The sequence below is a fragment of the Paracoccaceae bacterium genome (genome assembly GCA_033344815.1).
In the GTDB taxonomy this organism is placed as follows: Bacteria; Pseudomonadota; Alphaproteobacteria; order Rhodobacterales; family Rhodobacteraceae; genus Roseobacter.
Map to the genome: position 1 here is coordinate 807401 of JAWPMR010000001.1, position 461373 is coordinate 1268773.

A 461373-nucleotide genomic window follows, 5' to 3' on the forward strand; every position below is an offset into this window, starting at 1 on the left:
GAAAGGACCGCTCTTGAACTAAATCGCAAGCAACTTGTCATTACGATCAGCGCCCCTTTGTTTATTGCCCCCTTGATTGCCGTGCCGCTGAAACCCAGCTTCCTGCCGGTTCTGGTCGCAGATTATCTGATGCTGCATTTGCTCGTTTTCGGAACGCTTCAACTTGTGCTGCTGCGCATCTGGGGTCTGCGTGTGGGACCGGTATTCCCAAGCGCCTTTTTTGCCCTTCTGGCATGCTGTGCGTTCTTTGGGTTTGCGCTGGACCGGTATGCTGCGAACTTCTGGCCCACGCTGGAACGGTTTTGGATCATTGCAGTTATTACCCTCGGGGCGGTACCCTACATGGTCGCAGATGCTATTTTGAGCACGGATGCGTCCTGGCTGAGACGATTGATGATCCGTGGCAGCTTTCTCGCATCCCTCGGTATTGCAGTGGCACTGGATTTCAACGCTTTGTTCTTTCTGATCATGATCGCGCCGGTCCTTGTCTTGTTTTATGTGGTTTTTGGCACAATGGCGCGCGCCACCGCGCTGCGATCTGGCCCACTCACCTCAGGGGTCGCGCTTGGCATTGTCCTGGCCTGGGCCTTGGGTGTCAGTTTTCCGCTGTTTCAACCCTGACCGTGACCTAAACCAACACGCATATGTGCTAGCCAGCCCGCACTGCTACAGAGAGCAGACTTTGAGACTTCAAAAATGTTGACAACCTGATGTCAGTCGCACCGTCGTCCGGATTGATCAAACACCATCTCGTCAACGTCTGCCCAGCTCAGACCGATGGCAGCGCCTTCCTGCGGCAATTCCCCAGTTGCAGGCTGGCGTACGGTAACCACCGCATCATTGGGCAGCTTCACATGCACAAGTGTCTCAGCGCCAAGCGCTTCATTGTAAAGCACAATGCCACTGACGCGGGGATTGATCGTCGCGATGTTCATGTGTTCCGGGCGCACGCCGAGTGTTGTAGCCCCAGGTTTGCTGCCCTGTGCAAGCTCTGCTGCCATGAAATTTGTGGGCGGCGAGCCGATAAAACCAGCCACAAATTCCGTCGCCGGATTGGCATAGACATCCAAAGGTGCCCCGATCTGATCCGCGACACCGCCGTTCATGACGATCATCCGATCCGCCAGCGTCATGGCCTCAACCTGATCATGTGTCACATAGAGCGAGGTCACACCAAGACGGCGTTGCAACTGCTTGATCTCCAACCGCATCTGAACCCGCAGTTTTGCATCCAAGTTGGAAAGCGGTTCATCGAACAGAAACACGGATGGTTTGCGCACGATCGCGCGGCCCATCGCCACGCGCTGGCGTTGCCCCCCCGACAGTTCGCGCGGACGCCGTTTGAGGTACTGTTCCAGTTGCAAAAGCTTGGCTGCCGTTTCCACACGTTGCGCAATTTCGGCTTTGGGTGTCCCGGCAATTTTGAGACCGTATGCCATATTATCGAACACCGACATATGCGGATAAAGCGCGTAATTCTGGAATACCATTGCGATGTCGCGGTCCATGGGTTCCAGGTCATTGACCCGTCCACCATCAATATGCACCGCGCCGGATGTCACGGTCTCGAGTCCTGCCACCATGCGCAGTAAGGTCGATTTCCCGCAGCCCGAGGGCCCGACAATCACGATGAATTCACCGTCACGAATGTCGATATCAATGCCGTGGATCACATCGGTTTTCCCGAAGGTTTTCTTGACATCTTTGAGGCTGACTGTGGCCATTTTCTATTTCTCGCTATCGACAAGGCCACGGACAAACAGCCGCTGCATGGAAATCACGACGATCACCGGGGGGATCATCGCAAGGATGGAGGTGGCCATAATGACAGGCCAATCCGCCGTATCATCGCCCGAGGGGAACATCTGTTTGATGCCCATCACGATTGTGTTCATCGACGGATCGGTGGTGATCAGCAAAGGCCAGAGGTATTGGTTCCACCCGTAGATGAACAGAATGACGAACAGCGCTGCGATATTGGTCCGGCTCATCGGGAGCAGGATATCCCAGAAAAACCGCATCGGTTTGGCGCCATCCACTCGCGCGGCTTCGGCCAGTTCATCGGGCACGGTCATGAAAAACTGACGAAACAGGAAAGTGGCTGTGGCCGAAGCAATCAGCGGGAAGATCAGACCGGAATAGCTGTTGAGCATGCCAAAGCCTGCGACAACCTCATAGGTTGGCACGATGCGCACCTCCACGGGCAACATCAGCGTCAGAAAGATCAGCCAGAAGAACGTCTTGCGCCCCGGAAACTTGAAATAGACGATGGCGAAGGCGGAGAGCAGCGAGATCACGATCTTGCCAAGTGCAATGCCCAACGCCATCACCAGTGAGTTCAGCATCATCCAGGCCACAGGCGCATTGATCCCGGAAAACAACGCACGTTTGTAGTTGTCCAGAAACTTGTCGCCCGGCAGCAGCGGCATGGGGGGGCGCACGATGTCTTGTTGGTCCACCGTTGAGGCCACGAAGGCAAGCCAAATGGGAAAAAACACGAATAGCAACCCGATGATCAATCCAAGATGGGTGAACCAGAGCCCTGCCCCGCGTTTTTCAACCATGCCCGTGCGATCCGCCATCAGTAATGCACCCGACGTTCGATGAATTTGAACTGCACGACCGTCAGGAAGCCCACGATCACCAGCAATACAACCGATTGCGCGGCGGAAGATCCAAGGTCCTGCCCGACGAAGCCGTCGGAAAACACCTTATAGACCAGAATGGTAGTGGTCTGTTGCGGTCCGCCACCAGTGATCGTGTGGATCACACCGAAGGTTTCAAAGAACGCATAGACGATGTTCACAACCAATAGGAAAAACGTCGTTGGCGACAAAAGGGGAAACACGATGGTGCGAAACCGCATCCAGAAACGGGCGCCGTCAATCGCAGCGGCCTCAATCACCGATTTCGGGATTGCCTGCAAACCGGCCAGAAAGAACAGGAAATTGTAACTGATCCGCCCCCAGGCGGAGGCGACAACAACGAGGCCCATCGCCTCTTCGCCGTTCAGAACGTGGTTCCAGTCATAGCCCAGCAGACCCAGATACCATGTCACAACCCCCACGCGGGTGTTGAACATGAAAAGCCACAAAACGCCCGCCACGGCAGGCGCAACCGCGTAGGGCCAGATTAACAACGTCCGATAAACCCCTGATCCCTTTATCAAACGGTCCGCCAGAACGGCTAGATAAAGCGCGATGCCCATCGACACGACCGTCACCAATATGGAGAACACAGCGGTCGTTACAAACGACGCACGGTAAAACGGATCGCCAAAGAGGTATTCGAAATTGCCCAAGCCGACATATTGCATCGACAGACCGAAAGGGTCCGGAATGAACAACGACTGCCAGATCGCCTGCCCGGCCGGGTAAAAGAAAAACACAGCCGTAATCACAATCTGCGGCAGGACCAGCAGAAGAGGCAGCCAAATGCCTTTGAAGGTGACGCGCTTTTCCATTCAGGGTAGCGCGCGCCCCGGCGAGTGCGGGGCGCGCTGCCTCTTAGCGGTTGGCTTGCTCAAAGCGGCGGAGCAAGGCATTGCCACGTTCGGCAGCGCTGTCCAGCGCTGTTTGAGCATCCTTGTCCCCAGCCCAGACGGCCTCAAGCTCTTCGTCGATGATCCCGCGGATCTGATCGAAGGATCCAAGACGCAGACCCTTGGAGTTATCCGTAGGTGCCTTGGCCGTCATCTGGATCACGGCAATGTCCGTACCCGGATTGGCGTCGTAGAAACCCTGTTCGCGGGTCAATTTGGCCGCATCATTGGTGATCGGCAGATAACCGGTGTCCTGATGCCACTTGGCTTGGATCTCAGACGAACTCAGGAAGTTCAGAAATTCAGCAACGCCCTTGTACTCGGCGTCAGTCTGACCTTCCATGACCCACAGGGAGGCACCACCAATGATGGTGTTTTGCGGCTCAGCAGCAACAGCGGACCAATAGGGTAAGGGGCGCACGTCAAATTCGAATTCAGCCTCGGATTTGATCCCTGCGTAGCCCGCGGAGCTTTCGGTGAACAGCGCGCATTCGCCTGCGCGGAAGTTCGCGCCACCCTCATTGCGACGGCCTGCGTAGATGAACTTGCCATCCTGTGCCCACTGCCCCATTGCGCCAATATGTGCCACCTGTGCCGGGCCATTCAGGGCCAGTTCAGTATCTACACCGCCGAACCCATTGGCTTTCGTGGCGAAAGGTGTGTCGTGATAGGCCGAAAAATTCTCAAGGTGAATCCAGCTCTGCCATGCGGTCGTCAACGGGCATGTACTGCCACCGTCTTTCAATTGCGTGAGGACTTCGCCCACCTGCTCCCATGTGGAAAGATCCACATCCGGATCGATACCGGCTCCGGACAATGCGTCGCGGTTTACCCAAAGAACGGGTGTGGAGGAGTTGAAAGGCAGCGACAGCATTTGACCATCGCTTGACGTGTAATAGCCCTTGACTGACCCGATATAGGCGTCGCCATCAAAGGCCGCGCCTGCGTCTTGCATGACCTGATAGACAGGTTTGACTGCCCCAGAGGCCGCCATCATTGTGGCTGTGCCCACTTCGAACACCATCAAGATGTCGGGCTGTTCGCCTGCACGGAAAGCGGCGATACCAGCATTCAGCGTTTCAGAGTAGTTCCCCTTGTGGCTCGCCGTCACCACGTATTCGGACTGCGATTCGTTAAATGTGGTCACCTGTTCGGCCACCAGTTCCCCAAGGCGGCCGGTAAAGGCGTGCCAGAATTCGATCTCGGTCTGCGCGATGGCCGGTGCGGCAAGCACGATGGCACAAGTTGATGCAAGTAATGTATGTTTCATGGTCGTTTGTCCTCCTAGGTGTCGGGCACTGCCTATAAGCAGCATTTTTCATTTTTGTGACACTCAAACAATCATGACCGAAGAATACAATGGAATACACAAAAAAATATTTGTTGCATTTCATGTAGATGCTCTGGAGCGCGCCCAACGGCGAACCGAGCCCCCTTTGCCGTGGCGTCCTTCTTGAGTCTGGCAGAGTTCTTATTCGATAATGGGGACTGCTGTTCTGAAAGGCACCAAGCACGCGCAACACGTCGCGCGTTTGCCACCCCTTGGCCGCATGCAATTATCTGTGCGAGTATGCGCGTAGTAAAGCGGGCCTGACACACATTTACAGAGGAAAAAACGACCATGGAATTTGCGCGCGCAGAACTGGTCAGTGCCGTCACACCCATCGAACCCCTGCCAAATCTGTCGGCCCTTTTGGGAGTTGATCTGCACATCAAACGCGATGATCTGGCGGGTACGACCATGGGCGGCAATAAATCCCGTCAGTTGGAATACTATCTGGGCGCGGCCCAGCAGGCGCGCGCGGATACGGTTCTGATCACGGGTGCCGTGCAGTCCAATTTCGTGCGCACCGCCGCGGCTTCGGCGGCAAAACTGGGGATGAAAACCATTCTTCAACTGGAGGATCGCGTGCCGGATGTGGACGCGCTCTATGGCACAAACGGCAACGTGCTGCTGTCGCGGCTGCTGGGAGCGGAGATCATGCATTATCCCGTCGGCGAGGACGAAGCCGGGGCTGATGCAGCACTGCGCGCTCGCGCCGAACAGGAACGACAGGCCGGGCGCAAACCTTACGTGATTCCATTGGCTTTGGGGAACCCGCCGCTCGGGGCGCTGGGATACATGCGGGCGGCCAAAGAAATCCTGCGCCAAGACGATACATTCGACACAATCGTCATCGCGTCGGGCAGCGGGCTAACCCACGCGGGGCTCTTGGCCGGGTTACGCGCATCTGGCAGTCAGGCGCGCGTGATCGGCAGCTGCGTCCGGCGCGACGGCGAACAGCAACGCAACCGAATTCGCACCGTATTGGATGCTTTGGTGTTGCTGAATCCTGATGCGCCAGAAATCAAAGACACCGACATAATAGTCTGGGACGGCGCGTTGGCACCGGGATATGGCAAACTTGGGGCACCGGCTGCAGAGGCCACAGCAATGATGGCCCGCGCCGAGGGCATCGTTCTGGACCCGGTCTACACAGCGAAGGTGTTTGCCACCATCCCCGCTTTGGTCAAAACCGGCGAGATACCGACAGGTAGTCGGGTGCTATTTGTGCATACGGGTGGTTTGGCGTCGCTTTTTGCGTATCAGTCAGCTTTGGAAAACGCCTTTCCACAACCGTGAAACGCGCGCGGGTGCTCTACTTGTTGCTGTCGAAAAAGCCGCCCGCCTTCGTACTGTCCTGCTCACCAAATTTGTATATGGGTATTTTCACCCCTACATTCAGCGCCCGATCAATGTGATTCAAAGCCATCTCTTGAAGAAAGAGACAGCCTTGAAATTGATGTTTCAGATGTACGGGCGGGTGTCAGTCCGCTATTTCAGAGACGCCACAAATGCATCAACTTCGGTAAGGGCCAGAAACGCGACTTCGTCGATCCCTTCGCCTCCGAATTTCCAGATCACCGCTGGTGCGGACACATCCCCGTTGGCATCAAAGCGGACATTGCCCGTCGCGCCCTGATACATCACGGAACCGCCTTCGGCAAAAACTGAGCGGGCCGCGGCAAAGCCCTCTGCGTTGGCAGCAACCGGCGTGCCACTTGGGTCAGTCACACGTGCAACTGCCGCTGCGATCTGGGGTCCGGACGCGTCCTTGCCCGCTGCTTCCATCGCCATCAGAGCAATCATCGCCGCATCATAGCTATTGGCAAGACCGGGACCGGTGGGGGCGGACCCGAATTTGGCCTGATAGGCATCCACAAAAGCGGTCGAGCTATCTGCACGTGGCGATGCCGTGTCCGTGCCCAACGCAGTTTCCAAATATTGCATGCCAACGTTTTCACGGAACTCCTCGGATTTGAGCGAGTTCGCAAGGATCATGTTTTGTGTTCCGCCCAGAGAAATCCACTCGCGCACAGCTGCCGTGCCTTCATTTGGATAAAGCGCCAGATAAAGCGCGTCTGGCTGACTGGCCAAAGCTTTGGCCGCCTCGGCGCGATAGGAAGGTTGGGCATCGTTTATCGCGATGTTTGCGGTGACTTCGATCCCCAACGCCTCAAGATCAGCGGCGACGGTTTTCCCCATATCCTGACCCCAGTCGTCGTTCTTGTAGAGGATGGCGACTTTCTTATACCCCTGATCCTGCGCAACTTTGGCACCAACAGCCGCCTGCACGGAAGTGGTCGCGAAAGTGCGGAACCACAGATCCTTGTCCTTGCCCTCTGCCGCCAAAGCGGTGAAGGCATTGGAGGACGAACAGCATGACATTTGCATCACATCTGCAGGGGCTGTGACAGAGGTCAGGATGGGCATGGACACACCGGATGACACGGCCCCCAGCAAGACCTTGACGCCCTCCAGATCGACCAGCGCTTTGGCTGCATCAACACCCACCTTTGGGTCCACTTGCGAGTCGCGCAGGATCATATTGACCTCACAGCCGTTGACACCGCCTGCTTCGTTGACCTGTTCGACGACCCATTGCGCGGTCTCCGCAATCGGACGGCCCCAATCCACCGAGGTCGGCAGGACCGCACCCACGGGAATGGTGCAATCCTGCGCCGAAGCCACCGTGCCAAAAGCCGTCAATCCAAGGCCCAAAGCCGCGCTCATTCGCAGCATGCTTTTTGTCTTTGTCATGTTCGTTTTCCCTTTGTTGGTTCGTTTGTTTTTATGTTCTGTCCGGAATGAGACACCAAAAGCTGTTCCGGGAACAACCCCTGTGGCCGCCAAAGCAGCATTCCCACAATCACGGATCCGATCAGAATGTACTGGATGGACCCGGCATATAGCTGCGCTTCTACCGGCGCGAATTTTGACAACGCCCAACCGCTGGCGGTCCAGGCCCCCCAGATCAAAAACGCGCCCATAACCGCGCCGCGATTGTTTCCGGCTCCACCGACAATCAGCATCGCCCAGATCTGAAACGTCAGAATTGGCAGCACATCCTGTGGGCTCACAAATGCATAAAAGCCACCGTAAAGCCCGCCGGCAAGGCCCATGATGACAGACCCCGCGATAAAGGCCGTCAGGCGGACCTTGGAGGGTGATTTGCCTAAGGATTGCGCGGCGTCTTCGTCTTCGCGGATGGCGCGGACCAACCGCCCAAAAGGCGAGCGCAGCAAACGTTCAAGACAAAGATAGGTCGCCAACAGAAGAGCAACAACGAGGGTCAAGTAAAGTGTGTTGTAAAACAACCCGGCCCCGATCTGTGCCTGCAGTGGGCGGGCAAAACCGCGTACGCCTTGCGCACCGCCCGAAAGCGTTGTGGCGTTGCGCATGACGTTCTCAAACGCCACAGCCACGCCAAAGGTCGCAATCGCCAGATAGTCATGCCGCAATCGCAGCGTAAGCCGCCCGACGATCCAGGCCAGCGCTGCGGCAATCGCCATGCCACCCATCAATGCAAAGGCGAAAGGCCAGCCAAACCCGCCGATATGCGCGGTTTGAGGCGTCGTTCCAAGGATGAGAGTGCCATAAGCCCCTGCCCCGAAAAACGCAGCAATACCCCCATTGAACAACCCGGCATTGCCCCATTGCAGGTTCAAACCCAGCACAGCAATGGCAAGAATGGAGGCCACGGTGGCGAAAAACACCAGATAGGAAATGACACCGATCATAGACGCGCTTCGCCGAATAACCCGTTGGGGCGTAAAAATAAAACGGTGAGAATGATCAGGAACGGTACGGAGGGGCTGTAGCCTGATGGCAGGACTACGAGCGCCAGATTTGCCGCCAGACCGACCAGAAACCCACCCAATGCGGCGCCGTAAACAGACCCGATGCCACCAACAATTGTCGCCGCAAACACCGGCATCAGAAGATCGCGCCCGATCATCGGCGTGATCTGATTGGTCAGCCCGTAGAACACGCCAGCCGCCGCGGCCAATGCCCCGCCGATGATCCACACGGCCATGACGATACGGCCAAGATTGATACCGTTCACCTGTGCCAGCGAGGCGTTTTCAGCAACCGCCCGCAGCGCGTAACCAAACACAGTGCGCGACAGAACCAGATGCAATACAAGCATCAGGATCAGTGCAACACCCAAAACCGCAATCTGGTCCGGGCGCACAAGGATCAGGGGATCAAGGCTCAACATCATCGCGAAAGCAATGTCCTGACTGTAAAGGGTCGTGCCCAGACCAAAGACCAATCCGATGACATTGCGCAGGATCAACGCGACGCCAAAAGACGCAAAAACCATCGAGAGCATATCGCCGCGTTGCCGGATGCGCCGAAAGACCAAGCGATCAATCAGCACGGCACTTGCCGCCGTCAGCGCCATCGCGACCAGCATCGCCAGTGCCAGCGCAACTGTCATCGACAATGGTCCGATTTTCACCGCGAGGACCGGTGCCAGCGAAGAGAACAGCTTGTCAAACACCAGGGCCACGTATGCGCCCACTGATAAAAGTTCCGCGTGGCTGAAATTGGCAAACCGCAACATATGCATGACCATCGTCAGGCCAATCGCACCCAGCGCGTAAATTGCTCCCACCAGCACGCCATCAATCAAATGCTGGATCATGCGCTTGCCTTCAGGCGTTTGCCGCCCAGATAAATTTCAGCCACGACCTTGTCGCCCAAAAGGTCTGCGGCTTTGCCATCAATCTGGTTGCGGCCTTCCGCAAGGATGTAGCAATAATCAGACAGGCGCAGCGCCTGCGTTACGTTTTGTTCCACCAGTAAGATTGTGGTCCCGCGTTCGGTCAATTGGCGCGCCATTTCAAGAACTTCCTCCGTGGCTTTGGGCGCGAGGCCAGCGGAAGGTTCATCCATCAGGATCAGGCGTGGCTCCACCGCGAGGGCATTTGCAATCGCGAGAAACTGGCGTTGTCCCCCGGAAAGAGACCCGGCCTTGTCATTCTGTTTCGCAGCCAATGGCGGGAAACGGGCAAAAAGGTCATCGCGAATAACATCGGCCCGTGCCCCTGCACGGCGCAGCGCCAGATCAAGATTTTCCCGAATCGTGAGCGTGCGAAAGATGTTGTCGTTTTGGGGGACGTAAGCGATTCCTTGGGTCGCCATCTGATCCGGCCGGATGTTCGTGATGTCGCGCCCGTCATGCAAAATTTGTCCCGACGACACGCGGACCAGACCGGCAATCGCCTTGATCAACGTCGATTTCCCCGCCCCGTTTGGTCCGATGATCGCGGTGACGCGGGCCCGCGCAACGTCAATCGACACGTCGCACAGGATCGGCAAGTCAGGCACGTATCCCGCCTGAATGTCACGCGCACTCAGCAATACATCAGGCATGGGCCATTGCCCCGAGATATGCCTCTCGCAGAACGGGATTGTCCTGCGCCTCTGCGGCTGTGCCCTCAAAAACAATCCGCCCCTTATCCAGCGCAATCACCGGGTCGCAATGGCGCATCACAAAGTCCATGTCATGTTCGATGATGACAAAGGTCTTGCCTTGCCTGTTCAGCTCCTCGATTTTTTCAATGAGGACCTGCGTCAGGCTTGGATTGACCCCGGCGGCGGGCTCGTCCAGCAAGATCACTTGCGGATCGCCCATCAGGACGCGCGCCAGTTCCAATAGCTTCATCTGCCCACCGGAAATCTTGCCCGCTGGATGATCGGCGAGCGCACCCAGCGTAACGAAATCCAGCACTTCCAACGCCCGGGCGCGGATCGCACGTTCCTGTTCACGGACACGTGCACGATTGAAAAATGGACCTGCAATCCGCTCGCCCACCTGTCCGGTCGGGGCGACCATGATGTTTTCAAGCACGGACATGCGTGCAAAGGGACGTGGGATTTGAAACGTCCGCCCCAACCCTTTGCTAAAACGAATGTCAGGTGGCAGGGCGGTTACATCCTCTTCGCCCAGTTTGATATGCCCTGAGCCGCACGGTATCGCGCCTGTCAGCAGATTAAAGAGCGTGGACTTTCCCGCCCCATTTGGCCCGATCAAACCGGTGATCGTGCCCCGTCGGATCGACAAGTTCACAGCATCCACAGCCTTCAAATGCCCAAAACTGTGGCTCAATCCTGCGGTTTGCAACAGAATTTCAGCCATCGCTTACACCGAGGACCGCGTCATCCGGCTTGGTATTCAGATTGTATTTCATGATGCGGCCATGCCGGCTTGTGCGGTCTCGTTCGAGGCCAAAAGCAGGACCATTTGGTCCGGCAGATCGCGCCAGAACAGCATCGATCTTTGCGTGATCTGCGGCGTCCAAATGGACATCAAAAACCTGCAAGGTCGCGGGCAAATGGCGTGCGTATCTTGCCCCCACAATGGCCGCCGCGACCTGCGGTTGATCCAAAACCCAGGCACTGGCCACGGCGGACAAAGGGGCGCCGTGACGCGCACCAATCCCCTCAAGGACCTGCAATAGCTCTTGAAACAACGCCCAGGGCCCAAATTCGTCGATGATCAATCTGTATTTCACGAGTGAACGGTTCTCAAAACCAAACCCCGGGTCCGGCGCGCCCAACCACTTGTCGGTCAGAAAACCGCCCGCCAGCGTGCCGTAACACAGGATTTGCATATTATGCTGAGCGGTCCAGTCGCTCAGGCCCCGTGCGGGGCGACGGTCAAGAACGGAATACTGCACTTGTGTGGACACCAGATCGATCCCGGCCGCGACCAAAGGTTGGGTTTCCGCCACATCCCAGTTTGTGACCCCTAGGTTGCGGATTTTGCCCTTTTTCTGGCACTGTTGCAGCACACGAGCCGCAGCGATGTAATCCCCCTGCGCGAGATCCCACCAGTAAAACTGCACCAGATCAAGCCTCTCAACCTGCAATCTGCGCAAAGACCGATCCACAATGGCTTCGATCTCCTGCGCGCGCAGATCAGCCAGGCGCGACAAATCGGGCACAAGCTTTGTGTGCACAACAACCCTATCGGCAACCGCAGCGCCGCGCCGCCGCCGCAAATCTCCAATAAAGTCACCGATCATTTCCTCAACGCCGGTGTAGATATCGGCACAGTCAAATGTTGTGATCCCCGCATCAACAAAGGCTTCCATGTCACGGACAGCTTCTGCGCGATCCACCGGACCGTGGTCCCCTGCCAATTGCCACCCGCCTCGGATAACCCGCGAAACAGTATGTCCTGGGCGCAGCTGGGTTGTTTCAACACTCATTTTTCCGCCTTCCCCTGCCAGTAAGGCGTGTCGCGTTTATCCGGCAAACCCGTGGTTTCACCGTGCTTAAAAAACCGCTTGTTCTCCCGCACGATACGGAACCGCCCGCCGCAATGAGGGTCGGGACAGGCAACTTCTGCATCCGTTGACATCCAGTCGTTAGGGTCCGTCATCCGTTGTTTGGCTGGCAACAGGGGCAACAATGCTGCCAATGCATAAGCAGACACGCGCTGGCCTGCTTCAAAGATCAAGGTCTCGCCCTGCATGCGAAACGCGTCGCCCTCGATGTGACGGCACACCGGCACGCGGTCCTCCAGAACCGTTTCGATCCTCAGATCATAGAGCCAGAAGCCTTCTTCATCGGTCATATATGGCAATCGCTGTTATCTGTGATATTTGATCATGGGTAAGAATTCCTATAGGAGTCAAGAGCGCTCCCCGAAGAAGGCCCTGGTATGACGCAGACACGGCTGGCACCGATCGACCAATCAAAATTGCGAGAAACGGTCTATGACGCCCTAAAACAAGCGTTTACCCGCGGCGCTTTTGCGCCCGGTGATGTGATGTCCTTGCGCGATCTGGCGCAGCAACTCACGGTTTCAATGACCCCTGTGCGCGAAGCGGTCCGCCGATTGGTGGCCGAGGGCGCACTCATCGATACGCCCAGCCGTACCCTTATGGTGCCGGCCTTTGATGAACGGCGCATGCATGATCTCAAGAGCGCGAGGCTTGCGCTGGAACTTCTGGCGCTGGAACAGTCCATGGCCCATATGGATGACGAAACCATTCTGGCACTGGAAGCCTGCCTGACTTCGGCGGGAAACACACCTGACCTGGATGCGAACTATCGCTTTCACTTCACACTATATCAGTGTGGTGGTTCAGAAATCCTGTTACCGATGATAGAAGCCCTCTGGATGCAATACGGCGCGTATTTAAACCTGATCATGCGTCAAGAGACCATCGAAACAATCGAACAGCACACGTACCATTTCGAAATCCTGTCCGCGTTGAAGTCGGGCGACCAAACCTCTGCGCGTGATGCCCTGACACGGGATATCGAACGCAGTTTCGGCCTGCTTCAACCCGAGATCAACAAAGGCTCCCGCCATGACTGACACCGCTCGCCGCCCACCTCGCATTCAACTGGGTGATTTGGATATTGCCCGCACGCTGGTCGGGCTCTGGCAGGTCGCGGATATCGAGAAAGACGGCGCGACAATTGATCCTGAAACAGGTGCTGATCATTTGGCGGCATATGCGAAGGCCGGGTTTGATACATTCGATATGGCCGATCACTATGGCAGCGCTGAAATCATCACCGGACATTTATTGTCGCGGTATCAGGACCAGCGCCCACTGGCATTCACCAAATGGTGCCCAGCGCCGGGCCCGATGACGGCGGATGTGGTGCGTCGCGGCGTTCAGGACAGGCTGGATCGGTTGCAGGTCGACAAGATTGATCTCTTGCAATTTCACTGGTGGAGTTTTCAGCATCCCGCTTGGCTGGATGCTTTGCATGAATTGAATCAATTGCGCCAAGAAGGCCTGATTAGTGAATTAGGCGTTACCAATTTCGACGCGGCGCACCTGCGTTTGGCGCTCGCCGATGGTGTGCCGCTGGTCTCGAACCAGGTTTCGTTTTCACTGGTAGATCGACGTGCCAGCGGAGCGCTATCAAAGCTTTGCATGGACACCGGTGTAAGGCTTTTCGCCTATGGCACTTTGTGCGGCGGCTTTTTATCCGAAAAGTGGCTTGATGCGCCGGATCCCGCCACCATAGACGATATGTCAAAACGAAAATACCGCCGCTTTATTGACGCAACGGGCGGTTGGGACGCCTTTCAAGGAATTTTGCAAGCCGCGGATCAGATCGCCCGAAAACACAAAGTCTCGATATCAAATGTCGCAAGCCAGTGGGTGCTGGATCATCCCAGCGTCGCGGCCACGATCATCGGCGCGCGTTTGGGCGAAAACAGACATAGCGACGACAATGCAAACCTGTTTTCCTTCGAGATAGACGGTGAGGATCACGCGCGCCTCAAAGATGCCTTTACTGGGTCCAAGGATGTTCCGGGCGATTGCGGCGATGAATACCGCACCCCCCCCTTCCTGACCGCCACCGGCGATTTGTCGGACCATCTTGATGCGATACCTTTGGTACACAACAGCCAAACCGCCATCCGGGAAGGCGACACCTGCGTTTTGTCAGGCTCGGAATGGGAAGATATTGCGGGGTATGCGCGCGCGCAAAAGATCGGTAACCGCGTTTTGGTGTCGGGCACTACAGCAACGGCCGGGACGGACAGGATGGTCGCCCCAAAAGATGCGGGCGCTCAGACCACCTATGTGCTCGACAAGATACTCGCGGCTCTTCAAGCGCTGGGTGCCAAGGCGGAACATGTGGTGCGCACGCGCATCTACATCACGGATGAGGCAGACGTGCTGGCCATCTCGCACGCCCATGGTCGGGTGTTCGGGCACATCAAACCGGCCAATACTCTGGTCGTCGTGGCGGGATTGATTGGGGGATACAAGGTCGAAATCGAAGCGGAAGCCATATTGCCCGGGTGATGGACCCCGGCCCGATACGCGAACAAACTGCGGGCATGTTTTGCGTGTTGAAATTCAGAAAACCACGAGGCCTTTTGGAACCTAGCTTACTCGATGTTTGGTTTTTTGCCATCGCCGCCCGGCAGTTTTCAGACCGGGCATGCGCATCACGCCTGTCACACAGATGACGCCTTCCAATTGATGCACGCCATGATCTGAACCCCGAAAGTCCGCGCCAATGCTTCATCGAAACTGTTTCCACGGGCAGTCTCAACGAGAGCGCCCGTTAATGCGTGAGTTTCCACCCAAACCGGCGCCTTCATTCCGCGCAGAGGCAAGCTGGCGTTGACGACGTCCGTCAAAAAAAAAGTACGGATGGAGATAACCGCTGCCGTAACTGCACCCGCGTGCACACCTGCCTCAACAGCTGTTCTTCCAGCTTGACACCGACAGGGCGGATGGTAGCGCTACAGCATGGGAAATGTATCCGCCGCCCGAAGCTCAGTCCGATCGCGTGACCCGGAGCGTACAAAAAGTGAAATCCTGAAATCTGCTTTGGGCGAGTTTGCGGCAAACGGATATGACGGCGCAAAAATTCAGCAAATTGCAAACAATGCTGGCTGCAATCCAAGGCTGATTTACCACTATTACGACAACAAAGAATGCCTCTATCTTGCTGTGCTTCGCCATATCTATGCAGAGATTCGCGAACGCGAAAATGAGCTTCAGCTCGAGGCGCTTACCCCGCAGCAGGCAATCGAACGGCTGGTGGAACTCACCTTCGATTTCTTTGAAAGTAACACAAACTTTCTGTCGATCACTCGCAGCGAAAATCTTCTGGGCGGCCGTTTCATTGCGCAGATGCCCGAGATTCAAAAGATGTCAGAACCGTTTCTGAGCAAGATTTCCGGCGTGCTGGCGCGCGGAAGGTCCTTGGGTGTGTTTCGCGACGGCATTGACCCTCTTCAACTCTATGTCAGCATTGTTGCTTTGAGCGCCCATCACATCAATGCCAATCACACGTTGTCGGCCACATTCGGACTCGATTTGTCCGAAGAAAACTGGCGGCACGAACGGCGGCTCCACGTCATCAACATGATCGTCAGCACGGTAAGCATCGCCGACCCGAAGCGATAGGAAACGTCTTATCGCAAGGTTTGTATACTTTCGCATATGCGGACTAACTGCCCATATCGCCAAAAAACTGCCTGAATAAAGGGCATTCGCCGTTTAATTCAATTTTGATTTACTTGCGCACTTTCTGCGGCGCGCATGCCTGTCAGTAGTGAGCGTCATGAACGTATCGCTCACCGATCCCGACCTTATTGTCCCGCAGGCAACCCCTACGGACGTCCATTCCCGACCGGCTCTGGAGCTTCAGGAAGCCTCCGTTGTTTTTGGATCCGGAGAGGCATCGGTTACAGCACTTGCACCCACTTCGCTCAAAATGGAACGCGGTGATTTTCTTGCGCTGGTCGGCCCGTCAGGCTGTGGCAAATCCACCATTCTGAAGCTGGTGAGCAACTTGATCAAACCGAGCACAGGGTTGGTGCTGGTCGGGGGAAAAGAGGCCAGTGCCAAGGCATTGCGCATCGGGATGGCATTTCAGAACCCGACCATGCTGCCATGGCTCACCATTGAACAAAACATCATGATGCCGCTCAAGATTGTAGCGCCCTTCAAGCATACCTACCGGCAAGACAAAAAAGGCGCATTCCGGGACCGTGTTCATGCGCTACTGGCGCAGGTTGGTTTGAAAGACTTTGCAAATCACTATCCATGGCAACTGTCCGGCGGCATGCTACAGCGCTCAAATCTGTGCCGGGCACTGGTGCATGAACCTGATCTGTTGCTTTTGGACGAACCCTTTGGCGCCCTTGATCAATTCACCCGTGAAGAACTCTGGCAAACCATGCAGGACCTCTACCTGGATCGCAAACCCACGGTGTTACTGGTGACACATGATCTGCGAGAAGCGGGGTATCTGGCGAACCGAATTTGCGTAATGAGCGCGCGCCCCGGACGGATCATATCAGACAAGCCGGTGGATATCCCGCAGCCCCGAGACATCAGCATGATCTACAGCCCCGAATTTGTCGAAATGACCCAAGGCCTGCGCGAACTGATCGCACAGGTGCGCAGCACATAAGGCCGCCTGATGACCGAAGCCCAACGTATCCGCACCCTGTCAACGTCCCTGATCATCGGGTTCTTCCTGATGTGGGAAATCCTGTGCCTCCTGCTCAATGTTTCTGATCTCATACTGCCACGGCCGTCTGAGATCCTGGTGACAATGTGGACCCGATTCCCGGTGCTGTGGCCGCATATTCTCCAAACGCTCTATTCGACCCTTACGGGATTTACGCTTGGCGTCATGATCGGCGTGGCGCTCGGCGTGATCGTCGGCACCTCAAAAGTTGGGTATGCCGTGGCCTATCCGCTGCTTGTTGGGTTTTCATCCATCCCAAAAGTCGCCGTGGTACCAATCTTTGTGCTGTGGTTTGGTTCCGGGACGACCCCCGCAATTCTGACCGCCATGGTTATTTGCGTATTCCCGATTGTGGTCAACATAGCCACCGGTCTTGCAACAACAGAACCCGAACTGGAGGACGTGCTGAAAACGCTCGGCGCATCCAAAACCGAAATTCTGTGGAATGTCGGCCTGCCGCGCACAATGCCTTATTTTTTTGCCTCTCTCAAAGTCGCCATCACGCTGTCTTTTGTCGGCGCAGTTTTGTCGGAGACGGTGGCTTCAAACAAAGGCATTGGCAACGTAATGATGACGGCTTCGTCCAATTTTCAGGTCTCCCTGGTTTTCGCCGGACTGATCATTCTCGCGCTGATGGGCGTAGCGCTTTACGCCGTGTTCTCCTGGCTTGAAAGCCGTGTGACCGGCTGGGCGACCCGCGGCAATGACCTTGCTGTCACTTGAGTTTCTTACGTTTCTCCTCATCCAATCAAAAAGGACCCTCTCATGAAAAAGACATTGTTCGGTGCCGCTTTTACCTTGTTGGCGGGCACCGTGCCGGCATTGGCAGAAATGACAGACATTCGATTTACACTGGGCTGGAAAACCCAAGGGTCTGATGCGCCCTTCCTCCTGGCTTTGCACAAAGGTTATTTCGAGGACGAAGGCCTCAACGTGACAATTGATCAGGGCGAAGGTTCTGCTGCAACTGTCACGCGGATCATGGGCGGGGCCTATGACGCAGGTTTTGGTGATATCAATGCGATCATTCAAAACGCGGCCGCCCGACCCGGTGAAGCTCCGGTCATGGTCTATCAACTCTGGAATCGGCCTCCCTTCGCCATTGTAACGCCAAAGACGGCCGGCATCGAATCCCCGGCTGACTTTGAGGGCAAGACCCTTGGTGGTGCGCAGGGCACGCCAACCACCCGTTTGTTCCCGGTGTTTGCAGAATTGAACGGTGTAGATCTGGGCAAGGTGGCACAGGAAAACATGGCGCCGAACCTGCAGGAACCCATGATGATCCGAGGGGACATTGATGGTGCGTTTGTTTTCACATCCACAAGCTGGTTCAATCTGATTGCCAACCGTCAGGATCCTGCGAAGGATTTCAACTGGTTCAATTTTGAGGACTTCGGCATGGATCTTTATTCCAATGGCATGATGGTATCGCGCAGCCTGATGGCGGAAAATCCAGAAGCGGTGGCTGGTCTCGTACGCGCGGTCAACAAGGCGACGATGGAAGTTGCGGCCAATCAGGACAGCTCGGTGGAAGCCATTATGGCCTTTGACAATCTGGTTGATCCCGAGCTGGAGCGGGCGCGACTTGAGTTTGCGTTGACGAACCTGATGAACGCACCGGAAGTAACAGAGATTGGCATGGGTGATCTCGTGGATGAGCGGCTGACCCGCTCCATTGGGATCGTGGCCAAGGGGTATGGGCTTGATCGCCTGCCCGAAGCTTCCGAGATTTTCGACCGCTCTTTTCTGCCACCGGCAGATGCGCGCGCCTTCGACGTCACACTCAACTAAAACCTGGCCCTGCGCCTCGCATTCATGATCGAGGCGCAGGATCTTTGTCTGAGGATCACGGACAGATGAACAAAACACTGATCCATGGTGGAAACGTCCTTGTCGACAACGATGCTTTCAGCGAGGTTTCTCTGCTCGTTGAAGGCGGCAAAATCACCGCCATTCTGCCGGCCACTAAATCCATCGACGATGCGAAACCGCTGGATGCCACGGGTCGTCTCATCATACCGGGCCTGGTTAACGCCCATACCCATTCTCACGGTGCCTTGGCGAGAGGCGGCGTGCCGGATGATGCAAATCTTGAGACCTTCCTGTCAGGTTCGGCCTGGTTGAACCTCAATCGCACCGAAGACGATCTTGCGCTATGTGCCCAGCTTTCAGCGGTTGAATTGATCCGCAAGGGCTGCACCGCCTGTTTTGATCTTTTCATTGAACTGCCGGGGCCGACCGTGGGCGGCACGCACGCCGTCGCTCAGGCTTACGCAGACGTTGGCATACGTGCTGTTGTGGCACCGATGATTGCGGATCAGACGATTTATCAAGCCCTCCCCGGCCTGATCGATCACTTTGACCGCCCCTTGAAAGACGCGGTGGCGGCTCTGGCGCTTCCCGACTGGGACGCCACGATGGCAGTATGTAACGAAGCTTTGCGTCATTGGCCCGTGCCCTACGATCGCGTTCGGCCCGGCATTGGACCGACAATACCGCTGCATTGCTCTGATGCACTTTTGCGGTCCTGTGCTGCGCTGTCAGAAGATATGGGTCTGCCCTTGCAAACGCATCTGGCTGAAACCCGCCTGCAAACCGTGATGGCGCATCGCAAGTTTGGTACATCCCTGACGCAACATCTCGATACACTCGGCGTTCTGTCGTCCCGGTTCAGCGGCGCACATGGCGTCTGGCTTTCGGATGCGGAAATGGGTCTGCTCGCCGAAAACCACTCTGGCATATCCCACAATCCCATGAGTAACCTGCGTTTGGGATCGGGGGTCGCGCCGCTGCGCAAACTCAGCGGTGCCGGCGTGCAGATGGGCATTGGCACGGACGCCAGCAACACCTCCGATGGGCAGAATATGTTCGAAGCCACGCGCCTCGCCGCCACTTTGAGCCGTGTGCAGACATCAGACAGTACCCAGTGGGTGCGCAGCTGCGAAGCTTTTGACATGGCAACGCGGGGCAGCGCCCGACTTCTGGGCTTCGACATGCTTGGAAAAATTGCCGAAGGTTGGGACGCCGATCTTGTCTTTCTGGATCAGTCCTATTGTCACTACACACCACAGCGCGCGACACTGGATCAGATCGTAATGGCTGAAAATGGCGCTGCAGTCCGTGAGGTCATGATCGCCGGCCAAATGGTGTTTGCGCAAAATCGCATTCTGACACTTGATGAAACATCGCTGCGTGATCGCGCGATCATTTCCGCTGAGCGTATCACGCACGCAAATCAAACGGCGCGCGTGATGAATGCTGCCACCGCTGAAGTGGTCAAGGGCTTTTGCCATGCCCATTGCGAGACAAACAGACATTGAAGACAGAGACGCCTGTAAAGGCTTGATCATCGCAGCACTGCTTCCATGGCGATTTCTCACCCATAGACTGCGACCCAGTTCGTAAGGCTGAGGCCAATTTGGCTTTCCGATGCGACGGGAACTTGCTGTTCATTCCGTCGCGTTTTTCCTTTCCGTGGTTACTTTATCTACTATCGTTCCCGTGCCGTGTTTTGAAACAATCCACGGCGCGCTGAGGTGTTTCGTATTTTTGGATGATGCCGACGCACCGGACACAGGACTTTATGATGAAGCGCTTGAAAGCATGAAACAGCTTGCACTAGAAAGTAAGAGCACGTCGACCGTCGCCCAGATATTGTGTTTGCAGCGACGGGTGTCGATTAAACGTTGTTCCGCACCGAATGTTCGATCCTTAAACTTTGGGCGTTTTCCGAGGTTTTGACATATTCCACGCAAACCAGAACGAAATACTTCCAACACGGGCGCGAACCTTTCCGTCTTCCCGAACTACAGATTGAGTGAATACCGATGAATGCCAGGACAGACAAAGCAGTTACCACCCATGATGCCGACGAAGATGCACGCAACCGCGACATCAAGATTTACGTAAACGGCGATATCGTGCATCGCGACGATGCCAAGGTTTCAGTCTATGACAGCGGGTTCATGCTGGGTGATGGAATGTGGGAAGGCATGCGTCTCTACAATGGTGTCTGGGCGTTTTTTGACGAACACATGGATCGGTTTTTCAATTCCTGCAAAGCCGTCTCGCTGGACGTGGGATTGGACAAGGCCGGGATCCTGGACGCGCTGACGCGCACAGCCGCCGCAAATGACATGCATACAGACGTGCATTGCCGCCTGATGCTGACCCGCGGCGTGAAGGTAAAGCCCTTCCAACACCCCTCCCTGTCCCGCTCCGGTCCAACGCTGGTCATCATCATGGAGCATTCCAAACCGACTGAGGCGTTGCACAAGAAGGGCATACGTCTGGCCACCGTACCGCAAGTGCGTGGCCTGCCGATGGCACAGGATGCAAAATACAACAGCCACTCCAAACTCAACTGTGTGATTGCCTGTTTGCAAGCCGAACAAGCGGGCGCAGATGAGGGTTTGATGCTGGATCCACATGGATTTGTGAACACCACCAATGCCTGCAACTTCTTCATCGTAAGGCGAGGTGCTGTTTGGACCTCCACCGGCGATTACTGCATGAACGGTGTAACCCGGCAAAAGGTGATTGATCTGTGTCACGCAAATGACATTCCCGTCTTTGAGAAAAACTTCTCGCTTTATGAAGCCTACGGTGCTGACGAGGCATTTTTGACCGGGACTTTCGGGGCGCAAACCCCAGTAGCAGAAATCGACGGCAAACCTATAGGCACCGGGGACCAACCTGTGATGACCCGCGTGCAAGCACTCTACAAGGATATGATCCTGACCGAGGTCGCGCGTTTGAAAAACATGTGAATAGGCGCAACCAATGTCAGACAGATGCACCCGCTGCAGGGTTGTGCCGTCATCTTAGGCAAAAGAGTCCTTGTGGTTGGCCGGTTGGCCGCCGGGATACGGCTGGGCGAGACGGAACACACCATACCTTTGTGCACCCACCCGGGACCACGGCCAAGCCATTCGTAAAACCACGGACATCAAACTGATCATCGAGAGGCCCTAAATTGGGCTACTTGGACGCTCGTTGCCACGTGGGCATTTAATCAGCTCGTTTCTTTGCACGTTATGTTCGACCACTAGATTTTCAGAGAGTGCCGGGACCAAAGAAGCCCAGCAGCGCTGCTTAATCTTTCAGAGCACAATCTGAAACCGGGGTTCATCATCTAAGACGCAGGAATGATGGCTTTGAGCGTCAAACAAAATAGCGCAGGTCATCTGTCTGATCTCCTTGGACTTCTTCTGTATGCGATATCTCTTACCGACCTGTATCATTGAAACATGGCGATAACTGGTGAACGCCGCTTTCGGACCAGAAAAATCGCAGATCCTATGTCTTTGCTGACTATGGCGAATAGGCGATTTGACGGGCCGACGCATGTTGCACCGCGCGGATTGGCCAAGTCAGAAACAGAATACCCGGATTTGCAATCGCGTTGCTTTGGACCGTCTCAACCAGTGTTCTTGGACAGCATTTTGCAACAATCTGGTCGCTTTGCTGAGCGCGTGAGACGATGTCGATTGAAACACACTGCGCCAGATCAGCGTCGATCAACGCTTTTGCGATTTCAGGTGCCGCGCCGATACCCATATAGATGGCGACGCGCGTCCCCGGCCTCAGAATGTTCATCCAATCAAGTGTTTTTCCCTCTATCGCTGAGTGCCCGGTCGCGAGGACAAGCGTGTCACAGGTCCCGCGCTCAGTCAGAAAGCCACCAAGGGCGGCGGATGCGGCACTGGCGGCCGTTACGCCGGGCACAACCTCAAAGACAATTCCAGCAGCAGACAGCGCGTCTGCTTCTTCAGCGCCGCGTGCGAAAATACCCGGATCACCACATTTAAGGCGTACGACGCGCTTGCCTTGACGGGCAGCGGCGACAAGAACGGCGGAAATCCTTTCCTGCGGCCAGTGATGGCACCCGGGCGATTTCCCGACATAAACGCGTTCGGCGTCACGGCGTGCCAGTTCGAGGATTTCAGGATCAACCAAACGGTCGTAGTAAACAACATCTGCCTCCTGCAGACGCTGTACACCACGCAATGTGATCAGATCCTTGCATCCCGGTCCGGCACCGACAAGCGCAACGGACCCTGTATTTCCATTCGTGAAACTAGCAGTTTCAATGGCGCGTTTGATCAGTTGAGCCGCTTCGCGTTCACCACCACGCGCGTGGGTGTGCCGAGGTGTTCCGGAAAAAACCCAGCGCCACAGATCGCGTCTGTCACGCGGCCCTAGCCGGGCGCTGGCACTTTCACGCAGTCTCCCCGCCAGTGCCGCGAGTTCACCAAGTCGGGGTTCGAGTATTTCTTCCATTTTTGTTTTGATTTGACGGCCAAGAACAGGAGCGGTGCCTTCGGTTCCGATGGCAACAACAACCGGCGAGCGATCAACGATTGACGGTGTCAGCGCATCACATAAATGCGGCTGATCGACAACGTTCACCGTTGCGCCCACCGCTTTGGCCAGTATCTGCAGACTGGCGTCCGCTGCGGGACATCCCGTGGCAATAAACACCAGGGCCGTATTCGCGAAATCTGACGGCTCAATCCGGTCAGATTTCCAACTGATCCGGCCTTCTGTGTGCAGAGAGGCTAACTCAGGATCTAGTGACATCGCAAACACCGTGATATCCGCCGAGGTTTTGAGGATCAGCCGGCATTTTTGTGCCGCTTGTTCGCCCCCTCCCGCGATGACGACACGTCGACCTTGCATCTGCAAGAACATTGGAAATGTATTCACTGAGGTCTCCTTGTCCCGCGACCCAGATCGCGCCCGCACGCGCACCCTCGGGGTGTCGCACGGATTGCCATGCCGGTTTCGCCGGTTTGGCGAAGCCATGCCATCGTCTTCTCAATGATCGCAGCTTTTGCAATACCTGCTCCTGCCACCCCTCTGGACAAGCCGATGAGGCTAGCCTCAGCGAGGCGTCGGGCGCTGGTAATTTTTGCAAAACTCAACTTCTTGTGGACTACGCCCCGTTTCATTTGACCCCACGCGCCACACAAGATGTATCGATCTCGATCTGACAGAATCGAAACCCACCCGCATTGCCGCAAGACGGTTGCATTAATTGGCACACAGATCATTCGGCGGCCACGGGTCGGCGCATTTGCTCGATGAGCTCGGCCAGTTCGGGCTTGCAGGATCCGCAATTTGTACCGGCGCATGTTGCGACAGCAAGTGCATCCACGCTTGTCGCCCCGGCTGAAATTGCATCGCGCAATGTGTTGATCCCGACATTGAGACAGGCGCACATTGTGGCGCCGGGGTCAGGTTTGTCGACGCCGCCGCGTCCTGCCAAAGCCTGCAGGGAAGGCGTTGATGTGCCGATCAGAGACACCGCGTGCGAGCGGGACAAATTTACGGGATCGGGCGCAGCAAAAAACAGCCCCGCAAGTTGGTCGCCATCATGAAAGGCGATGCGGGTCTGTCGACCGGTCTGATCGTGCATTTCGGATGCAGTACCGGTGGTGATCCCCAAGAGGTTTCTCGCCAACTCTTCCCAGTTGGCTGGCGCGGCAGTGCCTGCGAACTCACCTTGCCACCCGGTCAGCGATCTGGCTATAGCGCTATAGGGCCCTTTGGGCGACATCGCCTTTAAGGATGCCGCAAAGCCGTACCAGCCTGCGGTATATTTTTGCACCGTTACCTGATTGGTTTTCAGAGCCGGCTGTCCTGAAACGGGATCAACTTTGGACGCGCTCAACATGTTCACAACCCCGGCACTGCTGTGCTGGCGCGTCCAGTGCATCGGGGCAAACACCTGTCCTTTTACGACGCGCTCGGTGGTCATGGCCCGCAAGATGGCCTGCCCGAAACCATTGGACAGCACCACGAGATCACCGGCCAGTATCTCCAATCGCGCCGCATCAGAGGGATGTAATTCCACGTAGGGTTCCGCCAGATGAGCACCAAGGCGCGGGGCTTTGCCGCTGCGGGTCATGGTGTGCCACTGGTCCCGGTTGCGCCCGGTGTTGAGGTTGAATGCACCCTGTGCGACAGGCGTTGGTGCCGCAACCGGCACCATGCGTGCCTTGCCACCCGGATGAAAGAAACCGCCCTCGGCAAAAAAACGTTTTCCATTTCGCGGCCACTGCGTCGGGATCATTTTGGCGTAATCCACATCCGAAAAAACGCTCAAATCAAGGTCGCGTCCAAAATCGGCGGATGCGGCGGAAAGCTTTACGTATTCGGCAAAAATGTCGGCCGGAGACGCGTACTCAAAGGCATCGCCCCACCCCATGCGTTTGGCAACACCACAAACGATTTTCCAATCGGGCCGCGCCTCGCCCGGAACTGGCAGGAATGCCCGCTGGCGCGAAATGCGGCGTTCGGAATTGGTGACTGTTCCGTCTTTCTCGCCCCACCCGGTTGCTGGCAACAAAACATCCGCGAGATCGCCCGTATCCGTGCGCGCCAAGATATCTGACACGGCAACAAAGGGCACATTCGCGATGGCCTTGGCGACAGCACCCGCGTCCGGCATGCTGACCGCGGGGTTGGTCGACATAACCCACAGCGCTTTGATCTTGCCCGCTGCGCAAGCTTGAAACAAATCTACGGCCTTCAAACCGGGACGCGTGGAGATCGTCGGACTGCCCCAAAAGTCCTGTACACAAGACCGGTGGTCCGGGTTTTCGATGTCCAGATGATTGGCCAGCATGTTTGCCAGACCGCCAACCTCGCGCCCACCCATGGCGTTGGGTTGGCCTGTCAGAGAAAATGGACCACACCCCGGTTTTCCGATCCGCCCCGTGGCCAGATGGCAATTCAGGATTGCATTGACCTTGTCGGTGCCACAATCGGATTGGTTGACACCTTGAGAATAGAGTGTCACGACCTTTTCAGTTCCCGCCCAAAGTTCGTAAAAATGCGTGAGCGCTTCTGAGGACAGACCACTTTCGATAGGATCATCCAATCGCGCCTGTGTCATTGCTGGAATAGCGCCCGAAACGTGATCATGCAGGTAACGCTGATCCAACGCATCATTATCTGCCAGATAGGCCAGCAATCCATTGAACAGGGCAATGTCACCGCCGGGCGCGATGCTCAGGTGGTGATCCGCAAAGGCGGAAGTTGCCGTTTTGCGCGGGTCGATGTTGACAATTTGCATCTGCGGACGCGCGACTTTTGCGGCGGCGATGCGTTGGTGCAGAACCGGGTGACACCACGCCAGATTTGAACCGACCATTACAATAAGATCGGCATCTTCAAGATCAGCATAGATACCGGGGACCGTATCCGTTCCAAAGGCCCGCTTATGCCCCGCGACCGATGACGCCATGCAAAGACGCGAGTTTGTATCGATATTTGCGGACCCGATGAACCCTTTCATCAGCTTGTTGGCGACATAGTAATCCTCGGTCAGCAACTGGCCTGACACATAAAATGCGACGCTGTCAGGGCCGTGATCGCGGATCGCGGTGCTGAATTTATCCGCCATGAGGTCGAGTGTTTCATCCCACTCCGCGTCTTGCCCACCAATTTGAGGGCGTAAAAGCCGCCCCTCTAGATCAATTGTTTCACCCAACGCCGCACCTTTTGAGCACAGGCGCCCAAAATTTGCCGGGTGCTCAGGGTCGCCTTTGATCGTGCCATCAGCGCCTGCCAAAACACCACAGCCGACACCGCAATAGGGACAGGTTGTCTGCGTCAGGCTCATGCCACGGCCCGTTGGTCCAGCATCGCCGCATCCAGAAAGATGCGACCACCTTCAACGCGTGCAGGATAGGTTGCCACCTGCCCTTCATCGGGCCCTTGAACCGATCCAGTTTCAAGCGAAATCACCCAATTGTGCAACGGGCATGTCACCGAATTGCTGTGCACGATCCCTTCGGCCAAAGGACCGTTCTTGTGCGGACAGGCATTGTCAAGGGCAAAAACCTCGTCTGTTCCCGTGCGAAAAACAGCGATACAACCATGCACCGTTTTCACCAGGCGCGCGCCGCGTTTTGGGATGTCATCTAGTGCGGCAATATCGATCCAGTTGCTCATTCCGCAGCCTCCAACGACAGGTTTGCAATAGGTTGATAGGTCTCCGCCTTGGCCACGTGCTGGGCCCATGGATCCTTGCGATATACGGTTTGGGAAAGTTCAAAACGGGCCACCAGCTTGGCGCGGTTTTCCAGATCCATCACCTGCTCTTCGATCCAATCGAGGCCAACTTTAGACATCCATTTATAGATGCGATCCAGATACTTGGCGTTTTCACGGTAGGATTGCGTAACCGCTTTGATGACGTCGATCACCTCGCTTTCACTCGCAACCTGACACAGCAGTTCCGTTTCCCGAACGTCCATCCCTGCCGCGCCACCGATGCTGATCTGATAACCGCTGTCCACACAAACCACGCCGATATCCTTGCAGGTTGCCTCTGCGCAATTGCGCGGACAGCCTGACACGCCAAGTTTCAGTTTATGCGGCGTCCAGGACCCCCACAGGGTTTTTTCCAAATTGATCCCGAGACCCGTACTGTCCTGCGTGCCAAAACGGCAATGATCCGTGCCGACACAGGTTTTTACAGTGCGCAGACCCTTTGAATAGGCGTGGCCGGAAACCATCCCTGCCTTGTTCAAATCGTGCCAGATGGCTGGCAGATCTTCACCTTTCACACCCAGTAAATCGATACGCTGTCCGCCGGTCACCTTAACCGTTGGCACCGCGAATTTATCCGCCGCATCTGCGATTGCGCGTAATTCGTCCGGCGTGGTGATGCCGCCCCACATGCGCGGCACGACGCTGAAGGTGCCGTCCTTCTGGATATTTGCGTGTTTGCGCTCGTTGATGAAACGCGATTGTGGATCGTCCTGATATTCAAGCGGCCAATCTGCCAAGAGGTAGAAATTCAAAGCCGGGCGGCAAACATGGCACCCGCAAGAGGTTTTCCAACCGCATTCCTGCCAAACGGCAGCCATGGATTTCAATTCCTGGCTCTTGACCATCCGCCGCACATCTTCGTGCGTCATATCCGTGCAGCCGCAAACAGAAGCGACCGCAGGCAGCACAAAATCATCGCCCAGGGTAACAGCTAGAACCTGCTCCACCAAGCCGGTGCATGTACCACAGGACCCGGACGCTTTGGTCGTCGCGCGCACTGCGCCCAAATCTGTGGCCCCTGCCGCAATCGCATCCTCAATCTTACCTTTGCAAATGCCGTTGCAGCCACAGATTTCCGCATCACGCGGTAAGGCTGCAACGGCTGAGAGCGGGTCCGAGGGGGCACCACCCTGAAAAGCCGGACCAAAGATCAACGTCTCGCGCATGTCCGCGATGTCGGTTTTGTCGCGTATCAACCCAAAGAACCAGTTGCTATCAGCTGTATCGCCATACATTACAGCGCCGATGATCTGGTTGTTTTCAAGGACCAGACGGCGGTAAACACCACGCGCGGGGTCCCGGAACACAATGTCTTCGCGCGTCTCACCTTCGGCAAAATCCCCAGCGCTGAACAGGTCACACCCGGTTACTTTGAGCTTGGTGGACAGCTCTTTTTGAACGAAGGCCGCATCCTCACCAAGCAGCGTTTTTGCGACGACCTTCGCCTGATCATAAAGCGGTGCGACCAGACCAAAGATCGCCCCGTCATGCTCCACACATTCGCCGACCGCCAGAACGTCAGCGTCCGACGTCCGCATTTGATCGTCAACATGGATGCCCTTGCCGACGGCAAGGCCTGCATCCTGCGCTAGGGCGATGTTGGGGCGAATGCCCACAGCCATGACCAGCAGATCACATGGCAGTTCGGTGCCATCGTCCAACAGCAGCGCTTTAACATGCCCGTTCTCGCCAAGAATTTCTTTGGAATTGGCAGAACATCTGACGGTGATGTTCTTGTCCACCAACGCCTTGCGTAACAAATACCCGGCGGCCTCATCCAACTGACGCTCCATCAGGTGCCCCATGATGTGCACAACCGTTACGTCAACGCCGCGCGCCGCCATGCCTGCCGCCGCCTCCAACCCCAAAAGGCCTCCACCAATCACCACGCATTTGTTATCTTCGCCCAGGCCCATCATGCGCTCGGTATCTTCCAGATCACGGTATGCGATAACGCCGTTCAGATCGTGGCCCGGCAACGGGATCATAAAGGGATTGGACCCGGTACCAAACAAAAGCTTGTCGTAGGAAAGCACGTCACCATTGTCGGCGGTGACGGCTTTTGCCGCCCGATCTATCGCGACAACCTTTTCGCCAAACCGGCAGTTCACGCCGTTCTCTTCGTACCACTCGGCCGTGTGCGTGATGATTTCCTCATATGTCTTTTCGCCCGACAAAACAGGTGACAACATGATGCGATTGTAGTTGCCGCGCGGTTCTCCGTTAAACAGCGTGACGTCATAGCCGCCCCCTGCGTCCAACAAGTGTTCCAACGCGCGACCGGTGGCCATTCCGGCACCAATGATGATTAACTTCTGGGTCATTATTCTGCCGCCACTACTGTTTTGAGTTTTGATCCTGGGCCCGGCGCGCGTTTGGAGTGATTGCCGTGCTCATATTCTTCAAGGAAATCCAGCACTTCGGCGCGGTAATTGTAATAATCGGGGTGCTCCAACAACGCCTTTCGGGTTCTTGGTCGCGGCAATTTCACGTCTGTGATCTTGCCAATTCTGGCCTGCGGGCCATTCGTCATCATCACCACACGGTCCGCCAGCAAGATCGCCTCATCCACGTCATGTGTTACGCAAACGGCCGTCACCTTGGTGCGGGACCAGACCTCCATCAGAACTTCTTGCAGCTCCCAACGCGTAAGGCTGTCCAGCATGCCGAAGGGCTCATCCAACAACAGCAATTTAGGTGACAAAGCAAAGGCGCGCGCGATACCGACACGTTGCTTCATGCCGTTGGACAGCGACGATGCCTGTTTGTCCATACTATCGGCAAGACCAACACGTTCGAGATAGTACTCAATCACATCCTGACGTTCCGCCCGCGATGCATTGGGATAGACCTTGTCCACGCCGATCGCGACGTTTTCCTTGGCGCTTAGCCATGGAAACAGATTTGGCGACTGGAAGACCACGGCGCGTTCCGGGTCCGCCCCCTCAACGTTCCAGCCATCCAAACGGATCGCGCCTTTCGAAATTGGGTTCAGCCCGGCGGCCATCGTAAGCACGGTGGATTTGCCGCATCCTGAATGTCCGATCAGGCTGATGAACTCACCCTTGTTGATCTTGAGGTCAAAATCTTCGACCACCGTCAACGGGCCTTTTGGGGTCGGATACACTTTATGCAATTGCGAAAAGACCAGATATCGTTCCTCGATTGCCCCCTTTTGCGCATTGGCAACAGCCGCAGGCACCGAATGGATCGGCACCACATCCGGCAACGACCGTGCGCCTTCAATCTTGGAGGCAATACCCACATCCATCAGATACTTGGTCACACTTGCCCGCAGCGCCTTGAATGTCGCGTCATCGTTCATTTCCCCGCGGTCACGCGGGCGCGGAATGTTGACCTGCACGGGGTCGGCCAATGTACCATCAGGATTGAGCGGGATAATCCGGTCGGCCAAAAGAATGGCCTCATCCACGTCATTGGTGATCAGAATGCAGGTCTTTTTGTCGGTTTCCCAGATGTCGAGGATTTCATCCGCGAGATTGGCCCGCGTCAGTGCATCCAGCGCGCTCAGCGGCTCATCCAAAAGCAGCATTTTAGGGTTCATCGCCAATGCCCGCGCAACGGCAACCCGTTGGCGCATACCACCAGAGAGTTCAGAAGGACGGCGCGCAATTGCATGGGACAGACCGACCATCCCAACATAGTGGTCGATCTTGGCCTGACGGACGTCACGAGACAGCTTTGGGAACACTGCATCAATAGCAAGACCCACATTGCCACCCACAGTCAGCCAAGGCATCAGTGAATAGCTCTGAAACACCAAGCCGCGCTCTGGTCCCGGCCCTCCAATTGGCGCGCCTTTGAAGCTTACTTGACCGGTGTCCGGCATTTCGAGGCCGGCGATCAGGTTCATCAAGGTGGATTTTCCAGTTCCGGAAAAACCCAGGATCGCTACGAACTCCCCTTCTTTGACATCAAGATTGATGCCCTTCAGGACTTCCATGCGGCTGGTGCCCTGCCCAAACCCTTTTGAGACGTTTTCAAATCTGAGAATGCTCATGAGACCCTACCGGTTTTCGGAAAACGTAAACATGGATTGCAAGGCGAACATCACGCGATCCAACAGGAAACCAATGATCCCGATGGTGAAGACCGCAACCATGATTTTGGCCAGCGATTGAGATGATCCGTTTTGGAACTCATCCCAGACGAATTTTCCAAGTCCGGGGTTCTGCGCCAACATTTCTGCAGCGATTAAGACCATCCAGCCGACGCCGAGTGACAAGCGCAGCCCGGTAAAAATCAAAGGCAATGCTGACGGCAGGACAAGCTTTGTGATCTTGGTATAGGTGTTCATTTTCAGCACCTTGGACACGCTGACCAGATCCTTGTCGATGGAGGAAACCCCAAGTGCTGTATTGATCAACGTCGGCCAGAGCGAACACAGCGTTACCGTGATCGCTGACACAAGGAACGACTTGGTGAACATGCCATCATTGGTCGTGTAAACCGCCGACACGACCATCGTGACGATAGGCAACCAGGCCAGCGGGCTTACCGGTTTGAAAATCTGAATGATCGGGTTGATCGCAGCGTTTGCGGTGACGGAAAGACCAGCCATGATCCCGACAGGAATGGCGATCACGGACCCGATCAGGAACCCGAAAAAGACCGTTTTTATCGATGTCCAGATTTGCGCGTAATAGGTGGGTTTGCCAGTATAGGTTCTGTCGCGCACCTTGTCCGCCTGCCCGTCCGCAATCAGCTTAGCGTTACGCACGTCCTGCCGTTCATAAAAGGCAGCTTCTTTTTGACGCTCGCGCACCGCGTCTTCGTTCAGATTGACCGCTTGTTCCCAGACCTGCACTGGCCCCGGGATAGCGCCAAGCGATGTCTGCACCGTCGGTGCCAATGCCGCCCAAGCGCTGATGAAAATCCCAATGGCCAAAAGCGGCACACCCAGCAATCGCCAGATTTCGGACATCTGAGCACGCGGATTGTCGCCAGCAGCGGCCTTCAGAATTGGCGTCAGCCATGCCAATCCCAGCACTTGAAACCAAGTATCGGCTTTGTTGATGCGCGTAAAAAGGCGCGCGCGGCGGGCTTCACCCTCAAGTGAATCGGGGTCAATGGCGGTCATTTTGCACCTCTGATGTTCAAATCCAGGGAAATGTCGCCCGCCGCACCAAGTGCCGCGGGCGGGTGTCTCAGTTTCGGACTTCGGAACCTTCGATGACCTGGTTGCCTTTCAGGCCGATGGGCAGGCTTTCCAGATAGGCGTTGGGTGCGCGGCCATCGTAGGGGATGCCATCGATGATATCGCCGCCCGGTGTCGGTGCTTTGAAGCCGTCACTGCCCCATGGAAAATCGGCTTCTTGCGCCATCGCGTCATCGACCAAGAGGCGCGCCGCTTCAAGATAGATGTCCGGTCGATACACAGACTTTGCCGTCTCAAAGAACCATTCGTCGGATTTGGCTTCGGCGATTTGCCCCCAGCGACGCATCTGGGACAAGTACCAGATCGCATCGGAATAATACGGATAGGTCGCGTTATAGCGGAAGAAAACGTTGAAATCCGGGGCCGCACGTCGGTCGCCTTTCTCAAACTCAAAGAAGCCTGTCATCGAGTTTGCGATCACTTCCACATCTGCACCGACATACTCTGAGCGTGCCAGAATTTCGACTGCAGCCTCGCGGTTGGCGTTGTCATTCTCGTCCAGCCAGATCGCCGCACGGATCAACGCCTTGGTCAACGCAATGGTCGTGTTGGGGTTCTCATCCGCAAATTCCTTGGTGATCCCAAAAACTTTTTCCGGGTTGTTCTTCCACATGTCATAATCGGTTATGACCGGCACGCCGATGCCCTTGAACACCGCTTGCTGGTTCCACGGCTCTCCGACGGAATAGCCATTGATGGTCCCCGCCTCCATCGTGGACGGCATTTGCGGCGGTGGCGTCACGGACAGGAAAACATCCGCGCCAATTTGACCGCTCACATCCTGAGGGGAGTAGTAACCGGGTTGCAAACCGCCAGCCGCAAGCCAGTAGCGGATTTCGTAATTGTGGGTCGAAACGGGAAACACCATGCCCATGTTGAACGGCTCACCGCGGTCTTTGTATTCCTCAACAACCGGGGCCATCGCGCTGGCACTGATCGGGTGCTGGGGGCGACCGTCCGCCATCAACGGAACATTTGGTTTCATCTGTTTCCAGATTTCGTTGGAGACGGTGATTGCGTTCCCGTTCAAATCCATCGAAAACGGCGTGATGATATGCGCTTCAGTGCCATAACCGATTGTTGCCGCAAGCGGTTGCCCGGCCAGCATATGTGCGCCATCCAGTTGACCATCTATGACGCCATCCAGCAAAACTTTCCAGTTTGCCTGCGCTTCCAACGTGACAAACAAACCTTCGTCTTCAAAGTACCCGTTTTCATAAGCAATGGCCAAGGGCGCCATATCGGTAAGCTTGATGAACCCAAATGTGAGTTCGTCTTTTTCCAGGTCCAGCATTTCGGCCATCCCCGGGCTGGCGCAGAAGGCTGCGGAAACAAGTAGCCAATTCAGTCTGTTCATTTTGACAATCCCTGTGGAAATCCATGTGGAAATGCAAAAAGCCGCACGATTGGAACATGCGGGAGGAGGTGCATGCACAATCGAGCGGCTTTGCTCTTTAATTCTGTGGCTGGCAGCATTGTCAGCCGAGTAAGGCATCTTTGCCTGCTTCGACATTCGCGCTTTCCGATCTGTATCGCACACAGAAAGTTTGCCAACGCAGCATTTTTCTGCCGCGTTGCAGAAACTGCCCCTTATTTGGGCTGTTTTGACCCACCAAAGTCGAAAACTGCGCCGTTAAAAAATCTGTCAGGGCCGAGAATCATCTCTCCCTTACTCGAAGCAACAGCCGTTGGAACGCTCATCGACCCTTCAACTTTTTCAGAGGCGCCAGGCATATCCACCCCAATCAACGTCAGAGCTTCACGGTAGATGTCAGTTCGAAAACAGTCACGAGCAGCTGATCGGGCATGATCGCGGTCCAGATCATGCCAGCCCGCCAGAACATCTGCGATCCAGGCGGCCTGACTACGCCACGGAAAGTTGGCGGCTCCCTTGTGAAAACCGAGGAACCGGTCCGCATGCATCGGCCGCTCCTCCAGCTTGGTCACAATTTGTTGCGTCAGTGCGGGATCAATCGCATGATCGGGCAGGTCGAGGTGTTGACTGCGCGCAAGTATTTCGACGGCCAAAGGAATATTTTCAGGCTGGTCCAACCAATGTGCGGCCTTATAGACGGCGCGGATCATCGCATGGCAACGAGAGGGGTTCTGGGTGACCCAATCACGTCGTGCGCCCAAGACTTTTTCGGGAGCGAATTCCCATATGCTCGATCCCGGCAATACCAGAATAGCATTGCTTTGTTGCACAGCCACCGATCCCCAAGGCTCTCCCACGCAAAACATATCCAGCGCTCCGTTGCGCACAGCTTGCGCCATCTGTGGGGGTGGAACCGTCACAATCTCAACCTGGTCAGGGTCTATTGGGGACTGCGACAACCAGGTCTCCAGCAACATACGGTGCATGGAGAACGGAAAGGGCACACCAATGCGCAACCGTCTTGGTGCAGCCTCAAAAAGCGCTGTTGAAGTTGATTGCGGATCGCAAAAGCTGTTGCGCCACCCGGTGTCGCGCATTTTCCGATCCAATTCGGCTGAAACGCCGATGACGGTACCGTTGACCGATAAAACCATGAGAGCATCAATGTGCGAGGGCATGCCTCCCAATCCCAGGGACATAGCAACCGGCATAGGCGACAGTATATGCGCAAATTCAATTTCTCCAAAGGCAAGCATGTCGCGCAACGCAGACCATGATGGCTGTTTCGCCAATGTCAGGTCGATGCCTTCTTGCGCTGCAAAACTTAACTCCTTGGCGATAATCAGCGGCGCGCAGTCCACAAGTGGGAGGTAACCACAATGAATCCGTGTTGTATTCATTGCAAAAGTTCCGCCGCCGTCACCAATGCCGCTGCGACATCAATCACCTTTCGCCCCTGATCCATCGCCGTTTTGCGCAGAAGGTTATAGGCTTCTTCTTCCGGGATCTCGCGCGCCCGCATCAAAAGGCCTTTTGCGCGATCAATCGTTTTGCGATCCAACAAAGCCTGCTTGGCGGCATCGAGTTCAGACTGCATCTTTGCGATCATCCTGAAACGAGCAATCGCGGTCTCCAGAACTGGCTTGATCCGATCTTTGCGCAGGCCATTTACCACATAGGCGCTCAATCCCGCAGAAATAGCCGCCTGTGTCATGAGCGCGTCGGTCTGATCCACAAACATCGCAACCGGGCGTGTGCGCGCGTTGGAAACGAGGCTCAGGTGTTCCAGCGTATCGCGATCCGGGTTTGCGAGGTCGATGAGAATAATGTCGGGGTCTTGCTGCGTAAGTGTGCTCTCAAGCGCATCGGCTGACCCAATAACCGTTACATCATGCCAACCGCCGTCGTTCAGCGCATCGATGATCTCAAGCGCTTTTGATTGATCAAGTTCGACCACGAGTATTTTCAAGTCTCTGTGCACGTCGCGTGCCTAGCTGTATCGGCCAAAAAAGTGCCATAGACGTGCCCCTGTTTTGCAGTCGTATGCGATGCGTGCCTTTGGAATTTGCGGTCTGAAAGAAGCTTGCCCAAAGAATACGCACTCTGCAAAAATCTGCTGCACTGCCAGGCTAAGCCACTGTTTGTGGCGCATCACGCTCAGCGCGACTGGGGTGCAACCGGATGTCCTTGCCCTGTCGGGTCACTCACAGCGCTCCGGTGCGAAGCCTGTGTCTCATGAAGACAGATCGTTCTACCCCGGTTTGATCCACATTTTATGGTCCACACTGGTTCCAGACAGGCACCGTTGTCGCGTTAAATCATGGCTTTACAAGGTCGACCCAACCAAGATGACCTTACTTTTTGAACCCTGTGACGCCCATCTATTCTTGCGAGACACTCCGAATTTGCAAGACTTGCGCCTCGAAATCCAGACCGTGTCTTTGCGTCACCTGATCGATGTTCCAGCAACACAGAAGCCGCGCGTATCTGGAGACCAGAAAGAGTTCTTCTCGCCTCTGCAGTTGTACCAACGCTCTGCCACAGAAGTACTTGCACGCCGTTTTTTCGGCACGAACCATCGACGATGCTTTGCAAACTGGATTCTGATCTGAGAGCCCAGCTTTTGGCCGTGGCATTGGAAAAACGGCTTTAAAACTCGGAAGCTCCTGCGGAAACATCGTTTCAGTAGTCCGCGAGTTTAGCGGTCCAATGGGCGCCGCAGAGCCGGATGCGACAGTGCAAATATTCGAACTATCGTAACGGGGACCGGACTGCGTCAGACGCTGTATCGCTGGACGGGTCTGGAACTTGCGCTCGAGACGCGCATGGAGTCTATGATCGAACTCTCGGCCCCGTTATTCCGTGATAACAATAGATCCGATCAAGCCAAAATCCGATAAATGATTTCGAAATTCCGGTTGCAACATGCATTTAAGAGCGGGCATCGTCATCGGCGACAAAAAAACTCGAATTCCAATCCGCCAAGCTTGCATGTCGCTATGCTTCTGACAGATCATGTTCAAATCGAGCGTCCATGACTTGAAACGCATCACGCCACGAACGCAAAGCGTCCGCAGTGTTTCAAATCGAGTAACTTGGCAATTTTCCAAATGCATCTTTCAACGCATCCCCCCAATTGGCAGAAATGCTTTGGTATATTTCGTCGGATGCCTCGATCCGCTTTTTGCGATCTGAGTTAAAGGACTCATTTTCATAAATCTCGACATCGAACGGCAAACCAACACCGAGGTTGGCTTTTACAGTTGAATCAAAAGAGACAATCAACAGCTTGAGCGCTTCCTCAAAGCTCAAATCCGGATCATAGGCGCGTACAAGAATCGGCTTGCCGTACTTTGTTTCGCCAATCTGAAAAAAGGGCGTATCCTCGGTCAGCTCAATGAAATTCCCTTCGGGATAAATCAGAAAAATAGTGGATTGACCGCCCAGTATCTGCCCGCCGACGATAATGGAGGCACGAAACTGGTCTGCGGAGGACTGACCAGAAGGATCGCTGGAGGCAATAACCTCCTTGAGGGTCGTACCGACAAGCCGTGCGACCTGAAACATCGTGGCTTCGCGCAGGATGCTGGGGTCTCTGTCTTCCGCAGATTTCGAACGTTCTTCCAGCAGGCTGATCAGAGATTGGGTCGTTGCAAGATTACCTGCCGTCATGACGGTGATCCGTCGCTCACCCGGCACCGTCCAGGTGAACATTTTCCGGCTGACCGAAAAATTATCCACGCCCGCGCTGGTTCGAGTGTCCGACATGAACAACAGACCCTTGTTGATCCGCATGCCAACGCAATATGTCATTCAATTTCGCCTTATGACTCGCCTACAACCCTGATTACTGCTGCACCTGTAAAGATACAATCATCGCTTCATCAGACGCACCCATGCGCATGCCTGAAATCGGCGCAGCATCGCGCGCATCACGCCCGATCGCGATACGGACATATCTTTCATCAGGGGCGACGCCGTTTGACACATCAAAACCAACCCAGCCCAAATCGTCGATGTGAGCTTCCGCCCACGCATGGCTGGCGTCCTGATCAATCCGGTCGTTCATCATAAGATAGCCGCTGACATAGCGCGCCGGAATACCGGCTTTGCGTGCTGCTGCGACGAAGATATGAGCATGGTCCTGACACACGCCGGATCCGATTTGCAGTGCCTCCTCAGCGGAAGTATTCGAATTTGTGTCCCCGACCTGGTATGGCGTGGCCTGCAAAACCGCGGCAGAAAGCGCATGAAGCCCCGAGAGCGGCGCGTCGTGTTGACCCAGCACCCCGGCCAGCGCGACGACCCCAGTGCCCGGTTCCGTCAACGGCGTCGACTGTGCAAAGTGCCATAGAGGAGCGCGACCATACACCCGCCCCAAAACACCGGCAGTGTCATTGGTGGTTGCGACACCAGAGGCCGTGATCGTAAGTAAATGCGCACCTGAGTTTATGCTGACGAGATCAGTATGGTTGCCGTAATGATCCAGGTAGCTTGCTTCTACCTGCCCGCCATCTACGACGATGGTCCAATCGGAAATGCTCTGCAAAGCAGAGTTCAAAGGCCGCAGCCGTACTTTTTGAAGCGCGTAGTCAACCGGCTGATCGTAATCGTATTGCGTCGTATGTTTGATTTGAAGCTGCATTTAGATGTTGAACCTGTAATCCTGCTCGATCTGCAGACCAAGGTTTCCGTTATCGCGAATGACGGATCCCAGAAACTCATGCAAACCTTCTTCAAAAATGGAAGATATGTCGCGATTGTCGAGCCGGGCGCGGAGCTTATCGGCAAGGCTATGGCTGGCAAGCTTTTCGCCGTAACTATCGGCCAGATATCCCAGACTCGCGACAATTTCAGCGAGGCAGAAGGATAAAGAGCGCGGCATGCGTTGATCCAAAATCAGAAAACTTGCAATTGCAGGCGCAGTGAAATCTTCCTCTACCGCCCATCGAAAAGCGCGATGCGCTGAAACCGAACGCAGCAGGGTTTCCCACTGCACATTGTCCAACCTCCCCCCGACAACAGACGAGGCGGGCAAAAGCGCGTGATATTTTACATCCACGATCCGCGCAGTGTTGTCGGCGCGTTCCACATGGATGCCAATCTTGCAAAAATGATACGTATCCATACGCAACATCGTTCCGGTGAGCGCCCCGCGCACAAGGGCGGATTGTTGGCGAATAGCGGCGAGAACTTCCGGCAGTTCGGTTTCCTTGACCGGTTTACGAAGGATATTGCACAGCAACATCCAGGTCTCATTCACCGCCGTCCAGACTTCCCAGGTCAGCGCCGTGCGCACCAGTCGCGCATTGTCACGCGCCGATTTGACCGCCGAAAAGACCGATCCGGGGTTGTCAGCATCACGAAGTAAAAAATTGGTCACGCGCAGGCTGTCGTAACTGTTATATTTCGCCTCGAAAGCCGCCTGCGCAGCCGAGGTGACAATGACGGATTTCCATTCGGCTTCCGCATCCGTGGACCGGGTCAGCGCGATGCGGAAGCCCGCTTCGATCAGACGCGTCGTGTTTTCCGCCCGCTCAAGTGAGCGGAACATCCAGTACAGACCTCCTGCGGTTTTTCCCAGCATCAGTCTTCCAAAACCCACGTATCTTTTGTGCCACCGCCCTGGCTGGAATTCACAACCAGACTGCCCGCTTTCAATGCGACACGGGTCAGACCGCCGGGCGTTATGACGACACCTTCGGGCGAAACCTGCGCAAAGGGGCGCAGGTCAACATGTCGCGGCGCCAACCCGCTCTTGGTAAAGATGGGCACGGTGGATAACGACAGCGTCGGTTGGGCAATATAGTTTGAGGGTCTTGCTTTGAGTTTTGCCGCAAAATCTGAAAGCTCGCTTTTGCTCGCTGCAGGACCAACCAGCATACCGTAGCCACCTGAGCCATGCACCTCCTTGACCACAAGATCGGCGAGATTTTCCAGAACGTATTTCAGGGTCTGCGGTTCGGAACATCGATGCGTTTCAACGTTTTTCAGAATGGCGCGTTCGCCCGTGTAAAACTCAACAATATCAGGCATGTAACTATAGATGGCTTTGTCATCCGCGACCCCGGTACCGGGCGCATTGGCAATGGTGATATTGCCTGCGCGGTACACATCCATGATCCCGGGAACGCCCAACATCGAACTGGGGTTGAAAGTCAGCGGGTCGAGAAAATCATCATCAACCCGGCGATAAAGCACGTCGATAACTTTGTAGCCGCGCGTGGTGCGCATTGCGATATGGCCATCCACAACGCGCAAGTCATGACCTTCCACCAATTCGACCCCCATCTGGTCGGCAAGAAAGCTGTGTTCATAATAGGCCGAATTGTGAATGCCAGGGGTCAGCACCACAACACATGGCCGGTCCGTGCAGGAGTCGGGCGCGCTGGCTGCCAACGACCGGCGCAGGTTTTTGGGGTAATCGCTCACTTGCTGGACTTTGATCTTGCTGAAAAGTTCCGGAAACATCTGCAGCATGGTTTCGCGGTTCTCGAGCATGTAACTCACGCCGGAAGGCGTGCGCGCATTGTCTTCCAGCACAAAAAAATCGTCCTCGCCCGTGCGGACAATGTCCGTGCCGACAATATGGGTATACACGCCCCCCGGCGGTTTAAAATCCATCATCTGCGGCAGGAAGGCATCGTTCTTGGCAATCAGTTCGACCGGAACAATACCAGCTCGCAGGATTTCCTGGCGGTGGTATATGTCGTAAAGAAAGGCGTTTATCGCGCGGACACGTTGGTCGATACCTCTGGAAATTTTCGACCATTCCCGGTTGGACACAATACGAGGGACCAAATCAAACGGGATCAGACGTTCTTCAGCATCATTTGCGCCATACACATTGAAAGTAATGCCCGCACGGCGAAAGAAGGCCTCGGCCTGACCCGCCTTCTTTGCCAATCGCTTCCTGTTTTGATCCGAAAACCAACTGGCATAGTGAGCATAAGGCTGCCGCACACCGTCTGAGGCGTGCATTTCGCTAAAATGAGGGTTTTCTGAGGTCATTGCCGAACTCTACATTTATACCGTGGTATGGCAACTTCAGTTGACAAAAATGGAATCTAAGAGGAAGGCGAATTGGCGGTGCGCCGGCATTGGGTGAGTGCTGAGCGAGCGTGTTTTATCTCGATGAACATTCAGCATGTCCGATGTATCAACCGTCCAACGCTATCGCCATTTATGTCCAGATCATCTTTGTTTTACCTGTCGCCCCGTTGACAAAAAGACCTGCGGCAGGCTCTCGCCAGCGCTAGGGCGTCGCCGAAAAAACGTTTTCTCAAGCAAGAGTTGTTTTTTTAAATTCCCCTTTAAAACAGATGTTTAAATAATATTTTTTTCCTAAGCGCACTCGTATGTCTATCCGCAAGACGTTTCCTTTCCCATCCAGACACGCAAGTGCGATCCAGATCCGGCGCAAGAAATACAAAAACAATGTATTCGCCAAAGGTGATGCAGCGGGCAATTGCTCGAAATCTATCTAACAATCGTAAGATCAGAAGAGGAAACGCAACCGGAAGGCTTACAGAAAACAGCCTAAAAAATAGGCACGTCCTTCAAACTACGCGTTTGGAAATGAAGGCGGTGAGCAAAATCTTCGAAAAACCGAAGGCGTGCCTTTGAAAATGAGGCGGCGGTACGGCAGTTTACCAACGCGGTTCTTTCGGCGCACTTGCCTTCGTAGTTCCCTGAATGTCCCTTGACCAGATACCGCTCGCAACCAGGGCCGTTGGGTTTTTAACTTTGCATTGCCGATTTTCGAATTTGGTGGGCGTCGGTTGTTTGTCGCGGTCTGATAGTCGAATTGCCAGGGGAACGACTGCGTCTGCAGAATCGATCCCGACCCTCTGATCCGTCTGGTTTTTAGTGTGCCACATGGCTTACCCTTTTGATAATCCGCGCCGAGATGCTTGCCTGACAACTCAAACGAGCATGATGGTTTTCACAAACGGCCCGGCATATTGCGGTGAGAGCGCCATGAGCCAGGACTTGATTGCTGGCCTTCCAAGCGTTTTTAATCTAGTCGGCCTAGCGTTCATCCTCTTGCGCAAGTCAGGTTAGCGGTTTTTTACGCGTACATAAAACCCGCAGGGGTGACGGCTCAGCATTTTGCGCGCAACACGGACAAATTGATGTTCACGATGCTCGACCATAACCGCTTGCGTTACATGGTATCTCTGGAAAACTCGAATTCGGCCACTGTCCTCCTATGCATGGCACACGCAGATCGCATGCCTTCTCAATATGTCTCGCTCAATAATGACTCGCGCCAGTACTTTCACAAGACGCCCGACGTTGGCTCGTTGAATGCTTGCGGCCGTGGCTTTGAAGACTGAAACACCTAAAAGCCGTGCGGCCAGGGAGCAGTCCCTAGCTTGCCGCTACTTCCCTCCCAAATTGCGACCGCTCCTACATCCGCGCGATCGCCTCAATATTGAATACATCTGAACTGCTAATTTGCCCGGCAATGTAGAAATTCGCCTGCTGCCAGAACGACCAAGGAAATAGCCTACCAAATCAGAACCAACTCGTCGTCCATCCGCCCCGAGCTTTCCAGAACTGTCGTCATTGTGTTGGCGAATAAAGCAGTCTCTGGTCCCCCCCGAGGAAAGAGACAGAGTCGATACGGTCCCAAAAGAAAACGAGGTATGCCCTGCCGTGTGTTTGGCAGAGCCCTGGACGTAGGGGTTTGGGGTTTTGGAGAGGGTCAAATGTGGAAACGGGTCTTCACCTGCAACGTGCGCGTGCTGGGTGGCTGCTGTCTGAACATCCGGGCGCGTGTGACAGCCAGTCTGCTGTGATCAAACCGATTGCCCTGAAGGGTGTTTGTCGGCCGGATATGCTGTCGGCGTGGGGTCGGCGGGCTGAAACGGACAGCGGACAGCGAGATGGTATGAGGGCCGCTGAGGGGGATCGGATCGGGGCGTTTAAGCGCGAGAACCGCCAGTTCCGGCAGGCCAGTGAGGTCCTGAACAAGGGAACACCAATGGCCCAAGTGCCTGTGGCAAAGGCATATTTTGCTCCCGCTCTCATCACCGCAGGCGGGGACTGCCGCGCCGCGCGGCAGAGCGCGACCGTCGGTTTCGGAAAGGATCGACTTTATCAAAGAACATCGAGAGCTCTGTGGGGTCGGGCCGGTCTGCCGGGCAATGGACATAGCCGGAGTTCGCCCGGCGGCGCGTGTGAACCGGCCATTCCGGGCGGTTACGGCGATGCAAATCGCCCCACGGGGAACCGGTGAGCGTCACCTATGTCCCGACCTCGCAGGCGGGCGCCCGCGTCGCCGTTGTGCGGGATACCTTCGCCAACAAGATCGTCAGTTGCCGCGCATCAGGACCGCAACACTCGCGCGTCCTGGAGACGCTCTACGAACGAGGGCCTGATCCTTCCCGGCGACCCTTCAAGCCAATATATCGATCAAACAGGGCGCAGGATGCGCGGATGCCCGGTTGCACCCCGGCCTCGGCACCGTCGGGGACGCTGCCCGGCTTCCTCACGGCAGACGGCACGCACGGACCTCACCCCATCGCAGTGCAGGGCAAGCCTTGAAAGGGGCCTGATTCAACACCTGTCGCCGACCTGACCCCATCGCACAGATGAAACCGGCTGAGGCGGCATCCCCTGCAAAAACAAACGCTCTCGATAACGCCGCGGAAAAAGAGACAAACCTCCGGTAGTGCGACAAATGCGGGGCGGTTCAATCCAGCCGGTTTCAGCCCTGCGTGGGCAGTCCGATGGGGATTAAAAAGCAATGACAGATCAGGCAAGCGACGCATTCGACAAACGCGCGAGCAGGAACAAATTTTACCAACAGAGGAGCTTATTCATGGGTTCACGAAAACACCCACTGCCTCTTCCTGGCACAATATCTACCCTACGCAGGTGTATCGCGAAACTTCGATCTTGATTGAGGAACCAATTGGTCAAACCAACTATCAGATTTCAGATCGAAGGTCGGGCTGAAGACCTAAAGGACCGAGCAGACGCTCGATCCGCGTTTCGTCGGGAATACTGTGATCGGAACCGATGACAGATTTCGCCAGCAAGGTGCGAAAAGAAGAGGAGACTAGAGATATCGACACCAACTAAATTTCAAAGTGCGCCGTTGATTCCAGCGCGAGGGCAAACAGGTTGGGCTAAGGATCGCATCAATAGGCACGGTAAGCACTTGCCGGGCTAAGTATCTTTCGTATGTCACCCCATCTCCCCTCCTGCAGATTTACCCTGCACCTTGCCAGCCAGGGCGTGGAGCATGACCGATATTTGTCCGTTGCCTCGGTAGTGCTTGAAGGTCGCTGCTCCACGCGGCCACGGGTCTGAAACTCTATTCCTGACTGGTTCACCTTAGGGTCTGGAACCTCGCGTTGCGCACTCAAAATGGGCGTCATTGTCGCAGAAAGCGGTTTCTGCAACAGAGGCTTCGGCTTGTGCACCACCCTGAATTCGTCGCCTGCCATGATAAGAAGAGAATCGTGAAAACGCACGAAACTATCACACGTCACGCCTTCATCGTGCTGAATGGCGGCAAAGGATATGAAACCCGCGCACCCTTTCATGCGCAGACCCAGAGCAACGCCAAGGCATCAAATGCGTGCACCAGAGATTCCGAACCAGCATCAAAGTGGAGAATGTCGACCTGCCCGGTGGCCCGAGCCGCCCGACGTTCGCCCTGGCCAGGCGCTTTGCTCAACGGCTACATCGCGCGAGGACAAGAGGACAAAGCACCCGAGGCAGGATAAAATCAGACGCGGTTTGTTCGAATAGATCGCGCTGTTCTGCACCCCAAACCGAAAACAAACAACCGGCGCCAAACCGTCGACCGCTGACTTCAAAAACCGATAGTGCGCATTGAAAATTCCAATGCTCCACGTCGCAAGCGGTATTTTAGAGATCCTTGCCAGACGATTTGTTGCCCAATACTTTTTTGAGACAAAACAACGGCATTATGGAGCAAAATCACCAAATACGGTTAGTAAATTATTCCACCTTTATTTCAAGGTCCATCGCTGCGAGGCATTGAAGAAGGAAAGCCGAACTAAAGCCGCCACGGCTTATTTTGTTCGCTACACCGCCCGAACTCATATCGACACCTATTGCGGCAAGGCGGGCGGTAAGCTGGTCTACAGTCACGCCCTTGGACCGCATGGCCTCTCTGACCATTTCTCGCGCCTTGTCTTCATATTCGACATTCACCGGACTTGCCTTACGTGCAACCGGCTTGGGCGGCGTAGGTCTCTGCGCTCTATCAATCGTATTCATGGATCACCTTTTTTGGAATAACCATATTCGGTGAATATATGTGTTGACGTGGAATCTGTCTACTGCCATAAGTAGTTCACCAAATAAGGTGAGTATCATGTCGCAGCACTTCCTCTTGTCACCCGCAGCCAAAACGCTTTCACTTGTGAAGGTCATGCGCATGTCACACGACGAAGCCCGTGATGCTTTCCGCAGTATCCGCTTCGCCGATACCAATGGAGAGCCATACTGCCCAGAGTGCGGTTGCTGTGAGGCATATGACCTCAAAACACGTCAGGTGTATAAATGCAAAAGTTGCTCAAAGCAGTACAGCCTGACGTCTGGCACGATCTTCGCAAGCCGCAAGCTGGCAATCCGCGATATTCTGGCGGCAATCACCATCTTTATTAATGGCGCAAAGGGCTACAGCACATTGCAGTTGTCCCGCGACTTGTCTGTTGATTACAAAACCGCTTTCGTCATGCTGCATAAAGTCCGCGAAAGCATAGAGATTGCCCGCAGCGAGGGCGCACTGTCCGGCTCTGTCGAAGTAGATGGCGCTTACTTTGGCGGCTATGTGAAGCCAGCCAATGAAAAGAAGGACCGCAAGGACCGCCGCAAGAAAGTCCACCAGTCAGGCAAGCGTCAGTCCGTTATCGTGATGCGTGAACGTGGCGGGCGCACACTTACTTATGTCACTCGCACGGAAGCTGAGGGCGTGGCACTGGACGCAGCAAACGTACAGCATGGCGCAACAGTTCACGCGGATGAAGCCGGACACTGGGATAAACTGGCTGCTTACTTCCCAATAAAGCGCATCAACCACCAAGAAGCCTATTCAAAGGATGGCGCCTGCACCAACCAAGCCGAAAGCTTCTTTAGCCGCCTGCGCCGTGCAGAGGTTGGCACACACCACCACATCGCGGGCAAGTACCTTGGCGCGTATGCCGCTGAAATGGCGTGGCGTGAGGACTTCAACCGGGTTGCAAATGGGTATCAGTACACGATGGCTGTAAGCGCGGTTGCTGCGGCTCCACAGTCCCGCCAGTGGGCGGGCTACTGGCAGCGTCGGGCCTAATGCTTGGCGGCTCGGCGCAATCTTTTTACAACTAGAGCAAACCATTCTTCAAGATCTTCGATACTGTCTTCGGACAGATTGTCGGGATAAGTGAACGCAACCTCACCCTCAATTGCATCAAAGATCATGCGCTTGCTCCCAGCCACGACAGGCTGAATTGCAGGCGCTCGGGGGGCGGTTGTGGCGAGATTTTGTTCCATTGCGGGTTGCTCCTGAGGACTGATTCCAGGAGATTCTTGCACCGCACTTTCGGAACGACCACTTCTTTCGGATACGTCATGTTGGCTCAAGTATTCGCATGTTTCAAGATACGCGGGAACCACGACCTTGACAGCGGCACTTGTGAACTCCTGCCGCAACAGGTGGGCGCGCAGATTGTTTTCTGACGGAATCGTTTCAGGGAACCTTTCATTTAAGGAAGCAAACAGGTCTGGGTTAAACGCAGCAGCTTTTAGCGCATCCGTTCTGTCAGCGTCACTTTCAGGCTCAATGAGATCAAGAGCCAGGGATGTTACTTGCAGCATCCTCTTCCCAGCATCACTTGTTAATCCGAACTGTTTTAGCGAAGCTAGAGCGGTTGCTGACGCACCATTTAAGCTGGAATATCCAATGTGTTGAACCGCCGAATCGCGATCAACAGGGTTCATCCCATCCTTATCAAAAATCTTTTTGACCGCCGCCTCCGCTTCCGGTAAAGAGAGTGACGGATATCTAGGACTTCTAACACGTTGTTTAATAGGCATTTAATTTCTCACTTCTTGTCTGCACTGGTGGATGCGAGAGTTATACGTATAAAAACTTCAGAAATCCAGCGAAATGACGTATACGTGTTGACGTATAGATTTGCTGCTGTATGTTCTTCGCTCAAAGGCGCACAACATGTAGTGCGTCCAACTGGAGGTTACGAAGATGAGTCAGATATAAGGATGCCCACATGAAAGACGTTCCAGCGTCTTACATGTGGGGCTTGAATAAGGGCTGAGGCGAAAGCCTCGGTCCTCCCTATTTGAACAGACCGAGGTCAGCCAAACAACAACTGACAAATGATTCATTTGGGTCGTTTCGTCAAGCCTGACGTTCGGTCGCAGCATCATGAGGTTTATCGATGCACGACTTGAAAGTGACGCCCGCCATGGCGTCCGTAATCAAACTGGCACGTTCTCAACGCATCCCGTATTCGTGGATCACGGGGTATTACACTGGCCTCAATTTTGGCCGCATCGCTGACGTTATGAAGGGGCGCTTGTTCCCCAACGTGCCGCCAGCGCCGTCACTCCCATCCGACTTTCCGAGGGGGGTGTAGTGATGGCTAATATGTTAGTCACTTACGATCTCAACGGCCCGCATCCATCTCACAAAGAAATGGACGATCTGATTCCGAAGCTGGCGGTAACTTATGGCCGTGTCCTCGAAACAGTATGGTGGGTTGATTATCCGGGTACGGCTGCCCAACTTCGTGATCGCTTGAAAACCATTCTTGGCAGTGAGGATTTGCTGTTGTTGGTCGAGTGTAAGAGTGCGGCATGGACAAAAACCCTTTTGGATAGCAAATCATTCAAAGACGCCTTCAATAAGGCAGCGTAACGATTAAGGGCGGCTTAATGGCCGCCCTTTTTCAGTGCCCATAACTTGCACACCCCATCCATACCCGCCTCGACGACAAGCCCATCTTTCTTGATGGTGTTTATTGAAATGCCGATACGCTTTCGCAGCAAGCGCAAGGTTTCTGCATCCCCGTCTATCATTTGTTCTATCACCCAAGCGTCCGCGATCTGCCGTGCAGACAGCGGGTCAGAGGCTTCCCTTAGCTGTGTCAGGATAAAGCGCTTCAAGTGCCCCTTGGGCGCTGTGTGCCGCGGTATAAACCCGTCATGGTAGGTGGTCGGGGGCTATGCGTTCGGATCGAACAGCGCAACGCAGGCGTCAATATGTTTGATGCTTGTTCGTACCAGCTCTGCCTCTGTCGTGATCTTGCCGAGTAGCTTGGTTAACTCTTTCCGCTTGGCATTCAAGCCTGATACGGTGTTGGGACGTTCATAGACTACAGTGTTTTCCATGCCTCTTTATAGCTAACCATTTAAGATTATACAATAACCTTATTTGGTGAGTTTGCTCCATAATGCCGCAAAACAACGGGACCGACGTTTGGTTTTCGTTGGCGAGGGTGGCGGATTGCTCAGCTCTGAATCTCATCGCAGACATCGACAAGTTTGAGGATCACCTTGCGCGCCAAGGGTCCGACCAAGTGCTTTCCTCCACCGATCCCCGCCTGCTCATCCCGCCCTGCGCATCGCGCGCAACAATAGCGTGAATGGCATCTTCGATGTGTTGGTTTGCGACGTCATATCTCGTTGTGTCGAGAGAATTCTGTATATCTCGGAGGGCAAAAATGGCCCAATGTGAATTTGTCATAGGCTCGGCTTTCAAGAGTAAATTACCCTTTCCACGTACACAACCATGACGATAATTTTTACGGGAAAACCGCTGCGGATTTCCCCGGAAACCCACGCGCAAGTCTGCTCACGCAATTCCTAATTTTCGGTTGCGCGCATCCCGCAGTCGCGCAAAATCATCCCCCGCATGATACGATGAACGGGTCAACGGCGTTGCAGATACCATCAGGAAACCTTTCCCATAGGCTGCCTTTTCATACGAAGCAAATTCATCGGGATGCACGAAACGATCGACTGCATGGTGTTTTGGTGTTGGTTGCAGGTACTGACCGATCGTCAGGAAGTCGATATCCGCAGCGCGCATGTCTTCCATGACTTGCAGCACGGCTTGTTTATCCTCGCCCAAACCCACCATGATTCCTGATTTTGTGAACATGGATGGGTCCAGCTCCTTGACGCGCTGCAAAAGACGCAAAGAATGGAAGTACCGCGCGCCGGGGCGCACTTCTGGGTATAGTCCCGGCACTGTTTCCAGGTTGTGATTGAACACATCCGGGCGTGCTTCAACCACTAGTTCCAAGGCTTCTGGCGCACATTTGATGAAATCGGGTGTCAGAATTTCGATTGTAGTGTCTGGACTGCGATGGCGAATCGCGCGAATCGTCTGAGCGAAATGATCTGCGCCGCCGTCTTCGACATCATCGCGGTCCACCGATGTGATAACCACATGGTTCAGTCCGAGCTTTTCAACCGCATGCGCCACCCGCCCCGGTTCAAAAGCGTCCAGCGCTTCGGGCGGCTTTCCTGTGGCGATGTTGCAAAAAGTACAGGCGCGGGTGCAGACCTCTCCCATGATCATCATGGTGGCGTGGCCCTGGCTCCAGCATTCCCCGACGTTCGGGCACCCGGCTTCTTCGCACACAGTTACCAATTTGTTTTCACGCATGATCCGTGCCGTTTGTGCATACCCCTCCCCGCCCGGCGCTTTGACGCGAATCCAGTCCGGCTTTTTAGGTTGCGGATTATCCGGACGCCGGGCTTTTTCGGGATGGCGTTGCTCGGGGATTTTCAGATCGCGCGGGGCCATATTGGTCTTTCTCAAACGACAGAAGCTTTGAGCGCCTCCTACCTCTCCTGTTTAACCGAGTTGTAATGATGGTTTCAACAGGGCTCGGCGTCGCAGCCAACATGGGAGCCATGCAAATTCTGCACCCCTCAACGTAAAAGGGACGCTGTAAAAGCGCCCCTCATCAAGTCCTGCATTTGTTTTTTCAGCTAGCCGATCAATGGACCACCGGGGCCGATTGTCTCGTCATAGTGGCGCTTAAGCCGCATCAGGGCGATGCGCAGTACGATCTTGCCGGACCGCGCTGACCAGCCCAGTTTCTTTTCGGCCGTTTCCAGACCTTCGAGATAGCAACAGCACCGCAACACCACGTCCGATAGCCCCGGCCCAAGATCGGCCAGCGCATCAGCCACGCGTTTGCGCGCGGTGGAGGGACCATCTCCTACGCCACTGTCAGGTACAAAACTGCCACACCCGCCTGAGGTCAGGAACTTGTCCCAGTTCTGCGCGACTCGAGGACCCATCTGCGCCAGTTCAAAGTCTTCTCGCAACCGTTCGCCAACGGTTACAAGATCATCATCCAGGAAGTTCTCGCCATTCTTGTCACGGCGTCGGGCCAATGCCGTCAAAGGGCTTTCCGCAAGGTTGTAGCGCATACGGCGTGGACGGCCTGTATCCACATCCGGAAGGGATTTTTCCCCCCAACTGCGATGCTGACCGGCGAAATCGGCAGGGGCTTCGGCAAAACCGCCTGAGACAACTGTGCCACCTTCGGAGCCAAGCATTTCTTCTAGCGCGGCGCGCCCTGTTGCGGTGATGGTATAGCGTGTAATCTTGCCGGATACCTGCGCCGAGATCCATTCTTTCAGCGCCATTGCTTCGGCGATCTTGCGCGTCACAACACCTGTGCGTGTGGCCTGTGCCCCCGCACCATCGCGCACGATAACGGCCTTTTCCATCTCGGCGGCGACGGCCAAAACAGCGCCTTTTTCACAAAGCCTGCGCAAAACGCGCTCGCCTTCTGCTTTCAGGGAAGTCTCGCTTGGTGGGCTGTCCAAATCTTCGGACGGGGCCGTTATACGATCTTGGAAACTCATGGGCATTTCGTCCTTTGTAATCATTTCGGCAGCGTCGGAACGGGGAACAAAATGAGCAGCACCCAGGGCTTTGAGGGCGGCATCAACCAATGGATCATCACGCCGTGTCTCAACCCGCCGGATCTGGCGCAAAATCGTTGAGGCGTGGCAACCCGCCGCCCGAGCCAGCGCCCGGATGGGCAGGCCTGCTTCGGTATGCGCCAAATAAACCTGCGCTGCGGCCGGTACCCAGTCTGGCAAACCTGCCCGGACCGGCATATTCGGGCGCATTGTGGTTATTTCTAGCTCATTCATATCATCGGCACCCTGATCATATCGCAGTTAGGTTGATTTAAAATTTCACGATACAACCTAAGGATGATTTAGTTACCCGTTCGTTAACAGTTTCTGATTTAGCAATTATTCTATTTAAAATATAAACAGTATTTAAACCTCCGTGCGTTGCCCGAGACACATACGCAACAGTGAAAATCGTGAGTGATCGGGTGTGCCAGAAAACCACCTGACAAAACGCATCGTGCGTAAAAGTGCCCCAGTTCAAAGTGTTAACAAGTCCCTAAACCCTGCGAGCGTGGATTTCGGGGCGCGCGCAACACAGCGATCAACGATGTAATATCTGTCACAGCAGGGTGGAATAGCCCGCTTGGGGATAGACGGATATAAAGGAAAACCAAATGCAAGACCTGATCTCAATGCTGCACGCAATTCGACGGCCGCCACTTCTTATGCGGGCAGCGCGTATCGGTGCCGAAGACTACAGACGTTCGGTGCATTTGCCGCGATTGCTGGGCTATGGGATATTGCCCCGGCACGGTTCTGCACTCTTCAAACTGATTGAGATCGAGGCTGAACTTAACACACAACGCACCGGCGGGGATACCAGCTACAGCCTGATTCGACATGTGGATGTGTTGATAGCAATGCTGGGAGAAGCCCGCGTCTTGCGCGCCTCTCAAGCAGCACCCGTTACATGAAACTGTCAGGTGTTTCGGATTTCTTACGCGCGATGTAATCCGAAATCGCCTCGTGGATTGCGGGATCCAGTGCCGGTTGCTGGTAATCATTCAGCATTTTTTCAACACGTAGGCTGGCGAGGGATTGCGTGTCCCGCCCGCCTTCATCTTCCCATGTCTCATAGGGTTTGTAATCCAACAGATCGGACTTCCAAAAGGCCGATTTAAAGTTGTTTTGCGTGTGCTCACACCCGAGGTAATGGCCACCGGGGCCGACTTCGCGAATCGCATCCATCGCCTGCGCGTTGGTATCAATGGACACCCCTCGTGCCAAATGATGCAGGGTGCCAAGCTGGTCGGCATCCATCACGAATTTTTCAAAAGATGACACGAGCCCACCTTCAAGCCATCCACAGGCATGCAACATGAAATTGACACCGGAGAGCAGTCCCATGTTCAGACTATTGGACGTTTCATAGGCGGCCTGGGCATCGGGCAGCTTTGAGCCGCAAAAAGACCCGGCCGACCGATAGGGCAAACCAAGGCGGCGTGCCAGCTGTCCTGCGCCATAGGTGATATGTGCGGCTTCGGGCGTGCCAAATGTCGGGGCGCCTGAGTTCATGTCAATGGACGTCACGAAAGCCCCCATGATCACCGGCGCGCCCGGACGGATCAATTGGCTATAGGCGATGCCTGCCATTGTTTCGGCCAACACCTGCGTCAACGTGCCCGCCACGGACACGGGCGCCATCGCCCCGCCGACAATAAAGGGCGAAATGATGCAGGCCTGATTGTTTTTCGCATAGACCTCAAGCGCGCCCATCATCACGTCATCAAACGTCATTGGCGAGTTGATGTTGATCAGCGAGGTCATCACGGTGTTTTGCTGAACAAAGTCCTCGCCAAACAGCAGACCGCACATTTCCACCGAATCCTGGGCGCGTGAGGGCTCTGTCACTGACCCCATGAACGGCTTGTCGCTGAGCGTCATATGCGCCATCAACATATCAAGATGGCGCTTGTTCACCGGCAGGTCAGTGGGCTCGCACACCGTCCCGCCTGAGTGGTGCAACCATTTGGACATATAACCCAGCTTCACGAATTTGCGGAAATCTTCCATCGTGGCATAGCGGCGCCCGCCAGCGGCATCGCGCACGAAGGGCGGGCCATAGACCGGCGCAAGCACCAGATTTCGACCGCCCACCTCAACGCTGCGCGCCGGGTTGCGCGCATGCTGCGTGAAACTGGAAGGGGCGGTTTTACAAAGCTGCCGGGCAAGGCCGCGCGGGATGCGCACGCGTTCGCCTTTCACATCCGCGCCCGCATCACGCCAGCGCTGCAATGCCGCAGGGTTTTCAACAAAATTTACGCCGATTTCCTCGAGAACCGTCTCGGCGTTGGCCTCGATGATCTCCAGGGCTTCTTCGTTAAGCACTTCGAAATTGGGGATGTTGCGCTCGATAAAGCGCTCGGTCTCAAAAGACACCGCACTGCGCTCAGCGCGCCGGGCTGCGCCTCCGCCGCCCCGTCTTCCCCTACGCTCTGCTGCTTCGGCCATTTCGCTCTCCCCGTCCAATGCTTGCGCTGGTGCTACCCTATTCCGCAGGCTCTATTGTTGCGGTTAACGTCTTTGCAGGGAAAAAAGCGACATGCGCGCCGACGTCTCTTTCATCTCGGGCAAGATTTGAGCCGCTTCGGGGATGCGTGCCCATTCGGGCTCTTGCCACTTGGCCTTCCCACGCCTAATCAGCACTTATGAGCACACATGATCATGACCGCCTTCTCATCATCGACTTTGGCAGCCAGGTAACCCAGCTGATTGCGCGGCGTCTGCGAGAGTTGAACGTCTACTGCGAAATCCACCCTTTCAATATGGTGGACGACGCCTTTCTGACAGAATTCGCGCCCCGGGCCGTTATTTTTTCCGGTGGCCCCTCTTCGGTGTTTGCTGATGGTGCACCGATGCCGCCAAAAGGTGTTTTCGAGCTCGGTGTGCCAATTCTTGGCATTTGTTATGGCCAGCAAGTGATGATGCAGTGTCTGGGCGGCAAGGTGGAACGCGGTCACGGCACCGCTGAATTCGGGCGCGCTTATGTCACACCCGAAGCGCGACGTCTTGCCTTGCTGGAGGGATGGTTTGAGGCAGATCGCGAACAGGTCTGGATGAGCCACGGCGATCACGTCAGCGAAATTGCCCCCGGGTTCGAGGTCTATGGCACCTCGCCCAATGCGCCCTTCGCGATCACCGGGGATATTGGACGCAATTTCTATGCGGTTCAGTTTCACCCCGAAGTGCACCACACACCAAATGGCGCAAAACTCTATGAAAACTTCGTGCGTCTGGCCGGTTTTAAAGGCGACTGGACCATGGGTGCCTACCGCGAAGAGGCGATCCAGCGCATTCGCGATCAGGTCGGTACGGGCCGCGTGATCTGTGCGCTATCGGGTGGGGTTGATTCGTCCGTGGCGGCGGTGCTGATCCACGAGGCCATCGGTGAACAACTGACCTGCGTCTATGTCGATCATGGATTGATGCGCAAAGATGAAAGCGCGCAGGTCGTCGGCATGTTTCGCGAACATTATAACCTGCCCTTGATCCACGCCGATGAATCCGACCTGTTTCTGGGACAACTCGAAGGCGTCAGCGACCCCGAGACCAAACGGAAAATCATCGGCGGGCTGTTCATTGAAGTGTTCGAAAAGCACGCCAAGGAAATGGGCGGCGCGGAATTTCTCGCTCAAGGCACGCTTTACCCTGATGTCATCGAATCGGTCAGCTTTTCAGGTGGCCCCTCGGTGACCATCAAATCACACCACAATGTGGGCGGTTTGCCTGAACGCATGAACATGCAGCTGGTCGAACCACTACGTGAACTCTTCAAGGACGAAGTGCGCGCTTTGGGCCGAGAATTGGGCCTGCCCGACAGCTTTATTGGTCGTCACCCCTTCCCGGGCCCGGGCCTCGCGATCCGCTGCCCCGGTGAAATCACCCGTGAAAAACTCGACATTCTGCGCGAGGCCGATGCGGTTTACATCGACCAGATCCGCAAGCACGGGCTTTATGATGAGATCTGGCAGGCCTTTGTGGCCATCCTGCCGGTGCGCACAGTGGGCGTAATGGGAGACGGGCGTACCTATGATTTTGCCTGTGCCCTGCGCGCGGTGACGTCGGTGGACGGTATGACGGCGGATTATTACCCGTTCAGCCACGAATTTCTGGGCGAAACTGCGACGCGCATCATCAATGAAGTGCCCGGCATCAACCGCGTAACCTATGACATCACCTCCAAACCCCCCGGCACCATCGAATGGGAATAAGGCATGCGCGCGCGCTGTTCAGCTGCGCCGGGGAAAAGCAAACCAGATGAGCCCGACATTCAAAGCCGCCGTCTGGATGATGGGGTCCATCGCATCGTTTTCGTCCATGGCCGTCCTGGGGCGAGAACTTGCAGGCCAACTCGATACCTTTGAAATCATGATGTACCGCAGCCTTTTTGGCGTGGTGATTGTAGTGGCACTGGCCGGGCTGACAGGTACCTGGCGCGAGATCAACACGCAAAACATGTCGGTGCACCTCATCCGCAATATGGCGCATTTCACCGGTCAAAACCTGTGGTTCTATGCGGTAACGGTCATTCCGTTGGCACAGGTATTCGCTCTGGAATTCACCTCACCGATCTGGGTGATTGTGCTTTCACCGTTTCTGCTGGGGGAACGACTGACGCCGATGCGCGCACTTGCGGCGGTCATGGGTTTCATTGGAATCCTTGTGGTGGCACGTCCGGACATTGCCGGGATCAACGCCGGGGTGATCACGGCGGCCTCCTCCGCGATCTTCTTTGCGCTGACCATCATGTTCACCAAGCGACTGACCCGGACCCAGGGCATCACCTGCATCCTGTTTTACCTCACCACGATGCAACTGGTCTTTGGTGTGATTGCAGCCGGGTATGATGGCGATATCGCGGTGCCGACGGCTCAGGCCCTCCCTTTTGTGATGATGATCGGGGCGGCCGGCCTGTTGGCGCACTATTGTATGACCAACGCGCTCTCGATTGCGCCCGCCACGGTTGTGGTGCCGATTGATTTCATCCGCCTGCCCGCCATCGCCGTTGTCGGCATGGTTCTTTACAATGAACCCCTCGATATGTGGGTCCTTTTTGGCGCAGTCATTATCTTTACCGGCAATTATCTGAACATCTGGGCAGAGACGCGTCAAAAAAGTTGATTTTACGTCAGGTCACACGTCATTGTGACTTAGCGTCATTAATTGACGAAAATTGTAATCGTGCTTACGTGCCCTCGCCTGTTCCGCAAATCCGCTTCACAACATTCAGGCGTATCTTCTGGGGAGGAGATCCATGAAATCCTATCTAACAAGTGCAACAGTTTTATGTCTTGTAACAGGTGCCGCCCAAGCCGGAGGCATTGACAGATCTGGTCAATCGATTGAAGCCCTTTTCGAAGAGGGTCGCTATTTGGAGTTCAGTGCGGTCAGCGTGTCCCCGGACATCACAGGCGAAGCACGTACACCGTTTGCCAACGGGTCAGGTTCTGGCGACATCGCACCGAGCTATTTTCGGTACGGTGCGGCATATAAGGCGGACATCAACGAGCAGTGGTCTTATGCCCTGATCCTCGATGAACCCTTTGGCGCGGATGTCGATTACCCATCAGCGACTGGTTATTTTGCATCAACTTCGAATGCTGAATTCACAAGCCAAGCGCTTACGGGCTTGCTGCGATACAAAGACAGGTCAGGTTTTTCGGTTTATGGTGGCTTGCGTCTGCAATCAGCTGAGGCCAATGCGGCTGTAAACTTTGTGCGACCTGGCGCTTTACCACCGCTTTTCTACAACGCGGATGCAGATGTACATTATGGAATCGGCTTTGTTGCGGGTGCATCTTATGAAAAGCCCGAAATCGCACTGCGGGTGTCACTGACCTATAGCTCAGAAATTTCGCACAGCGTTGACACGGTTGAAAACGTTGTCGGCGTCGGATCACGCTCTACATCGACCGAATTTGAGACACCGCAATCGCTCAATCTGGAATTTCAAACCGGCGTGGCCGCGAATACCCTCCTTTTCGGTGGGATACGCTGGGTCGACTGGTCCGATTTTGCCCTTGACCCATCCCTTTACCAAACTGTGACAGGTGGGTCTGCTCTGCTAAGCTATGAAGAAGACGTTATTACCTACACGCTTGGCGTTGGACGACGTCTGAACGAAAATTGGTCGCTTGCAGCCTCAGTAGGGTATGAAGAGAACACGGGGAACCTTTTCACCAACCTTGGTCCTGCAGACGGTCAGACAAGTATCTCGCTGGCCGCAATTTATACGCAAGGCAAATATGAAATTACGACAGGTATTCGTTACTTCTCAATCGGTGATACGACAACCGGGGTTAGCGGCACCCCCGCCGCCGACTTCGACGACAATGACGCTATCGCGTTGGGCGTAAAGATTGCGTATCGCTTCTGATCCTGTAAAATCCAATCAAAGCCCTCGCACACCTTGTTTTGCGAGGGCTTTTTTATGCGCATGATCCGGGTGGTTGCGACACAGGTTCCCACCTAAAGTCCTGATATGATCGAACAGACCAGCATCTCATCAAAAGCCTGGGCCGCGCTGCTGCTTCTTGCCCTCATCTGGGGCGCATCTTTCGTCTCCATTCGCATCGCACTTGATGAGATCGGACCACTTACGGCAGTTGCGCATCGCACGTTTTGGGCCATGCTGGTGCTCTGGGGCGTGATCGCCCTGATGCGCCTGCCCCTGCCTCGCGATCCCAGGGTGTGGGGGGCTTTTCTGATTATGGGGCTGCTCAATAACGTTATCCCTTTCGGCCTCATGGCATGGGGGCAACTGCACATCGAAAGCGGTCTGACCTCCATACTGAACGCGGCGACGGCAGTGTTCGGCGTTTTGCTCGCCGCTGTATTCTTTGCAGATGAACGGCTGAGCCTGCGCAAGGGTGTCGGTGTCGCCTTGGGGTTTATGGGCGTCGCGACAGCAATTGGTCTGGAAAACCTGCGCGACTTTGACCTGCGCTCCCTGGCGCAAATCGCGGTGCTGGGCGGCACCTTGTCTTACGCGCTCGCCGGAGTCTGGGCGCGCAAGACCCTTTCGGGACTGGCACCGCAGGTCGCCGCCGCCGGCATGCTGACCGGATCGACGCTGATCACCCTGCCCCTCGCGTTGTTTGTCGAAGGACCGATCACGCTCGATCTACAGCCGGACACGCTGCTGGCCATCGCCTATTACGCCGTGATCGCCACCGCAGGCGCCTATTTGCTCTACTATTATGTCCTTGCGCGCGCAGGCAGCGGAAACCTCTTGTTGGTGACACTGCTGATCGCGCCCGTCGCCATTGTCCTTGGGGCACTTATCCTAAATGAACAACTCTATCCCAATGCTTATGCGGGCTTTGCATTATTGGCGTTGGGGCTGATCATTCTGGATGGGCGGGTATGGCACCGGATGCGCAGAATGCCTACGAAGGCCGCTGATTGATTGACCCCTTCGGATGGCAAGGCTAGGACTCGCGCGACGGATCAGCCTTCAGGACGGATTTCATGCTCTACTCTTCTGCCGCCGACTGGCGCGCCGCGCCGCGCAAATCCGTGCTGGTCTATGGCATGTCCGGGTTGGGCAAAACCCATATGTCCAACCTGCTGCGCGCCAGTGGCGATTGGTTTCACTACTCTATCGATTACCGCATCGGCACACGGTACATGGGCGAATACATTACCGATAACGCCAAGGCCGAAGCGATGAAGGTGCCTTTTCTCCGCGATCTTCTGATGAGCGACAGCATCTACATCGGCTCCAACATCACCTTTGACAACCTTGCACCCGTGGCCACATACCTCGGCAAACCCGGTGACGCGGCCAAGGGCGGATTGCCCATGACAGAATATGCACGGCGCCAGGAACAGTTCCGCCAGGCCGAAATCGCGGCACTCTATGACACTGCGCATTTCGCAGATCGTGCCGAAGCGCTCTATGGCTACCCCCATTTCATCTGCGATTCCGGCGGGTCGATTTGCGAGTGGGTTGAGGCAGAGGATGATCACGACGCCCTGATGCGGGATTTATCCGCTCATTGCCTGCTGATCTGGATCAAGGGCGATGCAGCCCATACGCAACAACTCATCCGCAGGTTTGATCGCGCGCCCAAACCCATGGCGTATCAACCGAAATTCCTGCTGAACGTCTGGCAAGAATATCTGAACGAAAACAATTGCCTTGAAGGCGATGTTGATCCAGATGATTTTATCAGATTCACCTATGCGCGCGCACTTGCACACCGTCAGCCCCGCTATGAGGCGATGTCGCGCTGGGGCGTCACCGTCACGGCCGATCAAGTTGCTGCGTTAAAAAACCCGCAAGACTTTGATAATCTGATCGCCAGCTGCCTGTAACGCGCGTCACCCAACCGTGAGCGCCGCACCCTTGAGAGCCCTACCTCAAAAGACTATCTGACTTGCCTGAACTTGTTTTGGAAAACGCCCATGCCCATTAAAATCCCGTCCGCCCTACCAGCTTATGACGTGCTGACGCGCGAGGGTGTCATGGTGCTGGATGAGGATGAGGCCGCTCTGCAGGATATTCGCCCCTTGCGCATTGGCCTCTTGAACCTGATGCCCAAGAAAATTCAGACGGAAACCCAATTTGCGCGCCTGATCGGGGCGACGCCCTTGCAGATCGAACTGAGCCTGATCCGCATGTCCGAGCACAAAACCAAGAATACCGCCTCAGAGCACATGGAAAGCTTTTACCGCCCGTTTCAGGATGTGCGGGATGAAAAATTCGACGGGCTGATCATCACCGGTGCCCCGATTGAGCACCTGTCTTTTGAGGATGTGACCTATTGGGACGAACTGCGCGACGTGATGGACTGGACGCAGACAAATGTGCATTCGACCTTTGGGGTGTGCTGGGGGGGAATGGCGATGATCAACCATTTCCACGGCGTCGATAAACATATGCTGGACGCCAAGGCATTTGGCTGTTTCCGGCATCGCAACCTGGCACCTGCCTCGCCCTATCTACGCGGTTTTTCAGATGATTGCGTGATCCCGGTGTCGCGCTGGACGGAAATGCGGCAGAACGAGATAGAAGCCGCACCGGGTCTCAACACGCTGCTGGGCAGTGATGAGGTCGGACCTTGTCTGGTCGAGGACGCCAAGCACCGTGCGCTCTACATCTTCAACCACTTTGAGTATGATCGCGATACGCTCAAACAGGAATATGACCGTGACGTGGTAGAGGGAACGGCGATTTCATTGCCCGCCAACTACTATCCGCAGGATGATCCGACGCAGATGCCCCTGAACAGATGGCGCAGTCACGCCCATCTGCTTTACGGCAACTGGATCAATGAGATCTACCAATCCGCCCCCTTTGAGATGTCGCGCATTGGGTCCTAGGGTGATATTTAGCTGCCTGATTTTTGCGCTTGGCCTTGTTGTCCTGGTACAATGGCGCGCCAGCGCACGAGAAATGCGCGCGGAGGCAAACTACCCTCCGGAAGGCCAGATCGTGCGTGTCCAAGGCGTCAATATACACATCCGCATCGAAGGAAACGGTCCGGATCTGGTTTTGATCCATGGCGCCAATGGATCACTTCAGGATTATACTTTCGATCTTGTTGACCGCCTCAAGGACAGTTACCGCGTGATCGTACTGGACCGACCCGGATTTGGGTGGAGCGGTCGCCTCGCGCCTGAATATGGCGGCGTTCTGAACGTGACCGCGGAACCACCTGCTGTCCAGGCGCGCCTGCTGCAGGGCGCCGTTGACGCCGTTGGTGCAACCCGGCCCATTGTCCTGGGACATTCCTTTGGGGGCGCAGTTGCGCTGGCCTGGGCGCTGGAGCGACCAGAAGACACCGCCGCCTTGGTCCTGATCGGCGCCGCCTCGAACCCCTGGCCGGGTAACCTCGGTGCGCTGTACCAGATCAATTCTTCGCTGCTTGGCAGCTTGTTTGTTGTGCCCGTGATCTCCGCCTTCGCGCCCGGCGACCAGATCCGCGATACCGTGGAGTCAATTTTCGCGCCACAAGCTATGCCGGAAGGATACCTTGATCACATCGGCCCAGACATGAGCCTGCGCCGCCCGACCATGCGCGCTAATGCCCAACAGGTAAACAATCTTCGCCCCTATATCGTTGAAATGGCGCAGCAATACCCTGACCTGACGCTGCCCGTGGAAATCTTGCATGGGACGGCTGATACCATTGTGCCGCTGAGCGTGCATTCGGAACCCTTGGTTGAATTGCTGCCCAACGGCGTGCTGACGCGCTTGCAAGGGATAGGACATATGCCACATCACGCGGTGCCCGATGAAATCGTTGCTGCTGTTGGGCGCGCCGCATCGCGCGCGGGTTTGCGTTAAGGCTGTTAACATCCCATATTGAAGTCAGAAACAGACTTGCGGAGACCCCATGGACCTGCCCTTTGACGGCGCAATCAGTCGTTTTTTCGAGACCGAAGCGCCCAAATCGGTCCGCGACGCCATCAGGCGCGCTGATAAGGGCGACATTTTGTCAACAACCTATCCGCACGGCGAGCGTTTGGCGCGCAAACCGTATGAAAAGAAACTTGCTGCACTACAGATTGAACTGGTCAAGATGCAGGCCTGGGCAAAGGAGAACGGCACGCGCATCGCGATTGCATTTGAGGGCCGGGACGGTGCAGGAAAAGGCGGTACAATCAGTCGCTTCCGTGCCAACCTTAATCCACGTGGCGCACGCATTGTGGCCCTTTCGAAACCCACGGAAACCGAGGCGACACAATGGTATTTTCAGCGCTATGCGCAACATATGCCGAGCGCCGGTGAAATGGTTTTCTTTGACCGCAGCTGGTATAACCGGGGTGTCGTCGAGAAGGTTTTCGATTTTTGCACTGACCCGCAGCGCGAACAGTTTTTTGGTCAGGTCACCCCCTTTGAGGACCTGATGGTTGATGACAATATCCATTTGTTCAAATTCTGGTTGAACGTCGGGCGCGCAGAGCAGTTGCGCCGCTTGCTTAAGCGGGAAAGCGACCCTCTGAAGCAGTGGAAACTCAGTTGGATTGATGTTGAAGGGCTGAAGCGATGGGATGCCTACACCGATGCCATCCGGGAGACGTTGGATCGCACGCATACCGACACGTCACCCTGGACAATCATACGCTCAGATGACAAGCGCCGTGCGCGCCTCAACACCATCAGAGCTGTCCTTCACGGGCTCGACTATACCCAGAAAGATCCCCAGGCCATCGGCAAAATAGATGCGACAATTTGTGGTGGACCGGACATCTGGGATGCCTAAACGCGGCTATCACCATGGTAATTTGCGTCAGGCGCTGATTGAGGCGGCTTTGCACTTGATCGAGGCGCGTGGCCCGATGGGGTTTACGCTTTCAGAGGCCGCGAAACAGGCTGGGGTGACACCCGCCGCTGTTTATCGCCATTTTGAAGGGCGCGAGGACCTAATCGCGGAAGCCGCTTTGCAGGGGTATGAAATTTTCGCTGACCTTATGGAATACGCATATGAAAAGGGACAACCCTCAGCCCTAGCGGCTTTTTCTGCGACCGGGCGCGCCTATCTTGCCTTTGCGCGCAAATACCCCGGACATTACATCGCAATGTTTGAAAGCGGTATATCGGTCAATCGGACGCCTGAACTGGCGGCGGTTGCAGCGCGCGCCAGCGGCGTGTTGGAAAAAGCAGCGACCGACTTGAGCCAGCATATTCCGGAAGACAAACGCCCCCCCGCGTCGATGTTTTCCGCACACATCTGGGCGATGAGCCACGGCGTCGTTGAGCTTTTCGCGCGAAATTCTCCCGGCCGCGCTTCACCATTTCCCGCCGACGATCTTTTGGAAACCGGGATCGGCATTTACTTGCGGGGTCTAGGCCTGATCAACCCAGACGATTGAACAGATCACAAAAACCAAGGAATTACCTTGCCGCCGGCGATGCGTAAAAGACAGAGTCTCGCGGGATCGCCAGTTTATTTTATGCGACTGGCGCCATCCTGACCGCAGGAATAATCGAGACGTTGATGTAGATTGCAGGTTTTTCGATCGACGAAAGGCCCTTGATGAAAGCGCCCTATTAGAGGAGCGCGCTTTCATCGCAAATCCGGGAAGAATTGCGCCGCAATTGCATCTTGGACCGCGGTCGTGGTCAGTGGCTGTTCGATTTGACCATAAGTTCCAACGCCCCGGCCCGCGTGCGGACAAAGCAGAGCCGCGCTCTTGATCTACCATTGATCTCATGGTGTTCGACCCGTTCTCACGCCCTTCGATTGGATTGCAGGTTTTGAACGTTGTCTCAAACCAGAAACAATCCAACCCCCACCAAAGAGAAAAAATCAATGTACTGGTTTTGTCAAACACGCCATCGAATGCATCAGGATCGATTCGAACGGTGGAAGCGCGCAGACAGGCTGGAAACCGAAGGTTTTTAGGGATGCGCTGGACGGGGGCGGCCGGAAATCTTTTTCAGGTTCATCCAACTTGGTTTTGTCCATAAGTAACCCCGAAGACTGGCCAACAGTGTCACGTGAGCGCGGCTTTCCTGATCTCGGGCGTTGGCTCCGCGATCGTGAAAATGCTTTATCCGACTATGATGGGAACGGTATGCTTTAGGCCTGTGGATTTTTTTTGTACTATAGCAAGTTTGGGCTGCTGTTTGTCGGTTTTGAGAAACTGAAGATCGCGGTTTCATCGCAAGGTCCGAATATCGCAGAACGACGCTCCGAACTATCCCTGTCCGAGCGCTTAGGTCATGGTGCGTATTACCCTGCAGCACGTTTTGGCAATTGCCTCGCCATGCTCGCCGTAGGACGCCTGCCGCGTAATCTCCTTTTTCCTCAACAAAATCTCGATGCGCCTCGTCCGAGGTAGCACCCCACTTCGACCGTCTGCAAAATGACTTACCGGCCAAGGAATGCGGCAAAAAAATTTGGAAAGCGTGAACCGCACGGTGGCAAACGACTTCGGCCGGTTTGAGCGGGGAGATAATTGCGAGAGTTGACAAGATGCACGTTTGCGCCCGTCGCCAGAGTTTCTGGCGATAAAAGCAGGCAGCTCGCGGAGTGGTTTTGGCGCATACATGGCGGTTGGAGTATCCTTGACTAACTCCTTTGTTGGTTTTGTGGATTGGTGCAACCTACTCCTACGCCTAGGCAGACATCGTTGGCAGCGACGGTGTCGAGGCGCAAATGATGGCGCGGGTAATTACGGCGATCAAGGAGAGTGTCGAACAGGCCATGCGGGTCGTTATCTTCCAGCAGGATAAGGGCCTGGGGCGTCCGTTGGCGGCGTTCCATAGATCGTACAGTTAGATCAGCGGGTGACAAACCACGCCGCGAGAGGGCTTCATGCTCTTCGCATGCGGCCATTTCGGCAGGTCATTTTTCTTCCTTGCATGCGTGCTTCGCCCTCTCTTTGGTAAGCGCCACACCGGATCCTGCCTGCCGGCTTCTCGTCAGCCGACCAAATCCGAAGAAAACTTGTCTGACCAGAGTGTCAGATACCACAGAGGTGCGACCCAAGCGCTCACGGCGAAGGACACTACGACCCTTAGATGCATCCCGCGACGCGGCGCTCCACTGTGTCGCGACTGCGCGGCGGCACCAGTTCAAGATATGAGCCGGGGTACTAACCCTCCATTAGTTGCCACGACGGTCTCATCAGTAGTTTGCCGACAGATGCATTTTTTCCGCCTAACAACAACTGCCCCCCCTTGCTCAAGTTGACTTTGGCAATAGGTCTGATTCCAAGACCCCAAACGGTTGAGTCGGTCAGTTGGGTTCACCTTGTGCCACCTGGCAAGATCCGTTTGTTCACCGTCAAATCTGAGATCACGGCGCCCAACAGCTGCATTTCATTCCGGCTCGCAGGATATGGGGGCATGGCTGACGCTGCTACGTGGGAAAATTACGGTAACTTTAAGGCCGTTTCGTCGATGTCGGGCACGGATTGGCTGGCCTGGATCCACCTCTCTCCATGCCAAAGGTACTAGACATTTCACGCGGGTCCGTTGCGCACCGAAAACATAATTTTAATCGTACGGGCGCGCTCTTGCACATGACCTTCTTGCAAACCCCAAGCCACGAACATCACAACAAACCGTCGGCAATACCGCCCTTTAGCGATGGAGCGCTGCACTCTGCCATGGCATGCAGTCACCGCTCAACCCCTGCAAAACTTCCTAATCCAAGTGAAATGAAATGACCACTTGTTCCGCCTGTTCAAAGGGGTCAGGTTGACGGTCTCGACCGCAGCGGAGACTATACATCCCGGTTCACCTGGAACTAGGTTCAAGAGCGGCCGTTGGAACCATTAAGCTATTGTTATTGAAAGCCTAAGTGAGACACGATATGACCCTTTCCACCGTACCAAATCTCATCGAACATGTGCGGAATCGTTTTGCCCACGTAGAGGCCTGTCCCTTTGAGGGTCCACGTGTGTACTTCGAAAACGCCGGTGGTGCTTTGACGTTGAACTCCGTAATTGAGACATCCGCTGAGTTTGCAGGCTATCCCGACAACCACGCAGGTCGCGACAATCCAGCCGGAATTGCCCTGCGCGCGGCCATCGAACGCGGAAAGGCCGACGCGCGCATATGGCTGAACGCAGCTGACGGACAAATTTTCATGGGCGAGAGCGGAACCGAGGTTTTGTTTCGACTGGTGCGGACGGCGGCACTTGGTGCTCCACATGGCGGCACGATGCTGGGCAGTACGCTTGAACATCCTGCCTCGCGCAGCGCCATGGCGCGTTGGGCGGATGTTACTGAGCGCCCCCATCTGCTTGCGCTGCACGATGATGCAACAGGCACGGTCAGCCTTGACGCCTATCTGCCTCACATCACCCCCGATCTACGGATTGCCACAATCGTGCAAACATCGCCCGTCACGGGTATCTCGGTTGACGTGCCTGCGATCACCGCCGCAATCCGGCGCGTGGCACCCGATTGCATGATCATCATCGACGGCATCCAACACGCAAGCCACGGCAGCATCGACATTGCCAGTTATGATGCGGATGGTTATGCAGTATCCCCCTACAAAGTGTTTTCACGCCATGGATATGGGTTAGGCTGGGCCTCAGACCGCTTGAGTGATTTCACCAAGGAGACCGTGATCGGCGGGGCCGCAACAAACTGGGAACAGGGCACACGCGACGCCGGCAGCTACGCCACGTTTTCGGATGTCGTTGCTTATTTCGCATGGCTCGGGGGGCATTTTACGGACAGCACGGACAGGCGCACCCAAATCCTCGCTGCAGCAGACGCCATCCATGCTCACGAACAAGTGCTGACCCAGGCGATGATGCATGGCTCGGGCAATCAACGCGGCCTCGCAGATATCGACGGTGTTACGGTGATCGGCGGTCTGGACAACCCGGACAGAGAGGGTGTCATTTCCTTGACACTCGACAATATGGAGTCCGCTGCACTGGTGCAATTTCTGAACCAACACGGTGTGCGCACTCATATCCGCAACAATGATCACTATTGCGGTAATATCCTGACACCACTGGGTTTGGACTCCTGTATTCGCGTCTCCGTCAGCCACTACAATACAGAGGGCGAAGTCAGTCAGTTTCTGCAGGCAATGAATGCGGCAGCCCAGAATTGATCACTTGACCGCGCTTTAAGGCCGCCGAAGGTTTTCGCATTTTGCCTGGAACAAAGCTCATCGCGGTATCCAAGTCTTCGTCTTCGACTTCGGACAAAAAACAGAGCTGTGGACGCCAGGCGATTCCAAACACAGGCTCACGCGTTTCGCACCGCGCGGCGCGCAAAGGACACTGCGCAGGGTCTTATCCCACCATCGCGCTCAGAAACCTGGGCTCGCAAATGCCCTATGCCGCAATCACCGCACCGGCAAGAATCAAAGCCTCGATCTGCGCTTTGTCGCAACCGACTTCTGCCAGAACCTCGCGCGTGTGCTGACCCAAAACGGGGGCGGCGTGATTGACGCTGGCAGGCGTTTCGCTGAACTTTACCGGATGGCCAATTGTTTCTACCCTACCCGCTTGCGGATGATCCACTTCAACAATCATATCGCGGGCACGCGCCTGCGGGTCAGCATGCATCGCCGGAATGTCGTTAACCGGGCCAGCAGGCAAATTTGCCGCCTCCATCCGACGCAACCAGTTTTCAGTGGTGTCCTGAGCCATATGCCCGTTCAGGATCTCAATCAAGGCAGGCAGATTGCGAATACGTTCAGCGTTGGATGAAAACTTGGGAATTTCATTCAGTTCTGGCGCTCCGATCACATCCAGAAACCTCAGCCAATTGCTCTGGTTTGCCGCACCGACGTTGATCCAGCCATCGCTTGTCTGGAACGATTGATAGGGCGCGTTCAGTGGATGCGCGGATCCAAGCGGTTCGGGCGTTTCCCCAGTAGCCAACGCGATGGCAGATTGCCAATAGGTCTGCACGATAGCCGCTTCAAACAGCGACGTGTCCACTTTTTGACCCTGCCCGGTTTTCAACATGTTGGAATAGGCCGCACAGACGCCCATCGCCCCCAGAATACCCGCATTGATGTCAGAAATCGGTGCCGCGACTTTGACCGGCGGACGGCCCGGCCCCTCCCCGGTGATCGACATCAGACCGGACATACCTTGCGCGATCAAATCAAAGCCACCGCGCTCGGCGTATGGACCTGTACGACCAAAGCCCGAGATTTCGCAATAGATGAGCTTGGGATTGATTTTTACCAGGTCTTCGTAGGCCAAACCCAGTTTTTGCATGGTCCCCGTACGATAATTCTCAACAACGACATCTGCCTTAGCCAACAGTTTGCGCAAAATTTCAACCGCCGCAGGATCCTTGAGGTTCAAGGAAATTCCGCGTTTGTTGCGGTTCATCATCATATAGGCCGCGGCTTCGCCATTGATTTCAGGTGGCACAAACCGGCGGCTGTCATCGCCGGTTGGTTTTTCCACCTTGATGACATCCGCGCCCATGTCAGCCAGCATCAAACCACAGACAGGCCCTGCCATGATATGCGCCAGTTCGATAACCTTGACGCCTGTGAGCGGTCCGGTTTTTGGGCTCATTTTCCGGTCCACTCCGGTTTTTTCTTGCTCAGGAAAGCTTCCATACCGATCCGGAAATCTTCACTCATATAGCAGGACAGGATCAGATCTGAATCCTCAACCTTACCCGCCGCCCGATTGCGGCGCATGGCTTCTTTTGTTGCGCGCAGCGTGAGTGGCGCCATGCCGCCAATTCGGTCCGCAAGATCTGTGGCGCGTGCCATGAGCGCCGCTTCATCCGTCAGAACTTCGCTGACGAGCCCAACCCGCAGGGCCTCTTCCGCTTCAATCAGCCGCGCGGTAAAGATCAGTTCTCGCACACGACCCGCGCCGATCAATTCAGACAAACGCGCGAGATTCCCAGCCGCCAGACAATTGCCCAGCGTGCGCGCAATCGGGAAGCCGAATTTCAAGTTGGCAGAGGCAATCCGAATATCGCAGGCCGCCGCGATGGAGCCTCCTCCCCCGGTGCAAGCGCCGTTGATCGCCGCAATCGTCGGCACCGGACAGCGTTCCACTGCATCGAGGACCGCATCAATCCGGCCTTCATAATCCAATGCATCCTGCGGTGTCTCAAAGGCGCGAAACTGGGTCATATCCGTGCCCGCTGCGAAAGCCTTTCCGCCCGCGCCCGAAATGACCACCGCGCGCACAGATCCATCCGTGGGCATTGTCCGGCAAAGGTCCGCCAGACGTTCATACATCCCAAAGGTCAGGGCATTACGCGCCTGTGGCCGCTCAAAGGTGGCCCACATCACGCCATCACGCAACTCGTCCGTAATCTCAGGTGTTTCCATCGTCATCGGTAAAAGTATTCCACAAGGAACATCGGCACGGATGGTACGTAAGTGCACAGCATGAGCACCATCAGCAGGACGGCGACGAACCAGACGTTGACCTTGGACACCTCCCAGATGTTGGCGCGCGCCACCGAGCAGGCGGTGATCAGCACCGAGGCCACGGGAGGCGTTTGTTGTCCGATGGCGAGGTTCAGCGTGACCACAAGCCCAAAGTGTACCGGATCAATCCCTGCTGCCGTGATCAGCGGTATGACAATCGGGATCACTAGAATGATCGCCGCTGCGGAGTGCAAAAAGAAGCCCACGATCAGAAAGAAAAAGTTCAGGATCAGCAGAATGGCCCATTGCTGTGTGGTGATGGACAGGATGCCTTCGGCCAACTGTTGCGGGATTTGCGCGCGGGTCAGGAAGCCGCCCATCAGGACCGATGCCGCAACCAGCAACATCACGACGGCCGTCTGAATGCCACCATCCAGCATCGCGCGGCGCAGGTGGCTCACGTCCAGATTTCCGTACCATGCGGAGACCACGAGGGAGGCCAGCACGGCCAAACCTGCCGCCTCAGTGGCTGTCACATACCCCCCAAAGATACCGCCCAGAATGATCACCGGCAGTGTAAAGGCAGGCAAAGCATCCACAAAAGTCTCGCGCAAACGCCTTAAGTTAAATGCGGCTTCTGTCGGAAAATTATAGCGTTTCGCAAAGAGATAAGCGACCGTCATCAACCCCCCGGCCCCCAGCAAGCCCGGCACGATGCCCGCAACAAACAGTTGTTCCACAGAAGTATTGGCAGAGGCCGCATAGAGGATCATCGGGATTGAGGGCGGGATAATGATCGCCAGCGACGCAGAGGATGAAGTGACGGCAGCAGAAAATTCCTTGGAATACCCGCGCTTTTTCATTTGTGGGATCAGAATGGAGCCCATGGCGGCCACGTCTGCAACGGCTGAGCCGGAAATCTCGGCAAAAAACAGCGACACACCGATGTTCACCATGGCCAGACCACCGCGTATGAAACCGATGATCGCAGTTACAAAGTTGATCAGTTTGTCCGTAATCCCGCCCGCATTCATGATCGCGCCTGCGAGCACAAACATCGGGATCGCGATCAGGGAAAACTTGGTGGAACCATCATACATATCAAGCGCAATGGTCACCAAACTGTCGGTGCCTTCAGTAAAGAGCAGCCCCAAAACGCCGCACATGGCCAAGGCCACGGCAATGGGAATGTTAATGCAAATCATCAGCAGCATCGCGATGAAAATTCCGGTGATCAGCATCAGACGCGGTCCTTGTTCTTTTCGAGTTCGCTTTCGACCTCTTCCTCAATTTCGGCGTGCTCCAGCGAAATGCCGGCGGCGGTCAGCTTCAGGTATCCAGGCAGGCTGAGGATCTGACAGATCATGAAGAGGATAGCCCCGATTGGGATGACAGACTGCGTGACCTGAATCGGCACCCATGTAAGAGAGATCAGCGTGTCCCCGGCCAGCACTTCCAGAACCTGAAGCCCTGCCCGTGCCATGAGAAAAAAGAACGTCAGCACGACGACTTCGCCAAACAACAAGGCCGCCACCCGGAACTTCACCGGCATGGACAGCAAAACCGTATCAAAGCCAATATGTCGGCGGTGCAAAGCGGCAAGCGCAGAGCCATAATAGGTGATCCACGCCAGCATGATCGCAGCCACCTCATCATACCAGGAAAAGCTTTGCCCCATAAGACGCGCCAAAACCGCCATGGTGACGATCAGTGTCAACAAGACCATCAGGCTGATCGTGATCCATTCCAGCAATTTGCTGATCGTTCGGTTTATACGCGAAAGCGTCGGATAAGATGCATGTTCCATGTCGGTCAGACCTATTGGACTCCGAAAGCTGCTGGCGCCTGTCAAACGACACCATCGGCAATGAGAAAGGGAATTGAAAAAGGCGGCAGGTTGTTGCCCCGCCGCCCTCTGACCTGTCAGCCAGAATTGCCCAGCCCGAGCACGGTGTCGATCATGTCCTGACCGCCCTCGACCTCATCCGCGAACTGCTGGTAGATCGGTTTGGACGCTTCGATGAAGGCCGCTTTGTCGGCTGTATTCACCGTCACGCCCGCCTCCTCAATCACCGTCAGCAGGCTTGCTTCAAGCTCAGCGGCTTTTTCATAGGTAAAATCCTGCGTCTTATTTGCACATTCTGTCAGCCCGGCCTGAACCTCAGCAGGCAGTTTGTCGAACTGCTTTTTCGAGGCCAGAATATAGGCAGGCGTGTAAACATGCCCGGTCACGGACAGGTATTTCTGGACTTCCTGAAATTTCGCTGACGCGATTTGTGCGTAAGGATTTTCCTGCCCGTCAATAACACCGGTTTGCAAGGCCGTGAATACGTCGGAAAACGCCATCGGTGTTGGGTTTGCGCCATATTCCTGGAACATTTTCAGACGCCACACGCCATTGGGCGTACGCAGTTTCACGCCTTCCAGATCAGCGGGCACATTGATCGGGCGCACGTTATTGGTGATGTTGCGAAAGCCATTCTCAGCCAGCCCGACGATATGATAGCCGTTCGCGTGAGCAGCATCCTGGAATGTGTCCATCATTGCGCCCTGCACGCGGCGCATGTGGTCGCGATCTGAAATGATGTAGGGCATTTCAAAGATGCCGAAGGAATCATCCACCGAGGACATCACCGAAGAGGGCAGCGCGAAATCGACCTGCGCAAGTTTGAGCTTTTGCAGAAGTTCCTTGTCCTTGCCCAGTTGCGAAGACCCAAAAGTCTGTACTTCGACTTTGTCCGGCATCGCACCGTTCACACAGGCCGCGAAATTATCGACCGTGGCCTCGAACAGCGATCCCGGAGCGCCCACATGCCCAAATTTCATGGTCATATCTGCGGCCAAAGCGCTTGTCGCCATACCGATGGCCGTCGTTGCGGCCAGAAGCCTTGGAATTACTTTCATGACGTTCTCCTCCCAGAGATTTACTTTTCTATTCTTCTAAACCCATGACGGGCGCTGGTCTCAGGCGAGCAGGCTCATCGCCGCTTGCACCCCACCCTCCCGATGGGGGACATTTGCCTTTTTGAGACCCATTTCGACGCCTGCCAGTGTACCGACAAGCATCAGATCGTTGAAATCGCCCAAGTGACCAATCCGGAACACCTTATCCGCCACTTTGGACAACCCGTTTCCTAAAGATATGTCGAAATGCGCCAGCGTCGATGCCCGGAATGCGTCCGCGCTATGTTCTTCCGGCAATCTTACCGCCGTCAGCACACCGCTTTCCTGGCCCTGAGCTGCGCAGAGAACCTCAAGCCCCCAGGTCCGCACAGCCGCGCGCGCGGCGGCACCATGGCGGGCGTGACGGGCAAACACGTTCTCCAGCCCCTCTTCGTGTAGCATGTCAATGGCTTCGTTCAGACCGTAAAGCAGGTTCGTCCCTGGCGTATATGGAAAGTACCCCGTCTTGTTGGGTCCGACCATTTCGGCCCAATCCCAATAGGATCGCTGAAGTTTTGCCGCTTTATTGGCTGCCATGGCTTTGGCACTGGCGGCATTGAATGACAGACCGGGCGGCAGCATCAACCCTTTCTGCGATCCTGAAACGGTGACATCGACGCCCCAGGCGTCATGCTGATACTCAAGCGAGGCCAGACCGGAAATCGTGTCGACCATGAACAATGCGGGATGGTTCGCATTATCAATCGCCGCGCGCACCGCCGCAATGGGAGACACCGATCCCGTAGATGTTTCATTGTGAACAACGCACACTGCTTTGATCTCATGAGCCGTATCTTCGGCCAAATAGGCCTCGATCTGATCGGGATCCGCCCCGCCGCGCCAATCGCCCTCGATAAATTCCGCCTGCAAGCCCAGCTTATCCGCCAGTTTCTTCCAAAGCGTCGCGAAATGTCCGGTTTCGAACATCAGCACACGATCCCCCGGCGACAAGGTGTTTACAAGCGCTGCCTCCCATGCGCCCGTGCCCGAAGCCGGATAGATGAACACATGCTGTTCCGTTTTGAAGATTGATTTCAGACCATCAAGTGCGCGCAATCCGACCTTGGCAAAATCCGGACCGCGATGGTCAATGGTTTGCTGTCCAATGGCGCTCAATACCCGGTCGGGCACAGCGCTTGGTCCGGGGATCTGTAAAAAGTGGCGGCCAGCTTTTCTCATAGCAATCAATCTCACGGGCGAAGTGTTTTTCACGATGATCATGCTAAATCAGATCAAACACTTGCGGTTTTCTGTTGAACCAACGTAATTTTGAATTCATAATTAAGTCAATCAGAATATTCACGTGTTCTTCCGCATCACACTGGATCCGAAAATGTCACAGCTCTCTGCCATTCTGGAAAATCGTGTTCAGGGCGACTTGATGTTTGACCGCTTTTCTCGGGGTCGTTACGCCACCGATGCGTCGCTGTATCAGATGATGCCGCTTGGTGTTCTTTCACCGAAATCAGAGGATGACATTCGTGCGGCAATCGAAATTGCGGCAGATCAAAAGCTACCCATTTTGGCGCGCGGCGGTGGCACGTCGCAATGCGGACAGACCGTAAACGAAGCGCTGGTCCTGGATAACACACAGTATTTCAATGATATTCTGGAACTGGATGTAGAAGGTCAGAGATGTGTAGTACGCCCTGGCATCGTGCTGGATGAATTGAACCGTGTCTTGAAACCCCATGGCCTGTGGTTTCCGGTAGACGTCTCCACAGCATCACGTGCGACGATCGGAGGGATGGCGGGCAATAATTCATGCGGAGGAAAATCCCTGCGATACGGCATGATGCGGGACAATGTTTTGTCCATAGACGCCTTCCTCGCGGATGGCAGCAAACATCATTTCGGACCCACAGACGAAAACACGTCCCCGCAGATAGCGGCGGATCTTCTAGCGCTCGGCAGACGCGAAGCCGCGGAGATTGACGCCCGATTCCCCAAGGTCATGCGCCGCGTCGGAGGATATAATATCGACGCCCTGGTTCCCAGTCACAACGTCAACAACCTTGCTCATCTGTTGGTCGGCTCAGAGGGGACGCTGGCCTATTCCACGGCACTGGAATTGAAACTCTGGCCGCTGATTTCGCAAAGAGTTTTGGGCATTTGCCACTTCCCCACCTTCCATCATGCGATGGACGCAGCGCAGCATCTGGTAACGCTTGAACCACAAGGTGTCGAGCTGGTGGATTCGACGATGATTGCGCTGGCACGCGATATCCCGTTGTTTCGCACCACGATTGAAGAGGTCGTAACCGGCGCGCCCGAGGCATTGTTACTGGTGGAATTTGCCGAATCTGATCCGACACAACATCTGCCAAAACTCAAACAACTCGAAGAAATAATGGGCGATCTGGGCTTTTCCTGGACCGGCACAGGAAAGAACTGGGGTGGTGTCACGCGCGTTGTAGAGCCAGCCATGCAGGCCCGCATCGCCGATCTGCGCAGTTCCGGGCTCAACATCATGATGTCCATGAAAGATGACGGAAAGCCAGTTTCCTTTGTCGAGGATTGCGCCGTCGAACTGCCCGATCTTGCGGCCTATACGGCTGGTCTGACGGAAATTTTTGATAGGAACGGCACAAAAGGCACATGGTACGCGCATGCTTCTGTCGGGTGTCTGCATGTGCGGCCGATCTTGAACATGAAACTGGACAAAGACGTCAAGACCATGCGCGCCATTGCGGAAGAATGCTTTGACCTTGTGGCAAAATACAAAGGCTCTCATTCCGGCGAACATGGCGACGGTTTGGTCCGGTCGGAGTTTCATGAAAAGATGTTTGGCGCGCGCATGGTGGCGAATTTCTCCGAAGTAAAAAAACTGTTCGACCCCAACGGAGTGTTCAATCCGGGCAAAATTGTTGATGCCCCTAAAATGGATGACCGGAACCTGTTTCGCTATGGGCCTGACTACACCGTTCCGGCATTTGATACACAACTTGACTGGTCGGAATGGACCGGCAGCGGCGGCGGTTTTCAAGGCGCCGTCGAGATGTGCAACAACAATGGTGCTTGCCGCAAACTGAAGGGTGGCGTGATGTGCCCATCCTTTCGGGTCACGCGCAAGGAACAGGACCTGACGCGCGGGCGGGCCAACACGTTACGGTTGGCAATTTCGGGGCAATTGGGGCCGGATGCGCTGACGTCGGACCAGATGGCGGAGACTATGAAACTCTGTGTATCCTGCAAAGGATGCAAACGCGAATGTCCCACAGGCGTTGACATGGCACGGATGAAAATCGAGGTCATGGCCGCGCGGGCCAAGAAAAACGGTACAAGTTTTCATGATCGTCTGATCGCTTTCCTGCCACGCTACGCGCCCTGGGTGTCGCGCCTGCCCTTTCTGGCAAATCTGCGCAATCACATACCCGGGTTGGCCAGGTTGACCGAAAAATTAACCGGTTTCACCGCAACGCGGGACTTGCCAAACTGGAGCGCCAAACCGTTCCGGGATGCAGAAGTCTCGCGTCAAGACGAACCTGAAGCCGTGCTGTTTGCCGATAGTTTTAACCGATATTTTGAACCTGAAAACCTGCGCGCCACGCTGAAAGTGCTTGAAGCGGCCGATGTCCGTGTCCATCTGGCTGCTGCACCGTCAGGCGAGCGGCCTCTTTGTTGCGGGCGCACGTTCCTGTCGGCCGGTTTGGTGGATGAAGCAAGACAAGAGGCGCAAAGGTTGGTCAAAGCCTTGTTGCCTTATGCGCAAAAAGGCGTGCCGATCATTGGACTGGAGCCCAGTTGCCTGCTCACTTTGCGTGACGAAATCCCCACATTGCTGCCGGGCGAGGACACGGAGACCCTGGCCAGACATGCGCGGATGCTTGAAGAGTACATCGCCGATCAGGTGGACAACCCGGATTTCCAACTTCCGCTAAAATCACCTGCGCGCAAGATTCTGATGCATGGGCATTGTCACCAAAAGGCCATGGGCGTCATGACGAGCGTGGAAAAGACCTTGTCGCTGCTGCCTGATACCGAAATCGAGGTCGTGGAAACAAGCTGTTGTGGCATGGCGGGCGCTTTTGGCTATGGTATCGAAACGCATGAAATTTCGCGTAAGATGGCAGAGGCGGATTTGATGCCAGCGGTAAGAGAAGCTGAAGGAGACACGCTGATCGTGGCGGACGGAACGTCTTGTCGCCATCAGATCGCGGATCTGAGTGAGGCCAAACCCCTGCATGTCGCGCGGCTCCTAGAAAGGGCCTTGAAAAAGTGAGGCAAATCCAATGACACCGGCAACAGAATCTCGGGCAATCCTGCGCACGTCCCTGCACCATGAATTGGTGGGTCGTTTGCAGACGCTGATCATAAATGCAGAACTCGAACCGGGCGCCAAGGTGCCGGAAAAAACACTCTGTGATCAGTTTGGGGTCTCCCGTACGCCGCTGCGCGAAGCTTTGAAGGTGTTGGCATCAGATGGGCTGGTGCGTCTGGAACCCAACCGCGGCGCGTGGGTTACGCAGGTCACCATCGGTGAGGTCGAGGAGGTGTTCCCGGTGCTTGGCGCGTTGGAAGCCTTGTCTGGCGAGTTGGCTTGCAGACGCATCAGTGATGTCGAAATCGAAGCCGTGCGCACCCTGCACGACCAGATGCTGGAGAGCTATGAAAAGCGGGATCTGGATGCCTATTTCACGATCAACCAGAAAATCCATCGCGCCATTCTCATGGCCGCGCATAATGATACTTTGACGACATCTTGTCAGGCGTTGTCCTTGCGCATGCAACGGGCGCGCTATCTGGCGAATATGACCGAAGGGCGTTGGTTTGAAGCGGTACAGGAACATGAAAACATCATGAAATTTCTAGCCGCCCGGGACGGTGAAGCTTTGGCCAAAACGCTGCTCGATCACATGGATGCAAAACGGATTTCCGTGATCCGCTGGCTTGAAACCGAGGACGCATAGTCGGATCTGTTACTGCCTAAGTCTCGCGCTTTTGGATCCCTGCGGAGACTTCAGCAGGTTGGTTGTGAAGGCCGATAGGTTATCACGGCGAGCCCAACAGCCGTTACCTGAACCCGCAGAAACTTGGCAGCGACGCCTGTTTATGACGCGGGTGCCTCGATCAACTGCGCTTGAAACGCCTGTTCCCCCCGACGTGAGAATGTCACAGCGCGACTGTCAGGTTGACGTGCCGCCCAGCCGCGCGCTTCGATCTGGGAGAGCAACGCCCGCCCAAGACTACCGGCGAGATGCGAACGCCGCGCGCTCCAATCCAGACACTCCTTGCACAAAGGCGATTTCTGGGACCGCAACAGCACCAAATCCACCCCAAAACCTTGCACAAAACCGTCACCGCTTGATGTCAAACGCAATACTTCGCCGTCAATCTCCAAGAACCCGCGCGTCATGAAGCTGTCAAACATTTGAATGCCCATATCGCCCGCCAAATGGTTGTAACACACACGCGCCTTGCGCAAGGCGGCGTCCTTGGGTCCGGTGCGCGTGCGCAAGTGACCGGTTTTGACCGCCAGACCCATCAACCCTTCCAGCACCTGTGCCACATCATCACTGGCCAGCGAGAAATACTTGTGCCGGCCTTGTTTAAGGGGCCTCAGCAAACCGCCCGCATCCAGTTTCGCCAAATGCGAACTCGCGGTCTGGCTGGTAATCCCGGCTTCTGCCGCCAGTTCAGTGGCGGTCAACGCCTTACCAGTCATCAGCGCGGTCAACATGTTGGCGCGCGCAGGATCCCCGATCAGGGCGGCGATGCGCGCGATGTCTGGTCCTTCTTTCATAGTTCGATCGTAGTCGAAGCATTCCAGTCGATCAATCCCCTATTCAAGGCACAGACATGAAAGGAAAACCCATGCTTACCTGTATCATCCGCTATCAGATCGACCCGACAAAAAAGGCGCATTTCATTCAGTATGCACGAAATTGGGGGCAAGCCATTCCAAGATGTGGCGCAGATTTGATTGGCTATTATGCGCCTCATGAAGGATCATCAACACTCGCTTACGGGATTTACAACATCCCCAACCTTGCCACCTATGAGGCTTATCGCGCGCGTTTGGCAGATGACCCGCTGGGCCGTGAGAATTACGAATTTGCGCAATCAGAAAAATTTCTGCTGCGCGAAGACCGGACCTTTTTGAAGCTGGCCTCCGCGCCACATGGAGAACCTACGTGATTGCCGTGATATTCGAAGTCGAACCCGCAGAGGGGCGCAAGGAAGATTATCTAGAGATCGCCGCGAAAATGCGCCCTATGCTTCAGGAAGTTGAGGGTTTCATTTCCGTCGAGCGGTTTCAAAGCTTGACAGATCCGGCCAAGATCCTGTCTTTGTCATTCTTCGAGGATGAAGAAGCTGTGAAGCGCTGGCGCACGCTCAGCGCGCATCGCGGGGCGCAATCTGATGGGCGCGCCGGGGTTTTCGCCGGTTACCGTTTGCGGGTCGCCGGCGTGCTGCGCGATTACGGCATGTTTGATCGCGCGCAGGCACCGGAGGATAGCAAGGCAGCCCATCAAGTGGACCACTAAGCCGCTTTACCCCGCCAGTGACGGCAGAAACAGAACGATGCCCGGGAAAGCAACGAGGAGCGCGATGGTCACGCCATCGGCGATAAAGAAAGGGGTCACACCTTTGAATACATCCTGAACCGTCAAATCATCACGCACGCCCGCCACCACAAAACAGTTGAGGCCGATGGGCGGGGTGATCAGACAGAACTCTGCCATTTTGACCACCAATATCCCGAACCAGATCGCACACATCGGACCAGACATGCCAAACGCGCTGTCTGCGGCGGCCACGGTTTCACCGCCATTGAGCGCCATGACTGCCGGATAAACCACGGGCAGCGTCAAGAGAAGCATGCCAATCGCGTCCATGAACATGCCCAGTACCGCATAGGCCAGCAGGATGCAGATCAGGATCAGCATGGGCGACATTTCGAGCGACGTGATCCAATCGGCAAAGGCTTCGGGCAATTCGGCAAATCCCAGGAAACGCACATAGATCAGCACGCCCCAGATGATGGAAAAAATCATCACGGTGAGTTTTGCGGTATCCAGCAATGCGCTCTTGAGTTGTTTCCAGCGCATGCCGCGATAAAGCGCCATCAGGAATATGATAAACGCGCCAATCGCGCCGCCTTCGGTTGGTGTCCCCCAGGCATCACCAAAGGGGTTGTAGACAAAAAAGATGATGATCACGACCACCGCCAGAATGGGCAGCGCGGGCGGCAGGGATTCAAAACGTTCGCGCCATGAAAAGCCACCAACCGGTGGACCGACGGTTTTGAAAATCACCGCGATGCCGATGATCAGGGCGGCGTAGACAATGGCGGAAAACATACCCGGCAAGAAGCCCGCGAGCAGCAGTTTACCGACATCCTGCTCCACGATGATCGCGTAGATCACAAGGATTGCAGAGGGTGGAATAAGCGAGGCAAGTGTACCGCCAGCGGCCACCACGCCTGCGGCGAATTGTTTATTGTACCCGATCTTGAGCATCTCTGGGATGGCAATGCGGGCAAAAACGGCAGCGGTTGCCACAGAGGCACCTGACACGGCGGCAAACCCGGCGGTGGCAAAAACCGTGGACACGGCAAGCCCGCCCGGCACCCACGCAATCCAGCGTTTGCAAGCCGTAAAAAGCGCCGTGGTAAGTTTCGCGTGATAGGCCATATAGCCGATCATGATAAAGACCGGGATCAAGCTCAGCACCTGCGCGGAGACCTTGGAATGGGGCGTCAGACCAGCGATTTTGACGCTGATCTCAACGGCTTTCCAGAAGCGATCCGGATCATAGTCAAATCCGTTCCAGCGGAGCCAAACAAGGCCAACAAACCCGGCCAAGGCGGCTGCAAATGCCACACGCATGCCCAGTATCACGAACGTCAGCAGGCCCGCACTGACCCACAATCCGATTTCAATAGGTTCCATCAGTCCGCCCCATCCAATGCTTCAGCCTCTAAACGGGCTTGTTCTGCCACACTAAGGTTGAGCGGCACGGCAACAGGGTTTTCCAGTCCCAAGACCAATGCGCGCCCGTATCCCCAGGCCTGCAGGATCAGACGCAGGCAGAGCACTGCAAAGGCGATCGGCACCACCAGTTTGGAAGGCCAGATAGGCAGGCCCACATCGATTGAACTGTCCCGGCTGCACCACGGGCGGGCGCAATCAAACGAGCGGTCAAAATGTTCCCACGCGCCCCAAGTCAGGGCGACAATCACCAACAGGATCAGCAAGACGGAAACCAGTTCAAAGAACCACAACATGCGTCCTCTGAGAGCGCTGACCAACATATCCATGCGCACATGGGTGCCGTCACGCTGCACGTAAGAGACGCCCATGATCGCGATGATGGGCATGGCCGCCTCGATGTAATCGACGTACCCCGCCATCGGGGAGGCAAAGAATTTACGCCCCGTCACCGAATAGGCCGCCAGAAACATCAGCGAAAAAATAGCAAGGCCGCTCAGCAGGGCGCAGAATTTTTCGAGTGGTAATAGTGCACGATCCAGTCGGCTGAGCAGACTGGAATCTTCGAGCACGGCTGCGGATCCCGCCATTGCTCTGCCCCCTTGTTTTTATAATTGAAAAGGCCGCCCCCTTTTCGAGAGCGGCCTGTTGTTTTTAGCTGCCGCCTTTGGCTTCAGCGAGCGTTTTGACCACCAGATCATAAAGCTCCTGACCGGGCAGGCCTTGGGCTTCCATGTCGGCGATCCACGCGTCCTTTGCCGGATCTGCGGCGATCGCGCGGAACTCAGAAATAACGGCAGGATCGATCTCGACCTTCTGAACACCTTTTTCTTCCAGCACAGAATCCCACTTTTTCAACAGCTCGCCATAGTTGGCCAGATAGTGATCAATGGCTTCCGGGATTGAGCTGTCAAGCGCTTCGCGTTCCGCATCGCTGAGGGACTCGTAGGCGTCGATGTTCACCACAACCGGGCAATTCACTGTGCCGGGGTTAAGGTTTGCCGTCCACCAATCCGCTTGATTGATCGTGCCAAAACTCAGATGCGCGTGCTGTGCAAAAGCCACTGTGTCAACCACGCCGCCTTCCATCGCCTGATAGGCTTCGGTTGCGGTCACAGATGTCGGCACGCCGCCAACGGCTTTGAATGCCGCGCCCAAACCGCCGGTGGCACGCACGCGCATGCCCTCGAATTCGGCCAATTCGTCGCGCGGCTCGCCCGTGCCAACAAGGTTGTACTGCGGCATCGGCGAGGTCATCAGCAGTTTGGCATTCCACTGCGCCATCTCTTCGGTGGCGGCGGGATGCGCGTAAACGGCAGCGGAAACTGCCACTTCCTGCTCCAGGTTTTCAACACCAAGGAACGGCAATTCCAGAACGGTGATCACGCGGTTCTTATCGGCGTGGTAACCTGCACAAAACTGTGCCATTTCAAAAGCACCAATGGAGATACCGTCGAGGTTTTCGCGGTTCTTGGACAGACCACCGTAGCTGACGTTCATGGTGAATTCGCCGTTGGTCTTCTCGGACACAAGCTCAGCGAGTTTTTCAACATGCTCGGTAAAGGCGCGACGCTTGCCCCAGACAGACACGTTCCATTCGGTCGCGGCGGCCTCGGACACGAAAGCAAAACTGATCGCAGCAACAGCTGCGCCGGATAGATATTTGTTCATAAAGTTTCTCCCTTGTTGCACGCCTCAGGTCGGGCGCACTTGGCGCAAAACTACCGAAGCCCGCGCGCAGTGCCAAGCCCTGAATACCGCTGTTTTGCGGACATCCCTCAGGCATTTGATTCCAATGCATTTAACTGCGTTTTGCCGTACTGTTGCGGCACTCATTTTCTATTTCAACTCTGGGGCGAAAGACGGCCTCACTCGGACTGCAACCGTCTGACGTCGTTGATACTGGGGTAATTGTTTAAACGATGAAGCGCCTGCCACAGTCCGATTTTTTCAAATTCCTCAACTCTCCGGGAAAAACCTGTTCACAGAAAGCCTTATGACACTGTGGCTTATTCCTTTCTGTTCCAATCCCGTTATGATCGCCCTCAAGAGGAGCGGTGGTTCAGGCAATGACGATGACCTTGGCCACCCTTCGAAAAACTGCGACCCAAGGGAGGAGCCTTCATGTCCGACGCAACCACATCCGCCAAAACCTATCCACCATCGCCCCAAATGGCTGCAAAGGCACATGTAGATGCCGCGAAGTATGAAGAAATGTACGCCGCATCCATTTCGAACCCCGATGCGTTCTGGCGCGAACAAGCCGGGCGCGTCGACTGGATGCGGCCTTTTACAGAAGTCAGCGACATCAACTTTGATCTGGGATCGGTGTCAATCAATTGGTTTTCTGACGGCACGTTGAATGTCTCCGCCAATTGCATTGACCGGCATTTGGCGGCACGCGGCGATCAGACTGCAATCATCTGGGAGCCTGACAACCCCGAAGATGGCGCGCTACACATCACCTACAACGACCTGCACAAATCCGTTTGCAAAATGGCCAATGTACTCAAGGACCTGGGCGTTACCAAGGGTGATCGGGTGATTATCTATATGCCGATGATCCCAGAGGCGGCTTATGCCATGTTGGCCTGTGCACGCATTGGCGCGATCCATTCGATTGTCTTTGCCGGTTTCTCGCCGGATGCGCTATCTGCGCGGGTGAATGGATCCAAGGCCAAGGTCGTGATCACTGCCGACCATGCCCCTCGCGGGGGGCGCGCGACGCCGCTGAAATCCAATGCAGATCAGGCCTTGCTGCACTGCTCTGATCAGGTCAAATGCCTCGTGGTCAAGCGCACGGGAGGACAGACCACATGGGTTGAGGGGCGCGATTACGACTATAATGCGCTAGCGGCTGAGGCCTCGGCGGACTGCGCGCCCGAGGAAATGGGCGCTGAAGATCCATTGTTCGTGCTCTATACCTCCGGCTCCACCGGGCAACCCAAGGGCGTTGTGCACACCACGGGCGGTTACATTGTTTACGCCGCAATGACACATGAAATAACCTTCGACTATCACGATGGCGACGTGTTCTGGTGTTCCGCAGATGTCGGCTGGGTTACCGGCCACAGCTACATCGTCTATGGACCGCTGGCCAACGGAGCGACCACTGTGATGTTTGAGGGGGTGCCCACCTACCCGGACGCCAGCCGGTTCTGGGAAGTCTGTGACAAACACAAGGTCAACCAGTTCTATACCGCCCCTACGGCCATTCGCGCGCTGATGGGACAGGGAACGGCGTTTGTCGAGAAATGCGACCTCAGCAGCCTGCGCTTGCTGGGCACCGTGGGCGAGCCGATCAACCCCGAAGCCTGGAACTGGTACAACGACGTTGTCGGAAAGGGTAAATGCCCCATTGTTGACACCTGGTGGCAGACCGAAACCGGTGGACATCTGATGACCCCCCTGCCCGGCGCGCATGCCATGAAACCGGGCTCCGCAATGAAGCCGTATTTTGGCATCAAACCTGTCGTTTTGGAGCCGACCACCGGCGAAGAGATCCATGGCAATGACGTTGAGGGAGTCCTCTGCATCGCCAGCAGCTGGCCGGGCCAGATGCGCACCATCTGGGGTGATCATGAGCGGTTCGAGAAAACCTATTTCTCAGATTACAAAGGGTACTATTTCACCGGGGACGGATGCAAACGCGACGTGGAAGGGGATTATTGGATCACCGGGCGGGTTGATGACGTTATCAACGTCTCCGGTCACCGGATGGGCACAGCGGAGGTTGAAAGTGCGCTGGTAGCCCATGCAAAGGTCGCAGAGGCCGCCGTTGTCGGATACCCGCATGATATCAAGGGACAAGGCATCTATTGCTACGTGACCTTGATGGGCGGAGAGGAACCCTCCGAAGAACTGCGCAAGGAGTTGCGCAGTTGGGTACGCGCCGAAATCGGACCCATTGCAAGCCCGGATCTGATCCAATGGGCCCCGGGCCTGCCGAAAACCCGGTCGGGCAAAATCATGCGTCGGATCCTGCGCAAGATCGCGGAGAATGATTTTGGCGCGCTTGGTGATACATCGACACTCGCCGACCCCTCGGTTGTGGATGATCTGATCGAGAACCGGATGACCAAGACCTGATGCAATAGATATCCCCCCAACGGTCGGATCGGCCTTTTCTGAGGCCGGCCTGATTTTGCGAAGCGGACGTTGCCGTATGGGTCGGGTGACAATTCCCTTGCCGCACCGGTGCGGCGTGTTACCTACCAGACTAGAAAACGGGACACAGGTCATGACATCAAGAAACACCGCTTCACTCAGGGGATCAATTGATGCCGCCTGACACTGGCTTTTTCGTGCCAACACCGGAACGGCAACGTGACCTGCGCAGCGCTTTCGCCTGTTTTGGCACCGGCGTGACTGTGATCACCACGCAAACATCTGAAGGACCGTTAGGAATAACAGCCAACTCTTTTTCGTCCGTTTCGCTGGAGCCGCCTTTGGTGCTGTGGTCGCCTGCCATCGCCGCCCGCCGCCATGACCCCTTTGCCGCTGCAGAGACGTTTTGCATCCACATTCTTGGTGCGGATCAGATGCCGCTTGCACGTCACTTTGCAACCGAAGGACATGGGTTTGATGCATTCGACTGGACCCCGGGACCCTTAGGGGCACCGAGATTGGAGGGATGTCTGGCAGAGTTTCATTGCAGCAAATATGCCATCCACCCTGCGGGCGACCATTCTGTGATACTGGGCGAGATCCACCATGTTTTTCAGGCGGACTCAGAGATACAGGGCCTTTTGTTCAAACGCGGACAGTTTGGAAATTTCACACCTGATCCGTGATCAGATCGCCTCAATAGTCACGTTCAAAGAACAGGCCAATGCCGGTGTTCCCGTCATTCTCAACAGTGCCACGGGCTTTGAGTGAGTCGGTCAATTCAAGATTGATCGACAACTCGGTTTCCCCACCCCCGGTAAACACATCCGTGTAAATCGTGTCGGTGATGTACTTACCAGCACGCACGGCGGCCTCCCCATCATCGGTTGTGGTCACGTCGAAATCGTCAAGACCAAAGCCCTTACGCAGATTGCCCACAATCCCCACGCCGCTTTTCCCCGCCAGGACGGCCACCGCGTTCGCCAGTTGTAGGGCTTGAAACCCGGAAATCTCGCTGAGTTTTCGGCCAAAAAGCAATTGTGACAAGACCTCGTCCTGGGGCGCTTCTGGGACTGCTTCAAAGGTCACTTCCGGTTCGTCTACCGGTCCATCGAGTACGATGCTTGCCGTCCCATCATCCGTGTCGGACAGTGTCTTAAAACGAATATAGGGAACAAGATCACCCTGAAACTGGATCGATCCTTCTTCCAGTTCAAATCGCTTCCCAAGAATATCGATCCGGCCGCGCACAAGATCAAACTGACCCGCAGAAATCACCCGCGCCGTTGTGCCTGTGACTTCCAACCCGCCCCCGAGTTCCGCATCAACGCCACGGCCACGCACAAATATCTTGTTGGGTGCAGTGATCTGAAGACCCAGATCATAAACGCTGCCAGCGCCGCCGTTGCCCTGCTCTTCGGGTTCGGGGATGACGCCTGCACGCCCGCGCGTGGTTGTAACGGATTGAGGCGCGCCGACATGGGTGATTTCTGGGATTTCCCCGATACTGGTCAATCCCGATGAGGGAACCGAAATCAGCGTCTCGCCGATATCGATTGTACCACCGATGCGCGCCCCGCCCGTCAATGGACCCGCGACCGCAATGTCAGCCGTAATCAGTGTTGAATACAAACGCGGATCGGACAGAACCACACTGTTCAGAAGGATCTTGAGATCGGCGACCAAACTGTTCAGGTTTAGCCCTCCGGCAACTGCGAGTGTGCCACCTGCTTCGACCGCGCCGCCCAGGTCAAGTTGCGCATCTCCGCCATTGAGATTGATCGTGGTAATTAGATCTGTCAGAGCCAGACGCAAACCAGGGTCTGCAAAGGTGGCCCCGGTCGAGGAAATCGTGCCGGAAATCGCGTCCAAACCCGGCGCGCCTTTGGCTGTCAGATCAAATTGAGCCTGCCCTTGCAAGCTGCGCGGGGCCAAAAACGGGTCAGACAACCCCAAGGGCACCGCCCCAATTATACCCAGATCCAGAGTGCCGTCTTCGCCAACGCGGCCTTTTACGCTCGCTTCGGTTCCAGCCGGACCTGTGGCAGCCGTATCAATTTGCCAGTCCGCCCCATCACGCGCAGCGTCGCCTTCGATTGAAAGCGGTCCTGCAAGTTTCGGAACAAACACGCCAATATCTGGCATAGCCGCGAGGAACGCCACTGCCGCGTCTGGTCCCGTCGCCAAACCCGCAACGCTGACTTCGGATTGAAACGGTCCGGCGGCGTCCACGTCAACATTGTATCCCGCATCGCTCAACCAAACGCGCCCATTGGCATCCAGTGGTCCATTGATTGCTTCAACAAGGGGCTGCACTTCCGGAACCGACAAATCAAATTGAACATCTGTTTCTGGCCCGGTTGCGACGCCTTTGACAGAAAAGGAACTGTCATATGGCGCGTTCGCGACAACATCAACGGCCCATCCAATTGCGTCCTGCGTGGCTTTGGCATCCAGACTGAGCGGGCCGGTATATTGCGGTAGCACAAGCGCCACATCATTCAAGCGCGCCAGCACCTTCACATCGCTGGCGTTTGTTTGCAACTTGATGTCGCCTGTGATGTCGAGTGCATCGTTTTTGAGATCTAGGTCTTGGACAAAAGTGCCTGTTTCATCGCGGCGGGCCTGCAGGGTCAGCGCCGTCACCCCGGCCATCACGGCATCGGCTTGCGGAATATCGAGTTTCAGATCGCGCGTGGTGCCGCCAATTTTGAGATCGAAGATGCTGCTGAGCGGTGTGATACTGCCCGCCACATCAAGCTGCGCAGCCCCTGCCAGAGACTGCCCGGCAAGACCGGCAAACCGGGCAAGTTCAGCCGCCTGAACTGACAGATCAATATCCGTTGGAATGCCACCATCGAGGCCTTGAATGATAACATCCCCCGACAGCCCGTAATCCGCGCCAACAAGCTCTAGGCCGGTAATCCGGATTGGCTCATCCTCGACATAGTCAATATTTGCTTTGCCTCGGAACTCTTGGCCGAGCGCCTCTGCTGCTTCGGGATCATCCAGCGCCAGCCCGCGTGTTGTGAGGTCAAGATCCCCAAGGAAACGACCAACCGAGCCCAAATCGCCCTGAAGTGTTCCATCGAGCGCCAGCAACGTGTTTTCAAAACGAATGCCTTCACGCGCGAATTGGGTGATGTCGAAGGCACCCGCAAAGACGTCGCCCGACTGTGCGTCATAATCAACGCTCAACTCAATGGATTGAACGGTGGTTTCGACGTCAGATCCGGGCAGCAAAACAGGCTGTCCATCTGCCTGAGCAATGGTGCCATCCACGTCTATGAATGTGGGCCACTGGTCACTGTTCAGTTTCACCTTTCCGGCCAATTGCACGGCCTTGGCATCAAGCGCGAAATCAGACACGTCAACCGCCCCGTCAGCGCCCAGCAAAGCGTCTACGTTGAGGGCAACTTTGGTGCCGAAGAAGTCACGCGATTGCGGTGCCACCAGCGCGGTAATATCACCACCCAGATTGGCCCGAATGCGCCGATCCGGCTGCGCGCCTTCGACCTCGGACGGCAATGCATTGAGCGTCACCTGCCCGGCCACGCGCTGCATCCCATCGGTGGCCAGCCCGATATCAGCGGTAAAATCATCGAGGGGTCCTGTCCCTGCAACCGTCAAATCAATTGATGGCTTGCCGGGCAAGTTCATGGTGTGTCCGGCGATACCACCGGGCGCCTCGTCCAGCGCGATGTCGACATTGATCTCAGACCCTTCACGCGCGAAGCTGCCTTTGACGACATAGTTCCCGTCCGCATCGTCCACCCGTTGGGCCGTCAGATCAATGAACGCCCCCTCGTCATTCAATTGGATCGAGGCCTTTACGCCCAGTGCTGCCGCTGTGCCTACTATTGGTTCACCAAGATCAATGCGCGTCACTTCGAAGACGTCGATGTTTACCGAGACCGGCAAATCGGGCAGCGCAAAGGGCGCTGCCTCCGCAGAGGGCACTTCGACGGTTTCCTCGGCTTCGGGCAAGCGCGGCAAATCCAATGAAGCTGCGCTCAGATTGTTCACTTCAAGCTGTCCGCGCAGCAAGGCAAGCCTGCTCCAGTTCAGTTTCACATCCTCAAGCGTCAACCAAATGCCCTCATCATCCGCGATGGTCATGCGCTCAAAGGAAGCCTCAGAACTCAGTGCCCCGGCGAAACCGGTGATTTTCACCTCACGCCCGGCACCCGAAAGCAAGTCCTGAATGGTTCGGGTCAGGAAACCACCGTCGTCCTCGTCATCCTGAGCCGCCCCGCCGATAGGAACCAGCAGGAACAGAACGAATAGACCTCTGAGTAACCAACGAAATCGCATTAAAATGCCTGTCCTATTCCGATGTAAACTTGCCAGGATGACCCATCGTCATCCCCTGATGTGGGCACAGCAACGTCAAACCTGATTGGTCCGATCGGCGTGTCATAACGCAATCCCAAACCCGCGCCGCTTTGCCATTCCCCCGAGCCATCCGGCAAGGCCTCTGATCCAATATAGCCCGCGTCAAAGAAACCGACATAGCCAAGACTGCCCGCAGTGCGGTAACGCACCTCGGCGGACAGACCCAGGAACGACCGCCCGCCAACGATCTGGCCATTGCCAATATCCACGCCGAGTGATTGGTAATCATGGCCACGCACCGTATCGCCGCCACCCGAATAGAACAAGAAATCCGCCGGCGCATCTTCGAGGCTCGGGCCAACAACGGATCCCAGCTGTCCGCGCAGGGCAAGGGTCGTGGTTGAGACAGTGCCAAAAGTCCTGTAAACACGGGCATCCAATTCTGTCAGAACACCATTGTCAGCGCCATCTACTGCGTAAAATGGTGAGACCTCCGCATCCAGATAAAACCCTTTTCGCGCATCCAGTATCTTGTCGCGGTAGTCAAAGGTCGCCCCGGTCGGGAACAGCAGCAAAGTGTACTGGTCTTCGCCAAAGGCATCCCGTGTATTTGCGCGGCGAACCGCCACGCCAAATCGATAAGACCTCTGGTCTGACACAATGCGCTCAATGCCCGCGCCAATCGTTGCCTGACGAGAAAAGTAGTTCACTTCGTCTTCCTGCTCGACTTCGCCGAGAATATAAAGATCCGTGTCTTCATTAAAGGTGGAGGGTCGCTGGTAGCGCGCGCCAAGAAGGAAATCTGTGCCGCCGGTCTCCCCTCCAACGCCACTGATCTCGGCCTCCAAACGCAACCGCTCCGCCCCGCCAAACAGATTGCGATGCACCCAGAATGCACTCGCGGACAGGCCTTCAATAGTAGACACCTCGCCCCCGAAACCGAAACGCCGGGGTTTGTCATCTGCCACGCGCGCAGTGATGCCCAACTGATCGCCCGGGCCGACTTCTTCTGCCTCAATCATCGCGACAGAACTGAACGCGCCCGTGCGGCGCAATCGCCCGGCCGCGTCGGCCAGTTCATCCGGGGAGTAGACAGTTCCGACAGGCAGACCGGCGATTTCGAGGATACGTTCGGTGCGCACGGCGCTGTCACCGCTCACTTTGAGATCGCCAAAGCGGAGCTTGGCTCCGGGATCCAGTCGCAATGTAGCATTGAGCGTGCCGTCTGTATGCCGCGCAGTGATGGTTTGGCTTTCCAACTTGGCCTTGGCATGACCCTGATCCCGCCACGCCTTGGTGCCGGCGCTTACCGTATCGCGCAGCAGGCTCAATCGCGCGGTTTCGCCACTCCTGAAGCCTTCCGGCAGGACAGTGCCTTCCGCAACGGGTCCAATATCCGCCGTGCCAAACCGAAAGACTTTGCCAAGAGTCACGCTGATTTGCGCTGATGTGACACTGCGCGGTGGGGCCACCGAAGTGATGGAGGATGCTTCGCGCCCGTCCAGCGTAATGCCAATAATAGCGCCGTAGTAACCAAAATCATAAAGGACGGCCAAAACACGTTTGTAATCCGCCTGAGCAATTGCAACCAGTTCCTGAGATGAGACTTCTGTTTCTGCTGCTGCCTGTTCGATCAACAGCGACCCGCCTTCCAACGCCTCTCGCAAGTCCTCGTCCGCAACCCCTTGCAGGGTTGCCTCAAATGCCAGTGCGGGCAGGCTCAGGCACGCCGCAGCAACGGCCATGATTGCAAGCCGGACACAGCGCCGAGCGTTGTTTTTTTTAGAAGATCGCACGATTTCCCCCGGTTCGGCTATGTCTTATGGATTGGCATTTGAGGGCAGACTCAAACGAACAACTGACTCGCCATTGCCTCCCTTCTAACGGAAGTCGGGCAACCCGTGCAAACAGCAATAAGCCGTGTCGTCACAAACGTTGGACACTGGAAAACAATCACGCAATCCGATCCCGGCTGAATGCGCGGGTCCTCGTGCGACCACCGGGCATCTCAGACTGCGCGTTTCGCAGCGCGCATAAGTCCAAGGTCGGGTGATGTGAGCATCTGATGAACGCCCACGCGTTGATGCCTTCACGGCGCAAAGCAAAAAGCCTATCGCGCAAATCTGGCATTCACAGTCTTGTTTGTTCTTTTTGATTTTGAGCCGTGCGCCTCAAGCAGTTGAACTTACCCGATGTCAGGTCGGGAAATCCGACATAATCCACGCCCAGATCATTACCACATAGGTCAGTTGGTGCAGTGCCTGATCCATCCCGCACACACGCCAATAGGCTGCATCCTGCGGTGTCAGATTTTGAACGGACGTATGACGCCCTTTCCACCAGTCGATATGAAAATGGATGGCCCATTCCAGCAAGATCACTGGCAGAATGAAGCCAATCTTCGCGCCGATCAGAATAAAGGCGAGCGCTGATCCCGCGGCATGCACGCCTGCATGCACAAAGCGGCCGAGATGGGCATAGGTATCGCGCCCATCCAGCATAATCCTGGTCTGGAGGAAATAGTCCCCAAGCATGTGTTTGACCTGAAGCAAGCACATGAGGATCAATATCGTGCCGTAACTTATTACCAAAACAACTCCTTTTCATCCCCCCGCGCCAAACATGACGACATACGGGAGGATCAATCTTAAATCCGGCGTCCCCACAGTATCAGACAAAATACATGTCCCACCAAAGGGGAAAAAATTTAGTTCCGCGGCATTTCAAACCGCGAATGTAATTAGTTTCGATACAGCAAGGAGCGCCCATTTGCGAACAAATGCACCTTAGAAGGATCCGCCGTCAGTTTTAGCGTCTGCCCGCGCATCTCTGTGTGGATACCGGCCAATTTCGCGATCACGGTATCAGTATCCGCACTGGAACTGGGCGCCGCAAAATAAAGCTGCGTGACTTCGCCCAGCGCCTCCACAATTGTGACTTTATCGGCGAAAGCGTAATCATTGCCTTCTGTGGCAATCATATCCTCCGGGCGGATACCCACATTTACTTTTAGCCCCTTATCGGCTGGTTGCGTCGGTATATTCGCCTGAAATGTCCCCTGCCCGTCGGTGCAGGAAACGGTGGTAACGGTACCGGTTTCAACGACTTCACCCGCCAGCAGGTTCATCGCAGGCGAGCCTATGAATTGAGCCACGAATTCATTCTCTGGCCTTTCATAGAGTTCAAGCGGCGAGCCGACCTGCGCGATCCCCTTGTTTGCCAGCACCACAATGCGACTGGCCAGGGTCATGGCCTCCACCTGATCGTGAGTCACATAGATCATCGTGGAATTTGGCATGCTTTCCTTGAGCTGCGCAATTTCGATGCGTGTCGCCACGCGCAAAGAGGCATCCAGATTAGAGAGCGGTTCGTCAAACAGATATACCTTCGGATCGCGCACGATCGAACGCCCGATGGCGACACGCTGGCGCTGACCGCCAGACAGAGCTTTGGGCAGGCGATCAAGGTATTCATCCAGTTGCAACACTTTGGCCGCACGCCCCACTGCCTCGTCGATTTCAGCGGGCGTTTTCTTGGCCAGTTTCAGGGCAAAGGCCATGTTGTCGCGCACCGTCATATGCGGATAAAGCGCGTAAGACTGGAACACCATCGCAATGCCGCGTTGTGCAGGGGGCACATCATTCATGCGGTCCCCGTCAATTTGCAACTCTCCGCCCGTGATTTTTTCCAGACCTGCGATCATCCTGAGCAAGGTCGATTTCCCACAACCAGAGGGTCCGACAAAAACAATCAATTCACCGGTTTGGATGTCGAGATTGATGTTTTTGAGTACTTCCACCCCGGCGCCGTAGGATTTTCCCACATCTGTCAGTTTAAGTTCGGCCATATCTTTGTCCCTCCCAAGACGCGGGTCTTAATCCTGTTTCACGGCCAGGCAGGCTTGCCATGGTCCCAGGTGCAGTTTGAAATCGGCAGACGGGGTCGCCCCGCCCAGTTCATGTCCGATGGTGTGCCAGTCTCCCGGCGGCATGCCGTGTAGCGATGGCGAGTCCGACAGGTTGAACGCACAAAACAACGTCTGGCCTTCATGCGTGCGGGTGAATTGCAGCACGTCGCCATAGGCAAAAACGCCGCCATGTTCACCTTTGACCAAGGCCGGGTGATCCTTGCGAAAGGCAATCGCACGTCGGTAATGGTGCAGGATCGCACCCGGTTCATTTTCCTGGGCGTGCACTGATCGGTTAAGGTGATCATGGCTGACGGGCAACCATGGGAACCCTTCGGAAAAGCCGCCGTTCTGGTTGGACGTTTCCCAGACCATCGGCGTGCGGCATCCATCGCGGCCCTTGAATTCCGGCCAAAACGTGATGCCATAAGGGTCCTGCAAGTCTTCAAAGGCGACATCGGCTTCGGGCAGGCCAAGTTCCTCCCCCTGATACAGGCACACCGACCCGCGCAGACACATGATCAGCGTGGCGAAAAGACGTTGCGCTTGGGGTGAGAGATCCCACCGCGATGCGTGGCGCATCACATCATGATTGGAAAACGCCCAGCATGGCCAGCCATCCTCGGCCACACGGCCAAGTTCCTCAAAAACCTGTGCCACCCGCGCCGCGTCCAATTTGGTCTTGGCAAGGAACTCAAAGGCATAACACATATGCACCATTTCCGGCCCGCTGGTGTATTCACCCAACAACTCGAGCCCGCGCTGCGCATCCCCGACTTCGCCCACACAGGCCGCTGCCGGGTATTCATCCAACAACGCCCGGAAGCGCTTTAGGAATTCAATGTTTTCAGGCTGGTTCTTGGAGTGGATATGTTCCTGATGGTTGTAAGGGTTGACCGAGGGCGCGATATTGGCGTTACGCCGTTCCGGCGGCAAAGCGGGGTTGTCGCGCAAATCCTTGTCCGCAAAATAGAAATTGATCGTATCCAACCGGAACCCATCCACGCCGCGATCCAACCAGAACCGCGTGGTCGCCAGAATGGCGTTTTGCACATCACCGTTGTGGAAATTCAGATCGGGCTGTTCGACCAGAAAGTTATGCAGGTAGTATTGCTCGCGCCCGGGGTGCCACTGCCAAGCGGGTCCGCCAAAAATCGACAGCCAGTTGTTGGGCGGCGTGCCATCGGGTTTCGGGTCAGCCCAGACGAACCAATCTGCCTTGGGGTTTGTGCGGTCCTTCTTGCTCTCCTGAAACCACGGGTGCTGATCCGAGGTGTGGCTTAGCACCAGATCAATCATCACTTTCAGCCCATGCTGATGGGCGGATTCCACCACGACATCGAAATCGGCCAATGACCCGAACATCGGATCAACGTCGCAATAGTCGCTGACATCATAGCCGAAATCCTTCATCGGCGACGTGAAAAACGGCGAGATCCAGATCGCATCAACACCCAACGACGCAATATAACTCATGCGATGTGAGATACCGATCAAATCACCGATGCCGTCTCCGTTGCTGTCCTGAAAACTGCGCGGGTAGATCTGATAAATGACGGCACCACGCCACCAGTCCTGATCAACCACGGGCAGATGCAAGTGATGTTCCATTTTGGTCATGAAACGGGAACTTTCCTATTTGACGGAGCCGGCCAGCAGACCGCGCACCAGATAACGTTGCATTGTGAAAAACACGATGAGCGGCACCGCGATGGAGATAAATGCCGCAGAGGCCAGAATACCCCAGTCGCCCCCACGTGAGCCCAAAAGGTCATCCGCGATCTTGACCGTCATCACCCAGCTTTCAGAGTTGGACGGCAGGAACACCTTGGCCACCAGCAGGTCGTTCCATGTCCACAGGAACTGAAAGATGGCGAAAGAGGCCAGTGCGGGAAAGCTCAGCGGCAACACGATCTTGGTGAAGACCTGAAAATCAGTGGCCCCGTCCACCTTGGCGGATTCAATGATATCGCGCGGCAGGCCGACCATGTAGTTTCGTAACAGGTATATCGCCAGTGGCAGCCCGAACCCGGTATGCGCCATCCAGATGCCAAGGAAACTCTGCCCGATGCCGATCTTGTTGTGGAACTGCAAAAGCGGCACGAGCGCCAGTTGCAAGGGCACAACCAGCAAGCCGACCACCACGGCGATCAACAACCCCCTGCCCGCGAAATCCATCCACGCCAGCGCATAGGCCGCAAAAGCAGCAATCAGAATGGGGATGATCGTCGCCGGGATCGTCACGGTCAGTGTGTTGATGAAGGCAATGTCCATGTTGTTGGAAAACAGGATGTTGCGATAATTCGAGAGCGAGAAATCAGGCGGCGTTGCAGTGGAATAATAAACACTCGGGTCGCGCTTGATTTCAGCAGGCGAGAAATAGCTGAAATCGCCGTTTTGTTGAACTGTCAGCGCGCGGTCACGGGTGAGTTCAGCGGTTTCACCCGCAGCGGCAATCGTTGGGTTGGAACGTGCGCCGCCAAAACGGATCACTTCCGTATCACCGCCGCCAAAGATATTGCCTTCGATCACGAAGCCGCCATTGCCGGGTTTGGCCTCTTCAGCAGGGATTTTCGCCTGGAAATTCTGCTCGACTGCAAAAGGCGAAAGCCACCAGCCTGACGCCGAAATCTGGTCCCGGTCGCGAAACGACGACACAAGCAAGCCAACGGTCGGGATCAGCCAGATCACCACGAGAAAGATCACCGACAGATTGACAGCCCAGCTGAGCGAAGATTTGGTACCTGCAATATTTTCCATTATCTCATCTCCGCACGGGCTTGACGAATGTTCCAGATCATCACGGGCAGCACGATGATCATGATGACAAAGGCAACCGCGGTGGCGCGCCCATCATCGCGAAACATGTAAGACATCATGTAGCTGGGCAGAATTTCAGTGCCGAAATTGCCCCCTGTCATCGTGTAGACGATGTCGAAAACCTTGAGCACCAGAATGGTAATCGTCGTCCAGACCACCACAATGGTGCCCATGATCTGTGGCACCTTGATCTTGAAGAATACCTGAAACGGGTTGGCCCCATCGATTATCGCGGCTTCGATGGTTTCCTCGGGAATTCCGCGCAGGGCAGCAGAGAGGATTACCATGGCAAAACCGGTCTGGATCCACACCAGAATGAACATCAGGAAAAAGTTGTTCCAGAAGCGCAGTTGCAAAACGTCGAGCGGCTCTGAGGCGCCAAACATGTCCCGGATCGCGTTGATCAGACCGATGTCGGCATTGTTGGCGTAAACGAATTTCCAGATCAGCGACGCGCCCACAAAGGAAATCGCCATGGGCATGAAAATCAGAGACTTGGCGATGTTGCCCCATTTCATCCGGTCGGTCAGCTGTGCCACCAGAAGGCCGAAGAACGTGGCGGAGGCCGGGACAACCAGCACCCAGAGGAAATTGTTGAAAAGCGCTGTCTGAAACCCGGTATCCGAGAACATGACGGAATAGTTGCCAAACCCGATGAACTCATCTCCGGAGCGGTTGTAAAGAGAGCGCCAGAAAGAGCCGACAACCGGGTACACAAGATAGAGACCCAGAGCGGCCATCGCGGGAAACAGAAACAACCAGGGCCGCACAAGATTGGCGCGGTTGATGTTTTGCCCGGGATTATCTGCACGCGGCGGAAAGATAACCTTGTCAAGAATGAGATTGGACAGAAAGAAGTATCCGACACATCCGCCGACACCCACGATAACTGTCACAATCCCCTGTAGCAGCGGTGACATGGCATTCCCTCCCAAGATGCAGTTTCACGGTGGTGCGGTCCGGCAAATAGATTGCCGGACCGCCGTTTTGTGCTGGGGTTACTGGATTGTGTCCCAGCGGTCTTGGATGCCTTTGGCGACCTCTTCTGCGCTGACGCCCGTGGTATAATCGACCATGCCTGTCCAGAACGCGCCCGCGCCGATTTCGCCGGGCATCAGGTCTGATGCATCAAAGCGGAATGTCGTAGCGTTCAACAGAATTTCCCCCTGCGCTTTAAGACTTGGATCAGCATAGAGGTCTGCGTTTACACCCGCATGCGCTGTCAGGAAGCCGCCCTGTGCCATCCACAATTCATGTGCAATTGGCGTTTTCAGGAATTCCACAAAAGCATTTGTGGCCTCGGATGGATTGGTGATGGCAACAACGGTGCCCGCGCCCAAAACTGGCTTGCCGAGATCTTTCTCGGCATAGGCAGGAAAGTAGAAGAAATCGACATCGTCCCCGACGGCTGTGCCTTCCGGGAAGAATGCCGGGATGAAAGAAGCCTGACGGTGCATGTAGCACTTTGGCGGGATCGAAAAGAGGCCCGTTGGGCTGTCGCGGAAATCTGTATTGGCCACTGCTGATGCGCCGCCGTCGACATACGCGTCGTTGCGGGCGAAGGCACCGAATTCTTCGATTGCGGCAATCACCTTGGGATCGTTGAACTTCAGTTCATTCGCAACCCAGGCGTCATAGTCTTCCGGCGATTGCGTGCGCAGCATCATTTCCTCGACCCAGTCTGTCGCAGGCCACCCTGTGGCCGCACCGGAACCCAGACCGATACACCACGGTGTGCCGCCCTCTTCCACGATCTGGTCGGTCAACGCCTTGAGGTCTTCCATCGTTTCGGGAATGTCATAACCCGCCTCGTCAAAGGCTTCGGGCGAGTACCACACCAGAGATTTCACATCGACGCGGTAGAAAATACCATACATCTGATCGGCGCCATCTGCATCCGCGTAGGTACCCAGATCGACCCAGGATTGCCCAGCGGCATAGTTATCCCGCACCCAATCTGCAGATCCATCCGCCAGCGGTGTCAACAACCCCTGGCTTGCCATATCCGCAGCAAGGCCCGGTTGCGGGAAGACCGCGAGGTTTGGCGCAGAGCCGGAGCGGGCGGAAATCACGATGTCCTGCTCAAAGCTATCTGACCCGGAATAATTCACCGACGCCCCTGTGGCGCTCGTGAAGTAAGAGAACGCGATATCCACCTTCTCTTTTTCGTTGCCCGTCCACGGTCCTGTGATCTCGACAGACTGACCGCTCAGATCATATTTGTCGGCAAATGCTGTATAGCTGTCCCAGTTGAAATCACCTTCGCCTACAGCAAAAGGCTGATGCCCGTCTGCCTGCGCCATACCTGCGCAAAGAGCCAGCGCTGCTGCGCCCGCGTAAAACCGTGCCTTCATTGTATCCTCCCGTTGCGGTGCCTGTTTCGGCACCATAGTGCTTATTATCTACGCGCAAAGAATCACCTCAAAGCGCTTTGGATGCCTTGAACGTGGCTGAACGCTGTATATCTGTCAACTCATGGTTCGGTTTCATTTGCGTTTTCAAGGCGCTAGATTTTAGCGCTCCGACTTACACTGTTTGGCCTTTGACGAAAGCGATCCACCTGCATAGGCTGGCACGGTTGAGCACAGAAAAGACGTCCGGATTTTATGAACTTACGAGAATTGTCAAAACGGTTGAACCTGTCGCAAACGACGGTCAGCCGTGCCCTGAACGGGTATCCGGAAGTCAATGAAGCCACGCGAAAGCGCGTTGCTGATGCCGCAGCACTTTATAATTATCTTCCCAACGTGCGCGCCCAACGACTGGCAACGGGACGTTCCATGTCAATCGGACACATCATTCCGCTTTCAAAACAAAACGAGATGGTGAATATCGTCTTTGCCGATTTCATCACCGGCGCGGGTGAGGTCTACTCTCGGCATGGCTACAACATGACGCTTACCGTTGTGCGCGATGAAGACGAGTTGAACACCTACCGCATTATGGCAGAACAGGGTGCGGTGGATGGCATTATAGTGCATTCTCCCACCCGTAATGATCCGCGCATCTCATTTCTGGCCGATCTGGATATCCCATTTCTGGTGCATGGGCGCGCGTCGGAGGTCCGTATCGAATATTCGTGGATGGACGTGAATAACAAGCGCGCCATCGAAAAAGGCACGCAATACCTGTTGGACCTCGGGCATGAACGCATCGGGTTTATCAACGGTCAGGAACATATGGATTTTGCGCAACGCCGCCGCGAGGGATATCTCGCAGCGTTTGCGGCACGCGACCTGAAACCGACTGAGGCGCGCATGCGTACGGGTGAGATGAGCGAGCCTTTTGGGCACGCCTCAACGCTTGAGATGCTGGACAGCGATGATCCCCCAACCGCATTTGTTGCTTCCTCCATCGTGCCCGCGTTGGGTATTCGTCGTGCCGTTGAGGAACGAGGGTTACGCATGGGGCGGGATGTTTCAATCCTGTGTTTTGATGATGATATCTCCTATCTTCCCAATGGTTTGGATGCGCCGGTATTCACCGCGATGCGCTCTTCTGTGCGCGATGCCGGGCGTCGTTGCGCCGAGCTTTTGATGGAACAGATTTCCACGGCCTCGCGCGAGATCAGAACCGAACTTTGGGACGCAGAATTGGTGATCGGGCAGTCCACCGGCCCATGCCCTTGAAGGACAAGACATGAATTTCAAACGATCAGACTTCCCACAAGATTTTCAATTCGCAGCCGCCACCTCGAGCTATCAGATCGAGGGTCATAAATTTGGCGGTGCGGGCAAAACCCATTGGGACACCTTCGCCGCCACACCCGGGAATGTGGTGCGCGCAGAAAACGGCGATATCGCCTGTGATCACTATCACCGGATGGACGAAGACCTCGATCTGATGCAAGCGCTTGGGCTTGATGCGTACCGGTTTTCTACCAGCTGGGCGCGGGTTCTGCCGGAGGGGCGCGGTACGCCAAACCCTGAAGGGCTTGATTTTTATGACCGATTGGTGGATGGACTGCTGGCGCGCGGGTTGAACCCGATGGCGACGCTCTATCACTGGGAACTTCCCGTGCCACTGGCGGATCTGGGCGGCTGGCGCAATCCGGACATTGCCCATTGGTTTGCTGATTTCGCCACTGTGATCATGGAACGGATCGGGGATCGGGTGTTCAGCGTCGCGCCCATAAACGAGCCGTGGTGTGTTGGCTGGCTGTCGCATTTCATGGGACATCACGCGCCGGGCCTGCGCGACATCCGCGCCACCGCCCATGCCATGCATCACGTGTTGACGGGACATGGTCGGGCCATTCAGGCAATGCGCGCGTTGGGTGTGAAAAACCTCGGAGCGGTGTGTAATTTTGAATACGCAAACCCCGTGGATGACAGCGCAGAGGCCGCATCGGCCTCACAGCTTTATGACGGCTACTACAACCGCTTCTTTTTGGGCGGTTTGTTCAAAGGCGCATATCCAGATGACGTCATGGCAGGACTTGGTCCTCATATGCCCAAGGGCTGGGAAGATGATTTCGATCTGATTGGGCAGCCTCTGGATTGGTGTGGGTTAAACTACTACACCTGCAAACGCATTGCACCCAATGATGGTCCCTGGCCTGCACATGACGAAGTTCCCGGCCCTTTGCCCAAAACACAGATGGGATGGGAAATTTACCCTGAGGGGCTGCATCATTTCCTGACCTGGGTACATGAGAATTACACGAAAGGCTTGCCGCTCTATGTTACCGAAAATGGCATGTCGAACCCGGATGAAATCGATGTGCCGGATACCGCACGGATTGATTACCTCAACGCCCATATTGCATCGGCACAACAGGCTATGGCAGAGGGCGTCCCGCTTGCGGGCTATACGTTCTGGTCGCTGATGGACAATTACGAATGGGCGCTGGGGTATGAAAAACGCTTTGGCCTGATTCATGTAGATTTTGAAACGCTGAAACGCACACCCAAAGCCTCCTATCATGCCTTGGCAGCGGCGTTGAAACGGTAAGTTTCAGGGTTTGAACCACGCGGGCACGCCAAACGGTGGCGTATGGAGCGTGGTCCCAGTGAGGCTTTTCAGAAACGCGACGATCTGCGCGATTTCCGCGTCTTCCAGTGTTTGCGATTTTACCTTGACCGCCTGCGCTTGGCGCGCCATTTCGCGTGCATCCGATTGAATTATGAAATCGGTTGCGGCCAACCACGGAACGGCGGGTAGGTTTGCGTCTTGCCTGTGCCATGCCGCGCGCGCCGACTGTGGATCAAGGTGATGACGCACCATGCTTCCCAAAGTGGGATAGGCCCCGTTGTGCCCATAGGGCGCGGTCAAGGCCACATTGCGCAACATCGGTGTTCGAAACGCATAGGCGTCCGCAATCCGATTGCTTTCGCCCATACGACCCACATCGCGCGCATAAGGGTCAAAAAGGCGCGTGCGGCCCGGGCCAAAGGCAGGCAAGCCAAGCGCGTGGAATCTCTGATCCGACATTAACGGCCCGGAATGGCAGCTGTTGCAACCTGCTTTGCCATAAAACAGATCCATTCCTGCCTTTTGCGGATCTGTGAGTGCGTCGGATTTCCCCGCAAGGTATTGATCAAACGGGCTGTCGATACTGGTCCACTCAATTGCCATAAAAGCAGCCAGCGCATTGGCAATCTCAACGATTGTTACCTCCTCGGAGGTTTCAATATGATCGAAAGCTTCCACAAAACGCGCGCCGTAATCACCATCGGTCCGCACCCGTTTCGCCAATATCGGCCAAGCCCCATCAATTCGGTCGTGCACAGCCCCGATGATTTCGTTTTCACCGGGATTGCCTGCCATCTCGAATTGTGCGGTCAGCGGAAACAGAGCTTGCGCGGCCAGCAGAGAATTCAGACCATCAGGCAACCATTCCTCGGCGGGAGAATTGAAGCCATTACCAAAAATCTCCGATGTGCTGAGGCGCCCGTCATGAAACATCACGTGCAGATCACGCGCGCCAAGGTTCCATAGCCCGGGCGCATTGCGCGGAATGCGTTTGGCAATGCGCGACAGGCCCGTGCCGGGGGTGCGATCCGGACCCAGGCCGCTGCCCCCCTCCCCGATACCCAGTGACAACCCGTCTCCGGTGCCAAAATCAGGATGATGGCAATGCGCACAGGTAATATTCCGGTTGCCCGACAAGATCGGATCGTAGAACAAGGACTGGCCCAGAGCCGCCTGTTTGTGATCAAATTCGAGAAAATCCGCTTGCGACAGGGGCCGCGGTAGATCACCCGCCGTAGCTGCGAACGCAAAACAGGAGACCAAAACCCAATGCGCACCATACTTCTTGCCTGCACATTGCTTGCCGCCCCCGCGTTTGCGGAGATCGAAGAAGCGCGCGATATGATGGAGGCCGGTCAATTTGAAGAAGCCTACGAAGCACTTTGGCCCGCCGCGCGGTCGGGCAATGCCGACGCAGAAGAGCTGATCGGCGTGATGTATGCCATGGGCCTCGGTGTGCCGCGCGATGACGTGCGCGCGTTTGAATGGTATCTGCGCTCGGCGATGAAGGGGCATCCGGGTGCGCAATCTGGTGTTGGATGGTACTATGAGGTCGGGCGCGGATTGCCTAGCGTTGACCTTACGCGCGCCTATATGTGGTACACGCTTTCCGCCATTGGCGGTGATCCTGACGCCGCGATCAGCCTGGAAGAGGTCGTCAAGAAAATGACGCCGGAAGAGATCGAAAAAGCGCATGTCCTAGTGGCCGACTACAAGGTCTGGATGTATCCGTTTCGGTGATCGGGGGCGGCCAAAGACCGCCCCTTTTCGGTTTAGTTCAAGTCTGCCGCGCGGGCTTCGCCAAGCTCAGCTTCGGCCTCAGCAACCGCTTCCGCGAGCGCGTCAAAAATTTCCTCGCCCCGTCCGACGTTGCCTTTGAACCAGTCAAACACAGGTGCGGCACCTTCTTTGAAGGCCGCTTTCTGCTCAGGTGTTGGGACATAAAGATCGCCACCTTCGGCCACGAATTGCTCGTAGGCGGCGATAGATTTACGCTTGGGCGAGGCAAATGTCGCCTGTTGCAGCGCATAGAACCCATCCACCACAACGCGGCGCATATCTTCGGGCATCTCAAGGAATTTTGCGTTGTTCATCCACCACAGCGCGCCCATGTAAGCGTGGCCGTCCAGCGTGACATATTTCAATCCCGCATCGGGGAATTTCATGCCCATAATGTCGGTAATGCCGTTTTTGGAGCCCTCGACAACGCCGGTCTGAAAAGAGGTGAACAATTCAGGCCACGGGATCGGTGTCGGGGCTGCACCAAGTGCTTTGACCAGCTCTTGCGGCAGGTCCGCCACAACCGTACGGATCTTCAGCCCTTCCATGTCCGACGGCTCTGCCACGCGACGTTTGGTATTGGCAAAGTTGCGCCACCCGCCCGTGTTGCCGATGGTCATCAAGCGGATTGTGTCACCGGAGTCCTCCAGCGCCATGGCGCGCATTTTGCGGGTGAAATCGCCCGACAGAACCGTTTCTGCAATCCGGTCATCTGCCATCAGGTAAGGCAGGTCAAGCACCTGAACATAAGGGAAAATCCCCGAGGCACCGCCCGAAGTAGACACATAGACGTCGATGGTTCCATCTGCGACGCCCTGCAGACATTCCGCACCATTGCCACACAATTGTGTTCCGATGAACAGTTCAACCTCGATTGCACCATTGGACGCGGCTTCAACGTAGTTTTTGAACACGACCAGACCATCATAGTCTTCGTCATTCTCATTGGAATTGGCCGTGGCGCGGATCTTAAAGTCCGCGGCGGACGCAGCCATCGCCGTACCGGCAAGCAACGCCGCCAAGGTCAAAGTCTTTAGTGTATTTTTCAGCATTAAGCTCTCTCCCGTTAGATTATAGTTAGTTTGCAAAGCCCGTCAGTCGCGGGACGGTCATGGATAGCGCCGGTATGTAGGTGATCAGGAAAATCACTAAGATCTCCACCGCGAGGAAAGGCAGGATCGCTTTGGAAATTGCTTCCACGCGTTCGCCCGACACCGACGAGGCCACGAATAAAACCAGCCCCATGGGCGGTGTCGCCAGCCCCACTGTCAGATTGACGCTCATGATGATCGCGAAATGGATCGGATCGACGCCGAGACTAACAAAGATGGGTCCTAAAATCGGCCCCAGAATGATGATTGCCGGACCCGCATCCAAAAACATCCCCACAACGAACAACAACAGATTGATCAGGAACAATAGGATCAGGGGGTTGCTGGTCAGGCTGAGCACAAATTCAGCCATGGCTTCAGGTGCGTGGCTCAGGCTGACGACCGTCTTGAAGGCCATGGCGGCCCCGACCAGCAGCAGAACTACCGCAGAGGTGATCCCTGCCCGGTTCAGCACATCCGGAAGATCGCTGAGTTTCAGCGTCCGCATGACAAATAACCCGATGACCAGCGCATAGGCCACAGCAACAGCCGCGGCTTCAGTGGGGGTAAATACGCCCGCCAAGATACCACCCAGAATAATGACAGGCGTCATCAATGGGAAAAACGCCTTGAGGCTCGCTTGACCGCGTTCACCCCATGAGTGCTTTTTCGTGGCCACGGGGAAATCGTATTTATCCGCCTGAAACTTCACCATCAACATGAGGCCAAGACCGACCATAATGCCCGGCACAATGCCCGCGAGGAACAACGCAGCAACGCTTTCGCCCATCACATAGGCATAGATGATCATGATGCCCGAAGGCGGAATAATAGGCCCAATGACCGAGCTGGCCGCGGTAATGGCGGCGGCAAATTTGCGCGTGTAGCCCTGTTTTTCCATGGCCGGGATCAGCATGGACCCAAGCGCGGAGGTATCCGCCACAGCAGACCCTGACAGACCGGCAAAAAGCATCGAGGACAGGATGTTCACATGTGCCAAACCACCGCGAAAATGCCCCATCATGGCTTGAGCAAATTCGACCAGCCGCATGGTAATGCCGCCCTTGTTCATCAGCTCGCCCGCGAGCATGAAGAAGGGAATGGCCATCAGTGGAAAACTGTCCATCCCATTGTAAACGTTACGGTACAGGAGTGTGATGTCTTTTTCCTGACCGTTCAGCCAGAGCAGGATACCCGGCGCGGCCAGAAGGCCAAAAAACACCGGCAGACCGATCAACAAGAAAACGAGGAAAAGCGGGAGAAACCATACCAGCATTATTCAGCTCCCACTTGTTCTTCGAGAGAAATGGGAGGCAGACGATCTTCGCCGCCCATCATTTTCACGATCGCGCGCAGGATCAATTCCACGTTCACGGAAATGAGCAGTGCAACGCCCAGCAAGAGCGATGCCATCATCCAACTGCGTGGCACGCGCAGCCAGTTCTCAAAGGTTAAATCCGTCGGAACATAAAGCGAGGCCGTAGCGAATTTACCCGCAAATCCCGTCACTTCGGACCACCCGATCTGCACAGCGACGATCAAAACGCCGAGGCTCAGAAACAGGAGGATCAGCGTGATAACAGCCCCGATGCGCGCGGGCAACAAGCGCACCAGCGTATCAATGGCGACAAACCCGCCGCGCCGGAAGGCTGTCGGTGCCATCAAACCGGTCATCCACATCATGCAGAAACGTGCGGCCTCGTCGGGCCAAGGCAGCGCGCTGTTTAACGCGTATCGGAAGAAAACTTGAATCAGGATCGCGACGACCATTGCGGCCACGGCAAACACGCCGATGGCGCGTCCAAGCGTCAGCAAGGCCTCATTGACCAGCCGGAGCGGTGTCATCACCGCCAGCAATGCTCCCATGTCGGAGCCTCCTCCCTTGTGCCCGGGTATTCCGGGTCACCGCGCGCAGGTTTTCCCTGCGCCCTTCATTGGTTGGCCCTTTAAGCCTTTTTGTCAAACCTTCTAAAGCGGCCTTGGCAAAAAATCAGCGCCTCCCCCTCCCGGGAGGCGGCTGACAGGACCCGACCCAGAACAATCGAATGATCGCCTGCGTCATGAATTTGGTGTGTCACGCATTCAAATCGCGCCAGACAATCGTTCAGCAATGGCACGCCTTGCGCGTTGAATGTGACGTCCAACCCATCAAACGCCTGACCCGATTTGGCAAATGCCATGGCGACATCTTCGTGCTCAGGCGCCATCACATGGATCGCAAAATTTTGCGCTTGGATGAAGGCATGATACCGACTGGATGATTTCGCCGGGCTCCACATCACAAGGGCCGGATCCATCGAAATGCTGGAAAAGGAATTTGCCGTCATGCCAATCGGGCCTTGCGGCGTTTGTGCCGTTACCACGGTCACCCCGGTGGCGAACTGACCCAAGGCATTGCGAAATTGCCTCTGTGTATCAGCGCCGGGCGCGAAGTGATTCATCTGCGCCATTTGCCGTGTGCCATCTGCCATCACGCGACCTCCTGTCCGTTTGCGGCTTCAAAAAGTTCAAACCAGGTTTGGCGATCCATTTCGACCTTGAAAGCATCGCTGAATGTGGCGATGCGTGACAGCGTATTTGTCCCCATCACGGGCATAATTCCAGCGGGGTGCGCCAATAACCAGGCAACAGCAACTGCGGCACGATCAACGCCTTGCGCGGCACCAATTTCGTCCATCTTGGCGCTCAGAGGATTTGTTTCCGTCATCAAGGACCCACCGCCGAGGGGCGACCACGCCATGGGTTTGATCTTATGCTGTTGCAGATGCGCCAGATCGCCATTGGTGTAACTGTCCCGCGCGGCCAGCGACATTTCAATCTGGTTTGTCACCAAACGGTTGTTCATCGCGGATTGCAATAAATCCCAATCCCATGGTCGGAAATTGGACACTCCGACAGCGCGTACTTTGCCGCTTTGGATCAAGGCATCCAATGCGCCACCGGTTTCTTCGGCATCCATCATCGGATCAGGGCGGTGGATCAGCAACAGATCAATCTGCTCAATGCCCATATAGGTCAACGACGCCTCGACCGAGGCCTGAATATGCGCCGCTGACGTGTCATAGTATTTGACCCGCCGGTCGCTGTATTTGCCGATGGGCGCAACGATGTCACATTTTGTCACGATTTCAAGCTGATCGCGCAAACCGGGGCTTTGTTTCAAACACGCACCCAACACCTCTTCGGCGGCATAGCCCCCATAGATATCTGCCTGATCCATCGTGGTAATGCCCTGCGCAAGACAAGCATCAATCTTGGCACGCACGTGATCGGGCGCGGTGTTTGTGTCATCGGCCAGACGCCACATGCCATAGATAATGCGGCTGAATTGCAGGGTGTCGGAAAGGGCAATGCGTTCCATCAGCGGCGTTCTCCGGCGGCAAGTGGGGTTTTTGGCGCAGCGTTTGGCACGCGCCCATAGGCTTCTGGCAAGGAGCAGGTTTTTAGGTGCGGCATCACCAAACGTCCAAAATGCTCGGCTTCTTCAATGTGCGGATACCCGGAGAAAATGAACGCCCGGATGCCCATTTTCCGGTAAGCTTCGATCTCGGAAAGAACCTGATCGGCGGACCCGACCAAGGCCGCGCCACATCCAGACCGCGCGCGCCCGACGCCCGTCCACAAATGAGGCTCAACATAGCCAAACTCATCCGCAATATCGCGGTTTTTCGACTGATGCGACACACCAAGCGAGGTCGAATCCAAAGCCCGTTCGCGAATTTTGCGGCCATAGTCGTCATCTAATTTAGAGACGATGTAATCGGCGTATTCTTTCGCCTCGGCTTCGGTATCGCGCACAATCATATGCACGCGCAGGCCGTAATCCAGCGTGCGCCCTTTTTCAGCCGCCCGTGTGTGTACCGCCTGCATCCGTCCGGCGATCTGATCTTTGGGCTCTGGCCACATCAGATAAACGTCACAATGTTCAGCGCAAAGATCCAACGCTGCCGGAGAATACCCCCCGAAATACAACAGTGGCCCGCCTGTTTGATAGGGGCGTACCGGGTCCGTTGTGACCTTTTCGAATTGGTAAACTTCGCCTTGATGATCGATCTCATCGCGCGTCCAGGCCTGTTTGAGGATTTCCACAACCTCGCGGGACCGTTGATAGCGAAAATTACTTTCTGCTTTTTCGCCCGGGAAATCAGAGCTGATGATATTGACCGTCAAACGGCCCTCCAGCATGTGATCAAGGGTGGCAATCGTGCGCGCCAACATGATGGGCTGCATCTCCCCACAGCGCACGGCGGCCAGCAGGTTGATTTTATCAGTGATCGGCGCGCAGCCCGCCACAAAACTCAACGTGTCCTGCCCCACCTGATAGGACGATGGGCACAGAATATTGCGAAACCCCTGCGCCTCAGCGGTTTTCACGATATCCGAACAATGCTTCCAGGAAGAGCGCAGATCACCATCCGGCACACCCAAGAATTGATAGTCATCAGAGCACAGAGCCGAAAACCAGGACACTTCCGCCGCATCTAAATCTGCTGAGGTTACCGGCACGATCGTCATAGATTTCCCTTTGCACGCCTTGATATGAATTGCCCCTTGAATAGCACTCACAAACTGGTAGATCAATGGTGTATCAATTTTCAAATCACGTTTACCCGCTTCATGGTCACACCATCTCAAAACGCCAACACGCCGCCAAAATATGTCCAGCTCAGCGAGTTGCTGGCGCGCGACATTGATGCGGGGCGTTTGCTGGATGGGGAACGTCTGCCGCCGGAACGCGACATGGCCGCATCACTTGGCACCTCTATTGGCACCCTGCGCAAAGCCCTTGCCGTGCTGGAAAAAAAGGGATTGTTGCGCCGGGTTCAAGGCTCGGGCAACTATATTCAGAAATCCGTTGAAGCCGCTGGCGCATATCCGATGTTTCGCCTCGAATTGCTCTCGGGAGGCGGTTTGCCGACAGCTCAGGTTCTCACGCTGGATGTGATTCAAAAACCGAAAGACTTGCCCGCTTTTGGCACAAGCCCACGCGCCACGCGCATCCGCCGCCGCCGTTATCTCAATGATGTAGCAATTGCGGTTGAAGAAATCTGGCTCGATGCCAGCGTGGGGGAATTGAGTGTCAATCGCCTCTCTGATTCTCTATATCAAACCTATCTCCAACAGCTGCATTTCTGGATCACGCGGGCAGAAGACCGCGTCAGCATCGGGTCGCTGCCCTCCTGGACTCCCGAAAGCTTTGGTCAGGGTGGTGCCACTTGCGGATACATCGAACGCTACAGTTGGTCGGATCACCCCACCGCAATTGAATTCTCTCGCACATGGTTTGATACCGCCAAAGCCGTCTACGTGCAGCGGTTGAAATAAGGACAACGGACATGAGTAAGATCACTCGGTATGGCATGATCGGCTGCGGCATGATGGGTCAAGAACACTTGAAAAATATCGCGCTTTTGCCCGACACCTCTGTTAGCGCGATATTTGAGCCAAACGAGGACATGCGCCGGATTGCCCATTCACTGGCACCCAAGGCGCGATTTGTGAGCTCATTGGCAGAGCTGCTGGAGGAGGATACGCTGGAGTGTCTCGTCATTGGCAGCCCCAACCATTGTCACGCGGAGCAGGTCGTGGAAATCGCCGAAAAGCGCCCCCTGCCCTTGTTGGTAGAAAAGCCATTGCTGACTGATCCTGCGGACATCCCAAGGTTGAAAAAGGTCTCAGCAGCCTATCCGGCGCCGATCTGGGTTGCGATGGAGTATCGCTATATGCCGCCCATTGCCGCTTTGCTGAACGAAGTGGAGGAGGTAACGGGCGGGGTCAGAATGCTAAGCATCCGTGAACATCGCTTTCCGTTTCTTCACAAGGTGGGCAACTGGAACCGGTTCAATCATCAGACCGGCGGCACCTTTGTCGAGAAATGCTGTCATTTTTTTGATCTGATGCGTCTGGTCATGGGTACGAAACCGATCCGGGTCATGGCCAGTGCGGCGCAATCGGTGAACCACCTTGATGAGAATTACGATGGCGCCGTGCCCGATATCATCGACAATGGTTATGTGATTGTCGATTTTGAAGGCGGCAAGCGCGCCATGCTGGAGTTGTGCATGTTTGCCGAAGGCGCGCGGTATCAGGAGACCATTTCCGCCCTCGGCCCGCAGGGAAAAATCGAAGCATTCGTACCCGGACCGACCCGCTTCTGGCCTGACGATCTGGGGCCCGCACCAACACCTGTTCTGGAGGTCAGCCCCCGGTTCCCGAAAAAACCGCAGACGCGCAAGGTTCCGGTCGATCCGAACCTGTTGGAAGCGGGTGACCACAATGGATCCACATTTTATCAGCATCAACGGTTTCTCGAACTGATACGCGGGCAACGCAGCCAGCCGGATGTGTCTTTTAGCGATGGTCTATGGGCCGTGGAAATGGGCATGGCCGCACAGATTTCCGCGCAGACTGGTCGGTCGATTGATCTGTAAGGACGGCCGCGAATCCATCCGTTCGGCCCACGCCAACCTGCCCCAAACGCAAGTTCAACGCGACTGAGGATACAGGATGGCCCCGAAATTCCTGTCGGGCCAAGCGGCACAAAGGCACGGAGCGAACAAACCGCACCCAAACTCGATTTGCACGGATATTTTCAACCCATTGGTGCTTTTCAATGGCAGATGACCTGCCAAGCCTTGTCTGGTCATCTGCTGTCGGTCAGAAACATCGGCCATCCATTGTGCCTGTCCCGCCTGGTCGATCAGGAGAAAAGCATACCACCATTAATGTCGACATTTGCGCCTGTGATGAATGCCGAATCTGCACTTGCGAGAAACAGAATCAGATTGGCAGTGTCATCGGTAGTCCCTTGCCGCTTGACCGGCGCCGCTGCCTCAAACCCGCGGCGACCTGCATCAGGTGTGTGGATGTTGTGGAAATCCGTATCGATCATCCCCGGACACAACGCGTTCACGCGAATATTGGGACCGACTTCCTTGGCCAGCGCGCGCGTCATCGTCATCACGGCACCCTTTGACGTGGCATAAGCAACCGCTCCCGGCCCACCGCCATCACGACCCGCCTGGCTGGCGAGGTTCACGATGGTTCCACGTTCCATATGCGCCAGGCATGCCTTGGTCATCAGAAACATGCTGGTCAGGTTGAGTTCCATCACTGCATTCCAATGCGTAAGTGACATGTCAGAAATGGTTTTGCGCGCAATCAAGCCGCCCGCATTGTTCACCAGGATGTCGATGCCGCCAAACTCCGCGACGGTTTTCGCGACAAGTGCTTCGACATCTTCCAGTTTTGTAAGATCACCCTTCATTGCAAAGGCCCGACCACCCTCGGCGGTAATTTGCGCGACCGCTGCATCCGCGCCTGTGCTGCTTGAATAGTAGTTGATCGTTACGTTCGCGCCTTCTGCTGCCAGTTTCAGCGCCGCGGCCTGCCCAATGTCTCGCCCCCCGCCGGTAACTATCGCGGTTTGCCCTGCAAGTTTCATAAGGTGTTCCTTTTCATTTCATCTCGCTCTGGTATACTAGTTATTAAACTGGTATACCAGTGAGAACTGGATCCTGCCGCGCTTATGCCAATGTGAAGCCAGGTATGGTGAAGTCCGTCGCATTTTCGCTCAAAAGGCTGAGGTTTGCATAACAAGGAAGGGATGGAATGTCACAAGCCACACAATTCACCGGGCGACGCACGAGTGTTGATGATATTTTCGAACACCTTCATGCGGAGATCCTGTCCTTGCGACTGCGGCCCGGCGACAAAATTTCGGAGGCCGAGGTCGCGGCACAATTCAATGTGTCACGCCAACCGGTGCGCGATGCGTTCAGCCGCCTTGCCACGCTCGATCTTTTGCTGATCCGCCCGCAACGCGCAACCGAAGTGAAACGCTTCTCAGCCCGCGAGATCATCAAGTCCCGTTTTGTGCGCGCCGCTATTGAAAAGGAAGTTCTCGGACGCGCAGCGCTGCATTGCGACGCAACCGGCGCGGCACAACTTGACGCAGCCCTTGCGGCACAGGAACAAGCGATACACGATCGCGACGTGGATGCATTTGGCAAATTGGACTATGCGTTCCACAAGACCCTGTGCACAATTGCCAAGGTAGATTTTGCCTTTGATGTCATTTCTGCCGAAAAGTCCAAGGTTGATCGTCTATGCACTCTGAGCCTGTCGAAATGGGATCGTGTGCCCGAATTGCTGGCAGATCACCGAAATATTGCCGAAGCCATAAAAACCCATGACGCTGACAAAGCGGTCACGTGCGGCATGTGGCACTTGTCGCGGCTGGATGACACGATTGAGCAGATTTCGCAAACCAATGCAGGCTATTTCGAACCTGCTGACCCGCGGAGCAAATGACATGCATTTCCTTCGCAACTGCCCTTTTGCCGGCAACCGGCCCAACAGCCGGGCATTACCTGCCGATCCAAATTTACTCCATGCCCGTGCGTGTTCTTACAAAACGCAACGGGATGGCGCTTCAAAATAGAAAAAGGACGCTAAGTGAACACGTCAAAACCCCATGTCGGTGATCAGATCGGCAAAATGATCCTGGAGACCACCCAAGGCGGATCGGTATCGATCGGACAACCCAAACAACGTTGGACCATGCTTTTTGTATATCGGGGACGACATTGTCCTCGGTGCAAACGCTTTTTGAACAAGTTGAATGACGCACTGGCAGCTTGGACAGAAGCCATGGATGTCGTCGTGGTTTCGGCCGACACACGCGACAAAGCAATCGCGGACAAGGATGAATTTGGCTGGAATTTTGATCTGTGCCACAGCTTGACGGAATCGCAGATGCGATCTTTGGGCCTCTATGTATCTGATCCGCTTTCTGATCAGGAAACGACGGGCCGGTTCGCTGAACCCGGAGCCTTTGGACTCCGTCCGGACGGGACGCTCATGCTGGCTGACATCTCAAATGGGCCTGCCGCGCGCCCCGATCTTGATGAATTGCTGGATGGGATGATCTTCAATATCGAAAATAACCGCCCCGTGCGGGGAACAGCATAATGCATAGATCGCGGGCAACTCATGCGGTTGAACCCGTGCGGAAAAATGAATGAAACGCGCGATGGTTTTCATAGATAATTTGAGAGTTGACAAATCTAGTATACTAGTCTTCTTTCGAATATGAGGAAAAAATACGCCACGATTTCGCAAGTCACAGCAGTAAGGAAAAACTGCGTGGTTCTAACAAAACGATTTCGGGTTCTAGAAGAAGTTTAATACTCAAAGGGAGGACATCATGTTCAACACTCTAACTAAATCGCTGGTCGGGGCGGTCGCCGTGACTGTATTGGGAACGGCGGCATTTGCGGAAAACTGGCGCGGCTGGAATATTCACGTCGACGGTTATCCAAATACTGTCGCGATGGACAAATTTGCTGAGCTTCTGGCGGAAAAAACCGGTGGCGAAATTTCGTTGCAAATGTTCCACGGCGGCACGTTGGGCAGCCAGCCTGACGCAATCGAGCAGGTGCGCCTGGGTGGTCTGGAAGTTGGGAACTTCAATCTGGGACCCATCGGGCCAATCGCTCCTGCGGCCAACGTTGTTTCCTTGCCATTTGTCTTCAAAGACGTCCCCCATATGTTCCGTGTTCTTGACAGCGACGGCGGCGCGGCAATCGCGGCGGGCATGGCTGAAAAGGGTTTGCAGCCGCTGGCATGGTATGATGCCGGCGCACGCTCCTTTTACAACGGGGAAAAAGCCATCAATACGCCTGCGGATGTTGGCGGCATGAAAGTCCGGGTCATGAACAACGACCTGTTCACAGGAATGATCTCGGAACTGGGTGGCAACCCATCCCCAATGGCATTTGCGGAGGTTTATCAAGCCCTGAAGACAGGCGTTGTTGATGGCGCAGAAAACAACTGGCCATCATATGAATCTACCGGCCACTTTGAAGTTGCAGGGTATTATTCACTGTCCCAGCACCTGATCATTCCTGAGTGCATTTGCATCAACGCAGGCACATTCAACGCATTGTCAGACGAAATGAAGACGGCTGTTCTGGAAGCGGCACAGGAGTCAGCACTGATACAGCGCGAGCTTTGGGCCGAGCGCGAAGCCGCCAGCCGCAAAGCCGTTGAGGCAGCCGGTGTTGTCGTTAATGAAGTGGCAGACAAAGCCCCGTTCCAGGCGGCAATGGCACCTGTTTATGAGGCCTATTTCGAAACCAACCCCGATCTGCGTCAATTGGTAGAGCTTATTCAGGCAACCGAATAACGCCGAACCGATTATAGGTTTCTAGCGTCCGGCTCCCAGCGTCTGGAGCCGGACGTTTTTTTTCCGGAGTATCCCGATGAGCGATCTCACGCCTCTTCCCCCAGCCATACGGCGCATGACTGCCATCCTGGACATGGTGGCCTTTGCATGCCGCATCATAACCGGTGTCGCGCTTGTTGTTCTAACGGTGATCTTTGGGTGGCTCGTATTTGGCCGCTATGTCCTGAATGCGACCCCAACATGGGTCGAGCAAGTGGCCCTGTTGCTGGTCATGTTGATCGCTTTTCTCGGCGCCGCGGTCGGCGTTCATGAGCATACCCATCTTTCCGTCAATGTCTTGCGCACTGCTGTTCCGACGCGTGTTCGGCAGCTATTTGTGATTGCCACTGACGTTATCATGGCGGTCTTTGGCGGGCTGATGCTCTGGTACGGAGCGCAATTGACGCTTTTCAAATGGGGATCGCTGATCCCGCTGATCCAATTGCCGGAAGGGCTACGTTCGCTTCCACTGACCATCGGCGGGGGTCTCATTTTACTCTTTTCCATCGGTCATCTGATCCGCCTCTTGCTGGGCGTGGATTATCGTCGCGACAGCATAGAATAGGAGCCCGGTATGGGAGTTTTTGTCCTTCTGGGAATTTTCGCGCTGTGCGTCGCCATCGGCGCACCGGTCGCTTTCGCCCTTGGTATTTCTGCTATCGCAGCATTCTGGTTCGAAGGCCTGCCACTGATGATCGGCTTTCAGCGGATCGTGAGCGGCATCAATGTATTTGCCCTTATGGCGATCCCGTTTTTCATCTTTGCGGGCGAGCTGATGTTTCACGGCGGCATTGCCATGCGGCTGGTGCGATTTGCCTCTGCCGCAGTGGGAGCTGTGCGCGGCGGTTTGGGCATCGTCAACGTCTTCTCTTCCATGCTTTTTGGCGGCATCTCTGGCTCAGCCATTGCCGATATTTCCGCACTTGGCTCGATCCTGGTACCCGTCATGAAGGAAAAAGGATACGACGCTGATTATGCCGTCAATGTCACCGTGACGTCTTCAATCGCGGGCATCATCATTCCGCCCAGCCACAATATGATCATCTTTGCCATCGCGGCCGGCGGCGGAATTTCTATCTCCAAACTCTTTCTGGCAGGTGTCGTACCCGGCATTCTGATGTGTTTTTGCCTTGCTCTGGCGGCCTATCTTGTCGCCGTCAAACGGGGCTATCAAGCCGAACAGTTCCCCGGATGGACCGCTCTCGTCATGGCATTCTTTGGCGCAATTCCCGGGCTTCTCACAGCAGTCATCATTGTTGGTGGCGTACTCTCAGGCGTGTTTACGGTCACCGAGTCCGGCGCATTCGGCGCGATTTACGCCTTCATCGTGACACTACTTGTGTACCGCTCAATCACTTGGGAAAAATTCAGCCTTGCCGTGTCTCAGGCCGTCAAGACAACGGCAATGGTCATGATCCTGATCGCCTGTGCCGGCGCGTTTGCCTATATGCTGACGTTTTACCGGGTCCCGGCAAAAACAGTCGATCTGCTGACCGGGCTCACCGACAATCCCATTCTGATCCTGTTGATGATCAATCTGGTTCTTTTGATCTTGGGCATGATCATGGACATGGCTGCGCTTATTCTGATTTGTACGCCCATCTTCCTGCCCGTGGCCAACAGTCTTGGAATTGATCCCTTGCAATTCGGCATGATCCTTCTGGTCAATCTGGGCCTTGGCCTCTGCACGCCCCCTGTAGGTTCGTGTCTTTTTGTGGGCTGCGCAGTCGGAAAATTACCCATGGAAAAAGCGGTTCGCACAATCTGGCCGTTCTATATTGCGATTTTCATCGCCCTTATGCTGATCACTTTTGTCCCTGCCATATCACTTACTTTGCCGCGTTTGATCAGCGGGTAACAAATCTCTGATCAAGACGCAGCGACACCCACGAATGCCAACCGAGGGGGCGCAATAGCCGCACCGTGCGACGTCGTCAAACTGGATTTTCCGGGGGAAATTCAAGACCGGATGCGTTGGTATTCCGGATCATATGGGCCGCTTGTAATCACCTCGGCTTGCTGGAGAACGCCCATCATATCAATGGATAGTTCAGTGCCCAAACTGGCCCATTCAGGCCGAACAAACGCATAGGCAAGGTTCATACTCACACGGTGCCCCCAATCACCGGACGTGACAGTGCCCACAACGCCACCCTCATGCATCACGGAGGCTCCGCCATGCGCCGGAGCGTGATCGCAATCAATACGCAACGTGACCAGCGCCCGGGACGGTCCGTCTTGCAGACGTGCCTCCAGCGCCGATTTTCCGACAAACGCAGGTTTGGACATTTTGACGAACCTGTCCAGGCCGGTCTCATAAGGATCAAATTCCGTCAGAATGTCGGCTTTCCAGTGTAAAAACCCTTTTTCCATGCGCATCGACTCCACCGCGCGTGCACCGAACAATTCCAACCCATGCGCCTTTCCGGCCCGGCGTAGGGCGGTGTAGGCCGCATATAGCGCCGAATTGGGAATGTGGATTTCGTAAGCCAACTCGCCTGAAAAACTGACGCCCATTACCGTGGCAGGGACAAAGCCGATTGAGCATTCGCGCACAGAGAGCCAGGGAAACGCGTCACGGGACCAATCACCGCGCGCACATGCCGCGAGGACATCGCGGGCTTTGGGACCTGCCAAGACAAGAATGGTCTGCGCGTTGGTAAGGCTTTTGATCTCGACGTCTTCGCCCTCAGTGATATGCGCGCGTAGCCAATCCATATCGTGGTATTCTGAAGCTGCAGCAGAGCCATACCAGATCCGGTCTGGCCCGCGATCTGAGGCTGGGATATTGGCGATGGTCGCTTCGCTTTTTAGCATACCGTTTGCGTTCAGCAGGTATCCAAGACCAACCCGACCAGGCTTTCTCGTCACGGTGCCGCAAAACATCCGATCCAGAAAATCGTGAGCACCCGATCCTGTAATCTCAAATCGGTTGAAACCGTTGACTTCGCATAAGCCAACGTTTTCCTGAACATTTCGGACCTCGGTACCTATGACGTCAAATGTTTCGTCAAAATGGAAGCCTAGGGTCGGATGGAAATCAGGCGAGGGCTTGATGTAATCCACTCGCTCCCATCCGTTCACAACGGTAAATTCCGCCCCGGCGGCCTCAACAACTGGCGTCAGCGCTGTAGTTTTAGCACCCCGACCGGCTGGGCGGTGTTCGTGGGGGAAATGAAAACGGAACTCGTTTTGGTAGTCCTCGATCGCTTTGAGCGCCGTGAGCTCGACAGTCGCGTGTCCGGTGAAGCGACGTGGATCAATGATCCATGTGTCGTAACACGCCTCGCCATGGACGATTTGTTGCGCCAACAGCCAGCCATGCCCCCCGCCCTCACCCAGCCCTGCGCGCAGTCCGATGATGCAAAACGCGTTGCGCTTGCCGGGGATCGGGCCCACCAAAGGGGCGCCGTCAATGGTGTAGGTGATCGGGCCGTTGACGATATTCTTGATCCCGACTTCGGTGAGCGCCGGCATCCGCTCAAACGCGCCCTCCAACACATCGGTAATCCGGTCCAGATCATCCGGGCAGAGTGCGTTGACAAAATGCGGGTCAATGCATTCCATGCCCCACGTCTTGCAGTCCTGCTCGTAGAACCCGATAAGCAACCCGTTCTTTTCCTGGCGACAATAGTAATCACTTATGGGACACCGCAACAAAGGCATGCGGTGACCTGCATCCACGATTGCAGGGATGTCTTCAGTCACAAAATACTGGTGTTCCATGGAGACAACCGGGTGCTGGACACCCATCATCGCGCCAACCTCATTCACCCGGTAGCCGCAGGCGTTCACCACAATATCACAGTCAATGTCACCGTGTTCGGTTTGCACGGTCCACGTGTCATCTAGATGCTGCGTCAGTCCGGTGACGGGCGTGTTGCGATAGATTTCTGCCCCGGCTTGTCGTGCCCGCCGCGCGAGCGCCTGACACAGAGAGGCAGGATCAATATCCCCATCATTGCCATCCCAAAGCCCACCGATCAGATTGTCGGTGCTGATCAAAGGGTGGCGGCGGGCACATTCGGCGGCGTCGATCACCTCGAATTCAACATCCATGCCTCGCGCCATGGAAGCAAAATGCCGGTACCCATCCATTTGCGCGTCCGTATTCGCCAATCGAATGCCACCATCGCCATGCCGATAACTCACCGGATAATCCGGATCATCGCGTAATTCTTTGTATAGATTGATGGAATGCGACTTGAGCCCAACCATCGTCTGGTTCATCCCAAAGTTTGTCACCTGCGCCGCCGAATGCCAGGTCGTTCCCGACGTCAACTCGTTTCGCTCCACCAGGACCACATCGCTCCAGCCCTCTTGTGTAAGGTGATAGAGTGTTGAACAGCCAGCAATGCCCCCGCCGATGACAACAACTTTAGTGCGCGATTTCATATTGTTTGCCCGCTTCAAATTATATGCCTCAATGGCGCCAAATCGACAGGGAAGGTCAACCAGACAATCCTGATTGCGATTTTTTCTAAACTAACTTTTGAATTTTTAATCGTTTGTAAGCGCGGGCACAAAGTCCTTCACGATCTGAGCCTGCGGTACAGGCATGCGCGGATCTAAATGTGGTCAAAACTGGGTGTGGCGTCTTTTTTGAGGACGCAGAAATTCGATCTGGAGCCACCTTTGGCGAAACCGCTCTTACAAGCAGTTTGTTTGCTACGGCAAAACATTCAATCGCCATCGATGGTCGCCGCTACCGCCCGACTTCACGCCGAGAAGCTTTTCGCCAGTTCAGGATCCTGCGTTTGGTCGCTAACCTGAAACTACTTTGCGCCTCCAGTTTAATGGTCAACCGCAAGAAGATGAAAGCTTTCCTTCAGCCATGGCATTGCTTCATATGCCGGGTCCAGGAGGCGCTTTTCTACCAGATCGCGCATCGTGGCGTTTATCATGGCAGTGACCTGCCCCGGGCATTCCGGCGTAGCAAGCAGCGAAATATAGCGCGCAAAGCTCTTGATCGGCAGCGGATGTAAGGTGACTTGGCCATGGAACCGGCGCGCTCGGAAATAGCACGTCGGCGTCGTCACAGACCAGCCCGCGCCTGAGGCGATCATCGCCATCATCGTTTGGTTGCTTTCAATTTCAAAGCGGCTTGGCAAGTCCAATTTCAGTCGCCGCAACTGGGTATCGACCTGTTGACTGATTTGTTGTGTTTTAACATAGCGCAGCAAAGGCAAATCGCTTTTGCCAGCCAGAAAGTCTTCGGGATCAGTGCTGGTATGTGCGGGCAGCGCCAGCACAAAGGGATCACGGATCATCGGAAAATCAATCAGGTCGCCGAGACCGTCATTTGGCAGATTGGCAACACCAATATCCAGCTTCTTCAGACGCAGCATTGCAAGAATATCGCGGCTGTCTCTTGTGTGATGGGCAAAGTCACACCTCGGCATACCGGCGGCAAGAAAAACAGCCAATGAGGGGCCAATGTCACTGTCAAAATCCTCGATCAGCCCAAGGCGCAGGTTCTGCGCATCCGCCATGCTGCCCAGCGTCACTTCGGCGCGCGCTTTCCCGATCAGCTTGAGCGCCTGATCCACATTTTTCAAAAAAACAAGTCCCGAAGGCGTCAACGTCATCGGGCGCTTTTTGTGATTGAGCAATGACACACCCAACTGATCCTCGAGGCTGCGTAGGTGATGGGACACAGTACTGATGGACAGACCTGTTTCATTGGCCACGGCTTGAACGGATCCCAGATGGGCTGTTTCCCGGAACACCTCCAACCACTTCAGGCTCAAATCGGATCTTTGCATGGTTGGCTCCTCGACGCGTGAAATACTGAAATCCGACGTTCTGATTGAGCACACGCGGGTTGCGACAGTTTCAGATGTCATATTCTACTTTATCGAACTCAGATCGCATCACAAATCACCAATCAGGTGACCCATCAGAAACCTCAACTACAATTAAAAACACTAGCTGGGTCTGGCAACGAGGTGTGACGCTCCATTGAGCACTGCTTCTTTGGAAATCCCAAGGGTACATCTTTCATGGCCTGGCAGATTTTGCACTCTGATCCACGGCGCCTGAGCCGTTTAAACTGAAACCATTGCTGTTTGAATCTCGCGTAAGCGCCTGGACTTAGATACCGTACACGCCGACCGTGGCGTCGCAATAACGGCTGTTTAAATGGTATCCTTGAATGGAAAACTACGTCCACGAACCGCGAATTCGGGGGCACTAGCCGGGGCTGGAGGCGGTCACATGGGGCGCCCTGACGGTTCAATGGGATGCACATTCTTTGATGGCGCCGCGCTCATGAGGGTCCGCACTCGGAGCTCAATCCCGTTTGTTCTTTCCTGAGCGTCCCGGGTCAATCAGGTGCTATCCTATTTCGCTGATGCTGGACCACAACCAAGCCTTCCGGGCGGTTTGAGTCAGCGGGGTGAGGCCTAAAAATCTTCGGCTTTCCTATGTCCCGCGCTCGCAGCGATTTGTTTCAATAATTCCACTGAGGAGACGGGAGCTCTGTCAGGCAGAACAGAACTCAACAGGACGCGCAGACGGGTCGCCTGATCCGCAATTTCGTCAAATGCGAGGCTCTGTTGCCGCGCCTGATCTTCCAGTTGCGAGACTTTCTCTGCGCTCAGCCTAATTTCTTCCTGCTGCAAAATCCACCCGGACAGAAGCATGGTTACGATGTCTTCCACGCTGAAAGCTTCATCCGCGACCAATTCCGTTAAAGATCCTGGCGGCAAGTGACCAATACCCGTAACACTGCGCACCTCTGCGAGCCGCTCTTCGGAGAGCTGGTCCGACAATCCGGCCACCAGTTCTTTTGCGTCGTTAAATTTTTTCATCACCATGTCCCCTTCAACACAAACTGTACCCGGCACGGCGCGCTAAACAAACGCTTTGGTTACTGACTGGTTAACGCTTCACAACAAAACGGATGTAAACATCTCCTAAAGAAAAATAATTCGATAGCTTACGTGGAACAGCCTCGCCGTTTCACCGTGCCTGTCACGACAGAAAGGCAAAATCGATTTAATAGGGTCACCTCATAGGGAAAAACACCAGTATCCAGGCGACATAGGGGCATTTTTTCAGATCGCACACGGGCGAGGGATTTCGACTTTTGGGCGACCTACCGGATACGAGCAGCAAACACAGGCAATGGCCGACGGAAACCCTCGGCAAGCGCCGCCAGCCGACATGCGTCGAACGGCTCAATTAAAAAGCAAATAAAATCATAGTGGCGGCGGTCCGAGGCACAGGTGCCTTGTGATCCATTCGCGCCTCGGACATAGTTGGTCCCATGTCGGCTAATTGCAATCTGATTGTCTTCACGGATCTGGATGGAACGCTGATCGATCACGAAACCTATCGGTGGGACGCGGCTCAACCAGCGTTGAATGCGCTTCAAGGCACTTCATCTGGTCTCGTGCTGGCGAGCAGCAAAACCGCTGCTGAAATGGGTCCTCTGCGCGCCAAGATGCGAGCAGAAAACTGGCCAGCGATTGTTGAAAACGGCGCTGGGGTGCTAGAGCCACACGTCACAATGCTGCAAGACTCGACTGGATACGAATCCCTGCGATCTGCCTTGGAGGATGTGCCGCCAAACCTGCGTCGCTTGTTTCGAGGGTTTGGCGATGTATCAGCCGCAGAAGTCGCGCAGATGACTGGTTTGACCCTGCAGGATGCCGCTCTGGCGCAACAGAGGGGTTTTTCAGAACCGGGTCAGTGGACTGGCACCCAGTCCGAACAAGAAGAGTTTCTGGCGCAGTTGGGAACTCATGGCATCTCAGCCCAACAAGGCGGACGCTTTTTGACCCTTTCGTTCGGTCGTAACAAAGTTGACCAGATGCGCCGCATTATTGAGACTTACCAACCGCGACACACAATTGCCCTTGGCGACGCACCAAACGATGTTGCGATGTTGGAGCACGCGGATTTTGCTGTGGTGATTGCCAATCCGCATCATCCGCCCCTTGCGCCCTTGAAACGGGAAGCGGAAGGTCACATCGTGCGCACAACTGTTGCTGGTCCTGCGGGATGGAATGTAGCGATACTTGATTTACTGGACCGACTTGAATTGAGATAGGACGGGCATGCATGGCTGACTTTCATCAGAACGGAAACATCACAACATTACACAACCTGCGAATCCGGTCTGTGGAAGAACTGGAAGATGAGTTGGTGGCCTTTGCCGGGACGCGGAAAATCTCGTTGATTTTGCCGTGCCTCTATTCAGAGCTTGAGGGCGAAGCCATGCCCCATATTCTGTCGGAACTTTCGAAAGTAACCTATCTCCACAGGATCATTGTCGGGCTGGATGCAGCGGATGCGGCGCAGTTTCGCCATGCAAAGCGATTTTTCCAGGGGCTCGATCAGAACCATATTGTCATCTGGAACGACAGCCCGCGCATGCTGGCTCTTGGTGCACGGCTTGAGGCCATGGGATTGGGACCCATCGAACAGGGAAAAGGCAAGAACGTCTGGGCGTCGCTGGGGTATCTGATCGGCTGCGCGGACAGTGCCGTCATGGCGATCCACGATTGCGATATCCTGACCTATGACAAAGAAATGCTCGCCCGTCTGGTCTATCCAATGGCGAATCCGAATTTCCCCTATCAGGTCGCCAAAGGGTACTATCCTCGTATCGGTGGTGGCAATTTGAATGGCCGGGTGACGCGGCTCTTGGTGAGCCCGCTGCTGATTGCGCTCAATCGCGTGTTGGGCAGCCGGGATTACATCGACTTTTTGCGCAGTTTTCGCTATCCCCTTTCGGGCGAATTTGCCATGCGCACAGCCATTTTGCCCGACCTGCGCATCCCGTCTGATTGGGGTCTCGAGATTGGTGTGTTGTCAGAAGCCTGGCGCAATCTTGCCCCAAAAGCGGTGTGTCAGGTCGAAATTTCGGATGCCTATGACCACAAGCATCAGGACCTGAGCGCGGATGAGTCCGATGCCGGGCTGAACCGGATGTCGACTGACATATGCAAAGCAGTTTTTCGCAAACTAGCAGCGGACGGCACTGTCTTTACGCCAAATGTCTTTCGCACGCTGAAAGCCACTTATTATCGCTGCGCCCTTGATCTGCTGGAAGCTTATTATACCGATGCCAAGATGAACGGGTTGAGCATTGACCGCCACACCGAAGAGCATTCAATCGAACTCTTTGCCGAAAACATAATGCGGGCCGGTCAGATCTTTCTGGATAACCCGCATGAGACACCGTTTATCCCGACATGGAACCGCGTGCATGCAGCGGATCCAACATTTCTTGCCGATATGACGGCAGCTGCCAAAGCAGATGAAGCGGAGTATCAGTAAAGCTCAAGCCCGATTGGTAATCCATCGGCATTGATAAGGCGCAAGCGTAATTGCATCCCGTGTCATATCGATTGCGTCCCCGCTCAACACGTCGACCCATGTTTCATCGTCAATCAAATTCATCGACATATGCGACACGTCGACTGCTTGATCGCTGACGTTGTGCAGCGCAAAAATAGACTGATGGCGATCGAGACTCTGACGCCAGACGCCAAAAATACCATCACTGAGCGGCATGGTGAATTGCGTGGCATTCGGGTGAAACGCGGGTTGCTTGGCCCTGATGCGCAGGCGCTCGGACAACGCCGCCAGAACCCGGGCGTGTTGCGTTTCCGGATCATCCAGTAGCGCGTTCAGCGTGGGATAATCCCAGCGATGCCTGTTGATGGCCCGGTTCATCCCGCGATATTCGACCTGTTCGTGATCATTTGGCGTAGCCAACATTGAGTGAATGTAAAAGGCTGGAATGCCTTCGAGCGACATCACAATGGTCTGTGAGCAGATGAAACGGTCAAAGTGGTGCGCGTCCTTGCCGGCAAAGGTCTGACCCGTCGCTTCATAAAAGGTAGTGTTGATCTCGTAGGGGGCCTCCCCGCCGCCGGGCAATGCGCGCATGGACACAAGGCCGCCGATGTTCTTGATGGTGTCAATCATTTTGGCCTGTTCTTCGGGCGGCAAAATCCCTTCGACCGGACGCATCCCAATCCCATCATGGCTTGCGGTGAAATTCAGATATGCGCAGCCCATTTGCGCGGGCGGCATACCGCTTTGCCAACGCCGAAGGTAGTGAGACGACCCTGACATCACAGCATGCAGGATCAACGGCGGCAGCGGGAAATTATAAATGGCGTGGGCTTCATTGCGCTTGCCAAAATAGCTCAGGTTTTCCGCCTTGGGCACATTGGTTTCGGTCAACAAGATAATCGTTTCAGCGGCATAGTCGCACAAAAGCCGCATCAGTTGCACAACGGCGTGGGTCTGGGGCAGATGGATCGAAGATGTCCCAACTTCTTTCCAAAGAAACGCAACGGCATCCAGGCGAATGATCTGCACGCCATTATCCACATGCAGGCGGATGATGCGCAGGAACTCCAGCAAGACTTCCGGATTGCGAAAATCCAGATCAATCTGATCGTGACTGAAGGTACACCAGACATGGCGCGGCCCATTGATGGTCTCGACTTCGCGCAACAAAGGTGTTGTTCGGGGTCGGACAACATCGCTGAGATCATCATCGGGAGAGGCTTCAAAAAAGAACTTGTCATAGGGCGTTTGTGCCTGCCGGTAGCTGTTGAACCACGTGCCCTGACTTGAGACATGGTTCAGCACCAGATCAGACATCAGGTGGAAATCACCGCTGATCCGGTTGATGTCAGGCCAATCGCCAAGCTGCGGATTGACCGCACGAAAATCGGATACCGCAAACCCATCATCAGAGGTGAAAGGAAAGAACGGCAGGATATGCACGCCGTTCACCACACCCTTCATGCGCCGCAGCAAAAAATCGTGAAGCAGGTCGAGCGGCTTGTGCGTCCCATCCAAAATCGAATTGCCGTAAGTGATCAGTAGTGCATCCTGCTCAGTCCACAGATTGTTGCTCGGCAAGCGGCCGCGTTTACGTCGCTTGGCGCCATCAGGCCAGAACGCATCAATCATCGCGTTCGACAGCATTTCTGCATCCATATGCGGGTAAATCTGGCGCGTAAGTGCCTTGAGCCGTGCGCTGAATGAATTTTCTTTGGTCTTTTGCATGCCTGATTAGGATCCGTTACTATGTTAAGTGCAAGACAGCATTCAAATATTCGCTGACACTGGCTCGAAAAAAGCACCCAACTTACTCAAATACAATGATTGTTAACTGAAGTTGCACAGTCTTTAAACAATCGGCACCCGTTTTTTGAAACCACGAGCCAGCGTCACAGTTTTGTACTTTTGCGCGCAAAGACGGCCTGCCGACGAAAAGAAGGCGCGCAAAACCGAAGAGGTTTGAAAATTGGACGTCTGGTTGCTGGTAGACACCGACCGCCAATTTTGAATCCGGTTTGGCAAAGAAAGCCAAATGGACAAGAAACGAGTGTTGAAACCAATGTGAATGGAACTGTCTGCACCCGGATTTTGCCGGAAGGCACGCCGCAAAAGGTTCTGATAAAGTCGGGGCGCGCTTTGCATGATTCCAGTCGCAAAGCGTTGAGTCCTGGGACATAACGTCGAAAACATACTCAGAGACTGATGCGGGCTAATCGACCTCTTTTGCCGCCTAGTGGTTTAATATCTTCGACAGGAAGTCCTTTGCGCGATCGCTTTCCGGATTATCAAAGAAATCCGTCGTGGGACGGTCTTCGATTATGGCACCCTCATCCATGAAAATCACGCGATCCGCGACTTTTCGCGCGAAACCCATTTCGTGGGTGACAACCATCATGGTCATGCCTTCTTGCGCAAGTTCGACCATCACATCTAACACTTCTTTGATCATTTCCGGATCGAGTGCGGATGTTGGTTCGTCAAACAGCATCGCAATCGGGTCCATCGCCAATGACCGCGCAATCGCGATCCGCTGCTGCTGACCGCCAGACAATTGACTCGGGTACTTATGTGAATGTTCGCCCATACCAACCCGGTCGAGCAATTTTTCAGACCGCGAAACAGCCTCATCGCGCCCGCGTTTGAGTACTTTTTCCTGAGCAAGGCACAGATTTTCCAAAACGGTCATATGCGGGTAAAGTTCAAAATGCTGGAAAACCATCCCAATGCGCGACCGCAAATTGGTCAGATTCGCACCCTTTGCCGTCACCTCATTTTCATCGACCGTGATCGTGCCCTCCTGGACGGGTTCGAGCCCGTTCACACACTTGATGAGCGTCGATTTGCCGGAACCGGAGGGGCCACAGACCACCACTACTTCGCCCTTGGTGACCTGCGTGTTGCAGTTGCTCAGCACCTGAAAGTCACCATACCACTTGGAAACGTCGCTCATTTTAATCATGTGGCCATCCGGGATTTGAGGCTTCTCACCAGCATCGAACCGGAGAAGCAAATGATGAAGTAAACGACAGCAGCAAAGAGATACATTTCCACCAGCCGCCCTTCTGTGCGCGCAACGATTGATGACGCTGTCATGAAGTCGCGCAGGCTGACCACAAAGACCAGCGATGTATCCTGAAACAGAATGATGCCTTGGGTCACTAGGATTGGGATCATATTGCGAAAGGCTTGCGGCAAAACCACGTAGCGTTGAATTTGCCAGTAATTCAGGCCCGTAGACTGGCCTGCATGGACCTGCCCGCGCTTAACGCTTTGAATGCCTGCGCGCATGATTTCCGAGTAATATGCCGCCTCAAAAAGTACGAAGGCGATCAAGGCAGAATAAAAACTGCCAATCGGGCGACCAATAGCAAGCGGGACCAGAAAGAAGAACCAGAAGATCACCAATATCAACGGTACGGAACGGATGAGATTTACGTAAGTCGCCGCAACAATGGCCAGCGGTTTGATCCCCGACAGGCGTGCAAGCGCCAGAAGGGTCCCGAGGAAAATCCCGCCGATGATCGACAGGAACGTCAGCCAGAGACTGAGTTGCAAACCCTGCCAGAGGAAGGGCAGCGACGTCCAGATGATCCCAAAGTCAAAATCTGCCATGCCTCAGCCCTCCTTTCCGACGTAACCCGGAATGCGGGTGTATTTTTCCAGAATTTGCATCAGCAGCGTCGCAACCAACGCGATGGAAACGTAAATGACAGTCGCCGCGGTGAAGGCTTCAAAGCCTTGGAAAGTATACTCTGCGATCTGCTGACTTTGCGCCGTCAATTCCAGCAACCCAATGGTCAGTGCCAGTGAAGAGTTTTTGAAGACGGTCAGAAATTCAGACGTCAGAGGCGGTACGATCATCCGGAAAGAGATCGGCAGCAACACGTAGCGATACGTTTGCCCGACACTCAAACCGTGGGCGGTTGCGGCGGCCGTCAACCCCGGCGGCACCGTTTCAATACCAGCTCGTACCTGCTCGGCAATACGTGACGCAGTATAGAGCCCAAGCGCAACGACGGCGGTGACAAATTCAGGGTTGGGCATGTCGCGCTTCATCCAGCGCCCCCACTCCTGCGGCAGCATTTCCGGGACAGCAAAATACCAGATGAACATCTGCACAAGGAGTGGCACGTTGCGGAAAATTTCGACGTAGGTGGCACAGATTGCGCGGACTACTTTGTTGGGAACGGTCTTGCCGACACCAACCAGGGCCCCCAGAACAATCGCGATACACCAGGCGCAAAGGGCCACAGATATCGTCCAGCCAAAACCACTGATCAACCAGCTAAGATATTGTTCCTCAAAGAGTACTGACCAGTTCCAGTTATAGTTCATTCGCCCCAGCCCCGCATGTCAGCTTTGCACTCCCGGGCCACATCAGATGTCGCCCGGGATTAGGTCAGCAAATTATTCAGGCAGAGCACCCAAAAGGAACGCGGCCTGCAGCAGTGGATCCGCTGGCACGCCCAATGGGTCAAACCATTTGGAATAAATCGCGTTGATTTCACCGGAGCGGAAGACTTCTGCTATCGCTTTCTTGCCTACCAGTTCAAATGCACTGTCATCACGACGCACCATCAAGGCATATGGGTCAAAAGACAGGAAATCGCCGACCACGACGAAATCATCAGGTGATTTCGACTTTGAAATCAGACCATGCAGCAGAATGTGATCGGTCGCATAGACATCCACCCGGTCGGTTTCCAGAGACAGCATACCTTCTGCATGATCGCGCACGGGCAGAACCTTGACGTCCAACCCAAGTTTGTCGACGGCTGCCAAAACGGCGCGCTCGTTGGTGGTGCCTTGCGCCAGCGCAACGGCCTTCCCATCAAGATCCGACACCGACGAAATGCCGCTATCCTTGCGCACCATCAGTTTTGTGCCCGTCACGAAAGTTACCGGCAAATATTCAACCTGTTGTTGACGTGTCAGGTTGTTGGTCGTGGACCCACACTCCAGATCAATGGTGCCATTGGCCATCAACGCGATGCGTGTTTTTGGGTTCACTGGTACGTATTTGATCGTCAGTTCCTTGCCAACTTCGGCAGCAACCGCGTCAACGATCTTCATGCAAAGGTCGATCGAATAGCCAACCGGGTTTTGATTTTCGTCCAGATAGGAAAAGGGGACGGAGCTTTCACGGTGCCCGATCACAATTTCGCCGCTTTCGGCGATTTTGGCCAGCGTGCCGCCGTGCCCATCGGCCAGCGCAATAGGTGCCGACATCCCCAGCACCAGTGATGCAGCCGCGATTTTGGTCATTATTGACATTGAGTTTCTCCTTGCTGATTGGAATTTGTAAGTTGCGTAAAATTAACGATAGCCCGGCAAATCGAATGCTTCGGGATATCCAAACAAGGCGACGCTGCCGCCCGTATGCAGGAAGACCACATCGTTCATGCCGTCAAAGTAACCCTTTTTAATCTGATCCATCAGCCCATCGAGACCTTTGCCTGAATAGACCGGATCAAACAAAAGCCCTTCAGTGCGGGCCAAGAGTTTGACGGCGTTCACCATTCCTTCGGTCGGGACACCGTAGCCCCCGCCAACATAGTCGCAATTTGCCCGGACATCTGAACGTTCGATGACCACGTTTTGGTCAAAATGGGTTGCTGTGCGCTGCGCCAGATCAAACACCATTTGCTCTTGTTTCTCTTTGGGCGCACGCACTCCGATGCCAAGCAGATGAACGGAACTGCGAATCGCTGACAGCCCCGCGACCAGACCCGCCTGCGTGCCTGAACTTCCGGTCGCATGGACAAGCGCGTCGATTTCAAGACCCATGTCTGCGGCCTGTTCCGTCAATTCGCGCGCGCAGTTTACATAGCCCAATGCGCCAACTTCATTGGATCCCCCACCGGGGATGACATAAGGCGTTTTCCCTTTTTCGCGCAGCGTCTCAGCAAGCGATGCCATTTCCGCGTTCATGTCTGTACCACCGGCGCGCTTGGAGATGCTCGCCCCATGCAACTGATCCAGAAGCACATTACCGTTGAATGTATAACTTTGATCATTTGACCCCGTTCGGTCTTCAAGCAGAATGTGGCAATCCATGCCCAGTTTCACCGAAGCCGCTGCGGTTTGACGGGCATGGTTTGATTGTGTTGCACCTTGTGTGATGATCACGTCCGCACCCTTGGCCTGCGCGTCAGCCATGAGGTATTCCAACTTGCGGGTTTTATTGCCGCCGGATGAAAGCCCGGTACAGTCATCGCGCTTCACCCATAGTCTCGGTCCGCCAAGGTGCTCGCTCAGGCGGTCCATCGGTTCAAGCGGCGTTGGCAAGTGACCAAAACGAACCCGCGGAAACTGTGAAAGCATAACTGACAGCTGTTTGCACAGACTCACCGATATTTCAGCAGCCTCATCGACAATCATGGTCATTTTGCGAAGGTCCTTATTAGTGTTTCCCAAAGACTGACCGATTCACAAAATTATGGAAAATGCTTTCTCTTCTGCCTGCCCAAACTTAAAGTATGGGCAGGCAGAAGGACCCTCATATGGATATGCAATGGCTTGATGACGTTCTGCTCCTGTTGGAAGAGCGCAACCTGACCCGCGCGGCAGCCCGCCGCAATATTACGCAACCCGCTTTCTCAAGGCGCATCCGCGCTTTTGAAAACTGGTTGGAGACGGGCATTCTGGAACGTGGCAAAAACAGTATCGAAATCAGCCCCGCTCTGATTGAAAATGAGACTGAAATACGCGCTTTGATGGCGCGACTGCGCGAATTGAAAAGCAAAATAGCCAATGCGGATCAATCCAGTGCCACCATCACAATCGCCGCCCAGCATGCCCCGATATTTTCCTCCTTTCCAAGCATGGCCGCACTGGCACATAAAAGGCTTCCCTCGCTCAAATTCAGACTTCGCGCCGGAAATCAGCGAGAAAGCGCTACGCTTTTTCTTCGCGGGGATGCGGAAATATTGCTTTGCTATGAGGGGCTTGGGGCATCCCCCTTGCCTTTTGATTCCATCATTCGGCGAGGGATCTGGGGAAAGGATCGTTTGGTTCCGGTCGCCGGGGGATCGTTGCGATATAGCGTCTCAAAGGACGAGCGCGTGCCAGAAGACACCCCGGCCATCGTATACCCTGAGACCAGCTACTTTGGTGAAATCCTTCGGGACAAGCAGCGACAGTTTGGCGCGCGCGCGTTCACAGCAAACCCTTTTTGCGAATCCGCTTTTTCCAGCGGTATAAAGGAAATGGTTCTGAAGGGGCTGGGCATCGGCTGGTTACCTGTGAGCATGGCCAACAAGGAAATCGAAAGCGGCGAGCTTGTTTCTCTGTCAAAGACCTATGGCTCGGAAAGCCTTGAAATCGCGCTTTATGCAAGTTCAAAAAATGACATCGCAGATGCGCTGCTCGATATTTGGAGCGAAGACAGGAGCGCCACTTTGCAGGATTGAAAACGCCCGCCGCCGGACAGCCCATGATGTGATGCGGCCCATCAGATGGAACCGTCGCAGCCGCAGTACCCGCAACAGTCAATCCCGGTCATGAACAGGGGCGATCCTTAATGAAACTGTTTGCGGGGCTGGACCCGGACTTCAACAGGATGGCGATGTTTGGTCTTTATGACCATGACATTGTCGTTCGTAATGGGCTGCTGGTATCCGAACCAACCGCAGTACTGGATGGGCTGATAAAGTCGGCTGTGGCATGTCGCTTTCCCGATCTGGAGGGCCGCCCACTATCAGAATGGCAAATGGGCGTATCTCAAAAGACGCGGTGTATGCTGCGGTCTTTTTCCACGTGGCACAGTTGGACAGATCGCAATGAAGCGTATGGTGTCGCGATGATGGTGCGTCTCCGAAACTTCAAAAGCGATGGCATGCGGCTAGCAGGGTGCATTCGGTTGGCACGAGCTAGGTCACGGGCTCGCAGAAACGGCGTGCTGCAAATGCCTGATGTATGCAACTTGGAAGGGGTTCTGATCGCCAAAAACAATTGTTGCCGTTGCGTGAGGCATCCGCATGATCATTTATCGCACATTATGATTGGCGAAGCCTTCCCGTGGCAATCCCCAATAGATGCGCACTTTTTTCAACCAAGCCAATCCGTCATCCGTCAAGCTCCCGGCAGTAAGGGTCAGTCTGCTTCGATCTCTGTGCCGATGGGTTCGTAACTATTTTTGTGTCACCCGGAAGACGTACTACACGCATCGACAATCATGTGCCTAAGACGATTATGGTGCGCATTTGCAACTCAAGACAAAAGTCTGCCGCAGATGGACAGGAAGGGGCAATACAAGCCAACATTGGCGAGTTTTTGAGCCCAACTTTGAGCAACGGCGAAATGGATTTGAAGCGCCAATACCGTGCCAATCGTAAAGAAACCCAAGCGAACGTCTTTTGAAGTGTACTCATGAAAACATAAGGAATCCGATTCAGGCAAAATCTAACGCGTGAAAGCTATTAGTGAAATCCCTGTTAACAGTTGCGCCCAAGCCAGGCGACTGTGTCCTGAAAGTGACCAACACTAAGGGCGCCGTTCAATGCGGCAACTATTTTCTGGCCTGCGCAGAGCCACTAATAACGTGTGGCTAATCAGCCCCTCGAACCCAAGATCGGCACGCTCGTAAATTCGTATAGGCTCAAATTTCAAATAGAGGCGGTGCGTGGGCAGAGTCAATTTGATGGCATTAAATCGCGCGCACCTAATCGCAAATGTCTTTGAAAAGAAATCGTCCGCCGACGCAAAAAATGGACCTGCCCAAACGATTTGGCACATACTTTCAAAAGAATCATCTATCGAAAAATGCTTCATTTCATGGCTCATTAAAGCGCGACATCTGTCCATTTTTGCGAATACCAGCGCGCTTGCCGAACTTTTCCACTTTGATGCCATGGTCCATTTTTAATGCTTGGTTTTCAGGATTGTGCGCGTTCAGATAGGTAACCGCACCTGTTAACGTCATAGGGCTTGAAAAGTAATATCCTTGCAGCCGATCACATCCGACGTCTGCCAACAGCCTGGCTTGTTCTTGCGTCTCGACGCCTTCGGCAGTCACGCCCATTTGCAACGCGTGGCCGATTTCAACAATAGACTGCAGCAGGCGAAGCCCACCTTCACTTTCGGTGATCGGGGCGACAAGACGGCGATCAATTTTCAACCTATCCGGACCAATGCGTTGCAGCGCCACGACAGATGCGCGACCACTCCCGAAATCATCAATTTCAATGGAGAGCCCCAAGTCGCGGAATTGGTCAAGTTTCCAGAAAAACGCTTGGTCTTCCTCTTCCAGAAAAATCGTTTCCAACAGTTCAAAAGTAATCGCGCCAGGGTAGGTTTGGACATGTTTCTTAATGTCGCCGATCTCATGATCATTCACCCGGACGGCGCTCACATTGAAGGACAACGAGGGCAAGTTTTCCAGTCCGGCAAAAGCGTTTGTGCAATCTTTGATTGCATTTTCGAAGATCACTTTGTCGATATCAGCCACGACATCGAGATCGGTTGCTACAGGCAAAAACACCGCGGGCGCGAGGATGCCTCGCAGTGGGTGGTTCCAACGCGCCAGAACTTCCATTCCCACAACCATTCCGGTTTCCACATCAATCTGAGGCTGGTAAAACGGCACAAATTCATTTTGCTCAATTCCTCGCAATACGTCGTCAGCAAGCGCTTTGTGAAGACGCGCTCGCTCCAGATCGTTGCGATCAAAGACAGCCAGGCGCCCGCGCCCCGAACTCTTGGCTTTGTAAAGTGCAATGTCAGAGTTGGTCAGGAGATCATCAACTCCGGTGACCGGCGTGGTGGCTATGCCAATCGAGACCCCAAACCGACACTCTTTGCCCTCAAAATCAGTTGGTCTTGCCAGATCTGCGAGCAATTGCCGTGCCAACGTTTGTGGACGCTCGCGTCCTGTAGTCACGTAAATTAAAACGACAAACTCGTCGCCCCCGATGCGGCTGACAACTTCGTCGGACATGACACGATCCCGAATGCGCGTGGAGACGTCCAAAAGCACTTTGTCCCCGGCGGCATGTCCCATAGTGTCGTTTATCTGCTTGAAACGATCCAGATCGATGTGGAGAGCTGCGATCTCGCCGCCCTCTTTTTTGCGCCGCTCTTCGAATTCTCTGAATTTTCGGTTGAGCAACCGCCTGTTACCCAGACCGGTGAGATCATCGTGCGTTGCTTGAAGGTAAATTTCCTGGTTCGCCAATTCCAGTTTTTGGGCATATTTTTCAACCGCGCGGCGCTGTCGTACAAGCTCCGTTGTATCAAGTCTGACGATTACCAGATCACCGTTCGCCACTCTCGATCTTAAAAGCCGGTGGTGGATGTCCCCAGCTAGTTCCAAATCCTGGACAGGCTGGATTAAGCTCATTTCCTGATGCGCGTCCGACATCCATTCTTCTTCCCGTCCTGCTGCATCGGCGAATTTACCAGCGCGTATGGCAATGCGAGCCACCTCGGTTCGGTGCATGCCGACTTCTATCGCCTCAGAGCCGTCGGACATGGAGGCGCGATACGCGTCATTCCAGACCACAATACAATCCTCTGAATCATAAATTACAAAGGGGTATGGATAGGCATTGAGCGCGGCAATCAATCGGGCCTGTGCATCTTCCGCCGCACGTTTTTGCCGGACGAGTTCTGTTGAGTTGAGCCGAATAACGACATAGTCGCCATGGCGCGAACGATAGCGAAACAAGCGGTGGTGAATGTCATCCTTGAGTTCAACATCCTGAGTGTTTCGTTCCAGCGTATTTTGCGACAGGATGCTTTCGATCCAGTCCCTTTCTCGGCCATGGGCTTCAGGGTGGCGTCCATTCTCAACTGCAACCGACAGAACCTCCCCCAACAACATCCCGCACTTCAGATCAGAAGGCGTGTCTGTCATGGAGGCGGCATAAGCCGCATTCCAGTTTACCAACCTGAGATTTTCGTCGTAAATAACAAACGGATCCGGATACGCATTGAGAGCAGAGGTCATTCGCGCACTGTTGCGGAGGGCATCATCGCGTTCGCGCTTTAGTTTGGGCAAATCGGTATCTTGCAATTCGAGCCGTTCAGAGGGTGTCAAGGACGCTGTGTGACAGCGTTTTATCATTGCGCAGACGTAGGATTCATCGTCCACCAGCCCGCTTTGTACTTGCAGAGAAACCTCAACCGGTATTCTAGTACCGTCTGATCGGATGACAAACATGTCGTTCTGAATTTGCTCTGGACCCTCGCAAACATCGCCAATGCCGGCCGCATTCAGATCGAAATCCATCTCTCCCTCAAGAAAAGAACCCATGCTTTGTCCGCTTATTGTATCAACAACTCGACCGGACAGACTGGCAAAGGCGTCGTTGACATAAACGACGCGCGTCTCGGTTGCACCATCAGTTAGAAGGCCAATCACCACAGCGTCGCCGCTGCGATCCAAACAGCTCGATTTCAGAGCCTCGATTGACATCATCACCTCAAATCCGCGCACGCGTTCGGGGCAACTGAAGCACTGAACACCAGGTATGCAATGGCTGTTGGCACCAGCCACCGCGGCAAATCAATTCTCAAAACTCAGAAGACTAACGAGTTGTTGCACTGATTTGCAGGACTGAAATACACTAGCAGGTGATAAGAAAATATTGATGCACGGCTGCTTTCGAGGAAAGAAAAATTGCTGATTAAGGCCGAAGAAAATGAAGCGTTGGAGTGTAACAGAAGAAAGAAACGCAACAGATTTAAGTGCGCCGTCCAAAGACCTTGCTCGAAACCTGTTTTCTTTTTTGATATCCGAACTTAATTCTGCATCGGGGTTCAAAAAGTCATTTGTATAAATGCACAGTTTCAAAGATGTTGTGCCGCGTTTAGCTCACGTACTCCTAGAAACCATACGCATTTGTTCGAGGTCTTATGGCAGGTTGTTTCTCAGACTACGATCAGTCAGTTCTCGGATATCTTGCGAAGTTGTTTGTTGCCAGAAACCACTTCACCGAGCATTCTGGCAACAGGTTTGCTGGCGCCCACATCTGATCGGTGTCAAAAAAGTGAACTGCCGGTCTCCAGTTCGAACAAACGATCCGCTAAGGGTTGTCCACCTTGGAAATGAACAAATCCTCTACAAGGATTTTACGGAATTCGACTGTCTCAACTGGTCAAACGTCCTCAAGTGTTGATTTTGACATCCAAAACGTGTCGTTTTTCTTCAGTTCGCGCGGCTTCTGCTTGTGACATCGAATGAGCCGAAAACAACACCAATAAAGTATTTTCAAGCTTATTTGACCCGTCGGCGGCGCACGCCCACCAATCAACGCTACATGACAGTCAACGCGCATCAGATGGTTACGTCGCCGTTCAAAAACGCCTGTCTATCTTCGCCTTACTAATTTCGCTCTGCTCAACGTGATTGGAATTCAAACCCAATGTCACTGCTTTTTGAAGCCGTACCAAGAGTTCATGATGCTTGAGAACGATAGGACGGATCTAACAGCGATTTGCATTTATTCAGAAGCAAACAGTCATTGCAAATGGCATTTTATCAGTATTCCATCGCAGGGGAGTACTATCCCGCTACAGGTCTCGCTTAGTTGGGATGCTTGCAGTTTCGAAATCACGAAATGCACCAACTGGATCGGAGCGCCTTCTTACCGACACCATGGAAAGCCCGATTTTCAACATGATTTGATCACGACGAGGTTCAAGGAACAGTTGCATGCATTCCAGATAATTACATTGGCAGAACTAATGCATGTCTGTCAAAGCCGGGAGCTTCTGCTTTGCAATTTAAAACTTAGTTTGGGCCCGGAAACAGCGCGTTGATAGTAAGGTCGAGGGCCAATCCGTCTGTTCAGGCACCAACAGCTTGTTCATCCGCCGTTAGCCCGCCGTGATAAAGGAGGTTTTCTGATGAGTACCACTCAAATTGCAGATCTCTTTGCCTGTGTTTTTTACTCCGACAGTGCATGCTGGCATGGTTTTTCACGCGAATTCTCGATCCGGCGCGGGACGCGTTGAAGACAGTCGCTAGTTTGTAAATAGGAGGAGGAAAATTTCCTACTCCCTGAACACCAGAACAATTACCGCTGTTCGTTCCCGTTTGTTGATGCACAGGACACTTTTTTGAGCATCGAACCGGATCGACTCCAATGGCATTACTGGCTTCGGGCTCACCGACGCCCCTTCACGTGGTGCGAGACTTTGGGCGTACACTGCTCGATTGCCCGGGTTTTCGAGAATCTGTAAGCACATTGAAGATTGTTAACTCCAAAGTTCTGTTTTTTGTCTAAAAGTAACAAACGGCGCCGTTTTCCGAGCACTTCCGGTTTGTAAACCCTGTGAATGGGATTCTTCCATCCGGCGCATCCGCACAGACAAATGCGGTATACCAGCGACCTTTGGACATCATGATCGGCAGCTACATCACGATCTGATTACTGATTATTTTGCGCCGTGGCAGTTACGTCGCGCGCTCTGTCAAAGCCGTTTCCCAATGCACTTCGAACGATTGACAGATCGGTTTCCACCCGGCAATCGTTGCCGGCCCGGGGTCGTTACTGTTACGAAGTAACTATCTGGTCGTGTGCTGGCGCAGCATTTTCCTGCACGTCAATAGTTCAAGCGTTCGTTTTGAATCTGCTGGTTTTCCCAACAGGAACCCCTGCGCGATGTCGCAGCCAATGCGGCGCAAAAAGTCATATTGCAAACGGAACTCGATACCTTCCGCCACGACGTGCGCATCATGGGCCTTAGCGATTAAAACCATGGCTTCTACAATCGCCTCTTTTCGTGAATCGTTCCCGATACCCTCTATAAACTGCCGATCAATTTTCAGTTCATGAAATGGAAACTGAGAAAGATTGGCCAAAGTTGCAAATCCAGTACCAAAATCGTCCAGTGAAACTCTGACACCGGAGTCCACAATCGCGTTCAACATCTCGGCGACTTTGTCGGAGGAACGGTTTAAAAAAACGCGTTCCGTCAATTCGAAAATGACTCTTCCACTCATGTGCGGGAATTCAAAGAGAACATCCAACAAGGCTTCCACAGCGGAATATGATGATAGATTAGCTTCGGCAATGTTTATCGAAATGTGGGGCACGGGGACACCGGACTCCATCCACTCCGAGCAATGCTGCAAAGCACCACGCAGCATGAAGCATGTAAATCGACTGGCAAGACCGCCGCGTTCTATTTCTGGAATGAAATCCGCCGGAGGGATCATGCCCTGGGTTGGATGTTGCCACCTTGCAAGAACTTCAAGGCCAACGACATCGTTGGCTACTACATCATATTGTGGCTGGAAAAATGGAACAATTTCATGCGCCTCAAAGGCATTTGCAAGGGCCTGTGGATTGATTATCGCCTTGCGGTCGGATTTGGAGAGAGGATCGGCAATCGCAAAATCAGTCACCCCTTTTGCCTTTACCGAATACATCGCGGAGTCTGCAGACAACAGAACACTCTCGGTAGAGGTATCAATTTCACTCGAATGCGAAATACCGACGCTAGCCCCGACTTCAAACAGGTTTTCGCCAAAAACAATCGGGTTCTCAAAAACTTTGCAAAGCTTGCGTCCAAGCTCTTCTTTTTGCTCCTGAGCCTTGACTTTGATACTCACCACGCCGAATTCATCGCCACCGATCCGCGCGACAAGCCCATCGCCGCCTATCAACCTGGTGAGCCTATTACCAATTTCGATCAAGACGGCGTCACCGGCGTGATGACCGAAATTGTCGTTGATCGGCTTAAAGCCATTCAGATCGATCAGAGCGAAACAGATCTGGATTTTCTCGTTAAGACGACATTTGATGTATTCTTCAAGATGCATCCGATTTGCCAAGCCAGTCAGGGGATCCGTTCTGGCACTCTTTTCCGCAAGTGAACGGGCCTTGTCCAATTCCGCGACGACCCTGCGCAGTTCGGCAAGTTTGAAGGAATGGCGGATGGCATGCGCTGCAAGTGGAATGAAATGCTTCAGCCGTTCGTAGTCCGTCTTCGCGTATTTCGCTCCCTCTTTCTGGAGGCAAATGATAGCCGTGGGGACATCGACCGGGCTGACCGGCACCATAGCAACGGAGTCATAAGATCCATAAACCGCGCTGTTCAGGCCTTCTGACCAATCGCTACTTGTTGCATTTGACAGTACGACGGGTTTGCCTTTGAACGCACGCGTCAATGCGCTTGACCTCCGACCATCTTGAACTTTCAACTTGGCGTCTGTCTCTGCCAAAGAGACAACTTTGCCGGGTTCCACTTCGCACAAGACCGAAGCCGCATCGAGATCGACAATAGAACTCAGAACCGAGAGGATGGACAGGATACTGTCTTTTTGCGAATGTGCACTAGACAGGCGTTGCAAACCCTCAAGCAGAGACTCCGCATTCTTCCGGGATCGGGCCTCAAGCTGGCGCAGATGATCAACTTCCAACAACGCCTGTTGTAATACCTCCTGATCAAATTGCATTCTACGGCACCTCAGCATCGCCAGCAAAGAGCGAGGATGAAATCATGAGGTTCCCATGTAAGCGATCGCCGTTCAGGAAGCTTCCTTGTTCGCCAAAAGTGAACACGCCCAGAAAAGGCACGTTGGAGTAAGCCTCGCCGATTGCCTCAGCCGCCAGAGCGATATCATCGCCCAGGGCCAGCATGCATCCGGCACAGAATACCATCAACCCACCTGCAATCGGCGCTTCTTCCTGCATCATTTCCATCGAAATGCGCACCACTTGGGTAGATCGCTTGATCAGCTCCTGTGGGCCACTGTTCATCAGAACAACCTGACTTCCCTCCGAGACATTCGCGAACAAATGCAACTCCCCGTTCGGTCCAACCGAGTCCGGATGCAGCAGACAGTAACAGTCCACCATAAGTTCCGGGGACGGCCCGACCCGCCCGATCGACTTTCCCAGCGGGTGCCAGGCGCTGTCACCCAGAATGTTCTTGCTTCGGTCCGCAAGCGCGTCAGTGATCCGGCCACCGGTCCACTCATTGTAGACTTCTGCGGCAGGCCGGCCGCCAATTTCGTGCAAGACCCGGCCCTCTGCACGTGTGATTTCACCTTTAAAATTACTCGGCAGATATCCGTTCTGAAAATGATGTGTGACCGGAAGGTCCGTATAAATCAGCGCAATCACGGCATCACCGGCAATTGCGTCCGTATTAAATTGCGACCATTTTCCGCCGATAGTTTCATCGGCTGACGACCCCCCAGAGATCAGCACGTTACTTCCAAGCGATTCTTGAACACCACAGATCACTGTCTCTTCTGTACCCGGGCTTGCGTGCAGCCAAACCATATCGGGCACCTCACCTCTGCGATCTGCTGCCGCCTGTGCAGTTTCGATAGCGTTTTTGATGGCTGCTTGAACGTCGCCGTCAAGGGTCAGTGTTGCGGTCCCAAAAGCGGCGTCGGGATCCACAAAAGCCGCCCCGCCCAAAACCGGCTTCCTAAACCCGAAAAGACCTTCTCCGGTCATCACACCGCGGCATGTTGATGATCCCAAGAGCACCGTTTGCGGAAAATGCGCCGCGAACTGAGAGCGGAGTAAGTGCGGATCGTGTCCTTCGCCATACGCGAGGAGCAAAAAATCTGGCGGGCCATCTAGACCGGTCACAATTCGCTCTGCCAAGTCTGCGACCGCGGCTACGGAGTCGTGAATTTCTGTTGCTGCCGTTAGGATTCTCATCTGTCGCTCCTCATACGAAGCGTTATGCTCATGGGAGTGAAGGTGCCGTTAAATCAAGAGCAGGTAATTAAGGAGACTTTTACGGATTATCGGGAGAAGCGGGATTCATCACACTGCGATTTCTGCCAAAGCGTTAACTTTTCTGCAGCACACTTGGAGAAGTTCCCAACTCGTGACACGAGGTTTGTGCTTCTCAAGCAAGCGGAAACGAGCGCCGCAATTTACCAAAGAATTTCGGCAACAACAGATGAGCCACGGCGAGTTTCGATGACGGCTGCGCCGTTTAGACACTCTCTTGGCAAATTGTTCTTGTAAGCGCCCTTTTGGCGATAATTCCTTACATAATCGTCGAGGAGAGGGACCGCAGAAACCACACCACTTCCGTGGGCAGCATATGTTCCAAGCGGTCATTCCCGCCTCCATTCACTCAAACCACTACGGCCTCGGGGAAACCAGACAGGCATTTTGCCATTGATGACGTTTCTTGGTTCTGCCTGGGCCAACGTCAAGGAATAGGGACACCACTCAAAGGAGACAGGATCGTTTCCCGTCAAAGGCTATTGATGCAGGTCAACGCGCATGTCGCCCCGGAGGGGCTATGCTGGGTATCATCAATAAAGAGGAGATGGACATGCGTTACGTTGCCGCCATTTTGTTGGGTCTGAGCAGTTCAGTTTGCGCGCAGGAACTGGAAGAAGGCGAAAAATTGTACAATTTACATTGCGCTGCCTGTCATGGGCGAGAAGCCGACGGAAACGGTCCGATGGCGCCTGTACTTCTGGTTCAACCCGCAAACCTGACGCAGCTCTCTGCAAAATCAGACGGAACATTTCCGATGTACCGCGTGATCAAGCGCATTGACGGGCGCGACCCCTTGGTCAGTCACGGCAGTGACATGCCGGTCTACGGTTGGTTTTTTGAAGGACAGGACGTTGCGATTGCGGCGGAAACGGGTCAGCCCATCATGACCAGCAAACCTGTGGCAGACCTTGTAGCGTGGCTCCAAACCGTCCAGGAATAGCGTGTTATGGCTTGTCGCGCGGGTCCAGTATGCGCGCGATAACGCCGCTTTTGGTAATCTGGCCAACCAACGCACCCGCCTCCTCCACACCAAGAGGCTTGTCGGTCTGCAACAGCTTTCGCATTACCTTTTCAACGCCCATATCCGCAGGAACCGATTGCTCCGGCGTATCATCCGCGGGCTCCATGACGTCGCTTGCGTTCAGCACGCCAAGCGGATTCATATGGGCCACGAAATCAGCCACGTAGTCATTCACAGGACTTGAAAAAATCTCTTGGGGGGTGCCGCATTGCACGATGCGACCACCTTCCATGATGGCAATGCGGTCTCCCAATTTGAAGGCCTCATCCAAATCATGGCTCACAAAAATGATGGTGCGCTTCAGATCACGTTGCAGGTCCAACAATTCATCCTGCAGCCGTGTGCGGATCAGTGGATCCAACGCCGAAAACGGCTCATCCATAAGCAAGATGGGCGCATCCGTGGCAAAAGCCCGCGCCAAGCCGACGCGTTGCTGCATCCCGCCGGACAACTCGCCCACTTTTCGATCCGCCCAATCTGACAGTCCGACCAGTTCAAGTTGCCGCTCTGCACGGGCTTTTCGCTCTTTCTTGGGGACATCAGCAAGTTCAAGACCCAAAGCCACGTTTTCGCGTACTGTACGCCAAGGCAGCAGGCCAAATTGCTGAAACACCATTGAGACGCATTCGCGGCGCACGCGACGCAAATCATTGGCCGAACTATGGGTCACATCACAAGACCAATCGCCATCAAACACACGCACAGCGCCGCGCACCACCGGGTTCAACCCATTGACCGCGCGCAACAATGTGGACTTACCCGAGCCTGACAAACCCATCAAAACCAGGATCTCACCGGCAGGCACGTCCAGCGAGCAATTGTGCACGCCCAGCACCTGATCGGTGGATTGCTGCACTTCTGCGCGAGACTTCAATGCGTCCATTTCTGGCAACGCTTTTGCAGGTGCATCGCCAAACACAATCGACACATTGTCAAATTCAACGGCATTGCTCATTTGCGATCCACCCGCAGCATCCGGTCCAGCATGATGGCGACCACCACGATGATAAATCCGCTTTCAAATCCAAGGGCTGTATTGACCTGGTTCAATGCGCGGACCACCGGCACACCCAGACCGTCCGCGCCCACGAGGGCCGCGATGACCACCATGGATAGCGACAACATAATCGTCTGGTTCAATCCGGCCATGATTTGGGGCAAGGCATAGGGCAACTCAACTTTCCACAGCTTCTGCATCGAGGTGGCCCCAAAAGCATCCGCAGCCTCCAGTAACGGTTTCGGCGTCGAACTGATCCCAAGATGGGTCAGCCGAATAGGCGCAGGTACAACAAAGATCACGGTGGCGATCAGACCCGGCACCATGCCGATCCCAAAAAACACAATGGCCGGAATGAGATATACGAAAGTGGGTAGAGTCTGCATCAAATCCAGAACCGGTCGCATCGCCTGAAACAGACGGGGGCGATGCGCCGCTGCAATCCCAATCGGGACGCCCACCGCCATACAGACGACACAGGCCGAGAGCACCAGCGTGATGCTTTCGGTCATCTCTTCCCAATAGTCTTGGTTGAGGATGAACAAAAAGCCCAGAACGACGAACAAGCAGACTTTCCAACTGCGCTGGATGAACCATGTGCCAAGGGCGAAAGCGGCAATGATCACGAAGGGATGCGGCGTTTGCAGCACCCAGAGGATCAGGTCAATCATCCCCTCCATGAAGACAGCCAACCCGTCGAAAAACCACTCGCCGTTTGATTGCAGCCAGTCAAAGAATGCAGCGGCCCATTGGCCTACGGGTATCTTATTCTCCGTCAGCCAGTTCATGACGCCCCTTCCCGGTTATGCGGCCCCGTGATGTCTAAAGGGGCTGCGATCACTATGCTCGGATTAATTCAGCAGGACTTTGGAAGCGGCCTCAAAGGCATCATCATCGCCCTCAACGTCCTTCACACCCTCAAGCCAGGCTTTCAACGTGTCCGGGTTATTTTCGATCCAGACGGCCGCGGCTTCGGCAGGGTTCGTGCCATCGTTTAGGATCGCGCCCATGATTTCGTTTTCCATGGCCAGCGTAAATTCAAGGTTGCTTAGCAGCGTGCCTACATTGGGGCATTCCGCGGAGTAACCCTTCCGGGTGTTCGTAAAGACCGAAGCACCGCCCAGATTGGGGCCAAAGAAATCATCCCCCCCTGTAAGGTATCCCATGTCAAAATTGGCATTCATCGGGTGCGGTTCCCACCCCAGAAACACAATCGGTTCGTCCTTTTTCGTCAGCCGTTCGACCTGCGCCAACATCCCCTGCTCGGAACTTTCCTTGACCTCGAATTCCTTGAGACCAAAGGCATCCGCGTCAATCATCGACTGAATCAAGCGGTTGCCGTCATTGCCGGGTTCGATGCCGTAGATCTGCTCATCCAGCGCTTCGGCATGGGTCGCGATATCAGCAAAATCCTTGATGCCAAGGTCCTTGGCAGCCTTGTTGACCGCCAGCGTATATTTCGCGCCCGTCAGATTTTCGCGCACCGTATCAACAGTGCCGGCCTCACGATAGGGCGCGATATCCGCTTCCATCGTGGGCATCCAGTTGCCCAGAAACACATCAACATCGCCTTGCGCCATGGACGTATAGGTCACAGGTACGGACAACACCTTGATGTCCGTCTCATATCCCAACGCATCCAGAATAACGGTGGTAACGGCAGTTGTTGCAGTGATATCCGTCCAGCCCACGTCAGAGAAAGTGACTTCGTTGCAATTGGCGCTGGCCATCCCGGCAAACGCCATCAAAGCAAAGGTGCTGGCAGTTGTCTTGAAGTTCATTTTCGTTCTCCCGCTTGGTTTTGACACATAGTTGCGCCCACGGCCTCTGAGCGTCAAGGCGAAAGCCCAGAGCGCCCGGCAACTACGTCAATCGGTCAGAAACAAATTTGCGCGGGCACCTAGTCCGGCATAGCGCGGAAAACGCCCACAATACGCTTGATGTCACCATCCCCATCGGCACGCGCCAACCCAAAGGTTTCAATCTTAACGGTTTCCCCCTGTCGATTGATGATCCGACCACGGAAATGGAAATCACCACCGTTTTGAGCGACTTTTGAAACCTTTTGCTCCACGATATCACGGTCATCGGGATGGTAGTAATCCAGCCCTTTCGCCAGATCCGGGAGAGGCCCACTCGGATCTTCGCCATGGATGCGATACACTTCCGAGGACCAATGCACCGCGTTGGTATCCAGATCCACGGCCCAATACCCAACTTTTGCCAAATCTTGCAATAAAGTAAGCTGGCTCAGCGCGTCTTCCGCCTTATCACGGGCTGTGACAACGTCGGTGATGTCCGTACCCACGGAATAGATCGATGATGTGCTCATGGACGGGTCGGCAAAAATGAAGTTCTCGGTACTCATCCATTGTTTATGGGCATCGCCATGAGAGACGACCGCATTTACGTGACGAATGCGGCCAGACTTGCTGTCCATCAGCATATTGTCGCGTTCCTTTACCGCATCTGCCGTCATTTTGTTTGCCAGTTTGAAGAAATTCTGCCCCTCTGCTTGCTGACGGGTCGTTCCCAGAACACTGGCTGACTTCTGGCTGATCCGCAAAATGGTTCCATCGGTCGCACGGTTCAGCATAAAGATTTCGGCGTGATCCAGGATCAGATCAAGCTCCTGAGCAAGGCCGGGGAACTCGGAAACGACCATGGTTGATCCCTTCATTTGTCCGCGCGTGTCAAAGAAAGGTGAGCACGTCAGCTTGTAACGCCCGCCTTTGGAAGTGAATTCGCGTGATATGGGTTCACCCAGCTTCAGGGTTTCATTGCATATGGGCGCCAGCGCCGGGCAGTTCTCCGGCAAGACGCACTGGCTGACATGCGGATTTGAAACCGGACGCGACAGGCTGAACATTTCAGACGCCGCGTTGGTGGCCTGTGAAATCTGCAATGCCGTATCGAGCACCATTATCGCCAAGGGCGCCGTCTCCAGAACAGACATCAATTCACCGGTGCGACCGCTCAGTTCTGCCGCTGTGACCTGCAACTCCTCGTTAACGGTGATGAGTTCCTCATTGGTGGATTGCAACTCTTCGTTTGAGGTCTCCAGCTCTTCATTTGTGGCCTGCAACTCCTCATTGGTGGATTGCAGCTCTTCGTTGAGTGATTGCAATTCCTCGTTGGAGGTTTCCAATTCCTCGATTGTTTGCTGCAGGGCCTCGCGTGTTGTGGCAACCTCGTCTTCCAACAGTCGAATGCGGTCACTTTCGAAGGTCTCTTCACCCGCCTCCTGCGATCTCTCCAATCCGCGCGCGCGATCCACTTTCACTTCGCTGAAGACAACAAGGGCCGCACGCTCGTTCAGATCACGGGCAATGATCGGAAAAACATCAAGGCGAATTTCCGCATCATCGTCATCTGCCAGCAAATGCCGCACGCCAGAACGGTGTTCGGCGTTTTTGAGCGCCAATGTCACCAGACTGCGCGCCTCCTCGCGAAACGGTCGGCGCAGCAGGTCGATGTGCATCTTGAGATTGCTGGATTCGTTCATTTCCACGTAGGGGCTGACGTTCCCGTATACACGAACGATGGAGTATTCATCCGTAACCAGCACGGAGTTTTTGCCCAAAGCCAGCGCCAGTGCCTCAAACATTTGCCGATCTGTGGAATCCTCTGCAGGCGACGCCTTTTTTGGCGCAGGAACCCTACGTGGTTGTGGCATATTGCGCTGGTTGGCAAAGGGGGTGTGCTCTGAGCGGCGAATGGATCTGCGCCGATATATATGCGCAGATTGGCTGTCTTGAATGAACAATTCGTCCGAACCTGCCACCGTTTCCGCCGTGCCCAGGAACATCAGGGCGCTGTCGGTGAGCGCATAGTGAAAGCGCGACATGACCTTGTGTTGCAAGGCATTGCCAAAATAGATCAGCAGATTGCGGCAGCAAAGCAGATCCACCTTTTGAAACGGCGGGTCCTGACAGACATTGTGATCTGAAAACAAAATTGCAGATCGCAGGGAATCAATGACCCGGATACCGTCGTTTTGCTGGATGAAGTAGCGATCAGAAAGATCCCTTGGAATATCGTTCAGGGCGGCCATCCCGTAAACACCCTTGCGCGCAACCTCCAGAGCATCCTTGTCGATATCTGTCGCGAATATCTGAACATGGTCTTTCAGCTGGACTTTGGCCCCGCCCAGCGCTTCGCACAGTAGAATTGCGATTGAATAAGCTTCTTCACCGGTTGCACACCCGGCAATCCATACGCGGAAAGGTGTGTTCGGCTTCTTTTCCAGAAGCGCGGGCAACAGTTCCTTCAAAGATTGGAACTCGCTCTTGTCCCGGAAAAAACGGGTCACCGAGATCAGCAGATCCTTGAACAGCGCGTCCACAGCGTTCGGATTGACCCGACAGAATTGTGTATATTCCTCGTGGCTATCGATGCCCAAGGCAATCATGCGCCGCTCAATGCGGCGGTTGATTGTTGTTTGCTTGTAGTCACGAAAATCGACGCGGGTGCGTGCCAAGAGTATTTGCAATAGATCCGAGGCCGGGCTGGTCTCGGTCGCCTCTTGACGAAACGCATCAAAATCCCGCGGTGATGTTAAGATTTTTTTCAGATGTGTGCCGATTTCGAAAGGCCGCAATACCAGATCCACGCAACCCGTTTGCAGTGCTGCCATGGGCATCCCGTCATACTTCGCGCTTTCGGTATCCTGCGCAATCGTGATGCCACCGGCTTCGCGGATCGCCTGCACACCATATGCGCCGTCCGTACCTGTGCCCGACAGGATAATCGCCATGGATTTCTCGCCATGAACATCGGCAAGGCTTGACAGAAATCGATCAACAGACGGCTTTGGCGAGGCGACTTCGTGACTGGGATCGACCAGGCACAACCGGCCCCCATCATACACTACGTCTGTTTTGGGCGGCGTTACGTAAATGACATTTGGTTCCGGCGTACATCCATCCACAACATCACGCACGACAAGGCTGGTTTGACGCGCCACCAGTTCTGTCATCAGGCTTTTGTGGTGCGGGGACATGTGCTGCACGACAACGTAGGTGACCTGCAGATCCGTCGGCAAAGTCGCGACCAATTCGCGTATTGCTTCCAGCCCGCCAGCGGAGGATCCAATGCCTATAATAGTTAATTCTGCGGTGTCCGCACCATCCACAAGCCCACTCCCTCAGCTAGTTCAGTCACAGGTTATTCGTGACCATTTTTCACAACTACAGTATGTATCTGGCAACCTTACGTTGCAATCTATGAGCCTATTTACAGCAGATTCAACTAAAAGATAGGCTGCCTTTAAAAGTAAACACCCGGACACGCAACAGGCACCGTACGCTGCATTTACCATTGTCAGGGAGTTTTAGGGCACCTTAGAGGAACAGATTTTCAGGTGTGGATGGATGATATGGTCAACTTAACTAACACAATGCCTTTGACGTCAGATATGAGCGAACGTGTTTTGACCCTGAACCTTGCATTGGCAGAAGATAAAACGATAAGTTTGCGATCCTGTGAAGTTTTGGGACGCGGGTTTCGAAATCGCGTTTCGTTTCAGAACAGAAGCGATATTGAAGCGATTTTGGTTGCAAAACTCGCGCATGCACTGCGCAAGTGCCTGGCAAGCATGCCGGAAGGCGCACAGGTTCTGGCGATGCCTGAGTTTCTTGTGGAACTGCCCGGGCTTGTTCTTTCAGGCGCACATCTTCTGGTCATGGAACTGAAAAATGGTGTGCGAAATGCCATTTTCCGGGTTCTGAATTTCATGGGCGCCGCGAACAATGCGTTCCAGCAGGACATCGGTTTTCAGGAGCCTTATTCCAATCACGCGGAGCGTTTGGCGATCAACGTCCTGTCAGATATTTGTTTACCGCTCTTAAACATGTGCCGCGAAATGGAATTTGCGCAGATTGAAACGCGCGACCATTTGCCATCGGGATTTGCCGAACGCGCAAAGGAATTCGAATTTCAGACTGAATTGCTGAAACGCTTCATCTTCAATGCGGGAACAGGGCACGCAGAAGCAACACAGGTGTACCTCGAACCAGAATATCAAACGCACCCCTTGAGCATATCCTCCCCCTGACGCCTGCGCCGCAGTCTTGGCGGCCCGGGCTTTAGCTGGCACAAGGCCAGAAACAAAGTTGCCGGAGCCCAAAGCCGATGATCGTTTTGCAATCTTCTGCCCTTACTGCTCACATCCTGCCAAGAGGCGCGACGCTTGCAGGGCTTTGGCTCAAAGGACATCCGCGCAGCCTCGTCTTAGGATTTGCCGACCAATTGGCATTTGAGTCCGCTGCGTTTTATGCAGGCGCGCTTGTCGGCCCGGTGGCCAATCGTGTGTCGGGTGGCCAGATCAGGATTGGCGGGAAAACCTTTCAGATGCCAAGAAATGAGCATCCGAATTGCTTGCACAGCGGTGATGGTGGTCTCAATGAGTTGATCTGGGATGTCTCAGATCAAACACTCGCAAGTGTCACCCTGACCCTGGAGTTGCCCGATTGTGCCAATGGGCTGCCGGGTACACGCAAGATAAGCGCGACCTATGCGCTTACAGAACTTGATACACTAAGCCTTACGATCACGGCGCTCAGCGACTGTGACACGCCAATGAACGTGGCACATCACCCCTATTGGACGCTGGACTGTTCGCAAGACATTTCGGGACATTTTTTACAGGTGAACGCGACAGACTTTTTGCCGGTAAATGAACAGATGATCCCCACGGGTCAGATCATGCCCGTCGCCCGATCCAAATATGATTTTCGCGCCGCCTGTCCAGTGCCGGTTGACCAAGCACTGGATGCCAACCTGTGCATTTCGTCAATCCCATCTGATGTTCCACAAGACGTCGCCGTTCTAAAGGGCAGCGATGGGATCACCCTTCATATCGCCTCTACCGAACCCGGATTGCAGGTTTATAACGGGAGCGGGCTGCCTACGGATGGGCCGACTGCCCTACCCGGCCAGAGGATACAGCCATTTGCCGGAATTGCGCTTGAACCGCAAGGGTGGCCGGACGCACCGAACCATCCGCATTTCCCTTCGGTCATGTTACCGCGCGATGGCGCGTATCGACAGGAGACACACTACCGGATTACCAAGGATTGAGGCCAATCGCCCTATTTTGGCCGCATAGTCACCGTTTGCGCAACATAAATAAACATCATCTTAAGGGTTAATGTTTACCCTATGTTCCATGTGTAGAGGATCGTGATGATGACCCAGAATACTGCAAAACCCGTCCCGGTGACGGAACCCAAGAGCAGCAAAGACACGCCGCCACCGCCGCCCATTACCGATTACGCCAGCCTTTGATCGGTTTTGACGAGTGACAATTTGTCGGCTGAGTGCCTATTCTCACCAGCATGGTCACACCTGTTTCTTCCATCCGCAATCTCGGGCCCGCGTTTGAAAGCGCCTGCACGGCCGCCGGGATCCATTCCGCCGAAGACCTACGCGATCTCGGCGCTGATGCCGCATATGCGCGCTTGCTGAAAAACGGCAGCAAACCACATTTCATTGGGTATTACGTGCTGGTGATGGCCTTGCAGAACCGTCCCTGGAACGATTGCAAAGGTGAAGAGAAAAAAGCGCTGCGCGTGAAATTTGATACCATAAAAGGTAGTTCGTTTGACGCAGAGCAAGATGCTTTCGAAGCGATGATGGATCGCATTGGCGTCCGCCACACACCATAGATCCGCCAAAACAAAAAGGGCCAGCGCTCCGCTGACCCTCTTCGATTCCGTAAATTGTTTATGGTGATTTAGCCAACCAACTCCATACCCGAAAAGAAATACGCGATTTCTTCGGCCGCCGTTTCAGGCGCATCGGACCCGTGGACTGAGTTTTCCCCAACGCTTTCAGCGAATTCCGCACGGATCGTGCCGGGTGCTGCGTCTGCAGGGTTTGTTGCGCCCATAACCTCGCGGTTCTTCGCAATCGCGCCTTCGCCTTGCAAAACCTGAACGACGACCGGCTCGGAGGCCATGAATTCGCAGAGTTCATCATAAAAAGGGCGTTCCGCATGCACGGCATAAAAAACACCGGCCTGTGCCTTGGTCATGTGAATGCGCTTTTGTGCGACAATTCGCAGTCCGGCCTCTTCGAATTTCGCATTGATCTTGCCTGTCAGATTACGGCGGGTCGCATCAGGTTTAATGATCGAAAATGTACGCTCAAGGGCCATGAAAGGTCTCCTGCAAAAGTTAATTTGCGGCGCATCTAACATGGCCCCCTGCAAGGTGAAAGACCTTTGTGCAATAGCGTTAAGCGAAAGTGGATGACGTCAAATTGGCAAGCCTTGTCGCCCGATCTGCTTTGCAACCAGTGATGTATTCCGGAACAGCACGCCGCGTGCTTTATCCGGCCAAAGGTGCCATCATCGGATGTGTCGCGATATCTGACGCATCAGCTTGAGCCGCTGGCAGGTAACGAGTGATCAATCTCATGGGCGCAGCCAATATACACGCCGCACACCGCAACCTTCCGCACAAAGAAATTCAAACTTGAACGACGAGCAGAATTTCGAAAGCAAAACCGCCAATGCATTGACATGACAGCGAGCGTGGTTCAGTGCAGCGGCCATGTTACGCATTTCAGATATTAGTTATTCCGTTGAAGGCCGCCCGCTTTTCGAAGGGGCCAGTGCCGTCATTCCCGACGGTCACAAAGTCGGGCTTGTGGGGCGTAACGGAGCGGGTAAAACCACGCTGTTTCGGATCATCCGCGGTGAGTTGGGACTGGACGGCGGCGCATTGTCACTGCCCAGTCGCGCAAAGATCGGCGGCGTTGCGCAGGAGGTGCCCTCCTCGGCCACTTCCCTGATCGAGACCGTGCTTGAGGCCGATACGGAACGTGCGGCCCTGATGCAGGAGTCAGAAACAGCCACGGACGCCGCGCGCATTTCCGAAATCCAGACCCGGCTAGCCGATATTGACGCATGGTCGGCCGAAGCGCGCGCTGCGACGATCCTCAAAGGCCTGGGGTTTGACGATGCGGAACAGCAGATGCCCTGCTCTGACTTTTCGGGTGGGTGGCGGATGCGGGTGGCACTGGCCGCCGTCCTGTTTGCGCAACCCGATCTGTTGTTGCTCGATGAGCCGACCAACTATCTGGACCTTGAGGGCGCACTGTGGCTTGAGGCATATCTGGCGCGCTATCCGCACACGGTAATCATCATCAGCCATGATCGGGGCCTGTTGAACCGCGCAGTCGGCGCCATCCTGCACCTCGACGAGCGCAAGCTGACCTTTTATCAGGGCCCCTATGATCAATTCGCCCGTCAGCGTGCCGAACAACGTGCCGTACAAGCGGCAATGGCCAAGAAACAACAAGCGCGCAAAGACCACATGCAGGCTTTCGTCGATCGTTTCAAAGCCAAGGCATCCAAGGCGAAACAGGCGCAATCCCGCCTGAAAATGATCGAGAAAATGGACATGATCGCCAGCCCCGAACAGGTGGCCAAGCGCGTCTTTACCTTTCCTGAACCCGAAGAACTGTCGCCGCCGATCATTTCCATTGAAGCGGGTGCGGTTGGGTATACCGACACGCCCGTGCTCAGCCGTTTGAATCTGCGCATTGATCAGGACGACCGCATTGCCCTTCTGGGCAAGAACGGCCAGGGAAAATCGACGCTCTCGAAACTGCTGTCGAACCGGCTGGTTCTGATGAACGGCAAATCCGTGCAGTCCAACAAGCTGCGGATCGGGTTTTTCGCCCAGCATCAGGTGGAAGAATTACACATCAACGAAACGCCCTTGCAACATATGATCTCTGCGCGCCCCGGGGTGTTGCATTCCAAGCTGCGTGCGCAGATGGCTGGTTTTGGACTCGGTCCGGACCAGGCTGAAACCGAAGTCGGGCGTCTTTCCGGCGGGCAAAAGGCACGGCTGTCGCTCTTGCTGGCCACATTGCACGCACCGCATCTGCTGATCCTCGATGAGCCCACCAACCACTTGGATATCGAATCCCGCGAGGCGCTCGTGGAAGCGCTGACCGCCTATTCCGGTGCTGTGATCCTGGTCAGCCATGACATGCATCTGCTGTCCATGGTTGCGGACCGGCTTTGGCTGGTGTCCGATGGCACAGTGAAGCCCTATGAAGATGATCTTGAAGCTTACCGCAAAATGCTGCTCACCCCGGCCAAGCCGATGGGTAAATCCAGCAAAAAGCCGGTTGAGGCGCCCAAAGCCAAACGCGCCAGCCGCGAGGACATTTTGGCCCTGAAATCAGAAACCCGCAAATCCGAAGCTCGCGTTGAGAAGTTGAACGGGATGCGCGACAAGCTGGCGAAAAAGCTGGCGGACCCCGCGCTCTATGAAGACAGCAACGTCGGTGAGTTGGAGGTCTGGAACCGGAAATACGCCGAAGTCATGACCGCATTGGATCGCGCCGAAGGGCTTTGGATGAGCGCGCTGGAAAAACTGGAAAAGGCACAGGCGTCATGAACCTGCGTGAGTTCTATTTACCAACAGCACTCAATCCCGTGGTGCCTTAGATGGCCCTAGACACCGCCTTTTTGATCACAGCCTTTGTCACCATGTTTGTGGTGATTGATCCGATAGGGCTGGCCCCGCTTTTTGTGGCCCTGACACAGGGTATGACAAAAGCGCTGCGGCGGCGTATCGCCCTGCGCGCGACCGGCACGGCCGTCCTGATCTTGCTGGCTTTCGCGGCTTTCGGCGAGGCCTTGCTGTCTTTCATTGGCATCTCCATGGCCGCCTTCCGGGTCGCAGGCGGGGTCCTTTTGTTCCTGACCGCGCTGGACATGCTGTTTGAACGGCGTACCAAACGGCGCGAAGATCGAAACGAAGAGGAAGACCATGACGACCCGTCTGTGTTCCCGCTTGCGATTCCACTGATTGCCGGGCCCGGATCCATCGCATCCGTGATCTTGTTGATGGGGCAACGCCCTGGTATCGAAGGCACGCTTATGGTGCTGGGTGCCACAGCCGGCGTCATGCTCATCGTGATCGGATTTTTCATGGCCAGCGGATTGATTGAACGCGCCTTGGGAAAAACAGGGATCACCGTGGTCACTCGACTTTTGGGTATGCTGCTGGCCGCTCTGTCAGTGCAATTTGTTCTCGACGGTCTCAGCGCCTTTGGTTTTGGGCCGGGTATGGGCTGAAAACCACGACCAAACATCTTATGTTGGTGTAAACGACAAGAGGACCTGACCTTGGACAGCTATGATACCGGCAGCCTGATTTACCTGATCCTCCTGGGTGCGATGGTTTGCGCTTGGTTTTTCACGCAAAACCGCCAATCGATGAATAAAACCCTGCAGCAGGCTGCGCTTTGGGGCTTTATTTTTCTGGGTGCAATTGCCGCTTACGGGCTTTGGGACGACATCAGCCAGACCGTGCGTCCACAGCAAGCCGTCTTTGCAGAGCAGGGTAAGATCATTGTTCCGCGCAGCCCGGATGGCCATTACTACCTCGCGGCCGAAGTCAATGGCGCGCAGATACAATTTGTTGTGGACACTGGCGCGACCGAAATCGTTCTGACCCAGGCGGATGCCACAGCGGCCGGATTGCACCCGGAGGATCTCAATTTCGTCGGGCGCGCCATGACGGCAAATGGCGAAGTGCGCACAGCGCCAGTGCGGCTTGACACCGTGCAGCTTGGTCCCGCGACGGACCGTCATGTCACTGCCGTGGTCAATGGCGGCGAAATGTCCCAGAGCCTGCTGGGCATGACATATCTGCAGCGCTGGGGCAAAATCGAAATCTCCGGCGGCCAACTGACCCTGACCCGATAAACCTGCCCGTAGGGTGGGCTTTCAGGCCACCATTGCTCAGGTTTCCGCCTTCTTTGCCCAACGCCCGGACTCTTCGGACCAATACTGCGCCGACACACCGGCTTCCTTGAGCTCTTTCCACTGTCTCCGTGCTACCTCAAGCGCTTGCGGATCATTGCCGTCAAACAACACGCAAACACGCGCCATTTCATCAACGTCCCGGGCACTCAGCGCCGCGCCATCTACGGTCATCAAACAGCTCGCTTCATTGGGGGCTTCGTGTGCAAGCGTGAGCAGGATCGGTTGCAATGCATCCTGCTCACCGCCTGCCAGACCATGCGGCAAAAACCCGTCATCCGCGCCCAGCCAGAGCTTTTCATCCAACCATGCCAGCCGGGCAAGGTCAGAGCCCCGCACGACTACGCGCATGTCCGCTTGCCGTGCTTTGCCCAGCAACATCGCAAGCGTTTCCTCCATCGGACGACGTGTCAGGTGGTAGAAGAGAGCGGCACCCAAGGCTTACCCCTTTTCGAACATATCCGCGACCAATCGGTCCAGCGCCCGCACGCCCCAGCCTGTTGCCCCCTTGGGAGCAAGCTTCGTTGGCGTTTTCAAAGATGCAACCCCCGCGATGTCCAAATGGATCCACGGCACGTCTTTCTTGACAAAACGCAACAAATACTGCGCTGCAGTGATGGAGCCCGCCGGACGCCCACCAATGTTTTTCATATCCGCAATCGGAGACTTCAGCATGTCATCATAGGCCTGACCCAAGGGCATGCGCCAGGCGCCTTCCTCCTCGGTTGCCGCGGCCTTCAGAAAGGCATTGCAGAGCGTATCGTCATTTGAAAACACGCCGGCATTTTCATGTCCGAGACCAATGATGATCGCCCCCGTGAGGGTTGCAAGATCGATCATGCCCGCCGGTTCAAACCGTTCCTGTGCATACCACATCACATCACACAGAACCAAACGCCCCTCAGCATCGGTATTGAGGATCTCAACCGTATCCCCTTTCATTGTATGCACCACGTCACCGGGACGGATTGCCGTACCCGAAGGCATGTTCTCTACCAGCCCGACAATGCCGACCACATTGGCGCTGGCCTTTCGCAGAGCCAGCGCACGCATGGCACCGGCAACCGTGCCGGCCCCGCCCATGTCCATTGTCATGTCTTCCATGCCGCCGGCTGGTTTCAGGCTGATACCGCCGGTGTCAAAGACCACTCCCTTACCGATCAGCGCCAGCGGTGCGGCACCCTCTTCACCCCCCTGCCACTGCATGACGACCACTTTGGATGGACTGGCAGAGCCTTGTCCCACGGCCAACAAGGTGCGCATCCCCAGCTCTTCGAGCTTATCTTCCTCAAGAACTTCGACCTTCAGCCCCAAGGCTTCCATTTCGGCCAGGCGATTGGCGAATTCTGTCGTGGTCAGAATATTTGCGGGTTCATTGACCAGATCACGTGTCATGAAGGTGCCATCCGCCACCGCCAACAAGGGGGCCGCCGCGGCCTCCATGCCGCTTGGATCGTTGCACATCACATCAATGGCTCCTTCGGGCGCATCATCCGATGTTTTGTGATCCCGGAACTGATAGTCACGCAACACAGCACCCTGAACCACATGCGGCGCGCGGCGCAAAGATCCCACGGCCAGCAGCAGATTCGCCTTGCCACGCTGACTGCCCAGTTTGCCACCCGCATTGCGCGCAACAGTTTCCGAGACGGATCGGCCCAGAAACAAAACATCCACGGCCTCCGCCGCCATGCCCGCGGGATAGGCCAGGGTCAGGCCATCGCCCTCTTTCAAGCCCTTTTCGACCCGTGCATCCACTGCGCGTTTCAAAGCACCCTTGCAAAGTCGGTTAACACGGCGCCCCGCCACATCAAGTTTACCCGCCGTGTCAACAACGAGTCCCACGCGGCCCTCATGCTCCGCAAGCCGTTGAATATCAGTTTGGGTGAATGTTACGGCAGTGAGCAGTGTCATGGGCGTGGCCTTTCAAGATTTGACGTCCCTTAGGACCTAGCGCGCTCCTCCGCCAATGACCAGATAGCAGTTTTACAGCGTCACAGATTGGTCTATCGTGACCTCAACAATGACGCGCATGAGTACAAGGGGAACGGGGTGAGCAGAATCGACAGATATGTCCTGTCGCAATTGCTTGTTCTGTTCGGCTTTTTCTCACTTGTTCTGGTCGCCGTTTTCTGGATCAACCGCGCGGTCATCCTGTTTGATCGCCTGATCAGCGACGGGCAATCGGCTTTGGTATTTCTAGAATTTACCGCCCTTGGTTTGCCCAAACTTATTACGACTGTTTTGCCGATCTCCGCATTTGCAGCGACAGTCTATGTCACAAATCGACTGAACAACGAGAGCGAATTAACTGTCATGCAGGCGACCGGCTCCAGCCCGTATCGTCTTGCCCGGCCTGTATTTGTCTTTGGCTTTCTGGTGTTCTTGATGGCGTCGGTGCTCCAGCACGTCCTTTTGCCTTTGGCGCTGGCGCAATTGGGCGAACGGGAGGCGGAAATCTCGCAAAACGCTACATCACGGCTTTTGACCGAAGGCGCGTTTTTGCATCCCTCTCAATCTGTCACGTTTTATGCGGGTGAGATCACCGAGGAAGGTGTTTTGAAAGACGTTTTCCTATCGGACGGTCGCAAACCAGAAGAAGGCGTCATTTATACTGCCGATGAGGCTTATCTGATACGAAATCTCGACACGACGACATTGATCATGGTGGATGGGATGGTCCAGCGTCTCAGCAGCATCACAAATCGCCTCTCGACAGCACATTTTACAGATTTTTCTTTCGATATCAGTACATTGGTTCGAAATGACGCGTCACATGGATTGGTTGCGCGCAACATGATCACGCCGGATTTAATGGTGTCTTGGGCAGAATTGTCAGAACAAACGGGACAGCCCACAGGACACTTGGCGGAGGAATTTCATGCACGCTTTGCGGAGCCCCTGTTTTGTATTGTGGCCGCCATGATCGGGTTCACGACGCTGTTGGTAGGAGGGTATTCGCGATTTGGTGTCTGGCGAGAAGTGGTGATCGCCTTCGGATTGTTATTGTTGATAAACGGTGCGCGCTCCACCCTGCAGAACCCCGTCCGCGATGATCCCCGGCTGTGGCCGCTACTCTATGTGCCGGTCCTCTTCGGAAGTCTGCTTGCTTTGGCTATGCTGTGGTATGTGGCGCGCCCGAAACGGCGCAGACCTCAGGTGTCCCTTGCAGGTGAGGTCGCAGCATGATCCTGCATTTCTACTTTGCGCGGCGATTTGCGACCAATTTCCTCGTATTGACGGTCGTGCTATTTTCACTCGTAGCACTGGTCGATCTTGTGGACCAAACCCGGGTGTTCGGCGATCTTGGCGTCAGTTTTGGCCGCATAATTGGCCTCACTTTCTTGAATGTGCCTCACACTGTGAACGAGATCCTGCCTTTGATCATGATCCTGAGCACCATCGCAATGTTCATCGGTCTGGCGCGCTCGTCTGAACTTGTGGCAACCCGGGCAGCGGGTCGTTCAGGGTTGCGCGCCCTGCATGCGCCTGTGATCGTGGCACTCATCATTGGCGCACTGGCAGTGACCATGCTTAACCCGATCGTTGCGGGCACTTCGAAACGCTACAGCGAGTTGGCAGAAAGTTACAGGACCGGCGGTGCATCAACCCTTTCCATTTCCGGACAAGGCCTCTGGCTTCGACAGGGGGATGCCGAGGGTCAGTCGGTCATTCGGGCTTGGCGGTCCAATGCAAATGCGTCCATACTTTATGACGTTACAATCATTACTTACGCACCCGGTCAGGGTCCGGTACGCCGTATTGTATCGCGCAGCGCGGCGCTTCAGGAAGGCGGTTGGGTTTTGCGAGATGTGAAGCTCTGGCGGCTGGAAGAAGGCTGGAATTCGGAAGCAAATGCAGAAATCCACGAAGAACTCTTCATTCCGTCCAGCCTGACACTGGACCGTATTCGGGAAAGCTTTGCACGACCAAGCGCGATTTCTATCTGGAAATTGCCCGAATTTATCGCGCAACTGGACCGCGCTGGATTTTCGTCACGCAAGCACCGGGTTTGGTTCCAGTCGGAATTGGCACGCCCGCTGTTTCTGATGGCGATGGTTTTGATTGCGAGCGCTTTCACGATGCGCCATACCCGGCTTGGCGGCACGGGTATTGCAGTGCTGTCGGCTGTACTTTTGGGGTTTAGCTTGTATTTCATCCGCAGCTTTGCACAGATTCTGGGCGAAAACGGCCAGATCCCGATTTACTTGGCGGCATGGGCCCCGCCCATCGCAGCGGTTCTTCTTGCTTTGGGCCTATTGCTCCATGCGGAGGATGGCTGAAACCGTGTTGCGTGTTGTTACCGTCTGTTTGATGCTGTTTTGCCCGTTCACGTTGTGGGCTCAAGAGGAAGAGCCTGTACCGGCGGTTTTGATTGCAGACGAGTTGTTTATCGCGAATGACCGAGAGCTGATCGCACGCGGAAATGTCGAGGCGTTTCAGGGTCCGACACGGATCACTGCAAAGGAAATACGCTATGACCGCGACACCGGCGCATTGACGATCACCGGTCCGATCACGCTTCAGGATGGCGAAGGCATAACCGTCCTCGCTTCGGCTGCGGAGCTTGATACGACGTTACAGACTGGCTTGTTAACCAGCGCAAGGCTGGTTCTGGATCAACAGTTGCAATTGGCCGCAGTGCAGCTGCAACGTGTTAACAGTCGCTACAGCCAGCTCTACAAAACAACTGTAAGCTCTTGTAAGGTATGTGAAGACGGCCGCCCGCCGCTGTGGCAGATCCGTGCAAAACGCGTTATCCATGACAAGGAGGAACGCCAGCTTTACTTCAATGGAGCGCAGTTTCGCATTCTCGACATTCCCATACTTTACCTGCCGCAATTGCGTCTGCCCGACCCGACGCTGGAACGTGCTACTGGATTCTTGATCCCCTCGCTGCGCACAACGAGCCAATTGGGTACAGGCATCAAACTTCCCTACTTCATCAAACTTGGGGACGATCGGGATCTTACCGTGACGCCCTATATATCCGCGAATACCCGCACGCTTGAACTTCGATATCGCCAGGCTTTTGTAAACGGACGCATTGAATTCAATGGTGCCGTAAGCCGCGACGACATTCGTCCCGGCGAAGTGCGCGCTTATGTTTTTGGTATTGGGCAATTTGCGCTGAAGAATGATTTCCGACTGGACTTCGATGTCGAACTTACCTCGGATAACGCCTACCTGAGCAATTATGATTTCTCAGGCAAAGACAGGCTCGACAGTGCAATTACGATAAGCCGCGCCCGCCGCGACGAGTTCATTTCCGGCAGTGTCATCGCGTTCAAGTCCCTGCGCGATGCTGACGTCAATGCAGAACTGCCGACCATTGTTGCGGACGGTATCTATGAAGCACGGTATTTTCCCACGGCATTGGGCGGCGAAGTGCGTCTGGATGTGAATGGGCACAGTCACTACCGCTATTCCGACGAGGATATCGTGGGGCGCGATGTCGGCCGTTTCAGCACGGAAGTCGATTGGTTGCGCAGCTGGACACTCTCGCAAGGGCTGCGCACCGAACTGGTTCTGGGGGCGGCGGCAGATTTGTTCAATATCACGCAGGACAGCTCAATTCCCCAAACACAGACCCAGTTGAGCCCTCATGGCAGAATTGCCTTTCGCTATCCAATGTCGCGCAGTTCCGCCGGAGGGGTGACCGAATTGTTAGAACCGATTGTGCAATTTGCCTGGACCGGCGGCGACCGGCTCAACATCCCCAACGAAGAAAGCACCCGGGTCGAATTTGATGGTGGTAATCTGATTGCCCTGTCGCGGTTTCCAGAGCCTGACCGGCGCGAAAGAGGCCGTGCAACGGCGATTGGTCTGAACTGGGCCCGTTTTGATCCAAATGGATATGAAACCTCACTGACGCTGGGGCAGGTCTTGCGCGATGAAGCAGATGACGCCTTTACGGTCACATCCGGCCTGACCGGAACGACATCGAATTACTTGGTGGCGGGCCAGATCAAATCCAGCAACAATTGGTCGATCACGGCGCGTACTCTCTTTGATGCCGGATTCGATTTTTCAAAAGCTGAAATTCGTGGGAGTTACATTCATAACAGAGGCAGCCTGGCGGGCAGCTACGTTTGGCTGACGCAGGATGAGGAGGAAGACCGTCCCGACAACATTGCCGAAATCGCATTGGCTGGCATCTATCGTGTCAATCAATATTGGTCCACCTCCGCCAACTGGCGCTATGATATCCCGTTGGATCGCGCCGCCAATATCGGAATGGGCCTCAGGTACAACAATGAATGCGTATCCGTCGATTTTGCCGTCAGTCGCGACTTTGCGACTTCCCAAAGCCTTGCACCCACTACGACTTTGGGCTTATCCATCGGGCTACGCGGGTTTTCAGCGCGCAAAGGCACTGAAACATACACAAGAACATGCGGGAATTAAGAAAATGAGCGCAGTGAGCAGTATGAGACATGTTTTGGCAGTGGCGCTTGGATTGAGCATTGCGGCTCCTCTGCAGGCACAGAACCTTTTTGATCCCATCGTTCTGGTCAATGACGATGTTGTAACTGAATTTGAAGTCGACCAGCGGGTCACGTTTTTGCGCCTGCTGAACGCACCGGGTTCCAACCGTTCTGCGGTTATTGAGGCGCTGATCAATGAACGCCTTCAATCAGAGTTTATTGCAGCCTCCGGGCTGGAATTGACGGAAGAAGGCATCGAAACCGCCATCGTTGAATTTGCTGGGCGCGCCAACATGGAAAAAGATGAGTTTCTTACTGCTCTTGGTGAAAATGGTGTCGCGGAAGCCAGTTTCCGCAGCTTTATCGAGGTCGGTATTGCATGGCGCGATCTGATTGCGGCGCGCTACGGGGCGCGGGTTGAAATTACCGAAGAAGAGATTGACCGGGCTCTCGGCTCCACAGTCGGAACCACTGGAATCCGTGTTCTGGTGTCCGAGATCATCATCCCCGCGCCGCCGGAAAGTCGCGAGGATGTGGAACAACTGGCCATCGAAATCGCGCAATCGCAGTCACAGGAAGAGTTTTCCGACTACGCCCGCGAATTCTCCGCAACCGCATCACGCGAAGACGGTGGCCGCTTGCCGTGGCAGAACCTGAACAATCTTCCGCCCGTCTTGCGGCCTTTGCTCTTGTCACTGGCACCGGGGGACGTCACGGATCCGTTGAATATCCCCGATGCGGTTGCCCTGTTCCAGTTGCGCGAAATCGAGGAAACAGGCGGCGCAAGTCAGGAATTCGCGGCCCTCGAATATGCGATCTATTATATCCCCGGAGGACGGACGCCAGAAGGGTTGGCAGCGGCAAGCAAGGTGAGCGCGCAGGTTGATCAATGCGACGATCTTTACGGTTTGGCTCAGGGCGAGCCTGCGGAAACCCTGGAGCGCACAACACTTCCCCCCGCCGAGGTTCCGCAAGACATCGCAATCGAATTGAGCAAGCTCGACCCCGGCGAGATTTCAACCGCTTTGACCCGGAACAACGGCCAGACGCTGGTGTTTCTGATGATGTGTGGTCGCACGGCGGCGGTGAATGAAGACGTCGCGCGCGAAGACGCAGCGGCAGCGTTGCGCGCGAACCGCATTAACGCTTATGCCGATAGCCTTTTGGACCAACTGCGCGCAGACGCCCGCATCATCACGCCGTGAACGCTCCAAAAGCGCCTGTCATCATCAGTTGCGGCGAACCTGCAGGGATCGGTCCGGAGATCGCGGCGCGCGCATGGTCTGCTGTGAAATCAGACATGACGCTTGTCTGGATGGGCGATACGCGCCACCTGCCCGAAGGCACCCGCTATGAGGTCATCAGCGCCTTGTCAGAGGCCGCCGCAATGACGCCTGAGGCCTTGCCGGTATTGCATCGTGATTTTGCAAATCCGGCCACGCCCGGAACGCCCGATCCACAGAATGCGCAAGGGGTCATCGAGGTGATCGCCGCCTGCGTGGGGCTTGTACAATCCGGGGAGGCCTGTGCCCTCTGCACCGCTCCCATTCACAAAAAAGCACTGATCGAGGGAGCGGATTTTGCCTATCCCGGCCATACTGAATACCTGGCGGATCTCGCGGGAGGTGGGCGCGCGGTGATGATGCTGGCGTCCGAGCAGCTTCGCGTTGTGCCTGCAACCATCCATATCGCGCTGCAGGATGTACCAAAAGCGCTGACACCGGAACTGTTGCGGGAAACGATCGAGATCACAGAGAGTGCCCTGCAGGGGCGCTTTGGCATTCCCAACCCGCGCATCGCCGTCGCAGGCTTGAACCCGCATGCTGGTGAAGGGGGCGCCATGGGTCGGCAGGAACTAGACTGGATTGCCGGGCTTTTGGATCAGATGCGCGATGAGGGCCATGATCTGCGCGGCCCTCTGCCTGCCGACACGATGTTTCATGCAGCGGCACGCACCGGATATGACGCCGCCGTCGCGATGTATCACGATCAGGCGCTGATCCCGATCAAGACGCTGGATTTCGACAAGGGCGTCAATGTCACACTGGGATTGCCGTTTGTGCGCACCTCGCCTGATCACGGCACCGCATTTGATATCGCGGGCAAAGGCATTGCCAATCCAACAAGTATGATCGAGGCGCTGAAACTGGCGGCGAAAATGGCAAATGCGATCTAACGCATGAGCACAATTGACAGCCTTCCACCGCTGCGGGACGTGATCCGCACCCATGACCTGCAAGCCCGCAAATCCATGGGACAGAACTTCTTGCTGGACCTGAACCTCACAGCCAAGATTGCGCGGCAGGCGGGCGATCTGAGCCTGTGTGATGTGCTGGAAATCGGGCCGGGCCCGGGTGGTTTGACGCGCGGCCTCCTCTCTGAGGGGGCACGCCATGTGCTGGCGATTGAAAAGGACGCACGATGCCTGCCCGCGCTGGCCGAAATCACGCAGGCCTATCCCGACCGGTTGAGCGTCATGGAAGGGGATGCGTTGCAAATCGACCCGCTTGCCCACCTGACACCGCCCATCCGGGTTGCGGCCAACCTGCCCTATAACATCGGGACGGAACTTCTGGTGCGTTGGTTGACGCCGGAGAAATGGCCCCCCTTCTGGCAAAGCCTGACCCTGATGTTTCAGCGGGAAGTGGCAGATCGCATTGTCGCACAGCCAGGCAGCAAGACATATGGCCGCCTCGCGATTCTGGCGCAATGGCGATCCGAAGCCCGGATTGTGCTGCAACTGCCACCGGAAGCCTTTACGCCGCCGCCCAAGGTATCCAGCAGTGTGGTGCATCTGACAGCGCTCACCGAACCGCGTTATCCTGCAGATGCCGCTGTTCTAAGCCGCGTGGTCGCAGCAGCCTTCAACCAAAGACGCAAGATGCTGCGCGCTGCGCTCAAGGGCGTGGCACCAGATATCGAAGATCGACTCATCCGTGCTGGGTTAAAACCAACGGACCGCGCCGAACAAATTCCGCTGGAGGGTTTTTGCGCCCTTGCCCGGGAAATTGCGCGACCCTGAACGCACCCGACCCCAAAGCGAGCAATCTGTTTTAGGATTATTCCGCGGCTTCCGGGGCGTCATCACCGCCGGGTTGCACGTCATCGCTGGCCGCTGGTTTCGGACGCGGTTTGCGACGCGGCGTCCGTTTGGGTTTTGGCTTGGGTTTGGTTTCAGGTTGGCTCTCAGGCGTTTCCACCAGATTGCTCTCTGTGTCCTCATCCACTGTATCCGGCTGTACTTGCGGCTGCGGTTGCGCGTGTGGCTGGGGTTGAGACGCCTGCTGTTCCGCGGCATGGGCGGCGTCACGTTCCTGACGCTCGGCCCGTTCCCGGTCACGTTCCGCCTGACGTTCCCGGTTCTGGCGATCCTGCTCTTCGCGACGCGCATCAATCTCGCGCTGCGCTTCGGCCAACATGCGGGTGTAATGCTCCGCGTGCTGCTGAAAGTTCTCAGCGGCAACCCGATCATTACTCAACTGCGCATCGCGCGCCAATTGATTGTATTTTTCGATGATCTGTTGTGGGGTCCCACGCACTTTGCCTTCGGGTCCGGAACTGTCGAACACGCGGTTGACGACGTTGCCGCCTTGATTGCCTTGGGACCGGTTGCGGTTGCTCTTCGAGCGGGACCGGGATCTCGATGATTTCATGAGGTTGGCTCAGCCTTCGTGCTGTGAATCCTGTAACCGGAGTGCGCTTCGCGCTTTTTTAAAACCGGGGTGTCTATATGTTGGGCATAACGCCGCGCGGGACCGCTCCGGGAGCCTCCACCGCTGCAACATGTTTGAATAAGCACGGCCTGCGCGCTGCTGCAAGGGCTAATGCCATATTTTAACTATTTTTGCGAAATTTTCCAGTGTTTTCAGGCTTTGTTAACCAGGTTTGGAGGCGAAAACAACGCGGTCCTGCCCCCCCAGATCCGGGAGAATCGCTACCTCACCCCAGCCTTGCGCCTCGAAAATCTGCGCGACCTCGCGCCCTTGCTTCCAGCCCGTCTCAACCAGAACGCGACCCTGCGCATTCAAATATCCTTGAGCGTGTGCCGCGATGACGCGGTAAGCCGACAGCCCATCCTGCTCATCAGTAAGAGCGATACGCGGCTCATGGTCTCGCAACTCCGGCTGGACCTCGTCCATTTCGCTCAGACTCAGATAGGGTGGGTTCGACACAATCAGATCAAACCGACCCTCCACCGCATCAAACCAATCCGACTGCAGGATCTGTGCGCGGTCCGCCACAGCGTGGCGCGCGGCATTGGCGCTGGCGTGCAAACAGGCGTTTTCGCTGATGTCGACGCCGATGCCTTGCGCGTCTGTGCGTTCGGCCAAAAGCGTCACAAGAATACAGCCCGACCCGGTCCCAAGATCCAATACCCGCTCAAAAGGCGCCGATAGCGCCACCTCGATCAAAGCTTCTGTCTCGGGTCGTGGGTCCAGCACATCGCGGTTGACGTCAAAGGCGCGGCCATAGAACTCGCGCGCGCCGATCAGTTGAGATACCGGGACCCGCACAGCGCGCAGGGCGATCAGATTATCATAGCGTTCCGCAATTTCCGGCGCGATGTCTTCTGGCGCAATCAGCGTAACCCGCGCTGCATCCACCGATGCCGCATGGGCCAATAACACCCGCGCATCGCGCGCCGGATCCGGCACGCCCGCTGCGCGCAAGCGGGCCATCGCTGCCACCATGGCCTCTGCGGCTGTCACTGTCCCATCTCCGCCATTTGCCGCGCTTGTGCGTCGGCCGTGAGCGCATCCGCGATCTCGTCCAGATCGCCTTGCATCACCGCATCCAACCGATAAAGCGTAAGATTTATGCGGTGATCCGTCATGCGCCCCTGCGGGAAATTATAGGTGCGGATACGTTCGGAGCGATCCCCCGATCCAACCTGTGCTGCGCGATCTGCGGATCGTTCGCTGTCCACCCGATTGCGCTCGGCGTCATACAGCCGAGCCTTGAGCACCTGCATCGCGATCTCGCGGTTGCGATGCTGTGACTTTTCCGAACTCGTCACCACCAAACCGGTTGGAATATGGGTAATCCGCACAGCGGAGTCTGTGGTGTTCACATGCTGCCCGCCCGCGCCCGAAGACCGCATGGTATCTATGCGCAAATCATTTGCATCGATCTGGATGTCTACATCTTCGGCCTCGGGCAGAACCGCGACGGTAGCTGCTGATGTGTGAATTCGGCCGCCACTTTCCGTGCTGGGCACGCGTTGAACCCGGTGCACGCCGCTTTCATATTTAAGGCGCGCAAAAACATCCTGACCCTTGATGTGGGCAACGACCTCCTTGATCCCGCCCAGTTCAGTTTCCTGAAGCTCGATGATATCGAATTTCCACCCCTGCGCCTCTGCATAACGCTGATACATCCGCAACAAATCACCGGCAAACAGCGCCGCCTCGTCCCCACCTGTACCAGGACGAATTTCGAGCATCGCGGGTTTCGCATCCGCCTTATCTTTGGGCAGCAAAGCCAGTTGCAAATCAGCTTCCGCGCCGGGCAAGGCCGCTTTGATGCGGGGAATTTCGTCCTGTGCAAGTGTTGCCATATCCGGATCGGACAGCATTTCTTCTGCGTCTTCCAGATCACTTTGCAATTGTTGGTAGGCCGAAATCTGTTCCACCACGGGGCGCAGATCAGAATACTCTTTGGCCAAGGCCGCAATATCAGCCGCCGGATCGCCCGCCGCCATAGCCGCTTCAAGATACTGAAACCGGGCCGTTATCTGTTCTAATCGCTCGCGTGGGATCATAGTGCTCTGTCCGATATTGAAAGCCATTGGTCAAGGGCGACACGCGTGCTATTCTTCTGAGGATGAAACGATTGACCCTCATTCTACTCTGTCTGGCAGGGCCGGGATTTGCCGATATAACCTATCCGGGCGGCAAAACCGTGGAGTGCTATTGCACGGACAAATCAGGCACGCGCATCGAACTCGGTCAGACCATTTGCCTGCAGGTGGATGGACGCATGTTCATGGCGCAATGCCAGATGTCTTTGAACGTTCCGATGTGGCGCGAAGTCGAACAAGGATGCCTCTCATCCTCCCTTGGCACCGGCGATCAGCCGCTCCAATCGTTTGCGGTTGACGCCCAGATCTGACGCCCCGAACCGCAACCGCGCATATAACTTGATGTCATCTCCCTGAAGCTCAATTGTTGTTATGTCCGGAAACCCGAAAACTGCTGAGCGGGTGACATAGGTGATATGCCCATCTTGCCGCGACCCCGCCAAGATCCGCGTGCGCGGGAAGCTGGTCATCACCTGATCCATGCGCGCAAAAAGCGCCGCATTGCCCGGCAACACGCGCACCGCACCCCCCGCGAAGTCCGTGTCAGATGCGGCCGCAATGCTTTGGTGCCAGCGCTCAGCAGGCAGCGGTGAAAACCGCACGTAGCTCATGAAGGCCACAATCAGGACGACCAGAAGAGTACCGATCATTCTCACGCCTTTCCTGCGTCTTTTGGCCATAAATACTCTCTGCGCCGCACCGTCAACGATACGCCACGCCCGGAAGGACGCACAGCATCTCAAACAGAAGGTTCGCCGCCACCAAGGCGGTGTTCCCACTAAGATCATAGGGCGGGGAAACTTCAACCAGATCACAACCGATGATGTTCAGCCCCTTGAGCGACCGGATCAACTCCATCGCCTGCGCCGTCGTCAATCCACCAATCTCTGGCGTGCCGGTGCCGGGGGCAAAGGCCGGATCCAGACTGTCAATATCAAAGCTGACATAGACCGGTGTCTCCGGCCCGATGTCCCGGCGCACCTCACCGCCCAGTGTGGTGAGCGTGCGATGCCACAATTCCTGCGCCGGGAATTGCTGAAATCCCCATTTCTGCGCATCGGTAAAATCCTGGGCCGTATAACCAGTGCCGCGCAACCCGATCTGATAGGTTTTTTCCGGCAGAATTAGCCCTTCTTCATGGGCGCGGCGAAACACTGTGCCATGGGTTTCGCGCTCTCCGAACATCTGGTCGTTTACATCTGCATGCGCGTCCACATGAACCAGAGCAACCGGCCCGTGGCGACGGTTCATCGCACGCAAGATCGGCAGGGTGATGGAATGATCACCGCCAATCGCCATCGGCATCGCATCGTAATTCAGGATCGACTTATAGCTGTCCTCAATGATCTTCAAACTGTCCGCCAGTGAAAAGGTATTGATCGCCAGGTCACCGATATCCGCCACTTGCAGGCTGTCAAACGGCGCGGCACCTGTGCCCATGTGATAGGGCCTGATCATCGCCGATTGCGCGCGCACCTCTTTGGGGCCAAACCGCGTACCGGACCGCCAGGATGTACCAATATCAATCGGAATGCCCAGAACGGCCACATCCAACCCTTTGAGATCATTTACATAAGGCAGGCGCATGAAACTGCCGGTGCCAGAAAAGCGCGCAAGATCATTACCGCTGATGGGTTGGTTTTTTGTGCTCATGGTTTAACCTCTGTCCGCATGCGCCAGCCTAACAGGCTCAGTATTTCTGTTGCCACATGGGCGCCGGCAATTGCCGTCGCGCCGGTGGTGTCAAAGGGAGGCGACACTTCGACCACATCACCGCCTTTTATGTTTATCCCAGCCAGATAACGCAGCATCATCGCCGCCTGCGCCGAGGTCAATCCCCCCCAAACCGGGGTGCCGGTGCCGGGCGCAAACGCCGGGTCCAACGCGTCAATGTCAAAACTCAGATAACAAGACTGGTTGCCCAAAACCGATTTGATCTTGGCCACGGCGGCAGCAGTACCTTTTTCATGCACCTCGCGCGCGTCAATGATCGTCACGCCCAAAGTGTCCGCGTTGGTGGTGCGAATCCCGACCTGCACGCTGGTCGCCGGGTCAACGACGCCGGATTTGACCGCCTTGTAAAACATGGTGCCGTGATCCACCCGGCTGAAATCATCATCCACCCAAGTGTCCGTATGCGCATCAAACTGCAACAGGCTGATCGGCCCGTATTTCTCGGCATAGGCCTTGAGGATCGGAAAGCTGATGTAATGATCGCCACCCAACACCACACTGGCCACGCCCGCGTCCAGAATGCCACGGATATGTGTTGTCAGCGCATCGGGGAAAGCCGGCACATTGGCGTAGTCGAAAGCCAGATCACCGTAATCCACAATCGCGCGTTCGCTCAGCACATCAAACGGCCACCCATAAGGCGCATCGGGAGCCTGCAATGCCGAGGCCTCGCGGATGGCGCGTGGGCCAAGTCGTGTGCCGGGCCGATTTGTCACTGCTTGGTCAAACGGAACCCCTGTCACCGCGATATCGACGCCGGTGAGGTCTTTGGTATATTTGCGCCGCAGGAAGGACGTCGCCCCACCAAAGGTCAGCTCGAAACTCGGTCCCTTGAGGTCATCGCGCGTAAACGCATGATCCATCTGTGTTTTTGCATCTTCCAGCGCCATGATTCAGGCCCCGGCAACAGGTTGTGCCCGCTCCACAAGCCGCGCGAAAAACGACGCACCAATTGGTGCGATCTCATCATTGAAATTATACTTCGGGTGATGAACGCCCGCGCCCTCTCCCTGTCCCAACATCAGATAGGCACCTGGGCGGGCTTCCAGCATGTATGAAAAATCTTCCGCCCCCATGACCGGTGTGATGTTGTCATTGATTGCCGCCGCGCCCGCTATTTCCGAGGCGACCTCAACTGCAAAGCCCGCTTTGGTCGCGTCATTGACTGTCGGCGGATAGCCGAACTCAAATTCCAGCTTTGCCTCAAGCCCGAAGGACGCTGCCTGCCCCGCCACGATTTCCTCCATGCGGCGCACAACCATGGCCTGCACCTCTTTGTCAAAGGTGCGCACCGTGCCGTTGATGTAAACCGTTTCGGGGATCACATTATCCGTCGTACCGGTGTGAATTTGTGTCGTGGAAATCACCAGTGAATCCTTGGGGTCCCGATTCCGGCTCACAATGCTTTGCAATGCCTGCACCATCGAACAGGCCGCGATCACCGGATCAACACAACTGTGCGGGCGCGCGGCATGGCCCCCAACACCGGTGATATGAATATGAAACGTGTCTGCCGCCGCCATGATGGGACCGGGCGTGGTGTTGAAACTGCCGAATTCCTTGCCCGGCGCATTGTGGATCGCATAGACCTGCGCGATGTCAAACGTGTCCATGATGCCCTCCTGCACCATCACCTCACCGCCGCCGCCAAACTCTTCGGCGGGTTGAAAAATCAGCGCCACACGACCAGCGAAATTACGTGTTTCGCAAAGGTATTTCGCTGCCCCCAGCAACATCGTTGTGTGCCCATCATGGCCACAAGCGTGCATTTTGCCGGTATGGGTCGAGGCATATTCAACACCGGTTTCCTCGGTGATCGGCAGGGCATCCATATCCGCGCGCAGCCCGATGGTTGGCCCCGCGCCTTGCCCATTGATGATCGCCACAATCCCGGTCTTGGCAATCCCATCGTGCACTTCGTCAACCCCAAACTCTCGCAAACGCTCTGCCACAAAGGCAGACGTCTGATGACATTCCAGTCCAAGCTCGGGAATGCTGTGCAAGTGCTGCCGCCAAGCGGTCATTTCAGCACTCATATCGGCAATGCGGTTAACCACGGGCATGGGCTGGACTCCTCGTCGCATAATTTGTCATGTGCTTGTGACACGACAGATGGGCGACCTGCAATGGCTGAAGACCTGATCCACGACCGTAATGCGGGTATTGAGCGCCTGCTTGAAATCATGCGGCGGTTGCGGGACCCCGAAACAGGGTGTCCATGGGATATTGAACAAGATTTCGATACAATCGCCCCCTACACCATTGAAGAGGCTTATGAAGTCGCGGATGCCATTGCCCGCGAAGATTGGGCCGAGCTTGAGGGTGAATTGGGTGATTTGCTGTTGCAAACGGTCTATCACGCGGCAATGGGCGAAGAAGCTGGACACTTTACATTTGACAGTGTTGTACGCGCGATTTCGGACAAGATGGTCACGCGACATCCGCATGTCTTTGGGGACGCATCCTGTGACAAGAGCGCTGACCAGCAAACCGCTGACTGGGAGGCAATAAAAGCCTCCGAACGGGCCGGTAAGGCGCAACAGGGGACATTGGACGGCGTTGCCATTGGGTTGCCCGCCCTGCTGCGCGCGCTGAAGCTGCAAAAACGGGCGGCCCGCGTCGGGTTTGACTGGCCTTCCACAACGCAGGTGCTGGACAAAATCACCGAAGAAGCCGGCGAACTAGTTGAGGCCAAAGATCAATTGACACAAGCGGAGGTCGAGGAAGAATATGGCGACCTGCTGTTTGTCATGGCTAATCTGGGACGCCATCTTGGCCTCGACCCGGAGGCTGCCTTGCGCGCCGCCAACGCCAAATTTACCCGTCGGTTTGAATCTGTGGAGGCAGGATTGAAGGCGCGTGGAAAAACGCCAGCCGAGAGTGATCTGGCTGAAATGGATGCCCTCTGGGAAGCAGTCAAACAATCCGAACGCCAGTAGTCTGCGGCTCGGGATCCGCATTTACGCACATCCATCACGTATTTCCGGAAGTGCGCTGAAGAAAAAGCGACGGCGCCCCGGTTTGACGCGCCTTAAAAGGTATGTGCACCTGACGTGATAAATCCTTCAACACGCCGGAAACCGCAAAAACTCTGATTTTCCGGATCACTTTAGTGACAAAAGAGACAAGTATACTGGTTGTGCGTCAGTGCGACATCTCACGTTTTCGCGCGGAGAACGCAAATCCGGCTGGTAGAGGCAGCACCCTTAGCATCATCGGAGGACAGTATTTGCAACTCGACTGTTAGCCATTTGCAAAGCTTGTCGTAAGGTCAACAGATGAGCGCTCCCTTGCACAAATAATCTTGACCGACTGGACAAAATATAAAGACCTTGCGACTGTCGCGCTCTTTCGAATCTGGAGCTCGCATGTCCCCCCGCAAAATCATCATCGACACGGATCCAGGCCAAGATGACGCCGTCGCCATTCTTCTCGCATTGGCCAGCCCGGAGGACATCGATGTTCTTGGGATTACCTGTGTGGCAGGTAACGTACCCTTATCTCTGACGTCCAAAAATGCCCGTATTATCTGCGAATTGGCGGGACACACGGACGTGCCGGTCTTTGCAGGCTACGCTCAGCCTATGGGTCGCAAACTGGTAACAGCAGAGCATGTTCACGGGGCAACCGGTCTGAATGGACCTGTCCTGCCTGACCCGGAAATGCCGCTCCAGGAAGGCCATGCTGTTGACTTTATTATCGACACCTTGCGTCAGGCAAACAGTCAATCGGTAACGCTATGTGCCTTGGGGCCACTCACCAATGTCGCACATGCGCTGCAAAAAGCGCCGGATATCGCGGAACGGGTTCAAGAAATCGTGTTGATGGGCGGCGCTTATTTCGAAGTTGGTAACATCACACCGACGGCGGAATTCAATATCTACGTCGACCCACAGGCTGCTGAAATCGTGTTTAATTCGAAAATTCCGCTTGTTGTGATGCCTCTGGATGTCACGCATAAAGCGTTGGTCACAAAGCCGCGGAATGAGGCGTTTCGGAAGTTACGCACGCCGGTTGGAACCGCCGTTGCAGAGATGACAGATTTCTTTGAGCGTTTTGACAAGGCAAAATACGGATCTGAGGGTGCACCGTTACATGATCCTTGTGTCATGGCCTACCTCATTGATTCTGATCTTTTTTCCGGTCGCCAGGTTAACGTTGAAATTGAAACCACTTCGGAATTGACCATGGGCATGACTGTCGCCGATTGGTGGGGTGTTACGGATCGCCCAAAAAATGCTCTGTTCATCGGAGACATTGATGCAGACGGTTTTTTTGATCTCCTTACCCGCCGATTGGCACGACTATGAGCGCCGCCCTGACGCTGGCGACCCCGGACCATCTGGACAAACTGGACGCACTCGTCGCGGCATTTCATCAGGAAACCGGCATCGATTTAGAGTCGGAGCCGCGCCGTGCAGGCATTGCGCCGCTGCTCGATGGGTCGCCACATGGCGTGGTTTACCTGATCGGGCCACCCAAGGCCCCAATCGGTTATATTGTAGTAACCTTCGGCTGGTCTTTGGAGTTCGGAGGCCTCGATGGTTTCATCGATGAACTCTATGTACGCCCGGGCGTACGCGACCGAGGCATTGCCTCAGAAACGCTGCAAAGCCTTCCAAGAGCACTGTCAGACGCTGGCATGAAAGCGATCCATTTGGAAGTTGATCGGACAGCGGAAAAAACACAGAGGCTTTATACACGCGCCGGTTTTGCTATGAGACCGCATTACATGCTGATGACCCGCAAACTGTAGAAGGTTTGCAAATTTGATAATGTTATTTGCAAAGTTAATAAAACTTTGCAAATAACATTATCAAATTTGCAAATGTCACACCGCTGGAAGGCCGGTAGAAAAGTGCTTATATCCATCAAATGACATTCACCGCTCCATTTGAAAACAGCTATGCGCGCCTGCCGGACTCTTTTTACACGCGGCTCGACCCTAAGCCCGTAAGGGAACCCAAAGTGCTGGCCTACAACGATGTTTTAGGCAAGTTACTTGGATTGCCGCAGGCGCAGGAAGCTGAGCGTGCCGCAGTATTTTCCGGCAATCAGGTGCCGGAAGGCGCTGAACCGCTTGCGCAACTCTATGCCGGTCATCAATTTGGCAGTTTCAATCCGCAATTGGGTGACGGGCGCGCGCTCCTGTTGGGTGAAATCATCGCTTCGGACGGTGTCCGCAGGGACATCCAGTTGAAGGGATCGGGTCCGACACCCTATTCCAGGATGGGGGATGGGCGTGCGTGGCTTGGTCCTGTGCTGCGAGAATATGTTGTCTCTGAAGCGATGCACGCACTTGGCGTTCCAACGACGCGCGCCCTTGCCGCTGTCCTGACAGGTGAAAATATCGTGCGCGAAACGGTTCTGCCTGGTGCTGTGCTCACAAGAGTTGCGAGAAGCCATTTGCGGGTCGGTACGTTTGAGGTTTTTGCACATCGCGGACAGAAAGCGGAACTTCAACGCCTGACAGAGTACGCGATCGCAAGGCATTATCCGCAAGCGGAAGGACCAATGGACCTGCTGCGCGAGGTCTGCATCGCTCAGGCTGAACTCATTGCCGCATGGATGTCCGTGGGTTTTATCCACGGTGTCATGAATACGGACAATTGCGCCATTTCCGGCGAAACGATCGATTATGGTCCATGTGCTTTTATTGACGACTACCATGCAGATACCGTGTTCAGCTCTATCGACCGAACCGGTCGCTATGCCTATTCAAACCAGCCCCGGATTGTCGTCTGGAATATGGCACAACTGGCGACGTCACTTTTGCAGCTGTATGACGATCCCAAATCTGTTCTGGATGAGGCAAGCGAGATCGTGCATGGCACGCCGGATTTAGTGGATGAGTCCTGGCGACGATTGTTCGGCGCGAAATTGGGTCTTGCCGCCCCGACACCCGAAGACGCGACCTTGATTGATAAGTTGCTGAGCCTGATGCAGCAGGATGGGGCCGATTTCATCAATACCTTTGATGCGCTTGCACGTGGTGACGCGCGCGACCAGTTCGTGGACCGGTCCTCTTTCGACACCTGGTCTGAACAGTGGCGCGCGCGGTTGGCCAGCGAAAAAAAACCCGAAGCAATCATGCAGGCAGCGTCGCCACGGATCATCCCACGCAATCACCGCGTTGAGGAAATGATCAATGCTGCTGTGGCAGGGGACTACGCGCCTTTTGAACGTTTGATGAAGGCGTTTTCCGATCCCTACAATACGAAGGACATCGATTTGATGCGGCCACCGACAAAAGCGCAACGGGTGCCGGCGACATTCTGCGGCACCTAAAGTTCTGGCTTTTGGGGCCGCCGATTGATCAGGTAAATTCCCACGGCGACCATCACCAAAGCCGCCCAGACCTTTGGTCCAACATTTTCGCCAAGCAGCAACCACCCCAAGATGACCGCAAAGACCGGCGATAAAAAGCTGAAGGATGCGACCGAAGACGCGGGATAGATCGACAAAAGCCAGAACCACGCCAGGAATCCAAGACTCGCAATCGCGACGATCTGGAACAGCAAACCGGCGATGTGGATGGGTTGCAAGTCCCGGATGAAGTCGCCGAAAAACAGCGAGGCAATCAACAGAATTGGCGCGGATACGATCAACTGGAACAAAAGCTGCTGCGCAGGTGGCACAGTGCTGAGCGGCGTGACCTTCACACAAAGCGCGATTCCGGCCCAGCACATCGCCGACGTCAGCGCCAGAATGTCACCGGTCAGGCTGGCGGTCGTGTCGCTCCGATCAAGCAAGGCGATTGCCACTCCTCCCATGGCCAGCAGCAAACCCACGCTACGCAGGCCACTCAGACGGTCTGACGGATTCAGAAAATGGCTCGCGATGGCAAGCCATACCGGCATGGAGTAGAAGATCACAGAGGCGCGGCTTACGGTTGTGAAATCCAAGGCAGAAAAAAGACACATGAATTCAAAGCCAAAGAGGGATCCGCTCAGAACGCCCGGCGCAATTGCCGAAGACGGCACGCGAAAACTCACACCGCGCAGATGCATCCAGAGCAGCAACACGAACACCCCGCCCAAAGATCGTAAACCAGCCGCAAAGACCGGTCCAAACCCACCATTGGTGATCTTGATAACCACTTGATTAAACGCCAGATGCAAGGCAAATGCGATCAACGCCGCCGCGCCAAACGCGTCCATGTGCGATTTCTTTTCCATGCCTCAGATGGCGACCGGCGCAAAGGAATGTCAATCGCCCAGAACAAACCAGTTCGCAGCCAAAACCAGCAAAAAGGTGCCATGACGCGATTATTCCCCTTTCAGCGCAGGCAAATGATGGCACACTTGTCCAATATTGGTTGAAGAGATGGGGAAAATCCAAAATGAGTTTGATGAAAACACTGGCCAAGGTCGCAATTGGGGTGGCCGTTGCGAAAGGTGCGCAAAGCATGATGGGGGGCGGCGGTGGCGGTCTCGGCGGGCTGATGCGCAATGCCACCGCAGGCACAGGTGGTGGGCAAAGCGCCTCGGGTGGCGATTTGCAGAGCATGCTCGGTGGCCTTCTGGGCGGTGCATCCGGTGCAGGTTCTGCAGGCGGTTTGCCCGGCGGGCTGGGTGGTTTGCTTGAAAACCTGGGCGGCGCGCAGGGCGGAGGACTACAAGGCATGCTGTCAGGTCTTGCTGGCGGCGCTGGCGCTGGGGGACTCTTGGGCGCACTGACGGGTCAGGCACAAGCTCGGCCCCAGGCCAGCAATGCCAGCTTTGGCGATGTCTTGAATTCGGCCTTTGATGCAACGCCACAAGCCGAAATTGAACCCAGCGCCGATCAGGAAGCAGCGGCGGCTCTCATGCTGCGGGCGATGATTCAGGCTGCGAAGTCGGACGGCAAACTTGATGACGGGGAACGCGAAAAACTACTGGGTCAATTGGGGGATGACGTTGACGCGGAAGAAGCCGCTTTTGTGCAAAACGAGATGGCGAAACCCGTCGATATTGAGGCGCTGGTCAAGGAAACGCCGCGCGGCATGGAAAGCCAGATTTACGCAGTTTCCGTGATGGGTATTAACCTGGATGATCAGGCCGAGGCGCAATATCTGCATCAACTGGCGCAGGCCTATGGCTTGGAGGCGCGTGCGGTGAATGGCATCCACGAACAGCTTGGCGTGCCTTCTCTCTACACCTGATTTTGACCAGACCCGCGGCCGCAGTGAGGTCGCCGGTCTGGTCTATTTCATCAATAGTTGCGGATCACGCGGCGCGTTGTCCGCCGCCACCAGACTTACTCCGACGGCGACGGTTACGCCCGCCACCGGGTTTTTTGCCCTGTGGTGTCTGACCTGCACCGCCATTGCCACCACCCTGCGGGCGACCACCGCGTCCACGGCCCCGCCCTTTTGGCTTGGTCCCCGCCGGAATATCAGCACCTTCCCAAGGACGGCCAGACCCGACGGGAATGCTGACGCCCATGGTTTTTTGGATTGCCTTCAATTCGCCCATCTCGTCCGGGGCGCAAAATGCAATCGCGGCACCGTCTTTGCCCGCACGCGCGGTCCGCCCGATCCGGTGCACGTAATTGTCCGGCACATTGGGCAGATCAAAGTTATAGACGTGTTTCACATCTGGAATATCAAGACCGCGCGCAGCCACATCCGTGGCCACCAGAACTTTGATTTCACCGGATTTAAAGGCCGCAATCGCCCGGTCACGTTGACCTTGGGATTTATTCCCGTGAATGGATCCAGCGGCATACCCCGCCTTCACCAGTGTTTTCATCAGCTTTTCCGAGCCGTGTTTGGTGCGGCCAAAAACCAGCGCACGCTCTTCGCGGTGTTTGTCCAGCATCTCGATCAACAGGCCCGCTTTTTCGGATTTCGCGATAAAATGCACTTCTTGCGTGACTTTATCGGCAGCCTTGCCCGGAGGCGACACCTCTACCCGGATCGGGCTGCGCAAATAGCTTTGCGCCAATTCGTTCATTTGCTTTGGCATGGTGGCCGAAAACAACATGGTCTGGCGTTCCTTGGGGATCACATTCGCGATCTTGCGCAAATCATGAATGAAACCCATGTCCAGCATCTGATCGGCCTCATCCAGCACCAGAAACACCGCCTCATCGAGACGCACGGCCCGACGGTCCATCAGGTCCAGTAAGCGCCCCGGCGTTGCGACCAGCAGATCGACACCGCGCTCGAGGCGTTTGATCTGGTTGTTGATGGATTGGCCGCCCACAACCATCGCCACCTTGATCGGGGTGGTTTCGGCAAAGGCACGCAAGTTCACGCTGATCTGCGTGGCCAACTCGCGTGTTGGCGCCAGCACCAACCCCCGCACTGACCTGGGCGCCGGACGCCCCTCAAGGGCCATCATCTGCGCCACAATCGGCACGCCAAAGGCTGCCGTCTTACCGGTACCCGTTTGGGCCAGCCCCATCACATCCCGACCATTCAGCGCGTGTGGGATCGCCTGCTTCTGGATCGGGGTCGGTTCCTTCAGACCCATTTCAGTCAGACGTGCCACCAATTTGGCTGGCAGGTCCATCATATCAAAATCGCTCATTCGTTTCTTTCCAGCGTGTCACTTGAGACACGCATTGCATATTTGCCATGCCACCTCTGGGCACCGCTTGGGACACGCAAAACGGATCACACGCGCGGCCAAATGCCGACACCTGTTCGTTGCGCTTGGACCCACGCGTGATTTTGGGAACATCAACGAGCCTTGAGATAGGAGCGCATCTTGCGGGGTTTCACCCGGGCACTCAGAACTGCTCACGCGGCAGAAGGCTTCGCTTGAGTTGCAAATGGGGCCTGCTTGCGCAAAAGTCAACTGATCCTTCAAAACGTATCTGGCAGCGTGTTACAAATACCGCTACACCTGCAGGCCACGATCAAAGGGCGCATGCATGAGCAAATCCATCATCAAACGCTGCGAGGCCAAGGGCCTGCGCATGACCGGGCAGCGACGCGTGATTGCTCAGGTGCTTGAAGACAGCGCAGATCATCCGGATGTCGAGGAGCTTTATGCACGTGCTTCTGCCATCGATGCGGGCATCTCGATTGCCACCGTCTATCGCACAGTGAAGCTTTTCGAAGAAGCGGGGATCCTCGACAAGCTCGAATTTGGCGATGGCCGCGCACGGTACGAGGACGCCGAGCGCGATCATCATGACCACCTGATCGACATGAATTCCGGCAAAGTGATTGAATTTGTGGACGCCGAGATCGAAGAATTACAGGACCGGATCGCGCGAAAACTCGGATATGAATTGCGCGGGCACCGGTTGGAACTCTACGGCGTTCCTTTGAAAAAGCGCTGAAACAGAAAATTATCTGGCGCGCCGCCTTTTCCTGAGTACCGGCAAATTGTGCCACCGATTGTCGCCAAAATGCGGCGTGACGACGGGCCCTTACTGGCTGGTGTATTACAGCACCCGACGTGTTGATCTCGCATCGTTTCAGCAAAACTACATGCCAAAGCGTTTATGTTTTTGAGCCCGGTTTGGCGAGGACCGGGCTTGGGCAACGGCAAATTCGGTAAATTCGGTAAATTCGATAAAGATACCATCTGAAGACACTGGCAAACCCTGCCTGACGCTGATTGGCTTGACGCTCAACCCGTCGTACAGACCCGCGCTCCGCGTAGAGCGCCAAGTATTTTTTTAAAAACCGGAGTTGCATGCCATCTATCGTTGATCTGTGCAGGCTCAAAAAATCCGGCCAATGCGAAGTTGCCAAACCGGGACCAGCGTGACCTTGCAGAGGTGACAACACAGCAGAAAAACGTCGAGACCGGTATATGGATCCATCCCCACTCCTGTGGCGCACAGGGCCCGTGCGATTTCCGGATATGGGTTTCGCACCTGAATTGGGCGCAGTCGTTCCAAAAACCTCCCATACAAGGGTTCCTTACCCATTTTGACATCACAGAGTCCCAAGAATCATAATGTTCACGGAGCAAACGGTTGATGGGCTGACGCCGCCCAACGCATCCTTTTGCGATCGCCGCGCGCTGGCGATCACAAGATACAGCCTTGACCTCGCCGGGCAATTCTGGGACGCCAGCGAGAACGCACAAAGGTGCTTCAAAGGAACCTTCATGGACAACTTTCGCGGCGCGGCCTTCATGGTGCTGGCTATGCTTGGCTTTGCGATGGAGGATATGTTGATAAAACTGATGGCAGTTGACCTGCCCGTCGGCCAGATTGTCGGTATGCTGGGTTTGGGCAGCGCCATGTTGGTGGCCGGTATATTGATCGCACAGGGTCAACCGCTTTTTACAAGGGCAATGTTGACACCGGCGATCGGCCTGCGTGCAATTGGCGAATTGATCGGCACATTGGGGTTTGTGACTGCAATCGCTTTGACGCCGCTGTCCTCGGCTTCGGCCATCCTTCAGGCAACGCCCCTGTTTGTCACGCTGGGGGCGGCGCTCTTTTTGCAGGAATCGGTTGGTTGGCGGCGTTGGTCTGCCATTCTTGTGGGGTTCATTGGCGTCCTGCTGATCATTCGTCCCGGCATGGCAACGTTTGACTGGCTTTCGCTTTTTGCACTGCAAGGTGTGATCGGGCTTGGAATCCGTGACCTTGCCACCCGACGCGTGCCGAAAGAAACATCAACCCTGCAGTTAAGTTTTCTCGCCTTTCTGGTGCTGATCCCAGCCGCGGGCGTGTTCATGTGGATCAACGAATCCTCCTTGGTGGCGTTGTCACGCTCCAATTGGGTCTATTTCGCCATCGCGACGCTGATCGGCATCTTTGCCTATTACGGCATTGTGGCCGCCATGCGCATCGGTGAGGTCAGTTTCGTAACGCCTTTCCGCTATTCACGGATTGTATTCGCGCTGATCGTGGGTGTCTTCGTTTTTGGCGAACGCCCAGACGCCTGGACCCTTCTTGGCGCAACCATCATTGTCGGATCGGGTCTTTATACGCTGTGGCGCGAACGGAATGTTCGCGCTAACAGCACCTGAGCCTTCCCTTAAGCCCCCTGTCCCGCTATGACGCGATTAACTGTGATCAAAGGAGCCTGACATGAGCACCATCATCGACATCCACGCCCGCGAAATTCTGGACAGCCGGGGCAACCCAACGGTCGAGGTCGACGTGATTCTTGAGGACGGCACAATGGGGCGCGCAGCTGTCCCTTCCGGTGCCTCCACCGGCGCGTATGAGGCGGTTGAACGCCGCGACGGTGACAAATCCCGCTACATGGGCAAGGGCGTGCTCGAAGCTTGTGCGGCGGTTAACGGTGAAATCGCCGAAGCTCTGGTGGGCATTGACGCAACCGAACAGGTCGAAATTGACTCCGTCATGATCGAACTGGACGGAACCGATAACAAATCACGGTTGGGCGCTAACGCCATCCTGGGTGTATCGATGGCGGCGGCCAAAGCAGCGGCAGATTACTGCACCCAACCGCTTTACCGCTACATCGGCGGCACATCTGCACGTGTCCTGCCGGTTCCGATGATGAACATCATCAATGGGGGCGAACACGCCGACAACCCTATCGATATTCAAGAATTCATGATCATGCCGGTGGCGGCGGACAACATCCGCGAGGCTGTACGGATGGGATCAGAAGTGTTCCATACATTGAAAAAAGAACTGTCCGCGGCAGGTCTGTCCACCGGGATCGGCGATGAGGGCGGCTTTGCGCCCAACATCAACTCGACACGAGATGCCCTTGATTTCATTTTGAAATCCATTGAAAAGGCTGGTTACAAGGCCGGAAGTGATATCTATCTGGCGATGGATTGCGCGGCCACTGAGTATTACAAGGAGGGCAAATATGTCCTCGCCGGTGAAGGTAAAACACTGAGCTCAGCCGAAAACGTGGATTATCTCAAGGCACTGGTGGATGATTACCCTATCATCTCAATTGAAGACGGCATGTCTGAAGATGATTGGGACGGGTGGAACGCGTTGACCCAGGCACTTGGCGACCGGATCCAGCTTGTGGGAGACGACCTCTTTGTAACGAATCCGGCGCGTCTGGCGATGGGGATTGAGCGTAAATCCGCGAATTCCATGCTGGTAAAAGTCAATCAAATTGGTAGCTTGACGGAAACACTTAAAGCAGTCGATATGGCTCACCGCGCCGGGTTCACCAACGTGATGTCACACCGCTCCGGCGAAACCGAGGATGCAACCATCGCAGATCTCGCTGTGGCCACAAATTGCGGACAGATCAAAACTGGTTCTCTGGCCCGCTCTGACCGGCTGGCCAAATATAATCAGTTGATCCGCATCGAAGAAGCCTTGGGCGAAACGGCTGAATATGCCGGGCGCTCAATCCTACGCTGATGAGCGATTTCACTGTACGCGCGGCCGAGATGCCGCGCGAATTGCCAATCGTACAGAAGCTCTGTTGGGAATACCGCGATTTTTTGCTCAACTTCAATGAGGACATGCGACAGATCGTCGAAGCCTTTTATCCAGAGCAACCCTACGCGGCACTAATGGACGAACTGCCGGAAAAACACAGGCGTCCACGCGGGATAATCATGGTGGCGGAACAGGGCGGCGCGCCATTTGGCTGTGGCATGACGCATCCGCTGAACGCGAATGATGCGGAGGTCAAACGTGTATTTGTCCGCCGCCAAACACGGGGCAACGGCGCCGGGTTTGAACTCTCCAAGGCTCTGATCGCACAGGCACGGGCTGACGGCTACAAACGATTGCTTCTGGACACGTCTGTTCACTTCACTGCCGCGCAAAAACTATATGAAAAGCTTGGTTTCACATCGCGCGGCCCCTACTCTGAGTTGCCCCCAGATACAGAAAATCAACTGGTTTTTTACGAGCTTATGCTATGAATCTGCCCGCGCGATAGGGCGATAAAAGGGCCGATTGCACATTGCTCAGCGGGACGTCCATGACTTCGGCTGCAGCCAATTCTCCGACCAAAGCGGCCAGCGTCGCGCCCGAATGCATGACCGTCACATAAAGACCCGCAGGCCCGCAGGCGCCGATTACCGGCAACCCATCTTCAGGCACGGGCCGGTGTGCCAAAGTGGCGGTTTCCCAAGCGATATCCCGCCCGACTATGTCACGCACCCGGGCCATTGTTTGATCCGCAAGCCCCTCAATTTCCTCAGAAATCGTTTCGCTATCATCACTTTGGTGACTGGCCGTTCCAGGCGCGAGGATATGCCCCTGTTGAGTTTGTCGTACTTCTTGCCCAGGGCCAACCAACACATGGCGCAACAGCGGTTGCAGCGGTTCAGAACGCACCATCACACCCGGTCGTTTGAGCATTGGCAATGCAACATCGACGCCCGCCAGCAACGATTGCGTGGCCACACCTGCGGCAATGACGACCCGGTCCGCCAAAATGGTCCCCGCCGTAGTATCTACACCACGGATGGTACCGTGTTTCTCGATCAATCCGGTCACGTTAACTCCGCAAATCGACCGCAGACCATAGCGCCGGGCCGCACGCCGGGCGTCAGATGCCAACGCAACAAGATCAACCACGCCCTCGCTTGAAAAATGCAGAGCGCGTGAAGGCGCGACGGCGAAAGGCTCCATCTGCGCAAAAGCTATTGTTGATACTTCGGACACCGTATATCCCATGTCTTTCAGCGCTTTGTATTGATCATCAAGCGCCTCACCCTCATGCTCCCAACACAAACAACCGGGCCACTGGATCGCGTCACTGTCTAAGTCCCGCGCCAGTCGCCTATGCGCCTCAATTCCAGCAACGCGCAGGTTAAAATGGTCTCGATCCGCATAGAAACTGGCGTTGATCCACCCGAAAGATGCCCCCGACGCCGCGCCAGTGGGCTGGCCCGCATCGATCATCGTCACCTGCGCCCCGGCTTGGACCAGACGATATGCCGTCAGAGTTCCGATGATCCCAGCGCCAACAACGATAACCTTCATGAATTTGCCTCTTGGCCTGCATGTGTCACCAGACTAACGTGCTGTTATGACAGCACAAGAGATCATCGCGCATCTGGGTTTGTTACCCCATCCGGAGGGCGGTCATTACCGTCAAACCTGGCAGGCGGACAATCCCGGTCGCCCCAGTGGTACGTGCATCTATTTTCTGTTGGCTGAGAGCGAAGCCAGCCACTGGCACCGCGTTGATGCCACTGAAATCTGGCTCTTTCACGCGGGTGCGCCCCTTATCTTGTCCATTAGTGCCACGGATGAGGGACCGGCCACAGACCACATGCTGAGTCCCGATCTTGCAACCGGATCGCCTCAATTGATTGTGCCGAAAGGCCATTGGCAGGCCGCAAAAACCACCGGTGCTTTTACCTTGGTCAGCTGCACTGTCTCGCCGGGCTTCCAGTTTTCTGGGTTCACGCTCGCTTCTGAGACTTTCGACATTCCACGCGCATAGAATCGAAGTCATTTAAACGTGCATGCAATCAATAACCGCGTGTCCGGTTTAAACTGCGATTGTCTTGGGAGGCGGGTGACTGACAGTGCCACCCCCGATGCATTTCCGCGCTCCCGTGGTTCCTGGACATGACGTCGGCAAGCCACGTAAAACCCGCACAGCAAGGTATCCAAAAGCTTGCGCCTCCAGCATATCACCATTCAACACGACGTCCTCAACAGGGGCGACTGTACAAGCCAATGACTCCGTAAGCATCTGCATCAGAACGGGATTATGTCGCCCACCGCCTGTGATCAGAATACGTGACGGAGGGTGCGGGCAATGTTTGAGACCCTCTGCCACGCCCGTCGCGCACATCGCCGTCAGAGTTGCTGCTGCATCCGCGTCGCTTAGTTTTGCAACATAGTCATTCATTTTTGCAAAGTCATTCCGGTCGAGCGATTTCGGGGGCAGCCTGGTAAAATAGTCATTGGCAACAAAGCGCTCCAAAACAGATGGATCAGCTATGCCCTGTCGTGCAATTTTCCCGCCTTCATCATAGGACAGACCAAGACGGGCTTGAAGTAGGTCGTTCAACGGCGCATTTGCCGGGCCAGTATCAAAAGCAAGCAGCGCGCCCGGCTCTTCAGGCCGGGAAAAAGAGGGATCCACATAGGTGATATTGCCAACCCCTCCGAGGTTCAGAAATGCCAACGGTTGCGTCGCACTAATGTATTTTGCGCAGGCAAAGTGAAAAAACGGTGCCAGTGGCGCACCTTCTCCGCCTGATGCGACATCTGCACTGCGGAAATCCCATACTACAGGACACTCAAGGGACCGCGACAGCCAATCACCGTCGCCCACTTGCAACGTGCCTGCTTCGCGCGGTGCATGCGCCAGTGTTTGACCGTGAAACCCGATCAAATCAAAGCTGTCAAACTGCTTGAGTAAGGCCAGATGCGCCTGTTCGACCACCCGTGTCGCAGCGTCCACTGCTTCCCCAGACCATTGGCCGAGAGCCGCGCGCAGAACCCTCTGCTCTTCGTCAGAATACCCGCGATAGGCAGTGGGCCCAAACCCTTCAATCCGGTGGCCATCCGTGCGCACAACCGCCGCGTCCACGCCATCCAGGGAGGTGCCACTCATAGTGCCCAGTGCCGTGAGAACCGGCGTTTTTTCGATGGCGTTTTTCAAAGCCTTTTCCTTTGCCTGCTCACCGCCTATAGAGTGGGCGCAATTCAACCCGAGAGCAAGCAAGATGACCTATCACCCGAAATCAGATTTTGTTGCCGTGATGATGGAGCGTGGGTTTCTCGCCGATTGCACGGATTATCAGGGGCTGGATGATGTCCTGCTCAAAGGCGGGCAACCTGGGTACATCGGCTTTGATGCGACGGCGAAATCACTGCATGTGGGCTCCCTCATACAGATCATGATGCTGCGTTGGTTGCAGAAAACCGGCAACAAACCAATCACACTGATGGGCGGTGGAACAACCAAAGTAGGTGATCCAAGTTTCCGAGCGGATGAACGCCCGCTGCTGGATGCGCAATCCATTGATGACAATATCGCCGGCATCAAGAAGGTGTTCAGCGCCTATCTGACCTATGGTGATGGCGCGACAGATGCGATGATGATTAACAATGCCGAATGGCTGGATGATCTCAATTACCTTGATTTTCTGCGCGACATCGGGCGGCATTTCTCGATCAACCGAATGTTGTCATTTGAGAGCGTGAAATCGCGCTTGGATCGTGAACAATCGCTGTCCTTTCTCGAATTCAACTACATGATCCTGCAGGCCTATGATTTCATGGAATTGCACCGGCGGTACGGCTGCGTTTTGCAAATGGGCGGGTCGGATCAGTGGGGCAATATCGTCAACGGGATCGACCTCACGAGGCGTGTGATTGATGGCGAGGTTTATGGTCTGACGTCGCCACTTCTGACCACGTCGGATGGAAAGAAAATGGGCAAATCGCAAGCCGGTGCCATCTGGCTGAATGGCGACATGCTGAGCCCCTATGAATTCTGGCAATTCTGGCGCAATACCACGGATGCGGATGTGGGGCGCTTTCTGAAACTCTACACCGAATTGCCAGTGGATGAATGTGATCGCCTGGGCACATTGCAGGGCTCTGAGATCAATGAAGCCAAAGTCCGACTGGCAAATGAAATCACCACGCTTTTGCACGGATCAGACGCCGCAGCTGCAGCCGAATCCACAGCCCGTGAGGTCTTTGAAAAGGGTGGTGTAGGGGATGATCTGCCAACATTGACTTTGTCCGCAAATGATCTGGGTGACGGCATTTCCATCGTGCAACTGATCGTGAGATCCGGGCTTGCCGGGTCCGGCAAGGAAGCCAAACGTCTGATTGCTGAAAACGGCGCGCGACTGGATGACCAGCCCCTGACCAACGCGGGTATGATGATTGACGCTGGCGCTCTTTCAAACCCGATCAAACTGAGTGCCGGTAAAAAACGTCACGCCTTGGTGCAACTCGGTTAAAACCAGAGCCAATCCACAAGCGTCAGGATCACAAATACCGGGAAAGACACTCCGGCTGCGATAAGAAATGCGGCAGTTTTTGTCATGCGAGGTGCGGGGGCGCTTACGCCTTGGACAGTTTTTTTCATGTAACGATTAACCTGCAGTTAGGTAAAGGCCCGGTTAATAGCCCCCATGTTTGATGCTGCATTTCCGCCTGCCCCGTTGCCCCTCCAACAAAGCGATGCTTTTGAGCGTGCATTGACCAGTGCTGGGACACTCACACGACGTGTTGATGATGGAACGCTGGTTTTGCGCCGCAAATTCAGATCGTTGCCGGTCCATATGATCACGCGCCCGCGCACTGGGTCGCCCGAACTTCTTGTGGAAACTGCAAAAGCGCTCGGCACCAAGGGACCAGTGATTTTGACGCCCAACACCTCTATGTCATTACATAAATTCGGCGCGATACCTTTGGTCAGCCCCAATACGGTTGCGTGCCTTGATTTGGGACCGGACACGGATGAGCTGATGTCGGGCCTTCATCAAAAATGGCGCAACCGACTGAAACACGCGCAGCGCCAAGACCTGCGCCTGACGCGCCAGAACATGCCCGATGATCCGGACCATTGGTTGTTGCAGGCCGATGCATTGCAGCAAACGCGGCGACGCTATCGCAGTTGGCCCATTGCCCTGACCCTTGCCTTTGGGCGTGAAAACCGAGGCCAATCCAAACTCTTCACTGCCTTTTGGGGTCGTGAGCCTGTCGCCGCGATTTTGATCCTGCGTCATGGGGCATCTGCCAGCTATCACATCGGGCATGCGCGCGCCTCCGGGCGGGTGGCATCAGCGCATACGGCCTTGCTGTGGAACGCCATATGCTGGTGCAAGAAAAAGGGTGTTGAGCAGTTGGAACTGGGCGTGATTGACACCGAGGAAGGCCAGGGATTGGCCCGGTTCAAACTCGGCACCGGGGCGCAGCCGCAGACGCTTGGCGGGACCTGGGTTTGGTGGCCTCCCTTCAGCACGTTGTTGCGGCCTGTCGCGCGTTTGGATCAACGGCTCATGGGCTGTGCCTAGACAGGTGTGAATCCGCATGATTAAATGAACAATCGTTCATATCGTGGAGACGTCAATGCACCTTGAAACCACTGCAGCACTCATTACGGGTGGGGCCTCTGGATTGGGCGAAGCAACAGCACGCCACTTTGCGGCGCAAGGTGCGAAAGTGACGCTGCTTGACCGTGATGCCAAACGCGCCGCTCAAATCGCCAAAGAAATCGGCGGCAATTATTTTGAAACCGATGTCACCGATGAGCACTCGGTTCAATCTGCTGTGGCCTTCGCCTTGGAAAAAATGGGCCGGATCACGGCCGCCGTGAACTGCGCAGGCATAGCTGACGCGATGAAAACGATTGGGCGCGACGGGCCGCACCCGCTGGCCACATTTCAGCGCACCATCGACATCAATCTTGTCGGCTCATTCAATGTCGCACGCCTCGCGGCGGACGCGATGCAAACCAATGAACCAGAAGCGGACGGCGCGCGCGGGGTCATCATCAACACAGCCTCCATCGCCGCATTTGATGGTCAAAAGGGCCAAGCGGCCTATGCTGCCTCCAAGGGGGGTGTCGTCGGATTATGCCTGCCCATGGCGCGGGATTTGGCCAAAACAGGCATCCGCGTGATGACGATTGCACCCGGCATTTTCATGACCCCGATGCTCGCCGGTTTGGGAGAAGATGTTCAAGCGCAACTGGCCGCTGATGTGCCCTGCCCGCCACGTTTGGGCGATCCGGCTGAATATGGTCGTCTTGCCGCTTTCATTGTCGAATCGGGATATCTGAACGGCGAAGTGATCCGCATCGACGGTGCCCTGCGCATGCGTTAACATCCGCGAAAAAGGAACTGCTCTGATGTGGCAAGGCAAATTGCTCGACATACACACCACGCCCGAAGCCCGCGCGCCGATGATCGCGCAGGACAGCGCGCATCTGCACGCCGGTGTGGGAATTGAAGGCGATCGTTACGCCAAGGGTATCGATCGAGGCACCTATTCGTCACAACCTGATGTGCGCGAAGTCACTCTGATTGAACAGGAAACTCTGGAAGCGTTGTTGCGCGATCATGACATCACGCTGAGCCCACAGGAACATCGCCGCAACCTCACCACACGGGACGTGCCGCTGAACCACCTTGTCGGTAAACGCTTTTTGGTTGGCGATGTCGTGTTGGAGGGCGGTCGTTTGAACACTCCCTGTCGCTATATCGACATGATCACAAAGAAAACGATCTGTGACCTGCTGGAACATCGCTCCGGGGCTCAATTGTAGAATCATCACCGGCGGTGTTTTGCGCGTGGGCGATGCCATCCGTCTGGCTTAGGCGCTGGCTTTTTCCTCCAGCAGCAACCATTCTTCCTCGGCGCTCTGTAACTTCTCATGTCTTTCGACCAGCGCATCTGTCGCTTTTTGGAACTTCACTGGATGATCGGTGAAAAGCGCTGGGTCGCTCAAAAGCTCCTCGAGCTTGGCAATCTCTGCTTCTAATCGCGCAATCTCGGCGGGCAGAGCCTCCAATCGGTGCTTTTCGGTGAAACTCAACCCGGCCTTTGGGCTGGATTTCGGTTTTTCGGAGGGTGCCGAGGTTTTGGCCGTGACCACACTGCCTGCAAAATCGTCCTGGCCACGCTGGCGAATGTAATCCGTCCACCCGCCCGCATAGACCGTCGCCTTGCCATCGCCCTCCATCGCGATGGTAGTGGCCGCCACACGGTCCAGAAAATCACGGTCGTGACTGACCAGCAGGACGGTACCGTCATATGTACCCAACAATTCCTGCATCAGATCAAGCGTTTCCACATCAAGATCGTTGGTCGGTTCATCGAGCACCAGAAGGTTGCTGGGCCGCGCCATGATCTTGGCCAATAGCAAGCGCGCCTTTTCTCCACCGGACAGGGAACGCACCGGCGCGCGGGCCTGCGCCTCGTCAAACAGAAACTCCTTGAGGTAGCCCACGACATGTTTTGGCATGCCGCGCACCATGACCTGATCGGCCTTGCCTGACACACGCATGTCGGGATCCCCGGTGAGGCTGTCCCACAGGCTCATTTCGGGATCAAGTCGCGCGCGGGCTTGATCAAACAGAGCAATTTCCAAATTGGTGCCCAATTTGACGGTGCCGCTGTCCGGGTCTTCGCGCCCGATCAACATGTTGAGCAGTGTGGTTTTACCCACCCCGTTGGGACCGACAAAAGCGATCCGATCCCCGCGTTGCACCGTCAGCGAAAACGGCTTGAGGATTGATTTTTCACCGAAGGCCTTGGTGATGCCGCTGACTTCGACGACTTTACGACCGGATTTCGGCCCTGCATCCAAGGCCATGGCTGCCGTGCCTTGCCGTTTGATTTGAGCCCCGCGTTCGGCGCGCAATTCCTGCAAGGCGCGCACCCGGCCCTGATTGCGCTTGCGACGCGCTGAAATGCCCTCCACCGCCCAGCGTGCTTCGGATTTGATCTTGCGGTTGAGCTTGTGGCGCTGGGTGTCTTCTTCTTCCCAGGTCTGATCGCGCCAGGCTTCGAAATCAGCGAACCCCTTTTCCTGACGTCGCACGGCACCGCGATCCACCCAAAGTGTTGCGCGGGTCAGTGCACGCAGGAACGCCCTGTCGTGGCTGATGATGATGTAACCCTTACGGCTTTGTTTCAGCTCGTTTTCCAGCCAGGCAATGGCCTCAATGTCGAGATGGTTGGTCGGTTCGTCGAGCAGCATTAGATCAGGGCTGCCCGCCATCAGGCGCGCCAAGGCCGCACGTCGTCGCTCGCCGCCGCTGGCGGTTTTCACTGGGCGTGCGGGATCAAACTTCAATCCCTCTCCTGCCCGCTCAACAAGATACATCTCGGAAGGCTCCAACCCATGGGCAGCAAATTCGCCCAACGTTTCAAACCCGGTCAAATCAGGATCCTGCTCCATGTACCCCACGGAAACACCGGGGCCCGGCACAACACCGCCCGCGTCTGCTTCGACCAGCCCTGCCATGACCTTCATCAAGGTTGATTTGCCCGAGCCGTTGCGGCCTACCAAAGCCAAACGATCCCCGGGCTGCACCACAAGGCTGAGGTCATCGAAGATCGGGTCGCCCCCGAATGTCAGAGAAATCTCATTGAGCTGTAACAAAGGAATGCGCGCCATGCTGGGCAGCTAAGCTGCATCACGGCGAGCGTCAACGCATCTTGTCTGTCAGATCGCATTTATATGCTGACACGCAGCAAAATCTCTACGCCAATGCGCGCAGAAGTCGTCTGCGTGTCGCCGGGATAACGTCAATCTCCAGTCCGGTGAACACATGCAGTGTTTCCATATGACGATCCACGACCGCGTGATCACTGACCCAGGCACCCATCTTGAGGTAACTGCGCAGCAGTGGCGGCATTTCCGCCATGGCTTTTTCTTGATTGGGTTTGCGACGCACCCTTTCGGCATAATGAAAAACATCCGGCGCTTTCACCTCGGGCGCCCGGTTTGCGGGTGCGAGGTGCCGATCCTTGAGTAAAGCAAAAGCATCAAGGTAAGCTGTCCCATCCATGCCAGCAAAAGAGGCGCATCCAAACAAGAGTTTTATGTGGTTTGCATCCACATGCGTGGTCAATTCCGCCCAGGCGATGCGCAAAATATCCGGATCTTTGAACCGCGGATCAATGCAAAACCGACCCATCTCCGAAATCCGCCCGTCAAAGTGTTGCAAAGCGGACAGATCGTAATATTGAGCTGCATGGCTGGCAGCAATATCCGCAGGGCAAAGATCAAATAGGCGAAACGTGCAAACCATCACCCCGCTGCGACGATCATGAATGGTGATATGAGTACAGCGGGCATCAAAAGCGTCTTCATCCACGCTCCGGTTCAATGCAAAACAACGTGCTCGCAGCGCCTGCGCACTTCGAATCTCTGCCTTATTTGCAGCGCGGCGCACTACGTAACGCCGACGTGGACCTCCATCCTCACTCATTTCACTGCCGGTGGGCGTATCACGTGAGTCTGAACAGACTGTAACGAATCAATTATTCAGAGCGGACGTATCAGGCCCAAAGTTGCCGATATTTCCAATGAGTTGTCGCAGGAACGATTTATCCTGCACACCGGAATCAGTGACACGGCGGGCCAAAGGTACGACTTGGCCCCTTTCAAGGCCAAACGTTTCCACGTTGGAGACGATGCCGCCGCCGTCAAAGCTGATGGCAACGACTTGGCGCTCGACAACTTCCGGTGCGAGCATTGCAAAAGTGCGCACGCGGCTGCGGACGAAGTAAATGCTTCCTTCATCCACGACAGATTGTGAAGAGGCCGACCCCAGTGTTTCTTCGACGCTTGCACGGGTATCAATGCCCACTACAACCTGTTCCAGATCCTCAGGAGGTGGTACATATCCATGATCGCGATAACGCCCGCTACAAGCAACAAGCGTCAGACAAAGAAGCGCCGCAACGCCCCAACGCGCACATTTGGGCGCGCTCTGTTTAACTGCCTTCGCCAGACCCATATGATGTGACCTCTTGCCCTTGTCCTTGTCGCCTTTTATCCCGCTTACACCATTCAGCGCCCATGGTACAAGAAACGAAAGCATCATATGTCCAAGCAAACCGCCCCGAGTCCACACGCCCTGCGGGTATCAGACCTAAAGCAGAACCGCGCGACGGTTTTTGCGCTGCGCCCTGAGAGTGACGTGCTCGAGGCCCTCGCGCAGGATCTCGACTTGCTGGGCTTGCGTAAACTTTCTTTTGGCGGAGAAGTGACGGCGCAAGGAACCAGCGACTGGCTGCTGTCGGCCAAATTGGGCGCAACCGTGGTGCAGCCCTGCGGCGTAACGCTCGAACCTGTCACGACGCGCATAGATGTCCCGGTGCGGCGGACTTACCTCAGTGCACCTTTTGAGGAGGACGCGCCCGAGGTCGAAATGCCCGAAGACGACAGTACTGAACCCTTGGGCCAGTGGATTGACCCGGAGCAGGTGATGACAGAGGCGCTGATTCTGGCTTTGCCGCTTTATCCGCGCAGTGCGGAGGCTGAATTGGGCGAGAAGGTTTATGCCGCACCGGGCGTGACGCCGATGCGTGATGAAGATGCACGTCCCTTTGCCGGGCTCGCCGCTTTCAGAAAACAGCTGTCAGATCCAGAGGATGACACCTCGTAGCTGCGACCCTTGACGGCCTCCAAGAAATGCCTTGCGCTGCGGCTTTTTATGAGTATTTTGCGCCGCTCATCCAATTAGGGTTGGACAAGACGCGGGCTTGGGCCTAAACGCACGTCACACCCGATCACTGGGAACGAATTTTAAACTCGGCCGCGCGCCTGTTTGTGCGATTGGCCCCGAATGACAAAAGGCCCAAGACAATGGCTGTTCAACAGAACAAAGTCTCCAAATCGCGCCGCAACAATCGTCGTGCGCATGATTCTCTGGTTGCGGCAAACCCCAACGAGTGCACAAATTGTGGCGAGTTGAAGCGCCCTCATCACGTTTGCGCGGCCTGTGGCCATTATGACGACAAAGAAGTCGTTGCGCTCACAGAAGAGATTGATCTGGAAGACGACGCAGCCTAAACCTGTCCCTTAAACAATAAGGGGCAAAGGTTTGGGGAGCAGTCGCAGATGACGGCACAGACCGATCCGGCAGACGCGCAGGCCAGACGCATCACTTTGTCAGTGGATGCTATGGGCGGAGATGAAGGCCCCGCAGCCATCGTTGCGGGCTGTGACGCGTCTGCGCGCAAAAACCCTGACATCAAGTTCATTCTGCACGGGCCAAAGACGGAATTGATCGCGTTGGTGGATCGACGTCATGCTCTGCAGGGGCGCACTGAGATCCGCGACGCCGCCGGCGTGGTCACTATGGATGACAAACCCAGCCACATCGTGCGCAATGGCAAGGATACCTCGATGTGGTCCGCCATCGAGGCGGTCCGTGAAGGTTCCGCTACAGTGGCAATTTCATGCGGCAACACCGGTGCGTTGATGGCCTTGTCGATGATCCGCTTGCGCAAATTGCCCGGTGTCAACAGACCGGCCATTGCAGTGCTATACCCTTCTTCGAACCCGCAGGGATTCAACGTGATGCTGGATGTCGGGGCGGATGTAAAAGCAGATGCTGAAGACTTGCTGCGATATGCGCTGATGGGCATGTCCTATGCGCGCAATGGTCTGGATTTGCCCCGTCCGCGGGTTGGGTTGTTGAATGTTGGTACTGAAGAACACAAGGGCCGCACGGAACTCAAGGAAGCTTACGAGCTGATTCGTGACCAGCGCGACGCGGCTGGTTTCGAATTTGTGGGTTTCGTGGAGGGAGGCGATATTTCGGGCGACGTTTGTGATGTGATCGTGACCGATGGGTTTACCGGCAATGTCGCAATCAAGACCGGCGAAGGCACGGCAAGCCTGATCGGGGATCGATTGCGCGAAGCGTTTAAATACTCGCCCCTGTCACGTCTGGCCTCCGTCCTTGCCTATACATCCCTCAACCGCCTGAAAAAGAAAATTGACCCGCGCCGCGTCAATGGGGGTGTCTTTTTGGGCCTCAATGGGACAGTCGTGAAGTCTCATGGTGCCGCTGATGCAACCGGTATCTCAGCGGCCATCAAACTTGCCGCGCAATTGGCAGATATCAAGTTTACAGATAAACTGGCCGCCCGAGTTGCTGCCCTGCCCGCAGAGGAGCACGATACATGACCCTTCGAGCCGTGGTAAAAGGTGTCGGTCACTATCTGCCAGAGCGCGTTGTACCCAACTCCGAGTTTGAGGCCACGCTCGACACCAATGACGAATGGATCAGGGCCCGCTCCGGCATCGAGAGACGCCATTTCGCGGCTGAGAATGAAACCACCTCTTCAATGGCCAGTGCCGCTGCGCGCGCGGCTTTGAAAAATGCAGATCTGGAGCCGGGTGACGTCGATGCGATTGTCGTGGCAACTTCGACCCCAGACCTGACCTTCCCTTCGGTCGCAACGATGGTTCAGGCGGACCTTGGCATGAACAGTGGGTTCGCCTTTGATGTGCAAGCTGTATGCGCAGGGTTCGTTTATGCTTTGAGCACGGCCAATGCGTTGATCCTTGCAGGTCAGGCACAGCGCGTGATTGTGATTGGTGCCGAGACCTTCAGCCGCATCATGGATTGGACTGATCGCGGGACTTGCGTGCTGTTTGGTGATGGCGCCGGGGCTATTGTCATTGAAGCCGAAGAGGGTGCAGGCACACCAGAGGATCGCGGAATACTCTCTACGGATCTGAACTCGGATGGTCGCCACAAGGACTTGCTATATGTCGATGGCGGTGTGTCCACCGGGACAACAGGCCACTTACGGATGCAGGGAAATCAGGTTTTCCGTCATGCCGTCGAAAAACTTGCCGCGACCGCGACCAAGGCGATTGAGCGCGCGGGAGTAAGCGCAGAGGACGTGGACTGGATCGTCCCGCACCAGGCCAACATCCGGATCATCCAAGGCACCGCAAAAAAGCTGGGACTGCCGATGGAAAAGGTCGTGGTGACCGTTCAGGACCATGGCAACACCTCTGCCGCATCGATTCCCCTGGCCCTGTCGGTGGGCCATGCGCGCGGGCAAATTCAGGACGGAGACCTCATCGTAACCGAAGCAATCGGCGGCGGTTTGGCCTGGGGCGCGGTGGTGTTGCGTTGGTAGCGTAATAATCACGCCTAAACACCATCCGCCAAGCCATTGATATTGACTCTGAAAATCCCTGTCCCCTATTGTCGTCGGAAATCAAGAGGGGGATACCATGGCCGAAAAGACGTTGACACGAATGGATCTGAGCGAGGCCGTCTTCCGTGAAGTTGGATTGTCCCGCAATGAAAGTGCGCAACTTGTTGAATCTGTGTTGGAACATCTATCGGACGCACTGGTAAGCGGCGAGCAGGTGAAGATCTCCTCTTTTGGCACTTTCTCTGTACGCGACAAGTCAGCGCGCATTGGACGCAACCCCAAAACGGGCGAAGAGGTACCCATCAACCCGCGCCGTGTGTTGACGTTCCGCCCCTCGCATCTGATGAAAGATCGCGTGGCAGACGGGAACAAGTCCTGAACTGATGCCCAAGTCTCCCGATGCTTTTCGCACGATCTCGGAGGTCGCTGACTGGCTGGGCGTCCAGGCACATGTCCTGCGGTTCTGGGAGAGTAAATTCACCCAGGTGAAACCGGTCAAACGTGCTGGTGGCCGTCGCTATTATAGACCGGCGGATATGTTGCTGTTGGGAGGCATCAAAAAACTGCTGCATGAAGATGGTTTGACCATCAAGGGCGTGCAGAAGATCCTGCGTGAGCAGGGCGTCAGCCATGTCGGCGATCAGTCACAAGCGCTTGATGATCTGACAATGGCGGTGATTGAGGGGAACGCGGCGCAAAAAACCGAGGCAGACGCGTCACCCCTTCCAACCGAACCCTTTTCACAAACAGACGACATCTCCGAAGGCGATTCTGCTCCTGAAGCGGCAGATCTATCCACGTCGGCAGAGGTAGCGGAACCGGCAGCCGTCGATGAAGACGGGCCCGCTTCCTTGGAAACAGACGAACCCGCCCCTGTAGAAATGGATGAACCGGCTCCATTGGAAATTGAACAGCCAACCGTTGAGGAACCGGACATACAGCCGCCGGCAAGCGAAGCAGAAGCGCCTGAAGCGGAACCTTTGGCTGCGATGGCAAATCCGGAGCCGGCCACAGAAGCCGCGCCTGAGCCAGAGCCCGACATTGCGCCAGAACTCGACTTGGCCCCTGCGCCCCAGGCTGAACCCGATCCGGCGCCTTCTGAAGAAGCTGAACCGCTCGCCAGCGCGGGATCGGAAGCCGAGGACCTCGCCGCAGTGCCCGCCGATGCAGCGCCCGAACTTTCAATAGCAGAAGAGGAATCAAAAGCCCCGATTGTTGAGGATCCTGGAGAAAGGGCCGCTCCATTGGCCGAAGAACAGTCCGAAACCGTGGCCCCTTCAGCCCCGTTGCAAACGAGTGAAACCGAAGCTGAGGACCACGCACCGACCAGCGCGGGACCAGACGATATCCCGATGGCAGAGACCGAAGCCTCAGACCTCGCGGCGCCGGAAACTGAAGAGACAGAAGCTCTGGATACGCCGGAAACCGCCGCACAGCCTCTGGCGGATTTGCCGGATGATATCGTAGAGGCTGAACCCGACACGGATGCCGCGCCAGAAGAAGTTGAACCCGATGAGGCGTCGGATGCAGAGGTGGTGCCAAGCTTTGTGCGTCGCCCCCGCGACACTGTCCCTTCCGAAGACCCGGTAGGCGCGGAGCCTGTACCGCAAGATACAGGTGTGCCGGAAGCTCCCGCTGCGACAGATGCAGATACGACTGAACCGGCCACACCGCCTGAACCAGAAAGCGTCGCAGCGGCACCATCACCCCCTGAGGCAGAAACGACGAAGCCGAAGATCCCTGTGGTCGAGGTTCTAATGCCCCCTGCGGAGGCTGATATTGAGGCAAAGCCGTCGGCACTCTCGGCCGTCTCTAAATCGAAAACCCTGGACGCTGGACAGCGCGAAGCGGTCAAACCCCTGCTTGCAGAACTTATGCGTTTGCGGGAGAGCATGGTCAGCGCGGGCGAAGATGCCCGCAAAGACTGAGGGATGACAATTCGCGCTTGCCTCGGCTCCCAGATCGGGTATGAAGCGCGGTGTGTCGGGCTATGGCGCAGCCTGGTAGCGCGTCCGTCTGGGGGACGGAAGGTCGCAGGTTCGAGTCCTGCTAGCCCGACCAACATCCGACATATGCCAAGTGCCCGTGCAACCCATGCGCGGGCCTTTGCACATTCAGGAGAGACAACATGAGCGGCGTGCTGCCCAACCAATATATCAAAGGCATGATCGCCAACGGCCAGATCGCTTCAACGCGCCGTATCAGTGATGCCCAGATCCAACCGGCCAGTCTCGATCTGCGTTTGGGAACACTTGCATATCGCGTGCGCGCGTCTTTCCTGGCGGGGCATGGCGAGCGGGTCTCTGATCGTCTGACGGAATTCGAAATGCACCGTGTGGACCTTTCCGAGGGCGCGGTTCTGGAAAAAGGCTGCGTTTATGTCGTGCCTTTGATGGAATCGCTGGCGCTGCCGGACGGTGTTCAGGCCGTGGCCAATGCCAAAAGCTCCACGGGTCGACTGGACCTGCTGACCCGCACGATCACTGATGGCGGCACGGAGTTCGACCGCATCGCGCCGGGTTATGGGGGCCCGCTTTATGCCGAGATTTGCCCGCGCTCTTTCTCGGTTCTGGTCCGTCCGGGCATGCGGTTGAACCAGATCCGGTTTGGCCATGGTCAGGCAATTCTGGATGATGACGAACTCCATGCCTTGCACCAAAAAACACCTCTCGTGGATGGGACCGCCGTGATTGATGATGGTTTGGGCTTCTCGGTCGATCTGCGTTTGCCCGACACGACACTTGTGGGGTACCGCGCCAAACCGCATACCGGCGTTATTGATCTGGACCTTATCAACCATTATCCGCCTGCCGAGTATTGGGAAGAAGTGCATAGCGCCAATGGCCAGATCATACTGGACCCCGGTGCGTTTTACATTCTGGTCAGCCGTGAAGCCGTCACGATCCCGCCGGAATATGCCGCTGAAATGGCGCCTTTTCTGGCGATGGTCGGTGAATTTAGGGTCCATTATGCGGGCTTTTTCGACCCCGGATTTGGTCATGATGCGGCTGGAGGCGCCGGATCACGTGGGGTTCTCGAAGTGCGTTGTCATGAGGCCCCCTTCGTGTTGGAACACGGTCAGGTGGTCGGGCGCCTCGTCTATGAACGCATGACCGAAACGCCCACACAGCTTTATGGCGCAGGGATCGCATCAAACTATCAGGGTCAGGGCCTGAAGCTCAGCAAACATTTTCAATCCATCTGAGATACATGGATCGAAACAGCGTGATCCTTTCAGTCTGACACATAGTGGGTATTGTACTGCTCGCAACTTTTGGGATTACCAGATCCCTGCCCGGGAACAGAACAACCAAGACCACCAGAACGTGATGATCACGCGCCGGGAACAAAACCGCTTATTCGTCTTCAAACAGCTCGCTTTGCCCTTCGGTGCTTTCATCTTCCTTGTCCTCTTCAGACCCGGGCATCCCAAGGCCCGGCGGTGGCCGGTTCTCCAGCAAACCGGCGGCGCGCAACTCTTTCAGGCCAGGTAAATCGCGCGCGTTCTCAAGGCCAAAGTGATCGAGGAAACCTTCGGTCACAACAAACGTCACCGGGCGACCCGGGGTCATCTTGCGACGCCCGAACCGGATCCATTCCATTTCCAGCAATTGATCCACGGTGCCCCGACTGACAGAAACGCCGCGAATTTCTTCGATTTCGGCCCGCGTAACCGGTTGGTGATAGGCAATGATGGCCAGTGTTTCGATGGCCGCGCGCGACAGTTTGCGCGTCTCAACCGTTTCGCGCTGCATCAGAAAACCCAGATCAGGGGCGGTGCGCAGGGCCCAGGCATCCCCGATCCGGCACAGGTTTACCCCCCGCCCCTCATAGCGTTTGCGCAGATGCACCATCGCTTCGGCCGGATCTGATCCGTGCGGCATGCGTGTCGCTAGTTCACGCAGGGTTATCGGTTCGGCAGTCGCGAATAAAATGGCCTCAATCATACGTTCCTGTTCACCCATGGGGGGCGCTTCAAACAGGCTTTCCTCGATCTGACTGGCGGGCGCATCATCGGTCACTGCGGTTTATCCTTCTTGCGCAGTTGAAGCGGCGCAAATGTCTCTGATTGTCGGATCTCCAGATGACCCTCTTTGACCAGTTCCAGCGATGCCGCAAAAGTCGACGCTGTTGCGGAGCGTCGCCGCACTGGATCAAGCTCCCAACCCTCGGGCAAATAGCTTGAAATATCCGTCCAGTCACCGCTAAATCCAATCAACCCGCGCATCCGGTCCAGCGCTTGTTCCATGGTGAAAACAGCATCCCGATCCATGACAAACGGGCGAAAATCATCGCGGGTTCGGATGCGAGCATATCCCTGCATCAGGTCCAGCAAGGTCGCGGTGTATTGCACTTTGCGGGTGCGCGTGACCTCGTGGGTCTGACCGCGCGCAAAGAAGTCACGCCCCAGGCGATCCCGCCCCATCAGACGCGCTGCTGCGTCGCGCATGGCCTGCAGACGTTCCAGTTGAAACGCAAGATGCGCGGCCAGTTCTTCGCCAGTCGGGCCATCCTCTGTCGGGTCAGGTGGCAGCAACAAGCGGGATTTCAGAAAAGCCAGCCAGGCGGCCATCACCAGATAGTCTGCCGCCAGTTCCAACCGCAAAGCTTTGGCGCGTTCAACAAATGCCAGATATTGCTTTGCCAGCGCCAGTACAGAGATCTTGCGCAAGTCAACTTTCTGGGTACGGCTCAGCGTCAGCAGCAAATCAAGGGGGCCTTCAAAACCATCGACATCGACAATCAGCGCCTCGGCAGCAAGCCGATCCGTAACGGATATTTTGTCTTCCTCAAAGGAGTCTTCAGTCATGCCCGACAACGATTTTTACGCTCCGTTCAACAGCGTCTCAAGCTGCGCGCGTGCGGCCGCAATGTCAATATCTACGGGGGTTTTACGCATGGCCAAGGCACGTTCCGCGCGCAACTGGGCTGCATTGGTCATCTCTCCAGCGGCGTCTGCAACGCGACGTCGGTCTTCCAGCGGTCCGTTGCAATAGAGGATCACATCACAACCCGCAGTCAAAGCGTCATGGGTGATTTCGCTCAGTGAACCCCGCAGCGCCTTCATGCTGATATCATCAGTCATGATCAGGTTGTCAAAACCGATCTCATCCCGGATCACCGCCATCACTTTGGGCGACAGTGTGGCGGGGCGATCATCCAGCGTATCATAAACCAAATGCGCGGTCATTCCCATCGGCAGGTCTTTCAGCGCGGCGAAGGGCGCAAAATCCTGAGTGCTCAGCGTTGCATGATCCGCCTCAATACGGGGCAGGTCAAAATGGCTGTCCAACGTTGCGCGTCCATGGCCGGGAATGTGTTTCACAACTGGTAAAACGCCGCCATCCAACAACCCGTTAGCCACAGCGCGCCCCAAAACGCCTACTGCATTTGGCTCCGTCCCATAGCACCGATTGCGCAGAAACTCATGTGTCTCGCTCCCGGCAAGATCGACCATCGGTGCGCAGTTGCTGTCGATGCCGATCTCTTTCAGCTCTTGCGCGATCAGGCGGTAGCGCAGATACATCGCATGTGCAGCAGCCTCCCCGCTGGCGGCCACAAAATCCAGCGGCGGCAGCCATTCCGTCCAATGCGGGGCACGCAATCGCTGAACACGTCCGCCTTCCTGATCGATCGTGATCAGGGCCTCGCGCCCGACACAGTCGCGCATCTCGGCACATAGCGCGCGCACCTGATCGGGAGTGTCGATATTGCGGGCAAATAAAATGAAGCCAAATGGATTGGCGTCGCGAAAAAAAGCCTTTTCATCTGGTGTCAGGCGCAGCCCGTCCGCATCAAGGATTGTTGCACCAAAATGGGTCACTTCACGGCAACAGGGATGCAATCGACCCCTTCTGCTTTGAAGGCGGAACAGAACCGACGCGCATCGGCGATATCCACAAACCCCATAGCCCGCAGGCGATAGAATGTACGTCCACCCGATTGCGCTTGTTGCACCACACGGGATTTATCTTGCAGGTAATCGCCAAAACGTGTTTCCAGACGGGCCCATTCTGCACGTGCCACATCGGCGCTGTCAAAAGCGCCGAGTTGCGCCAGCCGGGTACCAGCAGGAATGGCCGATGCATCCACTTCAGAGGCCGGTGTTTCCACGGTAAGTGACGCTTTTTGCAAGGTTGCGATGTTGTCAGGCCGCAATTTCGGGCGCAGCACGATACGCTGTGCCAAGGCAGGCGTTGCCTTTTCGGTGGTGGGCACTGTGTCCGTGGCGGCGATATCGGTCGTAGCATTCGAGTCCGCCTGCGCCTCAGCCAAAGGTTTGGTGCCAGCAGTAAGTTCGGCCACAACAGCGTCAATCGCGCCGTCCTGCAGATTTTCTACCACGCCCGGCGTCGCGCGCGTAATCACATCAGATGCAGGCGCGAGCGGTTTTGGTTGCGTAACAGGCGCCACCTTCGCGGCAGAAATGGGCTGGTCTTCATGTGACAGATCAGTGTCTTTTGGCGCGAGAGTGACCTGATCAACCGGGCCTGAGGCCTGACCTTCTGCTGCGACCGCGTTCACCGCAAGCCCCTGATGACGCGCCAGTTGGCCGCCCGGAACCTCGGGACGTACCCGCATCTCGCCCTCCGCAGCCTGAACAATTGGAATACCGCTCACATCGCGTGCCATCAGCTCATAGCCCCAAACACCTATACCAGCGATCAGTGCAAGCGATACGACGGCGCCAGCGACATTCGTTATCATCGTCAGAGCGCCAGATGGCAACGCCTCGTCTTGCGCGTCCTCGGACTCGCGCCCGTAGGCCCCCATTCCATGGGAGAATTGAATATCCGCCATTTTCGCCTCGCTGCCGTCGGGATACATGCCCCGATGGTCTGTCTTAGATCCGTCTGCTCTGGCGAAGGCAGCGATTTGCTATCGCATTTCCTCAGCCGGTGTAACACCAAGAATACCAAGACCGGCTGCAATTACAACGCTCGTAGCCCGCGCCAGCGCGATTTTCGCCGTTGTGACTTTTGGGTCATCCTGCACAAAGCGCAATGAGGTCACATCATTCCCCTTGTTCCAGAGCGCGTGAAACGTGCCTGCCAGCTCGTAAAGATAAAACGCCACCCTGTGCGGTTCATTGCTGCGTGCAGCCGTTTCAACCAAGCGGGGCCACTCGGCAAGCTTGGCCGCAAGCCCCAATTCGGCAGCATGATCCAAAAGGCTCAGATCCGCGTCCTGCAAGGCAGCCGCATCCACAGCCATACCCGCCTCGCGCGCCCTGCGCATCACCGAGGCCACCCGCGCATGGGCATATTGTACGTAAAATACTGGATTTTCGCGGCTTTGCTCCATGACCTTGTCAAAATCAAAATCAAGCATCGCATCATTTTTACGCGTCAGCATCACGAACCGGGTCACGTCCGGACCAACCTGATCAACCACGTCGCGCAGGGTCACAAAGGTCCCTGCCCGCTTGGACATCTTGAACGGCTCACCGTTCTTGAACAGTTTGACCAATTGCGTAAGTTTTATATCCAGCGTAACCGCGCCGCCGGATAATGCAGACACCGCAGCTTTCATCCGTTTGACGTAACCGCCATGATCCGCACCAAAGATGTCAATCAACGCGTCATAGCCTCGGTTCACCTTATCGTAGTGATAGGCGATATCGGGCGCAAAATAGGTCCAGTTGCCATCCGATTTCTGCACCGGCCGGTCTACATCGTCACCGTGTTCAGTGGAGGCAAAAAGGGTTTGTTCGCGTGGCTCCCAATCCTCGGGCTTCTTACCCTTCGGAGGTTCCAACACGCCCTCATAAATGAGGCCTTTGCCGCGCAGATCCTCAATGGCCGCCTCGATCCGGCCCGTGCCATAAAGCGATTTTTCGGAGTAAAACACATCCATCTCAACGCCGAGCGCTTTGAGATCCGCCCGGATCAGATCCATCATCGCGTCGGTGGCAAAATTGCGCACGTCCTCGAGCCAGAACTGTTCGCCCTTGTCCAGATAGGCATCGCCAACCTTTTCCTTCAGCGACTCCCCCACTGCGATCAGATAGTCGCCCGGGTAGGTGCCATCGGGAAAGGCGACCTCTTGTCCGTGCGCTTCCAGGTAGCGCAGATAGACAGAGCGTGCGAGCACATCGACCTGCGCACCGCCATCGTTGATGTAATATTCCCGCGTCACATCATATCCGGCAAAATCCAGCAGGGACGCCAGCGCATCGCCGAAAACGGCACCGCGCGTATGGCCCACATGCAAGGGTCCGGTTGGGTTGGCCGACACATATTCAACATTGACCTTTTTGCCCTGCCCCAAAGCGGCACGACCAAAATCTGTCCCTTCAGACAGCGCAGACGCGACAACGCCCTGCCAGACAGAGGCCGCAAGCCGCAGGTTCAAAAAACCGGGACCGGCCAACTCGGCAGTGGTGATACGCGCGTCCGCGCGCAACCGCGTCGCCAAAGCTTCCGCAATTTCGCGCGGCTTGAGACCTGCCGATTTGGCCAGAACCATCGCCGCATTGGTCGCCATATCGCCATGGGCAGGATCGCGTGGCGGCTCGACGGTCACATTGTCAAACGCAAGGCCCTCAGGCAACTGGCCAGCTGCAACCATCTCCTGCAAACAGTCCAATACAAAGGCGCGGATATCAGCGAAGAGGTTCATCGTTGGGTCCCTATAGAAGCTCAGCGCGGTTTATCACGCCCAAAGGTCGGGTCAACCGCGCAAGATGGAAGCATCCTGGCTGGACCTACCGTCCATTGGACAAATCGCCCTAGATGACACCATCACGATAACCCGCCGGGGCACCCGAGGATGTATCCCTTGTGGCTCAAGGTATCAGGCGTTCATGTTCCTGCAGGGCAAACCGATCCGTCATGCCAGAAATGTAATCTGATACGATCCGGGCCAAAGCAGTCTCGCCCTTGGCCGCTTCGACGTCCTTGCGCCATTGCTTGGGCAGTTGATCCGGGTGAGCCATGAAATAAGGGAAAAGTTCATTGACGACCTGGGTCACCTGTCCGCGCATTTCGACCACACTCGGCGCGCGATACATACGGTCAAACAGAAAGGACCTGATTACTTTGAGATCGGCAAAAACATCATCAGAGAACCGGATCATTGTGCGCCCTGCGGAGCGAATATCATCCACCGACTGCGGTTGCAGTTCCATCAGTCGAGTCTCTGCAAAGTGGATGACGTCCTCCACCAATACGCCAAAAAACCGGCGCAGGGCCTCGTGGCGACGGCGATAATAATTGAGCCCCGGATAGATCCCGTCCACCTCTTCAAAACAGGCATTCAGGATTGGCAAGGCAGCCAGTTCGTCCGTGGAAAACAGCTCTGCGCGCAAACCGTCATGCAAATCATGGTGATTGTAGGCAACATCATCGGCTATTGCGGCGACCTGCGCTTCGGCACTGGCATATGTCTCCAGCTCAAGATCGTATCGATCGTTGTATTCCTCCAGAGCCCAGGGGATCTTGCCAGTAACGGGTCCGTTGTGCTTGGCCAGTCCTTCAAGCGTGTCCCAGGTCAGGTTCAACCCGTCAAAATCAGCATAGTGACGCTCCAGATTTGTCACGATCCGAATTGCCTGCGCATTATGGTCAAACCCGCCGTAGGGTTGCATCAGGGAAGACAGAGCATCTTCACCGGTATGACCAAATGGCGTGTGACCCAAATCATGTGCCAAAGCCACGGCTTCCGTGAGTTCAGGATTAAGCTGCAAGGCCCCGGCGATGGTGCGCGCGACCTGCGCGACCTCAATCGAGTGGGTCAGGCGCGTGCGATAATAGTCGCCTTCATGTTCGATGAAGACCTGGGTCTTGTGCTTGAGCCGGCGGAAAGCGCTGGCGTGAATTATTCTATCCCGATCCCTTTGAAAACAGGATCGAAACGTACTTTCCTCTTCCGGCACAAGGCGTCCCCGGCTGTGGCTCGGATTTGAGGCAAATTGAGCCGTCATTTTTGGCTGGTCCTTGTGGCCTGTCCTGAGAGTTTCTATATTGCACGCGAAGCCTTAATGAAACCGCTTGAGAGAGCACGCACATGCAACTTCCTCCGACTGTCACACCCCGCGCCTTCGACCGCCTCGTTGAAATTGGTGCCGCGATTGAGGGAAAAGCTTTGCGGATCGCTGTGGAAGGCGGCGGATGTTCCGGATTTCATTACGAAATTGCGCTGGATGATCCGCGCGAGGATGATTTGGTTTTGGAAGGATCCGGACAAAAAGTTGTCGTTGATGCGGTGTCCCTGCCGTTTCTCGGCGGTGCCACAATTGATTTCACGGAAGAACTGATTGGTGCTCGCTTCGTGATCGACAATCCGAATGCGTCGAGCTCATGTGGATGCGGCACGTCTTTTTCGATGTAACTTTAAGTTCCATTCTTAAGGCATTGTTTCAAAATCGCTTTAGCGCCTAAGCACGGGAAAACCCCTCAAAGAATTCACCGAACCTGTCAGAGGATTGCTCGGCGCCGCTCAGGATGTCAACGCCATCCACGCCGACGACATCCGTCATCGTTTCACGCATTCTTTCCCAGTCGCCGCTGCGCGCTGACCCTAAACTGAACATGTATTCCGACATGATGCGCAATGGGCCCGGCCTGTTTGTGCGGCGCGCGATATGCAATCCGTTTTCGCAAGGCGCGCCTGGGAAACTGCGGTGATCGGCAAGTTCGGCCCACCAAGAGGTTACCAAATAGGGATGATAGGCGTCGCTTTGTCCGTCGCCCGTCGCTTTCAACTGAAATTCGCCCATTTCTTGAACGATCCACTCTTCCCAGATCGCGCTTGGAATACGCCCTGCAAAGCGCAATGCAACACAGACCTCAGCCAGCAAATCGACATCCTGATCCAAATATGCAAGCAATCCGACGAATTCGAGGCTGGCAATTGCAGCCTCGTCCAGACTGGGATCCACAAGGCCGTAGTCGGACAGGTAAAACACAATGTGCGTTAATTCATAAGCCGCTTTTTTATTCGGTAGAACAAAGGTTTCCGACCGGTTCATAAAGCGGTGAAGCCGTTCATTCAACGCCGGATCCATTAAATCCAATCCACGCCGGCGCATCAAACGAATTGCCTCGGCGCGCTGCAAATCCGAAAGCTCTGCCTCTGCCAACTCCGACTGTGCCGCCCAATGACACAGCGCCGTCCCTTTACCAGTTCCAATACCCAGATCCTCAAGGTCGAGACAGATCGAAATCAGGAATCTGTAATACTGCGGGAAAAACTTCAGCCTTTCCTCCAGCCCGGCATAAACGGGCACATAGGGCTCAAGCGCACCCTCGCCCAGCAGCGCTCCTGTGGCCGCCAGAACATTCAAGACTTCGGCGTTCTCCTTGAGCCAGAACACGTCTTCTTTGTTGCGTCGGTTGCAAGCAAAGTTGCGGATCAAAAGAGCCTGGCGCTCTGCCAGATTTGGCCTGTGCGGCAGACCCAGAGTGATTACGTTAGACATTGGGGGTTCTTCCTTTCAGCACTGGATCTGCCGCAAATGTTTGGCTGGCGCCAACACCTAAACCGGTTGGCGTCAGCGAAGTCGCGGCCTTTACATGGAAGTCGTGAATAGACCTGTTTTGCCGCCTACCAGAATGTTTTCTTCGACGTCCACTGAGGCGGAGGTGAACATTTCTGTGCCTGCGCCGCATGTAACAGAGGCAGAAGTGAACATTTCTGTTCCTGCACCGCTGTGAAGGTCATTTTCGGTGCCAGAAAACTCGTGAGCGGCTGGCACTGCGATCATTGCGTTCGTCTTCATAGTCTATCCCTTTCAAATGAAGTTTCGCGCCTTAACGCTTGCCCGTTTATCTAGAATTTCCAAGAATATTTCGCGTTAAGAATGTGTTAACCACTTGTTATCCACAGGAGAAATCTCAGATACCGACCCCAAGTCTCACAGAACTCACTTGTGCAAACTTCGTTAATTTTTTTTTATCCACAGTCGCCAAATCTGTGGATATTAACCATTTGGGGGATGCGGGCGTTAACCTTTAACGAGAATCAGGTGCAAACTGCGCGTCGGTATGGCCCGGATTTGACGGCCAAGTCTCTTGCTCTGCTCCAAAGCTTGGGCGATAGCTGGCGGGGTCGGACAATGGGAGCGTTCACATGAAAATCGCCACATTCAATATCAACGGTATCAAAGCACGCATCAATGCCTTGCCGCAATGGCTTGATGAGGCCCAGCCCGACATCGCACTGTTGCAGGAAATCAAGTCAGTCGATGACGCCTTCCCCACCGAGATTTTTGAGGAGCGTGGCTACAACGTCGAAACCCACGGCCAGAAGGGTTTCAATGGTGTTGCCATACTGTCAAAACACCCGCTTGAAGATGTCACCCGTGGCCTGCCCGGTGATGACAGTGACGAACAGGCGCGCTGGATCGAAGCGACCGTCATGGGCGATACGCATCCCATCAGAGTTTGTGGGCTTTATCTACCGAATGGCAATCCAGCACCGGGACCTAAATATGAGTACAAACTCGACTGGATGGCGCGGCTCTTGACACACGCAGAACGCCTGTTGGCCGAGGAGACACCGTTCTTGATGGCGGGGGATTACAACATTATCCCACAGGCAGAAGACGCCGCGACGCCCGATACCTGGCGTGAGGATGCTCTTTTTCGATCCGAAAGCCGAGCGGCATTTCGCAAATTGCTCAATCTCGGCCTCACCGAGGCGTTTCGCGCCCGCACACAAGGCCCGGGACATTACAGCTTTTGGGATTATCAGGCCGGTGCCTGGAACCGGAACAACGGTATTCGCATTGACCACTTTCTCTTATGCCCCCAAGCGGCGGATATGCTCACCGACTGCGCGATCGACAAAGATGTGCGCGGGCGCGACAAACCTTCCGATCACGTGCCAGTCTGGGTCAATCTGGCCGCCTGAGAATTCACAGAAACCACGCGCGCCCACATAAACAATTTGTTCCTTGGGATCACCCCGATGTGCTGTCGGCCCGACCCTCAAAGGAGATTTATTGAAAACGCAAATGCTGCACGGACGGATTGCAACACCAACTCGGCCAGCCCAAAGCAGCCATGCAAACGTTCTGCCGGCATAGCCTGAGCCAATCGCTCTTGAGCAAAATGCGCAAGATCGGCAACCGGTCGGGGATCCGCGTCTCTCGCAACGCAGCGCCGATCAAATGGCCACCGTCGCGCCACCGATCCAACGTGACAAAGTATTGGCCTTGGAGCCACGGACCTCGCCCATGACACACCTGGGTCAGACGCGTTTGGCAAGACCAGCGCTTCTAAGGGCAATCTGTCCAACTTTTATGATACCAAAGAAACGCAAGTACCTGCGATTTTGTCAAAAGTGTCGCAAGCCAGCGCCAAGGATCCAACCAAATTTTATTGCCGGGATCAAAACAGCGATAGAGCAGTTTTTGACCATCAGACATAATCCTGCAGGGTGGACACAAGGCCAGATTGACCGCGCGCGCTTCGATGAAACCAACGCTGCGAAAACATCCGTTTCGGCGTAAAACGATTGTGACAAAATCACCGCGGAACTCAGGTTTCCCATGGGCGAAATGACGATGGACCTCGGTTTCAGCAAAGTTAATGCGCAAATTCAGCGTGGGCACTGAGTCATATGCTGCGTAACCAAACGCTCTTTGACCAAGCCGAATTTTGTGGGTCTGACACATCCGACGATGTCTCAAACTTTGTTACTCTGTCTTCCGCAGATCCTGATGCGAAAGACATCCAACTCAGGGAAGACGACCTCAAATCTCCGGCCAAACTTGGCATAGAAGCGCCGAACGGACCTTCAAAAGGCAATTGGTTTGCCAACCTTTTTTGGGGGTGCTGTGACGGGAAATGCCAAATGACACAGTCTTTGGCCCAACTCGTCAAGATCAAGCTGTTTCGCGATTATGATTGCAGGTCACACGAGACGGTGGCCTGCAACGACCCGGCGGCCAAGACTTAAAACACCACGGTGATAGTTTGATAGCAACCAATTTGGGACAAAGTCGAATTGCAAACATATCTGCGTGTAAGCCAGCCAATTTTGCTGAATTCGCCCGCCGTTGTCAGGATTCCGATGCGCAAGATGAGCGCATTGGTTTGGGCGTTCTGGGACGTTTTGAGCAAACAGAACAGTTGTCTCACATGATTTGCGCGGCCCGGCCACCGGACCAACCGAAGAGACCAGATCCCTTAATCACCGCGATTGGAAAGAATGGACACGCGTAAATGGCCTGACGATAACAGGGCGCAATATCCACCTATTCCGTTAAGCCTGCAGTTCAGCATCCCAATACAAGAAATCCATCCAGCTTTCGTGCAAGTGGCCCGGTGGAAATTTCCGACCCATGTTGCGCAGTTCTTCCGCGCCGGGTTGGCGTGGTGGTTTGCGCAGGTTCATGCCTGTCCGGTGCAAGGGTTTCGACCCCTTCTTGAGGTTGCACGGGCTACAAGCGGCTACGACGTTTTGCCAACTGGTCACACCACCGCTGGCACGCGGCACCACGTGGTCAAAGGTAAGTTCCCCTTTTGCGCCGCAATATTGGCAGCAGAATTCATCCCTCAGAAACAAATTAAAGCGCGTGAAGGCCACGCGCTTTTGAGGTTTTACATAGTCTTTCAGAACGACGACGGAAGGTATCCTGATTTCCGTGCTCGGGCTGCGGACAATGTCGTCATATTCAGCGACGATATCCACCCGGTCCAACCACGCGGCTTTGATGGCGTCCTGCCAGGGCCAAAGCGACAGAGGATAATAACTCAGTGGCCTGTAATCCGCATTCAGAACCAACGCGGGGCGGTGCCGCAGGCTCGCCGGGTTCCGGGTAAATTCAGTTCTGAAATTGCCATCCATCATTAAGCGTACCCTTTGCCGTTCCGCGTCCGGTCCGGCGTGTTCTTCGCGCCGATAGGGTGACTATATCTCGTGGTTTGCATCTGGCAAGCCCCTCGTTGACCACAACATGTCGCAGGTTGCTTAGGCCGCTTAAGTAACGGGCACGTGACAGTTATCCACTGATGCGCCCGACCCTTAAAGGCCGGGCAAGTGTTGCCACTACTCCGCGATAACGCCTGTGCGTTGTAGATGGGTCATGATCAGTTCAAAAATGCGATCCTGTTGCGCTTCGCGTTCCGACATACCTTTAACGCAAACGATCTCATCGCCGGGTTCTTCGCGTTTCAGAATGTCATATCCACCCTCGACACAGACACCCATGAAGTCGAAATGACCGACATCTTCCATTTCTTCATGGGTGACCCGCTCTGAAGGAAGCGCGCTTGCCAAAGCACGCGACTCAATGTCCTGCTCCAGCATGTCCTGCCGCCCCGACCCAAGTACCAATACCGGCATGTCAATCGCCGCCAGACTGGCAGGATCAAATGTTTGGGTTCCCCCCAAATCCAAAGGAATGACAGTGCGGATGCGTGGATCGGACCGGTCGCTTTGCAACAGCTCCAGATCATCCGGGCTGTGCCCCACTTTCCACATGTCCAGCGCCTGGCAATCAGGACGTTCCATAGCAGCCGAGCAGCTATCGTTGAAATGGGCCACATCGTGACGTGCACCTGCCGCCGCCATGACGGTATACCCCCCCAATGAGTGACCGATTGCAGCAACCCGAGTGGGGTCCATATGATCCGCCACACGGGGATCGGTCAAAAGTCCGTCAAAACTGACGCTCAGATCCGTCGCACGCAGCCAAAGCTGACGGGCCTGTTCCGGGTCACGTCCAAAGCTGGTGGTGCCGGGATGGTTCGGCATCACCGAGATGATGCCCTCAGCCGCCAGCCGTTTGGCGAGCCATGCCTGATTGAGCGAATTGCCGTACATGCCGTGCGAGATCAGAACCACCGGGAAAACGCCCGGTGCGATACGCGCATCCAAATGGCCAGAAACATCTCGCCACACGGCACTGCCGCGCAACAACCCTTCCTCGCCTTCGGCCAGCGTTGGATACCAAAAATGTCCGGCCAGCGCGCGTTCGACCCTGGTGTGTGCGGCCTTGAATTCGGCAACGGCAGGGCGAAACTCTTGCGCTTGGGCAAATCCCGGCACCAGCGTGATCAAAGCAAAGCTCAGACTGGCGGTCAGGGTGTAGAGTTGGCGTCTCATGAAAAGCATCCTTTCATTGGTTGTCGTGATGCTCCTGACTTGAGCCGCTTTGCAATTTCAGGCAAGGAAGGGGCTGTCCTGAAAGCTGTTTCAGGACAGATCGGCGCCGCTAAAGAGCAGGAAAGACAGTGATTTCCGTCCCCCTACCGCTTCTTTTGACCGGATGTGCAGCACTCATGATGGCATTGGTTGTCACGCGCCCGTGGCTGACGCACCGTGCGAAAATACTGTTCGCAACGCTGGCGGTCCTGATGATAGTGGAAACCGTTCTCGTTTCTTTGCGCTTTGCCTATCAGATAGGAAGCGTTCTGGCTCTGCAGCGTCTGCTGCCTTTCTGGATCGGGCCTTTGCTTTATCTTGGCTATGTCGCGCTTTCTGATCGTGCGGAACGTATGCAGATGATCATGCTTGGGCATTTGAGCTGTGCTGCGGTGATAAACATTGTGATCGCCAGTATTCCACAAACCCGCGTCGCGCTTGATCTACTGATTGGGCTCAGCTACGCAACTTATGCGGTTTTCCTGATGCGGCTTTGGCGCGGGGGACCCGATTTGCTGTCCCAGCTCCCGGTGGCGCATATCCCCAAGATGCGGCGTTTGTTGCTGCTTGGCGTCCTGCTGCTTGCTGTGACGTGTGTGATGGATACCGTGATCGCTGTGGATTTTGCGAGAAACGCAGGAGAGAACGTCTCGCGGCTCCTCTCCATCGGCAGCGCGATATTGATCCTGAGTTTTTGCATCGCCGCATTCTGGGTTGCACGCGCTCCAAAACACATACCGCTTGGGGTGCGCGCGCCCGAGGATCAGGATACGGCAATCTTGCGCCAGGCCACGCGGTTCCTGCATGAAAGCCGCCTGTTCACCGACCCAGACCTGTCCCTGACGCGGCTGGCCCGGCGGATTGGTGTCACCGATCGTGCATTGTCCACTGCGATCAATCGTGAAACCGGCAACAATGTGTCACAGTTTATCAACGGTTTTCGTGTTGCTGAAGCTGCCCGCTTGCTGCGCGCAACCAAAGATCCGGTTGGCACAATTGGCGAGGCATCAGGCTTTCTGACGCGCTCGAACTTTTACACAGAGTTTCAGCGCGTTCATGACCAAAGCCCCGGTGCGTACCGCAAAGGGTAAGCACCGGGGTTTGTGCGATTGAACAGGGCATGGGAGGCCTTTGCCCTTGCCAACGCGACATGTCTGCCATCATCAAAAAGGCAGGCTGACTACTATCCGCCGACCGCTTTGCGGTACTTTTTGTAGTCAGCTTTGATCGTGTTGCCGGCCGTTATTTTTTCGGGGCCGGGCTTGTACCATTCTTCTTTTTCGTGATTGCGCTGCCAAACCTGCCCTTCTTTGTCGACAACATGCCGCCAGCAGATTTTCTCCAGCTTGTCCGCCTCATCCTTGTTTTCCCATTCCCAAACGGCTTCATAGCAAAGGGTGCCTTTTGAGGTCACATACCACTTACCATCCGCATAGGATTTGTTGCCGTCTTTCTCACTCGTCCAGACCGCCTGAAATGCGCCCCCACCGCCCCAATAAGAGCCACCGCGCGACCAATTCCAAGTATTTCCCAAATAGGTTTGAATGATCTGGTTCGGATCAGCAGGTTTTGATCCACGTGGTTTTTTATCCGCCAGCGCAGCACTCCCGACGAGCACGAGTGATATGGTGGCAACAGCGCTCAATGCGCCCTTCATTGTTTTAAAAATCATATTTTTCTCCAAATTAATCGTCTTTGGAGCGTAACTGACCCTCTGGGTGCGTTTCATGATCCATATGGACTATGAAATTAGCTTTTTTGCAAAAGACACCCCAAAAATCTGCGCCCGAGTGACAGGCACCGGTGTCATGCGCCGCAACTGGACGCAGGCGCAGATTTATAAATGATGTGGCCTGGATTTAGAGGCTGAGCTTGTCGCGCATGAAGGCCAGCGCCACAGACAGGCCATCCGGTGCAATTCCGTGACCCGTACCTTTCATGATATGAGCATAGACGTCTTTCCACCCGGCCTCCTGCAAGGCTTCGGCGGCTTGTGGCAAGGACTGTGGCGGCACAACATCATCTGCATCACCGTGGACCAAAAGAATGGGCGGGCGCACCACGACATCATCGCCTAGCGTCTCCGGGCTGAGCAAACGGCCCGAAAAGCCGACGACCCCGGCGATCTCGTCTTCACGACGCGGTGCCACGTGCAGGGCCATCATCGTGCCTTGGGAAAACCCAAAGAGCACAACCTGTTCAGGCAGCACGTCTTCATCTACCATCAGCGCGTCCAGAAAGGCGTTCAGATCTTCCACGGATTGCGCCATGCCGCGCATGGATTCTTCCTCGGACGAGCCATCAATCCAGGGGATCGGAAACCACTGAAATCCCATGGGGGCCCCGGCACAATCCTCCGGCGCATCCGGCGCGACAAAGAGCGTATCGGGCAAATGTTCTCCCAACGGATCGGCCAACCCCAACAAATCCGCGCCATTGGCGCCGTAGCCATGCAGGAAAACCACAACAGAGCGTGTGTCGCCCGACGTCGGCGCGCGGCGTTCTGCATTCAATACCCGTGTCATGTAATCCCGTCCCTTTGCTTTGCGTGTCTGTAGTAGGCAAAGAGCAGCCGCGCCGCAACCGACCGCCAGGGCGACCAAGCCTCTGCCATCTGCCGCAGCGCGCGTTCCTTGGGCCGCTCTGGCAGATCATATAGAATTCGGGCGGCCTCTTGCAGCGCAAGATCTCCGGGCGCGAACACATCCGCCCGTCCCAGGGAGAACATGGCATAAATCTCTGCAGTCCACACACCGATGCCTGTAACCGCGGTGAGGGTCTTTATCACGTCGCCATCAGATGCAGTGCGCAGGGCACCATAATCTATTCGCGCCTCCGCCAGCGCATGCGCATATCGCGCCTTTTGACGGCTCAGACCCAGATCACGTAACGCCGCTTCGCTGTGATCCTGCACGGACTGTGCATCAAGGACACCGGCATTTCCCAATTTCTCCCAAAGCGCGCGCGCCGAGGCGGTGGACACCTGTTGGCTGACAATCGCGCTGAACAGCTCTGAAAAACCATCAGGTTTACGGCGCAGGGGCAACGGTCCTGTCGCCTGATAGGCGGCAGCCAGGACAGGATCACGCTGCGCAAGCCAAGTGGCTCCTTCCGACACATCCTCGTCAGTTTCAATAATGCGCCCAGGACTCACGGGTTGGCTTCCCAGGCCATGGCTTCGGCAACGCTGGTGACCAGAGGCATGCCTTCAGGCGTGTCGGGGCGTTCAATCATTGACACGCGGATGCCCAAACGCCGCGCGGCCAGAAGCTTTGACTTGCTCGCGATCCCACCCACGTTTCTGCATATCAATCTGGATACCTTCAATTCCCGCAACAGATTTTCCTCAGCTTGCTGAGAAAAAGGCGGTGTTCCAACGACGAATTTTACAAAATGGAACGGTGGCGGACGGGAGGATTTTTGCGTCTGGCGCAAGAACAAAGCCTCACCTTTGAAATCAGCAAACTCCGGCAGAGACGCCCGTCCTGTATTGCTGAAGGCGCGGGCGTTTCGGGGCAGGTCAATTGCGGCCTGCGCGATGGATGGGTAGTTGGTCCAACTGTCCTGCTGGGTGGGGAGCCATGCTGTGCGCAGCACCCGCACATAGCGTATGTTGCACGACAGGCAGACTTGCGCAGCCTGATCGGAGACCTCCGCATCAAAAGCATGGCTGGCATCAATCACGCAGCTTACATTTTCTGCGAGAAGCCAGCTCTCCAGCGCGTCGGTGTTCGGAAATACTCCCAAACGGGTTGGCACCGGCAGAGCATCAAACATCCGCTCCGGCTCGGGCAAACTTGCGATCACAGATCGCCCTCGCCCCAGCAAACCTGTGATGATCCCTTGCGCCTCCCGCGCGCCCGCCATCACCAGAGTTGTCACACCGCCGTTCATGCGCAGACCTTATGCCAGATCACGCGCGGCGCAAGAGGGCTTGCTCAGACCTGCCAAGAGGAATACGCAAGTCCCATGCAACACGTAGATGATACCCGCGCAAAGCGTAATGTGGCCGTTCTGGTCATGGCGCAGGCCTTTCTGGGCAGTCAGATCACGATGATTTTTGTGATCGGCGGGTTGGCGGGTCAACAAATGGCGGTGAATGCCTGTCTGGCCACTCTGCCGATCTCGATGATCGTGTTTGGGTCCATGACCACCGCGCCGTGGCTGTCAGCCCTGATGCAGCGCTTTGGGCGTCGCGCAGGTTTCATTGTTGGCGCTCTGGGAGGTCTGATCGGGGCTGCGATTTGTGCCTATGCGCTGACCCTATCGAATTTCTGGGTCTTTCTGGTAGGCAGTTATTTGACCGGCATCTATATGTCCTCGCAGGGTTTTTTCCGCTTTGCTGCGGCGGATACGGCCTCTGAGGCGTTCCGGCCAAAGGCGATTTCCTATGTCATGGCAGGAGGACTCTTATCTGCCATCATCGGGCCGCAGATCGTGGCTTATATGACGGGCAACAACGCCGATGCGACGGTGATGAGGTTCTTTCCGATCTATATGGCCGCTATGGCGCTGAATGTCATGGGCATGTTCCTGTTTGCCTTTTTAGACATTCCCAAACCCCCAAAGCGCACCGAGGACAGCCCACATGGCCGATCCTTGATGGAACTTTTAAAAACACCACGCATCGCCGTGGCGGTGATCTGCGCCATGGTGTCTTATGCGTTGATGAATCTTGTGATGACTGCGACTCCGCTGGCGGTCGTAGGATGTGGTTTTACTGAACCCAATGCAGCGCATGTGGTCACGGGCCACGTTTTGGCGATGTTTGCGCCGTCCTTTTTTACTGGTCATCTAATTGTGCGTTTTGGCGTGGAAAAGATCATGGGGCTGGGCATCCTGATCCTCGGAGCTGCGGGCATGGTCGCTCTATCGGGCGTGGAATTAAGTCACTTCTTTATCGCCCTGATCCTATTGGGCTTGGGGTGGAATTTCGGTTTCATCGGAGCAACGACGATGCTCGCGGGGGCGCATAGACCAGAAGAGCGTGGACGGATGCAAGGGTTGAATGACCTTTTGGTCTTTGGTGGAGTCACGCTTGCCTCCCTCTCCTCGGGCGGTTTGATGAATTGCTCAGGAGGCACACCGCAAGAAGGATGGGCCGCTGTGAACATCGCCATGGTGCCATTCTTGGTACTCGCAGGGGCTGCGCTAATCTGGCTGATGTTGCGCCCCAAAGCACAGACCGCGTGAGGTCAGGACCACTTCCACAGCAGATAGGAACGCCTCAAAGGGTGTACGGCGATGGCGTCATCTGCCACGCGCTGCGGCTCTTTCGCAATCTGGCTCAACACCGGGTTTGTCAGAAAGGCTTCTGTCATGGCTGGCCGTGCCGTCTTGGTCAAAATGCTTTTGACTTCACGCGCTGACGGGCAATCTGCCTGCATGGTTTGCGCCAATAGGCTGATCGCCTCTGCGCGCCCATCCACAAGCGGAATACGTCCCTGTGCCTCAAGTGCAGGCACCGCCTGCAAAAATCGCGCCAGACCCGTGGCGCGCCCGAGTTTACGAATAGCGCCCTCACCCCCTGTGTCGGTCACGCCCAAAGCCCGCGCTGCCACCCACATCAAACCAGCGGCAGTTTCATTCAGATAGCTCTCGAAATGGCCTGCGTCCTCAAAGGCATCTTTGTAAATGTCCCAGCGCCGCGCCGCGACCAGCCGATCCAACACTTTGGCCCCCTCTGCATCAATGATCGACGCCAATGGCGTGACGACCTCATGACGGCGCACCACAGCACCTGTGCCAATTTCCTCCAAGGCATCGCGCCACCATTGCAGGCGCATTTCCGCGATCATGGGTTCCTGCGTCACCCAAGGCGCGCGGGACACTTCGACGTTGAACGCATAGAGCGGAAACAAAACCCGGCGTGCAGCCACAGGGCTGGCCATTGCGGCGGCAAAGCGGTCGGGATCACCCTTTTCGACCAAGGCCGCGCAGGCGGTCAGGTCCGCGTCAAAACGCATTCGGGCGCACCACGCTCAGCAAATAGCCGAAACTGTCGCGATGCGCGCGCCAGCACGCGGCCTCATTCTCTGCTTCCTCAAGAACCTGCACCATCGCGCCCGTGGCACCGGGACGTAATTGAGCAATGCGCGTATCCAGCGGTCCAAAGTAGTCTTCCCACGCAGCATCGGAGAGTTTTCGCGTGGCCAGTGTTTCGAAACCTGCCGCCCGCACGTTTTTTGCGACGCCCTGAATATCCGTCATGGCAGGGTAGTCAGCCCAAAGCTTCACAGCGGCCTCGGGACGCGCATCGCTGAACCAGCAAACCTCAGAAAAGGCAACCACACCGCCCTGCGCAAGGGCTGAGCGCCATTCCTGCAACCCTTGGGTGATACCCAGAAAGTACATCGCACCCGCGCACCAGATCATGTCATAAGGCCCGGTGATCTCTGACATATCGGCGACCGCGAGCGTAACATTTGGATCATCGTCGTACCGTGTGCGCGCCTGATCGACAAACGCGCTCACCTTGTCCATGGCCGTGATGTGCCCCTCTGGCGCCACTGCGCGCAAGGCCGCAATATCCGCGCCCGGTCCGCAAGCGGCATCACAGATGCGCGCGTCCGGCTTCAGCTTGGCAATGCCAGCAGCCCATTCAACATCCGCCACCTCTCCCGGCCCTTCGCGGGGCAAATCGCGGTGTAGTTGAAAAAACGCATCCCAGTAAGCTTCGCTCATTCTGCCACCTTTCTGTCGCGCAGCAGTTTCCAACGGATCGCGTCCAGCAATGCCTCAAAGGAGGCATCAACTATGTTCGCAGACACGCCCACGGTGGACCAACGCCGCCCCTGCCCGTCCTCTGAGTCAATGATCACGCGCGTTACAGCCTCTGTACCGCCCTGCGTGATGCGCACCTTGAAATCCACCAGACGCAGGTCGTCGATGATCTGCTGATAGCGACCCAGATCCTTGGCGAGCGCCTTGGCCAAAGCGTTGACCGGACCCCGATCCGACCCGGTTTCATCCATCGACTCACTGACGGAGAGTTTCTTGACGCCGTCCACCTTCACCACAACCACAGCTTCGGACAGGCTGATCATCTTGTCATATTTGTTTTTGCGTCTTTCTATGGTCACACGGTAACGCTTGACCTCAAAAAACGTGGGCATCTGTCCCAATATGTCACGCGCCAGCAATTCGAAACTCGCCTGTGCCGTGTCATAGGAATAGCCCTCCGCCTCACGCGCCTTGATCTGATCAAGGATCAGGCCCAGCGCCGGGTCGCCCTTGGCCACGCTGATCCCGGCCCCGTTTAAGCGTTCGCGCAGGTTGGATTGTCCCGCCTGATTGGACATCGGGATGATCCGCGCATTACCGACATCCCCCGGCAGGATATGTTCATAGGTTGTTGGATCCTTGAGGATCGCGGAAGCATGAAGACCCGCCTTATGAGCAAAGGCGGAGGACCCAACAAAGGCGGCCTGGCGAAACGGAACGCGGTTCAGGATTTCATCCAACATGCGGCTGGTGCGTGTCAGATCTTTGAGCGCTTCCCGTGTCACGCCGATCTCATAGCGGCTCGCATAGGGTTCTTTGAGCAAAAGGATCGGAATGAGCGAGGTCAGGTTGGCGTTGCCACAGCGCTCACCCAGACCGTTCAGCGTGCCTTGGATCTGGCGCGCGCCCGCATCAACGGCCGCGAGCGTACAGGCCACAGCGTTTTCGGTATCGTTGTGGGTGTGGATGCCCAAGCGATCACCCGGAATGCCTGAAGCGATGACTTGCGCCGTGATGTCGGCCACTTCGTCGGGCAATGTACCACCGTTTGTGTCACATAAAACGATCCAGCGCGCGCCGGCATCACAGGCCGCATGCACGGCTTTCAGCGCGTAATCCGGATTGGCGCGATAGCCGTCAAAAAAGTGCTCCGCATCAAAAAGCGGTTCACGCCCAGCGCTTTTGAGATGCGCAATGGAGCGCGCGATGTTGTCGGTGTTTTCTTCCAGCGAGATACCAAGAGCAGCACTTACATGAAAATCATGCGTCTTGCCGACAAGGCAAACGGCCGGGGTCGCCGCGTTCATCACGGCGGCCAGAACATCATCGTTTTCCGCGGACATCCCCGCGCGCTTGGTCATGCCAAAGGCCGTCATGGTGGCGCGGATCTTGGGCGCGTCGTCGAAAAACGCGCTGTCAGTGGGATTGGCACCCGGCCAGCCGCCTTCGATGTAATCGACACCCAATGTGTCCAACGCCTCCGCAATGGCCCGTTTCTCTTCGGTGGAGAACTGTACGCCCTGCGTCTGCTGTCCATCACGCAGGGTGGTGTCATAGAGATATATGCGTTCCTTCATGGCCGCACTTCCAGCAGCGATGGCCTGAAAGCATACCTTACGGCGCATGAGGTAGGGTGGGCTTTAGGCCACCATCTGCCGGTCATTTAAGGGCCTCGAGTTTAGCGGGGTCGAAATTTGCCTGCCTTTCCCATTTCGTACCTTCCGAAGTATTTTTCACAACAACTCCCGCTTCGGTCAGCCCTTCCCTGAGACGATCTGCTTCGCCGAAGTTCTTCTCGGCTCTGGCTCGGTCCAACAGCTCCACAATCAGTTCGATGCCGTCGACGGTAGCAAATGCACTGGAAACAACGCCACGGCGTTCATCGGTGTTGCGCGCTGTATCTCCCGCAGTAGCCGAGCCCTGAAGATCGAAACCAAGAATAAGCTGGCTTGCATATATCTGATCTAGAGCAGCAACTCTTTCTTCCGGAGCGGCAGGAAGGTTCTTGAGGTGTTCGCGAATTGATCTGATGGCCTTTGGAGTGTCCAGATCATCTTTTAGGGCATTCATTACACCCGGTATCGGACAATTCCCCTTTAAGGTCTGAAGCGTTTCTGATCCGTCCCTGCCCAAGCCTTGGGCGAACTCTCTCACTATAGCTTGCGCTTCGCGTCGTCTTTGCACGCCAAAATCCATGACTGAACGGTAGTGAGACAATAAAAACGCAGCACGTATTTCGTCACCATTCATTTGAATAGACATAGTCGCATCGATTGTATCATGGAGATTCGATAAGCCATCAAGAACCTGCCGCACAGTGAAGAAATTGCCCAAAGACTTGGACATCTTCTTGCCCTCGACTTGCAACATCTCGTTGTGCATCCAGACATTGGCCATCGCCTCGGTGTCATTGGCACAGCAGCTTTGCGCGATCTCGTTTTCATGGTGCGGAAATTGCAGATCCAATCCGCCGCCATGAATATCAAATGTGTCCCCGAGTAGCGCTTTTGCCATAGCGGAACACTCAATGTGCCACCCTGGCCTGCCATAACCCCAGGGGCTTTCCCAGCCCGGTTCATCAACGTTTGAAGGCTTCCACAAAACAAAGTCCATGGGATTTTCTTTTCCTTCGCCGACTTCTGATCTCAGACCAGCGATCATGTCATCGATAGTTCGGCCTGATAACTCCCCATATTTTTTGTCAGCTTCGACATTGAAGAATGAGTGTTCGGGTGCCTTGGATGCTTTGAAGTAGACGGCGCGCGAATTGTGGCCATAACTAATCGGCTTTGAATACGCATAACCCTTTTCAATGAGCGTTTTTATCATAGCAATCATCTCAGTGATATACTGCGTTGCGCGGGGCATTTCGTTTGGCTCCATCGCGCCCACCGCGGCCATATCTTCAAGAAACCACTCGATTGTCTCATCCGTGATATCGTTGATGGCACGACCGGTTTCTGCGGCACGCGCGTTGATCTTGTCCTCCACATCCGTGAAATTCCGCACGTAGGTCACATGCGCATCCCCGTAGACATGACGCAGCAACCTAAAGAGCACATCAAACACAATCACCGGACGCGCATTGCCAAGATGGGCACGGTCATAGACCGTAGGGCCGCAGACATACATCCGCACATTTTGAGGATCGATCGGCACGAAATCCTCTTTGGTCCGGGTTTTGGTGTTGTAGAGCTTGAGTGTCGTCATGACAGTCGTCCTTGCGCGGGGTGACGCGGGCTTAGCAATCTTGTGGAGGTATGGAAACGACCTAAAAACGCCCGCTGGGTGCGATTAGCAAATAATACAGCAAATGAGCGTGGTTTTGGTCATGCGCCATGCCTAACCCGCCCCTGCGTCTGTGGTCAAGGGTGATTGACGAATCAAACGCCCTCTGCGCCCCTGCGACCAAGGCAGGAAAGGACAGACCATGCAATTATCTCAGCGCATTACCGGGCTGACGGGGGGCGGCTCTGACGGATGGGACGTGTTTCTGAAAGCCCGCGAGATGATCGCTGATGGCATCAATGTCATCGAACTGACCATTGGTGAGCATGACATTCGCACCGCAGACCCCATTTTGCAGGACATGCATAAGGCCGCTATAAACGGGCACACGGGTTATGCCGCCGTTCCGGGCACAAAAGCACTGCGTGAAACGGTTGCTGCGCGGGTCGAGGCGCGCACGGGCATCCCAACGACGGCGGACAACGTCCTGATCACGCCCGGCGGCCAAGCTGCCCTTTTTGCCGCGCATATGGCAGCTTGTGATCCCGGCGATACCGCACTTTACGTTGATCCCTATTACGCAACCTACCCCGGCACGTTACGCGGTGCGGGCGCTGTTCCACAGGTGATCGAAACCCGCGCAGAAGACGCGTTTCAGCCCCGCGCTGACGCGATCAGGGCGCATTCTAAAACGGCGCGCTCCCTGCTGATCAACTCCCCCAACAACCCCACTGGCGTGGTCTATTCCGATGCGACGTTGCAGGCGATTGCAGATGTCTGTCAGGAGGATGATCTGTGGCTCATTTCTGACGAGGTCTATGACACGCAAGTCTGGGAAGGACGTCACCTGTCGCCCCGCGCCCTGCCAGGTATGGCCGAGCGCACGCTCGTGGTCGGGTCCATGTCCAAATCACACGCGATGACCGGATCGCGGTGCGGATGGATCATCGGCCCAAAAGCCGCGATCGCGAACCTGATCACATTGGCCACGCATACCACCTATGGGGTGCCGGGCTTCATTCAGGACGCAAGCCGGTTTGCCTTGGATCAGGGTGCTGAATTTGAAGCCGACATTGCGCGCCCGTTTCAACGCAGACGCGCCATCGCAACCGAGGTTTTGGCGCGCCAGAACACTGTCGCGCTCGTCCCGGCGCAGGGGGCGATGTATCTGATGCTCGATATCCGCGCGACGGGCATGACGGGCGAGGCTTTTGCTTATGACTTGTTGGAAGCACACAATATTGCGGTAATGCCCGGTGAGAGCTTTGGCGCCTGCGCGGCGGGACATATCCGTGTCGCAATGACGATTGAGGATGAGGCTTTCGGGAACGCTCTGGAAATGCTCTGCGCGCATGCCGAAACACGCGCGGCCGCGTAAAAAAGGCCCGGCGGATTGCGCCGCCGGACCTTTTCAGAAACGGTCAGGCTATCAGAACTGCCATGACGCGCGGATGGTGAAGGTATCAGCATCCGCATCAAGGCCGGATGTGCCCCCAAGATCGCTGAAACTGTGTTTGAGGTATTCACCGCTGATGATGACCTGTTCTGTGGCTTTGTACGACACGCCGACGCCGTAGAAATCGCCGGTATCTCCGCCTACGGAGGTGTCAACATCTGCAAGGCCAACCGTGCCGTAAAACAACGTGCGACCAAAGTCATATCCGCCGCGCAGCTTGGCACGCCAGACGGAATCGATGGATTGACCAATCGGCGCACCCGCCGATTCAAGGTCGACGCTGGCATCATCATAATCGACCTCGCCGCCGACAACCCAGGACCCGAAGTCGTAGTTATACCCGGCATGCAAACCAAAGGTCGTGTCATCACCGCCGACGCCCGCGAGGCCGCTTTCGCCATCCGCATCCAGATTACCGATCTGGGCACCTGCGTAGAAACCGGTCCAGTTGCCGCCGCTATAAACCGGCGCGGGTGGCGGGGCCGCCGGCGCGGGCGCAAGTACGGGTTCATCCAACGCGCCCGCAAAGGCGGGCACTGTCACCGCCGCCGTGACGGCCAAGGCGGCTGCTGCACTCAAGATAATCTTCATTCTCGTATCCTCGATCTGAGTTTTGGACGCTTTTTTCGCGTTCCTGCCGTTCAAATTGGTCACGCGCGACACGGGTTCAATGCACGTTTGCTCAATGAAATGTGATCCCGGCAAAACCGGCCAGAAGCTGCGCAGCCAAGCATGGAAAAACGGCAAGGCTCCGCTTTGAGGCGGAAACCACGCGGACTCTCAATAACGACATGAGGTCGCAAACAAGCTTGACCGATGCAAAGATTTGGCCGCAGGTTGACGCAGGGAGAAGGCCGCCGAAGATGCAGGATGACCTGAGTAAAATCAAACTGGTGGTACGCACGATTGGTGCCGAGCGCGGTCGCGCGGCCCGTGGACGCCCTGTGCTGGAATAGACAATTTCCAGCAACTCTTCTCTCAGGATGATCCGATGACTCAAAAAACACAAACACGCAGCGGTGGACGCGCGGCACGCAGAGCAGCGCGCGCGGCCCCTCTTGCATCACACCTGCGCCCGATCCGACCGGGCATGAATGGCGGGACCTATACCCCGCTGACGCCCGCACAAATGGACCGTATTCACGCCACGGCATTGGATGCTTTGGAACAGATTGGTCTGGCGGATGCGCCGCCCTCTGGTATTGCCTATTTGACCGAGGCCGGTGCAGTTTTGGGCGATGACGGGCGCATTCGATTTCCCCGCGCCCTGATTGAGGATACCATTGCGCGCGCAAACCGCACCGTCACTTTGATGGCACGCGATCCACAGCACGATCTGGAATTGTCTGGTCACCGGGTGCACTATGGAACGGCCGGTGCTGCGGTACACCTTGTGGAAGCCGATGGCCGGAATTACCGCGAATGCGGCGTTCAGGATTTGCATGATGCAGCGCGCATCGCGAACACGCTCGACAATATCCACTTTCTACAGCGTCCGATGGTGTGCCGCGATATCACCGATAATCTGGAAATGGACGTGAACTCCATCTATGCCTGTTGCGCTGGGACAACGAAACATATTGGCACCTCTTTCACGCAACCCCAATACGTCAAACACGGCATTGAATTGCTGCATATGATCGCGGGCGGCGAGGACAAATGGCGCGAACGCCCTTTTGTCAGCAATACCAATTGCTTTGTTGTCCCACCGATGAAATTCGCCACTGAGTCCTGTCAGGTGATGGAGGAATGCATCAAGGCGGGCATGCCTGTGTTGCTCCTGTCGGCGGGCATGGCAGGTGCGACGGCTCCCTCGACTGTTGCCGGCGCAATCGTTCAAGCGGTGTCGGAGTGTCTTGCCGGACTGGTCTATGTGAACGCGGTCAAACCGGGGCATCCGGCGGTTTTTGGGACCTGGCCATTTGGCCTGGATTTGCGCACCGGGGCGATGACCGGGGGGTCTGGCGAACAGGCCTTGCTGACGGCCGGATGCTCTCAGATGCACAAATACTATGATTTGCCAGGAGGCGCTGCCGCTGGGATATCAGATTCCAAACTGCCGGACATGCAGGCGGGCTGGGAACAAATGTGTTCCAACGTCATGGCCGGTTTGTCCGGGTTGAACATGGTTTATGAAGCCGCCGGGATGCACGCCTCGCTGTTGGGTTTTTGTCATGAGTCGCTGATTTTGGGGAATGACCTGATCGGACAGGCAATGCGCTGTGTCCGCGGGATCGAGATCACCGATGATACGCTGGCACTGGATCAAATCCGGGAAGTCTGTATCGGTGGGCCGGGTCACTATCTGGGCACCGAACAAACGCTTGGACGCATGGAGCAGGATCACGTTTATCCGAGCTTTGGCGATCGCACATCACCTAAGGAATGGAACGAGTTGGGCAAGCCCGATCTCATCGAAAAAGCCACAGCGCGTAAAGACGAGATCCTCGCACAGCGCGCGACCGCACGCTTTGATCCAATGCTGGATGCTGACATTCGACAACGATTCAACATTCACTTGCCGGGTTAATGGTGCGACAAAAAATATGCCCGGTTCCTGGGGGAGGAACCGGGCACCTGTAACCTCAATCGCCTGCTGATCTGCAACAGTCAGACGGCTTCAGGTCTTTGGCCTGTTTAGGCTGGCATCAATCCGGCTTCCTGTGCGGACTGCACCTCTGCTTCGTCAAGTGCGCCGTCTGCATTCAGATCCATTGTGGTGAATGCTTCGGCTGTGACGTCAGGATAAACGGCCTGCACCTCGTCGATGGTCAAAACGCCGTCCCCATTCGCATCGGCACTCAAGGCTGCCACTGCGGCGGATGCCGACAGAAGAGCGATCAGAGCGATGGTTGGTTTGTTGAACAGTGTCATGTGGGGTCTCCCATTTAAGTTTGAACGTAAGTGTTCTGAAACGCTGTTGTGCGCTTCATTAAGACAGATGCAGGAAAGGCGGGTTCCGTCCCTGCCGCAGGACGCTTATGCCCAATCGCGCCATTCCCCGCCGATCCGGCGCACGCGCAGTGGCGAGGCGTTGCCGAAAAAGGGCGCAAAGGTGCCATCGGCAAAAACCCCCCGTCTGGTACAACTTTAAAGACATGCCATGTTTGGAGAGTTCCATCAAAACAGGAGCTCGATATGCACCAACTGCGTGATATTCCCGACGACCTGAATGCCCTGCTGCCCCGTCTGGCGAAACGTGCCCGGCGATTGAGTGACAGCCAGAGTGATGCTGACGATCTGGCACAGGAAGCAACGCTCAGTCTCTGGTCTGCCTTGTTGAAAGGCACCGAGGTCGATGATCTGGAGCGTTATGCCATGACTGTCCTGCGCAACCTCGCGCGCCAGAGGTGGCGTTCAGACAAACCAACCGACCCCTTGGAGGAAGACAGCATGTCTGTTTTGCCCGAAGCGCCCGCGCGCATGGCCTGCGCCGAAATTGCAGCGGCGGTCGGGCGGCTCCCGCAAAATCAGGCTCTGCTGATCCAGATGATTGCAGCGGGTGAAACCAGCCCATCAGCCCTCGCGAAAAATACGGGCCTGCCTTTGGGCACCGTGATGTCTCGGCTGGCAAGAGCACGTGCAAAACTGCGCAAAGAAATGGGTATAAAGCAAAAAACGCCGATCTCGGAACTCTTCTGAAGGGATGATGGTGGCCTAAAGCCCACCCTACGGCGGCAAGCACGCCACGTAGGGTGGGCTTTAGGCCACCTTTGCCAAACGCGCGCAGCAACGGTGCCTCCGATCAGGCGCTGGCAAAATCGGATAACGCTACGAAAAAAGGGGCCCCGAAGGACCCCACTTAGTTTCGCCGTTCAAGCTCAATTTGTTAACCGCTCGGTATTTTTTTGCCTGCGGCCTGAACGTCGTCGGGGGCGAGCGCACCCGCCCCGGATATCAGAGAGGCCAAGGTCCCACCCTGCCCGTCCCCAATTACGTTGGAAATCCAAAGGATTTCCGACGGGCCGGACAAAGTGGAAAACGTCTTCGTTTTCTGCGGAACCCGGCCCCGCTGCTTGTTGAAAGTGGCGTAGTTATCTGCTCACTTCCGTATTCGTCGGGATGCCGATCGGTCTTGGTCGATCGACACCCCTGCGCATCCCTTAAGACGCGTGTCCTTTGCTATGGGTTGGCGCGTCCGGTTTCTCTGATCCGCCAGTCCTCGCTTTCTTTTGCACGTTCAACTGAGGTCGAAGCTCGTTGATCAATAGCGCCTCCGCATCCTTCAGGCCCACAACCGGACGTTTTGGTTGCGAGTGAACAAGAAGTTTGGTGGCACCTTTCCTCTTGGGGCCTTCGAGAACGTCATCCCCCTGCAAGTCTTTCGCATTGCTTATAAAAACCGGATTGAACCCGAAAATGCCTTCTGTGCAGAACAGATAGATGTCATTCTCTCCAGCAGGGTCCGCATCAATCTCATACTCCGCAAAGTCGAACTTTTGACCGGTCGAACTGATATAGATCGGCGGTGAAAGAGAATTGATAGACCGTTCAATCATGTCAGCGCCCTCCTCAGCTGCAGCCACTTGTTCCGCCGCAGGTGTTGCACTTCATGCAAGTCCCGTTGCGCACCAGCGTGTAGTTGCCGCATTCGCCGCAGGCTTCGCCCTCATAGCCTTGCATCTTTGCCTTTGTGCGGGCGTCCATGCTAACCGATCCGCTTGCAACAGCCGTTGTTGTGGCCATCGCAACAGCGATACTGCCGTCAGCCGCTGGAGCAAGACCGTCATAGGCCGTTTCGCCATCGCCAAAGCCCTGGGCGCCGCCCTGCAACACAACCAACTCCTGAGGCATCCGATTGCGCAGATATCCCGTTGAACTGATTTGCTTAAGCACTTCCAAAGACTTAGCCGCAGCGGTTTCAGAGAGCTCGGACACATTGCTGACACCGTCCTCTTCACCCCGGCCCAAATCATCAAAGGTGTGACCCGCAGGGGCAACATGCGCCAGATCCGTGCGATCCAAGTAAGATACCGCCAGCTCCCGGAACACATAGTCGAGGATCGAAGTTGCGTTCTTGATGGTCTCATTGCCTTGCACCATGCCCGCAGGCTCGAATTTGGTGAATGTAAAGGCATCCACGAACTCCTCCAAGGGCACGCCGTATTGCAGACCAACCGACACTGCGATGGCGAAGTTGTTCATCATCGCCCGGAAACCAGCGCCTTCTTTGTGCATATCGATGAAAATCTCACCGATCTTGCCGTCCTCGTATTCGCCGGTGCGCAGGTACACTTTGTGACCGCCGACAATGGCCTTTTGCGTGTACCCCTTGCGGCGCTGTGGCATCTTTTCACGATGAGATTTCACGATCTCCTTGACGATGATCTTCTCAACAATTTTTTCAGCCAGAACGGTTGCCTTTTCGTGAGCGTTGCCGCTTTCGAGCGTCTCTTGGGCTTCCTCATCGTCCTCAACCAGGGCCGCGGCCAAAGGCTGCGAGAGCTTCGAGCCGTCGCGATAAAGCGCATTCGCTTTGACACCCAGCGACCAGCTGAGTTCATAAGCTTTTTGGCAATCCTCGATGGTCGCGTCGTTTGGCATGTTGATCGTTTTGGAGATCGCGCCGGAGATAAACGATTGTGCAGCAGCCATCATGTAGATGTGGCTGTTCACAGACAAGAACCTCTTACCTTTTTTGCCACAAGGGTTGGCGCAGTCAAAGATGCTCAGATGTTCATCCTTGAGGAAGGGAGCCCCCTCCAGCGTCATGGTGCCGCAGACATGATCATTTGCCGCGTCAATGTCTTTCTTGGAGAACCCAAGGTGGCGCAGCAGATCAAAGGTCGGATCGTTCAGTTTTTCAGACGGGATGCCAAGCACTTGCGTGCAGAACTCTTCACCCAGCGTCCATTGGTTGAACACAAACCGGATGTCGAAGGCAGAGGCAAGTGCGCCATCCACCTTGGCCAGTTCATTCGCGCCAAACCCGTGACCCGCAAGCGACGTGTGGTTGATCCCCGGTGCATTTCCGATGGTGCCATGACCGACCGCATAGGAGACGATTTCTTCGATCTGTGCGGAACCATAGCCCAGTTTTTCAAGTGCTGCAGGCACGGATTGGTTGATGATCTTGAAGTAACCACCGCCGGCAAGTTTCTTGAATTTCACCAGCGCGAAGTCCGGCTCGATACCCGTGGTGTCGCAATCCATCACCAGACCGATGGTCCCGGTGGGCGCGATAACGGAAACCTGCGCGTTGCGGTAACCGTGCTTTTCACCCAGTTCCAACGCCTGATCCCAAGTCCCCCGAGCGATCTCGATCAACCGTTGATCGGGGCAGCTGATGTAGTCCAGTGGCACGGGATTGACGGACAACTCTTCGTAGCCACCCACTTTGCCATTCGCCGCACTGCGGTGGTTCCGCATGACCCGCAACATGTGCGCGCTGTTCTTTTCATACCCGGGGAATGGGCCCAGCTCGCCAGCCATTTCGGCAGAGGTTGCATAGGAGACACCGGTCATGATCGCCGTCAGCGCACCACAAAGAGCGCGGCCTTCGGTGCTGTCATAGGAATGCCCCATGTTCATCAGCAAGCCGCCGATGTTGGCATATCCAAGTCCCAAGGTGCGGAATTCGTAAGACCGCTGCGCAATTTCCTTGGAGGGGAACTGCGCCATCATCACCGAGATTTCCAGTGTTACGGTCCACAGACGGGCCGCATGCATGTAATCCTCAACTTGAAATTCACCGTCCTGCAAGAAGGTCAGCAGGTTCATCGACGCAAGGTTACAGGCCGTGTCATCCAGAAACATGTATTCTGAACACGGGTTGGAGCCGCGGATTGCGCCATCCTCTGGGCACGTGTGCCAGTCATTGACCGTGTCATGGTACTGGATGCCCGGATCAGCGCAGGCCCAGGCAGCGTGACCAATTTGCTCCCACAATTCACGCGCCTTGACGGTCTTGGTAACCTCGCCGTTGACGCGGTTGATCAATTCCCAGTCGGCGTCTTTTTCAACAGCTGTCAGGAAGGCGTTGGTCACGCGGATCGAATTGTTGGAGTTTTGCCCGGAGACCGAGTTATAGGCCTCGGAGTCCCAATCCGTATCATAGGTCGGGAATTCAATCGACGTGTGGCCCTGCTTGGCATAATCCAGCACCCGTTTGACGTATGTCTCTGGGATCGAAACCTTTTTCGCCTCGCGGATCGCCTGTTTTAGCGCATCGTTTTTGGCAGGGTCATAGGCGTCATCGACGGCGCCGTCCCATTCTCTGATAGCCGCGAACAGCAGATTCAGCTTCTGTTCGTGCATTTTGGAGCCCGCGACAATGCTCGCGACTTTTTGCTCTTCGATGACCTTCCAGTTGATGAAGTCCTCGATGTCGGGATGATCCGCGTCGACGATGACCATCTTGGCCGCCCGGCGCGTCGTGCCGCCCGATTTGATCGCGCCCGCCGCGCGGTCTCCGATTTTGAGGAAGCCCATCAGGCCAGAGGATTTACCTCCGCCCGACAGGCTTTCCCCGGCGCCGCGCAGGGAGGAGAAGTTAGTTCCCGTTCCGGAGCCGTACTTAAACAGCCGCGCTTCGCGCACCCATAGGTCCATGATGCCGCCGTCGTTTACGAGGTCGTCCGAGACTGACTGGATAAAGCAGGCATGGGGCTGTGGGTGTTCATATGAGGATTTTGATTTGGTCAGCTTGCCAGTCTTGTAATCGACATAGTGGTGGCCTTGGGCCGGACCGTCGATGCCGTACGCCCAATGCAAACCTGTGTTGAACCATTGTGGCGAATTGGGCGCGGCGCGCTGGCTGGCGAGCATGTGGCGCATTTCATCGAAATAGGCGCGGGCATCGGTCTCGGACGTGAAATAGCCTCCCTTCCAGCCCCAATACGCCCAGGCACCGGCCAGACGATCAAACACCTGCTTGGAGGAGGTCTCTCCGCCCATCTCTGCGCCCTCAGCGGGCACCGAGCGCCACAGAAACTCAGGAACGCCCTTTTCTTTTACTTTCTTGGTCGCCGACGGCACGCCCGCCTTGCGGAAATACTTCTGCGCGATCACATCGCTTGCAACCTGGCTCCATGAATTCGGAACTTCCACATCATCGAGACGGAAAACAACCGTACCATCCGGATTGCGAATTTCGGATACGGTCGTCACGAAATCCAGTTCGGCATAAGCGTCTTGGTCGGTTTTGGTGAATTTACGTTCAATTTTCATTTTAGCTGCCTCATCTTCAGCGTCTTCATCCAAGAGCCGACCCTGTCATTGCAGGACGTCTCACTCATACCTCAGGTCAAAAACACAAAGCCTTGGTGTCCGGCTCCGCATATGGGTGCCGTTGGCTTGTCTTACAGCGATGATCTTTATCGTCTGTCTGCCCTTAACCCGCCGATGCACCCCTGTGTGTTTAACCACTACATGTTGTGGCTGCATCGTCGGTCTGCACAACTTGACGTATCTACCCCTCATGGGTCAACGAATTTTTATACTTTTTTTGTGGATTACCAACTTGACGGATTGCGGTTTTTAAGCAGCGCGGCCTCGCCAGCGATTCAACATATTAACACCAGGTTAATATCCACATGTGCAGGTGTTTTGTCCGCAGCAAAGGCAAATAGAAATAAGCCATAATAACAGCAGATTTAGCGCATGCATTTGAAGCACTGCTTGACTTTGTCCACAGGCGACTGCGCCTGGGGGCCCTTCACCACAAAAAAGATCTTTGAACTTCGCAAAGAATTAACCTTAATCACGGCTTGTTACAATTTTGTGTCAGATGTTCCAAAACGCGCCCGACCGTCCTCCCCATATGTAGCGAGTAAATGTGCGTTCTCGCCAAACTAGCACCGCATGTTGTGTTTGGCGGCTTAGCCTCATCGCGCCATATTCGTGGTGCCACGACACTATGATTCCCGCCTGAAAGATTAGTGCAGCGGAGATTACGCAAGACCACTGGACAGAGACGGGACCATCAGGGGCGCCGCAGCCAGCGTCAAGCGACTTTGGAGTTTCGACACCGATGTGCGCATCGCACTCGTCGAGGCATCCGCGCGCGGCCTAGAAACGGCTTTTTATCGCCGGGCGTGATTGAGTTTTCTGATCCCGGCGGAACCGTTAGCGGGTCGCGATGATGCGCTTCTTCTTTTACCGCGTGGCAAAGGCAGGACATTCATCGCTTTTCGTACTATTTACCCGCCGAAAAGCACGGGGCGATCAGTGCGAAACGAAACCGACCCCTGTCGGGTTGAACCTGACCCTTCAGGCCGACAAAGGCGTTGGTAAAACTTTCCCGCCCGAAGAAACCGTGGATAGGCCAACCGAAAACGAACCACCTCATAGGGCTGTCGATCCGAATACATCCCGAGCGAGGACACACTGTTTGGGCTCAGCCTTGGATCCAGCCAAGATCGTCCCCGCTGGCTGAACTGTAGCTGCAATGCACCCCACACAACGAGCCCTAGTCGCAAAACGCTCAATCGATCGCTGAACTTTGTCGGCTGGAACACGCAACCCCACATCGGCATTTCAAACAACACCCGTGATGAAGCCACCAATGCCTCCTGCAGCCACGCATGGCTCAACCGATTTGCTCAAAAGCCAATTGGATTTCGACCTAAAAAGCTTGTTTCGACGCTCTGCCAGACGCCCCAACCGCAGCCTCTGAACACTCCGTTGCCCATTGGTGCAGAGTTCTCAGATATTCCATATGGTTGAAAGTGGTCGGAGCGAGAGGATTCGAACCTCCGACCCCCTGTACCCAAAACAGGTGCGCTACCAGGCTGCGCCACGCTCCGACGAAGCACTCTTTAGACGGGGCGTGGGGATTTGAAAACCCCTAACAAGGCCATTCCGCCGCAAGATTTGAAAATGTTGGGTGGCGCAGCGTTGTACCAGGTGTAATTCCCATCGCTTTCGCAAGACCGCCGTTAATTTCCAGCACATGCGTCAAATCCTCGCCTCCGAGAATCGGTGTTTCATCCAGAGGCTGCGCTGAGTGATGAATTTTCTGCACGCGCCCTGCGGCGTCAATAAAAAGCAAATCGAGCGGAATGAGCGTATTGCGCATCCAGAAAGACAGGAACTGTGGACGCTCATATACAAAAAGCATGCCGGAACTGCTGGGCATGCTTTCACGGTGCATCAGACCCTGCGCGCGTTCTTCCGTATCATCTGCGATCTCAACCGCAAAGCGCGCCTGCCCCCAGTCGCCTCTCAGATAGACCGTGTCGTCACGACACTCTTGCGCCGACACGCCTTGACCCAGAACACACAGGATCAAAGCCGCCCACCGCATCATATGTCAGATGCGTCCAATGCAGCTTCCCATGCAAAGACTTCGGCGGCCATGTGACCGCGTTTTCCTTGGATCACGCGCAACGCCAAAGCTTCCCCCGGTGCAAGATCGGAAAGACCTGATCGGCGCAAGACCTCCATATGCAGGAATATGTCATCGCGCCGCCCAAATACATTGGCGAACCCGAACCCTTTGCCCTTGTCGAACCATTTCACCCGTGCAGGTTCCAATGGTGCTGCGGCGACTGTTTCTGGATCAAGGGCCGCGATATCCGACAGGCCAACGGTCTCACCAGCCTCCGGCGGAGACAGCGCAACAACATGGGTTGCCTGCACACCTCTGTCAGTTTTCTGAACTTCGAGCTCAACCCGTGCGCCGTCTGCAACCGAACTCTGCCCGAAATTGCGCAGCACGTTGACGTGCAGTAAAATATCCGGCCCGCCAGCATCAGATACGACAAAGCCAAATCCTTTTACCGGGTCGAACCACTTAACCAGCCCTGACACGCGGGGAGATATTTCTTCGGTCTCACTCACAAGTAATCTTTCAGTCGTCGTAACATTTTCTAACATACTATCAGATGAATTAACGTTATTCTTCCAAGTTTACACAAAAAATTCAGTCGCCGTCGTCCGGTACAGAGCAAAACGCCCAAGCACAAGCTTCACAGGTCAGTGATAAGAGGGGATATTCCCGCCGGGGTTGAAGATTGCACGTCAAATACCTTACATTTCAATACAAGACGACCTTTGCACATAATAGTGTGCGCACACAAACACTGATTTCACTTCTTTTGTGGACGAAAAGCACCAATCAGGGGTTCAATCTGGAAATCTCCCATGGATCTGCAAGCGCACCACGCTGCCATCGAAACCGATCGTGAAGGCGAAAATCACCATCCGCCCAAAACTCGATTTCCAGCGGTTTGATCCGGAATCCACCCCAAAAAGGTGGACGTTTGGGGTTCGTCCCATGGGTCGCCGTCACCTTGGCCACTTCTGCAAGCAGAGCGTTTCTGCTGGACAGTGGCCGCGATTGCTTTGACGCCCAGGCGCCCAGGCGGCTTTTCAAAGAACGCGAAGCGAAATAGGCATCAGCGGCGTCACCATCTTCCCGGCTCACCAGGCCGCGCACCCGCACCTGACGTCGCAGGCTCTTCCAATGCATCACAAATGCGGCTTTTCCAGCCCCGTCAAGTTCACGTGCCTTGGCGCTTTCGTAATTGGTGTAAAATACAAATGCGTCCGCTTCGATCCCTTTCAGCAAAACCATCCGGACGTTGGGCAGACCCTCTGCATCAACCGTGCTGAGGGCAATCGCGTTGGGATCGTTTGGTTCTGTTTTCTCGGCCTCAGCCAACCAGCTTTGCGCAATCTGGAACGGATTCTCACCGGCGAATTTACCGTCTCGTTTGTCCATTGGGTCCTCACTTTAATTGGGTTCACCAATTGGCGGAAGTCTTCAAAAGGTCAAGTCCTGCGTGGGTCAACCACCAACCAGTCTTGATGGGACTTGCGCAATCGCCTAAAGGTCTGACAGATGCAAAACACCAAAAGCAATCCGAGGGACCTACATGGGAAATGATCTTCTGGCAGGCAAACGCGGCCTCATCATGGGCCTTGCCAATGACAAATCAATTGCCTGGGGGATTGCCAAAACCTGCGCGGACGCAGGGGCTGAGCTTGCTTTTTCATATCAAGGCGATGCTTTGAAAAAACGCGTCGGCCCCCTGGCTGCGCAATTGGGCAGCGACATTGTTCTGCCCTGCGATGTGGGCGACGAAGCCTCGCTGGATGCCCTGTTTGACAGCCTCAAGGATCACTGGGACAGGCTGGATTTTGTGGTGCATGCCATCGGGTTTTCGGACAAAAACGAACTGCGCGGGCGATATGTGGACACCAGCCGCGGCAATTTTGCCCTGTCGATGGACATTTCGGTTTATTCCTTCACGGCCGTAGTGCAGCGCGCCGAAAAGATGATGCCTCAAGGCGGATCATGCCTGACGCTCACCTATTACGGCGCGGAGAAAGTCATGCCCCATTATAATGTGATGGGCGTGGCCAAGGCCGCACTGGAAGCGTCGGTGCAATATCTGGCCGAAGATCTGGGCAAGGACGGCATCCGCGTGAACGCGATTTCTGCCGGTCCGATCAAAACATTGGCCGCGTCAGGCATTGGTGACTTCCGTTATATCATGAAGTGGAACGAGTATAATTCTCCCCTGCGCCGCAATGTGACCACCGAGGATGTCGGCAAGGCGGCTTTGTTCCTGCTGTCTGATCTGGGCTCCGGGACGACCGGGGAAAACCTGCATGTGGATGCAGGATACCACGTGGTCGGCATGAAGGCTGTAGATGCGCCAGACATGAGCAAGGGTTGAACCATTGAGTCTTGAAAGCCTTTTTGCCTTTAACCTCGTATTGCTCGCCGCATTGGCAAGTCCGGGTCCGGCGATGCTCTATTGTATCAGGACATCGGTCAGCGCCGGGCGGGTCGCGGGGCTTGCAGCGGGCCTTGGTCTGGCCACGGCTGCATCTCTCTGGTCGCTGTCAGCGCTCTTGGGGCTGGATGCGCTTTTTCGAGTATTTCCCTGGACATACACACTTCTGAAAACGGTTGGTGCTCTTTATCTGATCTGGCTAGCGGTACAGACTTGGCGTCACGCGCGCGATCCGGTCGGGGCCTCTGATCGGCCTGCACGGCGCGCGTTTTTGGCGGGGCTCCTGATCAATGCGGGCAATCCCAAATCCATGCTCTTCGCCGCCGCTGTGATCGTTGTGGTTTTTCCGACCGGGCTGACGATGGCGGAAATATCTCTGATCGTCACAAACCATTTTGCTTTGGAAGTTCTGTTCTACGGGCTTTTCGCAGCCCTGTTGTCCAGTACTCCAGCACGGCGCGGATATATGAGCGCCAAACCCATTCTGGACCGCATAACCGCAACACTGCTGGGGGCTTTGGGATTGCGCCTGCTGACTGAAAGGTAAAGAAATGAGCAAAGATTCAAGCCGTCTGCCCCATGAGAAGGGCTTTCACATCAGTTGGGACCAGATCCATCGCGATAGTCGTGCCTTGGCCTGGCGTCTGGATGGGCAAGGTCCGGACGGTGGCGCATGGCGCGCAGTGGTGGCAATCACACGCGGCGGTATGGCCCCAGCCATGATTGCCGCGCGCGAATTGGACATTCGCACGGTCGATACGATTTCGATAAAGTCCTATGACCATCAAAAACAATCCGAAGCCAAGATGCTGAAAGCGCCGGACAAGACGCTTATGGGAGATGGCACTGGCATCCTGATCATCGATGATCTGGTGGACAGCGGCAAGACACTTGAAGTCGTGCGCGCGATGTACCCCAAGGCCCATTTTGCCACGGTCTATGCCAAGCCTTCGGGCCGCCCGCAGGTAGATACATTTATCACCGAGGTCAGTCAGGACACATGGATCTTTTTCCCATGGGATATGGCGTTGCAATATGTTGAGCCTTATCGCGGCACTGATTGAACCGCGCAAAAACTGAATGCCTCCGTCGAGAGTATTTGAGGCCAAAAGAACCCGATCCGCAAAAGACATCCGCACCCGTTGAACGGGATGCCGCCAGACTGGAGCGACATGATGACGATTTCGAGAACCGCCGCAACTTTTGCGCCGCCAGTCATGGAGGCACGACGCTGGTTGGACGGGATTGATTTTCCCACCGATCGACCGCTGATAAACGTCAGTCAGGCCGCCCCTGTTGACCCTCCGCCCGACTCTCTGAGACAGGTTATGGCAGATGTGGCGCTGAGCCGTGATGATGCGCATCTATACGGGCCGGTGCTGGGCTTGCCTGATTTGCGCACCGAACTCGCGCGGCAAACCAGCCGGATCTATGGCGGCGATGTCGATACCGCCCAAGTAGCGATTACCTCCGGGTGCAATCAGGCTTTTGCTGCGGCCGTTGCGACGCTTTGTGCTGAGGGCGACGAAATCATTCTGCCAACGCCGTGGTATTTCAACCATAAAATGTGGCTCGATATGTCTGGTGTTAACGCTGTTCCGCTGAAAACCGATGCCGCCCTTATGCCCGATCCGGAAGTCGCACAGGGCCTGATCACGCCACGCACCCGCGCCATTGCGCTGGTGTCACCCAATAATCCGGCAGGTGTTGAATACCCCGGAGAGCTTCTGCAGGCGTTCCTCGAACTGGCGCGCCGCAACGGCATCGCACTGATCCTTGATGAAACCTATCGCGATTTTCACAGTCAGATGGGTGCACCACATGGACTATTTGAAGATCCGGATTGGGACGACACACTGATCCACCTCTATTCCTTTTCCAAAGCATACCGACTGACCGGGCATCGGGTCGGTGCCATCGTCACCTCGCCCGCACGCTTGTCAGAGGTTGAGAAATTTCTCGATACTGTCGCCATTTGCCCCGGCCAGATCGGCCAGCACGCCGCCCTCTGGGGGATGCAAAACCTTGCTCAATGGCTGGCCGGAGAACGCGACGAAATTCTGGCACGTCGCAAAGCGATTGAGTCTGGGTTTCACAAATTGGAAACCCAAGGTTGGACCCTTCTCGGATCCGGAGCCTATTTCGCCTATATGGCGCATCCCTTTGAGATAAGTTCCGCCCAACTGGCCCCAAAACTCGTACGAGATCAAAGCATCCTGTGCCTGCCCGGCACGATGTTTTGCCCTGACGCCGATGCGGATGGTGCGCGACAGTTGCGCATTGCTTTTGCCAACCTTGATAAAGACGGTATTGGCGTGCTGTTTGACCGGTTGAACACAATGCGCCCGCGCGGCTGAGACCCCTTGCCCCCCGGCCCCCGGACGCTTAGACAGAGCGTCAAATCGTGACAAATGCGCCGCGCGCAAAGGGTGAACATGGCCAAAGGCTCCTCAAGCATTTCGAAAACCGCCGTCTGGATTCTGATGGGTCTGTTGATCCTGGGTCTGGGAGGGTTTGGCGCCACCAGCCTGTCGGGCAACATCCGTACCATCGGGACCGTTGGCGACATGCCTGTGTCGGTGGACAGCTATGCGCGCCAGTTGCAACAGGAAATGCAGGCGGTCCAGCAACAGACAGGCCAACCTTTGCCCTTTGCGCAGGCACAACAAATCGGGCTCGACCGCGCGGTGCTTCAACGGGTGATCGCAACGCGCGCGCTGGATCATGAAGCCGCCCAGATGGGCCTGTCGATCGGAGATGCGACCCTGCGCGACCGGATTCTTGAAATATCCGCTTTTCGCGGCGTGGACGGGACCTTTGATCGCGACGGATATCGCTTTGCGTTGGAACAAAACGGCGTGACCGAGGCGCAGTTCGAAACACAGCTGCGCGAAGAAGTGTCCCGCACCTTGATCCAGGGAGCGATCCTGAACGGTGTCGTCATGCCTGATGCCTATGTGGAAACACTGGTGAACTTCGTCGGGGAGCAGCGCAGTTTCACATGGACCCGTCTGGGAGAGGCGGATTTGGCGACCCCCATTCCAGTTGCCGACGATGTCACCTTGCGTACGCATTATGACGCGAATATCGACGCTTTCATGCTGCCTGAGACCAAGCAGATCACCTATGCGATCCTGAGCCCGGATTCGTTGATTGACGAGGTCGAGATCGCCGAGGCTGAACTGCGCGAAGCTTATGATCAGCGCAGCGCTGAATTTGACCAGCCCGAACGTCGGCTTGTGGAACGTCTCGCCTATCTGGATGAGACAGGCGCGAATGATGCCAAGGCCGCTCTTGAGGTCGGAAACAGTTTCGAAGGTCTGGTAGAGGCGCGCGGCCTGACGCTTGCGGATATTGATCTGGGGGATGTGACTGAGGCAGAACTCGCCGACGCCGGTGCTGAGGTGTTTGCGGCGGAAGTTGGCGCAATTGTGGGTCCGCTTCCGAGCTCTTTGGGACCTGCCCTTTATCGCGTAAATGCGGTTCTTCCTGCTCAGTTTGTACCATTTGAAGACGCGCAATCCATCCTGCGTCCAGAGCTCGCGGCAGATCGCGCGCGCCGGCTGGTTGAGGCACAGGCGGAAAATCTGGACGATCTTCTGGCGGGCGGCGCCACGCTCGAAGAATTGGCAACGGACAGCGACATGATTTTGGGCAGCATTGACTGGACCCTTGAAAGCACAGATGGCATTGCAGCTTACGAAGCATTCCGGCGCGCAGCCAACGCGGTCACGGTAGAGGACTTCCCGGAGATTGAGCAAGTGGAAGACGGCGGGTTGTTTGCCCTGCGTCTGGACGCGGTTTTGCCGCCCCGCCCGGCCCCGTTCGAACAGGCACGTGCAGACGTCTTGACCCATTGGCAAGCCGGCGAGATCGAGGCCAGCCTGACGGCTCAAATTGAAACGCAATTACCGCAACTGCGCGAAGGTGCGGAGTTTGCGACACTGGGCCTGGATGCCGTGCGCGAAGAAAACCTGTTACGCAGTAGCTTTGTAGGCGGCACACCGACCGGTTTCATGTCGGATGTTTTTGATATGGATGTCGGAGATGTCGCTGTAATGCAGGACGACGCCGCCATTGTGATCGTACGTCTGGATGAAATTGCCGCACCTGAAGAGAACGAGGATACCGCGACCCTGCGCATGCAGTTGGAACAGCAGGCGGGTCAGGCTCTTGCGCAGGACGTCTATGAAATCTTTTCAAATGATGTGACCCTGCGTGCCAACCCGCAAATCAATCCGCAGGCCTTGCAGGCGGTCCATGTGAATTTCCCCTGATCTATGGCACTAATCCCAGAGTTTAAGGCCTTTGAGACCGCCTACGCAGCAGGGCGTAATCAAATTGTCTACACGCGGCTGGCCGCGGATCTGGACACGCCTGTTTCCTTGATGCTCAAGCTGACCGGGGCAAAAAAAGACGCCTTTGTTCTGGAATCGGTGACGGGCGGCGAAGTGCGCGGACGCTATTCGATCATCGGTATGAAACCAGATCTGATCTGGCGGTGTCACGGGACGCAGAGCGAAATCAACCGCGCTGCGCGCTATGACGCGGAAGCGTTTACCCCGCAGGACGGCAATCCGCTGGATGGGCTGCGCACGCTTCTGAGCGAAAGCAAAATTGATCTGCCCGATGACTTGCCACAGGCGGCAGCGGGGCTTTTCGGCTATCTTGGCTATGACATGGTGCGGCTGGTGGAACATCTGCCAGACATTAACCCGGACCCGCTGGGCTTGCCGGATGCTGTGATGATGCGCCCTTCCGTGGTGGCTGTGTTGGACGGTGTGAAGGGCGAGGTGACCGTCGTCTCTCCCGCTTGGGTCTCAGATGGGCAATCCGCCCGCGCGGCCTATGCGCAGGCCGCCGAACGCGTCATGGATGCAGTCCGAGATCTCGAACGCGCCATGCCCGTTGCGACCCGTGACCTTGGTGAGGCGGACACGCCCGGCGATCCGATTAGTAATTTCACCCATGACGGGTATAAATCAGCCGTCGAAAAAGCGCGCGATTATATCCGCGCCGGTGATATCTTTCAGGTGGTGCCTGCACAGCGCTGGACGCAGGATTTCAAGCAGGATCCCTTTGCGCTCTATCGCAGCCTGCGGCGTACAAATCCTTCGCCCTTCATGTTTTATTTCAACTTCGGCGGCTTTCAGGTGATCGGTGCCAGCCCCGAAATTCTGGTGCGTGTCTTTGGCAAAGAGGTCACCATTCGACCAATCGCCGGAACGCGCCCGCGCGGCGCCACGCCTGAAGAAGACAACGCCTTGGAAGCCGATCTGCTGGCCGATCAAAAAGAGCTCGCCGAACACTTGATGCTTTTGGATCTGGGCCGCAATGATGTGGGTCGTGTTGCCAAGATTGGCACCGTTCGCCCCACCGAAGAATTCATCGTCGAGCGCTATAGCCATGTGATGCACATCGTATCCAACGTGGTGGGCGAATTGCACGACGACAAGGACGCGCTGGACGCGTTTTTCGCTGGTATGCCTGCGGGCACAGTATCCGGCGCGCCCAAGGTGCGTGCGATGGAGATCATCGACGAGTTGGAACCTGAAAAACGCGGTGTCTACGGGGGCGGCGTTGGCTATTTCAGCGCGGGCGGCGATATGGATATGTGCATCGCGCTGCGCACCGCCGTGGTGCAGGATCAAAAGCTTTACATTCAGGCCGGGGGGGGCGTCGTCTATGACAGCGACCCGGAGGCCGAGTTTCAGGAAACCGTGCATAAATCCAACGCGATAAGGCGCGCAGCAGCCGATGCCGCGCGGTTCTCAGGCGAGGGCAACACCTGATCCATGCCCAATGCGCCCTTTGAGATTGCCGGAAAAAGGATCGCGCGGGGCAGCAGCGAGACCGTGCACTTGCCGGTTTCAACAATGCCGGATCATACGCCGGTCAACCTGTCGGTGCAGGTGCATCATGGCAAACGTATTGGGCCAACGCTCTTTGTATCGGCGGCGGTGCATGGCGACGAGGTGATCGGTGTGGAGATCGTCAGGCGTCTGTTGCGCGCTCCCCAGCTTCGCTCGTTGCGCGGGACTCTGCTGGTTGTGCCTGTGGTGAACTCATTCGGGTTTTTGAACCGTTCTCGATACCTGCCGGACCGACGCGATCTCAATCGTTGTTTTCCCGGCCATCCCTCGGGCTCGCTGGGCTCCCGTTTGGCCCATATTTTTCTCAACGAGGTGGTACTGCGCTGCGATGTTGGGATTGATTTGCATTCCGCGGCCATCCACCGCACCAACCTGCCGCAGATCCGGGTGTCTCCTCGTGATGAGGCCACGCAGAAAATGGCTGCGGCTTTTGGCGCACCGGTGGTTTTGACGTCGCCGCTACGCGAGGGATCGCTGCGTGCTGAGGCGGCTGAGCGCGGCACGCCAGTCCTGCTTTATGAAGCGGGCGAAGGTCTTCGCTTTGATGAAATGGCAGTGCGCGCAGGCGTCATGGGCATCCTTCGGGTCATGCGCGGCCTCGGCATGGTGGCAGCCAAGGGCGTCGCCAGAGCCAAGGTTGAACCCTATTACTGCAAATCCTCCACGTGGCTGCGCGCACCCGCCGGTGGATTGCTGCGCACATTCCGTGCAGAAGGCGAAACGGTGGAAACGGGAGATGTGCTGGCAACAGTATCCGATCCATTTGGTGGCAAGGAAACGGACTTGCTGGCCCCCTCACCGGGAATTTTGATCGGCCGCGCCATTCTGCCTGTGGTCAATGAGGGGGATGCGGTTTTCCATCTGGCCGCCCTGAACCCGCGTGTCTCGGAAGACACCGTCGAAGATCTGGCAACTCAGTTGGAAACTGATCCGCTTTTTGACGAAGACGAGATCATCTGACCGCTTGTCGGGGATGTATTTGCAAATTGCGCTATTGGCTTTGCAAAGCCGCAGAGACAGGCACCAGCGCCACGGTTTTGGCCCGGTCTTGCAAACCCCAGATCAAGAGCGCAGAAATCGTGTCTTCACGCAGACGGCCCAGCATGATCACGCCGCCCTCGCGCCCTGCTTTGAATGCAGCCTGATCGAGAAACCGTCGAATGACCGTGGGCGTTTGTTCAGCGCTGTCAAAGTCGCGAAAGACAACCGCTGAGGGAACCCCTGATTTCGCGGCCAGCTTCTGCACAGTATTCAAGCCCTGGTTCTGCGTTACAAAGCCATGTCCGGTCTGCGCCAATATCTCGGTCACCTGTTCCGCCGCATCGCGCGTGCCTTGCAGGCCTTCGCCAACGCCCTCCAAGACGCCCACCGCTTCGGGGACCATCTCAAGAGCTGCGGCGAGCGTGACTTCGGCATCGCGCGCCGTCGCACCGCTGGGTAAATCAATCAGAGCCAGCACCTCGAAACCTTCGGCACGATATGCAGCCATGCGGTCCTGCGCGTCGGGCAGGTTCGTGTCCACCGCGAAACTGATCGGATAAGGAAAGCTGCGCAATGCAGGTAATCCTATGGTATCGCGCGACAAATTCACCCCTTCATCCATAAGAACAATCGCCATCACCGGTTTGTCGCCTGTATTGTCAAACGCGGCTGCAAACTTCTCAACCGGGCGCAGGGCGCGCGCAGCACCTTCATTTGTCTGACCCGCCTCCGATATCTCGCCCGTTGCGTCGCCATCGGCATCTCCCGCGAGCGTTGGCAATCTGTTCACTTCGACTTCTGGCGCGAGGTTCCCAACCGTGCCTTCGGATCCCTTGAGCGCCAGCATCTGATCCTCTGGCAACGGGTCTGATTGTGGTTGCGGTGCAGGCTCCGCATCAAAAGGCCCCGAACCGATCTGCGGCACAGGCGCTGTTCCAATGACGGGCGAGACGGTGATCTCTTCTGAAACCGGGGAGTCGGGTGACGTGACAGGTGACATTGAGGGTTGCGATTGTTGCGCCTGCGCTGTTTCAGCCTCAGGGCCCGGTGTCTCAAACGCCTGCGTTTCGGACGGCACGGCGGGCGCTTTGGGTTGATCCGGGTCTTGAGAGATCGATGTGGAAACACCGGGCGCTGATTCCGGCGCTTCGGCCTCGCTGACATCGCCAAACGCGCTTTCATCCCCGCTTGGGGGCACCGGTTGTACCGGGTCGACGCTCAAGGCAATTTCGGAGTTGGCAGATGGCGTGGCAGGCTGCGCGGGATCGGTTGAAACCGTCACGGAAGGCTCCACGCTCGGGGCTTGCAGACCTGTCGTTCGTTCCGCTGGAACAACTGGCGTCTCACCTGTCGTTGTATCAATGTCGGGCGTTGCAGTTTCCACATCAGGATCAGCCAAATCAGACGCCGCACCCGTTTCGGGCTGCGCAGCGGGCGCCATCACAGCCTCAGGAACAGCCGCCAGAGTATCGGGTTGTGGTGCCGGTATCGGTTGGCCCGTCACAGGGACAGGCTTTTCAGCATCGGGCGTTGTTTCCTGATCCTGTGACGCAATATCGGGCTCCGATAAGGGTTCTGTCTGATCGGTTGACGGCACAGCCTCATCTACTGCAGCCGTCGCCTCTTGCTCCTGCGGAACAATAGCGGCTTCAGGTGCTGCCAGCGTGACATCCGCCGTCTGCGAACGATCTGCAAATGTGGATACGACGCCCAATACACAAATACTGACCGCGCTGCCCCAAACAGCTCCTTTCAGAAAACCACGTGCCACGATGCCCTCACCTCATTCCGCCCCTGATCCGCTTTGACGTTGCGCGTTTCAGGACTGTCTATCCCGGTCATGCCCTGACCTTTTGCACGTGTTTGCGCCCCTTGACGCAGCCTTGCAAGCCTGAACATGTATGCAACACATATACCGTGCTAGAGCCTTCCTGCTCCAGCCCCGAATTCGAAGTAATGGACATGCTGCTGCTGATCGACAATTACGACAGTTTTACCTACAACCTGTTGCACTATCTGGGCAGTCTCGGGGCGGAAGTCGTCGTTCATCGTAATGACGCGCTGGATGTGCAACAAGCCATGGCCATGAACCCTGCTGGCATTTTGCTGTCCCCCGGACCTTGCGATCCGGATCAGGCAGGAATTTGCCTTGCGATTACGCAAGCAGCGGCGGAAACCCGCACGCCCTTGATGGGGGTTTGTCTGGGACATCAGACCATTGGACAGACGTTCGGCGGCAAGGTCGTTCAGGCAAAAGACATCGTGCACGGCAAAATGGGGCATATCGACCATAGTGGTAAGGGGCTGTTTGCCGGGCTGCCAACCCCCTTCGCCGCTACGCGCTATCATTCGCTGACGGTGGATCGCGCCACATTGCCCGACAGCCTTGAGATCACCGCCGATCTGGCGGACGGAACGATCATGGGACTTCAGCACCGGGAACTCCCCATCCACGGCGTACAATTCCATCCGGAATCAATCCGGTCAGAGCACGGCCATGCGCTTTTGCAAAACTTTCTGAACGAAATGAAGGTTGCGGCATGAGTGACGCGCTGAAACCGCTGATCGGGGCGGCCGCAACCGGCCCTTTGACCAAAGAACAAGCGGAAATGGCATTCGCAATCCTCTTTGAGGGCGAAGCCACGCCCAGCCAGATCGGTGGCTTGCTGATGGCGTTGCGCACGCGTGGGGAAACGGTCGACGAATATGCCGCCGCCGCGGCTGTCATGCGCGCGAAATGCCATGCCGTGCGTGCGCCCGAAGGGGCGATGGACATCGTGGGCACAGGCGGTGACGGCAAGGGCACCCTGAACATCTCCACCGCCACAGCCTTTGTCGTCGCAGGCGCAGGCGTGGTCGTGGCCAAACACGGCAATCGCAACCTGAGTTCAAAATCCGGCGCAGCAGATGCGCTGACACAGATGGGATTGAATGTCATGGTTGGCCCGGAAACCGTGGAAAGGGCTCTGGCTGAGGCCGGGATCGGCTTCATGATGGCACCGATGCATCACCCGGCGATTGCCCATGTGATGCCGACGCGGGCAGAACTGGGAACCCGCACGATTTTCAATATCTTGGGGCCTTTGACAAACCCTGCGGGGGTCAAACGACAGCTCACAGGTGCGTTTTCGCGTGACCTGATCCAGCCTATGGCCGAAACACTCGCGGCATTGGGATCCGAGAAAGCCTGGCTGGTGCATGGCTCTGATGGCACGGATGAACTGACCATCACGGGCGTTTCCTGGGTCAGTGCGCTGGATCTGGATGGATCGATTTCCAATATCGAAATCCACCCGGAAGATGCCGGTTTGCCAGTGCACCCTTTCGAGGACATCATCGGCGGGACGCCAGAGGAAAATGCACGTGACTTCAATGCATTGTTGGATGGTGAGCTTTCGGCTTATCGCGATGCGGTTTTGTTGAATGCGGCAGCTGCACTTTTGGTGGCGGATGCGGTTTCCACCCTGAGGGAAGGCGTCGAGCGCGCCGCCGCAGCCATCGACAGCGGTGCCGCGCGTGACAAGATCGCTGCTGTCGCAGAAATCACCCAAGCAGCGTGAGCGAATACAGTCTGCGATCTCTCGGCGCTTGGGCAGATCTGCCGTTTTTTGCGACCCAATGGCCCAACATAGAAGCGCAGTTAGCCACAGAAACACGTCAGGTATTGCCTCCGCCTGGCAAGGTGTTTCGTGCCTTGGAACGCGCGCAACCTTGTGACGTCAAGGTCGTTATTCTAGGTCAGGACCCCTATCCGACACCGGGACACGCGCATGGGTTGGCATTTTCTGCCGAGGCGGATGTGCGACCGCTGCCCAGATCGCTGGGAAATATTTTCAAGGAAATGCAAAGTGATCTGGGTGCAGCCCCTGTGAGTGCCAATCTGGAATTTTGGGCAGATCAAGGTGTCTTGCTGCTCAACACCATCCTGACTGTCCCGGCTGGCGAAGCCAAGGGACATGAAAAACTGGGGTGGCAAATCCTGACAGGCCAAATCCTGAACCGATTGGCAGACCACCCGCGCGCCTACCTGCTTTGGGGAGCCGACGCCCATAAGACAGCCCGAGACGTAGATGCAGAGCAAAATCTCAAGATCGAAACGTCGCATCCCTCCCCGCTCTCTGCCCGGCGCGGTTTTTTTGGATCCAGACCGTTCAGCCGGGTCAATGTGTGGTTGCAGGCGCGCGGCGCGCAGGCCATAAACTGGGCGAACGCGCCGGAGATCCCATGACCGAAACCATTCTTGAAAAAATCAAAGCCTACAAGCTGGACGAAGTTGCCGCAGATAAAATTGCAAAACCTCTGGTGGAAATTGAGGCAGAGGCACGCGAGGCACCGCCGGTAAGACCGTTTGCAGATGCTGTTCACCATGCCACGTTGGAAGGCTACGGGCTCATCGCTGAAATTAAAAAAGCAAGCCCGTCCAAGGGTCTGATCCGGCCCGATTTTGACCCGGAGTCCCTGGCCAAAGCCTATGCAGATGGAGGGGCGACCTGCCTGTCCGTCTTGACAGATACGCCCAGTTTCCAAGGCGCAAAGAACTACCTCGTTGCCGCCCGTGCGGCCTGCGATTTGCCGGTATTGCGCAAGGATTTCATGTACGACACCTATCAGGTAGCCGAGGCACGCGCCATGGGGGCGGATTGCATCTTGATCATTATGGCATCGGTGAGCGATGATCAGGCCAGCGATCTGGAAGAGGCGGCAACGGAATGGGGCATGGATGCCTTGATCGAAGTGCATGACGGCATTGAATTGCAACGCGCAAGCCATCTCAAGAGCCGCATGATCGGGATCAACAATCGCAATTTAAAGACCTTCGAGACGTCGCTTGATACCACGCGCAGGCTGTCACGTGACGTGCCTGCGGATCGGTTGATTGTTGCTGAATCCGGTCTGAGCACAGCGGAAGATCTTGCCGATATGGCGCGATATGGCGCACGCATTTTCCTGATCGGGGAAAGCCTGATGCGTCAGCAAAACGTCGAACAGGCGACGCGAGACTTACTCGCAAATCCGATGACCGCCGGAGGCATGTAAGATGACCGGGAAGCTGACGCATTTTGACAGCAAGGGCGACGCCCATATGGTCGATGTGGGCGACAAGCCGGTAACGGATCGGATCGCCGTTGCGCAATGCCACATCAGGATGAAGCCTGAAACGTTTGATATCATTACAAAAGGTCGCGCAAAAAAGGGTGACGTTCTGGGGGTCGCGCGTCTGGCCGGCATCATGGCGGCAAAACGTACATCTGACTTGATTCCGCTGTGCCATCCTTTGCCGATCACGAAGATCGGAGTCGCGTTCACCGCAGATAGGGACTTACCGGGGTTTCACATCGAGGCAACCGTCAAAACCACGGGCCAGACCGGTGTCGAAATGGAAGCGCTGACGGCAGCCTCAGTCGCCGCTTTGACGGTCTTTGACATGTCCAAGGCTGTCGATAAAACCATGCAAATCAATGAACTGCGTGTTGTTCTTAAAGATGGCGGTAAATCCGGTCGGTTTGAGGCGCAATGATCACGGTCGCGCAGGCGCTGGATCACTTGTTCGAGCTCGTGAAGCCTCTCGACATCGAAACTGTGCCGCTGCGCCGCGCGTCAGGTCGGATCCTTGCGCGCGACGGGGTGGCGGCCCGCACGCAGCCCCCCTTTCATGCGGCCTCCATGGATGGTTACGCGATGCGCCGCTCAGAGGCTGAACCGGACGCAATGCTCAAAGTCGTCGGAGAGGCCGCCGCGGGTCACAGCTATCAGGGCAAGTTGGGCCCCGGCCAATGCACGCGGATATTCACCGGCGCTCCGATGCCGCAAGAGGCTGATTTCGTTGTGATTCAGGAAGATGTCACGCGGCGCGGCGATGTGATCACCTTGAACCGTGACATGGACACAAAGGACAACGTTCGACCGGCGGGTGGTGATTTTAAGGTGGGCGACAAGATTGAGGCCCCGCGCCGGTTGGGGGCCCCGGATGTGGCGTTGCTGGCCGCCATGAATATTGCTGAGGTGCCTGTCACGCGTCGTCCCATCGTCGCCATCATGGCGACCGGAGATGAATTGGTCATGCCCGGCGAGACCCCGGGACCAGATCAGATCATCGCCTCCAATTCTTTCGGGCTGGCCGCGCAGCTGGAAGCCCTTGGCGCTGAGACCCGCATGATCCCGATCGCGCGCGATACTGTCGCATCGCTCAAGACGGCGTTTGCACTCGCCGCTTCTGCCGACCTGATTGTGACCATTGGCGGCGCATCGGTTGGAGACCATGATCTGGTCGCACCCGTGGCCGCCGACCTCGGCATGAAACAATCCTTTTACAAGGTTGCCATGCGTCCGGGTAAGCCGCTGATGGCGGGTCGTTTGAACGATGTGCCAATGATTGGCTTGCCGGGAAATCCAGTCTCGGCCTTGGTGTGCGGCCTCATTTTTGTGGCCCCTGTAGTGCGCGCAATGTTGGGCCTCCCCGCTGGTGCAGCCCCAAGAATGGTAACGCAACTCGCCGCAACCTTGCCCAAGAACGGGCCGCGAGAGCATTACATGCGTGCCAAGGTAACGCCTGATGGGTTACGCGCTTTTGACCGACAGGACAGCTCGCTTTTGACAGTTCTCGCCGATTCCAACGCGCTTTTGGTGCGCGCGCCTCATGATCCGGCCCGCGAAACCGGTGAGAGCGTGTCATACCTGCCTTTGTGAAATCCTTTAGAAAGCGTTGACACAAAACGGGAACATCACTAGAACAAACGCAAATTCAGGCGTCGGAGGGACCAAAAGATGCTCACCAAGAAGCAGTTGGATTTGCTGGAGTTCATTCAAAAGCGCATGCAGCGTGATGGTGTACCGCCCAGCTTTGATGAAATGAAGGAAGCGCTCGATCTGCGCTCCAAATCGGGAATTCATCGGCTGATCACAGCCTTGGAAGAGCGTGGATTTATCCGTCGTCTCGCCCACCGGGCTCGGGCCATAGAAATCGTGAAGCTGCCTGAAAGCCTTGGCGGTAACCCCACAAGCGGGTTCAACCCGCGCATCATTGAAGGCGACAAACCGGATGCGCCAAAACCTGCGGGTGCACAATCTGTCACCAGCGCCTTTGCTATCGAACTGCCGTTGATGGGGCGGATTGCCGCGGGTGTTCCGATTGAGGCGATTAATCAACAATCCCACAACGTCGCGGTGCCAAGTCAGATGTTGTCGGGATCAGGAGAACATTACGCCCTGGAAGTGCGCGGAGATTCCATGATCGAAGCCGGTATCAATGACGGCGACGTGGTGGTGATCAAGGAAACCAGCGTAGCCGACAACGGCGACATCGTCGTGGCCCTCGTCGAAGATCATGAGGCCACGCTGAAACGCTATATGCGCAAGGGTCAGAGCATCGCGCTGGAGGCCGCAAACCCAGCTTATGAAACCCGCATCTTCAAGGACGATCAGGTCAAGGTACAAGGTAAGCTGGTGGGACTTATCCGCACTTATTGACGCGGAAAACCGCGTGCGTGCCACGGCGTCCAGAGCCGGTCACCCGTTACATCGCGGACAGATGTCAGACGGATTCCGTTTTTTCCAGTGGTGATGGCGACAGCCCCCATGTTCTTCAGGCGCGCCGGGTCAAACAGCATGCATCCCGATGCTGTTTTGGGTAGGTTCAGGTTTGCGACAATGATCTGGCCTTCTGAGCACCCCTCAAACCCCGCTACCGCTTTTTTACCGGCCAGATGCATGACGCTAATGCCCCCGGGCAACGCCGCGATGCGCGTGTCTGGCCACCGCTCGGATGCCGTGAATTGATCGGTCATCTCGCCATCGTTTTCCAGCCAGTTCTGCGCAACAAATCCTGCCCCTTTCGCTTTGCTCAGGGCGCGTCCCTCCCCAGTCATGATGCCAACCAGCGTGCCATTTTCGGCAATCAATCCGATGGGGCGATCCGAAGTCACCCAGAGCCAGAACGCCGCCAAAACCGGTATCACGCCCATCAACCGCGTGCGCCCTTGCCACAGGCACAGCCACAAAAACCCCAATGCGATCATCGGTAAAACCGCAACCCCCGGTCCATGTACAAAAGAGCGCGCGCCGTCCAAACCGGCCACAAACGTGCTAACCTCGAGGATCCAGCGCAACCCCAGCCCCATGATCCAGAGGCCGATCCAGTCGAGCCCGAAAGGCGCAAGCAAAGCGGCCAAAACCGCCGCCGGAATGACAACGGTTCCCATCATCGGCACGGAGGTCAGATTGGCCAGCAAACCATAGTGCGACAGCGCATTGAAATGCGCAGCACCAATGGGGGCGGTTGCGATGCCTGCAACACCCGATGAAATCAGGACGGCGACCACGGGTTTTGCCCAATTGGGCCCCATTGAAATCTGGTGATCGCGCATGTAGCCGAAGACCGTAACCAATGCCGTTGTGGCGGCAAAAGACATTTGAAAACCTGGGCCCAGCAGCGCTTCGGGCCTCAGAAACAGAACGATTGTCGCCGCAATTGCGACGGCGCGCAGGCTGATAGCACGGCGGTTCAGCATGATGGCAGTAAGGGCCACTGCAACCATGATGAAGGCACGTTCAGTCGCCACATTGCCGCCCGACAGGGCGAGGTAGCAACAAGCCACGATCAAAGAACCCGCCGCTGCCATTTTGCGCGCAGGAACACGCAAGGCCAGGGGCGGGATCAATGCAATCGAAATCCGCAATAAGGCAAATACAAAACCGGTCAGAAGACCCATGTGTAATCCGGATATCGCCAACAGATGCGCGAGGTTGCTGGCGCGCAGGTCATCAAGCGTTTCCCGACTGATCGCGCTGCGCGACCCCGTTGTAACCGCGACTGCCACGCCGCCAACGTCACCGGGGAGGATTTCCAGCATGCGCGATGCAACCGCCATCCGGACGCGAAAAATCAACAGGTCGAACCGGCCTTTTTCTGGCAGGGAAATCGCCAAAAGGGGCACGCGGGAATAGCCGACGCCACCTAGTTGACCAAACCAGGCGTGGCGTTGGAAATCAAAGCCCCCTGGCTCCACTGGCCCGCCCGGAGGTGAGACATGCGCCGTTGTGAACACACGCAATCCCGGAGTTGGTTTGATGCTCAGACTTTGATCACCGTGCAGAGAAATGCGCACCCGTTCGGGCGTACGTTCAGGTGCCGTGCGTTCCAGCACCACTTGATCGAGGGTCAGGCGCAGCGCATCCGAACCACTGCGATCAATGTTGACGATGCGCCCCTCAACCGGGCCGTAATACCGCCAACTCATAACAGGGCTCGCCACATCATGCGCGCGGTAGGCCGCCAGCACAAATCCGGTGGCGATCAACACTATTGCTATCAAAACGGGGCTTAGCGCCTCGCCAAGCCAACGTGTCAGGATCAAAAGCGTGACAGCCAGAATGCCAACACCTGCCAGGAACACAGCTGAGGGTTCAAAACGCAACAGGAAGTACCAGCCAATGCCGATCGCAAGACAAATGGGGATCCACTCGAAAAGCGCGCCGCGCTGGTCAAGCAGGATGGCCCGGATTTGTATCACGCAGCACCTCCTTGCCCCCGTTCACTGCACTGGATAGACAGACGTTCTAGATTTACGCCCCTCATGGTTACTGAAAGGTAAATGCAAGCATGTCAGCGCCCGTCGTCACTCGTTTCGCCCCTTCGCCCACCGGGTATCTGCATATCGGCGGCGCGCGCACGGCGTTGTTCAACTGGCTCTATGCGCGTGGACGCAATGGCAAATTTCTGCTGCGGATTGAAGACACAGATCGGGCGCGCTCGACCCCGGAGGCCACCGACGCGATTTTGCAGGGGATGGCGTGGCTCGGACTGGATCACGACGGCGAGAGCGTCAGCCAGTTTGAAAATGCTGAGCGCCACGCGGCAGTGGCGCATGAATTGCTGGCGGCGGGCAAAGCGTACAAATGTTATGCAACCCAGGATGAGATCGCAGCGTTTCGTGAAGCAGCCCGCGCTGCGGGGCAAAGCACCCTCTTCCGCTCGCCTTGGCGAACTGCCGACCCTGATACCCATCCCGACGCCCCATTTGTGATCCGCATCAAAGCGCCGCAAACCGGACAAACCGTGATACAGGATCAGGTTCAGGGCAATGTAACCATCCGCAACGACCAACTTGATGACATGGTTCTGTTACGCTCCGATGGCACGCCCGTTTATATGTTGGCTGTTGTTGTAGATGACCATGATATGGGCGTGACCCATGTGATCCGCGGGGATGACCACCTCAACAATGCGGCGCGCCAGATGATGATCTATGAGGCCATGGGCTGGGACGTTCCGGTCTGGGCCCATATCCCGCTGATCCACGGGCCTGACGGGAAAAAACTGTCGAAACGACACGGCGCTCTGGGCGCGCAGGAATATCAGACCATGGGGTATCCGGCGGCGGGCATGCGCAACTATCTGGCCCGTCTGGGATGGAGCCACGGGGACAACGAATACTTTACGGATGCACAGGCATTGGAGTGGTTCGATTTGTCCGGTATCGGGAAAAGCCCGGCACGTTTTGATTTCAAGAAACTGGAAAACCTGTCCGGACGCCATATCGCCCATGCGGATGATGCCGCGCTGCAGCATGAAATAGCGCTATATCTGGAAGCTTCAGGGCTGCCAGCCTTGGGGCAGGAACAATCCGACATGCTGTTACGCGCCCTGCCCTTTATCAAAGAGCGGGCAAAAACATTTCCCGAACTCCTTGATAAAGCACAGTTTGCGCTGACCTCTCGTCCGATACAACAAGATGAGAAAGCCGCAAAAAACCTGGATACGGTATCCCGTGGTATGCTGAGAGAATTGACGCCGCAGTTGCAAACTGATAGCTGGGACAGAGAAAATCTGGAGGGTATCCTGAACCGTTTTGCACAGAGCAAAGAGACCAAGTTCGGCAAACTCGCCGGGCCGCTGCGTTCTGCGCTGGCAGGGCGGGCCGTGACACCTTCGGTTTTCGATATGATGCTGGTTCTGGGCAGGGATGAAACCCTCGCACGTTTGACAGAGGCAGCACAGGACGCAGGACAATAAGCTTGCGCAAATTGTTGGCTGGATGCGCAATGCATCACGGGCTGAATACCGGGTGCGCCCGCAGAAATAACAGGAAGGACCACTCATGGCTGAAAGCACAAAATCCGCAAAGCTGAGCATTGACGGCAAGGACTTTGATCTGCCGATTTTCTCCCCGACGGCGGGACCGGATGTGGTGGATATCCGTAAACTATATGCCCAAGCAGGCGTGTTCACTTATGATCCGGGCTTCACCTCCACGGCCAGCTGTGACAGCACCATCACCTTCATTGACGGTGACAAGGGCGAATTGCTGCACCGGGGTTATCCGATCGACCAGCTGGCCAGCAATTCGCACTACCTTGAGGTGTGTTATCTGCTGCTTTACGGCGAGTTGCCCTCCGGCGCGCAACTTGAGGAATTTGAACATCACATCACGCACCACACGATGCTTCACGAGCAGATGCAGAACTTCTTCCGCGGGTTCCGCCGCGACGCGCATCCGATGGCGATCGTGGTGGGTGTCGTCGGGGCAATGTCGGCCTTCTACCACGACAGCACAGATATCACCGACCCGCATCAGCGAGAGATCGCAAGCCACCGCCTGATTGCCAAGATGCCCACCATCGCGGCCTGGGCCTACAAATACTCGATTGGTCAGCCTTTCGTCTATCCGCGCAACGATCTGGATTATGCCTCCAATTTCCTGCGCATGTGTTTTGCGGTGCCGGCCGAGGACTACGAGGTCAACCCGATCCTCAGCCGCGCCATGGACCGCATTTTCACCCTGCACGCAGACCATGAGCAGAACGCATCCACATCGACTGTGCGCTTGGCCTCATCCTCCGGTGCCAACCCCTTTGCCTGTATCGCAGCGGGCGTGGCGTGCCTTTGGGGGCCCGCGCATGGGGGGGCAAATCAGGCCTGTCTTGAGATGCTGAACGAGATCGGTACGCCAGACCGCATTCCTGAATTCATCGCACGGGCCAAGGACAAGAATGATCCTTTCCGCCTGATGGGTTTTGGCCACCGGGTCTACAAGAACTTTGACCCGCGCGCGAAAGTGATGAAGCAATCCGCCGATGAAGTCCTGGATCTGTTGGGCGTTGAGGATAACCCCATTTTGCAAGTCGCAAAGGAACTCGAAGCCGCAGCCCTTGCCGATCCCTATTTTGCCGACAAAAAGCTGTTCCCGAATGTGGATTTCTATTCCGGCATCATCCTTGAAGCGATGGGATTCCCGACCTCCATGTTCACGCCCATCTTTGCGCTGAGCCGGACTGTCGGGTGGATTTCCCAGTGGAAAGAAATGATCGCTGATCCACAGAATAAAATCGGTCGCCCCCGTCAGCTTTATCTCGGCAGCACCGCGCGTGACTACGTGGATATTGAAAACCGCTGATCTCCAAATGGCGCGCGCGCCTCAGTGGTGCGCCGCTCTCGGTCCGGGAAGACACCGATTTGCAGCGAATCGCATTTGCCGTGTCTGACCCGCGGTGGTGCTGGCGTATTTTTTACAAAGAGGCTCGCCTTGAACTGGTCTCGGTTCAACGGGCGAAAAATCTTATCCGCTGGTCACAGTGTCGCGCATGCCTTCAATAGCGCGGTTTCCTTGTCCCCTTGCCGCGGTGCCTTTTTACGGTCATGAAATGCCAAAGAAATGCACACAGGCTCCCGTGTATCGCACTGACCGCGAGCACCCATTTGAAATCTGGCGCGAAACACCTGAACAGGGCCTGTACCAGATCTGGCTTTCTCGGTTGGCGCCGTGGTGCAGGCAAATGGGATATGATGCACTTTGCACGAAGGTTCACCTCCTGTGTTTGGCGCGAGATTTGCCTGTCATGGCGTCATGGATTAGGGGCCTGAAGAGGCCCTTTTTCCCGTTGATGATGCGGTCGAAGACACCATCACAGTTATCCATGACAGAGCCCAAACCCCACCCGTCATCACACGCTCTGATATGTCTCGAAATTTGCAGACCACAATGGCCAATTATGTAGCGGTCAACGTGGTTGGGTGCGCGGGTTGTTCCAGATTCATCACACAGAACGTTTTGTCGGCAGAAAGGTTGGTCGCCAGTCCTGCGTAGTCTTAGCGCCCCTCAAAACGTGCCTGGCGTTTTTCAGTAAAGGCCAGAACGCCCTCCTTGAAGTCGCGGGATTTACCACATTGGCCTTGCTGTTTGGCTTCAAATGTCAGTTGCTCATCCAGAGAATTATCCCAACTGCCTCGGATAACTTTTTTGATGGCCGCATAGGCGGCGGTCGGACCCTGGGCGAGATGGTCGGCGCGCGCGCGCCAGTGTGCCTCGAAACCACTGTCCGGAACAGCTTCCCAGATCAAACCCCAGTCATCCGCCTGCCGCGCCGTTATTTTATCAGCAAAAAGTGCCGCTCCCATTGCTTTGGCGGTACCCATCGTTCGGGGCAGAACATAGGTTCCTCCCGCGTCGGGGATAAGGCCAATACGCGCAAAAGCCTGCAGAAAATAGGCGCTTTCCGCCGCAATCACCACATCGGCCGCCAGCGCGAGGTTCGCCCCGGCCCCTGCTGCAGGACCATTCACCGCCGCAATGGTCGGCACCGGGCAATCCGTAATGGCGCGCAACATCGGTGCGTATTCATCACGCAGGGTGCGTTCCAGATCCAGATTAGCCGCGCTCACCCGATCACCCAGATCCTGTCCCGAGCAAAATGCGCGCCCTGCCCCGGTCAGCACAACCACGCGCGCGGTTTTGCCAGCTTCGGAAACCGCATAGGCAATTTCCGCACGCATCTGCGTACTGAGAGCGTTCATCTTTTCCGCCCGGTTGAGGGTGATCGTCGCCACGCCATCAGTTGTTTCGCAAATCAGGGTTTGATAGTCCATGTGGCTTCCTCTTTCTCAGGCTCGCCCTGTCCTAACAAACTCATTGGTACACAAAAAGAGCAACGAGACGTCACTCTTTCATGATTTCTCGTAAACGCGCTGATTCTGCCTCTGACAAGACCACCTCTTGAGGCGCAGAGATCTTTGCCCGACCGCGGATGTAGCCAATTCCAAGACCCAACCCGATCAGCAACATCAACGGCCCTGCGGCCCAGAGCAACCAGTTTGACCCACTGGCGCGGGGCGACATCAGAACAAATTCACCGTAGCGCGCCACAAAGAAATCCATCACCTGATCATCTGTTGAGCCCTCCGCGATCAACTCGCGCACGGTGCGGCGGGCGTCCTCAGCCCAGTTGGCATTGGAGGAGGCAACCGACTCTGATTGGCAGACCACGCAGCGCAATTCATGATCCAAAGCTCGTGCGCGCGCCTCAAGGGCGGGGTCCTCCAGCATCTCGGACGGATCAAGTGCCCAGAGGGGGCTCGCCAGAAAACTCAAGATGAGAATAAGGCGGATCATTCCGCGGGCACCGCTTTGACTTTGTTGCGCGCGCCTGCGGCAACCCGGAAGCGTCGGTCTGAAAGGCTGAACAGTCCGCCCAGAGACATCAGCGCACAGCCGATCCAGATCCAGTTGGTCAGAGGTTTAATATATGTGCGCACAGCCCAGCCCCCGCCCACCTGTTCGTCCCCGATCACCACATAGACGTCGCGTGCAAGGTCATAATCAATTGCCGCTTCTGTTGTGGGCATCTGGGCCACCGGATAGATGCGTTTTTCCGGTTCCAGTTGTGCAATCACGTCTCCGCCTTGAGACAGAGTAATGTAGCCTGTGGTCGACAGGTAATTAGGCCCCTCGCTGCGGACCACATCGTTTAAAGTCAGCGTGTAGCCACCGACTTCAAAGGGTTCGCCGAACTGCGCCACCTGGATGTCTTCCTGCTGCCAGGCCATCAGGCCAGAAACGCCCATGATCGTGACGCCGAGACCTGCATGCGCGATCGCTTTACCCCAGTCAGCACGTGGCAGGCGGGTCAACCGCGCCCAACGTCCAGGTCCGCGACCCGTGCGTTGTGCCAGATCAACGACAGTACCCATGATGACCCAAGCCGCCAGAAACATGCCGATGGGCCCCAACAGCGTGCGCCCGGATTGCATTGCAAAGACCAAACCGCCAATGGCCACGGCCAATAGAAAGAGATAGCGCAGGGGACGCAGTGCCCGCATCATCCGCGCCCGCTTCCAAGGCATCGCCGATCCGATGGGCAAAATCAGCCCAAGCATCAGCATGAAGGGTGAAAACGCCATGTTGAAAAATGGGGGCCCGACGCTGAGTTTGCGATCAAAGAACATCTCCGCAATCAACGGCCACATCGTGCCGACGAACACCACAAAGCAAGATACCGCCAAAAGTAGATTGTTGGCCACCAAGGCGCTTTCGCGGCTAACGACGCTGAAGACACCTTTCGCTTCCATCGTGCTGGCCCGTATCGCAAAAAGCAACAGAGCACCGCCCATGAAAAACGCCAAGATCATCAAGATGAAGACGCCACGCTCAGGATCATTTGCGAACGCATGCACCGACGTCAAAAGGCCGGAGCGCACAATGAATGTGCCAATCAGTGAGAAGCCAAACGCAAGGATGGCGAGCAGGATGGTCCAGCTTTTGAGCGCCTCGCGTTTTTCCACAACAATCGCGGAATGTAACAGGGCGGCAGCCAAGAGCCATGGCATGAAAGAAGCGTTCTCCACCGGGTCCCAGAACCAGAACCCGCCCCACCCGAGCTCATAATAAGCCCACCAGGAGCCCAGCGCGATCCCAATGGTCAAAAATACCCAGGCCGCCAAGGTCCAGGGTCGCACCCAGCGGCCCCATGCCGCGTCCACGCGCCCCTCCAGCAGCGCCCCAACGGCGAAACTGAATGTCATGCTCAGGCCGACGTATCCCAAATACAGGAAGGGTGGATGGAATGCCAAGCCCGGGTCCTGAAGTAACGGATTCAAATCCTGACCGTCAAAGGGCGGCACAGCGAGACGCAAAAACGGGTTTGATGTGAACAGAATGAAGGCGAAAAAGGCCACAGCAATGGCCGATTGAACCGCAAGCACCCGCGCCCTTAAAGTGGGCGGCAAATTTCCACCAAACCACGCCGCCATGGCCCCGAACAGAGTCACGATGAGCACCCAAAGCAACATGGAGCCTTCGTGATTGCCCCATGTACCGCTGATTTTGTAAAGCATCGGCTTTGCGGAATGACTGTTTAGCGTCACAAGCCGGAGGCTGAAATCAGAGACAATGAACGCATACATCAGCGCCCCGAACGAAAAAGCCGTGAGCCAGAACTGCGCTGTGGCGGCAGGTTCTGCCACCGCCATCCACGCAGGCCAACGTTTGTGCGCCCCGATCAGCGGAACAACCGTCTGAACGATGGCGACGATGAAGGCCAGGATCAACGCGAAATGTCCAAATTCAGTAATCATGAGCGAAGTATAAGGTACCGCTTGAAAACGTCCAATGACAATCGCGCTTTTCAGGTGATCACTTTGTCGCGGTTTGCCGTTTTTTGGCTTGCCAATCTGCCAGCGCTGGATTGCCATCTGGCAGCACAGAAAGGGCGGACAGGCGTGCATCGTGCCCCGTATCCGCAAGTCCCGGCGTCGTTGGTTTCAGGCTGTTCAGGGCAGTGATGTTTTCGATCACGCGCGGCGCAATTGCCATGGTTTGAGCGATGGAGCGCTGAAATTGCTGGCTTTTGATCTGATGGCGCGCGCCAAAGTAAAAGGAGACGACCACCCCCAACAGCCACCAAAGCGGCTCTGGCACCAGTGCAATGCCTTGCATGCGCGCCGAGAACCAAATGGGATCAACCATCGCTGCAACAAAAAGCCCCAGTGTTCCGAGCGCCAAGGCAGGGCGCGGCAGACGGTTTACGCCATCCATCATCCGGTCAAACCAACCGTTTTTGGAGGATTCAAACTCTTGGGCGAACTGCTTCATCGCCTCCAGACGCAATTCCTGTGAACGGGATGCGCCCTCTTCCGCGTTCTCGCGAAACACCCCCGCCGTTTCTGTAATCACATTGCGGCCATTGCCAAAAATGGCGCTCAAAATGCCTGTAATCAAACCCATGCCGAGACCCTTTGCTGAAACTGCTGCTCTGTCAGGTGGTATTGTGTTGCGATGAATTCCTCGGCGCGTTTGATCCATCCGCCTTTGCCGCCCTTGCGGGTCCGTGCGTATTTGCGACTTGCCGCGCGACGATCCGCAATACGGAAGTAATAATTGCGCCGGGCAATCCCGTAAGCATCGGAAAGATAATGGGACGCCTGCTCATAGGCCGCCTGCGTTGCCGCGATGCTCTGCGGGCCAAGCGCACCGTCGACCGCAACACGATGTCCCATGTCACAAAGCAGCCGTTGCAGAAGCTTGATCGCGTTGCTGCCCGCATTCACGTACATGTCAAAAACTGTCGCATGTAAGGCCGGTGGCAACAAAGCGATCAATGGCTTTTCGAAGTAATGCTTTTCAAATATTTCGATGGCTTGCTCTTTTCCGAGCGCACGCACATCCGAAACGGTCACGGCCCCGTCCCGATCAAGATCAATGCCCAACATGCGCATAGTATGGATCGTAACGCCAAATTTAGTTGCACCGCCCGGATCATCCGGGTCGTTTACGAAACCGCCCTCGCGCGCCACAATCTCGGACGCGATTTGTCTGACCGTTTGCATGCATGTCCCCTTTGCTTGCCTGTCGCGGCAACAAAGATGGACATAAAGAAGTTAATTCAAATTGACAGCAGCGTGCGGTGCTACCCTTCGGTACCCTTGTAAACACCTTGTTCCTTCAAAGCGTCCACGACCTCTTTGGGCATGTAGGTCTCATCATGTTTCGCAAGTATTTCAGAAGCTTCAAAAACACCGTCAATGTAGCTTCCTGTACCCACCATCCCTTGATTCTCTTCAAACAGGTCCGGCAGCACCCCGGTATAGGTCACGGGGATCACCGCGCCACCATCGGTCACACTGAACTTTATGGTTTTTCCCTGGCCGCGGACGATAGAGCCCTCTTCTACCAGACCACCAATGCGAAAAACTTCGGCAGGACCTGGGGGCTCAGCAATAATTTGACTCGGTGCCCGAAAAAAATTGATCCCGTCTCGCATGGCATATCCGATTAGCGCAGTAGAAAGCGCCAACGCGACAGCAGCTACTGCGATAATCTGAATACGACGTTGCTTTTTAAGGCTTTTCATAGCACCCTCATGGAAAAAGAGGCGCCATCATGAGCCCCTCCGTCTCCTTGATATTTAGCATGAGATTGGCGTTTTGCAACGCTTGGCCGCTGGATCCTTTCGTGAGGTTATCCAACGCGCCGATGATGATCGTCCGCCCGGGAATGCGATCACTTGCAACGCCGATGTGGCAAAAATTCGAACCTCTTATGTGTCGCGTGCTTGGCGTTTCCCCAAAAGGCAGAACATGGATGAACGGCTCACTGGAATAGGCTGACGCCAGAATATCATGGGTCTCGGAAGGGTTTGCCTTCACATAGGCTGTTGCAAGAATACCCCGATTGGCCGGAACGAGGTGTGGTGTGAACTGCACATGAACCGGCCGCCCGGCAAGCACGCTGAATTCCTGATCAAACTCTCCAAGATGGCGATGCTTTCCGCCAACGGCATAGGCGTGGTAGCCTTCGGAAAGTTCTGCATGCAGCAGGTTTTCCTTGAGGCTACGGCCCGCTCCGGACACAGCGCATTTCAGATCAAGAATGATATCGTCCAGATCAATGCAGCCCGCTGTGATCAAGGGCCTCAGAATGAATTGCCCGGTTGCGGCGTTACACCCGGTGCCTGCCACCAGGCGGGCATCCTTGATCTCGTCGCGATAGAACTCGGTCAGCCCATAGACCGCTTCTTTTTGCAGCGCGACAGCGGCATGATCATTCCCATACCACTTCCGGTACTCATCCGGGTCACGCAGCCGGAAATCCGCACTCAGATCTACGACCTTGAGATCGGAAGGCAACGCAGAAATAACCTGCTGGCTAGTTTTATGCGGCAAGGCGCAAAAGCACAAATCGACATTTGCAAAGTCAATATCATCAATTTGCAAAAGATCCGGCAAGTCCAGGTGGCGCAGATGTGGGAAAACCTGAGCAATGGTCTGCCCGGCTTTTGAATGGGCTCCTAGAGCCGTAATTTTCATGTTTGGGTGATCGGCTATCAGCCGGATCAGCTCCGCCCCGGTATAGCCGGAGGCCCCGAGAATAGCGATTGAATAAGTCATGTGAATTCCGTCTTGGATAGGGTGATATGCGTCAGGCAGATTGAAATGTAATCCGTCGTCGCAAAAACTGAGTTGCCCGGTCGCTGACGCGGCGCGGGTCACCGGTTGTCAGAAACGCCGCCTCGCCCTTACCTATCATATCAGGATGGCGCGCAAGATAGTCCGCAAGGCTGTCCGCCACCAGACTGGCTTGGCTGAACACCCGCACATCCTCTCCGAGGGCGCTCTGGAAATATTCCTGCATAAGCGGATAATGCGTACACCCCAATATCGCCGCATCGGGATTGGGCATTTTACGTTGCAATGCGTCCACGTGACTGCGCACGAGGGCTTCGGCCAGGATCATGTCACCGTCCTCAATCGCATCCACGACACCGCCACAGGCCTGAGCTTCGACATCTACGCCAATAGCGCGAAACGCCAGTTCCCGCTGAAACGCCCGGCTGGCGACCGTTGCCGGCGTTGCAAACAACGCGACATGCTTCACGTCAACTTCGCGCGGGGGAGAATTATCACCCCATTGCCGCTCCGTCATGGCTTCGATCAATGGCACAAAAACACCAAGAACACGTCTGTCCTGCGGCACCCATGATTCCTGCATGCGCCGCAAGGCAGCCGCCGATGCTGTATTGCACGCCAGAATGACCAAACTGCATCCGGCTTCAAACAAACGCGCCACGGCGGCACAGGTCAGATCAAAGATATCCTCAGCCGTTCGCACACCATAAGGCGCATGCGCGCTGTCGGCAAGATAGACAAATGCCTGATCCGGAAGGCGTTTTTGCACAGCATCGAGGACGGTCAGCCCTCCTAAACCACTATCAAATATCCCAATTGCCATCGTCTTCAGTGCCCTTTGGGCGCCTGATCAAATCCGGTGCCGCTTTTCGAATTCGTAGCCCAGATCAAATTGCTGTTCCGGATCCATAGAAAGCTCATACGTGGCTTTTCGCAGGAAATCCATCATCGCTTTGCTGTCTGTCGCCAAAGGGTCGAGCACCTCACGATGAATCGGAGCGCCAATTGAAATTCTGACCGGTATATCAACGCGTTTGCCGAACTCATTGATCAGCAAACCCATACGCAGGGTTGCGTGCATATGACTTGCAATCTGAAACAACCGACTGGTGTGACCCTCAAAATAAAGCGGCACGACCGTTGCTCTTGATTTGGCGATCATCCGCGCGGTAAAGTTCCGCCACCCCGGATCCATGGGGCGCGAGAACGGTTTCGCGGCTGTGCTGACCGTTCCGCCTGGAAAAACCCCGATTGCACCATTGTTCCTCAGGTAAGCCAATGCGGTTTTCCGAGTCGCAAGGTTCAGCGCCAAGGCGTCCTTGGTGCTTGCAAAACTGATCGGCAAGACGTGACGATTAAGGTCCTTTGACTGGCTGAACACCGCATTGGCCAGAATTCGATAATCACCGCGGGCCCGTGCCAGAATTTGCCCCATCATCAGACCGTCAAGAATGCCATAGGGGTGGTTTGCAATCAAAATCAGCGGCCCATCGCGCAGGATATTATCCATAGATCCCGCAACCACTTCGAGCGACAGGCCGTATCTTTCTGCCATCACGTCAAAAAAGTCGCGCCCCGCAGCGATCTCATCCTCATAGCCATGCGCACGCTTTATCAACTGCAATCGACCCGTGCTGTTTTCCATCACACGTATCAAGGCGCGGCCGCCCTTGGTCTGCGCCGAAAAAGAATAACTTATGTCACGTGCCGTCTTTGATCGCATCATTCCCTCAGGGTGGCGCCCGATACTGCGCGCAGTCGCTGGTGTCGGGGGCCGTCTTATGCATCCTCAATATGACAACCGCGTGACGGACTATTCTGCCGCTTGCATCGTTGTTGTGCCCCCTGAACGGATCACCGCAAGTAACGCTTCGCGCGATTTTGCAGCTTTCGCCTCATTGGCTTGTTTGACAGGACCGAAACCTTTGATTTGCTGCGGCAAGGCGGCCAAAGCAGTGATCGCGGCGCGCGTTCCTTCATCCAGCAAGGGCAATACTTCTGTCATGTCCCGTTCGTATTGTTTTATCAACGCACGTTCCATGCGCCTTTCACCCGTATATCCAAAGGGATCAAAAGGCGTGCCGCGCAGCCATTTCATTTTGGCAAGAACACGCAGCGGTTTTTCCAACCAAGGGCCAAATTCACGTTTGATCGGCCGGCCATCCACACCTTTTTTCGACAGCATCGGGGGTGCAAGATTAAAGGTCATTTTGAAATCGCCATCAAATTCGGCCTGTGCCTTTTTGCGGCTTGACAAAAGTAAGCGTGCCACCTCGTATTCATCCTTATAAGACAAAAGCTTATGGTAGGATTTCGCGACTTCCCGCCTGATCTCTTGGTCGGCGACGCTATCCACGAACTTCCGATATCGTTTTGCAAGCCTTTTGCCTTGATATGCGCTCAATTGATCGGCGCGGAAGGCGATCTGACCTTCGTGCGTTTTGGGCAAATTGATAACATTGGGCTGCAAAATAGTCTGCACGTCCTCGGGAAAAAGAACCGACCACCGACCAATTTCAAAGGCGCGTTGGTTGCGGTCAACGGCTGCACCATTCAGCTCAATTGCCTGAGAAATTGCGGCGCGCGACAGTGGGACCAAACCGCGCTGCCACGCCGCGCCGAAGATCATCATGTTGGAGAAAATTGAATCTCCGAGGGTCGCTTTTGCCAATTCAGAAGCATCAAAGAGGTCCACACGGTCTTTCAGGCGCGCCTCCAGAGCGAGGGACAAACGTTCGCTTGGCAGTTGAAACTCGGTGTCGCGCGTGAAGTCACCCGTGATAATTTCGTGGCTATTAACAACCGCTCCGGTACGACCGGTGCGCGTCAACCCAAGCGTTTTCGCCCCGGCGGAAACCACCAGATCCCCTCCGATCAACGCGTCCGTTTCACCCGTTGCAACTCGTATTGCGCTGATATCTTGGGGTTTTTCCGCGATCCGGCAATGGATGTGCACAGCGCCGCCCTTTTGGGCGAGACCGGCCATTTCCATCATCCCGGCACCCTTGCCATCTATGTGCGCCGCCTGCGCCATAACAGCTCCGATGGTCACCACGCCGGTGCCACCGACGCCAGTAATGACAACATTCCACGTGCCATCAATTTTAGGCAACTCCGGATCGGGCAAGTCCGGGATGTCCAGGTCAGTGGTTGGGGATTTGCGAACTTTTGCGCCTTCCAGAGTTACAAAAGAGGGGCAAAACCCTTTGACACAGCTAAAGTCCTTGTTGCACGAAGATTGGTCGATCGCGCGCTTTCTACCCAGTTCGGTTTCTTTTGGGACGATGGACACGCAGTTTGATTGCACCCCGCAATCGCCACATCCCTCACAGACGTCTGTATTGATAAAGACCCGCTTGTCCGGATCCGAGAAAAGACCGCGCTTGCGGCGGCGACGTTTTTCAGCGGCGCAGGTCTGTATATAAACAATTGCAGAAACGCCTTCTATATTTGCAAACCGCTTTTGCACAGTTTGCAAATTCGCTCTTTCGTGCGTTTCCACCCCTGCAAAATTGGCCAGATCAACGTCCTCTTTTTCATCATAGACAACAGCGATGTGTGGCACGCCCATGGCTTGCAGTTCTTTGACAATGCGCGGCGCATCCAGATCGCCGTCATTATTTTGGCCACCCGTCATCGCGACCGCATCGTTGTATAGAATCTTATACGTGATGTTGGTCTTGGCGGTCAAAGCGGCGCGGATGGCCTGCACACCAGAGTGGTTGTACGTGCCATCACCGATGTTCTGAAAGACATGGGGTCGCTTGGAGAAGGGTGCTTCGCCAATCCAATTCGCGCCTTCCCCGCCCATATGGGTGAAACCCGTCGTTTCGCGGTCCATCCATTGCACCATATAGTGGCAACCGATGCCCGCGTAAGCGCGGGACCCTTCGGGAAGCTTGGTCGACGAGTTATGCGGACATCCTGAACAGAAATATGGCAGCCTTTGCGCGATCTCTTCTGCGTTATCGCTCCGGCGCGCTTCATCCAACAAGGCGAGGCCGGCACGCAACCGCTCGGTATCGCGTCCTTCTTCCAAGAGAATGCCGCCCAGTTTTTCGGCAATCATGATCGGATCCAAGGCGCCGCGCGTGGGAAACAATTCTTCCCCATGCATCGACCCCGCGCCACCCCCCTTGTGCCAGCCAAATACCCGCCGCCCGCGACGATCATCGAAAATGGCTTCCTTTATCTGCACTTCGAGCAGCTTGCGCTTTTCTTCGACCACCACAATCAGATCGAGACCTTCAGCCCAATCGTGAAACCCGCGCATGTCCAGCGGGAAGGTTTGCCCGACCTTATAAGTGGTGATCCCGAGCCGTTCGGCCTCTTCAGCGTCAAAGTTCAACAGACTCAACGCGTGTTCGAGATCCAGCCAATTTTTACCGGCCGCAACAAAGCCGATTTTCGCGCCCGCTTTGCCCCAGACGCGTTTGTCCATCTTATTGGCGTGGCTGAAAACTTCGGCTGCGAGCTTTTTATGATCGATCATCCGCGCTTCCTGAGCATGCGGCGTGTCAATCAAACGGATGTTCATTCCGCCTTCGGGCATTTCAAGGGCAGGCAGTACAAATTGCGCCCGCGCGAGATCGGCGTTCACAACAGATGTGACCTCGACCGTATCCTTCATGGTCTTGAGACCCACCCAAAGGCCGGAAAAACGGCTCAACGCAAACCCATAAAGCCCATAATCGAGAATTTCCTGCACGCCCGCCGGGCTCACCACGGGCATATAGGCATCCACCATGGCCCATTCCGATTGATGCAAAACGGTGGAGCTTTCGCCCGTGTGATCATCGCCCATAGCCATTAACACACCGCCATTTGGCGAGGTCCCAGCCATATTGGCATGGCGCATCACATCGCCGGATCGATCTACGCCCGGTCCCTTGCCGTACCAAAGCCCGAACACACCATCGAATTTGCCCTCACCTCGCAATTCCGCCTGTTGACTGCCCCACAGAGCTGTCGCTGCGAGGTCCTCGTTCAGGCCTGGTTGAAATACGACATCATGCTCCGTCAATTGTTTTTCAGCGCGTGCCATCTGCATATCCACAGCACCAAGCGGCGATCCGCGGTACCCTGTGACCAGACCGGCCGTATTCAGCCCATGTGCCCGATCCAGGGCTTTTTGCATCAACATCAGCCGTACAAGCGCTTGCGTTCCGTTGAGCAAAACGTTCTGTCTTGTCAAATCATAGCGGTCGTTCAGTGAAATTTTCTGAGTGCTCATCGGACGCCTCCCCAGCGCTGAACCAGTGTTGCACGTTTCGAAGTTGATAATAGGTCACATAAGCTGACCTGTATACCCAATTTTTCGTGTTTCGCAGGTTTTGTAAGATGGAACACTGTATTTCAAAGGCGGATATCGCTAACACGGGGCGTAACGATTGATATGGGTAGCGGTATGGACTGGGATAAGTTGAGGATTTTTCACGCTGTGGCGGATGCGGGGTCGCTGACCCATGCGGGCGACAAGCTGAACCTATCCCAATCTGCGGTCAGCAGGCAGGTCAGAGGTCTCGAAGAATCGCTTAATACCACTCTGTTTCATCGACACGCGCGCGGGTTAATACTGACGGAGCAGGGTGAGTTGCTGTTTGATGCGACCAGCGCCATGTCACGGCGGCTGGATACCGCTTCCGCGCGCATACGTGACAGCGAAGATGAAGTTTTTGGTGAATTGAAGGTTACAACCACCACAGGGTTTGGCACATTATGGCTATCCCCTCGTTTGCCGAAACTCTACGAGCAATATCCTGATCTCAAGATTGACCTGATGCTGGAAGAGCGCGTTCTCGACTTGCCGATGCGCGAAGCGGATGTGGCCATTCGTATGAAAGAGCCAAGTCAGGCAGATCTCATCCGCAAGAAACTGATGATGATCCGAATGTGTCTCTATGCGACGCCGGATTATCTGGATGAATATGGCACGCCAAGGCAAATCGAAGACATCTCGGAACATCGGCTGATTTGCCAAAACACCGACAGCGATCAGGTTGGCGCTGGTTTGAACCTTGTCCAACATCTGATGACGCATCAGATTCGCTCTACGCTGACGGTCAACAACTACTACGGCGTCTTGCAGGGCGTTCTGAACAATCTCGGAATCGGCGTGCTGCCGGACTATGTCACTGAGGATTTCCCAGATCTGGTTCAGGTCTTGCCGGATCTTGAATCGGCCGACGTACCAGTCTTTCTGGCCTATCCAGAGGAGTTGCGACATTCTCAGCGGGTTTCTGCTTTCAAGGACTTCGTGCAGGAAGAGATCATAAGTTACCGCAAACAGTTGAGAGATAAGCAAAACTCCTGACGTCGCGCTCAGCCATGCATCTGACGCATATCCGGCATGACGATGTTCGTCCTAAATCAGCCTTGATCGTGTGCAACCTGCCCCCTATTTCATCTCTTGAAGGTACCGGTGCTTGCACCTGCCTTCACACCTCCCTGTTGGACTTGGCCGAGCTTTGTGCTCGGCCTTTTTTTTGGCGCTGTCAAAAAAGCGAAAACAAACGGCAATCATCCGCCTTGCCAGTTGCCTTCAATACCCTGAGGCATGAAAGCATCATGCAAATGTAGATCTGCCAAGTGAAAACGGTTGATGTCGTCAAATGGATTGCAACCGCCATTCAATTGGTAGGGTACGCTCTGACAGGACTGAACATTGTCCCATGGAATGTTTTCGCCTTCATCATCGCAATCGTGCTTTGGTTTCTTGTAGGGCTCATGTGGAAAGACCGCGCGATCATGGTTGATCATGTCGGGGCGTTCGTTGCCATTCTAGGCGATTATCTGAATTCATAACGGATAGTGACGCAGATACTCCGTATTCGCGGCGATGGTATACCTGTTAGTTTAGATCGCTGGCAATGAAGACGGGCAACGCCCTGACAGCAAATTCCGGTTCAGATATAAGGCTAAAACCGTGGCGTATATCGACAACGTCAATCCAATCTCCCCTTTCCCCGCGCCAGCCCTTGTCCTAAAGACACCGCATACCGACACGAGAAAGACACAGCCCATGCAAGAGCCTGCCATCACGCCTGACCTGATTGCCAGTCACGGGCTTAGCCCCGATGAGTACCAGCGCATCCTAGAAATCGTTGGCCGGACCCCGAGTTTCACGGAATTGGGGATTTTTTCGGCCATGTGGAACGAGCACTGTTCCTACAAGTCCTCCAAGAAATGGTTGCGCACCCTGCCCACCACCGGTCCGCAAGTCATCTGCGGCCCCGGCGAAAACGCAGGGATCGTCGACATCGGCGACGGGCAAGCGGTCGTCTTCAAGATGGAAAGCCACAATCACCCCTCCTACATCGAGCCTTATCAGGGTGCGGCAACCGGCATGGGCGGCATCCTGCGCGATGTGTTCACTATGGGCGCGCGGCCTGTCGCGGCGATGAACAGCTTGAGTTTTGGTGAGCCTTCTCATCCCAAGACGCGTCAATTGGTCAACGGCGTGGTCGAAGGCATTGGCGGCTACGGCAATTGCTTTGGCGTGCCAACCGTTGGCGGCGAAGTGCGGTTCGATCCGGCCTATAATGGCAACTGTCTGGTGAATGCTTTTGCGGCGGGCCTCGCGGACACGGACAAGATATTTTATTCCGCCGCCTCCGGTGTGGGCATGCCGGTGGTCTATCTGGGTGCAAAAACCGGGCGCGATGGCGTCGGCGGCGCGACCATGGCCTCAGCAGAATTTGACGACACCATCGAAGAAAAACGCCCCACCGTTCAGGTAGGTGATCCCTTCACCGAAAAGCGCCTGATGGAAGCCACGCTGGAGTTGATGCAAACCGGCGCCGTCATCTCTATTCAGGACATGGGGGCCGCTGGCCTGACTTGCTCGGCTGTGGAAATGGGCGACAAGGGCAATCTCGGCGTAAGGCTCGAATTGGAACGTGTTCCGGTGCGCGAAGAAGCCATGACAGCCTATGAAATGATGCTCTCTGAGTCCCAGGAACGCATGTTGATGGTCCTACGCCCCGAGCTTGAAGCACAAGCCAAGGCGGTCTTTGACAAATGGGACCTCGATTTCGCCATTGTCGGCGAAACCATCGCGGAAGATCGGTTTTTGATCTTGCACAATGGCGAGGTCAAAGCTGACCTGCCGCTCAAAACGCTGGCTGGCACCGCGCCCGAATATGACCGCCCGTGGGAGCCGACGCCAGCCCCCGCGCCTTTCACAGAAAAACTAAATGTGGATCCAATTGAGGGCTTGAAGGCGCTGATCAGCAGCCCGAATTATGCCTCCAAGGCTTGGGTGTTCACACAATATGACACGATGGTCATGGCAGATACGGTGCGCGTTCCCGGGCTCGGCGCGGGGATCATCCGGGTGCATGGCACCGACAAGGCGCTGGCGTTTACCTCTGATGTGACCCCGCGCTATGTCAAAGCAAACCCGATTGAGGGTGGCAAACAGGCCGTGGCCGAAGCGTACCGTAACCTTTCCGCCGTCGGCGCCAAGCCATTGGCCACAACAGACAATATGAACTTCGGAAACCCTGAAAAGCCCCGGATCATGGGACAATTCGTCGGTGCGATCCAAGGCATTGGTGCCGCCGTAGAAGCGCTTGATATGCCGATCGTGTCGGGCAACGTGTCGCTTTACAATGAGACCGACGGAGCGGCGATCCTGCCGACACCAACAATCGGTGCCGTTGGATTGCTCGCGCACACAGACGACATCATCGGATGCGATGTGCGCGAAGGATACATCGCGCTGGTATTGGGAGAAACACAAGGGCATTTAGGGCAATCTGCTCTTTTGGCTGAGGTATTTGGCCGCTTTGAGGGTGACGCGCCCGCTGTCGATCTCGTGCAAGAGGCCGCGCATGGCGATTTCATCCGTGCCAATCGATCTCATATCGCGGCTTGCACAGATTTGTCAGATGGCGGTTTGGCCCTTGCAGGGTTTGAAATGGCCGAAAAAACAGGCGTTGGCATCCAGCTGACAGCAGATGATCCGGCGACACTTTTTGGCGAAGATCAGGGACGCTATCTGATCGCTTGCAGTTCCGATCAAGCAAAGAAATTGATGTCGACTGCGTCAGCGGCCGGTCTGACGTTGATCGAATCGGGAAAATTTGGCGGCGACGTCGTAAAGCTGGGAAGTGCCAGCGAGACCCTAGATGCGCTTTCAACGCTTTATCGTGGATCATTTGCGGCTGCAGTGGCCTAAGCCCTATTCACTGATCAACCGCATCAACCTGTCTTTCTCGCCCATATCATCCGGGCGGGACAGAGAAATCGCAAGATCCTCAAGAGAGGCAATCGAATGCCCCGCCCGAAAGCTGTCCACATGCGGCAACATGGCGCGAATACCTTGTGCCTTGGGAGCGAAACCCTCCCACCGCAGCAACGGATTGAGCCAGATCAGACGGCGCGATGACAGGTGCAAGCGTTCGATCTGTCGCTCCAGCGCCTCCGGATCATCGCGATCCAGACCATCGGTAATCAGCAAGACCACCGCCCCCTGCCCCATCACGCGTCGCGACCAGTCGCGATTAAAACTTTCCAGACATTGGCCAATCCGCGTACCACCTTCCCAGTCCTGCGCTTCGGCCCCCGCGGCGGCCAGTGCTGCATCCACATCGCGCTGTTTCAAATGGCGCGTAATGTTTGTCAGCCGCGTGCCGAAGGTAAAGGCATGCACCTTCGCCCAACCTGCGCCTTTGGCGTTCGCCACGGCGTGCAGAAAATGCAAAACGACGCGGCTGTATTGGCTCATCGAGCCAGATATATCGCAGAGCACCACCAGATTGGGCCAGCGCGGGCGCGGTTCCTTAAAGGCAATCTTGTGCATTTCGCCCCCCTGACGCGTGGCGGCCCTCAAGGAACGTGCAGGGTCTACGCGTCCGCCCGTCAGGCTTGGTTTGGCGCGCCGTGACCGGATCGGCGGCACTGGCAGATTGAGCTTGGCCAACATCCGTTTTGCCTCCGCCATCTCAGCATTGCTCATTTGCTCAAAATCCAGACTACGCAGGCGTTCCTGTGAAGACATAGTCAGACTCGCGTCGATCTCGACCTCTGTGGTCTCATCCTCGCCGCCTTTTTCGGGGTCGAAATCGGGTGCCTCGGCCCCATCCAGCAGTGCCTCAGCGGCGCGCTTCTCTGCCGATTGCGCCTTACGATCCTCCTGCACCCCGCGCACCGCCGGGATCATATAAGACATCATGTGTTCAAGGTATCGCGGATCTCGCCAGTAAAGGCGGAAGATCTGCGCAAACACCAATCGGTGCTCTGGTTTGTTTACGAAACACGCATGCAACGTCCAATAAAAGTCTCGCTTTTCGGTAAACCCTGCTGCTTCCACAGCGCGAATGGCCTCAATAACGCGGCCCGATCCAATCGGAATCCCAGCGCGCCGCAATGCCCGCGCGAAATGGGTGATATTGCCCGCAAGTTTCGGGTTTTCGGGCAAATCGAGAGGGGCGTATTCAGGCATCAGAGTAATTCAACGCCACTTACAACCGCCATCGCTGCTTCATGAGGAGACATCGCTGTGACGTCGAGCGTAAATGCGCCTTCGGGAACAAAAAGTCTGTCGCATTCGCGAATGGTCCGTAAAGTATCCGCGTCCATCAGTTTGGTCCCACCCGCCCTAGACGGATCGATCAACCGGCGTCGGTTCTCCTCCCCGTCAAGGTCGAGAATACAAGAATAAAGGGAGGCCTTTCGCGCGCGTGCAAGATCAACTGCCGGCTGATAAAGAGGCCGCGCGGCGGGTTCATCTGCCAGCGCATCCGTCAAGACGATGGCAACGTCCGCAGGGAGATCCTTTGCATGGTCCAAAACGACCTCCCGCACCTCTTCGCGCAGCACAGACCACCCGGACGTCCCCCGCTCATAAATTGCGCAGGCAGCGTCAAGCATGATGTGGTTGTCGATCAGACGCCCGCCCAAGTGATCAGCGACAATCCTTCCGATCGTCCGCTTACCTGCTCCGGGCCAGCCGCCAATATGAATTACCGGTGCCGTTGCCATAAAGTCAGACCATCTCCAGCGAGGCCTTGACCTGATCCAGAATACGTTTGGCCTCAGAGCCTTGCAGCTTTTGAATGTCGTCCTGATACTTCAGAATGGCACCCAGCGTATCGGCGATCACTTCCGGGCTGAGGTTGATCGCGTCCAATGCCAACAGGCATTTGGCCCAATCAATGGTTTCGGCCACGCCGGGTTTCTTGAACAAATCCTCGGTGCGCAATTGCTGCACAAAAGCAACCACTTCGCGGCTGAGTGCGGCGGCGGCTTCCGGGGCCTGCGCTTGCAGAATTTCCATTTCGCGATCGAAATCCGGATAGTCCACCCAATGATACAAACACCTGCGTTTAAGCGCATCATGCACTTCGCGGGTCCGATTTGAGGTCAGGATCACAATCGGCGGTTCAGGAGCCTTGATCGTGCCCAGTTCAGGGATCGTCACCTGAAAATCGCTGAGCGCCTCCAGTAAAAAGGCTTCAAACGGTTCATCCGTGCGGTCCAATTCGTCAATCAACAGCACCGGCGCGCCGTTTTCATCCGGGCGCATAGCGTCCAACAAGGGGCGTTCGATCAAAAAATCGTCGCTGAACAGTTCGGTTTGCAGGTCTTTGCGCGAGGTATTGCCCGTCGCCTCGGCGGTGCGAATGGCCACCATCTGCGCCGGGAAGTTCCACTCATAGACCGCGCTGGAAGCGTCCAAGCCCTCATAACATTGCAGCCGGATCAGGCGACGCCCAAGGCCCGCCGACAAGGCTTTGGCGATTTCGGTTTTGCCAACACCTGCTTCACCTTCCAGAAACAAGGGTCGCCCCAAGCGCAAGGCCAGAAAGACCACCGTGCCCAATGATCTGTCACAGACGTAACCTTGTTTCGACAGCATTTGCTGGACGGCATCTATAGAGTCTGGTGCTGACATGATGTCTCCTTCTGATGGGTCGTAGCCTGCATTCCAGCACCGGGGCGTCAAGCACAGATCGTACATAAGTCATGCATCAGACACAGTTTCATCGCCTGAATCACTGGATGTCTGAAACAGCGCGCAAACGACAATCTTACGATTGCGGAACTGACCCACACCTATGCGGGCAAATGAACAATCCGAAAAAGCCCCTTTCTTAGTCCATTTTCCAAGCCAAAATTCCAATGCTCTACGCGCCGTCTCTGGCGTAGCGGATGCGGGTGTGCTAGCGCAATTGCATGACCCAGACCCTGACAATTCGCCGCCCCGACGACTGGCATTTGCACCTGCGTGATGGCGCTATGATGCAAGCCGTTTTGCCCTCAACGACCGCACATTTTGCGCGCGCGATCATTATGCCCAACCTTGTGCCGCCCGTTGTCACCCACGCACAGGCAAAAGACTATGAAACACGGATTTTAGCGGCCTGCCCTCCAGGGACGGATTTCAAACCGCTGATGACATTATACCTGACCGAAAACACCGATCCCGCAGATGTCGCCGCGGCACATGCTTCCGGATTGGTCCATGCGGTGAAACTGTATCCGGCTGGTGCGACGACCAATTCAGCAAGCGGCGTTTCGGATTTCGACACCGTGCGACCAGTGTTGGAAAAGATGGCGGAGATCGGATTGCCGCTCTGCGTTCACGGCGAAGTCACTGACGCGGAGATCGACATTTTTGATCGTGAGGCCGTGTTCATCGACCGGGTTCTGGACCCGATTCGTCGCGCAACACCGGGATTGCGCGTGGTGATGGAACATATCACAACGTCAGATGCCGTGGCGTATGCACGCGCACAGGATGACACGCTGGCGGCAACAATCACAACGCATCATCTTGTGATCAACCGAAACCACATTCTGGCCGGTGGGATCAAACCACACTATTATTGTCTGCCCGTAGCCAAGCGCGAGGAGCATCGATTGGCGCTGCGCGCCGCGGCCACATCGGGCGAGGCGCGTTTCTTTTTAGGGACTGACTCCGCGCCTCATACGGATGCAAACAAACTGCTGCCGTGCGGATGCGCGGGATGCTTCACGGCGCCCAACACCCTGTCAATACTGGCGCAGGTGTTTGAACAAGATGACGCGTTGGAAAAATTAGAACAGTTTACGTCTCTCAATGGCCCCGCGTTTTACGGGCTGCCCGTCAATCAGGACACAGTAACACTTGAAAAAACCGGCGCCAGCTATCCAACACATGTGGAAAGCGCCGAAGGGCCTGTAACTGTTTTTGACCCTGGTTTTGATCTTGAATGGGCGGTGCGATAATCCGACTAGATCGCCCAACGCCCCCCGACACCGCACTTAAAAGGACTGCACAATGATCCCCTCTACCTACCCTGATCCATCCGAAATCGCGCGCCTGACCGCCCGGATGTTGCTGGAGATCAAGGCCGTGCATTTCAATTCGGCGGAACCGTTTATCTTCGCCTCCGGTCTGGCCAGCCCGACCTATATTGATTGCCGCAAACTCATCAGTTATCCCCGCATCCGCAGCACGTTAATGGACTTTCTGACTGCGACCGTCATGCGCAACGCCGGCTTTGAGGCCTTTGACAATATCGCGGGCGGCGAGACTGCGGGTATCCCTTTTGCCGCTCTGGTGGCGGAACGCATGGGGTTGCCGATGACCTATGTGCGCAAAAAGCCCAAAGGCTATGGACGTGACGCGCGTATTGAGGGGGACATGCTTGAGGGGGAACGCGTGCTCCTGGTTGAAGATCTGACAACCGACGGCGGATCGAAACTCTCGTTCGTGGATGCCATCCGTGAAACTGGTGCGACCTGCAGCCACACGGCAGTGATTTTCTATTACGGCATCTTCCCGGAAACCGAAACAAAACTGCGTGATCACGGCGTGCAACTTCACAGCCTCTGCACATGGTGGGATGTCTTGGCCGAAGCCAAAAACCACGCATCCTTTGACGCCCAAACGCTCGGTGAGGTCGAACGATTTTTGAATGATCCGCGTAAGTGGCAGTTGGGTAACGCAAAATAAAGTTACCCCCAGCGACGTCACAAAACTGACATAGATTCGCGCGACCCAAAGCATATGTTGCGTGAGATTTCGTCTCTGCTACACTATCAGGTGTAAATTCCGCCGGTGAGGTTTTATGCACAGCTTTATCCCAGCCTTCTCCACCAAGATATGAAGATAGGGTTCGCGCGCAAACTTCTGTAAGACAAGTGCAGCAGACAGCAGGCGCGCCATCGAGCGCGCTATCGGGGCAAACAGGGACAGTCATGAACGAAATAGCGGCCTTCAATCCGACCGGCGTCGATGTGCAATCGCCCGACTCCATGCCTCATTCCATCGAGGCGGAGCAGCAGCTTTTGGGCGCGATCCTGACCAACAATGACATCTACGATCGTGTCGCCTCGATCATTGGGGCCAAGCACTTTTACGATCCAGTACATGCGCGCATTTTCGACATCTCCGCAGCTCGTATTGCCAAGAACAACCTCGCCTCTCCCGTCACGCTCAAGGCATTCATGGAAGATGACGAAGGCTTGACGGAACTCGGCGGTCCCGCCTACCTCGCGCGCCTCGCAGGTGCTGCGATTTCGGCCTTTGCGGTGCGCGATTACGCGCAGATGATTTATGATCTGGCAGTCCGGCGCGATCTGATCCAACTCGGGCGGGAAATCTCGGATAAGGCCGCGACTGTTGATGTGGCCTCTGAGCCGCGCGAGCAGATCGTGGAGGCGGAACAAGCGCTTTACAAGCTGGCCGAACAAGGTCAGGCAGAAAGCGGTTTTCAAAGTTTTCTCAAAGCAGTAACCGACGCAGTTAATGTCGCAAATGCAGCCTACCAACGTGAGGGGGGCCTTGCCGGGGTTTCCACCGGGCTGATTGACATGGACAAGAAACTGGGCGGTCTTCACCGTTCGGATTTGCTGATACTTGCTGGGCGTCCTTCCATGGGTAAAACCTCGTTGGCGACCAATATCGCGTTCAACGTCGCCAAAGCCTATAAACGCGGCCAGTTGCATGATGGTACAGAAGGCGCGGTGGACGGTGGTGTTGTCGGGTTCTACTCTCTTGAAATGAGCGCTGAACAGTTGGCCGCTCGCATCCTCTCAGAAGCCGCGGAAGTGCCCTCCGAGCAAATCCGTCGTGGTGATATGACCGAGGTCGAATTCCGCCGTTTCGTCGACGCCGCCAAGGCCCTTGAGGCTTGCCCGCTATACATTGACGACACTCCCGCCCTGCCGATCAGCCAATTGGCGGCGCGCGCGCGCCGACTGAAACGGACCTATGGCTTGGATGTGCTGATCGTGGACTACCTGCAATTGGTGCGCGGGACAGGCAAATCCGAAAACCGGGTGAATGAGATTTCCGAGATCACCATGGGCCTCAAGGCCATCGCCAAGGAGCTGGACATTCCGGTCATTGCGCTGTCGCAGCTGTCGCGTCAGGTCGAGAACCGTGAAGATAAACGCCCCCAACTCAGTGATTTGCGCGAATCCGGCTCGATTGAGCAGGATGCAGATGTGGTGATGTTTGTGTTCCGCGAAGAATATTACAAAGAACGTGAAAAACCAGGCGACCACGATCTGGAGGCGATGGCAAAATGGCAAGAGGAAATGGAGCGTCTGCATGGGCGCGCCGAGGTGGTCATTGGCAAGCAGCGTCATGGCCCTATCGGCACGGTCGAGTTGAGCTTCGAGGGGCGCTTCACGCGGTTTGGCAACCTCGTGCAACCGTGGCAACAGGGGACTGATCGCGAATTCTGATCTGATTTGTGATTGGACAGGCGTGCGTTTTTCTGGCGCAATGTGCGCATGCGTTTGCTCCTTGTCTTTTGCACTTTCTTGATCGCCGTACCACCAGCCACCGCCCAGGACATCGAGGTCGATGTTGAGCTGTTTCTGGCGGTGGATGTATCGCGGTCCATGTCACCCGCCGAACTGGAAATCCAACGGCGTGGGTACGCTGAGGCACTGACCAGCGAACAGGTCATGACCGCCATTCAAAATGGTCTTTTGGGACGTATTGCAATTACCTATGTGGAATGGGCAGGCGAATATGCGCAGCGCGTGATCGTGCCCTGGACCCTGATACAGACTGACTCGGATGCGCAAAAGATTGCGCGCCAGATCACGGCGCGGTTTGATGAGGGCCTCAGGCGTACGTCAATTTCCGGCGCGCTCCTCTATGCGCAGGACGACTTCCAAGAAAACGGTTTCATAGGCTTACGTCGTGTTATTGATGTATCTGGTGACGGTCCGAACAATCAGGGACGTCCAGTTGAAAGCGCCCGGGATGCTGCTTTGTCGCAGGGTTTCATCATCAATGGCCTGCCTTTGATGACGCAAGATGCGCTCAGCGAGATCTGGGGCATTCCCGATCTCGATATCTACTATCGAAACTGTGTGATCGGCGGGCCCGGCGCCTTTGTCATTTCGGTATTGTCATGGGACCAATTTGGCGCAGCTGTCAAACGCAAGCTGGTGTTGGAGATTGCCGAGATACCTGTCCGCGTCGTGCCCGTACAATATCAACCTCCAACACCCTATGACTGCTTGGTGGGTGAGAAAATGTGGGAGCAAAACAGAGCCTATTTCGACATCCCGTGAACAGGGTGGCGCCGTTGCAAAAGCGCCATTTTCCGCTTGACGCTCCGCACAGCCCTGTCAAAACCCGATCCATGGCTTCTGCAACCCTGACCATTGATCTGAAGGCCCTGCGCGAGAATTGGCGCAGCCTGAATGCAACCGCACAAGGCAAGGCCGCCGCAGTTGTGAAGGCGGATGCCTACGGGCTCGGGATTGCGCCGGTTGCCAAAGCTCTGGGCAAGGCGGGCGCACGATCTTTCTTTGTGGCCATTGCTGAAGAAGGGGTCGCTCTGCGCCAAATTCTGGGCAAGGGTCCCGAGATAAGCGTTTTTGCCGGGCATATGGCAGGCGATACAAAGTCCATCCGGGATGCGAACCTAACGCCGATGCTCAATTCCATTGATCAGATGTCGCGCCATTTCGAGTCCCTGCCCGGTCATCCTTTTGGGATTCAGTTGGACACCGGCATGAACCGCTTGGGCATGGAGGCAGCGGAATGGGCCGCCGTGCGTGATCTTGCTTTGGCGCAACGACCAACCCTGATCATGTCACATTTGGCCTGTGCAGACACGCCTGATCACGCGATGAACAACCAACAACTGCAGACCTTCAAAGAGATGACGCAAGGGACCAATGTGCCGCTTTCGCTGGCGGCAACGGGCGGCACGCTGCTGGGTCCTGAGTTCCATTTTGATCTGGTGCGCCCCGGCATCGGCCTCTACGGCGGGTTGCCCTATATTGATGCGCGTCCGGTTGTTGCTCTCACTGTCCCCGTAATCCAAATCCGCGATGTCGCGGTGGGTGAAACCGTTGGGTATTCAAATACCTGGGTTGCGCGCGGCCCGTCGCGGATCGCCACCATTTCAGCCGGTTACGCAGATGGCATCATCCGTGCGATGGGGCCGCAGGCGCATTTTCATGCAAACAGTTCCACCGTTCCCGTGGTCGGGCGCATTTCGATGGACTTGATTGGCGTTGATGTAACCGGTCTCGCGCACGAGCCCGAGCATCTGGAGTTGATCGGCCCGCATCAATCGGTGGACACGGTTGCCGGATTTGCCGATACCATAGGATATGAAATCCTGACCTCGCTGGGAGCGCGCTACAAACGCGTCTATATGTGATAAATCCGCTCGCTCTCATTGGCCGCACCGTCTTGGGCGTATTGGCCGCTATTGGCCGCATCGCTCTGTTCGGTCTTGAGGCCATCAGTCATATGCTGCGCCCGCCCTTTTATCATCGCGAATTCCTCTCTGCGTTGCTCAACATCGGTTGGTTGTCGTTGCCCGTTGTTGGGCTAACGGCCGTATTCACCGGTGGTGCGTTGGCGTTGCAGATCTATGCCGGTGGGTCGCGGTTCAACGCAGAGGCCGTGGTGCCTCAGATCGTCGCCGTGGGCATGGTGCGTGAACTCGGGCCGGTTTTGGTCGGGTTGATGATCGCAGCGCGGGTCACCTCCTCTATTGCGGCCGAAATTGCCACGATGAAAGTGACCGAACAGATCGATGCTTTGGTTACGCTCTCAACCCATCCGATGAAGTACCTCACAGTGCCGCGCGTGCTGGCCGCCGTTTTGGTTGTGCCGGTGCTGGTTGGCATAGGCGACATCATTGGGATTTTTGGCGGATACGCCGTTGCCACCGGTACGTTGGGCTTCAACCCGTCCGGCTATATTCGCAACACGGTCAATTTCCTTGAGCCGGTCGATATCATCTCTTCTTTGACCAAAGGCGCAGTATTTGGGTTCGCCGCAGCCCTTATGGGTTGCTATCACGGGATGAATTCCGGACGCGGCGCGATGGGCGTGGGGCGTGCAACAAAAACTGCCGTTGAGGCGGCAGCCGTGCTCATTCTGGCCGCGAACTTCGTGCTCACCGGGGTGTTCTTCTCGCTATGATCAAAATGGAAAACATCAAAAAATCCTTTGGAACGAACCACGTGTTGCGCGGTCTTGATCTTGAGATTGGAACCGGCACGTCGATGGTCATCATCGGCGGATCCGGCACGGGAAAGTCAATTGCACTCAAATGCATCCTCGGCCTGATCAAACAGGACAGCGGCACAATATCAGTAGATGGTCAAAACGCCGACAGCGGGGACCGCGATGCCTTTCTGGCCCGCTTTGGCATGCTGTTTCAGGGTGGTGCATTGTTTGACAGCCTGCCGGTCTGGCAGAATGTGGCGTTTCGCCTGCTGCGGGGATCGCTGAAACGCCCACATGATGAGGCACGCGCAATTGCGATTGAAAAACTGCGCCGCGTCGGGCTGAAGGCAGATGTCGCAGACCAGTTTCCCGCTGAGTTATCGGGCGGCATGCAAAAACGCGTCGGCCTTGCCCGCGCCATTGCCGCTGAACCTGAAATCATTTTCTTTGACGAACCCACAACCGGGCTCGACCCAATCATGTCCGGAGTCATCAACGAATTGATCCGCGAGATCGTGGTGGAGATGGGTGCAACGGCAATGACCATCACTCATGACATGACGTCTGTTCGCGCCATTGCCGACAACATCGCCATGCTGCACGAGGGCGTTATCCAGTGGACCGGCCCTGTCAGCCAGATGGATGACAGCGGGAATCCCTATCTCGATCAGTTCATTCAGGGCAAGGCAGAGGGGCCAATTGAGGCCGTTCGCTAAGAAACCCGTAAACAATCCCGCCTCAATTGAGAGATTGTAAAACCTGCGCGAACAATATGCCCGGATCGGTTGAAACGTTCACCAATTCTTGGGTTTTATTCGAATTTTCAAAATTATTGTGTTACGTTTCCATTAAGTTCGGCGATTGTTTGCCGACGTTAATGATTTTTCAGGGAGTGTTTTTCCATGGAACAATTTCGTCCTGCGCTGTCGATGACGCGCTCGGTTTTCCAAAGCTTTTCTTTGGCGCTTGTTGCGGGCGCTGCGATGATCGCTGTTTTGTTTTCGGGGCTGGCGGCTTTTGGCGTGCTGCCGTGGGTTGAAGTGCCACTCGCGATCAATGGCGTGATGGTTGAAAACGGCGGCGTCTATGCCCAGGTCACAATCACTGTGTTGTTGCTGTGCATGTGCTTTTTTCTCCCGACAAACCAGCGCGTTTTGCGTCTCGAAAGTGCGCATCACAGCTTTTCAATACGCATGGAAGATGTCGCCCGCGCCTATGCCATCGCGCATGCGGAAGACCGTAAAGGCCTGTTCCATGCACCATCCGAATTTGATGCTGTCAAAGAACGGATTGTTCATTTACGCGATCATCCCGACCTCGGCAGCCTCGAACCGGATATTCTCGAAGTCGCTGCGCAGATGAGCCGGATCAGTCAGGACCTCGCGGAGAGTTTTTCCGACGACCGTGTCGACCGCGCTCACGGGTTTCTGGTGCAACGTCAGCAGGAAGTCGAAAAATTTCAGGAGCGGTTGGATCATGCGAAAGCGCTACACGCCGACATCCGGCAATGGAGCAATCGGCTTGAGCTTGATGAAGCTGTTGCCAAGTCCCAACTGGATCGTTTAATCGAGGATCTCGAAGAAATCCTGCCTGAAATCAAGATTGAAGACGCGACCAGCGCATCCGGCAAGAGCCAAACAGAGGGCGTCATAAGACTGCCAAGACTCGCCGCAGAGTAGGGCATTTACCCTTTGACCTCATATGCCCGCTGGGGCATCAAGTGTCATGGCAAAATCCCCCTCCTACTCCTGCGCGTCCTGTGGCAATGTCACAACAAAGTGGGCCGGACGCTGTGAGGCTTGTGGCGAGTGGAACACAATTTCGCAGGACGCTGGGATTTCCAAGGGCCCGGCCAAATCGCTGGGCGGAAAGCGTGGATCCTCCATTGTTCTGACCGATCTGGCCACACAGGAGGCCCCGCCTCCGCGGACCCAATCCGGAATTGCAGAGTTGGACCGGGTCTTGGGCGGTGGTCTGGTCCCGGCGTCTGCGATATTGGTGGGCGGTGATCCCGGCATTGGCAAATCCACACTTCTGTTGCAGGCCGCCGCGCAATTCGCGCGCTCGGGATTGAAGACCATCTATGTTTCCGGCGAAGAAGCTTCTGCACAGGTCCGGATGCGCGCGCAGCGCCTTGATCAGGCGAATGCACCGGTCAAACTCGCCGCCGAAACCAATTTGCGCGATATTCTGACAACGCTGGAGTCAGAGAAACCACGACTGGCGATCATCGATTCCATCCAGACCATGTGGGCGGACAATGTAGAAAGCGCACCTGGGTCCGTCAGTCAGGTGCGCGCGGCGGCTCATGAGTTGACCAGCTTTGCCAAACGCAAGGGAGTGTCCGTCATCCTGGTGGGCCATGTCACCAAAGACGGGCAGATCGCCGGACCGCGCGTGGTCGAACATATGGTTGACACTGTGCTTTATTTTGAGGGCGAGCGTGGGCATCAATTCCGCATCTTGCGCGCGGTAAAAAACCGCTTTGGCCCAGCCGATGAGATCGGCGTTTTTGAAATGACCGGCAAGGGGCTTGCTGAAGTTGCAAACCCGTCTGCGCTGTTTCTGTCTGAGCGGGGAGAGCCCTCCCCCGGTTCTGTGGTCTTTGCCGGCGTTGAAGGAACGCGCCCGGTCTTGGTCGAATTTCAGGCACTGGTAGCTCCGTCCCCCCACTCGCAAGCCCGTCGCACGGTGGTGGGCTGGGATGGCGGACGGCTGGCGATGATACTTGCCGTGCTGGAAGCACGTTGTGGCATCCCCTTTGCGGGCCTTGATGTTTATTTGAACGTCGCGGGAGGCATGAAAGTGTCCGAACCTGCAGCGGATCTTGCCGTGGCCGCCGCGCTTTTGAGTGCGAGAGAAGACGTCGCCCTGCCCGCCGACACAGTTGTTTTCGGTGAAATTAGCCTGTCTGGGGCATTGCGTCCGGCATCACAGACCGAAAACAGGTTGAAAGAGGCGCAAAAACTTGGTTTCACCAGCGCAATCGCGCCCAGCGGCGGCAAACCTGTGGGATTGGGTGGGATTTCCCTGAACACAATGGGGGATCTGACGGCGTTTGTGGGTGAAATATTTGGCGCAGGATAAGCGCGATACGAAAGGCAATTGAGACTATGGAAGGTTTTACCATCATTGATGGCGTCGTGGCGCTGGTCCTGATTGTCTCGGCGCTACTCGCCTATGGGCGTGGTCTGGTGCGCGAAGTTATGGCCATCGTTGGCTGGATTGCCGCAGCTGTTCTGGGATTTCTGTTCGCCCCTCAGGTCGAACCGCTTGTGCGCGAAATTCCGGTTGTGGGCGAATTTTTGGCCGATAGCTGCGAATTGTCCATCATCGGGGCTTTTGCAATCGTCTTTGCCGTAGCCTTGATTGTGGTGTCCTTGTTCACGCCATTGTTTGCCTCCGTTGTACAACGCTCGGCATTGGGCGGCATTGATCAGGGATTTGGTTTCGTGTTTGGCGTTGCACGAGGTGTGCTGTTGATCGCCATTGCCTTTTTCGTTTATGAAACGGTGGTCACTGGCGAAAAATATACCATCGTAGACGAAAGCCGCTCGGCGATTGTCTTTTCGCAGATTTCCTCTCAAATCCAGAACTCCGAACCAGAGCAAGCATTGGGCTGGATTACGCAGCAATATGAAACACTTGTCGGAAACTGCGGCGCCTGAAATCTCCCCCTGCATCTCTAAAAAAAACCGCATGGTTTTAACTCGGTTTTAAGGCCAGCAGACCTAGCCTCCGCTCAAACGAAGAGCCCAGAGGCGCGCGTGACCGATATACAAACCGAATGTTTTGACGATATTGCAGCCTCTGTATTTGTCCTGGAACCGGATCAAACAGGCGTACCCCGTTATGTGATCTGGAATACGACTGCAGAATTAGAAAGTGGTCTGAATCGTGACTCCGTGCTCGGCCGAACCGCGCGTGACGTCTACGCTGGATCGGTGGCGGAAATTGAGTACCAACGCCACTTGGTCGCGCTCCGCACCGGTGAAAGTGTTGTCTATGACATCAATGACACCACGTCAGGCGCATCAAAACGGCGTTGCACGACACTGAAGGCCCAACATGACTGCGATGGATCAATTCTGCGCCTGATCGGAACAATCAAGGACACAACGGCCGAACACGAGGCGCGTAATCTGAGAACCAGGCTTGCGTCGTTAAGCGGCGAGGCGGAACAGTTCGTGGCGCTCGCGGCTCATGATCTGCGCACGCCTATGCGCAACATCTCCATACTAGCGGACATGCTGCGAGAAGATTTTGAAGATCGCGGCGATGGAAAGCTTGAACTGATTGATCTGCTTGAAGAAGTCGCAGAAAAATCAGGGGGTTTGCTCAGGGAAATCCTTACACACACCCAGGACATAAACGCTTCTGCAGAAGTGAAATGGTTCGATTTCGAACAGCTCTGTCAAACACTGATTGACGTGCTTGACCCCCTTTCCATGCACAGTATCGTTGCACCAAAAATCTGGCTCTTCAGCGATAAAACCGCGATGCAGATCGTGCTGCGCAACCTCTTTGACAATGCGTTGAAGCATGGTCAGAAATCAAACCTGTCAATAATCGTTGATGTGCAACAATCCAGTTTTGACACCCTGAGCATCCAGGTTCAGGACAATGGGCAAGGGTTTGAGGGCGCAGGTCGTGCCCTTTTGGACACCGGACCGTTTCGTGCCGACAAAGGATATGGCTTGCTGGGGATCCGTCGGTTGCTGACGGCACGCGGGGGCACTATCAGGTCGCAAGACAGAAGCGATCGCAAAGGCTGCACCATCAGTTTTACCCTGCCCGGTCAGATCGACGCCAATCGCTCAAGAGACATGGATATCCCCAAGCGTGCCCGCAAAACAGGATGACTTCTCGTCAAACGTGTCGATACCGTTGCCGACAGGCGACATTCGTCAGTCACACCATGATAGTTTCGTGACACTCAAGGCATGACGTCCTACATAAGATCTGTTGTCCCAAACCGGATTCGGAGCTGCCCCGTTGTCCAAAGTCATGCCCGCCGCACATCCTTTTGATTCATCTTATCTGCGTGATGGCGAGGATGAAGACAAACTAAAAGAAGAATGCGGCATATTTGGCGTCGTGGGCGTGGTAGATGCCGCCAATTTTGTCGCTCTTGGTTTGCACGCCCTGCAACATCGCGGGCAAGAGGCGGGTGGCATTGTCTCGCATGACCCTGACCAGGGTTTCCAGTCTGCCAGACGATTTGGGTATGTACGCGACAATTTCACATCGCAAAAGATCATGGAGACTTTGCCCGGACCCCTGGCCATCGGGCACGTGCGATACTCAACGACCGGTTCAAAAGGACCGACGGCGATCAGGGACGTACAACCTTTCTTTGGTGAATTCGCCATGGGCGGCGCGGCGATCGCACATAATGGCAATATCACCAACGCGAATGCATTGCGGCGGGAATTGATTGAGCGCGGTTCGATTTTTCAATCCTCATCTGACAGTGAGTGTATCATCCATCTGATGGCCCGCAGCCTGCAGCGGACGATCCCGGAACGTATGGAAGACGCGCTGCGCCGCGTTGAGGGCGCGTTTTCCGTGGTGGCGATGACGCGTACCAAGCTGATTGGCGTGCGCGACCCTCTTGGTGTGCGACCTTTGGTTCTGGGCCGCGTCGGGGATGGTTGGGCGCTGAGTTCAGAAACCTGTGCACTTGACATCATTGGCGCTGAATTTATGCGCGAGATCGAACCCGGTGAGATGGTTGTCATCACCGAAAAGGGAGTGGAATCTCATTTCCCCTTTCGTCCGCAAAAACCAAGGTTTTGCATTTTCGAACATGTATACTTTAGCAGACCTGACAGTATCCTGGGGGGCCGGTCTGTCTATGAGACCCGCGAGGCCATTGGCCGCGAATTGGCAAAAGAGGCTCCTGTTAATGCCGATCTCGTTTGCCCTGTTCCCGATTCAGGAACACCTGCGGCGATTGGTTTTTCTTTGGAGTCCGGAATACCCTATGCGATGGGAATTATTCGCAACCAGTACATGGGCCGGACGTTCATTGAGCCGACCGAACAAATCCGCAACATGGGCGTGCGCCTGAAATTGAACGTGAATCGGGCATTGATCAAAGGGAAGCGCGTCATTCTCGTTGACGATTCCGTGGTGCGCGGCACGACATCGCGCAAGATAAAAGAAATGATCTTAGACGCAGGGGCCGCCGAGGTTCATTTCCGTATCGCCTCACCGCCTACAGCCTGGCCTTGTTTTTATGGCGTCGACACGCCGCAACGCGAAAAGCTACTGGCCGCGACCATGTCCGAAGACGAGATGCGTGATCATTTACAGGTGGACAGCCTGAAATTTATCTCGCTAGACGGTCTTTACCGCGCCGTTGGCGAGGCAGACGGTCGCAACGCGGCCCAGCCGCAATACTGTGACGCCTGTTTCTCTGGCGAATATCCCGTTGAGCCTGCCGACCAGATCGAAAGCGGGTTTGAAATGAAAGCAGCCGAATAGCAATCTGTTGACAATTCCCGTCACGATCAAAGGGCAATGTAACAAAATGAACCCTTTGCCAACGAATATCACCGCGACGCTTGCGGCTTGGCCAAAGCTGGCGACTGATCGGTTTCACCAAATTCGTGAAACTGTGTTCATCGTGGCAAAACGTGATGACGTGGGGCGCTTGATTGAAACGCTGAAATGGGGGCAACCTTCTTGGCTGCCGGAACAACCGCGGGTTGGAACGACGCTGCGCTGCAACTGGACCCAAGCAAGACCAGATCATCTAAGCCTCTTTGTGAACTGCCAGACCAATCTGCTTGAGACAGTGAAAACGATTTACCCCAAAGACTTCGAGTACGATGGCAAACGTGCTTTGCATTTGGATCTGCATAAGCCGTTGCCAATGGACGCAATCGAACACTGCGCTGCTCTGACGCTAAGGTATCATCGCAAGACTGCTTGACGCGGGCGCCAATCGCGCCCATCACCTGCGACATGACAAAAACAGCATTGATCACTGGCGCGTCACGCGGTCTGGGTGCCGCTCTCGCAGAAGCTTTGGCGCCAACCCACCACATCATCGCTGTGGCAAAAACCACCGGCGCGCTTGAAGAACTGGATGACCGAATTCAAGCAAAGGGCGGCTCGACGACGCTAGCGCCGATGGATGTGACAAACGCGGATGCAATGGCAACGCTTTGCCGTGGCATTTTCGAGCGGTGGAAAACGTTGGATTTATGGTGTCACACGGCCGTGCATGCCGCACCGCTGGCACCAACGGATCATGTTGACGCCAAAGACCTGGCGAAATCCATAACCGGTAATGTCACGGCGACGGCCACATTGATTGCCTACGTTGCGCCCCTTCTGGGACAAACCGGTCAGGCGGTGTTCTTTGATGATCCGCAGGCCGGAAAGAAGTTCTTTGGCAGCTATGGCAGCACCAAGGCTGCCCAAATCGCACTGGCAATAAGCTGGCAAGCCGAAACAGAAAAACTCGGTCCAAAGGTTTTAATTTTAACGCCTCCCGCAATGCCGACGGCCACGCGCGCGCGGTTTTACCCCGGTGAGGATCGCCAAGCGTTGACTGATCCTGCTGTAGCGGCCGCTGAAATTCTGGCGCAACTCTGACGCCACACGCTCCGTCATAAATTTCCCTTCTGGCAGCGCGCGCTCTTGTCGCTTGCGCGGGGCTCGCTTATCAATGCGCAAAGGGGCTTATCCATGCGCATTCTCATCACAAATGACGACGGTATCAACGCACCGGGCCTAAAGGTGCTCCACGCGATTGCCACCGATTTAGCAGGCGAAACAGGTGAGGTTTGGACCGTCGCCCCTGCTTTTGAACAATCAGGCGTTGGGCATTGCATCAGCTACACTCACCCCATGATGATCAGCGAATTCAGCCCGCGCCGTTTTGCAGCCGAAGGGTCGCCAGCCGATTGCGTGCTCGCAGGGTTGCACGAAGTGATGAAAGATGCGCCGCCCGATCTGGTTTTATCCGGCGTGAATCGTGGAAATAACTCAGCGGAAAACACGCTCTATTCCGGCACAATCGGCGGCGCAATGGAGGCTGCATTGCAAGGTTTGCCCGCAATCGCCTTGTCGCAATATTACGGCCCCAAAAACGCTCAGACGGAAAACCCTTTCGAGGCCGCAGCACAGCATGGTGCCGATGTTGTCCGCCGAATTCTGGCGCACACCCCGGAAGAAAATGGTGGGTATCGCTTGTTTTACAACGTAAATTTCCCACCCCTGCCCGGTGCGGATGTCAAGGGTATCCGCCTGTCTACACAAGGTATGCGCAGCGGCACGGGGTTTTCGACCGAGCCCCATATGTCCCCTTCCGGGCGTCGGTTCTTGTGGATAAAGGGCGGTAATCAACAAATCGCAACGGCTCCGGGTTCGGATGCTGCGGATAATCTTGAAGGGTATGTTTCAGTGACCCCGATGCGTGCAGACCTCACGGCTCATGATATGATGAACGATCTATCTGGCATCGCCTCATGAGCGCTGAGGCGGAACGCAAAATGCAATTTCTATATGCGCTCCGCTCCAAAGGTGTGACCGATAAACGCGTGCTGTCCGCCATGGAAAGCATCGACCGAGGCCCGTTCATACGCGGGATTTTTTCCGAACGCGCGTATGAGGACATGCCGCTGCCCATTGCTTGCGGACAAACGATCAGCCAGCCTTCTGTCGTTGGTCTGATGACGCAGGCTTTGCATATCAGCCCTCGCGATAAGGTGCTCGAAATCGGGACGGGTTCGGGTTACCAGGCGGCCATCCTCAGCAAGCTTGCGCGTCGCGTCTACACGATTGATCGTCACACCCGTCTGGTGCGTGAAGCTCGCGACATTTTTGATCAGATGGATCTGTCAAACATCACCGCCATCACAGGTGATGGTAGCTTTGGTCTGCCTGATCAGGCCCCTTTTGATCGCATCATCGTCACGGCGGCTGCCGAAGATCCCCCCGGTACTTTGATGGAACAACTTAAGACAGACGGGATTATGGTCGTGCCTGTCGGGCAGTCGGATGCCGTTCAGCACCTGATTGTCGCACGAAAAACCGCGCAAGGCGTTGAATATGAAGAGTTGCGCCAAGTTCGCTTTGTTCCATTGCTGGAAGGCTTGGGAAAGGACGGATAAGCTGCTATAAAGGTCTCATAAAGTGTTGGACAAACCAATGCGTGTCGATGATCGATTGAGGACTAGCAGATGACCCGAGCCATTCCACGCAAGCGCGTGCGCCTTTCATTGATGACTGCCACAGCCCTTGTGGTGCTTGCAGGCTGCGGCCAACCGCTGGACTTTGATCTGCGCGGCGGCCTTGGCGATTTCAGTACCGCTGGGGCGGCCAATCAAGTGGCAACTGCCGATCGACCCAGCCCGGATGATCGCGGCGTCATTTCTTATCCGAACTATCAAGTGGCGGTCGCCGAGCGTGGCGATACGATCAACACGGTAGCACAACGTCTTGGTGTTGATGCGCCTGAATTGGCGCGTTTCAACGGAATAGACGCAGATGTCGCCTTGCGTAGTGGAGAAGTAATCGCGCTGCCCAATCGGGTCGCTGAACCCTCACCCGCGACAGGCGCTATTGGTTCGGGGCCCATTCAGCCTGGAGCCGTGGATATTGGCACGCTGGCGGGTGATGCCATCAACCGGGCCCCGGAACAGCAGGGCGTGCGCACCGCGGCCTTGCCGCCTGCCGCAACTACGCCGCAACCACAAACCGGCGCAGAACCCACGCGACACAAGGTGGAGCGTGGCGAGACCGCCTATACGATAGCGCGCCTGTATCGTGTACCAGTCAAATCGCTCGCCGAATGGAACGGACTGGGCTCCGATTTTGCCATTCGCGAAGGCCAATATCTGTTGATCCCGGTTGCAGAACAAAACGCGCCTGCACCAGCAGCAGATGCCGCAGCAGGGACAGCCGCAGTTACACAACCCGGTGCGGGCACACCCACACCGACCCCGCCGAGCGCGACCAAACCGTTACCTGAGCCAGAAAAAACGGTGACGGCAGAGGAACTTCCAAAAGTTGATGTCGGTGAAAAAACACAGGCTTCCGCTGAAACCGCTATGGTTTTCCCGGTCTCAGGGTCCATCATCCGCGAGTATGCAAAAGGCAAGAACGAAGGGATCAACATCAAAGCGAAGCCCGGAGATCCCGTCAAAGCGGCGGATGCGGGAACCGTTGCGGCAATCACCAAGAGTGCCGAAGGTATTCCAATCGTTGTGATCCGCCATGACCCTGAATTACTGACTGTCTATGCCAATGTAACGGATGTTTCAGTAAAAAAAGGAACAAAAGTCACGCGTGGTCAGAGCATTGCCGAGCTGCGCGAAGGCGATGAAGCCTATGTTCATTTCGAAGTGCGAAAAGGGTTCGACAGCGTGGATCCCATGCCGTTTCTCCGGTAGTTTCGGGCGCTTTCATGGACGCGTCACACGCATGATTAGCCCGGCAGGGTCACACCGTTGCGCCCTGCAAGATCCATGAAATACTGCCAAGCGACGCGTCCAGATCTTGATCCCCGCGTTGCCTGCCACTCAATGGCCTCCGCGCGCATGTTTTCGTCGCTGATTTCCACGCCATAAGCGGTGCAGTATCCTCGGATCATTTCCAGATACTGATCCTGATCGCAGGGGTGGAAACCGAGCCATAGTCCAAAACGATCCGACAGGGACACTTTTTCTTCGACCGCCTCGGAGGGGTTAATTGCGCTGCCGCGCTCGTTTTCGATCATATCGCGGGGCATCAGGTGTCGCCTGTTGGACGTTGCATACAGTACGACGTTTTCAGGGCGCCCCTCTATGCCACCATCCAGAACAGCCTTCAGGCTTTTGTAATGCGCATCGTCATGCCCAAAGCTCAGATCGTCACAGAACAGGATAAAACGGTAGGGCTCCCCGCGCAGCAGATTCAAAAGCCGGCCGACGGAGGGTAGATCCTCACGCTGCAACTCGATGATCCGCAATCCTTCATGTTTAACATGAACTGATCCATGTATTGATTTGACAAGACTTGACTTTCCCATGCCACGCGCACCCCAGAGCAGTGCGTTGTTGGCAGGCAACCCACGAGCAAATTGTTCGGTATTCGCCAAAAGCGTATCCCGGGAACGATCCACCCCAATAAGCAATGAAAGATCCACACGTGCAACCTGTGTCACGGGCTCCAACCGGTCAGGCTCCACATGCCAAACAAACGCAGAAGCGATTGAGAAGTCGGGGGCGGCTTGCGGCGCGGGAGCCATACGTTCCAGAGCAGCCGCTATTCGGTCCATCGGGTCGTCGATCACGTTAGATCGTCCTCGTCGTCATAGTAGCCCTCGGCGCGCAGCTTGTCTTCGCGCTTGGTTTCCACGCGGCGCACGAGAAAGATCGACACCTCATAGAGCCCGTAGACCACCACAAAAAGGATGCCTTGCGTGATCACGTCTGGCGGCGTCACCAAGGCTGCCAGCACAAGGATGCCAACCATTGCATACTTACGGACATTGGCGAGCCCTTCGCCGCTCACCAAACCGGCTTTACCCATCAGCGTCAGCAGAACGGGCAGCTGAAAACAAAGACCAAAGGCCATGATGAATTTCAACGTGATATCCAGTGACTCGTTGACCTTGCCGAAAAAGGTAATGCGCACGCCGTCCTGGGTTTCCGGCACAACAGCGGCATCCGCCGGCAGGCTGGATACTGCGCCCGACAAGAGATTCGCGAAAATCGATGATACATCCGCGAAGCCCAGAAAAAATTGCATCGCGAGCGGTGTGACCACCAAATGCGCAAAACTCGCGCCCAAAAAGAACATTACCGGAGAGGCCAGCAAGAACGGTAGGAAAGCGCCTTTTTCGGCTTTGTAGAGGCCCGGCGCCACAAAACGCCACATCTGAAATCCGATCACCGGAAAGGCCAGCGCAAAGCCGAAAACCATCGAGATTCTAAAGAGCGTAAAGAGGTATTCCTGGGGCGATGTATATTGCAAGGTCGGAGACGGATCACCCAAATCCCTGAGCGTGGCCTCAATTGGTCCCAACAGATACTGCAGGATCGGTTCGGCCACCACAAAGGCCAGAATGATGCCAATCAAAAACGCAATCACGGATCGGATCAGCCGCGTACGCAGTTCCGCCAAATGCTCGATCAGGGGTGCTGCGCTCTCGTCAATGTCGTCAGATGAGCTCATGTGTCACTCTTTGTCGGGGGCGTTGGGGCTGCATCGCGCGCCTCTTCCAGCTTCTCAGCAGCGGCCTGTGCGTCCTGCGCTTCCTTCATTTTACGATCAGCCGCCGCGCGCGCCGTGGCCGCCTGAATTTTCTTGGTCTGTTCTGCTCGCTCCGCGGCAAGCTTGCCGGTTTCGCTCTCTGGGTCAAACTTACCCAGATCGGCGGCAGCACTTTTGACACCATCCATCGCGGAGTTGATTGGATTAGTCGCCGTTTTCAACCCTTTGGCCACATCTTTCATGCCGGACTCGTCAGCTGCATCGTTCATGGCACGGCTGAATTCGCGCGCCATACCCTTGGCTTTGCCCACAGCCTCCCCCGCTTTACGGAAAAGTACTGGCAAATCCTTGGGCCCGACAACGATAAGCGCGACGATGCCGATCACCAGCATCTCCGTCATGCCAATATCGAACATGGTTTAGACCTTGTCTTTTTCAGTCTCGGGCGTCACGTCCTTGGCTTCCTCAGAGGCTTTGGCAATTTCGTCCTGGCCTTCGCTGACACCCTTTTTGAACGAGGTAATGCCTTTGCCCACTTCGCCCATCAGGCTGGAAATTTTACCACGCCCAAAGAGAACAAGCACCACAACTGCGATAAGCAAGAGGCCCGGAAGGCCGATATTATTCAACATTTGAAGTCTCCCAAATCGTTGGCGCCCCACAAGGAGGGCGCATTTTTGTCATCGTTAGGACTACGAAAATCCTGAGCGCGCGGGAAGTGTCAAAACCCTTTTCGACCTCTGTTGACCGGCCACACATCAGAAAAATCCCGGGCGAATGAAATCAACTGACAGGTTTATGTCAGTTGTGACCTGTCATGTCCATTCTCAACGCAAGACAATGAAAGGACTCGTTCATGCGCATACTTCCCCTTTTCACCACTCTCATCGCATTTGCAGCTGCAGATACGGGTCGGGCCGGATCTGATACCGCCCAAATCGCGGAAATTGTAACCTATCGACTCAAGGACGGGGTCACCACGCAAGACGTTGTGAAGGCCGCGCAGGCCACGGAACCCTTTTTGGGCAGTACGGGCGCGGTCGTGTCGCGCAGCCTGTCACGGGATGAAAACGGTGTTTGGACGGATTATATTCTCTGGACATCACTGGAGGCGGCCAAAGCCACCGAAGCTCAGGCAATGCAACGGCCCGAATTCATGTTCTTTTTTGCAATGATGGCCGAGAAGACCGTCGAGCTGCGATACGCAACGGTTCTGATGCAGATGGACTAGCCCGCCCGCCGGTGGCAGTGTCAGCACATGCGCCGCACTGACCGCCTTTTCGACATCATACAGATCCTGCGCGATGGCAAGTTACACCGCGCGCAGGACATTGCCGAACGGCTTGAGGTGTCAACCCGCACAATTTATCGCGATATGGACACGCTGACGGCCTCGGGCGTGCCCGTGGAGGGTGAACGCGGTGTTGGTTACATGATCACATCGGCGATCACCCTGCCCCCACTGACGTTGACCGTTGAGGAGTTGGAAGCCCTCAACTTGGGTATGGCGATTGTGGCAGAAGCCGCAGACGCGGAACTCAAATCAGCAGCTCTCAGCCTCGCAGAGAAGGTCGATGCAGTTCTGCCGGTGCAGACAATCGCGGAGGCGGATGCCTGGAAATTTGCGGTGTATCCCTTCGCGGACGCCGCGCGTGGTTTTTCACATATGTCGACCTTGCGTGCGGCCATCCGGGCCAAGCAGAAACTTCGACTGACCTACACCTCAAAACATGCAGAGGTGACGACACGCACCATCCGACCGCTGCACATGGAGTATTGGGGGCGTATCTGGACGCTGACGGGGTGGTGCGAATTGCGCGACGCTTTCCGCGTGTTTCGCGTCGATCTGATCGACACCGCGGAGGCACTCCCGGAGTTATTCGTTGATGAACCCGGCAAATCACTCAGTGACTATGTGCCATAGGGACCGCGCAAAATCCGTCCTGAGCCCGTTAAAAGCTCCCAAACGACACAGCTCCGCCAAGTCAAACACCATCGGTCCGTGACTGCTTGTTCCTAAAACAAAGCGTTGCCGAGGTTCGGGCCAAAACAACACTTTGTCTGTTTGCTGCAGAGAGTCCCCTACATCTTAGTTGGTGATCAGCAGCCTGCTGCATTATTGGCAGCAACGCCACCAGCGACAGCACCACCAGCGGTAAGGATGTCATTCCCGGATCCACCGCCAAGCTGATTACCAAGCGCTGCACCAGCCAACGCACCGGCGACACCGGCACCCACGCAACCAACCTGCCTCTGTTGCTCAGGGGATGTTGCGCAGGCCTGCAAAAGACCCATGGCGGCGAGCACCGCGATAATACCTGTTTTTTTCATTCGTCTATTCCTCATAAAGCCGGTCGGCCCGATACCGACCATTATTTAAGTACGGGTAGGTTGATAACGCTTCAAGTCGTAGAATATTCAATCCGGCGGAAATGCGCTCGTTCAAGATGTAAGTTTCCAGCCGGTTTGAGCGGGTAAAAACGCTTCGACGCTGGCTTGTGCGATGACAATCGGACCTTCGCCGTCCGTCGGCACGTCGAGCCCCCCCTTGACCACACGCACGCTCGCCCGGCCGCGCGGCAGCGTCGCCACCAATGCATCCGCATCAACAGAATCAGGATCCTGGACCCCCACTGTGACCTGCACCCGCATCTGATCATGGCCCAGATCTACAGCGCCAAAGAGTGGCAATGACGAATGACGAAACGCATCCTCAATCGCCCGTTTGGCCGCCTTGGTGTAATCCTGACCATGCAGATCATTGCCCATGCCCATTTCGATGATCAACCGTTGCTCAGTCATCTGCGCGCTCCATGTTGAACCCGACCGTCAGGGCGACATTGGCCATGATCGTCGGATGACCCTGTCCTTCAGGGCGCGCGACGTCGAGCCCCCCGTGATAGACCCGCACTTCGGTGTTGCCGTAGGGAAAAACCTTGCGCACCTCGGCCACGTCAACCGCATCCGGTTGTTGCACGCCAATATCGACGATGATCTGCATATCGGTTTTCTCAAACCCGAACAGTTCGGCAAGGTTGATTGAATTGTGCCAAAGCGCATCACGCACCCCGCGCACGGCGGCTTGTGTGTAATCCCCGCGCCGCAGGGACGTTCCCATGCCAAATTCCACCAGTAACCGTTTCATCGCTTCTTCCTTTCCGCCCCTCAGGCGTCAAAAACAAAACACCGGTCACGCCGGATCGTGAGCCACATCACCGTGCCCGGCTTTGGCAGGAATACATTTGGCACGGTCGCGCGCAGCATGGATCCGTTGTAGTCCATCTGAAACTCCACAAGGCTTTCGCTCCCCATGAAACGCGCGCGCTGCACGACTGCCCGCGCGGCTGTTCCATCACTTGCCGTTGGCTTGGGCCCCTGCCCGTTTCGGTCAAAATCAATCCGCACGTGTTGGGGGCGAAACACAATATGCACCTGCGTTCCATCCGGTACACCGGGTGCCAGGAACCGCCCGAACGGCGTTTCCGCCAAAGCCCCGCTGACCTCTGCCTGCAACACATTGGAATCCGAGAAAAACGCCACCGCGGCGCGGTCCACAGGACGGGTATAGACATTGTAGGGCGCGCCGCGTTGTACGATCCGGCCATCCCGCATGAGCGCGATTTCATCAGCCATGCGCATGGCTTCTTCAGGCTCATGCGTTACGAGTAAAACGGCCGTGTCTTCTTCTTTGAGAATGTTCAACGTTTCATCGCGTATGCCATCCCGCAGCCGGTTATCGAGGCCCGAGAATGGCTCGTCCATCAACATGATCTTGGGCTTTGGCGCCAGCGCTCGGGCCAGAGCCACACGCTGCTGTTCCCCCCCTGAAAGCTGATGCGGATACCCGTCGATAAAGCGCATCAGGTCCACCCGGGTCAGCAATTCCTCGACCCGAGCGCGCTTTTCAGATTTGCTGAAGGATTTCAATCCAAAGGCCACGTTTTCCGCGACGCTGAGGTGCGGAAACAGCGCAAAATCCTGAAACATCAGTCCAATCTCGCGCCGTTCAGGCGGCAGGCGAAAAATCGTATCGCAGACCAACTGGCCATCTACATGAATTTCACCACTGTCCTGCATCTCAACACCGGCAATCATGCGCAACGTGGTGGACTTTCCACATCCGGACGGCCCGAGCAGGCAGGTCACCTGCCCTGGCTCGATCGCGAAACTCACGTCATCAACAACCGCGCGACCGTTGAAGGCGCGTCTCAGGTTCCTGATTTCCAGCCGTGGCGGGGAAGGTGTCACGCAGCTATCCAAATCCGATAGAATTCATCAGATAACGGGCTATCAGCCCTTCCGGCTACCCGCAAGCACTGCTGCGAATCCGACGCCCAGAACCACGATGCAGATTACCAGCAACTGTTCATATTTATGACCATCCGGAAGCAATGCGGCGACGGTTGGCCAGCTGCGCGCAAAATAGGCAATAGCCCCCAGCATCGCAGCGGCATAGGCCACCAGATAGGACCACAAGGCAATGGTGCGCCCGCCCATGAGCCCGATCAGCAGGATCGGCGACAGAAACATGGAGGCCGTGCCGCTGACGGCAACAGCATCAAACAGCGTCGCATTCCCCCAGAGGGTCAGAGCCGCCCCCAGCCCCATCACGGCACACATTACCAGACGCCCACCGCTGAGGCTGCGCGCAACGAGGCCCATTTCTTCTACTGCGAGCCGCGCAGAGGAGGCCAGCGCAGAATCAAGTGTGCTCAGTGCGGAGACCAGCAAAGAAAGGATCAGAAGCGTAAACACCCACGGTGGGAACATATCTGACCACGTACCGATCAATTGAGCCTCATAAGGCGCGCCGATCAGGCTGGCCTGAATGCCAAAGAAACCAAATGCGAGAATGCAAAGAGTGGAAATCCAGAACGCATGGATAAAGGAACGCTTTGTGATGTCCGGGTCGGCCAGAAATCCGCGATCCATCATCACCGGATCATGTGCCGGATAGGAAAAGACCTGAAGGCCCGCAACGACCAAGAGAATCCAGCCGTTGTAGGGACCAGACACGCCCGGCGCCGTCATAACCGCCGCAAAGGAGAATTGTGGCGACACGACAAGCGCGACAAAAGCCAGCGCCAGCGCCGCGAGAAAAAGCGCCATCTGAACAACATCTGTGCGCAGGGCTGCATTCAGCCCGCCCCATGCAGAATAGGCTAATCCCAGAACGGATACGATCAGGATCGCGATTGTGCCATTCCCGCCCGCCAGCGCATCAAAGATCAGGCCGATCACAAGCAGGTTGGCAAACACCTCTGATAGAAGCCGCAAGCCAATCACCAGGTTATAGCCGCCCTGCCCGACCCGCCCGAAATGCGCACCCAGCCAGTCCTGAACTGATCGCGCGCCCGTCCGGCGCAAATGCGCGACAATCAGCCCCCCTGTCAGAAATGATCCATAGTAAGCAGTATAAGCGAGTGTGCCCGCGATCCCGTAGTAATACCCCAATATGGCCGCGTTCATCAGGGAGCGTGCGAAAATCCACGTGGTCACCTGGCTGAGAACGAGCATCCAGAGACCGGGTGCAGAGCCGCGCGCCGATCTGCCACCAAAGAATCCCTCAACCGTGACGCGACGCGGCGCAGCCAGCATACTGGCGGCAATAACGACAGCAAAGAGGACAATTAAAACAGTGACATGCATGCCGGGACTTTCTTGTTGTTCCGTCCCCCGGCTAGCCGAACCATTCGACGCACGCCAGTCCGCCTGAGTGATTTGTCATGAAAGTGATCGAGCGTGCGCAGTGCGCGCCGCGTTGCCGCTCTGAATTCAGGTCAGCTCAAACACGCCGGCGGCGCGGTCCACGCCATTGACTTGCACAATGATCTGGTGCGTTCCGGGATAGAGCCTGAATGTCGTCGCATCCCCTTTGAGCTTATGGGTCTTGCGCAGCACCATGGATTTACCCGGGCTGACCGAACCCTGTTTGAGCTTGAACACTTTCTGTCCTTGTTTTCCTTCGGGGCGCGCGAATGTGATGCGATAGTCTACAAGAACTGGCAGGTCGGATGGGGCATCAATTTCACAACTGAAAACCAAGGCGTCGCCCATTCTCACGCTGGGAGTCTCGATGTCCAACTGGACCGAAACCGGCGCTTTGGCGTCGTATCCCAAAGCGGTCATGGCGCCTGTGTGCCCCTGTTTGATCAACGTGCGCAAAGCATGGCGTGTCATCCACGCAAGTTCCCCCGACGTTTGATGTCCGCGTTTCTTCCACTGGCTCAACCTCTCCAAAACCAGTTCAGGATCCGTTTTTGAAAGATCATTCAGATGATTGGCAATGGACCTTGTGACATAGCGTGTCGGATCAGCATGCAACTTGTCCAACAGAGGCACGGTTTGATTGGCGCTGAGCGTCACGGCCTTGGCCCAAGGCAGTTTCGGGCGCGTGCCCTCGCTCACAAGTCGGCGTACATGATAGTTCTCATCCTCAGCCCAAGTCGCCAATGTGATGAGGGTTTCTTCCGGCCATCGGTTGATGAAAGGACGGATGTAAAACTCCATCGAAAATCGCTGTGTCGCGCGATAGAGCAAGTCCATTGAACGCGCACGATGCATCTCCAATCCACGGCGCACCGCCAATATACCGGGAACGGCATGGATAAACTGTCCAAAATCATCGTCCCTGAGCGCCGGATCCAGCGGGGCGGGCATGGCCGCCTCCAGCGCTTCAGCCATTGACGGAAAGTCACCCGGCAGCTGGGTCGCGATGCAATCTGCGAGCCACTCCATCCGCGCCATCAGTTCCCGTTCAGCGAAACCGGCGAGGGCCTCGCGCTGAAAACGCGCCGCATCGAAACCCGGTACGGCAGAGGCATATTCCTGGGCCAGCTGAGCAACCGTGGTTTGGTTGAACAACTGGTCTTTCAATAGGACCGTTTCAGCCATGAATTAGATTGTCGCGTTGGTGGCGCCACCGTCACACAAAATATTTTGCCCAATGATGAAACCTGCGTGTTGCGAGCATAAGAACGCACAGGTCGCACCAAATTCCTGCGACGTGCCATATCGGCCAGCCGGGATGGTCGCCGCGCGTCGTGCGCGGGCATCTTCAATTGAAATGCCATCACGTTTTGCCACCGGACCATCAAGCGCTTCCGCGCGATCCGTGGCATGAATGCCCGGCAGGAGGTTATTGATCGTCACACCCTTGCCCGCGACCTGACGACTGGTACCGGCAACATAACCGGTCAACCCGGTGCGCGCGGCGTTGCTGAGTCCCAATTGCGGGATCGGCGCTTTGACCGATTGTGACGTGATATTGACCACCCGCCCCCAACCGCGGTCCATCATGCCCGGCACCAGTGCTTTGATCATCGCAATGGGTGTGAGCATATTTGCGTCCAGAGCCTTGATGAAATCCGCGCGATCCCAATCCTGCCACATCCCCGGAGGCGGTCCGCCCGCGTTGTTGACCAGAATATCGGCGTTACCCGCCGCCTCTAGCACGGCATCACGCCCTTGCTGGCTTGTTACATCAGCGGCAATAGTTGTGACGCTAACGCCATGGGCGCTGCGGATCGCTTCGGCCGAGGCCTTAAGCGCGTCTGAACCGCGTGCGTTCATGACCAGATCGCACCCTGCTGCGGCGAGCGCCTGCGCGCACCCCAAACCCAACCCTTTGGATGACGCACAAACAATTGCGCGCTTACCGCTGATTCCCAAATCCATGTGATGCTCCCTCTTGCGTTCGGCCCTATGCCTAACACCACAAATGCCTTGCAGGCCAGCGAAACACGGAAGAACCCGCCAAGAGTCATCGGCAACTTGTGATTATCCGTGCGTCAAGCAAACCCGCCGCATATGGTATGGTCCTACGCGAACAGCACGATTTTCGTCCCAGGCGGTCCTATCCGAACTCGCGCCACCAATGAAAGGATCGCCGAACGGCTGCTATCTCAGGTCTGCTGTATCAGAATCGCGACAGATTTTTATTTTTGGGCCTCGCTTGAAAGGTGAGGGAGCTGCAAAGCCCACCTTGCAGGATGTCCAGCCGTGCTCGGAGCTTGCCGCCCCGCTGGTGCCCCGCTATACGCTCGCTCATGTTGGACACACCCCAAAACCGCCCTGAACTGCCCCCTGAAATTGCGCGCCGCAGAACCTTTGCGATTATCAGCCATCCGGACGCTGGCAAAACCACTCTGACAGAGAAATTTTTGCTTTTTGGCGGCGCTATTCAAATGGCGGGTCAAGTACGCGCCAAGGGCGAAGCGCGCCGCACGCGATCCGACTTTATGGCGATGGAAAAAGATCGCGGAATTTCTGTTTCGGCCTCGGCAATGTCATTTGATTTCAAAGAATTCCGCTTCAATCTCGTGGACACGCCGGGTCACTCTGATTTTTCCGAAGACACCTATCGCACGCTGACCGCCGTGGATGCCGCCGTCATGGTCATTGATGGGGCCAAGGGTGTCGAGAGCCAGACGCAGAAACTGTTTGAAGTGTGTCGGATGCGGGACCTGCCTATTTTGACGTTCTGTAACAAGATGGACCGCGAGAGCCGAGATGTCTTTGAGATCATCGACGAAATTCAGGAAAACCTCGCGATTGATGTGACGCCTGCGAGCTGGCCCATCGGGGTGGGTCGCGATTTTATGGGCTGTTATGATATGTTGCGCGATCGTCTGGAATTGATGGACCGGGCAGATCGCAACCGCGTCGCTGAATCGATCGAGATCAATGGGCTGGATGACCCGTTGCTAGCTGAGCATGTCCCGGCGAACTTGTTGGAGAAACTGCGCGAAGACGTTGAAATGGCGCGTGAATTGCTTCCACCGCTGGACATGGCGGCGATGCACGAGGGCTCCCTGACGCCTATCTGGTTCGGGTCTGCCATTAACTCTTTTGGCGTCAAGGAACTGATGGAAGGGATTTCTTCTTATGGACCGGAACCGCAAATCCAGTCCGCACAACCGCGCCAGATCCTTCCGGAAGAAAAGAAAGTTGCGGGGTTTGTATTCAAGGTCCAGGCCAATATGGACCCCAAACACCGCGATCGCGTTGCCTTTGTGCGTCTGGCGTCCGGGCATTTCTTGCGGGGCATGAAGCTGACCCACGTGCGTACAAAAAAGCCGATGGCCATCTCAAACCCGGTCATGTTTTTAGCCTCTGATCGTGAATTGGCAGAAGAGGCCTGGGCCGGGGATATTATTGGCATTCCGAACCATGGACAGTTGCGTATCGGCGATACCCTTACCGAAGGCGAGGCGATCCGGGTGACCGGAATCCCCTCCTTTGCGCCTGAGCTTTTGCAGGGCGTGCGCGCAGGCGATCCCTTGAAAGCCAAACACCTTGAGAAAGCATTGATGCAATTTGCCGAAGAAGGGGCCGCCAAAGTGTTCAAGCCATCGATTGGTTCGGGATTTGTCGTCGGGGTTGTGGGGCAGTTGCAGTTTGAGGTCCTCGCCAGCCGTATTGAACTGGAATATGGCTTGCCTGTGCGTTTTGATTCCTCGCAATTCACCTCGGCGCGGTGGGTGAGCGGCGACAAACAAGCCGTTGAAAAATTTACAGAAAGCAACAAACAGCATATTGCCCATGATCATGACGGCGACATTGTCTATCTGACGCGTTTGCAATGGGATATTGATCGTGTGGCGCGCGATTATCCGGATGTCACGCTAACAGCTACAAAAGAAATGATGGTTTAGCGCCGACCTCTGCTACACCTCTCATGACAACAGTTGGAATTTCGAATGGTGCTACTCGTTTTGGCGCGGCATTGCGATCTGGACGGGAATTATGCGTCGCATTTACCCTGATTTCCTAAATAGATAGCGCATCTGTTTGACGCTGGGAGTACTTGTTGTTAGATACGCGCATCATGTCGCGACAAGATCGCCATTTGGGCCATGGGGGCCGACATGAATGCTGCTGCGGGCCAAAAATGTGTCCGCCAACCACGGACACATATGACAAAATTTTCTGACCTTAGTCTGAATCCAAAAGTACTCAAAGCCATTACGGAAGCGGGCTACGAAAACCCTACACCGATCCAGGCAGGTGCTATACCGCCTGCTCTGGAGGGCAAGGACGTCCTGGGGATTGCCCAGACCGGAACCGGTAAAACCGCCAGCTTTGTGTTGCCAATGATTACTCTGCTTGCGCGTGGACGTGCCCGCGCGCGCATGCCCCGCAGCCTTGTGCTTTGCCCGACGCGCGAACTGGCGGCACAGGTGGCGGAAAATTTTGACACCTATTCCAAGCATTTGAAGCTTACAAAGGCGCTGTTGATTGGAGGCGTTTCGTTCAAAGAACAAGACACGCTGATTGACAAAGGCGTTGACGTCCTGATCGCAACGCCGGGTCGTTTGCTGGACCATTTTGAGCGCGGCAAGCTGATCTTGTCGGATGTGAAAGTGATGGTGGTGGACGAGGCTGACCGGATGCTCGATATGGGATTTATTCCTGATATCGAACGCATTTTCGGTCTGACGCCGTTCACGCGACAAACGTTGTTCTTTTCGGCTACAATGGCGCCCGAAATCGAGCGTATCACCAACACATTCCTGTCGGCACCGGAACGCGTCGAAGTGGCGCGCCAGGCGACAACTGGGGAAAACATCACGCAAGGCGTCGTCATGTTCAAAGGCAGCCGCCGTGACCGCGAAGCAACCGAAAAACGTAAAGTTCTGCGCGGACTGATTGATGGCGAAGGCGACAAATGCACAAACGCAATTGTGTTTTGCAACCGCAAGGTGGACGTTGATATTGTCGCCAAGTCCTTGAAAAAATACGGTTATGACGCGGCTGCGATCCACGGCGATTTGGACCAAAGCCAACGGACACGCACATTGGATGGCTTTCGTGAGGGCACATTACGCTTTCTGGTTGCCTCGGATGTGGCTGCGCGTGGACTTGATGTGCCTTCTGTCAGCCATGTGTTTAATTTCGACGTACCTGGTCACGCCGAGGATTACGTGCACAGGATTGGCCGAACAGGAAGGGCCGGTCGGGATGGCAAGGCAATCATGATATGTGTGCCGCGCGACGAAAAGAACCTGGCGGATATCGAGCGTTTGGTTCAGCGTGAAATCCCGCGGATCGATAATCCCGTGGCACAGCCTGTAAGCGCTGCCGAGCCGGAGCCCGTGACGCAAACTGACGAGAAACCCAAGCGTACGCGCGCGCGCAGCAGAAAAAAAGACGACGCCCCGCAGTCGCAACCGGAAAACGAAGCTGCGACAGCAGAAGATCGAACGAACCAGTCATCGACGCCCACGGATGAGTCCAAATCGGAAGACACAAAGCGCAGCAGTCGTAGCCGATCCGGTGGACGTGGTCGTTCTTCCGGGAATGATCGTGCTGAAAACAAAGTTGTGGGTCTTGGAGATCATACACCAGAGTTCATCGGCTTGAGCTTCAAGGAACGCAGCGCCGTTTGAGGATGTTCAAACTGCGACGCCACCAGTCGCCGCCACGACTAGTCAGTAATTCGAAATTAATACCGTATTAACAATTTTATCCAATTTTCTCGTAAGGGTTGAAGGATAAAAATCACGGTGAAAAATAACAACGGTTCTCATATGGAACGGCGGCGGCACAACCGCCACGCTTGCAATCTAAAATGCAAACTGCACGGCAGAAGCTTCGATGTCAGCGGCACGGTGATTGATATATCCCAAAGCGGCGCAGGGATACGCTTACTGTCCGCTGGAAACAACTGGATGGAAGGCGGTATCAATAGCGTAACAATTGATGAGATTGGCAAGGTTGCCAGTACAGTGCGCTGGCAAACTGGCAGCAAACTGGGGATATCGTTCTCCGAAAACAATCGCGCAACCGACCCGGTTCTGGCATATCTGGCGGAAAAGGGCCTCACATCAGAGTTTTAGGCGGCGCGCAAATGCGGTTTTGGACGATCGGCCAGTTGCTCTGTACGAAAACGCATGCCGCCAGGCGATCTCTCAGGAAAGCCGACTGACCACCACGGTCACCTCCGGTTTGCGTCCGATTTCTTCCAGCGCTGTCTGGCGTACAATGCGTTTCAGACCCTCGTTCAGCTTGTCATCATCCCGCAAAATCTTGGCTCCTGCTCGGCCCAACCACTGACCTAGATCCGCTTCCAGCACATCGACCAAAGCCGCTTTGCTGGTCCCGGTTTCAGGTAAGCCCTTGAGTTCACACCAGGGTTCCCCCAGCGGCTCATCTTCATCATCCAGAATAACCGTCACCACCACATGACCGTTCAATGCCATCCGAATCCGGTCACGCACGACGCCGTCCATTGCCCCGACCTGCACAGAACCATCAATATAGGTCCGCCCGGTTTCGATGTATTCTGCAATCGTTGGCTGATTTCCCGACAGGTCCACCATCATGCCATTCACCGCCAGAACGCCCGTCATGCCATTGCCATTGGCGAGTTTGACGTGTTCGCGAAGATGCCGGTGTTCGCCGTGCATGGGGATCAACACCTGCGGTTTCACGATCGACGCCAACCGCTCCAGATCAGGGCGGTTCGCATGACCCGACACATGATAAAGCCCCGTACTGTCATCCACTACATCCACGCCCAATTCCGAAAACGCATTGATGATGCGGATCACCCCTTTTTCGTTGCCAGGGATGGTTTTGGAGGAGAAAAGGAACATATCGCCTTCTTTCATCTCCATGCCTTGATACTTGCCGCGCGCCAATTGCGCCGAAGCCGCGCGCCGTTCCCCCTGCGAGCCGGTCACCAGCAACATCAGATTTTCGCGTGGTATCGATTTGGCGTCTTCTGGCGGGACGGTTGACGGGAAATCCGTCAGAACGCCGGTTTCTACACCCGCTTCGACCATCCGTTTCATCGCGCGTCCCATGAGAACAATGGAACGCCCTGCCCGCACACCCGCCTCGGCAAGCGTTTTGACCCGTGCCACGTTTGACGCAAAGGTCGTTGCGACCACCATGCCCTTGGCCCCCTGCACCAGATTAGTGATGTCGGGACCAAGTGTGGCCTCGGAATGGCCGGGGTTGGGTGAAAACACATTTGTGCTGTCACAGATCAGCGCTTTCACGCCATCCTTGCTCACATCCGCCCAGAGGTCTGGATCAAAGGGTTCACCCACCAGAGGTGTTTCATCCAGTTTAAAATCACCGGAATGAATCACCCGGCCCGCAGGGCTGTCGATGATCATCGCTGAGCTTTCGGGAATCGAATGCGACATGGGCAGAAAACCCACCGTGAACGGCCCGGCGTCGATTTTTTCAGGCCATGCAGAAACAACCGTGACGGCGTCAACCGGGTGACCGTGTTCCTCCATTTTACGCTGCGCGATATTGCCGGTAAAACGGCGCGCGTAAATCGGGGCCTTGAGTTGCTCATAGGTATGGGCCACAGCGCCCACGTGGTCTTCGTGAGCGTGGGTTATGAAAATTGCCTCGATCTGGTCGCGACGTTCGACCAGCCACGAAATGTCGGCAAAGATCAAATCGACCCCGGGGCTCGTATCCATATCCGGAAAAGCCACGCCAAGGTCCACCACGATCAGGCGTTCCTTACCGGGGCGGCCATAGCCGTATACATAGGCGTTCATGCCTATTTCACCCGCGCCCCCAAGCGCGAGATAGATCAGTCGTTCATTGCTCATAATATTAAGCGTTATCCTTGTTGAATTTATGAATCACGGTCAGGCCGTGTGTTGTCAAATCATCCTCAAAAGCATCAAAAAGCTTTTCAGATTGCTGGAATAGCGGGGCCAGCCCCCCCGTTGATATCACGCGCATCTCTCGATCACGCTCTGCTTTAATCCGGGCACATATCTCACGGACGAGCCCGACATAACCCCAAAAAACACCCGATTGCATACAGGCCACCGTATTTGTGCCAACCACCTCTTGCGGTTTGGTAATATCGACATGCGGCAGGGCGGCGGCCGCCTGATGCAACGCCTCAAGGCTCAGGTTCACGCCGGGCGCGATCACGCCGCCAATATAGGCCCCATCGCGATCCACCACATCGAAAGTCGTCGCAGTTCCGAAATCCACCATGATCAGGTCCCCACCATAGAGATCATGCCCCGCAACCGTATTGACCAGCCGGTCCGGTCCCACCTGTGCTCCCTGATCCACGCGCACATCCACGGGCAACAAACAGTCTGGCTTTCCGACCACCAAAGGCCGCGTGTTGAAATACCGATCGCCCAACACACGCAGATTGAAGACCACCCGTGGCACTGTCGAGGAAATGATCATATCGGTGATCTGCGCATCAATGCCCTGCAGATTCATGAGGGTGGATAGCCAGACGTAATACTGATCTGCCGTGCGCTGCCATTCGGTAGAGGTGCGCCAAGAGGCCAGAAACTGTTCGCCATCCCAGATCGCAAAAACCGTATTGGTATTCCCGCAATCAATTGCCAAAAGCATCGTCACCCTCCTCTATGGGGTAAAAAAGACATCCGCCGCCGCAATGGCCCGCAATCCATGAGACGTACGCAGCATCAGGTTACCGCTCGCATCAACATCTTCAAAGGTTCCGGTGACTTCGTCGCGCCCCGTGCGTGCGATAATTGGTTGGCCCAGACGAGCAGCATGCGCAAGCCAAGCGGTTCTTATGGGCGCAAAACCGAAATCTTTGAATTGAGTTTCAAGCAAGGCATAATGGTGGGCCAGCACGTTCAAGAACGGCTCGGGTGTGATGGTGACACCTGTGAGGTCCAGCAGAGACACGGGCGCAAACGCTTGCCTTTCCACCTCCTCAACGGGTGGCGCGGTGCGCAGATTGACGCCAACGCCGATGGCAAGAGGGCCCATTTTTCCACCGTCACCGGCGCTTTCCAGAAGGATCCCGGCGACCTTCCCACCCTTTAGCAAGACATCATTCGGCCATTTCAGCGCAAACATCTCTGGATCGCCAGTGACATCTGCAAAGCTGCGCAAGAGCGCCACGGCCATCACAAAGGAACGCAGTGCCGCAACACCAGGGGGTTGATCAGGGCGCAGCACGAGGGTCGCGGCAAAACTGCCTTCAGTCATGGACCACGGCCGACCGCGCCTGCCTCTCGCAGAGTTTTGATGATGCGCCAGCACCCAAAACGCACCTGAACTCTCAAGCGCCAACCGAGAAGCTTCGTCCAACGTTGAATCTACATTCTCCAGCACGATACGACCGTATCCATCCGGCCATGAAGACATAAATTCTTTTGGCATCAAAAACTCTCCCCGAAGGGTCGCGCTGCCACACACTGAAACGTCAGAGATTAGTTGACCAGAGTGGCGGCGGCCGCTGCTGCGGCGGATTCTACACCAAACATGTTGGCGATACCCAACACCATGATTGCGGCAGATGCCATGAGGAAGCCCCAGAGCACTGTGTTATTGCCGCCCGAATCCAACCCTTCCTGAGTCTCGTCACCAAAATACATATAAAAAACAATGCGCAAGTAGTAATAGGCCCCAATCACGGAGGCGATGACTCCGGCGATTGCCAGCCACGCGAGGTTGGCCTCATAGGCGGCGCGCAGGACATAGAATTTACCAAAGAACCCAAGCATCGGTGGCACGCCAGCAAGACTGAAGAGCAGCACCAGCATGGCCAGGGCCTTGCCCGGTTCGCGTTTGGCATAGTTATTCAACGCGCCGATTTCTGTGACCGGTTGACCATCTTTTTCCATCATCAGGATAAAAGCGAAGGTACCGACGTTCATTGTCACATAGATCGCCATGTAGATCAGCATGGCCTGTACGCCGAGCACGGTTCCAGCCGCCAGCCCCATGAGGGCATAACCCATATGCGCAATCGACGAAAATGCCATCAGGCGTTTGATGTTTGTTTGACCAATCGCGGCGACCGCACCGAGGAACATGGACAGGACCGAAAGAAGCGCAACGATCTGGCTCCAATCCGCTACTGCATTTCCAAAGGCGTCATGCAGCACGCGCGCAAACAGACCCATGGCAGCAACTTTGGGTGCCGTAGCAAAAAATGCCGTGACTGGCGTGGGCGAGCCTTCATACACGTCCGGGGTCCACATGTGAAACGGCACTGCGGAAACCTTGAAGGCCATACCGGAGATCAGGAAGACCAGACCGAAGAGCAGCCCAAGCGAAACCTCGCCGTGCTGCGCGGTTTCGATGATGCCTGAGAACATTGTTGTGCCAGCGTATCCATAAACCAGTGACGCGCCATAGAGCAGCAGGCCAGAGGATAGTGCACCGAGGACGAAGTATTTGAGCCCCGCTTCGGTTGATTTCACCGAGTCGCGGCGCAGGGAAGCAACCACATAAAGCGCCAGAGATTGCAGTTCCAACCCCATGTACAGCGCCATAAGGTCATTGGCGGAGACCATGACCATCATGCCCACGGCACTAAGCGCGACGAGCAGGGGATATTCAAACCGAAGCAAATCGCGCGACTTCATGTAACCTTCGGACATGACGAGCACTGCTGCCGCTGAGAGCAGGATTGTCACCTTAGCAAAACGCGCGAACCCGTCCAGCATCAACATGCCGTTAAAGGCCGTCGCGGACCCCTCGCCTGTTGTCGCAATCCAAACGCCCAAAGCTGCCATGACTGCCGCCGTCATCCACAACAAAGTCGAGGCCAGCCCATCCTTGGAGGTGTAGACGGCCACCAGAAGCATAACCATCGCGTAGACGGCCAGCAGGATTTCCGGCAGCACAAGTGTCAAATCAGCGGATACCATATCGTCCGTCCTTTAATTCGCAGCCAACTGAGAGGCGGCCTCAGCCGCAGCCAGTGCCGTATCATAGTTCCCGACCAGTGCCGCAACAGCCGGACCGGTGATGTCCAGTACAAGGGCTGGATACACACCAAGCAACAGCGTCATTGCCACCAACGGCGCAAAAATCCAGCGCTCGCGTGGCGTCATGTCACTAATGGACTTTAGGCTTTCCTTGATCAGATCGCCCATGACCACGCGACGATAGAGCCACAAGGCATAAGCTGCCGAAAAGATCACACCAGTGGTCGCAACGGCCGCCACCCAGGTATTCACTTGGAAAACAGCCATCAACGTCAGGAATTCTCCGACGAATCCAGAGGTGCCCGGCAAGCCAACATTCGCCATGGTGAACAGCATGAAGATCAGTGCGTAGGCCGGCATCCGGTTCACAAGACCGCCGTAGGCATCAATGTCGCGTGTGTGCATGCGGTCATAGATCACGCCAACACATAGGAACAACGCGCCCGAGATAAAGCCATGGCTGATCATTTGGAAAATCGCGCCGTCCACACCTTGTTGGTTTGCGGCAAAAATACCCATCGTTACAAAACCCATATGAGCAACCGACGAATAGGCGATCAGTTTTTTCATGTCTTCCTGAACAAGCGCGACCAGTGACGTGTAAACGATCGCAATCGCGGACATCCACAGGATCATCGGGGACCATATTTCCGCGGCCACAGGGAACATCGGCAGCGAAAAGCGGATAAAGCCATAACCGCCCAGTTTCAACAGGATCGCCGCTAGCACCACAGATCCAGCCGTCGGGGCCTGTACGTGTGCGTCCGGCAGCCAGGTGTGTACGGGCCACATCGGCATCTTGACCGCGAAACTGGCAAAGAACGCCAGGAACATGAGCGATTGCAAGCCGCCAACCACTGTTACGCCCGCCACCGAGAAGCTCTCAAATGCAAACTGGTGGTTTAGCAGAACCTCGATATCGGTTGTGCCTGCATCCGCAAACATCCCCACCATCGCAACCAGCATCAGAACTGAGCCGAGAAAGGTATAAAGGAAGAATTTAAAGCTCGCATAAATCCGGTTCGCCCCGCCCCAAATCCCGATGATCAGGAACATCGGGATGAGTCCGGCCTCGAAGAACAGGTAAAACAATACTAGATCGAGCGCCATGAACACGCCCAGCATCAGCGTTTCCAAGAGCAGGAAAGCGATCATGTATTCCTTGACGCGCGTGCTCACATTCCAGGAGGCCGCGATAACCAGCGGCATCATGAAGGTTGTCAGCATCACGAACAGCACCGAAATGCCATCCACGCCCATTTTATATTGCAGGCCTAACAACCACGGCGCTTGTTCTACGAACTGAAAGCCGGTGTCGTTTGGATCAAATTCAGCGAGAATAAAGAGCGATATCAGGAAGGTCATTGAGGTGGCGGCCATGGCCAGCCACTTGGCATTCCGGTTGGCCGCTTCATCATCGCCGCGCAGGAATACAGCAAGGATCAACGCCGCCATTGCGGGAATGAAGGTCACAATCGACAAGAGGTTGTCCATCAGTTTGCTCCCCCGCCCATCGTCATCCAGGTGACGAGCACAGCAATCCCGATCACCATCGCGAAGGCATAGGTAAAGATATAGCCCGACTGCGCGCGGCCCGCGAGGCGTGTGAAGAAGGGAATAATCCCCATCGCAACCCCATTGAGGCCGCCGTCAATCACATCCCCATCACCGCGTTTCCAGAGCAGACGACCGATCCATTTGGCCGGACCCACAAAAATCACATCGTAGAGTTCGTCAAAATACCATTTGTTCTTGAGGAACAGATACAGAGGGCGTTGGTTTGCGGCCAATCGACCGGGTAGGGACGGGTTTTTGATATAGAACCAATAGGCGGTCAGGAAGCCCAACAGCATTGCCGCAAAGGGCGAAGTTTTCACCCAATAGGGCACCTTATGTGCATCATCGAGCAAGGTATTGTCGGGGGCCATGTATATGCCACCCTCTCCGGGTTGACCTGTGAAGGCATAGTGGTGTTCGCCTTCTTTTGCGTCACCGTGGGCCCCTTCGGCGTCATCACCGTGATGCTCTTCTGCAGTGCCATCGGCCATATGTTCGGCGTGGGTTTCATCAGTGTGGCCCTCGCCATGCGCGCCCGCTTCGGCGTAGGGAATACCGTAGAACTTGGCAACTTTGTCGGTATGACCAAAGAACGATCCGTACCAAACCATACCCGCAAAAATTGCCCCCAGCGCCAGAACACCCAAAGGCACAATCATTGTCATCGGGCTTTCATGGGCGTGATCATGGGTGTGTTTGTCGCCACGCGGTGTTCCATAAAACGTCAGGAACATCAGCCGCCACGAATAGAAACTGGTGAACAGTGCTGCGATCACCAGCGCCCAAAAGCCGTACATCGTACCGGCCGCGTAGGCACTTTCAACAATGGCGTCTTTGGACTGGAACCCGGCAAATCCGATCGGGATTTCACCCAGCGTCATGATCCATACAGGAATACCCAAACCGGTAATGGCCAGCGTGCCGATCATCATGGCCGCAAATGTATAAGGTATCTTTTTGCGCAGTCCGCCGTAATTCATCATGTCCTGTTCGTGGTGCATCGCGTGGATGACCGAACCAGCGCCAAGGAACAGCATCGCCTTGAAGAATGCATGCGTAAAGAGGTGGAACATCGCAGCGGAATACATGCCCACGCCAGCAGCAACAAACATGTAACCAAGCTGCGAACAGGTGGAATAGGCGATGACGCGTTTGATGTCCGTTTGAACCAACCCGACGGTGGCCGCAAAGAACGCAGTTGTGGCACCAACCACGGTCACAAATGCCATCGCTTCGGGCGCGAATTCCATAATCGGAGACATGCGGCACACAAGGAACACACCTGCTGTTACCATCGTCGCGGCATGGATCAGCGCAGACACCGGCGTCGGCCCTTCCATCGCGTCAGGCAACCATGTGTGCAACAGCAGCTGCGCCGATTTACCCATGGCACCGATGAACAGCAACATCGCGATCAGATTCGCCGCGTTCCACTCTCCCCAAAGGAACGTCAGTTGTGTTTCGGCAAGCTCAGGAGCGGCAGCAAACACATCGTCAAAATTGATGCTATCGGTAAGAAAGAACAGCGCGAAAATACCGAGGGCAAAGCCAAAATCACCCACACGGTTCACCACGAAAGCCTTGATCGCTGCGGCGTTGGCGCTTGGTTTGCGATAGTAAAATCCGATCAACAAATAGGAGGCGACACCAACCCCTTCCCAGCCAAAGAACATCTGAACAAGGTTGTCAGCTGTGACCAACATCAACATCGCGAAGGTGAAAAAAGACAGGTAGGCAAAGAAGCGGGGCTTATATGTTTCGCCCTCTTTCCACTGCGGGTCCTTATCCATGTAGCCAAAGGAATAAAGATGCACGAGGCTGGAAACCGTGGTGATCACCACCAGCATGATCGCGGTCAGACGGTCCAGACGTATGGCCCAATCCGTGCTGAGGGTGCCGCTTTCGATCCAGCGCAGGATCTGGATTTGCTCCGTCGTGCCGTCAAAGCTGAGGAAAACGACCCAGCTCAGGATTGCCGAGACAAACAGTAGCGACGTTGCGATCCACATGGCAGCCGTTTCGCCAAAGATGCGCCAGCCGAAACCGCAGAGCAACGCGCCCACCAGCGGGGCAAATAGGATGATGGTTTCCATAGTCAGCTTATTCCTCGGCCGTCAATCGGGGGGTCAGGACTTGCGCCCCTAGGTCACGCATCGCGAAGTGGTATACACCAAAAATGCCAATCGCGACGGGCAGTAGCCAGATATACGCCAGTGCAGTGTCCATGATGCTAGCCTTTCATCACGTTGACGTCTTCCACGGCAATGGTGCCGCGGTTGCGGAAAAAACAGACCAGAATGGCCAGACCGATTGCCGCCTCCGCAGCAGCAACAGTCAGAACAAAGAGCGTGAAGACCTGCCCGACGAGATCGCCGAGGAAACTGGAGAAGGCGACCAGATTGATGTTCACAGCCAGCAGCATCAATTCGATGCTCATCAGCAGGATGATGATGTTCTTGCGGTTGAGAAACAGCCCGAAGATGCCAATGACAAAAAGCGTCGCCGCCACCGTCAGGTAATGTTCAAGTCCGATCATTGCTTGGCTCCTGCCGAGTCTGGGTAGTAGTGTTTGCATCCGCAAAACGCATCAAAACGATTGCGGGATCTCATTTGTGAAAGAAAGTCGCTTGCCGGGGTTACTTCATATCCACGTGTAGAAGCAGCTGCGGAGACCGTGGAAACGTCACCATTTGGCACCCAGTGGAAAGATCTTGCATTGGGCGTATCCTGGAAAACATACCCTTCCCGTTCCCTGAAACCGCGCGGCAATTGATAGACAAAACTCCGCGACAATTTCACCATAACCGCCTGCCCGGCAACGCAATCCGCAATGAGTGCATAGTCATCGGCCTGACGACAATAGGATTGGTTCGATATCCGCTGGCCAACCTTGCCTTCTTTAAGATCAACGGCATAGGCACCGGCAAGGTCAAAATAACGCGACTGACCTGCCCGCACAAAACTACAGTTTTTCCGATCAAGGATCGGCCAATCGAAACCATCCCATGCATTCGCTCTCATTGAACATGCATTTGCAGATACCGTCAGAAACGGCATCAGCACAAACGCAGTTAAGAGCGCGGTTAGTTTCACAGCCCCTGCCCCGATTTCACGTCTTTCAACTCCATCGCCACGGCTGGGTCGCGCATCATCTGGGCGACCACATCCTGGCGCTTCACGTCCGAGCGATGGCGCAGGGTCAGCACAATCGCACCAATCATCGCAACCAGCAGGATCAGGCCCGACAGTTGGAACAGAAGGAAGTATTGATCATAGAGGATCATGCCCAAGGCTTCGGTGTTGTGCCGATCCACTGGCAAAACCTGCGCGCGCAGCCCTTCGGCGGCGGCGTTGCTTTCCCAAGCCCCAAAGGCCATCACGAACTGCATCAGGATTACGAGGCCAATCAGCAGCGCCAATGGCATGTATTTCGCCATTTCCGCTTTGAGCTCGGCGAAATCCACGTCCAGCATCATCACCACAAAGAGAAACAGCACCGCGACCGCGCCCACATAGACGATGATCAGCAGCATCGCCACAAACTCTGCACCCAGCAACACAAACAAACCTGCAGCGGACAAGAACGCTAGGATCAACCACAGCACCGAATGCACGGGATTTCGGCTGATGACCGTGAACAGCCCCCCCGCGATCACGCTGATGGCGAATAGATAAAAGGCAAAAACTGTCATGTTGCGTCCTTCTCTTCATCCAATACCTGCTGGGTCAGTTCCAGCGCGCGGGTCATGGCGGGCAGACCTGCAAACATGGACATTTGCCCGATCGTCTCAATAATGTGTTGCTCAGTCGCACCAGCCTCGCGTGCATGGCGCACGGCCTGACGAAAGCCAACGTCATTCTGCGCCCCCTGCATAGTCAGCCCGGCAAGCGTCAGCAACATGCGCGTGCGCGCATCCAGCGACCCTTCGTTCAGCGCATTGCCAAACATCATTTCCATGAACTCTTTGGGCATTGTGCCCATCATCTTTTCAAAGCCTTTGGGTGTGAACGCTTCCATCGCCGGAAAGCTCTTGGCCATTTCCTGCGCCTGAGACATCATCGCGGCAAAAGGGTTCGCCCCCTCGAATGTATTCTTGGGGTCGCTCATTGTGCGTCCTCCGCTTCGAAAACTTCGAGAGCTGCGTTCAATGCATTGATCATTGCCGGGAACCCGCCATAGAGCGCCATCTGGTTGATCACTTCGGCAACCTCGCGCTGGCTGGCCCCAGATCGCAGCGCATTCTTGATGTGAACTTTGAGCTGTGGCGCGGTTTGACCGCCAAGCGCGGCTAAAGCAGCCACTGTTGCAAGGTACCGTGTTTTGTCATCCAAACCGTCCCGCGTGTAATAATGGCCAAAAGCCACTTCCATCATCGTGGTGGAAAATCCGGGCAAAATCGCATCATACCGTGCGGCCAGCGCATCCTCTATGCCCGGGTTTGTGGCTTCTGCCATTGCTTTGCCGCGCGTGTATGCGTCAGTCCCGTTCATCGGTAGGGTGCATCCAGTTCGAGGTTACGCGCGATTTCGGCTTCCCAACGTTCACCATTCGCAAGGAGCTTGTCCTTGTCGTAGTACAGTTCTTCGCGCGTCTCTGTGGCGAATTCAAAATTTGGACCCTCCACAATCGCATCCACCGGACAGGCTTCCTGACAGAAGCCACAGTAGATGCATTTGGTCATGTCAATGTCGTAACGCGTCGTGCGTCGGCTGCCATCATCACGGGGTTCGGCATCAATTGTGATCGCCTGAGCGGGACAGATTGCCTCGCAAAGCTTGCAGGCAATACAGCGCTCTTCACCGTTAGGATACCGTCTCAGCGCGTGTTCACCGCGAAAACGCGGGGAGAGCGGCCCCTTTTCATGCGGATAATTCAGCGTCGCCTTGGGCGCGAAGAAGTATTTCAAACCCAGCTTCATGCCGACCCAGAAATCCTGCAGCAGAAAATACTTGGCCGCGCGTGTGTAGTCGATCTGTGTCATATCAACCTCCTACGGTCCAGCGGGCATAGGCGCCCCAGAACCAGTCAAACTTTGCCGCAAAGGATACAAAGACCACCCAGACCAATGAGAATGGCAGGAAGACCTTCCAGCCCAGGCGCATCAATTGGTCATAGCGGTAGCGCGGCGTGATCGCCTTGACCATCGCGAAAAGGAAGAAGAAGAAGGCCATCTTGGCCACCATCCAGAGCGCGCCATCCGGCAGGCCCGGGATCGGTGACAGCCAGCCGCCAAAGAACAGCAGCGTGGTCAGCGCGCACATCAGGAAAATCGCGATGTATTCGCCGGCCATGAAGAGCAGAAAGGGCGTGGACGAATACTCAACCTGATACCCCGCGACCAGTTCTGATTCAGCTTCGGGAAGGTCAAAAGGCGGACGATTGGTTTCGGCTAGACAGCTGATAAAGAACAGAAAAACCATCGGGAAATGTGGCAACCAATACCATGAGAAAAACCCGTAAGCCCCATCTTGTGCTGCGACAATACCACCAAAGTTCATCGACCCCGTCGAGATGATCACCCCAATAATGATCAACCCCAGTGAGACCTCATAAGAAATCATTTGCGCGGCCGATCGCAACGACCCCAGGAAGGCATATTTGGAGTTGGACGCCCAGCCCCCCATGATCACGCCATAAACCTCAAGCGATGAGATCGCGAAAACAAAGAGGATCGCCACGTTGATGTCACTGAGCACCCATGTTTCATTAAACGGGATCACGGCCCATGCGATCAGTGCCAGCACAAAAGACGCCATGGGCGCGAGCATAAATACCGTTTTGTCCGCGCCGGCCGGCACCACGACCTCTTTGACCACATATTTCAGCGCATCGGCCACCGTCTGAAGCAAGCCAAAGGCCCCCACCACGTTTGGGCCACGTCGCATCTGAACCGCAGCCCAGATTTTCCGGTCTCCGTACACCAGAAAAAGCAGCGAGATCATGACGAAGGCAACAACCGCAAGCACCTGCGCCAGGATCAGAATGGCGATGCCGCCGGGAGTGGTAAAAAAATCAGCCATAGGTCCTCACACCGTCGGTATTCCTGTTTTCCATTGGGCGGCCACAACAGCTTTCATACCATGTGGCGCTGGCCCATCAGGCAGGGTTGGCGAGTTTGTGTAAACAGCATCTGTCGCCCACACGCCACCCTCTTGGGTCACTTTTGTTTGCAATTGCCCCGTAATTTCCGGTCGAATGTTCCGCGTAACTGGTGGCGAAACTGATGCAGCACGGTGCCTTTGATTTCTTCTGGTGAAAATCCTGGCTTTGCATTTCATGATTTTCGCCGGTCCCAAAAAATATGCAGCGCGGTTTACATTGCTGCATCCGTAAGGCGGGGTGTTTGGCGCAAGGGGTATGATGGAGCTCTGCGTCATTCGGCGGCAATCGCCTGTTCCCGGCGCGCCTTCGCATTGGACGACAGTTGAGCCATCAACTGGCTGGCACGGGCAATCGGGTTAGTCAGATAAAAATCCTTGATTGCAAATGACACATCCGCAGCGCCGAGCGGACCTGTCGCCATGGGCCGCCATTCATTTTCCGGCACATCGTCGATCTTGGCGAGATGCGGCACAGATTTCACCAAAGCCTGTCGCAGTTGCGCAATACTGTCATAGGGCAATTGCATTCCCATTTCAGCCGAAAGCGCACGCAGGATCGCCCAGTTTTCCTTGGCTTCCCCCGGCGCAAAGCCCGCGCGCAGTGCCAATTGGGGCCGACCTTCGGTGTTCACAAACAGGCCGGGTTCTTCGGTATAGGCCGCCCCGGGTAAGATGATATCAGCCCTGTGTGCACCACGGTCTCCATGGCTGCCCTGATATATCACTGTCGGCCCCGCAGGGATGTCGATCTCATCCGCCCCGAGGTTGTAAATCACTTCCGACTGCGTCACGGCATCCATGCCACCGTCGTTGACTGCACCGATATCCATCGCACCCACCCGCGAGGCGGCTGTATGCAAAACCAGAAGCTTGCCTTCGGTCTTCGCAGTTACATCCATTGCGGCGGCAAGCACAGCCTCACCGTCAGCCCCCATCAGAGCTCCTTGTCCGATGATTACAAGCGAGGGCACTTCTTTAATGCCGCCGAAGTCATGCGCCTGAAGATCCGCGAGCGCCTTGCGGTCCGTGCCCATGTGCACGTGCTCGTATGTCAGGTCCGCCGCCTCACCGATCAGTGCGATATTGGCGCCATGAGTCCAAGCCTTGCGGATACGCGCATTCAGCACCGGCGCTTCAATGGCCGGGTTTGTGCCGATCAGCATGATGTAACGCGCCTCGTCGATATCCTCGATCGCGGCGTTTCCGACATAGCCAGATCGGTTGCCTGCGGGGAGCTTGGCGCCATCAGTGCGGCACTCCACAATCCCGCCCTGACCCTCGATCAGCTCCTTCAGCGCGAAGGCTGCCTCGACTGGCGCCAGATCCCCCACAAGCCCGCCGACCCGCTTGCCATTCATTGCCGACGCTGCCGCTGACAACGCCTCGGGCCAAGTGGCTGGTCGCAGCTTGCCATTCTCGCGGATGTAGGGTTTGTCCAAACGCTGCCGGCGCAACCCATCCCAAACAAAACGCGTCTTGTCCGAAATCCATTCTTCGTTCACGCCGTCATGGTTGCGCGGCAGAAACCGCATGACTTCACGCCCCTTGGTATCCACGCGAATGTTGGACCCAAGCGCATCCATGACATCGATGCTTTCGGTCTTGGTCAGTTCCCAAGGCCGCGCCGTAAAGGCGTAAGGCTTTGAAACCAGAGCACCCACGGGGCAAAGATCAATGATGTTGCCCTGGAGGTTGGAATTCAACGTTTCACCCAAATAGGACGTGATCTCGGCATCCTCGCCACGACCCGTCTGGCCCATCTGGTGAATGCCCGCGACTTCGGTGGTAAAACGCACGCAGCGCGTGCAAGAAATGCAACGGGTCATATGGGTCTCGACCAACGGACCCAGATCAAGGTCTTCTGTGGCGCGCTTGGGTTCGCGGTAACGGCTGAAATCCACGCCATAAGCCATTGCCTGATCCTGCAAATCACACTCACCGCCCTGATCGCAAATCGGACAATCCAGCGGATGATTTATCAGCAGGAATTCCATAACCCCCTCGCGGGCCTTCTTGACCATGGGCGAGTTGGTTTTCACCACCGGTGGCTGACCTTCCGGCCCGGGGCGCAGGTCCTTGACCTGCATGGCACAGGAAGCTGCCGGTTTTGGCGGGCCGCCGACCACTTCGACCAGACACATGCGGCAATTACCCGCGATGGTCAGACGTTCGTGGTAACAAAAGCGCGGGATTTCGATGCCCGCCTCTTCGCAAGCCTGGATCAGCGTCATCGCGCCATCCACTTCGATTTCCTGACCATCAATAATGACTTTGCGTAAGTCGCTCATATCATTTGCCTTTGTGTGTCATTGCGCCCGCAGACGCATGTATCATTCTCATTACGCCCAAAGCGTCTCATTCCGCATGTCGCAACAATGCACCAATGGTACTATTACGCTCAATTTCTGATTTTCCCAAAGCGCAATACCCGGCTTCGTCCAGTTCCAGACCTTGCTCTGCCATGTACTGTCGCGCCCGCGCCCGCAAGCGGTCTTTTTCCACATCCGACTCCACATGCGCGTCAATTTCCGCCTTGGTATACCCCATGGCCATGGCCTGATTGTTCAGGTCCTGCAATGCGCCCAGTGCTTTGAACACACGCGGTGAAATGTTGGGACAATTCTTGCGGATCTGATCTGCCAGACCGATCACAAACAACCCATCATCAATGGATTTCACCTCTCTGAGCGGTGCGATATCCGCACTCAGACCTGTTGCGGACATCACCCCGGCAAGACAAATTGCGATAACCTTGAAACTCATTTTTTACACTCCTACGCGGAGCAAAAAGCTCCAACCATGTAAAATCAGGTCAACCGGTTGCTGTTGATATGCAATATCAGGCCAGCTTGCCGGGCTTAGAGTTTTATGGACAGTGTCGCAAGTCACTGTGGGCAGGCTCCTTGCAGAGTCAGTGTGTCATTGGTGATGGGCATCACCTCATCAGGATCATCTGGTCCCACGACCCATTCAATGGCGGAAGATCCGTATTCATTGACGCAAAATACCGTTGCTTCGTAGCGCGCGGCTTCTTTGGCACCAAGAAGGGACGCAGAAACAGGAGCCGCTGTCACTTGGAACTCGTGACGGGCGTCCAGACCATCGATGTCTGTTTTGTAAAATTGACCGTCAAAAGAGATCTTTTCCGCCTCATTGCTGCACGCGGCCAGCATGAACCCCAGAACCAATATACCAAAACGCGATGTCATCCTGCCTACTCCGCCGCAACCGGGGCGCAACGGTTGTCGCGCCACTGGCTTGCTTCATTCAAATACGACCACCCAAAAGCGTGATCGCTGTCTCCGTGCGTTTTAAGATGCTCCAGCCGCGCCAAGGCTTCGTCCAGCGTTGGTTTATGGCCGATCGGCACCCACCACATCACGAAATGCATCGCGCCGAGCACTTCAAACCATTCTTGGCGACGCGCATAAAATTGCTTGTGGATCGTCCCCCAAACGAATTTCTCCAGCGTCTCGACACTTTCCCAGACTGTCAGGTTCGAGACATAAAGCGGATCACCATCAATGGCGTTCTCCGTATTGCCCGTCCCCGGCTCGCCGGAGCCTTCCATCATCCATACGAACCCCGGCATCCGCTTGCCGAGGCCGTTGATGCGGTCGAGATTCTCCATGAACTCCGCGACGCGCGGGTCATCAGTGGGGGCGGCGAGGCGTCCGACGTTGAGTTCAGCGAGGTGGTATACATCAGACATATCTTACTCTTCCCATCCGTAAACAACCTACCGTTTCGTTTTTCAAAGTGATTCTTCTCTCAGAAGAACACAAGCTACTGAGAGCAAAGGTCCCTGGTTTCTACCTAACCGGAATAGGTTGGTCATCCCGTACCAGCTTTCTGTGCTGTTACTTCGTAGAGCTGAAAAGTCTATCAATTCGATCATCCGATACCCCACTAAATATGGCTACAGAAACACATAGGCAATCGCCACAAGCACCAACACCGAAACAAACCCAAGCCAACGGGTCTTAGAGCTCCCCTGTTGGCAAGTTTTTCTGGTGCGTCCATCATCTTCATAGCAGTGCTCGTCCCGCCCACGATCCAGCTTTATCCATCTCTGGCATGCTACGCAAAATCGTGGTGTAGCCATCGTGTAAACAAGATTAGTCAATCCAGCTACTCCGCCGCCACAGCGCTTACGCGCCCCGTGCGCTTGTGTTTAATCCGATCCTCAATCTCATCGCGGAAATGCCGGATCAGCCCCTGTATCGGCCAAGCCGCGGCATCGCCGAGCGCGCAGATCGTGTGACCCTCGACCTGTTTGGTCACATCGAGCAGCATGTCGATCTCTTCGGGTTCGGCCTCGCCGGTGACCAGTCGGTCCATCACGCGCATCATCCAGCCCGTGCCTTCACGACAGGGCGTGCATTGCCCGCAGCTTTCATGTTTGTAGAACTTTGAGAGCCGCCAGATCGCCTTGATCACGTCAGTGGATTGATCCATCACAATCACCGCCGCCGTTCCGAGGCCGGAGCGTTGTTCGCGCAGGTAGTCGAAATCCATGATCGCGTCTTTCATCTGCGCGCCCGGGATCATCGGCACCGACGATCCACCGGGGATTACGGCCTTGAGGTTATCCCACCCACCCCGGATACCGCCGCAATGGGTTTCGATCAGCTCTTCAAAGGTGATCGACATCGCCTCTTCGACCACGCAAGGGTTGTTTACATGCCCCGAAATCGCGAACAATTTCGTGCCTGCATTGTTAGGACGACCAAAGCCTGCAAACCATTCCGGCCCGCGCCGCAGGATCGTCGGCACCACCGCAATCGATTCCACATTATTGACTGTCGTCGGGCAGCCATAAAGACCCGCGCCTGCCGGGAACGGCGGCTTCATGCGCGGCATGCCCTTTTTGCCCTCAAGGCTTTCCAGAAGCGCTGTTTCTTCGCCACAGATGTATGCACCTGCGCCGTGGTGCAGATAAACATCGAAATCCCATCCCGATCCGCAGGCGTTTTTACCAATAAGCCCCGCGTCATAGGCCTCATCAATGGCAGCCTGCAGCGCCTCTTTCTCGCGAATGTATTCACCACGAATATAGATGTAGCAAGCATGCGCATTCATCGCGAATGACGCGATCAAACACCCCTCCACCAATGTGTGGGGATCATGGCGCATGATCTCGCGATCTTTGCAGGTGCCGGGCTCAGATTCATCCGCGTTCACGACCAAGTAAGCCGGGCGACCATCGCTCTCCTTGGGCATGAAAGACCACTTCAGGCCGGTCGGAAAGCCCGCACCGCCGCGCCCCCGTAAACCAGACGCTTTCATCTGATCCACGATCCAGTCGCGACCCTTCTTGATGATCCCCGCCGTGCCATCCCAATGGCCCCGCGCCTGCGCCCCCTTCAGCGTGCGATCGTGCATGCCGTAGATGTTGGTAAAGATGCGATCCTTGTCCTGAAGCATGACGCTCCCCTTTTACTCACTATCGCGCGCAGCATTGCGCGCGCGCCGTATTTGTAAAGACACCATCAGGGCCCAAAACAGCCCCGCAAGTGCCGCAAAATCAAAAAGAAATGCATAACGCCCGGGCAGGCCCAACATCGGGCCGATCCACAAGGCCAAGAGCCACAAAACCATCGTGCCCACAATAACCATGCTGACAAGCCGCCCTTTGGCAGCTAACACCGCGTCCTGCGGTTTGCTCTGTTGATTTTGCGCACTCATTGCGGTTTCCCGCCCTTCTATCAGCTCTTACGTTTCTTCTTCGAAAACTCGGTTTCGCCACCGCCGGCAAGTGTTTTTGCCTGCCCTACCCAGTCGTCTCGTTCGATCCGGCCTTTGAAGCGCAGGCGTTCGTCTACCCAGGCGATATCTTTCTTTTTCAACCCGGCAACCTGATCGAAATGCCAGATGCCAAGGCCATTCAATGTTTCTTCGAGCTTGGGGCCTACGCCACTGATCAGCTTCAAATCATCCGCGCCGCCCTCACGCGCTGCGTCTGAAAGTCCTGTAGGACGCCCGTCTGGCGCCGCAGCTTTTGGCTCCGCCTTTTTGGGCGCGGCTTTTTTCGGCGCTGCCTTTTTAGGGGCCGGCTTCGGGGCATCCGCCTTCACAGGCTCGGCAGTTGGTGTTGCCGCAGTGGCAACCGGTGCGGAAGCCGCTGCTGGTTTCACAGCAACAGGCGCATCCGTATCGGCCATGTTCGCCGCAATCTCACCCGGCATAGGCAACGGACGGGTCATGATCCAACTTATCAAAAGTCCGACAACGCCAAAGACAACCGCGCCAACAAAGGCGCCTTGCATGAAACCCCAACCACCAAGCAACCACAGTAAAATCGTTGCCAGCGCGCCGACGGCCATTGCCACCAGCCAACTGCCAAGAGCCATTCCAATCGTACCTTTGTCGTTATACATCTGTGTCTCACTTTCCGGTTGTTCGCGTGTCCTGCAACAACGTTAACCAATTTTCCGTGCTTTAAACAACTTATGTATCTTTCGCCTGCTCAAGCGCTTTTGCTTGGCCCACCCAATCATCCCGTTCAATCCGGCCTTTGAAGCGCAGGCGCTCATCCACCCAGGCAATATCTTCTGGCGTCAACCCTGCGACCTGATCGTAGTGCCAGATGCCAAGGCTGTTGAGGGTCTGCTCAAGCTTCGGACCCACGCCGCTGATCCGTTTCAAATCGTCGGGACCATCTGCGCGCGCAGCATCTGACAATGCAGAAGGACGCACCTCAGATGCGGCTGGTTTGGGGGCTGCTTTTGGCGCTGCGGTTTTCTTGGGTGCATTCTTGTTGGCAGGTTTGCCTTGCCATGGCGTAATCAAGGGCACTTCCGTGCCGTCAATGCGTTTTACCGTATCGCCAAGATCCACCGCCAGCTGCGCGGAGGCATTGTATTGCGTCTTGCCGCTGTCGTATTCCGTCAGCGACGTCAGCCCTTTGAGTGGTTCCGCCGCGTAGCGCCCGTTTTGCGGCCCCGGCACCGGCACTTTCCCCGCCGCCAGTTCATCAATGATCTCGCCCATGCGCGCGGCGGTCAGGTCCTCGTAATAATCCTTGCCGATCTGCGCCATCGGGGCGTTTGAACATGACCCCAGACACTCAACCTCTTCCCACGAAAAATTACCATCCGCTGAGAGCGCATGCGGTTCTGAGGCGATCTTCTCCTGACACACGGCCACCAGATCTTCCGCGCCGCAGATCATGCAGGAAGTCGTGCCGCATACTTGAATATGTGCAATGGCCCCAACTGGTTGCAGCTGGAACATGAAATAAAACGTCGCCACTTCAAGTGCGCGGATATAGCTCAAGCCGAGCATCCCGGCGACATGTTCAATGGCAGGACGGCTCAGCCAGCCCTCTTGCTCCTGTGCGCGCCAAAGTAGCGGAATGATTGCAGAGGCTTGACGCCCTTCGGGATACTTTGTGATCTGTCCGTCGGCCCAGGCCTGATTGTCGGACGTAAAGGCAAAGCTATCAGGTTGGTCAGGGTGAAGACGTCGAAGCATTAGGTATACCCGTTGAATTTAATGATATCGCGAACGCAGTGCTCACAAACGAACGCCGCTCCGACAGAACCAAGCACATCGCAGTGCAACAGATCACTCACCGGTCAATCTCCCCAAACACCACATCCATGGTGCCGATGATCGCGGCAACATCCGCCAGTTGGTGACCGCGTGACATGTAGTCCATGGCTTGCAGGTGCAGAAAGCCGGGCGCGCGAATTTTGGCGCGATAGGGTTTGTTGGTGCCATCCGCCACTAGATAGACGCCGAATTCGCCCTTCGGGGCTTCGACGGCGCAGTAGACTTCGCCCGCGGGCACGTGAAACCCTTCGGTGTAGAGTTTGAAGTGGTGGATCAGGCTCTCCATCGAGGTTTTCATATCTGAACGCGAAGGTGGCGTGATCTTGCCCCGCGCCAGAATATCACCCTGACCCTCCGGCGCGCGCAATTTCTCAATCGCCTGATGGATGATCAGGAGCGACTGGCGCATCTCTTCCATGCGGACCAGATAGCGATCATAACAATCGCCGTTCTTGCCCACTGGAATCTGGAATTCGAATTCATCATAACATTCATAGGGTTGCGCGCGGCGCAAATCCCAAGCAAGGCCGGAGCCACGCACCATGACGCCGGAGAACCCGTATTCCAGTATGTCCTCTTCGGTCACCACGCCAATATCGGCGTTGCGCTGTTTAAAGATGCGGTTTTCGGTCAGCAGCCCATCGATGTCCGCAATCACGCGCGGGAATTCATTGGCCCAGACCTCCATATCATCCAGCAACCCGTCGGGCAGGTCCTGATGAACGCCACCGGGGCGGAAATAGGCTGCGTGCAAACGCGCGCCGCAGGCGCGTTCATAAAACACCATCAGCTTTTCGCGTTCCTCAAAGCCCCAGAGCGGCGGGGTCAGCGCGCCGACATCCATGGCTTGGGTGGTGATGTTGAGGATATGGTTCAGCACCCGGCCGATTTCGCAGAACAAGACGCGGATGAGGCTGGCGCGGCGCGGCACCTCGACGCCCGTCAGCTTTTCAATGGCCAGACACCAGGCGTGTTCCTGATTCATTGGAGCCACATAATCGAGCCGGTCAAAGTACGGCAGGTTCTGCAGGTAGGTCCGGCTCTCCATCAGCTTTTCGGTACCACGGTGCAGCAAGCCGATATGCGGATCGCAACGCTCTACGATCTCACCATCCAACTCCAGCACGAGCCGCAGCACGCCATGCGCTGCCGGATGCTGTGGCCCGAAGTTGATGTTGAAGTTACGGATCTTCTGTTCGCCGGTCAGGGCGTCTTCAAAACCTTTGGAGCCGTCCATCATAGTCTGTACACCTCGGCAATCCTCATGGATGGCGTGCGTCTTCTAAAAACCCAAGCCAATGTATATCGCATCAAAAAAGCGACCGAGAAAAACAGTGCCAGTCCTAGCGACGTCGTTGGCACCGCGATTTCCCACAATTCATTATGGAACTTTTCGATGCAGGCAAGCACTTCGTGTGGGACAATCCTAGAGCTAAGCCCATCGTGACAAGCCCACAAATCGGAGTAGATCCATCCCATCAGCGCTTCTCCAATTCTTGCAGCTTTAGGCCCATCCACCATAGCAGAGCAATCGTGCCCAGCGGGATCAGACAGGCCGCCGCCCAGTATTTATTGATGCCAAAGAATGGCAGCAGCTTGATCATCGGGATTGCCGTTGCCGCGGATAGGATCAGCCACCAGATGCCACCCATTACTTGGCCTCCGCCTTCTCGTCTTTTTTCTCGTCACCCGGCAGGATGTATTCCGCGCCTTCCCAAGGGGACATAAAATCGAACTGGCGATATTCTTGCACGAGGCTCACGGGTTCATACACCACGCGTTTTTGTGCCTCGTCATAGCGCACTTCGGTATAGCCCGTGGTTGGGAAATCCTTGCGCAGCGGATGGCCGCGAAAGCCATAATCGGTGAGGATGCGGCGCAGGTCCGGGTGGCCGGAAAACAGGATACCGAACATGTCAAAGACTTCGCGCTCAAACCAATTGGCGGACGGATGCACAGCGTTGATCGACGGTACCATCTGATCTTCGCGAACGCCGACGCGCAGGCGAATGCGGTGGTTTTGATACATTGACAAGAAGTGATAGACGATGTCGAACCGCTTGGCGCGACCCGCATAATCCACAGCGGTAATGTCCACGAGGGACGAAAAGCGGCAGGTCGGGTCGGTTTTCAGGAACTCCACCAGTCCAGCGATATTTGAAGGCGTTACATCGAGGTTCAGCTCACCATGGGTTACATCCCATGCCAGCACGCAATCCGCGCGTTTGGCCTCGATGTAGCCGCCAAGTTCGGTCAGGGCTTCAGACATTGCGACGTCTCCTCAGCGAACGGTTTTCTGAAAACGCCCAATCATCGGACGATTGTGCCGGTGCGGCGGATTTTGCGTTGAAGCTGCATGATGCCATAAAGCAGAGCCTCAGCCGTCGGCGGGCAGCCCGGCACATAGACGTCTACCGGAACGATGCGATCACAGCCACGCACCACCGAATAAGAGTAATGATAGTAGCCCCCACCGTTGGCGCAGGATCCCATCGAAATGACATAACGCGGCTCCGGCATCTGATCATAAACCTTGCGGAGTGCGGGTGCCATTTTGTTGGTCAGCGTACCGGCCACGATCATCAAATCAGACTGGCGCGGGCTGGCCCGTGGTGCTGTTCCAAAACGCTCCATGTCATAGCGCGGCATCGCCGTGTGCATCATCTCAACGGCGCAACAGGCCAATCCGAATGTCATCCAGTGCAGCGAACCCGTGCGCGCCCAGTTGATGATGTCCTCGGTCGAGGTCAGCAGGAACCCCTTATCTTGCAATTCACGGTTGAGATCCTGCGTTGCAACCTCACGATCGGCACCTGCGATTGCGGCTCCTGCAGCGGCTACTGCCATTCCAGCGCTCCTTTTTTCCACTCATAGGCAAACCCGATGGTCAGCACGGCCAGAAACACCATCATTGACCAGAAGCCGACCATGGAAATATCCTGAAAGGCGACGGCCCATGGGAACAGGAAGGCGATCTCAAGGTCAAAGATGATGAAGAGGATCGACACCAGGTAAAACCGCACGTCGAATTTCATCCGCGCATCGTCAAAAGCATTGAACCCGCACTCATAGGCGGAGACCTTTTCAGGGTCAGGATTGCGCACGGCCAAAATGACGGCCGCGAGGATCAAAACAAGCCCTAAGCCAATGGCCACAGCCAGAAAAACAAGAATGGGAAGGTATTCCCGCAGCATATCGTCCAAGGGGTGGCTCCTTTAGGTCTGCTTGCCCACGCAAACGGTCGCGCGGCCCCGCGGCGAACAGGGCTGGTAGATGTGTACGCCTGTGCATGGGCAGGGTCAACGGTTGCGCATGTGTTTTAGGCAGCCAACACTCGGAAAATGCCGCAAAATTGCTCGGATTTTATGTGATGCGAATTTACCATTGTATGATGTCCGTTACTGTCGGATGTGGTTAAGCTCAAACGATCGCTGATTAAGCAATCACTCCGTCTGGTCGGTAGTTTCCAGAGCGAAACGGACTTCATCAATCATCCCCTAAAGCGCGGCACGTCGACAAATGGCGTTAAAGCGTTGTCATCACAGTGTTTGATGACACTTATGGCAGTCCGGTTGCAGATTTTGTGGGAAGAACCGGGCACAGCAGAAATTTTCTCACCCAAGGCTTAAACTTAGGGGCCTGATTTTGAGACGCGGAACAGCACCGAGGGGCGCAAGTAAGCCAGTTTCAAACCAACCCCAGCGTGTTGCCAAACCCGGCGTGGCAGATCATCGCACCTTGCAAAATCGGCGCATTATGGCACGCTATCGCGGTTTTTGTGCAGGAGTTCGCCTAAAACGGCGGATCCATACGCCTTTGTGATCTAAAACGTTAAAAGAGGCGTATTAGTAATTGTACCTGCTGTAAATAAATGACGCAGGACCAATCTGATCCAGGGAAAAGGACATAAAATGAACAGACGTTTTGCACTCAAAGCGACACTCGCCGCTACTGCACTCGCCGCTTTGACAGCCTGCGCGCCCGCCCAGAAGGGCAGCGACATCGTCGATATCGCCGCATCCAACGGCAACTTCAACACCCTCGTGGCCGCCGTTCAGGCCGCTGGATTAGAGGACACATTGCGCAGTCCTGGACCATTCACCGTTTTCGCGCCGACCGACGCAGCATTTGCCGCTTTGCCTGCGGGCACCGTTGAAAGCCTGCTCCTGCCGGAAAACAAAGACCAATTGGTCAGCATTTTGACGTATCATGTGCTGCCGGGTTCCGTGCAATCCGGTGATGTTTTGGGTTCCGTCACCAATGTGGCCACTGTGCAAGGGCAAACGGTGCGCGTGGACGGAACCGGAAGCAAGCTCGGACCAGCAGTCAAGGTCAATGACGCCAATGTCACGACAGCAGACATTCTGGCAACCAACGGAGTCATCCATGTGATCGACAAGGTACTATTGCCGAACTAAAGCTGCCGTCTGAAAGCAACCTAAGCCAATTGCTTCGCCACTTTCCGGTGGCGGAGCTTTTGTTTGTTACCCGGATGCCAAGGCGCCCAGAAAAGAAAGTGCGGCAATACTTGGCCCTGGTTTGGTAAGTAATACTTGTTCGTGCTTGTTGACCAGTATCCCTTGACAGGTGGTACCGTGGTGGTTCCGCCACATTCATCGCTTGAGGACTTGGATCGGTTTGTCCAAGACGTAAACTTTGGACCCTCGGACATGTCGGCGCCAGTTTCGCACGAACTCATTGGATCTAGCGCGGTTAGCAGATTTTAGCGCATCAGATGCTGCTGTTTACAATGTTTCAACACGTTGCTGACCAGCAAAATTTCCTGTGCGTGCCGTACCGCCCTGAAACCTGCGCGCATCGTTTCCGCGTTTTGACGGCGTTCTGAAAGGGATTTGAAACTCACGGATATACGGCACCAAAACGTTGAGTGCGGCGTGATCAAGAGGCAGAAAACCGCACTAACCGACGACGGATGCCCGCATGGCAATTAAGACCCTGCGGGCGGAATTCTCTGGCATCATTGGGCTTTGGACAAAATCTGCACAGACTATTTCTCCCTATTGCAGGTGGACCGCACGCGGCAGCCATCTTCTGATCGCTTGCAGAGCCGTGCAGCCGTCTGCCTCTAAATTCGACACAGTGAAGCGAAATCGCATATTGGTTGCCTGGCGGGCCAGGTCGTTTCTTTTAATGAGGATTAGAATCGCAATTGTCGTCCTGAGGTTTCAGAACTGTGAGGCCCGCGTGCGCCAGCACCCCGACCTTTTCACCGTCATTATCTTTCGCCAGTAACCGGCGAAGCACTGGCTCTCTCATGTCTGAAATGTTTTTTTTTGTTTTGCGATCAAGTTTGTTAAGGGCATCGCCAGTCCCAAAAAGACGATAGATGGACTTACAAATGAAGTTCCAAAAATGGTCAAAATTGTTGATTATCATCTTGTCCCTTGTTTTGACCGGGTAATGGTAAGGCGCGTAGACCCGTTGACTGGGAATAGATGCTAGCGACCGCTTAAGCATTTAGAGTGCGTTCTCTGCCAGTAACGTTCCCCGTGCGTCCGTTGAGGTGCTTGCGACAAACCTTGCGATGACAGGCCTTGGGTCTTCGCCCTCGAGTAAAGAGGACCAAACCGCAAGGGTTACAAACAAGCTCATTCTGGCAGTGGCGCTTGTCTAAAAGACGAGCTGCTTTCGCGCCTCGTCGTTCTTGGAACAACCCATTGCTGCCGAAAGTATTGATCAGGGGACCAATCTGCCTTGAGACGATCGGGCGAGCCAGAAGGTCCAACTACATTGAGGCACGTTCGGCCTGCTAACTACCTGCAGCCGTATTGCCAGAATGAGCGCCGCTAGTTCCCAGCTGCTTCTGATACATCAAGTCTGACACGCTCAAACAAACGCCCTTGAGCCGCACCTGACGATGAGGCCGCGAAACATTCAGGTATTTCTGGTCTTTCGCGCGGATTGGGTCGCCCACAGAAAGCTTGCGATATAGACAAGCGTCAAAAACACGAGCGTCGCCCAAAGATACATGAGCAAGGCCGCGATCAAAACACCTGCACCAAGCATGAAAAACTTGGTATTGCGCCGATCAATAGCCAAATTCTTGAACGAATAGGTCGGAATTCGGCTGATCATCAACAAACCCACGAGACAAATGTATATCACCACTGCCGCCGGAGGCGTTGTCGGAAAATCCTCGAACGCGAGCGCAAAAATCAACGGCAGCATAACAAGAATTGCGCCCGCTGGGGAGGGGACGCCAACAAAAAAGTCACTTGTCTGAACCGCCTTTTCCGATCGGCTGCTGACGTTGAAGCGGGCCAATCGCAAGACGCAGCAAATGGCGTAGCAAAGAACTGCAATCCACCCTTCATTTCGGAAATCCTGCAAAGCCCAATTGTGCAGAATGAGCACAGGGGCCACGCCGAAGTTCAAAAAATCTGCAAGCGAATCCAATTCAGCTCCGAACGGGGTGGCGCTGTTCATCAAGCGTGCCAAGCGTCCATCCAGGCAATCCAGAACGCAGGCCGCCAGGATCAATTTCACCGCCATGTCGAAATTGCCCTCATAGCCGAACCGGATGGCGGTGAGACCCGCGCAAATCGCCGCTATCGTGAGCATATTCGGCAACAGATTGAGGACGCGGACCTTGGTTTCCTTTTCCGGTGGAAGTACTGACATGTCTTATTGCACCCGCACTGAACGCGCGGCCTCTTCTGATGCCAAATCCGCAATCACGGTCTCACCTGCGACCATCGTCTGGCCCAAATCAACCAGCGGTTCAACGCCATCAGGCAAATATACATCAAGGCGCGAGCCAAATCGGATCAGACCAAAACGCGTGCCCGTGTCCAGATGATCCCCCTCAGCGGCAAAGCAAACAATACGGCGCGCCACCAGCCCAGCAATCTGCACCACCGCGATTTGACGTCCGTCCGCCATTTCGATGCATAGGCTATTGCGTTCATTGTCGACGCTGGCCTTGTCAAGCGATGCATTCAGAAACTTGCCGGGTCGATAAGCAATTGCCTTCAGTCTTCCGGCAATGGGCATACGGTTCACATGGCAGTTGAACACATTCATGAAAACGCTCACCCGGGTCAGGGCCTCGTCTGACATCCCCAGTTCGGCAGGCGGCACGGCTTTTTCAATCAGTGATACGATCCCGTCCGCCGGACTCACGATCAAACCATCACGGGTCGGCGTCGCACGTTTTGGATCACGAAAGAAGTAGTAACACCAAATTGTAAGCACTAAACCTGCGTAGCCTAACACCGGCCAGATCAGGTACAGGACGACTGCCGCAGCTGCAAAAATGGCAACAAACTTCCGCCCCTCAGGGTGCATTGGTTTGATAAACGTTTCGTGCATTTTCATGAAAGCGACATGATCCTTGGAGGAATGACGGTCTCCTTGCCTGAACTCCTCCCGCGCCACAATAGTCTAAAACGGAGAAATACGCTCAAATGGGCGTTTCCAGTCACGCCCGCGGGATTAAAACACCCTTCCCGCCCCGCCCAAGCGACCTCACGACAAATTTCGCAGCTGTCTCAGGCGTTGTTCAATCCATCCAGCTTGCTTTGCGTTTATCGAAAAACGCCTGGATGCCTTCGGCGGCTTCGGGTGTTTCCCACCTCTGCGCCAGTGCTGCAATCGTGTGATTGACCACCGTATCATCTATTCTGGTGCCTAAATCGCGCGCCAACTGTTTGGCCGCCGCGACGGCGCCCGGCGCACAGGACAGGTAGTGGAGGACCTCCGCCTCTATCGCCTCTGACAAAGTGTCTGCTGGAACGGTTCGGGCCAAAATACCCAGATCAACAGCCTCATCCGCCCCAAAAATCCGCGCGGACATGAATACCCGTCGCGCGCGCCCTGCCCCCATTCGGGAAATCACATAGGGGCCAATGGTCGCGGGAATAATCCCTAATCGGGTTTCCGTAAAACCAAACTTGGCGGTTTCGACCCCAATCGCCACATCGCATATGCACGCCAGACCAACACCACCCCCAAAGGCATTGCCCTGAACAGCTCCGATCAGGGGCTTGGGCAAGGCATCAAGCGCGCCCAACATGGTGGCAAGTTTGCGCGCCTCACCAGATCGCGTTGGGCCATCCATATCGCGCTGCGCCTGCATCCATGCCAGATCTCCCCCCGCACAGAAAGATTTGCCCGCGCCGGTCAATATCACCGCGCGCACAGTATCATCCGCACCCAATTGGGCCGCAGCTTCAGTAAGTTCGCTCAGCATGAGCGCTGACATCGCGTTATGCTTGTCCGGCCGGTTCAACATCAAGGTCGTCACACCACGCCCGTCTGTTTTGATGGTGATCGTTTCAAACATGGGTCATCTCCAAGCCGGGTGGGCTGCGTCCGTCATCGACCCAGTCCTGATAGATCCAGACCATCCGATCTACGAACCAGATCTTTGGCAAGGCGGTCAGAATGACGCCGAAAACCGCGCCTTCCCACCAAAGCGCGTAAAGCCCCCAGACCATGACCGCAGCACCTGGAAGGCTGAGAAGGCTCAAAACGATGGCTGCTCTTTTGTGATGTGCGAGGACCTCAGAGCGGTGATGGAGAAAAATGCGCTCACCCATCACCCCTTTGCTCATCCAATTGTCCAGTGATTCTGGCGGCGGAAAGGCACGCGGGTTGATCCAGATCCAAAAGACCGACAGCGCCAATGGAACCAAAGCCCATACGCCCAGCCAGACACGGCTCCAGACCGCGAGAGCCAACAAGGGCAAACAGGTCAGCATCCGCGTCCAACCCGACCATGGGTTCGCATGGCGCAGCCAAACGACGTCATCCATGCCCATGACCCGTTCAGTCCCTTTGAAGAAATCCACCGCCCCGCTCCTGTCAAGTGTTCCGCAAAGCCTGCGCCATGGCTGCGGCCTCATTTATGACGTCCAGATCCAACCCTGTGTCATACCCAAGGGCTGCCAGATGCTGTGCCACGGCTTCCGTTGCGACATTGCCCTCAGACCCCGGCGCAAAAGCGCATCCACCCAAGCCCCCAACAGCGGCATCAAACACGCGTAGACCAAGGCTCAAAGAGGCATCAATATTGGCCATCGCCCGACCATTGGTGTCATGATAATGACCGGCAAGCCGCCCGACAGGCACAACATCACGCACAGCCAAGAGCATGCGTGCGATGCTATCCGGCGTTCCGGCTCCGATTGTGTCGCCTAGGCTGATTTCATAGCATCCCATGCCAAACAGCTTGTCGGCGACTTCGGCAACAGCGGAGGGTGCCACGGCGCCATCATAGGGGCATTCGATGGCGCATGACACATAGCCCCGCACCGGCAGATCTATATGACGCGCCTCTTCGAGAATAGGTTCAAAGCGCGCAATGCTTTCCGCGATACTTGCGTTGACGTTAGCCTTGGAAAACCCTTCTGACGCAGAGGCAAAAACCGCAACCTCATCTGCGCCTGCTGCCTTGGCATCCTCAAAACCGCGCATGTTCGGGGTCAGTGCCGCGTAACGCACCCCTTTGGCACGCGCGATCGCTGCCAGCACATCGCCGGATCCGGCCATCTGTGGCACCCATTTAGGTGAGACAAAACTGGCCGCTTCAATGCGGCGGAACCCTGCGCGACTGAGCGTATCGATCAGTCCGACTTTTTGGGCCACGGAGATGTCGCCTGCCTCGTTCTGCAAGCCGTCACGCGGACCCACTTCGAAAATTTCACATGGTCCCAGACTCATTGCGCATCCTCCCTTTGATCGCTGTTCAGATCACTCTAGCGGCCAAGGCGCATAGAAGTCTTGTTCATAAATACCATCACCCTTCGGCAGTGAGGCCTGAAACCCGGCACGTTCCGTGATGCGCGCATACCAGTCAGTTGTCGCCGGGAAATCATCCAGTGTTGCAAAGTGCCGCGCCATGTAGACCGCCTGCCCCACCGAAATATCCACAGCGGAGAACCCGGACGTCAACAGGTAGTCTCGGTTTTCCACCGGCGTGCTCAGGCGCGCCTCAATGGCCGTGTAACATTTCTTTAGGCGTGCTGCTTCGAGTTTCATGACAATGGGGCTGCGCATATGGTCTTCGCGCAAGGCGACATGCTGTTGCGTCAACGCGGCGGTATGCTGGCTGAGCGTTTCGGAAAAATGTAACCAGACGAGCCAAGACATCCGGTTTGGGCTGCCCGGTGCACGTCCCAATCCATCCGGACTGAAACGTTCGCAGAGATATTCAGTAATGGCACCCGTTTCGAACATCCGTTCGCCGTCGATTTCCAGTGCCGGGACACGCCCGGCGGGCGACAAGCTCAAAAACTCGGGACTGCGCAATGTACGATCAAACGGATAACTGCGCAGTTGAAACGGTACGTCCAATTCGTTCAAAAGCCACAGCGTGCGCATCGACCGGGTCTGAGGACAGTGATGCAGAACGATCATGTCTCCGCCTCGGGTTCCAATTGTATCAATGCCGCACCCGCCTCAACCTGATCGCCGGGCTGGGCCATGATTTCTGCCACAGTGCCATCACGCGCCGCCAGCAAAGCATGCTCCATTTTCATCGCCTCCAACACAGCAAGGCGATCGCCTTTGGTCACGCTTTGCCCCACGACGGCCTCCATGGATTTGACCAGACCGGGCATTGGCGCCTCGATCAGGTTTCCATCTCCAGCAGCGTTAGCATCACGATCCAGCGGATCAACGACCTCGAATTCTAGCCCGTAATTGTCAAATACCGTGACGGTGCGGCCATCCACTAAAACCGCAGGCATTGCATGGCTATTGAGGTTCCAGCCTTTTGCGTTTCGGCGCGCGTCAATGCGCTCCCCGGACACCTCCCAGACCTGATGGCGCGGGTTCAATACCTCGACCGTTGCCTCAAAGCGCTCCTCTTGCCAGATCAATTCGACCGAATGGCGCAGTGGCTGCCAAAGCGCAAAACCAGCGTCAGCGGGCGGCTCCAAGAGATGTAACGCCGACATAGCTGCCGACACCACGTGACGCGGCAGGGCTTTTGGCGGCTCCGTCAAAGTGTCAGTCTCGCGCCCGATCAACCCGGTATCGACCTCACCGCGCTCGAACCCGGCATGGCTCGCCAAAGCGCCAAGGAAGGCCAGATTGGTCACGGTTCCCGCCACTTCACATGCCGACAACCCGTGGCGCAATCGCGACAGGGCAACGCCCCGGTCAGGCCCATGCACAATCACCTTTGCAATCATCGGATCATAAAACGGGCTGATGGCGTCGTGTGCGCGCACCCCGCTATCCGCCCGCACGCCTGTGGGAAATTGCAGATGGCTGAGCGTCCCTGTTGCCGGTAAAAACCCGGCGGGCACGTCTTCGGCATAGAGCCGCGCCTCAAATGCATGACCGTTTATTGAAAGGTCCTCCTGCGCGGTCGGGAGGCCTTCGCCTGCGGCAACGCGGAGTTGCCATTCCACGAGGTCGATGCCCGTGATGGCCTCTGTCACAGGGTGCTCCACCTGCAACCGCGTGTTCATTTCCATGAAAAAGAAGCCATCCGGCTTGAGCCCACCGGATCCGTCGACGATGAATTCGACGGTTCCCGCCCCACTATAGCCGATCGCCTCCGCCGCGCGCACGGCCGCAGCACCCATGGCAGCGCGCATTTCTGGAGTCATACCGGGGGCCGGGGCTTCCTCGATGACTTTCTGATGACGCCGTTGCAAAGAGCAGTCCCGCTCAAACAGATGCACCGCCGAGTTGCCATCGCCAAACACCTGAATTTCAATGTGGCGCGGGTGGGAAACAAACTTTTCCACCAGAACATCGCTATTGCCAAAGGCGTTTTGTGCCTCAGACCGCGCCGACTCCAACGCTGCGACGAAACCCTTGGCATCCTCAACCAAGCGCATCCCCTTACCGCCCCCTCCTGCAACGGCTTTGATCAAAACAGGATACCCAATTTCATGCGCCTCTGCGGCCAAAAGTGCTGCATCCTGACGGGCGCCGTGATAGCCCGGCACCACCGGAACACCGGCCTCGATCATCAATGCTTTTGCAGCGTCCTTCAGACCCATCGCCCGAATTGCTGGCGCGGAGGGTCCAATGAATACAAGTCCTGCAGCCTCCACAGCCTCAACAAAATCAGGGTTCTCGCTGAGAAATCCATATCCCGGGTGAATCGCCTGCGCGCCCGTGTCCAAGGCCGCCTGAATGATCACATCGCCGCGCAAATAACTGTCCGCGGGAGCAGATCCGCCGATATGCACCGCCCTGTCGGCCATTTCGACATGCTTGGCAGCCCTGTCTGCGTCCGAGTAGACCGCCACGGTTCGCACCCCCAAGGTACGGGCCGTTTGCATGATCCGGCAGGCAATCTCGCCCCGGTTCGCGATCAGAATTGTGTCAAACATGTATTACCACCATGAGCCGGATGTCCCATCCATCAGATGCTGTTGCACGTGGCTCGGCAAAGGCCAGGCATCATAGTCCACGCCCGTCAAACGACCAGGAGGGTGGCCCCGCCATGCATGTCGATAAAGGTCCATGTGCAGTGTGATTTCGATCTGGCCCAAGGCCGCGTCGACTTTATCCTTGGTCTCTTCAATACCGTCTTCGAGTTTTTGAGCGTCAGTCTTTTGCCGTATCCAGCCAGACGGCAATATCTGCGCCAGCACTTTAGTCCCCGCAGACAGGGCCACCAGTAAAACCAGATTGGCCAAAACACCGGGTATGGACGGCGCCGCGATGTCGCGAAAAAAGCCGGGCAAACCGCCAAACCAACCTCTTTTGACGTCCTTCTGGGTCGCCAGCTCCTGTCGCGCCAATTCGAATTCCTGTGCAAAACTCTGGCGGAACTCGCGCGCAAATGCGCGACGGTTGAAATCGGCCCTGCCCGCCCAGAGGAGCAATTTGGGGCGCACAAACCATCCTTGCCGGGATTGTTCGACAAATTCCTCAAAGTCGAAAATGAAGAAATAATCTTCTGCGTCTGCAGAGTTATGAATGACATAGACTGGCAGTGCGACCTCGCGCCCCAAAGTCGGCAGGGTCGGGAGTTTCAAACCCGCAACGGACCCTGTGAATCTCTCTGCGATCGACTTGATGTTTTTCATGGGCGCAAGCCGCCCCTCTCGCAGCGGATCAAACCCCATTGCATGCAAGGCTCTTTTGGAACAGTTCGATGCACGCATAGTGATTCTGCGATTTTACATCCGGAACACACCAAAACGGGTCTCCTCGATGGGGGCATTCAACGCGGCGGATAGCGAAAGGCTCAAGACATCGCGTGATTTGCGGGGGTCGATGATCCCATCATCCCAGAGCCGAGCCGATGCATATAGCGGGTGGCTTTGACGCTCGAACATATCAATGGTGGGCTGTTTGAATGTGGCCTCCTCCTCAGGTGACCAAGTTTCCCCTGCCCGCTCGATGGCGTCGCGTTTGACGGTGGCCAAAACGCCTGCGGCCTGCGGTCCTCCCATAACCGAAATCCGGCTGTTGGGCCATGTCCACAAGAAACGCGGGGAATAGGCACGTCCGGCCATACCGTAATTGCCCGCGCCAAAAGAGCCACCTACCAACATGGTGATTTTGGGCACGTTGGTGGAGGCGACTGCCGTGACCATTTTGGCCCCGTGGCGCGCAATGCCTTCGTTTTCGTATTTCCGCCCGACCATGAACCCAGTGATATTCTGCAGAAATACCAGTGGGATGCGGCGTTGTGAGCACAGTTCAACGAAATGCGCGCCTTTTTGTGCCGCCTCGGAAAACAACACGCCATTGTTGGCGATGATACCAATAGGACAGCCCTTGAGGTGCGCAAAACCGGTAACCAGCGTTTCGCCAAAGCGGGGTTTGAATTCATCAAAGCGTGAGCCGTCCACCAGTCGGGCTATGACCTCACGAATATCGTAGGGTGTGCGCAGATCACCCGGCACCACGCCAAGAATTTCTTCCGGATCATAGGCAGGATCTTCGGGCGTTTCCCATTGCACAGTGGTCGGTTTGGCACGATTGAGCGATGTAACCGCGCGCCGCGCCAGCGCCAACGCGTGAGTATCATCTTCCGCGAGATAATCAGCCACGCCGCTCAGACGCGTGTGCACGTCGCCACCGCCCAGATCTTCGGCGCTCACGACTTCCCCCGTTGCCGCCTTCACCAAGGGCGGACCAGCCAGAAAGATCGTGCCTTGTTCGCGCACAATGATTGTCACATCCGACATCGCGGGCACATAGGCACCGCCAGCCGTGCAAGATCCCATGACGACAGCGATTTGCGCAATCCCCATCGCAGACATCCGCGCTTGATTGTAAAAAATCCGGCCAAAGTGATCCCGGTCCGGAAAGACCTCATCCTGATTGGGCAGGTTTGCACCACCGCTGTCCACCAGATAGATGCACGGCAAAAGATTTTCCTGCGCAATCTCCTGTGCGCGCAGGTGCTTTTTTACCGTCATCGGATAATAAGTGCCGCCCTTGACCGTTGCGTCATTGCAAATGACCATAACCTCCTGGCCATGCACCTGCCCGATGCCGGCGATGACACCAGCAGCAGGGGCAGCGCCGTCATAGAGTCCATGAGCCGCTGTGGCGCCCACCTCCAGAAAAGGGCTGCCGGGATCAAGCAGGCCCGCCACCCGATCACGCGGCAGCATCTTGCCCCGGCTGATGTGGCGCGCACGTGATTTTTCTCCTCCGCCCAGCGCTGCGGCCTCAGCGGCCTGCGCTATCTCTCCCAACGCGTCCAGGTGGGCAGCGCGGTTTGACCTGAAGCCTTCAGAAGAGGGTAAGGCGTGTGACGTCAGCTTCATTTCATTTCCTTCGCAGCCCAAATAGTACTGACACAATCCTCATGTTTCTGGAGCAGCAGGCTGGCTGCCAGATCCCTGCACATCCAGAAGACGACCGAACTTATCAACGGCGTAATCATATCGTGCGCCTGAAGGATCCACGCAATTCACCGTGATCCAAACACCGACATGATCGCCAGGGGTGGCGGCACAATCCGTGAGGCGTGCGCTTGCACCCGCCTCGGACAGATACCGCGAGGCGTAGGTATTGATCACATCGGTCTCCGTTATCGCGGCCGCAATCCAACCCCACCGAAACGCCCATATGCCCATAGCCATGACCAGCACAGCCAGCGGTGCCCACCACAGCCAAGACGGCATCAATCGCCCATCCGTCGTGACAAACGCTCCGCCTGTGCCGCCGTCAATTCCAACAGGCATTGCAGGGTAGCAGGTCCACCACCGGTGCCCCCACCCCACAGGCTGTGCTCATAGGCGCAGGCTTCATCCCGAAAAGGGATCCAGGCACGTTGCATGGCCACAAGTGCATCCGTAATGCTGGGCACTGTCGCGCCGAGGTCCTTCATTTCGGCATCGGTGTCTTTGGCCTGCTTCAGAACAATTTGATATTCTGAATTCAACAAAGTGTCCCAGAGCTTCAACTCGCCACTCAAACACCCACCCATACCGGCCGTCGTGTAGCCTGCGTCATTGGCCTCCATGCAGGCACCAGCGGACAAGCCGACACAGTCGGTCATTGCGCCCCCCTCGCTCAAAGTATCAAGACAGGTTTGAGTTTGCGCATCGGAATATGCAATTCCTTGTGCGGCCAGTTGCAGCGGCATCATCAGCATAAATATGGTCAGAATACGGATCACGTCATCGCCCCCATCAACTCGCGCCCCACCAACATACGCCTGATTTCCGAGGTGCCCGCGCCGATTTCCATCAGTTTGGCATCCCGAAACAATCGCGCCACCGGGCTGTCATTCAGGAATCCGGCCCCGCCCATTGCCTGTACCGCCTGATGCGCCTGCTTCATCGCCTCCTCAGAGGCATAAAGACAACAGGCCGCTGCATCCTGACGAGTCACATCGCCCCGATCACAAGCCTTCGCGACTTCATAAACATAGGCGCGGGCCGAATTCATAGCTGTGTACATATCCGCGATCTTCCCCTGCATCAGTTGGAAGTTCCCGATGGGCTGTCCAAACTGCTTGCGATCAGACAGGTAGGGCATGATCGCATCAAGGCAGGCGGCCATGATGCCCGTGCCAATACCCGCCAGCACCACGCGTTCATAGTCCAGTCCAGACATCAAAACGCGCACGCCCTTACCCTCTTCGCCAAGCACATTCTCGAAAGGAACCACGACGTCTTCGAAGATCAGTTCGGCAGTGTTGGACCCGCGCATGCCCAGCTTGTCAAAATGCGGACTGGTGGAAAACCCGGTCATTTCCTTTTCGATCAGAAAAGCGGTGATCCCTTTTGATCCGGCATCCGGGTCTGTTTTTGCATAGACCACAAGCGTGTCTGCATTAGGGCCATTGGTGATCCAGTATTTGGTCCCGTTGAGACGATAATGATCGTTGCGCTTTTCGGCACGCAGTTTCATCGACACCACGTCGGAACCGGCTCCCGCCTCAGACATGGCCAGTGCGCCCACATGTTCGCCGGAAATCAAACCCGGCAGGTATTTTTGCTTTTGCGCGTCTGAACCGTTTAGTTTGATCTGATTAACGCAGAGGTTGGAGTGTGCCCCGTAAGAAAGGGACACCGAAGCACTGGCACGCGCAATTTCCTCGATGGCGACCGTATGGGCCAGATAGGACATGCCTGCGCCGCCGAATTCCTCGGGCACCGTGATCCCCAAAAGACCCAGTTCGCCCATCTCTGACCAAAGCTCCGGTGGAAAGGTGTTTGATGTGTCGATCTCAGCCGCCATCGGTTTGACGCGATCCTGAGCCCAGCGGTGCACCATGTCGCGCAAAGCGTTTACGTCTTCACCCAGATCGAACGCCATCGTTGCCATAAACATCGCGCAGAACTCCTCATGGGATTTATTGAACGCCCGTTCATTTATGCCACAGGCGATTGTTTCGGTCAAGGCGGCTTGGAGCGCAGCGATGGCGATAGTAGCAAGCTGCGCCCTGACGTTATTCAGCGGCGGTGGAGTGTTGCTGATAAACTGCGCTGACTTCCGCGCGAATGATCCTCGCGATCAGGGCGCAGTCCTCCAAAGAGAAGGTCAAAGGCACCCGGATGTCGACAATGCCGGCCAGCAATCGGTCAGTTTTGGGCATGGCGGGCGTATCCGCATAACGCCAGCTGTCATAACGGCTGGTGAATCCGACAGGCTCCGCACCGCCGAACCATTTCAGCTCTACGCCGCGCCCGGCGCATCGCGCCAGAACGTCGTGGATTTTCGCGCTGTCCCAATCCAGCAAAAGAAACTGGATAGACGAGCCAACAATGGTTTCTTGTTCTGGCCTTTCGATCACGGTCAGGCCAGGCGTGTCGCGCAAACCGTTCTCGAGCGCAAAATAGCGCTCGTTCCAGCGTGCGCATTGGGTCGCCAAATCCGCCACCTGCGGGCGCAGGATCGCCGCACGCAGATTGTCCATGCGGCCAGAAATGTTAGGCGTTTCATAGCGAATTGTATCGAAAGCCTCTTTCGGCGGCGCTGCCAGGTGGCGCTCGTAAAGCATGTAAGACCCGGACATCATAATCGCACGCGCCGCGATTTCCGCATTGTCAGTGACCAGAAATCCGCCCTCACCAGAATTCACGTGCTTATAGGTCTGGCAGGAATAACAGCCCACGGCCCCCTGACGCCCGGACGGAACACCTTTCCACGCCGCCCCCATCGTATGGGCGCAATCCTCGATCACGGTGACGCCTGCCCGGTCACAGATCTCCATCAACCGGTCCATATCGCAGATATGACCGCGCATGTGGCTCAGGAGCAAAACCTTGGCCGACGAGGCTTTGGCCGCCAGATCGTCCAGATCAATCGTCAACGCCTCGGTGACACCTACGAATATCGGCGACGCGCCCACGGCAGCAATCGCACCCGGCACCGGCGCGAGCGTAAAGGCATTGGACAAGACCGGATCGCCCGGTTTGACGCCCACGGCGCGCAATGCTGTGGCCATCGCATAGCCCCCCGAAGCCACGGCAAGGCAATATTTCGCCCCGACCTCGGCGGCAAATTCCTGCTCCAGCAAAGCTGTTTCACTGATCTCATCTGTGACCGTGTTATAGCGATGCAAGCGACCATGCTGCAAAACGGCCAGGGCGGCCTCGATCCCAGCCTCGGGAATCGGTTCCTGTTGTGTGAAACTGCCTTTGAAGATTTCCATAATACCTCGCCCCTCTAACAGGGGAACTGTGCCGCTCCGCGTGCGTTGGGTCAAGCCAGCAAGCGATCCACGATCTGTGGCAAATCCGCATAGTCCTGCAAAAGCGCCTCGGGCGACAGCGCCGCCATGTCCCCGCCCGCAGGCCCAAATGTCACCAGCACGCAAGGCACCTTGGCGGCCTTGGCTGTGTTTCGATCCGTGTCTGAATCGCCGATCAACACGCACTTCATAGGATCGCCGCCGGCGCGACGGGCCGCCTCATAGAGGGGTTCCGCATCTGGTTTGCGCACGGGCAAGGTGTCGGCCCCGACCAGCGCTCCAAAAGCGCCGCGCACACCAAGGCGCTGCAACAGTATCTCGGCAAGACCCTCAGGTTTGTTGGTACATATGCCGACGCCATATCCGTTGATCTTCAATTGTTCGACGGCGTCCATAGCGCGCGGATAGAGTTGGGTATGTACGTCAATCGCGGCGCCATAGGCCTCCAACAGGACCGGATAATACTGATCTATCGTTGCAACGTCCTCGGCACGTCCCAAACGCGTCATCCCCAGACGCAACATTGCGCGCCCGCCCCGCAACGCCGTGCCCGCATCCGCTTTGGCATCCAGGACATCTCCCTCACCCATTTGGCGAAAGCACTGGTTAGCGGCAGCAATCAGATCACCGCTGGTGTCGGCGAGTGTGCCATCCAGATCAAAAATAACTGTTTTCATGTCTTTTCCCTCAGCCGCGTTTTAGGCGAAACACCGCCACGAGATGTTGCAAGGCGCAACCATCTTTGATGCAACCATACCTTGCGCCGCTCCGCCAGAGCGATAAACAGGGCGCGAGCAGAACACAAAGAGAAAAAACATGAAAACCGCATTGGTCATCCTAGCCGCGGGCAAAGGCACTCGGATGAATTCGGATCTGCCAAAGGTCATGCATCCCCTTGCAGGCGTTCCATTGTTTGTCCATGCAATGCAGGCTGGCGCATCGCTTGCACCAGAACATACTGTGGTTGTGGCCGGCCATGGGGTGGATCTCGTTCGCAAAGCAGCGCTGGCGCATGACGAAACGACACAGGTCGTAGAACAGACCGAGCAGCTTGGCACAGCCCATGCTGCCGCTCAGGCCAGCACGGCCCTTACAGACTTTGACGGTACCGCAATTGTTTTGTTTGGGGACACACCGTTTGTACGTCCCGAAACGCTTGAACAAATGGTCACTGCGCAGGCCAAAAGTGATGTGGTCATTCTGGGCTTTGAAGCGGACGATCCAGGCCGCTACGGTCGTCTTGTCATGCAGGGCAATACTCTTGAGCGCATTGTGGAATTCAAGGATGCCAGCGAAAAAGAGCGCGCCATCACCCTGTGCAACAGTGGCGTGATCGCCTGCAATGCAACGTTACTATTTGAACTTATTGATGCTGTGGAAAACGACAACGCCTCGCAGGAATATTACCTGACAGACATCGTCGGTCTGGCTCGTGACAAGGATTTGACCGCCAGCGTCGTGACCTGCAAAGAGGCAGAAACACTTGGCATAAACACCCGCGCCGAACTTGCCAGCGCTGAGGCTGCATTTCAGGCACGCGCACGCGCAACGGCTTTCGAAGACGGCGTGACAATGCCAGCGCCAGATACTGTGCACTTTGCCTTTGATACCGCGATTGGTCGCGATACGATTGTCGAGCAGAATGTGGTGTTTGGGCCCGGTGTCACGATTGAGTCCGGCGTGACCGTGCGGGCATTTTCGCATCTCGAAGGCTGTCACGTCTCGCGCGGCGCCGTTGTGGGACCCTATGCCCGGCTGCGCCCCGGGGCCGAGTTGAGCGAAAATAGCCGCGTCGGAAATTTCGTGGAAATCAAGAATGCCCGGATCGGCGAAGGCTCCAAGGTCAACCATCTCAGTTACATCGGTGACGCCAGATTGGGGCGTGGTACAAACATCGGTGCGGGCACGATCACCTGCAATTACGACGGCGTTATGAAGCATCAAACGGACATTGGCGACAACGCGTTCATCGGTTCCAATACAATGCTCGTCGCGCCCGTGTCAGTTGGTGACGGTGCCATGACGGGCAGCGGATCTGTTATCACATCCGACGTGGAATCAGATGCCCTAGCGATCGCACGCGCACCGCAGGTTGAAAAACCCGGCATGGCAGCGAAATTGTTGCAAATTCTAAAAGCCAAAAAGGCTAAACTCCAAAGAGGCAGCTAAAATGTGTGGAATTGTAGGGGTGCTGGGCAGCCACGAAGTCGCGCCAATCCTTGTCGAAGCGCTCAAACGCCTCGAATATCGAGGCTATGACAGCGCGGGGATAGCAACCGTCGAGGATGGTATTCTGGATCGCCGCCGGGCGGTTGGCAAACTGGTCAATCTGTCGGATCTTCTGGTGCATGAACCCCTTACCGGGAAGTCGGGCATCGGTCATACACGCTGGGCCACACATGGCGCGCCCACCGTGGTCAACGCGCATCCGCATCAAGCCGGTCGTGTCGCCGTCGTCCACAACGGGATCATCGAGAATTTTCGCGAACTTCGCACCGAACTTGCGGAACTCGGCATCAAATTCATCACCCAGACAGACACGGAGACAATTGCGCTCCTGACGGAGCATTACATGTCTGATGGGCTCGACCCCATCGAGGCTGCGAGCAAGACACTTGACCGTTTGGAAGGCGCTTTCGCCTTAGCCTTTCTGTTTTCCGGCGAGGACGATCTGATCGTGGCAGCGCGTAAAGGCTCCCCGCTGGCGATCGGCCATGGGGATGGTGAAATGTTCGTGGGTTCAGACGCGATTGCATTGTCTCCTCTCACAGACCGGATCAGCTACCTTGAGGAAGGCGACCGCGCCGTTGTGACCCGCACCAGTTTGGAGATTCGCGACATCAATGGGACGCTTGCGAACCGCGCGATCAGGACGGTCCAGATAGGTGACACACAGATCGACAAGGCGGGCCATAAACACTTCATGGCCAAGGAAATCGCCGAACAACCCACGGTCATCGGACAGGCCATCAGCAACTACATCGACCATGAGGGGCAGATCACGCTGCCTGATCCGGGTTTGGATTTCAATTCTGTGGACAGACTGACCTTGGTCGCTTGCGGCACTGCTTTTTACGCCTGTCTTACGGCGAAGTACTGGTTCGAACAAATCGCGCGTATTCCTGTGGATGTAGATGTGGCCTCGGAGTTTCGATACCGCGAACCACCTGTAATTCCGCGCACCACAGCGCTTTTCGTAAGTCAATCCGGAGAAACGGCCGACACCTTGGCTGCCTTACGTTATTGCGAGGGAAAAGCCGATCGCATTGTCTCGGTGGTCAATGTGCCGGAAAGCTCAATCGCTCGGGAAAGCGATCTGGTGCTACCGATCCATGCAGGTATCGAGGTTGGCGTTGCGTCGACCAAGGCCTTTACCTGCCAGCTTGCCGTTCTGTTTCTCCTGGCCTTGAAGGCGGCGCAGGATCGCGGTGAGATTGACGCAGAAACACTGGCGGATCACCTGTCATCCCTGCGCGGCATACCCAGTGTGCTCAGCACTGCTCTTGAGGCCAATGCAGAGATGCAAAAAGCTTCGCTGCAACTTGCTGAAGCACGCGATGTTTTGTTCCTTGGGCGTGGCTTGATGTTCCCGCTTGCATTGGAGGGTGCATTAAAGCTGAAAGAAATCAGTTATATACATGCAGAGGCCTATGCCTCCGGTGAATTGAAACACGGGCCTATTGCCCTGATCGACAAATCGGTTCCGGTGGTTGTCATGGCGCCGCGCGACGCGCTTTTTGACAAGACCGTCAGCAATATGCAGGAGGTCATGGCGCGCAAAGGACGGGTCATTCTGGTGTCTGATCGAGAGGGTCTCAAGGCGGCGGGCGAAGGCGCGTTTGCCACCATAGAACTCCCAACAGTCCCGGATGCATTGACGCCCCTGCTCTATGCTATTCCGGCCCAACTGCTGGCCTATCATACGGCGGTGGCCAAGGGGACGGATGTGGATCAACCACGCAACCTCGCCAAATCTGTAACGGTGGAGTAAAATATGGCAAAGCAGTTTGACAAACTCAGCGATGTTCTGACCCGCTTCATTGAGGCACAGCATATTTTCTTTGTGGGGAGTGCCGCAGCGACCGGTCAGGTCAATGTGTCCCCAAAGGGCATGGATTCTTTGCGCGTTCTTGACCCCAATCGGATTGTATGGCGCAACCTGACGGGATCAGGCAATGAGACTGCCGGCCACCTGGCGCAAATCAACCGCATGACACTGATGTGGTGCGGGTTTGAGGCCAAACCGATGATTTTGCGCACCTATGGGACCGCGTGCACGTTGCACCCGCGCGATGCCGATTTTGAAGCGTTGAACGCGCTTTTTCCTGAGTCAGACGGCGCGCGGCAGATCTATGATGTGCGCATTGATCTGGTCCAGACCAGTTGTGGCTATGCTGTTCCGTTCATGGATTATGTGGGCGAACGTGACGTCTTGAAGGACTGGACGAACAACAAAGGGCCCGACGGAATCGCGAACTACTGGGATACCCGTAACCAACTCACGATTGACGGCGCTCCCACGCATATTCTTGAACCGGACAAACCGGAAGCTCAGCGATAAACCTCGACCGGCACCAGATCAGACAAAAGCACGTTAAGCACGCGCATGCCAACGAGGGAAAGGCGACTGCCTGCAGTGGCCAGACCACCAACCGGGATCAATCTGACCGCCACCGAGTTTCCGGGTGCGTGGTCTCTGATCTGGCGCGGCGTTTCAACTTTGCCCAGCGATGTTTTCATCCAAAAGCCCGTTTCTACTGAGCTACCCAAAAAGGCAGCGGTTTGTCCCAGATTTTGGCCAACAGCACCAAACTGTGCCGCCTTTCCATGCCCGGCTTCAGTGATTTGATCCAAAACCTCTGGTGTCGTCGCCCCAACTGTCGGAAGCGGATCCTCGCCCCCCGGCCGCAGGGATCGCAAAGTTGAATTCATCCCATCCCCGCGCGCAGATGACATCAACCGGTCCAAAACTTCACATCCCGAGACCGTCGCCAAGCAGCAAACCGCGCTGCGCCAAATCTCTTTTTTGGTCCAAATCACGGTCCAAAGCACATGATCGCACTCGCATCTATACCGTTAACCTCTTGCTGCGCCTGCCCGAGCGCATTACCTATGTTGGTATGACAGAGCCTTTGATTGATCCATTTGCCCGCGCGATCACCTACCTGAGAGTTTCGGTAACAGACCGTTGCGATTTCCGTTGTGTGTACTGCATGTCCGAAAACATGACCTTTCTGCCCAAGAAAGAACTGCTTACGCTCGAAGAACTGGACCGCATGTGTTCTACTTTTGTGGGTCTGGGTGTGGAAAAACTGCGCATTACCGGCGGCGAACCCTTGGTACGTAAGGGGATCATGACATTCTTTGACAGCATGAGCCGGCATCTCGACAGCGGTGCACTCAAAGAGCTGACACTGACGACAAACGGCAGCCAACTGGAGCGTTTCGCGGCAGATCTTTATGCAGCGGGTGTGCGCAGAGTGAACGTCTCTCTGGACACTTTGGATGAAAGCAAGTTTGCCGATATTACGCGTTGGGGCCGCCTGCCTCAGGTCCTGCGTGGGATAGACGCGGCGCAAGCTGCGGGCATGCGGGTGAAACTGAACGCAGTCGCCCTGAAGGACTTCAACGAAGCGGAACTTCCATACATCACCGCGTGGTGCGCGGAACGCGGGATTGACCTCACGTGGATCGAAGTCATGCCCATGGGTGACATCGGCAACGAAGACCGCTTGGGCCAGTATTGGTCGCTCAAAGACGTGCGAGCACGCTACGCAGAGCACTATACGGTTACTGATCTGGCGGAACGCACCGGCGGCCCGGCGCGCTATGTGCGGTTGGAAGAAACGGGCCAGAAAATTGGGTTTATCACGCCCCTGTCCCATAACTTCTGCGAAAGCTGCAACCGTGTTCGGCTGACCTGCACCGGTGAAATTTTCATGTGCCTGGGTCAGGAGGATGCGGCAGATCTGCGTGCGCCCCTGCGCGCGCATCCTCACGATGACGGCCCACTGAAGAACGCGATCCGAGCTGCTATCCAATTAAAACCCAAGGGGCATGATTTCGACTATTCCCGCCAGCGCCTGGACGGGCAAATGCCAAGACATATGAGCCATACGGGCGGCTGACTGAACGCATGCGCGCGCCGCCGCTTTTTCATGTATATGTTATCGCCACGGTTCTGCTCGCGCCGTTTGCGGCCTGGTCGGAAATCCGCAAGCTGCGCCAACAAGGGGTTTCCGCGTTACGTGCCCATGAAAAAATGGGGCACGCCAGTCAACCGCGGATCGGATCCGGTCATCTCATCTGGTTTCATGCGGCATCGGTTGGTGAAAGCCTTTCCGTCCTCGCTCTGATAACAAAAATGGGCGAAATGCTCCCACGGGCACATTTTCTGATCACCTCGGGAACACCAACGTCGGCAAAACTTGTGGCGGACCGGATGCCGCCGCGAACGGTGCATCAATTCGCGCCACTCGACGCCACCGGCCCCCTTACGCGGTTCCTGCGTCACTGGCGCCCGGCAGCCGCCATTTTTGTCGAAAGCGAACTCTGGCCCCGCATGTTGCGCATGACTCGCGAAAGCGGCGCGCATATGGCACTGGTCAACGCCCGCCTCTCCGCCAAATCTCGTGCTGCATGGGCGCGCAGACCTTCATTTGCGGCTTTCGTACTGGATGTTTTTGACCTTATCCTCACCCAGAATGATGACATGGCTGAGGCAATGGTCAAAATGCACGCCCCCGCGGATCGCGTGGCGCGTGGCACAAACCTTAAATCCATGTCCGCCCCGCTGCCGCAAAATCCCGCATTGCTTGCGCAAATACGGACCGCAATCAAGTCACGTCCGGTCTGGGTCGCAGCCTCAACGCACAAAGGCGAAGAAGCCACCGTTTTGGAAGCTCACAAGGAACTTCTTGAGCGAAACCCTGATCTGTTGCTTATCCTTGTTCCGCGTCATCCGGATCGCCGGGACGACGTCATAAAACTCATTGAGAACAGCGAACTGCCCTACGCTGTACGGTCCCATGACACGATGCCACAAGATGATCACGCGGTTTACCTCGCTGACACCCTTGGTGAATTGGGGGATTGGTACGCCCTCACGGATTTTGTGTTTTTGGGCGGTTCTCTGTTGCCAATCGGCGGGCATAATCCATTCGAGGTGGTACAATCGGATGCTGCGGTTCTGTCGGGTCCGCATGTTGCCAATTTTGCAGAAACATTCGAGCAGATGGAAGAAACGGGCGCGGCCGAGGTCGTAACGGATGCCGCGCAATTGACACAGGCCGCAGACAGGCTGCTGCATGATACGACGCATAAATCGGCTTGCCTGAGCGCCGCGCGTGCATTTGTTCAGGGCAAATCAGATGAATTGACCAGAATCGCCGCGCGCCTCATTCATATTCTCAAGCTTGAAGATGATATCAGATGACATCCTCCCCTGCGCCCGTGCCTGCTTCAGGTGACATCGACGTGATTGCGCCAAACTTCAAGCGACGTCATTCGGGCGTCACGTCCACGGTCATCCGCCTTGTGCCACTGCAAGCGCAAGATATCGCCATCGTGGCTTGCGCGCCGGACTTGCCGCTTCAGGTGCCAAATCTTGCGCCTGTAAAACTGCTCGGTCTGTCACGCAAAGGACCCTCTGGCGCGCGCGTCTGGCATGCACGACGCAATGTTGAAATGGTGGCGGGACTGGCTCTGAAATACCTTGCTGGCAAGCGGCTTAAATTGCTTTTCACTTCTGCCGCACAGCGCCGTCATACCGGCTTTACCCGCTGGCTGATCAGACAGATGGATGCGGTGATTGCAACCTCCGCCAAATCCGCAAGTTATCTCGAACGTGAGGCGACGGTCATTCGCCATGGGGTTGATTGTGAGCAGTTTCAGCCGGTTGATGATCGAGGTGATTTGCGCGCAGAGCTTGACTTACCGGTTGACGGCCCGCTGATCGGGTGTTTTGGCCGCATCCGCCCGCAAAAAGGCAATGATCTGTTTGTCACTGCCATGATTGATGTATTCGCGACAGACCCAAAGGCAAAAGCCCTGATCATGGGGCGCGCAACCGCTGAGCATCAGGCGTTTTTGCACAAACTGAAGAACGATGTGGCAGCAGCAGGTTTGTCTGATCGCATTTTGTTTCGCGATGAGGTTCCAATTGCGGATCTCGCCCGGCATTTTCAGGCTTTGGATCTATATGTGGCCCCTCAGCGGTGGGAGGGGTTCGGACTGACACCACTGGAAGCCATGGCCTGCGGGTCGCCGGTCGTCGCCACCAAAGTTGGCGCATTTGAGGAATTGATTGTTGAGGGCGAAACCGGACATCTGGTCGAGATCGAAGACGCGGCCGCCATTGCCGAACGGGTCAGCGTTATCCTGGGAGACCCCAGCGTTTTGCATGCGATGTCAAAGGCGGCGCGCGAGAACGTGACCAGCAACTTCCGCATCGAACAGGAAGCGGCATCCATCACAGCTGTCTATCGTAAGCTGTTGGCCGTATGATCTTCAAGACTTATCCAAAATAATCAAAAGTTGACTACCGCGCCGACGGTAAGCGTTGCTCTACGATTTCAGCCCACCAACTGCACCCGGCTGGGATTGCGTCGTCATTGAAATTGTACTCGGGATGATGCACCGCAGCCCCCGGTCCGTTACCCACGAGAATGTAAGCACCAGGGCGTTCGTTGAGCATAAAGGCAAAATCCTCGCCCCCCATGATCAACGGCGCCTCCTCACAGGATCCAGACACAGTTTCCGCAACTTTTGCGGCAAACGCGGTCTGCTCCTCATGGTTCGCCATCACCGGGTAGTTACGCGTGTATTGCACCCGCGCCTCTGCGCCGAAGCTCTCGGCCACACCGCTCGAAATCTTGTTCAAACGCATTTCGGCAAGGTCGCGCATTTCTTTGGACATCGTGCGAACCGTGCCCTTCAACGTCACCCGTTGTGGAATTACATTGAAGGCCTTGGAGGAGGTTTCGAACGACGTGACCGACACAACAATTTGGTCAACAGGGTCCGCATAGCGGCTGGCAATAGTCTGCAAGGCGATGACGATATGGCTCGCCACGATGGTTGTGTCCACTGTCTCATGGGGTTTGGCTGCATGTCCACCCAACCCTTCAACCTCGATATCAAACACATCGGTAGCCGCAAAAAACGCACCGGGGCGAATGGAGAAACTTCCCATCGGTTTGCCCGGCCAATTGTGCATGCCGTAGACCTCCTGAATGCCGAATTGCGTCATCATGCCGTCTTCGCACATTTCGCGCCCGCCGCCGCCGCCTTCTTCTGCGGGTTGAAAGATAACGACGGCAGTTCCGTCAAAATTACGCGTTTCCGCAAGGTATTTCGCGGCTCCAAGTAACATCGCGGTATGGCCGTCGTGACCACAGGCATGCATCGCCCCATCAGTCTTGGATGCGTATTCCAGTCCGGTCTGCTCGTGAATTGGCAGGGCGTCCATATCCGCCCTCAAGCCAATAACCTTGCCAGAACTATCAGACAGGCCTTTGATCACGCCGACCACCCCCGTGCGCCCGATCCCGGTCACGACCTCATCACACCCAAATTCCCTGAGTTTGTCAGCAACCAACGCGGATGTGCGATGCGTGTCAAAAAGCAGTTCCGGATGTTCGTGCATATCTCGTCGCCACGCGGTGATCTCATCATGTAATTCTGCGAAACGGTTCTTGACGGCCATATGGATTGTCTCCCTGAGATCAGACTGTATGGGGCTGCGACTACTCGGAGCGCGTGATGTTTTCAGTTTTGGCCACGACCCGCCCGGGACTTTGCAATGGGGCGGTGCTCAATGTCACAGCGCAGTCCCAGTACTGTAAAGATTCCGGGCGAGTCTTCAAGGAAGTCGCGGCAATTTGATCCAGTCTTTGGGCGTCAAAGTGCTGGTCCCAGATTTACTTTACTGCCATCTGAAAACCGCGCAAAACGGAACCGTGTCAGATCATGGCCCGGTGCCTTACCCATGGCGAGGTCCGCAAGAATGCGACCCATTGCCGGGCCAATGCCAAAGCCATGGCCGCTCATGCCGGTTCCCAGAGTAAGACCAGGCAAGGCAGCGACCCTGTCAACCACTGGAACCACGTCGGGCATCGTGTCAATCATCCCGGCCCATACATGTGAAAGGGTGAAATCCGGCAGGTCAGGGAAGAGCGACGCAAAGTCCGTTTTCAACCTTTGCGCGCGCGCCGTATTCGGGGTTGGGTTCAGAACGCGCAGGGCTTCAAACGGGCTTGTGTTGTCCGAGGACCAGTGGCGGGGCGTGCGCCAGCCATCAGGATATCCGTTTGGAGAAAAAGGTAAAAACCGCGTACCAAAAGGATCCGCACGCAGTTGCGTCAGAAATTTTGGCAAAGCGCGCACGGCGTCCCATCCCAAAAACAACTCATGAAAACCGCCTGGCGCCAGCGTATAACCACCATCGGCCCGGTGGCGAAAAGCGATGTCATTGTCAGCCACACCGCCATCCGCGACGGCGGGTAGTTCGGTTGTCGCCGCAACCGTTGCCCGCACAGAGAGCTGTGGCAAGGCCACATCATGGTTTCGCAGAAAAAGTGAAGACCATGCCCCGCCGGCCAGAACGACTTCTGGCGCAGATACCGTGCCTTTTTCCGTCACCACACCAGCGACTTTCCCGGCAGAAAGATCAAGGCAGCGTACGGCACAATTTTCGACAACATCAGCGCCTTCGCGCACGGCGATTTCGGCAAGTGCCGGCACCGCGCGCCAAGGTTCTGCGCGCATGTCGGACGCAGTATAAAGCGCGCCGACATAGGTTTGGGACATGCCTGGCAAGTCTTGCGACACTTGCGCAGCTGTGAGCACGCGCGTGTCTATGCCTTGCGCCACCGCATGTCGGGTCCAGTCACTGTAGCGCGCCAATTGTGCCTGTGTTTTGGCCAGATACGTGACGCCGCCTTCAGTCAGCCCGATGTCCTGATTGGTCTGCGTGGCGAGCTCACGCCAAAGGCGGTTTGCCTCCACCATGATGGGCAATTCATCCGGGTCGCGTCCCTGCTGGCGGATCCAGCCCCAATTGCGGCTGGATTGTTCCCCCGCGACGCACCCTTTTTCCAACAGTACAACTTTCTGGCCCGCGCGGGCCAGAAACAGCGCTGTTGAAACCCCGATGATTCCACCTCCGATCACCACGACATCCGCCTTTTCGGGCAGCGCGCCGGTAAAACGGAGAGGTGTTTCTTGTGAGAAGGGAAAATTCTGCATGTCAGCGCAGAGGGGCAACGGGGTCAAGGTGGCCTGAAGCCCACCCTACCCGATAGTCTTGCCGCAATCGGCAAATCGGCACCGACATCATTGGCCGAGACAAGTGACGAGATTTTTCATGAAAAGATGACCCGCCTCGAACTGTGCCACAGACAGGTACTCATTTGGTTGGTGCGCTTGCGCGATATCGCCGGGTCCGCAGATGACGGCAGAATAACCGGCTTGCTGAAACTGTCCTGCCTCGGTGCCATAGCTGACCACGTGACCGGCGTTGTCCCCTGTCAATACGCGTACAAGGGTTTCGGCGCTTCCATCTTTTTCTGGCCGCAAAGCTGGCACGTCAAAACGCTGTGAGATTTCGATTTTTGTCTCGGGAACAACGGATTGCATCATACTTTCGATCTCGGCCACGCGCGCGCGGTAACGCGCCTCCCACATTTCTTTGGCTTCTCCGGGGACAACACGAAAATCAACTGCAAAGTGGCAGTCTTTTGCGGTGATGTTATGCGCCGTTCCTCCCTCGATCATCCCGACATGCACTGTTGTGTAGGGGGGATCAAACATCGCCGCCAAATCGCCCGGTGTCTGTGCTTGATTTTGCGCATTCATCTCATTGGCCCATTCGATCAGTTTGGCCCCATACATGATTGCGTTTACGCCGCGATCCATCAATGAGCTATGGATTTCAAACCCCTGGACATGCGTATCAAAACCAGTACCGCCCTTGTGACCAGAGACCGCTCGCATTGAGGAGGGCTCCCCCACGATCACCGTTGTGCCTTTAGGCAAAACGGCTTGCATCGCCGTAATCATTGGCGGGGCCCCGGTGCACCCAATCTCCTCGTCAAAACTCAGTGCTATTTGCAACGGACGTTTGACGCCAGCGTGATGCGCCTCGACCAATGCCCAAATCGCGAGCGCATCAAAACCCTTCATGTCGCACGTGCCGCGACCATAGTATTTTCCGTCCTTCTCAACCACTTCAAAGGGGTCTGTATCCCACGGCTGCGCATCCACGGGCACCACATCCGTGTGGCCGGAAAGAACCACTGCTCCCTCTTCCCATGGTCCAACGTGGGCAAACAGCGCCGCTTTGGGTTCTTCAGGATGGGTGTAACGGTGCGCCTGAATACCGTGGCTTGTGAGGTAGTTTTCGGTCCAGTCAATCAGCGGCAGGTTCGTATCACGGCTGACCGTGGGAAAGGAAACAAGCTTCTGCATGATGGCCAGCGGGGCAAGGCGGTCGGTCATAGAAACTTAGTATCCGCTGTCCGTTTCGAGCACGAAATGGTCCGCCGTTACTTCGCGATAGACCGAAGGTTCGGGTGCATAGCCAACTGCACGGATCGGGGATGGGATCGGTTTGAAATTCAGCTCGCTCTCATCCTTGCGCTGGCGCGGGTCCGCTATGGGCACGGCCTTCATAAGGGCTTGAGTATAGGCATGCTGCGGATTCTCAAAAACTTGCGCGCGCGGTCCCATTTCCACGATCCGGCCCAAATACATCACGCCCACCTGATGGCTGACCCGTTCGACAACCGCCATATCGTGACTGATAAACAAAAACGACAGCCCGAGTTCAGACTGTAGTTCCATCATCAGGTTTAGAACCTGCGCCTGTACCGAAACGTCCAGCGCTGAGACGGCCTCATCCGCTATAATCAACTTGGGGTTTAAGGCGAGTGCGCGCGCAATCGCAACGCGCTGTCGTTGCCCGCCCGACAGTTCATGCGGGAAACGACGCATGAAACTGCGCGGCAGTTCTACGCGGTCAAACAACATGCCCACACGATCATGCACTGCTGCGCCTTTCAGCGTGCCGTAGTTGTGAATGGGTTCTGCGACCTGATCCGAGAGCTGCATCTGTGGATTGAGCGAGGCAAACGGATCCTGAAAGATCATCTGCATGTCAAGGCGCGCCTCGCGCAGGGCATTCTGATCTAATGCCATGATGTCCTTACCGCCCAGATTGACCTCTCCTGATATTGGGTCGACCAATCGCAGGATCGACCGACCGGCCGTGGATTTGCCGCAGCCGCTCTCCCCCACAAGGCTCAGAGTCTGGCCTTTGTTGATCGTAAATGACAGATCCTCCACGGCATGCACATTCGCGACCGTACGGCGGAAAAACCCACCTTTCACCGGAAAACGCGTGGTCAGGTTCTTGACCGATAACAACACCTCATCCGTGCCCGGTATCGGGTGTATTGCGTGGCTCTCGGACCCCAATAGCTTCATGGGTTCGGGAAATGGCTTACCTGTCATTTCACCCAATTTGGGCACTGCGGCCAACAGAGCTTTGGTATAGGTGTGCTGTGGGTTCTCAAAGATCTCAGTGACCGGTCCTTCTTCGACCTTGTTGCCACGAAACATGACAACAACCCGGTCCGCCATCTGCGCCACAACGGCCATATCATGGGTAATGAACATCACGGCTGTTCCGGTCTCTCGCTTGAGACGGTCCATCAGAGCGAGGATTTCTGCCTGAATTGTCACATCCAAAGCGGTCGTCGGCTCGTCGGCAATGAGAAGGCGTGGTTTGCACGCCAATGCCATTGCAATAACAACGCGTTGACGCATGCCCCCTGAAAGTTCGTGGGGATATTGCTCCAACCGCCGCTCCGGCTCTGGAATGCGCACCTCTCGCAGTAATTCCAGCGCACGCGCATCGGCTTCGGCCTTGCCGATGTTCTTGTGCAACCGCAACCCTTCTGTCAGCTGCCGCCCGACGGTAAAAACCGGGTTCAGCGCCGTCATCGGTTCCTGAAAAATCATCCCGATTTCATTGCCGCGAATGGCGCGCATTTGCTCTGATCCGGTATGGGCCAGATCGACGTCCTCTGAACCGGGGCGGTCAAACCAAAGTTGCCCGCCCGTTATCTCGCCGCCACCAAATTCGACAAGGCGCATCAAAGATAGCGAGGAAACAGATTTTCCAGAACCACTTTCACCGACAACACAGACCGTTTCGCCCGGGTTGATATCAAAAGACACATCTTCCACACCCAAGACGGGTCCATCTTTCGTCTGAAATTCGACCCGCAGGCCTTTAATTTGTGCAATGGGGTGCACGGCCTCTTTTTGTTTTTGTTGGTCCAGCATTGCCGCCCCTGATTTCTTGTTGTGTGAACGCTACGGCCAACACGTCAGGCGTGTCAAACCCGTCCGGGGCAGTTGTCACAAAGTCGACCATCTCAAGGGTTGCTTTTTCCGAAAAAGATGCTTCGATGGGCATATGCATCCCGGGGTGCGGCCTCGAAACTGCGTCTTTTCGTAAAGTTAGGCCGATGAACTCACTCAGCTTCCGGTAAGCACCAAAAAGGCGTCCGACACGCAACTGAGGCGCACAACGGCATTCAAATGCCAGCATGGAGTAAAACATGAAGCTCAAAACCCTATTACTGGGCGCCATCGCCGCAACAGGCCTGGCACCAGCCGTTTTAGCAGACGGTCACGAAGGCGAGCGCGGCAGAGATGGCCAACTCAATATCATATACTGGCAAGCTCCCTCGACGCTGAACCCGTTTCTGTCAGGCGGCACCAAGGAGAACGAAGCCGCCAGTCTGATCCTGGAATCACTCGCGCGCTTCAATGAAAAAGGTGAAATGGTACCCTGGCTTGCTCAAGACATCCCTACAGTCGAGAACGGCGGTGTGGCTGAGGATCTGACATCCATCACCTGGACCCTGAAAGAAAATGTCATCTGGTCTGATGGCTCCGCGCTGACGCCAGACGATCTTATCTTCACGCACGAGTATTGCACTCACCCCGAAAGTGGTTGCGCATCACTCAGCTACTTCGACGGCATTAGCGCAGTCGAAGCGGTTGGTGAGCGTGGCGTGAAAATCTCTTTCGAATCCCCCAAACCTTTTCCCTATACAGCCTTTGTAGGGAATGAATCCCCAATTTTACAGAAAGCTCAATTTCTGGAATGCCTTGGACCTCGGGCACCTGAGTGCACAGAGGAAAATTTTGGACCTATCGGCACCGGCCCATTTAAGGTCGCAGAATTCCGCCCCAACGATGTGATCACCTATGTCATGAACGAAAACTATCGCGAAGCGGGAAAGCCGGCCTTTGCGCAAATCACGTTCAAAGGCGGCGGTGATGCGGCCGCGGCGGCGCGATCCGTTCTGGAAACTGGCGAATTCGACTATGCATGGAATTTGCAACTGGCGCCTGATGTTCTTTCGCGAATGGAAGAGGCGGGCAAGGGCACCGTGGTCGCGGCCTACGGTACTTCCGTCGAACGCATCATGGTCAACCAAACCAATGCTGATCCAAACCTGGGACCGGATCAACGCTCGGTCTTTATGGAAGGGGAAAACGTACACCCTTTCCTGACCGACCCTGCGGTGGGTCAGGCGCTTTCTATGTCCATTGATCGCGCCCTGATCGACGAAATCGGATATGGTGCTGGCGGTCAACCCACCTGCAATGTTTTGCCCGCGCCCGAACTCTATGCATCAACGGCGAACGATAGCTGCTTGACGCAAGACATTGCCGGTGCCAATGCGCTGCTGGACTCCGCAGGCTGGGTCGATTCCAATGGTAATGGTGTGCGTGACAAGGATGGCGTGGAACTTTCGATCCTGTTCCAAACCTCTACCAACGCCGTACGTCAGGACACTCAAGCGCTGATCAAGGACTGGTGGAACCAGATTGGTGTCGAAACAGAGTTGCGCAACATTGACGCTTCGGTCTTCTTTGGCAGTGATCCAGGCTCACCGGATACGTTCCAGAAATTCTATGCCGACGTCGAGATGTACACCAACAATTTCGCCGGTGTGGATCCCGAAGCCTATATGGGCAATTGGGTGTGCGCTGACATTCCGCGGCCCAGCACCCAATGGCAGGGCAACAACATGCAGCGTTTCTGCAGCGCGGAATACGACGCCCTTGTTGAAAAGATGTCCACCACGTCGGATCTGGCGGAGCGCGGTGCACTGGCCAAACAGATGAACGACATGCTGGTACAGAGCTATTCGATCATCCCGCTCATCCACCGTGGCAACCCGTCGGCGCACAGCAATACGCTGGGCGGCGTGAAAATGTCGGACTGGGACAGCGAGCTGTGGAATATCGCGGATTGGTACCGGATATCTAACTGACGCGACTTTGGGCAGGGGCTTGCTTCATTGCTAGCCCCTGTCCGCTTTTCCCCCTGGCGGGTTTGATCACGCGACACTTTATCCGCAACAATAACAAGACTGACGCATAGAGGCGTAGCACATGCTGACATATACAATCCGACGGCTCGTTTTATCGATCCCGACGTTGTTTTTCATATCGCTGGTGATCTTTGCGCTGCTGCAACTGGCACCGGGCGATCCGATGGCACAAGTGCCCCTGACTGTCCCTCCCGAAGTCAAACAGAAAATGCGCGAGGCACTTGGTCTTGGTCAACCGGTGCACGTGCAATACTGGAAATGGCTGGTCCAATTCTTCTGGATTGAACCGCAGGTATTGATTGACCACTGGTTTGGAACCGGTTTTGCCGAAGGCAAGCAACGCGTAATTTCCTGGCAGACCCGTTCACCGGTTATGGACATCGTGGTACAGCGCATCCCGCAAACACTCTGGGTTGTGGGCATGTCCTATATCGTGGGTATTCTGATTGCCCTGCCCATCGGCATCTATTCCGCCTACAAACAGTATTCCGTTTTCGATCAAGCCGGGACGTTTGTGTCAATGATCGGCTTTTCTGTCCCGCCGTTCTTTTCCGGCGTTTTGGTGATCGTGATTTTTTCGGTCAATCTGGGTTGGTTCCCATCCATCTATGACACCACCCTTGTGGTGAATGACTTGGCCAGCTTCAAAATGCAGCTACAGCAGATGATCATGCCCGTGATGGTACTGGCCTTGCAAACCACAGCACAGATCAGCCGCTTCATGCGCGCCTCCATGCTCGACAACCTTAATCAGGATTATGTACGCACCGCGCGTGCCAAGGGATTGCGCGAAAGCACTGTGGTCATGGTCCACGTGCTGCGCAACTCGATGATACCCATCATTACCGTGATTGCCCTTGGTATCCCGTCGATCTTTGGCGGCGCAATTATCACCGAGACCCTGTTCAAGGTGAACGGCATTGGGCAATTGCTGCTGACCGCGCTGTTTGCCAATGATCTGCCAATGGTGATGACCCTCACATTCATTTTTGCGATCCTGATCGTGTTTTTCAACCTGATCGCCGACGTGCTCTACGGCATCCTTGATCCGAGGATCCGCTATGACTGACCCCGCAACACCCCTGTCGGATGACCAGCTCTATGGTGCTCTCAAAGACAAAGAGCCGCCCAAAGAGCCGCGCAGTCAGTGGAAAGATGTCTGGGATCAGTTCCGCAAACACAAGGGCGCGCTCTTTGGCGGCGGTTTCCTTCTCTTTATTACCCTCGCCGTTCTGATCGGCCCCTTGGTCTGGAATGTCGATCCCAAGGCGCTGGACATCCGCAACAAGGACATGCGCCCGCTCTATACATTGCTTTGGGACGGGGATGCGCGCACCAGCTGGGCCAAACCACTCGGCTCGGACAATCTGGGCCGCGACATTCTGGCGACCCTGATCGCGGGTGGGCGTGCCTCCATGGCCGTTGGGTGGACCGCCATGATCCTGGCACTGTTGATCGGGACGGCGGTTGGCGTGTGCTCGGGCTATTTCAAACGACTTGATGGCGCTTTGATGCGCTTGACGGATCTGTTCCTGTCCCTGCCGATCCTGCCGTTACTGTTGGTCGCCGTGACCCTTTTCCGCCAACCCCTGCGCGCTGGTTTCGGCCCCGAAACGGGTATGTTCATCCTTATCGTGGGGGTCATCGGCATCACCTCCTGGATGCAAACGGCGCGCATTGTGCGCGGTGAAATTCTCGCTCTCAAGGAGCGTGAGTTCATTCTTGCGGCGCGCTCCATTGGCACGAAACCCTTCGCCATCATTCGACGGCATCTGCTGCCAAATGTTGTCTCACCCATCATGGTGTCTGCAACTTTGGGTCTGGCTACGGCGATTATCACGGAAAGCGCCCTCAGCTTTCTGGGTGTCGGTTTCCCGTCCGACTTCCCGACGTGGGGCAAGCTTCTGTCTGATGCTGTTCCGCGCATGGAAGAATTTCCCGAGCGCGTCGTGCTGCCGGGCATCTTGATATCCCTGACGGTGCTATCAGTGAATTACCTGGGTGATGGGCTAAGAGACGCGCTTGATCCTCGGATTCGAGGTCGCTGACAAAGGGGAAAACTCTATCTGCCGAACCCTAATGCCCTTTGAACCTGATGCATGACCAGGGACGGTGGGCGGGGCGTCTTTGGCGCAGCACAAAGAGCGCCGAACCGCTGTCTCCATGATATCAGCACCGGGTGCCGGATCGCAGGTTTGCAGTGCAAACCCACTTATCCACAGGGCTCCGTTTTTCTGTGAAAAAGCCGAGCTACTCCACTTTTTTCCTTAACTGTCGCACCATCCACCACACAAACAAAACAACCGGCAATGTGGCGAAAGCCGTCAGCATACCCTTGCTCAGACCCGTCGCCTCGGCCAGCGGATAGAGCAGATATCCCACCAATGACACTGCGTAATAACTAATCGCCACCACCGACAGACCTTCAACCGTGCGCTGCAGACGCAATTGCAAATCAGAGCGTCGATCCATGCTTTCCAACAAGGACTGGTTCTGCGCAGATCGCTCCACATCCACCCGTGTACGCAACAAATTGGAAGCTCGAATCGACCGGCTGGACATCGCTTCCAATCGACGCTCCGCGGAATTCACAGTGCGCATCGCGGGCGCGTAACGACGCATCATGAACTCTGCGAAATGCTGCCGCCCCTGGTACCGGCCCTCGCGCAACGCCTCAATCCGCTGATTGACCAAAGCCTCATAAGCCCCCGTAGCCCCAAATCGAAACGAGGATTGCGCCGCCAGCGTCTCTAATTCGGCCGAAATCGCCAGCAGATTGTGCAAGGTCCATTCCGCAGGCGCATCCTCATCGGACATATCGCTCATCAGTCCGGTCAACTTGCTATCGAGGTCGTTCAATTTGGGTTGCAACGCGCGCGCGCGGGCAAATCCCAGCATCGACATTGTTTTGTAGGTTTCAATCTCGCACAACCGCTGCACGATGCGCCCGATACGACGGGTGCCGGTTTCTGGTCTGGCAAATATGGCAAATCGCAAATGCCCGTTGATATCAATCCTGAAATCACCGGCCACGATAGCCTCTTGATCAAGCACTTCAGACGCGGCCAGGCTTTCCGTCACAAACCAATCGTCGAGCTTTTGGTTGATATTGTCGTTCTGCGGTATCACATCGACGTTCAACAAGACGGATGTAATCCGCTGGCCCGGCGCGGCTTCAAGCCAGTCAGCGGGAAAAACATCGAATTGCGCGGGGTCAAAGGCACGCTCAACAGGTCCTTCATGAAAAGCCGTATAAGTCACGAACTCGGTATGCTGCTCCCACTTCAACCAATACTTACCGATCTGACCGTAATAATGCGTGGCATTCGGTTGTGGATGCGCGGCTCCGTGACGGTCCAGCAGCGCGGTCAGATGTGCCAAATCATCACCGCGGTCGCGACTGACCGCATCATTCGGCTGTTTGATTGCGATGTAGACAGCCGAACAGGGCGCGCTCATGGAAGGAAATGGGCGCGCGTGTAACTCGTTGGCGAGTTTATACCGTAAGGGATGGTCTGTGATGGGCGACATGCCGCTACTCCGCGTAATTGAGGAAAGAAATAACAAAAATTTTCACAATGTCAAATTTTTATATGTTTTCAATACGTTAAGAGAGTGCAATTGTATACCGTTGGTGGATTTCTCATCGCTTAGGGATCGTTTCAGACAGTGACGGTCTTTAAAAGACACTTGCGGCCTTACTGCGTTCCACCTCGCAACACGTTGAAAAAATTGCCGTAATGCCTGCGACACACCTTGTTTTCCGCGCGGTTATCTTTCCATCAATGTGGGTCTACGCAAAAAAGGACAAACCTTCTGTATGTAGATCTGCCCAGTATTTGAGCGGTCAGGCGCAATAAAAAGCGCCGGTCCCTGAGGACGGCGCTTTCTTTCTTTACTCAAAAACACGCAACATGATCCGTGTCAGAACCACGCAACCTGTGCGTCAGTCAATCATCGGCAGCAGCTTGTCTAGGCTCGCCTTGGCATCGCCGTAGAACATCCGCGTGTTGTCCTTAAAGAACAACGGATTTTCGATACCCGAATAGCCCGTGCCCTGCCCGCGTTTGGAAACAAACACCTGCTTGGCCTTCCAGCACTCCAAAACCGGCATCCCGGCAATTGGCGAGTTCGGATCATCCTGTGCAGCCGGGTTCACAATGTCATTGGAGCCGATCACGATGGCCACATCCGTATCCGGAAAGTCCTCGTTGATCTCGTCCATTTCCATCACGATGTCATAAGGTACCTTAGCCTCGGCCAGCAGAACATTCATGTGACCGGGCAAACGCCCCGCTACAGGATGGATCGCGAAACGAACATTCTTGCCCTGCGCACGCAGCTTGCGCACCAGTTCCGCCACACCTTGCTGGGCCTGTGCCACGGCCATCCCGTAGCCCGGAATGATGATAACGCTGTCCGCTTCATTCAGCGCGGTCGCGACCCCGTCTGCCTCTATGGCGATCTGTTCACCCTCAACGGCCATCTGCTCTCCCGCCGGGCCACCAAAGCCGCCGAGGATAACGGAAATGAACGAACGATTCATCGCCTTACACATGATGTAGCTCAGGATCGCACCAGAGGAGCCGACCAGCGCACCAACCACGATCAGCAGATCGTTGCCCAGCGAGAAACCAATCGCCGCCGCAGCCCAGCCGGAATAGCTGTTCAGCATGGAAACAACGACCGGCATGTCCGCGCCGCCAATGCCCATGATCAGGTGATACCCGATAAACAGCGCAAGCAACGTCAGCAGAACCAAGGTCCAGCTGCCCGAGCCCCCCAGATACATGATGGTGAACACAAGCGACAAGCCAGCCGCCCCGGCATTCAACAAATGTCCGCCGGGCAGTTTCGTGGCGGAACTGTCCACCTTGCCCGCCAATTTGCCATAGGCAATAACCGAACCCGTGAATGTCACAGCGCCAATCCAGATGCCCAGAACAAGCTCAACCTTAAGGATGTTGATCTCGACAGTAGTTTTCTTGGCAATCAACTGTCCGAAAGAGGACAGGCCGTCATAGATCTCTTTGGGCAAACCAATGGCAGTATACCCATCCGCCCCCACAGCACCCAACGTCAGCGCGTTTTCGACAAACAGCGCCTCCATGTTGTTGATCATGATGTCAGCGTTAAAGCCCACAAAGACCGCCGCCAGACCAACGAGGCTGTGCATGATAGCCACTAGCTCGGGCATCTGCGTCATTTGGACTTTGGTCGCCAGTTGGTATCCAACGGCCGCGCCCAGAGCGATCAGAACGATTGAGACGATGCCCAAGCCCTGACCCGGTCCGATCAGGGTGGCGACGACGGCGATGGCCATGCCGACGATCCCGTACCAGACCGCGCGCTTGGCGCTTTCCTGACCGCTGAGACCTCCAAGGCTGAGGATGAAAAGAACAGCCGCAACCGCATAGGCTGCAATAGTAAATCCGAATTCCATCTATCTGTCCCCTTACGATTTCTGGAACATGGCGAGCATGCGCCGTGTCACAAGAAAGCCGCCAAAAATATTGATCGAGGCCATAAAGACCGCCAACGCCGCGAGCAGCGTTATCAACAGCGAACTTGACCCAATCTGAATAAGCGCACCCAGAATGATGATCGACGAAATCGCATTCGTGACCGCCATCAGTGGCGTATGCAGCGAGTGCGCCACGTTCCAGATGACCTGAAACCCGATGAAGACGGACAGGATAAAAACGATGAAATGCTGCATGAAGCTGGCAGGCGCCACAAGCCCAACGGCCAGGAGCAAACCACCTCCGATCGCCAGCAGACCGATCTGATTGCGGGTCTGTTCCTTGAAGGCGGCGTTTTCAAGCTCGCGCTTTTCTTCTGGTGTCAGTTCCTTGACGGCAGCTTTCTTGGGTGCCGCCGCAATCGCTGCAACCTTGGGAGGTGGCGGCGGGAATGTGACCTCTTTGGCATGGGCGATGGTGGCACCACGGATCACGTCATCTTCCATATTATGATTGATCACACCATCTTTCTCCGGTGTGAGATCGGTCATCATGTGGCGAATGTTTGTCGAATAGAGCGTCGAGGCCTGCGCCGCCATCCGGCTTGGGAAATCCGTGTAGCCGATGATGGTAACACCATTGTCTGTCACGATTTTTTCATCCATGACCGTCAGTTTGCAGTTGCCGCCTTTCTCAGCGGCCAGATCGACGATGACCGAACCTGGCTTCATGGAATCAACCATGTCCTTGGTCCAAAGCTCCGGCGCTTCGCGGTTCGGGATCAGTGCAGTACAGATCACGATGTCCATGTCTGGCGCCAGTTCGCGGAACTTGGCGAGCTGTGCTGCGGTGAACTCCGGGCTGGAGACGGCTGCATATCCACCTGTGGCGGAGCCGTCCTGCTGTTCCTCGTCAAAATCAAGGAACACGAATTCCGCGCCCATGGATTCAACCTGTTCCGCAACCTCAGGGCGCACGTCAAAGGCATAGGTGATCGCGCCGAGGGAGGTGGATGTCCCAATCGCGGCCAGACCGGCAACCCCGGCCCCTACAACCAGAACCTTCGCCGGGGGCACTTTGCCCGCCGCTGTCACCTGGCCTGTGAAAAAGCGGCCAAAGTTGTTGCCTGCTTCAATGACCGCGCGATAACCCGCGATATTGGCCATAGAGGACAACGCATCCATTTTCTGAGCGCGGCTGATGCGGGGCACCATATCCATCGCAATCACGGTGGAGCCTTTCTTGGCAGCCGCTTCCATGAGATCGGTATTGCCCGCAGGATTGAAAAAGGAGATCAGTGTCTGACCATCGCGCAGACGTTTGACTTCGGCATCAGAGGGTGCCCGCACCTTGGCAACGACATCGGCGGCCTTCCACAAGGCCGCGGTGGTTTTGGCAACCGTTACGCCTGCGTCTTTGTAATCCGCATCCGAAAACCCAGCGGCCGCGCCGGCCCCGGTCTCAACAACACAGTCATGCCCCAGTTTTTGCAAATCCCTAGCCGAAGCGGGCGTCATTGCGACCCGTGCTTCACCGTCAAACGTTTCTTTTGGCGTCCCGATCTTCAATTTAAGCTCCCCCGTTTGGTCCTTTTTGCGCAAGATGGTGCGCAGAACTGGCTTGTCCACTACCGTCTACAAGCACAAGGTACAAGCGCAGGAAAAAATGTGAGCGCTCACGGTTGCACAGAACTCACACCCATCTGCGTGTTTTCTGGGCGTATCGTGCAAACTCGGTGCGGAATTCCCGGCGCATACGGTTTTCTTCGGGGATGATGAAACGTCTTTCTAAAACCCAAACCAACACAGGCACCAAAATCAGCGCCAAGATGGCATCCCACCACAAACACAGGCCTGCAAAGATCAATACATCCGCAAGATAAATCGGGTTCCGGGTACGTTTGAAGACACCTGATTGTATCAGATTTTCCGGGGTTTCATGCGGAATGATCGTCGTTTTGTGGCGTCTAAATTCCATCACGGCCAGAAGCGTCAAAACGATACCTGCCCCAACGAGCAATCCCGCCAGCAACGACGTCACCGGATGGTCGAGGCTGAGATTTAACGGATACGCCTTCGCCTGGACCCAGGCGATCGTCGCAAACAAAATCAACCAAACCGGGGGCATATCCAGCCACTTCACAAAGCACCAGAGGGGTCTTTTGGTTGCCAGAGTTGAATAGGATTGCCCTCAGGATCGACCAGACGTGCGAAGAAACCATTTGGATAGGTTTCGCCATCAACTTCGACCTTGATGCCCGCGGCTTCCAGTTGTGCCACCATTGCCTCCAGATCATCCACTCGAAAGTTGATCATCCAGCTTTTGGAAAAATCCCCGAAGTAAGCGCTGTCCTGGGTGAATGGTGCAAAAACCGTTGATCCACTGGCTTGTTGCCACACCTGCGCGTCGTAACTGTTAGGAACTTCGTCAATACCGAAGTGTTCGGAATACCACGCCGACAACTTCTTTGGCTCATGTGATCTGAAAAAGAAGCCGCCAATGCCTGTCACTTTCTGCATGATAACACTCCTATGTTGCACCGGTAAGTTTACCAATGACAATTTGGGGACCTATACACTGAACTAGCCAAATATCTATTGGCGAGATTGACTAATTTGGCTAGCTCAATCCCAAAAACAGAGACTGGCCCATGTCAGAGACACCTAGCACATTTGAGTTCTTCCAGGAATTCCCAAATGAGCAATCTGCGCGGAAGTTTTTGAGGCACGCCGTTGGGGTAATGCGCCTGTTTGCGACCACTGCGGTTCCGGTCATGTGTCCGAGCGCAAAGATCACAAGCCTATGGCATACCGCTGCATATCTTGCCGTAAGTATTTCAGCGTTCGCACTGGCACAGTTCTTTCCGTAAGCCGCCAATCACTGCAAAAATGGTTGTTGGTTATCCACATGCTTACCAGCGCGCGCAAGGGCATCCCAAGCACTCAGATGGCCCGCGAATTGGGCGTCACTCAGAAAACAGCATGGTTCCTTGCGCAGCGTCTCCGCGAAATGTGGCACAAGGATCAAGATGGTAGCGACATGGGTGAGCATACTCAGGTTGATGAAGCCTATATAGACAGCAAAGAAAGCAACAAGCACGCTGATAAGAAACTTCCTGCTGGCCGTGGCGCGGTAGGCAAGATTGCCGTTGTCGGGATGCGTGACCAGCACGACCAAGTTCGCGTAAAGCCTGTTGCTAGCACAAGCGCCGCGTCTCTGGTGGGCTTTATCGACAACAATGTCCTAGAAGGCGGCACGGTCGTTACCGACGAGTTCTGCTCGTGCAAGGGTCTTGCGGCGCAGGGATATATGCACAAGACAGTCCGTCAGTCAGTTGGCGAGTATGCGCGCGATATGGCGTACACCAACGGCATTGAAAGCTTCTGGGCGCTGCTAAAACGCGGTCACTACGGCGTTTATTACCACATGAGCGTCAAGCACTTGCATCGCTAGGTAAACGAGTTCTCATTCCGCCATGACACTTCGGCGGTCTGGAACAATGGATTTCATCGAAATGATGATTGATCGCATGGTCGAAAAGCCTCTGACCTACAAGGAATTGATTAATGGCTCAGAAGTCCGAAACTATTGAACCTATTTCCGACGGTTCGTTTGTCGACGTTGTTGACGCTGTCTTTAGAGGGCAAAGCAGGCCGCGCCCAAAATCCGCGAAAAGCACTCATGAAGGAATACTTCCTCTGGGCAACATTGATCTCAATGTCGCCGTATTGGAGGACGGTGCAAGAGTCATAAATCAGTCAGCAGTTTTTAAGGCGTTTGGCCATACAAAAAGAGGTCGTGCGGCAAATGAAATGCGCGTGCCCAATAGGCCTGCGTTTTTGGGTGCAAACAACCTACAACCTATATAAATAAGGACTTAGAGGAGGTGCTCAATATCATCCCTTATGAAGACTTAAGCGGCTCAGGTGTTGAAGGATATAACACTCTAATCCTTCCTAGGATTTGTCGTGTGTACCTAGACGCCCGCTAAGACGGGAAGCTATTGAAGCAACAAGCCCCACTCGCTAGAGCAAGCGAAGTATTGCTACCTGCTCTGGCTGACATCGGCATCACGGCCCTCGTAGATGAGGCTACTTGGTATCAGTATGACGGAAATACAGACGCACTCAGACTGCTTCTTTCAAGATACATTGAAGAGGGCCTACAGCGATGGTTGAGAACCTTGCCTGATGATGTCTTTAAGGAATTAGCAAGACTGTACGGAAACGAAAGTAAGAAATCCCAAAAACGTCCTCAGTACTATGGGCACTTCATTAACAGACACATTTTCGATCCGATTGAAAGCGGCTTCGTCAAAAACAAGTCGAACGGGTGAATATTGACAACGATGGAAAGCGCAAGGCCCACTTTAACTAGTGGCTCGCTGAGGAAGACCGGACAATACTCGTTCACCAAATTTGACGCGTTCAAGGCTTAGTGGAAATGTACTCCAGTATTGAAAATTTAAGAACGCGGCTGATAAGCAAAAGAAGGTGTCAATTGCGCCTGGTCTCTTTGACAACATGAACGACCCTATGCCATGCCGCTAAGCTCGATGCTGCCCGTGAGTTTTTTTGGATGCTCACCACCGTTTGCCCTACGGCTAGTTACGTGTATCGGTCCCATAATTTGGATAAACAATCACGGACGATCACTTGCACCTTGCCGCCCTGCGTTTAAGCTATTCTTGGAACGAATGGAGGAAAACCATGTCGCTGAAAGGCAAACACGCGCTGGTCACAGGCGGTGGTACGGGGATCGGACTCGCGATTGCTAAGGATCTGGCCGCGCTCGGATGTACCGTGACCATAACAGGTCGGCGCCAAGACGTGCTGGATAGCGTGGCCAGTGATCGGATTTTTGGCATGACAATGGATGTACGTGATGAGGCAAGCGTTGTGACCAGCATCGCGGCAGCGGTCGATGCCCACGGGCCGATTCAGATTTGCATCGCAAATGCCGGCATCGCGGAAGGGCGCGCAGTGCATAAAACCGACATGGAATTCTGGCGCAATATGATGTCGACCAATCTGGATGGTGCTTTTCTGACCATCCGCGAAGCATTGAAATCCATGCGCCAGACGGATTGGGGCCGTGTTATCGCTGTGTCATCCATCGCAGGATTGCGTGGTTTGCAAGGTGCGGCCTGCTACTCCGCGTCCAAGCACGGCATGATCGGGCTCATCAGGGCTTTGAGCGAAGACTATCTGGGCAAGTCCATCACTTTTAACGCACTCTGCCCTGCATATGTTGACACTGCAATTGTGGAGCGCAACACAAGCTCGATTTCGGCCCGCGCGGGCATTGACGCGGAAAAAGCAAAGGCGATCATGGTATCCGCCAACCGGCACAATCGTTTAATTGCGCCTGAAGAAGTCTCTGCCGCGGCGGTTTGGCTTGTCTCCAAAGGGTCTGAAAGCATCAACGGACAATCCATAGAAATTGCAGGTGGGCAAATGTAGCCGATCAAAAGGGTGGCCTGAAAGCCCACCCTACGGCGCGAACACAGGTAGGGTGGGCTTTCAGGCCACCGTTGTTCAACATCCATTAACCACGGCTGCGCTACCATAAGGCTATGTCGAACTACATCCGATCCAAAACGCCGGGCGCGACCTACTTCTTCACGGCATGTCTTGCTGATCGCAAAAGTACTTTGCTGACCGATCGGGTCGACTTGCTTCGCACGGCGACCCGCCTGACGCTGCAAAGATATCCCTTCTCCATCGACGCGATTATCATTTTACCAGCAAGCATTCAGACGATTTGGACGCTGCCCGAGGGAGATGCCGATTACAGCACAAGATGGAGTTTTCTGAAAAGCACCTTTTCCAGAGCGCTTCCTGCATCGCAGACCCGAACTGCCGTGCAAACATGCAGAAAAGAAAAGGGGATTTGGCAGAGGCGCTTTTGGGAGCATCGGATCAGGTCTGCGCGGGATTTGGCTTTGTACCGTAACCTCATTCACACCGCGCCGGTTCAGGCAGGTTTGGTTGACGCGCCGTCGGATTGGGCATGGACGTCGCTACATCGCGAATTGTTGGCGTCACATCGGACAGCGAACCCGCTAGTTCCGAGACGCCTCAGTGCACTAAAACAGAATGTCAAAAATCCGGCGGTCTAAAAGGCGCGGTTGTTATGCAACCTGTGTGACAGGAAGCGTTTGTCCTTTGGACCACGCACGCGCCGCCTCGCCAAAAGCTGCAAAAAGAGGCTTGGACACGGGATCCCGGGCCGCAGCATACTCCGGATGCCACTGAACAGACAGGGTGAACCCCGGCGCTCCGTCTATGTAAATCGCTTCAGGGGTTCCATCTGGTGCCACACCATCCACAATGACTCGCGCGCCAGAGGATTTGATCCCCTGTCCGTGCAGCGTATTGGTCATCACCTCGCGCGCGCCCGTCAATTTGTGAAACACGCCATTGTCGGTAAAGGAGACCGTGTGGCGATGTTCGAATTTCTCTTCCAACGTACCATCCGGCGGCATTCGGTGGTTCATCCGGCCCGGCAAATCTCTGATCTCGGGATAGAGCGACCCACCCATCGCGACATTCACTTCTTGAAAACCACGGCAAATTCCCAAAAACGGTTGGCCTCGCTCCACACATGCGCGTACCAGAGGCAGAGCGATGGCATCGCGCGCGCGGTCAAATTGACCGTGAGCGTCCGTCGCCGCCTCTCCATATTCCTCTGGATGAACATTTGGACGCCCACCTGTAAACAAAAAACCGTCACAGGTGGTAAGCAATTCTTCAACTGACACATAGTCCGGATTCGTCGGTATCATTATTGGCAAACACTCTGAAACGTCGGCAATCGCTTCGGAGTTCATTGTGCCACCGGCATGCACGGGGTATTCATCGTTCAACAAATAGTGGTTGCATATTATACCAACAACGGGCCGCGCCATCTGTGTCCCTCTCAACCATCTTTTGTATCTCTATAACATGCACTCAATGGGTTAACAGCCCATGACCGCGCAGACGTCTGTGCGCAGACGCTCATTGCCTTCCAGTGCCCAGATTTTAGGCCTCAGCCACAAGTCCCGCAGCATCGATCCCCGCAAGCCCAGCAATGACGTCATTGTCCGACGTGTCACCAGTAATTCCCACCGCGCCAATCACCGCACCCTTTTTGTCGCGCAACAGGATGCCGCCTGGGACTGGTACCAGTTTACCGTCAAAGGCGGCGTTCACCGCGTTGATAAAATAGGCCTGGCTTTCTGCCCGCGCCATTTGGGCGGAACTGGGAATGCCCAACATGACGGCGCCATAGGCTTTGCCATGTGCTACAGCAAAGCGGCCAGGGGATGCCCCGTCTTCGCGTTCGAAAGCCTGCACGTGCCCACCTGCATCCAACACAACGACGGATAGCGGCTTCAATTCCAATTCGCGTCCTTTTGCGAGGGTTTTGCGGATGATCGTGCGGGCTTTGTTCAGTGAAATTGTCATGTTTCGTCCCTATCGTTGATGCGCCATTTGGTGTTTGCAAATTCGCTGTTTGAGCGGTCACCGGGCCGCTTTAAGTTCCAATCGCCGCGCGTGCAAAACCGGCTCTGTATACCCCGAAGGCTGTGTGCGTCCCTTGAAAACAAGGTCGCAGGCCGCCTGAAACGCAATCCCGTCATATCCCGGTGCCATAGGCTGATAAAGCGGATCGCCCGCGTTCTGACCATCCACCACTTCGGCCATTTTACGCATAGCCTGCATGACGGCCTGCCCGTCCACCACACCGTGATGCAGCCAGTTGGCGATGTGTTGCGCGGAAATGCGGCACGTGGCGCGATCTTCCATCAGGCCGACGTTATTCATGTCGAGCACTTTGGAACATCCAACGCCCTGATCCACCCATCGCACAACATACCCCAGAATCCCCTGCGCGTTATTTTCGACTTCACGCTGTTTCTGTGCGTCGGTCCACTTTTGGTATTCTGCCAGCGGAATATTCAGCACCGTATCGACATATGCGCGTCGCCCGCCTTTCTTGAGTTTCGCCTGCACATCAAACACGTTGATCTTGTGGTAATGCAGCGCGTGCAGGGTGGCCGCGGTCGGACTTGGCACCCAAGCACAATTCGCACCCGATTTGGGGTGTTCGATTTTTTGTTCCAGCATGGCGGCCATCAGATCCGGCATGGCCCACATGCCTTTGCCGATCTGCGCGCGTCCCGACAACCCACATTCGAGCCCGATGTCCACGTTCTGATTCTCATATGCACCGATCCAGGTTTTGCGTTTGATGAAGTCTTTACGACTGAACGGTCCGGCTTCCATTGATGTGTGGATCTCATCGCCCGTGCGGTCCAGAAACCCTGTGTTGATGAAGGCCACGCGCGATTTCGCCGCCCGGATGCATTCCTTGAGATTAACCGATGTGCGGCGCTCTTCATCCATGATGCCCAATTTTACAGTATACTGCGGCAGGCCCAGAATATCCTCGACGCGACCGAAAATGCGATCAGCAAAGGCAACTTCTTCCGGCCCGTGCATCTTGGGTTTTACAACGTAAACCGATCCGGTCAGCGAATTGCCGCCATCCCGGGAAAGGTCATGCATCGCGATCAACGTAGTGATCATCGCATCCATCACACCTTCAAAAACCTCATTGCCGTCCTTATCGCGGATCGCCGGATTGGTCATCAGATGGCCAACATTGCGCACAAGCATCAGCGCGCGCCCTTTCAAGGTCACTTTCATCCCATCCGGGCCTGTGTACGCGCGGTCGGGATTGAGCGCACGCGTGATCTGCTTGCCAGCCTTTTCGAAACTGTCCTGCAGATCGCCTTTCATCAAACCGAGCCAATTGGCATAAGCGACAACTTTGTCCTCAGCATCCACGCAGGCCACGGAATCCTCGCAGTCCATAATGGCAGAGATGGCGCTCTCCATCCGAACATCGGCCAGCCCGGCCTGATCCCGGCTGCCAATGGGATGCGTCCGGTCAAAAACCAGTTCCACATGCAACCCATTGTTGCACAAAACAATGCGCTCCGGCGCTTTCGGGTGACCCGTGTAGCCAACGAATTTTGCAGGATCGATCAGAGGCTGGTCATCCATCAGCAATGCGCCATTGTGCACATAATAACGCCGTGTGTCGGCATGGCTGGTTTTCACAATGGGGAAGGCTTCGTCCAGAAACACCCGCGCACGTGCGACGACCCGCGCACCACGACCCTGATCATACCCTCCCTTGGGCGGCGCGCTGCCCATCACGTCCGTGCCATAAAATCCGTCATAAAGGCTGCCCCAGCGCGCATTTGCCGCGTTCAACGCGTATCGCGCATTGGTAATCGGAACCACCAGCTGCGGGCCCGGCACCCGGGCGATTTCGTCATCCACGTTAGCGGTATCAATCTCAAATGCCTCCCCCTCGGGCACCAGATAGCCGATCTCGCGCAAGAACGCGCAATAAGCTTCATGATCATGGGGGTGGCACCGGCGTTCGACGTGCCATGCGTCTATCTGCGCCTGAATGTCTTCACGCTGTTGCAACAAGGCGCGGTTTTCGGGTGCTGCATCGTTCACCAAAGCCGAGAAACCTGACCAGAACGTCGCGGGGTCGACCCCGGTGCCGTGCAAGGCCTCATTCTCAATGAAGTGCGCCAGGTTGTCCGCGACCTGAATATCATTTTTCTGAATAAACTCAGCCATGCGGAATACCCCTTCTCTGCAACGCCATGATTTGCGAAGCAGGTGTAAGAAGTTTGTTTCCGATAGGCAACAAGCTGCGGGCGAACTATCCGATCAAATCCGATGCGGAACCGGATCGTCGCGCGCGGCGGCATCTTTCAGAGCAGTATTTCACCTCATCCCAGACCTTTTCCCATTTCTTGCGCCAAGCAAAGGGCCGCCCGCAGTGGACGCAGGTCTTTTGTGGCAGGTCGCGTTTGCGGCGCATCCGCGTTCAAATCAAGTGCGGGAGAGAGGCAATAGCGACATCCTCTGCGCCAGAATTCATCAGGAACGCCACGACCGCTGATGCGATCAGCGCAAGAAAAACACCCAGCCAGACACCCCAGAGGACCGGACGGTGTTTGCGTTTTTGAGTTGCAAGATTCGTGTCAGGTGCGGACATGGGCTCTCCTTTGCGTTGTGTTGCCAAGCCGACTTGCGGCTAGGCTCTAGTGCACCTAACGTCTGAACAGTCTGATCCGTTCCAAACAAGATGTAGGTGAGTATGCGCGACGCCGCCCCCAAAACCATATACCTGAGCGATTACAAGCCTTTTGGGTACAAAATTGAGACAGTCGAACTGACCTTCGATCTGCACCCGAACGCCACGCGGGTCAAAAGCCGCATTGCTTTTGTGCCTGTGGCAGGTGCCGATGACACGTTCTTTTTGCATGGGGAACAGTTGAAACTGATTTCCGCGCGTATTGATGGTGCGACTGTGACACCAGAGGTGACTGAGCAAGGGCTGACATGCCAGGTGCCAAAGGTGCCATTTCTCTGGGAAGCAGAGGTCGAGATTGACCCTGCCAACAACACCGCCCTCGAAGGGCTTTATATGTCAAACGGCATGTATTGTACGCAATGCGAGGCCGAAGGATTTCGCAAAATCACCTTTTATCCGGATCGCCCGGACGTGATGAGCGTCTTTACGGTGCGCATCAATGGCCCACTTCCGGTTTTACTGTCAAATGGCAATCCCGTATCGCAAAAGGACGGCTTTGCAGAATGGCATGATCCATGGCCGAAACCGGCCTACCTCTTTGCCTTGGTGGCAGGCGATCTTATCGCCCATCCGGGAGATTTCACCACAAAATCCGGGCGCAAGGTGGATTTGAACCTCTATGTACGGCCGGGCGATGAGGGTAAATGCGCTTTTGGGATGCAGGCGCTGAAGGATTCCATGAAATGGGATGAAGACGTCTATGGGCGGGAATACGACCTTGATATCTTCAACATCGTCGCCGTGGATGATTTCAACATGGGGGCCATGGAAAACAAGGGATTGAACGTCTTTAATTCCTCTGCCGTGCTGGCCTCGCCGGAAACCTCCACAGACATGAATTTTCAACGCGTCGAGGCGATCATCGCCCATGAGTATTTCCACAACTGGACGGGTAATCGGATCACCTGCCGGGACTGGTTTCAACTCTGCCTCAAAGAAGGGCTGACCGTCTACCGCGACAGCCAGTTCACTTCTGATATGCGCTCGGCTGCTGTCAAACGCATTGGGGATGTGATTGACCTGCGCGGGCGCCAGTTCGCTGAGGACCAAGGCCCCCTTTCCCACCCGGTACGCCCTGAAAGCTTTCAGGAAATCAACAACTTCTACACCGCAACAGTGTACGAGAAAGGCGCTGAAGTCATTGGCATGCTGCGCCAGTTGGTCGGTGCGGAAGCCTATTCAAAAGCGCTGGATCTCTATTTTGATCGCCATGACGGTCAGGCCTGCACAATTGAGGATTGGTTGCAGGTATTCGAAGACGCGACCGGGCGTGACCTTGGTCAGTTCAAGCGGTGGTACAGTCAGGCCGGAACGCCTCGCGTGACGGTAAAAGATCATTGGAGCGATGGGACCTACACGCTCACATTCACGCAAGACCTGAAACCATCCGCCACGACGCCGGACCCACAGCCGCAAGTCATCCCCATTGTCACAGGGTTGTTGTCGCCTGCGGGCGCGGAAATCGTACCGAGCCAGGTGCTGGAATTGAACGAAGCCTCTCAGTCTTTTACCTTTGAGGGTCTTTTCGAACGCCCCGTCCCTTCGGTTTTGCGTGGTTTTTCGGCGCCTGTCGTTCTGGAAAAACACCTGTCTCAAGATCATTCGGCCTTTCTCCTCGCGCATGATACTGACCCCTTTAACCGCTGGGAGGCCGGACGCGGCCTGGCGCGCGCTAGTCTGCTTGACATGATCCGCACGGGGGCAGACCCGGATACCGCATATCTTGACGGGCTCAAAACGGTCCTGAGTGACAGGACGCTGGATGCTTCCTATCGCGCCCTGATGCTGGGCCTGCCGAGCCAGTCGGACCTTGCAACGGCGCTCCATGATGCAGGCGACACGCCGGACCCGGATGCCATTTGGGCGGCCTGCGAAACCATGGCGCGGGCGCAGGCCGGGCATTTTCACGACCTCTTGCCGGATCTGTTTAATGAAAATCAGGTCTCTCAGGCCTATCAACCCGATGCAGATCAATCCGGACGCCGCAGCCTTGCCAATGCAGCGCTGAGCCTATTGTGTCTTAGGGATGGCCCTGCCCGTGCGGAAAAACAGTTCCAAGATGCTGATAACATGACCCAACAACTCGCAGCGCTCGCCGTTCTCTTGCGTATAGATACAGGGCAAAAAGAGCTGCAGTCTTTCGAAACGCAATGGAAGTCGGATCGGCTGGTCATGGACAAATGGTTTGGTTTGCAAGTGATGCAAGCACGGCCTGAAAAAGTGGCGAAGAGTGCTGAAAACCTGACCCGCCATCCGGATTTTACTTGGAAGAATCCAAATCGGTTTCGGTCCGTCTTTGGATCGCTGGCAACGCATCACGCTGGTTTTCACGCTGCGGATGGTGCCGGATACAAGTTGCTGGCGGATTGGTTGATCCGGCTTGATCCGGTCAACCCGCAGACAACCGCCCGGATGTGTGCCGCTTTCCAGACATGGCGCCGGTATGATGCGGATCGCCAGATACACGCGGCGACCGCGCTTGACCGTATTCTGGCCGTGCCGGAGTTGTCGCGCGACACGAGCGAAATGATTGAACGGATCAGAGGAGATCGCACATGAAACCTGTCTTGTTGATTACAGGCGGCTCTGCAGGTATCGGCGCGGCCTGTGCCCGCCTTGCCGCAACACGTGGCTTTGATCTGGCACTGAATTTTCGTACCGACGTCGCAGGCGCAGAAGCGGTTGCAGCGGAGTGCCGAAACGCCGGAGCCAAAACCGTCCTTTGCCCGGGAGATGTGGCGGACCCGGATGCAATCGAAAGGATGTTTGGACAGGTCGATACAGAATTCGGCCGGATTGACGCATTGATCAATAACGCCGGTGTTGTGGACACGACTGCAAAGGTGACAGACCTCGATCACGCACGTTTGCGGCGGATGTTCGATATCAACGTGATTGGCTCAATTCTGGTGGCAAAAGAGGCGATCATCAGGATGCAGGCCCAGGGCGCGGGCGGAGTCATCGTAAATATCTCCTCCGCCGCTGCGCGCCTTGGATCGGGCAACCAATATGTGGATTACGCCGCCTCTAAGGCCGCAATCGACTGCTTTACCAAAGGCCTGTCTGATGAGGTTGCTGCGGATAATATCCGCGTTATGGCCGTTCGCCCAGGTCTGATTGAAACGGAGCTACACGCCAAAGGGGGTGAGCCCGGACGCGCCGACCGTCTTGCCCATATGGTGCCAATGAAACGCAAAGGATCTGCGGAGGAAATTGCGCAGGCGGTGGTCTGGCTGCTGTCCGACGAGGCGAGTTATGTTACGGGATCGACGCTGGACGTTACCGGTGGCCGCTGAGCGTTTCAGCTACCACCGGCAGGGACGCAATCGTGCGACGCTTTGGGCCGTGCTTGGCCTTTGGGCCATTCTTATCTTGGCGGTCATCTGGGTCAATGCGGCCCCATGGCTGATGGGGATCATTGCGCTGTTCACACTCCCGGCCCTGTGGGATCTATATGCCAATCCTGCAGCGGGCATGGAATTTGACGATCAACAGATCACCTGGTTCAGCGGCAAAAGACATGCTGAACTGCCATGGTGCGAGGTGGATCATATGCGGCTGGATACGCGTTTGGATTTTTCCGTGCGCGCGACGGCTGTCCTGACATCAGGTCGCAAGGTCCGTTTGCCTTATGAGGCAACACCCCCGCATCAGATGCTCGAAAAGGCCTTGCACAGCCGCGAAATCCGAACACAAAGACACCACTTTACGCTTATCGGATGAGCCACAGGGCCTATCTGTTGGTTGGGCGATGCTTTCGCTTTGCGCGCACTGGTTTTGGCGGGGCCTTGCAATAGGGTTGCTCCAACAACCAGGCCGAAATATCTTGACGCTTGGTGGAACTGCGCATCGGACCCCAGTCAGCCGCCACACCCCGCCAGTTGTTATCCTTGCCAAAAATCTTGCCGTCTCGCGGCACCGTCACCGCCATGATACGAATGGCGCAACTGAGATTGTCCCCGCCGTCCTTGAGCGCCTCGCCGGACCCTGCGCGACACTCATATCCTCGCGCTGTCGCTGGCGCGATCTGCAAGAGCCCAAACCATTTGCCGCCGCCCCCTACGGCCCAAGGCTGATAAGTGCTCTCGTGCTTTGCCAGGGCAGACATAAAGCCAACCCAGAACGCCTGGCGCCCGATTTCGTCGGCCTCTTCGTAATAAGGACACCACTGTTCAATATCTTCGGGCACCATGTCGGTAAGGGGTTGGCCATGATTGCGCAGAGCTTCCAGCGCAGCCTGATTCCAAAGAACATGGTTTGGCATATGGCTCCACCGCATTTGCGGTAGCGGTGCGATCTTTGACGGCGACTGCGCATCAGAGGCCAATACGCCGTTAGCCGGCAGATACATCAGACAGGACAACAAAAACAAAAACATCTTCATCCCGCCTTTATGCGTCAATCGGATGCGTCATTTCAAGCATTTGTCGCGCTGCAGGATTTGGCCACGCGGCGGCACATCCGCTCACGCAGGCAGAGGCAAAAATGGCATTACGAAGACCAAACTCCAATCAGACATTTTCAAAAAGCCCAAAATACAAAACGGCAATTTTGCGCATGGGCTGTTTTTCAATCCCAAAGTACGCGGGTAAGCATGGCGCCGAACATACTCCGCAGCACGGTGTTAAGAAAACGCCACATTCCGTCAAAGTCACAGAGCGCACACGGCTGCAACAGACGTTGCTACGACGATCAGAGGAGAGCGACACAGCAATGTCATAGGGCTGATCATGACGATAATTTACGTCTGAGAACGCCATCGAAAGCTGCGTTTTCGACTTATGAGTTTGCCTGATCGTTCTGCGCACCAACCACAGCCTCACCTTCGTGAGCAGGATCGCGTCGCACATAGCCCCATATGATCCCAACATCGATCCGTCTGAGAGACCTCGTGGCACGCAAACCAGCGCGCCTCTGCGAAGGGCTTGCAGCACATCGCGCACTGGCCTAAGACCTCTGGCACGATCAGACCTGCCTGATGAGGGACCGTAATGCTTGATTTGACCTATGAAACGCCGACACCAAAGACCATTTCAGGCGCAAAGCACGATTGGGAACTAGTGATCGGCATGGAAGTGCATGCACAGGTCTCCTCCAACGCCAAACTGTTTTCCGCCGCCTCAACGAAGTTCGGCGCAGAGCCCAACAGCAACGTATCCTTTGTCGATGCGGCGATGCCCGGCATGTTGCCCACAATCAATGAATATTGTGTCGAGCAAGCCGTGCGCACAGGGCTGGGCCTCAAGGCGCAAATCCATCTGGAAAGCGCCTTTGATCGTAAGAACTATTTCTACCCCGATCTCCCGCAGGGCTATCAGATCTCGCAGCTTTACCATCCTATTGTGGGCGAGGGCGAAGTTTTGGTCGAAATGGGGGCGGGGGCCGGTGAAAAACCAAGCGCCCGTCTGGTGCGGGTTGAACGCATCCATCTGGAACAGGACGCGGGCAAATCCATCCACGACATGGATCCCAACATGTCCTTTGTCGATCTGAACCGCACCGGTGTGGCGTTGATGGAAATCGTCTCGCGCCCCGACATTCGGGGGCCCGAAGAGGCCGCCGCCTATCTCGCCAAGTTGCGTCAGATCCTGCGATATCTGGGCACCTGCAATGGCGATATGCAATCTGGCGCGATGCGCGCGGATGTGAACGTGTCGATCTGCCGACCCGGCCAATATGAAAAATATCAGGCGACACAGGATTTCAGCCATTTGGGCACGCGTTGCGAGATCAAGAATATGAACTCCATGCGCTTCATTCAGGCGGCCATCGATGTCGAAGCCAAACGCCAGATCGCGATCGTTGAAGCCGGCGGTTCCGTTGATCAGGAAACCCGTCTCTATGATCCGGACAAGAATGAAACACGCTCGATGCGGTCCAAGGAGGAGGCGCATGATTATCGCTACTTCCCCGATCCTGATCTTTTGCCATTGGTGATCGAACAGGCGTGGGTAGATGACATCGGCGCCAATCTGCCCGAACTGCCAGATGCCAAGAAAGCCCGTTTCATGGGTGACTTTGGCCTGTCTGATTATGATGCATCGGTCCTAACCGCTGATCTGGACTCCGCCGGTTATTTTGAAGCTGTTGCGGCAGGACGCGATGGCAAGATGGCCGCGAACTGGGTGATTAACGAGCTTTTTGGACGCCTTAAAAAAGACGATTCTGATATCACAGACAGCCCGGTTTCCCCGGACCAACTGGGTGGCGTTCTTGATCTGATCGCATCGGATGCAATTTCGGGCAAGATCGCCAAAGAGCTTTTCGAAATTGTCTATACAGAGGGCGGAGATCCCGCCGAGATCGTCGAGGCGCGTGGCATGAAACAGGTCACAGATACCGGCGCGATTGAGGCCGCTGTAGACGAGATTATTGCTGCCAACCCCGATCAAGTCGCCAAAGCACGCGAAAACCCGAAACTTGCCGGGTGGTTTGTGGGACAGGTCATGAAAGCTACGGGCGGCAAAGCCAACCCCAAGGCCGTGAATCAGTTGGTGGCGCAAAAACTGAAGGGTTGAACGCGTAAGCACAGACCTGCATTGATCGCGAAAACCGACCGCAGACGGCAAGGGTCAATGCACCAAAGCACCTTGGGCGCGCAAAATTGGAGACGTGGGATGGCAAATTACGAATACCGGGTGATCACTGCCCCGACACGCGGTGTGAAAGCCAAAGGCATCAAAACACCAGAGGATCGCTTTTCACACACGCTCGAAGAAGTGATGAACGAGATGGCGGCAGAGGGTTGGGAGTATCAGCGCGCCGAAACGCTTCCCTCGATAGAAAGGTCCGGGTTGACCTCCTCTGCGACCAACTGGCGCAATGTGTTGGTTTTTCGTCGCGCGAAAGAAGAAGCGCAGCCGCAACTCGTTTTGGCGGACGGTGCGACGGCGTCAAAAGAGGAAATCGACATCCGGCAGGACCCCGTCATTGCTACTCCCCAAACACCCGATGATGATGCCTCGCAAAGTGAAGGTGCGACCAGAATGCTGAGCGACAACGGTGTGGAAGAGCCCAGCGATGTCGCAGGTATGACAAATTCCTTAAAACAACTCGCAGCAAGCCGAAACACTGAGAAATCAAATGACTAGAAGTCGACCTTAAACGTCCAGATCAAGAGAGAGCGCATGAATGCGAGCGATCAAATCAGGCCCAAGTGCGGCGTGGACGGCTCGGTGGCGCGCAACCCTGTTCATGCTCTTGAATTGCTCAGCACGGATCGCCACGTTAAAATGACTTTCACCTCCCTCAGGATATCCTGCATGTCCGCGATGGCTTTCGCTGTCATCGACCACTTCTAGCTCGCGGGGCGCAAATGCATTCCGCAACCGATCTTCAATCTCTTGGCGTTTCGACATTTTTTTGTCTTTGCCCCTTCCCTCTTTTCACACGCAGTCTAAACTAAGCGGCCTCGACTCGTATAGGTGCCAATATGCCAAAAAGTGATCCATTCGGATTCGATATGTCCGTCTCTTCCTCCAAGAAGAAAAACCCACGCGGTCGGCGTGGCATGTCCGGGGCGTCCGAAACGTCCACGCGGGTGTGTGATCATGACGGGTGTGAGGAGGCCGGGAAATACCGCGCACCGAAAGCGCCGGATGTGTTGGATGATTTCTTCTGGTTCTGTCAGGCGCATGTGCGCGAATACAATTTGAAGTGGAACTTCTTTGATGGAACTACTGAGGCGGAACTGAACGCGCAGATGTCCAAGGACAAGGTCTGGGAACGCAATACAAAACCGATGGGGGATCCCGAAGCACGCGCATGGGCCCGTCTGGGCATCGAGGACCCACATCAGGTGCTGGGTGCGAATGCCACGCAAAACCCCGGCAAGGGACCGCAGGCCGGTCGTCGCCTGCCCCCGACCGAACGCCGCGCGCTTGAAATCCTGGAAGCCAAGGACACCTGGACGAAACCGGAAGTACGCAAGACCTACAAAGCTCTGATCAAAGTTTTGCACCCGGACATGAATGGCGGAGATCGCAGCCAGGAAGAGCAATTGCAGGAAGTTGTCTGGGCCTGGGATCAGATTAAAGGCAGCCGTAATTTCAAGGATTGATGGCGCTACGGAATTGCGTCAACTGGACCGCCCTTCCCCTTGCACCTTCGCGATATATGTTGCACCAGAGGGCCGGGTCAAAACGGCCTCTGATTTCATATTCTTACGATAGGGTGACACCTCATGGCCGACGGCGCACTGGACATCAACACAAAGCCAACCGAAGAAATCCACGTCCGCGACGTCTTTGGCATCGATACCGATATGGTTGTCAAAGGCTTCGCTGATCGCAGCGATCGTGTGCCGGAACTGGACACCACCTATAAGTTCGACCCTGATACGACGCTGGCGATTCTGGCGGGTTTTTCCCACAACCGGCGGGTGATGATTCAAGGCTATCACGGCACGGGGAAATCAACTCACATCGAACAGGTCGCCGCGCGGTTGAATTGGCCCACAGTGCGGGTCAACCTCGACAGCCATATTTCCCGGATCGATTTGATTGGCAAGGACGCTATCAAACTGAAAGACGGCAAGCAGGTCACAGATTTTCAGGAAGGCATTTTGCCATGGGCGCTGCGCAACCCAACGGCTATTGTGTTTGATGAATATGACGCGGGTCGTGCAGATGTGATGTTTGTGATCCAACGCGTTCTGGAAGTGGATGGCAAACTGACTCTTCTCGATCAAAATCAAGTCATTGAGCCACACCCGTTTTTCCGTATTTTTGCGACGGCGAACACGGTGGGTTTGGGTGATACGACGGGCCTTTATCACGGGACGCAGCAGATCAACCAAGGCCAGATGGACCGTTGGTCACTGGTTGCGACGCTGAATTACCTGAGCATTGATGCGGAAACGGCAATCGTTTTGTCCAAAAACCCGCATTACAACACCGAAAAAGGCCGCAAGATCGTCAAGCAGATGGTGACCGTTGCGGACCTGACGCGCACGGCCTTCATGAACGGTGATCTGTCGACCGTCATGTCACCGCGTACGGTCATTGCCTGGGCGCAAAACGCTGAGATTTTCCGCAACGTGGGCTATGCTTTCCGCCTGTCGTTTCTTAACAAATGCGACGAACTGGAACGTCAGACTGTAGCGGAGTTTTACCAGCGTCTGTTTGACGAGGAACTGCCAGAAAGCGCTGCAAGCGTGAGTTTAGGATAGGCACATGCACATCGGGTTGATCGGCGGTATCGGCCCAGCAGCCACGGTGGTTTATTACCAGCGGCTGACTGCGTTGATGCGGGAACGCAAAAAGAAACTGGAACTAACGATCGTTCACGCGAGCGCCGATGAGCTTGTCGCCAACAATTTGTCAGATAATCGGGCAGCACAAGCATCGACATACGCCGACTTGATTGGCCGTCTGAAAGCTGCTGGCGCCGAGTGTGCCGCCATAACTTCGTTAGGCGGGCACTTCTGCTATAAGGAAACGGAAGAGATCAGCTCCTTACCACTGGTGAGCGGTGTTGCGCCACTGGATAGCTATTTCAAAGCGCAAGGTATGCGCTCTGTTGGTTTACTGGGCACGGGCGTCGTCATGCGCACCGGGCTTTATGGTCAATTGACGCATACCCGCGCCGTTGCACCCGACAGAAGTCTGGATCTTGTGGCCAGCACGTATCTCGACATGGCGTTGCGCGGTGCCTGCACGGATGCGGACCGCTCGTTTTTTTTCGAGACCGGTCAACGTATGATCGAGGAACAAGGCGTGGATGCCATCGTTCTTGCAGGTACGGACCTGGGACTGGCATTTGACGGATACGATCCGGGCTTTAAAGTGGTCGATGCGCTGGATGCGCATATTGTGCTTCTGGCAGATTTGGCGGAGGGCAAAGCGACGGTGCCGCAAGCGGTGAAAGGCAAAGAGATATGAGCAAACCCTCTGACAACCCCGCTGACGCATTCAAAAAGGCGCTTTCCGAGGCGACCAAAGTCATGGCGCATGACCCGGAGCTGACCGTATCTTATTCAGTAGATCCTGCGGGTATGTCCGGCGATTCCATGCGTTTGCCGCAAGTCAGCCGACGCATGACACGTGACGAGGTGATGTTGGCGCGGGGCACGGCGGATGCCTTGGCGCTGAACCGGCGCTATCACAATGGGCAGACCCACTCCAAGTACCAGCCACAGGGCGAGATGGCGCGCGACCTTTATGAGGCCATGGAAACCGCGCGCTGCGAGGCGATGGGCGCGCGGGACATGCCCGGTACGGCAGGCAACATTGACGCCAAGATCGCCCATGAGGCGATGCGCAAGGGTTATGATCAAGTCAGTCAAGCCTCGGATGCGCCATTGGCCACGGCCGCCGGTTATTTGATCCGGCATCTGGCGACAGGGCGCGCATTGCCGTCCGGTGCGCAGAACGTGATGGAGTTGTGGCGCGGGTTCATTGAGGATCAATGCGGCGGTACGCTGGAAAACCTTGATGATACGCTCAGCGATCAGGCGACATTTGCCAAACTGGCACGTCAATTGATTTCTGATCTGGGATATGGCGATCAGTTGGGCGATGACCCCGATCAGTTTGACGAGGATCAGGAAGACGAGGCCGAAGAGGGCGCGGACGAGCAGGACGATCCCGACAGCACCGGTCAGGATGATCAGGACGACGAGGAATCCGAGGGCTCCCCCGAGCAGTCGCAGGAAGAGCAGCAGGACGCGGCACAAGCTCAGGTCTCCATGGACGACATGGCGGATCAGGAGATGGGCGAGGAAGCGGAGATGCCGGATGGGGAGGCCCCGATGGAGCCACCTGCCCCGCCCCAAGCCTCCGATGCAGACCCCAATTACCTTGTGTACATGAGCGATCATGACGAGGAAATCGGTGCGGAGGACCTTGCCGATCCCATTGAGTTGGAACGCCTGCGCGCCTATTTGGATCAACAGTTGGAGCCTTTGAAGGGCGCGGTCAGCCGGTTGGCGAACAAGCTGCAACGCCGCCTTCAGGCGCAACAAAACCGATCCTGGGAATTTGACCTCGAAGAAGGCATGCTGGACGCCGGGCGTTTGGCGCGCGTTGTGGCCAACCCGACAACACCGCTTTCTTTCAAGGTCGAAAAGGACACTGAGTTTCGCGACACAGTCGTGACTTTGCTGCTGGATAATTCCGGCTCCATGCGCGGCCGGCCCATTTCGATTGCCGCAATATGCGCGGACGTTCTGGCGCGCACGCTGGAGCGGTGCAATGTGAAGGTCGAGATCCTTGGCTTTACCACGCGGGCCTGGAAGGGTGGTCAGGCGCGCGAGGCATGGCTGAATGATGGGCGGCCACAACAGCCCGGGCGTCTGAACGATCTGCGCCACATCATCTATAAATCAGCCGACGCCCCGTGGCGCCGGACGCGCCCTAATCTGGGCCTGATGATGAAAGAAGGCCTGCTCAAGGAAAACATTGATGGCGAAGCCCTGGAATGGGCGCATCGCCGCATGCTGATGCGCCATGAGGCGCGCAAAATCCTGATGGTGATTTCTGATGGCGCGCCCGTGGATGACAGCACGCTGTCGGTGAATCCGGCCAATTATTTGGAAAAACACTTGCGCGATGTGATCGCCATGGTCGAAAAACGCCGCGCTGTGGAATTGCTGGCGATCGGGATCGGGCATGATGTGACGCGGTACTATGACCGCGCGGTGACGATCACCGATGTGGATCAGCTGGCTGGCGCTATGACCGAACAACTCGCCGCACTCTTTGACAATGATCCTCGCGCGCGGGCCCGTGTGATGGGCATGAAACGCGCGGGGTAATGCATTCCAGACGTTGGGTTTTGATGAATACAAAAAGGGCGCACGATCTATGTTTCAATCCTTTGAGGTAACGGCGCGCCCCGAACAGGGCCCACCCCGATTGGCTGCTTTGCGTGATGAACTGGCCAAAGATGGATTGGACGGTTTTCTGATCCCACGCGCGGATGCGCATCAGGGTGAATATGTAGCACCGCGCGATGAACGCCTCGCCTGGTTGACCGGATTTACCGGCTCCGCCGGTTTTTGTGCCGCGCTCAAAGACATCGCAGGCGTATTCATCGACGGGCGCTATCGCACGCAGGTCAAGGCACAGGTTGCCGCTGATTACACGCCGGTCCCATGGCCGGATGTGTCGCTGGCCGCATGGCTGGAAGAAAAACTGCCCAATGGCGGGCTGGTTGGCTTTGACCCGTGGCTGCACAGTGCAGGTCAGATCGAAACCCTTGAAAAAACTCTTTCAAAGACCGGCATTTCCATGCGTCCGCATGCCAATCTGGTGGATCGCATCTGGGCGGATCAGCCTGACACACCGATGGCCCCAGCAAAGGTGCATCCGCTTGAATTTGCAGGCGAAAGCCACGCAGACAAACGCGCACGCCTAGCGCAGGAATTGCGTGATGATGGACATAAGGCCGCGCTGATCACGCTGCCGGATTCACTTTGCTGGCTGCTCAACATCAGAGGGGCAGACATTCCGCGCAACCCGATTGCACAGGGCTTCGCCATCTTGCATGACACCGGCGCCGTGGATCTGTTCATGGACACACAAAAGCTGACAGAAGTGCGGGACCATCTTGGTCCAGATGTGACGGTATATGCCCCGGATGATCTGGTGAGTGCGGTCAAGGACCTTGCAGGTCCAGTGCGCGTGGACAAAGGTACTGTCCCCTTCCTCCTCTCGGAAACACTTGCGAACCGGGCGGCGTTTGACGGAGACCCGTGTGCCTTGCCAAAAGCACGCAAGAACGCCGCGGAAATCGAAGGGGCTGCCGCAGCGCATCTACGCGACGGTGCAGCCGTCGTGGAACTTTTGACATGGCTTGATGCTCAACCCGTAGGCAGCCTGCATGAAACGCATGTCGTTTCAAAGCTTGAAGCCTTCAGGCGCAACGATAATGCGCTTCAGGACATCAGTTTTGAAACCATCGCTGGGACCGGCCCCAACGGCGCGATCATGCATTATCGCGTAAGTGAGGAAACCGACAGCCCGCTGCAGGAGGGACAATTGATCGTGCTCGACAGTGGCGGTCAATATCTGGACGGTACGACGGACATTACCCGCACCATTGCCATCGGCGCGCCGCCACAGGAGGCGGCTGAGGCATTTACCCGCGTGTTGCAAGGCATGATCGCGATGAGTCGCCTGCGCTGGCCACAAGGTCTTGCCGGGCGTGATATCGAAGCCGTCGGGCGCATGCCGCTTTGGCTCGCCGGACAGGATTTCGATCATGGGTTGGGACACGGGGTCGGCGCGTATCTGAGCGTACATGAAGGACCACAAAGGCTCAGCCGGATCAGCCATGTCCCGTTTGAGGCCGGAATGATCCTGTCAAACGAGCCGGGCTATTACCGCGAAGGGGCCTTTGGCATTCGCATTGAAAACCTGATTGTGGCGCAGGACGCCCCGGATCTGCCCGGCGGAGACACGCATCGCAAAATGCTCAACTGGCGCACGCTGACCTTTGCCCCCATTGACCGCCGTTTGATCGTAGTTGCCATGCTGACCTCACCTGAACGCGATTGGCTGAATGCCTATCACGCTGAGGTTGCAGAAAAAATCACTCCGCGCCTATCCCCCGCCGCCAAAACATGGTTGGATGCGGCGACCGCGCCGATCTGACCCCTTTTGGGCGTCATGAATATGTTACCAAACATGCGCAGAGAGAATGAAACGTCATAGGGGAGACGCTTGTCATGGCTGACCACATCACAATTCGCAAAGCCGATGGGACATGGAGCGTGCGCGCTGGTGGTGCCGTGTTGGGCGAAAGCGCGGCTGCGCTGGAGTTGATCGAAGGAGACTACCCGCCGGTAATCTATTTCCCGCGTGGTGACATCGCCATGGCGTTTCTGGACCGCACCGATAAATCCACCCATTGCCCGCATAAAGGTGATGCCAATTACTTTTCGGTCGTCACAAAGAGCACAACACTGGCGAATGTGGTCTGGTCCTATGAAGCCCCGAAAGAAGCTGTTGCGCGGATCAAGGATCATCTGGCTTTCTACAGCAATGGCGATGTGACCGTCGAACAGATTTAGCGCGTCATGAGTGTTCTTCGGCGGCGGTCGCAGCCAGCGCGCGATTATACACTTTAAGCGCATCCACGTGAAACAACGCGCCGTGCAACGCCGGGGGTGATGCATCCGCGCTGAGTGTGACGACGGGTATGAATCGCACACCCGTTTCGAACATCGGCATCGCGGATTCCAGTGTGGCATTGCTGTCAATGTAAATGCCATCACCGATCATTTCCCAGCATTCCTCTTCGCTGGCTGCGCGCGGGTCGTCCGTGGCGCGCATAACGGGACCCACACGGAACATCGCCAGGAGATAGGCCTGTGGTCCGGCTGCCAAATGCACCTTACGGCGCTCCAGTTGGGTCAGGAAAAAACTGCGATCCACCAGCCGCGACGCCAGTGCCGTCGACATCGATACGGCTACCATGACGGCAAGCCCGGTCTGCCAGTCCCCTGTCAGTTCAAACACAATCAACGTGGTTGAAATCGGCGCGCCGAGCACGGCAGCAGCAACCGCCCCCATGCCCGTCAACGCATATAAAGTCAGTGAGCTGGAGACATCAGGGAAAACACTGGTTGCAATTAACCCGAAACTCAACCCAGACAGGGCCCCCACCATGAGGGAAGGCGAGAAAATCCCACCACCCATACGGCCTGCCATGGTGATGGCGACGGCCACGGCCTTGAGGACGGCAAACACAATTGCGTTCCACAGCGCGAGTTGACCGGTCAATGCCAAAGAAGTCGTTTCATAGCCGACCCCGATAATATGCGGAAAATAGATCGCCAAACCACCCAGCATGGCCCCGGCAAGAGCAGGGCGTAGATACCGCGGTAATTTGGTCTTTTCCTGAACCATCGTGCCGAAATCATCCGCCCAGAAAACAGCTTTCATGAAGGCCACCGCAATGACCCCACAGACCAGACCCAGCAACAGATAAGCAGGCATTTCCTGATAAAACTGCACAGCCCCGGTGGTGGACAGCGTAAATTCGGTGACGTCCCCAAATTCGAGCCGGTTGATCACCGTACCCGCGGCACTGGCGATCACGATCGGAGCAAAGGCATGCACCGCGAAATGCCGCAACACCACCTCAAGCGCAAAGAGCGCGCCTGCAATCGGGGCGTTGAAACTGGCCGATACCGCTGCCGCGACGGCACAGCCCAACAGGTCACGCCCCGTGATCCCATCCGCGTGTATGCGCCGGTTCACCCACGTGGAAATCACGGCCGCCAGGTGAACGACCGGACCCTCCCGACCAGTAGATCCGCCGGTACCCAGCGTGATCAAGGAGGCAAGTGCAGATGCCAGGCCCGCCCGGGCCTCGACCCGCCCGTCGTGCATCGCTGCTCCGTGGATGACATCGGCCACAGATCTGGCACGCCCGTCATTTGTGAAAAAGTGCAGGATCAAACCCACGACCAATCCGCCGCAAATCGGGATGATCAGGACCAGATACCACGGTAGAGACTCTGCAAAACTGTGCAGCAGGCGCACGTCTTCAGTGCCATAGAGATAGGTTTGTAGAGCATTGACACCCTTGCGAAAAAATAATGCTGCAAAGCCGGCCGCAATCCCGACAACCAGGGCGATGAACCAAAACTGGATTTGATTAGGTCCGCGATGTCGGATCACACGTAACCCGTCGCGACAGGTGGTGAGCGCTAGGTCAAGCTGCTTTGACAGGATGGATCGCTTTGGGCTGGGCATCAATACGTACTCTGGCTGCTTCCTGTCTAGGCCAAGGGCGGATAGGTGGAAAGCCCCTTGGCGCGCTTATCCGGCCAGAAGTGCCCGCGCCGCGCCGCGTGCCTCTTCGGTAATCGTGTCGCCTGCAAGCATACGTGCGATTTCATCGACCCGGTCGCCAGACGGCAGTGGGGTCACGGTCGACGTGGTCATTCCGGCATCAACGCGTTTCTCGACCCGCCAATGGTGCGCGCCCAATGCAGCAACCTGTGGCGAGTGGGTGACAACCAACACCTGTCCTTCGCGCGCCAGCGCCGCCAATCTGCGCCCCACTGCATCGGCCGTCGCTCCCCCCACGCCCCGGTCAATTTCATCAAAAATCATCGTCAAACCGGTCTGGTTCTTGGTCAGGCAAACCTTTAACGCCAGCAGGAACCGGCTGAGTTCCCCCCCCGAAGCAATTTTATTCAAAGCACCCGAGGGCGCACCGGGATTAGTGGCAACCGTGAAGTCCACGGCATCCGCACCTTCGGGCCCCGGTGTGTCCGGGCGCACTTGCGTTTCAAAAACGGCCCGTTCCATTTTCAGCGGTGCCAGTTCCGCGCTGACGGCCTTATCAAGTGCGCGTGCCGCTTTTTGGCGCGCGCGGGTGAGTTCAGTTGCTGCGTCGTGATAGACGACCTCCGCTGCCGTCAGGTCTTTACGCAGTTGCGCCAGATCAGCATCCCCTGCATCCAACGCCGCCAGCTTGTCGCGCAAGGTATCGGCAAACCCGGCCAGATCATCCGCCAAAACATCATACTTGCGCGCCATGGCTCGGATCGCGAATAACCGCTCTTCCGTATCTTCGAGTTCAGCGGGATCGAACGACAGAGCTTCGATCGCACCCGAAATGCCGTCAACGGCTTCATCCAGTTCAACCATGGCCCGAGACAACGCGGCCATTGGAGCCTCCAACACACCTTCGGATTGTTCTGCCGCGCCGTCCAGCCAACGCAGCGCATCACTCAGCGCGGTTTCAGCCCCCTTGCCGCTTAGAATTTCATGTGCCCGCACCACATCACTGCGGATTGTTTCGGCGCCCTGCATTGCACGCCGCCGCGTATCCAAAGTTTCCTCTTCGCCCGTTTGCGGATGAAGCGCATCCAATTCGGCCATAGCGTGACGGAGGAACTCCTCCTCATCGCGAATGGCCGCCATCACCTTTTCCGCAGCGGCCAGCGCTTTAGCCGCCTGCCCCTTTATCGACCATGCTGTCCGACATTTGGACTTGGCATCCTCCAAACCTGCGAATTCATCCAGGATCAATCGATGCCCGCGGGGATTGAGAAGTCCTCGATCATCGTGCTGCCCGTGCAGTTCCACAAGTGTTTCGGACAGCTGGCGCAACACTTCGCCTGAACACCGCCGATCATTGATCCATGCGGTTTTGCGCCCTTCCACCGTGTTGATCCTTCGCAGGATCAACTCATCTCCACCCGGTAACCCCGCGTCCTTCAGGATCTCGTGAGCCAGATGGTTTGGGCCCAGATCAAACCACGCCGTAACCTCGCCCTGCGCCGCCCCTTGACGCACAAGATCTGCACGGCCCCGCCAGCCCAAGACAAACCCCAATGAATCCAGTAAGATAGATTTCCCTGCGCCGGTTTCACCCGTCAGAACATTGAGACCGGGTTGAAAGGCAAGCTCCAACCGATCAATGATCAGCATGTCCGAGATATCAAGTCCGCGCAGCATTCGCTCTTTCCGTCATCCCCGCCGGGTCAGAGCCAGTTGCCCTTGACCGTTTGGCGGTACACCTGACGCAACCAACCATCACCCGCAGCTTCCAGCGTGAGCCCCTGCCCTGTCAGCAGTGCAAAGCTGTCCTCATACCAGTCTGTCGAGCGATAATTGAACCCAAGGATCGCGCCCGCTGTTTGTGCCTGATCGGTCAGGCCCAGTGACAAATAGGCCTCAACCAGACGATGCAACGCTTCGGGCGTATGACTTGTTGTCTGGAAATCTTCCACAACCACACGGAAACGGTTAATCGCCGCTGTGTAATGATTGCGGCGCAGATAATAGCGTCCGATTTCCATTTCCTTTCCAGCCAGATGATTGAAAGCCAGATCGAATTTCAAGACAGCGGCCCGGGCGTATTCACTTTCGGGATAACGCTCGATGACTTCACGCAACGACTGTAGTGCCTGAAAGGTCAGCCCCTGATCACGCCCGACTTCATCGATCTGATCATAGTAACTCAGCGCCAAAAGATATTGTGCATAAGCGGCGTCTTCGTCATCCGGGTAAAAGTCAATGAAACGTTGTGAAGCGGATCGACTGTTTGGGTAATCCTGATCGCGATGATAGGAAAACGCCTGCATGATCAGCGCCCGACGCGCCCAGTCGGAATACGGATAAAGCCGTTCAATCTCCGCAAAGTAGAATGCTGCGTCATCCGGGCGGCTGCGATTCAATTCAAACTCGCCACGCTCAAAAATCTGCTCAGCGGAATAGGTTTCAAGCGGTATCTCCTGCGGATTGAAGAAATTCCCCGTTGTACGGCCGGAATTGCGATCTCCACATGCCGCTAGCGTTGCTGCCACCAGCACCACTGCCACCACCCGCTTGCGCGACCCAAGCCTACTCATGCTTTGCCACCATTGCTCCGTACCCCTGTGAGCCGCAATTATCTCTGCTCTTGGAGGTCCTAGCATAGAAATTTGACATGCAAAACGCCCATTGCGCCCTTTGTGAACACAGTTGTTAGAAAGCTTGCTGAATTGAGGGGCTCGTCGCCGGCCAAACCCGGCATAATCCTACGCGACCGCCGGAATCTCATCCCAGACGAGGCCATAACCTGGCAGGCGGGAGGCAGTACTTTTTTCGCATACAATCATGCGGACCGCGTCCGGTGTCGCGAACAATTCCCGCAAGAGCGTGTTTGTCAGGGAATGCCCCGCTCGTACGCCGGTGTAATGACCAATCAAGGGGGCACCAACCAACGCCAGATCGCCCAACGCATCCAACATCTTATGGCGCACAGGCTCGTCGCTGTGGCGCAAGCCCCCGGGGCTCACTACTTTACCGCCATCAAACACAACCGCATTCTCACCCGACGTCCCGCCCAATGCGAGACCTTTCTCGCGCATCACATCCACATCCGACTGGCGGCAGAATGTACGGCTGTCGCAGAGTTCTCGTGCAAAACTGCCGTTGTTCATCACCAGTGACTTGCTCTGGCGTCCAATGGCCGCATCCTCGAAATCAATCTCGAAATCAATCCTCAGAGTATCCGAAGGCGCGAGTGTCGCAGACGCCAGACCGTCGGTGACTGTGACCGTTTTCAAAACCTCAAATGCTCTTACAGCTGCTGTAAGTGTCCGGAGCCCACGCTGCATGATACCACGCACGAAAGGTGCAGCAGAACCGTCAAGGATCGGCACCTCGGGCCCATCTATCTCGACCAGAGCGTTATGCACACCGCAACCCGCCAGAGCGGCCATGATATGCTCGATCGTGGAAACCTGAAGACCCGCACTATTTTCGATCTTTGTGCACAGCGGTGAGCGCAACACGTTGTCCCAGCGCGCCTGAATCAAGCGGTCACCAACTGCAACGTCGGTGCGGGAGAACCATATGCCATGCTCGGCGGCTGCCGGACGGATCGTCACCGTCGCATTGTGCCCCGTGTGAAGGCCACAGCCGGAAAAGCTGATCGCTGATTTAATCGTTGTTTGCACAAGTGCCCCATAATTTTTCGAGCCTTTTGGCCCGGTTAGCATCTTAACTAAGGTTGACAGGGGTCAGCCTCAACTCAAACTTTGCAACCGACTGAAACACATCTGTTACAATTGAGCGCAAAGACGCCTGCCCAACAGTAAAGCATTGAAATACAAAGCAAAAGGGCCGCAACAATGCGGCCCTTTTGCAAGACTTTGTGATAAATTTAATTGGCTTGGCGGCGCAAAAATGCAGGTATTTCGATCCGCTCCTGATCAGGGTCTGCTGGCTCCTGCGGCATTGGCGCTGGTTCTGCCGTGCGGTGCTGTACCGGAGGCTGCTGGCGCGGTGCAGATTGCGCCGGACCCTCTGCGTGACCGGTCATGCGGTTGATCAGAGAGTTTATGCCAAAGCGGGGGCGCTCGCCCTGTACCTCTTCGCGCGGCGCGGCAGCTTCCCGTTGCTCGGATCGGGGCGCTGCTTTTTGCGCCGCGGCGCGCAGACGCATCATGGCCTCGGGCGATGGCGTTCCAGGTGTCGGAGCGCGCGGTGCGACAAAACTATCAGGCTCGACGTCCGCATCGACCCGGCTCGGTTCAAAAGCTGCAACTCTGGGCTGATAGGCGGGCGCTGGCAAACCATCATCCATAGCCGCAGGGATTTCCTGCTCGAAGGTATCTTCTGTGACATTCGTCACCGAAGCGGGCTGCTCGTCCAGTGATTCAAACAGGCTTGGCTCTTCTACAGCCTCAGCAACGACACTTTCCAGATCTTCCGGCTCTGCCGCACGCGCGGCAGCCGCAACTTCTGGAACGACCTCTTCGGCCGTCACGGTCGGTTTCAACGGCTGGGAAAGCGGGCGACGCGGCACCGGCATCTCTGTGTTCACATCTGTTGCATCGATTCCGGTTGCAACGACACTGACCCGCATGAGACCGCCCATATCGGTATCCAATGTGGAACCAACGATGATGTTGGCCTCTGGATCCACCTCTTCACGAATGCGGTTCGCCGCCTCATCCAGTTCAAACAGAGTCAGATCATGACCGCCAGTGATGTTGATCAGGACACCTTTAGCACCGCGCAAACTGATTTCGTCCAGCAACGGATTGGCAATCGCCTTTTCGGCCGCCTGGATCGCACGATCTTCGCCGTCCGCCTCGCCTGTGCCCATCATCGCCTTGCCCATTTCGTCCATAACGGCGCGGACATCAGCAAAATCAAGATTGATAAGCCCAGGGCGCACCATCAGGTCGGTTACGCCCTTAACACCTTGATACAAAACATCATCCGCCATGGAAAAGGCTTCGGTGAAGGTGGTTTTTTCATTCGCCAGACGGAACAGGTTCTGGTTTGGAATGATGATCAGCGTATCCACAACCTTTTGCAGCGCCTCAACACCGTCTTCAGCCTGACGCATCCGCTTTGCGCCCTCAAACTGGAACGGCTTGGTGACAACACCTACCGTCAAAACACCCAATTCCCGTGCGGCTTGCGCAATGATCGGCGCGGCACCTGTACCGGTGCCACCGCCCATGCCCGCCGTGATGAAACACATGTGCGCGCCAGCCAGATGATCGACGATTTGCTCAATGCTCTCTTCAGCGGCGGCAGCACCAACTGTGGCACGAGCGCCAGCGCCCAGACCTTCTGTAACCTTGATCCCCAATTGCACCCGGTTGTCCGACTTGGCTTGTTGCAGCGCTTGCGCATCCGTGTTGGCCACAACGAACTCAACCCCATCAAGCTCTTTGTCGATCATATTATTGACCGCGTTGCCGCCAGCACCCCCCACGCCAAATACAGTGATACGAGGTCTCAGGTCTGCCTGTCCCGGCATAGTAAGGGTAAGTGTCATGGGTATATCCGCCTGTGCTCTGCCCCGCATTCGCGAGTGTTTTTAATGCCTGTTCAGGGTTTACCCTATCTGCTGCATGTCCACGGGTCACGCAAAAAACGCAATTTCAACACAAAATATGGGCTATTTTCATGGATAAACCGCTCTGGAGAGGCTGGATGGGCAAGATGTTGCGCAAATCCGCACGGCAGACGCTAGAAACCGCGCAAATCATTCGCGCAGACGAATGTCGCCTGCTGCGCATCACTGTGCGCTTTACCGATTTTAGGACGACTGCTCGGTCGCCTGCAGGCCTCTGACGGGCCTTATCGAAACAGTATCACACTCGCCGGGATGCGTCACCCCGGACCGTTGGAATTTCACTACCAGTTATCACGAAACCACCGCACTGCGCGCTTGAGAGAGCGGTTCGGATAGCGATCTGCCGGGATATCGAAGTCCCACCATTCATCTTGTGGATGAGCCGCAAAAAGCGACAGCCCGACAACGGAGGCAAAAGCTGGGCCCGTTGCGGCTTGTGGCAAACCATGAACGCGCAGCGGCCGCCCCAAGCGTACCTGCTGGCCCAGAATTTTGCTGGCAAGCCCGTCCAACCCCGGAATTTGACTGCCGCCGCCGGTCAATACAATCTGCTGGCTTGAGAGATGATCAAACCCAGCTGCATCCAGCCTTGCACGCACTTCTTCCAGTATTTCCTCAACTCGCGGACGCATGATGCCGATTACTTCAGCCCGGCTGGCCGTGCGGCGATCATGCTCAAAATCACCTGTATCGCCGCCGATCTCAATCATCTCGCGGTCATCCACGCCCGTGGCATGTACGCCGCCATGCATGGTTTTGATCCTCTCCGCCATCGCCATAGGCACTTGAAGCCCCATGGAAATATCACCCGTGACATGTTCACCACCCATGCGCACCGTGTCGGCATAAATCATGTGTTTCTTGATGAAAATGGACACGCCCGTGGTGCCCCCCCCCAGATCAATGCACGCCGATCCCAGTTCCTGTTCATCCTCAACCAGTGCCGCGATCCCGCTGACATAGGCCGATGAGGCAATCCCCGCCAACTCCAGATCGCAACGCTTGATGCAATGCGCCAAATGCTGGACCGCATCGCCATCAATGGTCAGCATATGCATGTCGACCGACAGCGTATTGCCCAATTGCCCGCGCGGATCGCTCAGACCGGAACGGTGATCAATCGCGAAATTCACAGGTTGCGCATGCAAAACGTCGCGCCCCGCGCCATAATCAGGCACATCGCAGGCGGCCAGAACCCGGGCCACGTCCTGTTCGTCAACGGTCTGACCCTCCAGCGGAATTTGCGCATCAAGCCCATAAGAGCGCGGCTCGGCCCCGGCGAAGCAAGCGATGACATGATCCACGCGGATACCTGCCATTTTCTGCGCTCCCTGCAAGGCCGTGCGAATGGCCCGTTCGGTTTCCTGCATCGCACTTATTTCACCAAAATGGACACCGCGCGAGCGTGTGGTCGCGGCGCCAATCACACGAAAGCCGGACTGACCTGCCAGCGAGCCGATCTCACCCTCTTCACCCAAATCCCCGGTGCCATCAAAACGCAGCACAAGACAGGATATTTTCGAGCTGCCCACATCCAGAATAGCCATCACACCGCGCTGCATGGCCGCCTTGCGCATGTTACGCATCTGGCGTTGGCTGTCGTATAAATCCATTGTCGTTACTGCCCCGAAAACTGTTTGATATTCCACCATAATGTGGTGGCTTGTTCGCTCATCTGCACGGTGGGCCGCGCGCCCAGCCGTAAATCCACCCGCACCACATCACGGGCCAGAATGTCTTGCGCACCATCCAGCGCGATGACGCGGTCCAGCGCCTCAACCGGGTTCTGTTCGGGAAGTAGAATGCGTTGCTCCCGATCCAAAACGACATCCCAGCGCCGTTCGCCCATGCGCACGATGCCACGCAATCGGGTCCCCAAAGGAGCGGCCGCGCGGTACAGATCCAGTGCTTCTTTCACACGCGTTTGCGCGCCCTTGCCCGCGATCACCATCAAATCAGGCCGATCCATGCGTTTGCTCACCTGGCCCACGTGGGTTCCAGTGATATCAACAAGGCTCAGACCGCTGCGGCCGCGCCAAATCGCAACAGGTGTGCGCGGGGTCACTTCCACTTGCAAAACGCCACCGGGCCGGATGCGCACGCCAACCGTTTTGACGGGCGCCAGTTCCGTGATCGTGCCGCGTATTTCTTCGAGGTTCAGATCAAACGAGCTGATCGGAAAATCCAAGGGCACGACTTCGCGTATGTCCCCCGCCAGAGCGTCATCAGCACCGTCAATGGCCATCAATTGCACCATGAACTCCGGACGTGTCTCAAAATTCGCACGGACTTCGGATACGGTGTCCTGTATCGCCTGCCTGCGGCCCTCATCGGCCACGTACCAAGCACCAGCTGCCACGGTCAATGCAACCGGAATTCCGGCGCGCAGCGTCAATAAAAACGCCGGCGTCAGCATCAGCCGTTGCATCCGCCAAGCCCAACGTGAAGGCGCGGGATCACTGGCGCGGGCTTTGCGCGAGATCAACGATCGCATGATGCGTCCTCCACCATCCAGGCACAAAGTTGTCCAAGGCTCATGCCGCACTTCTGTGCCTGTTCTGGCGTCAGAGACGTTGCGGTCATTCCGGGCTGGGTGTTTGTTTCGAGCAAGATCAGACCCTCTGAACCTTTGCTCTCATCCCAACGGAAATCGGTTCTGGTGACGCCACGACACCCGAGCGTTTCATGCGCGCGCAGGGCATACTCCATGCACAGATCAAAAATCTCTGATGGCACATCCGCTGGCACCACATGGCGCGACCCGCCGGGCTTGTATTTTGCGTCATAATCGTACCAGCCGTCGGTCAGGATATCCGTCACTGTTAGCGCGCGATCCCCAACAACCGTTGTGGTCAATTCACGCCCCGGAGCGAAGGCCTCCACCATGACTTCATCCGGCATATTGGCAGAGAGTTGCGGCGGACCGTTACTGGCCTCATGCACCAAGTAAACGCCAACAGAAGACCCTTCGTTGTTGGGCTTGACCACATAGGGCGGCGGCATCACATGGCGCACCCGCACGTCACTCGCAGGGGCAAGAACGCTGGCAACAACGGGCAAACCGGCCGCGACGAAAGCTTCTTTGCTGCGCTGTTTATCCATCGCCAGAGCCGAGGACAAAACGCCAGAATGCGAATAAGGAACCCCTTGCCATTCCAGCAAACCCTGCACGCAGCCATCTTCGCCCCAACGTCCATGAAGGCAATTCAGAACAGCATCTGGCGCGACGTCATCGAGCACGGAACAGATATCGCGGCCTGCATCGACCTCAATCACTTCAAATCCCTCTTCCCGCAGCGCGGCTGCACAGGCTTGCCCGCTTGACAGAGACACTTCGCGCTCAGCCGAAGGGCCGCCCATCAATACCGCCACACGCTGGGGTGTCCTGCTCGACTGACCCACTTTGGTGCCTCATATCAGGCCGTTTCGGCCCATTATTTGTTGTTTTCGCCCGACTTTTGCGTCGGTTCACCGTCTTTTATTCTAAACACATCTTGGCGAGTTCTTGGTTAACGCGCCCTTAATTCTCGCCGATGCGCATAATTTCCCATTCTAGCGTGATACCGCTTTGGGCGTAAACCTTTTTCCGCACTTCTTCGCCTAAACCCTCAAGATCCGCCGCCGTAGCGCCGCCTGTATTGATCAAAAAGTTGGAGTGTTTCTCGCTCATTTGCGCGCCACCCAACCGTGCGCCGCGCATACCGGCATCATCGATGACCTTCCACGCTTTCAGATCATGCACGTCATCATCACGTCCGGTGGAGGAAAACCCTGCCGGATTGCGAAATGTAGACCCCGCGCTGCGGTCTTTGGTGGGCTGAGTTGCATCGCGTTTGGCAATCTGACCGGCCATGCGGGCATGCAGCGTCGCGCTCTCATCTTTGGGTGCTTTAAAGGTCGCTTGGGTCAGAACCCACCCTTCCGGCAATTGGCTGTGCCGATACGCAAATTGCAAATCCTGCGGAGTGAGCATGACGATCTCACCACTGCGGGTCACCGCCTGCGCCTCAACCAGAACATCCGCTGTGTAGCTTCCGTAACACCCCGCGTTCATCCGCACCGCGCCGCCTATACTGCCCGGTATGGTTCGCAGAAATGTCAGATCAAGACCCGCGTCCGCCGCTTTCCTGGCGACATGGGCATCCAGTGCCGCAGCACCGGCGATCACGTGCGTGCCGTTACATTCAATTGTGTTGAACCCACGGCCCAAACGGATCACCACGGCGCGCATGCCGCCGTCCCGCACAATCAGGTTTGAGCCGACGCCCATCGGGAATACAGCCACATCAAGGGGCAAAGCCCGCAGGAAACTGGAAAGGTCCTCAAGATCAGCAGGTTGAAACAGCCAATCTGCCGTCCCGCCAACCCGCAGCCATGTCAGATCGCCTAGAGTGCGGTCCGGCGTCAGCCGTCCTCGGACGTCGGGCATGCCAGTCATAAAGCCCCCTAACGCAGGGTGACGCGCTTGATCCAGCGTCCGAGATAGATCACCGGCCAGCGCAGAACCGACATACCACCCGCCATAATCAGCATGCCGATCCAAGGACCGTGTTGCCATGTCACCAGACCAACGATGGGAATGCCCAAGGCTATCAGGACATAAGCGTTTCGCCAATGATTGTCCTTGCTGGGTGTCATCGCCAGGATATTTGCCACCAAAGCCCAAAGCGCGGCCAGAATGAGAGGCAAGCTCATAGCGCAAACTCCAAAATCTTCCTGCGCGCGCCGGTCAGAAAAGCTAACATCGAGATGCGTAAATTTGGACAGGCAACCGATTGGAACCATTGTGGCGCAACCGACGGGAACCGCGCTGTTTTGCGCACCATGCATTCCAAAACCAGCACCTCAATTGGACTTTGTTGCTGCCGTCCTTGCAATGCCAAAGGAACAGATACGACCTTCGCATATTGGGATCCGTTTTCGCCGCGCATCACGCAGCCCCTTTGCGCAAGCGCGCAGGCAGCCCATTTGCCCAAGTGCTGATCGTACCTGCACCAAGGCAAACTACCATATCGCCTGGACGCGCCTGTTCCCGCACAAGGCGTTCCAGATCATCCTCGCCGACCACAGCACGGGCATGACGATGACCATGTCGGATGAGACCTGCAACCAGATCGTCCCGACTGGCCCCTTCAATCGGGTCTTCGCCCGCAGCATAGACCTCCGCAATTCCCACAACATCTGCGTCGTTAAAACAGGCGCAGAAGTCTTCAAACAGGTCAGACAGGCGCGAGTATCGATGTGGTTGATGCACAGCAATCACGCGCCCCTCTGTGGCCTGACGCGCAGCCTTGAGCACAGCGGCAATTTCAACCGGATGGTGGCCATAATCATCAATGATCGTCACCCCATCAATGTCGCCCACGCGGGTAAAGCGTCTGTTAACACCGCCAAAGTTCGCCAAAGCCTCGCGGATCTGTTCGCCTTTCATGCCCAGATGACGCGCAACCGCAATCGCAGAAAGCGCGTTGGACACGTTGTGATCACCGGGCATCGGCAGGCTGCATCCTTCGATCAGGATACCTTCGGCCTGCAGGGCAACATCAAAATGGGCAACGCCATTTTTATAGGTCAGGTTAACCGCGCGCACATCGGCCTGCGCATTGAAGCCATAGGTCACAATGCGACGATCGGTGATCTTGCCGACGAGCGCCTGCACCTCACTATGGTCCGTGTTACAAACGGCCACCCCGTAAAACGGGATGTTGGAGACAAAATCGAGGAATCCTTGCCGTAACGTGTCAAAATCACCCCAATGTTCCATATGTTCAGGATCGATATTGGTGACAATCGCAATGGTTGCCGGCAGGCGATTAAACGTGCCGTCGCTCTCATCCGCCTCCACCACCATCCATTCACCTTCGCCGGCGCGGGCATTCGAGCCATAGGCATGAATGATACCGCCATTCACCACTGTGGGATCAAACTCCCCTGCGTCCAGCAAAGTTGCGACCATGGTCGTTGTGGTCGTTTTGCCGTGGGTGCCTGCCACCGCAATGTTGGATTTCAACCGCATCAGTTCGGCAAGCATTTCCGCACGACGTACAATCGGCAAGCCGTTCAACCGCGCCGCGTCCAATTCCGCATTCCCCGGCTTGATCGCGCTTGAAATCACCACAACCTCGGCATTGGTGATGTTTTCAGCGCGCTGGCCTTCGTAAACATGCGCGCCCAATTCTTCGAGACGCTTGGTAATGGGCGAGGATTTGAGATCGGACCCCTGCACGGTGTAGCCATGGTTCAATAAGACCTCGGCGATACCTGACATGCCAATCCCGCCGATGCCAACAAAGTGAATTGGGCCGACATCGCCGGGCAGTTTCGTCGCAGCATTCATTGGTCTTGCCCCTTCATTGCCAGCCCTTCCACCATTTCCGCCAGAGCCTCTGTCGCATCTGGCTTGCCGAATTGCGCGGCAGAGCGGGCCATTTGCATCGCGCCTTCGGGATTGTCCAGTACTGAAAAGATCTGCTCGGTTACCGAGTCCACATTCAGCCTGCTTTCAGGCACCATGATCGCCCCGCCGGCTTCAACCAGGCCGCGCGCGTTGGCAGTCTGGTGGTCCCCGGTCGCGGCCGCATAAGGGATCAAGATCGAGGGCCGTCCGATCACCGATAGGTCCGCAACAGACGACGCCCCGGCGCGGCTGATGACCAACTGGGCCTCCGTCATGCGGCGTGGTACATCGTGAAAAAACGTCTCCACGTCCGCGCTTATGCCATTCTGGGCATAAAACGTGGCAACCCGATCCTGATCCTCCTCGCGCGCCTGGTGGCTTACGCGGATATTGCGCAACATGTCCATCGGCAGGCCGGCAATCGCCGGGGGGATCACGTCGCTCAGTATGCTGGCCCCCTGGCTGCCACCAATGACCAATAGCTCCATCGGGTAATCTCCCGGAGAGATATAACCTGCCTCAGCGCGTTCCAGAATAGCCTTGCGCACCGGGTTACCGGTGTGATGCCCCTGGATTGCATCGGGCAGGTCGGTAGGCCATGTGCCGCATGCAATGGCATCAACCCGACTGACAAAGGCTTTGTTGACGCGGCCCAAAATACCGTTTTGCTCGTGGATCATACGCGGCAGCTTCAGAACACAGGCCGCAGAGAGTGCCGGGATGGTCGGATAGCCGCCAAATCCGACAACCACCGAAGGTTTGTCGCGCAAGAAGGCCCACAAGGCCGTGGCTGCGCCAGCCAAAAGTTGTGGCCCGACCAGCGCCTTGGACAAAAACCCTCCGCGTGCAAAAGTTGCGCTGCGGATTTCTGTGATCTCAGTTGCGGCCGGGAAGCCCTGTGTATACCGCGCACCGCGCGCGTCCGTGGACAGCTTGACCCGCCAGCCGCGGGTCAGCATGGTTTCGGCAAGGGCTTGGGCTGGAAACATATGCCCTCCCGTACCTCCCGCTGCGATCAGAAGGAGAGGTTGCTGGCTCATTTCACACGTCCGCGCGCCAAAAGATCACTGATTTCACCCTGAGGCCGGGAACGCGAAAAAGCAAGAAGCATCCCAACGGCGATCCCGCTGGCAATGATGGATGAGCCACCATAACTTACAAATGGCAAGGTCATGCCCTTGGCCGGTAAAAGCCGCACAGCAACACCCATGTTGATCATCGCCTGCACCCCAAGCGTACACACCAGACCAGTTCCCGCCAGCCGAATAAACGGATCGCGTTCCCGCATCAATCGCAATAGCGAGCGCACTACAATCGTTGCATAGAGTGCGATGATCACCAGCACGAGAACCAAACCATATTCTTCCGCAGCCACGGCAATGATGAAATCCGTATGCGCATCCGGCAGGGACCATTTGACTTGCCCCTCACCCACACCTACACCGAAAAACCCGCCCTCCTGAATGGCATTGGTGGCGTAACCCAGTTGTGTGCGCGGATCGATTTCGGGACTGAGGAACCCATCAATCCGGCGCGCGAAATGCTCGGAATTCGAATAGGCAATCGTGCCACCAAAAACCACCAGAAGCGCCATACCGACAAGCAGAACCATTGGCGCACCTGCCACAAAATACATCACGCCCCATGAAAACAACACCAGACAGGCTTGCCCGAAATCCGGTTGCAGGATCAGCATCATGACGATCGCCATGCACAACGCAAAGGACCAAGTCTTGCCCGGCGGCCCATGCAGGTCAGAGGCCGCCGCCATCATCCATGCAGCAACAACAATAAACCCTGGTTTCAAGAATTCAGATGGTTGCAACGAGGCAAAGCCCAAACCATACCAACGCACTGCACCCTTGCCAAAGTCTGTGCCGAAAAACGGCAGCAGCGCCAGAGCGATAAAGGAAACGACGAAGCCCAGAACCGCCAAGCGTCGCACCAGAACCGGCGACATCATCGATGTCATGATCATTGCAACAAGTGCGATGCTCCCAAAAAACGCCTGTCTCTGGACATAGTGAAACGCTTCGAAACCATTTTTCGCCGCCAAGGGTGGTGAGGCCGCAAGCCCCAACAAAAGACCAATAGCAAACAGGATCAAGATGCAGGACATCGCCCATTTGTCTATGGTCCGCCACCATTTGGGGAGGATCGGTTCACCATCACGAACCGGAACTGCGCCATAGACCATTTCTGTCATGGGTGCCTGCCTTGGATAACTACACTGCCTCGATGCGCCCCTTTTCGGGGTCTGCTGAGCGCACAGTAGCGTGAAAACAACCATAACGCTAGCCTGAGACTTGCCATTTTGTGTAAATCGCGCCAGTTGGCGGGCATGCGAGTGGATATTGCGATCATTGGTGCGGGTGCCGCCGGTATGATGTGTGCAGCCCATGCCAAGGGGCGCATATTGATTATCGATCATGCACGCGCACCCGGCGAAAAGATTCGTATTTCTGGCGGAGGGCGTTGCAACTTCACCAATCTTTACACCGACGCCGATGCATTCCTGTCAGGCAATCCGCATTTTGCGAAATCCGCCCTCGCCCGCTACACGCAGTGGGATTTCATAGAGCTTGTGGATCGCCACCAGATCGCATGGCATGAAAAGACATTGGGTCAACTCTTCTGTGACACCTCAGCCAAAGACATTATCGGGATGTTACGAGAGCTCATGCGGCAAAACGGCGTCGATTTGCGTTTGCAAACCTCCGCACACAGCTTTGCAAAATCTCCGGATGGGTTTACCTTCACGCTCACGGACGCCGGTAAAACCACACAAGTGATAGCCAAAAACCTTATTGTTGCCAGTGGGGGGAAATCCATACCCAAAATGGGTGCGACCGGGCTTGCCTATGACATCGCATCGCAGTTTGGTTTGACAGTCAGGCCCACAAGACCCGCGCTTGTGCCCTTTACCTTTGCAAAGGAGCATTTCGAAGGCCTAGCGGGCGTTGCGACAGATGCGCGTGTCAGAGCTGGCAACACCAGCTTTGATGAAGCACTGCTTTTCACGCACCGCGGCCTTTCTGGCCCTGCCGTCTTGCAAGCCTCGTCCTACTGGCAAGAGGGAGAACCGATTTTCGTAAACCTGGCGCCTCATTCTGACCTCTATGAGACACTACGAGATCAGCGCGCGACTTCAGGTCGACGAAACCTGACCACTGAGTTGTCCCATCACCTGCCCAGCCGACTGGTGGAGTTTTTGGCACGCCAGATGGACCTAGCGGGCAACCTAGCGGACCAGTCGGACGCGAAGCTTTCTCAAACTTGCAAAAGCCTTTCCGAATGGCGTCTGACACCAACCGGAACCGAAGGTTACCGTACCGCCGAAGTCACGCTTGGCGGTATTGATACCGAAACGCTCTCGGCCAAAACGATGCAGGCGAAATCCGTCCCCGGTCTGTATTTCATAGGCGAAGCGGTGGATGTGACGGGCTGGCTGGGCGGATATAATTTCCAATGGGCGTGGTCTTCGGCCATGGCGGCGGCGCATGCCCTCAACGCCTAACCGACACCACTAAATGCGTGTTCAGGTGTATTTTTCGACTTCCGCCACAAATGCGTCCCCGCGTTTTTCGAAGTTGTCATATTGATCAAAACTTGCGGCGGCGGGGGCCAAAAGGATGACATCGCCTGGTTCCGCCTCGGACACAGCCTGCGCCACTGCCCTTTCCATTGTCGTGCAAACCTCGGCTTCCATCGGCAATTGCATTGCAAATTTCGCGGCCTCACGGCCAATCACATAGGCCTTGAGCACGGTTGTGGCCTTCCCCAGATCCGCCAAGCCCCCGTCTTTTTCCAAGCCACCGCAGATCCAGCGCACCCGCTTAAAGGCCGCCAGCGCTTTTGCTGCGGCGTCGACATTGGTCGCTTTGCTATCGTTCACATACCGCACGCCGTCTTTTTCACCGACCATCTGGCTGCGATGAGGAAGACCTTTGAAACTGTGGAATGCTGTTTCGATCACGCGCGGTGCCAGCCCCAACGCACGGCAGGCCGCATAGGCAGCGCAGGCGTTTTGATGATTATGTTCGCCGGGCAGCCCGGGCACGTCACGCAAGTCAATGGAGGCGATTTGTTTCCCCTTACGATACTCGGACAGGAAGCCCTTTCGCGCGAAAACCTGCCAGCCCGGTCCGGTCAGCTTTTCGACAACCGAGATACGGATCACCCGGTCATCTGCCCGACCTTCCGCCAATTGTCCGGCAAGAAATCTGCCTTCATCTTCGTCTACGCCAATGATCGCGCGGTCCGGACCGCCTTCCGCAAAGAGTCGTCGTTTCGCTGAAAAGTAACCTCCCATGCCCGCATGACGGTCCAGATGATCCGGCGAGAGATTGGTGAATAGTGCGATATCCGGGGTCAGGCTGCGCGCGAGATCCGTTTGATAGCTGGAGAGTTCCAACACAATAACCTCCCCGTCAATTGCCGGGTCAATGTCCAGCACGCCCCGGCCGATATTCCCAGCCAACTGGCACGGGCGTTTGACCTCCGTGAGGATGTGGTGGATGAGCGCGGACGTCGTGGATTTACCATTGGATCCGGTAACCGCAACCACGCGCGGGGCGATGTCGAAAATGTCCCATTCCGGGGTCGCAAAGGATTGAAAAAACAACCCAATGTCGTTGTCCACCGGTACGCCTGCCTTCAGGGCCGCGGCGACAACGGGGTTCGGTGTGGGGTAAAGATGCGGGATGCCCGGGCTGACGATAAGGCGAGCGATGTCTTGGAAATCGCGTGCATTTTGTAACGGCTGGCAGATGAAGCCCTCGGCCTCCGCTTTTTGACGCGCCGCAGAGGTATCATCCCAGCAGATCGGATCCGCCCCGCCGGCCTTGAGGGCGCGCGCGGCGCTCAGACCCGAACGACCAAGACCCAGAACGGCGATTTTATGGCCTTGCAATCCTCTGACGGGAATCACGGTCGTCTCCTCATATTGGCTGGCGCGGACCCTGCCGCTCCAATGTATCGGACGCAAGCCAGTTCATTTCGAGTTTCAGGGATGTTGATATAAAAAAGACAACGCATTATCCATTTTTGGCACGCAGACTGGCGCGGCTCTCGCGCGGGCTTTGCTGTGTGTGGCGATCATCAGGCAAGGTCGCACCCCATGACTGACGTAGTTTGATAAACACTTGTTTTGCTTCTTCGTACCACTGATCTTGAACTGGCTAAGGAAGACCGCTTAAACGGTCAGAAAATACCGGGTGACCTGGCTAAACCCGTGCGCGGGAATTCTCGAGCGTTTTGCGGCGACGTCGTTATACTTCGACATACCGCCCAAGCGAACGCGATTGAAAACTGGTTACATTGTAAGCAGATGAAATTCTCTCTTTGGTTTTTCTGTTCCGGGCAAACCCGACAAGGGCACCATTGCTTCGCAGCGCAGATTGATATTCACGCCCACGTTAGGCGTATCAACTGGCTTCAAAGCAAGCGCAACGGTTGCGACAAGCGTCGCGGGGTTTCCAATCGTTGTTCAGTGTCATGCAGCACGCTCCCGAGGATCTCTCCCAAAGCGGTGTTCCTGCGAAAATTCCAACGCAACGCCAGGATATTTGCGGAAAACATACAGATAAGTTCGCGCGCCTCGACAGATCACAAACCTGCCCGTCCCGAGTGGTCACCGAACCTTCAACGTCGCCAGCCCAATCATCGCCAGGATCAGCGAGATGATCCAGAAGCGGATGACGATGGTGCTCTCTGCCCAGCCCTTTTTCTCGTAGTGATGGTGAATCGGGGCCATCAGGAACACCCGTTTGCCGGTGCGTTTGAAATAGAGGACCTGAATGATTACCGACAGGGCCTCGACGACGAACAAACCGCCGACGATGGCCAGTACGATCTCGTGCTTTGTGCTGACTGCGATGGCACCCAAAGCCCCACCCAAAGCAAGTGATCCGGTATCCCCCATGAAGACCGCAGCAGGGGGCGCATTGTACCATAAGAATCCCAGCCCACCGCCAAAGATCCCGGCGGTAAAAATCAGGATCTCGCCGGTGCCAGCCACGTAATGCACATCCAGGTATTCGGTGAAATCGACTCGGCCCACGGCATAGGCGATCACGCCCAAAGTCCCCGCAGCAATCATCACCGGCATGATTGCAAGCCCGTCCAGACCATCCGTCAGATTTACCGCATTTGCCGACCCGACAATTACAACGATACAGAACGGCACAAAGAGGTAGCCCAAATTGATCAGAGTGTCTTTGAAAACCGGCAGTGCAAGCCTGTTTTGCAAGGCTTCCGGATGGTATTGCGCCGCCCAATAGGCTGCGATGGCCGCGATGAGCAATCCCAACAGCAGACGCACCCGACCAGGGACACCGGCAGAGGTCTGTTTGGACACTTTGGCGTAATCATCCATGAAACCAATGGCCGCAAAAGACATGGTGACGAACAGCACGATCCAGACGAATGGGTTGTCCAGCCGCGCCCACAGGAGCGTTGACGTCAGCAGGGCCCCTACAATCAGCAAGCCGCCCATGGTGGGTGTGCCTGCTTTGATGAAATGGCTCTCTGGACCGTCATCGCGAATGGGCTGGCCTTTGCCCTGTCGTTTTCGCAGCACAGAGATCAGCGGCTTTCCAAAAAGGAAACCAAAAACCAGCGCTGTCAGAAAAGCCCCACCCGCGCGGAAGGTAATATAGCGAAAGAGATTGAAAAAATCCCCTCCGTCCGACAGCAGCGTGAGCCAGTAAAGCATCCGTTATCCTTCTTCGACGTTGAGCGGGGCATGTCCCATTTTTCGGATCGCGTCAACGATCAGGCCAAGTTTCATGCTGAGAGAGCCCTTGGCCAGAACAACATCACCACTGTCCAGCGTGCGTTTGAGTTTCGGCAGGGCTTCCTCTGCGGTTTCAAACCAATCGCCGCGCTGCGCATCCGGCAACAGGTCAAAAAGTGCGCGCATCAAGGGTCCAATGCAGTGAACCACGTCGAGGCTTTGTACAGAAGGCAGATGCGCGAGGCCCGCATGCAGGGCAATCTCATCTGTACCAAGCTCTTTCATATCCCCCAAGAACGCGATACGCCGCCCTTTCGAAACGCGCCCCATGTCGTTCATCACCGGCGCTGCAGCTAAAACCTCCAAGGCCGCCGCCATCGACGTCGGATTGGCATTGTAGCTGTCATCAATCAGATCAAGCGTCAGGCTCGTGTCTACCACATCCAGATAGATGCGTTCGCGTTGCCCGCGCCCTTTGAATGGCCGCCAGCGTCCCAAGGCCCCCACCGCCAGTGCCATATCAGCACGCAAGGCCGCCATGACAGCCAGCGCACCAAGGGCGTTCATGGCAAAATGCCGACCCGGCGACGCAATCTTGAACAGCAGCGGATCGGCGCCCATTTGCGCCTGAACGACAGTCATGTCGTCGCGCAGATCGGCACGGATCAGTTTGAAGTCATAACCTTCTGCGCCAAAACTGATATCACGCAGTTTGCAATCCAGCGCTTTGGCCATGAGGATGGCAGAGGTTTCGACATCCGCGTTCAACACGGCAATGCCACCCGGTTCAACCCCCTCGAAAATAGAGGCTTTTTCCACAGCGATGCCGGTTATGTCGTCGAAGGCCTCCAGATGCGCCGCTGCCACTGTCGTCACAAGAGCCACATGGGGGCGTGCCATTTTTGCCAAGGGCGCGATTTCACCGGGGTGGTTCATGCCGATTTCAATGACGGCAAACTCGGTATCTTGTGGCATGCGTGCCAGTGTCAGAGGCACGCCCCAATGGTTGTTGTAGCTGGCCACAGAAGCATGGGTACGCCCCTGCGCAGACAGCATTTCCAGCAACATTTCCTTGGTCGAGGTTTTGCCGACACTGCCAGTAACCGCAACGACCTTACCGCTCGTGCGCGCGCGCGCGGCGGCGCCCAACGCCTCCAAGCCGCTCAGCACGTCATCCACGATCAACAAAGGGGCATTGCTTGGCACGCCCTCGGGAATACGATCCACCAGCGCCGCGGCCGCGCCTGCTTCCAGCGCCTGAGCCACAAATTCATGCCCGTCCCGTTGGTCTTTGAGAGCTACAAACAGATCACCCGCTGCGAGTGTACGCGTATCGATTGAAACGCCCGATGCGCTCCAATCGCCCTCTGTTTTACCGCCTGTGGCAATGGCGGCATCTTTGGCGATCCAGAGTGTCACAGCGCACCCCTCTGTATGGTCATTGCCAGCACCCTTCTGACAGAAAGCCTGCCTTTATCAAAAGCGCCAAGTACAAGGCGATCAGGAATTTGACACTGCAAACAACGACGCAAATCGCGCCGTAGTCTTTTGCTTCTCCCCGTGAATCTGAGATGGCGCAAGGTTCGTGGTCGGTTTGAGACACACCCGCAAGTGCCCTGCAATCCGTTACAACCGATCTCAAACGCGCAACTGTCATGTGAGCGTCCCGTCCAATGCCGCAACTGCGATACTGGCCTGTTCCACATCATCAAAGGGCAAGACATCATCCCCGACCGTCTGTCCGGTTTCATGCCCCTTGCCGGCGATTAACAATGCATCACCGGGGCCCAGAGCGTCCACCCCGCGCAAGATGGCCTCCGCCCGGTCTCCGACTTCCTGCGCCTCAGGCGCCCCGAGCATGACTGCCGCCCGTATGGTGGCAGGGTCTTCCGAGCGTGGATTGTCATCTGATACAATGACCAGATCCGCATTCTCAGCGGCCGCCTGACCCATCAAAGGACGCTTGGTGGCGTCGCGGTCCCCCCCCGCGCCGACAATCGCGATCAAACGGCCCATCACATGCGGACGCAACGCCTTGAGCGCCGTAGCCACCGCATCCGGTGTATGTGCATAGTCTACAAATACGGTCGCACCATTGTCCCGGGTTGCCGCCAGTTGCATACGACCTCTGACGGTTGTCAGATCTTCAATCGTATCAAAGACGTGATTTGGTTTTTCGCCACAGGCCACCGCCAAAGCCGCCGCCAGCATTACGTTTTCGGCTTGAAAGTCGCCAATCAGATTCAATCGCCGCACATAGGATTTGCCCAAATGCAGAAATTGAACGGTCTGCCCGGTCGGATCAACCTGCACATTGCCGATGTGAAAATCTCCGATGTCGCGCCCCACCGATACCACCGGACATCCGCGCGCATTTGCGATGGCCGCCATATCGACACCACGTTCTTCTTCGATATTGATCACCGCTTTGGCCTCTTCGGGCAGGACCCGCGCGAATAACCCGGCCTTGGCGTCAAAATAGGCCTCAAAACTGGCGTGATAATCAAGGTGGTCCTGCGTGAAATTGGTGAACGCCGCCGCCTTGAGCGTCACCCCATCCAGGCGGCGTTGATCGAGCCCATGGCTAGAGGCTTCCATCGCCGCATGGGTCACGCCGTTTTCCGCCGCTTGCGCCAGAGCGCGGTGCAACGTGATCGGTTCAGGTGTCGTGTGCATGAGGGGAGCAGACCACGCGCCTTCCACCCCGGTGGTGCCAAGGTTGATCGCGTGATGACCCAAAAGGGTCCAGATTTGCCGGGTAAAAGTAGCCACCGAGGTTTTACCATTGGTGCCGGTCACAGCCACCACGACCGGGGGCTGGCGTTCAAACCAAAGAGAGGCCGTGCGCGCCAGGGTTTCGCGCGGCTCTGAGGTAATCACGACCGCCGCATCACTTTGCGCTAATGCCTCTGCCGCGATTTTGGCGCCTTCAACGTCCGTCAGGATCGCTGCCGCACCCATACGCAAGGCATATTGAATGAAATCGGCGCCGTGCATTTTGACACCTGGGAGCGCTGCAAACAAAAAGCCTTCCTGAACATCGCGGCTGTCAACTGCCAACCCAGTGATGTGCGGATTGCATCCCGCCTTGGCCGTCAGTCCCAGCGAAGAAAGTGTTTTCACGTGTCCATTCATGCCCGGGGCCCCATCGGCTCAATTCTGTGAAAGGCTTATATCGGTCAATTCCACAGGTTCAACGTTCGGTCGCAGCCCCAACAAGGGCGCAATGCGTTTTATCATCTCTGCTGCAACTGGCACAGCAGTCCATCCCGCCGTGCGGCGCGGCTCATCCCCGATTGTGTCAACAGGTTCGTCCAGAGTAACAATCAAGACGTAGCGCGGATCATGAGACGGAAAGATTGAGGCAAAAGTCGCGATGACCTTGTCCTCATAGTATCCCCCTTGCGGGCGCGGTTTATCCGCTGTGCCGGTCTTGCCGCCTACAGCGTAACCCGGCACCTCACCGAAACTTGCCGTCCCTTCCGTCACGACGCGGCGCAGCATTTTGCGCGCTGCCGCAGACGAGGCCTCTGAAAAGACCCGCTCGCCCAATCGGGGGGCGTCTTGTTTCAGGATTGTCGGCTGAACCTTTAACCCACCATTTGCGATCGCGGCATAGCCGGCGGCAAGATGCATCGGCGAGGTCGAAAGCCCGTGCCCATAGGAAATCGTCATGGTGCTCAACTCGGACCATTTTTTCGGCAAAAGCGGCTTACCCGTGGCCGCCTCAACGATTTCGAAATCCGTGGCGTCAAGCATGCCCAGTTCCTTGAGAAAAGCGCGTTGGCGCTTGGTTCCAATCTGCTGGGCCAATCGGGCCGTGCCAATGTTAGAGCTCTTCTCGATGATCTTTGACACCGTCAACGTGTCGCCGTAATTGCGGAAATCCCGGATACGGAATTTACCCCAGCGCAGCGGCCCTTTGGTGTCGATCATTGTCGAGGGATTCGCCAACCCCAGGTCCATCGCCTGCGCCACGGTGAAAATCTTGAACGTCGACCCCAATTCATACACGCCTTGAACCGAGCGGTTGAACAACGGACTGTCAGAGGCATCCCCCTTGGTGCCCGGACGTGGGCGGTTGTTGGGATCAAAACTGGGCAGGGAAACAACGCTGACCACTTCGCCTGTGTAGACGTCCATCAGGATCGACGTGGCACCTTTGGCGTTCATCAGCTTCATACCGCCATAGAGCACCCGTTCCGCCGCCGCCTGAACCGTCAGATCCAGCGATAATTCCAACGGTGCGTTGCCATTGGCCGGATCGCGCAAATAATCGTCAAAATACTTCTCAACGCCTGCCACGCCAATAACCTCGGCGGCATGCACACCCTCACGGCCATAGCTTGCGCCGCCCATGATATGTGCCGCCAGACGCCCGTTCGGATAAAGGCGCATGTCGCGTGATCCAAACAACAATCCGGGATCGCCGATTTCATGCACAGCCTGCATCTGTTCAGGGCTGATCTTGCGCTTGATCCAGATGAATTTGCGGGTGCTGGTAAAGTCCTTCAACAGCTTTTGGGCATCAAGATCCGGGAAAATCAGTGCCAGACTTTCGGCAGAATGCGCCGGGTCAATCATCTGGGGTGGTTGGGCGTAAAGAGAATGCGTTTCAAAATTCGTCGCCAGAAGCCGCCCATGGCGGTCCACAATATCCGCACGGCTGGCGTGAATGCGCGCGCCAGGTGCTTCGGCCTGTGGTTCGCTGGGCTCCGATGTTGCCAAAAGACCCATGCGCCCGCCCACGATGCTGAAAGCAACCACAAAGAACAACCCCAGGACCAAAAGCCGACCTTCGGCGCGTTGGCGCGCCTGATCGCGCATTTGCTCGTGGCGGATGCGGATATTTTCGCGTTCGATTGCGTCCGGGTTTTCGCCTTTTTCACGCGCGTCCAGAATGCGCGCCAAGGGGCGTAGCGGGGTGCGGATCATGGCCGGGCCTCCTCTTGGGGTGCGTCGGTGGAGTTTTCAACAAGGCGCATCTCCGTCAAAACCGGGGCTGGCGGGTAAGCCACCTGGTCAACAAATCCAAACTGGTCCGGATGCAGCTCCAGCAGTCCCAATCGATCAAAATTGATTTCAGCCAGATCCCGTAGTCGGTCAGGGCGGTTCAGATATGCCCATTCCGCGCGCAAAACCGCCAGGCGGTCGTGTGCGTTTCTGATGTCTTGTCGCAGTTTTCGGGCTTCGCTTAGGGCGGCCTGCGTGGCGTAGTTTTCGCGGTAGGCCCAGAACGCCAGACCAATAACGGCCAGTGTTGTTAGGATGTAAAATACGGTTCTCATCTAAAATACCTCCTTCACCAACGGCATGCCGATGGTTTTGGCGTCAATCTCTCGTGCGGGAGCGTCTGTCCGTGTGGCAACCCGCAACTTGGCGGATCGCGCGCGCGGGTTTACGGCGATTTCATCCGCCTCAGCAGCGATGGCCTTGCGCGATTTCAATGTGAACCCCGGCGCCTCGCGTTCGATCTGCGGCGCATAGCGATTGGCATTGCCCCCTACCCCCGCCCGCGCCGTCAGGAAACGTTTCACCATACGGTCTTCAACCGAATGAAACGTCACCACGGCAAATTGCCCACCCGGCTTCAAAGCACGCTCCGCCGCCATAAGGCCCTGAAAAAGCTCACCATATTCGTCATTTACCGCGATACGAAGCGCCTGAAAGCTGCGCGTGGCCGGATGCGATTGTCCGGGCTTAGCGCGCGGCAAACAACCCTCGATGATGGAGGCCAACCGTAGCGTAGTGGTGATGGGTTCCATGGCGCGTTCGCGCAGAATGGCTTTGGCGATGCGTCTGCTGGCGCGTTCCTCGCCGTATTGGAACAGTAAGTTTGCAATGGTTTCTTCAGAAGCATCATTCACGATATCCGCCGCTGAGAGGCCATCTTGGCTCATTCTCATGTCGAGCGGCCCGTCCCGCATGAAAGAAAAACCACGTTCTGCCAGATCAAGCTGCATGGATGAAACGCCCAAATCCAACACCACCCCATCGAGGTCGCGCGCATAGTCATCCATCTTGGAAAAAACGCCCTGCTGTTGGACAAGACGCGGGCCAAAATCCCCTGCCCATTTTGCCGCCATCTCAAACGCCAAAGGATCGCGGTCCACCGCCACGACCTTTTCAGCTCCCGCCTCCAGCAACCCGCGTGAGTACCCACCCGCACCAAAAGTACCGTCCAGCCAGACTCCCTGAACCGGTGCCACAGCACTCAAAATGGAAGTCAATAGTACCGGAATATGAGGCGAAGACATGTCAGAGGGGGCCACAGCAGCCATGTGTCACGCCTCCTTTTTGGAATCCAACAAGATCAGCGGGTCAAAATCATCTGGCAGTTCGTCGAGGTAAGCCTCGGTTTTGGCCACCTCGTCGGTTTGATAGGTATCCGGATGCCAAATCTGAAAAGTGTCGCCCATGGCCAGAAAGAAAGCTTCGCCCTCGAGGCCGATTTTCTGACGCAACTTGGCAGGCAAAACGAGGCGGCCCGTTTCATCCACAGATGTTGGAAAAGATTGCCCCTGAAATAGAGTATGCAGGAGTTTGCGCTCGCGCGATCCACGCGGCAAGGCGTCAATCTGATCATCCACCTCGTTGATGGCGTCCATCGTGTAGCATTCTAAGTAGTTGCGCCGATGATCGCCGTAAACGATAACAAGTTCCGGATTTTCCCCGGAGGTCCAGTTTGGGTCAGCGGCCTCGATCACACGGCGAAAAGAGGCCGGTATGGATACCCGCCCCTTTGCATCGACCTTGTGATGGCTTTCGCCTCTGAACCTGCGGCTCACTGCCTTATCCCAATCTCATGCGTCACTTTAAGGTTGACGCTTATCCCCCTGCCGTGAAATGGAAACGGCGAGTTGATCTGCTGCCACTGATCAACTCGCCGCCCTCGTCCCGCTTTGCGGGGAAGTCCAGTCACGCGCGCCACCTGGGGGGATGTCTGCTCGCTCGCGCGCCGGATCTCTTGGTCAGTTGAAAGCGAGGGCCTGTATGAACCTGCTAGAGTTTTTATTTTGTGGGGTCGTTTAGCGCCCCGGTCTCGATCTCATCTGATGCAATAGGGATACAATGGGAAACTATGGGATAGCAAGGCATTTTTAGTTACTGGAATCTTACCTATAGACTGTAGGATTAACGAGTAATCCGTATTTTGAGAGATTTTTGAGAATATTCTCCATAAATTGCGATGAAATTCTTAAAAGGCACAACATATTGATCGGCGGATTTTTCCCATAAATTCCCAAAAATCTAAAAATACTTGATGCAGGGTCAAATGTTCACTTTTTGTTTCGATGGGCCTGGCATCTGTTACACCATAAAAACCCATAAATATTGGGCTTTGTTGATTCGAATTCCATTTCACTCCCACAAATTCCCAGCACGTATGGCCGCATCCGGTATCTGTCCCACAAAGTCCCATATCCCCTCAACCGCACCACCGCTTGCGGCCGACATGGGGGTTGTCTAGGATACTCTGACATCAGAGCCCAAGTGAAAAGTAAGCGTGTGAATGTTCCAGTAAGTATCCTTGGCCGTTCGTTTCGGCTGATCTTCGCACAACCACTGGAGACCCTGAAAGTCATTGCTCCCGGAATAATTGCGGCAGGGCTCGCAAGCATACTCGTGATGATGGCTTTAGTCCTGTGGATCGTTTCAGATGAACGCTCACTACTTGGCTACACGGCACTGGCGCTATTGGTAGCCCTCGGGGTGATTGTGGGTTTGGCTGGAATTGTTGCCTTCGCAGTGCTTTGGCATAGACATGCGCTCTTGGACGATACCGCCCGCGATAGCGTCATGCGCCCAGCCGGCCACATCCTGAGCCGGTATCTTGGAGAGGCCGTACTGGTACTCATGATCACCTTTGCCGCCGCATTTCCTGTCGGTTCGATCTTCGGGATCGTCATTGCGGTCATGGACCATCAGGGTTTGGAGACGAAAACAGCAGAGATCCTTATCACAATACCCTTAACTGTTTTTTTGTTGTGGGTTGCGATCCGTGTGAGCTTGACCCTTCCAGCGGCATCAATTGGTCAAAAGCTTAGCATATCGGAGAGCTGGGTAGCGACGGGGAAGATATCTGGGGATATCTTCTGGACAGCAGTTCTGCTTACGATTGTAAACGTCACTATCTTCTCGTTGACCAACGGTCTGGCGACCGCCCTGCCCAAACTGGAGATCGCCTTCAGTCTGCTACAAATTGTAATTCAATCGCTTATCCACATCAGCTTGCTAAGCACACTATACGGACACCTCATACAAGGTCGGTCTCTTACCTAGGCCATACCCCCCTTAATCAAGCCTTCAGCGATGCGGGCATAAACCTCAGCCATTGGGCCTTCCTTTGCCGCGATGGGCGTACCGCCGTCCCCTGCCAACCGCGTATCGAGATCAATCGGGAGAGTACCCAACAACGGGACCCCTAGTTTCGTCGCCTCAGCGGCAACACCCCCCTGCCCGAAAATCTGATGTTCTGATCCGCAATCCGGGCAGACAAACATCGACATGTTCTCAATCAAACCCAACACAGGCGTTTTCAGCGTATCAAACATGTCGAGCGCCTTGCGGGCATCAATCAGCGCCACATCCTGCGGCGTGGAGACAACAATCGCGCCGGTCAACTCAGACTTGGTACATAGTGTCAGCTGAACATCCCCCGTTCCGGGCGGCAGATCAACCAACAAGACATCCAACTCGCCCCACTGCACCTGCCCCAACATCTGTTGCAACGCGCCCATCAACATGGGACCACGCCAGACCACCGCTTTGCCCTCCTCCATCATGAAGCCAATAGACATCAATGTGACACCATGCGCCTGCAGGGGAATGATCGTCTTGCCATCAGGTGACGCTGGGCGCTTGTTGACCCCCATCATGCGCGGCTGGCTGGGACCGTATATATCCGCGTCCAACAAACCCACCTTGCGCCCCGCCTTGGCCAGCGCCACTGCGAGATTAGACGATACTGTCGATTTACCGACGCCACCCTTGCCAGACCCAATGGCCAGAATGCGTTGAACGCCACTGGGTTTGCTTGGACCTTCCTGCGGCTTCGGGTGTCCGCCTATTTTGAGACTGGGGGGAGCCGCCTTCTTTTCTGCGGGACCATGTGCGGTCAACGCAACCGAAACGGCTTCAACGCCTGGGAGTTCAGCCACGATGTTTTCTGCAGCGTCTCGCAATGGTCCCATCTGGCGCGCAACTTCCGGGCTTGGCGCTTCGATTACAAACCGTACAGATGTGCCGTCAATTGCCAAGGCACGAATCAAATCATGCTCGATCAGGTTTTTGCCGTCCGGAAGCGCGACCCGCGCCAGGGCCTCTTCGATTTCGGCTTTTGTTATCGACATGCCCAAATTCTCCTCATCAGCGCTACATTCTTAAGCGCCTGTTTCCGCTAACATTATGTCCGGTGTTTATCTGCTTAACCCTATAGCACTACGCATAAAATTACGCTAGGCCGCCTATGCAATTGCTGCATGGCAGCATTGAAAATCTGTGTATTGTGCAATTGCAGCATTTTCCTAAATATAGGTCACAAGACGTGATATAAATGATCGAGAGGCAAAAGAGATGGCCTACTACACACACACAAACGCGCGGCCCAACAGCCTGATTGAGAGGGCGTTGATATCCTCCGCAAACATGCTTCAGGTATTGTCCGCCCGGTATGCGCGCTATCGCGTATACCGCGAAACCTACATCGAATTGTCCAGACTGGGCGATCGGGAACTGAATGACCTGGGCATGTCCCGGTCAATGATCCGTGGCCTGGCTTGGGAAACGGCTGAAAATTACACAGGCCTCAAAACCTGATCGAAATCAGGCGTCCGTCTCCTCCCTAGGGCGCCTGTACCAAAGCGGCGGCATCACTCCTCCCCGATGCCGCCGTACTGAACAAAGCGCGAAACAGCGCGCCACCCCTCTTCTGCAAACAGCAGTCGCGGGATGGTTATCGGATCAGGCGCACCAATCCTCCTCCCTGGGGCGTCTGTAACTTGGCAGCGGCATTCATCCTCCTCCCGGATGCCGCTGTCCCTAATTGAGCAAGCCAGAATGGCTTGTTGTCATATGCGTCGGAAGCAATCTCCTCCCTGATCTTCCGGGGCAGACAAAGAAGACGGTTCCCACCTCCTCCCGGGAACCGTCTTTTTTTGCCCGCTGAGATCCTAATCTCCGCCGTCGAAAGCACGAAATAAGAGCACTGATAAACCACGGCCCTCGATACGATGGGAGTCGCCCCGATTGTGAAAGGTTAGTTGTTCCTGACTTTGCATGCGACAAACCCGGCACGCTGCGCCCCATGGCCCTGCGGTATCGCCCTACCCTGTATTCATGAAGTGCACATCGCATGCGCAGGGTCACAGCACATTTATCTTGTACCACAGCCGTTGTCGGGTCGGCCAAAAGGGGGCATCAAGGTCAACACACGCAGTAAAAAGGCGCTACTCGCTCGAGCCGCGCGCAGATTAGATTGCCGCTATTGGACGGGTTACTCCAGATCAGATGCATGCTTGCGTGGATCTTACCAAGGCAAACTGCTGCCTGTCGCGCACTGTGCGTGAAACGGCGGCGTTTTCACCGTAGTGTCCCGATCTGACCTGCGGCGTGAACGGCGCTCGAATCTAGCTGCACAACTCCAAGAAAACGAATGCGGCGAACTACCCGCCGCACCGAAATCGAAACAAAAAAACGCAGGTGATGAAACCGCGTGGAGCATTATTCAAACAGACATTTTGCCCCGGTAGGACACGCCTTGGAGGTGGTTGGAAACAGAGTTTGCGGACTTCTGTTTCTGAAGTGAAACGCACGGCACAATTTCGGCATTTCATCAGTCGCAATGGTTAAAAAGAGGCGAGATAACAGCTTCCCTTGCCGAGGCTTCAGAAGAAAGACACTCTCAGCCTTAACCTGTATGCGAGACTGGCCAACGGAAGATGCCATTGTTCAAACGCCGAAACGCAAGCATGTTAAAAACATGCCGCTTGGAAAGGGCTTGCCTACCGGTGCATTGGAGCTGCGGGTTCAAAATGGAACATCGTCACAACCGGTGATGAACTTTGCGACGACTTTCTTGATGCCGGCTTTTTCAAAGGCGATCTCCAGCTTATCCCCTTCGACGCCCTGAATGGCACCATAACCGAACTTCTGATGAAATACCCGTTCGCCCACGGTAAAGCTCGATACGGCAGCCATGTCGATCACCGTGTTTTTGCTTTCGCGTGGTTGGCTGACACCCCGGTCCTGACTGCGCGCCTGCAGCCGCCGCCACCCCGGTGAATTATAGACATTCGCCTCTGCCGCCGCTTCATGCAGGTTCGATTTGGGGGCCGCCGCTCCATATCCGCCACCGTAAAGCCCCGGTGGTGTCAGCACTTCTACGTGCTCTTCGGGCAATTCGTCGATGAACCGCGAAGGCATCGCGCTTTGCCATTGGCCGTGAATCTGGCGATTGCCAACAAAGGAAATCGTGCAGACCTGTTCCGCGCGCGTGATCCCCACATAGGCCAGCCTGCGCTCTTCTTCGAGCCCTTGCAATCCGCTTTCGTCCATGGACCGCTGCGACGGAAATAGGCCATCTTCCCATCCCGGCAGGAAAACAATCGGGAATTCCAAGCCTTTGGCACCATGCAAAGTCATGATGCTGACCTTCTCCTCTTCGGCCGAGCTTTCATTGTCCATGTTCAAAGTAACTTCTTCGAGGAACCCCTGAAGGTTATTATAGCCTTCGAGCCCGCCCACCAGTTCTTTCAGGTTTTCAAGCCGACCTGGCGCTTCGGGCGTTTTTTCATTTTGCCAGAACGTGGTGTAACCACTTTCCTCAAGGATGGTTTCGGCAATCTCAATATGACTTACCGTTTCGTCTTTGAGCAGGTTATGCCACCGGGAAACGGCCGCAACAAACTGTTTGAGCTCGATTCCACCTTTGCCTTTGATCAATCCGCTTTCTACGGCCAGTCGGGCGCCCTCGATCAGACTGACGCCATTCTGCCGAGCCGTCACTTGGATCGTTTGTTGCGCCTTCGGGCCCAGACCGCGTTTGGGAACATTTACGATCCTCTCGAAGGCCAGATCGTCTTCCGCACTGATGACCAGCCGGAAATAGGCAATCGCATCCCGGCATTCCAACCGCTCAAAGAAACGCGGGCCGCCTATGACCCGGTAGGGCAGTCCAATGCTAAGAAATCGGTTCTCAAGCACGCGCATTTGATGGGACGCGCGCACCAGAATGGCCATGCTGTCCAGCCCAAATTTCTGCATGCCCCGCGTACCACGCTGTGCGGCCTCGATCTCTTCGCCGATCCAGCGCGCCTCTTCTTCGCCGTCCCAATGACCGATCAGGCGAACCTTCTCGCCCTCAGACAGGTCGGTGAAAAGGGTCTTGCCCAAACGTCCCTGATTGCCCTCGATGACGCCCGAAGCCGCGGCCAGGATATGCGGGGTAGAGCGGTAGTTCTGCTCCAGCCGCACCACATGCGCGCCGGGAAAATCCTTTTCAAACCGCAGGATATTGCCGACCTCAGCACCGCGCCACCCATAGATTGACTGATCATCATCCCCGACACAGCATATGTTCTTATGCCCACCCGCCAACAAACGCAGCCAAAGATATTGGGCAACGTTGGTATCTTGATACTCATCCACCAGAATATAGGCGAACCAGCGCTGATATTGCGCTAATACATCCGGGTAATTTTGGAAAATCGTGACCATATGCAGGAGCAGGTCACCAAAATCCGTGGCGTTCAATTCGCGCAATCGCGTTTGATACTGGGCGTAGATTTCGGGACCACGATTATTATAGGCCCCGGCATCGCTGCTGGGAATTTTGTCCGGGGTCAGCGCGCGGTTTTTCCAGCTGTCAATGATGCCCGCCAGTTGCCGCGCGGGCCAACGTTTGTCGTCAATTCCTTCAGCGCGCACCAATTGCTTTAACAGCCGCAGTTGATCGTCCGTATCCAAAATGGTGAAGTTCGACTTTAATCCCACCAGTTCCGCGTGGCGCCGCAGAAGTTTTACGCAGATGGCATGAAACGTGCCCAACCATGGCATCCCCTCAATCTGCTGACCCAACATTGTGCCGACGCGGATTTTCATCTCCCGGGCGGCCTTGTTTGTAAAGGTGACCGCGAGCACTTCGTTTGGTCGCGCCCTGCCCGTGCTCAGCAAATGTACGATCCGCGCCGTCAAGGCACGTGTCTTGCCGGTACCTGCACCGGCCAGCATCAGAACCGGACCATCCAGCCTTTCAACGGCAGTGCGCTGCGCCGGGTTCAACCCATCGAGATAAGGCTGCGGGCGCGCGGCCATGGCACGTGCGGACAAGGATGCGCCATCAAAGGCGTCCATTTCATCAAAATCGCTCATGGGGTCAATGTATCGACTGAAACGCCAGAGGAAAAGAACTGTTCTTGATGCGTTCTGCTTTTTTCGATCGCGGCGAGTGCAACCCACGGGGCATACGCTTTGGCACATAAGATACCTTTTGCTCGATGCGCCTGCATAGCTGAAATCGCAGCGGGAGTGTCATCTTTTCAAGTGATTTTCGGCGAAACAGATCTGCATCAGACCCTTGATCTTTGACACCCAGCCAGCAATTTCAAGCGCGGTTTTCGGAATTTGCCGGTCCCCACATCCGATGATGGAGCTTCATTGTGCGCCGGAATGTTGCTCTGAGCGTTCTGACAACCACAACCATCCACACCCATGATCCGCAAGGGCGTGGCCAGCGGCAAAGAAGTCATGCATAGAGGGTCGATATGACGGACTTACACGCCAAATACCCCGCGATCAGCGATTTACGGCATAAAGCGCGCAGCAGGCTTCCTAAATTTGTTTGGGAATATCTCGATTCCGCGACCGGAGATGAGGCAACAAAAAGGCGAAACCGGACCAGTCTGGACTGCATTGGGCTTATGCCTTCGATCCTGCATGGCGAATTCGAGCCGGACCTCGGCACGTCGTTTTTGGGGCGTGATTTGCCTTTGCCCTTCGGAATAGCGCCTCTGGGAATGTCTGGGCTGATGTGGGCAGACGCGGAGGGTGATCTGGCCCGCAGCGCCGCGCGCGCAGGAATTCCCTATGCGCTTTCAACTGTTGCCACGCAGTCACCTGAAGATCTGGCACCTCATTTGGGCACGGATGCCTGGTTTCAGATGTATCCACCCCGAGATGAGGCCATCCGCACCGACATGCTTTTGCGCGCGAAATCATCGGGATTTTCGACACTTATCCTCACCGTTGATGTACCCGTGGCGTCGCGACGCGAGCGTCAGACACGCTCGGGTCTGACCTTACCGCCGCGCCTGACACCGCGTTTGTTGGCACAGGTGGCGATGCGACCTGCATGGGCGTCCGCCATGGCGCGCCGCGGCATGCCCCGCATGCGCACGCTGGAAAAATACGCTGCCGAAACCAACAGTGCACTCTCCTCAACAGCGCATGTTGGGTATCTTTTGCGCACATCGCCGGATTGGGAGTATGTGCGTTGGTTGCGTGACGCTTGGGACGGTCCTTTCATACTCAAAGGGGTCTTGCGGGCCCAAGATGCGCAACAAGCCGAAGCGCTCGGTATTGATGCGATTTGGGTTTCCAATCACGCTGGCCGTCAGTTTGATGCAGCGCCCGCCAGCATCGACGCGTTGCCCGATATGCGCGCCGCGACGAAATTGCCGCTGATTTTTGATTCTGGTGTCGAGGGCGGCTTGGACATTCTGCGCGCCATGGCGTTGGGTGCCGATTTCATCATGCTCGGACGCGCGTTCCACTACGCCTTGGCCGCTCTGGGCCCGAAGGGGGTCGATCATCTCATCGACATCCTGCGCAAGGACCTGATCGCCAATATGGGACAACTGGGTGCCAAATCGCTTGACGATCTACCGCCAGCATTCAAGTTGGACTGACGCGATAAGATGTCTTTGCTGACCAAAGGTCACTTTACATTTCCGCGCCAAAATGCTGCGGTGCGGCACAATTAGCGTCCCCTACCCGAATGTACGCATTTACGCAGAAGGATAATCTTTCTAAATAGGCGCATCCGCCGAACCTAAAAGAGGCTGCCAAATGACAGAATTCCGCAAGATCCTGATCGCCAACCGAGGTGAGATCGCCATCCGCATCATGCGCGCGGTGAACGAGATGGGCAAAAAGACCGTTGCCGTCTATGCCGAAGAGGACAAGCTGGGATTGCATCGTTTTAAAGCGGATGAAGCCTATCGTATCGGTGAGGGCTTGGGACCTGTTGCCGCCTATTTATCGATAGACGAAATCATACGGGTGGCCAAAGCCTCTGGCGCAGATGCCATTCATCCCGGATATGGGTTGCTCTCTGAGAACCCGGATTTCGTCGATGCTTGCGACCAAAACGGCATAACTTTCATAGGTCCGCGTGCCGAAACAATGAGAGCTTTGGGCGATAAAGCCTCCGCGCGCCGCGTCGCGATGGCCGCAAACGTACCTGTCATTCCCGCAACGGAAGTCTTGGGCGATGACATGAAAGCCATCAAGGCCGAGGCAAAAGAAGTCGGCTATCCATTGATGCTCAAAGCGTCATGGGGCGGGGGCGGGCGCGGCATGCGTCCGATCGCGGCTGAGTCGGAGTTGGAAGAAAAGGTGCTGGAAGGCAGACGCGAAGCTGAAGCCGCCTTTGGCAATGGCGAGGGGTATCTGGAAAAGATGATCCTCAAGGCGCGCCACGTTGAGGTTCAAATTCTGGGCGATAAGCACGGCAACATGTACCACCTGTTTGAACGCGACTGCTCTGTTCAGCGGCGCAATCAAAAGGTCGTGGAACGCGCGCCTGCGCCGTATCTGAGCGATGCACAACGTGCAGAGGTTTGCAAACTGGGTTATGAGATTTGCAAACACGTGAACTACGAATGTGCTGGCACAGTCGAATTCCTGATGGATATGGAAGACGGAAAATTCTATTTCATCGAAGTAAACCCGCGTGTTCAGGTGGAGCATACCGTGACAGAAGAAGTCACCGGCATTGACATCGTTCAGGCCCAAATCCTGATTGCAGAGGGCAAAACCATCGCTGAAGCGACAGGCAAGCCAACGCAAAAAGACGTGCAACTCAACGGTCACGCGCTGCAAACGCGCATCACCACAGAAGATCCGCTGAACAATTTCATCCCAGACTACGGCCGGATTACCGCGTTCCGTGAGGCCACAGGCATGGGCATCCGGCTGGACGGCGGCACGGCCTATTCTGGCGGTGTGATCACGCGGTATTACGACAGTCTTTTGGTCAAGGTCACCGCCAAGGCACAGACGCCAGAAGCGGCGATTGCCCGGATGGACCGGGCCTTGCGGGAGTTCCGGATTCGCGGCGTCAGCACCAACATCGCCTTTGTTGAAAACCTGCTGAAACATCCAACGTTTCTGGACAACACCTACCACACAAAATTCATCGACGAGACACCGGATCTGTTCCAGTTTTCAAAACGCCGGGATCGTGGCACCAAGGTGCTGACATATATTGCCGACATCACCGTGAATGGGCACCCTGAAACCAAAAACCACCCGCGCCCCGGTGCCCATGTAAAAGACCCAAAACCGCCCGCACTGATGGCCGAACCGATGATGGGCACGCGCAACCTGTTGGAGCAGAAAGGCCCGCAAGCGGTCGCAGATTGGATGAAACAACAACGCCAACTGCTGATCACCGACACGACCATGCGCGACGGGCACCAATCCTTACTGGCGACACGCATGCGCAGCCACGACATGATCAAGGTGGCGCCTGCCTATGCCGCAAACCTTCCGCAGATTTTCTCCATGGAATGCTGGGGCGGTGCGACCTTTGATGTGGCCTATCGCTTCCTGCAGGAATGCCCCTGGCAGCGCCTGCGCGATCTGCGCGCTGCTATGCCGAACATCATGACGCAAATGCTGCTGCGCGCCTCAAATGGCGTCGGTTACACCAACTATCCCGACAACGTCGTGCAGGAGTTCGTCCGCGTCGCGGCGAACACCGGCGTGGATGTTTTCCGTGTGTTTGACAGCCTTAACTGGGTGGAAAACATGCGCATCGCAATGGATGCCGTGATTGAAAACGGCAAGGTTTGCGAGGGAACGATTTGTTATACCGGGGACATCAATGACCCGGATCGTGCCAAGTATAACCTGAAATACTATGTCGATATGGGCAAAGAGCTGCGCGAAGCTGGCGCCCATGTTCTCGGCCTCAAGGATATGGCGGGTCTTCTGAAACCTGCGGCCGCGCGCCAGTTGGTAAAGGCCCTCAAAACGGAAGTGGGTTTGCCCATTCACTTTCACACCCATGACACGGCGGGTGTGGCCTGCGCGACCATCCTTGCCGCGGCAGAGGCGGGTGTTGACGCAGTGGACTGCGCAATGGACGCCTTGTCGGGGAATACGTCCCAGGCGACGCTTGGGTCCGTTGTCCAGGCGCTGCGCCATACAGATCGCGACACCGGTTTGAATATGGCTGCGGTACGCGAGATATCGGACTACTGGGAAGAGGTACGCGGACATTACGCGGCCTTTGAGACTGGCATGCAAGCGCCTTCCTCCGAAGTTTACCTGCATGAAATGCCCGGCGGGCAATTCACCAACCTCAAGGCGCAAGCGGCATCACTTGGGCTGGAGGATCGCTGGCCGGAGGTGGCGCGCACCTATGCGGATGTAAACCAGATGTTCGGAGATATCGTCAAAGTGACGCCGTCCTCCAAAGTCGTGGGCGATATGGCCCTGATGATGGTGGCACAGGGTCTGACCCGCAACGATGTGGAAGATGCCGGAACGGATGTGTCCTTCCCCGACAGCGTGGTGGATATGCTGCGCGGCAATCTTGGGCAACCTCCCGGTGGGTTCCCCAAAGGCATCCTGAAAAAAGTATTGAAGGATGAGAAACCAAACACCGACCGCCCTGGAAAGCATCTGGCCCCGGCGGATCTTGAAGCCCTTCGAAATGAAGCTTCCGAGGCCATGAACGGCCGCATCGTAGATGATGAGGACCTGTCAGGGTACCTGATGTATCCTAAAGTCTTCCTCGATTACATGGGGCGTCATCGCACTTATGGACCAGTGCGCACTTTGCCTACCCGGACTTTCTTTTACGGCATGGAAGCAGGCGAAGAGATTTCCGCCGAAATTGATCCCGGCAAAACGCTGGAAATCCGCCTGCAGGCCGTGGGCGACACCAACGAGGATGGCGAGGTCAAAGTTTTCTTTGAACTGAATGGTCAGCCCCGCGTCATTCGTGTGCCAAATCGACTGGTAAAAGCTACAACAGCACAACGCCCCAAAGCGGAAACCGGCAATGCAAACCAGATCGGAGCGCCGATGCCCGGCGTTGTGGCATCGGTTGCGGCGGCTGTTGGTAACAAAGTCAAAGCTGGCGATTTATTACTCACCATCGAAGCCATGAAAATGGAAACTGGGATTCACGCGGAACGGAATGCAACGGTAAAAGCCGTCCATGTGAGCCCCGGGGGCCAGATAGATGCAAAGGACTTGCTGGTCGAATTGGAGTAGGTCGGAGGCTAATTTACAGACAATACGACCAGTACCGATTGACCCTGCTGTGTTGGCCTGGCCGCATCACCCTTTTGGGCCGGGACTGAGAATTCAAAAAGGCACTGCAAGATGAGATTGTCTTCGTTTTCTTTCATTGTTCCGGATTACGACGCGGGGATCGCGTTCTTTTGTGGCGTTCTTGGATTCGATCTGATCGCGGACATACCTCAAGGTCACAAACGTTGGGTGGAAGTGCGCGCACCGGGAGCGATGAGTTCCGTCGTTCTGGCGCGAGCAGACAATGCAGAGCAGAAAAAAATGATTGGAAATCAAGGCGGCGGCCGGGTTTGGTTGTTTCTTGAAACAGATAATTTTGCGCGCGAACACAAACAGTTGCTGGCGTGCGGCATCCTGTTTGAAGAAGATCCACGGAACGAGATCTATGGTCAGGTTGCGGTGTTTCGCGATCCGTTTGGCAATCGTTGGGATTTGATTCAGAAGGGCAGTTGAAAAAACGGCGGCTTGTCGCGATGTTGCGAAAAAACCGGAAAAGAATTTTCATGTTTTTTGGTTTTTCCCCTTGCAGGAAACCGACAGCACAGCTATTTCACGCCTCACCCAAGGATGCGGGCGTAGCTCAGGGGTAGAGCATAACCTTGCCAAGGTTAGGGTCGGGCGTTCGAATCGCCTCGCCCGCTCCAATGGGAAAATCAGTCAAAACAATCGCTTGCTGTGTAAAGAGCTACGCAGGTTAGTGACGGTCAGACCACGCAACATCATAAACCTGTTCATGGAGCTCGTCGTCACCATCCATCCAACCTTTTACGATCTGGACACGATCCAGGTTTGCCCCAATGGGGTCGCGCAACGCATAGATCATGAACTTCGGAGCATCAGCGGTTGCACGGCGTAGGTCCGCCCCCATTGGAACACCTTTCTGGTATCCGGCAAAGGCGGGTTGGCGGCCTCTGAGGTCTGCTGCGGAAAACTCCCAGCCTCCGAAGAAGCGGACCATCATACGCGGGCCGGTGGTTGCATAGACCTCGCGCCGCACCATCGCGTCCCAAAGGCTTTCGCGCGTGTTCTCTTCGGCCCAGACGCCGGTGTATCCGGATGCCGAAAGAGCCCAGCCTGGAAACTCACCTAGATCCGTCTTGGTAAATGGGTGGTTTACTCGGTTCGCAGATGGTTCAGCGTTGGTTGCTTTTCCAAAGTAATTATCGCTGTCAGCGGTTGAGAGCGACGTATGGCTGTCCGTGGCCCCGGAAAACCCAAACCGGTAGGGATTAACACCAAACTTCATTTGGGTAAGCGTCCGGTCAGGCCGGTTTATGGGGCGGTTTTCCATGGCAGGAGATCATCGACACGGTTGATCTTGTAATCTGGAATGCGAGCGAGTGTGTCGGCCAGCCAGACCTGCGGATCAATGCCGTTCAGTTTGGCGGTTTCGATCAGGTTATAGGCGATAGCGGCGGCGCGGCCACCGGTCTGTGATCCAACGAACAGGTAGTTCTTGCGCCCGATTGCGACGGACCGCATCGCCCGTTCGGCTGTGGTGTTGTCCAACTCCAAGATGCCGTGGTCGAGGTAAGGACGCAGCCGAGCCATGCGCGTCAGGGCATAGCGGATTGTCCCCGCCAGCGGTGACTTACCAGAGATACTGGGGAGTTGGGCGTGTAGCCAGGCTTCGAGATCGTCGAAGATCGATTTTGCCTGCGCTTGTCGGAGATGCGCACGCCGTTCTGGCGGCGATCCACGGGCCTCTTTCTCGACAGCGTAGAGCTGCGCGATACGCTTTATGGCTTCATCTGCGATTGCCGAACCCTGAGCGCGGTGGACGTCCACGAACTTACGTCCCGCTGCCCGGCAGTCGTTTGCGCAGCGAAACGATGAGAGGGGACATGCGCCATGCAGGCGACCTCGCGGATATCGCCTGAACGGTAAAGGTCTTCGAACCCGGCATAGCCGTCCGCATGCATCCAGCCATGGTATTTGGCGAGATGATCTTTGGGGTGCTGGCCTTTGCGATCAGGGGAGATTTGATACCAGCTTGCGGGTGGCACGTCGCTGCCCCACGGTCTCTCGTCGCGCCCATAGGCCATAATCGCGCGGTCGCGGTCTTTCCGGTGCCGGGTGCCAGCATTTTGACCGGCGTGTCGTCTGCAAAGATCGCTCACCCGGCCAGCACGTGCCGTCCAATGGCATCGGCCAGTGGTTCCAAAAGTGCTGTGGACTTGCCGATCCAATCCGCCAGCGTTGAACGATCAATGTCGATCCCATCGCGCTCGAAGATGCCGCTTTGGCGATAGAGCGGCAGATGGTCGGCGTATTTGTTAACCAGAACATACGCCAGCAAACCCGGACCGGGGCGGCCCCGTTCGATGGGACGCAATGGCAATGCGGCTTGTGTGAATGCCTCGCAACCCGAACAGGCAAAGCGCGGTCGAACGATGCGGTTCACAATGAAGCGGCCAGGAACGTATTCCAGTTCCTCGGTCACGTCCTCGCCCAGGCGGCGCAGTCCACCATCGCATTGAGGGCAATCATCATCGCCAGTCGTCAGCTCCACCTCCATGCGCGGGATGTGATCGGGGATCGGGCGGCGCTTGGGTTTGTCTTGCGGCTCTTCGTCAGGAAGACGCAGCTTTGCTGTCATCTTGGCAACGGCGATCCCGCTTGTTTCCAGCGCAAGTTGAAGCTGTTCGATGCTCTCGGATGACGACCCGAACCGGTGATGGCCCCTCTCGGCAGATTTGACTGCACCAAATCGCCTGCCGGGCAAGGGTTGACCAGCCAGCTGATGCCGCAACTTCTCGATCAAGACTGCCTGCGACTTCACCTCGGCCAGCAAAAGCGCTGTGAACTACCTCAGCTCGTCAGGATCTTTCGGTAAAGATTTGTCGACGTCCAGCATGGCCAGACCATAACAAAACAACAGCGCGACGGGAATCCCATGCGGGCGTTTATCCTGCCTTGAGCGGTGTCCAACTGCGCTGCGGCACACGCCAATCGATCCCTTCCAAAAGCATTGCCAACTGAGTTGGCGTCAGGGCTATTTTGCCCTCTTTCGCCGATGGCCACACGAACCGACCCTTCTCCAAGCGCTTACTGAACAGGCAGGCACCTTGTCCGTCCCACCAAATGATTTTGATGAGATCGCCGCGCCGACCACGGAAGACAAACAGATGGCCCGTGAACGGATCCTGCTTCAGCGTTTGTTCGGCCTGCGCCGCAAGCGTTGTGAACCCACGCCGCATGTCGGTCACACCGGCAGCCAGCCAGACCCGCGTGGTCGCCGGAACCGGGATCATACAGACAGACCTCGGATGAGCCGGGCCAGTACTTCTGGATCATAGCTGCCAACAATCCTCAGCTGATGACCGCCTGCGATGTCGATCTCAATTGCGCAGTGTTCGGAAGCGGCATTGGCTGCAAGAGTGGGGGTCGGTTCTTCGGCCACCGGCCGATCAACAATCTCAACTGGAAGGAAACAAGACTGAGGGGCAGCCTGTTCTTCGACGGCCTTCAGATCGGGTGCAGATTTTGGATCACGCAGCCACTTATGGATCAGATTGGTGTTCATCCACTGCCAGGCAGTGCATGTTTGCATGCACGAGAGGGGGCATACCGCCGCGCGACCTGCCCCACCGATACCCCCGGCGCGCACGTTTGCAAGCAGATCGAAACCTTCTCCTCATCCGACCAGAAACGCTTCTTCTGACCCTTCTTCCCCGCCATATCTGCCCTCAAGATGTCCACTATCGTTGGTGGACACTATCAACACACTCTATGAACCGTCAGAGCAGCCAGGCCGAACGCTTACTATTTTCCAGCAGGAAGCCTTGTTTCAGTGCTTCCCGAGCATATTCCCCATGCAGCATATCATTTGTTTTTGCTGCCGAGAGATCCATGTTCCCCACATCCCAAGTCTCGAAATCAGCAAAAGTATCTCCCGGAGACAAGACCGGATGGGTTTCGCCGTCACCCTTGATCTGGGTGATTTCATAGAGTGGCTCCCACTTAGCCCTGGCCATGACATAGGCTTCATCAACCAGATCCCCGGTAAAGCGGGTGTCAGTCGGGAACATTGTCCCATTTGACAAGTTGCCATTGTGCGCGAGAGCAAAAACCTGCCCGCCGGTTTCGGCTTCGTATTGCTCAATGCGTAAGCTTTTCAACCCAGTGACACCTGTCTATCTATGGATCACGCAGGGGTTTCGTCATGAACATTCTCAAGCGTACCATGCCTAAAAGTAGTCGCGCAGTGGTCTAGATTGGGGGTGGCGCACGGAGCCACACCCTCACTCTGGCCGTTCAAAGCCCAATTTTCCCAGAATTCTCGTGTACCTCTCTATCTGTTTTGTCTTAATTTTTTTCGGGTTTTCTCGCATATTTGCCAATGCTTCAGGATGGAGCCCCATGGCTTTTGCCACCTCAACTTTGTTCTCTTCAGTTAAATACTTCTTCAGGAACGTCTGAACTGCTGCCTGGAAAACCTTGAGGTTCGCCGTCTGATTTGTTTTCCTGCGCTTTGCCTTTTCAATTGCAAAAGTTGATATGCCGCTGCCCCTTGGCGCTAGCGCCTGGTCAAGCTTCAGAATGTTTCCTGTGATGGTATCTTCGTCCGTGAACATAGCATCAAGCGCAGTAAAACGGCCCGCCAAAGCACCCTCTGGATTATATTCGAGATGCTCACGCTTGGCAGCAGGTTTGAAACTATCGTCATCTGCCCCCACAAAAAAATCGTCGAATTGTTTCTTACCCCTTTTAGTCTCCGCTTTCCCCAGCGGTGCTGATTTATCCGGTCTGGTACGGTATTGACTGCGACTGGAGTAAGAAGAGAAATCAGATTGGTAGAACTGATGGAACTCCAAGAAGAAGGCGCGGTAATCTTTCATGTCCAAACCAGCCTTGCGCGCAGCGTGTATTATTTCGACAAAAGCTTCCTCTTTTTCGTACTTACCTTTCATGTACTCACCAAACGGATCACCCGACACGATAGCCTCGATCGCTTTAAATTCACTCTCTTCGGACCACAGGTCTCTGTAATTGCGCATCATTTCAACCGTCAGCCGGTGCTCACCTTCTGGATCCTTGCCAAATTGTGCCTTTGAATTGGTTTTTTCGATGTCATGAAAGAGGATCATCTTGGCCATCGCGGTGCGGGAGATCACGCGATGCTCATCTGTTGTTGCAATTTTCATGAATTGCCCAAGCACCATCTGAGCATGTTCGTAAAACTCGTATTGCTCGGACTTTGCCGAAATCTTGGTAAAAAACGGTTTTAGTTCAGGCACTTCACCAATCAGGAAATCCAACATATCGACAGGGCTTCCACCTGCGCGAAAAATTTCGTCTATCCGTTGGCCTGTGGCTTGTTGTGCTTTGCGCCGTTCGGCAGCCTCCTCACGGTTTTGAGCAAAAGCATTTGTCCCGAACCCGCTCTCTTCGGGCGCTTTGACGTTTTCGTCCTTGTCCATGGTGTCGTAGTCTTCGGCCATCGTATGCTCCAGCATCGCTTGCGTGGCCCAGGGTGCGACGACGTTGTGCATGAAGTCGTAGGCAGCCTCCGGCTTGCGCAGGCCATTTGCCGCCAGAAAATCGTCCAGCATTTTAGAACGCGACTCGAAAGGAATTTTCTTCTTGTTTTCCGCTAGCAGGGGGTGAGGACCGGGATCCTTGCGCCCTTCCATAACTTGAAGCCACGTAACATAGTACATGTTCAGTTGATTGGCTTTGGGTCCTGTATGCTTACGGTCAATAAAGCCCGCCCCTTCGATCCAGACGGAATACTTCTCTGGTTTACTCCCTTTATTTCCGGGTTCAAAAACTTCACGATCCGGGACGCCCATGCGCGCCCTGAGCTCTGCGGCATCGCGGATTTCGCCCGCAGTGGTTTCCTTGGAAGCGCCCTCAGTCTGCGCGCGTGTCGCCTCCGGATCATACGCATGTGTTATCAGGGACTGAGGCAATGCATGTTCGCGCAAAAGATCCAGATCGCCGCCCTTGACGCCAAATTGATTTGGCTCCGCGTGTCGATCGACGTTGAAGGTCCTGTCCTCAAAACCCTCATCCGTCGCCTGGGCTTCCGAGATTGCCCGCTTGGAGATGTCGTTGAACACGCTGAGAGGGATCAGAAAGGATCGGATCAAAGGATTGTTGATCGAGGCGCTGATTGCGGCTTGTTTCCGAGCGGCGTCGATCAAAGGCGCCAGTTCGTCGATCTTTTCGTCATCCGAACTTGCTCGAGCCCTGATAAGTTCGAGCTCTAGAGCTTCAGCCTTTTCCGTCTCGCTCGCCGCGCGCGCCTGATGTTCAGCGATGTATTTCTCAGCCCATTTCATCTGCCTCAGAACGCGGCCACCACTGGTCCACATCATGCCGTTCGCACCGGTTGAGATTATGATTTTACCCGAAGCCGCGTCTTGTTGGACGTCTTTAAAGGCGGAATCACCAACCCCGGTTTCAGCGTCCGAACTCGTGAAGTCTGCGGCAGCGGCCACCGCAGAATAAAGCCGTACATAGGGTACACCCTTGACGGTCTCTATCTCGACCACACCGCGATGTATGGCTTCGCTGCCCTCCTCAACACCTTTGGTCGGGCCCAGATAGCTGATCCCTTCAAGCCCGATCACCGGATCGCCACTTACGGCGTCCCTGCTGTCGCTTCTGGGTTCAGTATGGGAATGGTCTGGCGATGATGGGGGTTTCTTTGGCCTTCGGGCATCTTTTGCCGCCCTCTCGCGTTCCATCAGGAGCGGGTCACCAGCCAGCACGGCTGTGACAGCAGCCCCGATCTGTGCCGGGCGGTCCCCGGTGCTGACATCATGGACAACCATTGTCAGGATCTGGATGATGGCCTCATCCGACATTCCAGATGAAATCGTGCGCCGGGCCGTCTTCATATCCTTTGCCAAGGCATTTTTTTTATTTCGAACGATAAACAGCCCGTCGATCAGGCAATTGCCATCTGCCACCGTCTGCATCGCGCCTCGTTTGAACTTATTGCCTTCCTGATCCCGAAAGTCGAACCTGTCACCACCTGTGGGTTCAATCACAATGTAATGATTGCTGTTCACAAACAAAAGAATGCCGCGATGCGCGTTCCCCTCACCGTAGCGAATAATCCGACGGATAAACGGTTCCGTTGGCACGGGTTGCTCATAAATGGAAGCGTCAACACCCCAGGCATGCGCCAGAACAGTGCCTTCGCCCTCCGTCAAATACGAGCGCGAATTGATGTAGTCGACCCGTTGGGCGTCAATGGCTGCATCACCGATATGAATGACATCTTCGTCTTCCTGCGCCTCAAGCAAAGGTTCCTGCGGACGTTGAAATGCGTGCTCAGCAAGTGCCAGTAACTTGTCATCGACGGTCGTTGTGCCAAACCCGCGCAGGTTTGAGATCAGTGCCTGCAATGCTGGTCGGTTCGTTTTAGCTGCTTGTTCAATCCAGCTTGGTAAATACTCAGCGCCCCGCCCGCCAGTATCAACTTCCCATAGATTGTCACCAGATTGCTTTGGGTAGGGAAGCTTCAGCGCGAGCCTTTGTACGATGCCGGAACTTACCGCTGCCGCAGCTGTATCATTCTCAAAACCCTCTAAAGTGCGCATGCCAGATGGATCTTTTGCAACCTGCTGCAGGACAGACAGCGACGTCGCAGCGGCACTTTTACTTGCCGCAGTTTGCAGCATCGCCAGTTGATTGCAAATCTCCATTCCAGACCCGCCCTGCTCTTTCAAGACACGAACAGGCGCACGCTGCCCTCGGCTTGCATGCAAAGCGTTGGATCGATTTTTTGCAGGAACGGATTCAGGCACTTTGACGGTACAAGGTGGCAAAGGGTTTTCGCGTCAAAGCCACTGGAAATTTCCACCCGCTTGAAATGTGCAGCAAGGTAAACTCGCGCATTCACGATCCCCTTTTCAAATCACGATATATTCTTAGTTTAGCAACTGATTGAGATATGACCAAACCTACAATGCTCAAAGACCTTAACATCACTGGGCCTGGTCTTAGAGAACAGTCCCTGCAAATCATCCATGTGACGCGTCCTATTCTTTAAGATCCGGTGGCGGCCGTTCAAGCAGCCGCTTCATGCTGTTCAGATACTCCGGCTCACCGTTGCAGCTTTTGCAGGCCAGCATTTCAGCGTGTTCGTCGCTCATAAGTTCGGTTTCTGCGCTGGTTGTCACTGTCTGGAGCTGCATTTGAGAAGCCCATTTGAGCTGGTAGGCGCACACGGGTTGTGTCCGCCAGGGACGAAGCAGCAATCAGCACGCCGTGATTCTTGATGAAATGAACCTTCTTCTCTTCGAGCATGACGGCCATCTCTTGTCCTCAGTTATGTTGGTGCGCGGCACAGTGTAGATGTCGAGGTAGGACACCTTCCCACGGACATGGGCCGCCGTTTGGCTAAGGCCCGTGTTGAAACGTATTTGCCTGAGGCACAACAACGGTGGTTATCTTGAAACTGCCGAAACCTGCAAAGACGAGACCGTATGTTGAGCGAAATTAAGCGTTGAAGCAGAGTTTGGTTGCCTGTCCGCCTCGCCCCCTAGTGCTTTTGCCTGAAAGTTGAAACGTCGATCCTGCACTGTGGTCTTGGTCGGGTCGATAGTTCTCTTCGAGGACGACGCTTGGCCCATCGGAAAATAAGTCTGCGGCTTCTTTGTGATCCATCTCATCTGCTTCCCTGTAGGTCGCATTGCGGGAGCGCTTTGTGCGATTTTTACCGGACCTTGTGCGCGTCATGGGTCCAGCCTCTATGCGCAAAAAACTTGACCAGAAAAGCCAGAACAACAAGCACCCCGCCGAGGACATAGGCATCTGAATAGGCAAGCAGATCAGCCCATCCGTAGACGACGAGCGCCCATTCGCAAAGGTCGCAGCATTTGGCACTTTGAGCTCTTTCCGGTCGTTAACTGCACAACGCACGAAAGACTGCATTGACGCTAACCGTTCCAGAGGCTCTCTCAGGCTCAAATTAAAGCTCGCACAGCGCCATCCACCTTCTTTTCGGCTGGACCTGAAAGTAGCTCAATTGGCTCTTTACAGGATCCTTATCGCCGCACGGGTGGCCCATCACTCGATTGCGAACTGCTTATCCACATGCTCTTGCCAAGCTATTTCTTGAGGACCCAGTCCAAACGGCAGTTTTGTAAAGAGGTCCGCCTGGAACCCGTGCACGCGCCGCGAGCGCCTTTTAACAAAACGCTCTTGCTTAAATCCTGAGCGACTTCGGAGGTTCGATGTCTAAGTTTCCTTGCACGGAACTGACATTCGTTAAGCTACGCAGTCAGGATCGTCTGGCGGGTCAAAACAATGACCCTTTTACCGAGGTTCAACCCCGGCCATTGCCGAGAGAGCGTCCGAAATCGCCTCGGTGAAACCACTTCCTTCGACGCCATGAGCAAGTGGCGCGAATACGACGTTTCGAAGCCCGAGGTCGCTGGTGATTTCAAATGCTGCGGCGGGCGGCTCTGCTTCCCAAATCAAGATTCCTGCGCCCGTTTCCTCGATGCGGGTTTGAAGATCAGACAGGCCGCTTTCGTCTGGCATGGCTCCAGCCTCCCATTCCAGCGAATTCAGTGACAGCCCATAACGGCGGGCAAGGTATTGATAGCGGGGATGCGTCGCGATGATTGCAACACCCGCAAGACCTTCTAATTTCATTGCAGCCTCTGCATCCAAGGCTTCCAGATCGGCCTCCAATTCGGCGAGCCGGGCCTGAACCTGCCCGGCAGGCGCCAGACCGCGCGCAGTGATCGTTGTCGCAATGGCCTGCGCTTGTGCAAGAGCCAGCGACGGGTCAAGCCACGTATAAGACGCGATGCCTTCGTGCGAGTGTTCGCCACCATCGCCGTGGCTGTGCGTAATGCTTTTGGTAGCGATGAACTGATCTTCGATTGCTGCGGACGTGTTCACGAGCTTGGAGCGTGGCAGAGACACCCGATCAACCCATGTCGCAAAGCTCGCGCCGTTTAACAAGATCAGGTCTGAAGACTGGATCATGCTGATGTCGGCGATGGTGGGACGCCAAAAAGAAGGATCCACTCCTGCCGGTACCGGGAAAACCACCTCTGCTGAATCACCCAACAGGCGTTCGGCAAAGTATTGCAATGGGTAGTTCACGGCGACAACCCGGGGGCGGTCTTGCGATATCGCGGCGCTCGACCCAAAGAGTATCAATGAAACGGCAAACCAAGGTGTCAAAAAGCGCGACATCATCAACTCTGGCAATTCCGCGCGATGTCATCGGGCGTCACGATCCAATAATTGTCGTGACTTCCGGTATCGACCTCGATCAAAAGCCCACCCGAATGATCCAAACTGTCCAATGGAACGGCGACAGTCCCATCTTCCGAGATGGGGAGGGTTAGAAGCAGAGCATTTTCACCATCCAGCACGCGCACTTCGGCCTGCTGGACGGCGTTACCATTGGAAAACTTCGCCTCCACCAGGACCGTGTCGCAATCAACTGATGCAAAAACCGTCAGCTGGTGCGCAGCGGCCGCTATTGGAACAGCCACAGACAAAAAGGCCAGCGCGGCGGCCCGGATCACTCTCCGGTCCACTCTTCGAAATGAACCCAGATCACAGCACCCAATTCAACGGCCTTGTTTTCGCCATCCTGCGGCAGGGTGTAATCTGCGGTATTAAGTGCCGCAAAACCCCACCATCCGTCAGAGGGCGGCGCGTAAGTAAAGACGCCATTGGCATCAGCCTTGACCGTCTGGGTGATCATCAGCTCGTCCGGCACTGTGGCCCCGACGCCATCGTTGAAGAATTCGACCTCGACTTCAGCGTAGGGCACGGGCGCGTCATCCATCTTGACAATACCCTGGAAGACATTGTGCTCCCATAAAGCAAAGGGCTTTGTCAGTGGCACGATCTCGGTCTTCAAGCCCAGTTCAGCGTCCCACCCTTCGTCATCACCGTAAGCGGTCACATAGGTTTTCGTGTAGTGAATGATAAATGCATCCTCGGCGGGCTCCCAATAAGGTTGCGGCTCCATGGCGAAAATGTAGGTGCCGGGGCGATCCAATGGGTAGTCCAGTGTGTAACCCTGCTCATCCATAACGGTGGCGTCCTCAAGATCGCCAAGAAGATCGGTCGTGGCCCCTTCATGTGTGACGGAGAATGCGACGGGCGTGTCCAGCACCATGCCATCCAATTCGAACGGATGAGAGAACGACATGGTCAAGGCGACGCTGCGCCCGTCTTCCTGACTGATCATCGGATCATTGGGAATGATCATGCCGTAATGCGCCAAAGCAGGTGTTGCGGCGATAAACCCGGCAAGTGATGCGATGAAAAAGTGACGTTTCATGTAACCTCCATTTCTTAAGAACCAAGAGCGAGCAACCAACCGACCCAGCTTTCAGCATTTTGCGACACGATAGCCGCGCCAATTCCTGCAATAATTGCTGATATTGATAGTAATGTGAATGTCTCAGCCGACAACAAGCGAAGAACCATGCCGCGCCGCGCGCCCAGCTTGACGGCCGTCGCAATTTCGCGCGCGCGCAGCCGGTAACTGAGAAAAACCGCCAAGCCGATAGCCGCCAGCGCCGCCACGGCAATTATGGTTGTAACAACGTCCAATAACGACTTGATGCGGAAAATGCGGTCCACGAGCCCCTGAATTACGCCAGCGGGTTCGACCAGTTGCATGGGGTTTTCACTGTCGAGGTATCGCCCCTTCAGAATGGTGCCGGAGCGCTTATCTTCGGGCACAATGATCACTGCAGATGTCGGAAAATCATCCTGGCTGCCATGAAAATGGAAGCTTTCTATATTTTCATCCGTTATCCGTTGGTACTGCACGACCGCTGCATTGGCCAGCGCCTCGTCGCCTGCCGCGACCTGTGCCGCTGTGACCACATCTTCGTGCCCATGTCCAATGCCCTGAATAACCCAAGCGGTTTTGATATCAACAAAAACCGCTTGGTCATCCGGTGAATTGGTCGGGGCAAGGACACCGACGATGGGCATTTCCAGCGGGTAGACACCGTCCAGATCAAACAGGTTTTCGGGTGAAGAAACGAGGGTATCTCCGACACCCTTGCCAAGCGTATTCGCTGCGGCAGCACCGATAACAGCATCGCCAAGTACAGACAGGCCGCGTCCGTCAGACAGCGTCAAGGCGCGGAAATCGAAGTAATCCAGTGTTGTGCCAACAATCCGGAAACCGCTGGACGCGAAAGCCGTGTGAACCGGGATCGGCACGGCCAGCCCGCTGTCCCAGACCGCTTCGACCTCGCGCATGGGCACCGGGGCGGGGCGCTCTTCGGAAAAGTAGAGCGCTGCCATCGTCAGATCCAACTGCGATCCCCGACTGCCTAACAGAAGCGGCGTTGCTTCACCCCGCGCCACAAGCGCGCGTTCGCTTGTCGACAACAGGATCTGGGTTGCAACCGGCACAAAAAGAATGAGCGCGGCCACCAAGGTTAGCACAAGACTGCGCGCCCAATGATAGCGTAAATAGGCAAAGGCGAGGTAGAGCGCATTCATGCAGTTGCCCCCTCGCGGAATTGCGCGAAATCCAGAATGCGTTCGAACCGCGGGAGCAGTTCGTGGTCATGGGTGACCGCCAGCACGGCAGCACCAGCCACGGTCGCTTGTTCGAACAACAAATCAAGGATGCGTGCTTTGCTTTCAGGGTCGAGGTTGCCCGTGGCTTCGTCCGAAAGGATCAGTTTGGGTTGTGTCACCAGCGCCCGACAGATTGCAACCCGTTGCTGTTCGCCTTGGCTGAGCGCTGTTGGAAAGCGGTCCAACTTGTCGCCGATCCCACAGGCCGCGGCGAGCGTCTCGGCCCGCTCTCGGGCTTCTGCATCGAGTGTCAGTGCTGGCGTGATTCGGTAAGGGTAGAGAATATTCTGTCGCGCCGACAGATAATCCAGCAGTGCAAAGTCCTGAAACACAAAGCCAATTGTGCTGGCCCTGAAGCGCCGACGCTGGAAATCCGACAGCTTGGCCACATCAGCCCCGGCCACATCGATCCGCCCGGCCTCTGGCGTAAGAATACCCGCGATCAGGTTCAGGAGTGTGGTCTTGCCGCTGCCACTGGGTCCCACGATCGCCACGCGTTCATGGTCTTGCAGGGTAAAGGCGGGCACCCGCAGTCGATAGCTGGTTGCGCTATAGCGGAAAGAGAGGTTTTCAATCGTGATCATCAGTTGGTCTGAGGAGCCGGAAAGGTTTCGCCGGCCGAGTCCCGATTGACTTCCAACAGGTCGAAATCAGTGATCCGCCATGCACCCTCGACAGGAGAAACCAAAAAATCGGCTCTGTAGGTATTGCCACGCACATGCAAATGCTCCGCATGTCCAACCGTTCCGATCACTTGCCAGGACGCGTCAATGGCCAATGCCAACCCATCGCGTGCGACCTGCGTATCAAGCAACTTGATCTCGTGAATGGTCTGGTCCGCCTCTTCAAGGCCGCCGCCCGCCATCGCACCAACCCGTTCGAGGTACAAAAACTCAAGGGCGTCCCCATGTGTGACAGTGGCCAGAGTGTCATATATGGCGTCCTCCTCCGTCTGGCCGAAGGCATCATAAATGACCAGAAGTAGCGAAGGCGTTAAGCGCCAAAACTCGGACCGTGCCTGTTCGAACGTCATGGGATCAAGACCGGGTGCGGCAAACCCTTCCGTTTCCGACATCTCCATTTGCGCAGGCAACATAAATATGGCTGCCGCACCGATGGCGCACAGAAGAGCGAGAGTGACAAGAATGGGTGTTCGGGTCATCGACGGATTATGTCCAGGTGAAAGGGCGCCGTTTGGTCCCACCCTGTTACACACAGACGCGGACTTCAAGTGCGCGACGCTGTCATCCTACCACCCAGCAAACCGCCATCGTTTTGTGAGAAAGCTGTCTGGCGTGCAAAACTCCGCTTCAGAGAAGTCGCCCCGGAGGAACGCGGCAAGATCGCATCACGGTCGTTGGTATTCGTTACTCACATTCCCGGAGTGTTCTTACTCTTGGTTGATCTGAGTCCACACTAACTATTCGACCTCTCGCGTCTGGTAGGCGGCTGGCCCGGCCAGAATCTTATCTGCCCATTCTGCCTTTCCTTGGGGTGTTTTGCCGAGACAACCCGTTCAGCCCTTGGATTAATTTTGTGCTGTTACGCACACACGCCAAAGGTCGAAAGCAAAACAATCCGCTAGTTGATAGGGAACTGGCGCAAACACTGGTTTGCAAATCGTTCGAAATCTTCGAAAGTCTGAAAAAGGTCGCGGCGGTCACGCACGATGGCAAGTGCCGCCTTTTTTTGGGCCCAGGTCCCGCTGACATGCTCAACCAGAATCCGTACAGTTATGTCAAGCATCACTTGCTTTTCCGTCGCGCCAATGCGACCGGTCGACTCAAGCGCGACCGCCGTAAAAGCCATGGTATTGGCACATCGTAAAGCAGCAGCTTCTTCACCCTCATACACCTTTTGCTGAGCTGAAGCAGATGACGCAAAAATGGTCACTGCAGCCAAAATGGCGAACCAAAAAAGTTTCAAAAGACTTTGAAAGTCATTGTTGTCAACGATCGCTCGATTCCCTTGATGTCAAGCAGGCGGTCATTGATATACTTGCCCACATCAGCCTCTTTCGGGATATAGACCTTCATCAACAAATCAAAATCACCGCTGGTTGAGTAGAGTTCCGAATGGATTTCGCGCAGCGCAATTTCCTCTGCCACACGATAGGTCGAACCCGGTGTGCAGCGGATTTGGATAAAGACGCATGTGGTCATATGTGCTCCTTGATCGGGCAATGCGCCCTGCCCCAAGCTGACATATACGGCACGCGGGCCGCAATCCCGAATGTGGCATCTTGGCCTACCTGACGGGACTGTTATAAGGGCGCGCAATCCCTTTGGGCAGGAGGCCCCCATGCGCAGCCATACTTTGACGCGTTCCACCGCTGAAACAGAAATCAACGTGACTCTGGATCTGGATGGCACCGGTGCTTATGACAATCAGACCGGCGTTGGTTTTTTTGATCACATGCTGGACCAGCTGGCGCGTCATTCCTTGATCGACATGACCGTTCGGGCGCAAGGTGATTTACATATTGACGATCACCATACCGTTGAAGACACAGGAATCGCATTGGGCAAGGCCCTGGCGGCTGCATTGGGCGACAAACGAGGCATTCGCCGCTATGGAGCTTGCTTGTTACCAATGGATGACGCGTTGATACGCAGCGCGCTGGATTTGTCAGCCCGCCCGTTTCTGATCTGGAACGTGGACTTGCCGACCGCCAAGATCGGCAGTTTTGACACGGAACTGGTGCGAGAGTTCTTTCAGGCTTTCAGCACCCACGGCGGCATCACATTGCACATTGACATGTTGCACGGCCTGAACAGCCATCACATTGCAGAAGCCGTGTTCAAATCCGTGGCGCGCGCTTTGCGAGAGGCCGTCGAAGTAGACCCACGCAAGGCGGATGCGATCCCATCGACGAAAGGCGCTCTTTGACGTGCTGACCGCGATAGTTGATTACGAAAGCGGCAATCTGCATTCCGCCCAAAAGGCGTTTGAACGCATGGCGCGTGAAACGGATGCGGGTGAGATAGTCGTCACCGGCGAGGCTGACGTTGTCGCCGCGGCCGACCGTATCGTTCTGCCCGGAGACGGCGCATTTCCAGCCTGCATGGCTGAACTCAAGGGGCATTCCGGGCTCCATGACGCGATGATCGAGGCGGTTGAGACAAAAGGTCGTCCTTTCATGGGCATCTGCGTCGGGATGCAGTTAATGGCGCATTGGGGTCGCGAGTATAAAGACACTGAGGGATTGAACTGGGTTGATGGCGAGGTCACGCGCATCATGCCGGCCGACCCGTCACTCAAAGTGCCTCATATGGGTTGGAACGATCTGATCCTGGATGCATCGCATCCTGTGTTCGACGGAATCTCGACGGGTGATCACGCCTATTTTGTGCATAGCTATCATATGGTTGTGACGGATACGGCACAACGACTGGCACATGTGGATTATGGGGGTGATGTAACGGCCGTTGTCGGTATCGACACGATGATCGGTCTACAGTTTCACCCGGAAAAAAGCCAGTCAGCCGGTCTGCGGATGATTGCAAATTTTCTGAATTGGCGCCCTTGAAAACCAACAGTCAAACAGACGTAATTACATGACTTTTTAATGCGCTGGCACCCGTCGTATCAATTTGGCAGCGAAGGACTGGCCGAGAATTAGTTTTATTTTAGTTGGGTGCCGTTGTAGCCGGTCAATGCGCGTTGTTCGGCATCCGGACTATTGGCGGAGACCCAAACGTCACTGAGTTCCCTTCATTATCGAGAAGCGACCATCGCGCGACGAACAAATAGTAGTCGCGCGTCTCCCAGCCCTCTTTGTCGCGCTTGAAGCGCGGACGCCATGCCCCTTCAACCAGAATGGGTAAGCGTACCGAATAAATATCGGGCGCAGCTTCGCCTGCGGCCTTGGCCATGCGGGCGGCGCGTTCCATCATTGCGCTCAGTCGCGATTCCAATGGGCCTGTTTCTTTTGCCCGACGCCCTGCGAAAGCCACTTCGATTTCGGTTGTCCGATTCATAAAACCGCGCACAACCAGATCTTTGCGCGCGTTGCGCGACATTTGCGGCACCAATTCAAGCGTGAGCTGACCAATTTTGCTTTTGAACAGACCACTATCTTCATATTCCGGGGTCACTTCCGAAGCTGGTTTGCGACGATGGTCCATTGTATTGCCCAAGCATTATCACGTGAGAGATCACTGCCGCCTGAAGGCGCAGCATGAGCATAATTGATAGTCCACAACCCGTTAATGAAGCGTTGATCCGCGACTTTCTTAACACCACTGCAGCGCGCTTTTGAAGTCGGTCTAGTTGACCCGCGACCAGGTTTGTTTTGAACAAATCAAACCACCAGCCACACAGCCCGAAAGCTTCATACTATCGCCATTCAACGCGATTTTGCCCAGATAAATCTTGTCGTTAGAGGGACGCCAAACTTTACCCTTATACTTCCCGTCGCCTTCAGCAGCCATGTCTATCACAAGCGTCTTGCCAAGATTGGGCGACGAATATGCGCCGCTTTCATTAAAAGTCTTCGCAATTTTACCGCAGAAATTAACGCCACAAGGTTCGATGAGAACATGTGCAAATGACCCCTCATCTGGTTGCGTTTGCCACGTCCCCTCCAAAGGGTCCGCTGAGACCGTTGCGCCAAAGAACGTGCAAAAAACAGCGGCAATTGACAGTGATTTCATTTTGGATCCTCCCGTTGCATCTAGTTTCACCCGCCTTTCGAGCTGCATGCAAGTATGACCCTGCGTCGCGTTGCAATAGCCTTTTGAAACGTGCAAGAGGCAGGGACAAACGAAACAGTTTGCGACGATTGGACGAGACCATGATCCTTTACCCTGCAATCGACCTCAAAGAGGGTATGGCCGTGCGCCTTGTTCATGGGGATATGGCACAATCAACGGTCTTCAACGACGACCCGGCGGCGCAGGCACAGGAGTTTGAGCAAGCCGGCTGTGAGTGGATCCATCTGGTCGATCTTAACGGCGCTTTTGCCGGAGAACCGGTCAATGCAGCTTCAGTTGAGGCGATCCTGAGGGTTTGCAAAGTGCCCACACAGTTGGGCGGCGGCATCCGGGATATGGCAACAATCGAGACATGGCTCAATAAAGGCCTTACGCGGGTCATTCTGGGAACAGTCGCTGTTGAAAATCCGGATCTTGTTCGCCAAGCCGCCCGAACATTTCCTGGTCAGGTCGCCGTTGGAATTGACGCACGCAACGGGTTTGTCGCCACCAAAGGCTGGGCCGAGGAAACCGATGTACGCGTGACAGACTTGGCTCGATCCTTCGAAGATGTCGGCGTTGCTGCAATCATATACACCGATATCCTGCGGGATGGCGCGATGGCGGGTCCAAATATTCAAGCTACAGCCGATCTCGCACACGCAGTGTCGATTCCTGTCATTGCATCGGGTGGCGTGTCCTCGGTTGCGGACCTGATTGCCCTGCGCGATTGTGGCGCAGATTTAGACGGCGCAATTTCCGGACGCGCGCTTTATGATGGTGCCATCGATCTCAAAGAGGCCCTGTCCGTCCTGAAAGAGTGACACAACATGAATTCCCCCGTTACCAAGACCGTTTTGCCCGCAGAAAGCACATTGCACCTGCGCCGTGAGGGTCGTGACTTTCTTGATTGCTACAAAGTGGCCAGTGCCCTGACAGCGCCGGACGCGGCTGAAATCATTGTTGCTTTTCCGGAATGGGCGAAAATTCTCGTTGCACTGCGCAATCTTATCACCTCTCCGTTTGGCCTGATGAAAGACGGGCCGGCGTCAGCGCAAAAACTGGGCTTTTTCCCAGTCGAGTCCTCAAGTGATGCTGAAGTCATTGCCGGGTTCAATGACCGTCATCTTGATTTTCGCGTGAGCGTGCTCAGCAAGGAAGGCCACATTTATCTCGCCACTTGGGTGCGTCCACACAACATCGGCGGGCGCATCTATCTGACATCCATTTTGCCGTTTCACATTCTCATTGCGCGAAATGCTCTTGTGCGTGTTGCAAGTATTGCGCAGCCGGGGCAAAAGTCGCCGATCGCTGAGTGAGGCTTGCATGCTGAAAACCAGAATTATTCCCTGCCTTGATGTGGCGGACGGCCGTGTCGTCAAAGGCGTGAATTTTGTTGATCTGCGCGATGCGGGTGATCCGGTCGACGCCGCCATTGCCTATGATGCAGCGGGGGCGGACGAATTGTGTTTCCTCGACATTACCGCCACCCACGAAAATCGAGCGACGATGTTTGACGTGGTCACGCGGACGGCCGAACACTGTTACATTCCTCTGACCGTGGGGGGAGGGGTCCGTACGCCGTCAGATGTGCGCGCATTGCTTTTGGCGGGCGCAGACAAGGTGTCTTTCAACTCTGCTGCAGTTGCCGACCCGGATGTGGTTTCCCAGGCCGCCGATCAGTTCGGCAGCCAGTGTATTGTCGTCGCCATTGACGCGAAAACAGTAAGCCCGGGCAAGTGGGAGATTTTCACCCACGGCGGGCGCAACCGCACCGGCATTGATGCCGTGCAATTCGCCAAAACCGTCGTGGCAAAAGGTGCTGGTGAAATCCTGCTGACCTCCATGGACCGCGACGGGACACGCGCAGGTTTCAACCTGCCGCTGACCCGCGCTATTTCAGAGGCGGTGAGCGTGCCGGTGATTGCTTCGGGCGGTGTTGGGACGTTGGATCATCTGGTTGAAGGTGTGACTCAAGGCGGGGCTTCAGCGGTCCTGGCCGCTTCGATTTTTCACTTTGGTGATTTCACAATCAAGGAAGCCAAATCACATATGGCCGCCGCTGGTATTCCGATGAGGCTGACATGACCCTGACCGAGCTTTTTGAAACCATCCAAGCCCGCAAAACAGCAGATCCCGCCAGCAGTTGGACCGCACAGCTTCTTGCCAAGGGGCCGGAAAAATGCGCGGAAAAATTTGGCGAGGAGGCCATTGAGGCTATTATAGAAGCGGTGAAGGGCGACAAGGAAGCTCTGACATCAGAAGCCGCCGATGTGATTTATCACTTGCTGGTCATGCTGGCCGCTTGCGATGTGTCTCTGGAAACCGTTCTGGCCGAACTTGCTGCACGTAAAAGCCAATCCGGGCTCGCAGAAAAAGCGGGCCGTACCTAAAGTTTGGACGAAATCACGCCGGTGGCGAATCCGCCCATGCGCAATTCGCCAAACAGCCGCTGGTATTCAATCTTCGGGCATCTGTCCTGGATCACGGTAACGCCCTGCCCTTCGGCCCGGGCCGCGGCCTCCGGATGCTGCACGCCGATCTGCATCCAAAGAGTTGCCAGATCAGGAAAACACGTCAGCGCCTCCTCAACTATAGACGGCACGGCCTCGGGGCGGCGAAAGATATCCACCATGTCGACCTTTTCACCGATCTGGCAGAGCGAGTTCGCCACGGTCTGACCGAACAATTCCTTACCTGCATATGCGGGGTTCACCGGAACCACCTCGAAGCCTTTCAGAGTCAGGTAGCGCGCCACGTAAAAACTGGGACGCACCGGGTTGAGCGACACCCCAACGACCGCAATGCGGCGCGTGCGCGTCAGGATCTTTTTCAGCAAGGTATCAGAATACTCCATACCCAATCCATACTGGTTCGTTCGCCAGAAAAAAAGAGCGCCCGATGCTAAAAAGCATGGGCGCAAAAGGTACGGAACGAGGGACAGTCATGAGTTCAGCAGACGTTCCGAGCCTGCCGACATGACAAGTACATAAGCACGAAAATGTGCATATCCAGACTGTCTCGCAAATCTGTGAACGAAAAGTTAAAACCCCAGGTTTTTAGGGGTATCTCGCGTGTCAATCGAGGATATCTTCGATGACATCAAACGCCTCTTCAAGAAGGTGCTTCATGAACCCCTTGCGCTTCTTTTTGTATTTTCTGCGCGGCAAATTGTTTTTGCGGGGTTTTTCCCGTTCTGTCCTGGAAAAATCGCGAACTGCGGAGGGTCGCACGAGCTCCGATTTTCCTGGATGATCGCGTCGCAAGCGTTTCAGATCATGCAAAGGTGCGCCGCAGCTCGAACAAACCAGCTCGTGGCGATTCGTGCCCAGCACTAACGCCGCACGGGTTCCACAATAACAGCATGTTGCGATCTTGGTCGAATAGGCCATCCAACTCCCTTTAGTCTTGCGTTCCGTTTTACAGAGGCTTGCTTGCATATAATGCGATTGCAGCGGCATTCGACACGTTCAGCGAACCAAACCGGCCCGCGGCATTGATTCGCACCAGCGCATCCACGGTGTCTTTGGTCTTTTCGCGCAGACCCGGTCCCTCTGCGCCGAGGACAAGCGCGACAGGCCGTTCCCGACGTCCTTCAACGGCGGTCTCAATGGTCTGACTCGCCTCGCCATCCAGCCCAAGAACAAGATACCCCATATCCTGCAAGGCACGGATCGCGTCTGCAAGATTGCGCACCCGGACATAGGGTTGCCGTTCCAATGCACCACTGGCGCTTTTTGCCAGCGCCCCGGTTTCTGGCGCGGAATGGTGCCGCGTGCCGATCACGGCCGAGGCGCCCAGGACTTCGGCAGAGCGCAAAATTGCTCCAACGTTATGTGGATCCGTCACCCGGTCAAGCATCACAACACGCGGTGATACAGGCCCGATGCAGACATCCTCAAGGCGTCCCCAGTTCAGGGGTTTCACCTCCATCGCGACGCCCTGATGGACCGAGCCGGGATCCAGTGGCGCCGCAAATTTGCGCGGATCTGCGATTTCCGGCTCAATCCCGGCGTCTTCAATCGCTTCAGCCAATTTATTGTGCGCGTTCAAAGTGATGATCAGACGAATTTTTTCCCGGCGCGGGTTCAACAGAGCATCGCGCACCGCATGCAATCCAAACAACCATACCGTCTCGCGACCTTCGGCTTTCTTGTCCTGTTCTTTCTGTACAACCCACTTGGGCTTTTTCATGTCTCGGGTCCATCTTGTTCTGGCGTCAAAAACCGTATGATTTCACCTTGACGCCTCTTGGCACCGCTTGTAATCACGCCTTCACCGCTCATGCAATGCACGAGCGCAGTGGGCGACAGGCCGCAAGGTGTGGCAGGGGACTGTAACTCCCTCGCGGAGACGCACGCCTGGTTCGATTCCAGGGTCGCCCACCATTTCCCACTTTTGTGTTGAAATTCCGCGTAACACCTTGAAGGGCAAGGTGATTTTAGCGGTTCAATAACTGTTTTCGCGGCTGTACCGCAGGGGCTCTGCAAAAGCAAGTTTTAAGACTGTTCTCTTGAGGGCAAGACCGCCTTTTACGTATACTTTGTAAGGGCTTTCTAAAAATCCAAGCGTGTTTTCGATAAACTCTTCGAGCCTGCCTTGCGGCGGGATGAATTGCGCGCCTTGATCGGCCAATCTGATCTTCTGGCGCTCCAGCTTTTCGATGCGCTTCTCATAGGCTTGGATCACCGCTGGGCTGGCCGAGTCTACGATCCTGTCCAGTAAAGCGTCGATTTGATTGTCCATGTCCTTGATTTGGCTGTCCACCAGCTCCTTATCGTCCGCGGCTTGAGCAAGACGCATTTTCCAGACATCTGTGAACATCGCTTTCGTGACGGCAACAAACTGCCGAACGAGTTCAAGCTTGTATACGGTGCATCGACCTAGCCCGCATAGACCGGACGCTGGAGCATTCTCTTGACCTTGCTTGGGTGGACATAACCGCTATTGCCGCTTTTGGGGAAAGCTAGGTTGGATTCAAAGAAGCGCTTTACTTCGACTTGTGAGCTAAATCGCCCGCTAACATGACCTTTCAAAGCCTCAGCGATAATCAAGGCGATAGGCTCGTTCCGCACAAGTGGCTTTCCCTGCGCGCGGTCTTTTTCATAGCGATAGCCAACAGGCGGATGAAAGACTTATTGGCCTTTCTCAACGCACGCGGTTATTTTGTGGACAACCTGACGGCTATTTTGTTCCCGCTCTAGCTGTCCTTATGCTGCGAACATGTTTTCAACAAAATGGCCTTCTGGCGAGGCTTCGAACTTGAAATTCAAACACTCTACTGAGGCCCCAAATCCAGACATTTTTTCACGTAAATCCAAGTGGAAACGCGTATCGCGCGCAAAGCGCTTCAAATCATCAAAGACGACAATATAGCTTTGATCCTTCTCAGCAGCGGGATACGCCAAAAGGGCGCGGATCGCTGGGCGCTTCTTAAAGTCACCCTGCCTGTAAAGTCATGGGTAAAGACCACCTTCTACAGAATAATCTCTCTTATCAGCATATTGGCGGCAACGATGTTCTTGGCTCTCTAAGCCATGCCCATCGGTTTCCTGGTTTTTGTCAGAAATACGGTAGTAAATCAGCGCGGTTTGCGCCTTGTCTGCGTTCAATTGCTTTTCTTGTCTCACAATTCCCGCCTTTCGTCGTATTGGAGCTCTCACTCGCGCTCCGGCTCAGGCGTAAAATCATCAAAATTTTCAGTGTTTCCAGAGTTTACCACATCCGGATCCATCGTCACACCGGCATCAAGCTCTTTTTCGACTTGTCCACAGGGCATAGGCGCTGGACGCAAGATAAAGCCAAGCTCTCCATAGGCCATCACCATGGACAAGAGTGCGTTCAAAAGCTCTTCTATTTGCGCATCGCTCAAGTCCAGACCATCAAGCTCGGCCTGGCATTTCGCCACATCTATCTCGATATAGTGGCCATCGGTATCTTGTGCTGCGCTCTAGGGCTTTGCCCAAATCCGGCGCATTTTCAAAGTTATGGTCTTTCACACCATCCATTGCGCAAATCTCTTAATCGTCTCACTGCTCTTCAATCAACTCGCGCGCCAGTGCGCGCTTAATTGGCCCTACGGCCATGAAAGCGGTGTTTTGCATTTGCGGTATTTTGTGTGATCGCTGCTGAGTTTTAAGCGCTTATCCCGGGCCATCAAGCAGTCGTCGTCTTGTCTTGCCGAGCTGTTTCTCAGCGCTGCCAGAAGGCCTGCATGGCGCGCCGCCCATATCACATAATGCCATTATATCATTGTTTCCTGACCGTCTGCAAAAACCGGTCTCTCATACTCAGCTTCAACTGCGCGCGACATCCTTCGACAAAGCGCCACGATCCGTTTTCATATTACGAGTAATCGTCAAACTCTTGTGGTACGGGCTCCTCAATCACAGCGCGCCATCTCTTGCCGAACCACCCCGTAAGCAAGGACATTGCAGATCGTTGGTTTCTTGATATCGACACAGTTTCCGCCCGCTGGGACTTTGCTTTTAGTGCAAAGCAAGACTGGCGACCAAAATGCAAATCTGATGTTGTGAAAATCGCAGGGACGAAACGCGGGTACGAAGCCATTTATTTTGGAACCAACCAATTCGTACCGGATTGTATAAGCCGCTATTGAAGAACCTGCGGGTCGCATGTTTTGAAAGAGCGAGGTTCCAAGCTCTGCTCTGACAAGGCCGTCCAATCAGACCTCTTCCTTTTCAAATGCAGTGCCAAGTCGAGCGGCAAGCGGTCTGGACCAGAGAAGCTTTCTGCTGAAAATCAGCGAGACGTCACCGCAGGCGACATCGGCCAAGTTCCGGAAAATGATACGACAGTATGAATGAACGACGACGCTGAATGCGGCAGCCTAGGTAGGATGCGAACGAGGTCGGAGAGTCTTGCGCGCCGCCTGCACTTGTGTGCCTTGCGCCCTTGGCCTAACGATAAGCCCAAACAAGTCCCCAAGGAGGAACCCCATGACCGACGGCCCCAGCTACGGCTTTGACACTTTGCAAATCCACGCAGGCGCACGCCCTGACCCGGCGACCGGTGCACGTCAGACGCCAATCTATCAGACGACGGCCTATGTATTTCGTGACGCAGATCACGCTGCCGCCCTCTTCAACCTGCAAGAGGTCGGATTTATCTATTCTCGTCTGACCAACCCGACCGTGGCTGTATTGCAAGAACGCATCGCCACCCTTGAGGGCGGCGTAGGCGCTGCATGCTGTTCTTCGGGTCACGCGGCACAAATCATGGCACTTTTCCCCCTCATGGGGCCCGGCAAGAATATCGTAGTCTCCACGCGGCTCTATGGAGGTACGGTCACGCAATTCTCCCACACCATCAAACGGTTCGGCTGGGAAGCAACCTTTGTAGATTTTGACGATCTGGACGCCGTCAAGGCGGCCATCGACGACAATACCCGCGCCGTGTTTTGTGAGGCCATCGCCAACCCGGGCGGCTATATCACGGATCTGGGCGCCATCTCCAAAATTTCGGATGCGGCAGGCATTCCGTTGATCGTGGACAACACGACTGCGACGCCCTACCTGTGCCGCCCCATCGAGCATGGTGCAACACTTGTTGTCCACTCCACAACGAAATACCTCACCGGCAACGGCACTGTAACCGGCGGATGTATCGTGGATTCAGGCAAATTCGACTGGTCCGCAAACGACAAATTCCCCTCACTCAGCCAGCCGGAACCAGCATATCATGGGCTGAAATTCCATGAAACTTTCGGACCGTTGGCCTTTACGTTCCATTCGATCGCAATTGGTCTGCGCGACCTGGGTATGACGATGAACCCGCAGGCCGCGCATTATACGCTGATGGGCACGGAAACCCTGTCGTTGCGCATGGAGCGTCATGTGGAGAATGCGGAAAAGCTGGCGGCTTGGCTCGAGAAAGATGCGCGCGTCGACTATGTCACCTATGCTGGTTTGAAGTCTTCGCCCTACAACAAACGCGTCAAGAAAATATGCCCGAAAGGTGCAGGTGGCCTGTTCACCTTCGCGATCAAAGGGGGATATGATGCCTGCGTGAAATTCGTAAACGCGCTGGAGATTTTCAGCCATGTGGCAAATCTCGGGGACACGCGCAGTCTGGTGATTCATTCGGCCTCGACGACACACCGGCAATTGACGGCTGAACAACAGGAAGCGGCGGGTGCCGGGCCGGGGGTTGTGCGGGTCTCTATCGGAACCGAGAACGCGGATGATCTGATTGCGGATCTGGATCAGGCCTTGGCAAAAGCCACAAGCTGATACAGCTAAATGGGGCGTCCTTTGGGCGCCCCATACTTCTCAAATGCGACCCGCAACTAGTCGACAATCGCAAAAACGATGCCGACCTGTGCAGTGACAGTCAACTCGCCCGCGGCCACTGGGGCATCCATTTGACGCGCGGCGGCCATTTCCATCATTTGCGGCCGTCCGACACGGCCCTGTTCGCTGATCGACTGTATCGGTCCAAGCGTTACACCTGCCGCATCGGCCAATTGCTGAGCGCGGTCAATGGCATCCCGCACGGCTTGGGCGCGTGCAGCATCCTGCGCGGGCTTGGGCTCCTGCAAACCAAAGGACAAACCGTTGAACGTATTGGCCCCATCGCTCACCACCAGATCCAAAATACCGCCAAGTGCTTCCAGATCCCGCACACGGACTGTCAGCGTATTGCTCGCGACAAAACCAGTGATCTTGGCGGGGGTATTGTTGTTGGACCCGCGGTTGGACCAGACTGGTTGAAGCGAGATGTTGTCGGTCTGCATGTCGCGCGGTGCGATACCAGCCTCGGACAACCTGCGCAGGATTGCGCCAACCCCTTCTGAGGTTGCAGCCATCGCATTGCTGGCATTTGCATCTTCATGCGTCACGCCCAATCGTATCGTCGCCATGTCGGGCACAGTTTCGACGCTGCCCTGCCCGTTCGTTGTGATCACCCGCGCGTCCTCTGCCGCAGCCGTGCCCGCCACTAAAAGCATCACTGCCAAGAATCTAAATAGATGTCGCATCTTCAGTCTCCCTAAGTCACCGCTATCTGGCATCTGCGCCGGTGCCGGAGCAAGCCGTTAAGCTTGCCTTCACTTTTCCTCGGCAAAGACCTGCTATATGTGCTTTAATTAAATCAACCTTCTGTCAAACTTTACGCACGGCTGATAAGTTCTCGTCATGAAACCAAACTTCGCACTTTCGCTGTCTCCTGAGAGCATCTGCCTGTTGCAGCGGGCCGTGGGCGGATGGCGCGTAGTCGGCGAAATTTCGCCTGACTCCGGGCAGTTGCGAACTGACCTTGCAGCCTTGCGCAATAAGGCTGTCGCTCTCACGCCGGACGGCCTGCGATGCAAGGTGGTGATCCCCAATCAGCAAGTCCGGTACCTGAGCATTGAAACCCCGGCGATGGACATCACGGAGGCGCGCGACGCGGCCTATGACGCATTGGAAGGGGTAACACCCTATGCGATGGAAGACCTGGCCTTTGATGTGACCCTTGAGGGAAATGTCAGCCACATCGCAGCCGTCGCCTATGAGACACTGGACGAAGCAGAAAGTTTTGCTCTGGATCATGGGTTTAATCCGGTTTGCTTTGTTGCGATCCCAAAAGAAAAAGCCTTTCTGGGGGAACCGTATTTCGGTCCTGCGAAAGCAGCCCGTCAATTGCTTCAAGATGGGCAGAGCGTAGAGCAGGACGGGGCCGCAATTGTTGTGATCGGCGATGTGCTCCCTGTCGAGGACGACTCCGCAGATATCGTAGGGACAGAGATCTCCACAGATCTCGAAAGTGACGTGCAATCCCCCGAAAAAAGGCGCCGAAGCACGCGGGCAGATGCGGTAGAAAGCTTGCGAAAGCCGACCTTTACACATGCCGACGTAACTGCCCCACAATTGCCACCCAGCACGGCCGCGAAACCAGCGCCTGAGTTCGTCAGCAGGCGCCATTTTGCCAACATGTCCGGCGGGCGCGTTTTTCCCAAAAGCCATGCTCAGAACGCCATGGCCGGCGGCTTTGCCGAAACACCATCCGCGCCGGTAACACCCGATCCGCGACCTGTGGAGACGACACCGTCTCCAGCGACGACCAGCGCGCAAAACACCATTTCGATGGCAGAAGAAGCCAGCCGCCTGACGACGTTCGGCGCGCGCGAACAGGTGTCGGCAAAAACTACGTCGCGCCCCATGGGGATCACGCTGACACTCGTTCTCCTGGCCGTTTTGGTAGGTATTGGCACTTTTGCATTTGGAAATCTCCCGTCTTTCGTCGCGGGCATTTTTAATCGCGAGGCGCATGACACTGTCGAAATCACTGCGGTACAGGTGTCCCCACCGATATTGCTCAAACAGGCCGGTGAACCTGACGAAACACAAAATGAAACACAAAACGCGTCTCTTGATACTGATCTGACGGACGAAGATGCCGCCGTCCTGAATGCGCTGCGCGCGCCGCTGCCGCAGCCGGACGCCCAAAACACTGCATCAACCATACCGGAAAGTTTCCTCTCAAATTACGCAGTTACCGGCATTTGGCCACTTTCACCGGACGTCCCAAGCCCGCCGCCGTTGGTCGATATCGACGATCTCTACATGACAAGCATTGACCCTATCGAGCCAGCCTTTGACGCCGTCGCACTACCGCAACTGGAAAAAGCCAATCGCGATACCGCCATTGACCCTCCCAATTCTCCTGCCGCCGCCGGGACTGCTTTCATATTGGATGAGCGTGGGCTGGTAGTTGGAACGCGCGAAGGGACGCTTTCGCCCGACGGTGTACGGGTATTTGCTGGAGCCCCCCCGGTACGCCCTGCAACCCTCCCGGAGCGTTCTGAGCCAAGTGCAGCAACCGTTTCCGACCCTGCGCGCGCCAGTCTTGCCGCCTTTCGCCCGCAATTGCGTCCGGATGACATAGTTGAGACCACAGAACGCGCCACGCTGGACGGTCTGACGCGTTCTGAACTTGCGCAAATACGCCCGCCCATTCGACCCGCATCAACAGTCTCTGCCAGTGCAAGCGGTGCGAGTCTGGTGCCTCTTGACGCTGCCTCCACGCCCCTCGCTGAACAAAGCGAGGAGAGCAGACCAGAACGTCTGGCAGCTGTTGTGACGCGGCGTCCAGACATAAGACCCAGCAATTTCAACCAGATCATAGCAAGGTCACAGAAGGCCTCAGCCGCCCAGCCTGCACGTGCTGCCACCATCGCCCCTCGGGTGGTTGTGAAGCCAAGCATCCCCTCCACCGCCTCTGTGGCGCGCGAAGCAACAGTGCGTAACGCTATCAATATGCGTAAGGTCAATCTGATCGGCGTATATGGTACGCCGTCCCAAAGACGTGCCCTGATACGCTTGGCAAACGGACGCTACAAGAAAGTGCAGGTTGGCGACCGCATTGATGGTGGCCGTATTTCAGCGATCGGTGAGGGTGAACTGCGGTATCAGAAAAGCGGGCGAAACATTATCCTCAAGATGCCGAAGAGCTAAACGACCAAGAAGCACTTCCGACTCGGCATCATTTGTCCAAGACAGATCGAAAAGTTTCGCGGCACTGTAAGGTGAACGCTACGGTCATTTGTCTTTTCACGACGGCGCCGTCAATTCGCCATTGTCAATTTGCTCCTGTTCGATGCTTTCAAACAAGGCTTTGAAATTTCCTTCGCCGAAGCCGTCATCGCCTTTACGCTGAATGAACTCGAAAAAAATTGGCCCAATGACGGTCTTTGAGAAAATTTGCAGGAGAATCCTGGTTTCGCCACCGCCGATAACGCCCTCACCGTCAATCAGGATGCCGTGCTTCTTCATGCGCACAATTGGCTCAGCATGATCAACAACCCGCTGATGGCTCTGTTTGTAATAGGCATCTGGCGGGCCGGGCATGAATTTCAGTCCACGCGCAGCGATTTCATCTGTACTGTCGTAAATGTCGCGAGACCCCACCGCGATGTGCTGGATGCCTTCACCTTTGTATTTCTTTAGATAGGCGACAATCTGCCCTGTTTCGCCGCGGTCTTCATTGATCGGAATGCGGATCCGTCCGCAAGGCGACGTCAACGCGCGGCTGAGAAGCCCGGTGAATTTCCCCGCAATGTCAAAAAAACGTATCTCGCGAAAGTTAAACAGATCACCGTAAAACCGGAACCACGTGTCCATATTACCTTTGTGCACATTGTGCGTCAGATGATCGAGGTAATAGAACCCCACGCCCGTCGGTTTGGATTGCCTGATCCATTCGTATTCCTCGTTATAGGGGCTGGTGTCGTAATACTGATCGACGAAATAGAGCAATGATCCGCCAATCCCCTCAATTGCAGGCACGTCAAGCACTTTGCCAGCCCCCTCATAGGGCTTGGCCCCTTTTGCGACGGCCTGCGAGAACGCTTGCTCGGCATCAACCACACGCCATCCCATAGAGGGCGCGCAAGGACCGTGAGCCTCCACGAAACGCGCAGCAAAACTGTCAGGATCGGCATTCAGAACATAGGAGATGTCGCCCTGCTGCCAAAGCTCTACCTGCCGCGTTTTATGATTGGCGACATGTTCAAAGCCCATACGTGCGAACAGGTCGCGCAGTTCCTGTGGCTCGGGATGTGCAAATTCCACGAACTCAAACCCGTCTGTCCCGGCGGGATTATCGGCCGAAATAGCAGATTTCGGGGCGTCATGCGGAAAAGGACCCATTTAAAACTCCTGAGAAGAGGGCATCACGCACGGAATGCGCGCATATTGGGCACCATACCCTTAAAACCTTACCAAATGTGCGCAAATGTCACGAATTTATTAGGGAATTACGCGGATACTGCGCAAAGTATCGCCGTGAAGTGCAAAAAGGACGCATCATGCTGGACGAAACCGATACGCGCCTTCTTGAAGCCTTGCAAGGCAATGCGCATCTGACGGCGCAACAATTGGGGGAGACTCTTAACTTGTCCCCCAGCCAGGCTGGGCGCAGAAGACAGCGGTTGGAAAGCGAAGGTTTCATTCGCGCCTATGTTGCGCGCCTTGATCCTTCGCGCCTTGGCCTTCACATTCAGGGTTTCGTGCAGGTCTATTTGAGCACCCATGGCCCGGATCATTCCAAGAGCTTTGCCCGGCTAGTAAACTCCCGCTCAGAAATCACGAGTGCGTGGACAATGACCGGCGATGCGGACTATCTGTTGCGCGTGTACTGTGCCGATTTGCCAGCCCTCAACACGCTGATCCATGAAATACTACTGCCCCATCCCGCCGTCGCCCGTGTTCACAGCCAGATCGTGATGGATCAATTGAAATCCGATGGCCCCCTGCCCACCTAAACCTCGCATGAGGAGAAAACGCCACAATGGAAAGTTTCCTGTACCAAGCCTCTATTTATCTCGCTGCAGCAGTGATTGCCGTACCGATTGCCGCGCGGTTGGGCTTGGGATCGGTGTTGGGATATCTGGCGGCCGGGATCATCATCGGACCTGTTTTGAGCCTTGTGGGGTCAGAAACAGAAGATCTACAGCACTTTGCCGAATTTGGCGTGGTCATGATGCTGTTCCTGATCGGATTGGAACTGGAACCGCGCGCGCTTTGGGACATGCGCCACCGCCTGATAGGTTTGGGCGGGTTGCAGGTCGTTTTAAGCACACTCGCGATTATGGGCATCGCGATGGCGTATCATCAACCCTGGGGCATAGCGCTTGCCATCGGTTTGACACTCTCTCTCAGCTCTACCGCCATCGTCTTGCAAACCCTCTCTGAAAAAGGATTAATGCAGACCAGCGGCGGGCGGTCTGTATTTTCGGTCCTGTTAACGCAAGACATCGCCGTAATCCCCATACTTGCCTTCTTGCCCTTGCTTGTGGCGGCTGTCCCCATGCAACTGGCAAAGGACGGGTCAATCCTGAGGGCCGGTGAGGACGCGCATGGCAGTGGACACCACAGCCTGTCACTGGTCGAAGGTCTGCCGGGTTGGGGCGTGACGCTTGTCACCATCGCTGCAATTGGATTTGTGATTCTCGTGGGCGTTTTCCTCACGCGCCCACTTTTTCGCTACATTCACGCCGCACGCCTGCGAGAAATGTACACAGCGCTTGCCCTGCTGATCGTGGTGGCAATCTCCTTTCTGATGACGCTGGTGGGGCTTTCGCCTGCCCTTGGCGCGTTTCTTGCGGGTGTCGTTCTGGCCAGCTCAGAGTTCCGGCATGAGTTGGAGACGGATCTTGAACCCTTCAAGGGGCTTTTGCTGGGGCTCTTTTTCATCACGGTCGGCGCAGGTATCAATTTTACCCTGCTCTTTGACAACATGCCTGCTATTATCGCCATGTCGCTTCTGGTGATCATCGTAAAAGGCATGATCCTCTATGGGCTGGGACGCGCCTTCAAGCTGAAAGGCAAAGATCAGTGGCTTTTTGCGCTCGCTCTGGCGCAGGCAGGCGAGTTCGGTTTTGTACTTGTGTCCTTCTCGGTTGTTCAGGGCGTTATCCCGGTTGAAGTCGCAGAAACCTTGTTACTTGTCATTGCCATGACGATGCTGATCACGCCGCTGCTGTTCATTTTGCATGACGTTTTGTCCAACCGCGCCAAGGACACGCATGAACAACATCCCGATGACGAGATCGACATGGAAGGCCCTGTCATCATTGCGGGAATCGGGCGGTTTGGTCAGATCGTCAACCGGTTGGTGCAAGCCAATGGCTTCAACACCATCGTGCTGGATCATGACATGGAAACCATCGCTGTGATGCGTCGCTTTGGTTTCAAAGGGTTTCTGGGAGATCCAACAAGGCCCGACATCCTGCGCGCCGCCGGGATTGAGACCGCGCGCGTTCTCGTCGTGGCGCTTGATGATCAAAAAGCGGCAATCAAACTTGTGGAATACGCCCGTAAAAAGCGCCCCGACCTGCATATCGTTGCCAGAGCTCGAGACCGGTCACATGTCTATCGTCTCTATCAGGCCGGCGCCAATGACATTGTGCGTGAGCTCTTTGACGGCTCGCTGCGTGCTGGTCGTTATGTTCTTGAAAACATGGGGCTCAGTGATTTTGAAGCTGCGGAAGCAGAGCGCATTTTCTATCATCATGACCGCCATTCGGTGCAGGAACTGGCCGAGCTTTGGGATCCAAACATTCCCACCAGTCAGAACGCGGCATATCTTGCCCGCGCCAAGGAATTGCAAAAAGAACTGGAAACGGCATTCCTAAGCCGTGATACCGAGAAAAAGAGCGCGTAAGCTTGGGCATAGACCGGAAAAACCGCCGATGTGTGATTGTTTTCAACCGTCCGAGACACCAGCCTCGGCAAAAGTGGCCATGCCGCTGAGACAAGCCACGGCGCCTTTCAAAACGCCAAGTGAGAGGGCCGCGCCAGAGGCTTCCCCCAAACGCAGGCCAAGTGACAGCAAGGGCTTCTTGTCCAGGGCTTCCAGCATGCGGGCATGCGCGCCTTCTGCGCTCAGATGACCGGCGACACAATGGTCCAGCGATCCCGCAACGGTTTTCTCCAGACAGGCCGCCGCCGAACAACAAATGAATCCGTCCAGCAGCACCGGAATGCGCAGGCTGCGCGCGCGCGCAATGGCGCCTGCCATACCCGCCAGCTCCCGCCCGCCAAGGCAACGCAGCATTTCCAAACCATCGCCCTGCCCCGCATGCAAGGCGACCCCTTCTGCGACAACCCGCGTTTTGTTGGCAAGGCCCGCATCATCCACGCCTGTCCCACGGCCTGTCCACTGATTTGCGTCCCCCCCAAAAAGCGCGGTGGCCAGCGCCGCCGCCGACGTGGTGTTACCAATCCCCATTTCACCGACGACCAGAACATCGGTACTCTCATTCACCGCTTCCCATCCGACAAGAAGCGCCTCGCATAGATCTTCTTGGCTCATTGAAGCGCTTTGCGTAAAATCCGCCGTAGGCTTTTCCAGAGACAGCGCATACACGTCCAGCCTGGCGCCGAACGTTTGGGCCAATTGGTTGATGGCCGCACCACCATGTTCAAAGTTCAGCACCATCTGGGCTGTGACCTCCGGCGGGAATGCCGACACGCCTTGTGCCGCGACGCCATGATTTCCTGCAAAAACAATGACCTGAGGCGCCGTGATTGCCGGACAATCCGTGCCGCGCCAACCCGCATACCAGATCGCGAGGTCCTCAAGACGCCCCAAAGCCGCGGGCGGTTTGGTCAATTGTTCATTGCGGGCTTCGGCTGCGGCTATTGCCTCGACATCACGGCCTGGCTGTTCTGCCAGAAGGGCGCGAAACCCTGATAAGTCGGAAAAAGCTGCTGTCATCTGATTACCTCGGTTGCAACGTCACCTGCACCTCATTACCCAATGCAGACAGGCTCACAAGTCACGAACGGCATCTAAACGTATGAAAACCGACAGATTACCTTTTTGGGTTCTGGATCTGCTTGTCGCGGGCGCCTTACTCAGCCGGTTGCCTCTGCCGCATTTACCCGAGGATGCCTTTAAACACGCCAATAGGGCGGTATGGGCCTATCCAGTGATGGGTGCCATTTTGGGCGCAATTGCCGGTGGGCTCGGTTTGGCCGTCACCGGTTTGGGTTTGCCGGTAGAATTTGCCGCCGGCGGTGTTTTGGCCACTGCGATTCTGTTGACGGGGGCTATGCATGAAGATGGGCTTGCCGACACCGCTGATGGGTTTTGGGGTGGGTTTGATCGCGCGCACCGCCTTGAGATCATGAAAGACAGCCATACTGGGACATATGGAATTCTCGCGTTGCTGATCGTGATTGGGTTGCGATGGGTTGCCTATGCCGCTCTGTTACCGCATGGAATCCTGCCGATCGTCGCTGGTGCCGTGCTGTCGCGCGCGATGATGCCCTGTATCATGGTTTGGCTGCCCCACGCCCGAAATATCGGTTTGTCAAAGTCCGTGGGTATGCCCAGGTTGCCCGTCGTTTCCCTGGGCCTCGCCGTCGCTTTGGTGCTGGCAAGTCTCTGTGTCGGCCTACCGGCGATATCAGGCCAGATCGCGGGTCTTGCTGTTGTGCTGCTGGTCGGTTGGATCGCGATGCGCAAAATATCTGGTCAGACCGGCGACGTTCTGGGGGCCACGCAACAATTGTCCGAACTGGCTATTCTCGGTGTTTTCGTGTCGCAGATGACGTAAAAAACCGCGCCGGTCGGGGCGCGGTTTTCGGATTAGTGTTTGTTTGGATCAAGCTGCAACGCGGCTTTCCAAAACATCTCCAACCTGTTTGGCAGCGGCCAATTCGTCGCCCCCGCCCACAGCAGCAACTTCGCGGGTCAACCGCTCAAGTGCTGCTTCATACAGTTGGCGCTCGGAATAGCTCTGTTCACGCTGGTCATCCGTGCGGTGCAGATCCCGTACAACTTCGGCGATGGCAATAAGATCACCGGAGTTGATCTTTTGCTCATACTCCTGAGCGCGTCGCGACCACATGGCACGTTTTACCTTAGCCTTCCCTTTCAACGTGCGCATTGCGTGCGTTATCACGTCAGGAGAACTCAGTGCACGCATCCCGATTTCCGTCGCTTTGTGCGTGGGCACGCGCAATGTCATTTTGTCTTTCTCAAACGAAATTACAAAAAGCTCCAGCGAGATGCCAGCGACTTCCTGTTCTTCGACAGAGATGATTTGACCCACTCCATGTGCCGGGTAGACAACAAATTCATTGGGGCGGAAGTCAAGTTTCTTCGATTTGGTCATTCAGTGTTCCTTAGAAAACAGCCGTGCCAATCCAAAATTTCGACAGTAAAAAGCACACCAAGCGGTGGCCTTGCGGCCGCGCCCCCGAGTGTGATCAAGTCGATTTTTCACTGCCCGCTCACGTTCTAGAGCCAGGCGATAGCTCGTCCATTATTAGTTTACAACGGTAGTATAACACAAAAACGGACCATAAAAAAGCGCACCAAGCGTCAACCGGTAAAAAGCTGTAACATATGACGGCCTTAGACTGTCAGGCCATTGCCATCTTGGTCCCGAATCGGGTCGAGTGACCTATCCGCCCTCGCCGGGGGCCTCCGAGAAATACTTCTCAAGCTTACCAGTTTCGCCGTCGCGTTCTTCGGCAGTTGGCAGCGGATCTTTTTTGGTGATGATCACGGGCCACATTTCGGAATACTTGCGATTGAACTCCACCCATTTTTCCATGTCAGGCTCTGTGTCCGGACGGATCGCATCTGCCGGGCATTCAGGCTCACAAACACCACAATCGATGCATTCATCCGGATGAATAACCAGCATATTCTCGCCCTCGTAAAAACAATCCACGGGACAGACCTCCACACAATCGGTGTATTTGCAGGAGATGCAGCTGTCGTTCACGATGTAGGTCATCGGGCCCTCATTTCGCCTAAGTCTGAAGGTTAGCTAAATCAGCCACCGCGATCATTCAAGAGAGCGGGCCTTAGAAAGATCAAGGATGCGACGATTGCGCTTTGTGGGGCGACCTTTTCCCTCATATGCCGGGTTTTGCGGGGTCATGTTCTTCACGTGCGGTCCAGGTGGGGACAAATCTGTGTAAAGGCTTTGTGCTTCCGGTGCCGGGCCGCGCCGCTGGCCAATTGCCTCGATTTTTATCACGCGAATTTGATTGCCCTGCGCGAAGGTCAACACGTCTGATGGGCCCACCATTTGGCTGCGCTTTTGCGTCCGATCCCCGTTGACCCGCACATCCCCCGCCGCAACGCGCGTCGCAGCAAGGGAGCGTGTCTTGAAAAAGCGTGCATGCCACAACCATTTATCCAGGCGCAGTTTTTCAGCCAACTATTTGGTGTCCTTCAACCCCATCAGCGCGGCCGCGAACGGGTTATCCGGGTCAATCTTTTTCTCAGGCTTGGGGGGTCTGGCAGAAAACTTCTGCGCGCTCTGACCTTTGCCGCCCTGAGCCCCGCCACGCTTGCCCTTGCCGCCGGGTTTGCCTTTGCCCTTGTTTTGAGGGCGCTCGCCTCCGGCACGACGGTTCGAATGCTGGGCGCCGCGCGGTGCGCGACCCCAGGTAAATGTATAGAAAATTTCCATTTCCGGCGCTTCGTCCGGGGTTTCCTCATCCGCGGGTGCAACCGGATCCTCTACAGCAGGCGCATCCGCACTTGCAGAAGGCTCCGGCGTCGCGTCCTTCGACGCGTCTTCAGCCGCATTTGTCTCTTTAAGCTCTGACCCAGCGTCAGCCACGTCCGGTTGCTCTGATGAGACGACCTCAGCAGGTTTCACCTTAACCCGCTCCCCTTTTTCCGCTTTATATCCAAGGCCCTGCATAAGATCTGCGAATTGCTCAAAGGTCATCCCAGTGATCGACAACATATCCGGCTTGGCTTCGAAACCCGATCTTGAATTCTCAGAACGCAGCATGTCGGCAAGACGTTCCAGCATATCAATGCGGATCGCACGCTCCCCCGCAATTCGATACCCGGCCATTGCGTCGGCCCCAGCCTGCGCGGTCTTATCAGCCGGGATCGTAACAAGCCCGGGCGGCGGAGCTTCAGGGAAATTCTGTAGCCCCTGGCTCAGGGACCACAAAACCAAGCGCAGCCGCGTCGGTGCCGGTTTCAAAAGCAGCGGCATGAAAATCGTGAACTGACCAAACCGGATGCCATGTTTTCGCAAGGCACCACGGGCATCCTGGTCCAGCCCCTTTACATCCTCAGCCACAGCAGCGCGCGTCAACACGCCAAGGCCTTCGACCATCTGAAAGGCAAAACCGCGCGC

Annotated in this window: 426 protein-coding genes, 4 tRNA genes and 1 pseudogene (2 of these 431 only partly in view); 173 read left to right on the top strand and 258 right to left on the bottom strand. The window is 55.7% G+C overall.

What is annotated here, in order from left to right:
* A protein-coding gene (locus R8G34_03790) for an alpha/beta hydrolase (GenBank protein MDW3221994.1) crosses the window boundary here: on the top strand, positions 1-621 show its 3' portion. It extends 849 nt beyond the left edge of the window; the window shows 621 of its 1470 coding nt (coding positions 850-1470); its start codon lies beyond the left edge, outside the window; the stop codon is at positions 619-621.
* Positions 622-713: 92 nt separating this feature from the next.
* Here the strand turns inward: R8G34_03790 and ugpC are convergent, their stop codons facing one another.
* From ugpC to ugpB, 4 genes are read right to left on the bottom strand one after another with little or no spacing between them, the layout of a single operon-like run.
* Positions 714-1724, bottom strand: coding sequence for a sn-glycerol-3-phosphate ABC transporter ATP-binding protein UgpC (gene ugpC / locus R8G34_03795; GenBank protein ID MDW3221995.1), 1011 nt, complete (start codon positions 1722-1724; stop codon positions 714-716).
* Positions 1725-1727: 3 nt separating this feature from the next.
* Positions 1728-2564, bottom strand: a complete 837-nt coding sequence (ugpE, locus tag R8G34_03800; GenBank protein MDW3221996.1) for a sn-glycerol-3-phosphate ABC transporter permease UgpE — start codon at positions 2562-2564, stop codon at positions 1728-1730.
* A 17-nt stretch (positions 2565-2581) separates the two neighbouring features.
* Positions 2582-3463, bottom strand: coding sequence for a sn-glycerol-3-phosphate ABC transporter permease UgpA (ugpA, locus tag R8G34_03805; GenBank protein ID MDW3221997.1), 882 nt, complete (start codon positions 3461-3463; stop codon positions 2582-2584).
* 43 nt (positions 3464-3506) lie between these two features.
* Complete coding sequence (gene ugpB, locus R8G34_03810; protein ID MDW3221998.1) at positions 3507-4811, bottom strand: sn-glycerol-3-phosphate ABC transporter substrate-binding protein UgpB; 1305 nt, start codon at positions 4809-4811, stop codon at positions 3507-3509.
* Between the two features lie 351 nt (positions 4812-5162).
* Between ugpB and R8G34_03815 the strand changes: the two genes are divergently transcribed.
* Complete coding sequence (locus R8G34_03815) at positions 5163-6164, top strand: D-cysteine desulfhydrase family protein (GenBank protein MDW3221999.1); 1002 nt, start codon at positions 5163-5165, stop codon at positions 6162-6164.
* Positions 6165-6356: 192 nt separating this feature from the next.
* Here R8G34_03815 and R8G34_03820 read toward each other — a convergent pair whose 3' ends face one another.
* The 7 genes from R8G34_03820 to R8G34_03850 are packed head-to-tail and all read right to left on the bottom strand — an operon-like array spanning position 6357 to position 12453.
* Positions 6357-7622: an ABC transporter substrate-binding protein gene (locus tag R8G34_03820; GenBank protein ID MDW3222000.1), complete on the bottom strand. Its 1266-nt coding sequence runs from the start codon at positions 7620-7622 to the stop codon at positions 6357-6359.
* Positions 7619-8602 (bottom strand): branched-chain amino acid ABC transporter permease, encoded by a 984-nt coding sequence (locus R8G34_03825; GenBank protein MDW3222001.1) that lies wholly within the window; start codon positions 8600-8602, stop codon positions 7619-7621. The genes R8G34_03820 and R8G34_03825 overlap by 4 nt, the downstream gene beginning before the upstream one ends.
* On the bottom strand, positions 8599-9513 hold the full coding sequence (locus R8G34_03830) for a branched-chain amino acid ABC transporter permease (GenBank protein ID MDW3222002.1): 915 nt from the start codon (positions 9511-9513) through the stop codon (positions 8599-8601). Before R8G34_03830 ends, R8G34_03825 begins: the two co-directional genes overlap by 4 nt.
* Positions 9510-10244, bottom strand: a complete 735-nt coding sequence (locus R8G34_03835; protein MDW3222003.1) for an ABC transporter ATP-binding protein — start codon at positions 10242-10244, stop codon at positions 9510-9512. Before R8G34_03835 ends, R8G34_03830 begins: the two co-directional genes overlap by 4 nt.
* Positions 10237-11010: an ABC transporter ATP-binding protein gene (locus R8G34_03840; protein MDW3222004.1), complete on the bottom strand. Its 774-nt coding sequence runs from the start codon at positions 11008-11010 to the stop codon at positions 10237-10239. The genes R8G34_03835 and R8G34_03840 overlap by 8 nt, the downstream gene beginning before the upstream one ends.
* Positions 11003-12085, bottom strand: coding sequence for an aldo/keto reductase (locus R8G34_03845; GenBank protein ID MDW3222005.1), 1083 nt, complete (start codon positions 12083-12085; stop codon positions 11003-11005). The genes R8G34_03840 and R8G34_03845 overlap by 8 nt, the downstream gene beginning before the upstream one ends.
* Positions 12082-12453 carry a TIGR04076 family protein gene (locus R8G34_03850; protein MDW3222006.1) on the bottom strand — a complete coding sequence of 124 codons (372 nt, stop codon included), beginning with the start codon at positions 12451-12453 and terminating at the stop codon, positions 12082-12084. Before R8G34_03850 ends, R8G34_03845 begins: the two co-directional genes overlap by 4 nt.
* An 87-nt stretch (positions 12454-12540) precedes the next feature.
* Here R8G34_03850 and R8G34_03855 point away from each other — a divergent pair, with 87 nt between their 5' ends.
* The 8 genes from R8G34_03855 (at position 12541) to R8G34_03890 (ending at position 21616) form a co-directional block, all read left to right on the top strand.
* On the top strand, positions 12541-13203 hold the full coding sequence (locus R8G34_03855; protein MDW3222007.1) for a GntR family transcriptional regulator: 663 nt from the start codon (positions 12541-12543) through the stop codon (positions 13201-13203).
* Positions 13196-14659: an aldo/keto reductase gene (locus R8G34_03860; protein ID MDW3222008.1), complete on the top strand. Its 1464-nt coding sequence runs from the start codon at positions 13196-13198 to the stop codon at positions 14657-14659. Before R8G34_03855 ends, R8G34_03860 begins: the two co-directional genes overlap by 8 nt.
* A 453-nt stretch (positions 14660-15112) precedes the next feature.
* Positions 15113-15775 (top strand): TetR/AcrR family transcriptional regulator, encoded by a 663-nt coding sequence (locus tag R8G34_03865; protein ID MDW3222009.1) that lies wholly within the window; start codon positions 15113-15115, stop codon positions 15773-15775.
* A gap of 157 nt (positions 15776-15932) precedes the next feature.
* Positions 15933-16787 carry an ABC transporter ATP-binding protein gene (locus R8G34_03870; GenBank protein ID MDW3222010.1) on the top strand — a complete coding sequence of 285 codons (855 nt, stop codon included), beginning with the start codon at positions 15933-15935 and terminating at the stop codon, positions 16785-16787.
* 9 nt (positions 16788-16796) lie between these two features.
* Complete coding sequence (locus R8G34_03875) at positions 16797-17570, top strand: ABC transporter permease (protein MDW3222011.1); 774 nt, start codon at positions 16797-16799, stop codon at positions 17568-17570.
* A gap of 42 nt (positions 17571-17612) precedes the next feature.
* On the top strand, positions 17613-18638 hold the full coding sequence (locus R8G34_03880) for an ABC transporter substrate-binding protein (GenBank protein MDW3222012.1): 1026 nt from the start codon (positions 17613-17615) through the stop codon (positions 18636-18638).
* A gap of 65 nt (positions 18639-18703) precedes the next feature.
* Positions 18704-20167 (top strand): amidohydrolase family protein, encoded by a 1464-nt coding sequence (locus tag R8G34_03885; protein ID MDW3222013.1) that lies wholly within the window; start codon positions 18704-18706, stop codon positions 20165-20167.
* A gap of 507 nt (positions 20168-20674) precedes the next feature.
* Complete coding sequence (locus R8G34_03890; protein ID MDW3222014.1) at positions 20675-21616, top strand: aminotransferase class IV; 942 nt, start codon at positions 20675-20677, stop codon at positions 21614-21616.
* Between the two features lie 544 nt (positions 21617-22160).
* Here R8G34_03890 and cysG read toward each other — a convergent pair.
* From cysG to R8G34_03955, 13 genes are all read right to left on the bottom strand, one after another.
* The gene (cysG, locus tag R8G34_03895; GenBank protein MDW3222015.1) at positions 22161-23555 is read right to left on the bottom strand and encodes a siroheme synthase CysG; all 1395 of its coding nucleotides are present in this window, start codon (positions 23553-23555) and stop codon (positions 22161-22163) included.
* Between the two features lie 343 nt (positions 23556-23898).
* The gene (locus R8G34_03900) at positions 23899-26478 is read right to left on the bottom strand and encodes a molybdopterin-dependent oxidoreductase (GenBank protein MDW3222016.1); all 2580 of its coding nucleotides are present in this window, start codon (positions 26476-26478) and stop codon (positions 23899-23901) included.
* Entirely contained in the window at positions 26475-26810 is a 336-nt protein-coding gene (nirD, locus tag R8G34_03905) for a nitrite reductase small subunit NirD (GenBank protein MDW3222017.1), read from the bottom strand. Before nirD ends, R8G34_03900 begins: the two co-directional genes overlap by 4 nt.
* Positions 26807-29236 (bottom strand): nitrite reductase large subunit NirB, encoded by a 2430-nt coding sequence (nirB, locus tag R8G34_03910; protein ID MDW3222018.1) that lies wholly within the window; start codon positions 29234-29236, stop codon positions 26807-26809. Before nirB ends, nirD begins: the two co-directional genes overlap by 4 nt.
* A complete protein-coding gene (locus tag R8G34_03915; protein ID MDW3222019.1) occupies positions 29236-30933 on the bottom strand; it encodes an ABC transporter ATP-binding protein in 1698 nt (565 codons plus the stop codon). Before R8G34_03915 ends, nirB begins: the two co-directional genes overlap by 1 nt.
* 6 nt (positions 30934-30939) lie before the next feature.
* Positions 30940-32013 carry an ABC transporter permease gene (locus tag R8G34_03920; GenBank protein MDW3222020.1) on the bottom strand — a complete coding sequence of 358 codons (1074 nt, stop codon included), beginning with the start codon at positions 32011-32013 and terminating at the stop codon, positions 30940-30942.
* Positions 32014-32080: 67 nt separating this feature from the next.
* Positions 32081-33448: a CmpA/NrtA family ABC transporter substrate-binding protein gene (locus R8G34_03925; GenBank protein MDW3222021.1), complete on the bottom strand. Its 1368-nt coding sequence runs from the start codon at positions 33446-33448 to the stop codon at positions 32081-32083.
* 233 nt (positions 33449-33681) lie between these two features.
* Positions 33682-34866, bottom strand: a complete 1185-nt coding sequence (locus R8G34_03930; protein MDW3222022.1) for a CmpA/NrtA family ABC transporter substrate-binding protein — start codon at positions 34864-34866, stop codon at positions 33682-33684.
* Positions 34863-35447 carry an ANTAR domain-containing protein gene (locus R8G34_03935; GenBank protein MDW3222023.1) on the bottom strand — a complete coding sequence of 195 codons (585 nt, stop codon included), beginning with the start codon at positions 35445-35447 and terminating at the stop codon, positions 34863-34865. The genes R8G34_03930 and R8G34_03935 overlap by 4 nt, the downstream gene beginning before the upstream one ends.
* 1100 nt (positions 35448-36547) lie before the next feature.
* Positions 36548-37279 carry a peptidase gene (locus tag R8G34_03940; protein ID MDW3222024.1) on the bottom strand — a complete coding sequence of 244 codons (732 nt, stop codon included), beginning with the start codon at positions 37277-37279 and terminating at the stop codon, positions 36548-36550.
* 34 nt (positions 37280-37313) lie between these two features.
* Complete coding sequence (locus tag R8G34_03945; protein ID MDW3222025.1) at positions 37314-38111, bottom strand: transglutaminase family protein; 798 nt, start codon at positions 38109-38111, stop codon at positions 37314-37316.
* Positions 38112-39053 (bottom strand): alpha-E domain-containing protein, encoded by a 942-nt coding sequence (locus R8G34_03950; GenBank protein ID MDW3222026.1) that lies wholly within the window; start codon positions 39051-39053, stop codon positions 38112-38114.
* On the bottom strand, positions 39053-40477 hold the full coding sequence (locus tag R8G34_03955) for a circularly permuted type 2 ATP-grasp protein (GenBank protein ID MDW3222027.1): 1425 nt from the start codon (positions 40475-40477) through the stop codon (positions 39053-39055). The genes R8G34_03950 and R8G34_03955 overlap by 1 nt, the downstream gene beginning before the upstream one ends.
* A 1705-nt stretch (positions 40478-42182) precedes the next feature.
* Between R8G34_03955 and R8G34_03960 the strand changes: the two genes are divergently transcribed.
* Positions 42183-42710 (top strand): hypothetical protein, encoded by a 528-nt coding sequence (locus R8G34_03960; GenBank protein ID MDW3222028.1) that lies wholly within the window; start codon positions 42183-42185, stop codon positions 42708-42710.
* A 1736-nt stretch (positions 42711-44446) separates the two neighbouring features.
* On the opposite strand, the gene R8G34_03965 is transcribed toward R8G34_03960, so the two are convergent.
* Complete coding sequence (locus R8G34_03965; protein MDW3222029.1) at positions 44447-44728, bottom strand: DUF6471 domain-containing protein; 282 nt, start codon at positions 44726-44728, stop codon at positions 44447-44449.
* Positions 44729-44825: 97 nt separating this feature from the next.
* Between R8G34_03965 and R8G34_03970 the strand changes: the two genes are divergently transcribed.
* Entirely contained in the window at positions 44826-45785 is a 960-nt protein-coding gene (locus R8G34_03970) for an IS1595 family transposase (protein ID MDW3222030.1), read from the top strand.
* On the opposite strand, the gene R8G34_03975 is transcribed toward R8G34_03970, so the two are convergent.
* The gene (locus tag R8G34_03975; protein MDW3222031.1) at positions 45782-46528 is read right to left on the bottom strand and encodes a hypothetical protein; all 747 of its coding nucleotides are present in this window, start codon (positions 46526-46528) and stop codon (positions 45782-45784) included. The genes R8G34_03970 and R8G34_03975 overlap by 4 nt on opposite strands.
* 389 nt (positions 46529-46917) lie before the next feature.
* On the opposite strand from R8G34_03975, the gene R8G34_03980 reads away from it, so the two are divergent.
* Both R8G34_03980 and R8G34_03985 read left to right on the top strand, forming a co-directional pair.
* A complete protein-coding gene (locus R8G34_03980; protein MDW3222032.1) occupies positions 46918-47088 on the top strand; it encodes a hypothetical protein in 171 nt (56 codons plus the stop codon).
* A 2-nt stretch (positions 47089-47090) separates the two neighbouring features.
* Positions 47091-47369, top strand: coding sequence for a hypothetical protein (locus tag R8G34_03985; GenBank protein MDW3222033.1), 279 nt, complete (start codon positions 47091-47093; stop codon positions 47367-47369).
* Between the two features lie 14 nt (positions 47370-47383).
* On the opposite strand, the gene R8G34_03990 is transcribed toward R8G34_03985, so the two are convergent.
* The 5 genes from R8G34_03990 to R8G34_04010 all read right to left on the bottom strand — a co-directional run bounded on the left by R8G34_03990 (position 47384) and on the right by R8G34_04010 (position 50635).
* Positions 47384-47617: a hypothetical protein gene (locus tag R8G34_03990; GenBank protein MDW3222034.1), complete on the bottom strand. Its 234-nt coding sequence runs from the start codon at positions 47615-47617 to the stop codon at positions 47384-47386.
* Between the two features lie 57 nt (positions 47618-47674).
* Entirely contained in the window at positions 47675-47842 is a 168-nt protein-coding gene (locus R8G34_03995) for a hypothetical protein (protein MDW3222035.1), read from the bottom strand.
* Positions 47843-48002: 160 nt separating this feature from the next.
* Positions 48003-48197 carry a hypothetical protein gene (locus R8G34_04000; protein MDW3222036.1) on the bottom strand — a complete coding sequence of 65 codons (195 nt, stop codon included), beginning with the start codon at positions 48195-48197 and terminating at the stop codon, positions 48003-48005.
* A gap of 108 nt (positions 48198-48305) precedes the next feature.
* The gene (gene lipA, locus R8G34_04005; protein ID MDW3222037.1) at positions 48306-49265 is read right to left on the bottom strand and encodes a lipoyl synthase; all 960 of its coding nucleotides are present in this window, start codon (positions 49263-49265) and stop codon (positions 48306-48308) included.
* A 188-nt stretch (positions 49266-49453) separates the two neighbouring features.
* Entirely contained in the window at positions 49454-50635 is a 1182-nt protein-coding gene (locus R8G34_04010) for a DUF6456 domain-containing protein (GenBank protein ID MDW3222038.1), read from the bottom strand.
* Positions 50636-51015: 380 nt separating this feature from the next.
* Between R8G34_04010 and R8G34_04015 the strand changes: the two genes are divergently transcribed.
* On the top strand, positions 51016-51315 hold the full coding sequence (locus R8G34_04015; GenBank protein ID MDW3222039.1) for a DUF6477 family protein: 300 nt from the start codon (positions 51016-51018) through the stop codon (positions 51313-51315).
* Here R8G34_04015 and R8G34_04020 read toward each other — a convergent pair.
* Positions 51308-52852, bottom strand: a complete 1545-nt coding sequence (locus R8G34_04020) for a trimethylamine methyltransferase family protein (GenBank protein MDW3222040.1) — start codon at positions 52850-52852, stop codon at positions 51308-51310. The two genes, R8G34_04015 and R8G34_04020, sit on opposite strands and share 8 nt — an antisense overlap.
* Before the next feature lie 197 nt (positions 52853-53049).
* On the opposite strand from R8G34_04020, the gene guaA reads away from it, so the two are divergent.
* The 10 genes from guaA to R8G34_04070 all read left to right on the top strand — a co-directional run bounded on the left by guaA (position 53050) and on the right by R8G34_04070 (position 65937).
* Positions 53050-54612 (top strand): glutamine-hydrolyzing GMP synthase, encoded by a 1563-nt coding sequence (guaA, locus tag R8G34_04025; GenBank protein MDW3222041.1) that lies wholly within the window; start codon positions 53050-53052, stop codon positions 54610-54612.
* A gap of 46 nt (positions 54613-54658) precedes the next feature.
* A complete protein-coding gene (locus R8G34_04030; GenBank protein MDW3222042.1) occupies positions 54659-55522 on the top strand; it encodes a DMT family transporter in 864 nt (287 codons plus the stop codon).
* A gap of 133 nt (positions 55523-55655) precedes the next feature.
* Positions 55656-56777, top strand: coding sequence for a hypothetical protein (locus R8G34_04035; protein ID MDW3222043.1), 1122 nt, complete (start codon positions 55656-55658; stop codon positions 56775-56777).
* Positions 56778-56882: 105 nt separating this feature from the next.
* Positions 56883-57809: a DMT family transporter gene (locus R8G34_04040; protein ID MDW3222044.1), complete on the top strand. Its 927-nt coding sequence runs from the start codon at positions 56883-56885 to the stop codon at positions 57807-57809.
* A 62-nt stretch (positions 57810-57871) separates the two neighbouring features.
* Positions 57872-58720 carry an ATPase gene (locus R8G34_04045; GenBank protein MDW3222045.1) on the top strand — a complete coding sequence of 283 codons (849 nt, stop codon included), beginning with the start codon at positions 57872-57874 and terminating at the stop codon, positions 58718-58720.
* 90 nt (positions 58721-58810) lie between these two features.
* On the top strand, positions 58811-59728 hold the full coding sequence (gene metA / locus R8G34_04050) for a homoserine O-succinyltransferase (GenBank protein ID MDW3222046.1): 918 nt from the start codon (positions 58811-58813) through the stop codon (positions 59726-59728).
* 73 nt (positions 59729-59801) lie between these two features.
* The gene (locus tag R8G34_04055) at positions 59802-60695 is read left to right on the top strand and encodes an alpha/beta hydrolase (protein MDW3222047.1); all 894 of its coding nucleotides are present in this window, start codon (positions 59802-59804) and stop codon (positions 60693-60695) included.
* Between the two features lie 49 nt (positions 60696-60744).
* Positions 60745-61614, top strand: coding sequence for a polyphosphate kinase 2 (ppk2, locus tag R8G34_04060; GenBank protein MDW3222048.1), 870 nt, complete (start codon positions 60745-60747; stop codon positions 61612-61614).
* The gene (locus R8G34_04065) at positions 61607-62224 is read left to right on the top strand and encodes a TetR/AcrR family transcriptional regulator (protein ID MDW3222049.1); all 618 of its coding nucleotides are present in this window, start codon (positions 61607-61609) and stop codon (positions 62222-62224) included. The genes ppk2 and R8G34_04065 overlap by 8 nt, the downstream gene beginning before the upstream one ends.
* A 2450-nt stretch (positions 62225-64674) precedes the next feature.
* Positions 64675-65937 carry an aminotransferase class V-fold PLP-dependent enzyme gene (locus R8G34_04070; protein ID MDW3222050.1) on the top strand — a complete coding sequence of 421 codons (1263 nt, stop codon included), beginning with the start codon at positions 64675-64677 and terminating at the stop codon, positions 65935-65937.
* A 226-nt stretch (positions 65938-66163) separates the two neighbouring features.
* On the opposite strand, the gene R8G34_04075 is transcribed toward R8G34_04070, so the two are convergent.
* The 6 genes from R8G34_04075 to R8G34_04100 all read right to left on the bottom strand — a co-directional run bounded on the left by R8G34_04075 (position 66164) and on the right by R8G34_04100 (position 72309).
* The gene (locus R8G34_04075; GenBank protein MDW3222051.1) at positions 66164-67369 is read right to left on the bottom strand and encodes a CoA transferase; all 1206 of its coding nucleotides are present in this window, start codon (positions 67367-67369) and stop codon (positions 66164-66166) included.
* Positions 67366-68151: an enoyl-CoA hydratase/isomerase family protein gene (locus tag R8G34_04080; GenBank protein MDW3222052.1), complete on the bottom strand. Its 786-nt coding sequence runs from the start codon at positions 68149-68151 to the stop codon at positions 67366-67368. The genes R8G34_04075 and R8G34_04080 overlap by 4 nt, the downstream gene beginning before the upstream one ends.
* Complete coding sequence (locus R8G34_04085) at positions 68148-69428, bottom strand: TRAP transporter large permease (protein MDW3222053.1); 1281 nt, start codon at positions 69426-69428, stop codon at positions 68148-68150. Before R8G34_04085 ends, R8G34_04080 begins: the two co-directional genes overlap by 4 nt.
* Positions 69428-69994 carry a TRAP transporter small permease subunit gene (locus R8G34_04090; protein MDW3222054.1) on the bottom strand — a complete coding sequence of 189 codons (567 nt, stop codon included), beginning with the start codon at positions 69992-69994 and terminating at the stop codon, positions 69428-69430. Before R8G34_04090 ends, R8G34_04085 begins: the two co-directional genes overlap by 1 nt.
* Before the next feature lie 116 nt (positions 69995-70110).
* Positions 70111-71091: a TRAP transporter substrate-binding protein gene (locus R8G34_04095; GenBank protein ID MDW3222055.1), complete on the bottom strand. Its 981-nt coding sequence runs from the start codon at positions 71089-71091 to the stop codon at positions 70111-70113.
* Between the two features lie 60 nt (positions 71092-71151).
* The gene (locus R8G34_04100) at positions 71152-72309 is read right to left on the bottom strand and encodes an aminotransferase class V-fold PLP-dependent enzyme (protein MDW3222056.1); all 1158 of its coding nucleotides are present in this window, start codon (positions 72307-72309) and stop codon (positions 71152-71154) included.
* A gap of 154 nt (positions 72310-72463) precedes the next feature.
* Between R8G34_04100 and R8G34_04105 the strand changes: the two genes are divergently transcribed.
* Positions 72464-75352 carry an FAD-linked oxidase C-terminal domain-containing protein gene (locus R8G34_04105; protein ID MDW3222057.1) on the top strand — a complete coding sequence of 963 codons (2889 nt, stop codon included), beginning with the start codon at positions 72464-72466 and terminating at the stop codon, positions 75350-75352.
* A 10-nt stretch (positions 75353-75362) separates the two neighbouring features.
* A complete protein-coding gene (locus tag R8G34_04110) occupies positions 75363-76040 on the top strand; it encodes a GntR family transcriptional regulator (GenBank protein ID MDW3222058.1) in 678 nt (225 codons plus the stop codon).
* 140 nt (positions 76041-76180) lie between these two features.
* Here the strand turns inward: R8G34_04110 and R8G34_04115 are convergent, their stop codons facing one another.
* Positions 76181-76873: a winged helix-turn-helix domain-containing protein gene (locus R8G34_04115; protein ID MDW3222059.1), complete on the bottom strand. Its 693-nt coding sequence runs from the start codon at positions 76871-76873 to the stop codon at positions 76181-76183.
* 71 nt (positions 76874-76944) lie between these two features.
* Between R8G34_04115 and R8G34_04120 the strand changes: the two genes are divergently transcribed.
* Both R8G34_04120 and R8G34_04125 read left to right on the top strand, forming a co-directional pair.
* Positions 76945-77268, top strand: a complete 324-nt coding sequence (locus tag R8G34_04120) for an NIPSNAP family protein (protein ID MDW3222060.1) — start codon at positions 76945-76947, stop codon at positions 77266-77268.
* Positions 77265-77618 (top strand): antibiotic biosynthesis monooxygenase, encoded by a 354-nt coding sequence (locus R8G34_04125; protein MDW3222061.1) that lies wholly within the window; start codon positions 77265-77267, stop codon positions 77616-77618. The genes R8G34_04120 and R8G34_04125 overlap by 4 nt, the downstream gene beginning before the upstream one ends.
* 6 nt (positions 77619-77624) lie before the next feature.
* On the opposite strand, the gene R8G34_04130 is transcribed toward R8G34_04125, so the two are convergent.
* From R8G34_04130 to R8G34_04140, 3 genes are all read right to left on the bottom strand, one after another.
* Positions 77625-79025 carry a TRAP transporter large permease gene (locus R8G34_04130; GenBank protein MDW3222062.1) on the bottom strand — a complete coding sequence of 467 codons (1401 nt, stop codon included), beginning with the start codon at positions 79023-79025 and terminating at the stop codon, positions 77625-77627.
* Positions 79025-79654 carry a TRAP transporter small permease gene (locus tag R8G34_04135; protein ID MDW3222063.1) on the bottom strand — a complete coding sequence of 210 codons (630 nt, stop codon included), beginning with the start codon at positions 79652-79654 and terminating at the stop codon, positions 79025-79027. Before R8G34_04135 ends, R8G34_04130 begins: the two co-directional genes overlap by 1 nt.
* A gap of 64 nt (positions 79655-79718) precedes the next feature.
* Positions 79719-80735, bottom strand: coding sequence for a C4-dicarboxylate TRAP transporter substrate-binding protein (locus tag R8G34_04140; protein ID MDW3222064.1), 1017 nt, complete (start codon positions 80733-80735; stop codon positions 79719-79721).
* 453 nt (positions 80736-81188) lie between these two features.
* Between R8G34_04140 and acs the strand changes: the two genes are divergently transcribed.
* Both acs and R8G34_04150 read left to right on the top strand, forming a co-directional pair.
* Positions 81189-83153 carry an acetate--CoA ligase gene (acs, locus tag R8G34_04145; protein ID MDW3222065.1) on the top strand — a complete coding sequence of 655 codons (1965 nt, stop codon included), beginning with the start codon at positions 81189-81191 and terminating at the stop codon, positions 83151-83153.
* Between the two features lie 191 nt (positions 83154-83344).
* Entirely contained in the window at positions 83345-83857 is a 513-nt protein-coding gene (locus R8G34_04150) for a flavin reductase family protein (protein ID MDW3222066.1), read from the top strand.
* Positions 83858-83867: 10 nt separating this feature from the next.
* On the opposite strand, the gene R8G34_04155 is transcribed toward R8G34_04150, so the two are convergent.
* The 8 genes from R8G34_04155 to R8G34_04190 all read right to left on the bottom strand — a co-directional run bounded on the left by R8G34_04155 (position 83868) and on the right by R8G34_04190 (position 96587).
* A complete protein-coding gene (locus R8G34_04155) occupies positions 83868-87485 on the bottom strand; it encodes a translocation/assembly module TamB domain-containing protein (GenBank protein ID MDW3222067.1) in 3618 nt (1205 codons plus the stop codon).
* Positions 87485-89251: an autotransporter assembly complex family protein gene (locus tag R8G34_04160; GenBank protein ID MDW3222068.1), complete on the bottom strand. Its 1767-nt coding sequence runs from the start codon at positions 89249-89251 to the stop codon at positions 87485-87487. The genes R8G34_04155 and R8G34_04160 overlap by 1 nt, the downstream gene beginning before the upstream one ends.
* Before the next feature lie 450 nt (positions 89252-89701).
* Entirely contained in the window at positions 89702-90097 is a 396-nt protein-coding gene (locus R8G34_04165) for a DUF3307 domain-containing protein (GenBank protein MDW3222069.1), read from the bottom strand.
* A 149-nt stretch (positions 90098-90246) separates the two neighbouring features.
* Positions 90247-91353: an ABC transporter ATP-binding protein gene (locus tag R8G34_04170; protein ID MDW3222070.1), complete on the bottom strand. Its 1107-nt coding sequence runs from the start codon at positions 91351-91353 to the stop codon at positions 90247-90249.
* A 27-nt stretch (positions 91354-91380) separates the two neighbouring features.
* Positions 91381-93033 carry an alpha glucosidase gene (locus R8G34_04175; GenBank protein ID MDW3222071.1) on the bottom strand — a complete coding sequence of 551 codons (1653 nt, stop codon included), beginning with the start codon at positions 93031-93033 and terminating at the stop codon, positions 91381-91383.
* Between the two features lie 15 nt (positions 93034-93048).
* Positions 93049-94173: a carbohydrate ABC transporter permease gene (locus R8G34_04180; protein ID MDW3222072.1), complete on the bottom strand. Its 1125-nt coding sequence runs from the start codon at positions 94171-94173 to the stop codon at positions 93049-93051.
* Positions 94173-95153, bottom strand: a complete 981-nt coding sequence (locus R8G34_04185; GenBank protein ID MDW3222073.1) for a sugar ABC transporter permease — start codon at positions 95151-95153, stop codon at positions 94173-94175. Before R8G34_04185 ends, R8G34_04180 begins: the two co-directional genes overlap by 1 nt.
* Positions 95154-95231: 78 nt before the next feature.
* Positions 95232-96587: an ABC transporter substrate-binding protein gene (locus R8G34_04190; GenBank protein ID MDW3222074.1), complete on the bottom strand. Its 1356-nt coding sequence runs from the start codon at positions 96585-96587 to the stop codon at positions 95232-95234.
* Between the two features lie 252 nt (positions 96588-96839).
* On the opposite strand from R8G34_04190, the gene R8G34_04195 reads away from it, so the two are divergent.
* Both R8G34_04195 and R8G34_04200 read left to right on the top strand, forming a co-directional pair.
* Complete coding sequence (locus R8G34_04195; protein MDW3222075.1) at positions 96840-97862, top strand: substrate-binding domain-containing protein; 1023 nt, start codon at positions 96840-96842, stop codon at positions 97860-97862.
* Positions 97863-97872: 10 nt separating this feature from the next.
* Positions 97873-99186, top strand: coding sequence for a GH1 family beta-glucosidase (locus R8G34_04200; GenBank protein ID MDW3222076.1), 1314 nt, complete (start codon positions 97873-97875; stop codon positions 99184-99186).
* 3 nt (positions 99187-99189) lie between these two features.
* On the opposite strand, the gene R8G34_04205 is transcribed toward R8G34_04200, so the two are convergent.
* Complete coding sequence (locus R8G34_04205) at positions 99190-100470, bottom strand: cytochrome c peroxidase (GenBank protein ID MDW3222077.1); 1281 nt, start codon at positions 100468-100470, stop codon at positions 99190-99192.
* Between the two features lie 6 nt (positions 100471-100476).
* Between R8G34_04205 and R8G34_04210 the strand changes: the two genes are divergently transcribed.
* Complete coding sequence (locus R8G34_04210) at positions 100477-100947, top strand: tetratricopeptide repeat protein (GenBank protein MDW3222078.1); 471 nt, start codon at positions 100477-100479, stop codon at positions 100945-100947.
* Between the two features lie 32 nt (positions 100948-100979).
* Here R8G34_04210 and dctP read toward each other — a convergent pair whose 3' ends face one another.
* From dctP to R8G34_04240, 6 genes are all read right to left on the bottom strand, one after another.
* A complete protein-coding gene (dctP, locus tag R8G34_04215) occupies positions 100980-102038 on the bottom strand; it encodes a TRAP transporter substrate-binding protein DctP (protein ID MDW3222079.1) in 1059 nt (352 codons plus the stop codon).
* A gap of 25 nt (positions 102039-102063) precedes the next feature.
* Positions 102064-103353 (bottom strand): TRAP transporter large permease, encoded by a 1290-nt coding sequence (locus tag R8G34_04220; protein ID MDW3222080.1) that lies wholly within the window; start codon positions 103351-103353, stop codon positions 102064-102066.
* Positions 103353-103943: a TRAP transporter small permease gene (locus R8G34_04225; protein MDW3222081.1), complete on the bottom strand. Its 591-nt coding sequence runs from the start codon at positions 103941-103943 to the stop codon at positions 103353-103355. Before R8G34_04225 ends, R8G34_04220 begins: the two co-directional genes overlap by 1 nt.
* A gap of 80 nt (positions 103944-104023) precedes the next feature.
* The gene (locus tag R8G34_04230; GenBank protein MDW3222082.1) at positions 104024-104518 is read right to left on the bottom strand and encodes a flavin reductase family protein; all 495 of its coding nucleotides are present in this window, start codon (positions 104516-104518) and stop codon (positions 104024-104026) included.
* Positions 104519-104547: 29 nt separating this feature from the next.
* Positions 104548-105438 (bottom strand): aldo/keto reductase, encoded by an 891-nt coding sequence (locus R8G34_04235; protein MDW3222083.1) that lies wholly within the window; start codon positions 105436-105438, stop codon positions 104548-104550.
* Positions 105438-106592 (bottom strand): LLM class flavin-dependent oxidoreductase, encoded by a 1155-nt coding sequence (locus tag R8G34_04240; GenBank protein ID MDW3222084.1) that lies wholly within the window; start codon positions 106590-106592, stop codon positions 105438-105440. The genes R8G34_04235 and R8G34_04240 overlap by 1 nt, the downstream gene beginning before the upstream one ends.
* A 102-nt stretch (positions 106593-106694) precedes the next feature.
* Here R8G34_04240 and R8G34_04245 point away from each other — a divergent pair, with 102 nt between their 5' ends.
* A complete protein-coding gene (locus R8G34_04245; protein MDW3222085.1) occupies positions 106695-107402 on the top strand; it encodes a GntR family transcriptional regulator in 708 nt (235 codons plus the stop codon).
* Positions 107403-107413: 11 nt separating this feature from the next.
* Positions 107414-108508, top strand: coding sequence for a Gfo/Idh/MocA family oxidoreductase (locus R8G34_04250; GenBank protein ID MDW3222086.1), 1095 nt, complete (start codon positions 107414-107416; stop codon positions 108506-108508).
* Between the two features lie 269 nt (positions 108509-108777).
* Here the strand turns inward: R8G34_04250 and R8G34_04255 are convergent, their stop codons facing one another.
* A complete protein-coding gene (locus R8G34_04255; protein MDW3222087.1) occupies positions 108778-109521 on the bottom strand; it encodes a glucose 1-dehydrogenase in 744 nt (247 codons plus the stop codon).
* A 167-nt stretch (positions 109522-109688) separates the two neighbouring features.
* On the opposite strand from R8G34_04255, the gene R8G34_04260 reads away from it, so the two are divergent.
* The 5 genes from R8G34_04260 to R8G34_04280 all read left to right on the top strand — a co-directional run bounded on the left by R8G34_04260 (position 109689) and on the right by R8G34_04280 (position 114163).
* Positions 109689-110390, top strand: a complete 702-nt coding sequence (locus R8G34_04260; protein ID MDW3222088.1) for a GntR family transcriptional regulator — start codon at positions 109689-109691, stop codon at positions 110388-110390.
* Between the two features lie 144 nt (positions 110391-110534).
* The gene (locus R8G34_04265) at positions 110535-111050 is read left to right on the top strand and encodes a redoxin domain-containing protein (protein MDW3222089.1); all 516 of its coding nucleotides are present in this window, start codon (positions 110535-110537) and stop codon (positions 111048-111050) included.
* A 235-nt stretch (positions 111051-111285) separates the two neighbouring features.
* Positions 111286-112266: a TRAP transporter substrate-binding protein gene (locus tag R8G34_04270; GenBank protein ID MDW3222090.1), complete on the top strand. Its 981-nt coding sequence runs from the start codon at positions 111286-111288 to the stop codon at positions 112264-112266.
* A 76-nt stretch (positions 112267-112342) separates the two neighbouring features.
* Positions 112343-112870 carry a TRAP transporter small permease gene (locus tag R8G34_04275; protein MDW3222091.1) on the top strand — a complete coding sequence of 176 codons (528 nt, stop codon included), beginning with the start codon at positions 112343-112345 and terminating at the stop codon, positions 112868-112870.
* A 9-nt stretch (positions 112871-112879) separates the two neighbouring features.
* Positions 112880-114163 carry a TRAP transporter large permease gene (locus tag R8G34_04280; GenBank protein ID MDW3222092.1) on the top strand — a complete coding sequence of 428 codons (1284 nt, stop codon included), beginning with the start codon at positions 112880-112882 and terminating at the stop codon, positions 114161-114163.
* A gap of 101 nt (positions 114164-114264) precedes the next feature.
* On the opposite strand, the gene R8G34_04285 is transcribed toward R8G34_04280, so the two are convergent.
* The 3 genes from R8G34_04285 to R8G34_04295 all read right to left on the bottom strand — a co-directional run bounded on the left by R8G34_04285 (position 114265) and on the right by R8G34_04295 (position 119117).
* Positions 114265-116700, bottom strand: coding sequence for an FAD-dependent oxidoreductase (locus R8G34_04285; protein ID MDW3222093.1), 2436 nt, complete (start codon positions 116698-116700; stop codon positions 114265-114267).
* Positions 116701-117098: 398 nt separating this feature from the next.
* Positions 117099-118070, bottom strand: coding sequence for a LysR family transcriptional regulator (locus R8G34_04290; protein ID MDW3222094.1), 972 nt, complete (start codon positions 118068-118070; stop codon positions 117099-117101).
* A 639-nt stretch (positions 118071-118709) separates the two neighbouring features.
* Positions 118710-119117 carry a hypothetical protein gene (locus R8G34_04295; GenBank protein ID MDW3222095.1) on the bottom strand — a complete coding sequence of 136 codons (408 nt, stop codon included), beginning with the start codon at positions 119115-119117 and terminating at the stop codon, positions 118710-118712.
* Between the two features lie 458 nt (positions 119118-119575).
* Here R8G34_04295 and R8G34_04300 point away from each other — a divergent pair, with 458 nt between their 5' ends.
* Positions 119576-120361 (top strand): HAD-IIB family hydrolase, encoded by a 786-nt coding sequence (locus R8G34_04300; protein MDW3222096.1) that lies wholly within the window; start codon positions 119576-119578, stop codon positions 120359-120361.
* An 11-nt stretch (positions 120362-120372) separates the two neighbouring features.
* Entirely contained in the window at positions 120373-121593 is a 1221-nt protein-coding gene (locus tag R8G34_04305) for a glycosyl transferase (GenBank protein MDW3222097.1), read from the top strand.
* A gap of 3 nt (positions 121594-121596) precedes the next feature.
* Here the strand turns inward: R8G34_04305 and R8G34_04310 are convergent, their stop codons facing one another.
* The 6 genes from R8G34_04310 to R8G34_04335 all read right to left on the bottom strand — a co-directional run bounded on the left by R8G34_04310 (position 121597) and on the right by R8G34_04335 (position 128001).
* Entirely contained in the window at positions 121597-123345 is a 1749-nt protein-coding gene (locus tag R8G34_04310) for an alpha-amylase family glycosyl hydrolase (protein MDW3222098.1), read from the bottom strand.
* Between the two features lie 505 nt (positions 123346-123850).
* The gene (locus tag R8G34_04315; GenBank protein MDW3222099.1) at positions 123851-124579 is read right to left on the bottom strand and encodes an amino acid ABC transporter ATP-binding protein; all 729 of its coding nucleotides are present in this window, start codon (positions 124577-124579) and stop codon (positions 123851-123853) included.
* Complete coding sequence (locus R8G34_04320) at positions 124576-125232, bottom strand: amino acid ABC transporter permease (GenBank protein ID MDW3222100.1); 657 nt, start codon at positions 125230-125232, stop codon at positions 124576-124578. The genes R8G34_04315 and R8G34_04320 overlap by 4 nt, the downstream gene beginning before the upstream one ends.
* A 3-nt stretch (positions 125233-125235) precedes the next feature.
* Positions 125236-125955, bottom strand: coding sequence for an amino acid ABC transporter permease (locus tag R8G34_04325; protein ID MDW3222101.1), 720 nt, complete (start codon positions 125953-125955; stop codon positions 125236-125238).
* Between the two features lie 72 nt (positions 125956-126027).
* On the bottom strand, positions 126028-126894 hold the full coding sequence (locus tag R8G34_04330) for an amino acid ABC transporter substrate-binding protein (GenBank protein MDW3222102.1): 867 nt from the start codon (positions 126892-126894) through the stop codon (positions 126028-126030).
* 42 nt (positions 126895-126936) lie between these two features.
* The gene (locus R8G34_04335; protein ID MDW3222103.1) at positions 126937-128001 is read right to left on the bottom strand and encodes a D-cysteine desulfhydrase; all 1065 of its coding nucleotides are present in this window, start codon (positions 127999-128001) and stop codon (positions 126937-126939) included.
* Positions 128002-128123: 122 nt separating this feature from the next.
* On the opposite strand from R8G34_04335, the gene R8G34_04340 reads away from it, so the two are divergent.
* Together R8G34_04340 and R8G34_04345 are read left to right on the top strand one after the other, a co-directional pair.
* Complete coding sequence (locus R8G34_04340; GenBank protein ID MDW3222104.1) at positions 128124-129032, top strand: LysR substrate-binding domain-containing protein; 909 nt, start codon at positions 128124-128126, stop codon at positions 129030-129032.
* Between the two features lie 110 nt (positions 129033-129142).
* The gene (locus R8G34_04345; protein MDW3222105.1) at positions 129143-129751 is read left to right on the top strand and encodes a hypothetical protein; all 609 of its coding nucleotides are present in this window, start codon (positions 129143-129145) and stop codon (positions 129749-129751) included.
* Between the two features lie 642 nt (positions 129752-130393).
* Here the strand turns inward: R8G34_04345 and R8G34_04350 are convergent.
* The 3 genes from R8G34_04350 to R8G34_04360 form a co-directional block, all read right to left on the bottom strand.
* The gene (locus tag R8G34_04350) at positions 130394-133036 is read right to left on the bottom strand and encodes an EAL domain-containing protein (protein ID MDW3222106.1); all 2643 of its coding nucleotides are present in this window, start codon (positions 133034-133036) and stop codon (positions 130394-130396) included.
* Positions 133037-135130: 2094 nt separating this feature from the next.
* Positions 135131-136630, bottom strand: coding sequence for a bifunctional diguanylate cyclase/phosphodiesterase (locus tag R8G34_04355; protein MDW3222107.1), 1500 nt, complete (start codon positions 136628-136630; stop codon positions 135131-135133).
* Positions 136631-137027: 397 nt separating this feature from the next.
* Positions 137028-138248 (bottom strand): FIST N-terminal domain-containing protein, encoded by a 1221-nt coding sequence (locus R8G34_04360; protein ID MDW3222108.1) that lies wholly within the window; start codon positions 138246-138248, stop codon positions 137028-137030.
* A 631-nt stretch (positions 138249-138879) separates the two neighbouring features.
* Here R8G34_04360 and R8G34_04365 point away from each other — a divergent pair.
* Positions 138880-139269: a cytochrome c gene (locus tag R8G34_04365; protein MDW3222109.1), complete on the top strand. Its 390-nt coding sequence runs from the start codon at positions 138880-138882 to the stop codon at positions 139267-139269.
* Positions 139270-139273: 4 nt separating this feature from the next.
* On the opposite strand, the gene choV is transcribed toward R8G34_04365, so the two are convergent.
* The 4 genes from choV to R8G34_04385 all read right to left on the bottom strand — a co-directional run bounded on the left by choV (position 139274) and on the right by R8G34_04385 (position 145481).
* The gene (gene choV / locus R8G34_04370) at positions 139274-140305 is read right to left on the bottom strand and encodes a choline ABC transporter ATP-binding protein (GenBank protein MDW3222110.1); all 1032 of its coding nucleotides are present in this window, start codon (positions 140303-140305) and stop codon (positions 139274-139276) included.
* The gene (gene choW / locus R8G34_04375; protein ID MDW3222111.1) at positions 140302-141135 is read right to left on the bottom strand and encodes a choline ABC transporter permease subunit; all 834 of its coding nucleotides are present in this window, start codon (positions 141133-141135) and stop codon (positions 140302-140304) included. Before choW ends, choV begins: the two co-directional genes overlap by 4 nt.
* A gap of 63 nt (positions 141136-141198) precedes the next feature.
* Positions 141199-142128 carry a choline ABC transporter substrate-binding protein gene (choX, locus tag R8G34_04380; GenBank protein ID MDW3222112.1) on the bottom strand — a complete coding sequence of 310 codons (930 nt, stop codon included), beginning with the start codon at positions 142126-142128 and terminating at the stop codon, positions 141199-141201.
* A 119-nt stretch (positions 142129-142247) separates the two neighbouring features.
* A complete protein-coding gene (locus R8G34_04385; GenBank protein ID MDW3222113.1) occupies positions 142248-145481 on the bottom strand; it encodes a chemotaxis protein CheB in 3234 nt (1077 codons plus the stop codon).
* Positions 145482-145763: 282 nt separating this feature from the next.
* Here R8G34_04385 and R8G34_04390 point away from each other — a divergent pair, with 282 nt between their 5' ends.
* The 3 genes from R8G34_04390 (at position 145764) to R8G34_04400 (ending at position 148014) form a co-directional block, all read left to right on the top strand.
* Positions 145764-146402, top strand: coding sequence for a hypothetical protein (locus R8G34_04390; protein ID MDW3222114.1), 639 nt, complete (start codon positions 145764-145766; stop codon positions 146400-146402).
* A 77-nt stretch (positions 146403-146479) separates the two neighbouring features.
* Positions 146480-147427, top strand: coding sequence for an aldose epimerase family protein (locus R8G34_04395; GenBank protein MDW3222115.1), 948 nt, complete (start codon positions 146480-146482; stop codon positions 147425-147427).
* A gap of 257 nt (positions 147428-147684) precedes the next feature.
* Positions 147685-148014, top strand: a complete 330-nt coding sequence (locus R8G34_04400) for a TfoX/Sxy family protein (protein ID MDW3222116.1) — start codon at positions 147685-147687, stop codon at positions 148012-148014.
* 68 nt (positions 148015-148082) lie between these two features.
* On the opposite strand, the gene ndk is transcribed toward R8G34_04400, so the two are convergent.
* Positions 148083-148505, bottom strand: coding sequence for a nucleoside-diphosphate kinase (ndk, locus tag R8G34_04405; GenBank protein ID MDW3222117.1), 423 nt, complete (start codon positions 148503-148505; stop codon positions 148083-148085).
* Positions 148506-148902: 397 nt separating this feature from the next.
* Here ndk and R8G34_04410 point away from each other — a divergent pair, with 397 nt between their 5' ends.
* Genes R8G34_04410 through R8G34_04420 form a run of 3 tightly spaced genes read left to right on the top strand, consistent with a single transcriptional unit; the run spans position 148903 to position 152081 of the window.
* On the top strand, positions 148903-150765 hold the full coding sequence (locus tag R8G34_04410) for an ABC-F family ATP-binding cassette domain-containing protein (protein ID MDW3222118.1): 1863 nt from the start codon (positions 148903-148905) through the stop codon (positions 150763-150765).
* A gap of 50 nt (positions 150766-150815) precedes the next feature.
* Positions 150816-151448, top strand: a complete 633-nt coding sequence (locus R8G34_04415; GenBank protein MDW3222119.1) for a MarC family protein — start codon at positions 150816-150818, stop codon at positions 151446-151448.
* A gap of 51 nt (positions 151449-151499) precedes the next feature.
* Complete coding sequence (locus tag R8G34_04420; GenBank protein MDW3222120.1) at positions 151500-152081, top strand: TIGR02281 family clan AA aspartic protease; 582 nt, start codon at positions 151500-151502, stop codon at positions 152079-152081.
* Between the two features lie 36 nt (positions 152082-152117).
* On the opposite strand, the gene R8G34_04425 is transcribed toward R8G34_04420, so the two are convergent.
* Together R8G34_04425 and R8G34_04430 are read right to left on the bottom strand one after the other, a co-directional pair.
* Positions 152118-152576 (bottom strand): DNA polymerase III subunit chi, encoded by a 459-nt coding sequence (locus R8G34_04425; protein ID MDW3222121.1) that lies wholly within the window; start codon positions 152574-152576, stop codon positions 152118-152120.
* 3 nt (positions 152577-152579) lie between these two features.
* Complete coding sequence (locus R8G34_04430) at positions 152580-154052, bottom strand: leucyl aminopeptidase (GenBank protein ID MDW3222122.1); 1473 nt, start codon at positions 154050-154052, stop codon at positions 152580-152582.
* A 138-nt stretch (positions 154053-154190) separates the two neighbouring features.
* Between R8G34_04430 and lptF the strand changes: the two genes are divergently transcribed.
* The 6 genes from lptF to rsmA are packed head-to-tail and all read left to right on the top strand — an operon-like array spanning position 154191 to position 161588.
* Entirely contained in the window at positions 154191-155327 is a 1137-nt protein-coding gene (lptF, locus tag R8G34_04435) for an LPS export ABC transporter permease LptF (protein ID MDW3222123.1), read from the top strand.
* The gene (gene lptG / locus R8G34_04440; GenBank protein ID MDW3222124.1) at positions 155324-156421 is read left to right on the top strand and encodes an LPS export ABC transporter permease LptG; all 1098 of its coding nucleotides are present in this window, start codon (positions 155324-155326) and stop codon (positions 156419-156421) included. Before lptF ends, lptG begins: the two co-directional genes overlap by 4 nt.
* The gene (gene lptD, locus R8G34_04445) at positions 156414-158546 is read left to right on the top strand and encodes an LPS assembly protein LptD (GenBank protein ID MDW3222125.1); all 2133 of its coding nucleotides are present in this window, start codon (positions 156414-156416) and stop codon (positions 158544-158546) included. Before lptG ends, lptD begins: the two co-directional genes overlap by 8 nt.
* Before the next feature lie 22 nt (positions 158547-158568).
* A complete protein-coding gene (locus R8G34_04450) occupies positions 158569-159771 on the top strand; it encodes a peptidylprolyl isomerase (protein MDW3222126.1) in 1203 nt (400 codons plus the stop codon).
* Positions 159768-160742, top strand: coding sequence for a 4-hydroxythreonine-4-phosphate dehydrogenase PdxA (gene pdxA / locus R8G34_04455; GenBank protein ID MDW3222127.1), 975 nt, complete (start codon positions 159768-159770; stop codon positions 160740-160742). Before R8G34_04450 ends, pdxA begins: the two co-directional genes overlap by 4 nt.
* A 3-nt stretch (positions 160743-160745) precedes the next feature.
* Positions 160746-161588 carry a 16S rRNA (adenine(1518)-N(6)/adenine(1519)-N(6))-dimethyltransferase RsmA gene (gene rsmA / locus R8G34_04460; protein MDW3222128.1) on the top strand — a complete coding sequence of 281 codons (843 nt, stop codon included), beginning with the start codon at positions 160746-160748 and terminating at the stop codon, positions 161586-161588.
* A gap of 37 nt (positions 161589-161625) precedes the next feature.
* On the opposite strand, the gene R8G34_04465 is transcribed toward rsmA, so the two are convergent.
* The 3 genes from R8G34_04465 to prfA all read right to left on the bottom strand — a co-directional run bounded on the left by R8G34_04465 (position 161626) and on the right by prfA (position 164327).
* On the bottom strand, positions 161626-162219 hold the full coding sequence (locus tag R8G34_04465; GenBank protein MDW3222129.1) for a DUF4167 domain-containing protein: 594 nt from the start codon (positions 162217-162219) through the stop codon (positions 161626-161628).
* Between the two features lie 222 nt (positions 162220-162441).
* On the bottom strand, positions 162442-163257 hold the full coding sequence (gene prmC, locus R8G34_04470) for a peptide chain release factor N(5)-glutamine methyltransferase (protein MDW3222130.1): 816 nt from the start codon (positions 163255-163257) through the stop codon (positions 162442-162444).
* 14 nt (positions 163258-163271) lie between these two features.
* The gene (gene prfA / locus R8G34_04475) at positions 163272-164327 is read right to left on the bottom strand and encodes a peptide chain release factor 1 (GenBank protein ID MDW3222131.1); all 1056 of its coding nucleotides are present in this window, start codon (positions 164325-164327) and stop codon (positions 163272-163274) included.
* A 62-nt stretch (positions 164328-164389) separates the two neighbouring features.
* Between prfA and R8G34_04480 the strand changes: the two genes are divergently transcribed.
* Complete coding sequence (locus R8G34_04480) at positions 164390-164677, top strand: hypothetical protein (protein MDW3222132.1); 288 nt, start codon at positions 164390-164392, stop codon at positions 164675-164677.
* Here the strand turns inward: R8G34_04480 and R8G34_04485 are convergent.
* From R8G34_04485 to R8G34_04500, 4 genes are read right to left on the bottom strand one after another with little or no spacing between them, the layout of a single operon-like run.
* Positions 164615-165016, bottom strand: coding sequence for a DUF1499 domain-containing protein (locus R8G34_04485; GenBank protein MDW3222133.1), 402 nt, complete (start codon positions 165014-165016; stop codon positions 164615-164617). The genes R8G34_04480 and R8G34_04485 overlap by 63 nt on opposite strands.
* 52 nt (positions 165017-165068) lie before the next feature.
* Entirely contained in the window at positions 165069-166019 is a 951-nt protein-coding gene (gene speB, locus R8G34_04490) for an agmatinase (protein ID MDW3222134.1), read from the bottom strand.
* Positions 166016-166990 carry an agmatinase gene (gene speB / locus R8G34_04495; GenBank protein ID MDW3222135.1) on the bottom strand — a complete coding sequence of 325 codons (975 nt, stop codon included), beginning with the start codon at positions 166988-166990 and terminating at the stop codon, positions 166016-166018. The genes speB (R8G34_04490) and speB (R8G34_04495) overlap by 4 nt, the downstream gene beginning before the upstream one ends.
* 3 nt (positions 166991-166993) lie before the next feature.
* Positions 166994-168163 (bottom strand): M20 aminoacylase family protein, encoded by a 1170-nt coding sequence (locus R8G34_04500; protein MDW3222136.1) that lies wholly within the window; start codon positions 168161-168163, stop codon positions 166994-166996.
* A gap of 63 nt (positions 168164-168226) precedes the next feature.
* Between R8G34_04500 and mazG the strand changes: the two genes are divergently transcribed.
* The 4 genes from mazG (at position 168227) to R8G34_04520 (ending at position 172388) form a co-directional block, all read left to right on the top strand.
* Positions 168227-169039 (top strand): nucleoside triphosphate pyrophosphohydrolase, encoded by an 813-nt coding sequence (gene mazG, locus R8G34_04505; protein MDW3222137.1) that lies wholly within the window; start codon positions 168227-168229, stop codon positions 169037-169039.
* A 429-nt stretch (positions 169040-169468) separates the two neighbouring features.
* The gene (locus R8G34_04510; GenBank protein ID MDW3222138.1) at positions 169469-170410 is read left to right on the top strand and encodes a nucleoside hydrolase; all 942 of its coding nucleotides are present in this window, start codon (positions 169469-169471) and stop codon (positions 170408-170410) included.
* The gene (locus tag R8G34_04515; GenBank protein ID MDW3222139.1) at positions 170407-170856 is read left to right on the top strand and encodes a GNAT family N-acetyltransferase; all 450 of its coding nucleotides are present in this window, start codon (positions 170407-170409) and stop codon (positions 170854-170856) included. Before R8G34_04510 ends, R8G34_04515 begins: the two co-directional genes overlap by 4 nt.
* 119 nt (positions 170857-170975) lie before the next feature.
* Entirely contained in the window at positions 170976-172388 is a 1413-nt protein-coding gene (locus R8G34_04520) for a YdiU family protein (GenBank protein ID MDW3222140.1), read from the top strand.
* Here R8G34_04520 and R8G34_04525 read toward each other — a convergent pair.
* Positions 172385-173278, bottom strand: a complete 894-nt coding sequence (locus R8G34_04525; protein ID MDW3222141.1) for a DMT family transporter — start codon at positions 173276-173278, stop codon at positions 172385-172387. The genes R8G34_04520 and R8G34_04525 overlap by 4 nt on opposite strands.
* Before the next feature lie 164 nt (positions 173279-173442).
* On the opposite strand from R8G34_04525, the gene R8G34_04530 reads away from it, so the two are divergent.
* Positions 173443-174243: a tellurite resistance TerB family protein gene (locus R8G34_04530; GenBank protein MDW3222142.1), complete on the top strand. Its 801-nt coding sequence runs from the start codon at positions 173443-173445 to the stop codon at positions 174241-174243.
* A gap of 64 nt (positions 174244-174307) precedes the next feature.
* On the opposite strand, the gene R8G34_04535 is transcribed toward R8G34_04530, so the two are convergent.
* Entirely contained in the window at positions 174308-175615 is a 1308-nt protein-coding gene (locus tag R8G34_04535) for a DEAD/DEAH box helicase (GenBank protein MDW3222143.1), read from the bottom strand.
* A gap of 346 nt (positions 175616-175961) precedes the next feature.
* Between R8G34_04535 and R8G34_04540 the strand changes: the two genes are divergently transcribed.
* The 4 genes from R8G34_04540 to R8G34_04555 all read left to right on the top strand — a co-directional run bounded on the left by R8G34_04540 (position 175962) and on the right by R8G34_04555 (position 179875).
* On the top strand, positions 175962-176375 hold the full coding sequence (locus R8G34_04540; protein MDW3222144.1) for a Fur family transcriptional regulator: 414 nt from the start codon (positions 175962-175964) through the stop codon (positions 176373-176375).
* A gap of 779 nt (positions 176376-177154) precedes the next feature.
* Positions 177155-178027: a DMT family transporter gene (locus R8G34_04545; GenBank protein ID MDW3222145.1), complete on the top strand. Its 873-nt coding sequence runs from the start codon at positions 177155-177157 to the stop codon at positions 178025-178027.
* 61 nt (positions 178028-178088) lie between these two features.
* Positions 178089-179363 carry a phosphopyruvate hydratase gene (eno, locus tag R8G34_04550; protein ID MDW3222146.1) on the top strand — a complete coding sequence of 425 codons (1275 nt, stop codon included), beginning with the start codon at positions 178089-178091 and terminating at the stop codon, positions 179361-179363.
* A complete protein-coding gene (locus R8G34_04555) occupies positions 179363-179875 on the top strand; it encodes a GNAT family N-acetyltransferase (protein ID MDW3222147.1) in 513 nt (170 codons plus the stop codon). The genes eno and R8G34_04555 overlap by 1 nt, the downstream gene beginning before the upstream one ends.
* Here R8G34_04555 and R8G34_04560 read toward each other — a convergent pair.
* Entirely contained in the window at positions 179865-180944 is a 1080-nt protein-coding gene (locus tag R8G34_04560) for an FAD-dependent oxidoreductase (protein ID MDW3222148.1), read from the bottom strand. The genes R8G34_04555 and R8G34_04560 overlap by 11 nt on opposite strands.
* Before the next feature lie 46 nt (positions 180945-180990).
* Here R8G34_04560 and R8G34_04565 point away from each other — a divergent pair, with 46 nt between their 5' ends.
* Positions 180991-181410, top strand: a complete 420-nt coding sequence (locus R8G34_04565; GenBank protein ID MDW3222149.1) for a cupin domain-containing protein — start codon at positions 180991-180993, stop codon at positions 181408-181410.
* A 48-nt stretch (positions 181411-181458) separates the two neighbouring features.
* On the opposite strand, the gene R8G34_04570 is transcribed toward R8G34_04565, so the two are convergent.
* Positions 181459-182583 (bottom strand): anhydro-N-acetylmuramic acid kinase, encoded by a 1125-nt coding sequence (locus R8G34_04570; GenBank protein MDW3222150.1) that lies wholly within the window; start codon positions 182581-182583, stop codon positions 181459-181461.
* Positions 182584-182647: 64 nt separating this feature from the next.
* On the opposite strand from R8G34_04570, the gene tyrS reads away from it, so the two are divergent.
* Complete coding sequence (gene tyrS, locus R8G34_04575) at positions 182648-183898, top strand: tyrosine--tRNA ligase (protein MDW3222151.1); 1251 nt, start codon at positions 182648-182650, stop codon at positions 183896-183898.
* Here the strand turns inward: tyrS and R8G34_04580 are convergent.
* Positions 183895-184026: a hypothetical protein gene (locus tag R8G34_04580; protein ID MDW3222152.1), complete on the bottom strand. Its 132-nt coding sequence runs from the start codon at positions 184024-184026 to the stop codon at positions 183895-183897. The two genes, tyrS and R8G34_04580, sit on opposite strands and share 4 nt — an antisense overlap.
* A gap of 46 nt (positions 184027-184072) precedes the next feature.
* Here R8G34_04580 and R8G34_04585 point away from each other — a divergent pair, with 46 nt between their 5' ends.
* From R8G34_04585 to R8G34_04595, 3 genes are read left to right on the top strand one after another with little or no spacing between them, the layout of a single operon-like run.
* Positions 184073-184957 (top strand): GNAT family N-acetyltransferase, encoded by an 885-nt coding sequence (locus R8G34_04585; protein MDW3222153.1) that lies wholly within the window; start codon positions 184073-184075, stop codon positions 184955-184957.
* 55 nt (positions 184958-185012) lie between these two features.
* Complete coding sequence (locus tag R8G34_04590; GenBank protein MDW3222154.1) at positions 185013-185768, top strand: SDR family NAD(P)-dependent oxidoreductase; 756 nt, start codon at positions 185013-185015, stop codon at positions 185766-185768.
* A gap of 25 nt (positions 185769-185793) precedes the next feature.
* Positions 185794-186210, top strand: a complete 417-nt coding sequence (locus R8G34_04595; protein ID MDW3222155.1) for an MOSC domain-containing protein — start codon at positions 185794-185796, stop codon at positions 186208-186210.
* A gap of 48 nt (positions 186211-186258) precedes the next feature.
* On the opposite strand, the gene R8G34_04600 is transcribed toward R8G34_04595, so the two are convergent.
* The 3 genes from R8G34_04600 to R8G34_04610 form a co-directional block, all read right to left on the bottom strand.
* The gene (locus tag R8G34_04600) at positions 186259-188067 is read right to left on the bottom strand and encodes an ATP-binding cassette domain-containing protein (protein MDW3222156.1); all 1809 of its coding nucleotides are present in this window, start codon (positions 188065-188067) and stop codon (positions 186259-186261) included.
* Between the two features lie 85 nt (positions 188068-188152).
* A complete protein-coding gene (locus R8G34_04605; protein ID MDW3222157.1) occupies positions 188153-188770 on the bottom strand; it encodes a GNAT family N-acyltransferase in 618 nt (205 codons plus the stop codon).
* Between the two features lie 162 nt (positions 188771-188932).
* Positions 188933-189415: an outer membrane protein assembly factor BamE gene (locus R8G34_04610; protein ID MDW3222158.1), complete on the bottom strand. Its 483-nt coding sequence runs from the start codon at positions 189413-189415 to the stop codon at positions 188933-188935.
* An 87-nt stretch (positions 189416-189502) separates the two neighbouring features.
* Between R8G34_04610 and R8G34_04615 the strand changes: the two genes are divergently transcribed.
* The 8 genes from R8G34_04615 (at position 189503) to R8G34_04650 (ending at position 195789) form a co-directional block, all read left to right on the top strand.
* Positions 189503-190066 carry a DUF177 domain-containing protein gene (locus tag R8G34_04615; protein MDW3222159.1) on the top strand — a complete coding sequence of 188 codons (564 nt, stop codon included), beginning with the start codon at positions 189503-189505 and terminating at the stop codon, positions 190064-190066.
* 200 nt (positions 190067-190266) lie between these two features.
* Entirely contained in the window at positions 190267-190473 is a 207-nt protein-coding gene (gene rpmF / locus R8G34_04620) for a 50S ribosomal protein L32 (GenBank protein ID MDW3222160.1), read from the top strand.
* Positions 190474-190521: 48 nt separating this feature from the next.
* Positions 190522-191595 carry a phosphate acyltransferase PlsX gene (plsX, locus tag R8G34_04625; GenBank protein MDW3222161.1) on the top strand — a complete coding sequence of 358 codons (1074 nt, stop codon included), beginning with the start codon at positions 190522-190524 and terminating at the stop codon, positions 191593-191595.
* Positions 191592-192563: a beta-ketoacyl-ACP synthase III gene (locus R8G34_04630; GenBank protein ID MDW3222162.1), complete on the top strand. Its 972-nt coding sequence runs from the start codon at positions 191592-191594 to the stop codon at positions 192561-192563. The genes plsX and R8G34_04630 overlap by 4 nt, the downstream gene beginning before the upstream one ends.
* 97 nt (positions 192564-192660) lie before the next feature.
* Positions 192661-192963 carry an integration host factor subunit alpha gene (gene ihfA / locus R8G34_04635; protein MDW3222163.1) on the top strand — a complete coding sequence of 101 codons (303 nt, stop codon included), beginning with the start codon at positions 192661-192663 and terminating at the stop codon, positions 192961-192963.
* A gap of 4 nt (positions 192964-192967) precedes the next feature.
* Complete coding sequence (locus R8G34_04640) at positions 192968-194512, top strand: MerR family transcriptional regulator (GenBank protein ID MDW3222164.1); 1545 nt, start codon at positions 192968-192970, stop codon at positions 194510-194512.
* A 56-nt stretch (positions 194513-194568) separates the two neighbouring features.
* Positions 194569-194645 (top strand) — tRNA-Pro (locus R8G34_04645).
* 67 nt (positions 194646-194712) lie between these two features.
* The gene (locus tag R8G34_04650; GenBank protein MDW3222165.1) at positions 194713-195789 is read left to right on the top strand and encodes a 2'-deoxycytidine 5'-triphosphate deaminase; all 1077 of its coding nucleotides are present in this window, start codon (positions 194713-194715) and stop codon (positions 195787-195789) included.
* Positions 195790-195940: 151 nt separating this feature from the next.
* Here R8G34_04650 and scpB read toward each other — a convergent pair whose 3' ends face one another.
* The 6 genes from scpB to R8G34_04680 form a co-directional block, all read right to left on the bottom strand.
* Entirely contained in the window at positions 195941-196549 is a 609-nt protein-coding gene (gene scpB, locus R8G34_04655) for an SMC-Scp complex subunit ScpB (GenBank protein ID MDW3222166.1), read from the bottom strand.
* Positions 196550-196602: 53 nt separating this feature from the next.
* A complete protein-coding gene (locus R8G34_04660; protein MDW3222167.1) occupies positions 196603-197394 on the bottom strand; it encodes a ScpA family protein in 792 nt (263 codons plus the stop codon).
* A gap of 15 nt (positions 197395-197409) precedes the next feature.
* Positions 197410-198408, bottom strand: coding sequence for a beta-N-acetylhexosaminidase (gene nagZ, locus R8G34_04665; protein ID MDW3222168.1), 999 nt, complete (start codon positions 198406-198408; stop codon positions 197410-197412).
* Entirely contained in the window at positions 198405-199385 is a 981-nt protein-coding gene (locus tag R8G34_04670; GenBank protein ID MDW3222169.1) for an SPOR domain-containing protein, read from the bottom strand. The genes nagZ and R8G34_04670 overlap by 4 nt, the downstream gene beginning before the upstream one ends.
* A gap of 78 nt (positions 199386-199463) precedes the next feature.
* Positions 199464-201206, bottom strand: coding sequence for an arginine--tRNA ligase (argS, locus tag R8G34_04675; protein ID MDW3222170.1), 1743 nt, complete (start codon positions 201204-201206; stop codon positions 199464-199466).
* A gap of 166 nt (positions 201207-201372) precedes the next feature.
* The gene (locus R8G34_04680) at positions 201373-202509 is read right to left on the bottom strand and encodes a deoxyguanosinetriphosphate triphosphohydrolase (protein MDW3222171.1); all 1137 of its coding nucleotides are present in this window, start codon (positions 202507-202509) and stop codon (positions 201373-201375) included.
* A gap of 83 nt (positions 202510-202592) precedes the next feature.
* On the opposite strand from R8G34_04680, the gene R8G34_04685 reads away from it, so the two are divergent.
* A complete protein-coding gene (locus R8G34_04685) occupies positions 202593-202916 on the top strand; it encodes an iron-sulfur cluster assembly accessory protein (protein ID MDW3222172.1) in 324 nt (107 codons plus the stop codon).
* A gap of 46 nt (positions 202917-202962) precedes the next feature.
* Here R8G34_04685 and R8G34_04690 read toward each other — a convergent pair whose 3' ends face one another.
* Both R8G34_04690 and R8G34_04695 read right to left on the bottom strand, forming a co-directional pair.
* A complete protein-coding gene (locus R8G34_04690; GenBank protein ID MDW3222173.1) occupies positions 202963-204006 on the bottom strand; it encodes a hypothetical protein in 1044 nt (347 codons plus the stop codon).
* 90 nt (positions 204007-204096) lie between these two features.
* Complete coding sequence (locus tag R8G34_04695) at positions 204097-204306, bottom strand: DUF6749 domain-containing protein (GenBank protein MDW3222174.1); 210 nt, start codon at positions 204304-204306, stop codon at positions 204097-204099.
* Positions 204307-204656: 350 nt separating this feature from the next.
* Between R8G34_04695 and xth the strand changes: the two genes are divergently transcribed.
* The gene (gene xth / locus R8G34_04700) at positions 204657-205439 is read left to right on the top strand and encodes an exodeoxyribonuclease III (GenBank protein ID MDW3222175.1); all 783 of its coding nucleotides are present in this window, start codon (positions 204657-204659) and stop codon (positions 205437-205439) included.
* 1356 nt (positions 205440-206795) lie between these two features.
* Here the strand turns inward: xth and R8G34_04705 are convergent.
* Together R8G34_04705 and R8G34_04710 are read right to left on the bottom strand one after the other, a co-directional pair.
* Positions 206796-207380 carry an HNH endonuclease gene (locus tag R8G34_04705; protein ID MDW3222176.1) on the bottom strand — a complete coding sequence of 195 codons (585 nt, stop codon included), beginning with the start codon at positions 207378-207380 and terminating at the stop codon, positions 206796-206798.
* 201 nt (positions 207381-207581) lie between these two features.
* Positions 207582-208640, bottom strand: coding sequence for a prolyl oligopeptidase family serine peptidase (locus tag R8G34_04710; GenBank protein ID MDW3222177.1), 1059 nt, complete (start codon positions 208638-208640; stop codon positions 207582-207584).
* Positions 208641-208816: 176 nt separating this feature from the next.
* Between R8G34_04710 and R8G34_04715 the strand changes: the two genes are divergently transcribed.
* The gene (locus R8G34_04715; protein MDW3222178.1) at positions 208817-209770 is read left to right on the top strand and encodes an AraC family transcriptional regulator; all 954 of its coding nucleotides are present in this window, start codon (positions 208817-208819) and stop codon (positions 209768-209770) included.
* 92 nt (positions 209771-209862) lie between these two features.
* Here the strand turns inward: R8G34_04715 and R8G34_04720 are convergent, their stop codons facing one another.
* The 4 genes from R8G34_04720 to R8G34_04735 form a co-directional block, all read right to left on the bottom strand.
* Positions 209863-210351: a DUF995 domain-containing protein gene (locus R8G34_04720; protein ID MDW3222179.1), complete on the bottom strand. Its 489-nt coding sequence runs from the start codon at positions 210349-210351 to the stop codon at positions 209863-209865.
* Between the two features lie 187 nt (positions 210352-210538).
* Positions 210539-211204: an alpha/beta fold hydrolase gene (locus R8G34_04725; GenBank protein ID MDW3222180.1), complete on the bottom strand. Its 666-nt coding sequence runs from the start codon at positions 211202-211204 to the stop codon at positions 210539-210541.
* Positions 211201-211833: a DNA-3-methyladenine glycosylase 2 family protein gene (locus R8G34_04730; GenBank protein MDW3222181.1), complete on the bottom strand. Its 633-nt coding sequence runs from the start codon at positions 211831-211833 to the stop codon at positions 211201-211203. Before R8G34_04730 ends, R8G34_04725 begins: the two co-directional genes overlap by 4 nt.
* Positions 211830-212573: a precorrin-6A/cobalt-precorrin-6A reductase gene (locus R8G34_04735; protein ID MDW3222182.1), complete on the bottom strand. Its 744-nt coding sequence runs from the start codon at positions 212571-212573 to the stop codon at positions 211830-211832. Before R8G34_04735 ends, R8G34_04730 begins: the two co-directional genes overlap by 4 nt.
* Before the next feature lie 75 nt (positions 212574-212648).
* Here R8G34_04735 and R8G34_04740 point away from each other — a divergent pair, with 75 nt between their 5' ends.
* On the top strand, positions 212649-213872 hold the full coding sequence (locus R8G34_04740) for an MFS transporter (GenBank protein MDW3222183.1): 1224 nt from the start codon (positions 212649-212651) through the stop codon (positions 213870-213872).
* Positions 213873-213874: 2 nt separating this feature from the next.
* On the opposite strand, the gene R8G34_04745 is transcribed toward R8G34_04740, so the two are convergent.
* The 4 genes from R8G34_04745 to cysS form a co-directional block, all read right to left on the bottom strand.
* Entirely contained in the window at positions 213875-214645 is a 771-nt protein-coding gene (locus tag R8G34_04745; GenBank protein MDW3222184.1) for a squalene/phytoene synthase family protein, read from the bottom strand.
* Positions 214635-215363 (bottom strand): class I SAM-dependent methyltransferase, encoded by a 729-nt coding sequence (locus tag R8G34_04750; GenBank protein MDW3222185.1) that lies wholly within the window; start codon positions 215361-215363, stop codon positions 214635-214637. Before R8G34_04750 ends, R8G34_04745 begins: the two co-directional genes overlap by 11 nt.
* A complete protein-coding gene (gene cimA, locus R8G34_04755; protein ID MDW3222186.1) occupies positions 215360-216979 on the bottom strand; it encodes a citramalate synthase in 1620 nt (539 codons plus the stop codon). The genes R8G34_04750 and cimA overlap by 4 nt, the downstream gene beginning before the upstream one ends.
* Before the next feature lie 82 nt (positions 216980-217061).
* A complete protein-coding gene (gene cysS / locus R8G34_04760; protein ID MDW3222187.1) occupies positions 217062-218612 on the bottom strand; it encodes a cysteine--tRNA ligase in 1551 nt (516 codons plus the stop codon).
* A gap of 220 nt (positions 218613-218832) precedes the next feature.
* Here cysS and R8G34_04765 point away from each other — a divergent pair, with 220 nt between their 5' ends.
* Entirely contained in the window at positions 218833-220008 is a 1176-nt protein-coding gene (locus tag R8G34_04765; GenBank protein MDW3222188.1) for a pyridoxal phosphate-dependent aminotransferase, read from the top strand.
* 51 nt (positions 220009-220059) lie between these two features.
* Here R8G34_04765 and R8G34_04770 read toward each other — a convergent pair whose 3' ends face one another.
* The gene (locus R8G34_04770) at positions 220060-220677 is read right to left on the bottom strand and encodes a porin (protein MDW3222189.1); all 618 of its coding nucleotides are present in this window, start codon (positions 220675-220677) and stop codon (positions 220060-220062) included.
* 400 nt (positions 220678-221077) lie between these two features.
* On the opposite strand from R8G34_04770, the gene R8G34_04775 reads away from it, so the two are divergent.
* Positions 221078-222616 carry a trimethylamine methyltransferase family protein gene (locus R8G34_04775; protein ID MDW3222190.1) on the top strand — a complete coding sequence of 513 codons (1539 nt, stop codon included), beginning with the start codon at positions 221078-221080 and terminating at the stop codon, positions 222614-222616.
* A 107-nt stretch (positions 222617-222723) separates the two neighbouring features.
* Here R8G34_04775 and R8G34_04780 read toward each other — a convergent pair whose 3' ends face one another.
* Positions 222724-222960: a hypothetical protein gene (locus R8G34_04780; protein ID MDW3222191.1), complete on the bottom strand. Its 237-nt coding sequence runs from the start codon at positions 222958-222960 to the stop codon at positions 222724-222726.
* A gap of 264 nt (positions 222961-223224) precedes the next feature.
* On the opposite strand from R8G34_04780, the gene R8G34_04785 reads away from it, so the two are divergent.
* A complete protein-coding gene (locus R8G34_04785; GenBank protein ID MDW3222192.1) occupies positions 223225-223728 on the top strand; it encodes an RNA polymerase sigma factor in 504 nt (167 codons plus the stop codon).
* A 461-nt stretch (positions 223729-224189) separates the two neighbouring features.
* Here the strand turns inward: R8G34_04785 and R8G34_04790 are convergent, their stop codons facing one another.
* The 6 genes from R8G34_04790 to pdxH all read right to left on the bottom strand — a co-directional run bounded on the left by R8G34_04790 (position 224190) and on the right by pdxH (position 231751).
* A complete protein-coding gene (locus R8G34_04790) occupies positions 224190-224585 on the bottom strand; it encodes a hypothetical protein (protein ID MDW3222193.1) in 396 nt (131 codons plus the stop codon).
* Between the two features lie 13 nt (positions 224586-224598).
* On the bottom strand, positions 224599-228255 hold the full coding sequence (locus R8G34_04795) for a vitamin B12-dependent ribonucleotide reductase (GenBank protein ID MDW3222194.1): 3657 nt from the start codon (positions 228253-228255) through the stop codon (positions 224599-224601).
* A gap of 1500 nt (positions 228256-229755) precedes the next feature.
* Positions 229756-229832: transfer RNA gene (locus R8G34_04800), tRNA-Pro, on the bottom strand.
* A 41-nt stretch (positions 229833-229873) separates the two neighbouring features.
* Entirely contained in the window at positions 229874-230335 is a 462-nt protein-coding gene (locus tag R8G34_04805; GenBank protein MDW3222195.1) for a DUF192 domain-containing protein, read from the bottom strand.
* The gene (locus R8G34_04810) at positions 230332-230868 is read right to left on the bottom strand and encodes a cold shock domain-containing protein (GenBank protein MDW3222196.1); all 537 of its coding nucleotides are present in this window, start codon (positions 230866-230868) and stop codon (positions 230332-230334) included. The genes R8G34_04805 and R8G34_04810 overlap by 4 nt, the downstream gene beginning before the upstream one ends.
* Before the next feature lie 277 nt (positions 230869-231145).
* Positions 231146-231751, bottom strand: a complete 606-nt coding sequence (gene pdxH, locus R8G34_04815) for a pyridoxamine 5'-phosphate oxidase (protein ID MDW3222197.1) — start codon at positions 231749-231751, stop codon at positions 231146-231148.
* Between the two features lie 154 nt (positions 231752-231905).
* Here pdxH and fabI point away from each other — a divergent pair, with 154 nt between their 5' ends.
* The 7 genes from fabI to R8G34_04850 all read left to right on the top strand — a co-directional run bounded on the left by fabI (position 231906) and on the right by R8G34_04850 (position 239605).
* A complete protein-coding gene (fabI, locus tag R8G34_04820; GenBank protein MDW3222198.1) occupies positions 231906-232712 on the top strand; it encodes an enoyl-ACP reductase FabI in 807 nt (268 codons plus the stop codon).
* 4 nt (positions 232713-232716) lie between these two features.
* Positions 232717-233319 (top strand): LysE family translocator, encoded by a 603-nt coding sequence (locus R8G34_04825; GenBank protein MDW3222199.1) that lies wholly within the window; start codon positions 232717-232719, stop codon positions 233317-233319.
* 4 nt (positions 233320-233323) lie between these two features.
* The gene (gene gpt / locus R8G34_04830) at positions 233324-233836 is read left to right on the top strand and encodes a xanthine phosphoribosyltransferase (GenBank protein MDW3222200.1); all 513 of its coding nucleotides are present in this window, start codon (positions 233324-233326) and stop codon (positions 233834-233836) included.
* A 111-nt stretch (positions 233837-233947) separates the two neighbouring features.
* On the top strand, positions 233948-235129 hold the full coding sequence (locus R8G34_04835) for an aminotransferase (protein ID MDW3222201.1): 1182 nt from the start codon (positions 233948-233950) through the stop codon (positions 235127-235129).
* A gap of 78 nt (positions 235130-235207) precedes the next feature.
* Positions 235208-237049, top strand: coding sequence for a SurA N-terminal domain-containing protein (locus R8G34_04840; GenBank protein ID MDW3222202.1), 1842 nt, complete (start codon positions 235208-235210; stop codon positions 237047-237049).
* 3 nt (positions 237050-237052) lie between these two features.
* The gene (gene trpE / locus R8G34_04845; protein MDW3222203.1) at positions 237053-238564 is read left to right on the top strand and encodes an anthranilate synthase component I; all 1512 of its coding nucleotides are present in this window, start codon (positions 237053-237055) and stop codon (positions 238562-238564) included.
* 3 nt (positions 238565-238567) lie between these two features.
* Positions 238568-239605, top strand: a complete 1038-nt coding sequence (locus R8G34_04850) for a succinylglutamate desuccinylase/aspartoacylase family protein (GenBank protein MDW3222204.1) — start codon at positions 238568-238570, stop codon at positions 239603-239605.
* 31 nt (positions 239606-239636) lie between these two features.
* Here the strand turns inward: R8G34_04850 and R8G34_04855 are convergent, their stop codons facing one another.
* Positions 239637-241397 carry a divergent polysaccharide deacetylase family protein gene (locus R8G34_04855; GenBank protein MDW3222205.1) on the bottom strand — a complete coding sequence of 587 codons (1761 nt, stop codon included), beginning with the start codon at positions 241395-241397 and terminating at the stop codon, positions 239637-239639.
* Positions 241398-241588: 191 nt separating this feature from the next.
* Here R8G34_04855 and R8G34_04860 point away from each other — a divergent pair, with 191 nt between their 5' ends.
* The 7 genes from R8G34_04860 (at position 241589) to lexA (ending at position 247093) form a co-directional block, all read left to right on the top strand.
* Positions 241589-242170: an aminodeoxychorismate/anthranilate synthase component II gene (locus R8G34_04860; protein MDW3222206.1), complete on the top strand. Its 582-nt coding sequence runs from the start codon at positions 241589-241591 to the stop codon at positions 242168-242170.
* Positions 242167-243186 (top strand): anthranilate phosphoribosyltransferase, encoded by a 1020-nt coding sequence (gene trpD / locus R8G34_04865; GenBank protein ID MDW3222207.1) that lies wholly within the window; start codon positions 242167-242169, stop codon positions 243184-243186. The genes R8G34_04860 and trpD overlap by 4 nt, the downstream gene beginning before the upstream one ends.
* On the top strand, positions 243183-243854 hold the full coding sequence (locus R8G34_04870; protein ID MDW3222208.1) for a uracil-DNA glycosylase: 672 nt from the start codon (positions 243183-243185) through the stop codon (positions 243852-243854). Before trpD ends, R8G34_04870 begins: the two co-directional genes overlap by 4 nt.
* Complete coding sequence (trpC, locus tag R8G34_04875; protein ID MDW3222209.1) at positions 243851-244663, top strand: indole-3-glycerol phosphate synthase TrpC; 813 nt, start codon at positions 243851-243853, stop codon at positions 244661-244663. Before R8G34_04870 ends, trpC begins: the two co-directional genes overlap by 4 nt.
* A 1-nt stretch (position 244664) precedes the next feature.
* Positions 244665-245144, top strand: a complete 480-nt coding sequence (gene moaC / locus R8G34_04880) for a cyclic pyranopterin monophosphate synthase MoaC (protein ID MDW3222210.1) — start codon at positions 244665-244667, stop codon at positions 245142-245144.
* The gene (locus R8G34_04885; GenBank protein MDW3222211.1) at positions 245141-246313 is read left to right on the top strand and encodes a molybdopterin molybdotransferase MoeA; all 1173 of its coding nucleotides are present in this window, start codon (positions 245141-245143) and stop codon (positions 246311-246313) included. Before moaC ends, R8G34_04885 begins: the two co-directional genes overlap by 4 nt.
* Positions 246314-246391: 78 nt before the next feature.
* Positions 246392-247093 (top strand): transcriptional repressor LexA, encoded by a 702-nt coding sequence (gene lexA, locus R8G34_04890; GenBank protein MDW3222212.1) that lies wholly within the window; start codon positions 246392-246394, stop codon positions 247091-247093.
* Here the strand turns inward: lexA and R8G34_04895 are convergent.
* On the bottom strand, positions 247087-249135 hold the full coding sequence (locus R8G34_04895) for a ComEC/Rec2 family competence protein (GenBank protein MDW3222213.1): 2049 nt from the start codon (positions 249133-249135) through the stop codon (positions 247087-247089). The two genes, lexA and R8G34_04895, sit on opposite strands and share 7 nt — an antisense overlap.
* An 89-nt stretch (positions 249136-249224) precedes the next feature.
* On the opposite strand from R8G34_04895, the gene gltX reads away from it, so the two are divergent.
* A complete protein-coding gene (gene gltX, locus R8G34_04900) occupies positions 249225-250637 on the top strand; it encodes a glutamate--tRNA ligase (GenBank protein ID MDW3222214.1) in 1413 nt (470 codons plus the stop codon).
* Positions 250638-250722: 85 nt separating this feature from the next.
* Entirely contained in the window at positions 250723-252018 is a 1296-nt protein-coding gene (gltA, locus tag R8G34_04905) for a citrate synthase (GenBank protein ID MDW3222215.1), read from the top strand.
* A 692-nt stretch (positions 252019-252710) separates the two neighbouring features.
* On the opposite strand, the gene R8G34_04910 is transcribed toward gltA, so the two are convergent.
* The 10 genes from R8G34_04910 to R8G34_04955 all read right to left on the bottom strand — a co-directional run bounded on the left by R8G34_04910 (position 252711) and on the right by R8G34_04955 (position 264033).
* The gene (locus R8G34_04910; GenBank protein ID MDW3222216.1) at positions 252711-253487 is read right to left on the bottom strand and encodes an enoyl-CoA hydratase-related protein; all 777 of its coding nucleotides are present in this window, start codon (positions 253485-253487) and stop codon (positions 252711-252713) included.
* A 70-nt stretch (positions 253488-253557) separates the two neighbouring features.
* Positions 253558-254010, bottom strand: a complete 453-nt coding sequence (locus R8G34_04915) for a cytochrome c-type biogenesis protein (GenBank protein MDW3222217.1) — start codon at positions 254008-254010, stop codon at positions 253558-253560.
* Positions 254007-255971 (bottom strand): heme lyase CcmF/NrfE family subunit, encoded by a 1965-nt coding sequence (locus R8G34_04920; protein MDW3222218.1) that lies wholly within the window; start codon positions 255969-255971, stop codon positions 254007-254009. The genes R8G34_04915 and R8G34_04920 overlap by 4 nt, the downstream gene beginning before the upstream one ends.
* Before the next feature lie 58 nt (positions 255972-256029).
* The gene (locus R8G34_04925) at positions 256030-256620 is read right to left on the bottom strand and encodes a holin family protein (GenBank protein MDW3222219.1); all 591 of its coding nucleotides are present in this window, start codon (positions 256618-256620) and stop codon (positions 256030-256032) included.
* On the bottom strand, positions 256611-257222 hold the full coding sequence (locus tag R8G34_04930) for a holin-associated N-acetylmuramidase (GenBank protein MDW3222220.1): 612 nt from the start codon (positions 257220-257222) through the stop codon (positions 256611-256613). Before R8G34_04930 ends, R8G34_04925 begins: the two co-directional genes overlap by 10 nt.
* Positions 257223-257302: 80 nt before the next feature.
* Complete coding sequence (gene ccmE / locus R8G34_04935; GenBank protein MDW3222221.1) at positions 257303-257746, bottom strand: cytochrome c maturation protein CcmE; 444 nt, start codon at positions 257744-257746, stop codon at positions 257303-257305.
* Between the two features lie 7 nt (positions 257747-257753).
* Complete coding sequence (gene argC / locus R8G34_04940) at positions 257754-258782, bottom strand: N-acetyl-gamma-glutamyl-phosphate reductase (GenBank protein ID MDW3222222.1); 1029 nt, start codon at positions 258780-258782, stop codon at positions 257754-257756.
* Positions 258783-258813: 31 nt separating this feature from the next.
* The gene (murI, locus tag R8G34_04945) at positions 258814-259623 is read right to left on the bottom strand and encodes a glutamate racemase (protein MDW3222223.1); all 810 of its coding nucleotides are present in this window, start codon (positions 259621-259623) and stop codon (positions 258814-258816) included.
* Between the two features lie 27 nt (positions 259624-259650).
* Positions 259651-260523, bottom strand: coding sequence for a lysophospholipid acyltransferase family protein (locus tag R8G34_04950; protein ID MDW3222224.1), 873 nt, complete (start codon positions 260521-260523; stop codon positions 259651-259653).
* A gap of 90 nt (positions 260524-260613) precedes the next feature.
* A complete protein-coding gene (locus tag R8G34_04955) occupies positions 260614-264033 on the bottom strand; it encodes an indolepyruvate ferredoxin oxidoreductase family protein (protein ID MDW3222225.1) in 3420 nt (1139 codons plus the stop codon).
* Between the two features lie 174 nt (positions 264034-264207).
* On the opposite strand from R8G34_04955, the gene R8G34_04960 reads away from it, so the two are divergent.
* The 3 genes from R8G34_04960 to purL all read left to right on the top strand — a co-directional run bounded on the left by R8G34_04960 (position 264208) and on the right by purL (position 267981).
* Positions 264208-265113, top strand: a complete 906-nt coding sequence (locus R8G34_04960) for a LysR family transcriptional regulator (protein ID MDW3222226.1) — start codon at positions 264208-264210, stop codon at positions 265111-265113.
* 275 nt (positions 265114-265388) lie between these two features.
* Positions 265389-265604, top strand: coding sequence for a DUF6552 family protein (locus R8G34_04965; protein ID MDW3222227.1), 216 nt, complete (start codon positions 265389-265391; stop codon positions 265602-265604).
* Positions 265605-265821: 217 nt separating this feature from the next.
* Positions 265822-267981, top strand: a complete 2160-nt coding sequence (gene purL / locus R8G34_04970; GenBank protein MDW3222228.1) for a phosphoribosylformylglycinamidine synthase subunit PurL — start codon at positions 265822-265824, stop codon at positions 267979-267981.
* Positions 267982-267984: 3 nt separating this feature from the next.
* Here purL and R8G34_04975 read toward each other — a convergent pair whose 3' ends face one another.
* Genes R8G34_04975 through R8G34_04985 form a run of 3 tightly spaced genes read right to left on the bottom strand, consistent with a single transcriptional unit; the run spans position 267985 to position 270699 of the window.
* On the bottom strand, positions 267985-269247 hold the full coding sequence (locus R8G34_04975) for a VWA domain-containing protein (GenBank protein MDW3222229.1): 1263 nt from the start codon (positions 269245-269247) through the stop codon (positions 267985-267987).
* Positions 269247-269786, bottom strand: a complete 540-nt coding sequence (locus R8G34_04980) for a hypothetical protein (GenBank protein ID MDW3222230.1) — start codon at positions 269784-269786, stop codon at positions 269247-269249. The genes R8G34_04975 and R8G34_04980 overlap by 1 nt, the downstream gene beginning before the upstream one ends.
* A gap of 4 nt (positions 269787-269790) precedes the next feature.
* On the bottom strand, positions 269791-270699 hold the full coding sequence (locus tag R8G34_04985; protein MDW3222231.1) for a MoxR family ATPase: 909 nt from the start codon (positions 270697-270699) through the stop codon (positions 269791-269793).
* Positions 270700-270980: 281 nt separating this feature from the next.
* On the opposite strand from R8G34_04985, the gene pyrC reads away from it, so the two are divergent.
* From pyrC to R8G34_05070, 17 genes are all read left to right on the top strand, one after another.
* Positions 270981-272015 carry a dihydroorotase gene (gene pyrC, locus R8G34_04990; protein MDW3222232.1) on the top strand — a complete coding sequence of 345 codons (1035 nt, stop codon included), beginning with the start codon at positions 270981-270983 and terminating at the stop codon, positions 272013-272015.
* Positions 272016-272067: 52 nt separating this feature from the next.
* A complete protein-coding gene (locus R8G34_04995; protein MDW3222233.1) occupies positions 272068-272745 on the top strand; it encodes an orotate phosphoribosyltransferase in 678 nt (225 codons plus the stop codon).
* 245 nt (positions 272746-272990) lie between these two features.
* The gene (locus tag R8G34_05000) at positions 272991-274484 is read left to right on the top strand and encodes a replicative DNA helicase (protein ID MDW3222234.1); all 1494 of its coding nucleotides are present in this window, start codon (positions 272991-272993) and stop codon (positions 274482-274484) included.
* Between the two features lie 48 nt (positions 274485-274532).
* Positions 274533-275327 carry a DUF1194 domain-containing protein gene (locus R8G34_05005; GenBank protein MDW3222235.1) on the top strand — a complete coding sequence of 265 codons (795 nt, stop codon included), beginning with the start codon at positions 274533-274535 and terminating at the stop codon, positions 275325-275327.
* Between the two features lie 71 nt (positions 275328-275398).
* The gene (alr, locus tag R8G34_05010; GenBank protein MDW3222236.1) at positions 275399-276430 is read left to right on the top strand and encodes an alanine racemase; all 1032 of its coding nucleotides are present in this window, start codon (positions 275399-275401) and stop codon (positions 276428-276430) included.
* Positions 276430-277203 (top strand): ABC transporter permease, encoded by a 774-nt coding sequence (locus R8G34_05015; protein MDW3222237.1) that lies wholly within the window; start codon positions 276430-276432, stop codon positions 277201-277203. The genes alr and R8G34_05015 overlap by 1 nt, the downstream gene beginning before the upstream one ends.
* A complete protein-coding gene (locus tag R8G34_05020) occupies positions 277200-277946 on the top strand; it encodes an ATP-binding cassette domain-containing protein (protein ID MDW3222238.1) in 747 nt (248 codons plus the stop codon). The genes R8G34_05015 and R8G34_05020 overlap by 4 nt, the downstream gene beginning before the upstream one ends.
* A gap of 186 nt (positions 277947-278132) precedes the next feature.
* A complete protein-coding gene (locus tag R8G34_05025; protein MDW3222239.1) occupies positions 278133-278909 on the top strand; it encodes a DNA repair protein in 777 nt (258 codons plus the stop codon).
* Between the two features lie 46 nt (positions 278910-278955).
* On the top strand, positions 278956-280317 hold the full coding sequence (gene radA / locus R8G34_05030) for a DNA repair protein RadA (protein ID MDW3222240.1): 1362 nt from the start codon (positions 278956-278958) through the stop codon (positions 280315-280317).
* A gap of 26 nt (positions 280318-280343) precedes the next feature.
* On the top strand, positions 280344-280898 hold the full coding sequence (locus R8G34_05035; protein MDW3222241.1) for a CvpA family protein: 555 nt from the start codon (positions 280344-280346) through the stop codon (positions 280896-280898).
* A gap of 99 nt (positions 280899-280997) precedes the next feature.
* Positions 280998-282092 (top strand): ATP-binding protein, encoded by a 1095-nt coding sequence (locus tag R8G34_05040; GenBank protein MDW3222242.1) that lies wholly within the window; start codon positions 280998-281000, stop codon positions 282090-282092.
* 145 nt (positions 282093-282237) lie between these two features.
* Positions 282238-283719: an amidophosphoribosyltransferase gene (gene purF, locus R8G34_05045; protein ID MDW3222243.1), complete on the top strand. Its 1482-nt coding sequence runs from the start codon at positions 282238-282240 to the stop codon at positions 283717-283719.
* Positions 283720-283726: 7 nt separating this feature from the next.
* Complete coding sequence (locus R8G34_05050; GenBank protein MDW3222244.1) at positions 283727-284170, top strand: DUF1801 domain-containing protein; 444 nt, start codon at positions 283727-283729, stop codon at positions 284168-284170.
* Between the two features lie 32 nt (positions 284171-284202).
* Positions 284203-284838 carry an SDR family NAD(P)-dependent oxidoreductase gene (locus R8G34_05055; protein ID MDW3222245.1) on the top strand — a complete coding sequence of 212 codons (636 nt, stop codon included), beginning with the start codon at positions 284203-284205 and terminating at the stop codon, positions 284836-284838.
* A gap of 93 nt (positions 284839-284931) precedes the next feature.
* Entirely contained in the window at positions 284932-285717 is a 786-nt protein-coding gene (surE, locus tag R8G34_05060; protein ID MDW3222246.1) for a 5'/3'-nucleotidase SurE, read from the top strand.
* Complete coding sequence (locus R8G34_05065) at positions 285714-286358, top strand: protein-L-isoaspartate(D-aspartate) O-methyltransferase (protein MDW3222247.1); 645 nt, start codon at positions 285714-285716, stop codon at positions 286356-286358. The genes surE and R8G34_05065 overlap by 4 nt, the downstream gene beginning before the upstream one ends.
* Positions 286359-286427: 69 nt before the next feature.
* Positions 286428-287639 carry a peptidoglycan DD-metalloendopeptidase family protein gene (locus R8G34_05070; protein ID MDW3222248.1) on the top strand — a complete coding sequence of 404 codons (1212 nt, stop codon included), beginning with the start codon at positions 286428-286430 and terminating at the stop codon, positions 287637-287639.
* A 35-nt stretch (positions 287640-287674) separates the two neighbouring features.
* Here R8G34_05070 and R8G34_05075 read toward each other — a convergent pair whose 3' ends face one another.
* Genes R8G34_05075 through tatA form a run of 4 tightly spaced genes read right to left on the bottom strand, consistent with a single transcriptional unit; the run spans position 287675 to position 290075 of the window.
* Entirely contained in the window at positions 287675-288520 is an 846-nt protein-coding gene (locus tag R8G34_05075; protein MDW3222249.1) for an ATP-binding protein, read from the bottom strand.
* Positions 288517-289404 (bottom strand): twin-arginine translocase subunit TatC, encoded by an 888-nt coding sequence (locus R8G34_05080; protein ID MDW3222250.1) that lies wholly within the window; start codon positions 289402-289404, stop codon positions 288517-288519. Before R8G34_05080 ends, R8G34_05075 begins: the two co-directional genes overlap by 4 nt.
* Positions 289401-289859, bottom strand: a complete 459-nt coding sequence (gene tatB / locus R8G34_05085; protein MDW3222251.1) for a Sec-independent protein translocase protein TatB — start codon at positions 289857-289859, stop codon at positions 289401-289403. Before tatB ends, R8G34_05080 begins: the two co-directional genes overlap by 4 nt.
* A gap of 3 nt (positions 289860-289862) precedes the next feature.
* The gene (tatA, locus tag R8G34_05090; protein ID MDW3222252.1) at positions 289863-290075 is read right to left on the bottom strand and encodes a twin-arginine translocase TatA/TatE family subunit; all 213 of its coding nucleotides are present in this window, start codon (positions 290073-290075) and stop codon (positions 289863-289865) included.
* A 224-nt stretch (positions 290076-290299) separates the two neighbouring features.
* Between tatA and R8G34_05095 the strand changes: the two genes are divergently transcribed.
* Together R8G34_05095 and R8G34_05100 are read left to right on the top strand one after the other, a co-directional pair.
* The gene (locus R8G34_05095; GenBank protein ID MDW3222253.1) at positions 290300-290674 is read left to right on the top strand and encodes a hypothetical protein; all 375 of its coding nucleotides are present in this window, start codon (positions 290300-290302) and stop codon (positions 290672-290674) included.
* Positions 290675-290701: 27 nt separating this feature from the next.
* Complete coding sequence (locus R8G34_05100; GenBank protein MDW3222254.1) at positions 290702-291367, top strand: YafY family protein; 666 nt, start codon at positions 290702-290704, stop codon at positions 291365-291367.
* A gap of 176 nt (positions 291368-291543) precedes the next feature.
* Here R8G34_05100 and R8G34_05105 read toward each other — a convergent pair whose 3' ends face one another.
* From R8G34_05105 to R8G34_05135, 7 genes are all read right to left on the bottom strand, one after another.
* Positions 291544-291774, bottom strand: a complete 231-nt coding sequence (locus R8G34_05105) for a hypothetical protein (protein MDW3222255.1) — start codon at positions 291772-291774, stop codon at positions 291544-291546.
* A 111-nt stretch (positions 291775-291885) separates the two neighbouring features.
* The gene (locus tag R8G34_05110; GenBank protein ID MDW3222256.1) at positions 291886-292245 is read right to left on the bottom strand and encodes a Lin0512 family protein; all 360 of its coding nucleotides are present in this window, start codon (positions 292243-292245) and stop codon (positions 291886-291888) included.
* Positions 292238-292588: a Lin0512 family protein gene (locus tag R8G34_05115; protein MDW3222257.1), complete on the bottom strand. Its 351-nt coding sequence runs from the start codon at positions 292586-292588 to the stop codon at positions 292238-292240. The genes R8G34_05110 and R8G34_05115 overlap by 8 nt, the downstream gene beginning before the upstream one ends.
* Positions 292589-292608: 20 nt before the next feature.
* Positions 292609-293691: an ABC transporter ATP-binding protein gene (locus R8G34_05120; protein ID MDW3222258.1), complete on the bottom strand. Its 1083-nt coding sequence runs from the start codon at positions 293689-293691 to the stop codon at positions 292609-292611.
* 42 nt (positions 293692-293733) lie between these two features.
* Complete coding sequence (locus R8G34_05125) at positions 293734-295092, bottom strand: sodium:proline symporter (protein MDW3222259.1); 1359 nt, start codon at positions 295090-295092, stop codon at positions 293734-293736.
* 126 nt (positions 295093-295218) lie between these two features.
* Positions 295219-296337: a DNA alkylation repair protein gene (locus tag R8G34_05130; GenBank protein ID MDW3222260.1), complete on the bottom strand. Its 1119-nt coding sequence runs from the start codon at positions 296335-296337 to the stop codon at positions 295219-295221.
* Positions 296338-296340: 3 nt separating this feature from the next.
* Complete coding sequence (locus R8G34_05135) at positions 296341-297120, bottom strand: SDR family oxidoreductase (GenBank protein MDW3222261.1); 780 nt, start codon at positions 297118-297120, stop codon at positions 296341-296343.
* Between the two features lie 371 nt (positions 297121-297491).
* On the opposite strand from R8G34_05135, the gene R8G34_05140 reads away from it, so the two are divergent.
* The 3 genes from R8G34_05140 to R8G34_05150 all read left to right on the top strand — a co-directional run bounded on the left by R8G34_05140 (position 297492) and on the right by R8G34_05150 (position 301283).
* Entirely contained in the window at positions 297492-299099 is a 1608-nt protein-coding gene (locus R8G34_05140) for a peptide chain release factor 3 (GenBank protein ID MDW3222262.1), read from the top strand.
* A 261-nt stretch (positions 299100-299360) separates the two neighbouring features.
* Positions 299361-300833: a DEAD/DEAH box helicase gene (locus R8G34_05145; GenBank protein ID MDW3222263.1), complete on the top strand. Its 1473-nt coding sequence runs from the start codon at positions 299361-299363 to the stop codon at positions 300831-300833.
* Positions 300834-300974: 141 nt separating this feature from the next.
* Positions 300975-301283 (top strand): PilZ domain-containing protein, encoded by a 309-nt coding sequence (locus tag R8G34_05150; protein ID MDW3222264.1) that lies wholly within the window; start codon positions 300975-300977, stop codon positions 301281-301283.
* A gap of 72 nt (positions 301284-301355) precedes the next feature.
* Here R8G34_05150 and R8G34_05155 read toward each other — a convergent pair whose 3' ends face one another.
* The 27 genes from R8G34_05155 to R8G34_05285 all read right to left on the bottom strand — a co-directional run bounded on the left by R8G34_05155 (position 301356) and on the right by R8G34_05285 (position 324559).
* The gene (locus tag R8G34_05155; GenBank protein MDW3222265.1) at positions 301356-303023 is read right to left on the bottom strand and encodes a ribonuclease J; all 1668 of its coding nucleotides are present in this window, start codon (positions 303021-303023) and stop codon (positions 301356-301358) included.
* A gap of 4 nt (positions 303024-303027) precedes the next feature.
* Positions 303028-303801 (bottom strand): type III pantothenate kinase, encoded by a 774-nt coding sequence (locus R8G34_05160; GenBank protein ID MDW3222266.1) that lies wholly within the window; start codon positions 303799-303801, stop codon positions 303028-303030.
* A 12-nt stretch (positions 303802-303813) separates the two neighbouring features.
* On the bottom strand, positions 303814-304584 hold the full coding sequence (locus R8G34_05165) for a biotin--[acetyl-CoA-carboxylase] ligase (protein ID MDW3222267.1): 771 nt from the start codon (positions 304582-304584) through the stop codon (positions 303814-303816).
* 50 nt (positions 304585-304634) lie between these two features.
* On the bottom strand, positions 304635-306080 hold the full coding sequence (gene nuoN / locus R8G34_05170) for an NADH-quinone oxidoreductase subunit NuoN (protein MDW3222268.1): 1446 nt from the start codon (positions 306078-306080) through the stop codon (positions 304635-304637).
* Positions 306081-306092: 12 nt separating this feature from the next.
* Positions 306093-307634: an NADH-quinone oxidoreductase subunit M gene (locus R8G34_05175; protein ID MDW3222269.1), complete on the bottom strand. Its 1542-nt coding sequence runs from the start codon at positions 307632-307634 to the stop codon at positions 306093-306095.
* Positions 307634-309790, bottom strand: coding sequence for an NADH-quinone oxidoreductase subunit L (nuoL, locus tag R8G34_05180; GenBank protein ID MDW3222270.1), 2157 nt, complete (start codon positions 309788-309790; stop codon positions 307634-307636). The genes R8G34_05175 and nuoL overlap by 1 nt, the downstream gene beginning before the upstream one ends.
* Positions 309791-309797: 7 nt before the next feature.
* Positions 309798-309923: a hypothetical protein gene (locus tag R8G34_05185; protein MDW3222271.1), complete on the bottom strand. Its 126-nt coding sequence runs from the start codon at positions 309921-309923 to the stop codon at positions 309798-309800.
* A gap of 4 nt (positions 309924-309927) precedes the next feature.
* Positions 309928-310233, bottom strand: a complete 306-nt coding sequence (gene nuoK / locus R8G34_05190) for an NADH-quinone oxidoreductase subunit NuoK (protein ID MDW3222272.1) — start codon at positions 310231-310233, stop codon at positions 309928-309930.
* The gene (locus R8G34_05195; protein MDW3222273.1) at positions 310230-310718 is read right to left on the bottom strand and encodes a hypothetical protein; all 489 of its coding nucleotides are present in this window, start codon (positions 310716-310718) and stop codon (positions 310230-310232) included. The genes nuoK and R8G34_05195 overlap by 4 nt, the downstream gene beginning before the upstream one ends.
* A 68-nt stretch (positions 310719-310786) precedes the next feature.
* Positions 310787-311389: an NADH-quinone oxidoreductase subunit J gene (locus R8G34_05200; GenBank protein MDW3222274.1), complete on the bottom strand. Its 603-nt coding sequence runs from the start codon at positions 311387-311389 to the stop codon at positions 310787-310789.
* Positions 311386-311805, bottom strand: coding sequence for a carboxymuconolactone decarboxylase family protein (locus tag R8G34_05205; protein ID MDW3222275.1), 420 nt, complete (start codon positions 311803-311805; stop codon positions 311386-311388). The genes R8G34_05200 and R8G34_05205 overlap by 4 nt, the downstream gene beginning before the upstream one ends.
* Positions 311802-312188 carry a carboxymuconolactone decarboxylase family protein gene (locus R8G34_05210; GenBank protein ID MDW3222276.1) on the bottom strand — a complete coding sequence of 129 codons (387 nt, stop codon included), beginning with the start codon at positions 312186-312188 and terminating at the stop codon, positions 311802-311804. The genes R8G34_05205 and R8G34_05210 overlap by 4 nt, the downstream gene beginning before the upstream one ends.
* Entirely contained in the window at positions 312185-312679 is a 495-nt protein-coding gene (gene nuoI / locus R8G34_05215) for an NADH-quinone oxidoreductase subunit NuoI (GenBank protein MDW3222277.1), read from the bottom strand. The genes R8G34_05210 and nuoI overlap by 4 nt, the downstream gene beginning before the upstream one ends.
* Position 312680: 1 nt before the next feature.
* The gene (gene nuoH, locus R8G34_05220) at positions 312681-313718 is read right to left on the bottom strand and encodes an NADH-quinone oxidoreductase subunit NuoH (protein ID MDW3222278.1); all 1038 of its coding nucleotides are present in this window, start codon (positions 313716-313718) and stop codon (positions 312681-312683) included.
* Between the two features lie 353 nt (positions 313719-314071).
* Positions 314072-316087: an NADH-quinone oxidoreductase subunit NuoG gene (nuoG, locus tag R8G34_05225; protein MDW3222279.1), complete on the bottom strand. Its 2016-nt coding sequence runs from the start codon at positions 316085-316087 to the stop codon at positions 314072-314074.
* A 67-nt stretch (positions 316088-316154) separates the two neighbouring features.
* A complete protein-coding gene (locus tag R8G34_05230) occupies positions 316155-316562 on the bottom strand; it encodes a DUF5333 domain-containing protein (GenBank protein MDW3222280.1) in 408 nt (135 codons plus the stop codon).
* A 122-nt stretch (positions 316563-316684) separates the two neighbouring features.
* On the bottom strand, positions 316685-317008 hold the full coding sequence (locus tag R8G34_05235) for a hypothetical protein (GenBank protein MDW3222281.1): 324 nt from the start codon (positions 317006-317008) through the stop codon (positions 316685-316687).
* Positions 317009-317013: 5 nt separating this feature from the next.
* A complete protein-coding gene (locus R8G34_05240; GenBank protein ID MDW3222282.1) occupies positions 317014-317511 on the bottom strand; it encodes a DUF3291 domain-containing protein in 498 nt (165 codons plus the stop codon).
* Positions 317512-317930: 419 nt separating this feature from the next.
* Positions 317931-319226: an NADH-quinone oxidoreductase subunit NuoF gene (nuoF, locus tag R8G34_05245; GenBank protein ID MDW3222283.1), complete on the bottom strand. Its 1296-nt coding sequence runs from the start codon at positions 319224-319226 to the stop codon at positions 317931-317933.
* A 12-nt stretch (positions 319227-319238) separates the two neighbouring features.
* Positions 319239-319487 carry a DUF5337 domain-containing protein gene (locus tag R8G34_05250; protein MDW3222284.1) on the bottom strand — a complete coding sequence of 83 codons (249 nt, stop codon included), beginning with the start codon at positions 319485-319487 and terminating at the stop codon, positions 319239-319241.
* Between the two features lie 20 nt (positions 319488-319507).
* Positions 319508-320179, bottom strand: a complete 672-nt coding sequence (locus R8G34_05255; protein ID MDW3222285.1) for a hypothetical protein — start codon at positions 320177-320179, stop codon at positions 319508-319510.
* A 70-nt stretch (positions 320180-320249) separates the two neighbouring features.
* A complete protein-coding gene (gene nuoE / locus R8G34_05260) occupies positions 320250-321275 on the bottom strand; it encodes an NADH-quinone oxidoreductase subunit NuoE (GenBank protein MDW3222286.1) in 1026 nt (341 codons plus the stop codon).
* A 97-nt stretch (positions 321276-321372) separates the two neighbouring features.
* Positions 321373-322593, bottom strand: a complete 1221-nt coding sequence (locus tag R8G34_05265; GenBank protein ID MDW3222287.1) for an NADH-quinone oxidoreductase subunit D — start codon at positions 322591-322593, stop codon at positions 321373-321375.
* Between the two features lie 241 nt (positions 322594-322834).
* The gene (locus R8G34_05270; protein ID MDW3222288.1) at positions 322835-323008 is read right to left on the bottom strand and encodes a hypothetical protein; all 174 of its coding nucleotides are present in this window, start codon (positions 323006-323008) and stop codon (positions 322835-322837) included.
* Positions 323008-323625, bottom strand: a complete 618-nt coding sequence (locus tag R8G34_05275; GenBank protein MDW3222289.1) for an NADH-quinone oxidoreductase subunit C — start codon at positions 323623-323625, stop codon at positions 323008-323010. Before R8G34_05275 ends, R8G34_05270 begins: the two co-directional genes overlap by 1 nt.
* Positions 323626-323666: 41 nt before the next feature.
* Positions 323667-324203 carry an NADH-quinone oxidoreductase subunit B family protein gene (locus tag R8G34_05280; protein MDW3222290.1) on the bottom strand — a complete coding sequence of 179 codons (537 nt, stop codon included), beginning with the start codon at positions 324201-324203 and terminating at the stop codon, positions 323667-323669.
* The gene (locus R8G34_05285) at positions 324194-324559 is read right to left on the bottom strand and encodes an NADH-quinone oxidoreductase subunit A (GenBank protein MDW3222291.1); all 366 of its coding nucleotides are present in this window, start codon (positions 324557-324559) and stop codon (positions 324194-324196) included. Before R8G34_05285 ends, R8G34_05280 begins: the two co-directional genes overlap by 10 nt.
* Before the next feature lie 708 nt (positions 324560-325267).
* Here R8G34_05285 and R8G34_05290 point away from each other — a divergent pair.
* On the top strand, positions 325268-325774 hold the full coding sequence (locus tag R8G34_05290; protein MDW3222292.1) for a fasciclin domain-containing protein: 507 nt from the start codon (positions 325268-325270) through the stop codon (positions 325772-325774).
* 1477 nt (positions 325775-327251) lie between these two features.
* On the opposite strand, the gene pssA is transcribed toward R8G34_05290, so the two are convergent.
* The 14 genes from pssA to R8G34_05360 form a co-directional block, all read right to left on the bottom strand.
* On the bottom strand, positions 327252-327998 hold the full coding sequence (pssA, locus tag R8G34_05295) for a CDP-diacylglycerol--serine O-phosphatidyltransferase (protein MDW3222293.1): 747 nt from the start codon (positions 327996-327998) through the stop codon (positions 327252-327254).
* Positions 327999-328001: 3 nt separating this feature from the next.
* Entirely contained in the window at positions 328002-328754 is a 753-nt protein-coding gene (locus tag R8G34_05300; GenBank protein MDW3222294.1) for a phosphatidylserine decarboxylase, read from the bottom strand.
* Between the two features lie 124 nt (positions 328755-328878).
* The gene (locus tag R8G34_05305) at positions 328879-329661 is read right to left on the bottom strand and encodes a crotonase/enoyl-CoA hydratase family protein (protein MDW3222295.1); all 783 of its coding nucleotides are present in this window, start codon (positions 329659-329661) and stop codon (positions 328879-328881) included.
* Complete coding sequence (locus R8G34_05310; protein ID MDW3222296.1) at positions 329654-330169, bottom strand: DUF6653 family protein; 516 nt, start codon at positions 330167-330169, stop codon at positions 329654-329656. Before R8G34_05310 ends, R8G34_05305 begins: the two co-directional genes overlap by 8 nt.
* A gap of 13 nt (positions 330170-330182) precedes the next feature.
* The gene (locus R8G34_05315; GenBank protein ID MDW3222297.1) at positions 330183-331040 is read right to left on the bottom strand and encodes a hydroxymethylglutaryl-CoA lyase; all 858 of its coding nucleotides are present in this window, start codon (positions 331038-331040) and stop codon (positions 330183-330185) included.
* Positions 331041-331070: 30 nt separating this feature from the next.
* Positions 331071-331736 carry a glutathione S-transferase family protein gene (locus R8G34_05320; GenBank protein ID MDW3222298.1) on the bottom strand — a complete coding sequence of 222 codons (666 nt, stop codon included), beginning with the start codon at positions 331734-331736 and terminating at the stop codon, positions 331071-331073.
* Positions 331733-333673: a biotin carboxylase N-terminal domain-containing protein gene (locus R8G34_05325; GenBank protein MDW3222299.1), complete on the bottom strand. Its 1941-nt coding sequence runs from the start codon at positions 333671-333673 to the stop codon at positions 331733-331735. The genes R8G34_05320 and R8G34_05325 overlap by 4 nt, the downstream gene beginning before the upstream one ends.
* 3 nt (positions 333674-333676) lie before the next feature.
* Positions 333677-334375, bottom strand: a complete 699-nt coding sequence (locus R8G34_05330; GenBank protein ID MDW3222300.1) for a hypothetical protein — start codon at positions 334373-334375, stop codon at positions 333677-333679.
* Positions 334376-334468: 93 nt separating this feature from the next.
* Positions 334469-336073: a carboxyl transferase domain-containing protein gene (locus R8G34_05335; GenBank protein MDW3222301.1), complete on the bottom strand. Its 1605-nt coding sequence runs from the start codon at positions 336071-336073 to the stop codon at positions 334469-334471.
* A gap of 39 nt (positions 336074-336112) precedes the next feature.
* Positions 336113-336433 (bottom strand): hypothetical protein, encoded by a 321-nt coding sequence (locus R8G34_05340; GenBank protein ID MDW3222302.1) that lies wholly within the window; start codon positions 336431-336433, stop codon positions 336113-336115.
* A complete protein-coding gene (locus tag R8G34_05345) occupies positions 336433-336930 on the bottom strand; it encodes a lysozyme inhibitor LprI family protein (protein ID MDW3222303.1) in 498 nt (165 codons plus the stop codon). Before R8G34_05345 ends, R8G34_05340 begins: the two co-directional genes overlap by 1 nt.
* Positions 336927-338090, bottom strand: a complete 1164-nt coding sequence (locus R8G34_05350; protein MDW3222304.1) for an isovaleryl-CoA dehydrogenase — start codon at positions 338088-338090, stop codon at positions 336927-336929. The genes R8G34_05345 and R8G34_05350 overlap by 4 nt, the downstream gene beginning before the upstream one ends.
* Before the next feature lie 118 nt (positions 338091-338208).
* Entirely contained in the window at positions 338209-339417 is a 1209-nt protein-coding gene (locus R8G34_05355) for an aminotransferase class I/II-fold pyridoxal phosphate-dependent enzyme (protein ID MDW3222305.1), read from the bottom strand.
* A gap of 47 nt (positions 339418-339464) precedes the next feature.
* Positions 339465-340130 (bottom strand): HAD-IA family hydrolase, encoded by a 666-nt coding sequence (locus R8G34_05360; GenBank protein ID MDW3222306.1) that lies wholly within the window; start codon positions 340128-340130, stop codon positions 339465-339467.
* A 139-nt stretch (positions 340131-340269) separates the two neighbouring features.
* On the opposite strand from R8G34_05360, the gene glmU reads away from it, so the two are divergent.
* The 3 genes from glmU to R8G34_05375 are packed head-to-tail and all read left to right on the top strand — an operon-like array spanning position 340270 to position 344014.
* Entirely contained in the window at positions 340270-341622 is a 1353-nt protein-coding gene (glmU, locus tag R8G34_05365; GenBank protein MDW3222307.1) for a bifunctional UDP-N-acetylglucosamine diphosphorylase/glucosamine-1-phosphate N-acetyltransferase GlmU, read from the top strand.
* 1 nt (position 341623) lies between these two features.
* Positions 341624-343444 carry a glutamine--fructose-6-phosphate transaminase (isomerizing) gene (glmS, locus tag R8G34_05370; GenBank protein MDW3222308.1) on the top strand — a complete coding sequence of 607 codons (1821 nt, stop codon included), beginning with the start codon at positions 341624-341626 and terminating at the stop codon, positions 343442-343444.
* 3 nt (positions 343445-343447) lie between these two features.
* Entirely contained in the window at positions 343448-344014 is a 567-nt protein-coding gene (locus R8G34_05375; protein MDW3222309.1) for a pyridoxamine 5'-phosphate oxidase family protein, read from the top strand.
* Here R8G34_05375 and R8G34_05380 read toward each other — a convergent pair.
* Positions 344005-344385 carry a hypothetical protein gene (locus R8G34_05380; protein ID MDW3222310.1) on the bottom strand — a complete coding sequence of 127 codons (381 nt, stop codon included), beginning with the start codon at positions 344383-344385 and terminating at the stop codon, positions 344005-344007. The two genes, R8G34_05375 and R8G34_05380, sit on opposite strands and share 10 nt — an antisense overlap.
* A 188-nt stretch (positions 344386-344573) precedes the next feature.
* Between R8G34_05380 and moaA the strand changes: the two genes are divergently transcribed.
* Genes moaA through R8G34_05395 form a run of 3 tightly spaced genes read left to right on the top strand, consistent with a single transcriptional unit; the run spans position 344574 to position 347958 of the window.
* On the top strand, positions 344574-345581 hold the full coding sequence (gene moaA, locus R8G34_05385; protein ID MDW3222311.1) for a GTP 3',8-cyclase MoaA: 1008 nt from the start codon (positions 344574-344576) through the stop codon (positions 345579-345581).
* An 8-nt stretch (positions 345582-345589) separates the two neighbouring features.
* Complete coding sequence (locus R8G34_05390) at positions 345590-346888, top strand: 3-deoxy-D-manno-octulosonic acid transferase (protein MDW3222312.1); 1299 nt, start codon at positions 345590-345592, stop codon at positions 346886-346888.
* Positions 346885-347958 (top strand): glycosyltransferase family 4 protein, encoded by a 1074-nt coding sequence (locus tag R8G34_05395; protein ID MDW3222313.1) that lies wholly within the window; start codon positions 346885-346887, stop codon positions 347956-347958. The genes R8G34_05390 and R8G34_05395 overlap by 4 nt, the downstream gene beginning before the upstream one ends.
* A 34-nt stretch (positions 347959-347992) precedes the next feature.
* Here R8G34_05395 and R8G34_05400 read toward each other — a convergent pair whose 3' ends face one another.
* The 4 genes from R8G34_05400 to R8G34_05415 form a co-directional block, all read right to left on the bottom strand.
* Positions 347993-349159, bottom strand: coding sequence for a M20 aminoacylase family protein (locus R8G34_05400; protein MDW3222314.1), 1167 nt, complete (start codon positions 349157-349159; stop codon positions 347993-347995).
* A gap of 194 nt (positions 349160-349353) precedes the next feature.
* Positions 349354-350700 (bottom strand): FAD-dependent oxidoreductase, encoded by a 1347-nt coding sequence (locus R8G34_05405; protein MDW3222315.1) that lies wholly within the window; start codon positions 350698-350700, stop codon positions 349354-349356.
* Between the two features lie 87 nt (positions 350701-350787).
* Complete coding sequence (gene argE / locus R8G34_05410) at positions 350788-351951, bottom strand: acetylornithine deacetylase (protein MDW3222316.1); 1164 nt, start codon at positions 351949-351951, stop codon at positions 350788-350790.
* A 6-nt stretch (positions 351952-351957) separates the two neighbouring features.
* Positions 351958-353802, bottom strand: coding sequence for an ABC transporter ATP-binding protein (locus R8G34_05415; protein ID MDW3222317.1), 1845 nt, complete (start codon positions 353800-353802; stop codon positions 351958-351960).
* A gap of 278 nt (positions 353803-354080) precedes the next feature.
* Here R8G34_05415 and R8G34_05420 point away from each other — a divergent pair, with 278 nt between their 5' ends.
* The 3 genes from R8G34_05420 (at position 354081) to R8G34_05430 (ending at position 357919) form a co-directional block, all read left to right on the top strand.
* The gene (locus R8G34_05420; protein MDW3222318.1) at positions 354081-355811 is read left to right on the top strand and encodes a peptide ABC transporter substrate-binding protein; all 1731 of its coding nucleotides are present in this window, start codon (positions 354081-354083) and stop codon (positions 355809-355811) included.
* 121 nt (positions 355812-355932) lie between these two features.
* Entirely contained in the window at positions 355933-356940 is a 1008-nt protein-coding gene (locus tag R8G34_05425; GenBank protein MDW3222319.1) for an ABC transporter permease, read from the top strand.
* Positions 356933-357919 carry an ABC transporter permease gene (locus R8G34_05430; GenBank protein ID MDW3222320.1) on the top strand — a complete coding sequence of 329 codons (987 nt, stop codon included), beginning with the start codon at positions 356933-356935 and terminating at the stop codon, positions 357917-357919. The genes R8G34_05425 and R8G34_05430 overlap by 8 nt, the downstream gene beginning before the upstream one ends.
* A 202-nt stretch (positions 357920-358121) precedes the next feature.
* Here the strand turns inward: R8G34_05430 and R8G34_05435 are convergent, their stop codons facing one another.
* From R8G34_05435 to R8G34_05455, 5 genes are all read right to left on the bottom strand, one after another.
* The gene (locus tag R8G34_05435) at positions 358122-359402 is read right to left on the bottom strand and encodes a DUF3422 domain-containing protein (GenBank protein MDW3222321.1); all 1281 of its coding nucleotides are present in this window, start codon (positions 359400-359402) and stop codon (positions 358122-358124) included.
* Between the two features lie 415 nt (positions 359403-359817).
* Entirely contained in the window at positions 359818-361314 is a 1497-nt protein-coding gene (locus tag R8G34_05440) for an NAD(P)(+) transhydrogenase (Re/Si-specific) subunit beta (protein ID MDW3222322.1), read from the bottom strand.
* Positions 361315-361326: 12 nt separating this feature from the next.
* Entirely contained in the window at positions 361327-362901 is a 1575-nt protein-coding gene (locus R8G34_05445; GenBank protein MDW3222323.1) for a Re/Si-specific NAD(P)(+) transhydrogenase subunit alpha, read from the bottom strand.
* 124 nt (positions 362902-363025) lie between these two features.
* Positions 363026-363475: an isoprenylcysteine carboxylmethyltransferase family protein gene (locus R8G34_05450; protein MDW3222324.1), complete on the bottom strand. Its 450-nt coding sequence runs from the start codon at positions 363473-363475 to the stop codon at positions 363026-363028.
* Positions 363472-363852, bottom strand: a complete 381-nt coding sequence (locus R8G34_05455) for a VOC family protein (protein MDW3222325.1) — start codon at positions 363850-363852, stop codon at positions 363472-363474. Before R8G34_05455 ends, R8G34_05450 begins: the two co-directional genes overlap by 4 nt.
* A 131-nt stretch (positions 363853-363983) precedes the next feature.
* On the opposite strand from R8G34_05455, the pseudogene R8G34_05460 reads away from it, so the two are divergent.
* The 3 genes and pseudogenes from R8G34_05460 (at position 363984) to R8G34_05470 (ending at position 366795) form a co-directional block, all read left to right on the top strand.
* Positions 363984-364925: pseudogene (locus tag R8G34_05460) on the top strand (IS1595 family transposase).
* Entirely contained in the window at positions 364900-365202 is a 303-nt protein-coding gene (locus tag R8G34_05465; GenBank protein ID MDW3222326.1) for a hypothetical protein, read from the top strand. Before R8G34_05460 ends, R8G34_05465 begins: the two are co-directional and overlap by 26 nt.
* A gap of 840 nt (positions 365203-366042) precedes the next feature.
* Complete coding sequence (locus tag R8G34_05470; GenBank protein ID MDW3222327.1) at positions 366043-366795, top strand: SDR family NAD(P)-dependent oxidoreductase; 753 nt, start codon at positions 366043-366045, stop codon at positions 366793-366795.
* 671 nt (positions 366796-367466) lie between these two features.
* Here R8G34_05470 and R8G34_05475 read toward each other — a convergent pair.
* The 5 genes from R8G34_05475 to R8G34_05495 all read right to left on the bottom strand — a co-directional run bounded on the left by R8G34_05475 (position 367467) and on the right by R8G34_05495 (position 371407).
* Positions 367467-368243: a gamma-glutamyl-gamma-aminobutyrate hydrolase family protein gene (locus R8G34_05475; GenBank protein MDW3222328.1), complete on the bottom strand. Its 777-nt coding sequence runs from the start codon at positions 368241-368243 to the stop codon at positions 367467-367469.
* Positions 368244-368358: 115 nt separating this feature from the next.
* Positions 368359-368784, bottom strand: coding sequence for a heme-binding protein (locus R8G34_05480; protein ID MDW3222329.1), 426 nt, complete (start codon positions 368782-368784; stop codon positions 368359-368361).
* A 57-nt stretch (positions 368785-368841) separates the two neighbouring features.
* Positions 368842-370983, bottom strand: a complete 2142-nt coding sequence (locus R8G34_05485; protein ID MDW3222330.1) for a malate synthase G — start codon at positions 370981-370983, stop codon at positions 368842-368844.
* An 85-nt stretch (positions 370984-371068) separates the two neighbouring features.
* The gene (locus tag R8G34_05490) at positions 371069-371230 is read right to left on the bottom strand and encodes a DUF2256 domain-containing protein (protein MDW3222331.1); all 162 of its coding nucleotides are present in this window, start codon (positions 371228-371230) and stop codon (positions 371069-371071) included.
* 6 nt (positions 371231-371236) lie between these two features.
* On the bottom strand, positions 371237-371407 hold the full coding sequence (locus R8G34_05495) for a hypothetical protein (protein MDW3222332.1): 171 nt from the start codon (positions 371405-371407) through the stop codon (positions 371237-371239).
* A 102-nt stretch (positions 371408-371509) separates the two neighbouring features.
* Here R8G34_05495 and pepN point away from each other — a divergent pair, with 102 nt between their 5' ends.
* From pepN to R8G34_05510, 3 genes are read left to right on the top strand one after another with little or no spacing between them, the layout of a single operon-like run.
* Positions 371510-374065, top strand: a complete 2556-nt coding sequence (gene pepN / locus R8G34_05500; GenBank protein ID MDW3222333.1) for an aminopeptidase N — start codon at positions 371510-371512, stop codon at positions 374063-374065.
* Positions 374062-374802: an SDR family oxidoreductase gene (locus R8G34_05505; protein MDW3222334.1), complete on the top strand. Its 741-nt coding sequence runs from the start codon at positions 374062-374064 to the stop codon at positions 374800-374802. Before pepN ends, R8G34_05505 begins: the two co-directional genes overlap by 4 nt.
* Positions 374792-375229: a hypothetical protein gene (locus R8G34_05510; protein MDW3222335.1), complete on the top strand. Its 438-nt coding sequence runs from the start codon at positions 374792-374794 to the stop codon at positions 375227-375229. The genes R8G34_05505 and R8G34_05510 overlap by 11 nt, the downstream gene beginning before the upstream one ends.
* Positions 375230-375239: 10 nt before the next feature.
* Here R8G34_05510 and R8G34_05515 read toward each other — a convergent pair whose 3' ends face one another.
* A complete protein-coding gene (locus tag R8G34_05515) occupies positions 375240-375890 on the bottom strand; it encodes a transglycosylase SLT domain-containing protein (protein ID MDW3222336.1) in 651 nt (216 codons plus the stop codon).
* A 607-nt stretch (positions 375891-376497) separates the two neighbouring features.
* Between R8G34_05515 and gatB the strand changes: the two genes are divergently transcribed.
* Together gatB and R8G34_05525 are read left to right on the top strand one after the other, a co-directional pair.
* Positions 376498-378024, top strand: coding sequence for an Asp-tRNA(Asn)/Glu-tRNA(Gln) amidotransferase subunit GatB (gene gatB / locus R8G34_05520; GenBank protein ID MDW3222337.1), 1527 nt, complete (start codon positions 376498-376500; stop codon positions 378022-378024).
* Between the two features lie 99 nt (positions 378025-378123).
* Entirely contained in the window at positions 378124-378597 is a 474-nt protein-coding gene (locus R8G34_05525) for a DUF4177 domain-containing protein (protein MDW3222338.1), read from the top strand.
* 9 nt (positions 378598-378606) lie between these two features.
* On the opposite strand, the gene R8G34_05530 is transcribed toward R8G34_05525, so the two are convergent.
* Positions 378607-378864 (bottom strand): BolA family protein, encoded by a 258-nt coding sequence (locus R8G34_05530; GenBank protein ID MDW3222339.1) that lies wholly within the window; start codon positions 378862-378864, stop codon positions 378607-378609.
* Between the two features lie 74 nt (positions 378865-378938).
* On the opposite strand from R8G34_05530, the gene R8G34_05535 reads away from it, so the two are divergent.
* The 6 genes from R8G34_05535 (at position 378939) to R8G34_05560 (ending at position 385520) form a co-directional block, all read left to right on the top strand.
* Positions 378939-379565, top strand: a complete 627-nt coding sequence (locus tag R8G34_05535) for a J domain-containing protein (protein MDW3222340.1) — start codon at positions 378939-378941, stop codon at positions 379563-379565.
* 123 nt (positions 379566-379688) lie between these two features.
* Positions 379689-380675, top strand: coding sequence for a cobaltochelatase subunit CobS (gene cobS / locus R8G34_05540; GenBank protein ID MDW3222341.1), 987 nt, complete (start codon positions 379689-379691; stop codon positions 380673-380675).
* Between the two features lie 4 nt (positions 380676-380679).
* Positions 380680-381387, top strand: a complete 708-nt coding sequence (locus tag R8G34_05545; protein ID MDW3222342.1) for an aspartate/glutamate racemase family protein — start codon at positions 380680-380682, stop codon at positions 381385-381387.
* On the top strand, positions 381384-383261 hold the full coding sequence (cobT, locus tag R8G34_05550; protein MDW3222343.1) for a cobaltochelatase subunit CobT: 1878 nt from the start codon (positions 381384-381386) through the stop codon (positions 383259-383261). The genes R8G34_05545 and cobT (R8G34_05550) overlap by 4 nt, the downstream gene beginning before the upstream one ends.
* A gap of 49 nt (positions 383262-383310) precedes the next feature.
* A complete protein-coding gene (locus tag R8G34_05555) occupies positions 383311-385101 on the top strand; it encodes an aminopeptidase P family protein (GenBank protein MDW3222344.1) in 1791 nt (596 codons plus the stop codon).
* 74 nt (positions 385102-385175) lie between these two features.
* A complete protein-coding gene (locus tag R8G34_05560; protein ID MDW3222345.1) occupies positions 385176-385520 on the top strand; it encodes a DUF427 domain-containing protein in 345 nt (114 codons plus the stop codon).
* 4 nt (positions 385521-385524) lie between these two features.
* Here R8G34_05560 and R8G34_05565 read toward each other — a convergent pair whose 3' ends face one another.
* The 14 genes from R8G34_05565 to ftsW form a co-directional block, all read right to left on the bottom strand.
* A complete protein-coding gene (locus tag R8G34_05565) occupies positions 385525-387210 on the bottom strand; it encodes a chloride channel protein (GenBank protein MDW3222346.1) in 1686 nt (561 codons plus the stop codon).
* A 66-nt stretch (positions 387211-387276) separates the two neighbouring features.
* Positions 387277-388926, bottom strand: a complete 1650-nt coding sequence (recN, locus tag R8G34_05570; protein MDW3222347.1) for a DNA repair protein RecN — start codon at positions 388924-388926, stop codon at positions 387277-387279.
* Positions 388927-388952: 26 nt separating this feature from the next.
* Positions 388953-389822, bottom strand: a complete 870-nt coding sequence (locus R8G34_05575) for an outer membrane protein assembly factor BamD (GenBank protein ID MDW3222348.1) — start codon at positions 389820-389822, stop codon at positions 388953-388955.
* 168 nt (positions 389823-389990) lie between these two features.
* Complete coding sequence (gene lpxC / locus R8G34_05580) at positions 389991-390914, bottom strand: UDP-3-O-acyl-N-acetylglucosamine deacetylase (protein ID MDW3222349.1); 924 nt, start codon at positions 390912-390914, stop codon at positions 389991-389993.
* Between the two features lie 206 nt (positions 390915-391120).
* On the bottom strand, positions 391121-392752 hold the full coding sequence (gene ftsZ / locus R8G34_05585; protein ID MDW3222350.1) for a cell division protein FtsZ: 1632 nt from the start codon (positions 392750-392752) through the stop codon (positions 391121-391123).
* Positions 392753-393114: 362 nt separating this feature from the next.
* Positions 393115-394419, bottom strand: a complete 1305-nt coding sequence (gene ftsA / locus R8G34_05590; protein MDW3222351.1) for a cell division protein FtsA — start codon at positions 394417-394419, stop codon at positions 393115-393117.
* 32 nt (positions 394420-394451) lie between these two features.
* Complete coding sequence (locus R8G34_05595) at positions 394452-395327, bottom strand: cell division protein FtsQ/DivIB (protein MDW3222352.1); 876 nt, start codon at positions 395325-395327, stop codon at positions 394452-394454.
* A complete protein-coding gene (locus tag R8G34_05600; GenBank protein MDW3222353.1) occupies positions 395315-396193 on the bottom strand; it encodes a D-alanine--D-alanine ligase in 879 nt (292 codons plus the stop codon). The genes R8G34_05595 and R8G34_05600 overlap by 13 nt, the downstream gene beginning before the upstream one ends.
* A gap of 160 nt (positions 396194-396353) precedes the next feature.
* The gene (gene murB / locus R8G34_05605; protein MDW3222354.1) at positions 396354-397271 is read right to left on the bottom strand and encodes a UDP-N-acetylmuramate dehydrogenase; all 918 of its coding nucleotides are present in this window, start codon (positions 397269-397271) and stop codon (positions 396354-396356) included.
* 8 nt (positions 397272-397279) lie between these two features.
* Complete coding sequence (locus R8G34_05610) at positions 397280-397528, bottom strand: DUF2484 family protein (GenBank protein MDW3222355.1); 249 nt, start codon at positions 397526-397528, stop codon at positions 397280-397282.
* Positions 397525-397764: a hypothetical protein gene (locus R8G34_05615; protein MDW3222356.1), complete on the bottom strand. Its 240-nt coding sequence runs from the start codon at positions 397762-397764 to the stop codon at positions 397525-397527. The genes R8G34_05610 and R8G34_05615 overlap by 4 nt, the downstream gene beginning before the upstream one ends.
* The gene (gene murC, locus R8G34_05620) at positions 397764-399170 is read right to left on the bottom strand and encodes a UDP-N-acetylmuramate--L-alanine ligase (GenBank protein MDW3222357.1); all 1407 of its coding nucleotides are present in this window, start codon (positions 399168-399170) and stop codon (positions 397764-397766) included. Before murC ends, R8G34_05615 begins: the two co-directional genes overlap by 1 nt.
* Positions 399167-400270: a UDP-N-acetylglucosamine--N-acetylmuramyl-(pentapeptide) pyrophosphoryl-undecaprenol N-acetylglucosamine transferase gene (locus tag R8G34_05625; GenBank protein ID MDW3222358.1), complete on the bottom strand. Its 1104-nt coding sequence runs from the start codon at positions 400268-400270 to the stop codon at positions 399167-399169. The genes murC and R8G34_05625 overlap by 4 nt, the downstream gene beginning before the upstream one ends.
* Complete coding sequence (gene ftsW, locus R8G34_05630) at positions 400267-401436, bottom strand: putative lipid II flippase FtsW (protein ID MDW3222359.1); 1170 nt, start codon at positions 401434-401436, stop codon at positions 400267-400269. Before ftsW ends, R8G34_05625 begins: the two co-directional genes overlap by 4 nt.
* 135 nt (positions 401437-401571) lie before the next feature.
* On the opposite strand from ftsW, the gene R8G34_05635 reads away from it, so the two are divergent.
* The gene (locus R8G34_05635; protein MDW3222360.1) at positions 401572-402747 is read left to right on the top strand and encodes an aminoacetone oxidase family FAD-binding enzyme; all 1176 of its coding nucleotides are present in this window, start codon (positions 401572-401574) and stop codon (positions 402745-402747) included.
* A gap of 21 nt (positions 402748-402768) precedes the next feature.
* Here R8G34_05635 and murD read toward each other — a convergent pair whose 3' ends face one another.
* The 8 genes from murD to mraZ form a co-directional block, all read right to left on the bottom strand.
* Complete coding sequence (murD, locus tag R8G34_05640) at positions 402769-404160, bottom strand: UDP-N-acetylmuramoyl-L-alanine--D-glutamate ligase (protein ID MDW3222361.1); 1392 nt, start codon at positions 404158-404160, stop codon at positions 402769-402771.
* Between the two features lie 702 nt (positions 404161-404862).
* Entirely contained in the window at positions 404863-405945 is a 1083-nt protein-coding gene (gene mraY, locus R8G34_05645) for a phospho-N-acetylmuramoyl-pentapeptide-transferase (protein MDW3222362.1), read from the bottom strand.
* Between the two features lie 3 nt (positions 405946-405948).
* Positions 405949-407385, bottom strand: a complete 1437-nt coding sequence (gene murF / locus R8G34_05650) for a UDP-N-acetylmuramoyl-tripeptide--D-alanyl-D-alanine ligase (protein MDW3222363.1) — start codon at positions 407383-407385, stop codon at positions 405949-405951.
* 234 nt (positions 407386-407619) lie between these two features.
* Positions 407620-409101, bottom strand: a complete 1482-nt coding sequence (locus R8G34_05655; protein ID MDW3222364.1) for a UDP-N-acetylmuramoyl-L-alanyl-D-glutamate--2,6-diaminopimelate ligase — start codon at positions 409099-409101, stop codon at positions 407620-407622.
* 18 nt (positions 409102-409119) lie between these two features.
* Positions 409120-410901: a penicillin-binding protein 2 gene (locus R8G34_05660; protein MDW3222365.1), complete on the bottom strand. Its 1782-nt coding sequence runs from the start codon at positions 410899-410901 to the stop codon at positions 409120-409122.
* Positions 410898-411254 (bottom strand): cell division protein FtsL, encoded by a 357-nt coding sequence (locus R8G34_05665; protein ID MDW3222366.1) that lies wholly within the window; start codon positions 411252-411254, stop codon positions 410898-410900. The genes R8G34_05660 and R8G34_05665 overlap by 4 nt, the downstream gene beginning before the upstream one ends.
* The gene (gene rsmH / locus R8G34_05670; GenBank protein MDW3222367.1) at positions 411255-412247 is read right to left on the bottom strand and encodes a 16S rRNA (cytosine(1402)-N(4))-methyltransferase RsmH; all 993 of its coding nucleotides are present in this window, start codon (positions 412245-412247) and stop codon (positions 411255-411257) included. It abuts the gene before it with no gap.
* A 3-nt stretch (positions 412248-412250) separates the two neighbouring features.
* A complete protein-coding gene (gene mraZ / locus R8G34_05675) occupies positions 412251-412754 on the bottom strand; it encodes a division/cell wall cluster transcriptional repressor MraZ (protein MDW3222368.1) in 504 nt (167 codons plus the stop codon).
* Positions 412755-413475: 721 nt separating this feature from the next.
* Here mraZ and R8G34_05680 point away from each other — a divergent pair.
* Entirely contained in the window at positions 413476-414249 is a 774-nt protein-coding gene (locus R8G34_05680) for a hypothetical protein (GenBank protein ID MDW3222369.1), read from the top strand.
* On the opposite strand, the gene R8G34_05685 is transcribed toward R8G34_05680, so the two are convergent.
* Complete coding sequence (locus tag R8G34_05685) at positions 414246-415319, bottom strand: Mrp/NBP35 family ATP-binding protein (protein MDW3222370.1); 1074 nt, start codon at positions 415317-415319, stop codon at positions 414246-414248. The genes R8G34_05680 and R8G34_05685 overlap by 4 nt on opposite strands.
* Before the next feature lie 295 nt (positions 415320-415614).
* Between R8G34_05685 and R8G34_05690 the strand changes: the two genes are divergently transcribed.
* Positions 415615-415785: a DUF1127 domain-containing protein gene (locus R8G34_05690; protein MDW3222371.1), complete on the top strand. Its 171-nt coding sequence runs from the start codon at positions 415615-415617 to the stop codon at positions 415783-415785.
* A gap of 1209 nt (positions 415786-416994) precedes the next feature.
* Here the strand turns inward: R8G34_05690 and R8G34_05695 are convergent.
* Entirely contained in the window at positions 416995-419337 is a 2343-nt protein-coding gene (locus R8G34_05695) for a UvrD-helicase domain-containing protein (GenBank protein ID MDW3222372.1), read from the bottom strand.
* Positions 419338-419729: 392 nt separating this feature from the next.
* Between R8G34_05695 and R8G34_05700 the strand changes: the two genes are divergently transcribed.
* The 4 genes from R8G34_05700 (at position 419730) to R8G34_05715 (ending at position 425156) form a co-directional block, all read left to right on the top strand.
* Positions 419730-420872, top strand: a complete 1143-nt coding sequence (locus R8G34_05700) for an alpha-hydroxy acid oxidase (protein MDW3222373.1) — start codon at positions 419730-419732, stop codon at positions 420870-420872.
* Positions 420873-421032: 160 nt separating this feature from the next.
* On the top strand, positions 421033-424473 hold the full coding sequence (locus R8G34_05705; GenBank protein MDW3222374.1) for a pyruvate carboxylase: 3441 nt from the start codon (positions 421033-421035) through the stop codon (positions 424471-424473).
* Between the two features lie 111 nt (positions 424474-424584).
* Positions 424585-424965 (top strand): VOC family protein, encoded by a 381-nt coding sequence (locus tag R8G34_05710; protein MDW3222375.1) that lies wholly within the window; start codon positions 424585-424587, stop codon positions 424963-424965.
* Positions 424966-425081: 116 nt separating this feature from the next.
* Positions 425082-425156, top strand: a tRNA-Gly gene (locus R8G34_05715).
* A gap of 50 nt (positions 425157-425206) precedes the next feature.
* Here R8G34_05715 and R8G34_05720 read toward each other — a convergent pair.
* From R8G34_05720 to R8G34_05800, 17 genes are all read right to left on the bottom strand, one after another.
* Complete coding sequence (locus R8G34_05720) at positions 425207-425803, bottom strand: DUF3604 domain-containing protein (protein MDW3222376.1); 597 nt, start codon at positions 425801-425803, stop codon at positions 425207-425209.
* Complete coding sequence (locus tag R8G34_05725) at positions 425785-426300, bottom strand: transposase (GenBank protein MDW3222377.1); 516 nt, start codon at positions 426298-426300, stop codon at positions 425785-425787. The genes R8G34_05720 and R8G34_05725 overlap by 19 nt, the downstream gene beginning before the upstream one ends.
* Positions 426252-426632 (bottom strand): transposase, encoded by a 381-nt coding sequence (locus R8G34_05730; protein MDW3222378.1) that lies wholly within the window; start codon positions 426630-426632, stop codon positions 426252-426254. The genes R8G34_05725 and R8G34_05730 overlap by 49 nt, the downstream gene beginning before the upstream one ends.
* Positions 426629-427294 carry a transposase gene (locus R8G34_05735; GenBank protein MDW3222379.1) on the bottom strand — a complete coding sequence of 222 codons (666 nt, stop codon included), beginning with the start codon at positions 427292-427294 and terminating at the stop codon, positions 426629-426631. Before R8G34_05735 ends, R8G34_05730 begins: the two co-directional genes overlap by 4 nt.
* Positions 427295-427418: 124 nt before the next feature.
* Positions 427419-427766: an IS66 family insertion sequence element accessory protein TnpB gene (tnpB, locus tag R8G34_05740; GenBank protein MDW3222380.1), complete on the bottom strand. Its 348-nt coding sequence runs from the start codon at positions 427764-427766 to the stop codon at positions 427419-427421.
* Positions 427763-428038: a hypothetical protein gene (locus R8G34_05745; GenBank protein MDW3222381.1), complete on the bottom strand. Its 276-nt coding sequence runs from the start codon at positions 428036-428038 to the stop codon at positions 427763-427765. Before R8G34_05745 ends, tnpB begins: the two co-directional genes overlap by 4 nt.
* Before the next feature lie 214 nt (positions 428039-428252).
* Positions 428253-428633 carry a DUF3604 domain-containing protein gene (locus R8G34_05750; GenBank protein MDW3222382.1) on the bottom strand — a complete coding sequence of 127 codons (381 nt, stop codon included), beginning with the start codon at positions 428631-428633 and terminating at the stop codon, positions 428253-428255.
* Positions 428634-428756: 123 nt separating this feature from the next.
* Positions 428757-432173 (bottom strand): hypothetical protein, encoded by a 3417-nt coding sequence (locus R8G34_05755; protein ID MDW3222383.1) that lies wholly within the window; start codon positions 432171-432173, stop codon positions 428757-428759.
* A 430-nt stretch (positions 432174-432603) separates the two neighbouring features.
* Positions 432604-432786, bottom strand: a complete 183-nt coding sequence (locus R8G34_05760; protein ID MDW3222384.1) for a hypothetical protein — start codon at positions 432784-432786, stop codon at positions 432604-432606.
* 1002 nt (positions 432787-433788) lie between these two features.
* A complete protein-coding gene (locus tag R8G34_05765) occupies positions 433789-434682 on the bottom strand; it encodes a zinc ABC transporter substrate-binding protein (protein ID MDW3222385.1) in 894 nt (297 codons plus the stop codon).
* 2 nt (positions 434683-434684) lie between these two features.
* The gene (locus R8G34_05770) at positions 434685-435020 is read right to left on the bottom strand and encodes a hypothetical protein (protein ID MDW3222386.1); all 336 of its coding nucleotides are present in this window, start codon (positions 435018-435020) and stop codon (positions 434685-434687) included.
* Positions 435017-435787, bottom strand: coding sequence for a DUF4198 domain-containing protein (locus tag R8G34_05775; protein ID MDW3222387.1), 771 nt, complete (start codon positions 435785-435787; stop codon positions 435017-435019). The genes R8G34_05770 and R8G34_05775 overlap by 4 nt, the downstream gene beginning before the upstream one ends.
* Before the next feature lie 14 nt (positions 435788-435801).
* Positions 435802-436971 (bottom strand): ABC transporter permease, encoded by a 1170-nt coding sequence (locus tag R8G34_05780; GenBank protein ID MDW3222388.1) that lies wholly within the window; start codon positions 436969-436971, stop codon positions 435802-435804.
* The gene (locus tag R8G34_05785) at positions 436968-437636 is read right to left on the bottom strand and encodes an ABC transporter ATP-binding protein (GenBank protein MDW3222389.1); all 669 of its coding nucleotides are present in this window, start codon (positions 437634-437636) and stop codon (positions 436968-436970) included. The genes R8G34_05780 and R8G34_05785 overlap by 4 nt, the downstream gene beginning before the upstream one ends.
* Entirely contained in the window at positions 437636-438214 is a 579-nt protein-coding gene (locus tag R8G34_05790; protein ID MDW3222390.1) for a hypothetical protein, read from the bottom strand. The genes R8G34_05785 and R8G34_05790 overlap by 1 nt, the downstream gene beginning before the upstream one ends.
* Positions 438215-438633: 419 nt before the next feature.
* Entirely contained in the window at positions 438634-438945 is a 312-nt protein-coding gene (locus tag R8G34_05795; GenBank protein ID MDW3222391.1) for a hypothetical protein, read from the bottom strand.
* Between the two features lie 29 nt (positions 438946-438974).
* Entirely contained in the window at positions 438975-439214 is a 240-nt protein-coding gene (locus tag R8G34_05800; GenBank protein ID MDW3222392.1) for an Lrp/AsnC ligand binding domain-containing protein, read from the bottom strand.
* 139 nt (positions 439215-439353) lie between these two features.
* On the opposite strand from R8G34_05800, the gene hisB reads away from it, so the two are divergent.
* Positions 439354-439941, top strand: coding sequence for an imidazoleglycerol-phosphate dehydratase HisB (gene hisB, locus R8G34_05805; GenBank protein ID MDW3222393.1), 588 nt, complete (start codon positions 439354-439356; stop codon positions 439939-439941).
* A gap of 1 nt (position 439942) precedes the next feature.
* On the top strand, positions 439943-440581 hold the full coding sequence (gene hisH, locus R8G34_05810) for an imidazole glycerol phosphate synthase subunit HisH (protein ID MDW3222394.1): 639 nt from the start codon (positions 439943-439945) through the stop codon (positions 440579-440581).
* A 124-nt stretch (positions 440582-440705) separates the two neighbouring features.
* Here the strand turns inward: hisH and R8G34_05815 are convergent, their stop codons facing one another.
* A complete protein-coding gene (locus tag R8G34_05815; protein MDW3222395.1) occupies positions 440706-441179 on the bottom strand; it encodes a hypothetical protein in 474 nt (157 codons plus the stop codon).
* Positions 441180-441320: 141 nt separating this feature from the next.
* Entirely contained in the window at positions 441321-441707 is a 387-nt protein-coding gene (locus R8G34_05820) for a DUF2147 domain-containing protein (protein ID MDW3222396.1), read from the bottom strand.
* A gap of 140 nt (positions 441708-441847) precedes the next feature.
* Here R8G34_05820 and hisA point away from each other — a divergent pair, with 140 nt between their 5' ends.
* From hisA to R8G34_05840, 4 genes are read left to right on the top strand one after another with little or no spacing between them, the layout of a single operon-like run.
* Positions 441848-442570 (top strand): 1-(5-phosphoribosyl)-5-[(5-phosphoribosylamino)methylideneamino]imidazole-4-carboxamide isomerase, encoded by a 723-nt coding sequence (hisA, locus tag R8G34_05825; GenBank protein MDW3222397.1) that lies wholly within the window; start codon positions 441848-441850, stop codon positions 442568-442570.
* Between the two features lie 6 nt (positions 442571-442576).
* Positions 442577-443065, top strand: coding sequence for a DUF2867 domain-containing protein (locus R8G34_05830; GenBank protein ID MDW3222398.1), 489 nt, complete (start codon positions 442577-442579; stop codon positions 443063-443065).
* Positions 443066-443072: 7 nt separating this feature from the next.
* Entirely contained in the window at positions 443073-443834 is a 762-nt protein-coding gene (gene hisF, locus R8G34_05835) for an imidazole glycerol phosphate synthase subunit HisF (protein MDW3222399.1), read from the top strand.
* Positions 443831-444139: a phosphoribosyl-ATP diphosphatase gene (locus R8G34_05840; GenBank protein ID MDW3222400.1), complete on the top strand. Its 309-nt coding sequence runs from the start codon at positions 443831-443833 to the stop codon at positions 444137-444139. The genes hisF and R8G34_05840 overlap by 4 nt, the downstream gene beginning before the upstream one ends.
* On the opposite strand, the gene R8G34_05845 is transcribed toward R8G34_05840, so the two are convergent.
* The 3 genes from R8G34_05845 to rlmB all read right to left on the bottom strand — a co-directional run bounded on the left by R8G34_05845 (position 444136) and on the right by rlmB (position 445940).
* Entirely contained in the window at positions 444136-444603 is a 468-nt protein-coding gene (locus R8G34_05845; protein MDW3222401.1) for a CoA-binding protein, read from the bottom strand. The genes R8G34_05840 and R8G34_05845 overlap by 4 nt on opposite strands.
* 220 nt (positions 444604-444823) lie before the next feature.
* Positions 444824-445138, bottom strand: coding sequence for a hypothetical protein (locus tag R8G34_05850; protein ID MDW3222402.1), 315 nt, complete (start codon positions 445136-445138; stop codon positions 444824-444826).
* A 28-nt stretch (positions 445139-445166) separates the two neighbouring features.
* Positions 445167-445940, bottom strand: coding sequence for a 23S rRNA (guanosine(2251)-2'-O)-methyltransferase RlmB (gene rlmB / locus R8G34_05855; GenBank protein ID MDW3222403.1), 774 nt, complete (start codon positions 445938-445940; stop codon positions 445167-445169).
* Positions 445941-446050: 110 nt separating this feature from the next.
* On the opposite strand from rlmB, the gene R8G34_05860 reads away from it, so the two are divergent.
* A tRNA-Tyr gene (locus R8G34_05860) sits at positions 446051-446134 on the top strand.
* 61 nt (positions 446135-446195) lie between these two features.
* On the opposite strand, the gene R8G34_05865 is transcribed toward R8G34_05860, so the two are convergent.
* Positions 446196-446570: a hypothetical protein gene (locus tag R8G34_05865; protein MDW3222404.1), complete on the bottom strand. Its 375-nt coding sequence runs from the start codon at positions 446568-446570 to the stop codon at positions 446196-446198.
* 200 nt (positions 446571-446770) lie between these two features.
* On the opposite strand from R8G34_05865, the gene R8G34_05870 reads away from it, so the two are divergent.
* The gene (locus tag R8G34_05870; GenBank protein MDW3222405.1) at positions 446771-446950 is read left to right on the top strand and encodes a hypothetical protein; all 180 of its coding nucleotides are present in this window, start codon (positions 446771-446773) and stop codon (positions 446948-446950) included.
* Positions 446951-447202: 252 nt separating this feature from the next.
* Here the strand turns inward: R8G34_05870 and R8G34_05875 are convergent, their stop codons facing one another.
* Positions 447203-447376, bottom strand: a complete 174-nt coding sequence (locus tag R8G34_05875; GenBank protein MDW3222406.1) for a hypothetical protein — start codon at positions 447374-447376, stop codon at positions 447203-447205.
* Positions 447377-447405: 29 nt separating this feature from the next.
* Positions 447406-447618, bottom strand: coding sequence for a hypothetical protein (locus tag R8G34_05880; GenBank protein ID MDW3222407.1), 213 nt, complete (start codon positions 447616-447618; stop codon positions 447406-447408).
* A gap of 1087 nt (positions 447619-448705) precedes the next feature.
* Here R8G34_05880 and R8G34_05885 point away from each other — a divergent pair.
* Entirely contained in the window at positions 448706-449998 is a 1293-nt protein-coding gene (locus R8G34_05885; GenBank protein ID MDW3222408.1) for an O-acetylhomoserine aminocarboxypropyltransferase/cysteine synthase family protein, read from the top strand.
* A gap of 56 nt (positions 449999-450054) precedes the next feature.
* Here the strand turns inward: R8G34_05885 and R8G34_05890 are convergent, their stop codons facing one another.
* The gene (locus R8G34_05890; GenBank protein MDW3222409.1) at positions 450055-450744 is read right to left on the bottom strand and encodes an SIMPL domain-containing protein; all 690 of its coding nucleotides are present in this window, start codon (positions 450742-450744) and stop codon (positions 450055-450057) included.
* 157 nt (positions 450745-450901) lie between these two features.
* On the opposite strand from R8G34_05890, the gene R8G34_05895 reads away from it, so the two are divergent.
* Entirely contained in the window at positions 450902-453202 is a 2301-nt protein-coding gene (locus R8G34_05895) for a hypothetical protein (protein ID MDW3222410.1), read from the top strand.
* Between the two features lie 96 nt (positions 453203-453298).
* Here the strand turns inward: R8G34_05895 and hppD are convergent, their stop codons facing one another.
* Positions 453299-454396 carry a 4-hydroxyphenylpyruvate dioxygenase gene (hppD, locus tag R8G34_05900; protein MDW3222411.1) on the bottom strand — a complete coding sequence of 366 codons (1098 nt, stop codon included), beginning with the start codon at positions 454394-454396 and terminating at the stop codon, positions 453299-453301.
* 158 nt (positions 454397-454554) lie between these two features.
* Here hppD and R8G34_05905 point away from each other — a divergent pair, with 158 nt between their 5' ends.
* Positions 454555-455010 (top strand): Lrp/AsnC family transcriptional regulator, encoded by a 456-nt coding sequence (locus tag R8G34_05905; GenBank protein ID MDW3222412.1) that lies wholly within the window; start codon positions 454555-454557, stop codon positions 455008-455010.
* A 26-nt stretch (positions 455011-455036) separates the two neighbouring features.
* Positions 455037-456911, top strand: coding sequence for a monovalent cation:proton antiporter-2 (CPA2) family protein (locus R8G34_05910; GenBank protein MDW3222413.1), 1875 nt, complete (start codon positions 455037-455039; stop codon positions 456909-456911).
* A gap of 42 nt (positions 456912-456953) precedes the next feature.
* Here R8G34_05910 and cobT (R8G34_05915) read toward each other — a convergent pair whose 3' ends face one another.
* On the bottom strand, positions 456954-457967 hold the full coding sequence (gene cobT / locus R8G34_05915; protein MDW3222414.1) for a nicotinate-nucleotide--dimethylbenzimidazole phosphoribosyltransferase: 1014 nt from the start codon (positions 457965-457967) through the stop codon (positions 456954-456956).
* Positions 457968-458049: 82 nt separating this feature from the next.
* On the opposite strand from cobT (R8G34_05915), the gene R8G34_05920 reads away from it, so the two are divergent.
* On the top strand, positions 458050-458811 hold the full coding sequence (locus R8G34_05920; GenBank protein MDW3222415.1) for an adenosylcobinamide-GDP ribazoletransferase: 762 nt from the start codon (positions 458050-458052) through the stop codon (positions 458809-458811).
* 48 nt (positions 458812-458859) lie between these two features.
* Here the strand turns inward: R8G34_05920 and R8G34_05925 are convergent, their stop codons facing one another.
* From R8G34_05925 to R8G34_05940, 4 genes are all read right to left on the bottom strand, one after another.
* Positions 458860-459372, bottom strand: coding sequence for a CarD family transcriptional regulator (locus tag R8G34_05925; GenBank protein MDW3222416.1), 513 nt, complete (start codon positions 459370-459372; stop codon positions 458860-458862).
* 291 nt (positions 459373-459663) lie between these two features.
* Positions 459664-460002 (bottom strand): ferredoxin family protein, encoded by a 339-nt coding sequence (locus R8G34_05930; GenBank protein ID MDW3222417.1) that lies wholly within the window; start codon positions 460000-460002, stop codon positions 459664-459666.
* Between the two features lie 51 nt (positions 460003-460053).
* The gene (locus tag R8G34_05935) at positions 460054-460431 is read right to left on the bottom strand and encodes an RNA-binding S4 domain-containing protein (GenBank protein MDW3222418.1); all 378 of its coding nucleotides are present in this window, start codon (positions 460429-460431) and stop codon (positions 460054-460056) included.
* On the bottom strand, positions 460432-461373 hold the 3' portion of the coding sequence (locus tag R8G34_05940) for a helicase-related protein (protein ID MDW3222419.1). It continues 1878 nt past the right edge of the window; only the last 942 of its 2820 coding nucleotides appear in the window; its start codon lies beyond the right edge, outside the window; its stop codon occupies positions 460432-460434.

What these genes read in the sequence shown, in the direction of transcription:
- ugpC (MDW3221995.1), bottom strand. Translation starts at nt 1,724, where the DNA reads ATGGCCACAGTCAGCCTCAAAGATGTCAAGAAAACCTTCGGGAAAACC.
- ugpE (MDW3221996.1), bottom strand. Translation starts at nt 2,564, where the DNA reads ATGGTTGAAAAACGCGGGGCAGGGCTCTGGTTCACCCATCTTGGATTG.
- ugpA (MDW3221997.1), bottom strand. Translation starts at nt 3,463, where the DNA reads ATGGAAAAGCGCGTCACCTTCAAAGGCATTTGGCTGCCTCTTCTGCTG.
- ugpB (MDW3221998.1), bottom strand. Translation starts at nt 4,811, where the DNA reads ATGAAACATACATTACTTGCATCAACTTGTGCCATCGTGCTTGCCGCA.
- R8G34_03815 (MDW3221999.1), top strand. Translation starts at nt 5,163, where the DNA reads ATGGAATTTGCGCGCGCAGAACTGGTCAGTGCCGTCACACCCATCGAA.
- R8G34_03820 (MDW3222000.1), bottom strand. Translation starts at nt 7,622, where the DNA reads ATGACAAAGACAAAAAGCATGCTGCGAATGAGCGCGGCTTTGGGCCTT.
- R8G34_03825 (MDW3222001.1), bottom strand. Translation starts at nt 8,602, where the DNA reads ATGATCGGTGTCATTTCCTATCTGGTGTTTTTCGCCACCGTGGCCTCC.
- R8G34_03830 (MDW3222002.1), bottom strand. Translation starts at nt 9,513, where the DNA reads ATGATCCAGCATTTGATTGATGGCGTGCTGGTGGGAGCAATTTACGCG.
- R8G34_03835 (MDW3222003.1), bottom strand. Translation starts at nt 10,244, where the DNA reads ATGCCTGATGTATTGCTGAGTGCGCGTGACATTCAGGCGGGATACGTG.
- R8G34_03840 (MDW3222004.1), bottom strand. Translation starts at nt 11,010, where the DNA reads ATGGCTGAAATTCTGTTGCAAACCGCAGGATTGAGCCACAGTTTTGGG.
- R8G34_03845 (MDW3222005.1), bottom strand. Translation starts at nt 12,085, where the DNA reads ATGAGTGTTGAAACAACCCAGCTGCGCCCAGGACATACTGTTTCGCGG.
- R8G34_03850 (MDW3222006.1), bottom strand. Translation starts at nt 12,453, where the DNA reads ATGACCGATGAAGAAGGCTTCTGGCTCTATGATCTGAGGATCGAAACG.
- R8G34_03855 (MDW3222007.1), top strand. Translation starts at nt 12,541, where the DNA reads ATGACGCAGACACGGCTGGCACCGATCGACCAATCAAAATTGCGAGAA.
- R8G34_03860 (MDW3222008.1), top strand. Translation starts at nt 13,196, where the DNA reads ATGACTGACACCGCTCGCCGCCCACCTCGCATTCAACTGGGTGATTTG.
- R8G34_03865 (MDW3222009.1), top strand. Translation starts at nt 15,113, where the DNA reads ATGGGAAATGTATCCGCCGCCCGAAGCTCAGTCCGATCGCGTGACCCG.
- R8G34_03870 (MDW3222010.1), top strand. Translation starts at nt 15,933, where the DNA reads ATGAACGTATCGCTCACCGATCCCGACCTTATTGTCCCGCAGGCAACC.
- R8G34_03875 (MDW3222011.1), top strand. Translation starts at nt 16,797, where the DNA reads ATGACCGAAGCCCAACGTATCCGCACCCTGTCAACGTCCCTGATCATC.
- R8G34_03880 (MDW3222012.1), top strand. Translation starts at nt 17,613, where the DNA reads ATGAAAAAGACATTGTTCGGTGCCGCTTTTACCTTGTTGGCGGGCACC.
- R8G34_03885 (MDW3222013.1), top strand. Translation starts at nt 18,704, where the DNA reads ATGAACAAAACACTGATCCATGGTGGAAACGTCCTTGTCGACAACGAT.
- R8G34_03890 (MDW3222014.1), top strand. Translation starts at nt 20,675, where the DNA reads ATGAATGCCAGGACAGACAAAGCAGTTACCACCCATGATGCCGACGAA.
- R8G34_03900 (MDW3222016.1), bottom strand. Translation starts at nt 26,478, where the DNA reads ATGAGCCTGACGCAGACAACCTGTCCCTATTGCGGTGTCGGCTGTGGT.
- nirD (MDW3222017.1), bottom strand. Translation starts at nt 26,810, where the DNA reads ATGAGCAACTGGATCGATATTGCCGCACTAGATGACATCCCAAAACGC.
- nirB (MDW3222018.1), bottom strand. Translation starts at nt 29,236, where the DNA reads ATGACCCAGAAGTTAATCATCATTGGTGCCGGAATGGCCACCGGTCGC.
- R8G34_03915 (MDW3222019.1), bottom strand. Translation starts at nt 30,933, where the DNA reads ATGAGCATTCTCAGATTTGAAAACGTCTCAAAAGGGTTTGGGCAGGGC.
- R8G34_03920 (MDW3222020.1), bottom strand. Translation starts at nt 32,013, where the DNA reads ATGACCGCCATTGACCCCGATTCACTTGAGGGTGAAGCCCGCCGCGCG.
- R8G34_03925 (MDW3222021.1), bottom strand. Translation starts at nt 33,448, where the DNA reads ATGAACAGACTGAATTGGCTACTTGTTTCCGCAGCCTTCTGCGCCAGC.
- R8G34_03930 (MDW3222022.1), bottom strand. Translation starts at nt 34,866, where the DNA reads ATGAATACAACACGGATTCATTGTGGTTACCTCCCACTTGTGGACTGC.
- R8G34_03940 (MDW3222024.1), bottom strand. Translation starts at nt 37,279, where the DNA reads ATGACATATTGCGTTGGCATGCGGATCAACAAGGGTCTGTTGTTCATG.
- R8G34_03945 (MDW3222025.1), bottom strand. Translation starts at nt 38,111, where the DNA reads ATGCAGCTTCAAATCAAACATACGACGCAATACGATTACGATCAGCCG.
- R8G34_03950 (MDW3222026.1), bottom strand. Translation starts at nt 39,053, where the DNA reads ATGCTGGGAAAAACCGCAGGAGGTCTGTACTGGATGTTCCGCTCACTT.
- R8G34_03955 (MDW3222027.1), bottom strand. Translation starts at nt 40,477, where the DNA reads ATGACCTCAGAAAACCCTCATTTTAGCGAAATGCACGCCTCAGACGGT.
- R8G34_03965 (MDW3222029.1), bottom strand. Translation starts at nt 44,728, where the DNA reads ATGAATACGATTGATAGAGCGCAGAGACCTACGCCGCCCAAGCCGGTT.
- R8G34_03970 (MDW3222030.1), top strand. Translation starts at nt 44,826, where the DNA reads ATGTCGCAGCACTTCCTCTTGTCACCCGCAGCCAAAACGCTTTCACTT.
- R8G34_03975 (MDW3222031.1), bottom strand. Translation starts at nt 46,528, where the DNA reads ATGCCTATTAAACAACGTGTTAGAAGTCCTAGATATCCGTCACTCTCT.
- R8G34_03980 (MDW3222032.1), top strand. Translation starts at nt 46,918, where the DNA reads ATGGCGTCCGTAATCAAACTGGCACGTTCTCAACGCATCCCGTATTCG.
- R8G34_03985 (MDW3222033.1), top strand. Translation starts at nt 47,091, where the DNA reads ATGGCTAATATGTTAGTCACTTACGATCTCAACGGCCCGCATCCATCT.
- R8G34_03995 (MDW3222035.1), bottom strand. Translation starts at nt 47,842, where the DNA reads ATGGAAAACACTGTAGTCTATGAACGTCCCAACACCGTATCAGGCTTG.
- R8G34_04000 (MDW3222036.1), bottom strand. Translation starts at nt 48,197, where the DNA reads ATGACAAATTCACATTGGGCCATTTTTGCCCTCCGAGATATACAGAAT.
- lipA (MDW3222037.1), bottom strand. Translation starts at nt 49,265, where the DNA reads ATGGCCCCGCGCGATCTGAAAATCCCCGAGCAACGCCATCCCGAAAAA.
- R8G34_04010 (MDW3222038.1), bottom strand. Translation starts at nt 50,635, where the DNA reads ATGAATGAGCTAGAAATAACCACAATGCGCCCGAATATGCCGGTCCGG.
- R8G34_04015 (MDW3222039.1), top strand. Translation starts at nt 51,016, where the DNA reads ATGCAAGACCTGATCTCAATGCTGCACGCAATTCGACGGCCGCCACTT.
- R8G34_04020 (MDW3222040.1), bottom strand. Translation starts at nt 52,852, where the DNA reads ATGGCCGAAGCAGCAGAGCGTAGGGGAAGACGGGGCGGCGGAGGCGCA.
- guaA (MDW3222041.1), top strand. Translation starts at nt 53,050, where the DNA reads ATGAGCACACATGATCATGACCGCCTTCTCATCATCGACTTTGGCAGC.
- R8G34_04030 (MDW3222042.1), top strand. Translation starts at nt 54,659, where the DNA reads ATGAGCCCGACATTCAAAGCCGCCGTCTGGATGATGGGGTCCATCGCA.
- R8G34_04035 (MDW3222043.1), top strand. Translation starts at nt 55,656, where the DNA reads ATGAAATCCTATCTAACAAGTGCAACAGTTTTATGTCTTGTAACAGGT.
- R8G34_04040 (MDW3222044.1), top strand. Translation starts at nt 56,883, where the DNA reads ATGATCGAACAGACCAGCATCTCATCAAAAGCCTGGGCCGCGCTGCTG.
- R8G34_04045 (MDW3222045.1), top strand. Translation starts at nt 57,872, where the DNA reads ATGCTCTACTCTTCTGCCGCCGACTGGCGCGCCGCGCCGCGCAAATCC.
- metA (MDW3222046.1), top strand. Translation starts at nt 58,811, where the DNA reads ATGCCCATTAAAATCCCGTCCGCCCTACCAGCTTATGACGTGCTGACG.
- R8G34_04055 (MDW3222047.1), top strand. Translation starts at nt 59,802, where the DNA reads ATGCGCGCGGAGGCAAACTACCCTCCGGAAGGCCAGATCGTGCGTGTC.
- ppk2 (MDW3222048.1), top strand. Translation starts at nt 60,745, where the DNA reads ATGGACCTGCCCTTTGACGGCGCAATCAGTCGTTTTTTCGAGACCGAA.
- R8G34_04065 (MDW3222049.1), top strand. Translation starts at nt 61,607, where the DNA reads ATGCCTAAACGCGGCTATCACCATGGTAATTTGCGTCAGGCGCTGATT.
- R8G34_04070 (MDW3222050.1), top strand. Translation starts at nt 64,675, where the DNA reads ATGACCCTTTCCACCGTACCAAATCTCATCGAACATGTGCGGAATCGT.
- R8G34_04075 (MDW3222051.1), bottom strand. Translation starts at nt 67,369, where the DNA reads ATGAGCCCAAAAACCGGACCGCTCACAGGCGTCAAGGTTATCGAACTG.
- R8G34_04080 (MDW3222052.1), bottom strand. Translation starts at nt 68,151, where the DNA reads ATGACGATGGAAACACCTGAGATTACGGACGAGTTGCGTGATGGCGTG.
- R8G34_04085 (MDW3222053.1), bottom strand. Translation starts at nt 69,428, where the DNA reads ATGCTGATCACCGGAATTTTCATCGCGATGCTGCTGATGATTTGCATT.
- R8G34_04090 (MDW3222054.1), bottom strand. Translation starts at nt 69,994, where the DNA reads ATGGAACATGCATCTTATCCGACGCTTTCGCGTATAAACCGAACGATC.
- R8G34_04095 (MDW3222055.1), bottom strand. Translation starts at nt 71,091, where the DNA reads ATGAAAGTAATTCCAAGGCTTCTGGCCGCAACGACGGCCATCGGTATG.
- R8G34_04100 (MDW3222056.1), bottom strand. Translation starts at nt 72,309, where the DNA reads ATGAGAAAAGCTGGCCGCCACTTTTTACAGATCCCCGGACCAAGCGCT.
- R8G34_04105 (MDW3222057.1), top strand. Translation starts at nt 72,464, where the DNA reads ATGTCACAGCTCTCTGCCATTCTGGAAAATCGTGTTCAGGGCGACTTG.
- R8G34_04110 (MDW3222058.1), top strand. Translation starts at nt 75,363, where the DNA reads ATGACACCGGCAACAGAATCTCGGGCAATCCTGCGCACGTCCCTGCAC.
- R8G34_04115 (MDW3222059.1), bottom strand. Translation starts at nt 76,873, where the DNA reads ATGAAAGAAGGACCAGACATCGCGCGCATCGCCGCCCTGATCGGGGAT.
- R8G34_04120 (MDW3222060.1), top strand. Translation starts at nt 76,945, where the DNA reads ATGCTTACCTGTATCATCCGCTATCAGATCGACCCGACAAAAAAGGCG.
- R8G34_04130 (MDW3222062.1), bottom strand. Translation starts at nt 79,025, where the DNA reads ATGGAACCTATTGAAATCGGATTGTGGGTCAGTGCGGGCCTGCTGACG.
- R8G34_04135 (MDW3222063.1), bottom strand. Translation starts at nt 79,654, where the DNA reads ATGGCGGGATCCGCAGCCGTGCTCGAAGATTCCAGTCTGCTCAGCCGA.
- R8G34_04140 (MDW3222064.1), bottom strand. Translation starts at nt 80,735, where the DNA reads ATGAACAAATATCTATCCGGCGCAGCTGTTGCTGCGATCAGTTTTGCT.
- acs (MDW3222065.1), top strand. Translation starts at nt 81,189, where the DNA reads ATGTCCGACGCAACCACATCCGCCAAAACCTATCCACCATCGCCCCAA.
- R8G34_04150 (MDW3222066.1), top strand. Translation starts at nt 83,345, where the DNA reads ATGCCGCCTGACACTGGCTTTTTCGTGCCAACACCGGAACGGCAACGT.
- R8G34_04155 (MDW3222067.1), bottom strand. Translation starts at nt 87,485, where the DNA reads ATGCGATTTCGTTGGTTACTCAGAGGTCTATTCGTTCTGTTCCTGCTG.
- R8G34_04160 (MDW3222068.1), bottom strand. Translation starts at nt 89,251, where the DNA reads ATGGCCGTTGCTGCGGCGTGCCTGAGCCTGCCCGCACTGGCATTTGAG.
- R8G34_04170 (MDW3222070.1), bottom strand. Translation starts at nt 91,353, where the DNA reads ATGGCCGAACTTAAACTGACAGATGTGGGAAAATCCTACGGCGCCGGG.
- R8G34_04175 (MDW3222071.1), bottom strand. Translation starts at nt 93,033, where the DNA reads ATGACCAAAATGGAACATCACTTGCATCTGCCCGTGGTTGATCAGGAC.
- R8G34_04180 (MDW3222072.1), bottom strand. Translation starts at nt 94,173, where the DNA reads ATGGAAAATATTGCAGGTACCAAATCTTCGCTCAGCTGGGCTGTCAAT.
- R8G34_04185 (MDW3222073.1), bottom strand. Translation starts at nt 95,153, where the DNA reads ATGTCACCGCTGCTACAGGGGATTGTGACAGTTATCGTGGGTGTCGGC.
- R8G34_04190 (MDW3222074.1), bottom strand. Translation starts at nt 96,587, where the DNA reads ATGAAGGCACGGTTTTACGCGGGCGCAGCAGCGCTGGCTCTTTGCGCA.
- R8G34_04195 (MDW3222075.1), top strand. Translation starts at nt 96,840, where the DNA reads ATGAACTTACGAGAATTGTCAAAACGGTTGAACCTGTCGCAAACGACG.
- R8G34_04200 (MDW3222076.1), top strand. Translation starts at nt 97,873, where the DNA reads ATGAATTTCAAACGATCAGACTTCCCACAAGATTTTCAATTCGCAGCC.
- R8G34_04210 (MDW3222078.1), top strand. Translation starts at nt 100,477, where the DNA reads ATGCGCACCATACTTCTTGCCTGCACATTGCTTGCCGCCCCCGCGTTT.
- dctP (MDW3222079.1), bottom strand. Translation starts at nt 102,038, where the DNA reads ATGCTGAAAAATACACTAAAGACTTTGACCTTGGCGGCGTTGCTTGCC.
- R8G34_04220 (MDW3222080.1), bottom strand. Translation starts at nt 103,353, where the DNA reads ATGCTGGTATGGTTTCTCCCGCTTTTCCTCGTTTTCTTGTTGATCGGT.
- R8G34_04225 (MDW3222081.1), bottom strand. Translation starts at nt 103,943, where the DNA reads ATGGGAGCATTGCTGGCGGTGATGACACCGCTCCGGCTGGTCAATGAG.
- R8G34_04230 (MDW3222082.1), bottom strand. Translation starts at nt 104,518, where the DNA reads ATGAATCACTTCGCGCCCGGCGCTGATACACAGAGGCAATTTCGCAAT.
- R8G34_04235 (MDW3222083.1), bottom strand. Translation starts at nt 105,438, where the DNA reads ATGGAACGCATTGCCCTTTCCGACACCCTGCAATTCAGCCGCATTATC.
- R8G34_04240 (MDW3222084.1), bottom strand. Translation starts at nt 106,592, where the DNA reads ATGACGATCGTGCCGGTAACCTCAGCAGATTTAGATGCGGCGGAAGTG.
- R8G34_04245 (MDW3222085.1), top strand. Translation starts at nt 106,695, where the DNA reads ATGGTCACACCATCTCAAAACGCCAACACGCCGCCAAAATATGTCCAG.
- R8G34_04250 (MDW3222086.1), top strand. Translation starts at nt 107,414, where the DNA reads ATGAGTAAGATCACTCGGTATGGCATGATCGGCTGCGGCATGATGGGT.
- R8G34_04255 (MDW3222087.1), bottom strand. Translation starts at nt 109,521, where the DNA reads ATGAAACTTGCAGGGCAAACCGCGATAGTTACCGGCGGGGGGCGAGAC.
- R8G34_04260 (MDW3222088.1), top strand. Translation starts at nt 109,689, where the DNA reads ATGTCACAAGCCACACAATTCACCGGGCGACGCACGAGTGTTGATGAT.
- R8G34_04270 (MDW3222090.1), top strand. Translation starts at nt 111,286, where the DNA reads ATGTTCAACACTCTAACTAAATCGCTGGTCGGGGCGGTCGCCGTGACT.
- R8G34_04275 (MDW3222091.1), top strand. Translation starts at nt 112,343, where the DNA reads ATGAGCGATCTCACGCCTCTTCCCCCAGCCATACGGCGCATGACTGCC.
- R8G34_04280 (MDW3222092.1), top strand. Translation starts at nt 112,880, where the DNA reads ATGGGAGTTTTTGTCCTTCTGGGAATTTTCGCGCTGTGCGTCGCCATC.
- R8G34_04285 (MDW3222093.1), bottom strand. Translation starts at nt 116,700, where the DNA reads ATGAAATCGCGCACTAAAGTTGTTGTCATCGGCGGGGGCATTGCTGGC.
- R8G34_04290 (MDW3222094.1), bottom strand. Translation starts at nt 118,070, where the DNA reads ATGCAAAGATCCGATTTGAGCCTGAAGTGGTTGGAGGTGTTCCGGGAA.
- R8G34_04295 (MDW3222095.1), bottom strand. Translation starts at nt 119,117, where the DNA reads ATGAAAAAATTTAACGACGCAAAAGAACTGGTGGCCGGATTGTCGGAC.
- R8G34_04300 (MDW3222096.1), top strand. Translation starts at nt 119,576, where the DNA reads ATGTCGGCTAATTGCAATCTGATTGTCTTCACGGATCTGGATGGAACG.
- R8G34_04305 (MDW3222097.1), top strand. Translation starts at nt 120,373, where the DNA reads ATGGCTGACTTTCATCAGAACGGAAACATCACAACATTACACAACCTG.
- R8G34_04310 (MDW3222098.1), bottom strand. Translation starts at nt 123,345, where the DNA reads ATGCAAAAGACCAAAGAAAATTCATTCAGCGCACGGCTCAAGGCACTT.
- R8G34_04315 (MDW3222099.1), bottom strand. Translation starts at nt 124,579, where the DNA reads ATGATTAAAATGAGCGACGTTTCCAAGTGGTATGGTGACTTTCAGGTG.
- R8G34_04320 (MDW3222100.1), bottom strand. Translation starts at nt 125,232, where the DNA reads ATGGCAGATTTTGACTTTGGGATCATCTGGACGTCGCTGCCCTTCCTC.
- R8G34_04325 (MDW3222101.1), bottom strand. Translation starts at nt 125,955, where the DNA reads ATGAACTATAACTGGAACTGGTCAGTACTCTTTGAGGAACAATATCTT.
- R8G34_04330 (MDW3222102.1), bottom strand. Translation starts at nt 126,894, where the DNA reads ATGTCAATAATGACCAAAATCGCGGCTGCATCACTGGTGCTGGGGATG.
- R8G34_04335 (MDW3222103.1), bottom strand. Translation starts at nt 128,001, where the DNA reads ATGATTGTCGATGAGGCTGCTGAAATATCGGTGAGTCTGTGCAAACAG.
- R8G34_04340 (MDW3222104.1), top strand. Translation starts at nt 128,124, where the DNA reads ATGGATATGCAATGGCTTGATGACGTTCTGCTCCTGTTGGAAGAGCGC.
- R8G34_04345 (MDW3222105.1), top strand. Translation starts at nt 129,143, where the DNA reads ATGAAACTGTTTGCGGGGCTGGACCCGGACTTCAACAGGATGGCGATG.
- R8G34_04350 (MDW3222106.1), bottom strand. Translation starts at nt 133,036, where the DNA reads ATGTCAATCGAGGCTCTGAAATCGAGCTGTTTGGATCGCAGCGGCGAC.
- R8G34_04355 (MDW3222107.1), bottom strand. Translation starts at nt 136,630, where the DNA reads ATGGTGCCGGTCAGCCCGGTCGATGTCCCCACGGCTATCATTTGCCTC.
- R8G34_04360 (MDW3222108.1), bottom strand. Translation starts at nt 138,248, where the DNA reads ATGAGAATCCTAACGGCAGCAACAGAAATTCACGACTCCGTAGCCGCG.
- R8G34_04365 (MDW3222109.1), top strand. Translation starts at nt 138,880, where the DNA reads ATGCGTTACGTTGCCGCCATTTTGTTGGGTCTGAGCAGTTCAGTTTGC.
- choV (MDW3222110.1), bottom strand. Translation starts at nt 140,305, where the DNA reads ATGAGCAATGCCGTTGAATTTGACAATGTGTCGATTGTGTTTGGCGAT.
- choW (MDW3222111.1), bottom strand. Translation starts at nt 141,135, where the DNA reads ATGAACTGGCTGACGGAGAATAAGATACCCGTAGGCCAATGGGCCGCT.
- choX (MDW3222112.1), bottom strand. Translation starts at nt 142,128, where the DNA reads ATGAACTTCAAGACAACTGCCAGCACCTTTGCTTTGATGGCGTTTGCC.
- R8G34_04390 (MDW3222114.1), top strand. Translation starts at nt 145,764, where the DNA reads ATGAGCGAACGTGTTTTGACCCTGAACCTTGCATTGGCAGAAGATAAA.
- R8G34_04395 (MDW3222115.1), top strand. Translation starts at nt 146,480, where the DNA reads ATGATCGTTTTGCAATCTTCTGCCCTTACTGCTCACATCCTGCCAAGA.
- R8G34_04400 (MDW3222116.1), top strand. Translation starts at nt 147,685, where the DNA reads ATGGTCACACCTGTTTCTTCCATCCGCAATCTCGGGCCCGCGTTTGAA.
- ndk (MDW3222117.1), bottom strand. Translation starts at nt 148,505, where the DNA reads ATGGCCCTTGAGCGTACATTTTCGATCATTAAACCTGATGCGACCCGC.
- R8G34_04410 (MDW3222118.1), top strand. Translation starts at nt 148,903, where the DNA reads ATGTTACGCATTTCAGATATTAGTTATTCCGTTGAAGGCCGCCCGCTT.
- R8G34_04415 (MDW3222119.1), top strand. Translation starts at nt 150,816, where the DNA reads ATGGCCCTAGACACCGCCTTTTTGATCACAGCCTTTGTCACCATGTTT.
- R8G34_04430 (MDW3222122.1), bottom strand. Translation starts at nt 154,052, where the DNA reads ATGACACTGCTCACTGCCGTAACATTCACCCAAACTGATATTCAACGG.
- lptG (MDW3222124.1), top strand. Translation starts at nt 155,324, where the DNA reads ATGATCCTGCATTTCTACTTTGCGCGGCGATTTGCGACCAATTTCCTC.
- lptD (MDW3222125.1), top strand. Translation starts at nt 156,414, where the DNA reads ATGGCTGAAACCGTGTTGCGTGTTGTTACCGTCTGTTTGATGCTGTTT.
- R8G34_04450 (MDW3222126.1), top strand. Translation starts at nt 158,569, where the DNA reads ATGAGACATGTTTTGGCAGTGGCGCTTGGATTGAGCATTGCGGCTCCT.
- rsmA (MDW3222128.1), top strand. Translation starts at nt 160,746, where the DNA reads ATGAGCACAATTGACAGCCTTCCACCGCTGCGGGACGTGATCCGCACC.
- R8G34_04465 (MDW3222129.1), bottom strand. Translation starts at nt 162,219, where the DNA reads ATGAAATCATCGAGATCCCGGTCCCGCTCGAAGAGCAACCGCAACCGG.
- prmC (MDW3222130.1), bottom strand. Translation starts at nt 163,257, where the DNA reads ATGGTGGCAGCGATGGCCCGCTTGCGCGCAGCGGGCGTGCCGGATCCG.
- prfA (MDW3222131.1), bottom strand. Translation starts at nt 164,327, where the DNA reads ATGATCCCACGCGAGCGATTAGAACAGATAACGGCCCGGTTTCAGTAT.
- R8G34_04480 (MDW3222132.1), top strand. Translation starts at nt 164,390, where the DNA reads ATGAAACGATTGACCCTCATTCTACTCTGTCTGGCAGGGCCGGGATTT.
- R8G34_04485 (MDW3222133.1), bottom strand. Translation starts at nt 165,016, where the DNA reads ATGATCGGTACTCTTCTGGTCGTCCTGATTGTGGCCTTCATGAGCTAC.
- speB (MDW3222134.1), bottom strand. Translation starts at nt 166,019, where the DNA reads ATGAGCACAAAAAACCAACCCATCAGCGGTAATGATCTTGCGCGCTTT.
- speB (MDW3222135.1), bottom strand. Translation starts at nt 166,990, where the DNA reads ATGGCGCTGGAAGATGCAAAAACACAGATGGATCATGCGTTTACGCGC.
- R8G34_04500 (MDW3222136.1), bottom strand. Translation starts at nt 168,163, where the DNA reads ATGCCCGTGGTTAACCGCATTGCCGATATGAGTGCTGAAATGACCGCT.
- mazG (MDW3222137.1), top strand. Translation starts at nt 168,227, where the DNA reads ATGGCTGAAGACCTGATCCACGACCGTAATGCGGGTATTGAGCGCCTG.
- R8G34_04510 (MDW3222138.1), top strand. Translation starts at nt 169,469, where the DNA reads ATGTCCCCCCGCAAAATCATCATCGACACGGATCCAGGCCAAGATGAC.
- R8G34_04515 (MDW3222139.1), top strand. Translation starts at nt 170,407, where the DNA reads ATGAGCGCCGCCCTGACGCTGGCGACCCCGGACCATCTGGACAAACTG.
- R8G34_04520 (MDW3222140.1), top strand. Translation starts at nt 170,976, where the DNA reads ATGACATTCACCGCTCCATTTGAAAACAGCTATGCGCGCCTGCCGGAC.
- R8G34_04525 (MDW3222141.1), bottom strand. Translation starts at nt 173,278, where the DNA reads ATGGAAAAGAAATCGCACATGGACGCGTTTGGCGCGGCGGCGTTGATC.
- R8G34_04530 (MDW3222142.1), top strand. Translation starts at nt 173,443, where the DNA reads ATGAGTTTGATGAAAACACTGGCCAAGGTCGCAATTGGGGTGGCCGTT.
- R8G34_04535 (MDW3222143.1), bottom strand. Translation starts at nt 175,615, where the DNA reads ATGAGCGATTTTGATATGATGGACCTGCCAGCCAAATTGGTGGCACGT.
- R8G34_04540 (MDW3222144.1), top strand. Translation starts at nt 175,962, where the DNA reads ATGAGCAAATCCATCATCAAACGCTGCGAGGCCAAGGGCCTGCGCATG.
- R8G34_04545 (MDW3222145.1), top strand. Translation starts at nt 177,155, where the DNA reads ATGGACAACTTTCGCGGCGCGGCCTTCATGGTGCTGGCTATGCTTGGC.
- eno (MDW3222146.1), top strand. Translation starts at nt 178,089, where the DNA reads ATGAGCACCATCATCGACATCCACGCCCGCGAAATTCTGGACAGCCGG.
- R8G34_04555 (MDW3222147.1), top strand. Translation starts at nt 179,363, where the DNA reads ATGAGCGATTTCACTGTACGCGCGGCCGAGATGCCGCGCGAATTGCCA.
- R8G34_04560 (MDW3222148.1), bottom strand. Translation starts at nt 180,944, where the DNA reads ATGAAGGTTATCGTTGTTGGCGCTGGGATCATCGGAACTCTGACGGCA.
- R8G34_04565 (MDW3222149.1), top strand. Translation starts at nt 180,991, where the DNA reads ATGACAGCACAAGAGATCATCGCGCATCTGGGTTTGTTACCCCATCCG.
- tyrS (MDW3222151.1), top strand. Translation starts at nt 182,648, where the DNA reads ATGACCTATCACCCGAAATCAGATTTTGTTGCCGTGATGATGGAGCGT.
- R8G34_04580 (MDW3222152.1), bottom strand. Translation starts at nt 184,026, where the DNA reads ATGAAAAAAACTGTCCAAGGCGTAAGCGCCCCCGCACCTCGCATGACA.
- R8G34_04585 (MDW3222153.1), top strand. Translation starts at nt 184,073, where the DNA reads ATGTTTGATGCTGCATTTCCGCCTGCCCCGTTGCCCCTCCAACAAAGC.
- R8G34_04590 (MDW3222154.1), top strand. Translation starts at nt 185,013, where the DNA reads ATGCACCTTGAAACCACTGCAGCACTCATTACGGGTGGGGCCTCTGGA.
- R8G34_04595 (MDW3222155.1), top strand. Translation starts at nt 185,794, where the DNA reads ATGTGGCAAGGCAAATTGCTCGACATACACACCACGCCCGAAGCCCGC.
- R8G34_04600 (MDW3222156.1), bottom strand. Translation starts at nt 188,067, where the DNA reads ATGGCGCGCATTCCTTTGTTACAGCTCAATGAGATTTCTCTGACATTC.
- R8G34_04610 (MDW3222158.1), bottom strand. Translation starts at nt 189,415, where the DNA reads ATGGGTCTGGCGAAGGCAGTTAAACAGAGCGCGCCCAAATGTGCGCGT.
- R8G34_04615 (MDW3222159.1), top strand. Translation starts at nt 189,503, where the DNA reads ATGTCCAAGCAAACCGCCCCGAGTCCACACGCCCTGCGGGTATCAGAC.
- rpmF (MDW3222160.1), top strand. Translation starts at nt 190,267, where the DNA reads ATGGCTGTTCAACAGAACAAAGTCTCCAAATCGCGCCGCAACAATCGT.
- plsX (MDW3222161.1), top strand. Translation starts at nt 190,522, where the DNA reads ATGACGGCACAGACCGATCCGGCAGACGCGCAGGCCAGACGCATCACT.
- R8G34_04630 (MDW3222162.1), top strand. Translation starts at nt 191,592, where the DNA reads ATGACCCTTCGAGCCGTGGTAAAAGGTGTCGGTCACTATCTGCCAGAG.
- ihfA (MDW3222163.1), top strand. Translation starts at nt 192,661, where the DNA reads ATGGCCGAAAAGACGTTGACACGAATGGATCTGAGCGAGGCCGTCTTC.
- R8G34_04640 (MDW3222164.1), top strand. Translation starts at nt 192,968, where the DNA reads ATGCCCAAGTCTCCCGATGCTTTTCGCACGATCTCGGAGGTCGCTGAC.
- R8G34_04650 (MDW3222165.1), top strand. Translation starts at nt 194,713, where the DNA reads ATGAGCGGCGTGCTGCCCAACCAATATATCAAAGGCATGATCGCCAAC.
- scpB (MDW3222166.1), bottom strand. Translation starts at nt 196,549, where the DNA reads ATGGGTGAACAGGAACGTATGATTGAGGCCATTTTATTCGCGACTGCC.
- R8G34_04660 (MDW3222167.1), bottom strand. Translation starts at nt 197,394, where the DNA reads ATGACTGAAGACTCCTTTGAGGAAGACAAAATATCCGTTACGGATCGG.
- R8G34_04670 (MDW3222169.1), bottom strand. Translation starts at nt 199,385, where the DNA reads ATGGCGGATATTCAATTCTCCCATGGAATGGGGGCCTACGGGCGCGAG.
- argS (MDW3222170.1), bottom strand. Translation starts at nt 201,206, where the DNA reads ATGAACCTCTTCGCTGATATCCGCGCCTTTGTATTGGACTGTTTGCAG.
- R8G34_04680 (MDW3222171.1), bottom strand. Translation starts at nt 202,509, where the DNA reads ATGACGGCTCAATTTGCCTCAAATCCGAGCCACAGCCGGGGACGCCTT.
- R8G34_04685 (MDW3222172.1), top strand. Translation starts at nt 202,593, where the DNA reads ATGCAACTTCCTCCGACTGTCACACCCCGCGCCTTCGACCGCCTCGTT.
- R8G34_04690 (MDW3222173.1), bottom strand. Translation starts at nt 204,006, where the DNA reads ATGTCTAACGTAATCACTCTGGGTCTGCCGCACAGGCCAAATCTGGCA.
- R8G34_04695 (MDW3222174.1), bottom strand. Translation starts at nt 204,306, where the DNA reads ATGAAGACGAACGCAATGATCGCAGTGCCAGCCGCTCACGAGTTTTCT.
- xth (MDW3222175.1), top strand. Translation starts at nt 204,657, where the DNA reads ATGAAAATCGCCACATTCAATATCAACGGTATCAAAGCACGCATCAAT.
- R8G34_04705 (MDW3222176.1), bottom strand. Translation starts at nt 207,380, where the DNA reads ATGGATGGCAATTTCAGAACTGAATTTACCCGGAACCCGGCGAGCCTG.
- R8G34_04710 (MDW3222177.1), bottom strand. Translation starts at nt 208,640, where the DNA reads ATGAGACGCCAACTCTACACCCTGACCGCCAGTCTGAGCTTTGCTTTG.
- R8G34_04715 (MDW3222178.1), top strand. Translation starts at nt 208,817, where the DNA reads ATGATGGCATTGGTTGTCACGCGCCCGTGGCTGACGCACCGTGCGAAA.
- R8G34_04720 (MDW3222179.1), bottom strand. Translation starts at nt 210,351, where the DNA reads ATGATTTTTAAAACAATGAAGGGCGCATTGAGCGCTGTTGCCACCATA.
- R8G34_04725 (MDW3222180.1), bottom strand. Translation starts at nt 211,204, where the DNA reads ATGACACGGGTATTGAATGCAGAACGCCGCGCGCCGACGTCGGGCGAC.
- R8G34_04735 (MDW3222182.1), bottom strand. Translation starts at nt 212,573, where the DNA reads ATGAACGGCGGTGTGACAACTCTGGTGATGGCGGGCGCGCGGGAGGCG.
- R8G34_04740 (MDW3222183.1), top strand. Translation starts at nt 212,649, where the DNA reads ATGCAACACGTAGATGATACCCGCGCAAAGCGTAATGTGGCCGTTCTG.
- R8G34_04745 (MDW3222184.1), bottom strand. Translation starts at nt 214,645, where the DNA reads ATGCGTTTTGACGCGGACCTGACCGCCTGCGCGGCCTTGGTCGAAAAG.
- R8G34_04750 (MDW3222185.1), bottom strand. Translation starts at nt 215,363, where the DNA reads ATGAGCGAAGCTTACTGGGATGCGTTTTTTCAACTACACCGCGATTTG.
- cimA (MDW3222186.1), bottom strand. Translation starts at nt 216,979, where the DNA reads ATGAAGGAACGCATATATCTCTATGACACCACCCTGCGTGATGGACAG.
- cysS (MDW3222187.1), bottom strand. Translation starts at nt 218,612, where the DNA reads ATGACGACACTCAAGCTCTACAACACCAAAACCCGGACCAAAGAGGAT.
- R8G34_04765 (MDW3222188.1), top strand. Translation starts at nt 218,833, where the DNA reads ATGCAATTATCTCAGCGCATTACCGGGCTGACGGGGGGCGGCTCTGAC.
- R8G34_04770 (MDW3222189.1), bottom strand. Translation starts at nt 220,677, where the DNA reads ATGAAGATTATCTTGAGTGCAGCAGCCGCCTTGGCCGTCACGGCGGCG.
- R8G34_04775 (MDW3222190.1), top strand. Translation starts at nt 221,078, where the DNA reads ATGACTCAAAAAACACAAACACGCAGCGGTGGACGCGCGGCACGCAGA.
- R8G34_04780 (MDW3222191.1), bottom strand. Translation starts at nt 222,960, where the DNA reads ATGACACTGTTCAACAAACCAACCATCGCTCTGATCGCTCTTCTGTCG.
- R8G34_04785 (MDW3222192.1), top strand. Translation starts at nt 223,225, where the DNA reads ATGCACCAACTGCGTGATATTCCCGACGACCTGAATGCCCTGCTGCCC.
- R8G34_04790 (MDW3222193.1), bottom strand. Translation starts at nt 224,585, where the DNA reads ATGATTGAACGGTCTATCAATTCTCTTTCACCGCCGATCTATATCAGT.
- R8G34_04795 (MDW3222194.1), bottom strand. Translation starts at nt 228,255, where the DNA reads ATGAAAATTGAACGTAAATTCACCAAAACCGACCAAGACGCTTATGCC.
- R8G34_04805 (MDW3222195.1), bottom strand. Translation starts at nt 230,335, where the DNA reads ATGATGCGGTGGGCGGCTTTGATCCTGTGTGTTCTGGGTCAAGGCGTG.
- pdxH (MDW3222197.1), bottom strand. Translation starts at nt 231,751, where the DNA reads ATGGACAAACGAGACGGTAAATTCGCCGGTGAGAATCCGTTCCAGATT.
- fabI (MDW3222198.1), top strand. Translation starts at nt 231,906, where the DNA reads ATGGGAAATGATCTTCTGGCAGGCAAACGCGGCCTCATCATGGGCCTT.
- gpt (MDW3222200.1), top strand. Translation starts at nt 233,324, where the DNA reads ATGAGCAAAGATTCAAGCCGTCTGCCCCATGAGAAGGGCTTTCACATC.
- R8G34_04835 (MDW3222201.1), top strand. Translation starts at nt 233,948, where the DNA reads ATGACGATTTCGAGAACCGCCGCAACTTTTGCGCCGCCAGTCATGGAG.
- R8G34_04840 (MDW3222202.1), top strand. Translation starts at nt 235,208, where the DNA reads ATGGCCAAAGGCTCCTCAAGCATTTCGAAAACCGCCGTCTGGATTCTG.
- trpE (MDW3222203.1), top strand. Translation starts at nt 237,053, where the DNA reads ATGGCACTAATCCCAGAGTTTAAGGCCTTTGAGACCGCCTACGCAGCA.
- R8G34_04850 (MDW3222204.1), top strand. Translation starts at nt 238,568, where the DNA reads ATGCCCAATGCGCCCTTTGAGATTGCCGGAAAAAGGATCGCGCGGGGC.
- R8G34_04860 (MDW3222206.1), top strand. Translation starts at nt 241,589, where the DNA reads ATGCTGCTGCTGATCGACAATTACGACAGTTTTACCTACAACCTGTTG.
- trpD (MDW3222207.1), top strand. Translation starts at nt 242,167, where the DNA reads ATGAGTGACGCGCTGAAACCGCTGATCGGGGCGGCCGCAACCGGCCCT.
- trpC (MDW3222209.1), top strand. Translation starts at nt 243,851, where the DNA reads ATGACCGAAACCATTCTTGAAAAAATCAAAGCCTACAAGCTGGACGAA.
- moaC (MDW3222210.1), top strand. Translation starts at nt 244,665, where the DNA reads ATGACCGGGAAGCTGACGCATTTTGACAGCAAGGGCGACGCCCATATG.
- R8G34_04885 (MDW3222211.1), top strand. Translation starts at nt 245,141, where the DNA reads ATGATCACGGTCGCGCAGGCGCTGGATCACTTGTTCGAGCTCGTGAAG.
- lexA (MDW3222212.1), top strand. Translation starts at nt 246,392, where the DNA reads ATGCTCACCAAGAAGCAGTTGGATTTGCTGGAGTTCATTCAAAAGCGC.
- gltX (MDW3222214.1), top strand. Translation starts at nt 249,225, where the DNA reads ATGTCAGCGCCCGTCGTCACTCGTTTCGCCCCTTCGCCCACCGGGTAT.
- gltA (MDW3222215.1), top strand. Translation starts at nt 250,723, where the DNA reads ATGGCTGAAAGCACAAAATCCGCAAAGCTGAGCATTGACGGCAAGGAC.
- R8G34_04910 (MDW3222216.1), bottom strand. Translation starts at nt 253,487, where the DNA reads ATGGACTATCAAACCCTGATTTGCGAAACAACTGATGGCGTGGCGACG.
- R8G34_04915 (MDW3222217.1), bottom strand. Translation starts at nt 254,010, where the DNA reads ATGATCCGCCTTATTCTCATCTTGAGTTTTCTGGCGAGCCCCCTCTGG.
- R8G34_04920 (MDW3222218.1), bottom strand. Translation starts at nt 255,971, where the DNA reads ATGATTACTGAATTTGGACATTTCGCGTTGATCCTGGCCTTCATCGTC.
- R8G34_04925 (MDW3222219.1), bottom strand. Translation starts at nt 256,620, where the DNA reads ATGGGTTTGATTACAGGCATTTTGAGCGCCATTTTTGGCAATGGCCGC.
- R8G34_04930 (MDW3222220.1), bottom strand. Translation starts at nt 257,222, where the DNA reads ATGCAAACGGTCAGACAAATCGCGTCCGAGATTGTGGCGCGCGAGGGC.
- ccmE (MDW3222221.1), bottom strand. Translation starts at nt 257,746, where the DNA reads ATGAAAAGCCTTAAAAAGCAACGTCGTATTCAGATTATCGCAGTAGCT.
- argC (MDW3222222.1), bottom strand. Translation starts at nt 258,782, where the DNA reads ATGACTTATTCAATCGCTATTCTCGGGGCCTCCGGCTATACCGGGGCG.
- murI (MDW3222223.1), bottom strand. Translation starts at nt 259,623, where the DNA reads ATGGCAATTGGGATATTTGATAGTGGTTTAGGAGGGCTGACCGTCCTC.
- R8G34_04950 (MDW3222224.1), bottom strand. Translation starts at nt 260,523, where the DNA reads ATGCGATCAAAGACGGCACGTGACATAAGTTATTCTTTTTCGGCGCAG.
- R8G34_04955 (MDW3222225.1), bottom strand. Translation starts at nt 264,033, where the DNA reads ATGAGCACTCAGAAAATTTCACTGAACGACCGCTATGATTTGACAAGA.
- R8G34_04960 (MDW3222226.1), top strand. Translation starts at nt 264,208, where the DNA reads ATGGACTGGGATAAGTTGAGGATTTTTCACGCTGTGGCGGATGCGGGG.
- purL (MDW3222228.1), top strand. Translation starts at nt 265,822, where the DNA reads ATGCAAGAGCCTGCCATCACGCCTGACCTGATTGCCAGTCACGGGCTT.
- R8G34_04975 (MDW3222229.1), bottom strand. Translation starts at nt 269,247, where the DNA reads ATGCCTGAATACGCCCCTCTCGATTTGCCCGAAAACCCGAAACTTGCG.
- R8G34_04980 (MDW3222230.1), bottom strand. Translation starts at nt 269,786, where the DNA reads ATGGCAACGGCACCGGTAATTCATATTGGCGGCTGGCCCGGAGCAGGT.
- R8G34_04985 (MDW3222231.1), bottom strand. Translation starts at nt 270,699, where the DNA reads ATGTCAGCACCAGACTCTATAGATGCCGTCCAGCAAATGCTGTCGAAA.
- pyrC (MDW3222232.1), top strand. Translation starts at nt 270,981, where the DNA reads ATGACCCAGACCCTGACAATTCGCCGCCCCGACGACTGGCATTTGCAC.
- R8G34_04995 (MDW3222233.1), top strand. Translation starts at nt 272,068, where the DNA reads ATGATCCCCTCTACCTACCCTGATCCATCCGAAATCGCGCGCCTGACC.
- R8G34_05000 (MDW3222234.1), top strand. Translation starts at nt 272,991, where the DNA reads ATGAACGAAATAGCGGCCTTCAATCCGACCGGCGTCGATGTGCAATCG.
- R8G34_05005 (MDW3222235.1), top strand. Translation starts at nt 274,533, where the DNA reads ATGCGTTTGCTCCTTGTCTTTTGCACTTTCTTGATCGCCGTACCACCA.
- alr (MDW3222236.1), top strand. Translation starts at nt 275,399, where the DNA reads ATGGCTTCTGCAACCCTGACCATTGATCTGAAGGCCCTGCGCGAGAAT.
- R8G34_05020 (MDW3222238.1), top strand. Translation starts at nt 277,200, where the DNA reads ATGATCAAAATGGAAAACATCAAAAAATCCTTTGGAACGAACCACGTG.
- R8G34_05025 (MDW3222239.1), top strand. Translation starts at nt 278,133, where the DNA reads ATGGAACAATTTCGTCCTGCGCTGTCGATGACGCGCTCGGTTTTCCAA.
- radA (MDW3222240.1), top strand. Translation starts at nt 278,956, where the DNA reads ATGGCAAAATCCCCCTCCTACTCCTGCGCGTCCTGTGGCAATGTCACA.
- R8G34_05035 (MDW3222241.1), top strand. Translation starts at nt 280,344, where the DNA reads ATGGAAGGTTTTACCATCATTGATGGCGTCGTGGCGCTGGTCCTGATT.
- purF (MDW3222243.1), top strand. Translation starts at nt 282,238, where the DNA reads ATGCCCGCCGCACATCCTTTTGATTCATCTTATCTGCGTGATGGCGAG.
- R8G34_05055 (MDW3222245.1), top strand. Translation starts at nt 284,203, where the DNA reads ATGACAAAAACAGCATTGATCACTGGCGCGTCACGCGGTCTGGGTGCC.
- surE (MDW3222246.1), top strand. Translation starts at nt 284,932, where the DNA reads ATGCGCATTCTCATCACAAATGACGACGGTATCAACGCACCGGGCCTA.
- R8G34_05065 (MDW3222247.1), top strand. Translation starts at nt 285,714, where the DNA reads ATGAGCGCTGAGGCGGAACGCAAAATGCAATTTCTATATGCGCTCCGC.
- R8G34_05070 (MDW3222248.1), top strand. Translation starts at nt 286,428, where the DNA reads ATGACCCGAGCCATTCCACGCAAGCGCGTGCGCCTTTCATTGATGACT.
- R8G34_05080 (MDW3222250.1), bottom strand. Translation starts at nt 289,404, where the DNA reads ATGAGCTCATCTGACGACATTGACGAGAGCGCAGCACCCCTGATCGAG.
- tatB (MDW3222251.1), bottom strand. Translation starts at nt 289,859, where the DNA reads ATGTTCGATATTGGCATGACGGAGATGCTGGTGATCGGCATCGTCGCG.
- tatA (MDW3222252.1), bottom strand. Translation starts at nt 290,075, where the DNA reads ATGTTGAATAATATCGGCCTTCCGGGCCTCTTGCTTATCGCAGTTGTG.
- R8G34_05095 (MDW3222253.1), top strand. Translation starts at nt 290,300, where the DNA reads ATGCGCATACTTCCCCTTTTCACCACTCTCATCGCATTTGCAGCTGCA.
- R8G34_05100 (MDW3222254.1), top strand. Translation starts at nt 290,702, where the DNA reads ATGCGCCGCACTGACCGCCTTTTCGACATCATACAGATCCTGCGCGAT.
- R8G34_05105 (MDW3222255.1), bottom strand. Translation starts at nt 291,774, where the DNA reads ATGAAAAAAACAGGTATTATCGCGGTGCTCGCCGCCATGGGTCTTTTG.
- R8G34_05110 (MDW3222256.1), bottom strand. Translation starts at nt 292,245, where the DNA reads ATGACTGAGCAACGGTTGATCATCGAAATGGGCATGGGCAATGATCTG.
- R8G34_05115 (MDW3222257.1), bottom strand. Translation starts at nt 292,588, where the DNA reads ATGAAACGGTTACTGGTGGAATTTGGCATGGGAACGTCCCTGCGGCGC.
- R8G34_05125 (MDW3222259.1), bottom strand. Translation starts at nt 295,092, where the DNA reads ATGCATGTCACTGTTTTAATTGTCCTCTTTGCTGTCGTTATTGCCGCC.
- R8G34_05130 (MDW3222260.1), bottom strand. Translation starts at nt 296,337, where the DNA reads ATGGCTGAAACGGTCCTATTGAAAGACCAGTTGTTCAACCAAACCACG.
- R8G34_05135 (MDW3222261.1), bottom strand. Translation starts at nt 297,120, where the DNA reads ATGGATTTGGGAATCAGCGGTAAGCGCGCAATTGTTTGTGCGTCATCC.
- R8G34_05140 (MDW3222262.1), top strand. Translation starts at nt 297,492, where the DNA reads ATGTTGGACACACCCCAAAACCGCCCTGAACTGCCCCCTGAAATTGCG.
- R8G34_05145 (MDW3222263.1), top strand. Translation starts at nt 299,361, where the DNA reads ATGACAAAATTTTCTGACCTTAGTCTGAATCCAAAAGTACTCAAAGCC.
- R8G34_05150 (MDW3222264.1), top strand. Translation starts at nt 300,975, where the DNA reads ATGGAACGGCGGCGGCACAACCGCCACGCTTGCAATCTAAAATGCAAA.
- R8G34_05155 (MDW3222265.1), bottom strand. Translation starts at nt 303,023, where the DNA reads ATGAGCAATGAACGACTGATCTATCTCGCGCTTGGGGGCGCGGGTGAA.
- R8G34_05160 (MDW3222266.1), bottom strand. Translation starts at nt 303,801, where the DNA reads ATGCTTTTGGCAATTGATTGCGGGAATACCAATACGGTTTTTGCGATC.
- R8G34_05165 (MDW3222267.1), bottom strand. Translation starts at nt 304,584, where the DNA reads ATGCCAAAAGAATTTATGTCTTCATGGCCGGATGGATACGGTCGTATC.
- nuoN (MDW3222268.1), bottom strand. Translation starts at nt 306,080, where the DNA reads ATGGTATCCGCTGATTTGACACTTGTGCTGCCGGAAATCCTGCTGGCC.
- R8G34_05175 (MDW3222269.1), bottom strand. Translation starts at nt 307,634, where the DNA reads ATGGACAACCTCTTGTCGATTGTGACCTTCATTCCCGCAATGGCGGCG.
- nuoL (MDW3222270.1), bottom strand. Translation starts at nt 309,790, where the DNA reads ATGGAAACCATCATCCTATTTGCCCCGCTGGTGGGCGCGTTGCTCTGC.
- R8G34_05185 (MDW3222271.1), bottom strand. Translation starts at nt 309,923, where the DNA reads ATGGACACTGCACTGGCGTATATCTGGCTACTGCCCGTCGCGATTGGC.
- nuoK (MDW3222272.1), bottom strand. Translation starts at nt 310,233, where the DNA reads ATGATCGGACTTGAACATTACCTGACGGTGGCGGCGACGCTTTTTGTC.
- R8G34_05195 (MDW3222273.1), bottom strand. Translation starts at nt 310,718, where the DNA reads ATGAGAGCGAATGCATGGGATGGTTTCGATTGGCCGATCCTTGATCGG.
- R8G34_05200 (MDW3222274.1), bottom strand. Translation starts at nt 311,389, where the DNA reads ATGACAGTTTTTGCCTTTTATCTATTCGCCATCAGCGTGATCGCGGGG.
- R8G34_05205 (MDW3222275.1), bottom strand. Translation starts at nt 311,805, where the DNA reads ATGAGCGACCCCAAGAATACATTCGAGGGGGCGAACCCTTTTGCCGCG.
- R8G34_05210 (MDW3222276.1), bottom strand. Translation starts at nt 312,188, where the DNA reads ATGAACGGGACTGACGCATACACGCGCGGCAAAGCAATGGCAGAAGCC.
- nuoI (MDW3222277.1), bottom strand. Translation starts at nt 312,679, where the DNA reads ATGACACAGATCGACTACACACGCGCGGCCAAGTATTTTCTGCTGCAG.
- nuoH (MDW3222278.1), bottom strand. Translation starts at nt 313,718, where the DNA reads ATGGCTGATTTTTTTACCACTCCCGGCGGCATCGCCATTCTGATCCTG.
- nuoG (MDW3222279.1), bottom strand. Translation starts at nt 316,087, where the DNA reads ATGAGCGACTTACGCAAAGTCATTATTGATGGTCAGGAAATCGAAGTG.
- R8G34_05230 (MDW3222280.1), bottom strand. Translation starts at nt 316,562, where the DNA reads ATGAGTTTCAAGGTTATCGCAATTTGTCTTGCCGGGGTGATGTCCGCA.
- R8G34_05235 (MDW3222281.1), bottom strand. Translation starts at nt 317,008, where the DNA reads ATGACATCGCGTTTTGGTATATTGGTTCTGGGGTTCATGCTGGCCGCG.
- R8G34_05240 (MDW3222282.1), bottom strand. Translation starts at nt 317,511, where the DNA reads ATGTCTGATGTATACCACCTCGCTGAACTCAACGTCGGACGCCTCGCC.
- nuoF (MDW3222283.1), bottom strand. Translation starts at nt 319,226, where the DNA reads ATGCTTCAGGACAAGGATCGCATCTTTACCAACATCTACGGCATGCAC.
- R8G34_05250 (MDW3222284.1), bottom strand. Translation starts at nt 319,487, where the DNA reads ATGAGTGCGCAAAATCAACAGAGCAAACCGCAGGACGCGGTGTTAGCT.
- R8G34_05255 (MDW3222285.1), bottom strand. Translation starts at nt 320,179, where the DNA reads ATGTATAACGACAAAGGTACGATTGGAATGGCTCTTGGCAGTTGGCTG.
- nuoE (MDW3222286.1), bottom strand. Translation starts at nt 321,275, where the DNA reads ATGCTTCGACGTCTTCACCCTGACCAACCTGATAGCTTTGCCTTTACG.
- R8G34_05265 (MDW3222287.1), bottom strand. Translation starts at nt 322,593, where the DNA reads ATGGACGGCTCCAAAGGTTTTGAAGACGCCCTGACCGGCGAACAGAAG.
- R8G34_05270 (MDW3222288.1), bottom strand. Translation starts at nt 323,008, where the DNA reads ATGGGTGGCATCTGGTGGCTGATCCTATCCGCGGCAACGGCAATCCCG.
- R8G34_05275 (MDW3222289.1), bottom strand. Translation starts at nt 323,625, where the DNA reads ATGTCTGAAGCCCTGACCGAACTTGGCGGCTACATCGAGGCCAAACGC.
- R8G34_05280 (MDW3222290.1), bottom strand. Translation starts at nt 324,203, where the DNA reads ATGGCAGTAGCCGCTGCAGGAGCCGCAATCGCAGGTGCCGATCGTGAG.
- R8G34_05290 (MDW3222292.1), top strand. Translation starts at nt 325,268, where the DNA reads ATGAACAGACGTTTTGCACTCAAAGCGACACTCGCCGCTACTGCACTC.
- pssA (MDW3222293.1), bottom strand. Translation starts at nt 327,998, where the DNA reads ATGTCAGTACTTCCACCGGAAAAGGAAACCAAGGTCCGCGTCCTCAAT.
- R8G34_05305 (MDW3222295.1), bottom strand. Translation starts at nt 329,661, where the DNA reads ATGTTTGAAACGATCACCATCAAAACAGACGGGCGTGGTGTGACGACC.
- R8G34_05315 (MDW3222297.1), bottom strand. Translation starts at nt 331,040, where the DNA reads ATGAGTCTGGGACCATGTGAAATTTTCGAAGTGGGTCCGCGTGACGGC.
- R8G34_05320 (MDW3222298.1), bottom strand. Translation starts at nt 331,736, where the DNA reads ATGATCGTTCTGCATCACTGTCCTCAGACCCGGTCGATGCGCACGCTG.
- R8G34_05325 (MDW3222299.1), bottom strand. Translation starts at nt 333,673, where the DNA reads ATGTTTGACACAATTCTGATCGCGAACCGGGGCGAGATTGCCTGCCGG.
- R8G34_05330 (MDW3222300.1), bottom strand. Translation starts at nt 334,375, where the DNA reads ATGAAAAACATCAAGTCGATCGCAGAGAGATTCACAGGGTCCGTTGCG.
- R8G34_05335 (MDW3222301.1), bottom strand. Translation starts at nt 336,073, where the DNA reads ATGAAGCTGACGTCACACGCCTTACCCTCTTCTGAAGGCTTCAGGTCA.
- R8G34_05340 (MDW3222302.1), bottom strand. Translation starts at nt 336,433, where the DNA reads ATGCCGTCTTGGCTGTGGTGGGCACCGCTGGCTGTGCTGGTCATGGCT.
- R8G34_05350 (MDW3222304.1), bottom strand. Translation starts at nt 338,090, where the DNA reads ATGTTTATGGCAACGATGGCGTTCGATCTGGGTGAAGACGTAAACGCT.
- R8G34_05360 (MDW3222306.1), bottom strand. Translation starts at nt 340,130, where the DNA reads ATGAAAACAGTTATTTTTGATCTGGATGGCACACTCGCCGACACCAGC.
- glmU (MDW3222307.1), top strand. Translation starts at nt 340,270, where the DNA reads ATGAAAACCGCATTGGTCATCCTAGCCGCGGGCAAAGGCACTCGGATG.
- glmS (MDW3222308.1), top strand. Translation starts at nt 341,624, where the DNA reads ATGTGTGGAATTGTAGGGGTGCTGGGCAGCCACGAAGTCGCGCCAATC.
- R8G34_05375 (MDW3222309.1), top strand. Translation starts at nt 343,448, where the DNA reads ATGGCAAAGCAGTTTGACAAACTCAGCGATGTTCTGACCCGCTTCATT.
- R8G34_05380 (MDW3222310.1), bottom strand. Translation starts at nt 344,385, where the DNA reads ATGAATTCAACTTTGCGATCCCTGCGGCCGGGGGGCGAGGATCCGCTT.
- moaA (MDW3222311.1), top strand. Translation starts at nt 344,574, where the DNA reads ATGACAGAGCCTTTGATTGATCCATTTGCCCGCGCGATCACCTACCTG.
- R8G34_05390 (MDW3222312.1), top strand. Translation starts at nt 345,590, where the DNA reads ATGCGCGCGCCGCCGCTTTTTCATGTATATGTTATCGCCACGGTTCTG.
- R8G34_05395 (MDW3222313.1), top strand. Translation starts at nt 346,885, where the DNA reads ATGACATCCTCCCCTGCGCCCGTGCCTGCTTCAGGTGACATCGACGTG.
- R8G34_05400 (MDW3222314.1), bottom strand. Translation starts at nt 349,159, where the DNA reads ATGGCCGTCAAGAACCGTTTCGCAGAATTACATGATGAGATCACCGCG.
- R8G34_05405 (MDW3222315.1), bottom strand. Translation starts at nt 350,700, where the DNA reads ATGCAGAATTTTCCCTTCTCACAAGAAACACCTCTCCGTTTTACCGGC.
- argE (MDW3222316.1), bottom strand. Translation starts at nt 351,951, where the DNA reads ATGACCGACCGCCTTGCCCCGCTGGCCATCATGCAGAAGCTTGTTTCC.
- R8G34_05415 (MDW3222317.1), bottom strand. Translation starts at nt 353,802, where the DNA reads ATGCTGGACCAACAAAAACAAAAAGAGGCCGTGCACCCCATTGCACAA.
- R8G34_05420 (MDW3222318.1), top strand. Translation starts at nt 354,081, where the DNA reads ATGAAGCTCAAAACCCTATTACTGGGCGCCATCGCCGCAACAGGCCTG.
- R8G34_05425 (MDW3222319.1), top strand. Translation starts at nt 355,933, where the DNA reads ATGCTGACATATACAATCCGACGGCTCGTTTTATCGATCCCGACGTTG.
- R8G34_05430 (MDW3222320.1), top strand. Translation starts at nt 356,933, where the DNA reads ATGACTGACCCCGCAACACCCCTGTCGGATGACCAGCTCTATGGTGCT.
- R8G34_05435 (MDW3222321.1), bottom strand. Translation starts at nt 359,402, where the DNA reads ATGTCGCCCATCACAGACCATCCCTTACGGTATAAACTCGCCAACGAG.
- R8G34_05440 (MDW3222322.1), bottom strand. Translation starts at nt 361,314, where the DNA reads ATGGAATTCGGATTTACTATTGCAGCCTATGCGGTTGCGGCTGTTCTT.
- R8G34_05455 (MDW3222325.1), bottom strand. Translation starts at nt 363,852, where the DNA reads ATGCAGAAAGTGACAGGCATTGGCGGCTTCTTTTTCAGATCACATGAG.
- R8G34_05465 (MDW3222326.1), top strand. Translation starts at nt 364,900, where the DNA reads ATGGCTCAGAAGTCCGAAACTATTGAACCTATTTCCGACGGTTCGTTT.
- R8G34_05470 (MDW3222327.1), top strand. Translation starts at nt 366,043, where the DNA reads ATGTCGCTGAAAGGCAAACACGCGCTGGTCACAGGCGGTGGTACGGGG.
- R8G34_05475 (MDW3222328.1), bottom strand. Translation starts at nt 368,243, where the DNA reads ATGGCGCGGCCCGTTGTTGGTATAATATGCAACCACTATTTGTTGAAC.
- R8G34_05480 (MDW3222329.1), bottom strand. Translation starts at nt 368,784, where the DNA reads ATGACAATTTCACTGAACAAAGCCCGCACGATCATCCGCAAAACCCTC.
- R8G34_05485 (MDW3222330.1), bottom strand. Translation starts at nt 370,983, where the DNA reads ATGGCTGAGTTTATTCAGAAAAATGATATTCAGGTCGCGGACAACCTG.
- R8G34_05490 (MDW3222331.1), bottom strand. Translation starts at nt 371,230, where the DNA reads ATGCGCCGCAAACGCGACCTGCCACAAAAGACCTGCGTCCACTGCGGG.
- R8G34_05495 (MDW3222332.1), bottom strand. Translation starts at nt 371,407, where the DNA reads ATGTCCGCACCTGACACGAATCTTGCAACTCAAAAACGCAAACACCGT.
- pepN (MDW3222333.1), top strand. Translation starts at nt 371,510, where the DNA reads ATGCGCGACGCCGCCCCCAAAACCATATACCTGAGCGATTACAAGCCT.
- R8G34_05505 (MDW3222334.1), top strand. Translation starts at nt 374,062, where the DNA reads ATGAAACCTGTCTTGTTGATTACAGGCGGCTCTGCAGGTATCGGCGCG.
- R8G34_05515 (MDW3222336.1), bottom strand. Translation starts at nt 375,890, where the DNA reads ATGAAGATGTTTTTGTTTTTGTTGTCCTGTCTGATGTATCTGCCGGCT.
- gatB (MDW3222337.1), top strand. Translation starts at nt 376,498, where the DNA reads ATGCTTGATTTGACCTATGAAACGCCGACACCAAAGACCATTTCAGGC.
- R8G34_05525 (MDW3222338.1), top strand. Translation starts at nt 378,124, where the DNA reads ATGGCAAATTACGAATACCGGGTGATCACTGCCCCGACACGCGGTGTG.
- R8G34_05530 (MDW3222339.1), bottom strand. Translation starts at nt 378,864, where the DNA reads ATGTCGAAACGCCAAGAGATTGAAGATCGGTTGCGGAATGCATTTGCG.
- R8G34_05535 (MDW3222340.1), top strand. Translation starts at nt 378,939, where the DNA reads ATGCCAAAAAGTGATCCATTCGGATTCGATATGTCCGTCTCTTCCTCC.
- cobS (MDW3222341.1), top strand. Translation starts at nt 379,689, where the DNA reads ATGGCCGACGGCGCACTGGACATCAACACAAAGCCAACCGAAGAAATC.
- R8G34_05545 (MDW3222342.1), top strand. Translation starts at nt 380,680, where the DNA reads ATGCACATCGGGTTGATCGGCGGTATCGGCCCAGCAGCCACGGTGGTT.
- cobT (MDW3222343.1), top strand. Translation starts at nt 381,384, where the DNA reads ATGAGCAAACCCTCTGACAACCCCGCTGACGCATTCAAAAAGGCGCTT.
- R8G34_05555 (MDW3222344.1), top strand. Translation starts at nt 383,311, where the DNA reads ATGTTTCAATCCTTTGAGGTAACGGCGCGCCCCGAACAGGGCCCACCC.
- R8G34_05560 (MDW3222345.1), top strand. Translation starts at nt 385,176, where the DNA reads ATGGCTGACCACATCACAATTCGCAAAGCCGATGGGACATGGAGCGTG.
- R8G34_05565 (MDW3222346.1), bottom strand. Translation starts at nt 387,210, where the DNA reads ATGCCCAGCCCAAAGCGATCCATCCTGTCAAAGCAGCTTGACCTAGCG.
- recN (MDW3222347.1), bottom strand. Translation starts at nt 388,926, where the DNA reads ATGCTGCGCGGACTTGATATCTCGGACATGCTGATCATTGATCGGTTG.
- R8G34_05575 (MDW3222348.1), bottom strand. Translation starts at nt 389,822, where the DNA reads ATGAGTAGGCTTGGGTCGCGCAAGCGGGTGGTGGCAGTGGTGCTGGTG.
- ftsZ (MDW3222350.1), bottom strand. Translation starts at nt 392,752, where the DNA reads ATGACACTTACCCTTACTATGCCGGGACAGGCAGACCTGAGACCTCGT.
- ftsA (MDW3222351.1), bottom strand. Translation starts at nt 394,419, where the DNA reads ATGCGTAACATGCGCAAGGCGGCCATGCAGCGCGGTGTGATGGCTATT.
- R8G34_05595 (MDW3222352.1), bottom strand. Translation starts at nt 395,327, where the DNA reads ATGCGATCGTTGATCTCGCGCAAAGCCCGCGCCAGTGATCCCGCGCCT.
- R8G34_05600 (MDW3222353.1), bottom strand. Translation starts at nt 396,193, where the DNA reads ATGGGCGGCCCTTCGGCTGAGCGCGAAGTGTCTCTGTCAAGCGGGCAA.
- murB (MDW3222354.1), bottom strand. Translation starts at nt 397,271, where the DNA reads ATGACTGGCATGCCCGACGTCCGAGGACGGCTGACGCCGGACCGCACT.
- R8G34_05610 (MDW3222355.1), bottom strand. Translation starts at nt 397,528, where the DNA reads ATGAGCTTGCCTCTCATTCTGGCCGCGCTTTGGGCTTTGGTGGCAAAT.
- R8G34_05615 (MDW3222356.1), bottom strand. Translation starts at nt 397,764, where the DNA reads ATGCGCGGCGAAAACGGATCCCAATATGCGAAGGTCGTATCTGTTCCT.
- murC (MDW3222357.1), bottom strand. Translation starts at nt 399,170, where the DNA reads ATGAATGCTGCGACGAAACTGCCCGGCGATGTCGGCCCAATTCACTTT.
- R8G34_05625 (MDW3222358.1), bottom strand. Translation starts at nt 400,270, where the DNA reads ATGAGCCAGCAACCTCTCCTTCTGATCGCAGCGGGAGGTACGGGAGGG.
- ftsW (MDW3222359.1), bottom strand. Translation starts at nt 401,436, where the DNA reads ATGACAGAAATGGTCTATGGCGCAGTTCCGGTTCGTGATGGTGAACCG.
- R8G34_05635 (MDW3222360.1), top strand. Translation starts at nt 401,572, where the DNA reads ATGCGAGTGGATATTGCGATCATTGGTGCGGGTGCCGCCGGTATGATG.
- mraY (MDW3222362.1), bottom strand. Translation starts at nt 405,945, where the DNA reads ATGCTTTACTGGCTCACGCTGCTGTCGGACGGAGGGGATTTTTTCAAT.
- R8G34_05655 (MDW3222364.1), bottom strand. Translation starts at nt 409,101, where the DNA reads ATGAATGGACACGTGAAAACACTTTCTTCGCTGGGACTGACGGCCAAG.
- R8G34_05660 (MDW3222365.1), bottom strand. Translation starts at nt 410,901, where the DNA reads ATGATCCGCACCCCGCTACGCCCCTTGGCGCGCATTCTGGACGCGCGT.
- R8G34_05665 (MDW3222366.1), bottom strand. Translation starts at nt 411,254, where the DNA reads ATGAGAACCGTATTTTACATCCTAACAACACTGGCCGTTATTGGTCTG.
- rsmH (MDW3222367.1), bottom strand. Translation starts at nt 412,247, where the DNA reads ATGGCTGCTGTGGCCCCCTCTGACATGTCTTCGCCTCATATTCCGGTA.
- R8G34_05685 (MDW3222370.1), bottom strand. Translation starts at nt 415,319, where the DNA reads ATGTCGATAACAAAAGCCGAAATCGAAGAGGCCCTGGCGCGGGTCGCG.
- R8G34_05690 (MDW3222371.1), top strand. Translation starts at nt 415,615, where the DNA reads ATGCTTCAGGTATTGTCCGCCCGGTATGCGCGCTATCGCGTATACCGC.
- R8G34_05695 (MDW3222372.1), bottom strand. Translation starts at nt 419,337, where the DNA reads ATGAGCGATTTTGATGAAATGGACGCCTTTGATGGCGCATCCTTGTCC.
- R8G34_05700 (MDW3222373.1), top strand. Translation starts at nt 419,730, where the DNA reads ATGACGGACTTACACGCCAAATACCCCGCGATCAGCGATTTACGGCAT.
- R8G34_05705 (MDW3222374.1), top strand. Translation starts at nt 421,033, where the DNA reads ATGACAGAATTCCGCAAGATCCTGATCGCCAACCGAGGTGAGATCGCC.
- R8G34_05710 (MDW3222375.1), top strand. Translation starts at nt 424,585, where the DNA reads ATGAGATTGTCTTCGTTTTCTTTCATTGTTCCGGATTACGACGCGGGG.
- R8G34_05720 (MDW3222376.1), bottom strand. Translation starts at nt 425,803, where the DNA reads ATGGAAAACCGCCCCATAAACCGGCCTGACCGGACGCTTACCCAAATG.
- tnpB (MDW3222380.1), bottom strand. Translation starts at nt 427,766, where the DNA reads ATGATCCCGGTTCCGGCGACCACGCGGGTCTGGCTGGCTGCCGGTGTG.
- R8G34_05745 (MDW3222381.1), bottom strand. Translation starts at nt 428,038, where the DNA reads ATGAACACCAATCTGATCCATAAGTGGCTGCGTGATCCAAAATCTGCA.
- R8G34_05755 (MDW3222383.1), bottom strand. Translation starts at nt 432,173, where the DNA reads ATGGAGATTTGCAATCAACTGGCGATGCTGCAAACTGCGGCAAGTAAA.
- R8G34_05760 (MDW3222384.1), bottom strand. Translation starts at nt 432,786, where the DNA reads ATGGCCGTCATGCTCGAAGAGAAGAAGGTTCATTTCATCAAGAATCAC.
- R8G34_05765 (MDW3222385.1), bottom strand. Translation starts at nt 434,682, where the DNA reads ATGTCGCGCTTTTTGACACCTTGGTTTGCCGTTTCATTGATACTCTTT.
- R8G34_05775 (MDW3222387.1), bottom strand. Translation starts at nt 435,787, where the DNA reads ATGAAACGTCACTTTTTCATCGCATCACTTGCCGGGTTTATCGCCGCA.
- R8G34_05780 (MDW3222388.1), bottom strand. Translation starts at nt 436,971, where the DNA reads ATGAATGCGCTCTACCTCGCCTTTGCCTATTTACGCTATCATTGGGCG.
- R8G34_05785 (MDW3222389.1), bottom strand. Translation starts at nt 437,636, where the DNA reads ATGATCACGATTGAAAACCTCTCTTTCCGCTATAGCGCAACCAGCTAT.
- R8G34_05790 (MDW3222390.1), bottom strand. Translation starts at nt 438,214, where the DNA reads ATGACCCGAACACCCATTCTTGTCACTCTCGCTCTTCTGTGCGCCATC.
- R8G34_05800 (MDW3222392.1), bottom strand. Translation starts at nt 439,214, where the DNA reads ATGACCACATGCGTCTTTATCCAAATCCGCTGCACACCGGGTTCGACC.
- hisB (MDW3222393.1), top strand. Translation starts at nt 439,354, where the DNA reads ATGCGCAGCCATACTTTGACGCGTTCCACCGCTGAAACAGAAATCAAC.
- R8G34_05815 (MDW3222395.1), bottom strand. Translation starts at nt 441,179, where the DNA reads ATGGACCATCGTCGCAAACCAGCTTCGGAAGTGACCCCGGAATATGAA.
- R8G34_05820 (MDW3222396.1), bottom strand. Translation starts at nt 441,707, where the DNA reads ATGAAATCACTGTCAATTGCCGCTGTTTTTTGCACGTTCTTTGGCGCA.
- hisA (MDW3222397.1), top strand. Translation starts at nt 441,848, where the DNA reads ATGATCCTTTACCCTGCAATCGACCTCAAAGAGGGTATGGCCGTGCGC.
- R8G34_05830 (MDW3222398.1), top strand. Translation starts at nt 442,577, where the DNA reads ATGAATTCCCCCGTTACCAAGACCGTTTTGCCCGCAGAAAGCACATTG.
- hisF (MDW3222399.1), top strand. Translation starts at nt 443,073, where the DNA reads ATGCTGAAAACCAGAATTATTCCCTGCCTTGATGTGGCGGACGGCCGT.
- R8G34_05840 (MDW3222400.1), top strand. Translation starts at nt 443,831, where the DNA reads ATGACCCTGACCGAGCTTTTTGAAACCATCCAAGCCCGCAAAACAGCA.
- R8G34_05845 (MDW3222401.1), bottom strand. Translation starts at nt 444,603, where the DNA reads ATGGAGTATTCTGATACCTTGCTGAAAAAGATCCTGACGCGCACGCGC.
- R8G34_05850 (MDW3222402.1), bottom strand. Translation starts at nt 445,138, where the DNA reads ATGGCCTATTCGACCAAGATCGCAACATGCTGTTATTGTGGAACCCGT.
- rlmB (MDW3222403.1), bottom strand. Translation starts at nt 445,940, where the DNA reads ATGAAAAAGCCCAAGTGGGTTGTACAGAAAGAACAGGACAAGAAAGCC.
- R8G34_05865 (MDW3222404.1), bottom strand. Translation starts at nt 446,570, where the DNA reads ATGTTCACAGATGTCTGGAAAATGCGTCTTGCTCAAGCCGCGGACGAT.
- R8G34_05870 (MDW3222405.1), top strand. Translation starts at nt 446,771, where the DNA reads ATGACCTTTCAAAGCCTCAGCGATAATCAAGGCGATAGGCTCGTTCCG.
- R8G34_05885 (MDW3222408.1), top strand. Translation starts at nt 448,706, where the DNA reads ATGACCGACGGCCCCAGCTACGGCTTTGACACTTTGCAAATCCACGCA.
- R8G34_05890 (MDW3222409.1), bottom strand. Translation starts at nt 450,744, where the DNA reads ATGCGACATCTATTTAGATTCTTGGCAGTGATGCTTTTAGTGGCGGGC.
- R8G34_05895 (MDW3222410.1), top strand. Translation starts at nt 450,902, where the DNA reads ATGAAACCAAACTTCGCACTTTCGCTGTCTCCTGAGAGCATCTGCCTG.
- hppD (MDW3222411.1), bottom strand. Translation starts at nt 454,396, where the DNA reads ATGGGTCCTTTTCCGCATGACGCCCCGAAATCTGCTATTTCGGCCGAT.
- R8G34_05905 (MDW3222412.1), top strand. Translation starts at nt 454,555, where the DNA reads ATGCTGGACGAAACCGATACGCGCCTTCTTGAAGCCTTGCAAGGCAAT.
- R8G34_05910 (MDW3222413.1), top strand. Translation starts at nt 455,037, where the DNA reads ATGGAAAGTTTCCTGTACCAAGCCTCTATTTATCTCGCTGCAGCAGTG.
- cobT (MDW3222414.1), bottom strand. Translation starts at nt 457,967, where the DNA reads ATGACAGCAGCTTTTTCCGACTTATCAGGGTTTCGCGCCCTTCTGGCA.
- R8G34_05920 (MDW3222415.1), top strand. Translation starts at nt 458,050, where the DNA reads ATGAAAACCGACAGATTACCTTTTTGGGTTCTGGATCTGCTTGTCGCG.
- R8G34_05925 (MDW3222416.1), bottom strand. Translation starts at nt 459,372, where the DNA reads ATGACCAAATCGAAGAAACTTGACTTCCGCCCCAATGAATTTGTTGTC.
- R8G34_05930 (MDW3222417.1), bottom strand. Translation starts at nt 460,002, where the DNA reads ATGACCTACATCGTGAACGACAGCTGCATCTCCTGCAAATACACCGAT.